A 461,373-nucleotide genomic window follows, 5' to 3' on the forward strand; every position below is an offset into this window, starting at 1 on the left:
CGGTCCAGCAAGACGACAGAAAGACTTTTTTGCTCAGAAAGCAGGTAGCGGCAACGCCACGGATACCACCGCCGACAATGACCATGTCACTTTGGCAGTGATAACTCATACGTTGCCTTTTTCGTCAGTTTATACGGCTGCCGAGACGATGATCTCAACCAGCAGCTTGGGCGAGGCCAGTTTGGATTCACCGGTGGCGCGTGTCGGTGCGGCGCCTTCGGGAAGCCAGCTGTCCCAGACTTCGTTCATGCCGGCGAAATCCTTGTCAATATCCTTGAGCCAGATTTGGGCGGTCAGCAGTTTGTCTTTGGATGAGCCGTGCGCTTCCAGATATTTTTCAATTTTTGCCAGAATGCTGCGTGTCTGGCCCTGTACGTCCTCGTCAGGATTATCGGCTGTCAGGCCACTCAGAAACAGAGTGCCGTTGTATTTGACGACGCGGCTCATGCGCTTGTTGGTTTCGAAACGTTCTATAGATGACATCGTTTACTCCTGTGAAAAAATCAGAATTCAGAATTGGTGGCACAAGCCAGTTCGGATAGTGTAACCGGCTTAAGCGGTGCGCGTATCCGGTAATAGCCTACCTGAGAGTGCGTAACCTTCAATTGGTCGGCAATCACTTCGGTCACCGTGAGCCCGCACATGCGACCCTGGCAAGGCCCCATCCCGCAGCGGCTGAATGACTTGGCCTGGTTCGGCCCCATACAGCCTTGTTTAACAAACTCGCGGATTTGCCCGGCAGTCACTTCTTCGCAGCGGCAAACAATCGTGTCGTCCCGGGGGATCCGGTTCTCGCGTTTGGGCTGGTAGGCGGTATCCAGAAATGGGCGCAGCGCCATATCCTTATTCAGTTGTGATAGCAATGCTGTGCTGCGGCTCTCAACAGACGCCGATTGCGTCGGGTTTAATTGGGCGTCTACGGCCAGTGCAGCAAGCTGGCTGCGGGTAACGGCAGCCTGGGCGCCGGCAATGCCCTGGCCGTCACCGGCAAGATAAATACCGTCAAGGTCTTGCAGGCGGCCCCAGGCATCCGCTTTGGGGATCCAGCATGCGCCTGTTTCGGACCAGTCGTGGGCGGCGCGCAACAGCCAGGTAAACTGCGTATTGGGAACGACGCCCTGGTGCAGCAGAACCAGGTTGGTACCTAGCTCATGGGTTTGCCCCCTGTGTTCAAATGTGATTGAACGCACGCTGGCCTTACCCAGCACGCGCAGTTTTTGCACGCCACGGTAAAAGGGAATCTTTTTTTTCTTAATGGCGTTGATCAGGGACAGGCCCTTGCGGATGTCACCGAATGCAGCAAGCCCCTTGAGCAACGCCGGACTCGCCTGAAAAATATCCCGGCCCGAGCTGGTGTCCAATACAGCGGTAATCTGCACATTGGCCCGCAAGTACTGCCAGCAAATCAGATAGAGCAGGGGGCCACAGCCGGCAATCACAACGGGTGTGGCCGGCACCGTGCCGGACCCCTTGAGCAATACCTGTGCGGCGCCGGCGCCCATGACGCCAGGCAGGGTCCAGCCGGGAATGGGGAAGGGGCGTTCCATGGCTCCTGTCGCCAGAATCACTGCATCGGCCGTTAGCGTATGCGTTTGCCCCTCGTGCAAATAATGAAGCTGACGCTCGCGTGTCAGGTTCCATACAGAGGCGCCACGCAAATGTTGTGCACTGCTGGCAGCAAACTGCGCGGCTACGGTGGCGCCCGCCGCATAATCGGGCCCCAAAATGCCGGCAAGTGCGGTTGATGAATTCATGATGTTGCGCCAGATCTGGCCGCCGACTTGTGCCTGTTCATCCAGAACGATGACCGAGTAATTCCAGTTTGCCAGTTGGGCGGCTGCAGTCATACCGGCAGGTCCCGCGCCGATGATGGCGACATTGGTATGAGTACTCATTGTTCTTCACCTGCCTGGATCACCGTAAACGCGGTCTGGCCCTGCTGCATCCGGATAACCATGCCGTCTTCGATGGTTGTCATGCAGCTTTGCCGGTTTTGCACGCCATTGATCTGCACCAGACATTCGAAGCAGACACCCATCTGGCAGTAAGGCGCTCGGGGCTGCCCGCTGACCGGCGAGTTGCGAAAATGCAGAACCTGGTTTTGCATGAGTGCCGCGGCTACGGTGATGCCTTTGGGTGCGCTCAGTTGTCGGCCTTCGAAATCAAAGGAAACGGTCTGGGCAGATGCCTCGCCTCTATTGGTATGTACGGTTCTGAAAAGTAACCTGTTCATGATTGATCTCTGTTCAAATTGCAGAAGCGCTGATTGGAGAATGGGGCGATGGTTTGGGCAGCGGCGCCGCGCAGAATCCAGTCGGGAATTGTGAATACATGATTGGCCGCCAGTGTAATGCCGCTGTGACAGGTCACCACGTAGGCGCCGGGCATGTCGGACGATTCCTGATAGATCGGCATGCCGTCGGGCGACATGATCCGCAGCGCCGCCCAGCATCGGATGATGCGCATGTCGGCTAGCGCAGGAAAATAATCGATGGCCCGCCGGGCGATGTCTTGCTGTAATGACAATCGTGTTGTGTCGTCATATCCCACGTCTTCCATCGAATCGCCGATCTGTATCGTGCCTTCATTCGTCTGCCGCACATGCATGGTCGGATAGGCCAGGAAAGGGGCACAGCGCTCGCCGATCATGACCTGCCCCTGATTCGGTTCTACCGGAACGTGCAGGCCGACAAACTGGCCCAGTCGCTTGTTGCCCAGGCCGGCACAGAGTACAATTTTCTGTGCCGAATACTTGTCGCCGCTGCCAGTGGTGACGATAAAGCGGCCCGCTTGATGGCCAATCTGCTCGACATGGCTGTTGTATCGGTAATCAACGCCCAGCTGGCGTGCCGCCTGCTGCAATGCCGGCAGCAGTTTGAGCGGATTGACATGGCCGTCCATGGACGTATAACAGGCACCGATCACTTTGGGGCCGATTGCAGGAATGTACTTGCGCACTTCTGACGGCGACATGAATGTGTAGTCATACTTCTCGTCTACCGAGGCCTTGATGCTGTGCATCAGTTGCCGCTGGGCGTCCATGTCGGCCTGGTTGGTAAATAAGACGAAGCCCCCCGGTTGCTGCAGATACGCATCGATTCCCGTGCGTTGCGTCAGTTCGCTGGCCAGGCTTGGCCAGTCGCGGGCCGATTGCAGGGTCCAGCGGGTATACGCAGAAAAGCCGTAGCCTTTTCCCTGCACCCACACCAATCCGAAATTGCCGCGCGATGCGCGAAAGGCGGTGTCGCCTTCGTCCAGCATGATGACTTTGGCATTGCGACGGGCCAGCCCGAAAGCCACGCTTGCGCCGACGATACCGCCGCCAATAACAATTATTTCTGTGTTGTGCATTTCCACCGTTCCCAATCAGCACGCTATCCAAACCTACCAGACGGACCGCGAGATCATCATAATTACGGTCGCAATAATCAATATTGCCGACACTGATGTGGCTAGGGGGTCTATGGTTTGCGCAATAAGCTTGTACATTCAGACCGGCAGTGTCGTTGTGCCAGGTGTTGTAACGAAGACCGACATGGTGAGTTCATCGCAGGACTGAATAAATAATAGCAGCCAGCCGCCGGTAAGACCCGGCAGCGCCGATAGCGATATGATACGACGAATATGCTTGCGGTTTCCCGGCGCCAGGCCATCACGTTGCCATTTCAAAGAAACCCGCTTCAGGGTAACCTTGCGAATCCATGCCGGCCGATGAAGCCAGAACAAAGCGCAGGGAATCGGGAGAAAGGCAATGACAATGATATGTCTCATTGTCAGCCAGAATACCAAACATGCAAACGCAGCGATCTCATCCAATAACGGCGTTGCTTTATGCTGCCTTGCGCAGTTTCCTCAGGACGATTGGCACCAGCAAAAACAGCACCGCTACGGTCAGAATGACAATTGAAATGGGCGTTTCGACTAGCACGGCCGGGTTGCCCTGTGCTGCTGCCAGCGCGGTTCTGAGCTGATTCTCGGCCATAGGGCCCAGAATCAGGCCGATCAGGATCGGCGCAATGGGAAAGTCATAAACACGCATGACATATCCCATCAGGCCGATGGCGACCATGCAGGCCAGGTCAAAACTTGACCCCGATACGCCCCAGATGCCGATCATGGCAAATACCAGAATCCCGGCGTATAGTTGCGGCTTGGGGATAAGTAGCAGTTTGACCCACATGCCCACCAGCGGCAGGTTCAGGATCAGCAGCATCACGTTGCCGACATACAGCGAGGCGATCAGCCCCCAAATGAGTTCGGGGTTGGAGGTAAACAAAAACGGACCCGGCTGCAGTCCGAAGTTCTGGAACGCTGCCAGCAAAATTGCCGCGGTGGCAGAGGTAGGCAGCCCCAGCGTAAGCAAAGGCACCAGCACCCCGGCTGCCGCTGCGTTGTTGGCCGCTTCGGGGCCGGCCACGCCTTCAATGGCGCCTACGGTACCAAATTCCTCTTTCTTTTTGCACAGTTTTTTCTCCAGCGTATAGGACAGCATGGTCGGAATTTCGGAGCCGCCGCCGGGCAACGCGCCCATCGGAAAGCCAATGGCGGTGCCGCGTAGCCAGGGCATGTAAGAACGCTTCCATTCTTCCTTTGTCATCCAGATTCCGCCCTTGATTGGCAGGACCTTGTCGTGTTGATGCCGGTAGCGGCTGGCAACGTAAATAATCTCGCCAATCGCAAACAGAGACACCAGCACGACAGTCAGTTCCATCCCGTCCAGTAATGCGCTGGCGCCGAATGTCATGCGTGGTTGTCCGGTCATTTTGTCGATACCGATCACTCCCAGCGCCAGGCCGATGAACAGGGAGATAAAGCCGCGCACCCTTGAGGCGCCCATCACGACAGCTACAGAAGTAAAGGCTAGAAAGGTCAGGGCAAAATAGTCTGCGGGCTTGAAGTAAAAGGCGATTTCGGCAATGGAGGGGGCCGCAAATGTCAGCAGCATGGTGGCAATGGTGCCTGCCACGAAAGAGCCGACGGCGGCCGTGGCCAGGGCGGCAGCGCCACGCCCGGAGCGCGCCATTTTGTTGCCCTCTAGCGCAGTCATCATGGAGCCGGACTCGCCCGGCGTATTGATCAGGATTGATGTGGTGGAGCCGCCATACATGGCGCCGTAAAGCACGCCGGCGAACATGATGAAAGCCGAGACGGGCCCGACCGATACGGTGACCGGCAGCAGCAGGGCGATGGTCAGGGCCGGGCCGATGCCAGGCAGGATGCCAATGGCGGTGCCCAGCATCGAACCGACCAGTGCCCAGAAAAGGTTCATGGGTTGCAGGGCAATGTCAAAGCCTTGCAGCAATAAGCCGAGGGTGTCCATTCAGAAGCCTGCCAGGGGAAGAAAGCCGCCGAGCTGCAAACCCAGGCGTGAAAAAAGAAACCAGCATACTGAACCGAGAATGGCGCCGGTAATCAAGTCCATGATGATTTTTTTCGAACCGAAAGCGCGGGCCACCAGCATGAATGACAACATGGCGGTAACGGGCAGGCCAAGCACTTGCATAGTCAGCGCGGGCACGATGGTTGCAGCCAGCGCAGTAAAAAAAGCCCGCTTGTCCATGGGCAGATGGCCGCTCGCATTTTCCGTATCCTGCGCCTCGAAGCGCTCGCCGCGCGCGATCTGAATCAGTAGCAGGATACCAAGCAGAAGCAGGCCGCCGCCGGCGACGGTGACAAACATGCCTGGGCCGATGGCGGCGTACTGCGCTGTCGCTGGCAAGGTGGTGGTGGCATACAGGCAGACGCAGCCTAACAGGACCACGGCGATGCCCAGCCACCAGGGCCGGGCACCCCCACCTACAGGCGTTGCCGCCGTTTCGTTTTCTGGCGACTGCGATTGCTTATTGTGCAAGGCCGGCGTCCTTCAGGATTTTGTTGATGCGGTCATTTTCTTCTTTGATAAAGTCGCCGAAATCAGGACCCGCCAGGAAGAATTGATCCCAGCCCTGTGTTGCCATTGTCTGCTTCCAGTCGTCGCTTTCGTTCAGCTGGGTAAAACGGTCGACCCACAGTTTGTAATTATCTTCAGGCATATCGACGGAACCGAGCACGCCACGCCAGTTCGCCAGTTCCACATCGTAGCCGGCTTCCTTGAAGGTGGGAGCGTCCAGTCCTTCCATGCGTTCTGCGGAGGTAATGCCCAGTATTTTGACTCGACCAGCCTTGGCAAATTGCTGAAATTCGGAAATGCCCGAAATGCCAGCCTTGAGCGTGCCATTGACAATGCCCGTAACCGTATCGGCGCCGCCGGCCTGCGGAATGTAATTGAGTTTGTTGACTGGTGTATCGCTGGCCTGCGCAAACAGGGCCAGGGCAATATGGTCAACTCCCCCTGCCGAACCCCCGCCTACCGGCGTGCCGCCGGGATTTTCCTTAAGGGCCTTGGCAAAATCGGCCAGCGTTTTGTATGGGGAATCGGGGCGTACTGCAAGCACCAGGTATTCGGCCGTCAGGCGCGCCACCGGCTTGAACTTGGACAGATCAATCGGCGATTTGTTAAGGGTGATCGCACCCACGGTAATGGCACCAAATATCGCCAGATTATCCGGTTTGCCGGCCGTGCCATTCTGGAATTCGGCCAGGCCGATGGTGCCGCCTGCACCGCCTTTGTTGGTGAAGTTGACGCTGCCGGTATAAATGCCGGCTTTGCTCATGGCCGAGAAGGCCTGCCTGCCGGTGCCATCCCAGCCGCCGCCAGGATTGGCTGGCAGCATGACGCTGACCTGCGCGCTGGCTGTTGCGGCAAAGAATGTGGTGGCCGCAATGCACGACCGTAGAATGCCTGATAGTTTCATGTCCGCTCCGAAGGGTTTTGTTGTAATTGACAATTATTCGGGAAGAATAGGTTGGATCAGGATGTATTGTCAATAAGGGAAATGGAGCGGGCAGCCAGCACCGGCGTCAATGCGTGGCAAGGAACCGCGCAAGGCACTGTCGGTTTTTACACGCAGTGCCGTCCAGCGGCGGCATTCGTTTGCTTTATCGTGGTGCTCAGCCGGCGTTTCTGGCCTTGAATGCCCTGGCGCTCAGTCCTTCCTGGACACCCATGTGTTCCGGCGCGACATCGATCACAAGTGTACGAATACAGGTATCCGGTACGTTCAGGGTGGTGGCGGCTGTCTTGTTGATTGCTTCCATGAAATTGGCCTTGAGCTCATCGTTCCTTCCTGCCAGCAGGAAAGCTTCGATATTGACAAAGTCTGCCCCGATCTGGCCGGCAACAATCGAATCCTGCTGTTCAATTTCCTGCAGGGATATACGGATGCTGGGCAAGGCGGCGTTCAGCGTTTGCTCTATGACTTTGGTGGCATTTTGAAGAAAAGCGGTTTTCTGTTGCTGGCTGCGGCCGGCAGTGACCTGGACTTGAAGAATGGGCATGATAGCTGTGTCTCGTTATTGAATGAAATGTGGTAATGAAACGGGGACAGGGTTCGAAGCTGCATCTGTCACCTTTTGCGATTGTATCGAAAAGCGGCTCGGATGCCATCCGTTGACGAATTTACAGTTTCTTTAAGGTGACGAAAATGAGGGTAGCGCCGCTTCAACAGTGACCGTTGTTGCTGTACCCACGGACCGTCCTGCCTTGATCGCGCCTGTGAATGCATTGTGCGTATCGGGCCAACTTTTATTTATCGACAACGGCCGAAGGTGCGCCGTTTTATGTCCGAATGTCGCGCCCGACCAATCGAGGCAGTGTATGTGACACGATCGGTTGGACAATCTGCACGGCGCGCCGCTGCGCTGTGCAGATTCTGCGTTCGCAGATGATCCGGCGCTCGCCGGTTGTGAGCCAGGAATAAATGCCATAAAGGAAGGGGCGCTGTAAGAGCGCCCCTTCTTTGAATGTCAATAAAGCAAACAGACTACAGCGGGTTGCGCAGCGCATGAACGGCCCGCTCCAGGATCTGGCGCGTTCTGAATTGCACCAGCGCCTGCCAGTCGGGATCGACGGGAAAGAAAAAGTCCAGCAATCGTCGTTTGATTTTTTGTCCTTCGGCGCTGGCCGGATCACCATGCAAATGCAGGAAGTGATCTGCCAGCAAGGCGGGCTGGCCCACTTGCTGACTGTCATAGGTGCCACATTCGACAACCAGCTGGGTAAACTGGCGGTCACTGAATAGCTTGACCATGGCGGCTGAGGTATAGCCGGTAGCAGCCGCCGAGATGCCGGTATCGCTGGCGTTGTCGGCCCCCGTAATCACGGTGTATAACCATGGACCGTATATGGATTGGGCTCGCGCGATGCCAGGGTACTGCTGTTCGGCAATGGCCATCAGCATGGGATGGCCGAACGGACCCGCTCCGGTGTGCAGGTCAAAGCTGATGATCTCCGTGGCGTGCGTAGGCAGATGATTTTTCAGGACTTTATGCAGGGTCAGATTGGACCAGCTTGGTTTGTCTCCACCGTAATACAGGCCGTCCCGGTGACGATACTGCCCGGCTTCGACAATGTTCATGAGCGCCGCATAGCCCTTTTCTCGCACCATCTGGTCCCAGCGCTCGTCCCGTGCCTGCCGTCTGGCAGTGTCGCGAATGTCGGTCGCAAACAGATCATGTACTGCTTCGTATCCGGGATTTGCCGGCAATGGCTGGTCAAAATCCAGATAGTTGCGGTTCAGATCCATATTGTCTTCATTTACCCGTCGTTTCCACGATGTGCCCCAGGGGTTGATCAGGTGGATAAACAGGATGCCCACGCCCGCCGCCGGACTGACCTCCTGTTCCAGCAGGAAGCGGGTCTGGCAGATGGAGCCGTAGTAGCCTTCCACGCCATGGGTGCCGGACACCACGACCAGCCATTTGTCGGCATTGGGGTCGCCGGCTACCGCGACATCAGTACACAAATTCTCATTTTCCACGCCCTTGAGCGGATGCGGGTAGGAATGCAGCAAGGCGCCGCGATGATGGGCGGCCTTCAGGAAAGAGGCCCGCAACTGCGAGTAGGTCAGCTGGTCGGGCGCCAGGCGGAAAATAGGCAAATCGGCGGAGTCAAAGCGGGTCATGAGCGAATTTTTTGGCCAAAAGACAAGAAAAACATGGGTTTGGAGCAAAATCAGGGAGCGGGCGGGCAATTTATGCAAAAATCTCGTGTCCGCGCGTTGTAACCTGCTTGCAATCCCACCGGAGAAACAGGGACAAGGCGTTATACTACTGCAATCATTTTACGATATGTTTCCTGGGGTTAGGAATGAAGAAACTTTTTGTTGCGGCAGTGCTGGCTGCACTATTGCCCACGGTGGCGTCTGCTGCGCCCGTCAAGCTGCGTCTGGGAATCGATCCCACCTTCGCGCCTTTTGAATCGGTTAATCCGCAAGGCGAACTGGTGGGTATTGATGTCGATATGGGCAAATCCATTTGTAAACGTATTGAAGCCGACTGCGAGTGGATCCGCATGAATTTCGATGGCGTGATTCCGGCCCTCAAGGCCAAGAAAATAGACGGTATTCTGTCAGGTATGACAATTACCAAAGAGCGCGAGAAGCAGGTGCTGTTTTCAGATGTGATGTACGCTAGTTCCACTCGCCTGATGGTTCCCGCCAACAGTGATGGCCTGGATACGACTGCCGAATCGCTTAAAGGCAAGACCGTGGGCGTGGTGCAGGGCACTACCCAGGCCGCCTATGCCGATAAGCACTGGACAGGCAAGGGCATTAATCTGGTTTCCTACCAGAATGACGATCTGGCAAAGCAGGATCTGGCGCTGGGTCGTGTTGATGCCACGCTGCAGGATGCCGCTGCCGCAACCATCTTCTTCGATAGCCCCGATGGCAAGAATTTCAAGCTCGTCGGAGAGGCTGTCTCTGACGCTGACGTTTTTGGAAATGGCAACGGTATCGGCCTGCGCAAGGAAGATACGGAACTCAAAAACAAGATCGACAAGGCACTTGCTGATATGAAGCAAGACGGTGAATACGCAAAAATCCTTGACGCTTACAAGAAGTACGGCATCAAGGAACACGAATAAGTTTTTCTGACCGGTGCTGCGCGGCCACCGGCGTTTTGCCGGCAGCCGCGCAGTTTGCATTTTTGGGGCAGTCTGGCGCGCCCCGTAATCGATGTCTGGCGGCCGGCGCTTTGTGTCGCGAACGGCAGCATTATTAATAACGATATTTAAGGAACCCGATGCTGTACGGATATGGACCCCAGATATGGGCCGGTACACTCGCAACCTGTCTGCTGACCCTATTGACGCTGTTGTTTTCGATCATCATCGGTATGGTCGGGGCTTTGTGCAAGCTGTCTCCCAACCCCGTACTGCGCTGGACATTCACCGGATACACGACGTTGATCCGCAGCGTTCCCGATCTGGTGATCATGCTGCTGGTTTTTTACAACCTGCAGGAGCTGATCAATTTCATTTGCAATTGGGCCGGCTGGCCGCAATACCAGATGGATGCGTTTTCAGCAGGCGTCACAACGCTCTCGTTTATCTATGGCGCCTACATGACGGAGACCTTTCGCGGTGCGATTCAGGCTGTGCCCAAAGGACAGCTTGAAGCCGGCTACGCAACCGGCATGTCGCAACTGACCGTATTTCGCCTGATTCTTCTGCCGCAATTGATTCGCTTTGCCTTGCCGGGGCTGAACAACAATCTTCAGGTTATCATCAAGGCAACCGCGCTAGTCTCGATTATCGGTCTGCTTGATATCGTGACGGTCACGCAGCAGGCCGGTCGCAGTACCCAGCAATTGTTTTTCTTCAACCTGGTGGCGGCGGCCATTTACCTGTGTATGACAGCAGTCAGCCTGATCGTTCTCTCATGGCTGAACCGGCGCTATTCTGCAGGGGTGCGGGAGGTGCGGCTGTGAGCGAAATACTGGATCGCTACTGGCAAGTCTACCTGGGCTTTGGCATCCCCATGACGGGGCTGGCCATGACCATCTGGATTTTGTTGCTGTCCGTGCTGTTTGGCACCGTGCTGGCCATCCCAATGGCGATCTGGCGCAGTTCTTCCAATCGATGGGTCAGCGTGCCGGTACGGGTTTACACCTTCGTTTTTCGCGGCACGCCGCTTTATGTTCAGTTGCTGCTTATTTACACCGGCCTGTTCAGTCTGAGCGTGGTGCGTGGCACGCCACTGCTCGCGACGTTCTTTCGCGACGGTTTCAATTGCGTCATTCTGGCATTCACAATCAACACCTGTGCCTATATGACTGAGGTGCTGGCCGGCGCCATCCGCGCCATTCCGCATGGCGAGATTGAAGCGGCGCAGGCCTTTGGATTTTCCCGTTTCAGGCTGTACACGAAGATTATTTTGCCCTCGGCCTTCAGGCGAGCGTTGCCGTTTTACAGCAACGAGGTCATTCTGGTTTTGCATTCTACCTCTCTGGCTTTTACGGCAACCGTGCCGGAACTGCTCAAGGTGGCGCGCGATGTCAATAGCGCCACATTCAATTCCTTACCTGCCTTCGGTATTGCGGCCATTCTGTACGCCATTCTGGCAATGGTGCTGGTTGCGCTGTTTCGCAAGGCAGAGAAAAAATGGCTCGGGTTTCTGAAACCCGCCGCTATTTAACAGGTCAGCAACATGGAAAATTTACGCGTCCAGGATATTCACAAACGTTTCGGCAGCAACGAGGTGCTCAAGGGAGTGTCGCTGCTGGCCAATAAGGGCGATGTCATCAGTATTATCGGCTCCAGCGGCTCGGGCAAAAGCACGCTGCTGCGCTGTATCAATTTTCTAGAAACGCCCGACTCGGGCAGAATATTTGTTCATGGCCAAGAGCTGCGCACGGTTCAGCGCAAGGGCACTTTGGTGCCGGCTGATCGCCGCCAATTGCAATATATGCGCACCCGGCTGTCCATGGTGTTTCAGCATTTCAATCTGTGGTCGCATATGACCGTGCAGGAGAACATCATAGCCGCGCCGGTCAATGTTCTGGGCCTGTCGCGCCAAGAAGCGCTTGTCAGGGCGCAAAGCAATCTGCTTAAAGTGGGGCTGGGGCTGGATACCTTGAAAAAGTACCCCATGCACCTGTCGGGCGGGCAGCAGCAACGCGTGGCGATTGCCCGTGCACTGGCGCTGGAGCCCGAGGTAATGCTGTTTGACGAGCCCACGTCAGCTTTGGATCCGGAGCTGGTCGGGGAAGTGCTGCGTGTCATGCAGAAACTGGCCGAGGAGGGGCGCACCATGATTATGGTGACGCACGAAATGGCGTTTGCTCGCCAGGTGTCCAGTCATGTGATGTTTTTGCATCAGGGCGTGGTTGAAGAAGAGGGTGCTCCCGGTGATATTCTGAGCAAACCCAGAAGCGCCCGTCTGGCGACCTTTCTGGCAGGTAATCTCAAATAGGAAAACGGGTTGTCCGGCTTGATTGGACACGTTTCAAATATCAAAACTGAATGCCGGGGTTTTGGCGGGCGCATCTTAAAGCGCAAACCCGATAGCCTGGGTAGGGTGGGCGCGTCTCACACGGCCAAATCAATTGTCTGGCTTTGTTGAGTGTGTCTCAATTAGCGACATCGATGGTCCCGCTAGGCTGGACGCGCCCTGCGGGCCGTCGGCCAGGGCCGGCGAGCACCGGGCTACGTATTATCAACACGCCGTTTTTTTGCCCTAAGCGCAATAAGACGCGAAAACGTCATATTTTTTTAGAATTGCTGCCGTTACATTGTTTACAGACAACTAGTGTACATTAGTAGGGTTACAGGCCGTTTATAAATATAAATGTAAATCGGAATGGCAGTACGCGTTCCCCTGAAGTCCTGTTCTCTCTAAGAGAGAGTCTATATGCAACGTGTCAATATTATTATCCCAACGTTTAACCGTGCCGGGCTAATTGCAGGTGCAGTGGACGCGGCATTGGGTCAGAGTTACCCGAACAAACAAGTCACGATCATCGATGATGCATCTACCGATGATACCCGTCGGGTACTGCAGCCGTATTTTGAGCATCCGGACTTTGTCTATGTTCGTCTTGCGCGCAATATGCATACGGCACAGGCCAAAAATGTCGGCATTGCGCTTTCAATGTCAGATGCCATTACCTTTCATGATTCCGACGATCGGCCCTTGCCTGACAAGGTGCTGATGCAGGCGCGCACCCTTTTCAATACCCGCGTCGTTGCCGACAGTAGCATGAATTGGACGGCCTTTGACCATGAACCGCAGCAGGGGCTGCCGGTTTCACTGGTGCTCACAGAACACGAATTGATCCGCTGGGACGGATCGCGTCTGATCGCGCAAAATGCCCTGCGCCTTGTCGACGATTTTTTCCCCAATATTCAGGGGCGATTGGACCAGTCTGGAGACTGGATCCTGGTCAATGCCGGTCTTTTTCGCGCCCAGGTGTTTAGTCGTTACGGCGGTTTTCGTAATAGTATCGAAGAGGACAGGGATATGCGCAATCGGTTAATAATGGCTGGCGAAGTGGTGCATTTGTTGCCCCAGGTTCTGCTCCGGAAATTCGAGTATGACGATTCGCTGACGATGGCTCAGGCCTCGGACTATCACAGCGAAGGTCGCCAGTCGGACCGCGCCGCGATCTGGGCTGATATTGCCGCATGGCGTCGAACCGGGCAGGTGGCCCCCCAGCCCATTGATCTGTCTGAGTTACGAATCGATTTTATTTCCAATCCGGCTTCGGTTGCCATTTCTGAGGCGATGATGACCCCTGAGACACGCGAACGACTGCAACAACAATTGCAAGCTGCAGGTGTATTATGAAGCGCCTGAAGATTGCTATTGTTGATGGTTTCTGCCCCCGCCCATACGAAGGGCAGACATGGCAGAACGAGGCTATGGGCGGGACAGAGCTGACAGCCGCCCGAGTGGCAGAAGCACTCGCGGTCCATCATGATTTGGTGGTAATGCAGCACTGTCGGCAAGAGGCAACATGCAGCGCTGCCGGAGTGCGCTATGAGCCCGGCGCCGATTGGCGCAAGCTGGCAGGGCAGTGCAGGTTTGATGTTGTCATTATCATCAATTCGCTCAAACTGCTCGCGCTGTGGCACAAGCATGCTTGCGCGCAAACGCGTCTGATTTTATGGCGACATAATTTTACGGGCGCAACGCATAAGCATGCCGCGAACGTGTTGGCCGATACGAATGCGCAAATGATTTGCGTCTCGCACAGTCACAGGCGCCATACGCTGGCCGTGCTTGGTATCACCGAAGATTCGCCGCCATCGGCGAGAATTGGCGTGATCTATAACCCGGTTGTGACCGATCAATCGAAACCCGAAGCCTCGGCGCAAACTGTGGTGGATACCAATCAGTTGCTGTTTGCCAGTTCTCCGCATAAGGGACTGGAGCAGGTTCTGGACAATTTTGCGAAACTGCGGCAACGACTGCCGCAACTGTCGCTGCTGGTCTGTAATCCCGGGTATCTTGAGCGATCCGTTCCAGCGTGTGAGGGGGTGCATTTTACCGGTAAGCTCAGGCCAGCCCAGGTGCACGCGCAAATGCGACGCAGCCTGTGCCTGTTCAATGCGCAAAGCACGTTTGCGGAAACCTTTGGCCTGGTTTTTGCCGAGGCCCACAGCATGGGAACACCTGTGGTAGCGCAGCGCGGTCTGGGGGCAGTCGATGAGGTGGTGGGGCGCAGGGACGGGCAGGCGCTGGATGTGAACGACGAGCAGGCAGTATACGAGTTGGTGGCCAGTTGGCGCGACGGCCGGCGACCGCGCGTGTCAATGAGTCCGACGTTTTCTCTGGCGGTGGTAAAAGCACAATGGCTAAAACTGCTCAATCCAGATGCGATCGCTCCTGAGAGCCAGCAGACCGAAACCGGGAGTATTCCATATGCGATATTCTGAGGCACTGAGCCTGAACGATTCCCATGTGGCAAGTCTGCTTGAGCTTGAACAGTCGCTGTATGCCCGTGCGGCAGATGTGGACGCATTGGGGCTGGATCTGGACGTGGAAATGGCGATGCTGCGCAGCGCCGGCCTGCTGTCGGCATGTGTGCCTCGTGAGTACGGAGGCCAGGGGCTGGGGTGCGAGCATGATGCGCATTCTGTGCTGACGGCATTTGCGACATTGCGCATGCTGGGGCGGGCGACGCTTTCGGTGGCGCGTCTTTATGAAGGGCATATGAATGCAGTGAAACTGGTTGCGTTGTACGGCAGCCAGGCGCAGAAAGCCCAGTGGCTACCGCTAGTCTTGGCGGGCCAGTTGTGGGGGGTGTGGGGCGCAGATGGCGCGACACCATTGAGCGCTACGTTGATGTCAGACGATGCCTCAAAAACACGGCATTATGTGCTGCATGGGCAGAAGGCGTTTGCCTCCGGGCTGGGGTTGCTGGACCAGGCGATTGTGACGTTCAACAGAGGGGCACAGGGGGTCGCCCTGGCATTGGTCAGTGTGAGCGAGAAGCGGCGACAGGACAAGTCTGCCTGGCGGGTTTCCGGAATGAAGGCCACATGGTCGGGTGTCTACGATTTTGAGGGCGTGCAAATCGAGGAATCTGCGCTAATTGGCAGCCCCGGTGATTATGTCAAAGAGCCTTATTTCGAGGGTGGGATCTGGCGATACTGCGCGGCCCATCACGGTGCGGCCGAACAGATTGTCCGGCTATGGCGGACTCGATTGGTGCAAAAGGGACGCGCAGAGGATCCGATACAGTTGACGCGGCTGGCACGGGCACGCGCCCGGCTTGTCGCTGTGTATTCGCTGCTAAGAGATGTCAGTCTGCAGGTAGAGACCTGTCGTGGTTTGCAGGGCCAAAATAACGTGAATGAAGACGATCAGCGCGCGGCTGTAGAGATGGCGCTGCTGGGTCGGGAAATGACCGAAGAGATGGCAGTAGCATTGATGAATGACGCCAGAAAAGCGCTGGGTGTAGAGGCTCATCTGCCGCAATCGGATATGGAAAGAATCTGCCGGGATTTATCAATCTATTTGCGACAGGCAGGCCCCGACGGCAAGTTGCTCAATGCCGGCCGTCTTTATTTGGCCCAGGCCGAAGACAGGACGCGCTTATGGTAACTCCGTTGCATCGCGGGCAGTTGCTGGTTCAGGCGGCACAGGCGCCGGCGGTCTCTGTGCAGGCGCTGGCTGGCCAAGCAAATGTACTGATTCTGTCTCCCCACCCGGATGATGAAACGCTGGGCTGCGCCCAGGCAATAGCTGCTGCCTGTGATTCGGGCCGCAAGGTGTTTGTGGTCGTCATCACCAATGGCAACCTGTCGCATCCGGGATCGTTGCGCTATCCCAAAGCCGCGCTGGCTGCGCTGCGACGGCAGGAGTGTATGAACGCGCTGGATGTCGTTGGTGGCGTCAACGTTGTACCTGTGTTTATGGACTACGACGACCAGTGTGCGCCAAACACGGTGTCAGAGCAGATAGCCTGTATTGCACGGCTGGAGCAACTGGTGCGCGAATGCAAGATCACCGCCGTATGGACAAGCTGGGAGCAGGACCCCCATTGTGACCATCAGCGCGTTGCGCGCCTGGGCGAATTGCTGCTTGCTCGCCAGCCGCAACTGGTGCTGTTCAAGTATCCGATATGGGGTCGCTTCCTGCCGGAGGCACAGGCAGTTGAGGGTACGTTGTATCAATTTACCGGAACGGGCGATCGTAATCGCAAGGCGCGTGCGCTAGAGTGCTACCGCTCCCAGATGACATCGCTCATTGATGACGATCCGCAAGGGTTTGTGATGGCGCCCGAGACCCGGGCTCACTTTCTGGACACCCCGGAGCTGTTCATTTCCTATGACATTGCGGCGCGGGCTCTGGAATTTGATGCGCTTTACATGAACGATTCGGACCCATGGCAGTTTCTGACATCGGAATATGAGAACAGCAAGTATGTGACGACATTGTCTGCTTTGCCCCGGCCGCGCTACCGACGCGCGATTGAAGCCGGGTGCTCTATTGGTGTCCTGACCGAAAAACTGTCCGCGCGGTGTGATGAGGTGATCGGGCTGGATATCTCCGGCGTGGCCGTTGATCTGGCGCGGGCCCGCAACCGTCATATCCCGCAGATTCAGTTTCGGCAGGCGCCATTGCCCCAGGCGTGGCCGCAAGAATCGGCCGATCTGATTGTGTTGTCCGAAATTCTTTACTTTCTCGATGTCATGCAGATCGAGCAACTGGCAGGACAAATCGCCCGAACCTGGGAAAAAAATGGCGACTGTATTGTGGTGAACTTTTCGGGAGATACATGCCAGGCGCTGCACGGTAAGCAGGCGGCCACGATATTTTGCGAGGCCATCAGACGTTATGCGCAGGTCGACTGTGTCCTGAGTCAGACTTATGAGAAATATAGTCTGCTGGTTCTGAACCGGATTGGCGACCCGACGGCTTGAAAAAGGCCTGCAAAGGCCGCAGTGGTTTCGCAGGCAACGGGCAGGACCGTATCTTGTCCTGAGGCGCGAATGACTTATTGGTTCCGACTGGTAACAGTTGATTTGCGCAATATATTAATAATTATCTGGAAGACTATGATTACTACAGAAGATGGCGTGCAGCTGAATGATCACTGCGGTTACGTTGCGCAATTGGCAAACTGCCCATTGTCTTATGTGATTGCTATTCCGGCCAAAAATGAGCAGGCTACGATCGTTGCCTGCCTGGATGCGTGCTGGCAAAGTATGCAGCTTGCGGTCGGGACGGGCAAGATTTTGCTTGTAATCAACAACACCACCGATACTACTCAGGCGCTGGCTGCGGCATGGGCAAGTCAGACAGGCTGTCCGCTTGAAATTGTCAATATTACGGTGGCGGCGCATGCTTGCGAGGCTGGCTATGTTCGCAGAATGGCGATGCAATGGGCTGCGCTTTCGGTGCGGCCCGATGGTGTTCTTCTGTGCACCGATGCAGACTCCCGGCCTCATATTGACTGGGTGTCAGCCAATCTGGCGCAGATTGCTGCCGGCTATGATCTGGTATGCGGCGACATTTTGCTGGATCAATCACACCCGCAATATCAGCAAATTTGCGCCATTCATCGGAAGAACGCGTTGGAAGGGCAGTATCGGCAGGCCAGTCTTGAACTGATCCATCAACTGGATCCAGACCCGGATAACGTCTGGCCACATCACAATCAGGTTTCCGGTGCCAGCCTTGCTATCCGCAGACAGGTGCATGATGAGGTGGGGGGCGTCCCGGCTGTGCCGCTAGCTGAAGACCGGGCTTTGGCGTTGCGGGTGGCTTTGCATGACTATCGCATCTGTTATTGCGATAGGGCCAGGGTGGTTACCTCCTGTCGCATGGACGGAAGGGCGCAAGGCGGCATGGCGCAGGCCTTGCGTATCCGGGCAGGCAATGAGGATTTTTTGATTGATGAATCACTGGAGCCTGCGGATCTGGTGCTGCTGCGTGCGGGCACGCGGGCTACAGCACGCCGGGCGTTGCAGCAGGGACGAAGTCGTCATGATCTGTATGCGTTTCTGAAGATTGAGCCCTCACGTTACGAGACGCTGGACAAAATCAGGCGATTCGGGATGTTATGGCAACAGCTTGAACTGCATGCGTACTGCCTGCGACCCCAACGCGTACTGTATAGCCAGTTGCCGGTTCAACTGAAAAAAATCGAGGCCATGTTGATGCATATGAGTGAGTTTGATATGTCTTGATAAAAATGATTGTTTAGTGCGCCTGTTCAGCGTTTACGCAAGCCGAATGTGAACATATTTTGCAGACATTCACCGCGCCGATATCAGGAAATATAATGATGAAATGGATTCTGGCTATAAGTATTCTTGCCGTGTACGCGAACACCGTTGTGTTCGTTGTGAGTTGGGGCCTCAAATGGTCTGTGCTGCTTGTTAACTGGAAAAAGAACAGGCGGCAAGCAATCACAGCGGTAGATGACGGCGCCACCGCAAGATCAGGCCATCCGGCCGCATTGACCAGTTATGGTGCAGCGTTTTTTTCTGTACATTTGCCCACGCACAACGAGCCACCCGATATTGTCATTAAAACAATAGATTCCATTCTGGCATCCCATTATGATGACTTCGAACTGCTTGTGATCGACAATAATACGAGCGATCCTGATTTATGGACGCCCGTCAGTGAACACTGCCTGCAAATGGGGCCGCGGGTCCGGTTTTATCATTGCATGAATGTCGCCAATGCCAAGGCTGGCGCACTGGATATCGCACTGGGGTTGCGCAGTTGCAGATCGACCCACGTTGTGATTGTGGACGCCGATTACACCGTGGACAGAGATTTTCTGAATCGCGCATCCGATTTGCTGGCACACAACGAATACGACTACATCCAGTTTCCACAATCTTATCGGGGCGAAGGCGCTGCAGGATTGAAATATGAACTGGGCCTGTATTTTGCGACTGTGAGCAGAGCCGCCGATGCGGCCAATACCATGCTGCTGACCGGTACCTTGTCAGTGATTGCGGTCAATGCGCTCAATACATTGGGCGGATGGAAAACGTCGACCCTGACCGAAGATGCAGAAATCGGACTCCAACTGCATATGCGCGGGTTCCGTGGGCGCTATATTGGACAGTCGGCAGGGGCAGGTTTGTTACCGTTTACCTTCTTTGATCTGGAAAAGCAAAGGGAGCGCTGGATTCATGGGAATTTCCAGGTTCTTGCCCGATATTTCACACGAATTATGACCGTGAAAAAAACCTATCTGGTGGCTATTTTATCCCAACTGTCGGCCTGGTTTGCCTTCTTGCTGATACCGATGGTCTTTATGCTTCTGATTCCGTTGTTTGCCGGGTATCAGCCATTGTCGGGCCAGGCTGCATGGGCGCTGGCAATGGCGGCGGCAACGATTATTCTTGATTTTGTGTCCCGGTTTGTCTTTATTCGCCTCTCGGGTTCGAGCACAAAGCTGGCTCAGGTGCTGGATACGTTTGTCGTTTCCTGGGCCCTTGCCGCCAGAAGTTCCATGGCCACCTTTACAGGCAATTTGCCGGCGTCCCGAATATTTCATCGTACCAACAAGAGTCTTTGCGACGATTCTGGCGTAGTACGCAGCATCAGCACGACGGTGGTCGCTATCGTTGGCAGCTTGGCGGTTCTCCAGGGCTTATTGATGGCTCAGCCATCGGTTGTGGTGGCGGGAATATTGTTGGCGCTTATGTTGCCTTTTCAGTGGCTGACCAGTCGGCGATTGCTGCGCTACCGCAATCATTTGCGGGCGCGTTGAGGTCGCCAGGCGATTGCGTCGGATCAGCGCGCCGCGCCAGCGCCGCAAAATGGGAGTTGGCGACTGCACGAGCCGCTGGGCGGTTTTTGTAAGCATTCATTAACCGCCGCCCCGGGACGGCATGCAGGCTCGCATCTGATAACAAAATGAACACAAACCGATACCCAAAGCTGTGCCAGTGCCCCGACCAATAATGATATGGTCACAAATGTGATCGCAAGAGACGCATTATCGCAGTTGTTATATTGCGTGTGGATGATCACCCGATGTTAATGATTCGAATACAGGAGATTGATCAATGCCAGCAAAATCCCAGGATCAACAGAAAGCGGCGGGCGCGGCACTGTCTGCCAAGCGCGGAGAAACAAAAGTCAGCAGCCTCAAAGGCGCTTCCAAATCCATGCATGATTCCATGACGGAAAAAGAACTTGAAGAGTTGGCCTCTACCAAGCGAAAAGGCAAGCCGGAACACGTGAACAAAAAAGACTGAGCGAAAAATGCAACGCAGTGCGCGTTGCATTTCGCAACCGATGTTAATCGGGTTGCGCGATAGCGGCTTGCTCAATCGGAATGATGGTAGCCCTGTTTTCTGCCGTTGCAGCAGGTGGGCTGGTTTGTTCCTGTTCCTGGCTGATCAGGCGATCCAGACCCTTGCGGAACTTGATCGGCCCGCCGTCGAGTTTAAGATTGATGAAGGGCGTGCGGCGATTGTCCATGCCTTTTTGGACTGCGCTCAGTACGATCCGGTCTTCTTCAAATGCCTTGCGTACGCCTTCGGCGAATTGGCGCGAGACGTCTGCGTCATTGGCACTGAAATTTCTGAGCTGGAACCAGAAGTAGCGGGTGGTTTTTTCGTCTACCGGCGTCAGAAAGTTATAGGAGTCCATCAGGAACACGTCCGGATGCAGCGGCGCCTGATCGCCTCCCGTGCCCGCAGGCGTAAAGATGGCTTTGATGATGGCGTGGGAAGGATAACGCACTTCATAGTGCTGCTTGCGGTCGCAGTTGCCGGAAAACTTGACGAATTTTGCGTAAAAGGGGGCGACCTCGGTATCGTACATCCAGCGCGATACGATCACGCCGTTGTCCGTAACCGTCGTGGTCAGGGGTTCGTTTGCACAGGCGCTGTTGCCAAAAGAGCTGCGATGCACCCATGCCACGTGCGAGGGGTCCAGCAGGTTGTCGGTCATGTACAGATAATTGCACTCGACGATCATGGCGTCACCCTGGTTGATGCCCCATGCCGGGTCGCCATACTCCGCAATTTGCGGAATCAGCGAGGCGTCGGCCTTTTGCGGATCGCCCATCCATACCCAGACCAGTCCGTACTTTTCGGCAATGGCAAAACTTCTAACAGTGGCGGCCCGGGGGATTTTTGCGCCGGGCGCGAAAATACAGGCGCCCTGGCCATTGAACGTAAGCCCATGATAGCCGCATTCGACGGCATCATCGACCAGACGTCCCATGGATAAAGGCAGTTTGCGGTGCGGACAGGCATCTTCAAGGGCGACGACCTGGCCGTCCTGCTGGCGATAGAACACCAGATATTCACTGAGCAATTGCAATGGGTAGAGCTCATGGCCGATGTCGTGGCTCCAGGCCGCGACATACCATGCATTCTTCAGAAACATGGGAATCTCCGTTTATTCAGGCCGTTTCAGGGCTGCCATATAACGCTCGACATATTCATCAAAGCTTTCGTTGTCAGACGCTTCTATTGCGGCCTGTTCTTCAAGCGATTTTTTGACGCTGGCACGCATTTGCTGCTCGGTTTCGGCTGACAGTTCGCCAAAGCGCAGTTCATCTGTCAGACGCTGGCTTTGCAGTTGGGTATAGTCGGCAAAACTGAGGCCGCTGTCTTTGAGCTCCTGCAATATACGTGCCGAAGGCGTAGCCGATACGTCGTCCAGCTTGTGGCGCTGTTCCTGGATCGCCGCACTGTACTGCGTTGTGCTAAAGGCAATGTCCAGTTCTTTGGCATACAGCGCGACCTGGTCAAGTAACTGGTTGCCCCAGACTGGGATGGAAATGTCTTCGCCGTTGCTGCTCAGGCGTAATGCCGGATCGCGCCCGCGATTGACCACATCGGTGAAATTGGCCTGGCTTTCTTCACAGAAGCCGTCATAAGGGAAAAGCCGGCTGTCGTGCACGGCACAGAACAGCAGGAACGCGTCCATAAAATGACAGGTGGCATTCGAAATACCAATAGCGCTGAACGGGTCGATATCCAGGCAACGGATTTCAACGTACTCGATACCGCGTTCCATGAGCGCCGTGATGGGCCGCTCGCCGCGCGCCGTTGTCCGTTTGGGCCGGATGGTTGAGTAGTATTCATTTTCGATCTGCAGCACATTGGTGTTCAGTTGAATCCACTGGCCGTCGCGATGGGTGCCTAGCGCCTGGTATTCGGGCCAGGGTTGCGTGACGGCATGATACATTTTTCGCACGAAGGTGGACAGGTCGTTGTAGCACATTCTCAGGCCGGCCTGAGCATCGTTCTGATAGCCCAGGTCGCTCATGCGCAGGCTGGTGGCATAGGGCAGATATAGCGTGTCGTGATCCAGCTGGCGCAAGGGATTTGGCCGGTCGCCCAAAAATGAGCGCGGCACTGCCGGCGACGCGCCAAACAGGTACATTAGCAGCCAGTTGTATCGGGTGAAGTTGCGGATCAGACCCATATAGCCGATAGACTGTCGTTCGATTTCGGTTGCGCCGTCCAGGTCCAACTGCTGCCACAGCGAGTCGGGCAGCGAAAAATTATAGTGCAGCCCGGCGATACATTGCATGGTGCGACCGTAGCGCTCAGCCAGCCCGCGTCGGTATACATGGCGCAGCGTGCCGCTGTTGGATGTGCCATAGGTGGCAATGGGGATCTGGTCATCGGGCGGCAGAGGGCCCGGCATTGACTGCATCCAGATGCTTTCGGATGGAAACTGGCGGCTTGCAAAGCGATGTACGTCGGTCAGCTCGTCGAGCAGGGTGTCCACCGACGTGTGGGTTCCGGTAATCAGCTCGATCAGCGATTCGGAATAGTCGGTGGTAATATTCGGATGAGTCAGGGCCGACCCCAGAAGGGTTGTGTGCGGTGTGGTGGCGAGCGCGCCATCCCGGTCAATCCGTAGCCCTTCGCGTTCAATTCCGCGTAGAATATGAGTTAGCGAGTCTCGATGCTGCTGTAGTGTGGTCATGCGCTGCACAAGTCGTCCTGAGATGTCTCTGAAATCAATAATTGCTGATTTTAAGGGAGTTCCGCTGCTTTTCAGTTTTAAACGGTTTGTTTCGAATTAATTAATTTGGGTGGTACAGGTGATCAAGCGTCTGGCTCTTGTTTTTTTCATGGTTCTGTTGGCGGGGTGTTCGCCAAAATACGATTGGCGCGAGGTGAAAATTGCAGGCGGGCGCATGCAGGCAATTTTCCCTGACAAGCCGCGCAGCGAATCGCGAACGACAGAAGTCGAAGGCGTGGAATATCCATTTACCATGGAAATGGCGCTGGTAGACGACCAGGTGTTTGCAGTGGTCTACAGCCTGCTGCCAGAGGGCAAACAGGATGAGGCCAGTACGCGCAAGGCCGGCCAGGCGCTGCTGCGCTCGGTATACGCCAGCATGAACGAACCGGTGCCCGAGTCGCTGCCCGCATTCGGGCAGAAGCTGACCTTCAGGAAAGCGGTGGGTGACGAGAATGCCAGTGTCTATGTCAAGGTGTTTGCCGGCAACGGCGTTATCGCCCAGGCCTATGTCGCCGGACAGGACAACACCTTGAATGAGCCGGTTGCCGACGAGTTTCTCAATGGCATGTCGCTCAGATAGCCGACTCCCGGCTTGTTTTTAAAATGATACAATGCGATAAAGGTCGGCGCCGATTTGTCTGATCCGCTTGCGGGCGCCTCAAAAATCCCGCTAAAAAGGTCCGTATGGTTTCTAAAAATTCAACATCACAGCAATCTGTGGGCGTGGTTACGCCCCAATTTCTTCAGTTCGAACAACCGCTCACACTCAGTAGTGGCCAGGTGCTGCCGTCATACACGCTCGCTGTGGAAACCTATGGCAAGCTCAACGCGCAGCGCAACAACGCCGTGCTTGTCTGTCATGCGCTCAACGCCTCGCATCACGTGGCGGGCGTCTCGCCCGACAATGAAAAGGATGTGGGGTGGTGGGACAATATGGTCGGGCCGGGAAAGCCGGTAGATACGAATATTTACTTTGTCATCGGTGTCAATAACCTGGGCTCCTGCTTCGGTTCCACGGGACCGGCTTCTATCGACCCTGCTACCGGCAAGCCCTGGGGCTCCTCTTTCCCGGTTGTGACGGTGGAAGACTGGGTTCGCGCGCAGGCGCGGGTCGCCGATCACTTCGGCATCGACCGATTTGCCGCAGTCATGGGTGGGTCCCTCGGGGGCATGCAAGCCCTGAGCTGGGCTATCGAATTGCCCGAACGCATTGCCCATTGTGTTGTTGTTGCCACCACCACCAATTTGTCGGCACAAAACATCGCCTTTAACGAAGTGGCGCGACGCGCGATCATCAGTGACCCGGATTTTCATGGTGGTAACTATTACGAGTACGACACCGTGCCTGCCCGTGGCCTGTCTGTTGCGCGCATGGTGGGTCATATTACCTATTTGTCGGACGATGACATGGCCGAAAAATTCGGCCGTGCCCAGCGTAACCCGGCCGAAGACGGCAAGTTCCGCTTTGGCTATGATGTCGAATTTGAAGTCGAGTCTTATCTGCGTTATCAGGGCGAAAAATTTTCCAAATATTTCGATGCCAATACTTATTTGCTAATCACGCGTGCGCTAGACTATTTTGATCCGGCAGCCCGGCATGGGGGCGATCTGACCGAGGCATTGCGCCCGGCGCAAGCGGAATTTCTGACTGTGTCGTTTTCTACTGACTGGCGCTTCCCGCCAGAGCGGTCACGCGAACTGGTAAAGGCGCTGCTCAAAAACGGGCAGCAGGTGACCTATGCCGAGATCGACGCGCCGCATGGCCACGATGCCTTTTTGCTGGATGACCCGCGCTACCACGCTGTGGTGCGGGCGTATTATCATCGCATTGCCGCGAGCCTGGGTCTGAAGGCGGAACAATCTGAGCAGGAGGCAGCATGAGCAAAACAGAACCCAAGAGCGTGCGTGCCGATCTGCTGCGTATCGCGGACTGGATTCGCGATGATTCCCGGGTGCTTGATCTCGGTTGTGGCGACGGCGTGTTGCTTACCCACCTGCAAAATCGGCGCGGTGTCACGGCAGTCGGCGTGGAAAAGGAAGATGCCCAGGTGATTGCCTGCGTCAATAAAGGCGTGCGTGTCATTCAGCAGAACCTGGAAGAAGGACTGGCCATGTTCGATGACCAGCAATTCGATACCGTCGTGTTGTCCCAAACTCTGCAGGCGGTGATCAATACCGAGCACATTCTGAAGGAAATGGGGCGAGTTGCACGCTATGGCGTTGTGTCGTTCCCGAACTTCGGCCACTGGACCCATGGTCTTTCCATACTGCGCGGGCGGATGCCAGTGACCGGCCAGATGCCTTACGAATGGTATAACACGCCCAATATTCACCTGTGTACGCTCAAAGACTTCGAAGACCTGGCCAGACGCCTGGGATTTCGCATTCTTGAGCGCGCCACCTTCCGGGAAGAGTCCGAGATTTCGCTGATGCCAAGTTTGCGCAGTACACTGGCGGTTTATCATTTCGAGACTGACAGAAACGGCGCCGCATGATGAACATGATCCGTCCGTACCTGAGCCCGCGCGTCTATCCGCTGCTGCTGCTGGGCCTGGCTAGTGGGTTGCCGCTGGCCCTGACGGGTGGAACGCTGCAGGCCTGGGCTACGGTAGAAGACGTTCCGCTCACGGAAATCGGCTTCCTTACCCTGGTTGGCGCTGCCTATACGTTCAAGTTTCTATGGGCGCCTTTTATTGATCGCTTTGTGCCGCCGTTTATGGGAAGGCGTCGGGGCTGGATGGCCATGTCACAGATTCTGCTTGGCCTGACCATTTGCGGTATGGGGCTGTTGGATCCTTCGCGCTCGCTGTTCTGGCTTGCTGCCCTGGCCACCGTGGTGGCTTTTCTGTCGGCCACGCAGGATATCGCGTTTGACGCCTATAGCGCCGATGTGCTCAGGCACGAGGAGCGTGCCGCGGGCGCGGCGATCCGGACATTGGGCTATCGTATTGGCATGGTGGTGTCGGGCGGGCTGGCAATTTGGCTGGCCGCTGCGTGGCTGGGCTGGGGCGCCATGTATTTTCTTATGGGCCTGTTGATGTTCGGCGCGGCAGTGCTCACCTGGCTGGCGCCAGAGCCTGAAGCAGCAGGGGCCAACGTGGCGCCGCGCACTTTATATGATGCATTTACCGTGCCATTTCAGGAGTTTTTTTCGCGCAAGGGCGCAATCAATTTCCTGGCACTGATTGTGCTGTACAAGTTGGGAGACGCCTTTGCCGGCGCGCTATCGACCACCTTTCTGATCCGGGGGGCCGGTTTTTCTCCGGAAGTGGTCGGTACTGTCAATAAAATTCTTGCCGTGGTGGCCACTATTATTGGTGCGCTCATCGGCGGTGGGATCATGGGCAAACTCGGTCTGTACCGCTCGCTGATGGTTTTTGGCCTGCTGCAGGCGCTGTCCAATCTGATGTATATGGTCATTGCGCTGTATCCGCAGAATTTGCCGCTGATGGCGCTGGGCGTCGGTTTTGAGAATCTTTGCGGTGGCCTGGGTACCGCCGCATTTGTCGCACTGCTGATGGCATTATGTCATGTGCAATTTACCGCCAGTCAGTTCGCACTGCTGTCTGCCCTGTCGGCAGTGGGCCGCGTGTTTGTGGCAGGGCCGCTGACTCCGCCAATTGTTGAGGCTTATGGCTGGCCGGCGTTTTTTGTATTCACTTTTTTCATTGCTTTGCCGGGATTGCTTGTGCTGTGGTTTATGCGCAGCGGCATCATGGCGCTGGAAAAAGACCCATCGCCCGCCGGTGAGGCCGGCGCTGTCGATTGAACGAGACGAATAATGACTTTGAGATTAAAGGGCCTGTTTACGGCGGCCGCCACTTTGCCTTGCATATTGATATTGTCTGCCGCAATGGCGCAGACGCCGGCCCAGCCTGAACCGGCCGCTGGCGGGGAGCCGACCAATAGCGTATCGACAACGCGCGGCAACATGAGTGATCCTGGCCAGGCGCCAGGCGCGCAGGCGCCGGAAAGATCCCCACGGGCAACGCCTGCGACGCCTGCAAACCCGATCAACGGTGAAAACCGGATTCCGGTGGGCGCCCCGGGCTCGCTGGAAGCGCGACTGGCGGCATGTACCATGTGCCACGGCGCCACTGGTGTGCAGGGCGCCGATACCTTCTATCCCCGTATTGCCGGCAAGCCCGCGCATTATCTTTATCAGCAGTTGCTGCGCTTTCGCGAAGGCAAACGTGAATATCTGCCCATGCAGCGCCTTCTTGTGACGCTGTCAGACGAGTATTTGTATGAGATTGCCGTCTGGTTCAGCAAACAACAACCCGACTATGAATCCATTACGCCGCCGCGGGTATCACCGCTCATGTTGCGACAGGGGGAGCAGTTGGTTCACCACGGCGCGCCTGAGCGCGACGTTCCGGCCTGTGTCGCCTGTCATGGTGATAACCTGAAAGGAATGGAGCCGGGCATTCCGGGGCTCACGGGTCTGACTAACGAATACATTACCGCCCAGATGGGCGCCTGGCAATATGGCATCCGTCATTCGGTGGATCCCGATTGCATGGGTGATATCGCCAGAAAAATGACCTCGGCCGAGGTGCAGGCCGTCGCGGCGTGGCTATCGAGCCAGGATCCGCGTCTTGCGGGCGATATCAATGAGCCGGCCAAATTACCGGTGACCTGTGGCATTCAGGAAGTTTCAGGAGCAGGGCAATGAAATGGTTGTCAAAAGTCTTTGCGTCCATTGTGATTGTCGCCCTGCTAGTGGCAGGCACGATGTATTGGCTTGGTTCGCGCGATGGGACGCTGGTGGCTTCCTCTATGCCCGATGGCGACGCCTCAGATGCGATCATTGCTCGGGGAAAGTACCTGGCCCAGATAGGCAATTGTGTCGGATGTCATACAGCGGTGGATACGCCGGAATTTTCCGGCGGCAGCGCGCTCAAGACGGAGTTCGGCACATTCTTTGCGCCAAATATCACGCCGGATCCGCAGCACGGCATTGGCCGCTGGACTGCCGACGACTTCTGGCACGCCCTGCACAATGGCAAGAGGCCCAACGGCGCGTTGCTGTATCCGGCCTTCCCATACCAGAGCTATTCGCATCTGAGCCGCGCCGATACCGATGCCATTTTCAGTTATTTGAAAACGCTGCCGGCGAGCGACCGGCAGGCGCCGCCGCATGACCTGCAAGCGCCGTTCAATATGCGCTTTTTGCTGGCATTCTGGCGCGCGCTGTATTTTCGTCCTGCGGATGCCGTGGCTCACACCGAAGAATCAGACGATCCGATAGTACGGGGCAGGCATTTGGTAGAAGGCGTGGCGCACTGCGCCGAATGCCATACCCCGCGCGGCAGTCTGGGCGGTATGGATCAAAACCGCCCCTTGCAGGGCGGCAAAATGCCCGACGGGATCTGGTATGCGCCTGCGCTGACCGGCGATCAAGACGGCGGGCTGGATGCATGGAGCACCCAGGATATTGCCGACTTGCTATTGACCGGTGGGTCTGTCCATGGGTTTGTCGTTGGCCCGATGAGCGAGGCCTTGCGCGGGGTTCAGTACCTGAACCAAAGGGATGTCTCGGATATTGCGCTTTATCTGAAGTCGCTGCCGGCAGCCGGGCTAAAGACGGAAAGCAGCGGTAATGTGAATGACACGCTGTATTCCATGGGGCGAGAAATATACGGCCAGTATTGTGCCGCCTGCCATCAAGCGGATGGCAAGGGCGTGCCACAGGCGTGGCCTGCATTAGACGGAAATAGCCTGGTAAAAGGGCAGGATGTGACCGGTCTGTTGCGGGTGATCATGGACGGAGGATTTACGCCCACCACGGCAAAAACGCCGCAACCTTACGGTATGCCGCCGTTTCGCCATTTCCTGAACGATATGCAAATTGCTGCGGCGGCCACTTACATTCGTAATACTTGGGGCAACAAGTCCGGTGGCGTCGATCAGCGTCGTGTCAATCGCGTTCGAAATATCGATTAAGGCCATCGCAGGCGCAGTGGCGGGGGCGGTAGCAGGTCCGCCCTGTGGTTCGAGCCGTCGCGCATGCGTGTGCGCCTTCCGGTGAAGCGGAAAGCAGGCAGCGCTGCGGGTCCGAAAGGGCAACAGTCGTGGGCCTTTTGCGCTGACTGCCGGGTTTGTTATCAGGCGCGATTTACCGGTTCCAGATTCCAGTCGTAGTCAATCGTAAGCGGGGCGTGATCAGAGAAGCGCTCATCCTTGTAAATGGATGTCGCGATGGCTTTGTCGGCAATGCCGGGCGTGGCGATCTGGTAATCGATACGCCAGCCTACGTTCTTTGCCCAAGCCTGGCCACGATTGCTCCACCAGGTGTACTGGTCCGGTTCGTTATTGATTTTTCGGAAAACGTCTACGAACCCCCTTCGGTCAAACACATCTGAAATCCAGGCACGCTCTTGCGGCGTAAATCCGGAGTTCTTCAGGTTGCCCTTCCAGTTTTTCAAGTCAATTTCCTTATGCGCGATATTCCAGTCGCCGCAGATAATGTAATTGTGACCGGTCTTGCGATAGTCTTCCATCATGGCATCAACCCACGGCCCGAAATGGTCCAGGAAACGGAATTTGGCCGCCTGGCGTTCTTCGCCGCTTGAACCCGAAGGAAGATACGCGCTAATGATGGTCAGGTCCTTGAAGTCGGCACGCAGGATCCGGCCTTCACGGTCGAATTCGTCGCAAGCCATGCCTGCGTTGACATTGGCATCGTGTCTCACATACAGGCCCACGCCACTGTAACCTTTTTTCTCTGCGTGGCAGAAATAGCCGGTGTAATTGAGCGGATGGCGTAGCTGGTCGATCAGGTCTGCATCCTGGATCTTGATTTCCTGCAGGCAAATGACATCTGCATTATGGTGTTCCATCCATTGGGCCAGCCCCTTGCGAAAGGCTGAACGCAGGCCATTGACATTGAGCGAAGTAACACGAAGCACGGGGAATCCTTTTTGTTGATGAATCGGCGCAGCACTATTGTAGCGCTTCTGGTAGATATAAAGCTGGCGCTACGATCTGTGACTTACGCGGTATGCCCGGTCTGTCTTCTGGGCCAGACGGCCGCGACGATAATCAAGATTGCGCCAAGCGTCATTCGCAGTGTGGGCTGCTCGTTGAACAGAATCATTGCAAAGGCAATGGCATAGACCGGTTCAAGCGCAATGATCAGACCCGCGCTGCGAGCCGGGATGCTGCGAAGACTGTGGACGAAAAGGAAATGGGAGAGGGCCGTGCACATAACGCCCAGCACGATCAGCCAGAACAGGCTGGCGCCTGACAGGAGCACCATGCCGCTCATTCCCAGGGGCAGGCAAAGAACCAGTACGACCAGATTCTGCCAGAAGGCGACCTGTATGGCATCTAGCCGACCCAGGGTGCGGTTGATCAGCGCAAGGGCGGCAAAGGTGATGGCAGAGATGACGCCCCAGAACAGGCCGATGGTTCCCGTATTGTTCAGGTCAATGGCTGGCGTCACCAAAACCAGGCCGCTGATTACCAGTACCACCAGGATCCAGTCCAGCAAACTGACCGCGTCCTTGAGCACCAGCCTTTCCAGAAGGGTAATGAAGGCCGGAAAGCAAGCGAAACCCAGCGTGGCAATGGCAATGCCGCCGGTTTTTACGGCCATGAAAAATGTCACCCAGTGTATGGCCAAAGCCAGACCCGAACAGAGCAGCGCTATGCTGCTGCGGCGATCAAGGCCTCGCACAATAGCGGCCTTCAGGCAAAACGCAACGACTAACAGCGCCGCCACGGCAAACAGCGCTCGACCGAAAGTAATGGTCATGGGGCTTGCGTGGATAACGTGGCCCAGCACGCCGGTGAGTCCGAAAAAAACGGCGGCAATATGCGCGCTGGTCAGGCCTTTTTGTCGCGGTGTCATGTCAGTGGGTTCAATCAGCAAACCCGTATTGTGGAGACAGGGACCGTATTTAGCAAGCGATAGACGTGGTCGGGATGGGTTTAACCGAAGCGAAAACTGGATGCGGTAATGGAACCGAAGGCATGCGTTTCGTGATAGGACAGGGTAGCCGGATCCTGCTGCGCGGCGCCGGCGGCAACCATCAGGGGAATCAAGTGGTCTTCGTGCGCATGAGCCAGCCGGGCCGAGGGCGCCTGCTCCCACTGGATCAGTTTTTGGACGCGTTGCTGTGGACTGCTGTCCACGACAGCGTGTTGCAGCCAGGCGTCAAATTGCGCAGAGGGTTGTGCACCGCGCCGGTCCAGAAGCCGCAGATTGTGATAGCTCAGGCCGCTGCCGATGATCAGCACGCCTTCTTGTCGTAGTGGGGCCAGCAACTGCCCTAGCCTCAGATGAAATTGCGGGTCAAAATCTTTGCGGATGGAAAGCTGGACCAGGGGGATATCCGCAGCCGGAAAGGCCACTGCCATGGGGACAAATGCGCCGTGATCAAAGCCGCGCTTGGCGTCCTGCCTGACGGCAATACTGCCTGTCTGAAGCAGGGATTGCACACGCGCTGCCAGCACAGGGTCTCCGGGCGCAGGGTATTGCACTTGGTACGTATGTTCTGGAAACCCAGAGTAGTCGTAGAGCATGCCTGGCTGCTCGCCGGTGCTGACGGTGATATCGTCTGTAATCCAATGGGCCGACACCATCAGCACGGCCTTGGGTATGGCCGGCAGTTGGTCCGGCAGGCGCTGGAGCGACTCACGCAAGGCAGTGTACATGGCTTGCCATTGAGCGACCCACGGCCAGGGGCCGCCGCCGTGCGAAATAAAATAAACGGGCATTGTCATATCACGCGCTCCGTAAGGAAGTGGGACGGGCTCAAGTTGGCACACATGGTGGCACCGCGTTATTGTGGGGCCGGGTATTTACCTCGGACGTATGTGCCTCGCGTATAGGGCCGACGTCTCTGTGTCGCTCGTCTCTGTACTCCGCCATATGTATCTTGCGGCTGTCCGTCTCGTTAGTTTACGTCTCGCCTGTGCCGATATGGCTGCAAGGGTAGAGGCCTGATCCGAGCGGGCGAAAAAAAATGGCAGTAGCTCACCGCCTGTTCATGCCGGCAGGGCAGGTGCTGACAATACGACAAGCCGAAGAAAATGACGGGAAGCCTGGCGCGTCCCGGCCAGTGCCGGGCTTGTCCGCGCCGGAATCCAGATGGGGCTTAGGCCTTGCGGCGCGTATCGATACTGAATGTACCCGGACCTGCTGCTGCAATAAACAGAAAGATGAAGCAGTAAAGCACGACGGTCTCGCCGCCGTTCATCAGCGGGAACAGGGCGTTGCCCTGGGGAGCATGGGCATAAAAATACGCCACTGCCGTCATGCCCGAAGCGATAAACGCGGCAGGACGAGTAAATAGGCCCAGAATAAGCAGAATGCCGGCAGTCAGTTCGATCATGCCTGCGATACCGGGCATGGACAGGGCCTGCAAATTATCGAACATGGCAACATGAGGGATATGCAGGTATTTGGCAGTGCCGTGCAATAACAGCGTATAGCCGGACACAATACGAAGCAGGGCAAGAGCGTAAGGAACCAGATGATCTGTTTTCATGATTAATCCTTAAGTCAGGTGAATAATCGATACGGCGGATGCCTCATGTGACTTTATCGGTAATTGCGAAAAATCACAAATAAACAATGAATCTATAGGCTGGTGCAGTATCGGATAATGGTTGATACAGTCTAATCGTATTCCCGCAGGAAAGATATACTGATATTATTAACGGACCATTTCCTGACAGGAAATGATATGGGCAGCCGTTGCAACGTGCTTGCAGCATGTTTGTGGCGTATCTGTGACGTTCCGGCCGTATATTTGCCACGTTTATGGCGCCATCGATGGCTAGCCGATGCGGATGAGATCAAGAGGAGGGATGTACATGGATACCCTGGTCAGTATCAAGGTCTTCTGTGAAGTGGTGCGTGTCGGCAGTTTTGTTGGTGCCGCTCGCCACCTGGGCGTATCCAGTCCCATGGCAAGTAAGCACCTTGTGCATCTTGAGCGACATGTCGGGGCGCGGCTTTTGCATCGTACCAGTCGCAAGCTGAGTCTGACCGAAGCCGGCCAGTTTTACTATGACAAATGTGTTGATGCGCTGGATGTGCTGGAGCAGGCAGAAGCGGCGCTGGCCGACCGCCAGGGTGAGCCTGCCGGCGTGCTTCGCGTAACGGCGCCAGTCTGGTTTGCTAATGACCGCATTGCGCGTTTGCTGGCGCAATATCAGAAGCAACATCCCAAGGTGGTGCTTGATCTTTATCTGACCAATAGCAAGATTGAACTTGCCCAGGCCGGGATGGATCTGGCCATCCGGGTGACGCACGAGCCGGAACCGCAATTGATTGTACGTAAGATTGGCACGGTGCAACTGGTGCTGGTTTCCAGTCCGGCTTACATCGGCGCAATGGGTATGCCGCAGTCTGTGCAGGACCTCGAAAAATATGGCGCCGTCATCCCTAATTATCGCGATCGCAATGATTATCTATTGCACGGCCCTGATGGCAGGATGAAGTTCCAGCTCAATAGCCTGATGAAGCTGAACGATACCACGTTGAGTCGTAAGCTGGTGATCGCCGGCATGGGCATTGCCATGCTGCCCGCATGGCTGGTTGAGGAGGACGTGCGCCAGGGGCGTCTGCTGCGCCTACTGCCAGATCATGACAGCCCGCCGCTGGATATTTTCGCCAGTTATATCAGCCGCCAGTATCAGACGGCCAAAGTGCGCAGCTTTATTGATTTTTTCTCTGCAGCCATGGCGCCATAGGGCATGCTTGCTTTATCATTGCGGGGTCAACAACATATCGAATTTCAGCAGGAACACTATGTCTTCTCAGAACCGCCTTGATTTTGTCCGATTTGCCTCGCAGGAAGGCGTTCTGCGCTTCGGTCAGTTCAAAGTCAAATCCGGCCGTCTCAGCCCCTATTTTTTCAATGCCGGCCTGTTCAATACCGGCCGATCGGTGGGCGAACTCGGCCGGTTCTATGCGCAGGCGCTGCGCGATTCCGGTGTCGGCTTCGATATGCTGTTTGGTCCCGCCTATAAAGGGATACCTCTGGCGGCCACCACAGCCATTGCCCTGGCCGGCCAAGGCCCGCAAGCGGCTGATGTGCCATTTGCGTTTAACCGCAAGGAAGCCAAAGCGCACGGGGAGGGTGGCACACTGGTTGGGGCGCCGTTGCAGGGTCGTGTTGTGATTATTGATGATGTGATTACGGCCGGCACTTCGGTACGCGAATCGGTTGATATTATTCGTGCGGCAGGCGCTGTGCCGGCGGCCGTGCTGATCGCGCTTGACCGGATGGAGCGCGCCGGCGCCGATGATGCGTTGTCGGCGCATTCTGCAGTACAGGATGTACAACAAAAGTACGGTATGCCGGTCATCAGTATCGCGTCGCTCGATGACATCATGCAATTGCTCAATGAAGATGCGACGTTCGCGCAATACCAGGCGGACGTGGCGGCTTACCGGATTAAATACGGCATTCAGCAATAAATACGGCATGCAGGGATAAGCGCGCGGCGCATATTTGTCGGTGGTCTTTGCAAGACCGGTCGCGGACAAGCACGCCGCAGCCAAATGAGCGGCAGTCAAACGCGACGCAGTCACGCACGGCACGGTCGAACATGCCACAGTCAACCGTGGCACAGTCGAACACCCCGCAATGCCTTTGCCAGGACCCTGCTGCAGCCTGCCTTGAAACGCTTAGCCCAGCTTTTCCTTGAGCAACTGGTTGACCTGGGCCGGATTGACCTTGCCCTTGCCGGCCTTCATTACCTGACCGACCAGTGAGTTGAAGGCTTTTTGTTTGCCTGCACGGTATTCTTCAACGATTGCCGGATGCGCCGCAAGAACCTCGTCGACCAGTGCACCAATGGCGCCGGTGTCGCTGATCTGTTTGAGTCCGCGCGCGTCGATGATGGCGTCGACATTGCGGTCATGTTCGCCGGCCCACATGGCAGCAAATACTTCGCGCCCGGTTTTATTGGACAGGGTGCCGTCGGCAATACGCTGGACCAGCTGGGCCAGTCCTTGTGCGGTGACCGGGCTGTCTGCAATCTCGCGCTCTTCGCGGTTTAGCGAGGCGGTCAGCTCGCCCATGATCCAGTTCGATGCCAGCTTGGCATGCTGGGCAGGCAGACACGCCATGGTCGCTTCGAAAAAGTCGGAGACGCCGCGTGTGACCGTCAGTTGCGCCGCGTCGTAAGCGGGCAGGCCCAGTTCGGTTTCGTAGCGCTCGCGTCGCAATACTGGCAACTCGGGCATGTCGGCGCGCACCTGTTCAACCCATTGGCTGCTGATAATCAGCGGCGGCAGGTCCGGATCAGGAAAGTAACGGTAGTCGTGCGCGTCTTCCTTGGTGCGCATACTGCGCGTTTCATCGTTCACATCGTCGTACAGGCGGGTCTCCTGGATGATGGTGCCGCCGTCTTCCAGAACCTCGATCTGCCTGCGGGCCTCAAATAATATGGCGCGCTCCAGAAAACGGAAGGAATTGACGTTTTTGATTTCGGTGCGGGTGCCAAATTCCTTTTGTCCGACAGGGCGCACCGAGACGTTGGCGTCGCAACGGAATGAGCCTTCCTGCATATTGCCGTCGCATATACCCAGCCAGACGACCAGGCCGTGCAGAGTACGCGCATATTCGACCGCTTCGGCAGCAGAGCGCATTTCGGGCTCGGTGACGATCTCCAGCAGCGGGGTGCCGGTGCGATTCAGGTCAATGCCGGTGGCCGGCTCGCCCTGCGGGCCCTTGAAGGTGTCGTGCAGCGACTTGCCGGCATCTTCCTCAAGATGCGCGCGCGTCAGGTTCACGGTTTTTTCTTCATTTCCGACAAAAAAGCGGATTTTTCCGCCTACGACGACTGGAATTTCAAATTGGGTAATTTGATAGTTTTTCGGCAGGTCGGGATAAAAATAGTTTTTGCGCGCGAAGATCGAGCGTGGCGAAATGGTGCCGCCCACGGCCAGGCCGAAGCGGATGGCGCGATCGACCGCACCGCGATTCATCACCGGCAGGCTGCCGGGCAGGGCCAGATCGATGCAGTTGGCCTGTGTGTTGGGTGCGGCACCGAAAGCCGTGCTGCTGCCCGAGAAAATTTTGGATTGGGTAGATAACTGGGTATGGGTTTCCAGTCCGATAACGATTTCCCATTTCATGATTGGATATCCGGTGTACGTGTGTGCCAGTCGGTGTGCTGTTGGAAGCAGTCGGCCACGGCCAGCAGTCGGCCTTCGTCAAAATAGTTGCCAATGAGATGTAGTCCGACAGGGCGGGTGCCGTTGCGGCCAAAACCGCAAGGAACTGACATGGCCGGCAGGCCGGCCAGGCTGACGCCCAGCGTGTAGATATCGGCCAGCCAGTCGGCTGTCGGGTCTTCGTTGTTGTCGCCAATATTTTTGGCGACATCAGGCGTGACAGGCCCCACGATAATATCGCACTGGCCGTCGAGCGCCTTGTGGAAATCATCAACAATCAGTCGGCGGATACGTTGCGCTTGCAAATAGTAGGCATCGTAGTAGCCCTGAGACAGTACGTACGAGCCGATAAGGATGCGTCGCTGCACTTCGGCGCCAAAGCCCTCTGCACGCGAGCGGCTGATCATTTCGTCAATGTTGCGATAGGCCGTGGCGCGGTGACCATAGCGAACGCCATCATAGCGCGACAGGTTGCTGGAGGCTTCGGCCGGTGCAATCACGTAATAGGCCGGGATGGCCAGCTCGGTATTCGGCAGCGAAATGTCTACCCGCAAGGCGCCGAGCTTTTCGAGTTCGACCAGTGCGGCTTCGACGGCAGCGGCGACCTCGCTATTGAGGCCGGCGCCGAAATACTCGCGTGGCACACCAATACGCAATCCCTGCAGCGGCCGGGCGCCACCTTCGCGGTAACCGGCGCTGGCCTTGTCGAAGGCCTGCTGCACACGGCCGACGACATTGGGCGTGCCCAGGCAATCCTGCAGGCTGGTCGAGTCCATGGGGTCGAATCCACTGATGGTATCCAGTACGGTGACCAGGTCTTTGGCGTTGCGGGCCAGGGGTCCGGCCTGGTCCAGGCTGGAGCCAAAGGCAACCATGCCGAACCGCGACACGGTGCCATAGGTGGGCTTGATACCGCTGACACCGCAAAGTGCAGCGGGCTGGCGCACCGAACCACCGGTATCGGTGCCAGTGGCAATGGGTACGATGCCGGCGGCGATCGCTGCGGCCGATCCGCCCGATGAGCCGCCCGGCACTGCCTGCGGATCCCATGGATTGCGACATACGCCGAAAGCCGAGTTTTCGTTGCCGGAGCCCATGGCAAATTCATCGCAATTGAGTTTGCCGATATTGACCGCGCCCGCTTCGGCCAGTTGTGTGACCACGGTGGCATCGAACGGGCTGACGTAATCCTTGAGCATCAGGCTGCCTGCCGTGGTGCGCCATTGGCGCGTAACAAATACGTCTTTGTGGGCGATTGGGATGCCGGTCAGGGCGTGTACATCGCCGCGCGCAATGCGCTCGTCTGCGACACGCGCCTGCGCGAGCGTCAGCTCGGGGTCAATGTGTAAAAAGGCATTGAGGCTGGCGTGCTGGCCGGCGCGATTGAGTGCGGCTTCGGCAAGTTCGACGGCACTGACCTGCTTGCCGTCCAGCGCCTGGCGCAGTCCGGAAAGACTGAAACTGGAAATATCGGTCATGGTTACTCGATTACTTTGGGGACTAGAAACAGGCCGTCTTCCTGGGCCGGGGCGTTTGCCATGAGGCGGGAACGGGTGGTCTCAGAGGGAGTTTCGGTGACGGCATCTTCACGCAGGCGCAGGGCGATGTCCTGAATGGCCGATAGCGGATGGGCCAGCGGTTCGACACCTTGGGTGTCTACTGCCTGAAGCCTTTCAATAAGATCAAGAATGCTGTTCAGATCGGTAAGGGCCTGGGTCTGTTCTGCCGGGTCCAGTTCGAGCCGGGAGAGACGGGCAATGCGGTTCACGTCGTTTTCGGTAAGGGCCATAAACGCTTGTTTTTCAGAAATTAATTGAGTCGCCGGATGCGTCGCGTGAAAGTTGCCTGGCTGACGGCAGTGGTTTGGGAAAAACAGTCTGCAAAAACAATAAATCACGCGAAGGAAAAGTAATTATACGTTATGATTACGTGTTCACTCGTTCAAACCCGTGTGTTGAGCCCTTTTGCGCTCCGCAAAACCTTCCTCTGACCCTATTTTTAAACTGAGCGATTATGTTCGGATTTCTAAGAAGTTTCTTATCCACTGATATGGCCATTGACCTGGGTACGGCCAACACCCTGATCTATGTTCGCGGCAAAGGCATTGTGCTTGATGAGCCATCGGTCGTTGCCATTCGTACCGAGGGCGGCTCCAACGGTCGTCAGATCATTCAGGCCGTCGGCCATGCCGCCAAGCAGATGCTGGGCCGCGTGCCCGGCAATATCGAGGCCATCCGGCCCATGAAAGACGGTGTGATCGCCGATTATTCCGTGACCGAACAGATGTTGCGGCAGTTCATCCGTATCGTACATCCGCGAAGTCTGTTTACCATGAGTCCGCGTATTATTGTGTGCGTTCCTTGCGGCTCTACGCAGGTTGAGCGCCGGGTGATTCGCGAGTCGGCGCAAGGTGCGGGCGCGCGGCAGATATTTCTGGTTGAAGAGCCCATGGCGGCAGCCATTGGCGCCGGCCTGAATGTGTCCGATGCCAGCGGCTCCATGGTTGTCGATATCGGCGGTGGCACGACTGAAGTGGCCGTTATTTCTCTGGGCGGCATGGTATACAAGGGTTCTGTGCGTGTAGGTGGCGACAAATTCGATGAAGCCATCATGAATTACATCCGCCGCAACTACGGCATGCTGATCGGCGAGCCGACAGCCGAGGCCATCAAGAAAAACATCGGATCTGCATTTCCCGGCACCGAGGTGCGCGAAATGGAGGTCAAGGGTCGCAATCTTTCCGAAGGCGTGCCACGCAGCTTTACTGTCTCTTCCAACGAGATCCTGGAAGCGCTTACCGAACCGCTCAACCAGATTGTCTCGGCGGTGAAAATCGCGCTGGAACAGACGCCGCCGGAACTGGGCGCCGACATTACCGACAAGGGCATCGCCCTGACCGGTGGCGGCGCGCTGCTCAAGGATCTGGATCGCCTGCTTCAAGAAGAAACCGGTATTCCGGTCGTGGTCGCTGATGATCCGCTTACCTGCGTTGTGCGCGGCTGCGGCGAAGCGCTGGAACATATCGACAAACTCGGCCAGATTTTTATTGACGACTAAATACGTGTGACGGATGCAGCGCGCCGCGTTGCATGCTTTTGTGCTGTTGTCTTCCTGATCCTTCCGTTCCCGCTTACGGTTGCCCTATGCAGCGAAATAGATCATTACGTTTTTTCACTCACGGGCCGGCTGCAGAGGTCAGACTGTTCTTTCTGGCTGTCTTTTGCGTGGGCCTGATGATCGCCGATTCGCAGACTCACTATCTCGAACCGGTGCGCAAAGTGGTGTCCGTGATGCTTTATCCCTTCCAGAAAACCGCCATGTGGCCGCGCGATGCGGTCACGCAGGTGTACGACTGGTCCAATGCAATCACGATAGCCAAGCAGGAAAGCGCGGCTGTGCAGCGCCAGCGTATCGAGCTGGCCCAACTGTCGACGCACGCGGCCCAGATGGCTGCAGAAAACGCACAGCTGCGGCGCCTGCTGGCCGTTAAAACGACGGTGCAGACACCTTCGGTCGCCGTTGAGATTCTGTACACTTCCATTGATCCGCTGAATCAAACGCTGGTGCTGACCAAAGGCAGCAACGATGGCATTCGCCCGGGCATGCCGGTGATTGATGAGGGTGGGGTTGTGGGCCAGATTCGTCGCGTGACACCCATGACCTCTGAAGCGACCCTGATTACCGACAATAAAATATCGGTCCCGGTCATGGTGTTGCGCAACGGACTGCGGGTAATTGCATTCGGCTCAGGGCAGACGGGGCGGCTAGACGTACGCTATCTTGGCCTGGGCGCCGATATTCGCCCGGACGATGATCTGGTGACCAGCGGTATCGGTGGTATCTACCCGCAAGGCTTGTCAGTCGGCAAAATTGCCGCCGTTGATGATAACTCGGCCGAAGGATTCATGCGTGCGCGCGTCGTTCCGTCGGCGCATCCCGAGCGCTACCGCCATTTCCTGGTGCTGCTGGTGCCGACAGACAACCTGCCGGCCATTCCGGCTTCACTGTCCGACGCTTCTGCACGTAACCGTGCTGTATCGCGCCGGGTGAACTGATATGGCCAAACGCAGCCTGACCTCGCTCGAGCCACTGCAACGAACCAATTATTTCTATGGTTCGAGCCCGATATACGCCTGGATCACCATTTTGCTGTGCTGGCTGGCCTCGCTGCTTCCGTGGCGTGAATGGGTTGGCGCGCCCGATATTCTGATTCTGGTGTTGGCCTTCTGGTGCGTGCAACAGGTGCGTGGCGTCGGCCTGACTAGCGCATTGATTTTCGGCCTGCTGATGGACGTGCACGATGCCAATATTATGGGCGAGCACGCGCTAAGCTATGTGCTGGTGATTTTCGGGGCGCTGGTGTTCAGGCGCAGGGTGGTGCAGTTTGGGTTTATCAGCCAGATGCTGCAAATGCTGCCGGTGTTTTTTCTGGCACCGTTTCCCGCGCACCTGCTCAATGCCTGGTTGCAGGGCGCCTGGGGGGGCTGGACCTGGCTGCTTTCCGGACTGATCACGGGCGTGATGTGGGTGGTTGCCGATCTGATCCTGAAGCTGCCGCTGCGACCGGTAGACGATAACGAAACGCTGAACTGACGGGAAACGGGCTATGTTCGAATTCCGCAAGCGCTCTACCATACAAAAAAAGAAAATCCGGCTTCGCGTGCTGATCGCGCTGCTGTTTGTACTGGGTTGTTTCGGCTTGTTGGTTAACCGGCTTTGGGTTCTACAGGTAGAGCGGTACCAGGGGCTATCCGAACGCGCTGACCGCAACCGTATTGCACTGGTGCCTATCGCGCCGCGGCGTGGCGATATTGTCGATCGCAACGGGCAGGTGCTTGCGCGCAGCTATCGCGACTACACGCTTGAAATCGTGCCGGCCCAGATCAAGAATATGGACGAGCTGATCAGCCAGATCAGCACGGTGATTCCCCTGACCCCTCTGGATATCCGGCGCTTCAAGCGACGCATGGGCCAGACCACCCGCTATGCTTCGGTTATGCTGCGCGGCAACCTGAGCGACGACGAGGCCGCTGTTTTTGCCGCCCATTCCTTTCGCTTTCCTGATGTCAATCTGCGCGCTCGCTGGGTGCGCGAATATCCGCAGGGCGAGTCGGCGGCTCATGTCGTGGGTTATGTCGGCCGGATATCGGAGAAAGACCAGGAACGTCTGGAGCAGGACGGCATAGAAGGCAATTATCGCGGCACCGATGTGATCGGCAAAAAAGGCATTGAAGCCAGTTATGAAGCGGTGCTTCATGGCAAGACGGGCTGGGAAGAGGTTGAAGTGGCCGCTTCGGGAAAACCGGTGCAGGTGCTAAAGCGCATCGATCCCATACCGGGCGACACATTGCACCTGTCCATTGATATTGGTCTGCAGAAGATGGTCGAGGACCTGTACAACAAGGGATTTGTCAAGGAAGGCGAGCCTGAGCGCGGCGCCCTGGTTGCTATTGATCCGCGCAACGGGCAGGTCCTGGCCTATGTGTCAGCCCCTTCCTATGATCCGAACTTGTTTATTGATGGTATTGATGTCGAGAATTGGCGCCGGCTGGCCGACTCGACCGATCATCCGCTGATTGATCGTCCAGTTTCGGGCACGTTTCCCATTGGGTCGACTTACAAGCCGTTTGTCGCGCTGGCGGCGCTCAAGCTTGGCGTACGTGATCCGAATGCCCGTATTCCCGATCCCGGTTATTTTGAATACGGCAATCAGCGTTTTCGCAATGCGGGCGGCGCGGTCTATGGGCCGACCAATATGCATCGGGCGCTGGTGGTGTCTTCCGATACCTATTTCTTCAGCCTGGGTCCGCTTATCGGCGTAGACGCACTGCATGATTTTTCCCTGATGTTCGGCTTCGGGCGCAAGACCGGGATTGATCTCAATTATGAGAAAATCGGCATCTTGCCTTCACGAGAATGGAAAAAAAAGGCCTTCAAGGACCCGCGCCAGCAGCGCTGGATCCCTGGCGAGACGATATCCGTTACGGTGGGGCAGGGGTACAATTCGTTCACGATTATGCAACTGGCTCAGGCAACGTCTACGCTGGCGGCTGATGGTAAATATATTCGCCCGCATCTGGTCAGTGAAATGGAGAACACAGTCAGCAAAACACGCACGCCAACGGTCAAGCAGCCCGATTATCAGATAGAGGTCAGTCAGTCGTCGATCCGGCTGGTCAAGGACGCCCTGGTTGACGTGACCAAGCGGGGCACGGCCAAACGCAGCTTTGCTGGCGCCGCCTATGAGTCGGCTGGCAAGACCGGGACTGCCCAGGTATTCAGTTTGAAGGGGTCGAAGTACAATTCGCGTACCTTGAAGCGCAGCTTGTGGGATCACGCGCTGTATATGGGCTTCGCGCCGGCAAATGATCCGAAAATAGCCGTGGCGCTGATTGTGGAAAACGGCGGCTGGGGCGCCAGCATTGCCGCGCCCGTGGCGCGCAAGGTGTTTGATTACTGGCTGTCGCCCACGCGATCGGCGCAGGTCAATTCGGTTCCGGTTCTGGAGCTTGACAGTGATGAGCCGCCCGAAGATACGTCGCCCGATGTGATGGTGCCGCAAAATGTGCCTGCCAATCCGGAAGACAAGGTGCCGGAGCACCTGCCCGATATCCTGGCGCCTGTTGGAAATGGCAACAGCAACGGACGTAATGGTTCTGGCCAGAGGCAGCGCAATGAATAGACTAATGGGCTGGATCCTGCGTGCCTTTCGCGCCTTTGACTGGCCGCTGCTGCTGATTCTGGCGATCTTCTGCATCCTGGGAACAATCGTCATGCACTCGGCCGTCGGCGGAACCGACTGGCGGTTTGCGAGCCAGGGACGTAATTTTCTAGTGGCTTTTTTTGTCATGTGGCTTGTGGCGGTGATTCCACCGTCAAAAATCATGAAGTTCGCCATTCCGCTTTATGTCGTCGGGGTGTCGACGCTGGTGGCCGTTCTGATGTTCGGTATTACCAGTAAGGGGGCGACGCGATGGCTCAATATCGGTATTACAGTGATACAACCGTCTGAAATGGCCAAAATCATTGTGCCGGTGATACTTGCCTGGTACTTTGACAAGCACCGGTCTCAATTGCGGGTGCTGGATTTTCTGGTGGCCGGGGTGCTGCTGCTGTTGCCGTTTATGCTCATCATCTGGCAACCTGACCTGGGTACCGCTTTGTTGGTGCTTGGCACGGGCTTTTTCATTATTTATTTTGCCGGCCTGTCATTTAAACTGATCACGCCCGTGTTCGTGCTGGGCGTGGTAACCATCGCGCTGGTGCTTTATTATGAACCGGTGCTGTGCAGCCCGGAACTGGACTGGGTCGTGTTGCATGACTACCAGAAATATCGGGTGTGCACATTGCTTGATCCCGGCAGCGATCCGCTGGGCAAGGGATTTCATACCATCCAGGGCATGATCGCTATTGGCTCGGGCGGATTGTATGGCAAAGGGTATATGCAGGGTACCCAAACGCATCTGGACTTTATCCCGGAGCGAACCACCGATTTCATTTTTGCCGTCTTTGCTGAAGAGTTTGGATTGTATGGTGGCGTAATGCTGTTGCTGCTGTACACCTTATTGCTGTTGCGCGGATTCCTGATCACGATCCGTGCCCGCACCCAGTTCGGGCGTTTGCTGGCGGGCGCCATGACCATGATGTTGTTCATGTATGTTTTCGTCAATATCGGCATGGTCATCGGCATATTGCCCGTCGTCGGTGTGCCGCTGCCCTTCATGAGTTACGGCGGGACAGCGCTGGTCACGCTGGGCTGCGCCTGCGGGCTGTTGATGAGTATTTCCAATTACGTGCCCACGCGCAAGTCCGATACGGCAGACGAATAAAGGGCGGGCGACCGGTATAGCAGCTCGCCAATACTCCAGCTTTCCTCGCCTGCGTTTCCAATCAGAACAGGCGGGGCGTATCGCTTGCCACACCAGTCTCCGCATCAAAATAGCCGGTGAGCAGTGTTTTCAAGGGGGCAGGCAGTGCCGATTCTGCTAGCGCACCCAGTTCTACCCATTGCCAGCGGCTGGTATGATCGGTACTATCGCCTGCGGCGGGCATCAGCGCAGGCATGGCCTTCGCGTGTACCAGCATTGGTTCAATATGCAGCCGAAAATGGGTGAATACATGCTCGAACGCCGCCAGCGGCATGGCCGTTACAGACTCTCCGAGCGAGTGCTGCACATAGGAGGAACAGGCCTGGCGGTCGGCAAATTCCGGCAGGGTAAGCAGCCCTCCCCAAATTCCTTTATCTGCGCGGCGATACATCAGGATCCGGTCCTCATGCTCCAGGATGAGGACGCAAACCTGGCGTTGCGGGACGCTCTTGCGCAGGCGAGCCGTCGGCAGCTGCGCCTGGCGGCCTTCGATCCGCGCCACGCACTCATCGGCCAGCGGACATACTCCGCAGGCAGGCTTGCCGCGAGTGCATACGGTCGCACCCAGATCCATTAGTCCCTGCGTGTACGCAGCCATATCGATATTGTCGGTCGCGCCTTCCAGATGCTGCCATGCGACATCCCACAGCCGGTTTTCAACCGCCTTTTTCTGCGTATCGCCTTCGATCGCATAATAGCGGCAAAAGACACGCTTGACATTACCATCCAGGATCGGCTGGCGGGCGTTATAGCAAAAAGCGGCAATTGCGTTTGCCGTGGAAGGGCCAATGCCGGGCAGGCTGGCGATATCGTTCGCGTTTTCCGGAAACAGGCCGTGCCAGTCGTCTAGAACGACTTTGGCGCAACGGTGCAGGTTGCGGGCCCGGGCGTAGTAGCCAAGGCCTGCCCAATAGGGCATGACCTCTTCCTGGCTGGCCTCGGCCAGCGATTTCAGTGTTGGAAAGCGGGACAGGAAACGGACATAGTAGGGGATGACCGTGGCCACTTGCGTCTGCTGCAGCATGATCTCGGACAGCCAGACCCGATAGGGATCACGGCTACCTTGCCATGGCAGGCCGTGCCTGCCGCGTTCACGCTGCCATTGAATGACGGTACCGGCAAATGACATGAATCAGAAACGCGAATGCCGGGTCATGGACCATTGGGCGGCCAGCGCGGCCACAATCATTACCAGCACAATAGCGGTAACAAGCCATGTGACATCGGGCAGGCGAACGACAAAATCTGTGCCATAGCTTTGGGAGAGCCGGGCGATGGCGCCGTTGAGCGAGCCCAGGCCGAATGTGGTCAGCAAAAGAGACAGTACGCCCGCAGCCATACCGGTGAGCGCGCCAAGATACAGAAAAGGGCGTCGCACGAATGACTCGGTCGCACCCACCAGGCGCGCCACGGCGATTTCCTCGCGCTGCACCAGCGCTTGCATGCGAACGGTATTAAAGACAGTACCGACAACAACGACGGCAACGCCAATGGCCAGCAGCAACAGCACGCCACGGGTAAAAGACAGGATTGCATCCAGCTTCTGGACCCAGGCGCTATCGAATTGCACGGTATCGACATTGTCCAGCTCACTCCATGATTGCGCCAGTTCCTGGGCTTTGCCGGCCTGATCGCCCGTGGCCTTGATCGTCACGACAATAGAGTTGGGTAGCGGGTTTTGGGGCAGTACCTTCAGGGCATTGGACCAGGATTCCGAGGCGCGCAGTCCGGCCAGAGCATCGTTCTTGTCGATGACTTCCAGTTTCTCGATATAAGCTTGGTGCCCTTGCTGCAACTGCTCAGCCAGGTCACGCGTTTCGGCCAGCGGCGCCTCTGATTTCATAAAGAGGGTGATGGCCGGATTGACCGAGACATTGCGAGCCACTGGCTCCATGGAGACGAGAATGGAACTGGCCAGCAGCGGCAGCGCCAGAACAAGGGCGATAACGGCAATATTGGTCAGCGAGGAAAATGGCGTCGCAAGCAGTCGCCGGATTGCGATGTGCATGGCGTAAAAATGATGTCTTATCCAGCTTTTCATGCGTGTGTTCCCAGATCCTTGAACCGGCCTGGTTCGATAAGCAGGGTGCGGTTGGCGTGGCGGCGCAGCAGCTCCAGGTCGTGCGAGGCAATCAGCGTGGTTACGCCAACGCGATTGAAGTCACGGAACACTTCCAGGATTTTCTGTGCGCTGGCCTGATCCAGATTGGCTGTCGGCTCGTCGGCGATCAGAATGGCCGGTTTGTTCACAATAGCGCGGGCAATCGCCAGACGCTGCTGCTCGCCGCCTGACAGGGCGATCGGATTGAGTTTTTCCTTGCCCGATAAGCCCACTTTTTCAATGGCTGCGCGCGCACGGGCGGCCGCCTTGTCTGAACTCAGGCCGATGACGGCCAGTGGCAGCATGACATTTTCGAAGGCGCTGCGGTCATAAAGCAGATGCATATTCTGTAGTATGACGCCTACGGCGCGCCGCAAGTAAGGTCGAGCCCGGTTGCCAATCTGGTCCATGCGCTGACCCTTGACGATGACGGATCCGCGTGTCGGCGCCTCCAGGCCGCCGATCAGCTTCAGAAGCGTCGATTTGCCGGCACCCGACGGGCCGGAGACGAAAACGAATTCGCCCGGCGCGATGCTGAAGTTGATGTCAGCCAGGATATTCGCGCCCTGCCCGTAGGATTTGAAGACATGCTGGAATTGAATCATGTGGATCCGGTTACTCAAAATTCGGTTCTGTTAATGCGCATTTTAGAGTAATTGCAAGCCCCTTAGGGTATTTACGATTGTCAATGCGTGAATGGATACTCTAGGATACCGCAAGACAAAACGGCAAGGCGCCCATTATCATACGCCGCCGTTATCTGCGCCAAATAACGGGTTGTCAATGGGAACGACTGGAGCGTGGCCTGAACAATACCTGGCACAACGGTGGCATTCTTTATGCCACGCCGGTTCGTTGAACGTCAAAAACAGGTACGATGTGGTTTCAATCTTTGATTCGCACCTGATCGCGGCGCCCGGGGCCGGCGATTGCCGGTGCCACTTGACACTGTAACGCATGAAGAAACACAAAAACCAAGGCCTGGCCTTTTCCTGGAACGACCCGACATTTCGCTCGATTATCTATCAGATTATCGTGCTCGGCCTGGTGGCTGGGGGCGTCTGGTACTTGGTCTCCAATACGCTGCATAATCTGGAAACGCGCAATATTCGCAGCGGCTTCGCTTTTCTTGGCAGCGAAGCCGGTTTTGCCATCGGCGAGTCGCTGATCGACTATTCGCCAACCGACACATACAGACGCGCCATTCTGGTGGGACTGCTCAATACCCTTTACGTCTCTGTTGCCGGCATTGTTCTGGCCACCATTGTTGGCGTGGTGGTCGGCGTTGCGCGACTGTCAAAGAACTGGCTGATCGCCAAACTGGCCGCCGTGTATGTTGAGGTGCTACGCAATATTCCCCTGTTGATCCAGCTTTTCTTCTGGTATGCGCTGATTGTGGAGGCCTTGCCCGGTCCGCGCCAGGCCATGCATCCGGTGCCAGGCGTGTTTTTATCCAACAGGGGATTGCGTTTTCCGTTGGCTCAGGGCGATAGCCTGACATGGATCCTGGCGGGCGTGGCCCTCGCCTTGCTTACTACTGTGGCCGTGGGGCGGTATTTGCGCGCCCGGCACATTCGAACCGGGATACAGACACCACTGTGGCCGATCTGCCTTGGGTTTTTTATTGTGTTGCCTGTAGCCGGTTTCTTTGCCGGTGGCGCGCAACTGGCTTTCAGCCTGCCCGAGCTCAAAGGTTTTAATTTTGCCGGGGGCGCCAGTATTTCCCCAGAGCTGACCGCGCTGCTTTGCGGACTGGTGATCTATACATCGGCGTTTGTGGCCGAAATTGTACGATCCGGGATCCAGGCCGTGCCCGACGGCCAATGGGAGGCGGCCGGCTCGGTGGGGCTGGGTCGCCGGCGTGCGTTACGGCTGGTGATACTGCCGCAGGCGTTGCGGATTATGATTCCACCGCTGACCAGCACTTATTTGAATCTGATGAAAAACAGTTCGCTGGCCGTGGCTATCGGCTATCCGGATATTGTCTCTGTCATCAATACGACGCTGAATCAGACAGGGCAGGCCATTGAAGGCATTCTTATTGTCATGGCGGCGTATCTCACAGTCAGCCTGTCTATTTCCGTGTTCATGAACTGGTACAACCGGCGCATTGCCCTGGTGGAGCGATGATCATGGATGCACCGATTCACGAACCCGGCATTGCCGCTGCATTGCCGCCTCCCAAGGGCAAGCGCGGCGTCATCGGCTGGCTGCGGGCGCGCCTTTTTTCCTCGCCGCTCAATATACTGATTACTGTATTGATTGCCTGGCTGCTGCTGATGGGCTTGCCGCCGCTGCTGGAATGGGCATTGCTCGGCGCCAATTTCACCGCGAGCAATGCCCAGGAATGCCGCGCCGGACCTGGCGGCGCCTGCTGGGCTTTCATCCGGGAAAAGCATCGCCTTATCCTGTTTGGCACTTATCCCTTTGAGGAACAATGGCGTCCCTTGCTGGCCACGCTGGTGCTGCTTGGCGTGATTGTGTGTAGCGCCATGCGCCGCTTCTGGAACGCATGGCTGTTTGTAATCTGGGCGGTGGGACTGGCCGTGGTTGCCTGCCTGATGTGGGGCGGATTTGCCGGGCTGAGCTATGTTGAAAACACCCGCTGGGGCGGTCTTCCGCTCACATTGATTCTGTCGACTTTCGGCATTGCGTTCGCATTTCCAGTTGGGGTAATTCTGGCCCTGGGCCGTCGTTCCGATATGCCCGTCATCAAGGCGCTGTGTGTGGGTTATATCGAGATCATCCGCGGCGTGCCGCTGATCAGCCTGCTGTTTATGTCATCTGTCATGTTGCCCCTGTTTCTGCCAGAGGGAATGTCTTTTGACAAGCTGCTGCGCGCGCAAATTGCCATTATCATGTTTGCGTCTGCCTATGTTGCTGAGACGGTGCGTGGCGGCTTGCAGGCCATTGCCCAGGGACAGATCGAAGGGGCACAGTCTATCGGATTGAACTATTGGCAGACGATGCGCAAGATTGTATTGCCGCAGGCGCTCAGGATTGTAATCCCGCCGCTGGTGAGCATTTTCATTGCCTTATTCAAGGATACGTCGCTGGTCGTGGTTATCGGTATTTACGACCTGACGCTATCGGCCAAGGCATCGTTGTCGGACCCGATATGGCGCGGTTTCAGTATTGAAGCCTATCTGTTCATTTCCCTGATTTATTTTCTATTTTGCTTTGCCATGTCCCGCTATTCAAAACGGCTCGAAACGCAGCTGGATACGGGATATTCGCGTTAGCCGCCAGCCCCGGAGTAACTAGTGTCAGAACCTATCATCCGTATGGAAAATGTAAACAAGTGGTACGGCCAGTTCCATGTCCTGAGGGATATCAATCTGGACGTGGCTGCGGGCGAACGCATTGTGATCTGCGGCCCGTCGGGCTCAGGCAAATCCACGCTGATCCGCTGCATCAATGCCCTGGAGAACCATCAGGAAGGAACGATTATTGTTGACGGGACCGAGCTGACTGACAATCTGAAAAAAATCGAACAGGTTCGCAAGAATGTGGGCATGGTATTTCAGCACTTCAACCTATTCCCGCATCTGACCGTGCTTGAGAACCTGACATTGGGGCCCATCTGGGTCCTGAAGCAATCGCAGCAGCAGGCCCGGGCCAGCGCCATGCAGTATCTGGAGCGGGTGCGCATACCGGACCAGGCCAATAAGTTCCCCGGCCAGCTCTCGGGCGGGCAGCAGCAACGGGTTGCCATCGCACGCTCGCTGTGCATGAATCCCAAGGTCCTGCTGTTTGATGAGCCAACCTCTGCGCTGGATCCCGAGATGGTCAAAGAAGTGCTGGACGTCATGGTCAATCTTGCCGAGGAATCGGGCGTGACCATGCTTTGCGTGACCCACGAAATGGGCTTTGCCCGCAAGGTGGCCGATCGCGTCGTGTTCATGGACCAGGGCAGCATTGTGGAACAGAACACGCCTGACGCGTTCTTTGATCATCCCCGGCACGAGCGCACCCGTCATTTCCTGGACCAGATTCTGCACTAGGGCCACAGCCGGGTTGCCGGGGCGCATTCCAGTGTAAAATGGCGGCATTATCAGGCAGCCGTTTACGGCCTATTACACCAACGGTTACAAAATTATGGCAGAAAATTTCGAATCCGATATCACCAAGTTCATCAAGCGGTATAAGGAAGAACACCCTGATACCGAAGAGCGGCAGCGGCAGGGCCGCGGACTCCTGTGGGATAAAACACTGGATAGCGACCTGCTTGATGGGTTTAAAAAGGCCAAAGTGCCCCAGAAGCCCTACGTCTATTCGAACAATAGCTGAAGCCCCGGATGACGGTACCTGCCGACCAGCTCAGTGCGCTGGTCTCTCCTGACGTGGATTCCACACCCGACACCATCGATTCGGTCGCGCTCGCTCGCCTATACGGCGAGCCGCTATTTGATATCCCCCAGGATCTGTATATCCCGCCAGATGCGCTGGAGGTTTTTCTGGAAGCATTCGAGGGACCGCTGGACCTGTTGCTGTACCTGATCCGCAAGCAAAATTTCAATGTGCTTGACATTCCCATGTCGGAAGTGACCCGTCAGTATCTGAATTATGTCGACCAGATACGCGAGCACAATCTGGAACTGGCCGGCGAATACCTGCTCATGGCGGCGCTATTGATTGAAATCAAGTCGCGCATGCTGCTCCCCGTCAAAAAATCCGATACCGGTGAAGAGGTAGAGGACCCACGCGCCGAGCTGGTCCGCCGCCTGCTGGAATATGAGCAGATGAAGCTGGCCGCCCAAAAGCTCAATGAGTTACCCCAACTGGGGCGGGACTTTGAGCGCGCGCGCGCCTTCATGGATCTCAAGACAGAGCGAGCGCTGCCCGAGGTAAATGCCGAAGATTTGCGCCTGGCCTGGCTGGACATCATGAAGCGGGCCAAGCTGAACGCCCATCACCATATCACCCGCGAACAGCTGTCAGTGCGAGACCATATGACGCATATTCTGCGCCGCTTGTCCGACGTGCGGTTCATGGAGTTCCGCGACCTGTTCCTCGAACGCGTGCAAGAGGGTGATCCGGCGGCAGTCGTGGTTGTCCACTTCCTGGCCATGCTGGAACTGGCGCGGGAAACGCTGCTGGAAATCACCCAGGCAGAACCCTACGCCCCTATTTATATCCGCCTCTCATACAGCAGTCAGGCAGTGGCCTGACCCGTCAAAGGAACAAGATTGAAAGTTGTACATACCATTGAAGAGCTCAGGGATCAGATGCGCGGTCAGTTGCGCGCCTCTTTTGTTCCTACCATGGGAAATCTTCACGAAGGGCACCTGGCGCTGATGAAAATGGCCCGCCAGCATGGCGATCCTGTCGTGGCCAGTATTTTTGTCAATCCCTTGCAGTTCGGCCCGAACGAAGACTTTGATAAATATCCCCGTACCCTGGAAGAGGACGTACGCAAGCTGGAAGAGCGGCGCGATGTCTATGTCCTGTTTGCGCCTGCCGTCAAGGAAATGTATCCGGAGCCGCAAAGCTTCAAGATTGAACCGCCGGACGGCCTGGGTAATATCCTGGAAGGCGAGTTTCGTCCGGGCTTCTTTACCGGCGTGTCAACCGTCGTGCTCAAGCTGTTCTCCTGTGTGCAGCCCAAGGTCGCCGTATTCGGTAAAAAAGACTATCAACAGTTGATGATTGTGCGCAAAATGTGCCGACAGTTTCAGTTGCCGATTACCATTTATGCTCATGAAACGGTGCGTGAGGAAAGCGGACTAGCCTTATCGTCGCGAAATCGATTTCTGTCGGACAAAGAGCGCCAGGAGGCGCCGATTCTGTATCAGACTCTGCAGGCGATTCGCAGCAAGCTGCAGGCAGGCGATGTCTCGGTCGAGTCTCTGGAGGCTTTTGGCAGCAAGACGCTGAGCGACCGGGGCTGGCAGGTAGATTATGTCTCGGTGCGTCGCCAGCATGATTTGAACCCGCCAACGCAGCAGGAGATTGTCGCCAACGAGCCGCTGGTGGTATTGGCCGCAGCCAAGCTTGGAGCCACCCGCCTGATTGATAATCTGGAATTCGCGCATCAACCATAAACTGTCAGGCCTGACAGTTTTTACGCCCCGGCATGCTCTCTATAATCTGTCCCCTCTATACCAGCAATATGAGGAATCACTATGGGAACAGGGGAAAACATGTCTGGGCTCGATTCACTGATACAGTGCCTGACACCGCGTGAAAAAGAGGTTTTCTTTTTCGTCACGCGCGGATTGCCGAATAAGGTCGCTGCCGCCGAGCTAGGCGTGTCACAACGCACCATAGAGGCGCACCGCGCCCGGATTTTTCGCAAGATGAATGTGCGCAATGCGACAGAACTTGCCCGCCAGGTATTTACGCGCCTGAATCCGCATATCTCCGACAACCATCAGATCTGAACCCCGCAGGCAGTGACGCCAGGGGCGTGACTGTACGGGATCGCTACGCCCCGGCCTTTATTGCGCCGGGCAGAAAAACGCGGTGTCGTTCTGCAAGGCGCGGGTTGACTCAGTATCGGCCTGTATGTTGAGCGTATATCGTTGCGTCACTGCATTGGCGCCCACCGTTTGCACACTGAGCACTGCCGGGTTTTCCATGCGCAGCACGCCCACGCTGGCAGCCGTTGTGCCGGTACTTCTGGCCGGCAACAGGTGAATCAATGGCCTGGCTCCCGGCTCCGGTCTCCAGCAGCCCGTGTCGGTATGGGCAGAGCCCGCCGGAACCAGGGGCTGCGCTACCCGGCGCCAGCGTCCGTCAGGCAGCAGTGTCAGGGTGACGCGCTGGACCCTACATGCGGCTGTCTCGCAGGGAATGGAACCCAGATAGGTTCTGCCTTCCGGGATCAGGCCCTGGGTTGTGGACTGCCGCTGGCGCTGGGCGCGCAGCTCGGCCTCAGTGGGTTCCGAGGTGCCAAATGGAATCTGAATCTGCCCGCCACCGTTATGAGCCGGCATGGGCGTTGCATCACGGGTTTTTGCAGCGGTGTCGCCGGCAGCTGCTGGCGGCGTAACCGCTTGTTGTGAAGGGCTGCTGCAGCCGGTCGCGATGATCAGCAGGGCGGCCGACAGCAGTGTTGGCACATAACGAAATTGAACAGAACGCATGAAAGATTTTTTCCTATTAAACAGGACACAAGCCCGGATTCCAGGTGACGCCAGGACATCAGGCACGGGCAAGCCGGGGGTGGCGAAAACCGGTTTGCATTGCCGAAAAAGCCCGGGGCAAGCCGGCCTGGCCAGCCCCAAGACCGATCGCATGCAGCAACAACGTGCGTGGATACGAACCAGCCGTTGCCGGATCAGATCACAATGGACCATTGTGTGTTTCGCGTTAGCCCCGGCGGCTTGCCGGTCATCACTTGGCATTGAACTAGCGGCATATTACCACGGTGATATCCAGATCCCTAGACGGAACCGACACCGATCAGGCCATCGGGTTTCCGAAGGGGCAGGGCGGCTCCTGACGGTTTGCGTTGACATTGCCTACGCTCGGCCCCAACAAGGCACCGCCGCTATCGGTCTGCCTCGCGAGGCCAGTAGCGACAACATTGCCGCAGCGCCCTGTTTCGTCAAGCTCAGCCGCTGGCATTCCTCTGCGTTTTACGCCGCTGCGCCAGGAGGTGCCAGGCATGACGAGAAACGGAATGACTGATATTCTGCTCAGTCTTCTTCTGGCAATCAGCCTGTGGCCGGTCTACGCGCTGTTATGCGCTGCTTTGCGCTGGCGCTATGGCCGCGCTGCGGTTGCCCAGTGCATTGTGGCCAATGAGCGGACCTTTGCGCGCATCCGCCTGCTGCTATCGGGACTCGCCGTGCCGGGTTTCTTTTACCTGTTCGCTCATAACGAACCGCTGCAATGGATGATTTTCTTTTACCTGTTGGCATTGTTGACGCTGACCGATTTGCAGATGCGATTGCTGCCCGACTATCTTCTGATGCTGCTGCTGGGCGTTGGGCTGGCGGCCCTGGCAGTGGGTATGCCGCAGATGCCGGCGCCGCGCTTTGCGCTTGCTGCGTTTGCTGGCGCAATAACTCTGGCGCTGCTTTGTGTCGCAGTGCAGACGCGCTGGACCGGGATAACGGGAATGGCCGCAGGGGATCTCAAACTGATCGCCGTCCTTGCCCTCTGGTTTTCTTACAAAATGTTGCCGCTTCTGTTATTTGTGGCCTGTTTTGCAGGACTGGTGTACATTCTAGTCATACGATGTGTAACCGGTGTCCGCCTGCGGACAATCGCTTTCGGCCCCTGTCTGGCGCTGGGTGCGCTTGTCGTGCATGTCCTGCAGCGGCTCAATCCAGGCGAGACAGGGTGACATCGTATCATCAGGCCAGGCGTTGCACGCCCGGCCTTGTTTTTCACAGGAGCCAGGGTTGTACAAGATTGGACTGACGGGGGGCATTGGCTCGGGCAAATCGACCGTAGCGCGGCTGTTGAGCGCGCGCGGAGCCAGCGTTATTGACGCTGATGCGCTGTCGCGCTCGCTGACCGAACCCGGCGGGCTCGCCATCCCGGCCATCGCCGATGCGTTTGGAGCCCGTGCAATCGACGTGGACGGCGCAATGGATCGCAGCTATATGCGCGAGCAGGTTTTCCAGGATGCAGAAAAACGCAGGCGGCTCGAGCATATATTACATCCGCTTATCGGGCAGGCGATGCAGTCGGCAGCAGCGACGGCCAAAGGCCTTTACCTGATATACGACATCCCGTTGCTGGTCGAATCGCTGGCCAGATACCGTCCGATCATGGACAGGATCTGTGTGGTAGACTGTGAAGAAACCGAGCAGGTGGCGCGCGTACAGGCGCGCAGTGGTCTTTCGGTGCAGGCTGTAACCGAAATCATGAGTACGCAGGCATCGCGCCAACAACGGCTGGCTGCCGCCGATGACGTGATATTCAACGGTATCGGTATTTCATTTGTGATGCTGGAAGACCGGGTACAGCAGGTGCACGAGAACTGGTTACGGTTGATCGGGCAGCAGAAGTCACAATAGCAGGGCGGTGAAACCGCGTCATTATCACTGGCCCCCGGGCTGCAGTGTAGGCCCGTCGCCGCCAGCGCTATGGCACGAGTAAGCAGGTGAGAAGCGCCTGTGCAATGTGGTATCAAAAAATAAAAGGGTCAGTCAATTGGTTTTATACGAATATCCCATCAACGAGCGTATCCGATCCCTGATGCGGCTTGAGTACCTGTTTAAGCGATTGTTCGCTTTTATCAGTGGTACCAGTCCGATGCATCAGCATGTGGCCTTGTCCCTTCTGTTTGAAATTATGGATACGTGCGACCGTGCGGAAGTGCGTTCGGGTATTTTGCAGGATATTGACCGACAGAAGGCCAACCTGGAAAACTATCGCCACTATCCGAATATCGACCTGAACGCGCTGGACTCGGCCATTGCCGATTTGAATCGCGTCTCGGGCGCCCTGATGGGCAAGGGCCGAATCGGCCAGGCGGCACGCGAAAACGAATGGCTCATGAGCCTGAAGAACCGGTTTGCGGTGCCAGGCGGTACGTCGCAGATTGATATCCCGTCCTACCACGCCTGGCAACTGTCGGCTGAAGAGAATCGCCAGCGCGCGATCACGCAATGGGTGGAACCTTTCATGCCGCTTTTCGATGGCGTCAGTGTTGTGCTTAAAATGTTGCGCGAATCAGGCAGCCCGATAGATGCCAGCACCCAGGAAGGGGGCGTGTTTCAAGAAATGCTTGGCGGCAAAATTTATCAGATGGTTCGTGTCTGGGTCTCGGGCGAGCGGCTGGTTTATCCGGAAATCAGTGCGAATAAATATGTGGTCTGGGTCCGGTTTTCCGAATTGGACAATCAATACAAAACGCAACTGATTACAACGCCAACGGCATTCAAAATGTCGTTCTGCAACGTCTGAACGCGACTGCGGTGCTCGCTTGTGCGATAGGCAAACCGCTTCCTGTTACAACTGTGCTGTTGCGATTTATTACAGGTGCTGGCAAAAGGGATGCCCTGTCCAGGTAAATAGGTAAAAATAGAGGCTTTACAAAGAAGAAGCGTTTTCATACCCATGCCGGCCCCCACTAGCACCAATAGAAAGTCCCGTAAATTCATATACCTGCTTATCCTTTTGGTGCTCGCTGGTGCAGGCTATTATTATTGGCAGCACAGTGCAGGCCAAAAGCCGGCAGGTAAAGCGACAACCGCGCCGCAGGCTGGCAAGCCGCCCGCCCAGGGCGCTCGTGCAGGCGCGCGTGGCGGCCGCAATGGTTCGGCCGCCGTGGCAACGCCAGTCAGCGTGGTTCCGGTCATGAAAAAAAACCTGACCGTCAGTGTCAGTGGACTGGGCACCGTCACCGCCTTCAATACCGTAACGGTTCGCAGTCGGGTTGATGGTCCGATAGAAAAAATTCTCTTTACCGAAGGCCAGAAGGTTAATGAGGGAGATGTGCTGGTGCAGATCGACCCCCGGTCATTCGAAGTGGCGCTGCAGCAGGCGCTGGGCTCGCAGGCACAGAACGCGGCACTGCTGGCTAATGCTAAGCGTGATTTGCAGCGCTACCAGACCTTGTTCAAGCAAGATTCGATCGCCCGCCAGCAGGTCGATACGCAACAATCGCTGGTGCGCCAGTATGAGGGTCAGGCACAGAATGACAAGGCAGCAGTGGATGACGCCCGTTTGTCACTGACCTATACGACTGTGCGTGCGCCGATCAGCGGCCGCCTGGGCTTGCGTACGGTGGACGTGGGCAACCTGGTCTCGGCCGGGTCTACCGACGGCATCGTGACCATTACACAGGTGCAGCCCATTGCCGTCGTCTTCTCCATGCCCGAATCCTGGCTGCCGGATGTCACCGGTCCGTTGTATAAGGGCGAGAAACTTCAGGTCATATTGCGCGATCGCGACAACAAGCTGCAACTGGCCGAAGGTGAACTGACTTCAATGGATAACGCCGTGGATACCACAACGGGCACGGTCAGGCTTAAGGCGACCTTTGCCAATGAAAACGAGACGCTATTTCCCAACCAGTTTGTCAATACGGAACTGAAAGTGCGTGAAGTGCCAGACGCGCTGGTGGTTATGTCCGATGCAATTCAGAACAGTTCCCGTGGCGCCTATGTCTATGTGGTAAAAGAAGACAATACCGTTGAGACCCGGCAGATTGAACTTGGTGTTGTCGATAGCGGCTATACCCAGATTCTGAAGGGATTGGCTGAAGACGAACAGGTCGTGTCCGAAGGGGTGGATCGCCTGCGCAACGGAGCCAAAGTCGAGATCGTCAAGTGAATATCTCCCGGACATTCATTCTCAAGCCGGTGGCAACAACACTGGCGATGATCGCCATATTTCTTAGTGGACTGGTTGCCTATCGTCTGCTGCCGGTGTCTGCCCTGCCCGAAGTCGATTATCCAACGATCCAGGTCGTCTCGCTGTACCCCGGCGCCGGGCCCGATACCATGGCTTCGCTGGTGACCTCGCCGCTGGAGCGCCAGTTTGGCCAGATGCCCGGTTTATTGCAGATGACCTCGTCCAGCTCGGGCGGGGCTTCGGTGGTCACACTGCAATTCGGGCTGGATGTGCAAATGAGCGTGGCCGAGCAGGAGGTGCAGGCGGCAATTAACGCGGCATCCAACCTGCTGCCGTCGGATATGCCCATGCCGCCGGTGTACAACAAGGTCAATCCGGCAGACCGACCGGTGGTCACGCTTGGGATCTCTTCTGAAAACATGCCCTTGCATGAAGCGCGCGATCTGGTCGAGACCCGCATGGCGCAGAAACTGTCGCAGATATCCGGTGTGGGCCTGGTCAGCATTGCCGGCGGGCAGCGGCCGGCGCTGCGCATCCAGGTCAACCCGACGGCCCTGGCGTCCAACGGACTGACGCTGGGTGATGTGCGCACCGCAATTACGGCGGCCAATGTCAACCAGCCCACCGGCAATATCGACGGCCCGCGCCGCGGCACGACCATTTATGCCAACAGCCAGGTCAAAACGGCAAACGAATACAATAATCTGATCCTCTCCTACAACAATGGCGCGCCGCTGCGCCTAAAGGATGTGGCCAACACAATCGAATCGGCCGAGGATGCGCGCCAGGCGGCGTGGATCAACGACAAACCGGCCATTTTGCTCAATATCCAGCGTCAGCCGGGGGCCAACGTGATTGACGTGGTCGACAATGTGAAGACGCTTTTGCCGCAGTTGCGGCAGGCGTTGCCCGCGTCGCTGGAAGTTGAAATGGTGGCTGATCGCACGGAAACCATTCGCGAATCCATCAATCATGTGCAGAATGAAATGCTGGTGGCGATCCTGCTGGTGATTATTGTCACCTACGCGTTCCTGCGCAGTTTCAGCGCGACCGTGATTCCTTCCATAGTGGTGCCGCTATCGATTGTCGGCACATTCGGCGTCATGTATCTGATGGGATTCAGTCTGAACAACCTGACGCTAATGGCACTGACTATCGCTACCGGCTTTGTGGTTGACGATGCGATCGTGATGATTGAAAACATCGCCCGCCATATCGAGCAGGGCGAATCGCCGATGCAGGCGGCGCTAAAGGGATCGGCCGAGATCGGCTTCACTCTGATATCGCTGACCGTCTCGCTTATCGCCGTGCTGATTCCGCTGCTATTCATGGGGGACGTGATCGGCAGGCTGTTCAGCGAATTTGCCATTACGCTGGCCACGGCTATCATTATTTCACTGGTGATTTCGCTGACGCTCACGCCAATGATGTGCGCCCGCATGCTCAAGCCTGAATCGGCGTATGAGGACAGTCGGCTGCATCACTCCATGGGCAAGGCGATTGATCGGGTCATTGCCGGCTATGACCGCATGCTTACCGTTGTGCTGCGCCATCAGACGCTCACACTACTGGTGGCGCTGGGCACCTTTTTACTGACGGTTCTGCTCTATTTGTGGATACCCAAGGGGTTCTTTCCGCAGCAGGATACCGGCATGATACAGATCATCACCGAAGCGCCGCAATCGACCTCGTTCAAAATGATGTCCGAGCGACAGGTGCAGGTGGCCCGGGCCGTCGAGGCCGATCCGGCTGTCGCCTCTGTATCCTCGTTCATTGGCGTGGATGGCTCCAATGCCACGCTCAATACCGGCCGAATGCAGGTTGAGCTCAAGCCGACGGCAGATCGCGACAGCATTACAGATGTGATGAGCAGACTGACAGACAGGGCATCCGAAGTGCAGGGCATGAAAGTCTATTTGCAGGCCGCACAGGACCTGACCATTGACGCCAGGGTCGCCCGCACGCAATATCAACTGAGCCTGTCCAGCCTGGATGCCGATCAGTTGCGCCAGTGGGTGCCGGTCTTTGTTAAGCGTCTGGCGGCAGAAAAAAGCCTGACCGGCGTCACTGATAACTTCCAGTTCAATGGTTTGCAGACCCTGGTCAAGGTGGACCGCGATGCGGCGGCGCGCTATGGCATTACGATGGCGCAAATTGACGAGGCCCTGTATAACGCCTTCGGCCAGCGCCTGGTATCGACGATTTTTACCCAGGCGGCGCAGTATCGGGTCGTGATGGAAGTGGCCGAAAATTTCCGCGATAACCCGGCCGACCTGGATCAGGTGTATATCAAGACCGCCGACGGTGCCCCGATTGCATTGACCCAGATGGCCCAGATCGTACCGGGTCAGGAGCTGTTGGAAATCATGCGGGTCGATCAGTTTCCATCCGCGCTGGTCTCGTTCAATCTGGCACCAGGCGCATCGCTGTCCGATGCGGTGCAGCGTGTCAACGAAATCAAGGAGGAAGTCGGCCTGCCGTCCACCGTGGAAATGCGTTTCCAGGGGGCAGCACAGGCTTTTGAAGCCTCGCTTTCGAGCACACTATGGCTGTTGCTGGCCGCGATCTTTACCATGTACATCGTGCTTGGCGTGCTGTACGAAAGCTATATTCATCCGGTGACCATTCTGTCTACGCTGCCATCGGCAGCGGTGGGGGCCCTACTGGCGCTCATCATCTCGGGCAATGAGCTGGACATGATCGGCATCATCGGGATCATTCTATTGATCGGTATTGTCAAGAAAAATGCGATCATGATGATTGACTTTGCGCTGGACGCCGAGCGCCATCATGGGCTCTCGCCAGTCAAGGCAATTCATCAGGCGGCGCTGCTGCGCTTTCGGCCCATTCTGATGACGACGCTGGCCGCGCTGTTCGGGGCGATTCCGCTTATGCTCTCTACCGGCACCGGTGCCGAATTGCGCCAGCCGCTGGGCCTGACCATGGTTGGCGGCCTGATCTGTAGCCAGTTGCTGACGCTGTTTACGACACCTGTCATTTATCTGATGTTTGACAGGCTGGTCAAAAAGCCCAGGCCATCTGATATGGCAGCGCGGTCCGAGTTATGAGTCTGTCGCGCCCGTTCATCCTGAGGCCAGTGGCCACGTCGCTTCTGGCGCTGGCCGTGGCAGTGATGGGCATGGTCGCCTTTTTTTTGCTGCCTGTCTCGCCGCTGCCTACGCTGGACTCGCCGGTCATTGTGGTGCGCGCCTCATTGTCCGGGGCCAGTCCGGAAACCATGGCCTCCAGTGTGGCTACCCCACTGGAGCGCTCGCTGGGCAATATTGCCGGCATTGACCTGATGCAGTCCAGCAGTTCAGAAGGTTCCACCTCTATTTTCATGATCTTTGATCTGGACAAGGATGTGCACACGGCAGCGCGCGAGGTTCAGGCTGCTATTAATGCGGCGCGGCCGCTGCTGCCCAGCAGCATGAAGCAGCCGCCCACCTATCGTAATGTCAATCCGTCGTCGACCCCGGTTATGGTGCTGGCGCTGACCTCGGATTTGCTTGGCCAGGGCGAGCTGTATGACCTGGCCTCCACCATTCTGGCGCAGAAACTGGCGCAGGTGCGCGGCGTGGGCGAAGTGACCGTGGGCGGCAGTTCCTTGCCTGCGGTGCGTGTTGACCTGAATCCCAATATGCTCAACAGCATGGGCATCTCGCTGGACACGGTTCGCAATGCGCTGGCGGCAACCAACTCGGTCAGGCCCAAAGGGTTCCTGGACAATAACGACTATCACTGGCAACTGGCCACCAACGGGCAATTGCGCTATGCCAAAGATTTTGAAAACCTGATCGTGGCCTGGAACGGGAACAGTGCTGTGCGCCTGCGCGATGTGGCACATGTCTATGATTCGACCGAGAGCCTGTACAACAGGGGGTTTTACAACACCCAGCAGGCGGTCGTGTTGCTGGTACGCCGTCAGGCCGATGCCAATATCATTCAGACGGTTGATGCCGTCAACGACATGCTGCCCGATCTTGCCGAGCTGCTGCCGCCGCAGGTCAGGCTGGACGTGGCGCAGGATCGTACGCCAAGCATCCGGGCCGCGCTGCACGAGGCGGAACTGACGCTGGTAATTGCGGTGCTGCTGGTGATCGTGGTGGTCATGCTGTTTTTGCAAAGAATACGCGCCACCTTGATACCGGCCATTTCGGTACCCATCTCGCTGCTGGGCACCTTTATTTTCATGTATTTCCTGGGCTACTCGCTCAATACCGTGTCGCTGATGGCGTTGATTGTGGCTACCGGCTTTGTGGTGGACGACTCCATCGTCGTGCTGGAAAATGTCATGCGTTATATTGAGCGAGGCATGCATCCCATGCGCGCAGCCTTGGTCGGGGCGCGTGAAGTGGGATTCACGGTTGTCAGCATGAGTGTGTCGCTGGTGGCTGTATTTATTCCTCTGCTGTTTATGGGCGGATTGATTGGCAGGCTGTTTCTTGAATTTGCCATGACGCTGTCGGTGGCTATCGGCATGTCGCTGATTGTTTCGCTCACGCTCACACCCATGATGTGTGCGCAGCTGCTGCGCCATGAGCCGAATCTGCGCAAGAATCGCATACAGCGCATGTGGGATTCATTTTTCGATGGGCTTGTCAGGGGCTATGGCCGCATGCTGAGTTTTGCCATTCGCTTTCGCTTTCTGACTTTACTGACGCTGCTGGCCACAGTTGTGTTAAATGTTTATCTTTATACTGCCGTTCCCAAGGGCTTCTTTCCCGAACAGGATACCGGCATGATCCAGGGTTTTTTCCGCGCAGACCAGGGCACGTCTTTCGCCGCTGCCGTGCCCAAGCTGGAAGCCTTTCGCAAGGCGATCGTGCAAAACCCCAACGTGGACACCGTCTCGGGCTATTCCGGCGGCCGTGGCGGCAGCAACAGCAGTTTCTTTCTGATCCAGCTCAAGCCGTTTGCCGAGCGTACGCAATCGGCCACCGAGATTATCAATGACATGAGAAAGTCTTTACCGACAATCCCCGGGGCGAGGCTGTCGCTGGTGCCGCAGCAGGATATCCGCACGGGACGGGGCGGAGACTCGGCCGGCTCATATCAGTATGATCTGCTCTCAGGCGATCTGGATACATTGCGCACCTGGGTGCCACAGGTACGGCAGGCCATGGCGACACTGCCCGAGCTGGTTGATGTCCAGTCCGAAGCCGAGGAGAAAGGGCGGCGCATTGAATTGGTCATCAACCGCGAAAGCGCCACGCGTCTGAATGTGGAGATGTCCACGATTGCCGGTGTATTGAATAATCTGTTCAGCCAACGTCAGGTTTCTACGATTTATAGCGCGCTGAATCAGTACCAGGTGGTCATGGGTATCGATGTCAAATATGCCCAGGATCCCGAAGTGCTCAAGACCGTGCAGATTATCGCCTCGGACGGCAAGCTCGTGCCGTTGTCGGCCTTTGCTTCGTTCAAGATCGGCACCTCGCCCCTGTCGGTATCTCATCAGGGCCTGATGGCTTCCGATTCGGTGTCTTTTTCCCTGGCCGAAGGGGTCTCGCTGGAACAGGCAAGCACGGCGATTGAAAATGCCGTGGCCCGCATCGGCCTGCCAGCCGACCAAATTCAGGCCGGATTCGGCGGTAACGCGCAGCTCTTTCAGGAGTCGTCGTCGCGCCAGCCCCTGCTGATCCTGGGGGCGCTGGTGGTGATGTATCTGATTCTGGGCATGCTGTATGAAAGCTACATGCATCCGCTGACCATTTTGTCGACCCTGCCGTCTGCCGGCGTCGGCGCGCTGCTGGCCTTGTTGATGGTCGATATGGAATTTACGGTCATTGCGCTGATCGGCGTTTTCCTGCTTATCGGCATCGTCAAGAAAAACGCCATTATTATGGTGGATTTTGCGCTGGCGCAGGAACGCGAAAAAAATATACCACCGGAAGAGGCGATCTACGAGGCCTGCATTGTTCGCTTTCGACCCATTATGATGACCACCATGGCGGCCATGTTTGGCGCGCTGCCGCTGATCCTGGCCACCGGCGCCGGTGTGGAAATGCGCCAGCCCCTGGGCGTCGCGATTGTGGGCGGGCTAATCCTGAGTCAGATCCTCACACTGTTTACCACACCCGTCGTGTATATTTATCTTGACAGGCTGCGTCATACTTTTGAGCGACGCCGCAAAAATAAAAGGTTGCCTGCAGGCGGGGGCGATGTCGCACCGCGTCCTGGCGAATGATTATTATGATTTGTGAACCGTGAACCGTGAACCGTGAACCGTGAACCGTGAATCGTGAACCGCTGATCGTGGACTGTGGATCGTGAACCGTGGATTGTAAGTCGTGGATGGCGAATCGTTGATTGTCAATTGAATCGTGAATCGTAAATTGTGAATTGTATTTTATGAAAAATATCAGCTATGCAGAACGTCCCTTGTTCCGGTCCTTGCGTCTGGGCACCGCTGCGGCCTGCTTGCTTTTGCTTGCTGCGTGTGCGGTGGGGCCCGATTACACCGTGCCGCAACAGGATACCGGCGTCAGTTTCAAGTCGGCCCAGGGCTGGGTCCAGGCCAGGCCTGGCGCACCTTTGGCCAGCGACAGCTGGTGGCAGCGCTATCAGGACCCCATGCTGAACGATCTGATCGGTCGCCTGGATGTGTCCAACCAGACACTGGCCCAGGCCATTGCGCGTTACGATCAAGCGGTGGCGGCAACGGCGCAATCACGCTCCTCGTTCTTTCCCTCTGTCGGGTTCAGTCTTTCGGGGGATCGCGTCAAATCCGCCGGTGGTATCGGCAATACGGTAAATGGTTCGTTTTCCCTGCAATGGGAAGCCGACTTGTGGGGTAAGCTGCGCAGGCAGTATGAAAGCAGCAGCAGTGATGAACAGGCCAGCCGCGCTGATGTCGCTGCCGCCCGTCTGAGCATGCAGTCAACCCTTGCCCAGCAGTATTTTGCCCTGCGTATGCTGGATGAACGCAAGCGCCTGTTGCAGGCCAATGTGCGTGCCTACGAACGCTCGGTTCAGATCAACCAGAACCGCTATGAACAGGGCGTGGCCGCCCGCGCCGATGTTGTTAGCGCCCAGGCGCAGCTTGAAAGTGCGCGCGCGTCTGCTATTGCCATCGAAGCGGACCGCAGCCTGCTGGAGCATGCGATTGCCGTGCTGATTGGCCAGCCGCCGTCGGCCTTTGCTATCGAAGCGAAGGCCTACGATGTCAACTTCCCGTCGATTCCAGTGGGGATACCGTCGACGATTTTGCTGCAACGCCCGGACATTGTCGCGGCCGAAAGACGTGTGGCCGCAGCCAATGCACAGATCGGTGTGGCGCAGTCTGCCTGGTTTCCTGACCTGACGCTGGGCGGCTCCGCCGGCAATAACACAACCACGCTGGCGCAGTGGCTGGCTTCTCCGCTGCAATTCTGGTCACTGGGGCCTGCGCTTGCCATGACCGTGCTCGATGGCGGGGCGCGGGCCGGGGCGGTCGATGCCTCCAAGGCTTCCTATCGCGCCGAAGTGGCAACCTATCGCCAAGCCGTACTGACCGGGCTGCAGGAGGTTGAAGACGCCATCAGTACCTTGCGGGTGCTGGAACGCCAGCAGGCGGCGCAGATACGCGCCCTGGACGCCGCGCGCCAGTCTCTGGCCATCACGCAGAACCAGTATCTGGCCGGCCTGGTCGATTATCTGAGCGTGGCCCAGGTTCAGTCAACCGCGTATTCGGCCGAACAGATGGCATTGCAGCTGGAAAGCCAGCGCCTGCAGGCCAGCGTGCAACTGATTGCGGCGCTGGGCGGGGGCTGGGACCGGCAAGCGCTGTTTAGCCGACCGGCACCTTAGTGTAAAAGGGAGCGCTGAGCCACGGACCGTTGATTTTTGGGGTACGTCCGGCACCGCGTGCGCAAAGGACGATGCTGGCTGTCGATCCGCGTTACGCTGGACGTCTGCGCCATTCCGGGTGTTGGCAAATGCCCTGCTGGCAAAAGGGTTCTTGCGGCAGCCCTGCAATAGTGTGGTAAAAATCGTTATATCTATATCGCTTTTTATCCCGTTTTCAAACAGGTTTTACTGCTATGCCAATTTATAAATGCGAGTCTTCCTCGGTCAATCCCCAGACGTTCCCCCTTGATGAAATCGTGATGGGCCTGCGTGATGCACGCCTGAAGTGGCGAAGCGACCAGAATCGTCTCAGCGAAAAAGGCGGTCGCCATCTTCCATCGCCACATATCGTCAATGAAGCATTGAAGTTGCTGATTGGCGCACTGTTTCCCATGCGTCTTGGCCCCAACGATCTGTTGCAGGAAAATGAAGATTTTTATGTGGGCCATACCATCGGCGTTGCCCTCAATACAATGGTGACGCAGGTGCGGCTCGAAGTGCGCCATCAATATCGCAATGACGCCTGTGATTCTGTCGAGCTGGAGCAGCGGGCAGTCGGGATTGTGCGGGAGTTCGCCCGCAAGTTGCCCGGCGTGCGCGCCTTGCTGGATACCGATGTCTATGCGGCATATTCGGGCGACCCGGCCGCCAAGAGCGTCGATGAGGTATTGCTTTGCTATCCGGGTGTGCTTGCCATGGTTTACCACCGCCTGGCGCATTGCCTGTATTCGCTGGGTGTCCCGCTGGTAGCGCGTATTGTGGCCGAACTGGCGCACGGACAAACCGGCATTGATATTCATCCGGGAGCACAGATCGGCCCGGGGTTCTTTATCGACCACGGAACGGGGGTTGTCATTGGCGAGACCGCCATCATCGGGGAAGGTGTGCGCTTGTACCAAAACGTGACCCTGGGCGCAAAGAGCTTTCCCACAGACAGCAACGGCGATCTGAGCAAAGGCATCGCGCGTCATCCAATCGTGGAAGATGATGTTGTTATTTATGCGGGAGCAACCGTGCTGGGCAGGGTGACTATCGGCAAGGGCGCCGTGGTGGGCGGCAACGTGTGGCTGACGCACGATGTGGCCCCGGGCTGCTTCGTCCGTCAGGCATCCTCCAGCAACAAAGAAGCGCTGTTCAATGGCAATTGTGATTAAACCCCGGCCGCTCTGAATGCCACCATGCCTGCATGATCTTGCTCATGCAGGCATTTTTCAATTGCGGCTTCTGGGTCAATCGGCAATGGCTGGCTTGGCATTGGCAGCGCAGTGCGCTCCGGCGCGCCGCTGCGGCTAGCCGGCCAGGCCGCGTATGGCCGCTATGCCGTGCGCGCCATGCTCGTGAGCCGTATCCAGCGTGGCCTGGGACTGGCCGCCGATGGCATATACTGGCAATCCGGCCTCTTGTGCGATGTCGGCAAACTGAGCCCAGCCCAGCGCCGGCTGATCAGGATGCGACGGCGTATCCAGCACATGTCCCAGCACCACAAAGTCGGCGCCTAGTACCTGGGCGTAAAGCGCGTCGGCCAGATTATGGGCCGAGACACCGACAAGATAGTGTTCCCGGGGTAGCGGACGTGCATCGGCCAGCATGGCGTCCTGCGCCCGCAACTGTACGCCATCGGCCAGTTTCCACCACGCTTTTGGATGTACGCTATTGATCAGCACGCGAGCGCCCGCAGCATGACAAAGCGCGATGGCGCGCTCAAAGATGGTTTTGAGGCTGGCAGCCGCAGGCCCTTCGGGCCAGGCTGGTTCGCGCAATTGCACCAGCCGTATCCCCTGGTCCAGTTGCTGTTGCAGGCCAGCCAGCCAGTTTTCGCTGTTATCCGCAGCGCCAAGGCCCGAGACGGCATATTGCTCAGGCAGGGTCAGCCAGCGCAGCGGCGGCAGGGAAGCGGGCAACAGTTCGCCCAGATTGGCCGCGTTGGCCGGCGTCGTCCAGGCCAGCTGCTGCTCTTCCTGTGATTTGGGCGTGCCTACCCAGCCGGTCACACGCCAGAACGCCAGGTTGACCACGGTTTTCGGGTATTCGTAGGTAAACGTGACCCATGGCGTGCAACTGTGTACATCAATGTCCAGCTCTTCCTTCAGCTCACGAACCAGCGCCTGCTTCTGCGTTTCGCCGTTTTCAATCTTGCCGCCCGGAAACTCCCACCAGTCTTCCCACGGTTTGCCCTTGGGGCGCTGGCCCAGCAGGATTTCACCCGTCTGGGTGTTCAGGATGACGCCGACGACCACTTTGATATACGGTTTTGTTTCGCTCATTGCCCGGCCCCATGCTCAGGCTGTGTATTGGCAGTTTCCGGCATATGCCTGGCGGCCCAGTCGCGGGCAAAATGCCGTGCGACGCGGCCTGAACGGGAGCCTCGCTCCAGTGTCCATTGCAGCGCTTCGGTGCGACTTTCGGCAATGAATTGGGCCGGGCAGCCCAGCTCACGCAGCCAGTGCGCGACAATATCCAGATAGTCGTCCTGGCGAAACGGATAGAACGATAGCCATATGCCAAAGCGCTCGGACAGCGAGATTTTTTCTTCCACGGTTTCGCCCGGATGGATTTCCCCGTCCGACTGATGCTTGGTAGACAGGTTTTCGTGCATATATTCCGGCATCAGATGACGACGGTTGGAGGTTGCATAAATGAGCACGTTGTCTCCGGCCGAGGCGATGGATCCGTCCAGTACCGATTTGAGCGCCTTGTAGCCGGCTTCGCCTTCTTCGAAGGACAGATCGTCACAGAAAATGATGAACCTTTCCGGCCGGCCGGCGACAATATCGACCAGATCGGTCAGGTCAGCCAGATCCGATTTATCCATTTCGATCAGTCGCAGGCCCTGCGGGGCGTATTCCGCCAGCATGGCCTTGACCAGCGAACTCTTGCCGGTCCCGCGCGCGCCGGTCATGAGCACATTGTTGGCCGGTTTATGTTGCAGGAAGTGGCGCGTATTGCGATCAATGATGTCGCGCTGGCGTTCAATATGCAGCAGGTCGTCCTTGTGAATAACGGAAATATGCCTGACAGCTTCGAGCCAGCCAGTTGCTCCCTTGCGTCGCCAGCGAAAGGCGTGGGCGCTCCAGTCTATCGGCGGTGGCGCTGGCGGCAGCCAGGCGGCCAGCTGGCGCAAGACCTGGTCTGCACGTTCGATCAGGGAAGAGAGGTCGGGTGTGGAATCGGGGCTGCTCACTTGCGTGTCCTATGTAGTCAATAGCGATCAAGATGCATACATTATCATCAAAAAAAGGCCTTTGTCTGTTTCTGGTGGCGGGCTGGAATATAATCAGGGCTTGTCGTGAGTTAATTCCCTTTTCTGCTTCAGGATTTGCCTTGAACCTCCCAGAGATTATTCGTCCCATCAACGAAGATATGCGCGCCGTGGATGGCGTAATCCGCAAGAAACTCGACTCTGACGTTGTTCTTATTCGTACCATCGGTGAGTACATCATCGGGGCAGGTGGCAAACGCATGCGTCCTGCCCTGGTGCTGATGGCCGCGCGCGCCTTCGGCTATCAGGGACAGGCGCACCACACGCTGGCTGCGGTGGTGGAGTTCATTCATACGTCTACGTTGCTGCATGACGATGTCGTTGATGAGTCCGATATGCGGCGCGGCCGCGATACAGCCAATGCGGTGTTTGGCAATGCGGCCAGTGTGCTGGTGGGCGACTATCTGTATTCCCGGTCGTTTGAAATGATGGTAGAGCTCGATTCAATGCGAATCATGCAGGTGCTCTCGGCTGCGACCACCGTCATTGCCGAAGGAGAAGTGCTGCAACTGCTCAATGTGCACGATCCCGACGTTTCCGTCGATCGCTACCTGCAGGTTATTCGCTACAAAACCGCAAAACTTTTTGAGGCCGCCATGCAAACCGGCGCCTTGCTGGCCGGCGCCGTGCCCGAGCAGGAAAAGGCGGCTGCCGACTACGGGCGCCATGTGGGTACGGCTTTCCAGCTGATTGACGACGTGCTCGATTACACCGGCGATGTTGAGTCGCTGGGCAAGAACGTGGGCGATGATCTACGCGAAGGCAAACCGACGCTGCCGCTGATTCGTGTCATGCAGGTAGGCACGCCCCAGCAGCGTTCACTCATTCATCAGGCTATCGAGACCGGCGAAGCCGACTTTGCCGAGGTAGCCCGCGCCATCAACGATACAGACGCCCTGCAATACACACGCGAAGTGGCTCGCGAAGAAGCCGAAAGGGCCAGAGCAGCCCTGCAGGCGTTTCCCGACACCGATTTCAAAGCCTCATTGCTGGCGTTCTGCACTTTCGCCACCGAGCGAGACCGCTGATAGTCATTGGTCCTGCGAGCGTGGCCCGTGCCGTCGCGCCGGCCCGTTGTTGATTTTTCCAGTACCGATTTTGCCGCTCAGGGTTTACCTGAGTGGCAAATTTGCTTGTGCGCGCATGCTGAAAATTGAGTTATAGTTAGCGGGTAAAACCGTGTTCACGGCCAGCCTGGCGGCAAACGGCCGGGATTTAAATACCATTTTCAAGAGGTTCAAGATGATCAAGAACAAACTGAAAGCAGCCTTGCTGGGATTTGCCATCACGCTGGCCGTGCCGGCAACAACCGTTGCTCAGGCACAGGACAAAGAACTTGTGGTTGCCACCGATACCGCTTTTGTGCCCTTTGAATTCAAGCAGGACGGCAAGTATGTCGGGTTTGACGTTGAGTTGTGGGAAGCGCTGGCCAACGACATGGGTGTCAAGTATCGCCTGCAGCCCATGGATTTCAATGGAATTATTCCGGGCCTGCAAACCAAGAATATTGACGTTGCACTGGCGGGCATCACCATCAAGGATGAGCGCAAAAAGGTCATTGACTTCTCTGATCCCTATTATGAAAGCGGTATTGCCATCCTGACCTCGGTCAAGAACAAGGACAGCATCAAAACCGCCAAAGATCTGGCGGGCAAGCAGGTCGCGGCCAAAACCGGCACGGCGACTGTAGACTTTCTGAAAAAAGAAGTGCCTGACGCGCAGGTAAAACTGTTCCCCAATATCGATAACGCTTTTCTTGACTTGGCAACGGGCCGTGTCGATGCCGTTGTCCACGATACGCCCAATGTACAGTACTACGCCAATACTGGTGGCAAGGGCAAGGTGCTTGTGACCGGGTCTGTACAAAGCGGCGATTTCTATGGCATTGCTTTCCCCAAGGGCAGCGATCTGGTTGAAAAGGTCAACGCCTCGCTCAAGAAACTGAAAGAGAACGGCGAATACGACAAAATCTATACCAAATGGTTTGGTCAGGCAGTGAAGTAACGACCCGCGTTCCCAATGTATGACAATACATTGCGGTTTGCAGCAACGCTGTATATTGCAATCCGGTGATTGTTCCCGTTTGGATACAGTCGCCGGATTTTTGTATTTCTGCTTCCTTACTATTGAAACAGGATTAACACATGGATTTTGACTTTTCTGTTATTCAAGACGCGCTGCCCAGCCTGATGGCGGGCACCTGGGTCACGATCAAAATCACGTTCTGGGGGCTGTTTGGCGGCGTACTTCTTGGTGCTATCACAGGTGTGATAAGAGCCTATGTTCCGTCATTGTTTTCCGCCCAGACCATCGCCCGCAATCCGATTATCGGCATTCTGGGCCCCTTGCTAAGCCTTGTTGCGCAGCTTTATGTCTTGGTGGTGCGAGGCACGCCGATCGTGGTGCAGGTCATGTTCATTTATTTTGCGCTGCCCCTGCTCATGGATCTGCGTGTCGACGGGATGTCGGCCGCCATTGCCACCCTGATCATCAACTCCGGGGCGTACATTGCTGAAATCGTGCGGGGCGCGCTGCAGTCGGTTCCCAAGGGACTCTTCGAGGCCGGACAATCTATGGGCCTGTCCTTTCATCGCATTCTGCTGAAAATTATCTGGCCGGTTGCGTTTCGTCGCATGATCCCTGCACTGGGTAACCAGTGCATTATCAGCCTGAAGGATTCGTCGCTGTTCATTGTGATCGGTGTGGCCGAATTGACGCGTCAGGGCCAGGAAATCATGGCCAGCAATTTTCGCGCGGTAGAAATCTGGGGCGCCGTCGCCGTCATTTACCTGATTCTGAACGGGCTGATCGCGCTGGTCCTTAAAATCATGGAACACAGGATGCGTAACGTATGAGCATGGTCACATTTGAAAACGTCGTCAAAAAATTTGGCGACAATACAATTTTGAACGATATCAGTCTGAGTATTGAAAAGGGCGAAGTCGTGGTCGTGGTCGGGCCTTCCGGTTCAGGAAAATCCACCTTTCTGCGCTGCATCAACGCGCTTGAAACCATCCAGGGAGGCGACATCCGGGTTGGCAAACTCAGTGTGCGAGGCACCAAGGCCGAGGTGCGGGAATTGCGCCGTGAGGCAGGCATGGTGTTTCAGCAATTTAACCTCTTTCCGCAACTGACGGCGCTGGAAAATGTGATGTTTGGCCCGCTTGAGTCGCGCGGCGTATCCAAGCAGCAGGCGCGCACCGAAGCCATCGCACTGCTGAACAAGGTAGGGCTGGGCGAAAGAATGAACCATTACCCGAGCGAGCTGTCCGGCGGGCAACAGCAGCGGGTGGCCATCGCCCGTTCACTGGCGGTCAAACCACTGCTGATGCTGTTTGATGAGCCCACCTCGGCGCTGGATCCGGAGCTGCGCCATGAAGTGCTCAAAGTGATGAAGGATCTGGCCGAAGAAGGCATGACTATGGTAGTCGTTACACACGAAATGGACTTTGCCAGCAAGGTCGGCAGCCGCCTGCTTTTTATCGATGATGGCAAGATTGCTCATGACGGCAAACCGAGTGAATTGTTGACTTCACCGCCAAGCCAGCGTTTGAAAGACTTTCTGCAACATGTGGTGTAAATTACAAGGTTTCCCGTTCTTTTCCAGGAAGTAGTCAGAAATGCCCCAATATCGTTCCAAAACCTCGACCCACGGTCGTAATATGGCTGGCGCGCGTGCCTTGTGGCGCGCCACAGGTATGAAAGACGGCGATTTCGGCAAGCCGATCGTCGCCGTTGTTAACTCTTTTACCCAGTTTGTTCCGGGGCACGTGCACCTGAAAGATATGGGGCAGTTGGTGGCACGGCAAATCGAGGCAGCCGGTGGCGTTGCCAAAGAGTTCAATACGATCGCGGTGGACGATGGCATTGCGATGGGACACGGTGGCATGCTGTATTCGCTGCCTTCGCGCGAGCTGATTGCCGATTCCGTGGAATACATGGTTAACGCCCATTGCGCCGACGCCATGGTCTGTATTTCAAACTGCGACAAAATTACCCCGGGCATGCTCATGGCTGCCATGCGACTGAACATCCCGGTGGTCTTTGTGTCCGGCGGTCCGATGGAAGCCGGCAAAGTGCTCGCCCCGGAAACCAATAAGGTGATCAAGCTCGATCTAGTTGACGCCATGATCAAGGCGGGCGATTCGACTGTGTCGGACGCTGAAACCGATGAAGTCGAACGTAACGCATGTCCAACTTGCGGCTCCTGTTCAGGCATGTTTACCGCCAATTCCATGAACTGTCTGACCGAAGTCCTGGGCCTGTCCCTGCCGGGCAATGGGACAATCGTGGCCACCCATGCACGGCGCCGGGCGCTGTTCGAACGCGCCGGGCACCTGGTGGTCGAACTGTGCAAGCGCTACTACGAACAGGATGACGCCTCTGTATTGCCGCGTTCCATCGCGACCAAGGCTGCGTTTGAAAACGCCATGACACTGGACGTGGCCATGGGCGGTTCGACCAACACGGTATTGCACTTGCTGGCCGCTGCCCAGGAAGCGGGCGTTGATTTCACGATGGCAGACATTGACCGTATCTCGCGTCGTGTGCCATGTGTCTGTAAGGTGGCGCCGGCGACCAATCAATTTCATATCGAAGACGTGCATCGTGCCGGTGGCGTGATTGCCATTCTGGGAGAACTGGGCCGAGCAGGCCTGCTGGACCTGAATGTCGGTAATGCGCATAGCGGCACGCTGGGCAAAGCCATTGAGCAGTGGGATATCAATAGCGGCCATGCCACCGAAGAGGTCAAGACATTTTTTAAGGCCTCTCCGGGCGGCGTGCCCACCCAGGTTGCCTTCAGTCAGGACCGCCAGTTCGCCGAGCTTGACCTGGACCGCGCCGAAGGCTGTATCCGCGACAAGGCGCACGCCTATTCGCAAGATGGCGGTCTGGCGGTGCTGTACGGCAATCTCGCGGAAAACGGGTGTATCGTCAAAACCGCAGGGGTGGATGAAAGCATCCTGAAGTTCACCGGCCGGGCCATTGTGTTTGAAAGCCAGGAAGATGCTACCGACGGCATTCTGAGTGGCAAGGTAACAGAAGGCCATGTTGTTATCATCCGCTACGAAGGCCCCAAAGGGGGACCGGGCATGCAAGAAATGCTCTATCCTACGTCATACCTGAAATCCAAGGGGCTGGGCGCCAAGGCGGCCCTGTTGACTGACGGTCGCTTCTCGGGTGGTTCGTCGGGCCTGGTGATCGGGCACGCATCTCCGGAAGCCGCAGAGGGCGGCACAATCGGCCTGGTGCACGATGATGACGTGATTGAAATTGATATTGCGAATCGTACGATCAATCTGGCGGTCGATGAAACCGAGCTTACGCGTCGCCGTGCCGAGATGGAAAATCGCGGCCAAAGCGCGTGGCATCCGGTGCATCGTGAGCGCTATGTATCACAGGCGCTCAAAGCCTATGCCGCGATGGCCACCTCGGCCGACCGCGGTGCAGTGCGCGACATCAGCCAGTTGATCCGATAGCGCGACGCAAGAATAGCGGCCGGTTCTCCCCAGCCGCTGTTCTTGATACGGTCTTGGCCGCCGTTGCGCATTTTCCAGCTGTAATCACAGACAGGGAGCACTAGCGATGGCAACGCAACACAAGACGACAGAATCTGCCAAAACCGGCAGAAAAACCAATGAGAGGCAGGGCCGGAACGCGCCAGATCGAGCCGAGCCCAACAAGAAAGCGGCAGGCTCGTCTGGATCCAACAGACAATCCGCAGCACACGTGGCATCTGACACCCGCAAAAGCCGGCATGCCGACCTGACAGCCAGCAAGCGCCCACCCAAAATAAGCAAAAAAGACTTTCCCGTTGGCGATGCCCGGCGTTACCTTGAACCGGGTCCCATCGTGCTTGTATCATCGCACTGGCAGGGGCGTGACAATATCATGACCATGGGCTGGCATTGCGTGCTGGAGTTCGGGCCGTCTTTATTTGGCTGCATGATTTCATCGGGAAACCACAGTTTCGATATGATCCGCAAGAGCGGTGAATGTGTGATCAATGTGCCCACGACTGCCTTGACGGACATTGTGTGTCGCGTTGGCAATTGCACCGGCAGCGAGGTAGACAAATTTTCCGAATTTGGCCTGACAGGTAACCCCGGGCAAGCGGTGAGCGCGCGCCTCATTGACCAATGTCATGCCGCGTTCGAGTGCCGGCTATATGACGATGTGCTGGTAGACAAATATAACTATTTTATTTTTGAGATTGTAAAGGCCCATGTGGCAGCCAGGCCGGCGCACCCCGAAACGCTGCACTATACGGGTGATGGCGTATTCATGGTTGCGGGCAAAGTCATCAGCCGTCGGCGTCTGTTTACCAAAGTACTGTGACGATTCGCCCCCGGTTGCCGGCGGCGCTCGGGCGCGCCTGGCCCGCTACCCGGAATTGCGCAGACCTGTGGCGATGCCGTTGATGGTCAGGTGAATGGTGCGCTGGCTGCGCATCTGTTCAAGCTTGGACGGCTCTTGCTGCGCATCTTCCAGCGCGCGCTGGCGGCGGATGACTTCAACCTGCAGGTAGTTCAACGGATCGGTGTAGGCAAAGCGCTCCTGCAATGCTGCCTTCAGCGTCGGGTTGTCTGCCAGCAGATCCTGCTGCTTGATACTGTAGAGCGCTTGGCGCGTTAACGCGAATTCCTGTTCAATCATCCCGAAAATCGTGCGGCGTATGTCCTGGTCAGCCACCAGCTCGCTATACTGGCGTCCGATATCCATATCGGTTTTGGCCAGCACCATCTCCATATTCGACATGACGGTCTGAAAAAACGGCCAGTGTTCGGCCATGTCCTGCAGCAATTGCGTACGTGATTGCTGCGTGCTGCCATCGTCCTTGCCCGTACCCAGCCGGATAAAACTATCGATCGCCGTACCCACGCCATACCAGCCGGTGATCATCAGCCGGCATTGCGCCCAGGAAAATCCCCAGGGGATGGCGCGCAGGTCTTCGATGCGCTGCCCTTTTTTGCGCGAGGCCGGGCGCGAGCCGATATTAAGGCCGGCAATCTCGTTGATGGGCGTGGCTGCAAAAAAGTAGTCGACAAATCCGGGGGTATCGTACACCAGCCGGCGATAAGCATGTTGGGCAGCATCGGACAGCCACGCCATGGTGTCCGTATAGCGTTGCATTGTGTCGGCATCCTTGCCAGTTTCCTCATGCGGCGCCAGGCTACTTAACAGTGTTGCCGAAACCAGCAACTCCAGATTGATGCGGCCGCTTTCGGCATTTTTGTACTTGGTCTGGATGACTTCTCCCTGCTCGGTCAGACGGATTTGCCCATCTACCGTGCCGGGAGGTTGCGCCAGGATTGCATCGAAGCTGGAACCTCCGCCGCGACCGACTGACCCGCCGCGGCCGTGAAACAGGCGCAGGCGTACGTCATGGCGGCGAAATACTTCCAGCAGCTGTAATTCTGCATTGTACAAAGACCAGTTGGAAGTCAGGTAACCGCCATCCTTATTGCTGTCCGAATAGCCCAGCATCACTTCCTGAATTCCCTGCTGTGCATGCATAATGCGTTCGCGCACCGGCGGCAGCGACAACCAGCGATCCATAATGGCGGGGCCGGCTTGCAAATCGGGAATGGTCTCAAATAGCGGCACTACGATCAGGCCATCTGCGGCCGTCACCGGCATGCGCTGGCCCGTGTCGTCGCGCTGTTGCGAGATCAGCCCGGTTTCGTGCTGCAAGACCAGCACTTCGAGCAAATCACTCAAAGTCTCGGTATGCGAGACAATATATTGCGTAATGGCATTATTTCCATAGTGGCGTCGCACCGAGGCGGCCGCCTGCAAAATCGCCAGCTCCTTGCGGGTCTCTTCACTGTACTGCTGCCACGGCGACACCAGGGGGCGGCTGTCTTCCAGCTCGGCCAGCAGCACGGCGATTTTCTTTTCTTCATCCAGTTGGTCGTACTGAATCGGCTGACCCTCATACTTGATGGCTGCACGCTGATACAGTTCGGCCAGAATGCGCTCGTGGACATCCGAGCTTTGTCGCAGATCCAGTGCTGCCAGGTGAAATCCAAACACCGCCACGGCCTGTTGCAATTCCTGTAAACGCAGGGGCACGACAGCGCCGGCATGGTTATTGCACAGCGAGCGGGCAATGACTGACAGGTCCGCCGCGAAGGCCGTGGGGTCATCATAGGGATCGGCCGCAACGGTGTTGCGCAGGGCCAGATCGTGGGCCGTCAGATGTTTTGCCGTTGCCGCCAGGCGTGCGTAGACGCCAATGAGCGCGCGACGATAAGGTTCATCCAGTCTGTGCCTTGACCGGTCGGGGCTGGCTTCCGACAGCCTGGCCAGGTCAGGCGAGACCTGGGTCAGCGACGAGCTCAAAGACAGCTCCGAGCCCAGCAAATGCACCTGGTCAAGATAGTATTCGAACAGCGTGGTGCCATGGCGGTTCATGGCGTGCGTCAGCGTATCGGCATTTACATTGGGATTGCCGTCGCGATCACCGCCAATCCAGGAACCCATTTTCAGAAAGGCTGGCGCCGGCGCTGCACTGTCGCTGCCAGTGCCCAGATTGCGCGCCAGTGTGGTGTATAGCGTTGGAATGGCTTTCAGAAATGTGGTGCTGAAATACGCCATGGCATTTTCGATTTCGTCATTGACCGTCAGCTTGTTAAAACGCAGCATCCGGGTCAGCCACAGCGTCTTGATATACCCGGTCAGCTCCAGCGCCAGTTGATGGCTTTCCTCTTCGGTCAGCCGGCTATCGAGACCCACCAGGCAATGACTGATATGCCGATGCAGGTCCAGCGTGCTTTTGCGCTGCACTTCTGTGGGATGGGCGGTCAGGACGGGCACAATCATGGTGTTGGCAAGGTATTCACGCACTTGCGGGCGTGCGACGCCATGGCGTTCCAGTTGCGCCAGCGTGTGCCCCAGCGTGCCGATCTGGGCGTCGCTGCTGCTAAGCAATCGGCGGCGCTGGCGTTTCTGCTGATCGCGATCCTCTGCCAGGTTGGCCAGGTGCAGGAAATAGCTGAAGGCGCGCGACAGGGTGTTGGCCTCGTCATCGGTCAGCGCGGTCAGTCGATTGATCATCGACTCGCGCTCCTGCCGGACCCCTTCACGCTTGAAGCGAACGGCAGCCCGGCGCACCGTTTCAATGACGTCAAAAATCGGCTGGCCGTCCGACTCGCGAATGGCCGCGCCCAGGATCCTGCCCAGCAGGCGGATATCCTGCTGCATTTCGTTTTTTTCTGTACTTTCGTTGTCCACGTTATCTCTTGTTCCGGTTGGGTGACGGGATGAGGAAGTTTTCATTGTAGGGGTTTTCTGCAGCGCCGTATTCTGTTTACTGAAACTGCGCCTTTTGGATTTGCTGCAGATGCTCCGGTTCAATGATACTGCTACCGGTAAACGGCCGGTCGTTGACCAGTATCAGGAACGAAATGCTGGCAAAGCTCAGTGAAATAAGGACGACCGCTTTGTGCAGCTCGGGTCGGGTGTGATAGTGAATATCGTAGATGACGTACATGCACACACTCATCAGGAGCAGCAGGACCAGCCATTTTTGCGGATTGATATGATAGGTGGCAACATTGAGTCTGTCATCACGGGCTTCCCGTATTTGTTTCAGATAGGTATTGAGCAGCGCCATCTGGGAACTGACGTACGGGTCCTGGCGAACATCGATGGCGGTTCTGGCCGCATTGATGGTCAGCACATCCAGGGCCGATTCGGTGTGTTCACTGGTCTGGTCGCGTCCCATGCGCGGCCATTCATCCTGTACGGCGATATTCACGTAAGCAATCAGGTGAGCTCGCAGATCGGCATTGATTTGCTCGGGCATATGCCTGAGCACCCTGAGCGCATCATGCACTGCGCCGGCCTCCTGCTCGGTGGCAGCTTGTCCCTTCTCATTTTCCTTCCATACATCGCTGGCCATGAACGCCATGTTCAGGCCGATAGGCACTAGTAAACCCGAAATGAGTGTATGACTCAGGGCGCTGCTGCGCGGGGTAGTATGATTTTTGCGTTGGCGGCGGATAATCCGGATAATCAGGCCGGACAGACTGACAAAGAAAAGAATGCACAGGATCCAGGCCAAAAAGGTAGGGATATGGAACAGCAGATTATAAAAATGCATGGCTTTCCTCAAGGGCGTCAATAGACGCGAATCAGATCATTCATTATGTCAGTCGCCATAAAAGCCAAGGCAATCTGTTTCGAGGCCTTTGGTATTCTACCTGTTGTCGGCATGGCATGACTCGCGTTGTTTAACCATCGACGCTAAAAATCCTGATAGGCACGACAGGACTGTCGCATCGACTAAGCGGCGATAACATGGCACTTTTCAGGGTCCGAGAAAAAGGTAAAGCGAATGAGTAAAGCTTCAAAAAAAACGCTGCTCGGGCAGGGGCCAGCCGTTACATTGCATGTGGGTGCGCGATAATGGCAGTTTACGATAGCGTATGTGACTCCCCAGGAATTTGCAGTGATGAATGACTTTCCGAGTGCCCCTCTTGCTTTTGACCGATTTCTTTACCTTGCCCGGGACCCGCAGATTATTGAGGCATGTCTGCAGCCAGATGCGGGCGTCGTGCCCGGCGGTATTGACGTCGGCATCGAATTGCGGGACGATATTTCCACCGACGAAATCACGCCGGTGGCTATCATGTCGCATTACGACGACAAGCTCGGCGGGTTTGCCTATACCGGCGTACAGGCAGGGGGCCGTACGCCGATCGCGCGCCATGCGGTCCGGCAGGCCGGTATTCAGGTGGTCGTCGCCGGCGCCCGCTATGGCAAGGGCTCTTCACGCGAGCATAGTCCCGCAGCAGAAAAGCATGCCGGCGTGCGTCTGGTGTTTGCACGTAGTTTTGAGCGAATCTACCGGCAAAATGCCGACAATATCGGTTTGCTGACATCGACCAATTTCGAACTTCTGGCCCGGCTTGCGGCAGGGCACACCATTACACTGGAGCAAATCCTGCAAGAGCGCGATGTGCTCACGCAGGCTATCCTGCGCAGCGGCGGGCTGCTCAGTTATGGCAAACGTCATCTAGCCAGGAGTCGGCCACAGGCATCTGCGGTAACCAACAAGCCGCAGACGCTGTTTGAAAAGATTATGGTCCGGCATGTACTGCGAACCGCACAAACCGGAACCGATCTGACGCCAGGAGCCGGTATTTTCCTGCGTGCAGACTGGCGCTTCATTCACGAGTATTACACCGGCATGGCGGCGCATATGCTGCATCAAAGCTATGGCCGCCCGTTGCAACTTTTCGATACAGAAAAAGTCATTGCCTTCGAGGATCACACCTCTTATATCCAGCAGAGTCCCGCCCATCTGCGCCAGGGGCTGGTGCCGAACATGCTGCGCATGTGCCAGGCGCACCGGGATTTCGTCAAAGAGACAGGCCTGCGCTCGCATCGTACCTTGACCGAGAGTGAAGCCCTGCTGGACGAGGGTCGCAACGTGGCGGGTATTTCACATGCCATGATGGCCGAACACTATGCCCTTCCAGGACAGGTCGTAGTCGGAACCGATTCACATACGCCGCATAGCGGCGCCCTGGGGTGCGTTGCCTTCGGCGTGGGCACGACCGATATGGCCAATGCCTTTATGACCGGGGCCGTGCGCATTACCATGCCTGCCAGTATTCTTGTGCGGCTCCAGGGCACGCTGGCGCCTGGCGTTGCAGCCAAGGATATTGTTCTTCATTTGCTGGCCTTGCCGCAGATCCGGGCCGGCCAGGGCGTCGGCAGGGTGTTCGAGTTTACGGGTGCAGTCATCGACAGCTTGTCTGTGGATGAACGGGCGACCCTGACCAATATGTGTGCAGAACTGGGCGGCTTTACCGGCATTGTGGCTCCCGATGTCCGAACCGTGCAATTTTTGAAGGACCGCCGGGGCGTCGATTTCGAACTGGCCGACTGGATGCACAGCGATCCGGGAGCCACGTATGAACAGGAAATGAATATTGATTGTTCGGCGCTGGACGTGCTGGTTGCCGCGCCTGGCGATCCGGGCAACGGGCGGCCGGTTGACTCATTGGATCGAGCCGTGGCCATTGACATTGCTTATGGCGGTTCCTGTACTGCGGGAAAGCGCGAGGATTTTGATCAGTACCACGCCGTCTTGGCCTGGGGCATGCGGCATGGTCTGCATGTGGCGCCACATGTGCAACTGTATTTACAGTATGGAACTACGGCGGTTCGCGATTACTGCGTGGGCATGGGTTATGACCGGGTGTTTGAGCACATGGGTGCCACGATATTGCAACCGTCATGTGGCGCCTGTGCCAACTGCGGACCTGGTTCTTCCACCCACGCAAGCCAGACCACCATCAGCGCAATCAATCGCAATTTTCCGGGACGCTCGGGCCCGGGCAAAGTCTGGCTCGGCAGCCCTGCCACGGTCATGGCCAGCGCACTGGCCGGCCAGATCTGTTCGTTTTCCCAGTTGCAAAAGCAGATAAAGACAGGCCGGATCCAGGCTTAGGGGGATTTGTCACGGCATGATCGAATCGGCCATTACGGGAATCCGTAAGGGATCATTCGAATCAAACCTGGTCTGAACATATCCGCGATAAACGCAAAATGTGGGGGCTTTGCTGATGGACAGCGCAGACGGTAAAAGGGCCCGACCGAAGCCGGGCCCTGCCTGATAAGGAGGATACGATGAATAGAATCGTATTACAACTTATCCTGATCGGTCACAACAGGGATAAGCGCAAGACCAATCGTCTGCTGCCAATCCAGCCCGTACCGGGCCCGACTGGGTCGCACGCTTTTTCCGCTGCTGGATATCAGGTCTTGTGATACAGCTCGGCGCCTTTTTTCATGAACTCAATCGATTTTTCCTGCATACCTTGATGCAATGCCTTGTCGGCTGATAAGCCCTGCTTCTGGGCATATTCCCGAACATCCTGAGTGATTTTCATGCTGCAAAAATGCGGTCCGCACATGGAACAGAAGTGCGCCACTTTCATGGAGTCTTTCGGTAGGGTTTCATCGTGGAACTCTTTGGCCGTATCCGGATCCAGCCCCAGGTTGAATTGATCATCCCAGCGAAACTCGAATCGGGCCTTAGACAGGGCATTGTCACGGATGGCCGAGCCCGGATGACCTTTTGCCAGATCTGCAGCGTGCGCAGCAATTTTATAAGTGATAATGCCGTCCTTCACATCTTTCTTATTGGGCAGCCCGAGGTGTTCTTTAGGGGTGACATAGCACAACATGGCGGTGCCATACCATCCGATCAGTGCAGCGCCAATGCCGGATGTAATATGATCGTAGCCCGGGGCGATATCGGTGGTCAGCGGGCCAAGAGTATAGAAGGGTGCTTCGTCACAATGTTCCAGTTGCAGGTCCATGTTTTCCTTGATCAAATGCATGGGCACATGGCCCGGGCCTTCGATCATGACCTGAACATCGTGCTTCCACGCCACCTTGGTCAGTTCGCCCAGTGTCTTGAGCTCGGCAAATTGAGCCTCATCATTGGCATCGTAACCTGAGCCCGGACGCAGTCCGTCGCCCAGGGAGAAGCTCACATCATAGGCTTTCATGATTTCGCAAATATCTTCGAAGTGCGTATACAAGAAGCTTTCTTCGTGATGGGCGAGGCACCATTTGGCCATGATGGAGCCGCCCCGTGACACGATACCGGTCATGCGGTCCGCCGTCATGGGAATGAACGGCAGGCGTACACCCGCATGAATGGTGAAATAGTCCACACCCTGTTCTGCCTGCTCAATCAGTGTGTCGCGGAAGATTTCCCAGGTCAGTTCCTCGGCTTTGCCATCCACTTTTTCCAGCGCCTGATAAATAGGCACGGTACCGATGGGAACCGGCGAGTTGCGGATGATCCATTCTCGCGTTTCATGGATGTGCTTGCCAGTGGATAAATCCATCACGGTATCGCCGCCCCAACGGATGGCCCAGGTCATTTTCTCCACTTCCTCATTGATGCTGGACCCAAGCGCCGAGTTGCCGATATTGGCATTGATCTTGACCAGGAAATTGCGACCGATGGCCATGGGTTCAATTTCGGGGTGATTGATATTGGCCGGGATGATGGCGCGCCCGCGCGCAATTTCGTCCCGGACAAATTCCGGTGTGATTTTTTTGGGAATGGAAGCGCCAAAGGACTGCCCCGGATGCTGACGCAAAATGCGTGCGGCCAGTTTCTCGCCTTCAGGCCCGCTTTGGCGCACGCTGTCGATGTACTGCTCGATCCGCATATTCTCGCGGATAGCGACAAATTCCATTTCAGGCGTGATAATGCCCTTGCGCGCGTAATGCATCTGGCTCACATTGCGACCGGCCAGCGCACGACGCGGCGGGCGCTGCAATTCGAAGCGCATCGCAGTCAGCGCCGGATCGGTCAGGCGTTCCTGGCCGTAGACGCTGCTGGGTCCGGGCAGCACCTCAGTATCCTCGCGTTCATCAATCCAGGCGCGCCGAACCGCAGGCAGGCCCTTGCGGATATCAATACTGACCGCAGGGTCGGTATACGGGCCGCTGGCATCATACACCGTCAGTGGCGGGTTGGATTCCCCGCCAAAGAGGGTAGGCGTATCATCCTGACTGATTTGACGAAAGGGCACGCGAATGTCGGGTCGAGAACCCTGTTCATAAATCTTGCGTGACTGGGGAAGTGCCTGAATGGCGGCGGAATCAACCTGCGCCGTCGCGGCCAGGAATTTTGGGATTGCACTCATGTTTGCTCCAAAACAATTGAAATTGGAGCCGAATACGGGACAGCCTTCGTGTAGACGAATGATCTCCCAGCATCGGCATTATCCGTACTGGTACAAAGGGACTCTCTCAACCACGCCAACGGCGCAGTACCCCTGCTTGAACTGCGAAGTATAGGAGCTTATACGGATCCAGACAAGCGAATCCGATGGATCCAGCAATTACGTAACCATGGTAAAGCGACAAGGTGCGGGCCCGGCGTGTGCAGATTGCGTCGCTCTGCACCTCCGGTTGTTGCTCCGCATCAATATCAGGCAGCGTCAAGAACGACTGTGTCCAGCTGGCTGGCTACAGTCTCGGTGTCTGTTAATCGCTTTTCCTGTTGTGCTGCAGCGACCTCGCCAATGATGAATAGGGCGGGCGCGGCCGCCTGCGCTGCCAGGTTGTCCAAAGCAGACAGTGTACCGGCGTACACTTTTTGCGAAGGTCGGGTCGCGTGGCTGACAACGGCAACCGGAGTGTCGGCGGATCGGCCACGCTGCGTCAGCTCGCGGGTAATTTTTTGCGCGTTGACCGTGCCCATGTAGACCACGAGGGTCTGGCGAGGTCGTGCAAGGGTATCCCAGTCAATGGCGTTCTCATTGCGGCAGGTGTGACCGGTGACAAACAGGACCGATTGCGAATGATCTCGATGGGTCAGCGGAATGCCTGCATAGGCGCAGGCGCCCAGCGCGGCGGTAATGCCCGGGATCACGCGACAGGGGATGCCCTGGTCGGTGACCGAATGCAGTTCTTCGCCGCCTCGACCGAAAACGAAGGGGTCTCCGCCCTTAAGTCGAACCACGCGCAAGCCTTTTCTGGCGTGACTGATTAGCAGTTCATTGATCCGCTCCTGCGGCACCGAATGATGGCCGCCGCGCTTTCCGACCGGAACCCGATCGGCGTCGCGGCGTATCAGGGCCAATATTTCATCTGTGATAAGCGCGTCATGGAACACGATGTCGGCGTGCTGAATGGCTTGCAGGGCATTGAGCGTAAGCAGTCCCGGATCGCCCGGGCCCGCGCCCACCAGCGTGACTTCGCCATGCTGAGGCACGCCACGATCAAGCTGTGCCTGCAGCAGCGCTTCGGCGCCGGCCGTATCGCCTGATTGCGCTGCATCGGCAAAGCGGCTGCTAAACAAACTTTCCCAGAAGCGACGGCGCTCGGAGAGCGATCCAAGCCGTTTTTTGACGATGTCGCGCCAGCGCCCGGCAATTTGCGCCATATTGCCAAGTTGCTGCGGAATTTGCGCTTCCAGTTGCTGGCGCAATTGCCGGATCAGCACCGGGGCCGTGCCGTTACTGCTAATGGCAATCTGTACCGGTGAACGGTCAATAATCGATGGCACGATATACGAACACAGCTGGGGATTGTCCACCACGTTGACCAGTTTTTTACGCGCTTCGGCGGCATCGGATACCGCCTTGTTGATAGCGGCATCATCGGTCGCTGCCACAGCCAGAAAGACATCATCCAGCCATGTCGCGTCAAAGTGGCTGCCACGCAGCCATACCTTGCCCTGATCCACCCATGATTGCAGTTGTGATGTCAACTGCGGGGCCGCCAGGTGCACGCACGCGCCGGCATCCAGCAGGGCATGGGCCTTGCGCTCGGCAACAGTGCCGCCGCCAACCACCAGCACGGGACGTCCAGTGAGGTTGGCGAATAAGGGAAAGGTTTGCATAATAAATTGAGCCAAATAGAAAGCGAAGACGGTTATATCGTTATGACGTCTGTAATCGTAGTGTTTTTACAAATAATCGAAAAATATATATCCGCTTGTAGCTTAGATCTTTAAGTAATAAGAAAGGGATCGGTTGTCTGTCAGGCTTATATAGTTAGGGGTAATGTTGAAATGACATATCTGTCGTTCGTGCACTGCGCAATCGTTGCTAGGATGGATTCCGTACAAAGAATAAGCCGTTTTTATAAATAGTAAATCAATGAGTGACAAGCCGCCCGCAACCCCGGTCTCATGACCATGCTGCTGTGCGAGTATTGTCCGTGCGCAGGGAAATCAGACAAATGAGTTATCCACCACTATCGGGGTTGCCGATAAATTCGGATACGTTATCCGAATTGCAAAAAAACCTCTCGGGGTTAAATCCTTTGCAGACAGCGTGGCTGTCCGGCTATTTATGGGCGCGCAGCCAGCAGATGGAGGCGCCCGCCGCAGCCAGCGCCCCAGCTGCAACTGCGCCTGGTACGCCGCAACAGGCCAGTCCGGTGCTGATATTATCGGCATCTCAGACCGGTAATGCTCGTCGCGTTGCCCAGTCATTGCAAGACAAGCTCAAGGCTGCAGGCGTCGCGTCCGTACTCAAAAACACCGGTGATTACAAGAGCCGGCAGCTGGCCTCTGAGCGACTTGTCCTGATTATTGCCTCGACCCAGGGAGACGGTGAGCCGCCGGAAGAAGCCCTGACTTTGCATAAGGCCCTGTTCGGCAAGAAGCCGCCCGATGTTAAAGCCCTGCAGTTTGCGGTACTGGGGCTCGGTGACAGTTCCTATCCTGATTTTTGCCAGGCGGGCAAAGACTTTGATTCGCGTCTGGCAGAACTGGGGGCGCAGCGTCTTTTTGAACGTGTCGACTGCGACCTGGATTACCAGGCAACGGCCGATGAGTGGGTTGAAAAAACCGTGGGCTGGCTGGTCGAACACGAAAGCCGTAATACTGAAGCGACCGCCGCAACGGGCAGTGTCAGCGCCCTGGTGAACGAACCGCAGGTGCATGCGCAGATTTATACGCGTGAAAAGCCGTTTACTGCCACCATTTTGACCAACCAGAAAATTACCAGTCGCGACTCGCTCAAGGATGTTCGCCATCTGGAGTTTGACCTGGCAGACTCCGGCATCCGTTATCAACCGGGTGATGCGCTGGGCGTGTGGTTTCGCAACGACCCGGCATTGGCCGAGTCTATTTTGTCTTCGACCGGGATCGATGGCGCAGAAAAAGTGACGCTGGCCGACGGCAACAGCCTTGCGGTTCGTGATGCCCTGGTTCATCGACTGGAAATTACCCAGAATACGCCAGCCTTTGTAAAAGGATATGCACAGATTACGCAAGACAAAGCGCTTCTTGAGCTGGTGGCCGACAGCAAGGCGCTGCAGGAATATATTACCGATACGCCTATTGACGTTGTCCTCAGGCGCGTGCCTAAAGTGCTGACTGCCCAGCAGTTGTGCGGCTTGCTGCGCCCGCTGACCCCCCGCTTGTATTCGATTGCGTCGGCGCAGGAAGAAGTCGGAGACGAAGTCCACATCACGGTGGCCTTAGTGCAATATGAGCAGGATGCGAAACAGTATCAGGGTGGCGCTTCAGGCTACCTCAATCGCCGCGTGCAAGCGGGAGACGAAGTCGAGATTTTTATCGAGTCGTCGGCAAACTTCCGGCTGCCCGAAGATGCGCAAACCAGCGTGATCATGATCGGCGCCGGGACCGGCATTGCACCATTCCGTGCGTTTATGCAAAAACGCGACGCAGAGGATCACCAAGGGAGCAACTGGCTTATTTTCGGTAACCAGTCTTTCAAGGATGATTTTTTGTACCAGCTTGAGTGGCAGCAACTGGCCAAGTCGCAGCGCTTGTCGCGCTACAGTTTTGCATGGTCGCGCGACCAGCAGGAAAAGGTCTACGTCCAGCACAAGTTGTTGCAGGAAGGCCAGCAGCTGTGGCAATGGCTGCAAAAGGGCGCGCATCTTTATGTGTGCGGCGATGCAAGTCGCATGGCCAAAGACGTTGAAGCGGCGTTGCTAGCGGTGATTTCCCGCGAAGGTGGGCTTAGTGCCGATGATGCTGATGCCTACCTGGATGAGCTGCGCGAGTCGCATCGCTATCAGCGCGACGTATATTGAGGAATGATCATGAGTGACATTAAGGCACCGGCAGGCAAGCTGTCGGATAACGAACGTCTGAAAAGCAACAGTAATTATTTACGCGGCACCATCGCCGAAGATCTTGAAGACCCCCTGACGGGTGGCTTTCGTGGCGACAACTTCAACCTGATCCGGTTTCATGGCATGTATGAACAGGACGATCGGGATATTCGTGGCGAGCGCGTGGAGCAGAAACTGGAGCCGCTGAAAAATGTGATGCTGCGCTGCCGGATGCCCGGCGGCGTCATTACGCCGGCCCAGTGGCTCGGAATCGATGAGTTTGCTGCCAGTCATACCATGTATGGCAGCATCCGTATCACCAATCGCCAGACCTTCCAGTATCACGGTGTCTTGAAACAGAACATCCGGCCGGTGCACCAATGGTTGCATCAGCTGGGCCTGGATTCAATCGCCACGGCGGGCGATGTCAATCGTAATGTGCTGTGTACTTCCAATCCGGTGGAATCCGAGCTGCATGTTCAGGCCTGGGAATGGGCCAAGAAGATTTCCGAGCATTTATTGCCCAAGAGCAAAGCCTATGCGGAAATCTGGCTGGACGGAGAGAAGGTGCAGAGTACCGATACCGATACGCTTGAACCCATTCTGGGCAAAAGCTATTTGCCGCGCAAGTTCAAAACGACCGTGATCGTGCCGCCGCAGAACGACGTGGATCTGCATGCCAATGATCTGAACTTTGTCGCGATCGCGCAGCAGGGACGCCTGGTGGGGTTTAATGTGCTTATCGGTGGCGGCTTGTCCATGGAGCATGGCAACACCGCAACCTTTCCGACGACTGCTTACGAATTCGGCTTCATCCCACTGGAGAGAACGCTGGAGACGGCCGCCGCTGTCGTGACGGCGCAACGTGATCTGGGTAACCGCAGCGACAGAAAAGCCGCCAAAACGCGCTACACCATATTGCGTGTGGGACTGGACGGGTTCAAGGCAGAAGTGGAAAAACGCATGGGGTTTGCCTTTGAAGAGATACGTCCCTACGAATTTACCGACAGGGGCGATCGAATCGGCTGGGTCCATGGCATTGACAAAAAATGGCACTTGACATTGTTTATTGAGAACGGACGCGTGCTGGACTATCCTGGCAGGCCGATCAAAACCGGTTTGCGTGAGATCGCGAAAATTCACAAAGGTGATTTTCGTCTGACGGCAAATCAGAATCTGATTGTGGCCAATGTCGAAGCAGCTGACAAGGCTGCCATAGAAAAACTGGCCCGCGAACATGGACTGATCAGCGACAACGTAACGGTACAGCGGGAAAACTCAATGGCCTGCGTGGCATTGCCGACCTGTCCGCTGGCAATGGCCGAGGCCGAGCGGTTTCTGCCGTCGTTTATCGACAAGATGGACGCAATCATGGCGCGCCATGGCCTGCAAGATGACTTTATTGTCACGCGTGTGACCGGCTGCCCCAATGGGTGCGGCAGGGCCATGCTGGCCGAAGTCGGGCTGGTTGGTAAAGCCGTAGGACGCTATAACCTGCATCTTGGCGGCAATCGCATCGGCACACGAATTCCGCGGCTGTACAAGGAAAATATTACAGAACAACAGATTCTGGAAATTCTGGATGAACAGATCGGTCATTGGGCTATTGCCCGGCACGACCAGGAAGGCTTTGGCGATTTTCTGGTTCGCACAGGCTTTATCAAACCTGTGATCAACCCGTCGGTTGACTTTCATGATGACAGTAAAGTGGCCGATGTAGCGGCAGTTGTATAGGAAGGTGATGCCGCAATACCGGGCAAAGCCGGCGGGCAGGATTGTTGTGAAGGGTTGGTGCCGTTTGGATTAAAGCAATAACGTCATGCAGTCAATCAACCATTGTGGCGCAGCGGCTGGTCAACAAGATCGTCGTCAAAGGGTTGATGTGCGTTTGCGCCAACGCAATAACTCAATATAGCATCTGCCCCGTTGTTGCATGACAGAAATGGAAAGAGCCGTGTGCAGTTCACGCACACACGGCTCTTTTTTTTCGCTGTCCCTTTAAAAAATGTGGCTTGTGCAGCTTACGCATTTTTCAAGTATGACTTGATATTTGCGGTCAGCTCTTTGCGCTGCTTGCCGGTCAGGTTGACGAGGGCGGCAGTTTCCTTTTGAGTTAGCGTTTTGAAAAGGGCTTCGCGGGCAGCCACTTCCGGAGGAATGAAACTTTTTTCAGGAAGAATGGGCAAAGTGCCGTTGATCAGCCAGTCGGAATTGACACCAAAGAAGACAGCCAGGCGGCTGACAATTTGCGCCGATGGACTGACTTTGCGATTACCCATTTCGTAATTGGCGATTGTGCTTTGGGACACGCCCAGTTCAAGCGCTAGTTCGTTTTGATTCATCCCGTGATAAATCTTGCGAAGGTAGTGCAGTCTTTCGGCGAAGGTGCCGAGTTTTGCCGCGGCGCGAAAGTCCGGCAAATTTTCATGATGTTTTCGAGTAGCCATATCAGATAAACCAAAAATGTTACAACTGGTAAATAACACCGTCCATAATAGCCGTGTTTGCGCATTTTTCTTTAACAATTGTCACTTTTTGACGATTTTCTATTGAAACTTTTCCTTTCTTTATATTTGAGCTAATGAGTACGTTAAATCCATATTCATTCGGCTATTGCTAAAGCAGATTCGCTGTTGTTATCAAATATGTAATATGTCGTCCATGATATAAAGGTATAAAGGGAGCAATATTGGCTGCGTAACAGGCGATGATACTGGGTCCGCAATAAGACGATAAGTCGGCTCAGCAATAGGACAATAAAATTGCCTTGGCGATAAAACAATAATGTCGTTTTGACAACAGGACAACAATATCGTTCCGACCATAGGGCAACGGTATTGTTTCGATCATAGGACCCCAATACAGGCTCAGCAATCGGTCAATATATCAGGCCGGCAACAGGGCCATAATATCAGTATTTGGAAACAGGAGCCGGTGCTTCAAAAATTATCGGTTGCTGCCCGGGCTATGCATGCTTTAGCAGCCCTTGCAGCAGCAATTGGAACGCCACATGGGCCTGCTTCATTCGCGCAGCGCCGTGTTCGGCTTGCGCAATCCAGACGGCGGCCTCGGCCAGGCTTCCATAAAGAAGCGAAGTGAGCGCTTCTGGATCGGTTTTGACAAGAACGCCCTGTTGCATCAGGGTTTCGATCTGTCGTTGCATGGTGTTCAGGCAATGGCGTCGCGAATCGGGGGATGGGCCACCCAAAACCGCCCTGGCATCGCGCAGCACAATGCGCTGTATATCGGGTTCCAGCGCCATTTCCAGATATGCCCGGCAGCGGCTGTTGAAGCCATCCCAGGGGTCCTGTGCCGATTCAGAGATGGCGCGCAAACGGGCGTCAGTCTCGGCATCAATCTGTTCTACCACGGCCGCCAGTAAACCCTTTTTATCGCCGAAATGATGATAAAGCGCGCCGCGCGTCAGGCCTGCCTGTGCCGTGAGTTCATCCATTGAGGTGGCAGCGTATCCGCATTCTGTGAATACCTTTCTTGCCGTCGCCAGCAAAGTGGCGCGCGTCTCTTCGGTGTCGGCCCGGGTTCGGCGAACCATGGTGTCTCTCCTAACATACGTATCGTATGATTATTTACATTCAGCGCGTATGAATATATTATTCTATTCATACGCAACGTATGTATTATCGCCATCCCTTAAACCGAGGGCAAGTAAAACTATGCCGGAGAACCAAATGATTAAGCCGTATCGAGAACGTGGAAGTGCATTCGCCACCAGCAGCTTGGCCCACCGGGCTACAGGACTGATTGGCGCAGCTTGCGAGGGGCGCCGCGACCGCCAGGTGGCGTAGCGTTTGCCCGACGGGCCTGGAACCGGGGCGCTGGAATTGCCAATCACGATCTTGGCGCATCGGCGTCTGCCTGATCTGGCTTCGCCCACATCCGACGCTGCATGACGGCGGCACGGTCTTCTAAACACGATAAGGATCAATCACATGAACTGCTCATCACCGGCTTCGGAACAAACCGCGGCCCGACACCCCTGGCTTGCCGTGACCGCTGTGGGTCTTGCGACCTTCTGCGTAGTAACCACCGAGATGTTGCCCGTCGGTCTGCTTACGCCAATTGCAGAGACGCTGGACACCTCTTCCGGTACCGCCGGGCTGATGATTTCCCTGCCAGCGCTGCTGGCTGCTGTGTTCGCGCCATTGGTCGTGCTCGCGGCCGGCGGCTTGGACAGGCGCTGGATTCTTTGTGGCTTACTGGGGCTGCTTGTCATCGCCAATGTTGCCGGTGCACTGGCATCGGGCATTGGAGGGATGCTGGCCACCCGCGTTCTGGTCGGTTTTTGCATAGGCGGCATATGGGCGATCGCCGCAGGCCTGGCTCCCCGGCTGGTCGCCCCGCCTGCGATCGGCCTGGCGACATCCATTATTTTCGGCGGTGTGGCCGCCGCTTCCGTGCTGGGTGTGCCGCTGGGTGCGCTAATCGGCGAGGCTTTTGGGTGGCGCTGGGCCTTTGGTGGTATGGCCATACTCAGCGCCTTGGTCTTGGGCCTGCATTGGGCAGTGATTCCGTCGTTACCTGTTGCGGGTTCAATGTCGGTGCGCCACTTCGGCGCGCAATTGGCTAATCGTCACTTGCAGACCGGCATGGTGTTGACGCTGCTATTGGTGGCCGGTCACTTTATGGCTTTTACATTTGTGCGCCCCTTGCTGCTGTCGGTTTCCGGTTTTGATTCGCAGTGGATTGGCGGATTATTATTTGCTTACGGTATCGCGGGTATTATCGGCAATTTTCTGATCGGCATGTTGGCGACCCGGCACACACAACGGACGCTGCTGGCGATTGCACTGGGCCTGCTGCTGACGCCAGCGTTGTTTCTGCTTGTGGGGGACTCCACTATTGGCGGCGGCGCAACGTTACTGTTCTGGGGATTGGCCTATGGCGGGGTGTCGGTTGGCCTGATGACCTGGGTGATGAAAGCGGCGGCAGGCGCGGTGGAAGCGGCCACGGCATTGTATGTGGGTGTTTTCAACACAGGCATTGCGATGGGAGCGTGGCTGGGCGGTCGGGTTGTTGATTCGCTGGGGCTGACAATCAATCTATGGCTGGCCGGTGCGTTTGCCGCAGGCGCGGTACTGATCACCTTCACACCAGGCTTGTGGCGGCATACGGCGACCGCCGAGGGATATACGTCATAACGGTTGCTTCGTGCGTCTTTATAAAGCTGCGTTCTGACACGTTTTAACGGTATTTCAGATCACGTTATCGCTGGCGCTCAGATCGGGGACATTTCAGAAGCCGTTTGCTGCGGGCGATTGAGGATCACCATATTGTTGCGGTGAATCAGTTCTTCGTCGCGGCAATTGCCAAGAATGCTTTCGATTTCCCGGGTAGGGTGTCGCATGATCCGCCGGGTGTCGGCCGAAGAGTAATTGGCCAGCCCGCGCGCGATTTCACGATGCTGCTTGTCGGTGCACGCCACGACATCGCCGCGTTCAAATTCGCCAACAACATCCGTCACACCCACCGCCAGCAGACTTTTGCCTTGCTCAACCAGCGCCGTGCATGCCCCGTCATCGAGCACCAGCTTGCCCGGCAGGCGCAGATGATCAGCCAACCACTGCTTGCGCGCAGAGCGCAGGGAAGGGGCGGCGCGCAGCTCTGTGCCAATGGCCTCGCCCGTTCCAAGGCGCTCCAGCACCCGTTCTTCACGTCCGGAGGCAATAATGGTTGTGGCACCGCTACTGGCGGCCCGCTGTGCGGCAAGTACCTTGGTCAGCATGCCGCCGGTGCCGATATGGCTGCCGGCGCCACCAGCCATTTTCTGCAATGCCGGATCACCGGCTGTTGCCAGATGAATGAAACGCGCATCCGGGTTGCTGCGCGGATCGCTGTCATAAAGTCCGCGCTGGTCGGTCAGAATGATCAGCGCGTCCGCTTCGATCAGATTGCTGACCACGGCGCCCAGCGTGTCGTTATCGCCCAGTCGTATTTCATCTGTGACCACGGTATCGTTTTCATTGACGATAGGAATCACACCCAGCTCCAGGAGCTTGAAAATGGTCGAACGGGCATTCAGATAGCGAAGGCGGTCGGTCAGGTCCTCGTGCGTCAGCAGAATTTGCGCCGCACGCATGTTGTGCGCGGCGAACGCCGACTCATAGGCCTGGATCAGTCCCATCTGGCCCACCGCGGCGGCGGCCTGCAACTCGCTCATGACCTTGGGGCGGGTTTTCCATTTGAGTCGTGCCATGCCTTCTGCAATGGCGCCGCTGGATACCAGGATCACCTGCTTGTTTTGGCGACGCAACGTGGCGATTTGCGATGACCATTCCCCGATCGCCTGCGGATCCAGGCCCTGGCCATCGTTGGTAAGCAGGGATGAACCCACTTTGACGACAATGCGTCTTGCCGTGGCCACTGAAGAAACGAAATCGCTCATGTTGCAAAAATCCAGAAGAGGGGTCGAAGGGTAAAGAGATGGCCGTTATTGATCCATGTCGCCCAAGTTGCGACGTGATTCATCAAAACGCGGGTCTTCTGGCACATAGGCGTCCGCTTCCTTGTCCTGCTCGGCCATTTCGCGCCCTTTTTCCGTGTCCAGATAGTCTTGCAGCGCCCAGATCAGCGCCTGGGTGCCGTCGCCCGACAGAGCCGAGATGGCAAAAACCGGCGCGTACCACTGCAGCTCCTTGCACAGCCGTTGCTGCACGTCCTGCGGATCGTTGACCATATCCAGTTTGTTCAGTACCAGCCAGCGCGGCTTGGCGTACAGTTCGGCATCGTATTTACGCAGCTCTTCGGCGATGGCGCGCACATTTTTGGCCGCTTCCAGTACCGGATCCTGGTCGGGATCCATGACAGAGACATCGACCAAATGCAATAAAACCCGTGTGCGAGACAAGTGACGCAGAAACAGGTGGCCCAGGCCGGCGCCTTCGGATGCGCCTTCGATCAGACCGGGAATATCGGCCACGACAAAACTGCGCGACGGTGAGGTTCGCACCACGCCCAGGTTCGGATGCAGGGTGGTAAAGGGATAGTCGGCGATTTTCGGCTTAGCGTTGGAGATACGCGTAATAAGCGTGGATTTGCCGGCATTAGGCATGCCCAGCAGGCCAACGTCTGCCAACACCTTAAGTTCCAGACGCAGCTTGCGTTGTTCGCCTTCCTTGCCATGGGTAAATTGGCGGGGCGCGCGGTTGACGCTGGACTTGAAATGCAGATTGCCCATGCCTCCCTGGCCGCCTGCCGCCAGCGTCACCTGCATCTTGTGATGATCCAGGTCAAATAACTGCTCGTTGGTTTCGGCATCATAGATCACTGTGCCGACCGGCACGCGCAGTGTGATATCGGCCGCAGCGGCGCCGTACTGGTCCGAACCGCGGCCATTCTCGCCATTCTTGCCGCGATGCAGGCGCGCATAGCGAAAGTCGATCAGGGTATTGATGTTTCTGTCTGCCACGGCATAGATACTGCCGCCACGTCCACCATCGCCGCCATCGGGGCCACCCTTGGGGATGAATTTTTCGCGACGAAAACTCGCCGCACCGTTGCCGCCCTTGCCGGCAATGACTTCGATCGTCGCTTCGTCAACGAATTTCATAATAGTTTCCTGTGGCCTGTAATAAATGGAGTCGCCGGGTAAGTGCTTTATTATCATTCACGCGGGCGCTCTTGGGGGTGCCCGCGCGCGCTGCGGAGTAAAAAAGCGTACTGCAGAATAAAAAATGCCGTTCACCTGGCGACAAGTGAACGGCACTGCATGATGTCCGGGGAAAGGTTTAGTTTACCTTTGTGACGGAAACGGTATGCTTGTTGAGTGCGCCTTTATGTGAAAAGGAAACACTGCCGTCTACCAGTGCGTACAGAGTGTGGTCTTTACCCATACCGACATTGGGTCCCGGGTGAAAACGTGTGCCACGCTGACGAACAATGATTGAACCGGCTGGAATGACTTCACCGCCAAAGGCTTTTACGCCCAGTCGTTTGGATTCCGAGTCGCGACCGTTACGAGTTGAGCCGCCGCCCTTTTTCTGTGCCATGTTTAAGCTCCTGTTGTACTGTTAACGAACGGATCAAGCAGTAATTGCTTCGATGACGATCTGGGTGTAGTTCTGGCGATGGCCCTGGTGCCGCTGGTAATGCTTGCGACGGCGCATTTTGAAAATTTTCACCTTGTCGTGACGTCCATGTGCAAGAACTTTGGCTTTAACCACAGCGCCAGCAACCAAGGGAGCACCCACTTTGAGTGTTTCACCTTCGCCTACTGACAAAACCTGGTCTAGCGAGATTTCTTGCCCGATGTCTGCCGGTATCTGTTCTACCTTAAGTTTTTGACCTTCGGCAACACGATACTGCTTGCCTCCGGTTTTTATGACCGCGTACATATGGGTTAACCTCTAAAAATAAATTTGGAATTAGCACATTTGAATGCTAAGCCCGTTATTCTACTGCGAAAAACGATAAAAAGTCAAAAGAATCAATTGCTTGTTTGCAGCAAACCGCCAAATACACAGGTTTTCGGACAAAAATGTGGTATTTCTGCTGTCAGGTGGCCATCGGAGAGCGCCTTGCGGGTGCATCGCGGGCCCAGTCGTTCGCAACCACAAAGCCGCGATGTATTTCCGTGCAGGCCTGCTTGCGCGCTATCGGCACTGTCGCCCCGGACTGCCATGTTGGCTCGTTGTCTGGCATAGCTTGCTCGCCAATGGTGCCCTTGCTTGCCGGTGTGCCTGGCGGGGCCAGTGCCACAATCAATAATCCGGGCCGTTGGCCAGTTGGGGCGGCATCTGCCGAGAACCACGCTTGCAGTTGCGCCAGCAAGGCGGCCGTATCCAATGTGTCGGCGATATCGGCCTCATGGTGTGACAGCCATTGCATGCGCGACAGGATGCGCCAGCGCAAGCCGGGGGAACCGACCCCGGCCGTTGTCTGCAGGCGTTTGACAAAATCGGCATGTGTAAGCCACCAGCCCCGCAGATGTCGTGGATTGAGCAAGGCTGTGCCGGCTGCCTCGGCAGACAGCTCAGTCTCTGGAAGCAGGTAATCATCCCAGCGGTTTCCGTGCAAGGGATAGAACAGCCAGCCCTTGACGTAGGCGGCAGCGTCGTCGATGCGCATGCCTAGCTGCCTGTAAACCTCGGGCGTGGCCGAAAGCCGCAGCTGCTGGTCGCGCAATTTTCCGGTTTTGCGCGCCAGCGTATCTCGCTGCTGCAGACCGACAAACCGGTCGGCGACGACGCCTGCCTGTTCTGTCTGCGGCAAATACAAGTAGCACTTGACGGCCAGTTCCCAGTGCCAGACCTGGCCGCTGTCACGGTCACGCCAGACGTAATCGAGCTCGCCGACAGTCTGGCGCACAGCGCCAGTGCCCCGAGATACGATCAAATGAATAGGGGTATGTTGTGCCAGCAACTGGATGCCATCGACGTGTTGCAGTGCAGTGCCAAGCAGGGCTTCGGCGTAAAGTCCGAGGCGGCGGTAGCTGGTATGAAAGTCCGCGGCCAGCACTTGAGGTGCTTCGCCTTCGAGCGTCAGCCAGCGGGCGATGTCAGGCAGCGAGGTAGCAGGCCATGCCGCCAATGGCAGACCCGCAGTCGCAGACAACAGGTCAGGGGAATGGATGAGCCAGTGCAGGTCGCGCCAGGCCTGCGTGTACGCCGCAGGCCTGGCCGGGATATCAGGAACGGTAGTCGGCGTTGATGCTGACGTACTCATGCGAGAAATCGCAACTGTATACGGTTTCCGATACATTGCCGCGACCCAGGGCGACACGTACCAGGATTTCCGACTGTTGCATGATGCGCTGGCCATCTTCTTCGGCATAGTCCGGATTACGGCCGCCGTCCGTAGCAACCAGTACATCGTCAAGCCACAGTCGCAGGAGGTTGACGTTCAGGTCGTCAACGCCGGCATAGCCAATGGCCGCCAGAATCCGTCCCAGGTTCGGGTCCGAGGCGTAGAACGCGGTTTTGACAAGGGGGGAATGCGCGATTGCGTATGCGATTTTAAGGGCGGTCTGGCTGCTTTCAGCTTCCTCAACCTGAATCGTGATGAATTTCGTGGCCCCTTCAGCATCGCGCACAATTTTCTGTGCCAACTCGCGCGCCACTTCGGTCATCTCGGCCTTGATGCTTTCGTAATGTGGACTTTTTTCGTCCTGGACCTGGATGCCGCTTTGGCCGGTGGCAATGGCAATGAACGAATCGTTGGTTGAGGTGTCGCCGTCTACCGTGATGCGGTTAAACGAACGGTTGGCTATGTCCTTGACCAGTTCCTTGAGCAGGGCAGGCGCAATTTCCGCATCGGTTGCCACAAAGCCCAGCATGGTGGCCATGTTCGGCCGAATCATGCCGGCGCCCTTGCTGATGCCGGTGATGCTGACCTTGCGTCCGTCCAGCGTTAGCTGTCTTGAGCAGACTTTGGGTAGCGTATCGGTCGTCATGATGCTGTGGGCAGCCCGCAGCCACGCGTTCTTGTCCAGCGTCCGGATGCATTGGGGCAGGGCAGCCGTAATCTTGTCTACCGGAAGGGGTTCAAGAATCACGCCGGTCGAAAATGGCAGAACCTCTTCTTCCAGCAGGCCCAGTTCTTTGGACAGCACGCGGCAGGTTTCGAATGCGCGTTCCAGGCCATCGGCGCCGGTACCCGCATTGGCGTTGCCAGTATTGATGACCAGGGCGCGCATGGCATTGCCCTTGGCCAGGCGCGATTCACAGATCTGTACCGGGGCCGCTCTGAAACGGTTACGGGTAAAAACGCCGGCAACCGAGGTGCCTGGCGTGAATTTGAACAATGTTAGGTCATCATGGCCGGGTTTTTTGATGCCGGCCTGCGCGATGCCAATTTCAACCCCTGCTACCGGATAGATAGCTGATTCGTCAGGTATATTTAAGTTTACAGCCATACAGCTTCAACACCTTTAACATATTATGGATAACCCTGAGTGTAGCGTCTTTTTAATTTCACATTGAGAAAACCGGGCTATCCGGAAAAAATTCTACGGGCTGGAAAATAATCTACATGATGGTGCGCAAGGCTTGAGAAGGACATGACCCACGCGTGATGTTTTGTGCAGGTACTAGCCCCGTTTGCACGGCGGGTGTATAGGGCGTGGTACCTGCCGTCCGTTTATCGCAGTGCAAATGCACGGGGGCCGTCAATTTTATGGCAGCAAAATGGGAGACCGGCCGTCCAATTAACGCAGCGCAAACGCGAGGGCGTCTGTCAATTTACAGCAAAACAGACGCGTGACCTGCGGTCAATTTATAACAGTGCGAACGCGCGGGCGGCCGTATCCAGGGTCTGTTCAATGATCTGGTCGCTATGGCAGGCGGAGACGAAACCGGCTTCGAATGCGGACGGTGCCAAATGAACGCCGTTGTCCAGCATGCCATGGAAAAAGGTCTTGAATGCCTCGTTGTCCACATCCGAGACTTCTGCAAAGCTGGTGGGGATCGTTTCGCGGAAGTACAGGCCGAACATGCCGCCCACCGAGTCGGCGCAGAAGGGCACGCCTGCTGCCTTTGCTTTTTCCTGAAGGCCGGTAACCAGTTTGGCCGACTGGTTCTGTAGATGCTCGTAGAAGCCCGGGCGTGAAAGTATTTCAAGTGTGATAAGACCCGCGGCTACGGATACGGGATTTCCCGATAGCGTGCCTGCCTGATATACGGGGCCCAGCGGTGCGATTTGATCCATAATGTCGGCGCGGCCGCCAAAGGCGCCTACCGGCATGCCGCCCCCGATCACTTTGGCCAGCGTGGTCAGATCAGGCGTGACGCCGGACAAACCCTGAACCCCTTCGGGGCCGACACGAAAACCGGTCATGACTTCGTCGAAAACCAGCAGTGCGCCATATTCGGTGCACAAGGCGCGCAGGCCCGCCAGAAAGCCTTCTGCCGGTTTGATCAGGTTCATATTGCCGGCAATGGGTTCGACAATAATGCAGGCAATGTCGTTCCCGAATTCGGCAAAGGCAGCCTTGACTGCGTCCAGGTTGTTGTAGTCCAGAACCAGGGTATGAGCGACGAATTCGGCCGGAACGCCGGCAGAGGTCGGGTTGCCAAAGGTCATCAGGCCTGAACCGGCCTTGACCAGCAGGCTGTCTGCATGGCCATGGTAGCAGCCTTCGAATTTGATGATTTTGTTGCGGCCAGTGGCACCACGCGCCAGGCGAATGGCGCTCATGGTCGCTTCGGTGCCCGAGCTGACCAGACGCACTTTTTCAATGGACGGGATGCGTGCAATAATCGCTTCGGCCAGGCGTGACTCTGCTTCGGTCGGTGCGCCGAAAGACAGGCCGGATTCTGCGGCTCGCTGCACGGCCTCAATGACTTCAGGGTGAGCGTGACCGACGATGGCCGGCCCCCAGGAACCGAGATAGTCAATATATTGTTTACCATCGGCATCCCAGATATGCGCATCCTTGGCCCTGGTGATGAAGCGTGGGGTGCCGCCGACCGAGCGGAAGGCGCGTACCGGCGAGTTGACACCGCCCGGAATGGATTGAAGGGCGCGTTTAAAGAGAATTTCGTTCTGGGACATAATGAAAGCTTTATCCGAAAAATGAGTGAAATAAAGGCTGGCCACGGCTGGTTGCTATGTCGGCTGTTTAGCCGGTGGCGCCTGCGATATGACTGGCCAGGAAAGCACCAGCCATTACGACGCAGGGCGGTGCTGCTCGAACAGGGACGCATAATAGGCGGCGGCGCCGCGAATGTCCTCTTCGCCAAACAGGCCGGTGATAACCGCAATACTGTCGGCGCCGGCTTGCACTGCCAGATGCGCATTTTGCCGGTTGATGCCGCCAATACCGACCAGCGTTGTTGCCTGGTTTGCGCCGGGCAGTGTTCTGGTTTCCCGAAAGAGCGACAGCGGTGCACGGACCGCTTCGGGTTTGACCGTAGAAGGAAAAAGCGCGCCAAATGCGATGTAATCGGTCTGATCCTGCAGGGCAGCGGCCGCCAGTCCCAGGCTGTCATAGCACGATACACCGATCAGAAAGGGCGCATGTCCCTGGCTTTGCAGCCGGGAGCGAACCGTTGCGACCGTGGCGTCATCTTTACCCAAATGGACGCCATCGGCATCCAGCGCCAGTGCCAGCTCCCAGTCATCATTGACAATAAACAGCACGCCGGCGTCACGGCAGATGTCGCGCAGTGATGCTGCAACATCGCGCGCCTGTTCTGGCTGCATGGTTTTGTGTCGCCACTGCAGTACCCGCATGCCGCCTTCGCAGGCTAGCGAAACTGCCTGTCTCAGGCGATCGGCATCGTGCCATTCGGGGGTAATGCCGTATAGGCCAGGGGGGAACGTGTTTGCTGTCATTGACCTGTTGTACGTAAATTAGATGAGCTTATGCATGAAAGTATAGCGAGAATACGCAGGTGGTTGTCCCTGCCTGCGTATTTGGCGCGCGATCAGGTTTTTTGCAATCTTTGCGCAACCAGTTTGCTCATGCCCAGCTTGCGTCCGTCGGCCAGCGCCTTGTGGGCGTAAGTGATGGCTTGTTCGCAGGCCAGGGACAGAGGCGCGCCCCGTGCCAGCTCACATGCCAGCGCGGCGCTGATCATATCGCCGGCTTCGGATTGACCGGCGAGTGGAAAAAAGCCGAAAGCCGAGCTGCGCTCGCCCCCTTCGAGCAATATATGCTGATGGGCGCTGTCGGGAGACGGGCAAAACAGAGACAGGCACGATTTTGCTCCGGCTGCCAGAATAGCTTCGAGTACGACCGGAATCGGGTTCTCGTTGTCATGCTCATCTTCCGGGGCCCATAAATTCAGATAGCTGCAATCGACCACAACGCAACTGGCTTGCGGGATGAGCGTTTCCCAGGTTGCCAGGAGCAGCGCTTCTATCTCGTCATCGGAACTGTCTTCTATGACCGACGCATATTGCGGCCCGAGATACAGAACCAGAGGCACACTGTCATAATCGGCAGCGATTTGCGCAATGACGCTGGCGTGATCCGGGCTGTACAGCCCGCCAGCCCGGATGGCGTGCACCGAGATGTCTTCCAGAAGGCAGCGCGCCTGATTGTCCAGAATCTCTTCGGAGACTGGATGAATTTCCTCTATGACTCCCGTATCCTGAACCGTAATGGCGGTCAGCGCGGTCACCGCCTGGCAAGCAAATTGCGCGGCGGTCAGGACATCGCCGGCAAGCCCCGAACGTCCGGTTGGATCCAGGTGGTTGAAAAACAGCACTGCAGGGGGATTATCAGGAGACACAAGAAGAACGAAAGGAAAGACGAAAGCGGTGAAAGTAGCCGGTGCGCAAAAAAAGCACGGCGCGGTTTTTGGTAAAGCGGGCCAAAGTGTGTATTTTAAATTAAAATGGATACTAAAGCGTGCGCAGGCATGTTTTCTGGAACAAGCCTTCAGGCCCGTTCCATCCGATTCGTGAAGTTACATTTGAATGTTAGGAAATAACCGTATTATGCGTACCTGGATGTGTTTAATTTGTGGTTGGGTTTATGATGAGGAAACCGGCGTTCCCGAAGAGGGGATTGCACCGGGTACCAAATGGGAAGATGTTCCCCCCAACTGGGTCTGTCCTGAGTGCGGTGCGCGCAAGGAAGACTTTGAAATGATGGAAATCTGACGCGCATCCCAAAAAAGGAAGGACCATGACCGAACACGACGACAAAAAAGAATCTGAATTTGTCAGTATGGCGAACCAGTTCCTCATGGCCATGCCTTCCCAGACATCAGATATTTTCGAAGGTGGCGTGGTATATATTTGCGAACATTCCGAAGACGGAGCACTGGGGTTGCTGCTGAATCGGCCGACTGATCTTTCGGTGGAACAGTTGCTGGAGCGGCTGGAGCTGGAGGTCAATGCCGATCTGGCGGCTCAGAGCGTGTTTTACGGCGGGCCGGTGCAAACCGATCGTGGTTTCGTGCTGCATCATCCGGCCCGAGATTATCGCTCCAGTGTCGTGCTGGGCGACATGGCCCTGACAACATCGCGGGACGTGCTGGAAGACCTGGCGCGCGGCGAGGGTCCGCAGCAAATTTTCATTACACTGGGCTATGCCGGTTGGTCGGCAGGGCAACTGGAGCAGGAGATTGCCGCCAATGCCTGGCTCAATGTCAGCGCAGACCGCAATATCATTTTCAACAAACGCCCGGCCGATCGTTATACGGCAGCGCTGGCGCTGCTTGGCATTGAACCGGCTGCCCTGTCCGGTGATGCGGGCCATGCCTGAAGAAACCCTGCTGGCGTTTGATGCCGGCATGAAAAAAACCGGCGTCGCCCTGGGCAATACGTTAACGCGCCGGGCGCGTCCCTTATGTATTATCCGCGAAGTCACCCGCGACGGTCGCTTTGGCCGCATCGCTACGCTGTTGCAGGAATGGCAGCCCGAGCGCGTTGTGGTCGGGTTGCCGTTGACTGCCACCGGAGACGAGCAGCCTGCCTCCAAATTTGCCCGCCGCTTTGCGAACCAGTTGCACGGTCGTTTCGGGCTGCGGGTGGAACTGGTGGATGAACGTGGCTCCAGCCTGGAAGCGCAGGAAATTCTCGGAAATAACGAAGAAGATGATGCCGTGGCAGCCGCAGTTATTCTTCAACGCTATCTGGATAGCTTAAAATAACGCCAACTTTGCTAACCGGATAGGAAAACCATGACAGGCAGCCTGCCCAGCGCTGAAGAACTCTACGCGCATTTGAAACACGCCCTGAGCGAGCAGCTCAAGGGCACCGACCCGACCAACACATATCTTGTGGGTATCTATTCAGGGGGTGCCTGGCTGGCCCGGCGACTCTGTTGCGACCTGGATCTGTCGCAGCCTGGCACACTCAATACCAGCCTGCACCGCGACGATTTCAGCCGTATCGGGCTGCATTCGCAAACCCAACCAAGCCACGTGCCGTTTGAGGTCGAAGGCGCGCACATTTTTCTGATCGACGATATTCTCTTTACCGGGCGCACGATCCGCGCCGCGCTCAATGAGCTGTACGATTACGGGCGCCCGGCTTCTGTGCGCCTTGGCGTGCTGATCGACCGGGGCGGACGTGAACTGCCCATCTCGCCCGATATCTGCGGCGGCGTGCTGCCTTTGCCCCGAGGCCGCAATTATGTACTGGCTGCCGATGATGATTCCCGTTTTACCCTGACCATGCAAGAGGAAGCCCGCCATGTTTAACCCACAATTGAACCGGCATGGCGAACTGACTCACCTGCTGTCCACCGAAGGCCTGCCGCGCGATATTCTGACGCATATCCTGGATACTGCCCAAACTTTCGTGCCCATGGCGGAACGTGATATCAAAAAGGTACCGCTGCTGCGCGGCAAAAGCGTATTCAACCTGTTCTTTGAGAACTCCACCCGCACCCGTACCACATTTGAAATAGCCGCCAAACGACTGTCGGCCGACGTCTACAATCTGAACATCAATGTGTCGTCTACCGCCAAAGGAGAGTCGCTGCTCGATACCATCAGCAACCTGACGGCCATGCAGGCCGATATATTCGTTGTGCGGCACGAGGCAAGCGGCGCACCGTATTTGATCGCTCGCAACGTAGAGCCGCACATCCATGTTATCAATGCCGGGGACGGACGGCACGCGCATCCCACGCAGGGCCTGCTGGACATGTTCACGATTCGTCACTTCAAGAAAGATTTTTCGGGCCTGACGGTCGCCATTGTGGGCGATATTCTGCATTCGCGTGTTGCGCGCTCCGATATTCATGCGCTCACGACGCTGGGCGCGGCCGAAGTGCGGGCCATCGCACCGCTTACACTGTTGCCGGGCGGTCTTGAGCAAATGGGTGTCAAGGTCTTCACCGACATGCGCGAAGGTCTGCGCGATGTTGACGTGATCATGGTGCTGCGTCTGCAGAACGAACGCATGAAGGGGGCGCTGCTGCCTTCTTCGCAAGAGTATTTCAAGCATTACGGGCTGACGCGCGAAAAGCTGTCTTGCGCCAAGCCGGATGCCATCGTGATGCACCCGGGCCCCATGAATCGCGGTGTTGAAATTGATTCGGCGGTTGCCGACGGACCGCAGGCGGTTATTCTCAATCAGGTGACATTCGGGATTGCTGTAAGAATGGCAGTCATGAGCATCGTAGCTGGAGCATCTCAGTGAAAACAGTAATCAAAGGTGGCCGCTTGCTTGATCCGGCCTCCGGTATAGACCAAACCGGTAATCTTTATATCGCATCCGGACGCATTGTCGGCGTGGACGAGGAGCCTGACGGTTTCGAATCGGCACGCGTGATTGACGCGACAGGAAAACTCATCCTGCCGGGCCTGATCGACCTTGCTGTGCGCCTGCGCGAACCTGGCTTTGAGCATCGCGCGACACTGGAGTCGGAGATGCAGGCCGCGCTGGCCGGTGGCGTGACCAGCCTGGTGCTGCCCCCGGATACCGAGCCCGCACTGGATGAACCTGGCCTGGTCGAGATGCTCAAGCACCGGGCCCGCCAGTTGCATCAGGCCAATTTGTATCCTTTGGGTGCCATGACCAATCGTCTTGAAGGCAAAATCATTACCGAAATGGCGGAACTGACCGAAGCCGGTTGCGTTGCCTTTTCCCAGGCGTCGTTGCCGCTTATCGATACCGGGATTTTACTGCGCAGCATGCAGTACGCCAAAACCTACGGCTATACCTTGTGGCTTACGCCGCTTGAGGCGGCATTGTCCAAAGGCGTGGCAGCCAGCGGGCCGTTTGCTTCGCGCCTTGGGCTGACCGGTGTTCCAGAGCAGGCCGAAACCATTGCGCTGCACACCTTGTTCGAGTTGCAGAAAGTGACAGGTACGCGCTTGCATTTGTGCCGTCTGTCCAGTGCGGCAGGCATAGAACTGGTGCGTCAGGCAAAAGCGCAAGGCTTGCCGGTAACGTGCGATGTGTCGCTCAATCATTTGCATCTGACCGATCTGGATATCGGATTTTTCGACAGTAACTATCGGCTGGATCCACCGTTGCGTGGCCAGCGCGATCGCAATGCCATTCGCTCGGGACTTGCCGATGGCACCATTGATGCAATCTGCTCGGACCACACCCCGGTGGACGATGATGGCAAGTTGATGCCGTTTGCCGATGCCGAACCGGGAGCGACGGGTGTTGAGTTGCTGTTTTCGCTGGTTCTGAAGTGGGCACTGGAAGAAAAACTGCCTCTGGCGCAGGCGCTGGGCCTGGTGACCGCGGGCCCCGCAGCTATCTTGAAGGCGGGTGCCGCATCGCTACCAGGTTGTGGCGCTTTGTCTGTGGGCGCGCCGGCAGACATCGCCATTGCCGACCCGGATGTAGCCTGGACAGTAGGGCGCAATACCCTGCTCAGTCAAAGTGCACACACTCCCTTTGCCGGTTATGAATTACCCGGCAGAATCGTGATGACACTGGTCAGTGGGCGCTGCGTGTGGGAGTCTGTGTGATCGCGTTTTGTCGTTTTGTTGTCAGGGCGATCTTTCTGATTCTGCTGTTGTTGTCGGGGCTTGTCACGGCTGCCCTTGCCTTGCCGTTTATGAACCGGCCGGTGCAGGATGCGGTGACTAAAGTCTGGTCGTGCTGCCTGATGCTGGTTTGCGGCGTTAAAGTGGTGCGGCACGGAACGCCCATTATGAGCGGTCCGGTGTTGTGGGTTGCCAATCATGTTTCCTGGATTGATATTTTTATCCTCAACAGTTGGCGCGCCACTTCGTTTATCGCTAAACAGGAAATCCGTAGGTGGCCGGTAATAGGCTGGCTGGTTGCCAGGGTGGGCACGGTGTTTATCGACAGAGGCCAGCGCCAGGCAATTGGCCGTGTCAGTGAAAGCATGAAGGCGCTGTTCGAACGCAACATATGTGTCGGACTGTTTGCCGAAGGGACTACCTCGGACGGCCTGGATGTCAGGCCGTTTAGCAGCAGTCTGTTCGAGCCGGCCGTGCGTGCCCAGGTGGCGATTCAGCCGGTCGCATTAGTATTCTGGTATGAAGGGCAGCGCAGTGGAAAAATGGCGTTCATTGGCGAGCAGACACTGATTGGCAACATCTGGGTCCTGCTTAGCGCCCGTCAGGTTTGTGTCGAAGTCTATTGCCTGCCTCCGATCACGCAGAACGGGCAGCCATCAACGCTCAGTCGCGCCGAACTGGCCGCGCAGGTGCGTGATCAGATTCGCGCCAAGGTCGTAGCGGACTGAGAACGGTATACCGGGTTTTGGCACGGCGGGATATCGCTTGCCCAACGGCGGTTGATGCGGTTTTTTTTCAGGGGATAATACGACTTTACGTAGAACCCCAGGTCAAGATATTGACCTGCCCCGTCGCCGGTATCCATCTGCTGGATGCAATATCGGGGCAGATATTTCAGTACAGGCATTTCAGTACCGATATTTCGGATCAGCGATTTTAGATCAGGTGTCTCAAACCGCGTATCTCAAACCGCGTATCTCAGACCTGGTATTTCAGGCCAGATATTTCAAGCGGAGTATTCCAGGCGGGTTATTCCAGGCCAGGTATCGCAGAGCGGATATTCCAAGTCAGTCCAAGTCAGGTATTTCAGACCTGATATTGACGTTGCAATTATTGCTTGCCGTGTTGTTTGCAATCTATCTGGATCAGTTTGCGATCATTCAGGCGCAACGCGGTCAGTTTGCCTCCCCATACACAACCGGTGTCCAGGGCCAGCAGGTTCTTGCGCATCAGCAGACCCAATGTGGACCAGTGCCCGAATATGATGGGGATATTGGCGGTTTTGCGATCAGGAACATCAAACCAGGGCATCAGGCCTGGGTGATCGCCGGGCGAGTCTTTGGCTGCGAAATCCATTTCACCGTGCCTGGTGCACAGTCGCATGCGGGTGAAGGCATTAATAATAACGCGCAGTCTTTTCGCCCCTGACAGTTTGTCTTTCCATTGCACGGGTTCGTTGCCGTACATTTTTTGCAGATTCTTTTTCCACTTGTCGCTGATCAGCGCCTGATGCGCTTCTTCGGCCAGCGCCAGCGTTTTCTCCAGATCCCATTTGGCCATGACGCCGGCATGGACCATCAGGTGCCCGGCCTCGTAATGGGCCAGCGGGCGATGCCGCAGCCAGTCAACCAAGTCATCGACGTGTTTGTCTTTGAGGATAGCGTCAAAAGTGTCCGATTTATTCTCGTTGCGGATGCCTGCATGGACAGCAAGCATATGCAAATCATGGTTGCCCAGAATGCTGACGGCGCGATCACCCAGCTTGATAATGCGTTTGAGTGTGCGCAGAGATTGAGGCCCGCGATTAATCAGATCGCCGGCAAACCAGAACCGGCAGTCGGGATCTTCCTTAATTAGTGGATGCTCAAGCAGTTCGTCAAGTGCTCCGCAACATCCTTGCAAATCTCCTACCGCCCAGATATTCATTACGTTGCAGCCTTCCCGGATAGTGGCGCACGTGGGATGCGCGGATTTCGCCTGGCCTCCATGAAGTAGAGTGCAAGCATGGCGATAAGCATGGCGATCGTGTTCGGCATTAACGCCGTAAACCACGGCGGCAGGTTCTTCAGCATGCCTACATTCAGTGCGAGCTGATTAATCATGTAGAAGGCAACGCCAAGTAATATCCCCAGGAACACCTTGCCGCCGACGCCCCCTTTACGAGTTTGCATGAACCCGATAGGCGCGGCAATGGTAATCATGACCAGCAGGGTGAACGGGTAGCTCAGTTTACGCCACAACGAGACAACCTGACGGTTTGTCTGCAACTTGTTTTCCTCCAGGTAGGAAATATAATCGAGCAGCGATAGGGTGGACATCCGATCCGGCTGCATCTGACCAGCCAGCAGGCGGTTGGGCGTCAGGGTGGTTTTCAATTCCAGCGTCGGCAGCACCGTACGTTTTGCCACATCAGACACCGGTGTGTTGGGATCGGCCAGTGCGGACTTCGCGTCGACCAGGCTGGTGATGTGCACCACATCGGTCAGCGTCAGGGTCTTCTGACTGAATTGCCCGCTTTGGGCCTGGTCAAAGGAGATAAACCGGCTCTCGTCAGCGTTGTAGGTGATGATGCGGATATCCTGAACGGCGCCCTGGTCGCGAAGCTGTGCAATATTGATGGTGCGGATATTGCCTTCTTCGTCGGGTTCGCGAAACCAGTGGCCTGAATTCATCTTTCCGCCACTGGTTTTGCCCAGGTACTTCAAACTGGCCTCGCTGGTCATGAGTTCGGCCCGGGGAGTGACAAATTCCGATAGCACAAAGGCGCCCAGCATGAGCGGAATGGTAATGGTCCACAGCATGAGCAGTAATGAGATGCTGCTGACGCCCGATACCCGCAATATCACCAGCTCGTTGCGCTGCGCCAGGCTGGCCAGCGCCAGTACGGATCCGATCAGCAGGCCTATGGGCAACAGATCATACAGGCGGGTAGGCAATTGCAATACCTGCAAATACAGCAGCGATAGCAGCGGAAACTGATCGCTGATGCTGTCCAGTTCGTCGATAAGGGCAAAAAAAGTGAATAGGCCGACCAGCGCCACCAGCACTGCTATGGTGGAGCGGTAGATTTCTGTCCCTAGATATTTTCTTGCTGTGCGCATGAGTTTTATATGTTTGCGGCCAAACGCAGCGTTGCGCGTGCGGTCTCAGAACCGTTGATTTTACTGTTGTTTGCTGACAGTTTCCAGAATAACCGGTCAGCGGAAGGAAATTGGCAGACCGTTTATGCATCGCCATTTATTGTCCAGCCATCGTCCGGATAAATACAGGCCGGCATTTGTGCCGGCATTGCGGAAACGGCAAAGACCTACTTGGGCGGGACGGCGCTGCGCATGCGAGCCGAAATGGTCCGGCTGCGTGATAGGACATATCGCGATTGCATATTCTTCCCATACACCTTCGGGTTGGGCAAAACGGCGGCCAGGCGGGCAGCCTGAGAGACCGACAGGCGTTTTGCATCAACGTCGAAATAATGTCTGGCCGCAGCCTGCGCACCGAAGATGCCGTTACCATATTCCACCACGTTTAGATACAACTCCAGAATTCGTCGCTTGGACATGACCGCTTCTATCATATAGGTAATGATCAATTCCTGGCCCTTGCGGACATAGTTGCGGTCGGCAGACAGAAACAGGTTTTTGGCCAGCTGCTGCGTCAGGGTTGAGCCTCCGCGACGGCGACTGCGGCCGGCTTGCTCCTGGCGTTCGTTATAGCGCCAGGCCTTGCGGATGGCTTCCCATTCCACGCCGCCGTGCTCGGTAAAGCGCGCATCTTCGGCGGCAATCACTGCCTTTTTCAGGGAGGGGCTGATCGCTTCGTACGGTACCCATTGATAATGGACGCTGAGCGGCGGATCCAGCGCGGCCAGCTGGCTTGCCTGGCTACGCATATAGGCGCTACCGCCTGGATTGAATACGCTGTACCAAAGTACCCACGTGAACAGATATACTTGGTAAAGCAGGACGACTGCGATCAGCAGGCCCACAAGATCCAGAGCCGAGCGTGCGATTGACTGCGAGCTTACTCGCCTGGCAATACGGATCACGACCTCGCTAAATATGCGCCCGACTGCTTCGAGCATCAGACCGACTCCGACAGTTCCGTGCGCAGTGCAGCCAAAACCGGTGCAGGATCGGGCTGGATTTGGTTCCAGATGCGAAAGCTCTCGGCGCCTTGATAGACCAGCATACCCAGTCCATCGCTGGTGTGCCGCACGCTCGCGTTACGCGCCTGCTGCAAAAAGGGAGTGTCGCCGCTGGGCGTGTACAGCATATCGTAGGCCACGCTGTCGGCGCGAAACAGCCTGCCGGGCAGCGGCAGCGTCTCGCCCGACAGGCTGCTGGCTGTCGCATTGATAACGATGTCCCACGTTCCTTGCAAGGACGAAAAGCCCGATGCCGAGACCCGGGCATGGGAGGGCGAGAAGGCGGTGGCCTGCGCTGCAAGCGCATGGGCTTTGTCTTCGGTACGATTTACAATATGCAGCTGCGCACATCCGGCCTGCAGCAACGCGGGCACGACGCCGCGCGTTGCGCCGCCTGCGCCGACGACAAGAATCCGGCTTTGCGCCAGCGTAATCTGCTGGCGCAGCATGTCGTTGACCAGTCCCAAGCCATCGGTATTGCAGCCATGTATCTGTCCGTTCTCCTGCCACAGTGTGTTGGCCGATCCCGCAGCCCGTGCGCGATCAGAGACGTGCGAGGCGGCCAGTGCATAGGCTTCGCCCTTGAATGGCAGCGTAATGTTAAGACCACAGCCGCCAGTGGCAAAGAACTGCGTCACATAATCACGAAAATTGTCTGGCGCCACGCATTGTCTGGTGTACTCAACGGCCAGGCCAGTCTGTTGGGCCAGAAGGGCGTGCAGGCGCGGCGACAGACTGTGCTTGATCGGATTGCCGATGACGGCAAACTTGCGTAGCTCATTCATGCCGTGGCCTCCTCGCCGGTCTGGGCCAGTCCCGCATATTCCGCGTCAATTTGCAATGCCAGCTCGTCGGTGCCGCGCACATTAATTGCAATGCGGTCATTGCGTTCCAGCTCGGGCAGCCCGTTAACCTCAATGACCAGCGGGATTTCTTCAAGACGTACCAGATTGTCGCGGATGAACGTGCCGTGCAGTCTTGTACGTGACTGCTGGGTCAGCCAGCGCAGGCACCAATAGCGTTCAAGCCGGCTCTGGAACTCATGCCAGAGCATGTACTGGGAGTCGAAGGCGCCGACAATGGCATACAGGTCTGCGTCTTTGGGTTTGAACGGGGCCACCAGCCGTGCCGACACGCCGTGTTCGGCGGCGGCAAGAATTTGTCTCTGGTTAACCAGGTCAATATAGCGCCGTAGCGGTGACGTGGTCCAGGCATACTGGGGAACGCCGATAGCTTCATGGGGCAACGGGTGAGTCGACATGCGCGCCCGCCCCATTTGTTGGGAACGATAGACGCCGGGCAGCCCATGTTCGTTCAGATAGCCGCCCCATTGCGTATTGGCCAGAATCATGTATTCCGCAACGATTTGGTCCAGCGGCGCATTGCGCTGTCTTGGGATAAGCTCGATGCGCGAATCGGGATTATCGGCAGGCCCGTGCAAACGGAATGTGTATTCTGTGCGGTTGTTGTTTTCCGGCTTGCCGCGCATCTGTTCGCGCGCCGTTTTCAGATATTGCGCCAGCTTCCAGAGCGGGCGCAATACCTCGCCGTAAGGCAGGGCAGCGGTCTGGTCCTCAAGGGCTTCGCCCGTCACCTGCTCGACCAGATCGTCAATACGCAGGTTTTCGCGGATCTTGATGGTTTCCGCGAGGGTGGCCGTCTCTTGTATTTCGCCTGTCGCGACATTGGCGGTGACGTAAAGGGACAAGGCTGGGACGCGCTTGCCGGCATCCAGCGAAAACATGCTGATCAGCGCATCGCTTTGCATGGGAATTTTGTCGCCCGGGATATAAAGGGTGGACATGCGACTGCGCGCCAGTTTGTCCAGATCCGAATCACGGGTGACTACCAGCGCCGGGGCGGCAATATGCACGCCGATCCGGTAAATATCGCCTTCAATGTGCGTAGCCGATAGCGCGTCATCGATTTCAGTGGTGCTGATGTCATCAATCGAATAAGCAACAACATCGCTTTCGGGCAGCGCGGGTAACGGCGGGATGTCCAGCTCGGGAACAGCCGTTCCCTTGGGAAAGTGCTGTTTGATAAATCGTTCAAGATGCAGGGCAAGGGCATGTGGGTATACGCCCAGCTCCAGCAATAGGGCTTCGGCCGACTTGCCGCTTTCGGTCAGTGCCTTCTCGAAGGCTTTCCACTGCAAGGTGTTTTTGTCCGGGCGAATCAGGAACGTACGGGCGGCATCGCGCAGCTCATCGGGCAGCGTGCCGGCCAAAATCGCATCGGTCCAGGCCTGTTGTTGCTCGGCCTGCCGCTGTTTCTTTTCCAGGGCCGCGAGTGCCGCCTGCAAAATATCGGCAGGCGCGGCCTTGTAGTGACCTTTACCCTTGCGGTGAAAGTAAGCAGGCGCGCTATGCAGGCGCAACAGAATTGCCGTTTTTTCGACAATGGAGGGCTCGTGGCCCACATAGTCGCGAGCCAGATCGTAGGCGGAAAACTCATCCTGGGGAGCGCATTCCCAAAGAAATTGCAGGTCAATCTCGTCGCTGCTGGCGCGCGCCTGCTCCAGCATGGTCTGCGGCTCGATGCCGTCAAAAGTAAAGATGACTGCATTGCGCTTTATCTTGCTGCGTTTACCGCTGATCGACTCGACCTGGAGCGTTGAATCGGCTTCGGAATGAATTTTTTCAGCCTTGAAGCTGCCGTCGTCTTCAAAAACCACGTACATGAATATGAGTTCCTACTTAGAGGCGGGTGAAATCGAAAATAGCAGGAAGGTAGTGCTCGAACATGGAAAAAGCATGGTCCCCTCCCTGTATCAATGTGAGGCGTGCGCCATCGTAGCGATGGGTCATTTCCTGCCAGTCCAGCACTTCGTCGCCGGTGCAGGCCAGCAGATAATAGCGCTGCATGTTTGTCAGAACAGGTCGGTACAGCCTTGCGAGAGCCCGAACGGATTCGGCCGTAAACGAAAAGCGTGCGTCACTGTGAAATTTGGTGGTGTGGCCAAGCTGCGTTGATAGATCGCGGACTGCATATACTGCCGGATTGATGAGCACGGCCTTGCAGTTCAATTCCTCTTTGAGCCAGGTTGCATAGTAGCCGCCAAGCGAAGAGCCGATGACTGTCAGGTTCTGCATGTCTCCCGAAGGGCACAGCCGTCTGGCATGAGCCATGGCCAACTGCATGGCTGCTTGCGGGTCATCGGGCAAATCCGGCGCTGCCAGTTCATGCTCGCGGCCTGCAGCGGCCATCGCCCGCTGCAACTGCTGCGATTTTTCAGAAAGCGAAGAGGAGCGGAAACCGTGCAGATAGAGAATCATGAGACCGTTTGCTTTGCCGTCTGCTCCAGCGCCAGAAGCAGTTTTTCATGGATGCCGCCGAAGCCGCCATTGCTCATTACCAGAATGACATCGTCGGGTTGTGCCTGTCTGCTGACATCTTCAACCAGCGTATGCAGATCACAATAGCCCCGGGCAGGAACTGTGCTGCCCGCAAATATCTCGGCCGGATCCCATCCGAGGGCGTGCTTGCCCGTTTTTTCGCCGAAGCAATAGATGCGGTCGGCCAGGGCCAGCGCTTGTGGCAGTCTTGCCGCCATGGTGCCCAGCTTCATGGTATTGGAGCGCGGTTCCAGTACGGCAAGAATCCGGCGCGCGCCCACCTGCTTGCGCAAGCCGTCCAGTGTGGTTTGTATCGCAGTCGGATGATGGGCGAAATCGTCGAAAACCTGAATGCCGTTGACGGTACCGCGCAATTCCATGCGTCGACGGATGCCCGAAAAGCGCGACAGCGCAGCAATGGCCGTGGCAGCAGGGATATCGACATGACTGGCGGCGGCAATGGCAGCCAGCGCATTGCTGGCGTTGTGCGCGCCAGTGAGCGACCAGTTGATTTGCCCTTGGGGCTTGCCGTCGCAAAGAACCGTAAAACGACTTATATCGTCCTGGTCAGCTTGAACAGTCCAGCGCCCGTCCGGGCCAACCAGGTCCTGTTGCGACCAGCAGCCGCGCTGGATCACCCGCGCAAGCGCCTGCTCGGCGGGGGGGTAAATGATGCGTCCGCTTTGCGGCACCGTCCTGACCAGATGATGAAATTGTGTCTCGATCGCAGCCAGATCGGCGAAGATGTCGGCATGGTCGTATTCAAGGTTGTTTAGGATTGCCGTGCGCGCTCGATAGTGCACGAATTTGGAGCGCTTGTCGAAAAAAGCGGTGTCGTATTCATCGGCCTCGATGACAAAGTAACGACGGGCTGCATTGAAGCGCGCAGAAATACCCAGGTTCGTAGCGATGCCGCCAATCAGAAAGTTGGGCTCCAGCCCTGCATCCTGAAGAATCCAGGCCAGCATGGAGCTGGTCGTGGTCTTGCCGTGCGTGCCAGCCACCGCCAGTACGTGCTGGTGCTGAAGCACATGATCGCCTAGCCACTGTGGTCCGGATACGTATGGCAGCCCCTGGTCAAGAATGGCTTCCATAAGCGGATTACCGCGAGTCACGACGTTACCGACTACGAAAAGATCCGGTTTCAGGCTGGTTTGGGCCGCGTCGAACCCTTCGATGAGCTCGATGCCCTGTTCCTGCAATTGGGTGCTCATGGGCGGATACACGCCGGTGTCGCAGCCCGTGACCTTGTGTCCTGCCGCGCGCGCAATGAGAGCCAGGCCACCCATGAAAGTGCCGCAAATGCCCAAGATATGTAAATGCATAAATTTCTCCTGAGCGGTATTTTAAGCGGAATCAGTCACATCGCGGCAATTGCACCGCCCAGTAGGTAGAATTAGCAATATGTATGTCATATCGCAGCGACTGCGAGCTGCACGATTTCTGCAGCGGACTATGAGGCCAACCGGCCAACGCCATGGCAATGTCGGCGGATCCGACGGCGCTGTTATTTTCATACAACGTTTAAAACATTAACAGTAGGATAGGATGAAACGTAGACAGTTTGTGGGGGCAGGCATGATTGTTCCCCTCTTATTGATGAATCGGCAGGCCTGGGCCAAAGCAAAACTGACAGAGGATGTGTCGGCCGTGGACGACGCGGCGCTTGGTGAGCTGCTGAGGCTGCCCTTGCCCGATTTGGACGGCAATACCGTCACGCTGCAGGATTTGACCGACGCCCGGCTGACCATCGTCAATTTCTGGGCTTCCTGGTGCGCACCCTGTGTCAGGGAAATGCCAGCGCTGGATGCCTTGCACAAGCAACAGCAGTCTGTGAGTGTGGTTGGCATCGGCCTGGATACTGACGCTAATATTCAGGCTTTTGCAGCGAAAACACCGGTATCTTACCCCTTGCTGATGGCCGGCGCCGGCAAGATCAGTCTGATGCGCAAGTTGGGGAATCCCAAGGGCGGGCTGCCGTATACGCTGGTGCTGGATCATGCCGGGCAGCCGCAGGCCACCATCCTTGGCGAAATCGAGATGGATGAACTGGCCGCATTTGCGAAAAGGCATGCCTGAGGCTGCGGTACACTTGCGGATTGGTAGATTTTAATAGACAAAAGCATGAAATTGCCGTTAAATACGAGTTTATTTGCTTATATACTGGCCCTCAATGACGCACAAGGTACTGGTTCTCAATGGTCCTAATCTGAATCTGCTGGGCACGCGCGAACCGGAAGTTTACGGTCGACAAACGCTGCAGGACATTCACGAAGCACTTGCGCTTGCCGCAAGCGAGTCCGGCGTGCACTGCGAATGCTTCCAGAGCAACCATGAGGGCGAGCTAGTCGACAAAATCCAGGCAGCCCGCGACAATACCGCGTTCATTATTATTAACGCCGCAGCGTACACGCATACCAGCGTCGCTTTGCGCGATGCCCTGGCTGGCGTTGCCATTCCGTTCATAGAGGTGCATATTTCCAATGTCCATCAGCGAGAAGCATTCCGGCATCACTCCTATCTGGCAGACAAGGCGGTCGGGGTCATTTGCGGGCTTGGCGCCGATGGCTATATGGCAGCCTTGCAATACGCCATAAAACATCATTTGAAACAGACCCGAAATACGGTGTCTGTCTGACAATTAACCCGAAGCATGGAATAAAAATGGATCTTAGAAAACTGAAAACGTTAATAGATCTGGTTGCCGAATCTGGCATCGCAGAACTGGAAATCACTGAAGGTGAAGGCAAAGTTCGCATTGTCAAGTTCTCCCAGACCTTACAGCCGGTAGCCGCCGTTCAGCCGGCAGCGGCGCCTGCAGCTCCCGCAGCGGCGGCCACGCCTGCTGCTGCCGCTCCTGCGACACCAGCAGCGCCGACCGGCCATGTTGTCAAGTCTCCTATGGTTGGCACGTTTTACCGTGCGCCCAACCCAAGCTCTCCGCCTTTTGTTGAAGTGGGCGCCACCGTGGCCGAAGGCGACGCGCTGTGCATTATTGAAGCCATGAAACTGCTCAATGAAATCGAAGCCGACAAGTCCGGTGTCATCCGGGAAATTTTGGTCGAAAACGGCGAGCCCGTTGAGTTTGGCCAACCACTTTTCGTGATTGCGTGAGTATGTTTGAGAAAATCCTGATCGCAAACCGGGGTGAAATTGCCCTGCGTATTCAGCGCGCATGTCGCGAACTGGGTATCAAGACGGTGGTCGTGCACTCGGAAGCCGACCGTGATGCCAAGTATGTCCGTCTGGCCGACGAGTCGGTATGTATCGGGCCCGCACCGGCTCAGCAAAGCTACCTGCATATGCCGGCCATTATTTCTGCTGCAGAAGTGACCGATGCCGAGGCGATTCACCCCGGCTATGGCTTCCTGGCAGAAAATGCCGATTTCGCCGAACGCGTCGAGCGTTCGGGCTTTGTTTTCATCGGTCCGCGTCCTGACACGATCCGCACAATGGGTGACAAGGTCAGCGCCAAGCAGGCAATGATCGCGGCCGGCGTACCGGTCGTGCCAGGTTCGGAGGGCGCATTGCCCGACGATCCTGCCTATCTGATTGAGACTGCGCGCAAGGTCGGTTATCCGGTGATCATCAAGGCTGCCGGCGGCGGCGGTGGCCGTGGCATGCGCGTCGTGCATACTGAAGCCGCGCTGGTGAGTGCCGTCAATCTGACCAAGGCCGAAGCGCAGGCAGCATTCAACAATCCCGAAGTGTACATGGAAAAATTTTTGGAAAATCCACGTCACGTCGAGATTCAGGTCCTTGCCGACGGCAAGAAAGATGCTGTATGGCTGGGTGAACGCGACTGCTCTATGCAGCGCCGCCATCAGAAAGTGATCGAAGAAGCCCCGGCCCCGGGCATCCCCCGCAAGCTGATCGAGCGTATCGGCGAGCGTTGTGCCGAGGCCTGCCGCAAGATGGGTTATCGTGGCGCGGGCACGTTCGAGTTCCTGTACGAGAATGACGAATTTTATTTCATCGAAATGAACACCCGTATTCAGGTGGAGCACACCGTGACCGAATGCATCACGGGTATAGACCTCGTCCAGCAGCAGATTTTTATCGCCGCCGGCGAACCATTCAAGCTGCGCCAGCGTGATATTGTCCTGAAGGGACACGCCATCGAATGCCGCATCAATGCCGAAGATCCGTATTCCTTTATGCCGTCGCCGGGCCTGATTACGAACTGGCACGTGGCCGGTGGCCCCGGCATCCGCATTGATTCGCATGTATTTAACGGCTATCGGGTGCCGCCAAATTACGATTCCATGATCGCCAAGCTCATCACCTTTGGCGATACGCGCGAACAGGCCATAGCACGCATGAATCTGGCGCTGTCGGAAATGGTTGTGGAAGGCATTCAGACCAACATCGCACTGCATCGTGAACTCATGACCGATGCGCGTTTTGTCGAGGGCGGAACCAGCATCCATTATCTGGAACACAAACTCGAGCAACGAGCAAAATAATCGCGTCAGCAGAAAAGGTCTTCGGACCTTTTTTTGCAAGGATGCAAGAGGATAGGCCATGCGGGAACTAGTTTTATCATGCTCCGAAGATAGGGCAGAAGCGCTGTCTGACATACTGCTTGACCTCGGTGTGCTGTCGGTATCTGTCGAAGACGCCGACTCAGGCACCGAGCACGAAACGCCGCTGTTCGGAGAGCCCGGCGGAGAGCCGGATGTTCAGGCGTGGCATCACAATCGTGTTGTCGCGCTCCTGCCCGACGATGTCCAGGCCGATGTCCTGTTGCACGCGCTTGAGCAGCACAGTGGTCAAGACTATTCCGGCTTGGCCACTGTGCGTGAAGTGGCCGACACCGACTGGGTCAGACTGACGCAATCGCAGTTTGCCCCTATTTGCATTACCGACCAAATCTGGATCGTGCCCAGCTGGCATCGCGAAAACCCGCAAGTGCCCAGCGTCGGCGCCGATGGTGACAACGACCCCATTCTGATTGAGCTGGATCCCGGCCTGGCTTTCGGTACCGGCAGTCATCCAACTACGCATCTGTGCGCGCAGTGGCTTGCCGCTAACCTGCAGCCTGGCCAGACGGTGCTCGATTACGGTTGTGGTTCGGGTATTCTTGCTATCATCGCCGCCAGGCTTGGCGCTGGTGAGGTAACTGGCGTCGATATCGACGAACAGGCGGTGCAGTCCACCGACTACAATGCCCAGAATAATGGGGTGCAGGTAACGGCATGCCTGCCCGACGGCTTGCAGGCCGGCGCCTTCGATATCGTGGTCGCCAATATTTTGTCCAATCCGCTCAAGGTGCTTGCGCCCATGCTTTGTGGCCGAGTGTCGCCAGGTGGGCGCCTGATCCTGTCAGGCGTACTGGAGCGCCAGGCGCAGGAAGTGGCGGCAGCCTATGCGCCATGGATCGAAATGTCCGTATGGCGCAGCCATGAGGGCTGGGTATGCCTGTCTGGCACCCGCGAGCAGGCCTGAGGGGTTCAGCATGAAGACGCGTTGCCCTGATTGCAGTACCAGCTTTGATGTGACGCCGGCGCAGTTGAGCGCCCGCAATGGTAAGGTGCGTTGCGGCGTCTGCGCCACTGTATTTAATGCCTTCGATCATGCCGTTGCAGAAGAGCCCGACTTTCCCGTTTTGCATGCCGGTAGCCCGGACGCCGACGAGAGCGTCGAGCCGGCCACGCAACGGCCGCAATACCAACAGTCCGTCCGCACAGCCGGTTCTGGTGCGCATCCTGCACCAAGGCAATATGATGAACGGCCAGACCCTCTTATGGATCAGGCAACTGAGCCGACATTCGATGACAGTGACGCGTTGTCTTCCACCACACGCAGGCCAAGCACGCGGCGTCATGAACGCGAGCGTTTTGTGGTCAACGCACCCAGTTTGTCCGGTAGCGGTGCTTATTCGAGGCCGGAGCGTGGCGATGGCTCGCAAGTCAGTGTCCAGGGGCAGTATCGCCGGCGCATCCAGCGCGACACCGAGTACGATGATCCCGAGCGCAGCAATGGCAGCGGCTTGATCTGGTTTCTTGCGGTGCTGCTGGCGCTTATTGTGCTGTTCGCACAGGGTGCGATCGTATTTCGCAACCAGATCGTCAATGTAGCGCCGACGTTGCGTCCCCAACTGGTTCAGTTATGCAGTTTTGTCGGATGCCAGGTCGGATACACGCGCTCCGTGCGCCATCTGGCCATTCTGAATCCGGCGTTGCGTCAGGTGAACAATTCTGCAGCCCAGCCTGAAACCCGCGCTTTCAGTCTGCACGCCATTATCAAAAACAACGATACCATCGCTCAGCCATTGCCCTCGCTTGTACTCAGCCTGAAAGATGCGTCCGAATCGGTTTCCGCCAGACGTATCATCAAACCACAAGAGTACCTGCTGCCAGAGGCGCAAAAGCGCGCTTTCCAGCCAAACGACGAAATCGTCATCAATTTGCCGGTGCTAGTGAGCCGGACAGATGTGGCCGGTTTCGAATTGAGTTTGTTTTATCCCTGAAGGTTTTTCCATGAATAATGCGGTTCTCATTTGCGGTTCGGTGGCTTTTGACACCATTACGACCTTTGAAGGTCATTTCAAAGATCATATCCTGCCTGACAATATTAAGTCATTGAGTGTTTCCTTCTTTGTGCCCACGATGCGCAAGGAGTTTGGCGGTTGCGCAGGTAATATCGCCTACAATCTGCGGCTGCTTGGGGGCAATCCCGTGCCAGTGGCCACGGTCGGACCCGACGCCAGCGATTATCTGGCGCGCATGAGCAGCCAGGGCATTGATACCCGCCTGGTGCGCGTGCTCGAAGATATGTTCACACCGCAATGCCACATTACGACAGACCTGGACGGTAATCAGATTGCCGCATTCCATCCGGGTGCGATGACGCGTTCCACTGAAAACGATGTGAGTGGTGAAACTGCGGTCTGGGGTATTGTTGCGCCCGACGCCAAAGAAGGGATGTTCAAGCACGCTCGCGCGATGCATGCTGCAAAGATCCCGTTTATCTTCGATCTGGGACAGGCCATGCCGTTATTTGATCGCCAGGACCTTGAAGACATGCACGCGCTGGCTGATGTCTGGACTTTCAATGATTACGAAGCATCGGTGGTCGAGCAGCGCATGGAAAAATCGATCGAGGCGCTGGCTGATGGCCTGCGCGCTATCGTTGTGACCAACGGCGCCGAAGGGGCGACGCTGTACGAGAACGGAGCCCGGCGCGCGATTGCGCCGTGCAAGGCGGTTGCTGTTAAAGATCCCACCGGTTGCGGCGACGCGCACCGGGGCGGTTTGCTGTATGGACTGACGCTGGGATGGTCCCTTGAGGATGCTTGCAAGCTGGGCAGTATCATGGGTGCCATTAAAATTGCTTCCCAGGGTCCGCAGAATCACAACCCATCAAGGGCCGAGATGTCGGCAATGCTGCATGCCGCTTATGGCCTGCAATTGCCTGTTTAGCGGCCACACAACAAAAATGCCAGCCTGCTGCGATAGCCAGGCTGGCAATAAATGCTCTGTAACGTTTTGGTGCCAATGCGATAGCGTCGGCGCGGGCAGCTGGCGTCAGAACGGCGTCACGCTGCTAAGGGCAATCTGTAATACCTGTAGAATAAGAATCAGCACCAGCGGCGAGAAATCGATCATTCCCGTGCGAGGCATCAGCCGGCGGATTGGATCCAGCAGCGGCGCCAGCAAGGTATTCAGAACCGGCATGACTGGTTGCAGCGGATTAATCCAGGACAGGATCGCCTGGAAAATACAAAGCCAGGTGGCCAGGCTCAATGCCCATTTGAATGTCATCAGCAAGGCAACAACCGGCAGGCGCAGCAATATGCCTTCGGCAAATCCAAAACCGCTTATCGACATCATCAGCAGCAATTCAACGACCGCACAAACAAAAGCCATCAGCAACGAGGCGACGTCTACCTTGTTTGTGGTGGGCAGGATGGTGCGCAACGGATTGACAGCCCAATCGGTAATGTTATTGATCAGGCGGGCATACGGGGTAAACGGATGGATACGCACCCAATACATCCAGGCTCTGAGCAGAAACACGGAAATAAGCAGCGAAAATACTGTCGAGATCAGAAATGTGAGTATAGAAGGAATCATGGTTCAGGGGCCCGACAAAATAAAAAAACCGCCCAACCAAAGGTCGGACGGCTGGCTGAATACAACTGCAGTTCGCTTGATCAATGTCTGATCTGATCGAAGCGACGACGCGTGGTGCCACTTGGCGCCATGCGTCCCGGTTATCAACGTACTGTCCGAAAAGGGCAGTTTTATTATAACCGGACTAAAAGCCACGTCTTAAGGACGACCACCTGTAGGGAATGGCCATGCTGCAGACGTGTTGGTTGCGGTCTTCGCATCATCGGCTGATACCGTTTCTGCTACTGGCGCAGCCGGCGCTTTTTTCACAACTGGCTTTTTGGCAGCAGGTGCCTTCCTAGCGACCGGCTTTTTTGCAGGTGCCTTTTTCGCTACCGTCTTGGCTGGCGCCTTTTGGGCAGCGGCCTTTTTAGCTGGCGCTTTTTTGGCTACTGCCTTTTTAGCGACGGCTTTCTTGGCTGGCGCTTTCTTGGCCACGGCCTTTTTAGCGACGGTTTTCTTGGCTGGCGCTTTTTTGGCTACTGCCTTTTTAGCGACGGTTTTCTTGGCTGGCGCTTTCTTGGCCACGGCCTTTTTGGCGACGGTTTTCTTGGCTGGCGCTTTTTTGGCTACTGCCTTTTTAGCGACGGCTTTCTTGGCTGGCGCTTTTTTGGCTACTGCCTTTTTAGCGACGGTTTTCTTGGCAACGGCTTTCTTGGCTGGTGCTTTTTTAGCAACAGCCTTTTTGGCAACGGCTTTCTTGGCAACGGCTTTCTTAGCTGGTGCTTTTTTCGCTACGACTTTCTTGGCCGGTGCTTTTTTAGCTACGGTCTTTTTAGCGACGGTTTTCTTGGCAACGGCTTTCTTAGCAACGGCTTTCTTAGCTGGTGCTTTTTTCGCTACGACTTTCTTGGCCGGTGCTTTTTTAGCTACGGTCTTTTTAGCGACGGCTTTCTTGGCAACTGCCTTTTTGGCTGGTGCTTTTTTGGCGACGACTTTTTTAGCGACGACTTTTTTGGCAGGTGTTTTTTTCACAACTGCTTTCTTGGCAGGGGCCTTTTTGGCGACTGCTTTCTTGGCTGCAGATTTTGCTGCAGCTTTCTTTACAGCTTTCTTGGCGGTAGTAGCCATGATATTGCTCCTTAGAAAGGGTCCTAATCACAAATTGAAAATACATCTACGTAGATATAATTCAAGACAAGCAACGAAAGAGCTTGGCTTCACTACCATTTGATATGTTCCCCACGCTGTGCGCGAAACATCTCAAATGGATCTGACGGAATGAATTCAAATTCCATCATAAGCGTAAGGGTAACGCATAACGTCGTATAACGAAAGAATTTCTTATTGATATTATTGGCTTAACTCCATTTATTGAGCTCTGCGGGACGCTGATTTGCGATTTTGTATTCATCTGAAATTTCCCTGCCGCACGTGTGCGACGCGTTTCTAATCGCAGATTCGAATTTGAACAATGTGCTTTATTCGGGCGGGCATGCGCTTGACGGATGCTTTCAACAACGTGCGCGCACTTTGTTCGATCCGCTCAATATTTCATTTGTGTTTCGCAAGAGCCAATGTTTACAGCGCTTTGCGCCAATGGCGTAAAAATTTCTGAACATCCAGAAAGCGAACGCACGTTGTAAATACAGTATTTTCATTTATCCGGTTTTTTTGACAGCAACAGAATTCGCATGACCGCGCGCCGCAGCCAAATGCCGGCGTTGACGAAACAACAAACGCATATGCCTGAGCACGATAATGGATTTTGTTAAAAACCAACATTTTCATGATCGGATCGTTCTTTAAAAGAAAAAACGCTGCTTTGTCGGCAGCGTTTTTTCATTTTGGCATCGCGGCAAATGGCCACGATTTTGGCGATCGTTAAATCTCGTTCAATCTTTGCAGGACAACATCGCGACCCAGAATCGCCAACACGGCGTCAATGGCGGGCGTTTGTTTTTGGCCGGTGACGGCAACGCGCAACGGGATGCCAAGCTGTGGCATTTTCAAGCCATTGTCGGCAAGAAACTGCTTAACCAGAGCAGCCAGCGCGGGCGCTTCCCATAACTCCAGAGCGGCAACAGCAATGGCGAATTTTTTAAGCGTCTCGCGTGCGTCTTGCGTCAGCACGGTCGCTGCAAGTTCAGGGTCGGCCGGTTGGTATGCGGCGCAAAACAGCATCGCGCTGTCAGCCAATTGTTCAAGTGTCTCTGCCCGATCACGGAACAAGTTCAAAATGGCCGCCAGATCCAGCCCGGTCGTATTGCCGCCGCGGGCCGCAATACGCGGTGCAACATGAGCAATCAGCGCCTCGTCACCCAGTTGCCTGATGTAGTGTGCGTTTACCCAGTTGAGTTTTTTCGGGTCCCATTGTGCCGCTGATTTGGACAGGTTGCGGGTATCGAACCACGCAACGAATTCGTCACGCGTAAACAACTCCTGATCGCCGTGACTCCATCCGAGTCGGGCCAGATAGTTGATCATCGCTTCCGGCAGATAACCCTGTGCATCGTATTCCATGACACTGACTGCGCCATGGCGCTTGGACAGCTTCTGCCCGTCGGGGCCGAGAATCATGGGAAGATGTCCGTACTCGGGAACGGTTGCGCCCAGTGCTTTCAGAATATTGATCTGGCGAGGCGTATTATTGACATGATCATCGCCTCGTATCACATGAGTGATTTGCATGTCGTGATCATCTACCACCACACAGAAATTGTAAGTCGGCGTGCCATCGGGCCGCGCAATAATCAGATCGTCAAGTTCGGCGTTGTCGATAGAAATGGGGCCTTTGAGCATATCATTCCAGGTCACCACACCCTCCTGCGGATTGCGGAATCTGACGACCGGTTCGCGTCCTTGTGGCACAGGCGGCAATGTTTTGCCGGGCTCGGGCCGCCAGGTGCCATCATATTTTGGCTTGCGTCCCTGCGCCTTGGCTGTTTCGCGCATCTGCTCCACTTCTTGCGGGCTGCTGTAGCAGTAGTAGGCCGTGCCGTCCTGCAACATGGACGCCAGTACCTCTTTGTAGCGATCTATTCGCTGCATCTGATAGAAGGGACCTTCGTCCGCGTCCAGAGACAGCCACTTCATGCCGTCCAGAATCGCCTGTACCGCTTCAGGTGTTGAACGCTGCACATCGGTATCTTCAACCCGAAGCACGAACGTACCGTTGTGGTGACGGGCAAAAGCCCAGGAGAACAGGGCAGTGCGTGCGCCGCCCAGATGGAGATAACCGGTAGGAGATGGTGCAAACCGGGTGCGGACTGCTGTCGGGGCAGAATGGGACGTATTCATTGTGATTGCTCGGCAATTGGATAAATCAGAAGAGAGTCAGTTTAAAATGTTATGAATGACCAGAGCAAATGAATCAGCGGTTTACATAAAAAGATCTGGCCCCGTTCAAATCATTCAACCCCAAGAGGATGTATGTTGCGTCACCGACTCGCGGCATTTTTTGAACCACGCTCGCTATGTGTCATGGCCGATACCGAGCTTGCCATTTTCACGCAGTTGCCAGCCTACCTTAAGGGATCTGCCGATTTGCTGCAGTTGCCTGATGATATCAGGCAGGCGCGGCGACAGCTGCAGCAATTTTCGATGTTGCCCGGCCGCGACCTTGCCGTGATATCCGTCAGATCGGCGCTGCTGGCTGCCGTATTGCAGCGCATGGATCCGGCTCCGCCGCGTGCCATGCTGTTGCTGCCCGGGCAGATTGTTGACCAGGCGCCGCAGGACACTCGCCAGCTGATTGAATCCTGGTGCCACAAGCATGGCGTCATGCTGCTGGGGCCGCGTGCTTTCGGACTCTATCGCCCGCATCTGAATCTGAATCTCAGTCTGGCGCAAATGCAGCCTCGCGCCGGCCGAATTGCTGTCATATCACAGTCGCGAATGCTATTGCGTTCAATCATCGACTGGGCCGAAGACGTCAATCTTGGACTGTCGGCCGCCGTATCGCTGGGCGAAGTGACCGATGTCGATCTGCCCGAACTGGTCGAGTATCTGGCTACCGATCCGCGTACTGACAGTATTGCCCTATACCTGGACAAGCTCACTTCCGGCCGGGAGCTGATCAGCGCACTGCGCGCCGCCTCAAGTGTCAAGCCGGTGATCGTGCTGCGTGCCGGTCGCGCCGACCGGGAGCTGTCGGGCAGCGACGTGGTGCTGGACGCCGCGCTCAGAAGGGCAGGGGCGATCCGCGTCAATTACTTCGTTGAACTGTTTGCGGCGATCAAGGCCATGTCGTACGCCAGAAGGCCGCGCGGCGGAAAAATCGCCATGCTGGCCAACGGCCGCGCCTCGGCGCAGCTAGTGCAGGATGCTATTCCGGCAGACAGCTCAATGTCGATGGCGCCGTTGACCCAGGCCACGGTCAAGTGCCTGAGTGAGATCTTTGGCGTCAGTACCCTGGTAGATAATCCGGTGATTCCCTATGTTCCCCTGACGCCCGAAGCGCTGATCGACGGATTGCGCTGCCTGGTGGCCGATAGCCAGGTAGATGCCATCATGGTGATTCTGGCGCCCGACGAGTTTTGCGATATGCCGCAAGTGGTCAGCGCACTGGCGTCATTTGCACCCGGCGCGCAAAAACCGATAGTGACCTGCCTGCTCGGCGAGGCGAAAATGCGGCCCCTGCGAAGACTGCTGGACGAAGCGGGCATGCCCGCCTTTCGCACGCCTGAAACCGCGCTCAGCGCAGTCCTGTCGCTGACTTCGTATCACTACAACCAGCAACTGTTGCAACAAACCCGCTATGTGCACTCGGGGCAACGACCTGCAGAAATTGAACAGGCGCGTGCAATCCTGCAGGCAGCCAGCGATGACAACTTGCGCGTGCTCAGCCGGGAGCAGTGCATCGCACTGGTTGAGTGTTTTCATCCCAATGTTCGCTGGGACCGGGATGATGACGATGAGCGCTTCACTACCCAGGACGATGTACCGTCCGTGATGATCCGCGTCAGTCGGGATCCGATTTTCGGCCCATGGATCTGGTTCGGCGAAGGGGGGCACCTTGTTCGGTTCTCGGCTTCCGACCGGGGTGTCGATTTGCCGCCGTTGAATCTGAACCTTGCTGGCAAGCTGATCGAGCGCAGTCGGGTCTGGCGCCAGGAGCTGCAGTCTTATGTCGAGCCGCAAATTTTGCGAAGACTACAAGGGTTGCTGGAGACGATCAGTGAAATGGTCAGCGAACTGCCTGCCATCGCGTCAATGCAACTGGATCCGATCGTGCTTGGCTATCGAGATCTGCATATTCGCGAGATCAGGATCGAACTGACTGAATCGATGCCGACAAGCATTCCCCAGGAAACCGGCTTTAGCCATATGGCGATCTATCCGTATCCGACACATCTGGTCCAGGACCGGGTTTTTACTGACGGCTCGCCCTGGGTGTTGCGACCGATCCGTCCTGAAGATGCCGATGCGCTGCAGGAATTTATTCGCGGGCTGTCTGAGAAGTCACGCTATATGCGGTTCGTGTCCATGATGCGCGAGCTGACGCCCAAAATGCTCACTCGCTATACCTACGTGGACTATCATCGCGAACTTGCGCTGGTGGCGACAACGCAAATCCCGAATCCCGCCAACCGGGGCCTGCCCCAGGAAATCATTATCGGCCTGGCGCATTACCTGCGAAATGCAGATGGTGTTGGTGCAGAATATGCGCTGGTCATCAGTGACCAATGGCAAAGGCGGGGCCTGGGAAGCAGCCTGATGCATGCGCTTATCGCGGCCGCCCGCCAGCAACAGCTTACGTATCTTGAAGGGGTCGTACTCTCGGGCAACCGGCCGATGCTGCACTTGATGACTTCGCTGGGGTTCATCAACGAAGAAGACGCGGAAGATCCGTCAATGCGCCGCGTCTGGCTGCCGCTGACACCGGCGCAACAGGGCTGAACGCAATTGGCGCGCACGTTGTCGTCACTGCGGCATGTATTCGGAGCGGTATCGAAAATCACGACGATGCATCAGGCCATCGGCTGCCAGCATACGCGCCCGCCTGGGTGTTTGCCGCTCCCGGTACATGCTCTGACATGAGCGTCAGCGTCCGCTTGAGCACTATAGGAGTCTGCATTGGCTGACGCAGCAGTCACGCATGAGTCTGCGCGGCACGTTCACGTGTGCTGTTATGCCAGTTGAAATAAAACGAAGCGGTTGCCGAAGTGGCAATATGCGATGCCGCAACCGGCCTTGATGTTAACAATGAATGCCAGGCATGCGAAGGGTGAAGTAGCCTGGCGTGCCATTGCCGTGATAAAAAAATGATGCCTGTACGGCAGTTTTAAATCCTGCCGGCAATAGCGCGGCAGGAAATGGAGTGCCAGGCAATGGAGTGCCAGGCAATAGAACGACAGACAATGCCAGTCAAAAGACAAATATCAAGAAATGATTTTTTGAAGAAATGCCGAAATGTCGTTAATTTCATCCAGATTGACGGAATGCTCCATGGGATAGGTATGCCATTCGGTATTGCTGTAGTTGTTAGCCAGCAGCCAATCGCGTGTCTGTTGCGCAAAGCTGATATCGACCACCGGGTCATACGTACCGTGTGCGATAAAGATCGGTATGTCCAGGTGGGCGGTATTATGCTCGCCCACGCTCTTTTCCGCCATGGGCAGATAGCCGGAGAGGCAGATCAGGCCGGCCAGCCGCTGCTGCGAGCGCAGGCCTGTCTGATAAGCCATAGCGCAACCTTGGGAAAAACCGGCAAGTATAATATTTTCGGTTGGCACCCCGCGTTCGTTTTCTCGTCTGATCAGGGCTTCGATGGCTGCCTGGGAAGTGCGCAGGCCTGACTCATCGACATCACGACTGACATTGCTCAGCGCGATGATGTCATACCAGGCGCGCATGGGCATTTGATTGTTGATTGTGACCGGGCGTACGGGCGCATTCGGAAACACGAAGCGAATTCGCTTGCCGGCGGGCAGTCGTAACTGCGGGATGACCGGTACAAAATCGTTGGCATCGGCACCCAGGCCATGCATCCAGATGACAGAATGGGTAGGCGCGACAGTCTTGTCGCTGCCGTGTTCGATTTCCACGCAGTCAAGTAGCTTGTCCATTTGAATCATTCCTTGTTCAGCAATTGCTTGAGGGCCTGAAAAAGCGCCCGGTAGTGTTTGCGCTGAGGCTCGTGACCGGCAGGCAGTGCTGTATTTTGCTCGCGTTCACGGCGTGCGCCGCGAATCAGTGCGCGCAGCGCCTGCGCATCGGCTTGCGGATAGTCGTTCAGCAATCGGGTCAGGGCCTGGTCTTCGTCAATCAGGCGATCGCGCAATGTTTCCATGCGATGCATGTTTGCGGTCTGCTCGCGCGAGCCGTGCTCCCATTCATCCATTTTTTTTGCAATGGCTTCGGTGTCGGCTGTGCGCAGCAGCTTGCCGACATAATGGATCTGCCTGCGCAGGCCTTCGCGTCCCGTCGTTTTTTGCGCTGTGCGAATGGCCTCGAATGTCTTTTCGTCCAGATCCAGTTGCTTGACTTTTTCCAGCGGCAATTGCACCACCTGCTTGCCCAATTCAAGAATGGCAAGCAATTCGCGCTTTACTTGGGATTTGCTGGGACGGTCATAAAGCGGCCCGTCGTCGCTTTGATCTGCATTCTGCATACATCGCTGTCAATAAAATGGTTAATATGTCAGTATGATAACCGCCTAATGTGAAGCCGTCATAATGAATTCCCGATTAAATCCGAAATCTCCCATGCCACACACGCAACCCGACTTTGAAGAGCTGGTCCAACTGGCGCTTTCCCATGCCAAGAAACAGGGGGCCAGCGACGCGGCCGCCGAAGTATCCGAATCAGGCGGTTTGTCTGTTTCGGTACGTAAGGGCAATATTGAAACTGTCGAGAAAACGCAGGATCGCTCGTTGGGCGTCACTGTATACGCCGGCAATGCGCGCGGCTCGGCTTCAACGTCCGATCTGTCGGCTGCCGCAATCCGCGAAACAGTCGAGGCAGCCTGGAATATTGCCAAGTACACGGCAAACGACGAGGCCGCCGGTTTGCCGGATGAAGCAGATCTGGCTGTCGAGCAGCCTGACCTGGAGCTGCACCGCCCCTGGGATATTTCATCCGAGGCGGCAGCCGAACTGGCGATCGAGGCCGAAGCGGCTGCGCTGGACTATAGCAAGCAGATTACCAATTCCGAAGGGGCTGGCGTCGACACCTATCAGGGGCGTTTCGTGCTGGCGAACTCGCGTGGGTTCATGGGGGGCTACCCTTATTCCCGCCACGGCATGTCCGTCACGGCCATTGCCGGCAAGGGCAATAATATGCATCGCGATTATTGGTATACCTCTGACCGCTACCCCGAAAGGCTGGCCAAGGGGACTGACGTAGGCGTGTACGCCGCGCAGCGGGCGTTGTCCAGGCTGTCAGCGCGGCGAGTGGGTACCGGCAAGTATCCGGTGCTGTTCGAGGCACCGCTGGCCCTGGGGTTGCTTGGGGCGCTTACGCAGGCCATCAGCGGTGGGGCACTGTATCGCAAATCCACGTTTTTGCTCGATTCGCTAGGTCAGCAAGTCATGGCGGATCATCTGCAGATCAGCGAGAATCCTTTCATCAAAGGCGCGCTGGGCAGTTCTGCCTTTGATGACGAGGGTGTCCAGACCCGCGCCCGCCAGTTGCTGACCGGTGGCATACTCAATGGCTATCTGCTGTCAACCTATACCGCTCGCAAACTGGGGATGCGGACAACCGGTAACGCCGGTGGCTCGCATAATCTGCTGCTCAGTTCCTCGTTGACCCGCCAGGCCGACGACTTGCAGGCCATGCTGAAAAAAATGGGCACCGGCATTCTGGTGACCGAGCTTATCGGTCAGGGCGTGAACTACGTCACGGGCGATTATTCGCGTGGCGCTTTCGGCTACTGGGTGGAAAACGGCGAAATCCAGCACGCGATCACTGAATTTACGATTGCCGGCAATCTGAGGGACATGTTCCTCAATATTGTGGGTGTCGGCAGCGACGTGATTACACGGGGCTCAAAAACCACAGGTTCCATCCTGATTGATTCCATGGCGATTGCCGGACAGTAAGCCGGGTACAGGGAAAGTACTTAATCTGCTGTAACGTGCTATGTAAAAGGGCGTAGTACGTGTATATTTAGCGGGTTAAATTTTTCCAGAACAACAAAATACTTCGGAGTAGCCATTATGCAACGTCGTTCCTTTCTAAAAAAAGCAGGTCTGGGCGCTGTGGCCAGTACGGGCGCCATTGCCGCCCCTGTCATTGCGCAGGAAAATCCTGCTATCAAATGGCGCATGGCGTCCAGCTTTCCGCGCAGCCTGGTTGCGCTTTTCGGTTCTGGTGATCGTTTCACCAAATATGTCAAAGAGTCTACAGACGGCAAGATGCAAATCGACTTGTTTCCTGCCGGTGAGATCGTGCCCGCCTTTCAGGTGCTGGACGCGGTGTCCAATGGCACGGTTCAGGCCGGACACACTTGTGGCTACTATTATTTAGGTAAAAACCCATCGTTTTGCTTCGATACGGCGGTACCTTTCGGGCTTAATGCCCGTCAGCTGAACGCCTGGATGCTCGAAGGCAATGGCAAAAAGCTCATGCGCGATCTGTTCGCAACGATCAACGTCGTCAATTTCCCCTTGGGCAACACCGGCACGCAAATGGGTGGCTGGTTCCGCAAGGAAATCAAGTCGCTGGACGACCTGAAGGGCCTTAAAATGCGTACTGCCGGGCTGGCCGGGGAAGTGCTGGCAAAACTGGGCGTTGTGCCCCAGCAGATTGCCGGGGGCGATATCTATCCATCGCTTGAGAAAGGCACGCTGGATGCCGTTGAATTCGTGGGCCCCCTCGATGATGAAAAATTGGGCTTCAACAAAGTGGCCAAGTATTATTACTATCCCGGGTTCTGGGAAGGCGGCGCGCAGGTGTCTGCCTATTTCAATAAGGACGCTTTCGAGAAATTGCCCAAGCATTATCAGACTGTCCTGGAATCGAGCGCGATTCGCGCCCATACCGAAATGATGGCCATGTACGACTCCATGAATCCGGGCGCATTGCGTCGCCTGATTGCCAATGGCGCCATCCTTAAGGAGTTCCCGAAGGAAATGATGGATGCATCGTTCAAGGCCACGGCGGAAATCTACAAGAAATATTCTGACCAGGACGCAACGTTCAAGGAAATTTTGGCTGACTATATGGCCTATCGCGATGATCTGATCCCATGGTTCAATGTTGTGGAAGGCTCCTATACGCGTTACGTTGCCCACGCCGTCTCTCAGGCACGTAAGTAAAGTCAGTCTCGTCGCCCGCTGCGTTGGCGCGGGTAGCCAGTACATGAATCGGGCCATGTTTTCCTGCGGGAAGGCATGGCCCGAATGACATTTATCTGGCGATATGGGTCGATATACGAGAATAAGACTCAGGGAGCGACGGGCAACAGGGCAACAGGGCAACAGCAGCGGTCCGGGCCCTACGAGGGTATTCTGGACTGGCCGCCTGTCCACGCAAATTTGCGCAGGTCCCTTGCCCGCATTTTTCGCGCCGGTAAAACTGGTATTCGGGCCGGAAAATGTCGCTGGCATGATACAAAAACCGGGAAAAAACCGGTGTTGCGGTCCGGATCTGCGGCTATTTCATTGTTTTATTTGAAAAAAAGTAGCTTGCATGTTAATATCACGGGCTTATCTGTGTTTTTGCACTGTCGCCGGGTTATTTGCAGTTATCCCCTGTAGGTATTTCTGCTTATATCACCCTTGTTTATAACGTTCAGGCAAAGCAGGTAAACCGTCGGATTGCGATCGCCGGCGCCGTCTTTACCCGTTGGTCGGGTAGTGAACCGGGTGCTCCGTTAGTGGTCCGCTTCAAACTCAAATTTTAGGAATACATCATGAAGACCTTTGTGGCCAAGCCCCATGAAGTCAAACGTGACTGGTATGTTATTGATGCAAAAGGCAAAGTCCTTGGTCGTGTAGCCAGCGAAGTTGCACGCCGTTTGCGCGGTAAACATAAACCGGAATTTACCCCTCACGTTGACACCGGCGATTATATCGTCATTATTAATGCAGCTGATATCGTGGTAACAGGCGCCAAATCGGAAGACAAAAAATACTTCCGTCACTCTGGCTATCCAGGCGGCATCTACGAAACAAACTTCCGGAAAATGCAAGAGCGTTTCCCGGGTCGTGCGATTGAAAAAGCCGTCAAGGGCATGCTGCCAAAAGGTCCCCTGGGTTACGCCATGATCAAGAAGCTCAAGGTGTACGCGGGTGCCGAGCATCCTCATACTGCCCAGCAGCCTAAAACGCTGGAATTTTAAGGATAAATCATGATCGGTAATTGGAATTATGGAACGGGCCGTCGTAAAACGTCAGTTGCCCGTGTGTTTCTGAAAAAAGGCACAGGTAATATTGTTGTCAACGGTAAGCCGGTTGACCAGTATTTCGCTCGTGAAACAGGTCGCATGGTGGTTCGCCAACCCCTGGTACTCACAGAGATGGTTGAGTCTTTTGACTTTCACATCAATGTTCACGGTGGCGGCGAAAGCGGCCAGGCCGGTGCTGTGCGCCACGGTATTACCCGTGCACTCATCGACTATGACGCCACACTCAAGCCAGCGCTGTCAAAAGCCGGGTTGGTAACACGTGACGCCCGTGCCGTTGAACGTAAGAAAGTGGGTTTCCACAAGGCGCGTCGTCGGAAGCAGTTCAGCAAACGCTAATCTGTTTCGCGACATGTCGAAAAGGCCGCTTTTGCGGCCTTTTTCTTTTGGATTCTTTATAATAGTTTTTTGCACCCGATATTTTTAATGGATAACAACACAATGGCTTCTTCCTCTTCAACTGTCAAAGTCGGTATTGTTGGTGGTACAGGTTACACCGGGGTAGAACTGTTGCGTCTGCTGTCCGCTCATCCGAATGCGCAGCTGCATGCCATCACTTCGCGCAAAGAGGAAGGTATGCCGGTTTCGGCCATGTTTCCCAATTTGCGCGGTCATGTTGATCTGGCTTTTTCAACACCTGAAAATGCCGCTCTGACTGAATGCGATGTCGTATTTTTTGCAACGCCCCACGGTGTAGCAATGGCGCAGGCGCGCGAATTGCTTGATGCCGGCGTCAAGGTCATTGACCTGGCGGCTGACTTTCGCCTGCAGGATACGGCCGTATTTGAAAAATGGTACAAAATGCCGCATAGCTGCCCGGATATCCTGCGCCAGAGCGCCTATGGGCTGGTTGAGCTGAATCGCGAAAAAATTGCCGGTGCACAGGTGATTGGCAACCCCGGATGCTATCCGACGACCGTGATCCTGGGCTTGGCTCCGCTGCTGGAGAAAAAACTGGTGCATACCGACAATATCATTGCCGACTGTAAATCCGGTGTTTCGGGTGCCGGCCGCAAGGCCGGGGTGGCCACCTTGTTCTCCGAGGCGGGCGATAACTTCAAGGCATATGGCGTTGCCGGCCACAGGCATCACCCGGAAATTACCGAACAGTTGACGGCGCTGGCCGGCGATGACGTCAAGCTTACGTTTGTGCCTCATCTGGTACCTATGATTCGCGGCATGCTGTCTACGATTTATGTCACCATCAAAGATGACGCGCTTGACACCGATTTCCAGGCGCTCTTTGAAGAGCGCTACGCAAACGAACAGTTTGTCGATGTCATGCCGGCTGGCAGCCAGCCCGAGACTCGATCAGTACGGGCGTCCAATACCCTCAGAATTGCCATCAGTCGCCCTGACAGTGGCAACCAGCTCATTATCATTGTCATTCAAGACAATCTGGTCAAGGGGGCCGCCGGCCAGGCAGTGCAGAACATGAACTTGCTTTTCGGATTGCCTGAGCAGGCGGGTCTGGGTGGCGTGGCTATTCTTCCCTGACCCCGACAGGAAAAGTTCATGATTGCACGCGGCTTTTTGTTTCTGGTGGGGCTCACTTTAGGGGGCGGTGCGGGATATTATTACACTCATAATATGATGCAGCGTGAACTATTCAGCCAGAAGACCGAGCTGTCCGAGCAGTTGTCTCATGCTCTCATGCAAGAGAAAATCAAGTTGACGGAACTGCAAAGCAGGCTGGATATTTCCGAGACCCAGATGACAATCGACCGGGCAACCATTGCAGAATATGAAAGCCAGGTGAAGAAACTGCAGGATGATCTGTCGCGTACCTCCGAGCAGTTGTCCTTTTACGACGAGCTGGTGCCCGCCGGCCCGCAGGGCGCGATTAGCGTACGTGGTTTTGATGCGGTCGTGGAAGGGCGGCGTGTGCGCTTCAAGGTATTGGTGTCGCGCCAGGCTCAGGCTGCTACGGTATTTACGGGCGAGCTTAAATTTACGGCGAACGGCACGTTGAACGGCAAGGACACCACGGTCGATCTGATTCCCGATACGGTCGAGCATGCCAGTACCGGTTCCGACGACATTCCCGCCGTGACAGACTTGAAAAAGCTGCCGCCAGCCCCAATATTAAAATTGAATTTTGAAACTATTCAGCGAATCCAGGGTCTATTAATGTTCCCCGAGGGATTCGTTCCCAAAAAAATCACCATGCGTGTGCTCGAGGGCAACACGGTACGCGCATCGCGCACCGCCGAACTGTCCCCCTGATTGCGCTATATGGTAAAATGAAGTTCAGCTAACGGTGGCTGTATCCCACCAGGAGTCCAAAAATGAGTACTGTTCTCGAATCTGTCGATCTGCAAGCCCCTCCCACCCCGTTGCTTTTTACCGAGGCAGCGGCCACGAAAGTCAAAGATCTTCTTATTGAAGAAGGCAATCCCGAGCTAAAGCTGCGCGTGTTCGTGCAAGGTGGCGGTTGTTCCGGCTTTCAGTATGGCTTCACATTTGATGAAGTGATCAATGAGGACGACACCACAATCGACAAGAGCGGCGTGCAATTGCTGGTTGATCCAATGAGCTTTCAGTATCTGGTCGGCGCCGAGATCGACTACAAGGAAGATATCGAAGGTTCGCAATTTGTGATCCGTAATCCGAACGCGACCACAACCTGCGGTTGCGGCTCTTCGTTCTCGGTTTAAGCGCGAACGCACGATTGCACGGGTTCGCAAGGGGGATTTTATAAATCATCCCTCAAGCCTGCCCTGAACGTATGGCTTTCACGTCGCTTTAAAGTCCTGTCAAGCGCATTTCCGAAGGGGATTCCCTTCCGAAAGATATTTCCGAAGGTAATTTCCAAAGCGGTACCTTGAACCGGCACCCGTCAGAGAAATCCGGCACCCTGGCAAAGGGCGCCGGATTTTTTATTGGCTCGTCTGCCCAGGTCGGCTCACAACTACGCGGGACTACGCTGGATACAGGCAGCCCAAAATGGTTTTTCTGCGGGCGCCGCTCACCGATGGCGTGCCGGCGGGATGGCCTGACAAAAAGGCGTGCGCCAGCCAGGCAAAAGCCAGCGCCTCCATGGATTGCGAGGCAATGCCATGAGCATCGCTTGTGCTCAGTTGTACGCTGGGCAGGCGTGATTGCAAATCTTCAATCAGGGCGTGGTTGCCGGTACCACCCCCGCATATAATCAGGGTCTGGCTATCGGGGGCATGAACGCGGATGGCCTGGGCCACGGTTTCTGCAGTGAGCGCCCGCAATGTGGCTTGTACGTCTTGCGGCGTAACGGTTTCAAATCCCGCAAGTCGGGTTTGCAGCCAGGCGCGGTTGAAAAGATCCCGCCCGGTAGATTTCGGGGGCGGTAACGCCAACCAGGGTTCGCTTTCAATCAGGGCTGCAAGTAGCGGTTGATGTACTTTGCCACCGGCTGACCACGCCCCGTCTTTATCGTAGGGTTGGCCGGTATGCGCCAGGCACCACATATCCATTAAAACATTCGCAGGCCCCGTGTCAAAGCCGGTGACATCCTGCCCCGGTCGAAGGATGCTGATATTGGCGATGCCGCCCAGATTCAGGACAGTGACTGTCCGGTCGCCCGCAAAAATCGCTTCGTGAAACGCGGGCACCAACGGCGCGCCCTGGCCGCCGGCAGCCACATCGCGGCTGCGGAAATCGGCCACCACCGCAATGCCGGTGTTTTCTGCCAGCTGTGCCGGCGCGTTAAGCTGTATCGTGAATCCCAGCTCGGGGCGATGCCTGACGGTTTGTCCGTGAGCGCCGATGGCGGCAATACGGCTGGCGGGCAGGTTTGCCTGCGCCAGCAAATCGGCCACGACCTGCGCATACAAGTCGGCCAATCGGCAACTGGCAAGCCCGGCCCGTTCCAGCTCGTTGTGACCGGCGCGATTCAAATCCAGCAGTTCCTGCCTGAGCGCTTGCGGCATGCGCAGCGAGGCAGACGCTAGAATTTGCGGGCGAGCCGTATCCGAAAACGCGGCCAGCACGCCGTCGGCCCCATCCGTGCTGGTGCCGGACATCAAGCCGATCAAATAGCGGGGTTCCTGTGCTTGACTCATGAGCATTTGCCTGGCCGAAAAGGGTATAATTTAACATTGATACATGCGCAAAAGGGCGTTTAGTTGCCTTGGTTTTGTCGCCCAGGCCCTTCTTTTATCCATCTGCCCGCGCCCAGGAATCCCATTTTTATGTCAACACCCGAAACACCCATTAGTCCAGAAGTCGAAAACGACCTGCAAACCGTCCTGCGTGGCTGCGACGAACTGCTGGTCCAGTCTGAATTTGCCGTCAAGCTCCAAAATAGCCGCAATACCGGTACGCCACTGCGTATCAAGCTTGGCCTGGATCCCACGGCGCCGGATATTCACTTGGGTCACACGGTGGTCCTCAATAAAATGCGCCAGCTCCAGAACATGGGGCACAACGTTATTTTCCTGATCGGCGACTTCACCTCCATGATCGGCGATCCAAGCGGGCGCAATGCAACCCGCCCACCGCTTACACGCGAGCAAATCGAAGTTAATGCCAAAACCTACTATGAGCAGGCCAGCAAGGTGCTGGACCCGTCACGTACCGAAGTGCGCTACAACTCCGAATGGTGCGATCCGCTGGGCGCGCGTGGCATGATCCAGTTGGCTTCCCGCTACACGGTGGCCCGGATGATGGAACGCGACGACTTCACCAAGCGCTTTAAGGGCGGTATTCCGATTTCTGTTCATGAATTTCTTTACCCGCTGATGCAGGGCTACGATTCGGTCGCGCTCAAGGCAGACCTGGAGCTGGGCGGAACAGACCAGAAATTCAATCTGCTGGTCGGCCGCGAACTGCAAAAAGAATATGGTCAGCCTGCCCAGTGTATCCTGACCATGCCCTTGCTCGAAGGCCTGGACGGCGTCGAAAAAATGTCCAAGTCCAAGCACAATTACATCGGTATAACAGAGACGCCCGACTCCATGTTTGGCAAGCTCATGTCTATTTCCGATACATTAATGTGGCGTTATTATGAATTACTTTCATTCAAGTCGCTGCAGGACATTGCTACACTTGCGCAACAGGTCAAAGAGGGTAGAAACCCGCGCGATGTGAAGGTGGAGCTGGCGCAGGAAATCATTACGCGTTTTCACTCGGCAGAGGCGGCCAGCAATGCGCTGGCCAACTTCGAGGCGCGCTTTCGCGATGGCGTCATTCCGGAGGAAATGCCCGAAATCAATCTTGGGCCGGGTCCGCTTGGCATCATGCGCGTCCTGAAGGAAGCCGGTCTGGCCAGCTCCGGCACAGAGGCCGGGCGCAACGTACAGCAAGGCGGGGTTCGGGTTGATTCCCAGCGTGTGGAAGACAAGAACCTGCAGCTGGCAGCCGGCACCTATGTTGTTCAAGTCGGTAAACGCAAGTTTGCCCGGGTTACCGTAAGCGCCTGACGCTAAGCGCCGTTTGCCATCGCGTGAACATGGCAGACGGCTGTTTTTCAGGCGATAAAGGAACAACACGCAAGTGATTCACCTTGCCTGTTGTTCATCCGCGCCACAAGCGCATTCTGATGTGTTTTTATTTGTATTGAAGGGGATGTCATGAAAATCAGCAGCCAGTCTTTTGAACACGAAAAAGCAATCAATCCGGTCAATGCCTTTGCCAAGCCGGATGCGCAGGCGCATATGATTCTGTCGGACAACAAAAACCCTCACCTGACCTGGACCGATGCGCCCCAGGGCACGCGTTCTTTCGTTGTCCTGTGCGTAGACAAAGACGTACCCAGCAAGCCCGATGACGTTAATCAGGATGACCGCGAAGTGCCGGCCAGCCTGCCGCGCGTAGATTTTTATCACTGGGCGCTGGTCGATATTCCGGCCAACATCACCGAAATCGCCGAAGGTGAATTTTCCAACGGCGTGACGCCCAAAGGCAAAAGCGGCCCGCTGGCCGCCAAGGATATGCGCCAGGGCATTAACGACTTTACCAGCTGGTTTGCCGCCGATCACGATATGAAAGGCGATTATTTCGGCTACGACGGCCCGTGCCCGCCATTCAATGATGCGCTGGTGCATCGCTATTATTTTACGGTTTATGCGCTCGATATCGACACCTTGCCATTGACCGGCAGCTTTACCTGCGCCGACGTGGCCGAGGCGATTGCGCCCCATGTGCTGGACCAGGCCACGATCATGGGACTGTATTCACTGAACCCCAAGGTTTCGTTTTAAATTTTATTCAATTATCCGATTCATATAGGACACGTTATGTTTGACCGCTCGCTAACTCTTGACAAGGTAGATCCTGAACTCTGGAGTGCCATTCAACAAGAAAATACCCGTCAGGAGCAGCACATCGAACTGATTGCTTCTGAAAACTACACCAGCCCTGCCGTCATGCAGGCGCAAGGCACACAGTTGACCAACAAGTACGCGGAAGGCTATCCTGGCAAGCGCTACTACGGCGGCTGCGAATTCGTCGATATTGCTGAAGAGTTGGCCATCGCGCGCCTCAAAGAGCTGTTTGGCGCCGAAGCGGTCAACGTGCAGCCCAATTCCGGCTCACAAGCCAATCAGGGCGTGTACATGGCGGTGCTCAAACCCGGCGACACCGTGCTGGGCATGAGCCTGGCAGAGGGCGGTCACCTGACGCATGGCGCGTCGGTCAATGCATCGGGCAAACTGTACAACTTCATCCCTTATGGCCTGGATGAAAACGAAGTACTCAACTATGAGCAGGTTGAACAGCTGGCCAAAGAACACAAGCCAAAAATGATTGTAGCGGGCGCCTCTGCCTACTCACTGCAAATCGATTTTGAACGCATGGCTAAAATTGCCCATGATAATGGCGCATACCTGATGGTCGACATTGCTCACTACGCAGGCCTGGTTGCCGGCGGCCAGTATCCGAACCCGGTGCCGCATGCCGACTTTGTCACGTCAACTACGCACAAATCGTTGCGCGGCCCGCGCGGCGGCGTGATCATGATGAAGGCAGAGCACGAGAAAATCATCAACTCGGCCATTTTCCCCGGCATTCAGGGCGGCCCGCTCATGCATGTTATCGCCGGCAAGGCCGTGGCATTCAAAGAAGCGCTTAGTCCGGAATTTTCCGACTATGCAAAGCAGGTCGTTGCCAACGCCAAGGTACTGGCCGATACGCTGGTCAAGCGCGGCCTTCGCATTGTTTCAGGCAGGACCGAAAGCCACGTGATGCTGGTTGACCTGCGTGCCAAGGGCATTACCGGAAAAGTTGCCGAAGCCCGCCTGGGTGAAGCCCACATCACTGTTAACAAGAACGCTATTCCGAACGATCCGGAAAAACCGTTTGTAACCAGCGGCATCCGTCTGGGCACGCCGGCCATGACCACGCGCGGCTTTACCGAGGCTGAGGCGGAACTGACTGCCAACCTGATTGCCGATGTGCTGGACAACCCAGACGATGAGGCAAACATCGCAGCCGTTCGTGCTAAAGTAAATGAACTCACTGCGCGCTTTCCGGTTTACAAGTAAACCGCAAGTTATCGCCACGCATTAACCCTAACGCCCGGCACAGGACTTCTGTAATATGAAATGCCCGTTTTGTTCACACCACGATACACAGGTTATGGACTCGCGGGTATCCGAAGAAGGCGACACCATTCGCCGCCGCCGTCGGTGTCTTTCCTGTGACCGGCGCTTCACGACATACGAACGTATTGAGCTAGCCATGCCTGCCGTGGTCAAGCGCAATGGCACCCGTACCGAGTTTGATCCGGCAAAGCTGCAGGCCAGCCTGCGGCTGGCATTGCGTAAACGCCCGGTCAGCACCGAACTGCTGGAGCGGGCGGTTGCTCGCATCCAGGAGTCGCTACTCAATTATCCTGAAAAAGAAGTCTCGACCGATCACATCGGTGAACTCGTCATGAGCGAACTCAAGCAACTGGACCAGGTTGCCTATGTACGGTTTGCCTCGGTTTACAAAAGCTTCCAGGATATCGAAGAGTTCGTCAACGCCATCAAGGAAATGCAAAAACCGGTCAAGCCACAGCACACCGGCAATCGTCCGGACGCAGCGGATAACGCCTGATACGTCTTATCGCACGGGGAAGTTATTACATGTTGGCGGTATCGCTTAGTGGTAGGCATGTTGGAATACGGACATGACAATCCCGGGCACACTGACCCTTTATCACGGAATATCGGTTTATGAATGATCAGGATTATATGGATCGGGCATTGGCGCTGGCACGGAGCGTCATGTTCAGTACCAGTCCCAATCCTCGGGTGGGCTGCGTTATCGTCAACCAGGACCAAATCCTGGGCGAGGGCGCTACCCAGCCGCCTGGCGGGCCGCACGCGGAGGTATGCGCCATCTGCGACGCAGAGGCCAAGGGGCATACGCTGGCCGGATCAACCTTTTACGTGACGCTGGAGCCCTGCAGCCACCATGGCCGCACACCGCCTTGCGTGGATGCGCTGCTTGCGGCAAAACCTGCACGGGTTGTGATTGCAGCCAGAGATCCGAATCCGCTGGTGAGCGGGGCGGGCATTGGCAAGCTGCAGGACGCTGGAATCACGGTTGAAATTGGCCTGGGGCTTGAGCAGGCGCTGGAAATCAACCCAGGTTTTGTATCGCGCATGAGCATACAGCGTCCCTGGGTGCGCATGAAAATTGCCAGCACGCTCGATGGCAAGGTGGCTTTGAACAACGGCCGCTCGCAATGGATTACTGGCGGCCAGGCGCGCGCCGATGGCCACCACTGGCGTGCCCGCGCCTGCGTTATTCTCACCGGTTCGGGTACCGTGCGCGAGGACGATCCGCAGCTAACCGTACGCGACGTTGACACTCCGCGCCAACCCGTTCGGGCCGTCATCGACAGCCAGTTTGCCGTCGACGAAGACGCCCGGTTATTTGATGGCAACCCGGTCTGGATTTTCGTGACCGAGTACAACGTCGCCAAGGCCGAGCGGCTGGCTGCGCGCAATGTGCGAGTGATAACGGTAAACGAAAAGAACAGGCATGTGGACCTGAAAGCCGTGATGGCTTGGCTGGGTCAGCAGGACATTAACGAAGTGCATGTAGAAGCCGGGCCGGGTCTTAACGGCGCGCTGTTGCAAGCGGGGTGCGTGGACGAACTGCTGGTCTACCTGGCCCCGACCATTCTGGGCGATGCACGCTCGGCCGTCGCGCATACGCCATTTCATGTGCTGGCCGACGCCTATCGCTTTGAGTTCTTCGATACCGCCGCCTGCGGCAAGGACATGCGCCTGCGGGCCAGACTGCCTACACGCTGGAATCAATTACAATGGCAATCGGGCGGCACAAAGCCCGATATGGAGTAAAGAATGTTCACAGGAATTATCAGCGGCGTTGGCCGCATCAGCCAGGTCAAACCGGCAGGCAACAGCGCCGATGACGGTGTGCATCTGACGATCGAAGCAAATAATTTTGACTTGTCTGGAATCGGCCTGGGCGATTCGATCGCCGTGCAGGGCGCCTGCATGACAGTTGTATCATTGGGCGAAGGCACATTCCAGATCGACGTCTCGCGCGAAAGCCTGGACAAAACAACCGGCCTGGACAAGGCGGGCGAAGTGAATCTGGAGCGCTCGCTCAAAATGGGCGACTCCCTGGACGGCCACCTGGTGTCCGGACATGTCGATGGCATGGGACAGGTCACGCGCTTTGAGCAAGTGGGTGAGTCGCATGAGTTACGCATACAGGTACCGACAGCCCTTTCAAAATATCTGGCGTACAAAGGCTCGGTCACGGTCAATGGCGTAAGCCTGACCGTTAACTCCGTCACGGACAACGCCGACGGTTGCGAGATCAGTATCAACATCATCCCGCACACTCTGCAGGTAACAACGCTCAGGCACTTGAAAAAAGGGATAAAAGTGAATCTGGAAATCGATATGATTGCGCGTTATGTCGAAAGGATGCTAAAATAGCAGGCTAAATTGAGAACGGGCCAAAGCAAAGGCGATGGCTGTTGAGTTCCGAATCACGGGTCGGTGCCCGGGTGGTTTATAGGGTCTCGGCTGCTGTAGCGTTCTTAATAATAGGGTCGGTGGCCGAGTGGCTGAAGGCGCACGCTTGGAAAGCGTGTATACGGTAACGTATCGGGGGTTCGAATCCCCCCCAACCCGCCAGTGATTTTGTATATATCCAATAAAATCAATAAGTTATAATTTTGGATTTGTGCCTGATTGTGCTGGAATATAGCTGTTTATGGTATGTTTTGTCACTATTTCGTCACTCATGGAAAAGAGCAACAGCCTTGCTGCCAGCGGTTAAATTGGCATCTGGCATCCGCTAGCTATAAATCTTCGAAATCATCGTCCAGCCCGGGTGCCCCATTTGATTTGCAACCCACATTGGGTGCTTCGGCAGATAGCATCATACTGGCGTACGAGGGCCGTATCTGATAGGGATTCCGGTATTTCACACCGGCGCGGTCAAGCAGTTACATCCATTCATAGCGGATATAGCTGTCTCCCTGCCACGGATCACCTGTATGTGGGCTGACAAATATTGATCCGGCCCCAATCCTGGTGAACCGTGTCTGATCCTTCGGCGCATCGTAGGCTGGTTGTAACAACGTCTGCAAGTGATCGGGCTTGAATCCGTCATTCACTCTTCTAAAACAGCCCCTGCTATATTCCCTTCGCCTCTTTTACGAGCCACGCTCAGACGGATGCATTGCGCTGCACGTAAAATCACGACGCGATCAATTTAATGCTATTTTCGTAGAGTATTCATCGAGACTAGGGCATAACAAGGAGCGATTGGGCAATGCCGAAATAAATCAGTACGCCCGTAGCATCTGCGATTGAAGTGACTAGCGGAGTGCTGGCTGTTGCCGGATCCATGTGCAATTTGCTCAATACGAAAGGCAATAGCATGCCAATTATGCCCCCGACTATCACAATTAGAATCATTGAGAGGGAGATGACGAGAGCTATTTCGGGCCCTCCCCGGAAGACCCCTATAACTGCGATCGCAACGGCCATGCTCACCCCGAGCAAGGCCGCCACGACCAACTCTCGACCGAGTGATCGGCTCCAATCTGATACTTTAATTTCACCTGTCGCTAGTGCACGAATCATGAGTGTTGCGGATTGCGAGCCGGCATTACCGCCAGATGCAATCAGGATTGGCAGAAAGAACATTAGCGCCAAATGCGCAGCAATTGTATCTTCAAAATAGGCGATTCCAGCACCTGAGAAAATGTTCCCAAACACAAGCAGCATGAGCCATACGATCCTGGCTCGGTACAGCATGGAAATCGAAGCATTCCCAACACTTGATTCCAAATTCGTAACGGTGCTGACGCGATAAAAATCATCAGTAGCTTCGGCCTCCATGACGTCCAGGGCATCGTCGTGAGTGATAATGCCAACGAGACGGTCCGCGTCGTCTATGACCGGCAAAGCAAGCATGTCATAATGCGCGATCCGTCTTGCTGCGCTCTCTACGCCATCATCGACTCGAATAGCGTGAGTGTTGGTTTCCATGATGTCGGAAACCTTAGCCTGGGCCGGAGCGGTGATCAGGTCTTGCAAACGGACCGAGCCGAGCAATTTTCTGTCTGCATCGATTACATATGCGCGGTAGATTGTTTCTTTATCGGGAGCTTCATGACGAAGAACTGTCAAAGCTCTTGTGGCGCTTAACCCAGGAGGAAGTGCAGCATAGCCAGAGGTCATGATCGCGCCAGCAGTACCTTCCTCGTAAGCGGCAAGTTGGCGAATATCCTCTCGTTCTGCTTGGGCAAGCGCGGGCATTAGCGACTTTCGTTGCTCATCTGAAAGTTTCTTGTAGAGATCGGCCCTATCATCAGCCTTCATCCCCATGACAATAGCCGCCAGATCTTTGCGCCGTGTGACCGTCGCAAGAAGTGTTTGAAAGCCGGGATCGAAATAACTGAAGACGTACGATTGACGCGGTACCGGTGCCCGCCGCAAAATCTCCCATGCAGTAGCGGGCGCGAGATTTTGCAAGGCTTGCGCGAGGTCGGCTGGGTGTTCAACTGCCAGGGTTGCGTCTACCTGCTCCGCAGAGCCGGCCAAGAGTACATCCCGAATGTCGTTTGTGTTATTTTGCATTAGCGCCTCTACCGTGCCATGGGCGACACTGCCGGCTTATCATTTATTGCCATTGTTTGCCAGTGCACGAAATTGCAGAACAGAAAGTAGATATGCGAGTCAGCCGTGTTGTCCCGAAACTAGATCGCTCATCCAGTGTGAGCGCTATTTTGACGTTGGCTTGTAGCCCGGGGCATTTATGCTTCAGAGGGAAACTTCGACAAACTATTCGCGGACACTATTCTAACAAAGGCTAGAACATTCATGAGACTCTTTAGCAAAGAGTTCCAAGTTTAGTCGTGTCGGTCATTGAATCCAGCAAGTGTTTATCGGTAGGTGTTGTCATGCATTCTCTCGCTGCATAAAGGTGATCCAGTGGGTGTTTGCCCTGTTGCCTGTTGTGTGATCAAACAGAGGCTGCTGATCGGTCAAGGCAAGAATGTCCCCGACCTTGACCTGTGTATCGTTGCATTTGAAGATCAGTACGCCGTCCGGCTTGAGTACGCAGAAGCACTCAGAGAAGCCTTGGCGCAGGTCCTCTTGCCAGTCGACGCCCAAATTCCGTACTTCGCCCGCAGCCAGCTTGTATAGTCGACGCGCTGCAGGTGCGGCGGATCAAAGGCAATCAGATTGAACGTGTTGTCAGCAAAGTCCATCTGCACGGCTGGAGTGAATTAACGGAGGTCTGAAATGACCGCAATTACAAAATTTGATGTTGCTGAATACTTGGACAGCAAAGAAATGATCGCCGCCTATCTGAATGAGGCGATCAATGATGAAGATCCGAATACTTTTCTGATGGCGGTTGCTGATGTGGCAAAAGCCCGGGGGATGGCTCACCCCAAAATGGGTTAGTTGTTTTCCTGAGCTTCGAATGCTTTTAACGAGTCGTCGATAAGCTGGGCGATAACGTCGATTTCGGTGCTCGTTACTGTGAGGGGTGGGGCAACCATCAACCACTCGCCGAATTTTCCCTCTGCCGTGCGACGCGAGTAGAGCAGAAGACCACGCTCCATGGCAAGCGCAACAATCCTGGCAATCGCTTGTTCACTTGCAGGGAAGGTTTCGCGCGTTTCTTGATTCTTGACAATCTCAATGGCCATCAATAGTCCGCGGCCGCGCACGTCACCAAGTACGCGGCGGTGCCGTTGGATTTCACGCAAGTGGCTTTCTAGTCTCTGTCCCATCTTCGCCGCGTTTTCTGCAAGTCCCAATTCCAATGTTTCGGATACCGCCGCCAAACCGATGGCGCATGACAGCGGGTTGGATGAATAGGTGTATCCGTGCATAAAGCCGCCCGATTCGGCAATAACTTCTACCATGCGGGCGGACGTGAGAACGGCGCCTAGTGGTGTGTAACCTGAGGCCAGCCCTTTTGCCAGCGTAACGATATCGGGAGACGCGTCAGGCCAGTAGTGTGAGGCGAGAAACTTCCCGGCGCGTCCTACCCCGCACATGACCTCATCGTGGATGAGTAATACGCCATATTGAGAGCAAATTTCTCGCACGCGCCGATAATAGATATCGTGAGCAACGAGTGCACCGGTAGCCAAGCCCCCGATCGGCTCAAGAATGAAGGCTAGCACCGTGGTTTCGCCTTCCCGCAGAATCGTCCTTTCCAGTTCCTCGGCACAGGCCAACGCGTAGCTCTCTATTGTGTGTTCTTGGGGGATGCGGTAGGTAAAAGGCGCAGCGATTTTGGGCATGGGCCGAGTCAGGGGGCCGTACATGCGCTCGGATACAAAATCTCCGCTAATTGTCACGGCTCCTAATGTGGCTCCATGATAGCTGGGGTTGCGCGAGATGACTTTCCAACGGCTGGCTTGGCCAGTGAGCACCGCATACTGACGCGCCAGTTTAATTGCTGTTTCCGTGGCTTCCGAGCCACCAGACACAAAGAAGGCGCGCTCCAAGCCAGGCCCCGCGTGCATAGTTACCAAGTCCGCCAGTTGCCTATTGGGCTCATTTTCGAAGAAGAATCGACTGGCGTAGGAAACAAGCTTCATTTGTTGCTGAGCTGCTTGTGCGATCCGTGCGTTGCCATGACCCAGATTGACGGCGATTGGACCGGAGGACCCGTCAATATAGCGTTTGCCCTCGGTATCCCACAAATAGATGCCTTCTGCGCGCGCGACTACCGGTCGTTGCGCGGCACCGGGTTTCTGGTAGAACACTTGGACCGGACCGCCTGGCGACGGCTCGGGCTGCAGCATAACAGGTACGTTCATGTGAATGAGCTCAATAGATGACGTTAACGGATCAGATCAATGGCTACTGTCGACTCGTGGGCGATGATTGAGTTTGGCAGCAATAGCCATTAAAACCAGGCTTACGCAAATCAACACGGTCGCGATTGCGGTGATCCCCGGATTCACTTGCAGGATAAGCTCGTTGAACATGCGTTTTGGAATGGTTTCGTGTGTGCCGGCAACAAAGTTGGTGATCACCACTTCGTCAAAACTGGTGACAAACGCAAAAATCCATGCTGCTGCCGCACTAGGCATTAAATTAGGCAACAGGATACGGGTGAACATAGCAGTCCATGATGCGCCCAAGGTAAAGGCGACCTGTTCAATACGTTCATCGAAGGATCGGATCGCAACCGACATGATGAGAACGACGTATGGAATACCTAGCAAAGTATGGGCGAGCAGTAAACCAAAGAAGCTTCCAAGTAGCCCAGTTGCAGACAACGCCATATAAAGCGCCACGGCCAGAACGACAGAAGGAATGATGAGCGGGGCGATGAAGTTGCTTTGCAGCAGATCGCGGCCTTTGAATGTGCCGCGCGTCAAGCCGTATGCGCCAAGGCTGCCGAGCACCAGAGCCAATGTACTTGATAGAATGGCCAATATAGACGAGGTTTTTATGGCGGCCAACCAGCCAGCATCAGAGAAAACTTGCGCATACCAGCGTAGCGAGAAGCCTTGAGGAGGAAATTGCAAGGAACTGGATTCGCTAAAGGACATCGGTATGACGATAAACACCGGCAGCAGCAAAAAAAACAGGACGCCGATGGCCGTACCGGTAAGTAACAGGCGATTAAATTTACTAATGTAAGCCTCCGCTTGAAAGGAGCATTCGACCGGAGGCAGTGAGGGCTGTTGGCTTGTCATGTATGCCGTTGCTCCTTAGTGAATTTCAGATAGAAAGCGAACAGGATCAACGTGAGCAGCAGGAGAACAACCGAAATTGAAGAGGCGAGTTCCCAATCCGGCATCTGGTTGATCAGTAGATCTAGCATATTTGCGATCATCGGTACGCGACCGCCGCCTAGGATAGCAGGTGTGATATAAAAACCTAGTGACAGGATGAATACTAATATGGATCCCGCCGCGAGCGCAGGTATGCTCAGCGGAAAGAAAATGCGCCAGAAGATGGCGCTCGCGCTGGCGCCCAGCGTTTCGGCCGCGCTTAGCAGTTGATCATCGATTTTGGTCATGGACGCAAACAGTGGCAGAACCAGAAAGGGGAGCAGTACATTGATTGTTCCAATGACTACCCCGAGTTCGTTATAGAGCAAAGAGATCGATGTGTCGATCCAGCCCATCCCTATTAGGGCCCGATTCAGAATTCCGGCATTACCCAGGATGACGATCCAGGCATAGGTGCGCACCAGAATGCTGATCCAGAATGGTATTACGATGGCTGCCAGAGCAATGAGTTGCCATCTGGGACTCAGTTTGCGTAGCCAATAGGCGAGTGGATAACCCAGCAATACGCAAAAGAAGGTGGTCAGAACCGCGATCTTGAGTGTATTGCCGAGGACTTTCATGTAAACCGAGGCTTCAATGAGCGTAGCGTAGCTTGATAGGGTAGGTCCTTCGTCGCTGAAGACGCTTTTTCCCAACATGAGGAATAAAGGTAGGTTGAAACCCACCGCCATCACCAGCAATAGAGGAACAACCATCCAGAAGGGAGGCGAAAACAGCCTGTTTTGCATAGCGCTCATTGACGATTCCTTCACATGCCCAATTTGAATTCTTGCCAGCGGCGTTCTATCTGTTTGGCATTTTCAGCCGTCCAGGCAGGATCGCCCAGGGCTTGAACTGCCCTGTTATTGGGAGAGGTCGGATAGTCATCGAGCCGGTCGGCAGGCAACTTGCCTTGTATCTCTGGGCTAGCGCCGGTATAGGGTACATCTTCGGCGGCCCTGGCCTGGTTCTCGGCCTTGGACATTTCGGTCAACAGCCCCATGGCTGCTTCCTTGACATCGGGCGAGGCACCTTTGGGTACCGCGAAGTACGAGACTTGCAGAAAACCTTGCTTGTAAGTATATTCCAGGTTGGGATTGCCAACGATGCGACCTGACCAGGATGCAGCGTATTGCACTTCTTTATCTTCAAGAAGTTGTGGCGATTGGGCGCCGGCCTTCCACCAAACAGCGACATTGTTTTTGATCTTGTTAAGACTCTTGAAAGCGCGTTCGATATCCAAAGGATAGAGGTCTTCGGGTTTGACACCGTCAGCCAATAAAGCCAACGGTAAAGTATAGCCAGGATAATCGGGCAAGGCTCGTTTACCTGGAAAGTCTTTTACGTTCCAGAAATCGGCCCAACTGGTCATCGGTTTAGCACCTTTGGGCCATGCCATGATGGTGGAGAAGTATTGATAGCCGAAACCGTCGGGCAACTTAGCTTCGGGAAACATCGGATCGGGGTTGATTTTCTTCCAGTCCAACGGCTCGATCAAATCCATAGCTCGTGCTTGAATCAGATTGGTACTGCCCAACTCAACCAGGATGCTGGTGATGTTCTTGGAAGCAACCATGGCTTGCAGCTTGCCCAAGCTGGTAGGGCTTTCTCGCGTTACCTTAACCCCGGTGCGCGCAGTAAAAGGCTTAATATAGGCCGACTCGATCGATTCGCCGCTGGGGCCGCCTGATTCAAGAATTCGGAATTCTTTGACCTGGGCGTGGGTTAACCCGCCCAAGCACGAAAGCATGGCAGCTGTAATCATGCTAATGAGGGCCTGGTTCGTTGCTTTCATGTTGCTCTCCTTGATGGTTGATTAGGTCGTTATAGTGCACTAAGCTGCGATGACCCAGGCGTCCTCCGTTGCCCAGGTTATCTTGACCGGCTGGTCGGCCGAGAAGGCTTGTATTCCATGTACTAAAGCGACTGCATCCAGGCCGCTCGCGGTTTTGACATGTATGCGCGTGTGTTGGCCCAGATAGACGATTTCGGTCACTTTGGCATGTACACCTTGTGTTTCGTCGACATCTGTGACGCGAAGATGCTCTGGTCTTATCAGAAAATGCGCTGTGCCTTGGTAGGTGCAGTCCGGTGGGCATGGCAGTTGTTCGCCGGATGGTAAAGTCATGTACGGGGCGCCGTCGATAACCTTGGCCTGTCCTTGCCAAAGGTTCGCTGTCCCGATAAATTCAGCCACGAATTTGTTTATCGGTCTCCGGTAGGCTTGCTCGGGGGTTGCGACCTGCTGGATGCGTCCGCCATCCAGTAGCACGAGGCGAGTTGACAGAGATAGCGCTTCTTCCTGGTCATGGGTGACCATGATGGTCGTTACGCCGAGATTACGCTGTAACTGCCGTAATTCCAGTTGGACTTCTTCGCGTAATTTCTTGTCAAGCGCGCCTAACGGTTCATCCAGCAGCAAAATATCAGGCTCGAACACAAGGGCTCGCGCAAGGGCTACCCGCTGTTGTTGCCCGCCGGAAAGTTCGGTTTGTTTGCGGCTGCCAAAAGCTTGCAGTCGCACCATCTCCAGTGCATGTTTAACTCTCTTGTCGATTTCAGACTTAGGCAGCTTGCGGATCTTGAGGGGGAACGCGACATTGTCAAAAGCCGTCATGTGCGGAAACAAAGCATAGCTTTGAAATACCATACCCACGTTGCGTTTGGCGGGTGGCACTTGGGTCACGCTGCGCCCACCAATGAAAATCTCACCGCTCGAAGGAGTGAGCAGACCGGCAATCATCGAAAGAACTGTACTTTTCCCCGATCCACTGGGCCCGAGCAGTGTGACAAGTTCGCCCTGTTCGACGCGCAAGTCGGTAGGGGACACAACTTGTGTCTGGCCGAAATACTTGGTGATGCCGCGTAGTTCAATCGTACTCATGTTTGCAGGCTCTTTCGTTTCTCTACAAAATAGGCAACCGCGTCGACCAGTCTGTCAAATTCTTCTTCTCCCATAGGCAGCGATAAATTGAGCATGCCGCGTCGTGCAGGCCAGATGCCTTGCTCCAATAAATCAAAATAAAACAGATCGCGCAATGCCGAATTGGCATGTTTGAGATCACGGATGCTATTGATTTGCCCAGGGCACATATGCACATTCATCATTGATCCTAATCCGGTAAACTGCATCGGGAACGACGCCTTGGCGGCGATCACGTTTAGCCGTTCGCGCAGCCGATTGCCATTGGCGCTTAACTCAGCGGCTACTTCAGGCGTGAACACCTTGCCGTACGCCGTTGCGCCGGCGAACATTGTGAACACATTATTGTTGAAGGTACCGGCATGGCCAAGATAGCCTGGACGCAAGGGGTTGTATCTTTCCATAATGTCGGCACGCCCTCCGAAGGCGCCGAAGCTGAAGCCGCCGCCGATGTACTTGCCCAGAGTGGTCATGTCCGGCTTTAGGCCATGAGTTTCTTGCAAACCGCCGCCCGCAAGGCGTGAGGTCATCACTTCGTCCAGAATGAAAATGCAGTCGTGCTCATATGTCCAGTCTTCAATATGTTTGAGAAAATCACGTTTGGCCGGAATACATCCTCCCGACCCTTGGTGGGCTTCTATGATCACGCAGGCAATATCGTTTTTTTCGGCGTCAAGAAGAACCAATGTGCCTTCCCAGTCGTTGTATGGCGCCACGATAAAATCAAACGGTGCGGTCAACGGACTAAGTGCCCCGCTGAAGACGAACACGCCTCCATGATAGCCACCCTCGAAAACGACGACTTTGCTCTTGCCGGTGACCGCTCGGGCAGTCTGGATCGCGTACAGATTGGCTTCAGTGCCGGAGTTTGCGAAACGGACGCGTTCGATCGAAGGAAAGCGCCGACAGATCGCGGAAGCCAGCTCTGTCTCCTGCGGGATATGGCCTCCGCGGACCCAGCCAGTATCGAGAGCCGTTAGTACTGCCTGTTTGATATCCGGATGGGAGTGTCCAAATAACCCGGCCGTAAATTCGCCTAAATAGTCGATATAACGAGCGCCATCCGCCGATTCAACATGGCAGCCTTGAGCTGATACAAGCGTGATGGGAAATGGATCACTGAACAGTACGGTGCGGGTATTGCCCCCTGGCATGAACTCTGTCGCCGATATATGCTGTGCATGACTCTTTGGGTTGGCTGCCGCATAGTGTGCATGGGCATCTTGCAGGGCTTCTTGAACGGATTGGCTTTGCTTGGGCATTACAGTGTCTCAAAGTAGTTGTGCTAGCGTTGATCTAGCGGATTTCGATATTCAGCGCAGTGTCAATGCGTTCCCGGGCTTTTGCGACTTCGACGGCTGCCGGACCAATACATCTGGCGGTGGCTAGCAAAATGGTTTGGATAACGAAAAAATGAGCAGTCGAGGAATCAAAATAGAAGGGTTGATCTACGGCGATCGTCACACCGTTTTTGCCCGTGACTTCCAGCGGGGAGCCCACGTCTGTGATGGATAACACCTTGGCACCGACATCTTTAACCAGTTCAGTCGCTGTGGCTACGCTGCGGGTGTATGGGCTGAAAGACAAGGCCACCAGAAGATCGCCTTCGCCGATAGCCACCAGGTCCGACGTTAGTGTCTGCCCGGGCCCGCCAAGAATACGTACATTTTCGCGGATGGTCGCAAGATAGTTGCCCAGGAAGAAGCTCAATCCATACGTGGCGCGCAGTCCCAATACAAATACATTCCTGGCGTCCGCCAGCAGTTTGGCCGCTTGTTCGATATTTTTTGGATCAATCTGGTTAGCGGTAGCGAGCAACTTCTGGCACTCTGTTTCGGCATGATGGCGCAACAACTCCGGCTGGTTATTGTCGTGCGCTTCGAGCACGCGCTCATGAACGCGTGCACTATAAAATGGCTGCGTCTGGGTTACATGGCGACGAAAAATATCTTGTAGTTCGGTAAAACCAGAATAGCCCAAGCGCTTGCCCAGGCGAGTCAGCGTGGAGGGATCTACGCCGCTGTTAGCGGCAATTTCAGAAATGCTTCCCACAGCCGTTGCACCTGGCCGATTGAGCATGTCGGCCAAGACAGCCAAAGCTTTATTGCCTACACGGCCGCGTCCTGAACTATTGCGTTCGGTTTCAAGAAGGCGACGCAAATCTTCGACGGATTGAATTTGCATTTAGAAATTTTCCTTCGAATGTGCAAATATTGAATGCATTTTATATTTAATATGAAAATTTCAAATGCATGTTAACCCTAATGAACCCACCAGCATTGGTCCTTTGATAAAACTGGAACCATTAGCTCATATGCGTCTTTTTTGTTTGATGGATGAGGGAGGAGGTGTCAGGATTGCAGCAAAGCCAGACTGGTATCGCTCCATTATCAGCGTTATACAAATCACACTGAAAATAAAGGGCGAAATAGCGAGTGAAATAAATGACGGTGTAAATGCAAAACCCCCGCAATTCGATGAATTACGGGGGTTTTTTTATGCCTATTTTATCGTTTGAGACTTACAGCTATGTGTCAAGACCACTGACCCATAGCAATGCCCCTATAGAGCAAATCATGAGTCATCTATCATCTATTGCTCACCGCTCGTCGCGTGAACGATATAGGCCGCAATGGCATCTCTGGATGCCTCATCCAGAGAGTCGGCATAGGAGGGCATAACGCCCATGCCTTCTTCCAATACCTTTTTAATGCGTGCCGCATCGGGTTTTAGTTCATCCAGGTCGGGGCCGATAGTTCCGGCTGATCCCGCATCTTTCAGAGTGTGGCACACGGCACAGGCGGGCGCTGCATCCGACAAGAACAGGGCTTTACCCTTCTCCAGATCAGCTTCAGCCGCAAAACTGGGGCCTGCCACGCCTATCAACAGGGCGGCCATAGCGGCCGACAATACAACGTGCTTCATTTTATTCCTCAGGCGACTTTGATCGAGACCATGTGGTCGCGCCAACTGTTGTTGATATAACCGCGATTATTTTCACGGCGCGCTTCTGGCTGGGTATCTCCAGCCTCGTTGGTGGCCCGGCAGGCCAGCTCATGCGTGCCAGCGGCCAGATCAGCGTTGAACACGAATTCACGCCAGGCGTACTTCCCAAGGTCCGGCCCGATGAACTCGGCCTTTTCCCAATCTTTGCCACCATTAATCGAGACTTCGACGGACTTGGCTGCTGTCATCCCACCCATGGCAACACCACTGATCTGCACTCGCCCGGCCGCAACCGTCTGATCCGGGTCGGATGGGAAGTTGATCCAGGACTTGACCGGCATTTCCCAAATGGATTCGTGGTTGGGGCCGGGCTTCTCGTCTATCGGTGCCCATCGATAGCTGGTTTGCTGAATTTTGGCTGGCGACTGTTCTTTGGTGAATGCCAGGTGTTTGATGTACTTGATGGAGTTCACGCCGGTATAGCCGGGCACGATGATACGCAGGGGGCCACCGTGGGCCAGCGGCAGAGCCTCGCCATTAATTTCCCATGCCAGGATAGCGTCTTCCATGGCCGAAATCGGTACCGAGCGCTCGACGCGAAGGGTATTCGGATCAAGGCCTTCAGGGATGGGTTCGCCGCCCGTGCTGGTCATATAGACCATACCGTCAGCCATCCCGCCCACGGCTTCCAGCAACGCCTTGACCGGCACGCCGGTAAAAATGACGCAGCCAGCGGCACCCACGGTCCATTGCGTGCCGCTGGGGTTATGTTCAAACCAAGCCCGGCCGTTGCCTGAGCATTGCAGGACCATCGGCACACTGGCCAACCCCAAGGTTTTCAGTTCGGCAACAGTGAAACTGCGAGGCTTGGCAACGCCACTGACCTCAAGCGCCCAGCTGTCGGGCTCTTTCATCATGTTGGCATCGGTCGGCGGCGCCACGTTATTGCGCACGAACAGGCGATTCGTTGGCGTGATGACGCTGCTTCCGAAGGCCGTCCGCCGTGTTTCTATCGTGTTCGCGCTGTGGACGATCATGTTGTCGGCATCTTTCCAACTGGCATAGTTGGGCAATGCCTTGGCGGGTGCATCCGTTTTGCCAAGATCGGCGCGCGCCACGCCTGCCAGCCCCGCCATCGCGGCGATGCTGCCTGTGGATAGCAGCAGCTGGCGACGGCCAGCATTGGTTAATTTTTCCATAATCTCTCCCTGGTCTGTTCTTTATAGCTACAAGTCATATTTTTATCACATCATATCATAACTGAAATAGTGATCGGCCAACGATAAAGTGATGCGCCCAAAGCGATAGTGGTAGGTAGCCTGCCTGATTCATTATTACTATATTACGTTGGTAATGTGCCTGAGTTTCCTCGCGGGGCATCCCCGGGTCTGCTCAGGCGCTTTTAAAGAATACTTGTCCGGCATCGGTATTGCGGTAGTGCGCTCCGGACTTATGTGCTGCGGTAGCAATCTGTGGTTCCAGGCCAAGAAATATCGGGCTTTTTGGCTAGTCAGGGAAATATCCGGTTTTAACTTATCGCGAAGTCGGGGGTACGCTTTCGGCTTTCTGTATAACGCTGCACGATGGTTTTTTTATGCGTATTGCATGTGTGTCTATTGAAGTCGCTGTAGCGTCTTGAGTGCCCATTAGAAAAGTAGTCACATGTGCACTTCTTCCCTTTAGGTCGTTGCCGGTTCACGATTGTTTTGACTTTAAGCAGTTGTCGCGTCTTCAGCGTTTTGACTTTCAGCAATTGTCGTGTTTTGACTGCCATTCCTTTAAGAAGTTGTCGTATCTTCAGAGGCTTTGCTCGTCGTTTCTCCACCGGCTTTTATGGAAGGGTTTTGCGCCTCTTGCATTGAAGGGATTCTCGCCTTTTGTGCGTTTTCTATTAAGAAACTGTAGAGTCTTGAACCGTATTCCTTGACGAAGTTTGAGCGCTGTGAACGCTGTTCCTTTCAGTTGGTGTAGCGGCTTGAAGGCCTTTTTTTTCAAGTTATAAACGCTTCATCGCCTTTGCTACCGCTACAACAGCCGGGTACAAGCACAACCAGCCAGGCGAAGGCGCAGCCATAGTGTTGTTTATGAAACACAAATAACGTCGCAAGATTGGAAACTTTCATTTCGAATGATTCCTGAATTGCCGTTTTGCGACGAACGTTTGCAATTGGGCACGAACGTTTACACGTATTGCAGGGTGCCGATGGTATAAAAATTTACGAGCAGGTTTGATGCTTGGCATTTAAAAAGGAACATTTATGAACCATACCTTCAAAATACTTGCGGTCTTGTCTTTAAGTGCAGGCTTGGCGGCATGCTCTACCTCAAATGAAAACGGCAAAGATTTGTCGCAACAAACGGTCGAATACAGTTGCGGTAAAGGGAACACACAGCCGCTAAGCGTACAGTACACCTTCCAAGGTGAGGAAGCGCTGGCCGCCAAAGTCGTCTATGCCAACCAGGCGATGGAGCTCACACGCGCCACGACGAGCAACGCCGATATGGTAGGCAATACATTCCGCGGCAACGGATACACATGGACAACCAATAAATTTACCCGCGAGGACGTGGGTTCAGTCGACGGCAAAATGCTCACCCAGGACGCACAACAAGGTGCAAGCGGTCAGGCTTCCACAGTTGGCAATGTTCTAGTCAGCGATTGCAAGGTCGGCGGCGCTTAGCGAGCGTTATTACGAGTTGTCAATCTGATGTGTTGATCAACTTGTGTCAGTGCGCCTAAACAGATGAGGTGCGAATCTGGCGCCAGCCACAGTGCCGTGCGAAGCGGGCCGAGGCTGGCGCTACCGTTCGGATGACAATAGGCCTTGATTGGCAGGCCGGGTGGTGCTAGCGTATCGGTTAAATCTCCATTCTTATAAAGGCCGGTCCTATGCCAGTCACCTCAGACCATGAAGAAAAAGCTTGCGCGATCCTGTGCACCTTTTGCGGGATCGCCAGCAGAAACGTTCCTGCACATATTGTGTACGAAGATCATGAGTTCATGGCTTTTCTGGATATCAATCCCATAAGGCCGGGGCATGTGCAGCTTATTGCTCGCGCCCATTACCCCTATTTTGATGATCTTGTTCCGGACCTTGCCGCCCGCATGATGCAGCTCGGACAGCGGCTTGCCAAGGCCATGAAGGGCATTCACAGAGTGGAGCGCGTCGGTTTCGTTTTCACTGGCGGCGATATTGCACACGTGCATGCACATCTGGTGCCCTTGGTCGGCCGTACAGACATCACGTCCACGGCCTATATTGAGCAAAAAGATCTCCGTTTTATCGGTGCGCCGAGGGCCGGCTCCGAGGAGTTGACCGAACAGGCCCAGCTCTTGAGAACGGCTTTGGTGGTTCAATAGCGAATACAGCTTGGCGGTTTCTTGGTATGCACTTTTCGTGCACCGTTACGCTACCGTTCGCAACAGCGCAGTCGATTTATGCTTGCCCCTTTTCCACCGAACTATGTCAATCATGATCAATACCAACAGGCTAAGACCCATCAGGGGCAGGGCATAGCCTGATAAGGCCGCCAGCACGATCGATACGGTTCTGAGCCAGACCGGCAATCCCATCCAGGCCCCAACAAGCGTTCTTGCGGGGTTCTGTGCGGAAGGCGCGGGTCTGCTCAGCCACCACATGCGATATCCCAGTGCGATCATCACACAGAGCCCAATTCCAAATGTGATCAGCAAGAGCTGGTTGGGTAGGCCGAACAGAATGCCCATATGGGCATCTACGCCCCATCGGGTCAGTTTGGCGATCAGCGGAAAGGTGCTGAAGTCGGTGCGATCCACGATGCTGAAATTATGCGGATCTACAGCAACTGCGTCCACCCGCGTGGGCCAACGGCGATCGACTTCAGTAACCGTCCAGGCTTTTGTTGTCTCTTTGGGGGCGCGAATCTCTATCATGCTCGCGCTGATGCCGGCCTCTCTGGCTGCGGCAACAACCCGCGGCCAGTCCTCATTCGGCCGGGGCATGCCCGCCATTGCCGCATGATGTTCCGTATGCGGGTCTGCATTCACGGTGTGTGCGTCGTGAGCCAGCGTGGTATTGACTTGGGGCGTGAGCCAACCCATATGGGCGCGCCATTGGTTGATGTTGTCTCCGGCCCAGCGTGACCAGGTCAGGCCCGTCACGGAAACAAAAAGCAAGCCGGCGAACAGGAACAGGCCCAATGTCGTATGCCAATGACGATTTTTCAGAAAAGAGCTTGTCTTTCTCAGGCTCCTGTGTGCCTGTCGGCTGAAGAGCCAGAGCAGCAGCCCGCCCACGGCCGCGACCCACAGCCAGGAGGCGGCCAGTTCACTGTAGTTGCGACCGGCATCGCCCAGTAGCAGGGAGCGATGCGCCTTGTCCAGCCATAGCCGAAGAGGCAGCACGCCACTCGTGCCGTAGACCATCATGTCGCCTTTGATGGCAAGGGTATAGGGATCAATGAAAATAGCCCTGGACTCCGAGGTGCCGACACTGTCATCGGCAAATTGCACGCGCGTGGTATTGGTGGGCTCGGGTGCGGGCCTGACGGCATAGATTTTTGCCGACGTGCCGACATAGTCTGTTGCGGCTGCGATTTGCTCTGACAATGGCCGCGCGCTGCCCTGCGGACTGACGTAAAGCGCGTCCGCATAAATGGCATTTTCAATTTGCGGGGTCAATACATAGAGCGTTCCTGTTAACGCCGCGACAAATATGAAGGGTGCGATAAACAGGCCAATATAAAAATGCATTCTGCGCAGAAAGTTGATCGCCGCTGCGCTGGTGGAAATGGGCGTTGAGTGTGACATAAGAATTTGCTTTGAATCGGAAATTGGCTCTTAATGAGATTTGTGACTGTGCCCGCCCTGCAAGGTGCGGACTGTGGCCTGGATATCCACTTGCCGCCGATTGCCGTCCTTGTCTTCGAAGCTGAGCGTCAAAGGGATAGAATCTGCCACGTTGATCTGCCGTTTCAGGCCAATCAGCATGATGTGATAGCCACCGGGCTTTAGGGCAACCGGCTGATTGGCCGCCAGTGCCAGTTCTGGAATCTGGCGCATTTTCATGACCTCGTCTTCCATTGTCATCTTATGAATTTCGACCTGGTCTGCGACCGTGGAGGTGGCCCCGATCAGTTTGCTGTCTGATTTTGCCGTCAACAGCATGAAGGCCCCTGTGCTGGTTTGCTGTGCGACTGTGGCGCGCACCCAAGGGTTCTGCACCATCACTTGCGCATAAGAGACCGAGGCGATCATAAATGTTGCGAGCACCACGGTAAGGGGGTGGCGAAATATAGACATAATGTTCTCCAAAATAGTTAATCAAGGGCCAATAACTGGCGGATATCCTGGACATAGTCCTCATCGGACTGACTATGGGATAGGGCGATCCGCAAGCGGCCTTTGGTGTCATACAGATAAGTCAGTGCCGTGTGATCCATTGTGTAAGAGGAACCGGTAGGGATTTTTTTGTAGTAAACCTTGAATTCTTTGGCGGTCTGTCTGGTCTCTTCCAATGAGCCATACAACCCCAGGAACGAAGGGTCGAAGGCGCTCACATAGTTGCCCAGCAATGGCGGATTGTCCCGTTCCGGGTCCACCGTAATAAACAATACCTGCAGGCGTTGGCCGTCCTTGCCAAGCAGTTTCTTGACGTTTGCTGCGCGTACTAGTGCGGTGGGGCAAATATCCGGGCACTGGGTAAACCCAAAAAATACAAGGACAATTTTGTCCCGAAAATCGGCTAGCGTATGGCGCGCGCCATCGGTCCCGTTCAGGGAAAAGGTCCGGGCAAATTCGGCGCCAGTCAGGTCGCGCCCGTGAATATTATCCAGCGTAGCAGGGCGGGAACATCCGTACAGAAGTACAGCGCCCAACAGAATAGCGGCAATACGCCGAACGTTTTTAATTGGCAGCATCGTGCCTCCTTGACAAATAGGGGGACGACACCAGCAGAGCAAGGCGCGTGCGCACGGTCGCCGCCAGTGCGACCGGCGTGCAAACAGGTAAAACAGGCATAAAAAAACCTCGGTAGATGAGAATCACAGATTGGCGATCGCTGTTATCGCGATCACGAGTGAAATATCAGCCGAGGTGAGAAGGGGGCGCGCGGGAACCCAGGGGCGGACCAAGCGCAGGCAGTGGCGGCAAGGCCCGGTTGTGCTCGATAAAGGGCGCAGAGCGCTCCTGCCAAACCGTTACAGGCACGGCCGGCGAATCAAGGACGGGTAATACGCCTTGTGATATAACCAGGCCAAATGGGCACTGCTGGCCGGCATGGTCTTCAGAAGAGGACTCTTTGGGCTGCGCGGGAATATTCAGTAGCAGCGTTTCGTGACCGCCGCCAGTGGTGCAAAGCGTCAGCACGACGCTTCTTCCGTTTTCCCCGGACAATACTGGCATATAGCCACTGGGAATCACCGATCTGCAGACCAAAGCAATCACTGCCAGGCTTAACAAAAGTTGCCAGACCGTTATTCCTTTGCAGAAGGGGCGATTACGCAGTACGTACATTATTTCGTAATATCAAAGTAATTCAGGGCGATGCGACATGGAAGCATCATGACCTCGTGAATCTTCGCATTTTATGCCAAAATCCGCAGCACCCCCAAAATATTTCGGCAAACCTGTTTACATTGATGTAGCCGGCAATGGTTTTAGTGTCAACTTCCAGGGCGAGCACAACGGTGTTCTGTGCGCCAACGTCAGATAACACACTTGCAATAAAATGGCCCGCTCATACGTTTCCGGTGCTAATATTTGCACCAATATTTGAGCAAGATAAAAAGTATTTTTAGTCGCAAATAGAAAGAGGAGAAATCATGAAGATGTTATCAACAGAAAGCAGGAAGATTCGCCTGGCCATTGCGGCCGCATTTTGTCTTGGCATGCCGCTGTTGCCTGGCGCGGGAACAGCGATGGCTGCCCAGGCCGCTCCGTCGCAAGCCAGCGAGGTGGCACCGCCTTCGGCCCTGAGCGCGAAGATCGACAGCAAAGCCAAGGAAATCGAAAACAAGCTGATTGCCTGGCGACGCGACATTCACGAACATCCGGAGCTGGGCAATCAGGAAAAACGCACGGCCAAGCTGGTTGCAGAGCATTTGCGCAGCCTGGGCATGGATGTCAAGACTGGTGTTGCCGTCACCGGCGTGGTTGGCGTACTCAAAGGCGGCAAGCCGGGGCCGGTGGTTGCCTTGCGTGCTGATATGGATGCCTTGCCGGTTAAGGAGCAAGTCGATGTACCGTTTGCGTCCAAGGCTAAGGGGACCTTCCTGGGCAAACCGGTTGATGTCATGCATGCCTGTGGCCATGACACGCACACCGCCATGCTGATGGCCACAGCAGAAGTGCTGGCCAGTATGAAAGACGAGTTGCCGGGAACCGTCAAATTCATATTCCAGCCGGCAGAGGAAACCCCTGCCGACTTTGAGCCTGATGGCACCAATACCTGGGGTGCCAAACAGATGATTGCCGAAGGTGTGATGGATAATCCGAAGGTGGATGCGGTCTTTGGCCTGCACGTTTCCAGCTCCTATGAAGCCGGCAAACTATACTGGCGCACCGGCCCTGCGATGGCGGCGGCTGATCAGTTCTGGATTGATGTCCAAGGCAGGCAGACACATGGAGCGAGACCCTGGCAGGGTGTCGATCCGATCGTGGTCGGTTCGCAAATCGTCATGGGACTGCAGACCATTATCAGCCGCCAGTCCAATATTGCGCTGGAACCGGCTGTCATCACCGTAGGCACGTTTCATGCGGGTAACCGCATGAACATCGTTCCTGATGAGGCAGCCATGACGGGCACGATCCGCACCTACGACGAAGGCATGAAAAAGGACATACACGAGCGCATCAAGAATACGGCCGAATCCATTGCGAGCAGCGCCGATGCGAAAGCAAAGGTCAAGGTCGTGGAACTGTACAATGCCGTGGTCAATCCGCCTGATTTTACCGACAAAATGGCGCCTACCTTGCGACGGGTTGCCGGCGAAGGCAATTATGACTTGCAGCCCAAGTCCAGCGCTTCGGAAGACTTCTCTTTTTATCAGCAAAAAGCGCCAGGCATGTTCTTCTATCTGGGGGTCACGCCCAAGGGAGAGGACTTGAGCAAGGCGGCTGCGAATCACTCGCCGCATTTCTTTGTCGATGAGTCCGCCCTGATCACGGGGGTGCGCGCCATGTCTAATCTCGCAGTGGATTTTCTGAACATGAAGCAGTCCTGAATCGGCAACTGATGCGAAGGCGATCTGGTCAGTGGATCTAGCCAGTGCTGCATAAGATCATCGTCGAATCGGATCGTCGCTGCATTGGGTCATTGCCGTATCAAAGGCGCCAGCTGACGGAATATCTCGGGCGTCGTAAAGGCCATTTGGCGAGGCTGCGCGTTGCGGCCTAGCATAACGGTAAGTGCTCTAACAGCTTGTCTTTCTGTCAAATAAAGAAGGGCCGGGTCCCGTGTATTACCGGATCCGGCTATTGTCGTGACTAATACGATACGACCGGCTTTCTGAGATCAGTGCAGCACGGTGCGATTCGCCTTGTCAGATTCGTTAAAGGTAGTCTTCGTTCAGCGCACAGGCCAATGCAGTCCGATAGACCTGTTCGCCACCCAGTTCGGTTTCGATCATTTGCTAGACTGATTCTTTGAACCATTTTTCTTAACGTTTTGCGCCATTTGGAACTCCTTGCAGTTTTATCTTCATTTGCCGCGGCCAAAGAAGAAGGAGCCAATGGCAAGGACCAGGAACACGACGAAGAGGACTTGAGCGATTGAAGAAGCACCTGCAGCGATCCCGCCAAACCCGAACACAGCTGCAATTATTGCGATAATGAAAAATACGATTGCGTAATGAAGCATAATAAATCTCCCTTCTGTTGCAGTACCGGTTTCGATAAACACAATTTATCGTATCAACAAAGCCGCAGGCAAAACATGGACCGTTACATTCCCTTAACAAGGGTATGCATGTGACATACCCTTTTATTTTGCGCCAATCCCGACGCATTGCCGGCTTTAGCCAGAGGTTAGGGCCTTGCTTGCATCAGTTGTCAGAAGTTTTTGATTTGAGCAATGTGTTGTAAATGCTTATTTACAATCTGGACTGCGCAGAAGCGGTGCCTTTTGATCAAATGGACCGTAATGAGCTTGGGTCAGGTGCAGGCGCGCCGCCGGTGCAAGGGGGAAAAGTTATCCGCCTGACTCGGGCAGTGCCTGTCCTGACGACTATGTGCGGTATATTGGCCAGGATTCAACATTTTCCGACGGAGCAGTCTAGCATGGTCGCAGTCAAATTCAACGAATTTACGCTGAAGATCCGCAACGGCACGACATTTCAGGTGCGCGCCAATACCGGGAGCCAGGCCATCAAGAAACTGGTGAGAGCGCAAGGCTGTACGCCGGACGATATAACGGTGGTGGACGTGAGGGAAGTGATCGTTAACCGCAAATAGCCGATTGGAGTACATTGGGTACGGGCAGACGAGGAGGCGGCTGCAACGCAGCTGCCTGAGCGCAGTGCCCCTGCAGGCGCGCAGGTCGCCTCGCCAGGGCGATGCGCGATTTTGTTTATTATTGAAATTGTGATTATTAAGCGTAAGTGCTTACGATGTAAAGCGCCTACGATGAAACTTTCATCAGGATCAGGCCACCAATAATAAGCGAGGCGGCAAGAATGCGCATGGCGCTCATGGGCTCGTGCAGAAAGACAATACCGACCACGAATGCGCCAACTGCACCGATGCCAGTCCAGACCGTATACGCGGTGCCTAGCGGCAAGGTTCGCATTGACCACGAAAGCAATCCGAAACTGTGTACCATTGCGACCAGGGTTACCGCTGTGGGGCCCAGACGCGTAAATCCTTCTGACTGCTTCATGGAAAACGCCCATACGATTTCCAGCAATCCGGCAATAAGTAAAAGAAACCAGGCCATTCGGGCCTCCTGTCATTAAAAAGCCGGGCCGTCCCGGATGAGGTTCCCAAATGGGTGGGGTCGTGGCCCCGGCAAAATTATATCGCCTTGAACCGGGCGAGACAACCGGACAGGCACGCACGGGTTTGACACGTTGCTGCTGTTTCACGAGTCGCCCAATGATCGGCGCCTGCATATATTATTCTTCGGTCAATGCGTCTTCATACTGAGCTCGCAGGTCCGCTCGCGGGGCACGGTGCAACAAAGCATGCAAGCTGCGGTTGTTGTGTACGGGCGGGCCGCTGACAGCTGCTGGAACCAACTGAAAAGGCTTTGAGGACGCCAACGGCTGTTTTGCAAGCAACTGAAAAAACTGGCGTGTCTGGTTGTTTTACTGATGGCTCCATGGCTATTACACTTGAGATAATTCAAATGTGGAGCAATTTATGAAAGGCGTATTTACTTTGCTGCTTGCCGGGTTGCTATCATTCCCGCTTGCAGCGCAGGCCGATCACGACGACGACTATCGTGACCGGTACTCCCATCGCAAATACAAAGAGAAATTCCGGGACGGTCCCTGCAAGGTTGAGCGCAAGTATAAGAAAAATGGCGACTACGAGGAAAAACGCAAATGCCGCGGGCGCGATTACAGACAGGATTACTATTCCGATTCGCGCTCGTTACCCGGTGACGACCTGGGCGGCATTGTCCGGCTGCTTCAGAATCTTTAAAAACCGGTCATAATCAGTATCGAGATGCCCTTAGGCATAGTGGGGTTCCACCCAGTGGCCACTATGCAGTTCCTGCGGCCGCTGTGCAGCGCAGACAATTGCGTTGTCGGGCCAGAAATCGCGCATGACCCGCGTGCCTGCAAACACGCCGAACCCACCACCACATCGAATGTCTTGTGCCGCGACAATACTCTCGCCAGCCATGATAGAGCCTTTTGCCGAGATGCTGGTTCCTGCCTGGATCCCCCAGTCGGCTTTAATATGCATGCCGCCCGTGATTTCGCCTTTGGCAATGATGCCTTCGCCGGTCGTCAGGTTGTTTTCAACTGAAATATCGCCTCCTGCGCGTACGCTTTTTCTGCAGTCCAGCGCATCAGCGCAAACGATATCCTGTCCGACACTCATCGTGCCGCCTGCATGTATGGAATTTTCACAGTTTATTGACCAGCCGGCGCGCACATCGCCATCGCAACGGAACTTGCCTGCTGCGTCGATACCCCAGCCCACACGTACGGCGCCTTCGACAACAATCGCACCGCTGCAGCTCAGGTTTCCGTCGACGAACAAATCTCCCTGAATGTGAATGTCGCCGCCGACTCGCACGCTGCCATGGACATGTAATGCGCCGGCGACACGCAACACGGTGTCGCTGTGCAAGTTGCCGGCAATCACCAGATCGCTGGCGGCAACCACGGCATCGCTGTCCAGGTTGTCGATCGCAAGTTTGTTTTTGAGCGGGCCGAACTGGTCGACAAGCCAGCACGCATCGGTAACCCGGCCTTCGGCAAGAAGCGTATCGATCAGATACTGGTAGTCTGCGCCCTGTGGAGTATTTTTCATGAACCAGCGAAAGCCGCTGGAGCAGGGATGTTTAGATCGTATTGTTTTCTTGCTGAGATCCATTTTTACTCCCATGGACTAAGTACTGCAACAAATCAGGATAGACGCAATCGGTTTGCGGCAATATTGATCGATTATTTATTGAATATAGTGCATCGGGCCACATGGCCTGTTGCATTGAACAGTTTTATTCAGGGCGCATAAAGTTGCAGCCGGACATCGAGATCATGAAAGCGGACATCGCGCTCCGAAATCCTGAGCGGTTCGATGGTGTTGGGGGTAACCTTGACCACGTCAAACCGCATGCGACGTCCAAGCGACTTCCACAAGGCATACGCGGCTCGCGATTGACGTGCACCGCTGACAAGCACGAAGCCATCCGAGAGCACTTTGGTGTATAACGCGGTGGCAATGCCACGCCCCTGATATGCCGCGGCATAGCGTGAATGCACACTGCGTACGGTGCCATGAAGGCGGCGCGACCCTTCGGGCAGAATATCGAATACGGAGTAGCCCACCAAAAGCCCCGTGCCTGTGTCAATGGCATATACGCGCTGTTCGCGTGCGATTTTGCGTACACGAAACTCAATGTCGGGAAAAGGCATGTCCATTCTTGGCAGATTAACCAGGGCATGCCGCCCACTGGCCATGCGTGCCTGCAGGTTGGCCAGCTCATGTTCAATTTCCTCGTTGCTCACACGTACGTCGAACCTCATGACCCTACTCCCGGCTTTCGGTGCATTGCAATGGCAGATGACAAGCAGCCAGGGTCACAAGGCATATACGCCGAAATCCGACGCTGAGCGTTGGCGCTTACAAACAGGTAGGACGGGCAGTCAGGGTTGTGGCGGGCATCGCGCCGCAGTCGGATTAAATGATTGTTCAGTTCCATTTGCACTCCCATGGCCGATAATTCGTAAAGTGGCGCGAATCATGCGGCGGAGAATCGTCTTTCTCGGCACCCGGGCCAGACAGATGTGGTTGAAGGCGCCTGTGGCAGGCGCATTAGAATTTGTCTGGTTTGGGACGTTTCTGGCTTGTCAGGCGCTACGCCGTGCGAGAGGAGTCTGGCTGATGAACAATGGCCGTGACTTCCTGACGCACGGCCAAGGAAAGTACGGCGAACCACCTCAGGAACTGGGGAGTCAGACAGAAAATGGGAGGAACGGTCGCTGGAACGCTGGGCAACGGCATGCCTCGGGTATAAACCCGATAAGCACGGCGCAAAGCGAAGACGATAGCGTTCATGTATGAATAGTGATTTTTCTATGTGGCGACATTGTATCACAAATGATATATTTTTCAAAAGATTCAATGACCTACACGTGACCACAACGAAAATGGCAGTTTTCCCGGGGAAAGCGCTATTGTGCCGAGAAACAGCGCCTTCCTGGAACATCAGCGACAACTGCGAACTGCACATCGGTCCGACAGGGAGGGTGTATAGTGGAGTATTTACCCGGAGCAAGTCATGACATTCAGGGACTGGGCTGACGAGAAGGGCCGCACACTGGCAAATCAGGATGACGAATGCGAAGTCCGTGCTGCGTGGGCAAAGTTTTATATGAAAAATCCGCAAGCCGGTTCGGTGCTGGTTTATGAGTCGGCTTATGAGAAGTTCGGCACGCAGCAGTTGGACAAGTTACTTGAGGAGCAATGGTCGAAAGCGGATCTGCAATGGGTCCAGATTACCGAAAAAGGCGTGACTGAAACACATAAGGATGCGCCGAACCGCCCAGGCAAGGGGCTTACAACAAAGCATTGATGTATTCGGTTCTGTCGGCCGCTTACGCACGGCACCGGATCAGTTCGGTCGCAAACCGCCGAAGATCAGCTTGATGCCAAACCCCATCAGCACAAGACCGACCAACTGCTCCAGAGACGCTTGCACATGCATATAACCGCGCCGGATAGTGGGTCGGGAAAAAGCCAGGGACACCGTAACGCGCCACAGCAAAGAGGTCAGGGTAATGCCCAGCCAGATTGCCAGTTTGTCTGGCCACTGCGTCGCGGGGGTGATGGTGACAGAAAAGATACTGATGAAAAACAGGGCGGTCTGGGCGTTGGCCAGGTCGGTGATCAGTCCCCGGCGCACGTGAGCGCTCACGCTGGCGCGTGACGTCGCCGCCGGACTGCTGCCAATGACGGCCTTGGTGCGACCTCGCGCCTGTTTAAACAGATTGAATCCATACCAGAGCAGATACGCGCCGCCCAATATCTGTATGCAGGCAAAGATGGTGTGGCTGGTTGCAATAATGGTTGCCATACCCACCAGGCCAAGAGCGGCATAGATAGAATCGCCCGCTGCGACGCCCGCGCCGGCGGCGATGCCTGCCGACTTTCCCTGGGACAGGCTGGTCTGTACGATCAGAAACAGGTTCGGTCCCGGGCTCAGAAACGTAAGGGCAAAAAGCCCAATGGCGGTGAGTATCGCATGGTATGACATTTGCCCGTCCTTGATAAGCCGTGTGTGTGCAAAATCCAATATAACGCGTTGGGGGCTGCCAAGGGCGATTTCATCTGGAATATGGCGGTAAAACCCCGCTACGCTCGCGCGGCTGGCCTGCAAAGCCAGCGGGTTATCTAATGCCAGAAATAAACGTTTTAATCATTTCCAATGTTTGCGCTTCGTCTTCCCGGTATGGCACGTGGCCAATGCCGCTGAGAATCTCGGCGCGTCCGTCGTTGGCCGCAATCGCGCTGGCGTGCTCAACGGAGCCATAAGGGTCTGCATCGCCATGGATCGCCAGTTTCGGGCACCGGATGCGCGCCAGTTCCTGTCGCACATTCCAGTCTGAAAATTCGCGAGATAACCAGGTATCGGTCCATGCATCGACTACCCAGCGGCTTTTTTCGGCATGGTATTTGTGAAGTTTGGACAAATTCTGCGGATCTGAAAAATCCTGTTTGGCCAGTCGTATTCCATTGAGTGTAAGTTCTTCGACAAAGACCTGGGCCCCCATCGTAATAAGCGCCAGGCAGGCATTGCCGAACCTGAAGGCCGCCTGCACGGCCATGGCACCGCCAACGCTATGGCCGCAAGCGATAAAGCGCACAATGCCGAACGCGTCCAATACATGCGGCAGTGTTTGCCGGATCTCGTCGGCAATAAAGTCGGCCGACAACCTGCCGGGATGGGGATCAGAGCGGCCAAACCCAAGTCTGTCATAAGCAATAACAGGATGGCCCGTTGCCAGGGCCAGGTTTGCCGGAAAATCGCGCCACAGCGGGATGCAGCCCAGAGAGTCGTGAAACAGGATTATGGGAACGTCGAACGCCGCGCGCTCTGGCTGCCATGCCCACGACTGGGCATACAGCCGGCCTTGTTCTGTTTGTATACGGTGCGTTTGCAACTGCATTTTTGTTGTTTGCGTCTGTTCCATGCTGCGTTCTAAGCTTAGATCATGAATAGGTCGGCCTCTCGCGTATTGCGCGTCGCCACGGCCATGCGGTCCTTTGATGCATCGGGCTATTATAGGTCGAACACAGTCGTTTATTGCCAGGCGTGGTCGATGCGAACTTATGTTCGGGGAGCACTTTTGGAGTCGAAGGCACAAGCTGCCGGGAAGTGGATATATGCAAATGCGGTGGGCCCGCTTATTCGCAGGCATGCGATTGCGGTCCAATTTTTATAGATAAAACAAAAAAATTTTTGGTTTTGATACGCTTTTCGTTTGTCATACTGACTTTGCTCTGTGTGAGGAACCGCAGATCGACACGGTATAGCCAATTGTGCGCCAGGAGGATGCCGCGTTTGTAAGGCGCTTTGCCCCCGGCCTTGCACGTTTATTGCAGGCGCAGGCGCGCGCACGGAAGGAAAAGCAAACCATGACAATAATCGGGAGACAAGCTATGTTTACAACGAAATTTCACCTCAGGGCCGCTGGTGTATCCGCCTGTCTGCTGTTGGGCGGTGTCCTGGCACTTACGCCGTTTGCGAATGCCAGGGCCGACACGTATCCGGATCAACCGATACGCCTGATCATTCCCTATCCGCCTGGTGGCGCCACGGATGTGATTGGTCGCATTGTGGGAAAAAATCTGGGTGATCAGATCGGCGGCCAGGTCGTCATTGAAAACCGTGGCGGCGCGGGGGGCAATATCGGCGCCGCTGAAGTTGCCAAGGCCAAGCCAGACGGCTATACGCTGCTGATGGGAGCACTTACGTCTCATTCTGTGATGTCAATACTGGAAAAAGGCAAGTTGACCTATGATTTGCAAAAAGACCTGACCCCTGCCGGGGTGGTCGGATCGGTGCCGCTGGTTGCCGTGGCCCATCCTTCCCTGAAACTGACCTCGTTGCCGGATCTGGCCGCCAGCGCCAAGAAGAATCCCGGAAAACTCAATTTCGCATCGTCCGGCGCTGGGGCGCCGCAACGGATGGCCATGGAGCTGTTCAAGCAAATTGCAGATGTGGATATCGTCCATGTCGCGTATCGCGGCAGCGGGCCTGCTATGACAGACCTGGTCGGCGGGCAGGTGCAGGTGATGACCGAAACCGTGCCGGCAGCCATCAGTTTCATCAAATCGGGGCAATTGCAGCCACTGGCCGTACTCACGCCAGAGCGCATTTCCATGCTGCCCGATATTCCTACCGCCAAAGAGCAGGGTTATGACAATTACAATGTCAGTTCCCTGTTCGGCGTTATGGCGCCGGCCGGTACGCCAACAGCGATACTGGAAAAGGTCAACGCCGCATTGACTACGGCGCTGGCCAGCGATGAAGTCAAAAAGCAATTGCTGGAGCAGGGGGTGTATGCCGCCCCTCTGAGTATCGACGCGTCGGGCGATCGCCTCAAGGCTGAGGTTGCCCTGTGGGACAAAGTCATTAAAGACGGCAATATCACCATCCAATAATCACAAATGAGGTAAAGCAACATGTCCAGACGCAATCAGTCGGATGACCCGCCCGCAGCAACCGGGCTGAAAAAAGGCCTGACCAGCTATGGCGATAATGGCTTTTCCCTGTTTTTGAGGAAAGCCTTTATCAAGGGCGCCGGATATTCGGATTCGGCGCTCACCCGACCGGTCATCGGCATAGCCAATACCGGCAGCGCCTATAACCCCTGCCACGGGAATATGCCGCAGCTGCTTGAAGCGGTAAAACGCGGCATTATGCTTGCCGGGGGGCTGCCGGTGGATTTTCCCACCATCTCCATTCATGAGAGTTTTTCATACCCCACCAGTATGTATTTGCGCAATCTCATGTCCATGGATACGGAAGAGATGATCCTGGCCCAGCCGATGGATGCCGTTGTATTGATTGGCGGATGTGATAAAACTGTTCCGGCCCAGTTGATGGGCGCGGCATCGGCAGGGATCCCGGCGATTGAACTGGTCACCGGTTCCATGCTGACCGGTTCCCATCGTTCCGAAAGGGTGGGCGCCTGTACCGATTGTCGACGCTATTGGGGCAAGTATCGTGCGCAGGAAATTGATGATCAGGAAATCGCAGACGTCAATAATCAGCTGGTCGCCAGCGTTGGCACCTGTTCGGTCATGGGCACAGCCAGTACCATGGCGTGCCTGAGCGAGGCGCTCGGGATAAGTCTGCCCGGTGGCGCGACCCCGCCTGCCGTAACGGCAGATCGCATGCGTATCGCGGAATTGACGGGCGCCCAGGCGGTACAAATGGCGCAGGAGCGGCTTACCATCGATAAAATCCTTACACCCGACGCATTTGAAAACGCCATGCGGGTGTTGCTGGCCATCGGCGGCTCCACCAACGGCATTGTGCATCTTGCCGCCATTGCGGGACGCATGGGGCTGGATATTGATTTACAGGCACTCGATCGCATGGGCCGGGATACGCCGGTACTGCTTGATCTGAAGCCGTCGGGTCAGCATTATATGGAAGATTTTCACAAGGCAGGGGGCATGGCGACACTGCTTCGGCAGCTCAAGCCGTTGCTTAAGCTGGACGCGCTCACCGTGACCGGACGCACGTTGGGCGAAGAAATTGAACGCGCCGGACCGGGCTTTGAGCAGACGGTGGTCAAAACGGCAACCGATCCGATCTATCCCCAGGGGGCGATTGCAGTATTGCAAGGCAATCTGGCGCCAGGCGGCGCGATTATCAAGCAGTCATCGGCCAATGCCGCTTTGATGGAGCACGAGGGACGTGCTGTTGTTTTTGAAGATGCGGCCGATCTGGCGCTGCGTATTGATTCGGATGAACTGGATGTGACGGCCGAGGATATCCTGGTGCTGAAAAATATCGGCCCAAAGGGAGCGCCCGGCATGCCGGAAGCCGGCTACATTCCCATTCCGCGCAAACTGGCGGTGCAGGGCGTGAAGGATATTGTACGCATTTCCGACGGGCGCATGAGCGGTACTGCCTTTGGTACGATCGTGCTGCATGTGACGCCCGAATCGGCAATAGGCGGGCCGCTCGCGTATGTAGAAAATGGCGACCGGATTCGCCTGAGTGTTAGCCGTCGCGACCTATCCCTGCTGGTGTCGGAACAGGAACTGGCTTTGCGTCGCCAGCGCACGCCTGTCGTTGTGCCCACTGCAGAGCGTGGATACAAAAAACTGTTCCTGGATACGGTTACGCAGGCGGATAAAGGCGTAGACTTTGATTTTCTGCGGCCTGCGCAGAACAAGGGTACTGTGCCCCGGTAATGTGTGTTTTGCGGGGGTGGCCAATTGAATGCGATCGGGCGACTGCGTGCCCGCTTGAACGAGTGAGAACGCCGGCTGCAGCTATCGGCCCGTACCGAACACGTAGCGGGCTTGTTCATAAATACAGGCGGCCAGGTTTGCATGATGGCCGCGCTGATTCCATACGAGGCCGTTGCGTCGAACAGGCGCTCTTTCGGGCAGTGCGATCTGAATAATATTCAGTGATTGCCACATGGCAGACCAGTCTGGCAGCAAAGATACGCCCAGCCCTTCGTGAACCATGACGGCAATCGAAGACAGGCTGTCGATTTCCAGACGTTGCTTCGGATGCAGACCATGATCGCGCAAATACCGATCCGCCAGCTGTCCGCCGTAAACGCTGCGATCGTAACGAAGAAAGGGTTCGTTAGCCAGCACGTCATGGGCGCTGCGGCCCAGCATGGCGGCCGGCGCAATCACCAACAAGGGCTCTTCCATGAATTTTTGCCAGACGCAATGCTTGGCGACTGCAAATTGCGGCTCTACAACGATCGCTGCATCCAATTCACCGACCGCAACTTTGCGACAAAGTTCGATTGACGCACCCGGCGTTACAAAGATGGAAGCTTCGGGGTAAGGTCCATATACGCGTTTGAGAATCGGCGGCAGAATATTGGTCAGCGCCGAGACGAAACAGCCCAGGCGAAATTCGCCTTGATTGTTTTCGTCTGTGGCCATCGCGCGCATATCCCTGACTTGCCTGACCAGCGAACGGGTGCTTTCAAGAATTCGCATGCCGCTTTCGGTGGGCCTGACTGACCGGCCCGAGCGTCTGACCAGTTCAACGCCCATATCTTCTTCCAACGCCTTGATGCGAGCGGCAACGGCCGCCGATGTCAGGTCTAGCCGTCTGGCAGCTTGCGCAAAGGAGCCGGCTTCGACAACTGTGATAAAACTCTGCAGATAGTTGATGTCCATGGTCGATTTGCTATACCCGTTGCTCCGCTATATGCGTTTAGCGGATGGTTGACGATAAAGCCGAATGCGCCCCCGAACTGGCGACTGGAGCCATCTTCACGCTGGTGGGCATCAGCTTCGCGGTTCATCTATCATACATTTTTCAGTTGTGATGTCTTTCAGTCAACCATAATTTGCGACTGCGATAAACTGTTCAGATCGTTTTGAGCGTAAATCACGGGAGATACGGAATGAAGATTGGTCTGATTGGCGCAGGCGCCGTAGGACGCGCCTGCCTTATGTCATTGGTCTATGCCGGTGGCGCTCGTGAGATTGTTCTGGTCAATCGCAACCACAAGCGCGCACAAGGGATGGTTACCGATATTCAGTACGGGACGACTCTGCTACCTGCGGTTCATGTGCGGGCGGGGCACTATGAAGACCTTGAACACTGCAGTCTGGTCATTGTGACCGTTGGGGTGAACGAAAAAAAAGGAGGGGCCACCGACAGGAAAGATGAGGAAGGCCGCTTGCTTCTGCTCGATGATAATGCAAAGATCTACCAGGATATTATCCCGAAAATCAGTGCGGTTGCTCCGGGTGCCATTATTCTGGTTGTGACCGATCCACCGGACCCGCTGGCAGAGGTCGCGCGTCAATTTAGCCACGGGGCGCATGTCATCAGTTCGGGGACTCTGCTCGATTCACAGCGCATGCGCTGTCACATTGCCCGTCATGCGGGCGTACACCCTTCAGCGGTCGAGGCCCTGGTCCTGGGCGAACACGGCACTTCGCAGGTGTTTGTCTGGTCTGGCGTGCGAATCGGCGGTGTGCCGTTGGCCCGTGTTCTGGATATAAATGAAAAGGATTGCGAAGCATTCCAGAAGCAAATCGAAGAAGAGGTCCGGTTTGCCAATATCAGCATTATTGAAGGCACCGGCGCCAGCCAGCTTGGCATCGGTATGGTCACGGCACATATAACAAAGACAATACTGAACGACGAACGACTGGTCGTACCTGTCGGCTCGCATGTCGAAAAATACGGAACGACGTTATCGCTCCCGTCCTTGTTAGGCAGGCAGGGCGTATTGGAGACCTATCTGCCGGCGCTTTCCGCAAAAGAAGAGGATGCCCTGGCAAATAGTGCGGCAGTGATCCAGCAGGCATGGGAGCGTGTCTCTCGGTAACCCGCCGGGGGGCGGCCTGGCCGACGGTTGGATCCTGATCAGGACTATCGGTGGGGAGACAGACACGACACTACCTGGTGCGGGATTTGAGCAGAAGTCGAAAAAATTCGAAAAAATTTACCTGGATCAAGGTTAGATCTGTGCGCGATAGTTAATATGTCGCCAGACCTTTAATTCGGTTGCAGGCTCAAATCCCTTACGCAGCAAGCAGGGCCTGTTTGTCGACATTAAAGGTCTTTTTTTTCAAACCCCATGCTTGCCGTTTCTTGTCCACCCGGACCTTCTCTTGCTGCGACCTTGCGGTTTTTTGGCAATTTTCAGCCAAGACGTGTCATTCCAAATCAATAACCGCTTCCTGCGTATCGGTAAGATACGACACATTCACCATGCTGTTTGTCTGAAGTTGTGCCATGTGGTAAATGGGCACCACTTGTCTGGCTACGGTCTCAAAGGCAGGTCCGAAGGTTGGCGCAATACGCAGTCCGACGTTCAGCACGAAATGGTCATTAATGCGGGCGCCTGAATCTTCCACGGACAAAACCGTGGCTTTGCCCCTTTTGCCGGTCTCCCGGATCCGGCATGCCTGGCCGACGTCCGCTGAGAATGATCGGCAAATTAATATGATTGCGGTGATCATCATGCTCATTGAGATCACCAGGCAATAGATCGAAACAGGCGGCAGCCATTCTTCTACTGGGTAAAAGACGTAGGAAAATATGCCAATAAATGGAATCCATGAAAGAGCGAATAATTTCCATCCCCAGGTGGCAGCTTTATTTGTACGTTCCCAAGTGGCGGTTTTCTTTCTATTTAGCATGATTGAGCAAATGGCGGCAGTGTTTATCTGCAACCATCGTAAAGAGGAAGACGCGCTTATCTTACGCCAATCATATGACAGAAATAATATAGGCGAGTATGGCTGGCCTGAGTTACGGGCTTATTGCCTCATTTGATTCAATCCATTGACTGACAGCCGGGCGCCCAAACGCAGCCTATGCCGATTTTAGAAGCAAACGCACTCAGACGCATTCGCGCATCAATAATGTTTATTAATAAATATTTCAAGTGTAAAACCCTGTTTGACTATTGCACTTGAAATCGCCGCGATGAAGGTATATTGCGGCTTTGTGTGGGCACGCTCAGCATCGGCACAGGCCAGGGAATTATTCGGGTCATTATCCTGAAATAAAGCGTCGCTATGATCTGAGTGATCCCAATAGATCTGTCAATAAGCAACTGATTGTCCCGAGTGTGAGCGGTTGCGCAAAGCCTGAGAGCAACTGAGGCTGTGCGCCTGGTGTAGGCCGATTGCTATCGAACCGCTTCCCCACTTTGACCGAACAGAACGCGTCCACCGCGAGAGATAAACATGGATATTCCTCAACTACAGAACCGCCCCGTTATTGCACACACGCCAATGCCGCAAGTGCTCCATTTCAAAAGCATGAAAGGGCAGTCCGGTTTGTCTGAATTGTTCGAATTCAACGTAGAACTGCTTGCCAAAACCCCTATGCTGGATGTGCGCTCGCTGCTGGGCAAGCCGCTGACATTGCAGATCGAGACTGCCAGCGGCGCACCGCATTTTATGAACGGACAAATTACGCGATTTGAATTGATAGGGCGGGAATTGCTCAACTCGCAATATTACGTTTATCGCGCGACAGTCAGACCATCGCTATGGTATCTGACACAGTCCAGGGACAACCGTATTTTCCAGAATAAGTCAGCGGTCGATATCATCAGGCAGGTGTTAGGTAACTATGGTTTTTCCGTGGAGTACAAACTGACTGAGTCCTATCGCGAATGGGAGTACTGTGTGCAGTACCAGGAATCAGATTTCGACTTTGTTTGTCGGCTCATGGAGCATGAGGGCATTTATTACTGGTTTCGTCACGAGAACGCAGCGCACACCCTGGTGCTGACAGACGACCTGTCTACGCACGAGCCGGTGCCGGGATACGATACCTATACCTACTACGACAGCCAGATGCATCTGCTTGCGCACGAGGAGTTTGTCTCAGACTGGCATGTACAGGCGCAGATCACCCCGGGCGGCTATGCCAGCGTCGACTATGATTTCCGTAAACCCGGTGCGCGCCTGGACTCCACCAGCAAGAATGTGGAAGCCGCCAATACCGACAAGCTGGAGATTTACGAATGGCAGGCCGGATACCAGGAAGTGGACCACGGTGAACAGTACGCGCGTATCCGCTTGCAGGAAATTCAGGGCGCCAGGGAACAAGTGCGGGGTATTTGCAATGTGCGGGCCGTCGAGCCAGGACGTATATTCAAATTGCGTAACCATCCGCGCCGAACGGAAAACCGCGAGTACCTATGTGTATCGGCCTCGTACAATCTGAGCGTCGCCGGCTATAGCACCGGAACCGAACGGGAGGATCGTTTTGAGGTGATATTCCGCGCACTGCCGACCAGTATTCAGTTTCGGGCGCCTCGCGTTACGCCGCAACCGAAGACCAGCGGGCCGCAGACGGCACGCGTGGTCGGCCCGGCTGGCGAACAGTTGTGGACCGACCAGTACGGCCGGATCAAGGTGATGTTCCACTGGGATCGCCAGGCTACGGGTGACGAAAACAGTTCCTGCTGGATTCGTGTCTCCAGTCCGTGGGCCGGCGGCGGATTTGGCGGGTTGCAATTGCCCCGCGTCAATGACGAAGTGGTGGTGGATTTTATCGGCGGCAATCCGGATCGGCCGGTTATTCTGGGACGGGTTTATAACGCGCAGAACATGCCGCCGGTTTCGTTGCCCGCCAATGCGACGCAAAGCGGTTTCCGCAGCCAGTCTGTGTTTGGCGACCCGAGCATGCGCAACCAGATGATTTTCGAGGACAAGCTGGGGCAGGAGCTGATTGATATGCGGGCGCAACTGGACATGGTGTTGGATGTCGTACGCAACCTGACCGTGACCGTCGGGGCTAATTTGAAGACAACGGTAGGCCAGACCGAGACCCGCGATGTAACAGGAACACGCACCACCCATATTGTCGGCCACGAAAAAGAAACCTTTGATGACGGCGTGCATCGGGAAATCACAGCCAGTGGACTTGCCGACAATATCAAGGGCGGCGCAATAACCAAAATCCTGACAGGGGACAATCAATTGCGCGTGGAGGAAGGTAAAAACACCGTCTACGTCAATGGTCTTGAGGATTATCACGTCACTGGTACGCATACGCAGACAATCGACGAAGCTGAAACCCAGAAATACAATACCAGTCTGGACCAGACGGTAACCGGCCCCACAGAACTTATGTACGATGGCACGCTCAAGCGCACCGTGACGGGCACCGAAACGGTTGAGGTTGAAGGCGTTACCGATCACACTTATGGAGCGCAATACACGTCCAAACATAGCGGCAAAGTCTATTACGATGTGTCGGGGCAGGATTATGAAATCCTGTGCGCCAATTACAAGATCAAGGCAACCGAGCAGGAAGAGCGAATCGTCACCGCCCACGCCAAGAATACCTATAAAGCCGGACGTGAAACGAGCGTAACGGGGCACGATTCGTTTGTTGGTTCGACCCGATCTGCCACTTATGTTGCCGGAACCACCATGGCTGCCATGGTCGCGAACTATCGGGGTTATGCGTTTTCTGCCGATGCAATCAACCTGAATCTGGCTGCTGTCAAATATTCCTTTCAGGTCATGAAAGTTGATCTGAGTGCGGGTTCCATGAAAGCCGATGGAGCGACCCTGCACACAGGCGGACTGGATGTCAAGCTCAAGGGGCTGGGCACCCATATCTTTGGATTTTTAGGGCTTTTATAAGGAGAGTTGCAATGATACTTCAAGGTCGAGTCGGCGCTTGCGCAACGATTATTGATATTATGATACTGGGCCCCAGACCCAATTTTGGTCCCAAGGTAACCATGATACCGAATCCGCTTTCACGCGTATTTACACCAGGGTTGGATCTGGAATGTTGTCCGTTACCTACGATGATTACCTGGGCAAATGAGAGCGGCGTTCTTGGTGTATTGGTGCCGGTGGTCAAATGCTTTTCCACGAAATTTATCAACGTGAGTTTTCGGGTTTTTTCCGGCGCACTGCCGGTCTGTCGATGGACGTCTATTGGCCTGAGCAATATTATCAACGGCGTGGCATCGCTCAACGCTGTACCGTCGCCCAACCGCACCTTTGTGTTCGCCTAAGGTATTAAGACACAGGAGACAGGACTCAAAGGCATAAAGACACTTAAGCACTCAAGCACTCAAGCACTCAAGCACTCAAGCACTCAAGCACTCAAGCACTCAAGCACTCAAGCACTCAGACTACAGCGGATCGACTGAAAGCCATGCTAGAAACGGCTCGCTCAACCCGTGCGGGCGTGGGATCTGGCCCAGTCCTGCGACTCGGCCAGATAGGCCTGTCGGGGAATCGCTCCAGGCCGGCGCAGCAAAGCAGCGTCGGAGACCAGGGCGTCGTGAAACAGGGTGTCGTTCAGCCGGACGTTGTCAAACCGGCCATGTCGCAGGTTAGCGAAAGAAAAATCAGTCCGAGATAGATCACAATTTGAAAATTGTCCGGCTTCGCAATTGGCATAATGGAAAATGGCTTCTGTCAAATCGCAGTCAAGAACGGTACTGTTAATTGCCAGTGCATTCATCCATATTGATTGCGGCAATCGGCATGCAACAAATCTGGTCTGGGCCAGGTCCGCCTCAATCAGCAGTACGTTTGTGCCGTCGCAATGGCTAAACGTGGCTGTTTCCAGATTTGCGCCCTGAAAATTACACATGCTCAGATCGCAGTCGCCGAATGTGGCGGCTTGCAGATTGGCCCGGGAAAACGGGCACTGGTTAAACGTCTGATTTGCAAAAGTCATTTGAGCCATATTGCATTCAGTAAATACAACACGATCGAAATACGTTTTGTCGAATCGGCATTGTCGCAAGTCGTTTTGAAAGAAGATAATCAATTCCAGATAAGAGTCTGAAAAATCGGTCTCTTTCAAACGAACGTCATGAAACGTGGTTTTTTCTGCCGTTTCGAATCGTAGTATTGCGCCCGATAAATCGGCACAGGAAAAGGAACAGGATTGCAGGCTTGCATCGTGCCATAGGGTCTGTCCCAGATCACTGTGTACGACATTGTGTTCGGTCAGGCTGGTCTGTTCAAAGCAGGCACGCTTTGCGCTGCAGTGTGACATCATACCCTTGTTGAAATTGGCATCGGTAAAGTTCGCATCGTCAAAAACGCATTCAGAGAACATGGTTTCGGTCAGGACAGCGTTTCTGAATGAAGCACCGGAAAAGTCGACTTTTTCAAAAATCTGTCCGCTCAGGTCGAACTCGTCCAGATTCATACCGCGACAGTCCTCTCGAATAACCGGTTCATATAAGGCCAGAAGCTCGCGGAACTTGGAGGTATCCATCATGGCTGGGATTCCCGGAATTTCACGATATTGATCATAGTTCGGGCTCACGGGACTTGGTGATATCCATCATAGCGGGGGACTCCCACAACTTCGCGTTATTGTTCATCACTGGGCTCCCAGAAATGCGTTGCCTGTTTGCGCAACGGATATAGCTTTGTATATTTAAGAAATGCGCCCTGGGTGTGCGATGTGTCGTCCAGCCAGGTTTCTGATACGTCGGCCGTACACAGGTTAGCGCGACGCAAATCTGTTCCGCGCATATCGGCCTGTTGAAAGTTGCAACCTGTCAGGTCTGCCGCGACAAAGCGCGCAAGGCGCAAATCGGTGCGTCTGAATATTGAGCCGGTCGCCTTGACTGCCGCAAAGTTCGCGCCATGCAGGGTCGCGGCGCTCAGATCGCAGTGAAGCATGACAGCATCGGAAAAGTCTACTGTATTCAAGACTGTTCTATTGAAGGAGCTATTCTTGATTTTCGCTCCTTGGAAGCTGCAAGTGTCTATATTCAGTTTGTAGGTAAATGACGCGCCCTCTATACGGGCATGCATAAAGTTGACGTTTCTCAGCGTGCTTGCGACAAAGGTAATACTGATCAAAGCGGCGTTTTCAAACGTAATGTTTTCCAGCGTATTTACCTGGAATGCGACCTGTGAGAATTTCCCTCTGGCAAAGCTACTGTTGGCAAAACGGCATTCAGTAAAGATCGTCTTATTGACCGTCGCGCTGTCAAAGCGGCAGTTCGAGAATGCCGCGCTTGTTGTTTGTACGACTTCATCCCAGGACGAATTTTCAAAGTTGCAGTTTGAAAACGTGCTGTGTTGCAGCACCATGGCAGAGAGTTGCGCACCGGTAAAGTCAGCGCGCGACGGGCTTGTTGCCCCCAAATTCGTTTCCCTGAACAGGGCATTGCGTAACGACGTATTTTCGATCTTCGATCTTGTGAGTAAAACACGACTGCAATTGGCGCCGTCTAGTGTGGCATCGGTCAGATTGGCACCCGACATATCGCTGCCGGTCAAGTCGGCTGCTGTCAGAGTCAGGCCAGTCAAATTGGCGCCAGACAGGTCCAGTTCGCGCAGATCCATGCCGCGTCGAAGGCGCTCAAGGACCAGGTCTCGCTTCTGATTACAAATGTGTTGTGAGACAGCGATACCTTGCGGCAGAAAATGCGCAGAGTACAAATTGATTTTTTTCATCTGCTGCATGGTCTGGTGTATTTGTTCTCTGTCGGGTAATCCCGCGGCGCCGATGCGATCCGTCTGGTGTTCCTCCTGCCATTGTCTTTCCATATCGGCCTGCAGTTGTTCTAATCTTTGCATGGCCTGTTTCAAATCTTCAGCCGCAGAGTCCGGTATTTTTCCGTCAACAACGTCTTGCATTTTTTCGAATAACACGGGATCCGTATCCGGGTTTTCTGCCAGTGCTTTTTTGATGCGTTCTTTCTCTTCACCAATCTGTTGTTCCGATGCGTGCTGAAGTCGCTGCATTCGGTCATGAAGTTCCGGCAAATACTCGCCGCTGATAGGGAATTGTGGGCCGGTAAATTCAGGCATGATTTTTCTCGAGTCCAGGCCGGTGCCGCTTATCTTGCTACCCATTTCCGCGCGAATGCGTTGTTCGCGCTTACCCGCATTTTCGAGCAGCAGACCGGTATCGACCGGCCGGGTATCGTGCCAGTCTCCGATGATTGATTTGGGCACCAGATCCTTGTCGCGCAAGGCATATAAGGCGCCTGTTTCCAAGTCGCTGCGTCGCTCAAAAATCTCCTTATACCAAGCCTTTTCACGTGGCTGTCCTGGCAGTTCGATTGCAGCGACAATGGCCAGTACGTCTTCGGCATAGGTTTGCGCGACAGCGACCGAGCCGTGGTACATCATGATGGCGTGCTTGATCCCAGGTAGCAGCCAGATCGTGGTTGGCTTCAAATCGACCTCCAGGAACGCTTCGGAGCCCTGACGGTTTTGTCGGGTTACAAAGCATCGCGCGATCCAGTTCGGGATTGTGCCGGTCCAACATGGTTGCTCGGGATGCATATTCCAGACAGAGAACGCGCAGCCGACTGGCAGACTCTCCTTGTCAGTCCAGCGCTGGTCGGCCTCGGCTGCGCTAAAAAGCCGGGTGTTCATATCTGGGAAGAAGCCGGCAATATCCGTTTTCATCCAGATATCGCTAAAGTTGCCCACGTGCTTGTAGCGCCGTGGTCGGTTGATCATGACCGGACTGAATCCGGCGGGCTTGGGACGCTGATTTATGGATGAAATTTGCGCCGTCGGTATTTCTATATTAGGCAGCGGCGTTGTCCAGACACCGTTAATAAGCTGGCGGCCGATGCCTTTGCCTTCCGGATTTTCGTCAAAGCCAGCGCCGCCAAAGGCGTTGGCCCATACTATTGGCATCTGCTCAAAGGGTTGTGGATCTGAAATCCGATGGTCCAGCCAGTAACGGTCGCCAAAGACAAGCAGGCTTTTTTCTTTGTCTGCGACTTTGACCCGAACCGCGCATTGCGTCTTGTTCTGCTGGTGGGCGGTGTATGCCGCGCCACTGACAAGAAATTCCGGGCGTGTCTTGGGAAGAATCAGATCAAGAATGCCGTGACAATCCATCGTCGGCAGCAAGTGGGTCGTAATTTCGGCTTCGGGAACCAGTCGGGGTTCGGGGCCATTGAAATCAATCAGCGTGTAGGCCATGACTCCCAGGCGGCTTTGTTCCAGATAACCGTAGGGCCGTGTGAGTACGCCCACGCGCAGGGGTTTGACTGTTCTCATTGGAATATGTAAAAAATACCAGGCAATTGCGCCTTTACTAGCTCATATGGATTTGGTCGCCGTTGATTTTCATGACGTCCTGAGCAGTCAGCGTGGTGTAGCCGCCGTGAACGCGAGTCAGTTTTTCTGCTTCGTAGTCAATGGTCTGTGCACGGACATGGTCGACCTCTTTGACATTGCGAAAACAAAGCCGGGCTACGCTATTGATGCGATCGGCCAGCAGGCTGACGATGCTGGAAAAAATAGTGGTTTTGCCGACAGTGGCTTCGACGGTTTCGCCGGTGTATGACATTTGTCCGACGGTAAATCTGGCAGTATCGTTTGTCTGTTCGTAATGAGCCGAGCTCAGCGCCAGCTTCGCGTCGCTGCTTATGTGGGTGCCGGCGGCCGAGTGCAGCGAAACGCTGCCGCTTGTGCTGCGGATGGCCAGATCGCCGCGGATGGCGAGCGAAACCGGTGCATTGCTGCTGCGCGAGATGATGGCAATGAGATAAACACGGTACCGGTCGGGGCCGCTGATGATGACCTGATCGCCCACTTGCGGCTCGATCAGGCAACTTAGTGCCTGCGGGCATATCCAGTCGGCGCCATCGCAGTTGACGGTGAAAAGCGCTCCATTGATTTGCTGTACCGTGCCGACAAGCTGTACAGGATCGTAGCTGAGCGGCTGCTTTTGTGTTGCGCGCACGACATGTCTCCGGTCAATGAATAATATGCCATTGTCGCTGTTGAATACTTCATGGATATGACATTCATGATGAATGACGGATCGTTTACATTTTGCTGCACAGCATTTGTCTTTTGCCCCGCGCACGGCTTCAAGTGGCGAATTATCGTACCGGCAAGTGTCGAACCCATCCATACGAATGGACGCATTGCTTTGCCGGCGGTGCCATTTTATTTCGTCTGTGTTCGCACTGCGGCCGCATCTGGTGTTACGCGATCTCGGATGCGACTGTCGTATTCCTCCCCTGAAGTTGTCGTATCAGCCTATTTGCTGACGGCCAGTTATTGCGCATACTACGGGTGTAGACGGCAGCCTATGTCGCTCATAAATTAATGGAGAATACACATGAACTATGTCGATGGTTTTGTTGCAGCGGTGCCAAAAGCCAATCGGGAAGCGTATATCAAACACGCAGCCGAAGCTGCCGTCGTGTTCAAGGAGTTGGGCGCACTCAGTGTGGTCGAATGCTGGGGAGACGAAGTCCCGGAAGGTAAAGTGACCTCCTTTCCGATGGCGGTACAGTGTAAGGCGGATGAAACGGTGATATTTTCCTGGGTCACCTGGCCGTCCAAGCAAGTGCACGACGAGGGGATGAAGAAAATGATGGAAGATCCGCGCATGCAGCCTGACGTAAATCCCATGCCCTTTGACGGAAAGCGCCTGATTTACGGCGGATTCGTTCCGGTTGTGAACGTCTGAGACTACATGCTGTGATTTTTTACCCGGTTTTTTTGCTGCGTCGCTTGTAGCAGACAGCGTTATGGCGTTACAAAATTGCCCCGTGCCGGCGCAGCCCTGCTGGTCTGCCGCCGGTTTTCTGCCTCTGATCGCTGCGGGACTGTGACATTGTGGCGCTGAGTCTATAAAATACCAGATACTTAATCCTGCCTTGCGTTTGTATCTCTTGTTGTTCCGCACTGCAGCGCAATCGGTCAATTTGTCTGGATATTGTATTATGAGAAAACCGCTGTTATTGCTTGTGGGCGCATGCACGCTGCTTGCTGCCTGCGCCGCTCCCCCGGTTGTCGCGCCGTTGTCGGATGCACAATTGGAAGCCATGAGTTGCCGGCAGATCGGACGCGAAAGCGATAAACTGAATTTGCAGGTCGATCAACTGCGTGGCAACAATGCCGTATTCGGCCCGCCAGAGGATCAGAAGCGGGCCGCCATCACTGCAGCGCAGCACCGCCTGCAGCAATTACGAACACAAAGCGTCAAAAAGCTTTGCACGTTCGGCTAAGAAACAGGATAGCAATGTTTACATTAACAGCAGGGCGCGTTGCATCGATAGTGGCGCTGGGATTACTTGCAGCATGTTCCACCGGAACCGACCACTCAAAAAGCGCTGAATGCGGCCGCATCAACTCACGTGTCATGATGGCGCCGGCACCGGGTGCCGGGGACAATTTCCTGTCTCGCAACAGCGCAGATCAGCGCGCCGATGCGCAGCGCGAACGCGCGCGACGTATGGGCTGCGACTGAAACAAAGATACGAGTCTATCGGGACAAGTTGCTTTGACCGCCATCCGCGCGCATTTTCCGCAGTATTTCTGTAATAACGCCGCACCCGGGTAAACCGGATGTATACGAATGGAAGGCTTTGACATGAACCCACAGGACAAAAACGGGAAACTGGACTATATCGAGTTCAACGTCAGCGATATTGCGCGCACTTGCAAGTTTTATGCAAGTGCGTTTGGATGGTCCTTCAAAGACTATGGGCCCAGTTACTGTGAATTTACCGACGGACGGTTTACTGGCGGATTCTCTGTGGGCGGGGCGGTAACCCCCGGGGGGCCGCTGGTCGTTCTTTATGCCGACAATCTGGCGCAGGCTCAGGAACGCGTCGAAAAAGCCGGCGGCCGGATTGTGAGGCCCGTATTCGATTTCCCTGGTGGCCGGCGGTTTCACTTTGCCGACCCCGATGGCTACGAGCTCGCCGTATGGTCAGACCAGTAGCACTGGCTCTAAGCTGACGATTTGCGCTTCCTGACCAGGTCCACGCCCTGATTGGCCAGTTGGTCAGCTCGCTCGTTTCCCGGGTCGCCGGCGTGGCCCTTGACCCATTTCCAGGTCACATCATGCTTGCTGATCTGCTCATTGAGCAATAACCACAAGTCCACATTTTTTACCGGTTTTTTATCCGCTGTTTTCCAGTTGCGCGCCTGCCAGCCTGTCATCCATTCGCAAATTCCCTTCTGAACGTATTGAGAATCGACGTGCAAGGTGACATGACAGCTGCGTTTGAGCGCTCGCAACGCCTCTATGACAGCCATCATTTCCATGCGATTATTGGTGGTTTGCGCCTCGCCGCCAAACAGGGTTTTTTCGTGAGAACCCTGACGCAGCAATACCCCCCAGCCGCCCGGGCCGGGGTTGCCCTTGCAGGCGCCGTCTGTCCAGATATTGACTTGCGGTTTATCTATGTTGGCTTGCGTTTTATCCATGTGGTTCTTTAAAAAGCTGACGTACTTCGCGGCGGGATATTGCAGCTTCGCCGCGGGCGAATTTTTTCTTCTTCTTGCCTTTCCAGGACGGGCCAATCAGCGTCATGCCGTGGGTGCGCTTGACAGCGGCAAGCAGGTAAACGGCACCGGCGACGGGCCACCATCGGTCGCCAGCCTGGTTCATGAAGTTCCAGCGGTTGAGCCATCGGTCTGTATGGCAGGCGGGAGTGTAACAGCCAAAATAGCCGCGGTCTACTTCGAATGACAGCAGTTTCATCCAGTCCTTCAGACGGGTGACCGATACCTGGCGGGATGCAGCAACCGGCATCCACGGTTTGCGCAGGGGCATACGCGAGCGCAGGCCCCACAGGCTCCAGGGGTTGAAACCGGAGATGATCAGGCGGCCTTCATGCACAAGAACCCTCTCGGCCTCCCGCAGCACCAGGTGCGGATTGTCGGCGCATTCCAGGATATGGGGCAAAATCAGCAAATCAATGGAATTGGACGCAAGGGGCAGTGCATCAAGCTGCGCCTGGACAAATCGGGTATTCGGGTAATGGGCGCAATTGTTAAAGCTGTCATCGGTCAGAATGATTTTGGTGCGCATTCTGTTATGATGCAAAAAATTCCAGTCAGGCAGGCCGACCTGCACGGCGTTGAATCCGAAAGAGTCGGCCACAATCTGATCAAATTTTGAAGATTCCCATTGTATGACGCGTTGGCCAGGGTCCGTATTGAACCAATCTGCCAGATTAATGATTCGCGAATGGATTTGTTTCACAGATTCCTCGGTATAAATGCGGCGCCTTAGTAAAGTGACTATCTGATGACAATAAAGATCTGGCCGATCAGCGCGTTCAGCGACAACTATATCTGGACAATTGTACAGTCTGATCTGGCGGTTGTCGTGGATCCCGGGGACGCAGCGCCAGTGTTGGCGTACTTGCGTGAACACGGGTTAACCCTGACCAATATTCTGCTGACGCATCATCATGCTGATCATGTGGGTGGCGTGGCCGAGCTGGTCGAAAAGACCGGCGCTACCGTTTATGGTCCTGCCGGCCCGACCATACCCTGTCGCAATGTCACTCTCAAAGAGGGAGATGACGTCAATCTGAGCCCATTTGGGCAGTTTTCTGTTCTGGAAGTTCCGGGCCATACGCTCGACCACATTGCCTATTTCGGGCAGGTCGATGGCCGCGATGTGCTGTTCTGTGGCGATACTTTATTTGCAACAGGCTGCGGCAGATTATTTGAAGGAAATTCTAGACAAATGCAACAAAGCCTTGATAAATTTAAAAAATTGCCCCACAATACGTCCGTCTATTGTGCTCATGAATACACTTTGGGCAACATTCGCTGGGCACGTACCGTCGAACCGCACAACCCTGATCTGGAACAATGGCAGCGCGAAGCAGAAACATTGCGCAACAACAACCAGACTACCGTTCCAACATCGCTGGAACATGAACTCAAAACCAATCCGTTCATGAGAACGGATGAACCGGTTGTGATAAGCGCAGCTGAGCAGCATGTTGGTCGTTCTCTGGCCCACCCCGAGAACGTGCTTGAAGTATTACGTGAGTGGAAAAACCAATTCTGAGACTGACTATATGAAATTAGTACGATTTTTTCTGGTGGGTTGTGTCGTCGCGCTGACCGGCTGCGCTTCGTCCGGCGGCGGCAAGTACAGTGAGAAGGTCAGTTACCATGGGCCTAACCGGGATGTCTGGGATCGCGTACGCAAGGGATTCGACATGCCGCCCCTGCAGGATGAAAAAGTCGCCTATTGGACCAATTACTACGCTTCCCGCCCAGGTTCAGTCCAGACCATGGCCTCACGTTCGGGCAAATACATCTATCACATTACCAAAGAGCTGGAAAAGCGCAATATGCCCACCGAACTGGCCTTGCTGCCATTTGTGGAAAGCGCCTATATTGCCACGGCATTGTCCCGATCACGAGCTGCCGGCTTATGGCAATTCATTCCCAGCACCGGCACGCAGTACAAGCTGACGCAGGATTGGTGGAAAGATGATCGTCGCGACCCCGTGGAGTCAACGCGCGCCGCGCTGGACTATCTGTCCTATCTGTACACCTTTCAGGGCAATGACTGGCATTTGGCGCTGGCGTCATATAACTGGGGCGAAGGGGCGGTCAAGCGGGCCCGCGGGCGCGCCGGCGGTGGCGGCTATCTTGACCTCAGAATGCCGTCCGAAACACGTAATTACGTACCCAAGCTGATGGCAATCCGCAATATTGTGGCCAACCCGGCCAAATATGGCATTACGCTGCCATCGATTCCCGACAAGCCGTATTTTGAAAAGGTCAGGCGTACCAAAGACATCGACGTGGCCGTCATGGCCCGGCTGGCCAACATTTCCGTGGATGAATTCAAGGAACTGAATCCGTCATTCAATCGTCCTACGCTGCTGGCCATGCATGAGCCGAATATTTTGCTACCGGTCTCGGCAGTAAAGACATACAAGAAGAATCTGGCCAACTACAAGGGGCCGCTAGCCAGTTACAAGGGCTATCAGCCTGCGCCGGGTGAATCGCTCACTGCCATTGCCCAGGCACACGGTATCTCGCTGAGTAAACTCAAGTCACTCAATGGATACTCCGCGCGCCAGAAAGTTGCACTCTCGTCACGTGCCCTCATGATTCCGGTGCAGCCCGATTTCAACACCGATTCCATCGTTCCTCGCGGCCTGCCGCCGACGGCGCCCGATGGCTCTTTGCGTGAATCGGACAGCATGCTGGCAGACGTTGCTCCGCCGGCAGTATCGCCTGCCGCACCTGCCCCTGTCGTGGAGCAGCCACGTGCTTATGCGAGCAATACGCCCACCTCAACGCTGCGGCAGACCGCCGGCTCGCCTGCTGGCGCAGCGCGTCAGGTCGCAAGCAATACCCGTGCGCCATCCGGTTCGACCCGACAGGTGGTGGACTGGGATACAGGTGGCAGTCAGCCTGCGCCGCGTAGCGCGCCTGCAGCCAGCGACGATCCGCTGGCCGCGCTGGTTGCGCAGAACGAAATCCGTGATTCAGCGCGTACCGCGGCCCATGCGGCGCCTGCCAGCTATCAACCTGCGGTACGGCCGGCAACTGCTACCGTGCGGCCACCCGTGCTGGCGCAGCCACAAGCGGCGCCTGCAGTTCGCGCGGCAGCCTACAATCGGCGAGCCGGGGCGGGCACAAGGCCGCCTGAACACTTTGTTACGCAAGGCGAAACCTTGTATTCGCTGGCAAAACGCTACGGAACAACGGTTGATGATCTGAAGGCGCTCAATAATATTGGCACCGAGGGGCTCAAAGCAGGCTTGCGCTTGCGTTTGCCAGGAACCGCTATTCGTGGTTAATGGTGGCGCCTGAGCGCTAAATATTCTGGAATGACTGCGCAATGCCTTTGCATTGCGCATTTTTTTTATAATGGCCTTCATTAAAAAACAATTAGGACAGCAAATGGGCTTTCTTGCAAACAAACGAATTCTGATCACCGGCGTTATTTCGAACCGTTCAATCGCCTACGGCATCGCCACGGCGTGCAAAGCGCAGGGAGCCGAACTGGCTTTTACCTACGTTGGCGATCGATTCAAGGATCGTGTGACTGAATTTGCCGCTGATTTTGGCAGCGCCATCGTCATTCCCTGTGATGTGGCCGAAGACGCACAGATCGACGCCGCGTTCGAACAACTGGCGCAGCACTGGGACGGTCTGGACGGCCTGGTCCATTCCATTGGATTTGCACCTCGCGAAGCCATTGCGGGCAATTTTCTGGACGGGCTCTCACGCGAAGGCTTTCGTATTGCGCATGATATTTCTGCCTATAGCTTTCCTGCCATGACCAAGGCTGCGTTGCCTTTGCTCCGTGCGCGTCAGGGGTCGGTGCTGACATTGACCTATCTGGGGGCCGAAAAAGTGGTACCCAACTACAACACAATGGGCCTGGCAAAGGCTTCCCTGGAGGCGAGTGTACGTTATCTGGCCACGGCGCTGGGCGCAGAAGGCCTGCGCGCCAATGGTATCTCTGCGGGGCCTATCAAGACGCTGGCAGCCAGTGGCATCAAGGATTTTTCGTCCATTCTCAATTTCGTATCGGCACATGCCCCACTCAAGCGCAATGTGACCATCGAAGATGTGGGTAACACGGCTGCATTCCTGCTGTCGGATCTGGCAGCGGGAGTTACAGGCGAAATCGTACATGTGGACGCAGGCTTCTCGACTGTTGTCCCAGGCATGTCTTAAGGATTGCGAATCATGCGACAAATTATTCTCGATACTGAAACAACCGGTTTTGATCCGGCAGAAGGCGATCGCATTGTCGAACTCGGATGCGTGGAGCTGATCGACCGTCAGTTCACTGGGAATAATCTGCATATCTATTTCAATCCCGACAGGGACAGTTCGCCCGGTGCGCTCGAGGTGCACGGGCTGACCACCGAATTTCTGTCTCAGTTTAATCGGTTTGAAGACGAAGCGACCCGCATTTTCGAGTACCTGAAAGGCACTGAAATTTACATTCACAACGCGGCGTTTGACGTGAAATTTCTGAATGCGGAATTTGCGCGCGTGGGCATGCCGCCTATCGAGCAGACCGCTGCCAGCATTCATGACACGCTGGCAATGGCGCGCGAGCAATACCCGGGCAAGCGCAACAGCCTGGATATGCTGTGCGACCGGCTGGGCGTCTCAAACGCGCACCGTACGCTGCACGGAGCGCTGCTGGATGCAGAGTTGTTGGCCGAAGTCTGGTTGGCCATGACGCGAGGCCAGTTCGGCCTGGTCATGGAACATACTGATCAGCCGCGACAGCAGGAAGGCCAGCCGGTGGTAGCGCAGCTTGACGCCACGGTGCTGCGGATTGAGGCGGCCACCGAGGCTGAGCTGGCAGAGCATCATGCCTATCTGGATGGGTTGGATCAGGCGGCCGGCGGCCTCAGTTTATGGCGCAAGCTGACCGAGCCTGCGTATGTTGCCTGATTAGGCAGGATGCAGGCCACGGATGCGCCAGCTCGGTGCCAGATGTTGGTTACAGGTCGGTTGCGACGGAGCGTCAGGCAGGAGCGTGAGCCCCAAGGGCCGCGTCATTGGGCGGCGTCCGATTGCCGTCGGATAATGGGCGCTGCATAAGCACCGTATCGACCCAACGACCATGTTTGAAACCCGTTGCGGGCAGCGCGCCTATCATTTCGAAACCTGCCTTGCGATGCACCCCAATGGACGCTGCGTTGGCACTGTCGCCGATGACGGCAATCATCTGGCGCCAGGGACCGGCTTCACATAAGCGGATCAATTCGGCCAGCAAACGCGAGCCCGCGCCCAGACGACCGAGGTCGTGCCGCAGGTAAATGGCATTTTCAACGGTGTAGCGATAGGCTACACGTGGACGAAATGACGACGCATAGGCATAGCCGATAACTTCCCCGTCCTTTTCTGCCACGATATAGGGATAACCCTGGGTGGTGATGTCAGTAAACCGTTTGCGCATCTGCACGCAGTCGGGCACCGTTTCCTCAAAGGTCGCAATGCCGTTTACTACGTGCCAGGCGTAGATTTGCGTAATAGCTGTTATGTCTTGGTCCGTGGCAGGACGCACGAGGCAGGAATCGGTCATTTACTGTTTTAAATTCATATCGTGGTGAAATTACTGATGCTATTTTATAGAGATTAGGGTAAATTCGTAGCAGTTGCTGCGTTAAACTGGCATAAAATAATTTTGGGCCGCTGTCTTGTCCGGCTTGCTGCTTCATGGTGTTTCAACTGTGATAATAAGGCGGGCGACAGTTCAGGCAATTATCAATCCTGGTGCCTCAGGCATCAAACTGTCGGTGCGGATCCCTGTTCGCTGTACATTCGGCCGCATTGCTGCCCGACATTCTGTGAGGACATATGTCAACACCCATTACCCCGTTAAGTGACACGCTGGCGGTCGCCCCCCAACTGGGCGCCGAAGACATGGCCGCAGTCAAGTCGGCGGGCTACCACAGCGTCATTATTAATCGCCCCGATTACGAAGGCGGTGAGTCCCAGCCGGCGTCGGCTGATGTCATCAAGGCCGGCGAACAGGCCGGCCTGACGGTGGTGTATCAGCCCGTTGTCAGTGGTGCCATTACACCCGAAGACGTCAAGACCTTCCGTCAGCATCTGGACACATTGCCGACGCCGGTTCTGGCGTATTGCCGCTCGGGTACCCGTTGCACGCATCTTTACAATGCGGCCAAACAGGAAACATCGCAGTCTTAAGGAGTCCCACCATGTTCAATAAAATTCTTCTTCCAATCGACGGTTCGGACATTTCAGCACGGGCGGCAAATTCAGGCATCTGCTTTGCGCGACAGAACAATGCCGAAGTGATCGCCATCAATGTGACGCAGCCGTTTTCCACACTCATCGGCTTTGACGGCATGGCTGCCTCTTATGCCATCTCCGATGGCGACTATGAAGAGGCAGCGCGCAAGGAAGCCGAGTCCTATCTGAAACCGGTGCTCGATCGTGCACAGACGGCAAATGTAAAGGCAACATCGCTGGTCATTTCCAACTACAGCGTGGCAGACGGTATTGTCGAAGCGGCCAAGGAAAACGGCTGCGATCTTATTTATATCGCCAGCCATGGTCGCAGCGGACTGTCGCGACTGCTGCTCGGTAGCGTAACAACCAAAGTATTGTCACTGGCGTCCACGTCGGTGCTGGTGTATCGCCTGAAAGATCAAAGCAATAGTTAATTTTTCACGCGCCAGCCGCCGCTGTTTCGGGCGGGATGGCGCGTCGCAAAAGGCTGGCCGGCGATATTGTCATTGTGCTTTTTACAGCAATCGCCGCCACTTGCGCGCAATGCACTATTGAACTGCAGCCAACAAATTATAGGCTTAAGGGTCGTGTGATGGGGTCATCACACAGTTGCGATTGTGTCACCGCCCGCCCGTAGGCCGTTCGTCATGGCTTCATACAACAAAAACAACGCCGCGACAGGCAGAGAGCTTGTCGCGGCGTTGTTGTTCTGCGGGATGACTTCACGGCTGACCAAGGGCGTCGTCGTAACCGGAAATCCGGCTGCAACGGCGCGTTTACCTGAACAGGTTTACAACTGTGTTTGCGCGAACAAAGTCGCAACAGTGCGTTTACCTGTACAGGATTGCGATAGTGCGTTTACCTGAATAAGGCTGCGGCGGTCATGATGGTATTGGCCACACCCCATACTAGAGGAACACCCACTAGAAGCCAGAAGGCCACAATCAGTCCGGTCGGGGTTTTGCGTTGAGCAGATTCTTGCATTTTAAGCACTCCCTTGTTATTTGGCGCCAACCGGAATTGGTGCGCCTGCGGTGTTGTCAGCTTCCATATGATGTTGTGCGGCAACCGGACGGATCATCATATTGCAGATGAAGCCGATAACCAGCAAGCCGGCCATCACGTACATGGTGTAAATATAGACGTCAGATCTCGGAATGCCCATCTGGAGCTGGTAATCACGGATGTAATTGACCAGGACGGGACCGAATACGCCAGCTGCCGACCAGGCCGTCAGCAGGCGACCGTGTATGCCGCCGACGTAGCGCGTGCCGAAAAGATCGGCCAGATATGCCGGCACGGTCGAGAAGCCGCCGCCATACATGGACAGGATAACCAGATAAAACAGCACGAACAGTGTCACGTGGCCGCCGGTGCCCATGCCCGGTACCAGGAAATACAGAATGGTGCCAAGAACGAAGAATGTGCTGTAGGTCCGCTTGCGACCCATATAGTCAGAGACGGTAGACCAGAGAAAGCGCCCGCTCATGTTTGCCAGCGATAGCAAGCCGACGAAACCGGCAGCGGCCGCGGCGGTAATCATGCCTTGGAAGCTTTCCTGGATCATTAGCGAGGCCTGGCCGAGCACGCCGATACCGGCAGTTACGTTCAGGCATAGCGCCCACCACAGTAGCCAGAATTGCGGTGTTTTGATGGCCCGGTCAATGTGCACGTGATTGCGCGAGATCATGGCGTTTTGCTGGACGGGCGGTGTCCATCCTTCGGGCTTCCAGTCTGCGGCCGGGATGCGTACGGCCAGCGCGCCAATGCACATATAGATGAAGTACACGATACCCAGGACCACGAACGTCTCGGTGACGCCCATAGAAGTGTCGGACTTGAATGCATTCATCAATTGCAGCGACAACGGAGAGGCGATCATGGCGCCCCCGCCAAAGCCCATGATGGCCATTCCGGTAGCCATGCCGCGCCTGTCCGGAAACCATTTGATGAGCGTGGATACCGGCGACACATAACCGATACCCAGACCGATACCACCCAATACCCCATAGCCGAAATACACCAGCCATAGTTGATGCAGGTGCAGACCCAGCGCCGCGACCAGGAACCCGCCGCCAAAGCAGCTGGCGGCGACGAACATGGCTTTGCGCGGGCCCACTTCCTCTAGCCACTTTCCGGCAAAAGCGGCCGACAGACCTAAGAATACAATTGCAATACTGAAGATCCAGCCCAGCTGTGGAATGGTCCAGTCGCTGGGGGCAGATTCGGAGATGCCCAGCAACTGGGTCATTGGTTTATTGAATACCGAAAAGGCATAGGCCTGTCCGATACATAAGTGAATGGCTAATGCGGCAGGCGGAACCATCCACCTGTTGAAACCCGGACCGGCTGTGATCCGCTCCTTGCTGAAGAATCCGCCCCGGGTAAAGGCTTGCTCCATAGATGTCTCCTTGGTTGTGGATTATGTGTGGCTTGTTGGCCTTATGGTTTATGGTGTAGCGGGAACTGTTTTCGTGTCGGCAGGCTTCAGATCTGCCTTGTGATTATTGATGGCCTCCAGTGCGAATGCTGAGAGCCCGATTTCCCCATCCTGCCCGTCAGGATACTGTTCCAGGAATTCAAGCAGCGCAATGCGCATGCGTGGCTCCCAGAATTTTCGAATATGTTCGTAAACGCTGCGCAATCCCTCTTCCCTGTCGGGCAAGGCTTCGAAAAAACTGGCAATCTGGTTTGCCATTTTGATGAGCATTGCGGTCGTATTGAACACGTGTGGAGTCGTCATGATGCCTTGCCTCTGTCCGATAATTGAAAGCGTTGTGAATGGGCGTAGATTGTAGCCTGATCGCCGCGTGTAAAGCCAAGTAGTGTGACACCGGTCTCCTTGGCCAGCGCGATCGCCGCCGAAGTGGGTGCCGAGACAGCTGCCAGCAGCGGGCAGCCGGCCATGGCCGCTTTTTGTACCATTTCAAAACTGGCGCGGCTGGATACCAGCAGCGCGCCACGGCCTATTGGTTGCGAGTCTCGCAGCAGGGCGCCGATGGTTTTGTCCAGTGCGTTATGTCGGCCCACGTCTTCGCGAATAAAGGCAGGGGCCTGGCTGTCTGGAGCAATCCAGGCAGCAGCGTGGGTGGCGCCGGTTTCCTGGTGCAAGGGTTGTTGCTCGCGCAGTGCATTCATGGCACTGAGCAATTGCGCTAGCGTTACGCCCGCGCTCATCTGGCGCAGATCCTGTGGTTGTGTGCTGGTCGCGGAGGAGACGGTACGGTGGGCGTCGCTGGGCGGGGCCACGGGCGGCAGCCGGCGTACCGCCTCTAGCGTTTCTACGCCACACAGCCCGCAAGCCGTACGCCCGGCCATCTGGCGGCGCCGGTCCTTGAGAAATTGCATGCAAGCCGGGCTGATTTGCACATGCGCAAGGATGCCCAGATCTGTTTGCTCCTGTTCGAAATCACGAATGTCATCGGGGGATCGCACGATCCCCTCAGTCAAGCAAAAGCCCCAGGCAAAATCTTCCAAATCCTGCGGCGTGGCAAGCATGACTGCGTGATTGATGCCATTGAACTGGACGGCAACCGGCATTTCGACAGCGACTGAATCGCTTTGCGTTTGCTCATGCATGATGCTGTCGCGCACGCGATTGACTTGCAGCGGCATGCTGCCAACACGCGCGGCGGGCAGGGCGACCGACGCTGACGGATCGGTGCCCTTGATTGCGGCCGTTGAAGCTGGGATGACGACCTTATCCATCGGAAAAAATCCTGTCGTTAACCTACCGGTGTTTCGTCCATCGTGACTCGATTTTTCAGCAAGGCACGCTGTTCACTGTTGAACGCTGACCAGCTATTCTGCCAGGCCGAAGGTTGCGTAACGCGCGTTACCTGTACTGCTGTTACCTTGTACTCGGGGCAATTGGTTGCCCAGTCCGAATTATCGGTAGTAACCACGTTGGCGCCGGATTCGGGGAAATGGAAGGTCGTGTAGACGACGCCAGGCTGCACCCGTGTTGTCACATCTGCCCGCAGGACCGTTTCACCGGCGCGGCTTTGAATGCCAACCCAGTCGCCCTGACTGATGCCGCGATCCTCAGCGTCAACCGGATGAATTTCCAGCACATCTTCGGAATGCCAGGCCACGTTCGGTGTTCTGCGTGTTTGCGCACCCACGTTGTACTGAGACAGGATCCGCCCGGTGGTAAAGAGCAGCGGAAATTTGCGTGTGCTGCGTTCGTCCGTAGGAATGTATTTCGTGATCATGAACTTGCCCTTGCCGCGGACGAACTCGTCTATGTGCATGATTGGCGTGCCTTCGGGCGCTTCCTCATTGCATGGCCACTGTACGCTGCCCATCTTGGTGATGAGATCGAACGAGACGCCGGTGAAGGTCGGCGTAAGTGCAGCAATTTCATCCATGATTTCCGAAGGATGATCGTAGTTCATTGGGTAGCCCAGTGCATTGGACAGGGCGCAAGTGATTTCCCAGTCCGCCATGCCGCTTGCCGGTTCCATGACCTTGCGTACCCGCGAAATCCGGCGCTCGGCATTGGTAAATGTGCCATCTTTTTCGAGGAATGTTGACCCGGGCAGGAACACGTGAGCGTACTTGGCCGTTTCATTCAGAAAAATATCCTGGATAACTACGCATTCCATCGCAGACAGGGAAGCGGCCACGTGCTGGGTGTTCGGGTCCGATTGCACGATATCCTCGCCCTGGCAGTACAGCCCCTTGAAGCTGCCTTCCAGCGCGGCGTCAAACATATTGGGAATGCGCAGACCGGGTTCGGACTGCAGCGTGACATTCCACGCCTTTTCGAACTCATTACGGGTGACATCGTCGGATATATGACGGTAGCCTGGCAGTTCGTGCGGGAAGGAGCCCATGTCGCAGGAACCCTGCACGTTGTTCTGGCCACGCAACGGATTGACACCCACGCCTTCGCGTCCGATGTTGCCGGTGGCCATGGCCAGGTTGGCAATGGCCATGACAGTGGTAGAACCCTGGCTGTGCTCGGTTACACCCAGGCCATAATAAATGGATCCATTGCCGCCAGTCGCAAACAGCCTTGCCGCTCCGCGAACCTGTTCGGCCGGGACACCGGTTTCTTCCTGCATGGCTTCGGGCGAGTTCTCGGGCAGGCTGACAAAATCAAACCATTCCTTGAATGCCTTGTCTTCGCAGCGCTCCCGTACGAAGTCCAGATTGATCAGGTTTTCGGTAGCGATGACATGTGACATGGCAGACAGCAGCGCCACGTTGGTGCCGGGACGTACCTGCAGGTGATAGTCGGCGCGAATATGCGGCGAACTGACCAGTTCGGTCTGGCGCGGATCAATGACGATCAGGCGTGCGCCCTCGCGCAGGCGCTTTTTCAGGCGCGACGCAAAGACCGGGTGGGCCGCGCTCGGGTTGGCCCCCATTACGATAACCACATCTGTGAACATGACAGAGTCAAATGTTTGCGTGCCGGCCGATTCGCCTAGCGTGGTTTTAAGGCCATAACCGGTAGGCGAGTGACATACGCGGGCGCAGGTGTCCACATTATTGGTATTGAAGGCGGCGCGTACCAGTTTCTGCACCAGCCAGGTTTCTTCGTTGGTGCAGCGTGAAGACGTAATACCGCCTACGGAATCGCGACCGTACTTGTCTTGCAGGCGTTTGAATTCGCTGGCCGCATAGCCGATCGCCTCTTCCCATGACACTTCGGTCCATGGGTCTGAGATGCTCTTGCGGATCATGGGCTTGGTGATGCGTTCCTTATGGGTGGTGTAACCCCAGGCAAAGCGGCCCTTGACGCAGGAGTGGCCGCGATTGGCCTGGCCGTCTTTCCACGGCGTCATGCGAACCACTGTCTCGCCTTTCATCTCTGCCTTGAAGCCGCAACCGACACCACAATAGGCGCAAGTGGTAATCACCGCGTGATCTGCCTGGCCCAGTTCGATAATGCTTTTGTCTTCCAGTGTCGCGGTGGGGCAGGCCTGTACACAGGCACCGCAGGATACGCATTCGCTGTCCATGAACGGCTGATCCTGGCCGGCTGAGACGCGCGAGGCAAAGCCTTTGCCGGAAATGGTCAGGGCGAACGTGCCCTGTGTTTCTTCGCAGGCACGCACGCAGCGGTTGCAGACAATGCACTTGCTGGGATCATAAGTGAAATAGGGATTGGACTCGTCCTTCTGGTCATTCAGGTGGTTGGCCCCGTCGTAGCCGTAGCGGACGTTACGCAAACCAACAACACCTGCCATGTCCTGCAATTCGCAGTCGCCGTTGGACGGGCATGTCAGGCAGTCCAGCGGGTGGTCGGAAATATACAGTTCCATGACGCCGCGGCGCAACTGATGCAGCTTTGGCGTTTCGGTGCGAATGACCATTCCTTCTTCGACCGGCGTGGTACAGGATGCCGGATAACCGCGACGGCCTTCGATTTCCACCAGGCACAGTCGGCATGAGCCGAACGCTTCGATGCTGTCGGTTGCGCATAGTTTGGGAATATTCACGCCATTGAGCGCGGCTGCACGCATGACCGATGTGCCTTCGGGCACGGCGATGTCGTAACCGTCAATGGTGACGGTGATCAGCTTGTCGGAGGTGCGCTCGGGCGTACCCAGATCGATATCGCGTTTGACGACGGTTTCTAACATAACGAGCTCCTTGCCATTTGTGGCAGCGGACAATATTCAATGTTCATGACGGGTGGGCTTCTGTATTCGCTTCGATCCCGAAATCTGCCGGGAAGTGCTCCATGGCAGACAGGACCGGATAAGGGGTCATGCCGCCCAGGGCGCACAGCGATCCACCCAGCATGGTGTCGCACAGGTCGCGCAACAGTTCTATGTTTTCGTGCCGGTTTTCGTTCGCGCTGATGCGGTCTATGACTTCTACACCGCGTGTTGAGCCGATACGGCACGGCGTGCATTTTCCGCAGGACTCGACGGCGCAGAACTCCATGGCGTAGCGGGCCAACTCGTTCATTTTTGCCGTATCGTCGAACGCCACAATGCCACCGTGGCCGATCATGGCCGACACTTTCATGTAGGCTTCGTAGTCCAGGGGAACATCCCATTGCGATTCAGGCAGGTAGGCGCCCAGCGGGCCGCCAACTTGTACCGCCTTGATGGGCCGCCCGCTGGCGCTGCCGCCGCCATAATCAAAAAGCAGTTCGCGCAGAGTCAGGCCAAAAGCCTTTTCAACCAGACCACCCTGACGGATATTGCCGGCCAGCTGAAAGGGCAGGGTGCCTTTGGAGCGTCCCATGCCGTAGTTGGCATAAGCTTGCCCGCCTTCGGCAAGAATATAGGGAACCGATGCCAGTGAGATGACGTTGTTGATCACCGTGGGTTTGCCGAAAAGTCCCTTGATCGCCGGTAGCGGCGGCTTGGCGCGCACCAGTCCACGTTTGCCTTCCAGCGAGTCCAGCAGCGAGGTTTCTTCGCCGCAAATATAGGCACCGGCGCCTTTGCGAATCTCAAGGAAAAAAGACTTGCCGCTACCCTGGATGTTTTCGCCAAGCCAATTGGCTTCGGTCGCGATATCAATGGCGCGGTTCAGCGCTGTAATGGCATGCGGATATTCGGAGCGCACATAGATGAACCCGTAGGTCGCATCGGTTGCCAGTCCAGCGATGGTCATGCCTTCGATCAGGCACAGTGGGTCGCCTTCCATCAGCATGCGATCGGAAAACGTACCCGAGTCGCCTTCATCGGCGTTGCAAACAATATATTTCTGGTCTGCCGGCGTGCCCAGCACTGTTTTCCATTTAATGCCGGTGGGGAAGGCCGCACCGCCTCGTCCGCGCAGACCCGAGTCGGTCACTTCCTGCACAATTTCGGCCGCTGGCATGGACAGGGCTTTTTTAAGACCGGCGAAACCGCCATGGTCGATATAGTCGGCGACCGAAAGCGGGTCGGTAATACCGACGCGTGCAAAGGTCAGCCGCTCCTGATTTTTCAGAAAAGGGATCTCTTCGGTCAGGCCGTGGCTCAATGCATGGCTGCCACCCTTGAGCAAATCGGCATCGAACAGGGCGGGCACATCCTTGGCGGTAACCGGGCCATAGGCCACACGACCTTTTTCCGTTTGCACTTCGATCATGGGTTCAAGCCATAGCAACCCGCGGGAGCCATTGCGTATAACGGTGATGTCCTGATTGCGCTGCTCGGCTTCCTTGCGGATGGCGGCTACAACACGTTCGGCGCCGGCAGCAATGGCACCGGCATCAGCGGGGACAAAAATACGGGTAGTCATACAGAGACGGCCTCCGTGTGTTCGCGATACAGTTCGTCGAAGGTCTCAGGCGTGACATGGGCACAGGGCTCGCCGTTGATCATGATGTTGGGGGACTGGGCGCACAGGCCAAGGCAATAGACCGCATCGACCGACACCTGACCATCGGCACTGGTGCTGTTCATCTCGCACCCGGTCACGTTGCTTATGTGCGCTTCCAGTTCTGTCGAACCCATGGCCTGACAGGACTCGGCCCGGCAGACTTCGATATGGACCGCTCCCTTGGGAACGGAATGAAAATGGGGATAGAAGGTAATAACCCCATGGACCTCGGCGCGCGATAAATTCAGTGCCTGGGCGATTTGGTCCACACACTCGGGCGGAATATAGCCCAGCGTGTCCTGAATGTCGTGCAATACCGGCAACAGTGCACCTGGTTTATTACCGAGTTTGACCAGGCTGGCCGATACGGCGCGTGAATTGGGTGTCTCGGGTGTCAGCGGGATCATCTTCCTGATCTTGTGATCGACCGACTGGATAAAAGGCGAGGAAATGCCCGTTTTGGACATGGCTGTCTCCGATACGTGATTGAGCCTGTTTAATATGTAATTGGCATCATAATAATATGCTGCATTACCGCAAATATCGCAGAATGTTAAATTCCCATTTGACAAATGCGCTTATAGGCTCAATAGTAGCCACTTCAGATATATTTTCAATATGAATTTAATAACACATATAATGGAAGAGAGACTTCCAAGGGAGATTGGACGATGTATCCGTTTTCTATCAGGATAAACCCCGAGTGGACGATCGACACCCAGGATGGCAAGACCCTGTCGCTTTCCATGCTGCTGGGGCTGCTGGCGGAAATCGATATCAGCGGCAATATTGTGGCGGCCAGCGAAACCTGTGGTCATTCCTATCGCCACGCCTGGGGTGTGTTGCGTCAGTTTGAGGACGTTTTCGGTGTGCCGCTACTGATTACCAAGCGGCGTAAGGGGACAGAGCTGTCCGAATTTGCCAAACGGCTGGTATGGGCCAATCGGCGCATCCAGGCGCGACTGTCGCCGACTCTGGAGAGTCTGGCCTCTGAGTCGCAGGAGGAACTGGAAAAGCTGATTCCGGAGCATACGCCCAATGTGCGCCTGCATGCCAGCCATGGCTTTGCGGTTGAGGTGCTCACGCAACGCATGAATTCACCAGTGCCCATCCTGGAGCTGCGCTACCGTACGGCGATAGAAGCGTTGGCGGCATTGGAGCAGAATGAGTGCGAGCTGGCCGGGTTCCAGGTGCCTATCGGTAAGTTCGAAAAACCCATACTTGCCCGTTATTCGCCCTGGCTCAACGGCGAGACGCATTTACTGATTCATTTGGCCGTGCGCAACACCGGGCTGTTCGTCAAGCCCGGCAATCCGAAGCAGATCCGGTCGGTGCGGGACCTGGCCCGCGACGATGTGCGTTTTGTGAATCGCCAGCCAGGCTCAAGTACGCGGTTTCTGGTGGGGTTGATGCTGGAGGAAGAAAATATCCCGACCTCGTCGGTCAGCGGCTATGAAGATAGCGAGTTCACGCATATGGCCATTGCTGCGCATATTGCCAGTGGCATGGCCGACGTGGGCATCGGTGTACAGACAGCGGCCCATCGATTTGGCCTGGATTTTATTCCGCTGGCGCGGGAGCGCTACTTTTTTGCGGTCAACCGCAACAGTCTGCAGCAGATCAATGTGGAAAAATTCATTCATTTCATGCGTAGTCAGGATTATCTGCAATTTCTTGGGCAACTGGTAGGTTATGATGCAACTGAGGCAGGAAAAATCCAGACATTAGACGAAGCCTTCAATGACTAACATAATTCCGATTTCCGATATTCGCAAAGTGGCAGGAAAAACCCTGCCGAAGGCGCAGTACATACCCGGCAGGCCCGTTGTGGACCAGTTGGGTCGGGCCTTGCGTGACTTGCGCATCTCAATTACCGACAAATGCAATTTTCGGTGCTCCTACTGTATGCCCCGTGAACAGTTTGGCAGCGACCATGTGTTTCTGCCGCAAAGCCAGATTCTGTCGTTCGAAGAAATTACGCGCATGGCGCGCCTGTTCGCGCAATTGGGTGTAAACAAATTGCGCATCACCGGCGGCGAACCCTTGTTGCGAAAAGAAATGACCAGTCTGATTGCCATGCTGGCCCAAATCCGGGATCTGGAGGACAAGCCGCTGGATATTGCGCTAACGACCAACGGGACGCTGTTGCAGCGGCTGGCCGTGCCTTTGCGTGAGGCAGGACTCGAACGCATCACCGTCAGCCTGGACGCGCTGGACCCTGATCTGTTCCAACAGATGAGCGACACCAAGATCCATATTGACCAGGTCCTTGCCGGTATCGAGGCTGCGCGTGAAGCGGGTATTGACACGATCAAGGTCAATATGGTCGTGAAAAAAGGAGTCAATGAGCATCAGGTTGTGCCGATGGCGGAGTATTTCCGGCATAGCGGCCATATTCTGCGCTTTATCGAATTTATGGATGTGGGTGTTACCAATCACTGGGATATGACAGATGTGGTCAGCGGCGCCCAGATCCTGCAGTTATTGCAGTCGAAATTCGAGCTGGAACCGGTTCATGCCAACTATCCGGGAGAGGTGGCTAAGCGCTGGCGCTACAAGGATGGCGGCGGCGAAGTGGGCCTTATTACAAGCGTGACGCATGCCTTCTGTGGCGATTGTACCCGTCTGCGGATGTCGCCGGAGGGAAAGCTGTTCACCTGTCTGTTCGCAGACCAGGGATACGACTTGCGGGCATTGCTGCGCTCATCCGTTTCCGATCATGAAATTGCCGGTGCGCTGGCCGGCATATGGACGGGCAGAGCCGATCGCTACTCCGAATTGCGTGATCAGTTAATTGGTACGCGCGAAAAAATAGAAATGAGTTATATCGGAGGCTGAGCATGAGCCCCATACGCTGGCCGGCACAGCTTGAACCACAGGATGTGACGGCCTTGATATTGTCCGGCGGCCAGGGCCGACGGCTGGGCGGAGTCGACAAAGGCCTGGTGCGGCTGCATGACCGTCCGCTGATCGAATACGTGCTGCGTGCGCTGGCCCCACAAGCGAACAAGGTGCTTATTAGCGCCAATCAGAACGAGGAACAATACAGTCAGTACGGGCAGGTGGTGCATGATCCCGCCGATTTTGATGGCAGCCAGGGACCGCTGGCCGGCCTGCTTGCTGCCGCACCCCATGTCGAAACGCCCTGGCTGATTGTGGCCGGATGCGATATGCCGGCGCTACCGCAAGATTACGTAACGCGTCTGTACTCATCACTGGTGGCCCAGGGCGGGCAGATTGCCTTTGCCCATGCTGGGGCCCGTGACCATGCCATCTGTCTGCTGCTTCATGCGACCGCGCTGGACTCGCTACGAAACTATCTGCAAAGCGGCCGCCGCGCCGTCTTGCCCTGGCTTGAATCACAGCACGCATTGCGGGTGATCTTTGATAACGCCCAGGCGTTTCTGAACGTCAATACGCCACAAGAGCTGGCGCGCGCTCAGGTCAGCGTGGCCGCAATCGACTAACGCTGGGAGATGGCGGGCGGTCCACGGCCTCCCGCCTCGCGTCCGCCCGCCTTTAGCGGATCCAGTCCTCTTTGGGATAGACCCACACGCGGTCGCCACCGGTATATTTTTGCACTGCCGGCACACGGGCAAAGGCGTTGGCCCAGGGCAGCGAGGAACTCATGCCCGAACCTTGACGATCATATGGCTCGGCCATGAGCAGTCCGGTTTCTTCGTCCTGCGTAATGCGCACGCGCAAAAATTCATCTCGGGTTTCATTGAAAACCCGGTCTGTTTTCAGTGTGGCCTGCATCCGCGACGGCAGGCATTGGCTGCGTCCCTGCAGTTTACGGATCAGTGGCGAGACCAGCACGGTTAGCACGGTATAGGCCGAGACCGGATTGCCGGGCAGGCAGATCACAGGCACGTTGTTAACGCTGGACAGCGCTACCGGCTTGCCCGGTTTCATGCGCACTTTCCAGAAATCCAGGCTGGCGCCCAGTGCTTCGAGCGCCGGTTTGACCAGGTCTTTTTCGCCTACCGATACGCCGCCGACACTGATCACCAGGTCGCACTCGGCAAACAGGGTAATTAATGCGTTGCGGGTTGCATCCATATCGTCTGTGGCATGCAGAACATGTTGCACGCTGGCGCCCAGTGTATGAAACAAGGCGGTCAGCATGGGGGCATTGGAGTTGAAAATCTGCGATGACTCTCGTGGCTGGCCTACGGGCACCAGCTCGTCGCCGGTCGTCAGGATGCCGACCTTGAGCTGGCGATATACCGGCAGTGTGGCAATGCCCTGTGTGGCGATCAGGCCGATTTCGGCAGCGCCCAGTACGGTGCCTTTGCTCAGTATTACGCTACCGGCGCGGGTATCTTCGCCCTGGAAGCGGATATGCTGCTGTTTGACCGGCGCTTCGGTGATAGTGACCTGTCCGTCCTCTTCGGTGCAGACTTCCTGGATAACGACCGTGTCGGCGCCTTCTGGAATCAGGCTGCCTGTGAAAATGCGGGAGATTTTTCCCGGCTCCTGCGGGGCCGGAGTCTGTCCCGCAAATACGCGCTGCTGAACGGGCAGGGCGCGGTCCGGGGCATAGTCCTGCAGACGCAAGGCATAGCCATCCATCGAGCTGTTGTCGGCCGAGGGCATATCCAGTGTCGCTGTTACATCTTGGGCAAGCACATGTCCGCATGCTTTTTGCAGGCTGATCGTCTCGACAGGGATGTCGGTAATGGGCAGATCCAGCAGTCGCTGCTGGGCGGTATCAAAATCTAGCATATTGGGTTTTCCTGTAGCCGTTATCTTAAATAAAGTGACGCTGCGCCAGGTCTGTGCGACCGTGGTTATCTTTGCCCGATGTCAGTCACGTGACGCATACGCCGATGCGAAATTGCAGGGCTGGTGATGACTGTCGAACTGCTCGCGCAGGATTTTTTCCCATCCCAGGCGGCAGGCGCTTGTCGCGCCCGGCAGGCAAAAAATCAGGGTGTTGTTGGCTTTGCCGCCCAGCGCATTCGATTGCAGGCCGGACGAACCGATATCGGCAAATGAATAGGCGCGAAACAATTCGCCAAAGCCGGCGATTTCTGTATCAAACAAGGGCCTGACGGCTGCAAGCGTAGCGTTCTTGTCGCGCATGCCGGTGCCGCCGTTGGTAATAATGGCGTGAACGTCTTCGCTCAGGATCCAGTCGGATAGTTGCTTGCGAATGGCATAACGATTATCCGGGCAAATGGCCTGGGCGGCCACAAGATGACCGCTGTCTGTGACGGCCTGGGCCAGATAGCGGCCCGAGCTGTCCGTTTCGGCGTTGCGGGTATCGTGAATGGTGAGAATCGCAATGCGCAAGGCGACTTTGCGGTCAGCCTCCGTTAATGATTTCATTTATTTGCTTCCTGCTGTGTTGTCTTGCGGCGCATTGTCCGGATGGGTCCATTTTTCAAGACTTTGTTGATCGCTGCTGCGGGCCTCTACCCAGAATGCTTTGCCATCGCTCAGGGTTTCCCGTTTCCAGAAAGGCGCGCGGGTTTTGAGTGCATCCATGATGAACTCGCAGGCCGCAAAGGCATCGCCGCGATGGGCGCTTGCAACACCCACGAAGACGATTTGTTGCTGCCGCGAGAGGGCGCCCACACGATGCACAATGGTGCTGTCGATAATATCCCAGCGCTGCGCTGCCTGCTGTGCAATGTCGCTCAGCTCCTGTTCGCACATGCCTGGGTAATGCTCAAGAAACAGTTCCTGAGTTTGTTGATCTGCAGAATAATCACGCACATATCCCACGAACGAAGCCACGGCACCAGCCTGGCCCTGTGTGCGTCGGTGAAGCCCTGCAATCAGCTGTCCTGCATCAAAATCGGCTTGTTGTACGATAATCATGTCAGCCTCCGGTCACTGGCTCGAAGATGGCCACTTCATCGCGATCATGAATCAGGGTATCGGTCGGTACGTGTTTCTTATTGACGGCGACCTTAAGTACACGGACATCGCTGAGCGCCGGGTAGCGCGCATTGAGCTGCGTCAGCCATTCGTTTACGGTGACAGACTCAGGCAGGGGTAATTGTTCCTTGCGCTTGCCGGTCAGCTCGGCAATACGAGCGAAATACAAAATATCAATCACAACGCCATTCTCCACTTTTGCCGCCTGATTTGTATTCAAGCCGGGTCTCTTCAATAATAATGCCCTTGCCGGCGGCCTTGCACATATCATAAATAGTAAGCGCGGCAATCGAGCAGGCGGTGAGCGCTTCCATTTCGACGCCGGTTTTATAGTCGGTGCGACAGGTTGCCCGGACAGTAACGCACTGCGTCTGGTCATCCAGGGAAAAGTCAATGCCGGCAAAGGTTAGCGGCAGACCATGGCACATTGGAATCAGGTCGGCGCAGCGCTTGGCTGCCAGCACGCCGGCTACGCGCGCGGTGTTGAGCACTTCGCCCTTGCTGTTCTCTGCCGCATTAAGTGCGGCGTAGGAACGAGGTGTCATGCGAACCACACTGCGTGCAACAGCGGTACGCGCGGTGGCGGTTTTTCCCAGCACGTCGACCATTCGAACCTGGCCGGCCTCATCCAGATGGCTGAGTGCCGGCACGGCAGAATCGGCCACGGCCGGGGTATCAGAAACAACAGGTTTATTTTTCATGTGCAATAGGCGGTTCTGGACCGCAAGGATAAAAACGTAAGCAGCGTTGAACAAGTATTGTTCCGAAGGCAATCACATTTGTCTGGCAGAGCCGATGCTGCATCCGATAACTATACCTGTATTTGCGGCGGTTGTGAAAACGCTGCCGGTCAACACGGGTATTTCTATCACCTGCCAATGCTATTGTATGGGCACAGAGGCGGTAGTGGATTTGTCCTTGGATATTGAACCAGGTGTTACACTAACCTGACACGTTTTTCTTCATATATCAGGAGTCAGTATGACAATCAGCATCGGAGATCGGGTACCCGAAGGTACGCTCACAGAGTTCGTGGAAAACGAACAGAATGGTCAGGCAGCCGGTCCGCAGGCCTTCAAGGTTTCTGAACTGGTCAAGGGAAAAAAAATTGTTCTGTTTGCGGTCCCCGGCGCGTTTACACCCACGTGCACCACCAAACATATGGTTGATTTCATTCGTGATGCTGAACAAATCAAGGCTAAGGGTGTGGACGAAATCTGGTGTGTGGCCGTTAACGATGCCTTTGTCATGGGGGCATGGGGTCGTGAAACCGGCGCGACCGGCGTCATCCGCTTGCTGGCCGACGGCTCTGCCACCTGGACCACGGAAATGGGTTTGGAGCAGGATATGATTGCCCGCGGCCTGGGTGTGCGTTCACGTCGCTATTGCGTCCTTCTGGACGATGGCGTGGTCAAGCAATTGAACGTCGAAGAAGGCGGGGAATACAAAGTCAGCGGCACGCAGACGATTCTTTCTCAGCTTTAAACGGGTCTCCTAGCCGGCGTTCTTTGCGCCGGCTGCCCATAAGGCAGGTGCCTGGCAGGATCACCGGCCTGGCGCGAACAGTCCGGATCCGCCGCAGACCGTTTTATTCCAATGCGTTTTGTTGTTTTTCATCCGTCTTTTTCGTCGGGTCAGAATGATCAGCCTTTTTCTGTCGTTTTTTTCTCTGTATCTCGCGACTTTACTGATGTCGCTGGGCACAGGCCTGTACAACACGTTTATTGCGTTGCACCTGACACACCAAGGCGTCAGCGAGGTCTGGATCGGTTTGCTGATCGCCGCTTTCTACACCGGTCAGGTGCTGGGTGCGCGCTTCGGCCACAAGCTGGTGCTGCGAGTGGGGCATATCCGTGCCTACGCCATTTCGGCCGCGATGGTAACCGTGCTGGTGCTTGCCCAAACTATTACTCCATTGTTGCCCGTTTGGGTGTTTCTGCGATTCCTGACCGGGGCAACCATGGTCACGCAATATATGGTGCTCGAAAGCTGGCTCAATGACCAGGCTGATCAGAAGCAGCGCGGCAGTGTTTTTGCGTTCTACATGGTGATGTCGGGCCTGGGACTGGTAGGCGGTCAAATGACGGTATCGTTATTTACGCCGGCAGACCTGACGACCCTCAACGTTGTCGCCATGTCCATGGCGCTATGCCTGATCCCGGTTGCCATTACGCGGCGCAGTCATCCGCCCCTGCAGGTACATGCACCGATCAAGCTCAAAGTGTTCATTCGGCTGGTGCCTATGTCGATGTTCGTGCTTTTCGTGGCGGGCAGTATTACCGGCTCCTTTTACGGGTTGGGGCCGGTTTATGCCAGCAAAGAAGGGATGAATACCGATCAGGTGGCGGTGTTCCTGTCCGTTTCGGTATTGGCCGGCCTGCTTTCCCAGTGGCCCATGGGCTGGTTGTCAGATCGCATCTATCGGCTCAATATGATCCGCTTTAACGCGCTATTGCTCGGCTTGCTGACTATCCCGCTTTATGGATACTGGCATTTGCCTTATTCGCTGATGCTCGTGCTGGTCGCGGTATTTGGGGTGCTGCAATTTACTATTTATCCACTGGCCACGGCATTTGCCAACGAGCACGTTGACCCTTCGCTGCGCGTCGGTCTCAGTGGCGTGCTGTTGATGACCTATGGTGTCGGCGCCAGTCTGGGCCCCTTGCTGGTGGGTAAGCTGATGGATATCGGCGGTGCGCATATGTTTTATATCTATACATCGCTGGCCGCCTTTTCACTTGTGATTTTTGTACGCAAAGAGAAAGTCAAGGGCACCTATAAGGTGGATCCCGAGCCCTTTGTGCCGATGTCGGTCAACGTGCCTGCCTCGCCCATGGCAACTGCGCTTGATCCGCGTGTCGACGAATCCATCGATATCTCGTCCGATCCACAAGCCATGGACAAGGTACTGGACATCATCCAGGCCGGAGATCCGATTACGGAACTGAACCTGCCTCATCGCAGCGATGCGGATCATTCCGTGGCAGACGAGGATCTTGCCATGGCGGGTGAGGAAATGCCAGGCGATGAGGCGAGCATCAATGAGAGCGAGGGCAATGGGAGTGCCGGTGAAAATGCAGCGGATGAAAATTCGGCACGTGGTAGCGCAATAGACGAAGGGGCAAGTGAGAGCGCCGCGGGTGAGAATGCAGCAGATGAGAGCACAATAGGTGAGAATGCAGCCGGTGGAGCTGCGAATGAAGGCATAACAAATGAAAAGGCCAGCGACGCCTCGCCAGCGGCAATGCGCCCGCCAGAGTCATCGATGGCGGACAGGCCGAAAGCCCGGCCCGTTCCGGCAGATGGTGAAGGACAACGTGGCAAATCCGGCTCGGGGGCCTCTGATGCCGATGACAATACACTGCATGCCGATACCCAGGACGCGAGTGATGATAAGCCTGACGTCGATGTCCCGGATGCGGGCGACGGTAAGTCACGCAGGGATCGCTGATATGCTGCGGCGGCCCAACGCTAGCCACGATTCTGTGCCGCTCGCTGTGGTTGCCAGCGATACCCGGGCTGTCAGCGCCAGTTGGGCCGGGGTCAATGGGCATGGACCGGATCAGTAGGGCCGAGATCAGTAGGGCTGCGCCATCTCGCGTTCGTCCCTAAAAAATATCTTCATCATTCATTCAATTTGCGCAAAGTTATCAGATAACCTGATATATTTACCTCATGCAACTGACAACTTCAACACTCACCGATCGTGTGGCGCAGGCGCTAATGCAGCGGATTGCCGACGGCGTTTACCCTGTGGGGACCAAACTGCCGTCGGGAAAAATGCTCGCCGGCGAGTTTTCGGTTAGCGCAGCCGTTATCCGCGAGGCCACCGAACGCCTGCGAACCAAGGGGTTGGTACGTACCCGGCAGGGGGCAGGCTGCGTGGTGTTAAGCCGCGACGTGCACGAGGGTTTTCAGTTGCCGGTGCCGGAAATGGTGGATCGCAACGCGCTTGGGCATATCTATGAGCTGCGTTTCGAAATCGAAGGCGCCGCAGCCGCATTGGCCGCGGTCCGTGCTACTGACGAGGACTTGCGCCAAATGCAGGAGATTCTGCAATCGCTGGAAAAAAGCCTGCACCAGCCCGAAGAAGCACTGGAATGGGATGTCGGATTTCATCGGGCGATAGCAGATGCAACGCACAACCCGCATTATCGTGATCTGCTGGCTTATCTGGCACGACAATGGCGGCAGAGTGTGCAGGCAGCCCGATTGCATACGCTCAAGGCTGAACAGGCGTTGCAGGCAAAAACTGCCGGCAACAGCAAGCGCGCCCAAGCAGTAACGACGCTGTCCAGGCAGGTTCATGCTGAGCATGAACAGGTGCTTGAGGCAATACGCAGACGGCAGCCGGAACTGGCACGTAGCCGGGCCCAGACCCATTTGCGCAAAGCCAGTGAAAGATTGGGGCTTGATACCAGCGCGTTTGCGCGCAAGGCGGAAAGTTAAGACGAGTTTAGCCAGGCGGGGTTTACCGGGTTTTATTATTTTCATAATCACACCGGCTGCAATGCGTGCAATTGTGGCAGTCGGCTTCAAATCTATTGGGAAAGACAATGCAGGAATTTCTTGACAAGCTACTGGCGACGCTGGGCCCGAACGTGGTGCACACCGAAGCCGCAATGATTGAACCTTGGCTGACTGACTGGCGCGGTGTCTATAAGGGCAATGCCCAGGCGGTGGTGCGTCCGGTGTCCACAGAGCAGGTCTCGCAATGCATGCGTTTGTGCAGCCAGTACAAAGTGCCGGTAGTGACTCGCGGTGGCAATACCGGGCTTTGCGGGGCCGCGACGCCCGACGCCCGTCCCGACAACATCATATTGTCGCTGGATCGCATGAACGCTATTCGGGCCATTGATACGATCGCCAACACGATGGTGGCCGATGCCGGCTGCATTCTGGGTAATCTGCGCCGCGCTGCTCAGGAGCAGGACCGTCTGTTGCCGCTAAGCCTGGCGGCCGAGGACTCTTCCCAGATTGGCGGTAATCTGGCCACCAATGCCGGTGGGGTCAACGTGCTGCGTTACGGTATGGCGCGTGAACTGGTGCTGGGAATTGAAGCCGTCATGCCCGATGGGGAAAATTTCAATGGCTTGCAGACGTTGCGCAAGGATAATACCGGCTATGATCTGAAGCAGTTGTTTATTGGATCCGAGGGCACGCTTGGTGTCATTACCGGGGTTGCTCTGCGGCTGCACGCACCGACGCACGTGCGCAGTGTGGTGCTGGCGGCGGTGCAGTCCGAGCAGCAGGCGCTCGAATTGTTCCGTCTGGTGTTCGGCGCTTGCGGTCCACGCCTGCAGGCGTTTGAGTTTTTCACCGATGCCTGCCTGGATCTGGTGCTTACGCATGTGGAAGGGGTACAGTTGCCGTTCGCCGATCGTCATCCCGCTTATGTACTGATCGAGCTGGCCGATACTGCCAACGAGGAAGCGCTGGGGCAACTGCTGGAAGAGGTGATTGGCCAGGCATTGGAGCAGGAGCTCTGTGTGGATGCGGCTGTTTCTGCCTCGCTTGCCCAGTTGCAGGCCCTGTGGCGCCTACGCGAAGAAATTTCCGAAGCCCAGCGGGCTGATGGCCCGCATCTGAAGCATGATATTTCCCTGCCGATCGAGCGTATTCCCGAGTTTGTCCAAACAGCACAAGTGCAATTGCGCAAAGTCAGCCCAGACTGCCGGTTGTTTATTTTTGGGCATTTTGGTGATGGTAACCTGCACTATAATGTGTCGCGTCCGGAAGGCGCCGAAAAGAATTGGGCTGCAGACTGGGAAACCCGTATTGCCGATACGGTTTTTGATGAGGTGATGGCGTACGGTGGCAGTATCAGTGCAGAGCATGGTATTGGGCAATTGAAGCGTCATGCATTCCTGCACCACAAGGATCCATTGCAACTGAAATTAATGCGGCAAATCAAGCAGGTATTCGATCCCGATGGCATCATGAATCCGGGCAAAGTGCTGTAGCCAGCAACGGGCCAATACTGCTCACGTCCGAAAAAAGAGGCCGCAAATTAAATTGCGGCTTCTTTTTAATTTGCGGACTCTTTATTGCTGACAGTATCAGCCTTATCCGCTAATCACCGTCCAGTAATACAGCGTCAGTACGGCGACAATGGCAAGCCCAATACCCAGCAGATTGATACGGCTGATTTTTTCGCGGAAGGCAATTGCGCCCACAACCGCGCCCAGGCTGATCACGCCGATATTCATGACGGTGAAGACGAGTGTCGGATTTTCATGGAAGGTCTGATGCGCGCGAATATAAAAAAGAATGTTGCAGAAGTTGAGCAGGCCCAGCAATAGCCCGCCCATGACACTACGACTGTTCCACTGTGTGCGACGCAATAGCAAATAGCCGAACATAATGACGCCGGCAAGAGCAAACGATAAAAACAGTCCGCTGGAAAATGCCGTGCCGGTTTTGGCGATCTGTTTGAACAGCATATCCACGACGCCATAGCCAAGCCAGATCAGGAAAAGATAGAGCGCGCCCATGCGCACGCTGGCTTGTGTTTTAACCTGAGTCGGTTTCCAGAGCAGGCAGAATAACGCAGTAAACGCTAGTGTCAGGCTCAGGCCACGATTGAAAGAGAGCGCTTCGCCAAATAGTACAAACGAGGCCAGCACCGTTAGAAACAACGATAACCGCTGGGCAGCATCGGCCCGCACAATACCGGCATATTCCACGCCCCGGGACATAATCATGAACAGCACCGGCAGAATAATCCCCAGGACCGTAAATAGCAGCCATGGGAGTGGCTGGCCGGCCGCAGGTTTCAGAGCCGGAGTGAGAATGAACCAGGTCAATGCGCAGGCCATCACATAGTTAAAGGCGATGGCCTGACGTATATCAATGCCGTGACGACGGGCGACTTTTAGAAGCACCGAAACGGCCACACTGCAAAAAATGCTGAGAATGAGATAGGTCATATGCCGACTGTAATTGAAAGGGAAGAGCAAGGTTGCGCCATGATTGACATGTGCATGATGATCAGGCCGAGGTGGGTGCCGCAACGGCGCACGCACATTTGCCGGCGGTATCGCCGCTCTCTGATGGCTGGGTCCCGGCATGATCGGTGCCGGATTGAGTAACAGGTTTGAGATCCAGTCGATGAAACAGCGCCTGGTCGGCCTGTAGCTGTGGGTTGCCGGTGGTCAGCAGTTTTTCTCCGTAGAACATGGAGTTGGCACCCGCCATAAAGCACAGCGCCTGCAGGCTGTCGTCCATGGCTTCGCGTCCCGCCGACAATCGCACAAATGTGGCCGGCATGGTAATGCGGGCAACGGCGATCGTGCGAACCAATTCGAATGGATCAATGTCTTCATTGTCCGCCAGTGGCGTGCCTTGCACTTTCACCAGATTGTTGATTGGCACCGATTCCGGATATGGCTTCATATTGGCCAGTTGGGCAATAAGTCCGGCTCGTTCTCGGCGCGATTCGCCCAGACCGACAATGCCGCCGCAGCACACGTGAATACCAGCAGCGCGGACACGCTCAAGCGTGTCCAGACGATCCTGGTATGTGCGCGTAGTAATAATCTGTCCGTAGAACTCGGGTGAGGTATCCAGATTATGATTGTAATAATCCAGGCCAGCTTGCTTCAGTTGTCGGGCCTGGCCTTCCCGGAGCATGCCCAGGGTGACACAGGTTTCCAGCCCTAGTGCTTTTACGGCACGGATCATCTCGGCTACTGCTTCCACCTGGTGCGCTTTCGGGTTGCGCCAGGCGGCACCCATGCAAAAGCGCTGCGCGCCGGCTGCCCGGGCCTGCTTTGCCGCCTGCACTACCTCGTCCAGCGGCATGAGCTTTTCTCGTTCTACCGATGTGTCGTAGCGCGAGGATTGCGGGCAATACGAGCAGTCTTCGGGACAGCCGCCTGTTTTGATGGAAAGCAGACTGGACAGTTGCACGGCGTTGGGCTCATGATACTCACGATGCGTCTGCTGGGCTCGAAACATCAGGTCCATAAACGGCATGTTGTACAAATCCAGTATGGTTTGCACTGTCCAGTTGGGGGCAGCCTGTTGGCTATTGGGTAATGAAAGGGCGTCCATATTATTACGTTCCTTGGCGTTCCGGTAGCGTCGTTCCCCTAGGGGGCGGGGGCGACAATTCAAATGTCACGATGAAAACCTATGCTACGCAAGCGGTACGGACGATGCAATTTAAATTAATGATGAAAAAATGGTGATTTGACCGGTGTTAGCCGAAGTTGTCTGAAGTTCGGGATTTTTTTTCTGCAAAGGCAAGGCCAGGCTGGGCTTAGCGATATCCGAAAAAAAAACTGCACTTAGTAGCGCGATGGAGTTGCGCATCTCTAAGTGCAGTGGTTCCGAAAACGTGCAAGTGGCCGGGACAATACAGGGTGCGTTAGCGCTACCGGAGTACTCCGACACAGCACGGCGCTGCCAGATTAGCCGCCGTAGATATCGTATTCGAAATATTTATCGGCAATTTTCTTGTAGGTGCCGTCCTCGCGGATTTCGTCAAATGCCTTGTTCAGTGCATCTTTGAGTTCGGTATCGTTCTTGCGGACTGCAAAACCGGTGCCATTGCCGAAAATTTCCGGATCGGCAGACGCCGGGATCGGATCGCCCACCAGCTCAAAGTCTTTGCCGCCCGGGCTCTTTACGAATTCGGTTGTCACGCCGCCATCGGCAAACACCACGTTGATGCGTCCCGTTGTCAGATCGTTATAGGCGTCTTCCAGCGTTTTATAACGCTTGATATTGGTGTCCTTGAAGTACTTGGTAGCGTATTTATCCTGAATGGTTCCTTGTTGCACACCCAGATCCAGCCCCTTGAGGCCCTCTGCAGTAGACTGATAGGGTGCGCCTTTGCGGGCGACAAACATATTGGGCGTAGACCATACTTTCTGCGTGAAAAGCACCGCTTTTTCGCGCTCTGGTGTAATGCTCATGGACGAGGCAATGACATCAAACCGCTTGGCGCGCAACGCGGGGATGATCCCGTCCCAGCCCTGATTCTGGAAAGTGCATTTGGTCTGCATTTTTTCACACATGGCTTTGGCCAGGTCGATATCGAACCCGACGATTTCTCCGGAGGGATCGGTGGACTCAAAAGGCGCATAAGTGGCGTCTGTACCGAAGCGGATGGTTTTGTCGGCCGCGACAGCGGGAGCGGATACGGCCAGCGCAATCGCGCACAGACCGAATCCCAAAACGTGTTTTTTCAGGTTCATGGATATTCCTAAATGACGTAAGCAGTGCTGCTGCCGGGAAACGGTCATGCGAACGAAGCCAGATGCAGGCGTGAGTGCACGGACCATTGGCCACCTGTTTCCCCGGTTGCAGCGTTGTAGGACCACCGCCAGCGGTGGTCCTGATGGAAGATTATGCCAGCATCAGCCGGAAAATGTACAGGGAGTTTCCCTCAGGCACGATCAGGGGCTAAGGGAAAACCGGCGGTTTATTTCAGTGGCTGCGGCGATATAATAGCAGCGAGCGCCGGGATGGCGGATAAAATTAGGCGCCAATTGCACCGGTTTTACCGGCCGGGGCATGTGCCGGGCGCAAGCATCGCGTGCCGGCCGACCAATGGTATTGTTCTTTGCCCGTCAGGCACTGCAACGAATGGGTTGTGTATAGTTCAAAAATATGCGCAGCGCCGTGTAATGGGAAACAGGATGGAAGAAATAAATCTGATCGGCCAGTATTTGCCCCGCATTTTGCAGGGTGCGGTGCTGACCCTTGAAATTGCGGTGCTCTCGCTCGTCATTTCAGTCATTATCGGGTTGGCGGGGGCCAATATGCGCCTGTCGCGCAATCGCCTGCTTTCGCGTCTGGGTTGGCTCTATTCCAGCGCGGTGCGTGGGGTGCCCGACCTGATCTGGATGCTCATGGTGTACTACAGCGCGCAAATCGGCCTGAACGCCATCACAGATGCCTGGGACCTGGACTATTTCGAAATCAGTCCCTTTGCCGCTGGCGTGCTTACATTGTCATTTATTTTTGGCGCGTATTTTACCGAAACCTTCCGGGGCGCCATTATGGCTATTCCGTACGGCCAGATCGAAGCCGGTCACGCCTATGGCATGCGCAGCCTGCAGGTGCTGCGGCGCATCACCTTTCCGCTGATGATGCGCTTTGCCCTGCCCAGTGTTCGCAATAACTGGCTGGTCCTGACCAAGGCCACGGCACTGGTATCCATTATCGGCCTGGACGATATGACGCGCATTGCCCAGCAGGCCGGCAGCGCAACGCATATGCCGTTTATCTTCAACACGGTTTCGGCGCTGCTGTTTTTGCTACTCACTACGGTATCGCTGTACGTGTTCCGCTATCTGGACAAGCATTATCAGCGCGGCTTTGCCAGGGAAGATGCGCATGTCTGAAACACTCTCCCTGTTTTTTGACGCGCTGGTTACCTGTTTGCAGGCCGCCCCGCTCACGCTCATGCTAACGGCGCTGTCAGTGGGCATCGGACTTTGCATGGCTATCCCGCTTTCGGTCGTTCACCAGCGCGAGCGCACTCCGGGCGCAAGACTGGTCCATGCCTTTACTTATTTTTTTACGGGTACGCCGTTGCTGGTGCAGATATATATTATCTACTACGGCATACCCAGCTTTCACTTCATCGGGCAACTGATGTCACAACCAGGCTTTGGTTTTCTCAAGGAAGGCTTTATCTGGGTGCTGGTTGCCCTGACGCTGAACACGGCCGCCTATTCCACCGTGATTTTTTCCGGCGCCATCAAAAATACCGATCGCGGCGAGATCGAGGCGGCTCGCGCCTATGGCATGAACCGCCGCAATGCAATGCGGCGCATTATTTTGCCATCGAGCCTGCGTCGTGCATTGCCTGCCTATAGTAATGAAGTGATCATGACCATGCATTCGACGGCGCTGGCCTCTACGGTGGCCATGATGGAAATCACCGGCGCAGCCAGTCTGTTTGTGACTACTACTTATCAGCCATTCATTGCCTATTCGGCAGCGGCCTGTATTTACTTGGTGCTCAACTTCGTGCTGGTCTTCATTTTTCGAAAAATCGAGCAGCGCTATTTGGTTCACCTCAATTCCCGAAACTTGGCGCAAGCATAATGCAACACAAAAAACATGTTTTATCACTCAGCGCTCCCGGTGCTTCCTTTGAAATCAATGCCTTTCATTTTGGACCGACCGATACGGGCCGCAAGGTATACATGCAGGCAAGCCTGCATGCGGACGAATTGCCCGGCTCGCTGGCGGCCTTCTATCTGAATCGCCGTTTGCAGGAATTGGAAGCGCAGGGCGCGCTTGACTGTGAAATTATCCTGGTGCCATTTTGCAACCCGATCGGGCTGTCGCAAACCGTCTTTTATGAGCATATCGGCCGTTTTCAATTGCCGACCGGACAGAATTTCAATCGTCTTACCGGTGTTCCATTATACGAGAACCTGCTAGCTGCATTGCAAAACAGTCCTGAACAGCCCGGTGCAGACCGTCAGGCCAACCTGTCGCTGATACGCGGCAAAATGCGAGAAGTGCTGAATGCGCTGGCGCCTGCCCGCCTGATTGACGAGCTGCACATCACACTGTTGAAAATGGCGTGTGATGCCGATATCGTACTGGATCTGCATTGCGATAACCGCGCTGTCATGCATGTGTATTCCCTGCCACAGGTGTGGGATCGCTGTGAGCCCTTAGCTCGCTATTTGCAAAGCGAATGCCAGTTGCTGGCTGAAGATTCCCTGTCATGTTCGTTTGACGAAATGGTGTCCACACCCTGGCTCAAATTGCGAGACGTCTATCCAGAGGCCACCATCCCGCTGGCCTGTTTTGCGGCAACGGTGGAATTGCGCGGTGACCGCGATCTGACACACGAGTATGCCGAGCAGGATGCGCTTGCGTTGGTCCAGTACCTGAACCAGCAGGGCTATATCCGGTTGCCCGCGGCCCAGGTGGCGCCCATGCCGCCATTGCGTTGCGAGCCACACCCATTGGGTGGCCTGGCCTATGTGGTTACGCCTTGTGCCGGTATTGTGGTCTATCACGTCGCCGCAGGGCAGTGGGTTGATCGGGGTCAGCTGCTGGCTGAAATCGTCGACCCGATCGCGCTCACGGTAACGCCAGTTAATGCGCCGGTCGGCGGCTTTATTTTTGCGACCGCAGGCGTGCGCCTGGCGCAGACTGAAACCAAATTGCTTAGCCTGTCCAGCCCCGATGATATCGGCAGCGTGGGACTCTCGCCCTGATTGCTCAGGCTATGCCCGAGGATGGGACGTCCGCCTGAGAACGGGGCCGATATCCGGAGATGGGGGATATGCCTCAAGATTGGGACGTATACCTGAAGAAAGACCCGGGCGCCAGGGCAAGGCAAACTAATTCACGTTTGTGATTGGCGCGGTGTAAGGGTGCCGCATTGCGTTGATCTTGGCCAGCTTATTGCTTTTCCATTAACCAGGATTGCAGTGCCACCAATGATTTGGCATCACGGATCTCTTGCCTGCTAATGGCCTGGCGCACTTCTTCGCGACTCAGCAGCACTGTCTGCACAAATTCGTCGTCATCGGCGTTCAGGCTGCTGTCCTGTCGTACCCCTTCGGCGCGGAACAGGTACATCAGCTCATCGCAGAAACCGGGGGCGGTATAGAAGGTGTGTATCAGCGTCATGCCACCGGCGGTGTAGGGTGTTTCCTCTGCCAGTTCGCGATACGCGCATTGTTCGGGCGGCTCGTTCTCGACGTCCAGTTTGCCTGCGGGAATTTCCAGCAGCGGGCTGCCGACAGGATGGCGATATTGCCTGACCAGAATGACCTTATCTTCCGGCGTCACAGCCAGTACCGCGACTGCGCCGCAATGGCGGACTACCTCGCGGCTGGCGGTTTTGCCATTCGGAAGAATCACGGTATCGACCGTTACCTTAATGATCTTGCCTTCGAAAATAAACGCGCTTTCCTGCAGGGTTTCTGTCAGTGTCGCGTCGGACGTATCGTCAGTGTCGGGAGTGCTGGATGAATAAGTAGGCATAATGGCTATCTCGAACGAATATCAAACGGATGAAGGAATGAGTATAGATTACCACGGTGACGGCCAGCTGACAGATTTTGATCCTTTCCGACAGACCGGTGCGGCGGCGGGGCGCAAAAATTTCTGACAGGCAGCAAACCCGACGGTTTACAGCAGGGGAGAGAACAGCCGGGCCACCGCCTTGCTGAGCCTGGAAAAGAAGGGTTGATGCGTCAGTTGTACCTCTTGTGCGTATTTCATGGAAGCGTTGAATTCTTCCAGTAATGCCTGGTTTGCCTCGCGCTCGTAGCACAGAACGCTGACCTCGAAATTCAGATAGAAACTACGGTTATCGAAATTGGCCGACCCGATAAACGAAATGTCGTCATCCACAATCATGCTTTTGGTGTGCAGCATGCGCGGACCGTATTCAAAGACACGAATGCCAGAGGCGACCAGATCGTCGAACCATGACTGGGCCGCCTTGGTCACGACATAATTGTCCGTCCGCCTGGGTAGCAGAATGCGTACGTCAATGCCGCGTAGAGAGGCCGAAGTTAGCGCCTGCGCCGAGGTTGCATCCGGTACGAAATACGGCGTGGTCAGATAAACGCGGTGGCGTGCGCGCTGAATAGCTTCAACGGTCACGCGCAGGATGGAGGCATAATCGAAGTCGGGGCCTGAAGGCAGTATCTGAGTGCGTATCCAGCGCTGCGATTCCTGCACCGGTTGTTTGTCTGGGCCTGGATCATCGTCGCCCAGCCGACGCGCAGACGGCGAGATGCTGGCGTCTTTTTCTGTCTGTTCCTGCATGCGTTCAAGTCGATCACGATAATGCTCGCGCAACATATGGCGTACTGACAGGTCATGCGTGGAATAGTGCCAGTCTTCGACAAAAATGGTTTCCAGCCAGGAGACGACGGGTCCGGACAATTCCAGGTGAATGTCGTGGAATGCCCGTTTATTGCGGCGTCGGTCCTGCTGATCGCTAATGTTGATTCCGCCGGTAAAGGCCACCGTACCATCACAGATGACAATTTTTCGGTGATTGCGCAGGTTCATGAACGACAGCAAATGCTTCAGGCTGATGTCGTGGAAGAAGGTCAGTTTGGCGCCAGCGTCAATCAGCGGACGCATGAAGCGGCGGTTCAGGCGTAGCGAGCCAATGGCATCTGCAATTAGAAAGATCTTGATGCCTTGTTTTGCTTTCTCGGTCAGCAGGTCCCTGAGGGTCGTACCGGTCTGGTCCTGTTCAAAAATATAGTATTCAAGAAAAATATAGTGCTGTGCCGAGCGAACCGCCTCGAAAATCCGGTCATAGGTTTTTTCACCGCCCGAGAGCAACTGATAACTGGTTGCATAGCTAAGCGGATAATGGGTAATCTGTAGGGCAAGGTCGTGGATGGGCCGTTGCTGTTCGGTCAAATCCGAAGGCTGTATACGCACGTTCCATAAAGCATCGTCGCGTTCTATCAGGTGCTTGCTGATGCTGCGATTGATCTTGTTGCGGCTGATTTTTTTCGGCCCGAAAAAATAGTAAATGACGAAACCGACGATCGGCACGAAGCTAAGAAACAGAATCCAGGTCAGCGTGGATACGGGCGGGCGCTTTTGCAACACGACCCATGAGCCGATTGTGACGATATAAATGGCCCACAGACAATTCCAGAACCAGTCGCTGGTCAGCCACGCTGCTGTCATGGATGTTGTGCCTTTGGCGCAAGCCGCGTGGCCGCATACCTGTCACGCCTGCCGTTGTGTTGTGCAACGGCAATGACACTATTGCAGTGGCCCCGCGTCAGGATTGGGCGAGCTTGGGACCGGTCCAGTTTCATGAGTGTCATCCTGCGGCAGTCCCGGCGCATGCGTGCACACTTTCAAATTCAAGAAGCCAACGCTTGCGCGCCAGGCCGCCACCGTAGCCAGTCAGCGAGCCGTCGGCGCCGATCACCCGGTGACAAGGAATCACGATGCTGATACGGTTGCGATGGTTGGCAGTGCCGACAATGCGGGCATGGGCGCCATTGCCGATCTGGCTGGCCAGATCGGCATAACTGCAGGTTCTGCCATAGGGAATGCGTTGCAAGTGAGCCCATACGGTTTCGTCAAAGGCAGTGCCGGGTGCATCCAGCGCAAGTTCGAAGGTTTGTCTGTGTCCGGCGAAATAGTCTGCGATCTGCTGTTGCAGCGTCTGCAGGTGTGGATGGTCTTGCGCGGTCATGCCGAAGCCGTAACGGATATGCAGATCCGCAATTTCCTTTGTGATTGTTTCGATCGTATCCAGGAATTCCAGCAGTACGATGCCTTGATTGGATGCCATCGCAATCATGGGCCCCACGGGGGAGTCCATATACCGGTAGAAGAGCGGCTTGCGGTTAGCGGCGCCAATAGGTGCATTGTCGGCCAGCGATTGCACACACTGTTGCAGTCGCGCCAATGTCTCTGGAGCTAGCGTAAATTCGCAGTGCGGGAACAATTCATTATTGAGCATGGGTGACGGCAAAAGAGATACGGGATCGGTCTTCAGTAGGCCAGGCTCCGACAGACGCCTGCCCGACTTTGAACGAAAGTCAATGTTGCGATTTTACGTGATCCTTCCTGTTCGCGACAGCGCTGAGGCAAGTCTGGTGACGAATCATGATTGTCGGCCCGTTTGCCTCTTCTACGGCATTGTCGTTCTGTGGCTTCAGTGCCCTATAGCCCCGTGGTTCTCGTCATCACTTTACCGATTTGACGCTAAACCACTTGTCTGACATGGACAAATGAAATAAGATGTCGTACAACATAGTCTACCAAGATTGTCGTAGATCGTCGCGGCAGCGGTGCTGCATTTTCCTTTTTACCAACGACAGGATACCCATGAATCCACAGCAATTGAAACAGATCGTCAGCGAAGGACTGCTATCCTTCCCGGTTACTGATTTTGACAAGCAAGGCAATTTCAATGCCGACAGCTACGCACGTCGGCTTGAATGGCTGGCGCCCTTTGGAGCCAGCGCACTGTTTGCCGCCGGTGGGACTGGGGAGTTTTTTTCGCTTGAGCCCGAAGAGTATTCAAATGTGATAAGCACGGCCGCGCAGACCTGCAAGGGTAAAGTGCCTATCATTGCCGGTGCTGGCGGCGGCACCCGGCTGGCGATCCGCTACGCACAGCAGGCAGAAAAGGCCGGCGCCCAGGGTTTGCTGTTGATGCCGCATTACCTGACTGAAGCGGATCAGGAGGGCGTCGCCCTGCATGTGGAGCAGGTATGCAAGGCGGTGGGACTCGGCGTGATTGTGTATAACCGCTCGCTGTGTCGGCTCAATGCTGATCAGCTCGAACAGCTGGCCGAGCGTTGCCCCAACCTGATCGGTTATAAGGATGGCATTGGTGATATAGAATTGATGGTCACCATCCGTCATCGTCTGGGTGATCGACTGTCTTATCTGGGCGGGCTGCCGACCGCTGAGTTTTACGCGGCTGCCTACCGGGCATTGGGGGTACCGGTATATTCGTCGGCCGTCTTCAATTTCATTCCAAAAACGGCTATGGATTTTTATCATGCTATTGTATCGGGAGACCGAGTAACGGTGGATCGGCTGATAACGGATTTTTTCATCCCTTATTCTGTCATCCGTAACCGCTGCAAGGGTTATGCTGTCAGCATCGTCAAAGAGGGCGCCAGAATCGTCGGGCATGATGCGGGTGATGTGCGCGCGCCATTGACGAGTCTGACCCGCCAGGAAAGCGAAGCGCTGGCGGCCCTGATTCATAAAGTGGGCGGGCAATAAGCGGCAGGCACGCGGCTGGAGACACAAAACCGTGGGCGTATGTTTACCCTAGTGGACCTGTGCCGATTTATGTAGAGTTTTTGAGTTTGCGTAGAGCTTGTGTAGAAGATCACGTGTGGACTCTGTGCTCGCTCTGCGTTGTCCGTTTTCGTTCCTGCGTTGTCCGTTGTTGACCCTCTCTGGCCTGTAAAGCCGCAGTGACTTTTGGACAGCGCAGCCATCAACAGCCCGGGCCCACCCGTTTACCAGTGAGGATGAGATTGCAAGAGACACACGACACCCAAGACACCCAAGACACGCTTAGGCCTTTATATATTCGGGTCAGTCCGCAGGACAATGTTGCTATCGTTGTTAATGACGGCGGCCTGCCCGCCGGCACTGAATTTGCCTGTGGCCTGATATTGCAAACGTCTGTGCCGCAGGGGCACAAGGTTGCCTTGCAGGCTATTTCTCAGGGGGCGCCGGTCATCCGTTACGGCGTAACCATTGGCTATGCGCTGGATGACGTGGCGGCTGGCAGCTGGATTAATGAATCCATGCTGCGGATGCCAGTGGCGCCGTCGCTGGATGCGCTGCCCATGGCCACGCATCGGCCAGGGCTGGCAACGCCGCTGACGGAACTGACTTTTGATGGTTATCGCAATGCCGATGGCACGGTGGGTACCCGCAACATCCTGGCCATCAGTGCAACCGTGCAGTGCGTGACAGGCGTGGTCGAGTTCGCAGTGAGAAAAATTCGTGAGACTTTATTGCCTCGTTTTCCCAATGTCGATGATGTCGTGTATCTGGAACATGCTTATGGTTGTGGCGTGGCCATTGATGCGCCCAACGCTGACATTCCGATACGCACTTTACGCAATTTGAGCCTGAACCCCAATTTTGGCGGCCAGATCCTGCTGGTAAGTCTCGGTTGCGAGAAGCTTCAGCCCGCGAAAATGTTTCCGGCCGGCAGCATACCCATCGCGCAGGACGACCCGTACCTGATTACGCTGCAGGACGACGAGAATGTCGGTTTTGCCAGTATGATCGAGGCGATCATGGCCAAAGCCGAGAGACGGCTGGTTCAGTTGAATGCGCGCAAGCGCGAGCCCTGTCCGCTGTCCGCATTGGTTGTTGGCGTGCAGTGTGGCGGCAGCGATGCATTTTCCGGTGTCACCGCCAACCCGGCGGTAGGGTATGCAACCGATCTGTTGGTGCGTGCTGGCGCGACCGTCATGTTCTCGGAAGTGACCGAGGTGCGCGATGGGATCGCCCAACTAACCGCCCGTGCGGCCACGCCGGAAATCGGCCAGGCACTGGTGCGTGAGATGCAGTGGTATGACGGTTATTTGAAGCAGGGCGGTGCGGACCGCAGCGCCAATACCAGTCCGGGCAATAAGCGTGGTGGCCTGTCCAATATTGTGGAAAAGGCGATGGGCTCAATCGTCAAATCGGGTACGGCCCCCATCAATGGCGTGATCGCGCCGGGTGAACGCGTCGCGCAAAAGGGACTCAATTTCCTGGCGACGCCCGCCAGCGATTTTATTTGTGGCACCCTGCAATTGGCTGCGGGCATGAATCTTCATGTGTTCACCACCGGCAGGGGCACGCCCTATGGCCTGGCGGCGGTGCCGGTAGTCAAGGTGGCAAGTCGCGACAGCCTGGCACGACGCTGGTTTGATTTAATGGATATTAACGCGGGCCGGATCGCAACGGGAGAAGCCACCATTGAACAGGTCGGGCAAGAGCTGTTTGATCTGTTGATCGCCATTGCCAGTGGGCGTCAGCAATCTTTTGCCGAAAAGCTTAAATTGCACAATAGTCTGGCGCTTTTTAATCCGGCGCCAGTCACGTGATGCCCGGGAGGTTGACCGCCGGCTGGTGTGCGATTTTTGCTTGCAGCAGTACAATCCGGGCGGCGGCATCATTCCTGCCGTTTTGGGGAAAAACGTTTTAAAATCATACTTTTCTTCCCTGTAACCTATTATTCTCAAGGTGACCACAGTACCTATGTCAACCCGCCTATTGATTAACGCCGGCCCGATTAAAAGAAGAGGCAGAACCCTGTCCGATGAAGTGGTCGAGCAACTGACCGAAAAAATTCAGTCGGGCAGTCTGGAAGTGGGGAAGAAGCTCCCGACAGAATCCGAATTTGTCGAGGCCTTTGGTGTCAGCAGAAGCGTGATTCGTGAAGCCATTTCACAGTTGCAGGCCCGCGGTCTGGTCGAGACGCGTCATGGCGTTGGAACTTTTGTGCGCGAGCCTTCTGTCAAAGATGTTATTTTTGACCGTAGCACCATGTCACCAGGTACGGCGCAAGAGCTGGCCTCCGTACTGGAAGTGCGCGCCTGCCTGGAATCCGAAGCGGCGGGACTGGCGGCCCAGCGACGTACGGACGAACAGCTGGCAGAGCTGGAGCGCATTCTGCGGGCGCTGGTCAAGGAAGATATTTCCCGCGATATTTCGGTCGACGTCGATTTCCAGTTTCATGAACAGATTGCCAAGGCTACACACAACACGCACTTTCTGGATTTGTTGCGTCAGCTTGGCAAGCACGCGATTCCGCGCAGTCGGCTGGCCATATTCGACCAGGAAAAGGCCATGTATCAGCAACGCCTGAACATGGAGCATGAGGCCATCTTTAACGCCATAGCGGCGCAGGACGCCGATGCGGCGCGTGCCGCCATGCGCATGCATATCATCAACAGTCGCCAGCGCATGAGGTCGGCCAGTAAATAGCAGCCGGCCCGCTTACCTTGTATTCGCAACGCTTCTTATGCCGAAGGGCGAACGGCACGCTTGCATCGGCATAGGCTTGTGTGTTTTTTGTTGGTTCTTGCCGGTCCTTGACGGCGCCGTGCGAGTGTGCTGTCATTGAGCTGAAAAAAACGAAAAGACCAAAGCGGCATTCACGCCATCGCATGCCTGTCGTTTTGCCGATACAAGCACGCGGTGCGGCGCCGGGATGGTAAAGGAGCACTATGACAGTCGAATACGCAAGACAACATTTTCCCGCGCTATGCCGCCCCCGTCCCGCAGACAGCCACAAGGGCAGCTTCGGTACAGTCGGCATCATCGGTGGCGCGCCAGGCATGGCCGGAGCCGCATTGCTGGCGGGTCGTGCCGCCCTGATGCAGGGTGCAGGCAAGGTAAAAATCGGGTTTGTACAGGACTTGCCTTTTATGGCTGATCCCGTGCATCCGGAATTAATGCTTGAGCGCGCCGATACGTTGTTGCGCACCGGCCAAATGACGGTATGCGTGGCAGGTATGGGCATGGGCCTGGATGAAAAATCCCTGGGACTGCTCTATCAGATTTTTCGTGCCACCCTTGATATCCCGCTGGTATTGGATGCCGATGGACTGACGCTGCTGGCACAAGGCAAACTGGGCGCCGGCGCGCGCAACCGCGCATTGGTGCTCACGCCACATCCTCAGGAAGCGGCAAGGCTGCTCGATTGCGAAGTCGAGGAAGTTCAGCAGGGGCGGGCGCGTGCCGCCGTGGCAATCAGTAAAAAATTCGATGCATGGACCGTGCTTAAGGGACACAAGACCGTGATTTGCTCCCCGCAGGGTGACACGCGAACGAATAATACCGGTAATCCCGGATTGGCTTCTGGCGGGACGGGCGACGTGCTGGCGGGAATGCTGGGTGCATGCCTGGCGCAAGGTGTTGAGACTTCGCAGGCGGTATCGGGCGCAGTTTGGCTGCATGGCGCTGCAGCCGATCTGCTGGTTAACGAGGGCACGGGGCCGGTTGGTCTGACGGCTACAGACGTATTGCTTGCTGCGCGCCGCGTTCGAAATTCAATCGTGATAAGTGACGCATAATGGCTATCAAATTTACAGCGTAGTGCAAGTCCAGTAACGTGGCTAAATTGTTGTATTTTTATTGTATTACCGAAAAAGCTTGCGCAAGTTCGAAAAAGCAGTCATAATTCCGCTTCTTCGCTAAACAACATTAGTTGAGACGTGTGGGGGTATAGCTCAGCTGGGAGAGCGCTTGCATGGCATGCAAGAGGTCAGCGGTTCGATCCCGCTTATCTCCACCAAAAATCCTCAACAAATTTGTTGGCAAGAAACTGGAAGATGTGCTAGAATCTCGGATTCTTAAATCGACCGGTTGGATGTTCAGGCAGTGTTTACATGCCAACGTAAACGCAGATCTGAGAAAAAGTTAGTACAGTCCTGTCCCCTTCGTCTAGAGGCCTAGGACACCACCCTTTCACGGTGGGTACAGGGGTTCGAATCCCCTAGGGGACGCCAGGCATTTTGTTTTTATAAACAGAGTGTTTGAAAAATTTCACCGCTGCGGAGCGGTAGTTCAGTTGGTTAGAATACCGGCCTGTCACGCCGGGGGTCGCGGGTTCGAGTCCCGTCCGCTCCGCCATGTCTTTGTTGTAAATCAATCATTTATATTCCATCTCTTGCCCCAGCCTTGAGCGCGAGACGCTATTGTTGGCTGACTGTGCGCAGCAAATTGGTCGGGATATTTAAAGCCACATCCAAAAATTTAAAATAATTATTTCCGGCACCCACCCTCATTATCAAGGGATGGCATTCATCAATCTCGTTCAATGGGCTCTACGCCAAAAGGCTCTACCCCATAAACGGGGGATGGGTATTCACCAAACTCGATTAATCACTCCCTCTCAGCTGTGTTGAGCCAAGACCCTTTTCGGGGATATCGGTATGATTTCGATTAAGCCTCGTTCTTGGTAAAACGAATTTAATGAATACCGTTTGTCCGCCGATTGTGATGAAGAGCTTCTGGTGTCAAAGCAAGCGAGAAAATGTGGGGCATGAGTAGTATCTATCTTTTTTCCGAATATACAGCCACATCATATCCGCCCACAGCACCCCGTTTCTGGCTAACTCATTTTAAAAGGTAAAAAGTGGAAAGTTTTGTATCGTTTTTTGTGTTATAAGTATATTTTTACTCAAAAAATTCTAATTAACGAGACAAAATATGTCGATTATTAAAAATATTATTTCGCTGACTGCAATTTGCTTCGGATCAACACTGCCTGCCATTAGTCATGCAGAAAGTTTTCCCCAGCGGCCCGTGACAATTGTGGTTCCCTTCGTCGCAGGTGGTGCTTTCGACGTAGTGGGCCGTCTAGTGGCAGAGAAAATGAGTGCAAATTTGGGGAAACAGTTCATCATCGAAAATAAGCCTGGAGCCGGAGGAACCCTCGGGGGAAGGCAGGTTTCTCAAGCCCGGCCAGATGGATATACATTGCTTCTTTCTGGTGTCGGGCCCATTTCGATATCACCGGCCGTGTACAAGAAGTTGGGCTATGTACCGGCCAAAGCATTAGCCCCCGTAATACAGTTGACCTCTTCCCCATTCGTTCTGACAACTGGCCCTTCTTTTGAGGGAAAAAGTGTCAAAGATCTGGTTAAGTTCTTGAAAGAAAAACCTGGTAAATACAATTACGCTTCGACGGGAAACGGAACTTTGGTGCATTTGGCTGGTGAATATTTTCGCGGCATTACAAAAACAGATTTCGAACACATCCCTTATTCTGGCGGGTCTCAGGCTACATTTGCGCTTATTCAAGGAGATGCGACCTTTACGATCACCAACATACCAAATGTTTTATCGCAGATACAGGCCGGAACAGTAAAAGGATTAGCGACGACGGGCAACCAAAGTTCGCGCGCTTTGCCTGACTTACCCACAATGAGTGAGGCAGGGGTTTCTGGGTTTGAATTGACAGGCTGGATTGGTATATTTGCTCCTGCAAATACCCCAGAAGACATAATCGAGACGCTGAATTCGGCATTTGTGCAGGCTATGAATGACCCACGAATCAAAGAACGACTGCAGCAGCAAGGCGATGACGTTGCTACTGGGTCAGTCGCCGACTTTAAAGAGTTCGTCGCACAAAGCGATGCCAAGTGGAAGTCTATTGCAGAAGAAGCTAATATTTCTATTAATTGAGAACATACCTTATGCCTTGTAAAATTAACGAATTTAAAAATGGAGTGACTCGCGGTGATCGACTTATCGGCTTGTGGTGTTCTCTCACTAGTGCAACTGCTGTGGAGGTACTAGCGAATGTGGCATTCGACTGGTTCCTCCTTGATATGGAACATGCCCCAAATGACCTCAAGGAAATTGTCGATCAACTGCGTGTTCTGGACTCGAGCGATTCTGTAGGCTTTGTTCGTCCTCCGGGTAATGATAAGGTGACTATCAAACGTCTTCTTGATGCGGGGACAAAGAATTTTTTGTTTCCCTACGTAGAAAACGTAAGCCAAGCGCAGGACATTATCCGGGCTACTAGGTACGCTCCCGAGGGTGTACGTGGCGTCTCGACTGCCGGTCGCGCAGCATGGTATGGACAATTTCCTGATTATCTCAAAAATGCAGCTGAAGAAATTGTCATTGCAATGCAGATTGAAACTTTAGAAGCTCTAGAGAATCTCGCGGGTTTCTTGGCGCTGCCCGAAATTGACATAATTTTCTTTGGGCCAGCAGATTTATCCGCTGATATGGGAATGCTAGGTCAACCTGAACATCCTGATACCCGAGCACGAATTGTCTCTGGAATTGAACAAACAATCGCTTCAGGAAAAATGGCAGGTGTGCTTGCGCCTAATTTAAATGTAGCAAGAGAATATTATGATGCGGGAGCACGGTTTATCGCGGTGGGTAGCGATATCCAATGTATGTTAGGGGCGGCAAAGCGTATATGCGACTCAAGCCAGTTCGACTAGTATTTAGAAATCAGCCAGAAGTTTGTTGCATATCCGTTAGTTTCTAGAACGGAATATCATTGTCTATGTCCATTATGTTGTACATGGGCTGTGATAGGCGGCGTTTTCGACCGTACGCTGGTGTGGCTGGTCGGAACTGCCATAGTTGCCGCGCTGTGCCTGTTGTTGAGCCTGGAGTTTGGTACTCCACGTCAAGCGGCGCATGGAGTTTGATGTCCGCGTGCTTGATGAAGATGCCAGACCTAGTTGTGTATAACAGCCTCGAAATTGAATGTGCTCCAGACAGACTCTTGCCATGACCGGGCGCAGATCCTATTTCGGGCTTGTATCTGCGACAGTTCCCTGTCGAGGGGGTTCGATATGAAGTGACGTAGCTTTTGCAGAGGCCAAGCCTGCCAAATGACGACAGGGTGTTGGTCTGGGCCCGCCATAGATGCGCAGCGCATTGTGGCGGGTCGTTGCCATCTTAATGAAACATCAAATCATGAACGATGTGTTCGGCTTTCCATTTGGATGGAAAATAGGTTGGCCAGTTGCTCATTTCCTCGCTCAGCTTTTGATGGTCATCATTGCCAAAGTAAATATGGAAGTGGCTGACTTTTTTCGGGGCAATGGTGTGGTCGCTGAACTGAATGAAACCCGGTGCCTGCTGATCACCGTGTTGCTTGGTAAACAGGTAACGCACACCCCGGTTGCCGGCTTTGTACGTGAGGATTTTATAGCCTTCGTATTTATACTGGGCGCTGTAGTTTTTTTCGCCGTGGTAGAAAGTGAAGGTGTTGTCTTTGATTATCAGACGCTCAATGTCGGTCTTGTAGCCGGCGTTGTAGTACTGTTTGTATTCATCTGCCGTCTTATCTTTTTTCTGCTCTGCCTTGTGCGCCATCACTGGATCCAGTGTGCCGTCCTGCAACAAAGGATAGATTGACTGCCAGTCTCCTTCCCAGTCCGACAGGCTGCGGTCCTTGACATCTGCATCGGCAAAATAGCCGTTGGCTGCCGTTTTTTGATTGGTATCTGCTTTATGCGCATTATCGTGTGAGTGGCCATGGGAGCGGTCGTGATCATGCTGATGCGTATGGGCAGATGCGCTTGCGCCAAATACGCAGCAAGCGATTGCTATCTGGATTAGCTTCAGTGAAACATTCATGACATTAATAGCCTGTGTAGTTGATAACATGTTATGTTATAACATACTAATAAATTGCGTCAATTGTCTTTTTCGCGGTATAGCGACCAGGGATAGTGTGGCATCAATCTTTGTAGAGTCATCATTTTTGACTGCAATGTCCGGCGTTACAGATTTGGACTGACGGCCGTCTATTTGTCGTAAAAGCCGGACAAAAAGACGGCATACATTTCAGACGGCATATATTTCAGATGACATATATGTAAGACGGCATTTTTAAAACGGCATTTTTAAAACGGCATATATGCGCATATCGGAATTATTTTTTGTGACTGCTCGCTTCATCTCTTTGCATCCGATCAAGCGATCTCTCGGTTTCATCTTCATTAAGTGCCTGTTGTTGCAGCATGCATTGCTCAAAATGCGGCGTGCCAGGTTCAATACCAAGCGTTGCACATTGCTGGCGGTATTGTTCCGCTTCCATATCGTTCAGCGCCTGGCATCCGCTGAGCAGCCCCGCTAGCACAAGGCTTGTGGCGAAACCGGTTTTGGTTGATGAGCGTTGACGCATCGTATTTTTTCCCCGAAAAATGAATGAAGATTCATTAGATCATTGATTCCGGTTCTCGGCAAAAGTGTTTGGACAGCGCTGAGGCCGGTCATCTGCCGAACTTCGTTATTGTTGACGTCTTACATGCCTGCGCGTATACGCATCTTCCAAGATTGCCGATTGATGGCGGAAAGAGGTGTATTCAGCGGTGTCTCGTGCCGCGTCTCTTGATATGGTCATTTAAACGTGAATGAGCAGAACCCTTTCAACAATGAGCAAAAGCTGGTGCAAATCGTGCCAAGTTAATGATACGTCGAAAGTCTTTTCAAGGAATGCTGTTATATATTTTTACACCTTCGTTTTGAGTTGATGCGCTCCGGGGTTTTGCGGAAAATAGGAAATCCACAGGTAGCTCAACTGGTAGAGTATCCGAGTGCTTCACGAGGAGGTTTACGGTTCGAACCCGTACCTGTGGAAAGGGTTCTCGCCCCGGTATTGCGCTGACCGGCAGAAAAGCGGCAATTGCCAGCTATGATCCGGTTATCATGCAATATCGGGGCTTTGTTTTTGCCTGAACGCTATCGCGTTGCTGCCGCGGTAACGTGAGGTCCAGCCTGGCTGCGCAAACACGCAAGAGTTCATTTTTACCGATATTGAATAAAAAGACGTTGAACGTCGGATAATAAAGCGAACGGCATTGGTTTTACTCAAGAGCCGAACCGGACACCGCCAACACGTCGGCAGTGACAGCGCATTGGTGAAGTACAGATATACAGAGCAACAATAAATAGATATGGTTAAGACGTATCAGCCCGGTACGTTGGTCTGGCGGGGTCCGTAACAAGAGACTGCCGACGGGGCAGGCGACCTCGCTTGCATGATGACAGGCAGCCTGGCCTGCCTGTCAATCAGTTACCGGATCATTGACGCAAACGGAGTAATGGGATGCTGGTATCAAGGATTCGAACCTCATTGGACTATGAGGTATTTTCAGCAAGCGAGTTTTTTCTGAATATGCTGGTTTCCAAAAAAAGCCAATTGATTCTGCAAGAGAGTCTGAACGTCGATTATATCGATCGTAATGGGGACAAGACGCCTGTTAATTTTCAAAAAAACATGGATGCAGTGGGTGGGCGTTTCTCGTCATTTTCGGTCGAAGAAGGAAAGGTCTGCGTTGACTATACAGTCAGCGTTGTCACAAACAATGCCGGACGTCCGCTTGAGGCAGCCATTTATTCCATAGGGCGCCTGCCCAGGAAAACCATTCCTTGTCTGCGTCCAAGCCGGTATTGTGAATCCGATATGCTCTCGGCCCAGGTGCAGTCGCTTTTTTGTGCCCAGGGCGATGGCATCGTGCTGGTCGAGTCGATTATTGACTGGATACAGGAGAATATCCAATATGAGGTGGGATGTTCAGATCCTACAACGTCAGCCGGTGATGTATTTGAAAGGCGCAAGGGCGTATGCCGGGATTTTGCCCATTTGGCCATCACGTTTTGTCGTGCGTTGAATATTCCGGCCCGCTTTTGCGTGGGTTATGTGTTCTTTGAAGAGCCGCCTCAGGATTTTCACGCGATTTTTGAAGTGTACCTAGGCGGGCGATGGATCAAGTTCGATCCCACACGACTGGCGTCTCCAGATAACCTGGTGGTTATCGCGCGCGGCAATGATGCCAAGGATACGCCCTTTGCTACTATTTTCGGCAATATCAAGCCCACGCGCATGCGTATCAATATTGAGCAGGAAGATCCGTATTCAGACTTCTGTGTCAAGGCGGGCGACGAGCAGGCGGCAATTATTGGTAGCTAGCCGGTGGCTTGGCTTTTTGCAGCCAGGCCCGCCGGCATGATCTATGCGTACTGCAATCGGAGAAGAGCGCTTGAATATGCCGGGCGCTCATCTGAGGATTACCGCTTTTGTTACGGTTACTGCTTCTGTTTTTCCTTGCGGGAGATGACCTGGCCCGTGTTGGCGTCAATGAACAGTTCATACTTGGTGCCAGGTTTGAGGGTTTTGACCTCGTATCCCCAGACGTTGTTTTCACGCTCGAAGTCGACTTCAACCGCTTTGGCGCCGGTTTCTGATTCGGCAGCTTCTATCGCTTGCACAAGCGTCACTTTTGCCTCATTGATGGCTTGGGCTTCCTGTTGGTGCTTCGATTGAGCAACGGCCATGCTCGGCACGACGATAAACAGGGAAAAAAGCAGGGAAGAGGTAATTTTCATCGATCATTCCTTGATGGTTTGAGGAGACAGGGATCTCCTAGTGTAATGCATCTGTGCTGATCTGTAGCGTGTCTTCATTCAGATAGCCTCGGTTTTCCGAAGATGTGGCAATTTAAAAATACTGTATACTTATACAGTATTAAAAGGAATTGCCATGATGAAAAGCACAACGCAAAAGTCTTCAAAAATCGCTGGAAATGCGCCACAAACCTGCTCGGTAGCCTGCCAGGGCAGTCTGTTGGAAAGCGTATCCGAAGGCATTGAGTGTTCTTCACCAATGCCCGAAAATCCGGTCCATTTTGCCGGAAAAACCGCTACGCAAGCCCCTTTTTCAGCGGAATCGGCAAAGCGCAAGCCGGTGTGCCAAACAGCAGCCCAGAGTACCGGTTCGGCGTCCGTAGTTGCTACGCCGGAGCGTATTCATCCTGCGCTTTGGCGTGCTTCGCAGATCGCCCGCTCCCCGGGGATTTACGCCAATACCGGTTATCCCGAAATAGCGGTCCAGTTGCCGGGCGGCGGCTGGCCTTTGGGCAATCTGATCGAAGTCATGACGCCGCGAGCCGGAATTGGTGAAATGCAGCTGTTCAAATCCGCGCTATGTGGGCAAAAGGCCTCTCAGCCGCATCATCCCGCATCTGTCGAGGGTGGCAGCAATGCTGGCCCTGATCAGCGGCCTATTGTGCTCATTCAACCCCCGTATACGCCACAGACCTGCGCCTGGGCGCATTGGGGAATCGCGCCTTCGCGGCTGCTCTGGCTCTCGCCCAAAAACACCGCCGATGCCTTGTGGGCAGCCGAACACATTTTGAACAGCGGAGCCTTTGCGGCGCTTGTCCTTTGGCAGAACGCCCTGCGCGATGGTGCATTGCGTCGTCTTCAGTTGTCGGCGCAAAAGGGCGATACGCTATTCGTTCTGGTCCGGGCACTGTCTGCGGCCAGGCAATCTTCGCCGGCTCCCTTGCGGCTTGCGCTGCATCCGGTGCCCACCGGCCTGCACGTGCATATTGTCAAACGTCGTGGCAGTGTGGCTGAACAGCCCATCCATATCTCACTCTATCCGGGATTATCGGGCAGGGATCTGCCCCCGGGTGTTTCTTCAGATCCGCATTCTGCCTATTCTGCTGCTTTTACCGAGTCCCATCATGCGAACATGGATAGCCGTCCATTTACTGCATCCCACGCTAGACACACTCTGCCCTGACTGGCGCAACACAGCGGCCGTCGTGGTCGATCATGGTCTTGTCCGGGTGTGCTCCCCTGTGGCCCGGGCGGCAGGGGTGCAACCCGGTATGCGCATCAGTGGCGTTAATACCCTATGTCCTCAGGCCGTACTTACACAATACGATGAACATATTCATCGCTCGTCGATTCAGGCTGCGTCGCTTGCGCTGTTGCAGTACTCACCTGAACTTGCGCTGGGCGAACGGGATACGTTGTTGCTGGACGTCACCGCCAGTCTCAGTCTTTTTGGGGGTGTACGGCGGCTTTACCGGCGGATCCAGGGCACTCTGCGTGGGCTCTGCCTGAGCGCCTGTTGCGCCATGGCATCCACGGCGGGCGGCGCCTGGTTGTTGGCGACAGCCGCATGCGCACGCTGGCGCCGCTGTCTGAAACCCCATACCCTGGTTCGCCGGCTGGACGCCTTGCCAGTCGGTTCGTTGCCGGCCGCGCATCCTTATGATGCCTGGCTTGGCAGTATTGGCTGCGCCACCCTGGGCGCCTTGCGGCAACTGCCGCGTGCCGGGTTGCAGCGACGCACCAGCAAACAGGTGCTGCAGGCGCTTGATGCTGCCTACGGAAAAACGCCTGAAATATTCAAATGGATTATCGCGCCCCTACAGTTCCAGGGGCGTATTGAACTGATCGAACGGGTTGAATATGCCGATGCAATAAACCGGGTGGCCGGCAGGCTGGTCGAACAACTCTGCGGCTGGCTGGCGGGGCATCAGCGAGCAGTAACACAGGTGGTCCTGCTGCTTGAGCATGAACGTGGTCGTCACGCGTGCGCGCCAACCCGTCTGGCGTTGACCACGGCTTCGCCAACCCGGGATCCGTCCCATCTGATGCGGCTGTTGCAGGAGCATCTGCATCATCTGAAACTGGCCGCACCTGTCATTGCGCTAGCGCTTGAGGCTGGCAGAATACAGGACGCGGCACCTGTAGCCGAAGACCTGTTTCCCGAACCCGGAGGGACACCCCAGGATCGTCAGCGGGTGCTCGAGATCATTCTGGCCAGACTGGGTCATGACCGGGTATTGATTCCCCAGCCGCTTGCCGATCACCGTCCTGAAATCGCCAACAGGTGGGGACCGGCGAACAAGACTTCAGTCAAAGGACATCTTGTCGATGGTGTAGAGCGGCCTTGCTGGTTGCTGGAAAAACCGCTGCCTCTGTCTGTGCGCAAGCATCGCCCCTGGTATGGTTCCTCATTGCGCATCTTGCAGGGGCCGGAAAGAATCGAAGATGGCTGGTGGGAAGGGTGGTCACAAAGAGATTATTTTGTTGCGCAAGACAATACTGGCGTGCGCTACTGGCTGTTCCAGGAGCGCTATGGTCACTTGCGCTGGTTTCTCCATGGGATATTCGGATAGGACTGCGCAATCATGGCGATACCTTCCTTTTCCTCTTACGTGCTCCCCGATTATGCTGAGCTGTATTGTCAGAGCAATTACAGTTTCCTGCAGGGAGCCTCTCATCCTGAAGAACTGGTGCAGAAAGCCTTCGAGCTGAAATACACTGCATTGGCAATAACAGATGAATGTTCCGTGGCAGGCGTTGTGCGCGCCCATGCGGAAGTGGAGCGGCTGAACAAGCCGATTCTGGAAGAACAAGAGCGCAGGAAAAAAAGCGCTTTGGAAAAAGCGGGCTACGTGCCGGGGCAATCCGGTTCGTCCCCGCCACCTGCTGTGCCCGCTAGCTCGCCAATGGCGTCGGAAGCTGCGCCGACCGAGCCGCTCTTGCGTCTGCCCATGAAGCTGATCGTGGGGTCTGTTTTTTCGTTGCATGCGGGACAGCATTGCCCCGCGCTGAAACTTGTCGTGCTTGCGCAAACCCGCCAGGGTTATGGCAATCTGTGCGAGTTCATTACCCTGGGGCGACGGCGAGCCCCCAAGGGGGAGTATTATTTGACCACCAGTGACATTACCAGTCCTGCCGATCCTTCTGTGGCCCATTTGCAAAATCTGCCCGAGTGCCTGGGATTGCTGGCGCCTGAGTATGGATCCTCCTACGAACAGATGCTCGCACAGGCCCAATGGGTGGCAAAGGCATTTGCCGGACGTTGCTGGCTGATGCTTACGATATTGCACCAGGGACAGGATGCTGCCCACAAGGCCAGGCTCATGGCGGTTTCCAAGGCGACTGGCGTTCCGTTGGTGGCAGCGGGACAGGTGCAGATGCATGTGCGTTCGCGCAAGCCCGTGCATGACACACTGACCGCGATTCGGCTGGGAAAAAGTGTGCAAGAGTGCGGGTTTGCGCGTGCAGCCAATGCCGAACATCATTTGCGCCGGCTGGTGACACTGGCCAATCTGTATCCGCCGGCAGCCCTGGAGCAGACCCTGGAAGTCATGCTTGCATGCCAGTTCAATCTGTCTGAACTGAAATACGAATATCCCGAAAATATCTGTCCTGAAAATCTGAGCCCGACGGCCTATTTGCGTCAGGAAACCTATGCCGGTGCACAGCGGCGTTTTAGTGATGGGATACCAGACACTGTCACGCACCAGTTGGAACGTGAGTTGCAGCTCATTGCTGAGCTCAAATACGAAGCCTATTTCCTGACGGTCTACGACATTGTTAAATTTGCCCGTTCGCAGAATATTTTATGCCAAGGCAGGGGATCGGCGGCCAATAGTGCAGTTTGCTACTGCCTGGGTATTACCGAGGTTGACCCGATGCTTGGCAATAATCTGTTCGAGCGATTTATCAGCAAGGAGCGTAACGAGCCGCCCGATATCGACGTCGATTTCGAACATCAGCGCCGCGAGCTGGTGATTCAGTATATCTATGAAAAGTATGGCAGGGATCGAGCCGCGCTGACTGCCGTGGTAATTACCTATCGGGTCAAGAGTGTGTTGCGCGATACGGGCAAGGCCTTAGGCGTGGATCCCTTCATTATCGAGGCGGTGGTGCGTTCCTATCATTACTGGGATGGTCGCGCCAATCTGATGGCGCGCATGAAAGAGAGCGGACTGGATCCGGCCTCGCCTGTTGCCATGCAATGGGTTTATCTGGCAGAAAAAATCATGGGCTTTCCACGCCATCTGTCTCAGCATCCCGGTGGTTTTGTCATGTCACGTGGTCCGCTATCCCGGCTGGTCCCCATCGAAAATGCCGCCATGGAAAACCGTAGCGTAGTGCAATGGGACAAGGATGACCTGGATGTGCTGGGTATTCTGAAGGTAGATGTGCTGGCACTGGGCATGCTCAGTGTTATTCGCCGGGCGCTGGAGTTTGTGTCGTTGCGGCGTGGGTGTCACTTTTGCATGCAGGATATCCCCAGAGAAGATAAAGATACCTACGATATGATCTGCAAGGCCGACACCATCGGCGTATTTCAGATTGAATCGCGTGCGCAAATGACCATGCTGCCGCGCTTGCGACCGCGTTGCTATTACGATCTGGTCATCGAGGTTTCTATTATTCGTCCCGGCCCGATACAGGGGGGAATGGTGCATCCCTATCTGCGGCGACGCCAGGGGCTCGAAAAAATAACCTATCCCAGCCCAGCCGTTCAGTTGGCACTGGAGCGCACGCTGGGTGTGCCGATTTTTCAGGAACAGGTGATGCAGATCGCTATGAAGGCAGCAGGCTTTACCGGTGGAGAGGCCGATGCGTTGCGACGCTCTATGGCTGCCTGGAAACGCAAAGGGGGGCTGGAAAAGTTCTATAACAAAATTATCGGTGGCATGTTGGCCAATGGGTATAAAAGAGAATTTGCCGAGCAAATTTTTCGCCAGATCCAGGGGTTTGGCGAATACGGTTTTCCAGAAAGCCATGCCGCCAGCTTTGCACTGCTGGCCTACGCCAGCAGCTGGCTCAAGTGTCATGAACCCCAGGCCTTTCTGGCTGCGCTGCTCAACAGTCTGCCCATGGGGTTTTACAGTGCTTCAACACTGGTTCAGGACGCGCGACGGAACAAGGTCAAGGTATTGCCTGTTGATGTGCAGGTCAGCGATTGGGAAGCCACGCTGGAGTTTGTCGCAAGCCAGCCTGAAGACGCACTGAATGCAGGCTCTGGGACAGACTGCGGGACAGAACCCGTCGCACAACCGGTATCGCAACCAACATCACAACCGTTGTCGCCGACTTCACTGCCGACATCACAATCGACATCACAGCCAGCAGGCAATGTAGCAACCGTCTCTTTAAGCGACTTTTCGGATAGATCCAGGCCTGCGGTCAGACTTGGGCTCAATCAGCTTAAAGGAATGCAAGAGGCGGCGGCGCAGCGGATCGTACAGGCACGCGCCCAGGCTCCTTTTGAATCGGTTGCCGATCTGGCTCGCCGCGCGGATCTGAACAGGCATGACCTGAATGCACTGGCGGCAGGCAATGCGCTAGCAAGTCTGGCGGGCCATCGCAGAGCTGCCCTGTGGGAAGCGGTCGTCAGTGTGCCCGACAAAGACATGCTGCGGGAAGCGCCTGTGTATGAGACAGCCAGCCCGCAACTCACATTGCTTACGGAAGGCCAGTCAACAGTGGCCGATTACCATTCGCTGGGCCTGACGCTGGGGCGTCATCCACTGGCGCTATTGCGTGAGAAGTTGAGTGCAATGCGTTTTTCCACTTCTGCTTTTTTGCAGGAACAGCCCGACAGGCGGCTGGTGCGTGCGGCCGGCATCGTCACGGTCAGACAGCGTCCCGGTACCGCCAAGGGGGTTGTTTTTGTTACGCTGGAAGATGAATTCGGGCAGATTAATCTGCTGATACGACCGGCACTGGTAGAGCGTCAACGCAAGGAGTTGCTTACCTCGCAGCTATTGGGAGCTTATGGACGCTGGCAATCAGCCCACGGTGTGCAGCATGTCATCGTCGAGCGCTTGGTCAATCTGACGCATTTGCTGGGTCATTTGCAGACACGCAGCCGAAATTTCCATTAGACAGGCATCGCCGATAACAGCTTTTGAACAGTACAGCGCAGACGGCAAGCGTCACAGCAAGGATTTCAGCAAGGATTTGAATGTCAGCCCCCATCATCAACGGACCGACGGACTAACCGGCTAACCGACTAACGGCCGAATAGATAAACGGTCGTCGGCAGTGGATAAACGACTAAACGATTTAACGATTTAACGCCCTGGCTGCGCGCCACTTCAGGACGAGTCCCAGGCCAAGTCCCAGCAGGCTGAGGATCACAATCAGCCAGTTGCCAAGTCTTGCGTATAAGGTCAGGCCTTGCGTGCCCTGGATCTGCACATCCAGAACATTGGCGGTTGCCGAAGGCAATTGGGCCAATACCCGGCCCTTGGCGTCAATGGCTGCCGTCGAGCCGGTATTGGTGGCGCGAATCATCGGCCTGGCGGTTTCCATGCTGCGCATGCGTGCGATTTGCAAATGTTGCCTGAGCGCCCAGGTGTTGCCAAACCAGGCCAGATTACTGACGTTAAATAACACACTGGCCCCGGGTGTGCCGTCAGCCTGCGTATGCAGGGATGGCAGCAGTTCTTCGCCGAAGACGTCTTCATAGCAGATATTGGGAGCAAAAAGCTGGTTATCGGCCGCAAAACTTTGCTGACCTTGGCCCCCGCGATCGAAGTCACCCAGCGGGATACTCATGATATCGACAAACCAGCGAAACCCCAAGGGAACAAATTCGCCAAACGGGACGAGATGACGTTTGTCATATACCGGCAGTTCCTGCCCCTGCATCAGTGCCGATACGGATGTGTCGCTGTCTATCGCCACGACGCTATTGGTGTAACGGTCCTTGCCATCGATCACAGTATGCACGGGGGTGCCCATGAACAGGGTAGCATCCATCTGCTGGGCCAGCTCGACGACAGATTGCCAGAACTCGGGCGCCATTCTGTCCTGGAATGTAGGCAAAATGGTTTCAGGAAAAATAATTACAGAGGGCGCGCGTTGAATGTCTGCCGCAGGACGCGTAGCCAGTGCAAACTGGGCCTGCAACGAGCTCATCAACTGCGCCGGATCAAACTTCATCTGCTGCGCAATATTGCCCTGAACCAGTCGCACTGTCATGGCCGGGCCATGATTGTCAAACCAGGTAATGCGAGTCAGTGCGAAACTGACGATGAACATGCCCAGTAGCGCGCTGGCCATCGCAGCCATGATGCCGGGACGGTTGTGCTTCACATAATAAACAATGGAAGCAACCAGTCCGCTGGCCAGTGCGGCCAGAAAGGCGACACCATAAACGCCTGCAACGGGGGCCCACGCCGACAGCAGGCTATTGGTGTGGGCGTAGCCGATATTGTTCCACGGAAATCCGGTGAAGACGAAGCCGCGCAGCCATTCTCCCAGTGTCCAGGCGCAGGCCCACAGTAGAGGGCGGCCCAGCGCCTGCGGCACCCGCATGATATTCAGGTCGCGACCGAGCCAGGCTGTGCAGGCCCCTGCGAGCCCTGCATACAAGGACAGATATAGCGCAAACAGAAATACGGCCAGGGCGGCCAGCGGCGCTGCCATTCCGCCAAAATGATTCATGCTGATGTACAGCCAGTACACGCCGACACAGAAACTGCTGGTGCTGAATACAAAGACGGACATGGCTGCCCGTCTGATGCGTTTTGTGCCAAAGACGATATATGCCGGTACGGCCAGGGACATGACCTGAACATAGGGCAATGTCCAGCCGGGTAGGGGATCAGGAGAAAAACTCAGGGCATGAATGGCCCCGGCTACTAGGAGAAGGAGCCAGACCATGCGTTCAGGCTTGGGATTTAGTATGGCTGCTGCTCATGGCAGACAGGCGCTTGATGTGCAGCCACAGGGCTCGACGGGCGTCGGCGCGCAGTACCTGGAACCGCAATCCCTGGAAATCGTAGCTGTCGCCGCGTTGCGGGATGTGGTCCAGCTCTGCGGCGAGCCAGCCGCCGATCGTATCGTAATCGTCTTCGGGAATCGCAACTTGCAGCGTTTGGTTCAACTGCCGGATATCGGTGATGGCCATGACGCGCCACGAGGTGTCGGTTTCCGGAAAGATGGTCATTTGCGCATCTTCGTCGTACTCATCCTCGATATCGCCCACAATCTGTTCCAGTACATCCTCCATCGTGACCAGGCCGGCGATGCTGCCGTACTCGTCAATCACAATGGCAATATGATTGCGGTTCTCGCGAAAATCTCTAAGCAACTGGTTCAGTCGCTTAGTTTCAGGGATATAGTTGGCAGGCCGGATCAGGCTGCGGATGTCCGTTTGCGGATTGTTGATAAAGCGCAGCAAGTCCTTGGCCAGCAGAATGCCGATAATATTGTCTTTTTCTTCTTCATATACCGGAAAGCGTGAATGCGCCGTGTCCAGAACGATAGGCAGCAGTTCCTGCAGTGGCTTGCTGATATCGAGCATATCCATGCGCGAACGCGGGACCATGATGTCGCTGACATTTTTTTCGGTAAAGGATATGGAGCCGACGATCATCGAATAGGAGTCGTCGTCAATAATGTCCCGGTCATGCGCAGAAGAGAGAATCTCCTGGATGTCGTCCCGGTCTTCGGGTTCGTTTTGGCCCAGCAGGCCTTTTATTCGCTGGATGAGTGAGCGGGAAGTTTGCTTTTTGCCTGGCTGACTGTCCGCCTCGGCATCGTTGGAAGGGTATGGATCTGACATCTCTGGACGTCTAGTTGAAGAAGTTATAAGGATAACGCAAATTCGCGTAGTTTTGATGAAAATAGCGCAAATCTTGGGTAAACCCGGCCTATGTTACAACCGCTGTATCAGTGCGGCAGGTAGGGATCGGGGAAACCCAGGCTGGCCAGCAGGCGGGTTTCCGTCGCTTCCATGTGAACCGCGTCATCTTCGTTTTCGTGATCGTACCCCAGCGCATGCAGCACGCCGTGTATCACGAGATGGGCTGCATGCTGCCTCAGGGTTTTGCGCTGCTGCTCTGCCTCCTGCCGCAGCACCGGCACGCACAGCACAATATCGCCACGGGCGGTGCCATCCGGATCAATACCGTATTCGAAGGTCAGCACGTTGGTTGCATATGCTCGTGCGCGAAACTGGCTGTTCAATTCCCGTGCTTCTTCAGTATCGACCAGTCGCAAAGTCAATTCCACCTGAACAATTTCCGGGTTGTGAGCCATGGCCGCGTCTACCGCCCGCAACATCCAGCCACGGATACGCTGGCGGGTGATTTCGGGCACCGGCACCACATGCTGGACCGATGTGCGCAAATAGGTGGTATCCCGCGTCCCCCGACGCCGGGGCGTCTTGCTGTTATTCACGAGGCGTGCGGCCTTCGGCCAGATCGTAGGCGTCAATGATGCGGGCCACTAGCGGATGCCTGACGACGTCTTCGCTGGTAAAGCGGGAAATGGCAATGCCCTGCACCTGGGACAGGACGCGCAGCGCATGTTCCAGGCCGCTTTTCTGGCCTTTGATCAGGTCAATCTGCGATGGGTCCCCGGTGATCACCGCCTTGCTGCCGAATCCGATGCGGGTCAGGAACATTTTCATTTGTTCCTGGGTCGTGTTTTGCGCTTCATCCAGGATGACAAAAGCATGGTTCAACGTGCGACCGCGCATATACGCCAACGGCGCGATCTCGATGGTCTGTTTCTCGAACAGTCGCATGACTTTGTCAAACCCCATCAGATCGTATAGCGCGTCGTAAAGCGGGCGCAGGTAAGGGTCAACTTTCTGGGCCAGATCGCCCGGCAGAAACCCCAGGCGTTCACCGGCTTCCACGGCAGGGCGGGTCAGGATGATACGCTGAACATGCTCCCGTTCCAGTGCGTCAATGGCACAGGCGACGGCCAGCCAGGTCTTGCCGGTACCAGCCGGGCCTGTACCAAAGGTGATGTCGTGCCGCAGAATGTTGTTCAGATAATCGCGCTGGCGCGGTGTGCGAGGACGCAGATCGTTGCGTCTGGTACGCAGCGCGATTGAGCCGCTGTCATCGTCCAAAGGCGGCAAATCGGGCAGAGCGCCCGCGCCGCTGGCTCGCTTGTGCCTGCTTTCGTCGGTTTCAGCCCGGCCTCTGTCGGCGCCCGCCGATTTTGCATTGGCCCGCAACTCGACCAGTCCCAGCTGGATGTCGTCAATGGTCAGGTCCCGATGGCGCGCGCGGCGATGAAACAGGTTGACCGCGCCGGCCGCATCCTGGGCCTGTTCGCCTTCAATGATCACACGGCTGCCGTTGCGACCGATTGTGACATCGTAAGCCTGGGCGATTTGTTTCAGATTTTCATCCAGCGGGCCACACAAATTGGCCAACTGGGTGTTGTCGCCTTCCAGATGGAAGACGACTGGCAAGGTACGCTTTGCCGTCATAAAGCGGTGTCCCCGGTCTCCAGCTCGCCGCGCAGAGAATTGGTGTATACGTCGGTAATGCGCACATTGACAATCTGACCGATCAGGCGCCGGGGTGCGGAAAAATTGACAATACGGTTGTTTTCAGTGCGTCCTGTCAGTTCGCTGGCATCCCGGCGTGATGGCCCTTCGACCAGCACCGGTTGTACGGTGTCCAGCATGCCATGGCTAATGGCACTGGCCTGTGCGGTAATCTGGGCCTGCAAGCGTTGCAGACGTGCCAGCTTGACGTCGTAAGGCGTATCGTCTTCGAGGTCGGCGGCGGGCGTGCCCGGACGGCGCGAATAGATGAATGAAAAAGACGTATCGAAGTTGACGTCGGCAATCAGTTTAAGTGTGGTTTCAAAATCCGCTTCGGTTTCACCCGGAAAGCCTACGATGAAATCAGACGACAAGGTCATGCCGGGTCTTGCGGCATACAGGCGACGGGCGATGGACTTGAACTCCAGCCCGGTATAGCCGCGTTTCATGGCAGCCAGAATCCGGTCGCTTCCTGTCTGTATCGGCAAGTGCAGGAAGGGAACCAGTTTGGGCAGGCGCCCGTGAGCTTCGATCAGCCGGTTGGTCATTTCCTTGGGGTGTGATGTGGTGTAGCGAATGCGCTCAATACCCGGAATGTCATGCACGTAGTCAAGCAGCATGGCAAAATCGGCCAGTTCGGTGGTGCCGCCCAACGTGCCACGGTAGGCGTTGACATTCTGCCCCAGTAGATTGACTTCCTTGACGCCCTGGTCTGCCAGGTCGGCAATTTCGGTCAGGACGTCTTCGAACGGACGCGAAATTTCTTCGCCGCGGGTATAGGGAACAACGCAAAAGCTGCAGTATTTGCTGCAACCTTCCATAATCGAAACAAAGGCGGATGGGCCGTCTACGCGCGCAGGGGGCAGGGCATCGAATTTTTCGATTTCCGGAAAACTGATATCGACCTGGGCGCGTCCGGTATCTTTGCGGCGTTCAATCAATTCGGGCAGGCGGTGCAATGTTTGCGGTCCGAATACGACATCGACATATGGCGCACGGCGGATGATGGTGGCGCCTTCCTGGCTGGCGACACAGCCGCCGACACCGATCACCAGATTGGGGTTTTTCTTTTTAAGCTGGTTGATGCGGCCCAGATCGGAAAACACTTTTTCCTGCGCTTTCTCGCGGATGGAACAGGTGTTTAGCAGAATGACATCGGCATCTTCCGGTGTGCTGGTCAGCTCCAGCCCCTGGTTTTCACGCAGTACGTCGGCCATTTTGTCCGAGTCGTATTCGTTCATCTGACAGCCGAATGTTTTGATATACAACTTTCTGGCAGAAGGATGGATGCGGATGGGCGTTTCCTGGGCAGGCGCAGCGACAGTGGATGCGTTGTCGCGTTTGAGTGAGGTTTCTTGCATGATATAGGTACCGTTGCGGGTTTTTGTCCCGGGGGTAGGATTTGGAAACAATGATTGTAACGCGTTTGCCCTGGATTGCACTTTATCTTGTTGTTTTTTCTAACGAAAAAAGCGCCCGCAGGCGCTTTTTTTGAACATGGGCGCAACGGTAAGGTTGCACACGCGGAAATACGGCGCTCCGATCAGTAAATGACCTCGCTGGCCGGATCTTCCTTCTTCGGTGTCTTGATCATATCTTCGCGTTTGACGCCCAGCCACATGGCGATGGCGGCAGCCACAAACACTGATGAATAGATGCCGAACCAGATGCCGATAGTGAGCGCCAGCGCAAAGTTGTGCAGCGAAGGGCCGCCAAAGAAGAACATGGAGAGCACCATCATTTGGGTCGATGCGTGGGTAATGACCGTACGGGAAATGGTTTGTGTGATCGCGCCGTCAATCACCTCGCGGACACTGGCACGGCGCTGCTTGCGGAAGTTCTCGCGGATTCGGTCCATGATCACCACCGATTCGTTCACCGAGTAGCCCAGGACCGCCAGCACCCCCGCCAGTACCGGCAGTGAGAATTCCCATTGGAAAAACGCGAAAAATCCGAGGATGATTACCACGTCATGCAGGTTGGCGACCACGCAGGCCAGCGCGAATTTCCATTCGAAGCGGATGCCCAGATAAACCATGATGCCGAGCACGACGAACGCCAGTGCCTTCAGGCCATTACTGAACAGCTCATTGCCCACTTGCGGTCCGACGAATTCCACCCGACGCAGCTCTACGTCGGGACTGGCTTTCTTGAGTTCCGCCAGCACGGTATTGCTCTGTTCTGTGGAAGACATGTTCTGGTCTACGGGCAAGCGGATAATCACGTCGCGCGAAGTACCGAAGTTCTGCACCTGAAAATCGCTGTAGTTGAGCGCGCTGATGCTACTGCGCACTTCATCGAGCTGGGCCGCCTGCTGGTAATTGACCTCCATGACCGTGCCACCCGTAAATTCGATGGACAAATGAAAGCCGCGGGTCACAATGAAAAAAACCGCCAGTACAAAAGTGATGCCGCTGATCAGATTGAGCAGCAGCGCGTTCTTCATGAACGGGATGGTTTTGTGGATTCTAAAAAATTCCATATTGATTCCTGTTCTGTCCGGTCCGCCCGGACAGAAAAATTGTTCTGCGCTATTTAGTCTTTCGCGATGCTTTTCTTGTTATCCGTATCGGGGCGCCAGACGGTGCCGATGGAAACCGTCTTGAGCTTCTTGCGGCGGCCGTACCATAGATTCACAATGGCCCTGACGCCGACAACCGACGAGAACATGGAGGTCATAATCCCGATGCAGTGAACCACGGCAAAACCGCGAACCGGGCCGCTACCAAAAGCCAGCAGCGCCAGACCCACAATCAGCGTGGTCAGGTTCGAGTCAAGAATGGTGGCCCAAGCCTTGCTAAAGCCGGTATTGATGGCCTGCTGTGGCGAGGCGCCATTGCGCAGTTCTTCTCGGACTCGCTCATTGATCAGCACGTTCGAGTCAATCGCCATGCCCAGCGTCAGTGCAATGGCGGCAATACCCGGTAGCGTAAGCGTGGCCTGCAGCAGCGACAGGACCGCCAGCAGCAGCAAGACGTTAAAGGCCAGGCCCAGGGTAGAGAAAACACCAAACACGTGGTAATAAATGATCATGAAGACCGCGATCATCAGGAAACCATACAGGGTCGAGTCAAATCCCATCCGAATATTGTCGGCGCCCAGGCTTGGGCCGATGGTGCGCTCTTCAATGATGGACATGGGGGCGGCCAGCGAACCGGCACGCAGCAGCAGGGCAGTATCGGCGGCCTGCGTGGCGTCCATGCTACCTGAAATTTCAACCTGGCCGTTCGGAATTTCGCTGCGGATGACGGGCGCGGTCACGACCTGTCCTTTGCCATTTTCAAACAGAATGATGGCCAGGCGCTTACCGATATTGTCGCGTGTGGTATCACGGAATATACGGGCTCCCTTGTCGTCAAGCGTCAGATTGACCGTCGGCTGCTGATTTTGCTGATTGCGCCCGGATTGCGCATTCTCCAGGTTTTCCCCGGTCAGCAATACCTGGCGGCGCACCAGAACGGTTTGGCCGTCCGTGTCCTTGAAGCTTTCCAGGCCGAATGGCACTGTGCCGCTGGCCATGGCATTTTGAGCTGAGGGCGAATCATCGACCATGCGCAGTTGCAGTGTGGCGGTGCGGCCCAGAATTTCCTTGGCTTTGGCTACGTCCTGAATGCCTGGCAGTTGCACGACAATGCGGTCAAGGCCTTGTTGTTGAATAATGGGTTCGGCCACGCCAAGCTCATTGATCCGATTATGCAGGGTAAGAATGTTCTGCTTCAGGGCAGTGTCCTGCACCCGGGCAATTTCGGCGGCCAGGATGCTGCCGTTGAGCAGGAATTTACCACCGGACTGGCTAGGCGTGAAGTTCAGTTCATTAGTGCGGGTGCGCAGCACCTCCTGTGCGCGGTCGCGGTCTTGCTCAGAGGTGAAAGTAGCAGTAATGCGGCGGTCGGCGTTGTTGACCGACTCGACAGCGACCCGTGCATCGCGCAGGATGGACCGGATGTCTGTCGTCAGGGATTCATAGCGGGCAGTCAGTGCGCCCTGCATATCAACCTGCAGCAGAAAGTGGACGCCGCCGCGCAAATCCAGGCCCAGATACATGGGATTGGCGCCGATTGCGGTCATCCAGTCAGGCGAGCCTGACAGCAGGTTCAGTGCCACTGTGTAGCTGGGATCATCGGCTACCGGATTGAGCGCAGTATCCAGCACATCGCGGGCCTTCAATTGCGTATCGGTATTGGCCAATCTGACTCTGACGGTGCCGGCAGGGCCGTTTTGCTGAAAATAGGTGCCGGAAAAGGCGATGTTGTTTTGTCGCAGTATGTCCTCTACCTGACCCATGGTCTCGGGGGTAACCTTTTGCGTCACCTTGGCGCTGGACACCTGCACCGCGGGTGTTTCACCAAAAAAATTCGGGGCGGTATACAGGATGCCGATAATCAGGGCGACCAGTACCGTAATGTATTTCCAGAGGGGATAGCGGTTCATACCGTAGCCGTTTTCGATAAGGGGTTGAAACAGGAGCCGGACAAAAAGCGGGGCGGTATTGACCGCCCGCCTGTTACCGGATTTACAGCGATTTGACCGTGCCTTTTGGCAGCACAGTGGTCACGGCGACGCGTTGCACCAGCACTTCGACGGGTTTGTCGGCAAGATTGGACACCTCGATCGTCAGGTAGTTGTCTGTGACTTTGGAAATTTTACCCAGGATACCGCCTGCAGTGATGACTTCATCACCCTTGGCAAGGGCGTCGATCATGGCTTTGGTTTCTTTCTGGCGTTTCATTTGGGGGCGAATCATCAGAAAGTACAGCACCACGAACATCAGGATGATAGGCAGAAAACTGGACAGACTGCCAAGGATGCCGCCGGCGGGTGCAGCCTGCGCCAGAACCAGCGTAGATAAATTGCTTGTAAGCATAATGAAGGACTCCCGTATGTGTAAATTAACCGAATATTGTAGCGTTTTCTGGACTAATCAATGCCTTTTGACCGATCCGTGAAAAATTGTTCCTGCCACTGGCCAAAACGGCCCTGTTCCAGCGCTTCGCGCATTTCTTTCATGATTTGCAGATAGAAGTACAGGTTGTGCAGGGTATTTAGGCGTGCGCCGGTAATCTCGTTGGCCTTTTGCATATGGTGCAGGTAAGCCCGCGAAAAATGCCGGCAGGTATGGCAGGCGCAGGAAGGATCCAGCGGGCGGGTATCATCCCGATACCGCGCATTGCGGATCTTGATATCGCCGAAACGGGTAAACAGCCAGCCGTTGCGGGCGTTGCGCGAGGGCATGACGCAATCGAACATGTCCACGCCCTGGCTCACTCCTTCGACCAGGTCTTCGGGCGTGCCGACACCCATCAGGTAGCGCGGCGCGTTTTCGGGCAACTGATGCGCAATATGCGCCAGTATACGACGCATGTCCGCTTTGGGTTCACCCACGGAAAGCCCGCCGATCGCATAGCCGTCAAAGCCAATACCTTGCAGCCCGGCCAGGGATTCGTCCCGCAGGTCTTCAAACATGCCGCCCTGGACAATACCGAACAACGCGTTTGGATTTTGCAGACTGTCGAAGGCATCGCGCGAGCGCTGCGCCCAGCGCAGGGACATGCGCATAGAGCTTGCGGCCTCATCGTGCGACGCAGGTCGGCCGTCGATGCTATATGGCGTGCACTCGTCAAACACCATGACAATGTCAGAATTGAGCTTGCGCTGAATGCGCATGGATTCTTCAGGCGTCAGAAACAGCCGCGAACCGTCAATTGGCGAGGAGAACTTGACGCCTTCTTCGGTGATTTTGCTGCGTAAGTCGCTCAGGCTGAAAACCTGGAAACCGCCCGAGTCGGTCAGTATGGGTTTTTCCCATTGCATGAACCCATGCAGGCCACCATGTTTTTCAATAACGTCAGTGCCTGGCCGCAGCCACAGATGGAAGGTGTTGCCAAGTACCACTTGGGCCCCGATCTCTTCCAGTTCATGAGGCAGCATGGCCTTCACACTACCGTAGGTGCCTACCGGCATGAACATCGGGGTCTGAACCGTACCGTGGTTCAAGGTAATACTGGCCCGGCGGGCTTTACCCTCGGTTTTGAGTAAAGAAAAGGAAAGTCCTGACATGATCTTTGGTTGTTGAAGGAGTGGCGTGCGCAGGGCAAAGAATCAAGTATGACAGAAAGCGGTCCGATTCGTTCCCTTGCGCCCGGGTCGGTGTTGTAAATGCCCTGATCCGGGTCTGACAGTTAAGGGTTGTGGCGCGGCGCAATAAACATGGCGTCTCCGTAACTGAAGAACCGGTAGCGTTTTTCGATGGCGTGGCGATAGGCCAGTTGCATGCGTTCGCGACCGGTCAGGGCAGAGACCAGCATCAGCAATGTTGACTGGGGCAGGTGGAAATTGGTGATCAGGCCGTCAACGACGCGAAACGTGTAGCCTGGCGTAATGAACAGGCGCGTATCGGCACTGTGGGCGATAGGGCAACGCAACGCGTCCAGCGTCCCGCCTTGCTGCGCGGCCGATTCAAGCGCACGCACGCTGGTGGTACCTACCGCGATGATCCGCGCGCCTCGCTTGCGGGCCGCGGCGATGGCGCTAACAGTTTTTTCCGGCACGGTATACCACTCTGCGTGCATAATATGGTCGGAAATTTTATCCACCCGCACCGGCTGGAAGGTGCCGGCGCCTACATGCAAGGTCACCCAGGCCGTGTCTATGCCTTTGTCCTGCAGTCGCTGCAGCAGCGGCGCATCAAAGTGCAGGCCGGCAGTGGGGGCGGCAACTGCACCCGGGTGGCGCGCGTACACAGTTTGGTAACGGGCTTCGTCCTGCTGGTCTGCGCTGTGCTTGATATAGGGAGGCAACGGGAGGTTGCCGTGTTTGTCCAGCGCGGGCAGAATATCGGTTTCGAAATGCAGTTCGAACAAATCGTCATGCCTTGCCGCTACGGTGCACACGATGTCGCCATCAAAAATCAGCGTGGTGCCCGGGCGCGGCGATTTGCTGGCTCGAACATGCGCCAGGGCGCGGGTCGGCTCAAGAATGCGTTCAATCAACGCTTCGATCCGTCCGCCACTGTCCTTTTGGCCGTATAGTCGTGCCTTGATGACCTTGGTGTCATTAAAGACCAGCAGATCGCCCGGCAGCAACAGATCGGGCAGGGTGGCAAAGTTCAGATCCTGCAGTCCGCCATCGTCCTGCAGCAGTAACAGCCGACTTTCAGTCCTGGTGGCAGGGGGAGTCTGGGCAATCAGGTCTTCAGGAAGTTCGTAGTCGAAGTCGGCAATGCTTAGCGAGGGGTCTATGGGCAGCATGAATAAAGGAAGTGGAAGGCGAGGTGTTCGAAGCACTCACGCGCGTGAGGCGCCTGCGTGTCGGCTTGTTGTGATATTAAGCAGGTTGGCGGACAATTTCGCCCGGTTTTAACCCGACTGTCGTAATTAAGCATTATAAAGTGTTTTTTCTTCGGAACAGCAACAGGAGCGTCAGACCATCATGAACCGCCGCCGGCGTTCTTCTTCAAAGCGGTCTTCTTTTTCTCCCTCGAAAGGGCATTCCATGTCTTGTTCGAAGCGATATTCCTTTTCTATTTCGAAGCGGTATTCTCTGGGTTGTTCAAAAAGGTATATCCTTTGTGGTTCAAAAAAGCATTCTCTTTCCTGTTCGGAGGCGTATCCTCTTCCTCGTTCGATGCGGTATTCTATCCTGACCGCGTTGCGCAGAATTTGCATCGCGCCGATATGCCAGGCGATTGCTCCTTGTAATGGATGCGCATGACAATTTTCAACGGGGTCCGATCTTCCGCTATCCGACTGTCTGTGTTGGTCTGTCTGGTGATTGTCAGTCTGACATTAGCGCTGCCGGCTCATGCGCGTGAAAGCGGCACGTCAGGCAAGCCTCAGACAAAAAAGAAGATCACGTCGGGCAAAAAAGGCAAGGCGTCCACGAAACGCAAGACCGCCACGATTCTTGTTGCACCCGGCGACGAATTCGAATTTAACCGACCAGGCGCATTGGATGTAAAAATCATGCCCACCACTCCCAAGGGCGGGCTGGGTGTCAAAAAAGGGAACACCGGTCTGGGAGCCGCAGCCGCAGCTCAGAGCCAGGCAGACGCCGGGGACCTGTTAAATATCTACGGTTTTCCCATTGCCTCCATCAAGTCGGCTGATCATCTGCCAGAGAGAATACAAGCGCGCTGGGACAAAACAGGCGTACCGCTGTCGTCGTTATCGCTGCTGATCAAAGAGGCTGGCGGTCCGGTTGTGCTAGCGATCAATCCGACAACGCCGCGCAATCCCGCCTCGGTCATGAAAATGCTCACCACCTGGGCGGCGCTGAACCGGCTTGGCAGCCAGTATACGTGGAAGACCCAAGTGTATATTGACCGCAGGGCGCGCTTTGACGTATCCCAGGCCATGCGCACGCCGCTATATATCAAGGGAGGGGGAGATCCGGCGCTCAATTACCATGACCTGCGGCAGATGATCCGCGCCATTCAGGAAAAAGGGCTGCGACATCTATCGGATGTCATCGTGGATCGTTCTTTGTTTGCTCCTATTTTTACCGACCCCGGCGATTTTGACGGCTCCCCCGAGCGTCCCTATAACGCCAATCCGGATGCCATGATGGTCAATCTTGGCGCCATCATGCTCAATTTCAAGCCGGATCGGGACGCGGGAAACTGGGCCGTTTCATTTGAGCCCGATATACTGAACCCACCAATCGCCGGTCACTTGGGACTGACCTCCGGTGCCTGCATCAAATCACGTACAGGCTCGGAACTGACGGGCACCGTGCAGACCGAAAGCGGGCGCGCCCTGCAACTGAAGGGTGACCTGTCTGCCGCATGCGGTCAATTTTCCATATATCGGCTGATCGGACCACAGTCTTATGTCTTTTCCACTATTTTTGAACGCTTGTGGACGGCCGAAGGCGGCACGATTTCGGGCGTGATACGTGACGGTCTGGTACCCGAGCGCGCCGTTCTGCTACAGACCCGAAGCTCACCACCATTAGATCAGGTTATACAGACGATCAATAAATACAGCAATAATGTCATGGCCAAAACGCTGCTACTGACTCTTGGCCAGGAGCTGTATGGCGCGCCTGCCACATTTGAAAAGGGTAGCCAGGCAGTTCTGGATACGCTCAGGAAACAAGGTGTTAATATTGGCGCGTATACCGTTATGAACGGTTCAGGGCTGTCCCGCGAGGGGCGTATCACCGCTGGCGGGCAGGCGCAGATGCTCGAAGCCATCTGGGCATCGCCGTTGCGGGATGCATTCATCGATTCATTGTCAGTCACGGGTGTCGATGGTACTATGCGTCGCCGCCTGACGGATCGGACGGCAAAAGGCCGCGGGCACTTCAAGACCGGCACACTGGGCAACGCCAGCGCCCTGTCAGGTTATGTCACCGCTGCTAACGGCAAGACCTACATTCTTGTCAGCCTGGTCAATGACGTGGCAGCCCTGAAAACCAAACCTTTTGTTGACGCCCTTATCCAGTGGCTTATTGCACAATAATTTTTCGGAGAAAAAAACATGTCCGTTCACGAAATCAGCCATCCGCTGATCCAGCACAAGCTGGGCATCATGCGACGCGCCGATCTGAGCACCAAGAGTTTTCGGGAACTGGCACAGGAAATTGCCGCATTGCTCACTTACGAAGCCTCCAAGGATTTTCCACTGGAAGATACCGTTATCCACGGCTGGTGCGGTGATGTGACGGTTAAAAAAATCGCCGGCAAAAAAGTGACGGTTGTGCCAATTTTGCGCGCCGGTATCGGCATGCTGGACGGAGTGTTATCGCTTATCCCGGGCGCCAAGGTCAGCGCGGTAGGGATCGCCCGTAATGAAGAGACGCTGGAAGCGGGCACTTATCTGCAAAAACTGGTTGGCGATCTGGACCAGCGACTGGCGCTGATAATTGATCCGATGCTGGCGACTGGCGGGTCGATGCAAGCGACCATTTCTATGCTGAAACAGGCCGGTTGCAAAGAAATCAAGGCGCTGGTGCTGGTAGCGGCACCCGAAGGCATAGAACGGGTTCTGGCGGCGCATCCCGATGTGAAGATCTATACGGCGTCCATTGATGAACGGCTGAATCAAGATGGCTACATTATTCCCGGACTTGGCGACGCTGGCGATCGCATTTTTGGCACCAGACAGAAAGATTAGGCTACGAAATTTTGCAAGACATTGCAGGTCAATTACGACGCGAAGAAACGTAAGTTATTGTATTTAAAGGTAGAAAAAAGGAGCCCGCGCTTTTTGTGCCAGGCAACGAAGATGTAAGGACCTGTGCAAATGAAAACATTTTTAAAAGTCCAGTGGCTAAAACCGTGGAATGCGCTATGATGAACTTGAAATTATCAAGAAAGGAATAATATTAAAAAGTAGGATCCGGACTTGCGGGTATTCCGCCAAGCCGGCCATTTCAGATAATCATTGCAGGAGAGTCACATGGCTAGTAAAACAAGTCTCGAACAATCTCAAGATCAGCTTTTGAAAAATCTGCGAGCCAGTATTGCCGAAGCAGAAGAAATGCTTAAAGAAGCCTCCGAAGTCGGGGGCGACAAAGCCAGCGAGTTGCGTGACCGTGCAGTGAGTGCCTTGAACAAGGCTACCGGCTCGTTCAAAGATGTGCAGGAACGCGCTGTTGAGCAGGGCAAACAGGCTGCGCAGATCACAGACGAATATGTGCACGACAACCCATGGCGTACGGTGGGATTTGCTGCACTTGCAGGCGTTTTGTTGGGTGTCATCATCGGTCGCAAGTAGCGCGGACCGACTATGTCAGTCAAACAAAATCTGAGCGCGGTCGCCGGTGGTTTTACGGCGCTGCTCAAGACGCGCCTTGAGCTGCTGTCGCTGGAATTGTCTGAAGAAAAGGGCCGGCTGTTGTCGGTCCTTTTGTTCGGTGCCATCGGCCTGCTATTTCTGCATCTTGCCCTGACTGTGGTGGCGATACTGGTGGGACTGTTTTTCTGGAATACGGAATATCGTTACATCGCCCTGGCGGTCCTGGTGGTGGTGTATGCGCTCGTCGGGCTCGGATGTCTGCTGTTGATGAAAAAACATCTCGGGCTGGCAGTCACTCCTTTTTCTGCAACGATAGATGCCTTGCGCGATGATGCAGATGCATTGCGCGGTCGTTCTCGTAGCGCACAGCCCGTGGCTAAAAAAGGAGACGGCAATGAATGAGCCAGCACTCAAGAAACCCCTGCGCAAGACATTGCTGGCCGCCAGAATCCTGGCCGAACGCGAGCAATTACGACAGGATGTGCACGCGCTGGGTCATTCGGTTTCGCCCGAAGCCATAAAAACGGCGCTATTGGATGCGGGCAGCGAGACGCTGATGGGCATGACGCGCAAGCGCAGCAGCATTTTTGCTCTGATCGAGAAAAATCCGCTGATCAGCCTGTCTGTCGCGCGCTTTTTGCTGCGCGTTGCCAAGTCCCGTTCTGCGCTGATCAAGCCGTTGGCGCTGGCAGCCACATCGTGGTTTGTCTATAACAAGTTCCGCAGCAAACAGGATGCGCAACGCGCCCGCCGACAGACGCAGCGCAGCTACTCGGAACACGATATTCCGGTAGACCACGGTTCATTTACCTATCAGGACCAGGACCCATCGACCATCAGTCGACCCTGAACTAGGTATCAAGATCCAGGTCCTTCCATAAATCGTCAACCCTGAGCTTGACTTGGGAATCCATGGCAATGGGTGTGCCCCACTCGCGGTGGGTCTCGCCCGGCCATTTATTGGTGGCGTCCATGCCCATTTTTCCACCCAACCCGGATTCGGGCGAGGCAAAATCCAGATAATCTATCGGGGTATTTTCTACCAGCACCGTATCGCGCACCGGGTCCATGCGCGTTGTCATCGCCCACACCACTTCCTTCCAGTCGCGGGTATTAACGTCATCATCGACCACGACAATAAATTTCGTGTACATAAATTGGCGCAGGATGCTCCAGACACCAAACATAACGCGTTTGGCGTGACCGGCATATTGCTTGCGAATCGAAACGACAGCCAGGCGGTAACTACAGCCTTCGGGCGGCAGGTAAAAATCAACAATTTCAGGTAACTGCTTTTGCAACAGCGGCACGAACACTTCATTGAGCGCTACGCCCAGTACGGCAGGCTCATCGGGTGGTTTGCCGGTGTAGGTGCTATGGTATATGGGTTTGTTGCGCATCGTAATGCGGTCGATCGTGAACACCGGGAACCAGTCCTGTTCGTTGTAATATCCGGTGTGGTCGCCGTATGGGCCTTCGAGCGCCATTTCAAAACCGTTGCCGCGCGGGGTGGTAACACCCGCAGGCACGTCGGGTGCGACGGCATCGGGATGGCTGGCCGGCAAAATATGTCCTTCCAGAACAATCTCTGCAGAGGCCGGGACGGAAAGCTCGCTGCCTATGGATTTGACCAGTTCGGTGCGCGAGCCGCGCAGTAGTCCGGCAAACTGATATTCGGACAGGCTATCGGGCACCGGCGTGACGGCGCCCAGTATGGTGGCCGGATCGGCGCCCAGGGCCACGGAAATCGGAAACGGCTGGTCAGGATGAGCAAGCGCGTGATCACGAAAATCCAGCGCGCCGCCGCGGTGGGATAGCCAGCGCATGATGACCTTGTTTCGGCCGATAACCTGCTGCCGGTAAATTCCCAAATTCTGACGCCTGGCCTTGGGCCCGCGCGTCACGACCAGACCCCAGGTGATGAGCGGAGCGATATCCCCGGGCCAGCATAGCTGGATAGGTAGGCGTGACAAATCCACTTCATCTTTTTCCCACACAATTTCCTGGCACGCTGCGTGGCGTTGCATTTTCGGAGCCATGTCCCAGAGCGCAGATTTGAGCATGGAGACGGTGCCGATCGCTTCGCGAATTCCCTTAGGCGCTTCAGGCTCGCGCAGACTGGCCAGTAGCGTACCGGTATCGCGCAGTGCGCTGACCGACTCGGCGCCCATTCCCCAGGCGACCCGCTCAGGCGTGCCGAAAAGGTTGGTGAGCACCGGGATATCTGATGTGCGTTCCAAGTGTAGCGGCTGTTCAAACTTCAGCGCCGGGCCGCCCGCCCGTAGCACACGGTCACTGATTTCGGTCATTTCCAAGCGGGTTCGTACCGGCATTTGAATGGATTTGAGATTCCCTCGCTTTTCGAGTTGCTTCAGAAAATCCCGCAGATCCGTATATTTCACGATAGACAGCCTATTGATGAGTCAGATAGTGCATTATAGGAGAAAGGCGGGCGAGGATGCAGCCCAGCCAAAACTGGGGTATAGTAAATTCCCGAAAATATCTACGGAACGCGCAGCCGGCGATCCAGTCCTTGTCATCCATGAATCCAGCGACGATCAATCCTGTAGCTTCGCGATACTTCAAGTTCGTTTATCGGACCGCGCTCGATATCGTCCATCTGATGGTCTCTTATTTGGGGATCGCCGTCCTTGTGGCCGTGCTGGCAGCGGCGCTGCTGCCTGCCATACGTGACCAGATCCGTGTGATTCACCAGGCTTCGCTCAATGCGCTGATGCCCGACAGTTCAGTTATGTCCGACAGGGATCTGCTGACCATTTTCAATGCGCCGCACGCGCACCCGGGCCCAGAGGTACCGTCACCGACAGCGTCTGCGCAGGAGCAGCGCGATACGGCGCTCACCAGAGAGCACGACTATACCGACGAGGGCTTTTTTGCCAATCTCGGAATATCCGACAGCCAGTTCACGGTCCCTGGGTTAAGCAACGGGCAGGCGCTGGCATTGCGCGAGTATATTGCCCGTAAATTTAGCATCGCGCGCAACGTGACCGGCGCACTGATCCGGGTTGTCTATTCGGTTGCCAAGAAACAGGATTTGGACCCGATTCTGGTACTGGGCGTCATTGCGATCGAATCGCGCTACAACCCGTTTGCAGAAAGTCATGTAGGCGCACAAGGGCTGATGCAGGTAATGCCCAAGGTTCACGCCGATAAATTCCTGGTATTTAGCGGCGGAACGCTGTCGGCGCTCAATCCCGTATCCAATATTCAGGTCGGGGCCAGAATTCTTCATGATTGCATCGCGCGTCGTGGTTCCGTGGACCGGGGGCTGGGCTGCTACGTGGGGGCGATCGGCCCCAATGATGGCGGTTATGCTGACAAGGTTCAGGCCGAGCGTCGCCGGATTGCGCTCGAATCGGGCATTGCGCTGGGACGTAATCTCGGCCAATACCAGTAGGCAGGTGCAGGCAACCGCGTGGCAGGTCGAACCTGCCGGCGTTGGCGTGGAGGAATCCGCCTGCAGTGGCATGCACGGTGCGGACACCGGCGGTGGATAGGATCATGCGCCGGCAATGGTATGGTATGTCTGGATTAGCCCCCGGCGTTGGCACACATGGAACAAGCGCCGGCTAAAGCTGGCATGTTTTCTACAGGATTTTGTGTAGACGTTCGATTGCTTCGCGCAACCTATCCAGGGCAGTAGCGTACGAGACCCGAATCATTTTGCTGGCATGGGCCGGTCCGAAATCCAGGCCCGGAACCACGGCAATGCCCGCTTCATGCAACAGTTTGTGCGCAAACTGATCGCTACTCATGTCGTGCTGGCTGATATCGGCATAAATATAAAAGGCGCCATCTGGCTTGACCGGTACGTGGATCCCCAGCTTCTCAAATTCTGGCAACAGAAAATCGCGGCGCTCCATGAACGCCAGACGCCGATGCTCGTAGATCGCCAGCGCTTCTTCGGTAAAACACGAAATTGCCGCGTGCTGTGCAAGCGTTGGCGGGCAGATATTCAGGCTGGCGGCCAGTTTCTCGACGGGCCCCACCATGGCATGCGGCACAACCATCCAGCCCAATCGCCAGCCGGTCATATTGAAGTACTTGGAAAAACTGTTGAGTACAACAATGTCTGGATCCAGCGAGAGCGCAGACCTGGGTGCATCGTCATAGCAAAGGCCAAGATAAATTTCGTCCATCAGGACCACGCCGCCGCGCTCTTTGACGGTCTGGATAATCCGGACAAGTTCTTCGCGTTCGATAGAGGTACCGGTCGGATTGCTGGGTGAGGCGATCAGCACCCCGCGTGTTTTGTCGGTCCAGTGGTCGGCAATTTTATCGGCCGACAGTTGAAAACGTTCCTGCGCCGTGCAGGGCACGAGCCGCGGCGTCGCACCGGAGCACAAGATGAAATTGGAATTGGCCGGATAGGCCGGGTCCGGCATGAGTATCTCGTCGCCAGGATTGAGCAGCGTCATGCAGGTAAGCGACAACGCGCCGGAAGCACCGGCGGTAATGATGATGCGTTCCGGGTCAACTTGCGTGCCCCAATGACTCTGGTAATAATCAGCAATGGCGCTGCGCAGTGGCATAATGCCCAGTGCCGGACTGTAGCCGCTCAAGCCTGCCTGTGCTGCTCGGGTCAGTGTGTCGACCACCATGCAGGGAGCAGTAAAATCGGGTTCGCCAATACCAAGGCTGATAATATCCCGGCCCTGTTCACGCAGTTGCTGGGCGGCCTTGGTGACCTCGATTGCGTGAAAAGTGAGGGCCTGGTCAATTCGGTGGGCAAAACGGGTCATGATGAAACTGCGCAAGGTAAAATAGAAAGGAAATGAATTTGTGTGATGAGCGCCCATTGTAACGGTAAACGCTTACCCACACGCTATCCTGCCCGTCATCGGACTGTATTGCCGCTGTTGCCACAAAGGCTTTTGCAATTGATCATGCATGTGAATCGTCGTCGCTTTCTTACCCTTAGTAAACGTCCTCAGGAAGGTCCGTGGCCTGCATTCTGCCGCCGGGTGCAACGTGCACTGGAAACGTCGCTTTTGGACGAGCAGCAAATCAATGGATATGACTCGGCGCGCATCGTGCTGCAGGATCTGGGTGATTTGCCCTCATTGCGGCAATTGTGCCAGGAGTACGATGTGGCAATGGTGCTGGAAGGGACTGCAACTCCACATACCATAATCGGGCGTTCCAGCCTGATCGTCGGCATGGGGTCGCAGCTGGCCGGTACCGAGGCGCTGGGCGAGCACGCCTGCCTGGCGTTGCCGGCAACTCGCGTGGCCCATATGCAAGAGCAGGGCTATGCACAGTTTTCACACGTTCCGCCTGAACTGACGCTGGCCCAATGGCTGGCCATGCCGCAATGGCACGATCGCAGGCCTGGCTGCACCGCCAGTTCAGGCCTGGAGCGAGTGCATGCTCTGTTTGCCGATGGCCAGACGGCCGTGCTCGGCGGGTTTGGCCTCAACGACGAATCGCCGCTGCGCCTGCCTGCGTTGCAACAACTGGTTCCGGCGTTGTTCGAGCAATTGTCCGACGCCGATATTGCGCGTTGCCTGACTATGCAGCGATGGCCGCTGGCCTACAGGCTGGATGCGCTCAAACCTCGGCTCGGCGACATCAACCTGGCGCAGCTGTTCCTGGGCCACGGCGGCACGCTCATCTGGTGCCAGGAACTGGTGATTCGGCGCATGCCGCGTAATTTGATCGTGAGCGATGTCGCTCTTGATGACGCCGATTCCGGTTTCGTTGCCGGCGTGCACCACCATCTGGAAGGCAGCATCAAGGCATTGTTTGATCCGGCAGGCTTGTTTATTTATCTGGACGAATTGCTGCCTGCCATTGCAGAGTGATGACCAGCCCAGAGGCGGGCAGTGAATTCGGCAGCGGTGATGACCTTAGAGTATAAACCCCTGCCTGATTTACCGGATGCAATCGCGAGTGAATTTTCGTATGATAGCTAACAGGCAGCTAGCAACATGCCATGGTGCGCGTCTGCGCTTACCCGTACCCCGAAAACGCCAACCTTCTCAGGAAACAGAATGGATCAAACTTTTCGCGTCCAGTCCTCTGCTTATCATGAAACAGGGCGTCCAGGCAGTGAACGCGCCGGCCCATTTCCGGGCCGCCGGCTCCGCCGCACGCTCAATTGTGGCACGCTCAATTGTGTATAGGGCGGTGTTTATCTGTGGTCAATCCCAATACCTATCATTAAGGCCGTCATGAGTGTGGAACAAGGGCAATCGTCAGTCAATAAACCCTCGCTGTCGGCCACCGTTGATGCGGCGTCCGGGCCCCAGACCGCCCTGGTTCTGACCGGCGGTGGGGCACGCGCGGCATACCAGGTTGGGGCGCTGCGGGCGATCATGGCTATTTTGGATCCCCACAAGGGCGCACAGTTTAAAAACCCCTTTCCAATCGTTTGCGGGTCGTCCGCCGGCGCGATCAACGCCACTGCCTACGCCTGCCGGGCAGCGCATCCGCACGCAGCGATAAAACGCCTCGATAAAATATGGGGCAACCTGCATACCGGCAATGTGTATCGTTCCGACCCGGTGGGGGTGTTCGGCAATGGCATGCGCTGGCTGGGCATGCTCACGTTTGGCTGGGCCTTGCAAGGTCTGCGTGATAATGCACCCAAGTCCTTGCTGGATAATCGTCCACTGGCCCGGCTATTGTGCGGCAGTATTGATTTTCCCAATCTGCAGCGCAATCTGCAGACGGGCGATCTGCGCGGACTGGCCATTACCGCGTCCAGCTATACCAGCGGTAATCATCTGACGTTCTACCAGTGCAGCGATCCGCTGGATGCCTGGAAGGGGCGTCGTCGGTATGCGATTGCAGAACCGATCACGCTGGACCACCTCATGGCCTCCAGCGCCATCCCCTTCGTGTTCCCGGCGGCCCACCTGCCCATTGAAGACAAATGGGAGTGGTGTGGTGACGGTTCTATGCGGCAGCTGGCGCCCATCAGCCCGGCCATTCATCTGGGCGCAGACCGGGTGCTGGTCATCAGCGCCAGCGCTCATGGTGATGCGCCGGTAGAAGAAGAGGTGGTCACCCAGAGCGACCAATATCCGACGCTCGCTCAAATTGGCGGTCACGCCTTGTCTGACATCTTTATAGACGGTTTATCCATTGACCTGGAACGCATCAGTCGTATCAATACGTTGCTCGAATCTGTACCACCTGGTGTACAGTTAAACACAGGTGTGAAAAAAATCGATGTTTTAACGATAACACCCAGTAAATCTATTGACGAAATCGCCCTGAAGCATTTAAATTTCATGCCTAAGTCGGTTCGGGCCTTTTTACGCGTTTTAGGCGTATCCGGACGACCCGGAAAAGAGTCGGGTGGCTTGCTCGCCTCGTTCCTGTTATTTGAGTCGGCGTTTACCGGCGAACTTATCGAACTGGCCTTTAATGACGTGATGGCACGTCAGGAAGAAATCAAAGCGTTTTTTTATGGAGAGGTCAATGAATAAAAAAACCGGTACCCCACTGAAAGCTGTCCTGGAAAAGGGTGGCGCCATAAAACAAAAAACGCTCGGTCTTGACGAGCTCAAATCACATGCTGAAAAAGCAGGCCTGGCCTATTTTGAAGCCGATTGCGACAAGGCGCGCAGTTGCTCAGCCGTGCTGCGCGCGATTGCCAAGGCGGTAGACTACCCGATGTTTTTCGGCAGCAATATGGACGCGCTGTTAGACTGTCTGGGCGAGACGCTGCTGGAGCAAAAAAGCGGGATGGTGCTCGCATTACGCCGCCTGCACTCGGAAGACGATTCACTGCTTGAGCATATCGACGCACTCAAGGGGGTGCTCAATGATACCGTCGAATATGGCGATGATAACGGCCGAGTCTTTTCCTATATGGTAGAACATGCAGGCAAGCACGATGCGCCCGAACCGGGGCGCGCGCCGCGACCTTACGCACAAAGTGACTGAGGTCGGCCGCAAGCCCGACGCTAAGCGAAAGCGATTGATGCCAGCCACAAGCCGTGACGCTAAGCAAATGTGATTGATCAAATAACGCGGCTCTTGCCTGGTTGCGAAACGTTCGCGGCGCACGGCCGATGCGATTTGCGGGTTTACAGCCAGCCCAGAGCGGCAATGGCTGCAGCCGTCATGGCAAGGCCGGCAGTTTCGGTTCTCAAAATTCGCGCGCCAAATGTGACGGCTTCGATGCCGGTCGCCTGGGCTTGGGCAATTTCCTGTTCAGACCATCCGCCTTCGGGCCCGATCATTAGTCGAAAGGCAAGGCTCGGCGTCGGCTCTGCGTTTACGGTCGCCGTATTTGATGGCACGGTCGCCGCTTTCGACGAAAATGCGGCCAGGGCCTGCAATAGCGAGCGATCGCCGTCCGGATGACAAAGATATCCAGAAACCCCGCTAGCTTGATTTAGATACGCGTTTAATGTTTGCAGGGGATGCACCTGCACAATACAGTTGCGCCCCGATTGTTCGCTGGCCGATTCGGCAATGCGCTGCCAGTGTAACTGGCGTTTTTCCAGCCTGCTGCCGGACAATCGCACAATGCTGCGCGCTGCGCTGATCGGAAAGACATCGGAAACACCTAATTCGGCCGCTTTTTCGATGATCCAGTCCATCTTGTCTCCGGACGGCAGCCCCTGTACCAGGCCGATCCGACCCGGCAATTCGGTACCCGTGTGTTCTGGCTGGCCCAGGTCCGCCATGGCTTGGCCCTGTTCGAAGCGTAACTGGGCCGGAAACTGCATGCCGTTGCCATTGAAAAGAACGATTTCATCGCCTTCGCGCAGCCGCAGGGCGCGCGAAGCATGATGTGCAGCGGCATGGGGCAGGGCAACGCGTGTGTGCGCGCATAGCGGTATCGGACAATAGAAGCGAGGGCGGGTGTGCATGGGGCGGGCTCGGGTGTGCATGGCTAAATTTTACTTTATTTAGTGAGAGCGGCACGGACAAAACGTGGAGTGTTAAAATCGCTGGTTAATCGTAACTAAACCGTGATTTCTACAGGATCCGCATGACCACCACGGCTGCAACATCGAATTTTCACCTATCTAATGCCATCCGCGCGCTATCCATGGACGCCGTGCAGCAGGCCAACTCCGGTCATCCTGGTGCTCCAATGGGGATGGCCGAGATTGCCGAAGCCCTGTGGACGCGTCACCTGCGCCACAATCCTGCAGATCCGGCCTGGCCTGATCGGGACCGTTTTATCCTGTCCAACGGGCATGGTTCCATGCTGCTTTACGCGTTGCTGCATCTGACAGGCTATGACTTGCCGCTAAACGAGCTGCGTCAGTTCCGCCAATTGCATTCCAAGACACCGGGACACCCCGAGGTGGGTATCACCGCAGGCGTAGAAACGACCACCGGCCCGTTGGGGCAGGGGCTGTCCAATGCCGTGGGTTTTGCGCTGGCAGAAGAACTGCTGGCTGCCGAATTTAACAAACCTGAACATAAAATTGTCGACCACTACACCTATGCTTTTGTAGGCGATGGCTGTCTCATGGAAGGCATCTCTCACGAGGTATGCTCGCTGGCCGGCACGCTGAAGCTGTCCAAGCTCATTGTTCTGTATGACGATAATGGTATCTCCATCGACGGCAAGGTCGAGCCCTGGTTTGCGGACGATACCGGTAAACGCTTCGAAGGTTACGGCTGGAATGTGATTCGTGGCGTTGATGGTCACGATGTGGTCGCAGTCGATCATGCCATCGCCAAGGCCAAACAGCAGGCGCAGCGCGGTTCCTCCGGCCCGACAATTATTATATGCAAGACTACCATTGGCAAAGGCGCACCTAATTTGCAAGGTAGCGATAAGGTTCATGGCGCACCGCTTGGCGCGGCAGAAATCGCGGCTACGCGCGAGGCGATTGGCTGGACGCTGCCGCCATTCGAAATTTCCGAAGACGTATATGCGGGCTGGAATCAGCGCGAGCGTGGCGAGCAGGCACAGCGCGACTGGAAAAAGCAATTTGCGCTCTACAGCATAGACTATCCACAGGAAGCACAGGAATTTACACGCCGCATGAACGGCCAGATGCCTGCCGACTTCGCCGAGAAATTGACGGCCTTTGTGCAGCAAACCACCGGCAAGGCTGAAACCGTCGCGTCTCGCAAGGCGTCGCAGTTTGCGATCACCGCGTTGGCCGAGATACTGCCCGAGATGTTGGGTGGCTCGGCAGACCTGACCGGCTCGGTATTTACCGACTGGAAAAGCGCCGGTGCTGTGCGCCGCGGCACAGACGGGCATTTACAGTTCGGTCGTCACATCAATTATGGCGTGCGCGAATTCGGCATGGCGGCCATAATGAATGGCATCGCCCTGCATGGCGGCTATCTGCCTTTTGGCGGCACGTTCCTCACTTTTTCTGATTACTCACGCAATGCCATCCGTATGGCTGCGCTCATGAAGCAGCGTGTTGTCCATGTTTTCACGCACGACTCCATTGGCCTGGGCGAAGATGGTCCCACGCATCAATCGGTCGAGCACGCAGCCAGCCTGCGGCTGATTCCGAACCTGGACGTATGGCGTCCTTGCGATACCACTGAAACCGCCATTGCTTGGAAGTGCGCGGTATCTCGTCCTGTCAGTGTCGGCATGAAAGTAGAACAGGGCGGCCCCAGCGCCTTGCTCTTGTCTCGGCAGAACCTGCCCTTTGTCGAGCGCGATAGTGACACCATCGAACAAATAGAAAAAGGTGGTTACGTTTTGCGAGACGCACCGGACGCACAAGCCGTTATTATTGCTACCGGTTCTGAAGTCGGACTGGCGCTTGAGGCCCAGACATTGCTTGCGAAAGAAAATATCGCCGTGCGTGTCGTATCCATGCCTAGTACTTCGGTATTTGATCGCCAGAGCGCCGAGTGGCGCGACAATGTGATTCCGCCGAACTTGCCTGCTGTCTCCATTGAGGCGGGCGTCACGTCAGGCTGGTATAAATACATAGGCCGCAACGGCGTTGCCGTTGGCCTGGATACCTACGGTGAATCGGCCCCGGCCGGTGTACTGTTCAAGCATTTCGGGTTTACCGCGGAGAACGTGGCGAACAGGGTTAAACAGGTTTTATAAAACAGGAGAGAATGTAATGACCATTCGTGTTGCAATTAACGGCTACGGCCGCATCGGCCGTAATGTACTGCGCGCTCACTATGAAGGTGGCAAAAAGCATGATATTGAAATCGTCGCGATCAATGATCTGGGCGATCCCAAGACCAATGCCCACCTGACTCAGTATGACACTGCGCATGGCCGCTTCCCTGGTACTGTCGACGTCGATGGTGATTACATGGTTGTCAATGGCGACAAAATTCGCGTACTTGCCAATCGCAATCCGGCAGAACTGCCTTGGGGCGAACTCAAAGTTGACGTCGTCCTGGAGTGTACCGGCTTTTTCACCTCCAAGGAGAAAGCCAGCGCGCATCTCAAGGGCGGCGCCAAGAAGGTCATTATTTCCGCTCCGGGCGGCAAAGACGTGGACGCCACCATTGTTTACGGTGTCAACCACCAAGTACTCAAGGCAAGCGACACCGTCATTTCCAATGCCTCATGCACCACCAACTGCCTGGTTCCGCTGGTGCAGCCGTTGCATGAAGCGCTGGGTGTGGAAAACGGCCTGATGACGACCATTCACGCCTACACCAATGACCAGGTGTTGACTGACGTCTATCACGAAGACCTGCGTCGCGCCCGTTCAGCCACCATGAGCATGATCCCCACCAAAACCGGTGCGGCTGCTGCTGTTGGCCTGGTTCTGCCCGAACTGAACGGTAAGCTGGATGGCTATTCGGTCCGCGTTCCGACGATCAACGTATCTCTTGTCGATCTGTCTTTCGTTTCCAAACGCGATACGACGGTTGAAGAGGTGAACGCCATTCTGAAAAAAGCGTCGGAAGGCTCGCTCAAAGGTATCCTGGATTACAACGAAGCTCCGCTGGTATCAGTAGACTTCAATCACAATCCCGCATCCAGCACATTTGATGCTACTCAAACCAAAGTATCTGGAAAACTGGTCAAAGTGGCGTCCTGGTACGACAACGAGTGGGGTTTCTCCAATCGTATGCTCGATACCACGGTAGCCCTGATGTCTGCCAAGTAATCGGTTGGTGTCTGTCAAAGACATTGCAAACGGCATTGCGCGCTTCGGCGGGCAGTGCCGTTTTTCACAATAACACCAAGGAGTGACAATATGGCGAATGTACAAACGCTTTCCGCCCTGGCAAAGAATGGCCAGCTCAAAGACAAACGTGTTTTCATCCGTTCCGATCTGAACGTGCCACTGGCCGACGATGGCAGCATCACTGAAGACACCCGTATCCGCGCGTCCGTGCCGGCCATCCAGATGGCGCTGGAAGCAGGCGCTGCCGTCATGGTGACATCGCATCTGGGCCGCCCGACAGAGGGCACATTGACGGCCCAGGACTCGCTTGCTCCGGTAGCCAAGCGCCTGAGCGAACTGTTGGGCAAGCCCGTGCAATTGGTCCAGGACTGGGTCGACGGCGTCAGCGTAGCACCTGGGCAGGTGGTATTGCTGGAAAACTGCCGTGTCAATCAAGGCGAGAAAAAAAACGATGAAGCGTTGGCCCGCAAACTGGCAGCGCTATGCGATGTCTATGCCAACGACGCCTTTGGCACCGCTCACCGCGCTGAAGCGACTACGCATGGCATTGCCCAATTTGCACCCATTGCCTGCGCAGGTCCTCTGATGCAAGCCGAACTGGAGGCCCTGGGCAAAGCGTTGCAAAATCCAAAGCGTCCGCTGGTGGCCATTGTGGGCGGCTCCAAAGTCTCGACCAAGCTGTCTATCCTGCAATCGCTGGCTGAAAAGGTAGACCAATTGGTTGTGGGTGGCGGTATCGCCAATACCTTTATGCTTGCCAGTGGCAAGAAAATCGGCAAATCGCTGTCCGAGCCCGATCAGATCGATCAGGCCAAGGTGGTAATCGATATGATGGCCAAGCGTGGCGCCGGCGTGCCCATTCCAACAGACGTTGTCTGCGGCAAGGAGTTTTCAGCGCAGGCAAAAGGCGAGGTCAAATCGGCCGATGAGGTGGCTGATGACGACATGATTTTCGATATCGGAGAAAATACCGCTGCTGAACTGGCCGACATTTTGAAAAACGCCGGTACGATCGTATGGAACGGCCCTGTGGGTGTGTTCGAATTCGACGCCTTTGCCAATGGCACCCGCAAGGTCGCCGAAGCCATTGCCGCATCTGACGGCTTTTCCATTGCCGGGGGGGGCGATACACTGGCCGCTATCTCCAAGTTCGGCATCACCGAGCAGGTAGGCTATATCTCTACCGGTGGCGGCGCGTTCCTGGAATTTCTTGAAGGCAAGGTGTTGCCTGCCATTCAGATTCTGGAGCAGCGCAATAAGACATAAATCGGCGTCAGGTCGACTTGCGCACGTCGCAGTTTGACATCGGCAACGCAACGAACCTGCAGCCCTGGCCATCGACACAGTCGGTGGCTTTTTTTATACATTGTGGCACTTTGGGCCACGCTACGTATTTTCGGCAGATAGCTGAATCAGACCCACTTCTGTTATGATTTCAGCGAGCCGCCGGTTTGGCTGGTGGCCCAGAGTTTCTTTTCTGAAGGCAGTAACTATGAAACGTATATTTGTTGCTGGGGCTGCACTGGCCCTGTGGGGAATCTTTGCCACTGCTGGCGCCGCCGATATTACATCGGTGTCGCCTTCGGGCACGCAAAGCAAGGTCTCGGCTATCGATATTGTGTTCAGCACCAACGTCATTCCGTTGGGCCGCAACGATTTACCGCCCCCAGTAACAGTCCAGTGTACAGACAGCCAGATCAAAGGGCACGGCAAATGGTCCGATGGTGCGCACTGGTCATACGAATTCGAAAAAACACTGCCAGCAGGTGTGCAATGCACGATTACCCCTGATGCGTCTTTTCGCGATACCGTCGGCAAGCCGATTCAGGGAAAAAAACAATACCGGTTTGATACTGGCAGGCTGGCGGTCGAATCTGTCAGTCCATCGGGCCGGGTCAGCGAAGACCAGGCTTTCACGGTCAGGTTTAATTTGCCGGTGAAGGCAGCCAGCCTGCAAGAACATGCCAGCTGCGTCGTGCAGGGGTTAGGCGAACAGATCCCCGTCAAAGTGCTGTCCGAGCAGGACAAGCAGGTCATTATCAGCCAGGCTCGGCCCTATCTGGCAGATGAGGCAGACAATATTGCCTTTGTTCAGTGCGCGCGTCGCTTGCCGGCCGCTGCAAAAGGCAGACTCGTCATCGGGCAAGCCGTAAGCAGCCAGGGCGGCGTATCCATGAGCAAGCCCTATCAGTTCGAGTTCGACGTGCGCAAGAATTTTTCCGCCGGGTTTTCGTGCGCACGTGAGAACCAGAATGCGCATTGTTCGCCAGCCAGGCCGGTATATCTCACGCTTAGTGAATCGGTCGATACCGCTGCAATAAAATCCATCACACTTGTTGCTGCTAACGGAAAACAGTATTCGCCAGAGATCACTGAAAACGACGCTACGGTAAGCAGCGTGAAGTTCCCGGGTCCTTTTGCCGAAAACGAAACACTCACGCTCAATGTGCCGGCAGGCCTGCAGGACGACTCTGGGCGGGCGCTGAGCAATGCGGAACAGTTTCCGATGAAGATCCGCATGGCTTCCTATTCACCCATGCTCAAGTTTGCTTCTTCGTCCTTCGGGATTATCGAGCGCAACGCCGACTCTGTCCAGGGCAAGGCACCGTGGCTGGTGCCGCTTACGGTCAGGTATATAGAGAAGCAACTGGCCGTCAAGGACCGGGCGCTTTCACCTGGCACAATTCGTGACTATGTTCCCCAGGACGATGCCGATGTACTCAAGGCCTTTGCGCGGGTGCGCCGCCTGGACGAAACGTCCATGACGGCAGCAAATATCCGCAATGTCATGAATGATCGGGCAGACACCCCCACGGAAAAAAAACCGGCCTACATAGACACGCGTTCCGTTTCCATGCTCTCCGAAAACCCGGACGCAGCAACCATTACACTGCCTGCTTCACCGTCTGGCGGTGAACGTCGCGATTTCGAAGTGCTCGGCGTGCCGTTGCACAAGCCGGGCTTTCATGTGCTGGAAGCCAGTTCTGCCCGGCTTGGACAGGCGTTGCTGGCAAATAAAAAACCCATGTACGTGCGCAGCTCTGTATTGGTTACCAATATGGCCGTGCATGTCAAAAAGGGCCGGGACGATTTGCTGGTATGGGTGACAACGCTGGACGATGCCAAACCGGTAGCGCACGCACAGGTCAATGTGCTGGACTGCTCAGGCAAAAAACTGGTGAGCGGCCAAACAGGCAGCGACGGTATCTGGCATTACCGCAAGGCGGTCAAGGGTGAAGACTATTGTGCTTCTACGGAGTTGTCCGGCCTTTTTGTCTCTGCACGTATTGGTGCCGACCACCCGCAAGCGGCCGGTGTGGGTGATTATTCATTTGCCTTTACCTCGTGGGATCAGGGAATCGAATCGTGGCGCTTTAATGTGCCAACCGACAGCTCCGCGCAGCCCACCGTACGCGCGCATACCGTCATGGACCGCAGCCTGTTTCGCGCCGGAGAAACGGTGTCGATGAAGCATCTGTTGCGCACGCTGACGCGCGACGGGTTTGCATTGCCTGCAACTGACACGCTGCCAACAGAAGCAAGCATAGAATTGGTTGGCGGCGAAGACAAGTACACGTTTCCCCTGGAATGGAAGCAGACGCCCGGTGGCAGTGTATCCAGCACATCAGAGTGGAAGATCCCGCAGGACATCAAGCGCGGTCAGTACCGAGTGGTGCTTGACCCAGACGACAAATACTATGAAACGGTTCAGTTTCGTGTTGAAGACTTCAAGCTGCCTTTGCTGTCCGGACAGCTTTCGGTTAATGATGCGGCCGGCGGCCAGGGGCCGTTGATCGCGCCGCAGGCCTTGCGTGTGGATATGCAAATGCAATATCTGTCGGGCGGTGCAGCGAGCAAATTGCCGGTCGATATCTCCGCGCTGTCACGCAACCGCAAGATTTCCTTCCGCGACTATGACGATTATTCCTTTGATCCGCCGCAGCCTGTAGACGCAGCCAATGAGAATGCGGAACAAGAAGCCGCGACAGAAAGTAATGACGCCAGTCGCATCATCGTGAATAAACAGAAAATCACGCTGGACAGCCAGGGTCACGGCACACTGGCGCTGGACGCGCTGCCGGTTTCGGACTTACCGCGAAATCTCACGTTTGAAGGCAGCTTCATGGATCCCAACGGGCAAGTGCAAACCATCAGTCGGACGGTTCCCGTCTGGCCTGCCGCCTATGTGGCAGGAATCCGCAGTGGCTACCTCGTGCAACAGGAAAAGGCGGCCGGCATTTCCGTCGTTGTGCTCGATACCCAGGGCAAGCCGGTCACCACGGCGCCGGTCACCGTGCGTGCGGTCAGCTATACCTATCAGACTGTGCGCAAGCGCCTGGTAGGTGGTTTTTACAGCTACGATACGCATCGCGTCGCCAAGGACCTGGGAACCGTTTGCACTGGAACCAGTGATGCAGACGGCAAACTAGCTTGCGATATAAAACTGAAAGAGCAGGGACGCATCAGTCTGGTTGCGCAGGTAAGCGATCCGCAAGGGCGCCAGGCGCAGGCAGAATCCAGTGTCTATGTGGTCGGCGCCGGTGAAATGTGGTTCTCGGGCGAGAATAACGATCGCATCGATATTATTTCCGACAAGAAGGAATATCAGCCGGGCGAGACGGCGCAGTTCCAGGTTCGCATGCCGTTTCGGCAGGCCAACGCGCTGGTTGCCATTGAGCGCGAAGGCATACTGGAAACGCGGCAGGTTGCACTGTCGGGCACGAATCCCTCCTTTAGCGTTCAGATCAAGCCAGAATGGGGGCCAAACGTCTATGTTTCGGTGCTGGCCTTGCGCGGTCGAATCCGCGACTCGGCACAGAATCCCGACTTAAGCTGGGGAGAGCCGGTGGCGGCTTCGCCTACGGCATTGATTGACCTGGCCAAGCCAGCCTATCGCTACGGCCTGACGGGAATTCGCGTGCGCAGTGATAACAATGCGATGAAGGTTACTGTCACAACAGACAAGCCGCGCTATCAGGTCCGCGACCAGGCCACGGCAACTATTCGGGCAACCTTGCCCGATGGCCGCCCGGCCGCCCATGCCAGTGTTGCCCTGGCCGTGGTCGACGAGGCCTTGCTGGAGCTGGCACCCAATGAGAGTTGGGATATTGTCAAAGCCATGATGGGCGAACGCGCTTACGGCGTGGAAACCGCGACGGCGCAAATGGAAGTTGTAGGCCGGCGGCACTATGGCCGCAAGGCCCTGCCGCCCGGTGGTGGTGGCGGCCATGGTGGCGCGCCGACCCGCGAGTTGCTCGACAGCCTGGTATTGTGGAAACCCGATATTTTGCTGGATGAGCAGGGTCAGGCCGCTGTGCCGTTGCGCCTGAACGATGCAATCTCCGGTTTTCGACTGGCGGCCATTGCCGAACTGGGTGCAGACCGGTTCGGCCAGGGCAGCGCCCAGTTCGTGACAACGCAGGATCTGCAGGCTATTTCTGGTCTGCCGCTGGTTGCCCGTAGTGATGATCATTACACCGCAGCAATGACGCTGCGCAATGCGACAGATCGCGCCATGACTGTAGAGGCAGGCGCAAGCGTCAGCGGTCAGTCGCTTGCGCCAATGTCCCTGAAGCGACAGACCGTAACGATTGCGGCACAGTCATCAATCAGGGTGAGCTGGGACATGGACATGCGCAAGCTGGCGCCAGGTACCGAATCGCAAACACTCAAATGGCGCTTCGATGCAAGGGAGCAGAACGTATCTTCTGACGCTGTCGCCACAGATCGCATCGCGGCCGATAGTGTCGAGGTGTCTCAATTGCTGATTCCGACCGTGCCGGTAACCGTGCGACAGGCAACGCTGCAATCGGTGCGGGCAAAGGAACCTATACAGGGGCTGCCCGTGCAGCCGCCGGCGGGCGCAATCAAAGGCACTGACGGCCTGCCGCTAGGTGGCGTACAGGTGCAACTGTCCACTTCGCTGGCAAATGGGCTGGAGCCGGTGCGCCGCTGGTTCACCGACTATCAGTTCACCTGCCTGGAACAATTGTCATCGATCGCTATCGGCATCGACAACCCGCAGCGCTGGTCGGCATTGATGAACCGGTTGCCCGTCTACATGGATGACCATGGACTGGTGGCATACTTTCCAGGGCTTGCCGGCGATGAAGTGCTTACCGCGCACCTGCTCGCGGTTTCTCACGAAGCCAGTCGCGGCGGCCAGCCATATACGATTCCCGATGCGTATCGTGAAAAAATGCTGGAAGGGCTAATGTCCTATGTCACAGGGAAAATCCGCTCCACCGCATGGCAGCCTAAACAGGATAATGGGGAACGCAGGCTGATGGTACTGGAGTCGCTGGCCAGAGCTGGTCTGGTCACGCCGCGCCTGATGTCCACGATTGAGTTTGATCGGGAACGCATGAGTACGGCTGCGCTGGTAGACTGGCTCAGTATCGTATCGCGCGTCAAGACAATGCCGGATCAGGCCAAAATTCTGGCTTCGCTGCGTTCTGCGTTGCTCTCGCGCATGAGTCGCCAGGGAACCAGCCTGGTTCTGGCAGATGACGACAATGCCTATCCGTGGTGGATGATGAGCAATCGGGCCAGTGTGACGGCCAAGCTGCTGGTGACGGTCATGGACAACAAGGCCTGGGAAAAGGATATTCCGCTGTTGCTGACCGGCTTGCTGGGCCAGCAGCAGCGCGGCGCCTGGTCTACGACGACAGCCAATGTGTGGGGCACGCTGGCGGTTCGCGCCTTTAGCGCTTCGTTTGAAAAAACGCCTGTCAAGGGCACGCTGTCCATGTCGCTGAAAGCCGCCGGAAATGACGCAGTCGCAGACGATCAGCAGTGGGAAGGGCTGCTGCCGACGCAAAAAATCCTGGCGCCCTGGAAAAACAGTGACGCCCGGCAATTGTCGCTCTCCTTGCAGGGCACGGGCCGCGTCTGGGCGTCCGTGGCTGCCCAGGCCGCAGTGCCGGTCGACAAGCCCGTGTATGCAGGCTATACGCTGAGCCGCAGCATTACGCCTGTATCACAGGCGCAAAACGGGAAATGGTCCGTAGGCGATATTTATCGTATCAGACTGGAGATGACAGCAAAAGCCGCCATGAACTGGGTAGTCCTGAGCGATCCGGTGCCGGCCGGAGCAACTATCCTGGGCGGCGGGCTTGGCCGGGATTCGGCGGTGGCCACAGAGAGTGAAGAGCAGGATGAAAATGGCAAGTTGCCAAGTTTTGTCGAAAGAAAAAGTGAACTCTACCGTGCCTACTATGCATGGCTGCCTGCTGGCAAGACTACGCTCGAGTACACCGTGCGGCTCAATACGCCAGGCAGCTATAGCCTGCCGGCCACACGCATCGAAGCCATGTATGCACCACAGGTCTATGGGGAGTTGCCCAACACGGCCCGGTTTACCATTGTTGACGCCAACAATGAATCGGCACCAACTGCTGCACCACAGTCCGCAGCGGCGCCAGGGCCGGATGCAAACGCGGATGTGAATAACGCAGCCACGCCATGACCTTGCAGGATGTCGGCAAAAACACACATCGGCCACGCCGGGCAATCCGGCTGGCTGGCCTGTGCCTGGTGGCGATGCTGCTCATTTTGATCGGCACGGGCATTTACATTGTCGGCCTGCCTGTGCCCACCTATGATCAGGTGCGCGCGACTTACCGCTCATCCTATATCACCTTGCTTGACCGGGATGGCGCCGTGCTGGAACGGGTGCGGCACGACTACCGCGACAGGCGTGATAACTGGACACCGCTGGCTGACATTTCACCGGCGCTCACAAGCGCCGTGTTGCAATCCGAAGATCGGCGTTTCTATAGCCATCCTGGCGTTGATGTGCTGGCATTGGGCGGCGCAGTGCGCGATCGCATCACGCGAAACTCCGTGCGCGGCAGCTCTACGCTTACCATGCAACTGGCAGGCATGCTGCACACCAGCGATGGGCGTGCCGGCCGGCGTACACTTGCTCAAAAGACGCAACAAATGGTTCGCGCCCTGGCCATGGAGCTGCACTGGACTAAACCGCAGATTCTTGAAACCTATCTGAACCTCGTGCCCTGGCGCGGCGAGCTATCGGGTATTACCGCTGCAGCCCGCAGCCTTTTCGGCAAGCACCCTGTCGGTCTGGATAGTCGTGAAGCTGCCATACTTGCTGCCATGCTGCGTTCGCCCAATGCGTCGCCAGCCGTTATTTCACGGCGAGCTTGCGGCATTCTGAAAGCTCAATCGCAGGCGCAATATTGCGATCATCTTGCCGGTATTGCCCAGTACCATCTGAACCATACCACCAGCGTGCTGCAGGACGATCCTTTTTCTGCGTCCCATTTTGCACGGCGCCGGCTGACACTAAAGCTGCCGCAGCAAGAGCGCGTCAATACCACGATTGACGGCGCGTTGCAGCGTAAGGTGCAGACGATTCTTAGTCGTGTGGTCCATGAAATTCGACACACTCACGCCAATGATGCGGCTGCGGTGGTTCTGGACAATCGCACCGGCAGTATTCTGGCCTACGTGGGGTCTTCCGGTGATCTGGCGACCGCCCGATACGTGGACAATGTAGCCGCCATGCGCCAGGCCGGCTCAACCCTGAAACCGTTCCTGTACGCCCAGGCGCTCGAACAGCGTCGCATTACGGCCGCTTCCCTCATTGATGACAGTGCCGTCAATCTTCCGACCGGCAACGGACTATATGTGCCGCAAAATTATGACAAGCAGTTCGGCGGCTGGGTCAGTGCACGTACGGCCCTGGCGTCCTCTTTGAATATCCCGGCCGTGCGTCTGTTGGTCATGGTCACCCCCGACGTCTTTCACCAGCGCTTGCGACAGCTTGGGCTGCCGCTATTGGAGTCTGGCGATTACTACGGTTACAGTCTGGCGCTGGGCAGCGCCGATGTGACCTTGCTTTCGCTCACGAATGCGTACCGTGCGCTCGCCAATGGCGGCATGTACAGTCAAGTGAACTGGGGCGTAGGCGCGGCACCGCCTGCCAGCCGTATCATGGGCGAGGAAGCGGCATGGCTGGTCGGCGATATTTTATCGGATCGCCAGGCGCGGGCGCGCACCTTTGGTCTGGATAGCGCTTTGTCCACCCCGTTCTGGACTGCAGTCAAAACCGGCACCAGCAAAGACATGCGCGACAACTGGACGGTCGGCTGGTCTGATCAATACACCGTGGGCGTCTGGGTTGGTAACAGTACTGGCGCAAGCATGCGACAAGTCAGTGGCGTAACCGGCGCGGGACCGGCGTGGCACGACATTATGCGTTATCTGCACCAGCGCCATGCCAGCCAGCCTGCGGTCAAGCCAGCGGGCCTCACACAAAGAAATATCACATTTGAAAATAATCTGGAAGCCGCGCGGACCGAGTATTTTCTGCCGGGCACCGAGATGTCACGCGTTGCGCTGGCAGCATCGGCTGCATCGCCGGTCTCTGCCCGAATGGTAATAAGCTCGCCCGCAGACGGTACGATCATCGCGCTGGACCCGGACATCCCTGCGCCAAACCAGCGCCTGCAGTTACTGGCCACGACGCCGGCAGGAACGGCGCAGACGACGGTACGCTGGTACGTCGATGGTCGTTTTTTGAGTGATGCCAATCCCTTTGCATGGTATCCCGTACCGGGCAGTCACGTGATTGAAGCGCGTGATGGCAATGACCAGATGCAGGACCGGGTACGAGTCAACATTCGCGGGGCAAAATTGCGAGCGCGACTGGAGCAGCAGCCGTAAGGCATGTCTTTGTTTGAAGAATGGCTCTGTGCACCCCATGTCCTTCACCATCACGCGGTATTGATCGGCCAACTTTCCGTAGCTGTCCGGGCCGAAACCGGCATCATAGGAATCCGTTCTAATCCATTAATTTGAGCGCATGTTGAGGATTGTTGACGACCGCTGTCATCATTTGAAAAGTGTCTGTGTCTTCCTAAGAGACTGTTTCGATACCGTGTGCAGAACATTGATAAATGGTTGAATCGGGATAGGCCGATAAAATGGGGGAGTGCGTGGCGATCACAAACTGCGAACCTTCGTTAATCAGATCATGAATACGAAAGAGCGCAGGCAATTGACGTTGTGGAGAAAGCGCTGATTCCGGCTCATCCAGGATATAAAGTCCCTTTGCCCCAAATCTATGCGTCAATAGTGTCGTGAACGACTCACCGTGTGATTGTTCGTGCAATGACGTCACCCACCGTAAAAATTTATAATTTTTTGGGACTCCTTCGTCCTTGTCTACATGCCCTATTTCCGTGGCAAGGTTGAAAAAAATTTCTGCACGCAAGAAAAAACCGGCCCTGGGCTTTAAGCCTTTTGCCAGGCGGATATGATCTGCCAGCGGGCTGTGCGACTTTCTCGTATGGAAATTGCGTGTTCCTCCATTCGGGTTAACGCCGTAAGCAACGGCGATCGCTTCCAGCAGCGCGGATTTTCCCGATCCATTTTCACCCATAAAATAGGTGACTTTAGAATGAAAATCCAGACGATACAGATCCTTTACTGCTGCCAGGTTATAGGGATAGCCGTCATAAGAGTCGACTGTTTCCCGGCGAAAAATCAGGTGTTGAAGACATTGATTATTCAGTGCCATTGTCTGCAAGCCAGCCAATCAAAGCGAACGAGTAAAAAAGTACGATAAAGACGGTCAAAAAACAAAATCAATGTCTTGGTATTTCGTCCCTGGCCAATACTGAACACAGCGCCGGCGATCTGTTGCATAATTGAGTAAACAGTCCGATCAGGTGGTGCCGCAATGCAAACGAATACAAGTCACTCTAAACTCACGGTGGGCGTCGGCCAGTTTGCCGCTGTCAATGAGATTGAGCCCAATAAGTCACATATCCATACCCTGGTAACCCAGGCGGCAGAGCAGGGCGTGCAACTGCTGGTCCTGCCCGAAGCTTCCATGTGTTCTTTCGGCTCGCCGCTACCGCAATTGCGCGAGACCGCCGGTAACAACTCGCCTGCCTTTGTCCGCTACATGCAGGACCTGGCGCGCGACCACGATATGCATATCGTGGTCGGCGTGCTCAGCCTCGCAGACCAGCCGGGTGATGAGCGCGTGACTAACCAGCTACTGGTGATTGACAATACCGGCAAGCAGGTGCTTCGCTATACCAAAATGCACGTTTATGATGCATTCAAGTTCAAGGAGTCAGATAAAGTGCGCCCCGGCAGTTTTTCTGAAGAGAACGCCGAATTGGGCCTGTTTGATATCAAGGACTTTCGGATTGGCCTGATCAACTGCTATGATCTTCGTTTTCCGGAAATGGCAAGGGCCTTGATTGATCAGGGAGCCAACGTTCTGTCGGTAAGCGCAGCCTGGCTTGCCGGTCCCCTCAAGGAAAACCACTGGGAAATCCTGCTGCGCGCCCGCGCCATTGAAAACACCAGCTACGTGCTGGCATCAGGGCAAACTGCGCCACGCAATTGCGGATTGAGCATGATTGTGGATCCATTGGGAATGGTGCTGGGCACCGCGACCGCAGATCCAGGTTTGGCAGTCTACACCTTGTCATCAGAACGTATTGCCCAAGTGCGCGAACTGCTGCCTTGCCTGCAAAATCGTCGTTATCAGGTATCAGGATTGAAATGAATACAACTGCAATAAAAAGAACCCATCCGGACGAACTCATTGTCGGATTGGTATCGGTCTCGGATAGGGCAACGTCCGGCGCCTACGAGGACAAGGGCATTCCTTCGCTCCAGGCCTGGCTGGGTCGCGCCCTGCAATCTCCTTTTCAAACGTGTGCGCGGCTGATTGCCGATGAACAGCGAACCATTTCCGAGACGTTGATCGAACTGGTGGATCAGCAGGGTTGCGATCTTGTGTTAACCACCGGTGGTACGGGGCCGGCGCGGCGTGATGTTACGCCCGAGGCGACTTTGGCGGTGGCCAGCAAGCAGATGCCAGGTTTCGGCGAACAAATGCGCCAGATCAGCCTGGCTTTTGTGCCTACTGCCATTCTGTCCCGGCAGGTGGCCGTGATTCGCGAGGCAGAAGCTCATGCCGCACTGATTATCAATCTGCCGGGGCAGCCGAAAGCCATTCAGGAAACCCTGGAAGGCTTGCGAGATGATCAGGGTCAGGTAAAAGTACCAGGTATTTTTGCTGCCGTGCCTTACTGCATCGACCTGATCGGTGGTCCTTATATTGAAACGCGGGCCGATATTGTCAACGCCTTTCGGCCAAAATCGGCCCGGCGCGATCCTGTCGCATGAACGCAGCAGTGTCACAATTGGTAAATTTGGTAAAAACCAGCGTTCCTGCGCCTTATATGTTGTTTCCCACTTAAAATAGTGGTTATTCAGATATTTTTCAATTTCAGGAGATCGTTACATGGCACTCGTTTCTATGCGCCAATTACTGGATCATGCCGCGGAAAACGGCTATGGTATCCCCGCCTTCAACGTGAACAATCTGGAGCAGGTGCAGGCCATCATGGAAGCGGCCAAGGAGACCAATAGCCCGGTTATCATGCAGGCATCGGCCGGTGCGCGTAAATACGCAGGCGAAGGTTTTCTCAAACACCTGATCCAGGCCGCAGTAGAGAGCTATCCGGAAATCCCGGTAGTTATGCACCAGGATCACGGCCAGTCGCCTGAAATCTGTCAGGGCGCCATCAATCTTGGCTTTTCAAGTGTCATGATGGACGGCTCGCTCATGGCCGACGGTAAAACCATCGCCGATTATGAGTACAACGTCGACGTGACAAAGCAGGTTGTCGACCTGGCACACAAGGTCGGTGTAACGGTGGAAGGTGAATTGGGCTGTCTGGGTTCTCTTGAAACCATGAAAGGCGACAAGGAAGACGGCCACGGTGCTGAAGGCACAATGACCATGGAACAGCTGCTGACCGATCCGGAGCAGGCGGCCGATTTCGTTCGTCGCACCCAGCTGGATGCGCTGGCCATCGCCATCGGCACCAGCCATGGCGCCTACAAGTTCACCCGCAAGCCGACAGGTGATATCCTGTCCATCAGTCGCATCAAGGAAATTCACGCCCGCCTGCCCAATACGCACCTGGTCATGCACGGCAGCTCCAGTGTTCCCCAGGAACTGCTGGCTGAAATCCGTGAATTCGGTGGCGACATGAAAGAAACCTATGGCGTGCCAGTCGAAGAAATTCAGGAAGCCATCAAGTTTGGCGTTCGCAAAGTCAATATTGATACCGATATCCGTCTTGCCATGACAGGCGCCATCCGCCGATTCCTGGCGGAAAACCCGGGCAAATTCGACCCGCGCGAATACAACAAGCCAGCCCGCGAAGCCGCCAAGAAGATCTGCGTGGCGCGTTATCAGGAATTCGGTACAGCTGGCAACGCCAGCAAAATCAAACCGATTGCCTTGTCTGAAATGGCCGCAGCCTATGCTGCCGGCAAGTTGTCTCAGCAAGTAAAATAAGACAATGGCGCCGTCTCCCGGGGCGGCCTGTCTGGGAAGCCCCGTCACGACGTTGCGTTGTGGCGGGGTTTTGCTTGTGAGTTTCCGTAATAGAAGACGATACCGGTAACGGGCATACTGCTATCTGCAAACCGGCGTCCGCCAGGAGTTGCATTGTGGCAGGAGGCAAATAGACGCAGGGTCATACACACCCGTCGGCTCCGGCGTTGAAATTGCTCAATGTGATCGCCAATAAGGGACTGCAAGCGATTCTGTGAGAAGACAGAACCAACCCCAAAGGCTGGATGCGATCCAACCTTTGGGAAATCATGCAATGGCATTCGTCATGCGCCATGAGCAATGACGTAACTGACAAACGTCCGCCATTAGAATGCATAGCTGATACCCAGGGACAGAGCGTGGTCCGATACTTTCTTGCCGAAACGGCCATCGTAATACAAGCCTGCGGATAAGTTCTTTTTAGGACTTGCCTGTATTCCCACCTCGGTCACGAAAGCGTTTCGGGAAAGAGGTATTCCTCGGACGTCAAATGTGTCTCCGCCAGGGTACTTAACAGAGGAAATGGGGCCAATATCTCCGACGTTATAATTCCAGCCGATCATGCCAGACAGTCTGAAGGCGGTGCCAGAGCCACTTTCAACGATATTTGATATTCTCGCACCCAAAATACTGGATACAACATTGGCTGATTGACGTTTGCCCGATACCTTGCTGGCATCGCCGTCTTCCTCGAATGCGTTGGTCCTCAAATGCACATATGCGCTGTTGACAAACGGTTCGATCATCACGGCCTTCGCGGTAAATTTGTAGCCCAGTTCGCCGTAGACTTGCAGACTGTTGGCACTGTAATCGGCCTTGTTCATGGACGTCAAATCGGGATACCCACCGCGTCGAGTGGCGATTTCATGATGAGCCAGTGAGGCACCCACGCGCAGTCCGAGACGTTCGCGTTCTGTGGCGGCATACGCCCCAAATTGATAACTGTCGACTTTGGCTGACGCGCGATCGCTCTTGAGGGAACTATTGGACAGCTCCACCAGCGCCCCGGCACGCCAGTTCCGATTCATTAAATGATCTACACCGAATATCAGGCCGCCGATGTTACGATCCAGCCGGGCGGCGTTGCCGTCCCCTTTGTGTTTTTGCCAGGAGCCCAGCACCTTACCCCAGACGGTCGTGCTCGTTTGCGCAAGCAGTTTGCCGTCGGCGCTAGTACCAATATTCGGGAGGGAAGCGAACCCGGACCGACCGAGTGCAGCATTCCGCATGAATCGGGTGTTGTCGATCAGTGTTTGTTTGAGTGAAGCATGAATATCCACATTGGACAACTGCTGTAAACTGCTGGCTGCTTCCTGACGTGAAGCCGACGTGAGCAACGCATCATACAAGGGATGGCCCGGCGACAGCGACTCAATGCCGTCGCCAATCTGCCTCTGGTTGTACGTCTGGCCTACAGCGCCAAAGCCAAGATGACTTCTACCCAGGACCAGGCCCACAGTCTGTGGCGAGTAGCGCAAGCCGGCGGCAATAAAGGGCAGGTCAATATCCAGATGTGCCTGATCGAATGCACCGGATACACCTGCACCGGCGGTCAGGATCTCATACGGGTTTTGCATGCTCTGTCTGACCTGTTGCGCCAGTTGCGTCCTGGACAGGTTGGCGACACCGACATCGAGCATACCACCATGGATATTGGCTGCGTTTTCAACCTTCAGTATGTCATGGTTACCCTGGCCATCGATCTCAATTGCCAGTCGCGATCCCGGCTCAAAAATGGCGTTGCCCGCACCCGCACCCGCGCCGGCAGCACCTGATGTCGTGACAGTCAGTGTGCCTATCGAATTGCCCGGCGATACAATACCATCCTGACGGACATGAATGCCACCGACCCGCCCGTTGCCGCTGAGTGTACCTCCACCATAAACAATTGTGTTCGAGATGGTTGAACCGTCGACGGCAAATCGGCCATCGTAGACGTGGGTGGAACCCGTGTAGGTATTGTCCCCCTGCAGGCGGAGGGTGCCACCGCCCAATACCAACACGTCTCCGGAGCCGGTGATGCTATCCTTGTAGGCCCATTCATCGGAGCGTGCAAAAACCAGCGAGCTGTTATTGAGGATGTTGCCGGTCACACTGCCGTTTGTGCCACCAATACCGAGCTGCAGCACACCATCGGTAATTTTTGTGCCGCCAGTATAACGATTGTTGCCCGCAAGCGCCAGCAGGCCGGCGCCTTTTTTCTCCAGTCCGCCAGGACCCGAAATATCGTTGGTCCAGACATCCGCGACGCATGCGTCTTCTGCGCAGGCCGCTGATTTTTTGCCTGGGATGTTAACCACAAAATTGATATATTCAAAGGCATTCTCGGGTGTGTCTGCCTTATTATTCGGCTGTATGCGTGTCAGTTCATGTTCATATGCCTGCCTGCGAAACGCCGCCTCTTGTGGGGCAAGTTGGTCGTTCAGGGCGAGCAATTGCGCCGCTTCTTTTTGATTACCTGCTTTTTCCGCGTTTGCGGCGCGCTTGGCGTTTTCGAGCATTTGTATTTTCAGTTCATAAGCCTGAGTAGCGTAGTAATCGGCTTTTGCCACGATCGGGTTATATTTGTCGGCGGCCTCTATTTCGTACTGCTCAAGCTTTTCAATATAGTCCCTGCGCAGCGCAAACAGCGAACGAGGTCCGCCCATGGCGGCTTCCAGATCCATTGCGCCCCAGCCGTACACACGGTCAATGCCGGGTGCGCCGATATCCTGAGCCGTGCTCAGCACAATGTCACGAACTTGCCAGTTCTGAAGATAGGGAAACCTGGACTTTGTGACCGCAAGTCCTGCTGTCAGTGTCGGCGCCGCCATGGACGTCCCCATCGCCATACGGTAAATTGGCTGCAGGTTTTTCGGATCCATAACCTCGGCTTCAAGCGAGCCTGCTGGGGCTGAGCTGGTCACGGCCAGGCTCAGGATCCGATATCTGTCCGAAGAAATGTTGCCATTCAATTTTTCATAAATGTACTTCTGGCCGCTGGCATCGGGATGATAAAAATCGACAGGGTAAGGCAGGGCAGGTAACGTTGTGGCATATGCTTTATCCGGTTCAGCCAACATGCCGCCTGCAGCGCCGATGCACCAGTATTTACTGATGCCACAGATGTTTGAATAACTGTTGATATCCTTGGTTCCATTCAGGATGACCGCACTCACGATGCCCTTTTCTATGCGGCTCCAGTCGGCGTCTGTCAGATTCTTCTCGCGATGATTCGTATAAGGGATACTGTTGATTCCAGATGCATTTCCGATCCCCCGAAACAACCTGGGTCGTGCATCATATTTATTGAATGCTGCATTGTATGCTGCATAATACCGGTCATTACCTGCTGAACTGACGTTCACGACGCCGTTGGCAGAACTCAATTCGATATGTTGACGATCCCGATACCGTTGCATATGACGAATATCCGGACCGTGTGATCCGAATTGTCCGTCCGGGAGTGCCACCGGAATGGCGTAAATACCGAAATTGTATCCATAGCTGTGGTTGATGAAGTCTGCCCCGGCGTCGACGATTGTTTTTCCAAGCTTGGAGAGCGTTCCTCCAGCCTGTTGTTGAGCCTGAAAGGTTTGTCTGAAGTTTCCCGTCACAAAATTGGTGGCACCGAAAGCGCCGCCGTGCATGCCTTTTCCGTCCTTTCTGGCGGCAATGATGCCCGCCACGTGCATCCCGTGATAGGCAGGCTTTCCTGTGCCCGCATCAAATGCCGGGGTGGTGGCCAATGGGTAACTGCCAACGGTGTTGAAGTTGATCCCTGCCAATTCAGGATGTTCCACATACAGCGGATTATCCAGTTGCCCCACCTTTACGTTCTGACCCGTCGCCCCCGCAGCGTAGGCTGCATCGAATCGATGTAAATGGAGTCCCCAGTTTGCATAAAACTCCGAGGTCCTGAAGCTTGCCCGATCGCCGCTCGCTTTGGGTGTATAGATCAGAGGGCGACTCGTTCGTTCATCGGCCATCGCATCGTGTGCCAGCGAAAAAGCCGAGCTGCCAAATAGAAGGGCGATAAGCGTATGTATATGAAGTGCTTTATATCGACATAAAAATTGCATTCTGTCTCCCAATATTGTCAATAGCGTTAAGAGGAATCGCCCAACAGCACGATGGTTGGGGCTTGACAAAATTACTCAGAATATTAGTTTGTGTAAACTCGGATAGAGACGAAATCTTTTGAGAAAATCCTTATGTCAGGAAATGATGCGCATCAGCCAGTCGCGACTGTCAAACAGAACACAGTCATGGCTCATTATTTTGGTGCGGGAAGCGCCTTTCTTCAGCCAACGATGGACACGGTTTTGGCATTGGCGCGCCGACGATGCGTTGTAGCGGGGTTTTTTGCGTTCAATCGTGGCATATGGCGGTAAAATAGCGGATTATTCCCGTTTCTGTTCCATGACCGTACGCCCGCGAAAACACTTAACGCGTCGCTTACGGCATGATATTTTCCCTTGCAAAGGATTTCCGGTGACATCTGCGCTTCTTCAATCTGATATTCAGTCCCTGCCACTGCTGGCACGCGGCAAAGTCCGCGATATGTACGCCGTGGGCGACGACAAACTGTTGATTGTTGCTTCTGATCGTATTTCTGCGTTTGATGTGATTCTGGACGATCCTATTCCGGGCAAGGGTCAGGTGCTCACCGAACTGACGGAGTTCTGGCTCAAGAAATTGGGCCATATTATTCCCACCCATGTGACCGGCATTGCGCCAGAAGAGGTGGTGCAGCCCTCGGAAATTGACCAGGTCCGGGGCCGGGCCATGGTTGTCAAGCGGCTTAAGCCTGTTCTGGTAGAAGCGGTTGCCCGTGGCTATTTGATCGGGTCCGGCTGGAACGATTATCAAAAAACCGGCGCTATCTGCGGCGTCAGCCTGCCTGCCGGCCTGATCCAGGCACAGAAACTGGCATCGCCTATTTTTACTCCGGCGGCCAAGGCCGAAATGGGTTCTCACGATGAGAACGTCGACTTCGACCATGTCGTGCGCGAAGTCGGGCAGCCGCTTGCCGAACAGATTCGTGATATTACGCTGCGCCTGTACACCGAGGCGGCCGATTATGCCGCCGAAAAAGGCATCCTGATTGCTGATACCAAATTTGAATTTGGCCTGGATGACAACGGCGTGCTGCATCTGATGGATGAAGTGCTCACGCCCGACTCGTCCCGTTTCTGGCCCGCCGATTCGTACCAGACCGGCATCAGCCCGCCGTCCTTTGACAAGCAATTTGTGCGTGACTGGCTCCAAACCCAGCCGTGGGATAAAACCGCGCCAGCACCGCGGCTGCCGCAGGACGTATTACAGAAAACGGCTGGCAAATATCGCGAGGCGGCTACCCGCCTGATCGGATGAGCAGGGCGTGATGAACGATACATTCAATTCAAACCACAACAGTACAGACTCTGGGCAGGAAGAACAGCCGCTGGTTGGTGTCATCATGGGCTCTTCCAGCGACTGGGACGTTATGAAAAAAGCGACGGCCATGCTCGACCAGTTTGGCGTGCCTTTCAAGGCACAGGTCATCTCGGCACATCGGATGCCGCAAGATATGGCCGAGTATGGTGCCGGTGCCTACGAGCGCGGCCTGCGGGCCATTATTGCCGGCGCCGGCGGTGCTGCACATTTGCCGGGCATGATGGCGGCGCTCACAGAAGTGCCTGTGTTTGGCGTGCCGGTGCCATCGCGCTATCTGCGCGGCGAAGATTCACTGCTGTCCATCGTGCAAATGCCCAAGGGGATTCCGGTAGCCACCTTTGCGATCGGCGAAGCCGGCGCGGCCAACGCAGCGCTGCATGTGATTGCCATGCTGGCCATGACGAACCCGGCGCTGCGCGAGCAGCTGCGCGCGTTCCGCGAAAACCAGACCGATGCGGCAAGAGCCATGACATTGCCGCCAGTTACCCAGAATTGAAAGAGAATCTCCAATGCATACACCGATAGCACTTTCTGACCGCATCCACCCCGGCGAATGGCTGGGCATGCTGGGCGGCGGCCAGCTGGGTCGCATGTTCTGCCATGAAGCGCAAAAGCTCGGATACAAGGTTGTTGTGCTGGATCCGTCCGGCAACAGCCCTGCGGGCATGGTGGCCGAGCGGCATATGGCCGCCGCCTACGATGACATCGTGGCGCTCAGGGAGCTGGCCGCCATTACGCCGGCGGTGACCACCGAATTTGAAAATGTCCCGGCCAGCAGTCTGAAGCAGCTGTCAGCCACCTGTCGCGTGACGCCGGGCGCCGCCGCCGTTGCCGTGGTGCAGGACCGGATTGCTGAAAAAGCGTTTATCAGCGCCCAGGATATTCCGGTAGCGCCTTATTGCGAAGTTCGCAGTATCGAGGATCTGAACGGGGCGCAAGATGCCCTTTTTCCCGGTATCCTGAAAGTGGCCCGGCTCGGCTACGACGGCAAGGGTCAGCAGCGGGTTGCCAGCCGCGAGCAGGCCGTCGAAGCGTTCCGTGACTTTGGACAGATTCCCTGTGTGCTCGAAGCCATGCTGCCGCTTGACTATGAAATTTCAGTGGTCATGGCGCGTGCCATCAGCGGAGAGACCGCGATCTTTCCGATTGGCGTCAATACGCATGAAGACGGTATTCTTGCCAGTACGGTCGTCGCGCCGGGCCTGGTCAATGAAGACGTGGCCAGCCAGGCCAGGGCTGCGGCCTTGCGTATCGCTGAAGGGCTCAACTATCAGGGCGTGCTGTGTGTCGAATTTTTTGTTCTTTCCGATGGCAGTCTTATTGCAAATGAAATAGCGCCGCGCCCGCACAACAGTGGTCACTACACCATGGATGCCTGCGTTACCAGCCAGTTTGAGCAGCAGGTCCGTGTCATGACAGGCATGCCGCTGGGTGCGACAGATCTGCTCGCGCCTGTGGTCATGCTCAATATTCTGGGGGACTGTTGGTTCAACGGCAATACCAACCGCGCGCGTGAACCGCAGTGGCACGAGATCTTTCAGATCCCTGGCGTGTCACTGCACCTTTACGGAAAGGACGAACCGCGCCCGGGACGCAAGGTCGGACATATCAATGTGGTTGGAACCAGCCTGGATCAGGCCAGGGAGCGGGCCCGGGATGTGATTCGCAAACTGGGAATCCGCACTGTCCTGTCCTGAAAATTCCGGAATCACTCATTAACGACGCGAACCCGGCAATACATCGCAAGCATTCCCTAATTACGCCACGCAAACCATGCCCACTATCGATATGACAACCGAAATCGACCATGCCGCGCGCATTCTGCACGAGGGCGGTTTGGTGGCGATGCCGACGGAAACCGTCTACGGCCTGGCGGCCGACGCGCAAAGCGCACAGGCCGTAGAGAAAATCTACAGGGCCAAACAGCGGCCAGCCAACCATCCCCTGATTGTTCATATTGCGCCCGAAGCTGATCTGTCATACTGGACCCGGGATGTGCCTGTCGAAGCAGAAAAACTGATCCGGGCATTCTGGCCAGGTCCATTGACCCTGATTCTGCCCAAAAATCCGGCCATCACAGATGCGGTCACGGGTGGACAGGACAGTATCGGGCTGCGATGCCCGTCGCATCCAGTGGCCATGGAACTGATTCGTGCATTCGCTCGTCTGCGGCCCTCAGGGCAGGCTGGTATTGCAGCGCCTTCTGCCAACCGTTTCGGCCACGTTTCTCCGACTAAAGCTGAACATGTGCGTCAAGAGTTTCCACAGGAATGCGCCCGCGGCATGCCGGTCCTGGAAGGCGGAGACGCCGAAATTGGGATTGAATCGACCATTGTGGACGCCTCCCGGATTGACCAGGGCATGCCGGTTGTGTTGCTGCGTCCCGGACACATTTCGGCCCCGCAATTGGCCCAGGTGCTAGGGTATGTTCCTGCTCGTCCAGACGCCGGGGTCCCTCGGGCTTCCGGGACCCTTAAGGCGCATTATGCGCCGCAAACCCGGCTCAGCCTGTTTGACGCTCAAGAGCTGGAATGTTTGCTGGCAGCTCGGCCCGGACATGAGCGCTGGGCCATCTATTCATTTGATGCCGCACCCTTGTCGTTGTCATCACAATTGCAATGGCATCGGGTGCCCTCGGATCCGGTACGCTACGCGCATGATCTTTATGCGCTTTTGCGCCAAGCCGATCAGCAGCATTTGGACCATTTGCTGATCCAGCGCCTGCCGGGCGATGCTCAATGGGACGCGGTCGCCGATCGCCTGCAACGGGCCGCCGCCGCATTCGAATAAGGCTGCACTGGGCCAGACTCCGCCGCGGAATGCTTTATATTCCAAGTGGTTAGCTCATCGGCTGTGGTTTATTTCGGAAAATGCAAAGCCGCTTTGCCAGTTGGCGTAAACCGGATTATGATGATCCTATTGGAATCCGCGGAACGCAATATGTTAGAAATCAAGAATCTTCAGGAAATGGTGGATGTGCGCAGGGATATCCACGCTCACCCCGAACTGGCTTATGAAGAAAACCGGACCGCACAGGTCATTTGTCGCAAGCTCAGGGAATGGGGCATTCCCTATGAGACGGGCATCGGAAAAACCGGCGTGGTGGCAAGCATCCAGGCAGGCAGCGCCGATAAGGCCATCGCCTTGCGTGCAGATATGGACGCGCTACCCATGCAGGAAGAAAACCGGTTTGCGCACCGCTCCCGACATGACGGCAAAATGCATGGCTGCGGTCATGACGGTCATACCACCATGCTGCTGACCGCAGCGCATTACCTGAACGAGACACGCAATTTCGATGGTACGGTCCATTTGATTTTCCAGCCTGCAGAAGAGGGCGCGGCTGGTGCCAGGGCCATGCTTGAAGACGGATTGCTGGAACGATTTCCCTGCGAAGCGATTTTCGGCATGCACAATTGGCCCGGGTTGCCAGAAGGAGCCTTCGGCTATCGCAGCGGTCCATTGATGGCTTCCAGCAATGTGTTCAAAATCACGGTCTCTGGAAAAGGTGGTCACGCCGCTGCGCCCGCCGATTGTGCCGACCCGGTGCCGGCGATTGCGCAGATTGCCGTCGCGCTGCAAACTATTGTTTCGCGTTCGGTGCGTCCGATCGACCCGGCAGTGCTGTCCATCACGCAAATTCATACCGGGTCTGCCAATAATGTGATCCCCGATAGCGGCTGGCTTGCTGGTGCCGTGCGCTGTTTTTCCGACGACATTGTCGACTTGATGGAAAAGCGCATGCGTGAACTGGCAACGCAAATTGCCAGCAGTTTTGGTTGTACGTGCGACGTGCAATTTGATCGCCGGTATCCGCCACTGGTCAATACGCCCGACGAAACCGAGTTCTGCCGCCAGGTTATGGAATCCTTGTATGGCGACAAGAGTGCGCAGATGGTGCGTGAAAATGTACAGGTCATGCCATCCGAAGATTTTTCCTTCTTCCTGCGTGAACGGCCTGGCAGTTATGTGTTCCTGGGAAATGGCCAAGGCGATCATCGCGAGCCGGACCACGGCCTGGGTCCATGCATGCTGCATAATCCCAGCTACGATTTTAACGACAAGCTGATCCCTATCGGCGCCAGCTACTGGGTGCGCCTGACGGAAATGTATCTGGCGTCCGAGGTCGAATAAACGCATGGCGATCCATTGTCGGGAAAAGGCAGCCATAACCGTAACGGGCGCAACCACAGTCGTAGCCACAATCACGATCCGTTCCTGAGAAATCGGAACGAGGCTAGAGTCATCGATTCACAGAAGTCGATGCGTGATGACAAATCAGTGTCGTGATGATTTTGCCGGTCTGGCAGGATCGGATAATAAGCGTTAACATGGCTTTCTGTTGTTTTGTATTTATTCTTGGGGCCGGTTTCATGCGATTGCTGTTACGTTCGATCCTGTTTGTGGCTTTTTTCGCGGCGGGACACGTTGCCTTTGCCGCCGGCCTTCAGGTGACTCCCATCGTGCTTGATATAAAGCAAGGCCAGAAGTCCGATGGCTTGTGGCTGACCAACACCTCAAGCGAGGCCATGGATGTACAGGTGCGGGTATTTGAATGGGAACAGAATAATAAAACCGATGTACTTCGGCCAACACCGGAATTCGTGGCCAGTCCTCCGATGACAAAAATCGCCAGCGGAAACAAGCAATTTATTCGTTTGGTGAGGGTAGGTCAATCCCAAGCCCCCATTGAGCGCTCATATCGTATTGTTGTGGATGAATTGCCATTGGAAAACGCCGCAGCCAAAGGCCTGACATTTGCGCTTCGCTACTCGATCCCGGTGTTTATACAGGGCAGCAGCAAACCCATACCGCCTGCACTGACGTGGCATTTGGAATCTGGCCGACAAGGCGACGTGCTGTTGAGCATCCACAATTCGGGAACGACGCGTGCAAAACTCAGTGATTTGACATTCACAAGCGACAAAGGCCAAACTATTTCTATCAATCAAGGCCTGTTTGGCTATGCGCTTGCCAATAGCGGCAGGCAGTGGACAATTTCAAAGAGCACGCGTGTCTTTTCTGGCGGAGGGACGTTCCAGGGGATAGTCAATGGCCAAGCGTCGACAGTTTCTGTTCCGGGCACGAGATAACCCCTCAATCTCGGACACCCGACACAACGAGTTATGCGGAAATGCTGTTGCTAAAAGTAGCCAATTTGTAATATTTTCAATGTTATGAAACAAATTGTTTCTACAATGCTTGATTGAAATTATTACATTTGTTATTGTTGCTTACCGATGAAAGCAGCGGGCTTTTATCTTGAACGCAGCACTTACCTGTAATAGGAATAATAATGAAAGCGAAAATGATGGTCGTGTGTTTGGGAGTGGCAGCTGGGTTGGTTTCGATGAACGTCCGGGCGGCAACAGATTCAACAACGTTTGATGTCACTATTTCCATCACTCCGTCTTGCAATATCAGTACCTCGGGCAATGGAGCGCCAACACTGGCTTTTGGTTCGCACGATTCGTTCCAGACCAATGTGACCGGTTCGACGAACCTGATTGTGACGTGTACCAATGGCGCAGACTATCAGCTTGGCCTCAATGAAGGACTCAATGCGGGCGCAGCGGGTGACGTGAATACGCGGCGCATGGTCGGCGTCAGTACCACGCCGGATAATACGACAGATTACGTGCCGTATCAGCTTTATCAGGATTCAAGCTTTGGCACGGTTTGGGGCAATACGCTGGATACGGACACCAAAGCGGCAACCGGAACTGGTGCCCAGGATACCCATACGGTGTATGGTCAGGTTCCAAGCACCAATTTCACTGTTGGGAACTACCAGGATACGGTCACGGCCACGGTGACATTCTGATTGTTTGTTGAATCATAGGTCTTAGGAATACCACTATGATTGCGAATGATTGAATGGGCAACACGGGGAAAGCTAACTGCGTTGTTGACGACGATATGCTGTATGCTGGCCGATTCGGCCGGTGCCCAGTATATCCCGCCCCCTGACCGGTACAGCAGCGGCGCGGCGAGCCATGAAGCGCAATTTAACACGGTTTATCTTGACGTCTCGCTTAACGGCAATCCAGTCGGCAACCTGACTCCGTTCATTGAAAAAAACGGCAAGCTGTCTGCAAGCCCAAGTGTCTTGCGCAGCTTGGGTTTTCGCGTGCCTGAAGCCGCTGCTGCGCCGATTGCGCTCGATGAAATGGAATCGCTTGTCTATCGTTACAATCAGCAGGTACAGCAAATTTCGATGACCGTTCCACTGGACGAGCTCGATTGGGAGGCGACGCAACTGACCAATGAAACCTCTGCTGATATCGATGTTTCCTCGGGCACTGGACTACTGTTCAATTATGATATCTACGCATGGTATTCAAGCAGTCGATATAAGTCGGTCAGCGCTTTTTCCGAATTACGATTCTTCAGTCCACTTGGTGTCGTGAGCAGCACGGCGCTATTTAAAAGGGAAACCGGCTTTGTACAAGGCCGTTGGCAGAGCGAGGCGGTGCGCCTGGACACGCAGTGGGAAACGTCCTGGCCGGCCAGCGCGATTAGCTTGCGTCTGGGCGATACGCATACTGCGACGCTGCCGTGGTCTCGTGCAACCCGTATTGGCGGTATTCAAGTGAGCCGCAATTTTGCGCTCAAGCCTTATTTCTCGACAGCGCCCTTGCCATCATTCCTTGGATCGGCCGATATTCCGTCAAACGCCGAACTGTATGTCAATGGCATCAAGCAATTTGAAGAACAGGTGCCTGCTGGGCCATTTAATATCCAGACCATGCCATATATCAGTGGCGCAGGCAACGCGACGCTAGTGTTGACAGACGCAATGGGCAAGCAGCGGGCCGTAGAACTGCCCTTTTACAATAGCACGTCCTTACTGAAAAAAGGGCTGGCAGACTGGTCCGTCGAGGCTGGTTATGTACGCCAGGCGTACGGCATTAAATCCTTCGATTACGGTCATGATCCGATGTATTCCGGTTCAATTCGCTATGGGATGACCAATGCGATTACCGCTGAAGCGCATGCAGAAAGCACGAAAAAACTGATCAACTACGGCGCAGGCTTTAACGCGAGACTCGGCCGATTCGGCGTGATGTCCGGTTCCTACGCCAGCAGCACGCACGATAATGTCAAAGGCAATATGTATGGATGGGCGTACCAATGGCAGGGAAGTCGCTTTCATATAAGCGCAGATCTGAAGAAAGCCCAAAAAACCTATCGTGATGTCGCCTCCTTGTACGGTTCGGAAGTGCCCGAGCGCAACCGTATTTTGTCGACCGGAATCAACATGGATACATGGGGGCAATTGGGCGTCAGTTACATTAACCTCAAGTACTACGGGCAACCAGCAGATAAATATCTGAATATGTACTGGAGCAAGCAGCTGAATGACACCGTCAATATCGCCCTCAATTACAACAAGGATTTGTCGAGCTCGGGTCGCCAGACATTATTTCTGGGCGTCTCCTTCAATTTTGACCGGCGCTACTCGGCCTACGTATCGGCAACGGCGCTGAACGATACAAATCGCTATTCGGCCAGTCTGTTCCGGCGTTCTGAAGACGATGAAGGGTTGTCCTGGATGATTCAGTCGCAATACGAAAGGCATGCTGCGGGACTCTATGCCAGTGCAAATTATCGAGGTCGCTATGGCGAGTACTCAGCAGGTGTGCAGAGTGACCGGGGCAATAGCGCGGCCTACGCCAACACCACCGGTTCGCTGGTCCTGATGTCAGGCGGCGTATTTGCCAGCCGCCAGATCCAGGACGGTTTCGCTGTCGTATCGACCAATGGAGTCAGGGATGTGCCGGTGCAACTGGAAAATCGCAATTATGGTACAACCAATAACAGCGGTTTGCTGATCGTGACTCCCTTGAACGCGTATCAGAAGAATCGAATCTCGATTGATCCTGCCGCGCTGCCGGCCAATATGATGATTGACAAAGTTGATACGACGGTTGCGCCAGAAAGAGGATCAGGCACTCGCGTGCTTTTCAAAATTGCGCCGGCCCGCGCTGCTACCGTGATACTGCACGATCGTGAGGGTCAGCCGCTGCCGCTGGGAACCCCGGTGCGACTTAACGACAGTGCGGACGCTGTCGTGGGCTACGATGGCATCGTCTATCTGGAACAGTTGCAGTCCCAAAACATGGCTACCGCAACGCCCGCATCCGGACAATGCCAGGTCCGGTTTGATTACACCGATGCCGAAGAGACAATACCGCGCCTCGGGCCTTTGGTATGTGAGGAGTAAAACTGATGCGTCCGCTCAAATTGATCTTCTTATCATTTTTCTTTATCGCGGCTTCAATGTTTGCCTCCGAAAGGGCGCATGCTGCCTGTACAGCCAATGTCACGGCGGTCAATTTCGGCATGATAAATCCCGTGTCTTCGGGTGCGATAGACGTGAGCGCGACAGTCAGTTATTCCTGTTCCTCGCTAATTTCCCTGTTGAGCTACATAAAAGTCTGTATCGAAATTGCCCCGGGGGCCCCAAACACAGATCCGGGCAATCGTGTGTTGACGCATAGTTCCATTGAAACCGAAAAGTTGTCCTATAACGTCTATTCAGACCCGGCTCGGACAATCGTGTTTGGAAATACCTATACAGGGGGTAGCCCTGCAGCGGTGACGAAAACTTATGGACCATACACACTTGGACTTCTTGCAACCGCACGCGACACGCAAACCGTTTATGGCCGTATTTCAGCGGCCAATCCGTTCATGCAGCGTAGCGTCGGACAGTACAGTGCCACGCTGCCCATTACCGTGAAGATGGCGCTGGTCTCTGCCGCGGGCCTGAGTCCATGTCTGGATCTGTCTCCTGCAAATATTTCATTGCCGGTTTCTGCTACTTTGATCAGCGCCTGCAGGATCAGCGCCCAGCCATTGAACTTTGGAATTCATCCGAGTAACTTTACGAGGAACATTACATCGACCTCAACGATTACGTCTTCGTGCACCAAAGGAACACCCTATCAAATCGGACTGAATAACGGTTTGCATGCGATTGGTAATCAGCGACGAATGAAAGCTGGCGATGGCGCGTTTATTAATTACGAGTTGTACAAGGATGCCAGCCATTCGCAGCGCTGGGGCTCGGCGCTCAATACAGCGGAAACGCTTGCGGGCGTAGCTACTGGCGTAGCGCAGAACGCCTCGGTCTATGGCGCCGTAGTGCCCCAGGCCGGATTAAAGGCGGCAGATTATAAAGACACGATCACAGTCACCATTACGTATTAAAGGCAGAAAGGTTGCAAGCGCCGCGGCCTCACAGAAGGGGCGGAATGGCACCGGCTGATACGGCGAAGTTGGATCGCCGTGGCACGACGGAACGCGAATGCGTCGATGAATAGATCGATCGCATTCGCTTTTGTGGTCCAACGCTGCTATTTAATAGCGCCGTATTTTTTCAGGATTTCAACTGTCTTGTCGATTGGCAGGGCTTCAACGGTGCGGCCGTCTCTTCCCGTGATCGTTGTTGCCTTGAGCAGTGAATTGTAAATGGCTTCCTCGGTCGCTTCTACTGTAGCGAGAAAGAGCGGCGACATGGCATTATTACCCAGCACTTTCGTTTCCCGTACTGCATCGGACGAGTTGATCCGGCTTTCAGGTGCGGTGCTAAACGCAATGACGTAATCACCACTGCCATTGGTCGCTGGCGATCCAGTGCGTGCCAGGCCCAGCATGGCTCTGTTAGCCAGTCGTTCCAGGTTTCTGCTACCGAGCGGCGCGTCGGTGGCAACAATCATCATGATGGATCCATCAGCACGATCGCTGACGTGATCGAGCTGGATCGGATCGTTTGCCGATAGCTTCAGCGCGTCTTTGCCGGCATTTGCGCTAACCTCTTTGCCTTCGATGGCTTCTTTCAAATAGTATCGCCCCAATTCTTTTCCTACCGGCGCACCATTCATGGTAAGCACGCCTCCGAAATTAGTTTGTACCAGCACGCCGACGGTATAACCTCCGGCGCTTTCAGGCACAACACGAGACGATGTTCCGATACCGCCCTTGAATCCGAATGCTTCTGTGCCGGTGCCTGCGCCCACGGCGCCTTCCTCGACGGGACCGGTACTGGCTGACTTCAATGCTGCGAATACTTCATCCTGGCCGACGTGGCGGCCGCGAAGATCATTAAGCTGGCCATCATTGGTTTCACCGACCACCGCATTGATCGATCGTACGTCCTCGTTTCCTGGCAGCGCTAGCATCCAGTCCAGCAAGGCGTCAGCCACCCGGGGTACGTTGAGAGTGCCCGTCAATAGAATGGGGGTTTCAATCTCACCAAGCTCTTTTATTTGGGTAGAGCCCATCAGTTTGCCAAAACCGTTTCCAATGTGCACAGCCGCAGCGACTTTTTCCTTGAAGAGGTTGCCAGCGTGAGGCAATATCGCCGTGACGCCGGTGCGTATATTGTCGCCTTTATTGAGCGTAGTCTGCCCCACTTGAACGCCTTTGACATCGGTAATGGCATTCAGTTCTCCCGGTGACAGGACACCGCTGACCAAGCCGATATCTCGTGCTCTGGGGCGGGCATTGTTGTCCTGCGCATGGTCCTGGTCAGCCTGCGCCACGTCGGCGGCAACAGCCGGTCCCTGGACACACAAAAACGTCATGGCTAACATCGCTGAAAGTAACTTTGGTGCTGCACATCGCACGGCAATCTCCTGAAAAATTATTGATTTAAATTGAAGTCAAACCTACAGGGCCAAAACGCGGAGTGTGTGCGCGTTCTTACGCGTCATGCTCGCGACAGACCTGTAGGTATGTGAACGGACCGATGTCGGCCTTGGTTCACCATTGCCGATCGTTGTCGGCTCTGATATGCGCTTTCGATACGCACTTTTGTTGCACCTTTCCCGGCCGCCATGAAAACACCGACTTCATGACCCCCTGCAACACAGTCTTGCAATACTGGCCGAGCCGCATTGAAAGTCTCCCGCGACAGGTGAGGGTGAGTTGGGTTTTCTTGCAGTCGCAAATAACGGGATGGGGGCCAGTGCGAGTTCGCGCCTGCGATGACAATACGCTTCCTTTGCGATCTGATATAACGGTGAGCCGACAGTTTGATGTGGCGCTAAACTGACGTTGACCCCCATCATTTAGAAGCCTCATAAAGATCTAAAAGGCGCGGCCTTGCTGAAAAGATTATACGTGATCCTATTGCAATTGAAATAAATTTCTTCAGTCACTTATTCTTTGCTTTTGCGATAGCTGACAAGCCGGGCCCCGGGTTATGAGTTTGATGCGCAGAGCAAATGAATAAAAGCATGAGTGGGCTGGTGTGTCCGCTCAGCGCATAGTTCAAGCAGGCTTCAAAAGTGAGGATAGCGCAACGACAAACGAGTCAAACGCAAGCCACCCGGACTAGGGACAAAATCTTGAAAGTAACGCCAATGGCGAGACTGACCGGAAGAGCAACAGCAAGACCAGGAGTAGAGCAAAAACAGAGCGTGTGCAATGCCAGAGCAAAGCCGGAGCAAGAACAATAGAAAGAGTGGTGGCCCGTCATGCTCGCAGGAGGCTCGCACATCACGAACGTTATTGGAAAGAACTTTCGGTTTTTTTGCGAGCGGGTTTTCAGGTTCGATAAGCGTTTGCAACTCAACACATTTAATTGTTTTTCATTCAGTCTTACGGAAAAATTGGGGTATACCCCGTCGTTGAAAATTTCAAATAAGTATATTATTCATGAAAATGAAAATTTCATTTTCAATATAAATGGACACTGCGGATGAAGACCATAGAAAGTGCAACGCCGCCGCCTGGTGCCCGTTTCACAGGAAAAATCGTGTCATTCGTCGATTTCTGGCTAGGACAGCAATTGCGGGAAATCAGGCGTGAACAAAATCTTTCCCTGGAACAGGTCGCACGCCGGGCAGATATATCAATTGGTTCGCTCAGCCAGATCGAACGCGGCATGACTTCGCCAACGGTCAATATGCTGAACCGCATCTCGGGCGCGTTGAATATTTCGCTGGGCGATTTGCTGAGTAATTCTGAATATTCTGATGAACAGACCGATGGCTGGATAGCCCGGGCCACCTCGCACAAGCAGGTGGTAATGAAAGACAAGAAGATCATAAAAAAAATCATCACGCCGTCGCGCTGCCGTTCAGTGGATTTGTACCAGGCCATTATCCAGCCCGGCGGCAGCTCGGGTGATGAATGGATTACGACGCGTAGCGGCGAGATCAGCGGGCTGGTGATCTACGGGCAATTGCAGTTGTGGTTTGACAAGCGTTATGTGAGGCTTGAGCAGAATGATACGTTTTGCTATACGAGCGAAATGCCACGCAAGTGGAACAATCCAACCGATCAGGACACATGTGTGCTGTGGGTTATTACCAAACCCGAAAGGGACTAGGAGAACTTCATGGGAATGAAAAAACTGATATCTGTTTGTATGCTGGCCGCTTGCCTGAACGGGTCTGTCGCGCTGGCCGCAGAGAGTTATAAAGTCGGCTCCACGCCAACCGGCATGCCCTTTACCTATCTGGATGCTAAATCAGGAAAAATTGCAGGTGTGATGGTTGATGTGATCGATGCCGTATCCAAGAAGGCCGACTTTACATATGAGATCAGTCCCATGGTATTTTCAGCCCTGATCGGATCGCTACAATCGAAACGGATCGACATCATCTCGGCGGCCATGCTCAAGACGGACGAACGCGCCAGGGTTATCGACTTTACCAATACTATCTTCAGTTATGGTGAAGGCCTTGTGGTGCCCGATAGCGACAAGACGCAGTACACCGAGCTTGAGCAGTTGAAAGGAAAAACCGTCGGCATCCAGATCGGTACTTCCTATATTGCGCCGGCACAAAAGGCCGGGCTTACAGACATCAAGCTATACGAAGCTTCTACTGACATGATGCGTGATCTGGTGCAGGGGCGCGTTCAGGCCGTGCTGGTTGACCAGCCGATTGCCGCTGCGTATCTGAGCAACAATATGTTTAAGAACGTGCATCTGGTGGAAAGCTATAAGCCGGTTGTTGTGCGTGGCCTTGGGTTGATTACACGCAAGGGTGATACAGAACTGCAGCAAAAACTCAATGCTGCCATTGACGCACTCAAGGCTGACGGAACGGTTGCATCCATTCTGAAAAAATGGAAGCTTGAACAGTAATCTGCGACCGGCGGGCCTGGCAATTGCCCGGCCCGCAATGGTGTGCTAACAGGAATGATGGCTTCATATGGATGAATTATCGGTAAGAATCGCCGAGTATTTCCCGGTGCTGTTGCAAGGTGTGAAGGCGACACTCATCGTCACGGGTGGCTCGTTGCTGCTCTCAAGCGTGCTCGGTCTGATCTGGGCGCTGATGCGCAGTTCCGGCATCCGCTGGCTGGCCTGGCTCAGCGAGAGCGCAGTCAATATTATTCGTGGCATCCCCATTATTGTCATTCTGTTCTACGTCTATTTCGTCTTTCCGGATATCGGTATTGATGTTAACGCAATCCAGGCTTCCATTCTGGGTCTGGGCGTCGCCTATTCAGCGTATCAGTCGGAAAATTTCCGGGCCGGGATCGAGGCAATCGATCACGGACAGGTGGAAGCGTCGCAGTCCATGGGCATGACCTGGGCCACCATGATGCGTCGGGTGATCCTGCCGCAAGCGGTACGCATCACGTTACCCCCGTACGGCAATACCATGATCATGATGCTCAAAGACTCTTCTCAGGCTTCTACGATTACCGTGGCGGAACTGGCAATGCAGGGCAAACTGCTGGCCACATCGAATTTTGATAACGTCACCGTGTTCACTATGGTCGCGGTCATGTATCTTGTCATGTGCATGCCACTTATTTTCCTTGTCAAATATCTGGAAAAAAGGACAAAGCGAGCATGATCACACTTGAAAATGTTCACAAGCGTTTCGGTCAGAATCATGTTCTGCGAGGCGTCAATGCCACCGTGAAAGATGGTGAAGTCGTCTGCATTGTGGGCCCGTCAGGATCGGGCAAGTCCACAATTTTGCGCTGTATCAATGGACTGGAGACTTATGAGGAAGGGGCCATTCACATCGAAGAGAAGATTGTCGACCGGCAAAGCAATCACCTGAGGCAGATTCGCCAGGAAGTGGCAATGGTGTTTCAGCGCTTCAATCTGTTTCCCCACCGTACTGCGCTTGAAAACGTCATGGAAGGGCCGGTCTATGTCAAGGGAATCGACCGGAACCAGGCGCGCCAGGCTGCTACGCAGTATCTGGAGAAGGTCGGACTGGCAGATAAACTGTCGTCCTATCCGCAGCAATTGTCCGGTGGACAGCAACAACGAGTCGCGATTGCACGAGCACTGGCCATGGAGCCGAAAGCTATCTTGTTTGACGAGCCTACCTCGGCGCTGGACCCGGAACTGGTTGGCGAAGTACTTACTGTGATGGCCGATATGGCTCGCGCCGGCATGACAATGATTGTGGTGACTCATGAAATGGCTTTTGCCAAAGAAGTGGCCGATCGTGTGTTGTTCTTTGACCAGGGGGTGATTGTCGAAGAAGGCAAGGCGACAGATATTCTGAATACGCCGCAGCATCCCCGGACCCAGGATTTTCTTCGGCGCGTGTTGCACCCGTTCTGAATTCTATTGCATCTGTACTTAAGGAATTTTCATGTTTCCAGATAACCGGTTCCCGCTGGCGCCCGCGTTGTGGCACGATACCGCAGTCGAGCCTGCGGCGACCACACCATTGGGTGGCAGAGCCGAAACAGATACGCTGATAATCGGCGGTGGATATGCCGGCCTGAGTACGGCTTTGCATCTGGCAGAGTCAGGCGCGCAGTGCATGGTGCTTGAAGCCAAAGAAATTGGTTTCGGCGGCTCCGGCCGTAACGGCGGTCAACTGGTGCCAGGTCTGAAGAAGGATCCATCTGAACTGATCGCCGCATACGGCGCCGAGCGCGGGGGCCAGATGATTGAGTTTGCCCAGGCCACGGTCAGTACGGTTTTTTCAGTGATTGATCGCCACAAATTGAATGTGCCGCATACGCGCAATGGTTGGATACAACCGGCGCACTCGCAAACGGCGCTCTCGCTCGTACAGAAGCGGCTTGCCGACTGGCAGAAGCAGGGCGCGCCCGTGCGAGGCCTCTCGCGCAGCGAACTGGCCGATTTGCTTGGCACCGATCAATATTACGGGGGCTGGTTTGATGAGCGCGGCGGCTCATTGCAGCCGCTTAGCTACGTTCGTGAACTGGCGCGCGCTGCGTTGCAGGCGGGAGCGTTGGTGCATACCGATACTGCCGTGCAGTTTATCGAGAAAAAGGGCAGCGGCTGGCACGTCACGACCAGCAGCGGATACGTGGTCCAGGCTCGCCGGGTGGTCGTTTGTGCCAACGCTTATAGCGATGGTATTTGGAAAAACCTGAAAGAGTCCGTTGTGGATCCCAATACGTACCAGGTTGCCACGGCGCCGCTGCCTGATGATATTGCCAAAACCGTTCTGCCGCATGGGCAGCCGGTTTCGGACACGCGCAATCTGCTGCTTTACTTTCGCAAGGACCATACGGGGCGATTCATGATGGGAGGCCGGGGCCCCTTTCGTGAACCGAGAGGAAAACAGGACTGGGATCATCTGAAGAAAGCGATCACGCTGTTGTACCCGCAATTGAAGGATATTGCATTTGAATACTACTGGTGTGGGCGCGTGTCGGTAACACAGGACTATATGCCGCACCTTCATCAGCCTGAACCGGGCCTGATTCTCAATATCGGTTGCCAGGGGCGCGGCATCGGATTGCAGACAGCAATGGGCAAAGCCATTGCGTCGTATCTGCAAACTGGCAACGAAGCTGCGCTTCCTGTACCATTTACCCCCGTGCAACGGTTGCCGTTTTACGGTCTGCGCAAACTTTATGTGGGCGCCCTGATTTCCTGGTACCGTTATCTGGACAGTCGTACCTAGCCAGATCGCGACAATTTATTATCGAATTTGACATAAAGCAGGACAATATATGATACCCGTTGTACTCGCATCGGAAAACAGTGCCGCTACACAGAAGTGGCTCAATGTGATTCGTCAGCATTTCCCCGATCTGGACGCGCATGTTTTCGATCCGCAAGCGCCCAATGCACATGCCGAGGTGCGCGCCGCGATCGTCTGGAAACCGCCGGCTGCGCTGTTTTCACGCTATCGCGCGCTGGATCTGGTATTCAATATGGGCGCGGGCGTAGACGCCATTTTGCGTCAGCCAGACATTCCTCAAACCGCTCGTATTATCCGCCTGGAAGATGCCGGGCTGGCTAACCCCATGACCGAATACGTCGTCCATTATCTGTCGCGCATTACGAGAAACTTCGGGGTCTATGAACAGCACAAGAAAAACCGGCTGTGGCAGGGCGCCGAGCAGACACCCGTGCAGAACTGTACGGTTGGCGTCATGGGGCTGGGCGTGATCGGGGCGCGTATCGCGCAGGCGTTAAGCGCACTGGATTATCCGGTGCAGGGCTGGTCGCGCAGTCCCAAAGCGCTGCCGGGTATCAAAAGCTTCCATGGGCAAGCGCAGTTTGCCTCCTTTTTGGCCTCAAGCCAGTTTCTGATTAACGTCCTGCCGCTGACAGACCAAACGCGGGACATTCTTAATCGTGATAGTCTGGGACAGTTGCCTGAAGGCGCGGTCCTGATGAACATCGGTCGCGGCGAACATCTGGTGGAATCCGATCTGATATCGATGCTGGACAAGGGGCATCTGTCACAAGCCATACTTGATGTCGCGCGGCAGGAGCCTTTGCCGGCTGATCATCCTTTCTGGACGCATCCGGCCATTACCCTGACCCCGCACATCTCGGGGCCTACCAATCATTATCTTGCCATCAAACAGATTCGTGACAAACTGCATGATGCCTTGCAGGGCAAACCAGTCAGCGGTGAAGTCACGCCGGATTCTGGATACTGAGGCATCCGGATCCCGATCCGGTCATCGGTCTCATGGCTTCTTGACACCCGGTTGTGCTGTTCTTTGGTGGCGCTGAAGATTTCGGTTTCGTTGTCCAGAGACAGTCCCGGTCTGAGCAGCGCCGGGAATCCGCGCACATCAGTGGGCGCTCTCGGATTGTTCCGTCCGCAGGCGAACCTCTCTGCCGTGCGCCGCCAACGCGATGATAAAGGCACATTGGCGTTACAATCGGACAGAGCCGCAATACGCTGACCGGCAGATGACGAATGGGGAGCCATGAATGTCGACCGCTCGAATACCACAATCGAAAAACCTGGCCGCCGATTCCGCGCCGGATTCACCCGCGCCGCAAGCGGTCATATCACATCTGAAAAACGCCCGTTTCGATCAGGGCTTGCGAGCGTTTTTTGAGTACCGCGATCTGGGTGTGGCCAAGGCAACGGGCGGCGCCTATTCCGTGCATGTCATCCGTGCCCTGGCAGGTCATGACGCCTCGGGCGTGCCTCATTTGCATCAGCTGGATTTCCAGTTTGTCTATGTGTTGCAAGGCTGGGTTGAGTTTGAATATGAGCAGACCGGCAAGGTTCGCCTGGAGCAAGGCGATTCGGTGTATCAGCCGCCCGGGATCCGCCATCGGGAAATTCGCCACAGTGCCGATCTGGAAATGCTGGAAATGGTGTCGCCAGCAGAGTTTCCTACCGCAACACTGGAGCACGTTTGAATCATGGAGCAAGTCTGAATCATGAAGGTATTGGTACAGCGTGCGCGCCAGGCGCAGGTTACAGTAGACGGCAATATGGTTGCCGCTATCGGTGCTGGCCTGTTGCTGCTGGTGGGAATTGCTCACGACGATACAGAACAGGATGCGCAATATCTGCTGCGCAAGACGCTGGCGTTGCGCATTTTCAATGACGACAACGGCGTGATGAATCGGTCGGTTCTGGATGCCGGTGCACAGATACTGGCCGTCAGTCAATTTACCCTCATGGCCGACACGCGCAAAGGCAATCGCCCCTCCTATATATCAGCGGCGCGTCCCGACGTTGCGAAACCGTACTTTGACCGGTTTGTCCAGCAACTGTCAGAAGGGCTGGGCCGCGCGGTTCCAGTCGGGGTTTTTGGCGCCGATATGAAAGTGTCGCTTGTTAACGATGGGCCCGTGACCATTTTACTGGACAGTCGTGATCGGTAACTACAAAGGCGAGCCTGGCTTGCCGCGTGCCGTCGCTGCCTTTGTCTGTGGCGCGGGGCGCTAGTGGACCCGATTTACGTTTATGTGGTGCTGGGCGCTGTGGTTGCCGGGTTTGTCCAGGGGCTGTCCGGTTTTGGTTTCGGACTGGTTTCTATGGCGCTATGGGCCTGGGTGCTGGATCCACGGCTGGCTGCTGCGCTTGCCGTATTTGGCGGGATGACGGGCCAGATCGTTGCCGCATGCTCGCTGCGGCGGGGCTTTGATTGGCGCCTGCTTGTTCCCTACGTATTTGGCGGACTCGCGGGTATTCCGCTGGGAGTCGTGCTGCTGCCCATGCTTGATGTGAATATGTTCAAGGCTGCGCTCGGGTGTTTGTTGATCGTCTGGTGTCCGATCATGATCTTTGCAAGACGGCTTCCTAAAGTCACTGTTGGCGGCAACGCGGCCAATATGCTGGTTGGCCTGGGGGGCGGCATCATGGGTGCGCTCGGCGGCTTCTCCGGTGTTTTGCCTACACTTTGGTGCACCTTGCGTTATTCCAATCGTGATACGCACCGCGCACTCATACAGAATTTCAATTTGTTTATGCTTTCCACGACCATGTTGTCCTATATTTGGACGGGATTGGTGACACGGCCCATGCTGCCGATGTTACTGCTGGTCCTTCCCGCGATTCTGATACCGTCCTTTATCGGCACACGCGTGTATGCCGGCTTTAGTCCCGAACGCTTTCGGCTGGTCGTGTTGCTGCTGCTGACCGCCTCGGGCCTGGCGCTGCTGGGCTCTGCGGTCCCGAATCTGATTGCCCCTTAACAGGCAGGTTGCTATTGTCGGCGATTGGATTATCGCAGGGGCAGGACCGGTTGCACTATTGACTACGTATTATGCACCACGCATCAGCGGTTGCATGCCACCATCTTGCCCTGGCCGGTTTTTAAAACAGGAGGAAGTACAGCACCGGTATCACAATGGCGGTAAATATGCCGTTCAGGCTCATCCCCAGGCTCGCATAGGAACCCGCTTCCTGGCTGTGTTTAAATTCTGCTGCCGTGCCAATCACATGAGAAGTGACGCCCATGGACAGGCCGCGAATATCGTCGCGTTGTACGTTCATCCATTTGAAAATGAACGGGCCGATGGTAGCGCCCAGAATGCCGGTAAAAAACACAAAGGCGGCAGTAAGCGGAATGACGCCACCCAGCGATTGCGCCAGCTCCAGCGCGATGGGCATGGTCGCTGCCTTGACGGATAATCCGACCAGGATAGCGCGATCGGCGCCCATCAGCCAGGCCAGGCCTATCGAGCTGCACACTGCGACTATCGAGGAAGCCAACAATGCCAGGCCAATCGGGCGCAGGCGTTTTTTGATGGTCTTGCCGTGCATGGCGATTGGTACGGCAAGCGCCACGGTGGCCGGGCCCAGCATCATGGAAAGATAGCGGGCACCCTGCAAATAGGTGCTGTATTCAATATTCAATAGTTGCAGGCTTAGAATGATAAGCGTGGTTGCCACCAGCACCGGGTTAAGCAAAGAAAAGTAGCCGCTGCGGGCGAAAAGCCACGAGGCCAGGAGGTAGGCGACGATCGTAAGCAGAAAACCGGTCAGGAATGCATGCACGGGAACTCCAGCAAGAAAAAACGTCATTTCGTTACAAGCCGCTTATTGCCGTCTTGCCTCAGTGCGACGATACACAAGGCTTGATCGTAAAAACGAAAAGCAGCAAAAACTGCGGCGCTGCCAGCACAACAACAACCGGTGTGAGGCTGGCATAACGCGCGTGCACACTTGGGTTTAGCGTTCCCTGTCTGCATACCGAAAGACCAGAATGCCTGCCAGCAGAGAAAGGACGGTACTGACAATGACAGCTGTAATGACCGCAGGCCAGTATCCATCCAGCAGCCTGTAGCTGACCATGAGGCCGACCGTAGCGGGCAGAAACAGTAGCGCCAGATGTGATAGCAGGGGTGGAATGTGCCGGGCCATGAGCGTGAAAAGGGAGGGCCGAAGCTTGAATAAAAGCAGCAACAAAAGCATGCCTGCAATGGGGCCAGGCAGTGGCAGCGACAGCATGTAACTGATGCCTTCACCGGCAAAATAACAGGCAGCAACAACAAGGAGAGAGACAAGCATGGGGCAACCGTCAGTGGCAGGTAGAAGTACCTGCTTATTATACTTGCTTATGATGAAGGTAATATCATGCCTCTAATCAGTATATTTTTTACATAAAGTTAAGGATAAACGGGCCGTTGAGGGCGCCAGCAGGTGGCTTCTGATTCCCGATTCGCGATTGCGCAACAGTGCGAGATGGAACGCGGGGATATGGTACTCTTTCAATATGCAGCGCAGCAACTTTGAATATGTCAGCGGCAGCAACTTTCAATAACAGGATCGGGAGCCAATCCATGAAGCTTAGAAATGCCAGTTTGCTTAAAGACAAATGTTATATCAATGGAAAATGGGTCGGTGGCAAGGCGGTCATCGAAGTCACCAACCCCGCCACGGGCAAGCGTGTGGGTACTGTGCCCAAGCTGGGCCAGAAGGAGACCGCAGACGCTATCAAGGGGGCCGATAAGGCCTGGCCAGCATGGAAGGGACTCACCGCCAAGGAGCGAGCAGCCATTTTGCGCAAATGGTTTGTGCTCATCAACGACAACGCCGATGACCTGGCCTATATCATGACCACCGAGCAGGGCAAGCCACTGGCCGAGGCAAAAGGGGAAGTCACCTATGCCGCCTCTTTCATCGAGTGGTTTGCTGAAGAAGCCAAGCGCGTATACGGCGATACCATTCCTGCACCACAAACCTCGCAGCGTATTGTGGTGGCCAAGGAACCCATAGGCGTATGCGCGGCTATCACACCCTGGAATTTTCCGGCAGCGATGATCACTCGCAAGGTGGCGCCGGCGCTGGCCGCCGGCTGCACAGTTGTCATCAAGCCGGCATCGCAAACGCCCCTTACCGCGTTGGCGCTGATTGAACTGGCCGAACAGGCGGGCATACCGGCTGGCGTCATGTCCATCATTACCGGTAATTCGTCTGAAATTGGCAAGGAGCTTTGCAGCAATCCGCTGGTGCGCAAAGTCAGTTTCACCGGTTCAACGGAAGTGGGTCGCATCTTGATGGAGCAATCGGCCAGCACCATCAAGAAGGTCTCGATGGAATTGGGTGGGAACGCGCCGTTCATTGTGTTTGATGATGCCGACATTGACGCGGCAGTCGAAGGTGCCATTATTTCCAAGTACCGCAATGCGGGTCAAACCTGCGTATGCGCAAATCGCATTTATGTACAGAAAGGCGTCTATAAGGCGTTTGTCAAGAAACTGGTCGCCGCCGTGGACAAACTGGTGGTGGGGGACGGCACCGGTAAAAATGTACAAATTGGCCCGTTGATCGACGAGAAGGCAGTGGAAAAAGTCGAAAGCCACATCAAAGATGCGGTGCAGCATAAGGCTAAGGTGCTCACGGGGGGTAAACGCAGCAAACTGGGCGGACTATTCTTTGAGCCGACGGTCATTGCCGATGCAACGCAGGGCATGGCGTTCGCGCGTGAAGAAACCTTCGGCCCGCTGGCGCCGGTCTTTAAGTTCGACACGGACGAAGAGGTCATCAGCATGGCCAACGATACCGAGTTCGGCCTGGCCGCGTATTTTTATGCCCGCGACCTGGGACGCGTTTGGCGCGTCGCCGAGCAACTGGAATACGGTATTGTCGGCATCAACACTGGCCTTATCTCAACGGAGGTGGCGCCTTTCGGGGGCGTGAAGCAGTCCGGCCTGGGCCGTGAGGGTTCCCACTACGGCATTGACGATTACCTGGTCATCAAATATATGCTGATGGGCGGCATCTGATCGGCTGGCGGGCTTGTCCCGCCGCCGGCACCCACGCATTTGATATCGTCTATTTGATTAAGCGAGTTGATACCGTTTTTCCATTATGAAAAAGCAAATACCCAATACCTTTCGCCAGAGATTACTGGCCCGCGAAACACTGGCAGGCATGTGGCTTAGCACGAGCAGTCCCATGCTGGCTGAGGTGGCTGGTGTGTGTGACTACGACTGGCTGTTGCTGGACGGTGAACATGCGCCGAATGACATTCCTTTGCTGATGGCCCAGTTGCAGGCGATAAACGCCAGCACCAGTGCCGCCATTGGCCGTCCGCCTGTCAATGACCAGGCCCTGATTAAGCAGTATCTGGATATCGGTTTTTATAATCTGCTGATCCCGTTCGTTGAATCGGGCCAACAGGCCGAATATGCGGTAGCTGCGACACGCTATCCGCCGGCGGGCGTGCGCGGCGTGGCCGGCATGACCCGGGCCAGCGCCTATGGCACCGAGCCTGATTACTTCAAACGGGTCAATGAACATATCGGCGTGATCGTGCAAATCGAGAGCCGCGCCGGCGTTGAGGCGGTTCAGGACATTGCTGCCGTCGAAGGCGTCGATGCCATCTTCATCGGGCCTTCCGATTTGTCGGCGGCTTACGGCTACCTTGGTCAACCACAGCATCCTGAAGTACAACAGGCCATTGCTCATGTACATCAAGTGGCCTCGGCAGCCGGCAAAGCCAGCGGCATTCTGGCGGTTGTACCGGAAGATGCAGCAAGATATATTGATCTGGGCTTTAGTTTTGTTGGTGTCGGCGTTGATCTTTCTGTATATAAAAATGCCTTGATGAGCCTGCGCAAGCGGTTTTAGTATTTGATTTGCAGCCGTGCCGTCATCGCGTTTTATAGTGCCAGGGTATAAACGAGGATGCTCACAAGTTTGAAATTTTGGATAAAAACTGCCCCCCTTATTGCGTTTCTGATTTTGCCGGGCGATCCATTGTTTGCCCAGACCATTACCTACGCCATGGGCGACGATGCGCCGCGCAGCGAACACATTGTCGGGCCTGGCGTGTTGCCGGGCTTTACGCAGGATGCGCCGCCAGCATGGTCTTTTGACCCGGAAACGACAAAAATTATTTTGTTGCCGATCGATGAACCCAATCCTGCTCCCGAAGCGGGAGAGGCAGTGCCGCTAGAGCGACTGGTGACGGCCGATGCCATGCGTGGCGTCGACAACTGGGAAAATTATCAATACGCGTCCGCAATCGGACCATTCATGACAGACCAGACCAGCGCAGCGCTGCGCAAGAATACAGCCCGGATCGTCCAGTTACAACCCGTGCGCAGCTTTACCACAGGCGCGCAAACGTGGAGCCTGACGACGGAAGATAGAAATCGCCTATCCCTGGGTTCCAACCAGGTTGTCAGTAATATTGGACAAAGCGGCTTTCGTATTGGTGGCGTACAGTTGAGCCGGCAACCGGATGGGACACAGGACAATTGGTTTATTGATCCCAACCAGTTGGCTTATTCCACAGCGGCCGGGGCCATGGACTATTCAGCCGCCTCGGGTGACGATGCCAGTTTCCACTTCGGTAGTGGCGCGGCCAACACAGCTGTCCGCTACGGACTAAGCGAGGTGGCTTCGGTCGATTCACAGGTACAGTTTGCGCGCGCGTTGAAGAACCTGGGCATGGGCGCCAGTTATGCCCTGGACGATATGGGTGACTTGCGGCTGACCGTGAATGCCGGGAAATATGAAGATCAGGCAAATTGGCGCTCAATGTTCGCCTATCGCGCCAAGGTGTTCGATCTGGCGTCCCTGCAGTTTTCCAATGAACTGACCAGCGCGCATTACATGGACTTGTCCAGGCTGTCCCAGGATCCGCTGACCGACCGTGCGATTCGCAATCAGCTAAAACTGACATACCCGCTGGATACGCAATCGCAGGTTTCGGGCAGTTTCGAAAACAGCCGTGTATTGAACGGAACCTCTGAGCAGACTTTTGGTGTGGAACAAAGCTACAAGCTGGAGTCTGTCCTGCTCAAGCTTAAAGCGCAGCGAGCGGTACGCAGCGATAACGGCTTATTGCAGTTCAACCTGGATATCCCGATGAGTGGCCGATAAGCGCCCAGGCAAATGCTTAAAAAGGGGTGATAGCCCTTTTTGAAATCAGCTTGCAGTACGGGGGTCGGAGAGTGGCAATGGTGGCGCCGCTTCACTTTGCTGCAGAATGTTTTCAAGAATGTCAGGTACTTCGAATACCGCCCGATTGTCCTGCTCCTTGACTCTTGCCCGAAAACTGTCCAGGTTGTCCAGCAACTCATGCACCGCCTCGTTGATTTTGGCGAAGCTGGGCAGCACAATACCAAGCCCGTTTTTGGTGACCCATTCACCGTTATAGCGTTCCTGGATCATGGTCCATTTATTGCAAACAATAATGACCGGCATATCTTTGCGGATGGCCTCGCTGATACTTCCCGGACCTGGCTTGCCGATAAAGAAGTCGGCCATTTCCATGAATATCGGCATCTGCGTCGTAAAGCCTTCCACCAGTTTGTGTGCCCGCGTCTGCATTTTGCCGATTTTTTTTGCCAGCGCTGCGTTATGTCCGCAAATGTAGATCATTTGTACATCGGACAATTGTTTGGCGATCTTGATCATGGCCTTGGAGCCGTGTCCACCGAACATGACCAGCCCTACGGGCTTATCCGGATCAAAACCGGCCGTGATCAGTTGCTCGCGCCGGTCGATCTCGGGCTTTTTATAGAAGTCCGGATGTAGCAGCATGCCTGAACTGGGATGAACATGAGATTGCGGATGGCCCGCCGCGCACGCCTGCTCTACGGCTTTGTCTGTGCCGCAGATAAAATGCTGCTGCTGGTTTTTTTCGATCCAGAAGTTTGGCGCGTTGTCTGCAAGGTCCGTCAGAATGGTGACGTACGGGACACCGGGCAGCGAAGATACCAGGCTTTCATACATGGCGCGATTGAAATTGGGAACCAGTGATACCACCATGGCCGGTTCGGTTTCAATCCAGTGTTCCTGCAGCCGCTTGACCATCACCTGATGGGTCAGCCGGATAAAGGCCTGCAAAATACGCAGTTCCGGTGTCATGGCCATGGTCCATCCTTTGGCCAATTGACGGTTATAAAATTCCTCGGGCGCCACGCCGGTCACCCGTTTATAGACTTGCCTGGAATCGAGCACTTCAAACAGATTGACAAGCCTGACGTTCCACTGTGGGTGGCTGTTTTTCAATACTGCCTCAAGCGCCCGGGCCGAAGCGCGATGGCCGCCGCCCGCATTGAAATAGATCAAGTCAATATTTTTTTTCATAGTTGGCTTTCTCTCAATGGTTCAAATGAACAGTTTATGACGCTATTGTGGCATGAATATGAATGGTCGAAAATGATAAAATGTGTCGGACTGATACGAATAAAGTGTGGATCGGCACCGCAGTAAAAAAACCCGGTTGTGCAGAACACGTCCGGGGCGGTATTTGCGAAGGGCAGATCAAGCGCTATTTTTGTGCAATTGTCGTGTTTACGCCGGCATCATGCGCGGCCCAGCGCGCAGTCACGGATTTGGTCTGAGTCCAGAACATGACCGCCTGCTTGCCATTGGGTCCCAGATCGCCCAATTTGGAGCCGCGGGAACCGGTAAAGCTGAACCACGCCACCGGAACGGGAATCGGAATGTTGATGCCGATTTGCCCCACATCGATGTTATTCTGGAAATAGCGGGCATTGCCGCCGCTTTGCGTGAAAATCGCAACGCCATTGCCGTTCGGATTGCGGTTGATAAACTCGACCGCCTGTTCGAGCGTGTCGACGCATACAATGCACAGAACCGGACCGAAGATTTCCTCTTGATAAATGGCCATGGTTTCTTTGACATCGGCAAAGATGGTGGGGCCAATGAAGTTGCCGCTTTCGTAGTTCTTTACCTCCAGATCGCGGCCGTCCAAAAGCAGGGTGGCCTTCTCATCTACGCCACTCTGGATCAGTTGTGCCACACGCTGCTTGGCCCTGGGCGACACCAGGGGCCCCAGGTCGGCCTGGCGATCTTCGCCGGCATTCACTTTCAGCCCTTTGGATCTTTCAACAAATTCGCCAATCCATTCGCTGGCCTGACCGACCATGACCGCCACCGACGTCGCCATGCAACGCTGACCGGCTGCGCCGAATGCGGCGCCAACAAGTTGGTTAAGGGCCACTTCCTTGTCGGCGTCGGGCAGAATGACGCAATGGTTTTTGGCGCCCATCATGGCCTGGCAGCGTTTGCCGGCATTGGATGCACGCTGATAGACTTGCGTGCCGACATGAGACGAACCGATAAACGACACGGCCTTGATGTCGGGATGTTCGCAAAGACGGTTAGCCACATCCGGGCCGCCGTGCACCACATTCAGTACGCCGGGTGGCAGTCCCGCCTCTTGCGCCAGTTCGGCCAGATACAGGGATGCACTGGGGTCTTGTTCAGAGGGCTTGAGTACAAATGTATTGCCGCAGGCTATGGCAATCGGGAACATAAAGCAGGGCAGCATGACCGGAAAGTTGAATGCCGTAATCCCGGCGCATACGCCCAGCGGCTGGATCACGGTATAAACATCGATTCCCGTTCCGGCGTTCTCGGCATATTCGCCCAACTGTAGGCTGGCAATGGAGCAGGCATGTTCGATCACTTCAAGACCGCGGCCCACCTCGCCTTCGGCATCGGGCAGCGTCTTGCCATGCTCCAGCGTAATGAGCTCGGCCAGTTTCGCTGCATTATCGCGCACCAGTTGCTGCAATTTGAGCATGACACGCATCCGGTTGCCCTGGCTGGTATTGCGCCAGGTCTGGAACGCGGCCTTGGCGCTGGCCACGGCCTCGTCCACTTCCGAAATTGGCGCCAACGGCACTTTGGCAACAACTTCCTGATTGGCCGGATTCAGCACATCGAGCCAATCGGTGGCGCGGGATTGGACTTTTTTTCCATTGATCAGTAACGGAATATTGGGTATGGCATTCATAACATCAATCCTTTATTTTTTTACAAGAGGGCAGGTCGATTCGGAGAGCGGCTCAAAAGCTTCTTCGGCCGGGATGGTGGCGAGCAGCTTGGAGTAGTCCCATTCGCTTTTCTTTTCATCGGGTTTTTTAACTTCGTACAGGTACATGTCGTGAATGACCCGGCCATCGGCGCGAATAGAGGCGTTATGCATGATCGGATCTTCAATGGGCAACTTGCGCATTTGCTCAGCAACTTTGGCGCCGTCCGTCGTGCCGGCGGCAGCAACCGCTTTCAGGTAATGCAGCACGCTGGAGTACACGCCGGCCTGGGTCATGGTCGGCTTCAGGCCTTTATAGGCTTTGGCAAAGCGATCGGACCACTGGCGGGTGCCATCGTCAAAGTCCCAGTAGAAGCCGTCCACATAGGTCAGTCCCTGGGCGTTCTCATTACCCAGTGCGCGCAGGTCAGACAGGAAAATCAATAGCGCCACCAGGCGCTGGTCGCCGCCGCTGATGCCAAACTCCTTGGCCTGCTTGACGGCATTAACGGTATCCTGGCCGCCATTGGCCAGCGCGACAACCTGCGCCTGGCTGCTTTGCGCCTGTAAGAGGAACGAGGCATAATCACTGTTGTTCAGTGGGTGACGCACCTGGCCGACAACCTCGCCGCCCAGTTTTTTCACCATCTTCGAGGTATCGGCTTCCAGCGAATGGCCAAAGGCGTAGTCCACTGTCAGAAAGAACCAGGATTTACCGCCAGCCTGAACCGTGGCCTTGGCGCCGCCCACCGACTGCGAATAGGTGTCGAACATCCAGTGAAATCCCACCGGCGAACACGATTTATTGGTCAGGGCCGTTGTGGCCGGTCCTGAGAAAAGCGCAATTCGGTTTTTCTCTTTGGCCACGTTCTGCACCGCCAGCGCCACGGCGGAATTGGTCAGGTCGGCGATGGCCGTGACGCCCTGACGGTCAAACCATTCGCGCGCCTTGGCTGCGCCAACATCAGCCTTATTCTGATTGTCCGCAGACAGCAGCTCGATATTCATGCCCTTGCAAGGACCGGCAAGGCATTCATCAATGGCAAGCTGCGCGGCCGCGACCGAGCCGGCACCGCCCATGGAAGCATAGGTGCCCGACATATCGGTAAGCACACCGACTTTGACTTGCGGGGCATCGGCGGCCCAGGCGGTAAGTGTCAAGCACGACGCTGCCGCCAGTACTGTTTTCCTGATCAACATTGAAGTCTCCTGAATTTTTTAATAGTTTTATCGTTTTGTTTGCAAAACGTATTCAGTTTGATGTGTATAAATCAATTTTGCAATAGAATATTTGCACATTTACTGTTCATATTTGCACAACGAAAGATGCCTGACTGGGACGATATCCGTTATTTTCTTGAAGTAGCCCGAACCCACCGAGCCAGTGCAGCCGCAGCGCGGCTGGGGGTTGAGCACACCACGGTCACGCGGCGCATCCGTCATTTGGAAGCCGACTTGGGGCAATTGCTCTTTGATAAATCGCGCAGCTCAGGATTTACCCTGACGCGTTCAGGACAGCAACTGCTGGCCCACGCAGAGCAAATGGAAACGCATTTGTACAACGCCCAGGAACAGATCCTGGGCGTCAGCCAGAGTCCGGCGGGCCACGTCCGTGTGGCGGCAACCGAAGCATTCGGTTCGTGCATTATTGCGCCCTTGTGTGCGCAGTTCCAAAGCCAGTATCCCGATATGACCATAGATGTGTTGCCGGTGCCGCGATTTGTCAGTCTAACCCGTCGCGAGGCCGACATTGCCATCACGATCGAGCGGCCCGCCCGCGGGCCCTACGTAACCCGCAAGCTGATCGATTACACGTTGCTGCTGTACGGTACGCAGGTGTGCTTTGATCGCTATGGCCCGGTCAATGCCGAAGCCGACTTGCATCACCATCGTTTTATCAGCTATGTAGATGAATTGCTCTTTAGCGATCAACTGCGATACCTGGAAGACATCCTGCCCTTTACCAAGCCCGTCATAAAAAGCACCAGTGTGATCGCGCAATATTACAGTTGTCTGCAGGGACACGGACTGGCTATCCTGCCTCGTTTTCTTGCGGGGCAGAACCCTGATCTGATCCCGGTGCTGCAGGACAGAATCGGCATCACGCGCAGTTTCTGGATTTACTATCACGAAGAGCTGAAACGGCTGAAACGTATTGTGATGCTTTCGGAACACTTATGTGACATCATAGGAAGCAACCGCTTATTGGTGCAGGGCAAAGTGCCGGTGCAGCAAGTACAATGACCATTGAAAGCGATTTGTGAAAATTCAATTTCCAAAAGGAGTGCACGCATGACCATGACACTGACAGCAGCCGACGGACACGAACTGCAGGCGTTTATCGCCGGACCTGAAGATGCGGAAAAAGGCATCGTGGTTCTGCAGGAAATATTTGGCGTCAACAGCCACATCCGTGATGTCTGTGAATTTTATGCATCAAAGGGCTACCGCGTGATCGCCCCAGCCTTGTTCGACCGGATCGAGTCGGGGGTTGAAATGGGCTATACGGCGCAGGACGTAGACCGAGGCAAGCAATTGAAGGCAAAAGTGAGCTACGACGATGCGCTTAAGGATATCGAGGCTGCGGCTACCGCCCTGGCCGGACAGAAGCAAATCGGCGTCGTGGGATTCTGCTGGGGGGGAACGCTGACCTGGGTTGCCGCCTGCCGCAGCTCTTTGTTTTCTGCAGCCTCTTGCTGGTACGGGGCCGGCATCGCCGAGCTGCGCAATGAAAAAGCCAAATGTCCTGTGCAAATGCACTTCGGTGAAAGAGATAAATCGATTCCGCCTGAAGACGTCGAAGCCATCCGTGCGGCGCAGCCGGATGTCGATGTCTGCGTTTATGATGCCGACCACGGCTTTGGATGCGACCAGCGCGGCTCCTATGATCCGTTTGCCAGCGAGCTTGCACGGACCCGCACGGTTGAGTTTTTCAAGGCGAACCTGTAATCATAGCCATGCCAACGGACGCGCCAAGAGCGTCGCACACGCCGGTGGCGCATCGCGCACCGGCGCTGCACCTTTCGTACCAGACCTAAAATAAAAGAGGTGAAAAAATTTATGACGTTCTCGACAATGCTGTCTGCAGTCTCTCTATCTTTCGTGCTTGCGGCTACCGCACAGGCACAGGCGCCCCAGGACAAGGAAACGGCGCCGTTTACGATCCCTGAAAACGGCATAACCGTTCCGCCTGACCTTGGGAATGTGACGTTCGAGCTACCTGCAGTTAGCTGGATTGAAAACGGACGGCCAATCGACCAGGCCGAAGATGCGCTGGAGCTGCTGGCAACGGCAGACCGGCACGGGTTGGATCCGCGCTGGTTCCATATTTCGCAACTGAAGTCGCAATGGGGCCGGATCAGCTATGCGGCCTCGGCCGAAGAAACGGCAAATTTTGATCGTGAGCTGACGACGCAAATGCGCACTTACGTTAAGTTTTTGAAGAACGGTCGCATTTCGCCGTCGCTGATCAAGAATCGCTATTCCAAGCCCATTTTTTCCGATGCGGATGCCGACCTGTTTCTGACCAGAGCCATCAGCAACGGCAACCTGAAGGCATCTGTCAAGGCGCTGACCGACAGTATTCCCATGTACAACTCGCTGATGCAGGCGCTGGCTGTGTATCGCGAGCTGCAAAAAAAACCGGGCATGGACCAGCCTTTGCCTGCGCTGCCTGGCGGTAAACTGACTGAAGGCCAGCCTTATAACGGGATGCCGGCATTGATAGAGCGCCTTGTCCTGCTTGGCGATCTGCCTGAAGACACACCGGCGCGACCGATCTATGACGACACTATCATAGCCGGCATAAAAAGCTTCCAGCAGCGCCATGGTCTTGAGCCCGATGGTGTCATCGGCAAGGGAACGCTGGCGCAATTGAATACCCGTCCCATTGATCGTATCCGGCAGATCCAGATCAGTATGGAACGGCTGCGCTGGACGCCGCTGATGGAAGGCGAGCGCCGCATCGTTGTCAACGTGCCGGAATTTGTTCTGCGTGCCTATCACATTCGCAATCAGAAAGCTGAAAACCTCATTGAGATGAAAGTGATTGTCGGCAAGTCATTCAACACCAGTACGCCGCTGTTTGATGGCGCTGTCAGCAAGATCGAGTTCAGCCCGTACTGGAATGTGCCCATCTCCATTTCCCGCGGAGAACTGATTCCGCGTTTGCGCCGCGACCCTTCTTATATGGAGAAGCAGGGATTTGAATTTGTTACACAATCGGGTGTTTCGCAAAACGTCAGCGAGGACAATATCAGCGCGGTTCTCAATGGCCAGGCACGCATCAGGCAGCGTCCCGGGCCCAAAAACGCGCTGGGCGATATCAAATTCATTTTCCCCAACAACGAGGCCATTTATCTGCATCATACGCCCAGCACCCGCCTGTTTGACCGTACCCGGCGCGATCTGAGCCATGGTTGTATTCGTGTCGAAGAACCAGTGAGATTGGCGCAATTTGTGCTGGAAAAACAACCGCAATGGACAGCAGATGCCATCCAGAAGGCAATGACTGCAAAAAAATCCAAAACAATCAATGTATTGGAACCGGTTCCTGTCGTATTAGGGTATAGTACTGTGGTGGTAAAAAATAATAAAATCCACTTTTTCGCCGATATCTACGGACAGGACAAAATTCTGGACAATGCCATCAAGAAGATGGCCGCCTCACGTAATATTCCACCTGCCTCGTAATTTTCCAGGAGCCAGCACGGTATGATGTTTACGTCACCCCAGCTACACCGCCGCCAATTTTTAAGAACGTCTTCCTCATTGCTTGCCGCCGGTGCCATGTTTACCATCGGCACCAATACCGCCCGCGCCAATATCGCCGGCGGCGTCAGGCAAATTTCGCTCGACAACCTGCATACCAATGAAAAAATCACCTTGGCCTACGCCAATGGCGATACCTATATTCCCGCCGCCATGCATCGGCTGAACCGCTTTTTGCGGGATCATTATTCCGGCACGGTCGGCAAGATGGATCCGACCTTGTTCGACCTGATCAACAAGGTCAGGGGCTCGCTCAATACCAATGTGGCTATCGAGGTCATATCCGGATATCGTGACCCGCATACCAACGAACGTCTGCGCAAGACGCGCGGCGGTGGCGTGGCCAAGCGCAGTCTGCACATGGTGGGACAGGCCATGGACCTGCGCCTCAAAGGCGTGCCGCTGGACGAACTGCGCGATGCCGCCAAAGAGCTTGCTCTGGGCGGCGTCGGCTACTACCCCAAAGACGGGTTCGTACACATGGATACGGGTCGCGTGCGCAGCTGGTAGCCTTTATGCTTGCCCGCTGCGAGTGACACGGCACAGCCCGAGCCCGCGTCGTTGATGCTGGGGCGACCGTTGACGGCGACATGTATTGTCTTCGGTGGCGGCGTTCATTATTATTGAAATACGAAGCAAATAACAAATTCATTCATGAACAATAGCAACATTCGAACAATCGCGATCATCGGCGCCGGAACCATCGGCAGCAGCTGGGCCGCGCTTTTTCTGGCGCATGGATACCAAGTGGTGGTGTCGGACCCGGCACAGGACGTTCAGGCCAACACCCTGGCGCTGATCGATTCGGCCTGGCACACCTTGCGTGATCTGGGCAAGGTGCAGGATGAATCATTCCGCGACAATCTGCGTTTCGAAGCGGATTTGGCCAAAGCACTGGAAAACGTGGATTTTGTGCAGGAAAATGCCCCGGAACGCGAAGATTTCAAAATATCGCTTTTCGCGAAAATGGATGCGCTGCTGCCCGAGCACGTCATTATTTCCTCTAGTTCTTCAGGTTTGCTGGTCAGCCGCATGCAGTCGCAGTGCCGCTATCCGCAGCGCTGTGTGCTGGGTCATCCGTTCAATCCGCCGCATGTCATTCCGCTGGTCGAAGTGGTGGGGGGCGAACACACCTCCGAAGACACCATTGAACGTACGATGGAATTTTATCGCGCCGTGGGCAAGCATCCCATCCGTCTAAACAAGGAAATCGCCGGGCATATTGCCAATCGACTGCAGGCGGCGGTGTGGCGGGAAGTCATGCATCTGGTCAACGAGAATGTGGCCAGCGTGCAGGATATCGATGCCGCCATGAGCAAGGGGCCGGGGCTGCGCTGGGCTATATTCGGTCCGCAAATGGTTTTTGACCTGGCCGGGGGGCGGGCTGGCCTCGCGCATCTGATTGATCATCTACAGCCGGCAATCGAGACCTGGATGGATGACCTGGGCAATCCGCGGATGACTCCCCAGTTGCGCGAGCGCATGGTCCAGGGCACGCAGCAGGGCAGGCAAGACCAGTCATTTGAATCGCTGCTGCGTTATCGCGACAGCCATTTGATTGATATTCTGAAAAGCCTGGACGAAAAATAGGATACAGTGCGAGGCGCAATCATGTGTCCGGCAACAGGGATGTTCCGTCACGACGATTGCGCTAAACGTCAACCCGTGTGTCTTGCGAATCGTCTCCTGGACTTCTCGCCTTGCGATTATTCCAAACAAAAATGAAAATTTCAACTGAAAACAAAGGGCAGACCGCGAGTCCGCCATTGCGCATGCGACCGCTGCGTAGCAATGACCTGCCGCAGATGCTGGCGCTGCAAGCCGACGTTTATCCGCCGGCGTTGCTGGAAAGCGCCGAGGTCCTGAGCAGCAAGATCGACATGGTTCCTGCCGGGTGGACATCACTGGCCGCGGTTGACGGCGAAATCTTGTGTGCGTATGCAATCGGCTATCCCTGGCGCTCGGACCGACAGTTATGCTGGAATCGGCCGTTGGCGCGACAACACAATTGTGATGTGCTTTATCTGCACGATGTGGCGGTATCACCGTCTTACGCCCGGCAGGGCATAGCCGGCCAGCTGGTATCGCAACTGATGCAACAGGGTCGGCAGTTCGGTTTGGCCAATGCCATACTGATTGCGGTTGCAGGCGCGCACGGATACTGGTCGCGACTGGGCTTTATGCCTGACGAATCGCGCCGTACCGATCCGGCTTTCGGCGCCCGTGCCATGCTGATGCGTTGCAGCCTGGTTCCGGTGCCTGCGCGCCTGTCCGGTACGTCCTAGTCATACGATCTGGAGAAATGCTATGCCATTGCCCAAGACCGTCGCCTTCGTGCACATACTGCTTGCCGGCCACGTTGCGCCCGGGGCTCGCGTCATTGATGCGACTATGGGAAAAGGTTATGACACGGTACAGCTTGCCAGGCTTGTCGGCGAAACCGGTCATGTGTATGCCTTCGATATACAAAGCGAGGCGCTGAGCGCGACGGCGGCGCGTTTGACCAGTGAAAACCTGCGGTCGCGCGCTACGCTGATTCAGGATAGTCACACCCGCATGCGCGACTATATATTAGCGCCGGTCAGCGCCGTCGTGTTTAACCTGGGTTACCTGCCCGGCGCCGACAAATCGTGCGCAACCCAGGCCGGCCATACTCTGGTCGCTGTTCAGAGCGCACTGGCGCTGCTTGAGCCCGGCGGGTTGTTGCTTATCGCTATTTATTGGGGGCATCCGGCGGGCGTGAAGGAAAAAGAAACGCTTGAGTCCTTTGTGGCCAGGCTTTCACCGGAGACCTATCGGGTCCTGCGATATGAGTTTATCAACCGATACAGACCCGCTCCCTATTTGCTGGCCATCGAGCGGTTTGTCGATTGAACAGGATCTCGATGCCGCCTTCACAGCGCAAACTTTGGTTTGACTGGCGCACCGGGGCGCGGCAAATTGAGTATTTGCCTGGCTTGCTGTGGGGTCGCCGGTTCATAGCCCATTTCACGGATCAGCCGAACAATTCTCTCAGTCAGCTCGACATTGGTGGCCAGCCGGCCCTGCGAGTAATACAGATTGTCTTCCAGGCCGACCCGGACATGTCCGCCCAGCAGCAATGAATTAATGGCGCACGGCAATTGCGCTGGCCCGATGCCGCTGGCGCCGAAAATGGTGCCGGCCGGCAGGCACTCCACCATGAACTGCAGATTTTTAGGCGAGTAGGGCATGGCATTTTGAAATCCCCGATGCACGCCCATGACCAAATTTACATAGGCGGGCTCTTCGTCCGCGCCCATGGCCAACAGCGTCGTGGTATCTTGAAGAATATGAGTCGGACTGAACACTTCCCATTCGGGCTTGATACCGCGCTTTTTCATCTCGTCGGCCAGGAAACGGCAACGTGATGGCGCCGTGTTCATTAGGATTTCCTTGTTGTCGAAACTGGCGATAATTGTGGTGGCATCCAGCGTGCACATTTCGGCGCCCGCTTCCATGCCTTTGATCCGCTCTTCCCACAACAGCTCCCACATGCCGTTTTCGTTTTGACCGATCATCTCTCCATGAATGCCGCCGCCGGTAGAATTGTTCAGGATAATGTCGCATTTGGCGCGGATCCTGTTATTTATATCGTAATAAATATCGGGATTGCAGGTTGCGCCATCGTCTGGGTTGCGTGCGTGCAGCGCCACAATGCTCGCGCCGGCGTTGTAGCAATCATAGACATCGTCGGCAATTTCCTGCGGCTGCGTCGGTAAATTTGGATTCTGGCTTTTATAGGCCATGCCCCCGGTCGGGGCGATGGTCACAATGACTTTGGGTGTACTCATGATTGTGCTCCTGCAGATTGCTGTACCAGTTTGCAGTCGGATTCTTCAAGTTTTCCATATAGATCGTCGGGCGATAGCGTTTCAACCTTTCGATAATAATCCCAAGGCGCGCTAGACTCGTCCGGTTTTTTTACCTGCATCAGGTACATCGGGTTGGTGAGTCTGCCGTCAGCGCGCACGATGGCATCCTTGGCGAAGAAGTCCTTTATGCGTTCGGTTTTGAATCGTTTCATGATCGCATCCGGATCGTCTGTCTTCAATTGTGCGACAGCACTAAGGTAGTTGCTGACCGCCGAATAGGCGCCGGCCTGGATGTATGTCGGGATGCGGTTGGTGATTTTTCTGTATTCAGCCGTCCACTTGCGGGTGTCATCGTCCAGATCCCAGTAGAACGGGGTTGTCAGATACATGCCTTGCGTCACTTGCAGGCCCAGGGAATGGATATCGGGGATCAGTACGGTCAGGCCAACAAGATTCATCTGAGTATTGACGCCGAACTCATTGGCCGACTTTGCTGCATTCACAAAATCGCCTCCGGCGTTGGCCATGCCAAGGATTTTGGCGCCGGACGATTGCGCTTGTAATATATACGAGGAAAAATCAGAAGCGCCGAGCGGAACTTTAACCGAACCTTTGATGGTGCCATTGGCCTCTTTGACGACTTTGGAGGTAGCCGCTTCCAGTGCGTGGCCAAACGCATAGTCGGTCGTGATGAAAAACCAGTCTTTGCCGCCATTTTTGACAACAGACTTGCCTGTGCCGTTGGCCAGTGCATCGGTCGAATAAGTGTAGTGAATAATGTAGGGCGAGCACTGCTTGCCAGTCAGGGCCGAGGTCCCGCCGCCAGTGGAGATAAACAGTTTTTTCTTTTCGGTGGCGACATTGGCCATGGCCAGGCTGACGGCGGAGTTGGTGCCGCCGATCAGAATATCTACTTTGTTCACGTCGATCCATTCGCGGGATTTGGCCGCCGCGATATCGGCCTTGTTCTGATGATCGGCGTAAAGCAGCTCGATTTTCCGACCGTCAATATTTCCACCCGCATCGCGAATGGCCATGCGGATCGCCTGCACGCCACCTTCGCCGTCATAATCAGCATAGACACCCGAGATATCGGTCAAAAAACCAATACGAACGACATCATCAGAGATGCCGGCGGCATGCGCGACGCCCGCTGATGCCAGCAGTACGCCTGTCGCCAATTGGATTGCTGTTTTTTCCATCACTGTCTCCTTTTTATACTTTTGCTGCGGACCCGGTAGTCAGTTAATACGTCACTGAAGGAAAGCTTGCGCTGACAGTGTGTTGTCCGGCAAGCCTCTCGTTTTTCTGGGCCGCGTGTACGTCTTTTCCCGGGCACGCGATCAGACGCCCAAATACCGGTGAATCTGCGAAGGATCGTCGCGCAATTGACTGGCTTGTGCGTCGATGACAACCTTGCCTTTTTCCAGTACGACCAGTCGGTCAGACTGATCCATGACCTTGCGGTAATTGCGATCCACGACCATCGTGGCCAGGCCGCTGGCGCGAATTAATCCGATCACACGCCAGATTTCTTCTACGATCAGTGGCGCCAGGCCTTCGGTGGCTTCGTCCAGAATGATGGCATCCGGATTGGTCATGAGCGCCCGGCCGATCGAGAGCATTTGTTGTTCGCCCCCTGAGAGCTGGTCACCCATATTGTCCAGGCGCTCTGCAAGCCGCGGAAAAGTCTCCAGGATGCGATCGAAGGTCCAGTCCTGTTTGTCGTGGCGGCCCGCGCGCGCGCACATCAACAGGTTCTCGCGCACCGTCAGGTTGGGAAATATGCCGCGTCCTTCGGGCACGTAAGCAATTCCCAGCCGAGCCGCCATATACGGACGAGCGCGGGACATATCCTGCTGCTGCAATTCAATGCGGCCCTTGCGCTGCTTGACGTGGCCCAGCAGGGTACGTATCAGCGTGGATTTTCCCATGCCGTTGCGGCCCAGCAGGCCCACCGTTTCACCGGATCGCAAGTAGAAGTCAATGCCATGCAGTACATGACTGGAGCCGTACCATGCATGAACATCCTGTGCCAGGATAATGGCATCTGTAATTGATGCATTTGTCATATCAGTAGGTCCGTCGGTTTGTCTGCTGTATGGTCGCCTTCGCCCAGATAAGCCGTCTGCACGGCGGCATTGTTGCGAATGGCATCGGGCAGGCCGCTGGCCAGTACCGATCCGTTAACCATCACTGTCAACCGGTCGGCAACGGCAAAAACGGCGTCCATGTCGTGTTCGATCAACAGGATCGCCAGGTTTTTTTTCAGCTGATGCAGCAATCCCAGCATGCGGTCGGACTCTTCGGCACCCATACCAGCCAGCGGTTCGTCCAGCAGCAACACGTCCGGTTGTTGGGCCAGGCACATGGCCACTTCAAGCTGTCTTTTCTGGCCGTGGGAAAGATTGGCTGCCGTGGTCGCCGCGTGTTTGCCCAGCCCCGCTTGCTCCAGGGCATAATTGGCCGCCTCCAGGCTGCGCCGGCATTGTTGCGCGGCCGACCAGAACTGCCAGGGCTTCTGGACCTTTGCCTGAGCGGCCAGCCGGCAGTTTTCGCGCACGCTTAGCGGCAGGAATATATTGTTTCTTTGATAGCTGCGACCCAGGCCGGCCTGTGACCTTGCGGGCTGGGACCAGTTGCTGACGTCTTTTCCGCGCAACTGTACCTGTCCGCCCGACAGCGGCAGCTCTCCCGACAGCAGGTAGGTCAATGTGGATTTACCGGCCCCGTTGGTGCCGATAACCGCATGGATTTCCCGTTGGCGCAGTTGCAGCGACACGTTGTTCACGGCGATCAGCGCGCCGAATTTGCGCGTGAGATTTTTTGCTTCCAGCAATGGCATTGTCATTGGATCGTCTCCCTCTTGCTTGCACTGCGGCCGCGCCATTGACGGATTTGCCGGGGCAGGCCGGCCAGGCCGTCGGGCATAAGCATCACCACAAAAATGATGAACCCGCCCAATAATAATTGCCAATGTTTTGTGATGGCGGTAAACCATTCCGAAAGCAGCACGAATGCGAAGGCGCCGATAATGGCGCCGCCCAGGCTGCCCAGGCCGCCAAGAATGATCATGAGCAGGACATTGCCCGATTGATGCCACGACAGTAGTTCCGGGTTGACATAACCGTACTGGCAGGCATAGAGGAAACCGGCCAGGCCGGCAAACATGCCGCTGATGACAAAACTGGCAATTTTGTAGGTGGTGGTCTCAAATCCCGCGGCACGCATGCGTAGCTGGTTATGCTTGATGCCGACAAAGGCATGTCCCAGGCGGGAGCGCAGAATCAACTGCAAAATGATAACTGTGATAATCAGCAGTATCAGCGTGAACCAGTAAAAGGTATTGCCCGCTTCAAGATCGAATGGTTGCCATTGAAAAAGGGAAAATTTGGGTTTGAAATAAATATAAGTGCCGTCGGAGCCGCCGAATATCTTGATGTCATGAAACACGAAGTACACCAATTGTCCGAAAGCCAGCGTGACCATAATGAAATAGACGCCATAGCTGCGCATGACCAGCATCCCGATCAGCAGCGCTAGCAGGCCGGCGCCGCCAACACAGATCAGCATCAGCAGCCAGCCATTGCCCGCTTCCGATTCCGGAGAGAACGTGGCGACCATGTAGGCGGCAAAACCCATGAATGCCGCATGACCAAGACTGACCAGGCCGGTGAACCCGACGAGTAACTGCAGGCTTAGCGCAAAAATACTCAGGATCATGATTTTTGTCACCAGATCGCCGTGGTAGTTGGTGCCAATAGGTTCGGGCAGCACCGGCAGCACCGCCAGCAGAATCAGGCCGATCAGCCAGAAAAGCAGGTTGTTTTTTGTAATCATGCTCAGGTCCCCTGTTTGAACAGGCCCTGGGGCTTGAACAGCAGCACCAGTACCATAAGCAGATACACCAGCGCGCCTGCACCTTCCGGCCAGAACACTTTGCCAAAGGTGTCGACGAATCCGATCAGCAAGGCTGCGATCAGCGCACCCTTGATCGACCCGATGCCGCCGATGACCACGACCACGAAACAAATAATCAGCTCGTTGCCGCCCATGCCCGGATATACCGACGAGACGGGCGCCGACAGCATGCCAGCAAATACCGCCAGACCGACACCGGCGGCAAAGACGGTGCGATACAGTACCGAGATGTTGACACCCAGCGACTGCACCATTTCGCGATTGGTAGCGCCTGCGCGGATTTTCATGCCTAGCCGGGTATGCTTGATCAACAAGTACATGCCAATTGCAATAACCAGGCAGACAAGCGAAATGAACAGGCGATAGACCGGGTAACTCAGGCCGTTGCCCAGTGCGATGGAGCCGGCCAGCCAGTCTGGCGGACTGACGCCATGCACATCATCGCCCAGCAAAATACTGCGCAATGCTTCAAAGACCAGAATCAGCCCGTAGGTCATTAGCACCTGCAGCAAATGCTCGCGCTCATACAGGAAACTGAAAAATCCCCATTCAAGCAGGTAGCCAAAGGCTAGCGCCAGAACAATGCCCAGCACCAGGGCGATCGCAAAATTACCGATATACATGCCCAGCGCGTAGAGCAGATAGGCCCCGATCATGAAGAAGCTGCCGTGTGCCAGGTTGATGACACCCATAATGCCAAAGATCAGTGTCAGTCCGCTTGCGATGAGAAACAGCAGCAGCCCGTACTGCACACTGTTCAGACACTGAATCAGAAATGTTGTTATATCCATATGTGATCCGAAGAAAGGCGCTGGCGCACGGATGGTCCCGTACATCCGCGCCTTCGGTTTACTTGCTCAGCTTGCAGCCTTTTGCCGGATCTTCCAGATTGGCGACTGCGACACCCAAGGTCTTGTTATGGTCACCCACGACTTCACGCAGATAAATATTCTGCACGGGATTATGGGCTTTGGACATGGTAAATGGTCCGCGCGGACTATCAACCGTGGCCTGTTCCATTCCCTCGATAACGGCATCCTTATTCTTGATGTCGCCTTTGGCGTGATTCATGCCGGCTGCCAGCAACTGGGCGGCATCATAGCCCTGTACGGCGTAGACGTCCGGCTCCATATTGAATTTGGCCTTGTAGTTTTTACGAAACTCCTTGTCTTTCGGATTATCAAGTTCGTCCGCATAGTGCAGTGTGGTCAGCATCCCCTTGGCGGCATCTCCCTGCGCCTGGAGCGTGCCGTCGGTCAGAAAGCCCGGGCCGTATAGTGGAATGGTTTTGCGCAGGCCCGACGCGTCGTAATCCTTCACGAACTTCACAGCGCCACCACCGGCAAAGAACGCGAAGACGGCATCCGGTTTCAGAGAGGAGATCTCGGTCAGCAAAGACTGGAATTCCACGTTGGGAAAGGGCAGTGTGAGTTCCTTGATCACCTTGCCACCCTTGGATTCGAAGCCTTCGCGAAAGCCATCGGCCGCTTCTGTGCCAGCCGCATATTTCCAGTTGATGGTAACGGCCGTTTTGTGCTTTTGCCTGTCGGCCGCAACAATGCCCATGCCATAGGCCGGCTGCCAATTGGTAAATGAGCTGCGAAAGATATTCTTGGCGCACAGCGGCCCCGTCAGCATATCGGCACCGGCGTTGGGAATAATGTATATCACGCCGCTGTCACGGGCAATCTTTGCCATACCCATGGCCACGCCGGAATGGACGGTTCCGACCAGCACATCCACCTTGTCGCGCTGTACCAGTCGATTGGTGTTCTCGGGTGCCTTGGCCGGATCTGACTCATCGTCCACGGCAAAGTACTGTATCTGCTGGTCGCCCAGTTTGCCGCCCTGTTCTTCAACGTACAGTTTGAAACCGTTTTCAATTGCCTTGCCAAGCGCCGCATAGGTTCCCGTGGCCGGCAGCATAAGACCTACCCTGACCTCGGCCTGCGCGGACTGGCTCAATCCAGCAGCCAGTATGATCGACGTCGCGACCGCGGCTTTTTTTACATTATTCATTATCTTTGTCTCCTGAATGTACAACTACTTTTTTATGATGACTGCTTATTTGTGGTGCCACGAGTGATGTGGGCGATGTTCTGTCCTGTGCTGCACGGTCGCGCGCGGGAAAATGGCGACAGCCCGCTCTGCCTGTTTCATATAATGGCTTGCGCCGGTTCGAGCTGATGCATTTCGCGCAGCCGAAAGCGCTGGATCTTCCCGGTTGCCGTTTTGGGCAGCTCGTCCAGAAATTCAATGCTGCGCGGGTACTTGTGAGGAGCCAGGCGCGACTTGACAAAGGCCTTGAGCGCCTCCTTCAACTGATCATCCGCGGCTGGCGCGGCGTCCTTGAGAACGACGTAGGCACGTGTTTTGACCAACCCCTGGGAGTCGGCAACGCCGACGACGGCCGCCTCCAGGACGGCTTCATGCTCAATGAGTGTGGCCTCCACTTCAAACGGAGACACGTATTGCCCGCTAACCTTCAGCATGTCGTCACTGCGACCCGCATAGGTGTAATAACCGTCGGCATCGCAAGAATATTTGTCTCCACTTTTGGTCCACTCTCCCTGAAAGGTGGCTTGGGTCTTTTCCCTATTATTCCAATACATAAGAGCGGCACTTTTTCCCTTGATATACAGATCGCCGATTTCTCCATTTGCGACGATAGCACCTTGTTCGTCGCGCAGCTCAAGTTCATAGCCGGGTACGGGTTTTCCTGTGGTGCCATAACGAATGTCATCGGGCGTATTGGACAGGAAAATATGCAGCATTTCCGTTGAGCCTATGCCGTCAATGATATGACAGCCGAAATGCGCGGTGAATCGCTCGCCCAGTTCTCTGGGTAGCGCCTCGCCGGCCGAGGAACACATGCGCAACGACACTTCCTCGCGGGTGGGCGTATTGGGCGCGACCAGCATGCCGGCGTAGCCGGTTGGCGCGCCACAAAAAACAGTTGGCTGGTGTTTGCGCATCGCGTCGAACACGGCATCGGGCGTGGGTCGACCGTCGATCAATACCACGCTGGCGCCTACGCCGAGCGGGAACGTCAGCGCGTTACCCAGTCCATAGGCAAAGAACAGTTTTGCCGCCGATAAAATGCGGTCCGATTCTGTCAGGTGCAACAAATCGCGGGCGTAATGGCGAATCGTCCAGTATGGATTGGCGTGGCTATGTACGGTGCCTTTGGGCTTGCCGGTAGAGCCGGAAGAGTACAACCAGAATGCGGGTTCATCGGCGTGGGTGCTACAGGGCCGATGACAGGGCGTGGCGGCGGCTAGTGCCTCGTCCATGGACAACTGGTCGTGCGATAACTCGCCCTGCGGTCGCGAGACGACAATATGCTTGATTTCATGCTCGGATTGGCTCATGGCCTCGGTCAGTACGCGCAGCAGACTGGCTGAAACCAGGGCGGCCTGGCAGCGGCTGTCTTCAATAATGTATTTATAGTCTTGCGGTGTCAGCAATGTATTGATCGCCACCGGCACGATGCCGGCATAAATGGCGCCCAGAAACGCTACTGGCCAGTCTGTGCAATCGTTCATCAGCAGCAGTACACGCTCTTCGCGGCGTATCCCGCGGTTTTTCAATAGCGCCGTCAGTCGTCGCGCTTTATCAAAAAGTTCACCGTAGGCGAGGGTGCCGTGGCTATCAATGTACGCCAGCCGCTGCAGGCGGTTCTGGTTTGACTGTATCAGATAGTCGGCGATATTGAACTGAGTGCTGTGTTCGGGGGTGTGCATGGTTAACTCCGCTAAATGCCTGGCCACTGTGCGCCAGTTTGCTTCCGTTGCCGACATTGCCTCGCTGCGATAACTGGGATGGCCGGTTACATCAAACTGTGGGTACGCCGATACTGTCCACGGCCCGAAAGCCGACACCGTGCACAGACTGATTCATTGTTTATTGCTACACGTTGAATGCTGCGTGGTGAATTCGATTTTCCCTTGCGGTAACAGATACAGCACATGGGCTGCGCCGTTGGTCACTGTGGGGTAGTGCGCGGATTGCGGACCATAGACTTTCCAGCCCGCATTGCTGCCATCGAACTGTGCGCCTTCAGTGAGCGGCATGATCAGGTCGATCTCACCGTTGGGATGACGATGATGGGGACCGCGCATGTCCTGCATGCTGACCACGTCTACGGAAAACCCGTTACTGGCGTCGGAAGGCTTGGTAACTCGGCCGTATCTGAGTCCGGCCGCCTCGTGCTGGCACATCCAGCCATCCTCAACGGCCTGGATACAGGCCTCGGAAATTTCGCGGAACCAGACGCTGTGTGCGCCGTAGCCGGCATTGAGCCATGCCTGAAGCGCATCATCGAGCGGGCGTCCTGCGATTTGGCGCGTCACTGTCTGAATTAGCGTATCGAAATGCTCGCGCATGCTGAAAGTCTCCTTAACACTTGATTTTTTTTCGTGCATTATTTTGCATGTAGATGATAAGATAGGCATGCAGTTAAAATCAGTCAAGATTTTTGCTCAAAGTTTAGGGAAAACACTAGCTTTCCGAATAACGAAATGGCACGCTATGACGCTGGAAAATTTATTTGAAACCGATCCGATGCAAGACAAGACGCCGCTGCTGCGGGCGCTGGGTGAACGAATCCGTTCGCTGCGTGCGCGCAAAGGGATCACGCGCAAGAAGCTGGCAAGCCTGGCAGGCATTTCCGAGCGCCATATGGCCAATCTGGAGCTTGGCACAGGAAACGCAACCATACTTGTGCTGCATCAGGTGGCCCTGGCACTCTCTTGTCCGCTGGCCGAACTCATTGGCGATGTCACCACATCGTCCCCCGAATGGCTGATGATCCGCGAATTGCTGGAAAATCGCAGCGAGAAGGATCTGCACAAGGTGCGTCAGCGGCTGGTTGAGCTGTTCGGCGCTGAGAAGACGCCCGGTTCGCGCCTATCGCGCATTGCCCTTATCGGTCTGCGCGGCGCCGGAAAGTCTACGCTGGGTCGCATGCTTGCCGATCGACTGGGGTATCCGTTCATTGAGTTGTCGCACGAAATCGAGCAGACCACCGGTTGCAGTATTAATGAAATTCATTCGCTGTATGGACCCGTTGCGTACCGACGCTATGAACGCCGGGCGCTGGAAGAAACCATTCAGCTTTATCCTGAAGTGGTAATCGCCACGCCGGGCGGGCTGGTTTCTGAGGCGGCGACTTATAACAACCTGCTGGAGCATTGTCTGACCGTCTGGCTGCAGGCCACGCCGCGTGAGCATATGGATCGTGTGGTCGCACAGGGTGACTTTCGGCCCATGTCAGGCAGCAAGGAAGCCATGCACGACCTGAAACTGATTCTGGAAGGCCGGGTAGCGTTCTACAGCAAGGCGGATGTCCATCTTGATACCAGCCTGCAGCCGCTTAACGAGACATTTGATGTCTTATTGGCAAAGGTACAGGCTGCACGTCGGGAAGCACAAATCGTCCCGTGACTGCGCACGCGCCTAGGGTAAATACTGAGCCCAAAGGCTTGACCGCCTTTAGAGTCATGCAATATAGTTCCTTCAATGACAAACAAAATGCATTGAATTGCATGACTCTATTGGAGGCCAGCCATGAGCGAGCTGAAAGTCAATTACCAGACTCATCCGTCGCAATATAAGCACATCTCGCTGAGCGCAGAGGGCAATGTTGCACGTCTGACCATCGATATTGATGAAGACAGTGGCATTCGCCCTGGCTATAAACTGAAACTCAATTCCTATGACTTGGGCGTGGACATCGAATTGCACGATGCACTGAACCGGATCCGCTTTGAGCACCCGCAAGTGCGCAGCGTTGTGGTAGCTAGCGGCAAGGACCGCATCTTCTGTTCTGGTGCAAATATTTTCATGCTCGGCCAGTCCAGCCATGCGTGGAAAGTCAACTTCTGTAAGTTCACTAATGAAACGCGCAACAGCATTGAAGATACCAGCGAGCACTCGGGGATAAAATTTATCGCCGCTGTCAATGGCGCCTGTGCCGGCGGCGGCTATGAGCTGGCGCTGGCCTGCGATGAGATCTATCTGGTGGACGACCGTTCCTCATCTGTGTCTTTGCCCGAGGTGCCGCTGCTGGGTGTGCTTCCCGGCACTGGCGGGCTCACGCGTGTGACCGATAAACGCAAGGTGCGGCATGATCATGCCGATATTTTCTGTACGCTGGTCGAAGGGGTGCGTGGTCAGCGGGCCAAGGAGTGGAAGCTGGTAGACGAGGTGGTCAAGCCCGCTCGTTTCCAGGACACGATCAACGCACGGGCGCAGGAACTGGCGGGCCCCGCCGGTTCTGCCTCCGACGTGCAGGGCATCGCGCTCACACCGCTTGAGAAACATGAAACGACCGACAGCCTGCATTATAAATATGTCAGTGTCGATATTGATCGGGCGGGCCAGTTCGCCACATTCACTTTGCGTGGCCCGGACGGAGACTTGCCTGCCAGCATCGACGCTATTGTGCAGACAGGCATGGCGTGGTGGCCGCTGCAACTGGCACGCGAACTGGATGATGCGATCCTGTGCATGCGCAGCAACGAGCTCGACATTGGCCTGTGGCTGATCAAGACCGTCGGCAGCGCCAAAGCGGTTTTGCAAAGCGACGATATTGTACTGAATAATAAAGATCACTGGTTCGTTCGCGAAACCCTCGGTTTGCTGCGACGCACGTTCGCGCGACTGGATGTCTCATCGCGCTCTCTGTTTGCGCTGGTCGATGAAGGCTCCTGCTTTGCCGGATCGTTGCTGGAGCCAGCGCTTGCCTGCGATCGTGTTTATATGCTGACATTGCCCGACGATGAAGAACGTACCCCTAATCTTACGGTGGGACTCATTAATTTCGGCTTTTTGCCCATGGTAACTCGCCAGTCGCGTCTGGCGCGCCGTTTTTATGATGATTCAGCCAGTCTGGAGGCTATCAAGGCCCTGGCCGGCAAAGGGTTGGACGGCGATCAGGCCGAACAGGCCGGGTTGGTTACCTATGCGCTGGACGATATCGATTGGGATGATGAAGTGCGGCTTGCCATTGAGGAACGGGTATCCATGTCGCCGGATGCATTGACCGGCATGGAAGCCAATTTGCGCTTTAACGGCCCTGAAAACATGTGGACCCGGGTTTTCGGCAGGCTGACAGCCTGGCAAAACTGGATCTTTATCCGACCCAATGCCGTCGGCGACAAGGGCGCACTCAAGCTTTATGGCAAAGGCGAGAAACCGAATTTCGACCGCAATCGGGTCTGACCACCGGGGGCGAAAACGCCGTCCAAAAAGGGGTCTGGTAAATCCTTGTAACGCCAGCTCCAAGACACTGGAGATCACTATGTCAAGCATCAATTACAGCGATAAAATTCCCAATAACGTGAATTTGTCCGAAGACAGAACACTGCAGCGTGCCCTGGAGCACTGGCAGCCCAATTACCGCAAATGGTGGAACGAGATGGGCCCCGAAGGTTCCCAGGAATTTGACGTCTATTTGCGGACCGCGACCAGCGTGGATCCACAAGGCTGGGCATCATTCGGCTATGTGAAAATGCCGGACTATCGCTGGGGAATCTTCCTGAATCCGCGCATTGCAGATCGACAGGTCAATTTTGGCGAACACAAGGGTGAAAAAGCCTGGCAGGATGTGCCGGGCGAGCATCGCGCCAACCTGCGCCGCATCATTGTGACCCAGGGAGACACGGAGCCGGCGTCGGTAGAACAGCAACGCTATTTGGGGTTGACCGCGCCATCCATGTACGACCTGCGCAATCTGTTCCAGGTCAACGTAGAGGAGGGCCGTCATTTGTGGGCCATGGTCTATTTGCTGCACAAGCATTTCGGTCGTGATGGGCGTGAGGAAGCAGAAGCACTGCTCGAACGAAATAGTGGCGACCAAGACAATCCGCGTATCCTGGCGGCGTTTAATGAGAAAACCCCAGACTGGCTGTCGTTCTTTATGTTTACCTACTTTACCGATCGCGACGGTAAATTTCAGTTGTGTGCCCTGGCCGAGTCAGGCTTTGACCCGCTGGCCCGGACCACGAAATTTATGCTGACCGAAGAGGCGCATCATATGTTTGTCGGTGAATCGGGCGTATCCCGGGTCATCCAGCGAACCTGCGAGGTGATGAATCAATTAAAAACCGACGACGCCGGGCGGCTTCGCCAAGCCGGCGTGATTGACCTGGAGACCATTCAGCGCTATCTGAACTTTCACTTTAGCGTCACTATTGATTTGTTCGGCGCCGATGAGTCCAGTAATGCTGCCACGTTCTACAACACCGGATTGAAAGGGCGCTACGAAGAGACCAAGCGCGACGACGACCACAAGTTGTACGACCGTACCTACAACGTACTGGCGGTGCAGGACGGGCGCCTGGCCGAGCGTTCCGTGCCAATGCTCAATGCGCTGAACGAAGTATTGCGCGACGACTATATCAAGGACTCGGTCGGTGGCGTGAACCGCTGGAACAAAGTCATTGAAAAAGCCGGTATCCCGTTTCGCCTGAAGACACCGCATAAAGCATTTAACCGCAGCATCGGCACCCTGTCGGGGGTGTTTGTCTCTCCCGATGGCACAATGATGTCCGAGGCAGAATGGATCAAGCGCGAGAGCGAGTGGTTGCCGACAGGCGAGGATCGTGCCTTTGTGGCTTCGCTGATGGGGCGTGTGGTTGAGCCGGGCAAATTTGCCAACTGGATCGCACCGCCTGTCATGGGCATCAATCGCCAACCGGTTGATTTTGAGTACGTACGATTCGACTGAATACGGGTGCCCGATGCGGGCACCCTGTAATAGGGAAACAGACGTAGGACGGAGACTGTTATGGCGATGAGCGAACAAGCGCAGTCAATAAAAAAACAGCACCTGATCGATCCGGAAATTTGCATACGCTGCAATACATGCGAAGAAACCTGTCCGATTGACGCGATAACGCATGACGGCACCAATTATGTTGTCAGATCGGATATCTGCAACCATTGCATGGCCTGCGTGGCACCCTGCCCGACGGGCGCAATCGATAACTGGCAGCCGGTATTTGCAGACAAAATGTATTCGCTGGAAGAGCAATACAGCTGGGAGCAATTGCCGGCGCCGCTGACGCCTCCGGACCCGGCAGAGGAGCGCATAGCCGGTGTCGATGTTGCGGGCGAGCCAGAGCTGACCATACAGGGCAGCAACTATGTGTCTGGATCGCAGGTCCCTCCCTGGTCGGCGTCGCACAGCTATACCAATTTATATGGCACACGCAATGTGATTACCGCGACGGTCTCGGGCAACTATCGCCTGACTGACGAATCATCCGACAGCGACATTCGCCACGTCGTGCTCGACTTTGGCGATGCGCCATTTCCGGTACTGGAAGGACAGTCTATCGGCATTATTCCACCTGGCGCCGATGCCGCCAACCGGCTGCACCATGCACGTCAATACTCGCTTGCCAGTCCGCGAGACGGCGAACGCCCGCGCTACAACAACGTTTCCATTACAGTGAAACGCGTGGTACAGGACTATGACGGTAATCCGGTCAGGGGAGTCTGTTCTAATTACGTTTGTGATTTGAAGAAAGGCGACAAAGTACAGGTTATCGGCCCTTTCGGTCATACATTCCTGATGCCGAATCATCCGGGTGCAAATATCATTATGATCTGCACGGGCACCGGCAGCGCGCCTATGCGCGCGATGACCGAGAGGCGCCGGCGCAAGCGCGGAGACGGTCAGGGCGACGAACGCGGCAAGCTTATGCTGTTTTTCGGCGCCCGTTGTGAGCAAGAGCTGCCGTATTTCGGACCGCTCAATAAATTGCCCAAAGACTTTATCGATATTAATTTTGCCTTTTCGCGTACGCCGGGCCAGCCCAAAAAATATGTGCAGGACGTGATGCGGGAACGCCTGCCCGATCTGCTTGCGCTACTGAAGGACGAGGACACGTATATTTACGTTTGTGGCCTCAAGGGTATGGAGTCTGGCGTGCTTGAAGTGTTGCAGGAAGCGGCTGCGTCCGGCGGCATGCAATGGCCTGACTTGCATGCCACGCTCAGGCAGAAAGGTCGCCTGCATCTGGAGACGTATTGATAGAAATTGCCTCCCTGAAGGGAAAGAAGGTCGTCAAGTCTTACCGTTTGTGTTCCGCCGTCTTTTCACCGCCTTGACTCTATTTTCTGGCTTGCGTTGAGGGATGGACGGGTGACACAGGCAGCAGCCCACACCAGCAACACCGCTGGTACGGTATATATCCAGAAAGCAGACAGCAACGGCAGCAGCAACCCGGCGGCAAGCGGGCCTGTTCCGGCACCGATATCACGCCAAACAGAACGCGCCGCAAGTGCGTGAACCCGCTGCGGCCCTGGCGTTCGTCGGGCCACGATGGGCGCCAGCAGCGGCAGTTGCAGAGCACGAAGAACAACAATCGCCGTGGCACAGCTCCATAGCCAGCCTGCGCCGAATCCGATCAGACATACACATGTCATCAGCGATAGTATGAGCAAGAGTTTTTCGGCGCCGAATCGTTCAGCAAGCTTGCCACCCAGTGGACTCAGAACAATCTCACCGACATAGCGCAGCGACAGCAATAGGCCGGCGGTCATGACCGCGTTCCCGGGAAGAAGATCGCTGCCAAGATAGGACAGGCCGATAATGAATAGCCCGTCCAACGTGAAGCCCTCCAGAAAAGACCACATATCCAGGCTGTTGGGCAGGCTCAGGCCCCGCCGCTTTGGCGGCATGGAATATGTACGGGACGGAAGACGACGGGTGACGACGACGCCCATCATGGCCGTGGCGGCCAGTAACCAGAAAATTGCTCGGGGCCACAAGCCATAGGCAAGTAGTGCGGCCAGAGGCAATGCGATGGCCGGTCCCAGCGCGATAAAGGCGCGGGATCTTCCTGATCGGCGTGAAGCGCCTGTCGCTTCGGCTGTTGCCAGTGCCTGTGTCGATAGATTCAGGGCCGCGAAGGCCAGTCCCCAAAGCAGTCGCAGTGGCAGCAACGCCCACAGCCCCGTCAGCGTGGCATAGCCGATTGCACACACACTGGCCGCAATCACAGCAAGCGTGCAGACAAGGCGATCGCCATGCCGGGCATAAAAGCGTGCGACAAAACCATACCCGGCAATACGAATAAGGCGATTGGCGGCAAGTAATACGCCTGCCTCAACCAGTGTTACACCAAAGTGTTCCGAATACATAGGGAGCAACAAATACAGGACGACATCGGTGGGCAGGGCAAGCGCCATGGCGAGCGCGGCATGCCGCGAATGCCGATCAATGGGATACTGGGCAGAGGGAATGGTCATGCCGGAATGCTACTGCGCTGCCAGAGAGGCGTCAAACGATTTTAATACGCCCACGAGCCCAATCTCTCTCATATACGTACGCCATTTTCACGGGCTGTATTACTATGGGAATCACTCTACTATCCTCATTCGGTGCTGTGTAGTCGGATGCAGCAATTCAACGTTGAAAGCCGGAACGCCGGACCTACTAAGCGGCGCAACGCGCATGACATTGTTGACTAATACTGACAATAATATTGTTAACTATATGAGATATAACAACGGCGTTATAATAGGCCGAAGCGTTCGTCAACGTTTTCTGCCGGACGCCCAGTCTTCATACACATTGCCAGCGAACAGGATGATATTTTGAAAACCACCGATCAAGACGCGCTCGACAACTTTGAAAGCGCGGTCAAATTTCGGCTTTTTGCGGAACGCAAACAGCTCACCTTATCGTTGCCTGAGCAGATCGCCGCCCAGTTGGGTGACCAGATCATCAGTGGCTCAATGGCCAACGGCGCACATATTCCCGAGCAAGAGCTGGCCGAGCGTTATGAAGTCAGCCGGGGACCAGTGCGCGAGGCATTGAGAATTTTGGAACGCGAAGGCCTGGTAGTTGTCAACCCAAGGCGAGGGGCAAGCGTGTCTGAGTTGAACTCTGACGAATTGGCTGAAATATTTGAAGTACGCAGCAGCCTGTTGTCCCTGGCGGCAAGAAAGAATGCAGTTGCGCAAAATCCTGAACTGTTCAAGTTGCTTGAGTATGGAATTCAAAAGCTTGCATCATGTATTGATACGCCCGCCGATGGCAGCCTTTACGCCGAAACCACGTATCGCCTTTCTCTGCTGTCGGCACGCTATGCAAGCAACTCCCGATTAAGCCAGATCGTCACCTCGTTGTCGTTGCAGACGCTGCGTTATTCAAAACTGCAATTTCGCTCTCGTGAAAGAAGAGTGCGATCTATTGAACACTGGCAGCGGTCACTTCAGGCTTGCAAGGCTGGGGATGCCGACCTGGCTGCCCAGATTTGCCAGCAGCGGATCCAAGAGTCCTGGGACGCCACATTGGCGGCTCTTCAAAGTGGAGAAGCGCTGACACCGGTGCGGGCTCCCAAGGACACATTCACCGTGTGAAGCGCCAACAAACGTACCGCAAAAAGCGCGCCTCAAGAGTCATGGATAAAGACATCGAGGCGCAGAGACATAAGACTCAGAAATTCAAGACTCGAAATCTTAGAATCGAGAGACTCCGCCTTATTTAGTGAGTCGTGAATCAGGCAGCTGCCGGACGTTTTCGGTCTGGAGCAGCCTGTCTGACGATATCCTGGGCCAGTTGTGTATGGACGCGTCCAAGGCAAAAATCCGGGTCTTCCAGCGCGGCCAGCAGAAACGGTATATTGGTCCTTATCCCCTCGATCACGGTGCCCAACAATGCGCTTCGCAAAAGTTCAATGGCATGATGTCGGCTGGCACCATGCGCGATCACTTTCGCAATCATCGGATCGTAATATGGCGACACCCGGCTGCCTTCTTCATAGCCCGTTTCAATGCGAATGCCGGGCCCTTGGCCCAGACGGAAAATCGTCAGCAATCCAGGAGACGGGGTGAAACGCCATGGGTCTTCTGCATAAATGCGCACCTGGATGGCGTGGCCGTCGGCAGCCTCGGGAGAACTGGGAATCACTTCCTGCAGACGTTTTCCAGCGGCCAGCGCTATCTGGCTTTTCACGATGTCAATTCCAGTGACTGCTTCGGTGACGCCATGTTCAACCTGTAGCCTGGTGTTCATTTCCAGAAAACTGAAACCGGTCTGTTCATCGTATAAGGTTTCCACCGTTCCGATATTGTTATATTTCACCGTTTGCATGATACGAGCAGCGGTATCAGCCATGGACATCATCGTGCCTCTTTGAACGGCAGGCGCACCCGCTTCTTCGATCACTTTTTGGTGGCGGCGCTGTATGGAACAGTCGCGTTCAAGAAGATGTATGGCATTGCCATAATTGTCCGCCATAATTTGGAACTCAATATGGCGCGGCTGGGTAAAGAGACGTTCTACATACAATTGCGCGTTACCAAAACTCCGTTGCGCCAGGCGACTGGCATGTTCGATTGCACCCGGCAATGCTGCCGGCTCATGCACCGCAACCATCCCAATACCACCGCCACCGGCAGCAGGCTTGATAAGCAGTGGGAAACCCACGTCAGCGGCTTGGCGACATTGCTGTTCGGATGGGCCATGCAGGAGACCACTGCTGGGACACATTGGCATCCCGTGGTGCGCCATCAGTTCCCGGGCCCGGGTTTTATGCCCCATGGATTCTATCCATTGCGCGGAAGGGCCGATGAAGACCAATCCGGCGCGCTCTACCCGTCTGGCGAATTCGGCGTTTTCCGATAGAAATCCATAGCCGGGATGAATTGCATCTACCCGGCATGACTGGGCAGCACTCAGCATTTTGTCTATATTCAGGTAACTGTCGATTGGGGCTGGGCCCCCGATACAAATTTTCTCTTTGGCCTGGCGAACATAAGGCAAGTCGGCGTCGGCTTCCGAATAAACCACGACGCATTCTATGTCCATGTCCTGTGCAGCACGAATAATTCTTGCTGCCACCGCCCCCCGGTTACCCACCAGTATCTTTTTGAACATTATCGGTTCTCCTGTTGTGCTCTAGCAGTGAGTGCCATTGAGCAATAATGTATTGTGTAATTTCCGTTTGTATATTATATTATTGTTAACAATCTGTTTGTTAATTATTTTGGGGCAACATTATGGAAGTTCTGTCGGAAGTGACGGGCACAGTGTGGAAGATCGTGGTCAAGGAGGGAGATATGGTCGAAGAAGGCCAAACACTTGTAATTGTGGAATCCATGAAAATGGAGATTCCAATAGATGCGCCGGCCAGCGGCCGGGCCGTGTTGTTGACCCAGGACGGTGCCGCCGTGGAAGAGGGCATGATTGTTGCGCGGATTGACGCCGCCTGAGTTAGCGGTATCCGCCAGGCATTTTTGCAACAGGAGAATACATTGAATTCACCTTCGAGCAGTCGGAGAAACACGAGTTCCGCAGAGACACCGGCTTTAGCAGGAATTAAAGTGATCGAGATCTGCAGTACGATCGCTGGACCCGCCTGTGGGCGCTTGCTGGCTGATTTTGGCGCGGACGTTATTAAGATAGAACCGCCACAGGGCGATCCGGTACGTCAGATGGGCAGTCATGTGGGAGATATCTCCTTGTACGCGGCTAGCATCCTGCGAAACAAGCGTTCAGTCGTGATCGACTTGAAGTCCGAGCAGGGGCGCAAGCTGGCGCTGGCGCTGATCGCCGGAGCCGATATTGTGCTGGAGAATAATCGACCGGGTGTACTGGAAAGACTGGGGCTTGGCTACGAGCAGGTATCAGCGCGACATCCCGGTATCATCTTCGTGCGCATCAGTGGATATGGTCAAGATGGCCCGTACGCCCAACGGCCCGGTTACGGTGCGATCTGCGAGGCGGTGGGGGGCGTGCGGCATATGACGGGGGATCCAGACAGGCCGCCGGCACGCGTGGCATTGGCTACCACCGACTATCTGACCTCGGTATACGCCGCCTTCGGCGCCATGGGCGCACTGCGCAGCCGCGACCGAAGCGGACAGGGTCAGGTGGTGGATGTGGCATTGTATGAGACTGCTTTCACACAATTGGAGCCGCTGGTTCCTGCATACCAGAAACTCAATAAAGTTCCGATGCGGGTGGGCCCGAACCTGCCTTCCATGGCACCCAATAGCTTGTATCCGACACGGGACAACAATTATTTGCTCATCGCCGCCAATAGCAATGCCACCTTCGAACGCCTGCTCAAGCTCATGGGGCGGCTCGAATTGCTGCAGGATAAACGCTTTTGCTCGATCCGTGCACGAGGGGAAAAGCCCAATATGACAGATCTGGATTCGATCATCAGCGCCTGGACTAGCCAATACGATGCCGTGGAATTGGAGCAAATGATTGTCGAGGTGGAAGTGCCGGTATCCAGAGTCTATACGATAGCTGACATTTTTGATGATCCCCATTATCAGGCACGCAATATGATCGCCAACGTGCCGCATCCGCAACTGGAGTCTGTGGCGCAGGTGGGCATTGTGCCGCGTTTGTCAGCCACGCCGGGCACGATTCGCTTTACAGGCCCCGACTTGGGCGCAGACACAGTAAGCGTTTTGCGCGACGAGCTTGGCATGGATGAAGAAACGATAGAAAGCATGCTGCGCGATGGTGTGATTGCGGCCAGCAATTGAGCCATACATGCCGCCAAAAATGCGCAAGGCCGGTTCCCGATAATTATGAGTACCTAACATAGAAACGATTATGCAAACATTTGAATATCATGGGCAGCAGTGGAAAGACGAATACGAAGAATTGTACAAGCGTCGGGAAATGGCCCGGGCCATGGGTGGTGAAGAGGCCTTGCGCAAGCATAGAGAGCGCGGAAGGCTCAACGCGCGCGAACGCATTGACGCGTTGCTCGATAGCGATAGCTTTCGTGAAATGGGAAGGATAGCAGGCAAGGGGCGCTATGACGATAACGGCCAATTCCTTGATATGTCGCCTGTCAACGCAATCATCGGTACGGGCAAAATAGAGAACAGAACTGTGGTCGTCTCTGGTGATGACTATACCTTACGCGCTGGATCTTCCGAATCTACGATTTCCGACAAGTGGATATATGCAGAACGACTGGCAATGACCTTGAGCGTGCCGCTGATCAGAATGGTTGACAGTGCTGGCGGCAGCGTCAAATTACTTGCTCAGATGCATGGCACAAAAATCCCAGGCTATCCGACATGGCCAGCAATCAGGCTGCTTGACCACGTTCCTGTAGTAGGCATTGCGCTGGGGTCGTGCGCCGGACTGGGTGCCATGAAGGTATTGTTATCCCACTTTTCCGTCATGGTTCGGGACCAGGCTCAGGTATTTGCAGCAGGCCCTCCTGTGGTAAAGCAAGCTTATGGCATTGACATCGACAAGAACGATCTTGGCGGCTACAAGGTTCACCGCCGCAGTGCACTTGTCCACAACGAAGCGGTCGACGAAGCCGACGCGTTTGCTCAGGTGAAACGCTTTTTGAGCTATTTGCCGCCGAGCAGTGACCAACAAGGCAAACGTATCGTATCGGACGATCCACGCGACCGGGCAGAAGACTGGCTGGCTGATGCTATTCCAAAAGACAGACGTAAGATTTTTGACCCGCGCAAGATTCTGGCCGCAATCTGTGATCATGATTCTATCTTTGAAATCGGCCGGTGGCAGGGCGGTTCAGTCATTACGGCTTTGGCGCGCATTGATGGCTATCCGGTGGGCATTCTGTGTAACGACCCCAAGATCGCCGGTGGCGCCATGACAGTCGCCGCAGCTTATAAAACCGAGAGGCATGTAAAGCTTTGCGACACCTTCGGCTTGCCCGTTATTAATTTTGTCGATCAGCCGGGAAACGCAACCGGCCCCGAGGCGGAGTTGCAGGGAACGCTGCTGGCCGCCGTCAGGGTGCTGGAAACTATAGAAAAAGCGACGATTCCATGGTTCAGTGTGATCATGCGCCGCTGTTTCGGCATGGCGGGCGGCATGCACGCACCCAAGCATTTCCCGGCCCTCAACCATCGCGTGGCCTGGCCATTTGCCCGATGGGGATCGATTCCCATTGAAGGCGGTGTCTACGCAGCGCATCGTCGCGAGATTGATACCGCAGATGATCCGGTGGCGACAAGAGAGCAGCTCGAAGCGCAGTACCATCATCTGGGGTCACCGTTCCGTACCGCCGAGGCATTCGGCATTCTGGACATTATCGACCCGCGCGAGACACGTTCCATGCTTTGTGACTGGGTGGATCAAGCCTGGCAGGCGCTTCACGCAAGACGCGGCAGAACGGGTAGTGCGATTTAATGCTGATTGGCTAATGCTGTTTTGGTTTAAGTAGTTACTGCGCAACATAACAAATTCGATATTTCTATAAAAGAGGCGACCGTAAATTCGCTCAATTCACCATCTGAGGAGATTGGTATGAGACTAAATATTCGGGCCCTGCGGCTCGGCAATGCGGGTATCGGCATGCTTTGTGCATTCGTAGTCGCTGGCACCACCTATGCAAAAGAACCAGACGCCGGCAAATGGAAGCCGGAAAAAGGCGAGTTTATTGTTCCGGCAGGTCCGGGTGGTGCACTTGATACGGCCGCCCGGATGATCACTCATTTGCTGCAGAAGGAAAATCTGTATCCAAACCTGGTTGTTGTGAACAATCCAGGGGGTAACATGGCCATCGCACTCAATGCCTTGGATAAGCATAAGGGCAACGGCAATTATGTGATGACTTCTGTCAGCTCACTCATGAACCAGGAAATTCTTGGAAAAATTAATCACAAGCTGAGCGACTATACGGAAATCGCGACGCTTTTTGACGAGTATGTTGCTGTTGCGGTCAAAGCGGATTCACCGTATAAGAATATTCACGATCTGATTGCAAAATTCAAAGCCTCTCCAGATACACTGAATGTTGGCGTGGCAACTTCTATTGGCAATCACATTCATGTGGGGATAGCAAGCCCTTTGAAAACGGCTGGTGTCGATATCAGCAAAATGACTGTGGTGCCTTATAAATCGTCATCAGAGTCCATGACTGCGCTGCAGGGCGGGCATCTTGATGTGGTTGCGGCCACTACGCCCAATTTGATTGGGCTGATAAAAAGCGGTGCGATTCGAGTCCTGGCTATTGGCGCTCCCGAGCGCCTCAGCGCACCGTTTGAAAATGTTCCGACCTGGATAGAAGAGGGCATCGACGTGGTGCCCAGCTCTGCGCAGGGTGTTCTGGGTCCAAGGGATATGCCGAAGGAGCAAGTTGATGTCTGGGTCGATATGCTGGCAACCATTGCCGCCACCAGCCAGTGGAAGGAGTTCCTGGCCAAGAACCATTGGCGCGAGCACTATCTGGATCCCGAGCAAACAAGGGAATACCGGGCACGTGAATACAAGCAGATCGAGACTGTGTTGAATGACCTGGGCCTTGTCAAAAAATAACCCGGCCGTGGTGCTGCCTGTCGTCGGCCTCAGCCGCAGGCGGCAGTCCCATTCGGAGGCCAACTGCGGTTATGATTCAAATCGACCCTTGACGGACAAAAAGGTGCTTTGCTTGGTCATTCACATCCGTCTCAAACATGGTGCCGGTGACGATGAGTTGCCCGCCGATTCACGGCAGGCGAAAAGCGCGGTCAGGTGCCGACGCTAAGAGGCGCACGCAGCTTGCGCAGCAGGGCAACCACGCTTTGAGCGGTGATTCGTCCGGTCCGGGGATTGTCGGACGGGATGCTCTGGATCTCTACGCAGAGCAAAGCGGCGTCAGACACCACTTCAACGCGGTGTGTATTGCGCTCCAGAAAAGGGTCAGCCCACACTTCCAGCAATGTCCGGTCGGGTCCGACTGCGGCCAGCGCAACACTGGCGGCCACATTTAGATTGGCAGGAAAGCCGACCGCAGCTTGCCGGGCGGTACCGGAAAAAAGCATCGTCGCCTCCTTCAGATTCATGACATCGATGTTATTCTGTTCGAGAAAAGGCGCACCGGCAAATCCGCGTGGCGGCTTGCGCGAAGTCAACTTGACTGACTCGATCTTGCCTTCTGCGGCGGCAAGAATGGCGTCCAGGCCTGCAATGGCACCCGATGGAATCAGAATCTGGCCGCCTCGGCTTTTGGCCAGATCCACCAATTGAGGATTATTCAGCAACGCGCCACTGCTCAGACTGACGACTATTTTTCCTTTCATCAGAAACGGGGTGGCGATGCGAGGCAATAAGGCTGCTGGTGCGCACTCAATCACAAGATCGCAGTACGGCTCCATGTCATCCAGCAACGCAAAGCGGGGGGAGGAGCCGTTTTTCCAGGAAAATTGCGGTGGCTTGCCCGGGTCCCGGACACCCACGACAGCAAGCTGCATTCCCTCAACGCCATCTGCCAGTTGGCTCGCAACTGCGCGCCCGATCGCGCCAAAACCCGCAATCCCGATACGTAAATCTTCCATTTTTTGTGTTCCTATTCTGCAAAATTTAACCCGGTGTCGCGCCGGGTGGTATCCATTCTAGGAGAGAGCGGGCCACCGGACAAACCGTTTGTGATCGTATCCGTAATATGTGCGAGAGTGAGCTGATGCTGCAGCGCGTTGGCCCGGCGCAAGTCTGCGATGCCATTTGTGAGAATTGCATTCGAATTACGTCGTCGGTGAATCAGAACGGTGTTGTCGCAGGAAATAGAAATTGAAGCGCTAGTGGGCATTGCCTGGGAGCGCGTCAATGGAAGTAAGTATTGGCGACATACTGGCGCACGCCGTCAGGGTCGGTAAAATCAATATCCGTTCGTTTGCTTTCGGTCTCCACAAGTTCCATAAACTTAATGGCCTCAAGATTATTCAGTTGTCTTTTATCGCCATTGCTGTAAAGAAATTGTACCGAGGCGATATCCTGATCGTTTGCATAAAAAAGATTTACCGATTGCACCAAACTCATAGCGATCTCCTGGTAGCTGTATTTTGAAGAGACGGACTACAGTCATTCATTCTGCGCAAGGCAAGGCATGGCTGGCGCCGATTGCCGAAATGACGACATCCCCATTGTCTGCCTCTATCATGCCATAGTCAGCCTCGGCTGCAAAATCAGCAACGCGTTCGAATTTGCGGGCATAGAGATGTGCAACATGGGGGTGCCATACGCTGGCGCAACCGTGGGCAAAATTGCGTAAAAGTTCGTTAATGTCGGTCGTATCACAGAGGGAACTGTGCTAAAGATAGTAGTGAGGCCTCAGTTAACAGCCATTCTGGTACAGGCTTCTAAATTCCCTTTTATGAGGTGACGCTATGAGCAACGAGGAAACGATTCAAGACAAGGCAGCTGCAGCGGCAGATAAAGCGCAGGCAGCCACAGAGCAATTTATTGACAACCCGAAAGAAGAAATCAAGCGCAGGGCATGCCAGGCTGCGGGAAATGCGAGCGACACGGTTGGTTCGTTAGTCGATTCAATTGAAGATTGCACCAGAAAAAGCCCGGGATGCGCGTTGCTTGTGGCAGGGCTGATCGGCGTGTGCCTGGGCCGTCATCTATATAAAAAATAAGGTTGTGCCAAGGGAAGGGGCCCAGTGGCAAGGGTGCCAATCACAGCACAGGCCCTGGTTCCTGCTGACGTAATTTGCCATCACCAGGCGCATAAAATACCAATAAAAGGAAGACTGCAGGATGCTGCCGAGGCACGCTTCAAGTCGCACGACCAAGAGGCTACCTGATATACATTGCACCGCGTCCGGCCGGCGGGCAGGGAAAATCAAAAAGGAGAATGCTGTGGTGGATGATCCGCTAGTCCTGATCCTTATGTATTTCGTGGTACCGCTTTGGCTCCTTGCCGGATTTGCCGATTGGCTCTGCCATCGCGCCAGTCATATCGAAACCACGTCGGGACCGAAGGAATCGGTCCTTCATTTGCTTCAGTTTGCAGAAGTCGGGGTGGCGCTGCTGGCCGCGCTGTTTCTGGAAATCAATGCCGGTGTGCTGGCCTTTATGATCGTCATGTTTTTTGTCCACGAAGCCACGGCGTTATGGGATGTTCGCTACGCGGTCGCAGAGCGTAGCGTGACTCCAATCGAACAGCATATCCACAGCTTTCTTGAAATGCTTCCGCTGATTGCCATCATTTGCCTGAGCGCCTTGCACTGGGATCAGTTCAAAGCGTTATTCGGGTTCGGTCCGGATCCGTCACGATTTACTCTCGCATGGAAAGCCGAGCCGCTGCCGTTGGCCTACTTAATGGCCCTGATGGTTGCAGCCTTGCTGCTGGCCATCATCCCGTTTGCTGAAGAACTGTATCGTGGTGTGCGGGCCAGGCGTGTAAGAACACGTAACGACGCAAATGCTTGCCGTCCATAACTGCAGACAACGGGCCCTTAACGTCATGCAGGTACGGGCAGCTTGCCGATATGCCGCGCCGATCACGAAAATTGAGCAAACTTTTCACTCATAGGATGAATTGTGAATTCCTGGAATCAAACCTGACAGGGGGCCCGGATGAATAAGGACATCGCTCAGGGAAAGTGGGCGCAGCTCAAAGGCAGTATCAAGCAGACATGGGGCAATCTGACCGATAGCGACATTGCGCAGGTCAATGGCGATGCGCAGAAGATGTGCGGGTTGCTGCAGGAAACCTACGGTATCAGTCAGGAGGTCGCGCAGCGCGAGGTTGATGACTTCTGGAGCCGCCACAACCACCCGTAGTCGTCCAGCGTCAAACTTCATTGCCGCGATTCTTTTGAATGGCGCAGCAAACCGAGCGCAAGGCAATTGGGCTGCTCAATGACGGATTTGACAAAAGCGATGTAAGCCGCATGGTTGCGGCGGCGCATGAAAGCACCGTGAACGATTTAAGAATGCGGCGGGACTGCCCAGGACGTAGATGTAAAGTCTTTTGCCAAGGACAAGCCGCCCGCGTTGCAGTCGCATCTGGAAATGGCAAAAACGCTGAAAACGGCAATCGACAAAGACAGCTAGGCGCAGCGGCGAGCGCCCAAGAGCTAGGGCTAAGAGTCAGGACTAAGCGCTAGCGCCAAGCATAAAAACAATGACGCTTGCAGCCCGTATCTGGGGCATGCTGCGCAATGGACTGAGCAGTGGCCATTATTCAATGCCGACCGGGTTGTCATACCAGAAGCGCAGCAGATGTAAATCGCCCTGCACACGGGGCAAAGCTGATTTTCTGCGCCTTCTTCTTGCATGAACCCAGGCTTTGCCGGTCCAGTAAGCCTCGCGTTGCGCTCCTGTAAAGAGTTTGATCGGATACGTGCCCGGTTTTGGGGGAACAGCGTCGTCAATGCAGTGCCACATAGGGTGTCTCCTTTATCGCAGGCCTGTGCCGGCCGCTTGTTGAATTGCAGGAAGGGAATACATGGATGTTGTGCGTGACCGTCCGGTGGGGTTACACGCCATTTCCGGGTTCCTGAATTTCCGTTCCTGGCCCAGATGCATAATATTTTGTGTTTTTTGGCATAGGGTAGGACAGAATAAACTTGATCGACCCGTCTTCAGCGTGAATGGTAAAGGATCCGTTCAGCGCAAGCATATAGCAGTGTCCGAAATTGAGAACCAGGCGACGGCAGGCGTCATGAAAGTAGTCGCCGCTTTCTCCTTCTTTCGTAAACTTCCACAGTCCGTCTTCTTTTAAAAGATGGAATTTATGCATTTTCTTCTCCTTATCCACGCTAATGAGAGAATGTCGTTGTACTGGGTGCTTGTCGCTATCGGTCGGTCCGATCTAATAGTATTTGCGGCCATTTCCACATCATTTCGGAAGTGCTTGCAATTGATTATAGGCAATGAAAATGACAATAGCAAAACATTCTTCGCGGACCAGATAAACCCTGTGAACGCGTCTGACAGCTGCGGTATTGGATCGTCTTTCGGGAAGCGAGCGCACTTTGCCATTTAACAGTTGCGCGTGATGTCGCGCACCCGATGCTGGCGCGTTCTTTTTACATTTGGTAGAGCACATCAATATCTGGCACCAAATTTTTTCATAACCGAATAGCACCGAGAAGGTCGCTTCTTCGCTTCAACAGAGACGCTTTTAATTGCAGTTGTGATGGTATTGCCGGAAGATGAAAAACGAAGATTCGTAATTGCTAACAAGAAATGCCACTTCAACGGTTGCATTTGTACCGCCTGCCGCAAATACTGAACCGTAACAAGAAATCTTATGAAAGAGCGGCACGGTTGTCTTGCGGGGGATAACCATTCAATGCGTTGCCTCGAAAACGATACGGGCGAGGCGTGCAATACGTTTGGCTGTATTAACAGGAGCACACAACATGCAAAGTATTGCGATCGTCAGCGAACACGCATCCCCTCTGGCAGCGCTGGGCGGCGTCGATAGTGGTGGTCAGAACCTCTACGTTGCCAATGTGGCACGTGAACTGGCGCGCCTGGGACACCGTGTTGATATTTTTACCAGACTGGATAGCCCCAGTCTGCCAGCGCAGATTGACTGGGTTGATAACGTGAGAATTGTCCATGTGCCCGCCGGTCCCGCGATTGCACTTCCCAAGAAGAGCCTGTTGCCGCACATGGAGGCATTTGGTCAGTTTATGCAAGATTATGTGCGTGAGCAAGGAATCGAGTATGACGTTATTCACGCCAATTTTTTCATGTCAGCTCTGGCGGCAATGCCGCTGGCGCGCATGTCAAATACGCCGCTGGCCGTGACCTTTCACGCTCTAGGCAAAGTGCGCCGCATGCATCAGTCGGAAAACGACCGTTTTTCTGATCGCCGTTTCAGCATCGAAGAGGATATTGTTCGCAACGCCGACTGCATTATTGCGGAGTGTCCGCAAGGTCCCAGTCGGTTGACACGTCGCCATCTTCGGGCACACCTGTATATACAGTCATGACCATGCCGGAAGGAATTTTTGCAAGCAGCTCGCCACAGCTGAATACGGCGTCGTCATAATGCGGTGATATCACCAGCACCGGCGCTTGCTCTGCAGCCTGGAAAAAATCCCTGTCAAAAGTCATCGAGCGATACGACAGCATAATGTTAATCCGTTATTGTGAACAAAAGTGTTTCAGATCGACGGTCTGCGCCCGGCATTGTGACGCAGGCAAGTCGCACGCATGCATCGCAGGGGTGTACCGCAGCAAGCGCAGCCGGAAAGCGTCACAAAGATCCACCACAAAGCTGCGCCGCTCGACGCCAACACAGGATTCGATACAAGTGTTTTCAAAAAATAATTTATGGCGCCGGGTTTCGTGGAATGATGGCAGGAACATGTTGTCTTTCATGATTGCAGTTGTCTCTTTATTGCAGTTGTCTCTTCAATTATGTCCTCCTGCGTTACGCCTTCAAAGCCAATAATGCGCAAGTGCGGGAGCGGTACCGAAATGGAGCATGTCAAAAAAATGAGCCGCCTCTTGAAGTTGGTATTGATCATTCTGGCGTTGGCCGGGGTCGTCGCCCTTTTTGTGTTTACCGACATGGAATTTTCGAGTAAAGCGAGTCTTTTGATTGCCGTCGGCACGTTTACTGCTGCCATTATTTCGCTATATATCGCCAACAGCAACTGGAAACGGGAGAGCGACCGGGAAAGGCGCACCGAAGAGAAAAAACGAATTCTTTTCCTGAGCCTGTGCGACGTCACCATGGATCATTACAAAGAAGCCGTTTGGAGCTTCGGGCAGGTGAAAGACTATAAATCGCAGTTACAAGCGTCACTCCATGAGTCCGATAAAAACGACACAGAAAACCAGTACCGGTTGTGCGATTCGATCTGCAGAGCCATTGAATTGAACAAAATAAAATTCGATTATGTCAATTTCAATTTGATCATCAAAAACCTGGATTCCCTGCTTTATCTTCGCAAAGAGGCAACGCCCATTCTGGTGAACCTGATCACATTTGTGAAGATCATCTACCAGCAAATTGATCTGATCCTCAGTTCATCCCATAACCGGGAGACCGTCGAGTTATGCGAGCAATGCGACTATCTCATGAAAGTGCTGACTGAAGTCGAGCGGGAAATCGAAAATTTCCAGGCACTCAGCAAATAATCCTATCGTGGTTGCCGCGCACTCAATCGCCAGTTGTCGTCATCTCGGGTGGATCCCTGGTAGAACGCGGCGCGCCGATACCAGTACACTCCTTGACAGTCCCGCGCACTCCTTCTACAGATCCAGCTAAGGTTGGCAGACCGATCGGCAGTGCCGTCGTCCGTCAGCGAGTTAGCATTTGTCATCGCATGTTTGCTGGCGCTGCATCCGGATGTCGCTGGTCGCCGCACTTAACCGTCAATAAAGGCGACAACGGAACCGGCTTGCGGTTCCGCGCAGATTGTCATCGCTATCAGGGTTGTGCTTTGGCTTTGCTGACAGTCGGATTCAGGTCTTGGGCCATTTTCAAATGCTCTTGCAGCGACGGCAAGGTTTTTTCGGCAAATGCCTTGATATCGGCATCCTCGCTGTTTTTAATCGTGTCCTGGAAAAGCTCGATGGTGCTCTCGTGGGCCGCCACACCCATGCGATCCACATAGTTCTCGTCGAATTTATCGTCCAGCAGACTTAAGGCTTTTAGTTCGCCCTTCTGCATCAGCGACGGTTCGGTCGACACGGTCGCGCCTTTGCTTTCAGCCAGCGCTTTCAATTCCTCGTTGACTTTGCCATGGTCGGTCACCATGCGGGCGGCAAAATCCTTCACTTCACTGGTTGACGCCTTTTGTTGGGCCAGCTTGCCGCCTTCAACTTCTGCAAGTCCGGCCTCTGCTGCATTATTGAAAAAAGATTTGTCGTCGCCCGAAAGCGTGTTTTCTGTTTTGGTACTGTTAGTGTCCGAACCCATATTGGCCGGATTCGTAGACTGCGCTGAAGCAGACACCGGTAGGATCATCAAGGATGACAGCAATACGATTGTTTTGCACGATAAGCGAAACATATAACCTCCGATATGAAATCGAGCGCCGGAGAATCCGGATCTCGTCTATTCGTTCCTGGCCGATTCCGCGACTTTGTCCCAAGGCAACCCCTGCGATTGCGCCGGCTCCTGTTTCACACATTTTGTATTCCGACCTGCCGTTGGCGTTCAGCCTACGCGGCCCAGTGACATTTCTATCTCTGCCCCGATTTGAGTTGGCAGTGCACACTCAAAATGACTCGCCAAACCCCTTATACGGACTCGCAAAGCACTCCGTTCCAGCGGTCTGCCACAGACCCATTGAAGATATACTAGCAACGAACTTCTGGGAAAGACATTGCATGTTACATATGCTTAACAAGACTAGACGCCTGAAATAAAAATACCTCTTACACGTTACGACCGAAACCGTGTGACAAAGAGGCAATACCGCGCAGTTGCGGGGGCAATTGGCGACAATGACGACCGCGTCTTATGATGACTTTACGTGTCTTTACAAACTAAATCTTGGGATGTTTGCGTTTGCGACAAGCGCAGGCAGATAATGGATTTGTCTTGACCGCAAGGGTAAAGACAGGGGTGCACAAAGTAGGTCTGCAAAGCATCCAAAAATACTAATTTATCGCTTTCGCAAATATCGTCAGCATGTCGATTGTGATCCTTGGTCGCAGCCCGTACTCAGCGTGATATGACTCTTACTTTCAAGGAAGAAATATGACACAGACAATGCCAGCACAGGAACAGCAAGTCCAGCCGGGACGCGAATCGAAAATGCATCCGGCCCCGGTTTATGACGACCCGAACTACAAAGCAGGTGGCAAGCTGAAGGATAAGGTCGCCTTGATCACTGGCGGCGACAGTGGAATAGGGCGCGCAACAACCATCGCCTTTGCCAAAGAAGGCGCCCGGATCGCCATTGTCTATCTTGAAGAAGATAAAGACGCCACGGAAACCAAGCAATGCGCAGAGAAATATGGATCCGAAGTGCTACTGATCAAGGGCGATATCGGCGACGTGGCGTTTGCCAAAAAGTGCGTAACTGACACATTTGAACATTTCGGGACACTGGATATCCTGGTCAATAACGCGGGCGAGCAGCATACTGCCGCCGAGCCAGAAGATATCAGTTACGAACAGTTGTTGCGTACGTTCCAGACGAATTTTTTCAGTATCGTTACCATTACGCTCGAAGCGCTCAAACTGATGCGTGAAGGCGCGTCCATCATCAATACGTCCTCTATTACCGCCTTCCAGGGAAATCCGGACCTGATCGATTATTCGGCAACCAAAGGCGCGATCACCGCATTTACCCGCTCACTATCGACAAAAATCGTCAGCCGGCAAATCCGGGTTAACTCCGTGGCTCCCGGCCCGATCTGGACGCCACTGATCCCGGCCTCTTTTTCCGCTGATAAGGTGGCAAAGTTCGGCAAAGATACCCCCATGGGAAGGCCAGGGCAGCCCTTTGAGCTTGCACCGGCCTATGTCTATCTTGCCAGTTCAGATTCAACGTATGTGACAGGACAGACCATTCATGTCAATGGCGGTAAGGTTATCAACGGATAAGGACGGCAGCAGTAAATGCGTCATATGGTATGACGAAATCGCTGCGACTTGTGGGTGCCGGTAAACAACGGCTAGCCTTGGCTATGTAGATTCTGCGGCATTGACAAGCCGCGGCGTCATCGCGCTGATTTACAAAAGGCTACGGACAAATGCTGCAATGGCGTCTGTCGTCAATTCGGGCTTGTCGCGATGGGGCGAGTGACGGCAATCGTCAATGACATGCAATCTGACGTCTGAGGCCAGTTGGGCGATATTTTCGATTTGTGCCATTGATCCGTATTCATCCTGACGGCCCTGGATTGCCAGCACCGGGCATTGAATTTTTGCCACTTCAGCTTCGATATTCCATTCGCGAAAGGCGGGAGAGAGCCAGGCGTCGTTCCACCCCCAGAAGGCGGAGTCGACCTCGTCGTGATAGCGCTTCAGTTTGTGGGGCAGGTCGCTGTTCAGATAGTCGGCTCTGGCCATTTCGATATTTCTGATCGTGACCTCCTCGACAAACAAATGCGAAGCCATCACCGCCACAGCGTGGGTCCGTTCAGGGTAGGCAGCGGCGTATAGCAGGGCGATAGAAGCGCCATCACTGTGTCCGACCAGAATTGGTCGATCCTTGCGGGTGTCTATGCCCAGCGCTGTAAAAAAGGCAGGCATAAATTGTTGCGCCTGGATATGCATGAAGTCTGCTGACCAGTGCTCGTCCGGGGGCCGTGGCGTGGATTTGCCGTAACCATACCGGGAGAAAACCAGGCCGCGGCATTCCAGTATCCGGCACAGATTCTGCGGCCAGTCTTTCCACATGGCGACCGAACCCAGGCCTTCATGCAGAAACACCAGTAACGGACGGTCGAGCCGTTCAGGCTGAATCGACTGATATTCAATGGACGTTGTTTTTTCGTTATATGAAACTTTGGTAAGTTGTCTGTCAGCCATTTTTGGAATAAGTGTGAGTTTACGGTTGTGGTTGCCAAGTTTAAGTAAAATACTTTGTTCCGGGCAGTTGTCTGGTCGTGCAACATCCTTTGCACCAATGTCAGTTTATCAAGTCAGACGCTGCATTTATAGAGGGGTACACAGCAATTGCTGCATTTGTGCCGTTCACATTAAGGTTAGTTAAATGAAATTCGCGGAATTCCAGCCGGGTATGGTCTTTGAACAGGGGCCCCGGCATTTGACCGAAGAAGAAATCATTCGCTTCGCCGAAGCATATGACCCCCAGTGGTTTCACGTTAATCCGGAGCGGGCCAAATCCGGTCCATGGAAAGGTTTGATTGCCAGTGGCTGGCATACCTGCGGGATCGCCATGAAGATGGCGGTAGAGGCGGCCCTCGAAGGCTCTGAGTCATTCGCATCGCCTGGGCTGGACAGTGTCAAGTGGCTCAAGCCGGTGCGCCCGGGCGATGATTTATTCTGGAAAGGCGTGGTCAAGGCCAAGCGGATCTCCAACACTCGTGAAGGGCTTGGTATTTTGCTGTGGAGCTGGGAAGTGACTAATCAGAATGGCGAAACCGTGCTGGAACTGGATGCTACCAGTCTTTTCGATATTTCCGAGAGCATGACAAAAGACGACGAATAAGCCGCAATCCAATGGCAGATGATCTGAAGCCTGCCATTGTTCATTCAGTAGATACAGTAACAAGCAAATTCAGTAACAAGTAAAACGCCTCCGTCCGGAGGCGTTTTACTTGTTACCTTCCGCTATTGACACTGCGGGTCTGCATTGTCTTTGCGAGCTTGTTGTGTCGTGAAAATAGTCGCCGCCAAGCCGTCCGGGCGTATCCGCGTGGTACTTGATGACCGTCTCATCGACATTGACTGGCTTATTCTCCCATGCTAGAGTATTTTACAGATAAGCGGGCTTGACAAATGTGATGTTCCGGGCATATCAAATGGCTTTGGTTTTGACGTTTTTAATTTCATGTGAAATACCTGTAAAGAAGGACTATCATGTTTTTAAGTATGTATGAACAGGAACGTTTGATGGTATACACGGCCGGCAAGCTGGCGCTTGAGCGCAAGCAGCGCGGCCTGAAGCTGAATTTGCCCGAGGCCACGGCCTATATCACGTCCTTTTTGCTTGAGGGCGCTCGTGACGGGCAAACGGTTGCCGATCTGATGGAAGCCGGACGCCATGTGCTCACACGTGACGATGTGATGGATGGTGTTCCTGAAATGCTGGGCCAGGTTCAGGTGGAAGCGACATTTCCAGATGGAACGAAACTGGTAACCGTTACAGGCCCGATCTCATGAAAGACAAACCTAATCCCTTTGAAAATCCAGATCCCGTTCCTGCCAATGCAGGAGACCCGGTGCATGCCTCAGACGATCCGGGTCGTGATTATCCCGACGCTGAACCGTCGGCAGAGGGACCGACGCATTCTTCGGGTGTCAGCAGCCCCAGTTCGCCCCGCCGGGCGGGCACCGGAGAGCGACAGGCACCGCGGCGGGAATCTGATGATGAATTCGACGAAACGGTCCCGCTGGTGCCGGGCGAAATTCTGTATTGCACTCAGGACGTGGAAATCAATGCCGGGCTGCCGGTCATAACGCTTAAGGTAGTCAATGGCGCCGATCGTCCAATTCAAGTAGGTTCGCATTTTCATTTCGCCGAAGTCAACGCTGCCCTGGAGTTTGATCGCTCCAGAGCCTGGGGCAAACGGCTGAACGTGCTGTCTGGCGGTTCTGTGCGTTTCGAACCCGGTGCCGTGGTAGAAGTGGAGTTGGTGGATATACAAGGTAGACGCGTTGTGCGTGGTTTGCGGGGCTTGTGCGGAGGCAGTCTGGATGGCAAAGATTTCTCGATCTGAATATGTGGCTTCATATGGTCCGACCACGGGTGACCGCATCCGCCTGGCCGATACCAATCTGTTGATCGAAGTCGAAAAAGACCTGTGTGCGGGCGGCAATGAAGCGGTTTTCGGCGGCGGAAAATCGGTGCGCGAGTCAATGGGGCAATCGTGTGCCACACGTGCTGAAGGCACCCCCGATCTGGTGATTACCGGCGCTATTATTCTCGATCATTGGGGCATTATCAAAGCCGATGTGGGCGTTCGGGACGGTCGTATCGTGGCGTTGGGCAAGGCCGGCAACCCCGACACCATGGATGACGTACACCCCGATCTGGTGATCGGGCCTTCGACCGAGATCATGTCTGGCAATGGACTCATTATGACGGCGGGTGCTGTCGACACGCACGTTCATTTCGTTGGTCCGCAGATGCTGCAAATCGCATTGGCCTCTGGCACAACGACGGTGACAGGGGGGGGATCCGGGCCGACCGAGGGGTCCAAGGCGACGCTGGCCACGCCGGGTGCGTGGTGGATGGAACGCATGCTCGAGGGTTTTGAGCCGTGGCCCGTCAATGTACTCATTCTGGGGCGCGGCAATACGGTATCCCACGAGTCCTTGTGGGAGCAATTGCGCGCAGGTGTGGGGGGCTTCAAAGTCCATGAAGACTGGGGCGCCACGCCGGCGGTTATCGACGCAGCGCTTCAGGTCGCAGACGCATCCGGTGTCCAGGTTGCGATTCACTCCGATACCCTTAACGAGGCCGGGTTTGTCGAGGACATGCTCAAGGCCGTTGCCGGACGTTCGTTCCATTCGTTCCACACCGAAGGTGCGGGCGGCGGGCACGCGCCCGATATTATCCGGATTGCCGGGGAATCCAATGTGTTGCCGGCCTCCACCAACCCGACCCGTCCTTTTACCCGCAATACGGTGGACGAACATCTGGACATGGTTATGGTGGCGCACCATTTGAATCCTCAGGTCCCTAACGATCTGGCCTTTGCCGAAAGCCGTGTACGGGCGGGCACGATCGCCGCTGAAGATGTGCTGCACGATATTGGCGCGCTGTCGATCATGTCTTCCGATGCGCAGGCGATGGGTCGTATCGGTGAGGTTGTCATCCGTACCTGGCAGACGGCACACCGAATGAAGCAGCTTCGCGGCTCGCTGCCGGGCGATACGTTGGCCGACAATCACCGGGCGCGCCGCTATGTGGCCAAATATACCATTTGCCCTGCCATCGCCCACGGGCTGGAAAAGCATATCGGATCGATCGAAGTGGGGAAAATGGCCGACCTGGTACTGTGGCAGCCTGCACTTTTCGGCATACGTCCTACGGTTGTATTCAAGGGTGGCATGGCAGCGACCGCAGCGCTTGGCGATCCCAATGCGTCTATTCCGACGCCGCAGCCGGTGCTTGAGCGTATTGGCTTTAATGTGTACTCGCCGGCGGCTGCCGCTACCAGCGTGGCCTTTGTTTCGCAGGTGGCTATTGATGACGGGCTAGCGGGCCGCTTGAATATCCGGCGCCCACTGGTCGCCATTGAAAACTGCCGGGCTCGCACCAAGGCTGATCTGCCTGAAAACTCGGCTTTGCCGCATATAGAGGTAGATCCCGATAGCTACGCCGTCAAGGTAGACGGGGAGCTGATCGATCATGAACCTGCACTAGAGGTTCCCATGGCTCAACGATATTTTCTATTCTGAAGCGAGGTACGGAATGGCGCATAGTGCCGCGCTGTTATTGCTGGCAGACGGACGTCTTCCTGCTGGCGGATATGCCCATTCCGGCGGCCTGGAGCCAACGGTACATATCCATGGACTGACTGATGCCGCTGGCCTGGAAGGCTTTCTTGAAGGGCGCGCTGCGACAACCGGCTTGGTGGCCGCATCATTTGCCGCTGCGGCATGCCGGGCAGCCCAAACGGGACAACATGCATTGCTTGGCGAACTGGACAGGCAACTGGATGTTCGCACGCCGTCCAAGGCGACACGCGCGGTTTCCAGGGCGCTCGGACGCCAGCTATGGCGTGCCGTCACCAGTATTCGATCTATTGACGTGCCAGCACAATCGCGGCGCGATATGCACCAGCCTGTCGTATACGGCATGGCGGCCGCGGCATTCGGACTGGAGCCCAGGGAAGCTGCACAGATTGTCCTGCATGAATCGGTAGCCGGGCCGGCGGCAGCTGCAGTCAAGGTACTCAGTGTCGATCCGTTCGCCGTGCAGGCGGCCCTGGCGCACCTGACCGATTTTCTTGATACGCTGGCGCAGCAGGCGAGCGAGTATGCAGATACGCCGCCCGACGATTTGCCGGCCCTGGGCACGCCTTTGCTGGATTTGGCTGCTGAACACCACAGGAATTGGGGGGTACGTCTCTTTGCCTCGTGATTTTCTAACCCCCCAGCCTGGCGTCATGACTGCCCGAGCAACGCTTGTCACCCGTCAAGACCTTGACCATACCGGCCGCCGTGTCAGCCGAGTGCATACACTGCGGTCTCAGGCACCGCTCATATTGCGCCCTACGCAGCCCAAAGAGCCGGAACCGCAGGTGTTGCGTGCCGCTTCCGTGGCGCGGGTGTCGCTCGTCTCGGGCGCGGCAGGACCGCTGGGCGGCGACGACTTCGAGTTAAATATTCGCGTGGGTACCGGTAGCACTTTACTGCTCAATGAGATTTCATCCACGCTGTTACTGCCTGGTGCACGCGGCGGGCAGTCCAGTATGAGAATCAATATTGCCGTGGAAGACGATGCCACGTTTGTCTGGATGGCCGAGCCGGTGATTGCGGCACATGGATGTCGCCATGAGCACACGATCAATATCGAACTGGCCGCCAGCGCTCGCCTGTTCATGCGCGACGCACTGCAGTTCGGGCGACACAAGGAGCAACCTGGCAATCTTCTTCAAACCCTGCGCGTCAAACGGGATGGCGAACCTTTGTTCAGCCAGCAACAGCAAATCGGGCCGGACGCGGTGGGGTGGTGCAGTTGCGCGGTCCTCGGCAAGCATAAGTGTATGGGCACGGTGCTTGTTGTAGATCCGCAATGGTGTGCAATCCAGCCTGAAACCAATGTGTTTGCCGTCGATGCAGCGCTGTTGCCGCTAGAGGGACCCGCCGTTATGATCAGTGCGCTCGCGGCGGAAACCTGGACTTTGCGCAAACATCTGGAGCATGGCATCAATCTGCTGGGAGAGCGCTGGTCCGTTGCGGCCTCTGAGTCTGCACGAGATGACCAGGATGCCGGTTGCTATCGGCATAAGCCCGACCCTGCTATCCCATCTTCTGACACTATTCGACAAGGAAACGACTATGAGTACACAAACTGAAAATATTCGTACGCGCGCATTGCGACTGGGCGTAGCAGGGCCGGTGGGCACCGGCAAAAGTTCGGTTGTTGCCACATTGTGCCGAACCCTGCGTCATGAGTTCCAGATCGGCGTAATTACAAATGACATATACACCGATGAAGATGCCCGCTTCCTGAGGTCCGAAGGCGTGCTGCCGGTCGAACGCATTCGGGCGGTCGAAACCGGCGCCTGCCCGCATACTGCCATACGCGACGACGTCACAATGAATTTGCTTGCGGTCGAAGACCTGGAGAAGGACTTTGCGCCACTGGACATTGTGCTTATCGAGAGCGGCGGCGATAACCTGACCGCCACTTTTTCTCCATCCCTGGTAGATGCGCAAATTTTTGTGATCGATGTGGCCGGTGGGGGTGATGTGGCGCGCAAAGGCGGGCCAGGCATCGGCCGTGCTGATCTGCTTATCGTCAATAAGGTAGACCTTGGACCACATGTTGATGTCGATGTCGAACAAATGCTGACTGACGCCCGGGCTGCGCGAGGCGGTGCGCCCGTGCTTGCTCACTCCAAAAAATATCCCGATACGGAAAAGGCGCTTTGCGACTGGGTTCGACAATTGCACGAGGCGCACGTCAGCGGCACGCATATACCCACGGACCCGGGTCCGATGGCGCCTCATTTTCATGCAACAGAAGACGGAGGCTATATCCATCGACATGGGGATGAGGCGCACCCTCATGTGCATCGTTGAATATGTTGCGATGGAACATGCATTTGACATTTGTTAACTGGCGCACCGGCGTGCTGGGAAGCGATAGGAATTATTACTAGCCTAGGAGGTTTATATGCGTACTTTGTTGAAACCCATGACAGTGACGACCGCGATCGGAACGCTGTTGGGCCTGACAGCTACTGCAGTTTTTGCGCATCCTGGTCATATTGACCAGGCGCAACACGGCATGTTTGCAACTGGGTTCCTGCATCCCCTGACCGGTCTGGATCATTTGCTGGCGATGCTGGCGGTTGGCCTCTGGAGTGCCCTGACCCATCAGAGCCTGCGCCGCGCCATGCTCGCACCGGTTGTGTTTCTGTTGATGTTGTTTGCAGGCGCAATGCTTGGCATCATGGGCGTGCAGCTACCGCTGGTTGAACCGATGATTATGGCGTCGCTATTGATATTAGGTCTGTTGGTAGCAACCAGAAAGCCCATCAATGAGATGCTCGGCTTCGTCATTGTCGGCGTATTTGCCCTGTTTCACGGGCTGGCGCACGGTATGGAGATGCCAGCAAGCAATGCTGCCATATCGTTTGTCGCCGGCTTTATGCTTGCCACATTCGGATTACATGTGGCAGGACTCTTGGGAGGAATACAGCTCAAACGGCATAGCGCATGGTTCTCACGTGTGCTGGGCGGCGTCATTTCTGCCTATGGTGTTTTCCTGCTGGCCGGTGCATAAGACGTCAGGCGGCTAACGGACAGGACAGCAAAAAGGCGTGAGGCCGACCGGGCTCACAGGAAAGCGGCGCTTATTGCATTTGGATTGTGCATTTGCGCCAATTGCCTGCCTGGCGCTCGCACCGCGCGACCAGCAGTCCGTACACCCAAGCGATCGCCGGCAGCTTCGTCGATAAAATTGCAGAAGGCCGCTGAATGGGAGTGACTAGTTGATAGGGATCACAGAAAGCAATAGTAGAAAAGAATAAAAAAAAGCCAGCATGCGGTACCCGATGCTGGCTTTTGTCTGGCCTGATGTTTCCTGGGGATGCTGTGAACCACAGCATCCTTTTCGTTGATTAGTAGAATGCCTGCAGGCCGGTTTGTGCACGACCCAGAATCAGGGCGTGTACATCATGGGTGCCTTCATAGGTATTGACCACTTCGAGATTGACCAAATGACGTGCTACGCCAAATTCATCTGAAATTCCATTGCCACCCAGCATGTCACGCGCCAGCCGGGCGATATCCAGCGATTTGCCGCAAGAGTTACGTTTCATGATGGAAGTGATTTCAACGGCGGCGGTGCCTTCGTCTTTCATTCGACCCAGGCGCAGGCAGCCTTGAAGCCCGAGCGTGATTTCTGTCTGCATGTCAGCCAGTTTTTTCTGGATCAGCTGGTTTTGCGCCAGCGGGCGGCCGAACTGCTTGCGATCCATTGTGTACTGACGCGCTGTGTGCCAGCAGGACTCGGCAGCGCCCAGCGCTCCCCAGGCGATCCCATAGCGCGCAGAGTTCAGGCATGTAAAGGGACCGCGCAGACCGCTGACGCCAGGCAACATTTGCTCATCAGACACTTGCACATCGTCCATCACAATTTCACCTGTGATAGAGGCGCGCAGGCCGACCTTGCCATGGATAGCAGGAGCGGACAGGCCTTTCATGCCTTTTTCCAAAATGAAGCCACGGATTTTTCCGTCAAAATCGCCACCAACGCATCGCGCCCATACAACAAACACATCTGCAATAGGCGAGTTGGTGATCCACATTTTGTTGCCGCTCAGGCTGTAGCCGCTGTCAGTTTTCTTTGCGCGGGTTTCCATGCCCTCGGGGTCAGAGCCGTGATTGGGCTCGGTCAGACCGAAGCAGCCAATCCATTCACCCGACGCCAATTTAGGCAGGTATTTGGATTTTTGTTCTTCGCTGCCGAATTCGTTGATGGGAACCATGACCAGCGAAGATTGCACACTCATCATGGAACGGTAGCCGGAATCAATGCGTTCAACTTCGCGCGCGATGAGCCCGTAGGCGACGTAGTTCAGGCCGCCACCACCGTATTGTTCCGGAATGGTCGGGCCCAGCAATCCCAGTTCGCCCATTTCGGTGAAAATCGCCGGATCGGTTTTTTCGTGGCGAAAAGCCTCAAGCACGCGGGGCGCCAATTTGTCCTGGCAGTAGGCCGCTGCAGCATCGCGGATCATGCGTTCTTCGTCAGTCAATTGCGCATTGAGCAGCAGTGGGTCGTCCCAGTGAAATGAAGGGTTAGAGGACATGTTTGGCTCCTGTCTATATTTATGAAATATGGCTTTCGGGTATAGGGGCTGATTCATTTTGGCGTCAGCACAGTCGTATCGGAAGTATTGTATGTGTTAAATTATCAATGATCAATTGATAAAAATGCACAATCTCGTGCACGATGTTCAGATTGTTTCTGTCAGGAGAGGAAAGTGCGCAAAGGTATTCCCAGCTTGGGCGCGTTGCAGGCGTTCGAAGCCTGCGCCCGCCTGGGTTCGTTTTCGCGGGCGGCCGAAGAATTGTCGCTGACCCACAGCGCAGTCTTTCGACAGGTCGAAGGCTTGGAAGCTCGATTGGGCGTGACGCTATTTAACCGCGTGCGCCGGCGCATCTCTCTGACAACGCAGGGCGCGGAATATGCCGCAAGGGTTCGGCACCACCTGGAGCAGTTGCAGAAAGATACTTTCGGCCTGATGAGTCGTTCAGGCCTCGGGCGAAGTCTGCATATTGCGACGCTTCCCACCTTGGCCACTACCTGGCTGATTCCCCGGCTGGCCGACTTTCAGCGCCATTGGCCGGACGTTCAGATCAGCCTGTCGGTGCGCACCCAGCCGTTCCAGTTCACGGACGTGCCGGTGGATGGCGCCATCTATCACGCCTCACAACCGTGGCCAAACACGCAAGGCGTCATGCTGTTTCGCGAAAAGGAGCTGGTGCCAGTGTGTTCCTCGCAATTGCTGGCACGAGCCAAGGCCAAGGGGGCAGAGGCACTGGCGCAACTGACACATTTGCACATGATGACCCGTCCTGATGCCTGGCCCAGTTGGTATGAACATAACGCAGTGCCATTTACCCCACTGGTGCTGGGTGGGCCACGCTACGAACTGTTCACCATGCTGCTGGCTGCCGTAGATGCAGGGCTGGGTGTGGCGCTGATGCCGGCTTTTGTTGCCCGTGAGCATATTAAAAGTGGACGTTATGTGATGCCGGTATCGGCCACGTTGCCAGTGGATACGGCCTATTATTTTGGTTATCCGAAAGCTGATGCCTATCCTGAAGCCTTGACCTTGTTTGAATCGTGGCTCAAGGTACAGGCGGCAGGCTAAGTGGCGGTGCGCCATTGTCAATGTCGTACTTTCCGAGGGTAACAACGCGGGAATCAAATCGCTTTTTGATAAAGCCTGGCCTCCATCTCGGATCGGGTGGCTGCGAACAAATGGTGGCCTGTGCGGTTGGTCTCACCCACGAAGTCTTGTAGCGCCTTGCTGCTGGCACTGTAGGCGGAAATGTCACCGAGGATTACCAAGCGCGTTTGGTAGTTCTGCATCTTCTGAAAGAAATGGCCCGCCTGTTTGCTGCTGAGTTGGAAGAACTCAGGTGTAAACCGACCAACCGGCACAACAATGACGTCGATCTCCTGGCCGTAGGTTTCCCCGATGAGGTCCAGCGCATCCTGCTCGCTCGCTAATGCAGGTCCTTCAGCGGCGGCAAAGTACACATTAAGATTACCTAAGCGTTCTATCCCCATGGCGATCTTCCATCCGTCATTCTTGGTCAGTTAAGTTATCTGCTGGGTTTCAAGTCCTTGTGGGACGATTCACCGATCAAACGATCGCTTCAAGGCTATAGCAGTTTGGCAAGGCAGTCAAACCAGTCGATAGGATAATTTTTGGACAACGGTTCTTGTCACACTGTTGCTTGTACCGGCGACGTATGCGTGTCCAATCGCAACATCTAGCGGTTGTCGTTGAGTTTACGAGTGTGGAAATAACGCAATGATCAGTTCGATCATGAGCGCGTGACTGTGATCGCATAAAAAAGCAGAATAACGCTGCTGCACTGACGGGCAGTACAGACGGTAAAAGGCCCGACCGAAGCCGGGCCCTGGCTGATAAGGAGGATACGATGCGGAAAATTCAACTGCTATTTTTTTGTCAATATCGTATTTTCCGATGTGCCTACTTGCAAGCATCGGCGTATCGACACACCCGCTTGGTCCGATCCTAGCGGAAAATCACCGTGCGGTGGTTATTGAGCAGAATGCGGTGTTCAACGTGATATTTGACGGCACGCGACAAGACCAGAGACTCAATGCCGCTGCCGACCCGGGTCAGCTCGTTGGCCGACATGGTGTGGTCGACCTGTTCGATATCCTGGGCAATAATCGGGCCTTCATCCAGTTCTGCCGTTACATAATGTGCGGTGGCGCCGATGATTTTTACGCCTCGCGCATGGGCCTGGTGATACGGACGGGCACCTTTGAAGCTGGGCAGAAAACTGTGGTGGATATTGATTGCCCGACCTTCCAGCGCACGACAGAACTGATCCGACAGGATCTGCATATAACGTGCCAGTACGACAACATCGGCCCGGTGGTTTTCGACCAGCGCCAGAACCTGCTTTTCCTGTTCGGCTTTGGTGTCCGGCGTCACGGGCAGGTAATGAAAGGGGATGCCATAGCCCGTGGCCAGTCTTTCGTAGTCGCGATGATTCGAGATGACAGCCACAATTTCAATTGGCAGCGATCCGCTATTGGCGCGAAACAGCAGATCATTCAAACAATGCCCCTGCTTGCTGACCATGATCAGCACGCGCGCCTTTTTGCGGCCCTCATGCAATTTCCAGGTCATATTGAATTTATCACCCAGTGGAATAAACTTCAGGCAGATATCGTCATAGCTGATCGCACTGTTCACGCTGAAATGAACCCGCAGAAAAAAACGCTGCGTTTCTTCATCTCCAAATTGCTGCGAATCCAGAATGTTGCCGTCCATTTCAAGCAGCAGGCCGGAAATGGCGTGCACGATGCCGGTTCGGTCAGGACAAGATACGGTCAGAATGTAATCGTTTTGCATGGGTGTTTTAAATAGGTTACGAGTAATATTTTAGTTGGTGCTAAGGGTCTGCCGGGTGCTGATGGCAATGGCCAGCGCTGCGGTCAGGCCCGGCGATTCAATGCCGAACAAATTGACCAGGCCGGGTACGCCATGATCGCCCGGGCCGGAAATCACGAAGTCGCCCGCCGCAGATGAGGCAGGTACGATTTTCGGTCGAATGCCGGCATAACCCGGATCGAGGGCATTGTCGGGCAGGCCTGGCCACCAGCTGCGAATGGCCTGTTCAAAAGCGGCGGCATGATCCGGGTTGACCAGATAATTTTCATTCTCGATCCACTCGGTATCGGGCCCGAATTTTGCCTGGCCGCCCATGTCCAGGGTGAGGTGTACGCCAAGGCCTGCGCGGTTGGGCATGGGATAGATCAGATGAGAAAACGGTGCACGGCGGTTCAGTGTGAAATAGCTGCCCTTGCAGTAATACTCGCCCGGAATATGTGCCAAATCGAGTCCGCCTATGTTGCGCGCCAGCGTGGGCGCATGCAGGCCAGACGCATTAATGAGGGTTCGACAGCGTAAGGTCATGGGTTCGTCCCCGCCGAAATGACAAGTAAAGGCGCCGTCGGCGTCGATATTCGCATGCAGCATGGGTGTGCGCAGAATCACCTGGGCGCCGGCGTTTTCTGCATCGCCCTGCAGCGCCAGCATATACGCATGGCTATCAATGATACCGGTTGACGGAGACAGTATCGCGGCGGCGCAGTCTAGTTCGGGTTCCAGCTTGCGCGTCTGCTCGGCAGTCAGCCACTGCAGATCGTCTACACCGTTGGCCTTACCCTGGGCGACGATTTTTTCCAGATACGGCACCTGGTTCTCGTCTGTGGCAACCAGTAGCTTGCCCATGCGTTTGTAGGGAATATGGCGCGCATCGCAATAGGTATACAGCTGCTTTTTGCCTTCTACACAAAGGCGGGCCTTCAGGCTGCCAGCCGGATAATATAAACCGGCATGAATCACTTCGGAGTTGCGTGAGCTGGTGCCCATGCCGATGCCTTCTTCGGCTTCCAGTACCAAAACCTCGGCTCCCGAACACGCCAGTTCGCGGGCGATGGCAAGCCCGACCACGCCGGCGCCGACGACGATGCATTCAATATCAATACTCATTTATGTTTCAGTCAAGGTAGGGGTCAGGTCAAAACTGCCCGCATGATAGACCAGGGGCAGCGAATCGGTATGGTGGCACTGCTCTACCTCGCCGATCAGGATCATGTGATCCCCTTCGTGGTAGTGATTGCGGTTGTAGCATTCAAACCAGGCCGAGCAATAGCGGTCATCCAGTTTGGGAACCTGCTCGTCAGTGGCGCCTGGTGTCCACAGTATGTCATGGAAACGTTCCTGCGGACTGCCGGTGGAAAACTGGCGGGCCAGCGCAAGTTGCTCGGCGTTCAATATGTGGATGTTGTAGCGCGTGAGCTGTTCAAACGCTTCCCGGTTGGAAGAGGATTTGATCAGGCTCCAGAGCACCAGCGGGGGGTTCAGCGAAACTGAATTGAACGAGCTGACAGTCAACCCGATGGGATGACCGGTTTGCGGATGTGTGGCCGTCACGATGGTGACCCCGGTCGCAAAGCGGCCCAGTGCCGACTTGAAATCCCGTGAGTCAAAATCCGGGGCCTGTGCGCTCATTGTGTCAATACCTTATTTCTCGGCTTTGTCATCATGTCAGGGAGATAGGCGGACCAGGGACCAGCCAGCGTCGTCGTCACGCGTATAACGAAGCCGATCATGCAGCCGCGATGGGCGGCCCTGCCAGAACTCGATCATTTCCGGCACGACCACATAGCCTCCCCAGTGGGGCGGCTTCGGGACAGCGTCGCCGAATTTTTCTCGAAAATCCTCTGCACGTTCTTCCAATTCTTCGCGGCTAATCACCTGGCTTTGCTTGGATGCCCAGGCACCGATCCGGGATCCCAGCGGACGGGTGACGAAGTAGTCGGTCGACTCCGCTTCGGGCAGTTGCCGCGCGATACCGTTGATTTGAACCTGGCGTTCCAGTCCCAGCCATACGAATAGCAGGCTGACTGCGGCATTGCCGGCAATATCGTGGCCCTTGCTCGACTCGTAGTTGGTAAAAAAGGTGAAGCCTTCGACCGTGAGGTCCTTGAGCAGGACGGTGCGCGAGGATGGTCTGTGGCGCGCGTCGACGGTGGACAGCACCATGGCGTTGGGTTCAACGATGCCGCCGGAGACGGCATCGTTGAACCAGCGTTCGAATTGTTTGATCGGGTCGGGATCGACCTGGGATTCCAGAAGTACGTTCTGTTCGTAGTTCTGCCGTAAATCTGCGAGCGTCATAATTACTTCTTCAGGGAAAATACCTAAAGGAATAGTGTACTGCACTTGGGCGGATTTCCCGGTCAATTCCCGGTCCCCGACAGCAGATTGCCCTGCTCAGGGAGCTGATTTTACCGGGTACGTTTTTTTGAGCGTATCTGCCAGTTTGAACAGGGCGTGGTCCTGGATGTTGGCATCCGACAGGGCGTGCGCGGTTTCGATCACATACTCAGGGCAGGGGCCATTCTGGCCAGTGGCGTTCAGGATGATTTGCAGGGTTTCCTCGAAGGTCAGGTCCTTGGCGTAGGCGTGGTTTTCCCGATCCATGATAAAGGCCAGGGCGCGCACTGTCCCTTGTTCCGTTGCGCAATGGGTCCACGTTGGGATATAGGCGCCCGAGACCATTTCGCGTTTCCATAAGGCGCGAAATTCCTGTTCCAGCGCATCAGGCCGAAGTTTAAAGACTTTGCCTTCGCATTTGCCGCCTTGATCCAGGCCGAACACCAGACCCGGCCGTTCCGGCGTGCCGCGGTTGACGCTGGACCACAGGCACAGCGCGCGATGATAACCATGGAGGGTGGCCAGGCGGCATTCCTGAAATTCGAACTCCGGTCGCCAGATCAGGGATCCGTAGCCAAAAACCCAGACATTATCCGGATCAGTATTGGCGAGGTTTTGCTGCATGGAATGCTCGACTTCTTCGTCTGTCCACAGGCGGAACTGGCGGATATGGTCGAGCGCTTTTTGTAAGGGATTCCTGATTGGTTCAGCCACGGAATGAACTTCTTTGAATGTGCATTAAAATACGACAGGAGTCCGGAATGCAGATGACGCCAGACTTGCCGGACCCCGGCAGGTAAATCTTTAAAATCAGTTTAGTATAGGGCAGATTCAATTGTAATGGATACAACAATAAATGATAAGCAAAGACGTTTCAGCGGTTTACAGCGTCTGTATGGCGATGGAGCAATAGCTCGCCTGGAGCAGGCCCATGTCATGGTGGCCGGCATTGGTGGCGTCGGCTCCTGGACAGCCGAGGCCTTGGCTCGTACCGGCGTGGGCGAACTGACACTGATCGACCTGGACCATATCGCCGAATCGAATGTGAACCGGCAAATTCATGCACTCTCGGCCACGCTGGGTCAGGCCAAAATTCAGGCCATGGCTGAGCGCATTGCAGGCATCAATCCTGATTGCCGCGTGAATCAGGTCGACGACTTTCTGGGACCCGATAATGTTGATACGCTGCTGCAGGCGCGACCCGTCAGCGTACTGGTGGATGCGACTGATCAGGTCGCGGCCAAGATTGCCATGGTGCTGGCCAGCCAGCGTGAGCAGATTCCGTTTATTATGTGTGGTGGCGCCGGGGGCAAGCTGGATGCACTCACACTGACCGCCGGGGATTTATCCACGGCGCGCAACGATGCTTTGCTGGGCCGTATCCGGCAACAGTTGCGCAAGCAGCACGGGTTCGCCAAAGGTTCGGATCGTCACGGCAAGGCCCTGCGCAAGGCGCCTGCCATGCGCGTTTTTGCGCTCTGGTTCGACCAACCTGCCATTCTGCCCCAGGCATGGGGGGCGCCAGAAGAGCGTGGGGGGCCTCAGGGGTTGTCCTGCGCTGGCTACGGATCTGCGGTCACGGTAACCGCAGCAATGGGTATGGCAGCGGCTGGCGAAGCGATTCGCAGAATTCTGGCCTGACCCCGACGCATTGCGGCGTTGCCAATATAGCACCCGCTTAAAATAGCACCCGCTTAAAACAGAAAAACGGCAGAACACCGTCGTGATCATGGTTTTGGTCATGGCTGCGGCTGCGGCTGCGCGTGCGCTTTGCTACGGTGGCCATCTGCTAAGGCGAGCAGTGAATGGAAGGGGAACGCTGAATGGGGCGCATGTTGATGGATAGCTCGTCGCTCTTTCCTTGTTCGACGACAGCGTCAAGCCGGGTTGTGGCGTCAGCAGTGGCGGATACAAGACAATTTATAATAAAATTACCCGGGTAATATTGCAATTATATTTATACCCGGGTAATATTAGAGTTGTACTTATCAAGCCAACTCAGGAGTCCGACAATGACTGCAACCCCGGAACAAACCTACACCGTGTTTCATGGATACCGCAAGCTTGCTTCCGGTACGCTGCCCCAAGTTGCGGCAGCATATCAGGCGGCCCTGAAAACACCGTCAACCAGCGCGGTATTAATATTCGACGATGTCACTGGTCGTTCGACCGATATTGATTTGCGGCTACTGGATGCCGCAGCGCCAATCGATCAGCAGAACGGTTTTCACCCACAGGTGACAACCCCGCAAACGGGTAGCGGGGCAGTAGGGGCGACTATGCCCGATAGCATGGACGCCACCGATTCGTCATCGCATCGTACGGTGTCGACGCAGGAGAGCAACGATCAGACTGGGCGGCGACGCGGCCGACCGAAGCTCGGCGTGATTTCCCGGGAGGTCACATTGCTGCCCAGGCATTGGGAATGGCTGGCAGCCCAGCCAGGGGGAGCGTCGGTCGCGTTACGCAAGTTGGTGGAGTCGGCCCGGATCAGCAATACGGCCCGAGACAGCCGCCGCAAAGCCCAGGAACGGGCCTATCATTTCATGCTGGCACTGGGTGGTGATCTGGCTGGTTACGAAGAGGCCACACGGGCGCTGTTTGCCGATGATACTAAGGCGCTGGAAACACATATCGCCGGCTGGCCGGACGATGTGCGCACACATGCGCTGAAGCTGGCCACTAACGCCTGAGGGCGGCCACGATAGCTGATGCGCCGCCCGACTGTCGGTACCCGTGCGTCACGCATTGCCCGCAGCGCCTTTGCCGCAAGCAGCGATTGCGCGGCGGCACCACAGTTTGTGCGCGCGGCAGTCCGGGACGCAGGCGGATGTCCAACTTACCCCACAGTTACGATGTCAGGGCCGCCGTCGCTTCAGATGTGCGTGCCAGAAACTCATCAAGGACAAGGCCGGTATGGGAGACGGATTTTTTCGCAATAATGTCCGGTACCGGTCCCATCGCAACGACTTGGCCGCCGCCGTTGCCGCCCTCGGGCCCCATGTCAACGATCCAGTCCGCCTCGGCCATGATATCCAGATTGTGTTCAATAACAACAACGGTGTTGCCGGCCTCAACAAGACGATGCAGCACAACAATGAGTTTTTCGACGTCGGCCATGGACAAGCCCACGGTGGGCTCGTCCAGCACGTAGAGCGTGTGCGGCCTGCTAGAAGCCCTGCCGGTTTTGATCACGCCTTCATCAAGGCGCGCCTTGACCAGTTCAGAAACCAGCTTGATCCGCTGGGCTTCACCGCCAGACAATGTCGGCGAAGGCTGGCCCAGTGTGAGGTAGCCCAAACCGACATCCTGGAGCAGTTGCAGTGAACGCTTGACCCGCGGATGGGCGGCGAAATAGGGGATCGCGTCATCGACTTCCATCTGCAGCACCTGGCCGATATTTTTGTCACGTAGCCGGATCGCCAGTGTATCCGGGTTGAAACGATTGCCGTTACACGCTTCGCAGGGTACTTTGATATCCGGCAGAAAGCTCATTTCAATGGTGCGCATACCCTGGCCTTCGCAAATCGGGCAGCGTCCGTCACCGGTATTGAATGAAAAGCGCGATGCGCTCCAGCCACGGATTTTTGCATCCCGGGTTTCGGCGAACTGACGCCGCACGTCATCCCAGAAGCCGATATAGGTTGCCGGGCAGGAGCGCGGCGTTTTGCCTATCGGTGTCTGATCAACCTCCAGCACGCGATCAATGCGCTCCCAGCCCGTGATGTCATCGCAACCGCGCCATGCTGGTGGTGTTTTTGCGCCAATGACGCCCTTGAGATTGTCCAGCAGCACATCGCGTGCGAGCGACGACTTACCCGAACCGGACACGCCGGTTATGACGCTCAGACTGCCCTTGGGGATGCGCACGTTCACGTGGCGCAGATTATGCAAATGAGCACGATGAATTTCGATATAGTCGGTATTGGCATTGACGGGCTGGCCCGGGCGCAACGGATGCACCATCGGATGCGCCAGATAACGTCCTGTCAGGGAATGCTCGTTGCTGATGATATCGTTGTAGCTGCCCTGCGCCACCACGGTACCGCCGCGAACGCCGGCGCCCGGCCCCATATCGATAATGTGTTCGGCGCGGCGAATGGTATCGTCGTCGTGTTCCACCACAACGAGTGTATTGCCGTTGCCTTCCAGTCTTGACAGCGCATTGAGCAGGATGCGATTGTCGCGAGGATGCAGGCCGATAGTGGGCTCATCCAGAATGTAGCAGACGCCCTGCAGATTGGAGCCCAGTTGCGCGGCCAGGCGGATGCGCTGGGCTTCGCCCCCCGACAGCGTTGGCGCCGACCGGTCCAGTCCCAGGTAGCCCAGGCCAACTTCTTCCATGAAGGCCAGACGGCTTTTTATTTCATTCAGGATATCGCGCGCAATCTCGGCATCGCGCCCTTTCAGGACCAGGCCGGCAAAGAAGGTGTGCGCTTCGCTGACCGGTAGTGCGGCCAGGTCTGCAATGCTGCGGTCTTTCCAGCGTACGGCCAGCGCATTGCGGTTCAGGCGCTGGCCATGGCAGGCAGGGCAGGCCGCAAGCTCGTGCTCTTCGTCACCCGAGAGGTTTTTCCAGGTCTCTTCTTCACCGCTTTGTTCTTCATCGAATCCGGTCAATTTGACACCGGTCCCGAAGCAGGAATGACACCAGCCATGCTTTGAGTTATAGGAAAACAGACGTGGATCGGGTTCAGGAAAGCTGGTCCCACAGCAGGGGCACGCGCGCTTGGTGGAAAAGTGCTGCTGTTCCAGCTCGCTGGCGTGCAGTGGATCGGCCGGATCCAGGTCCATGATGATACTCATGGAACCGTGGCCGGTTTCCAGCGCGCTCTGCAGCGCTTGCTTGAGGCTGGCTTCCGCTGCTGGAGCAATGACGAGATCGGCTACGGGCAATTCGATGGTATGTTCCTTGTAGCGATCCAGCCTTGGCCAGGGTTTGACCGGCATGAAATCACCGTCGACGCGCAAATGCGTATAACCCTTGCCTTCGGCCCATTTGGCCAGATCCGTGTAATAACCTTTGCGAGCGGTCACCAGCGGAGCAAGAACGCCGATGTGCCGGCCCTTGCACTGGCTCATGATGCGGGCAAAAATCTGTTCCTGGGATTGCGGTTCCACCGGTACCTGGCAATCCGGGCAGTATTGGGTGCCGAGTTTGACGTAAAGCAGTCGCAGAAAATGGTGGGCTTCGGTCATGGTGCCCACCGTGGATTTACGCCCGCCACGACTGGTGCGTTGCTCAATGGCGACGGTTGGCGGGATGCCGTAAATGGCGTCCACATCGGGTTTGCCGGCGGGTTGCACCACGGCGCGCGCGTACGCATTAAGCGATTCCAGATAGCGGCGCTGCCCTTCATTGAACAGGATATCGAAGGCCAGCGTGGACTTGCCTGATCCCGACACGCCGGTAATGACCGTAAAGGTATTGTGCGGGATATGGACGTTGACGCCCTTGAGGTTATGTTCCTTTGCGTTAAGGATATCAATTTGCGACGGCGTATCGCGCCGTACGGGAACCAGTGCTGCGCTGTCTGCATAAGCGACGCCCGGGGGCTCCTGCAGTGACAGCGGGGCGCTGGCGATGATGCTGGATTCGTATTCGCGCAAGGCCGTGCCGGTGTGCGACCCGTCAATGTCCATGACCGTGGCGGGAGCCCCTTCGGCCACAATACGACCGCCGCCCACGCCGCCTTCCGGCCCCAGATCAATCAGCCAGTCGGCAGCGCGGATCACATCCAGATTGTGCTCGATGACTAGCAGAGAATGGCCGGCGCCCAGCAGCTTGCGAAAGGCGCCCATGAGCCGGGCGACATCGTCAAAATGCAGGCCGGTGGTGGGTTCGTCAAACAGGAACAGGCTGCCTTTTTTGGCGACCTTGGCCGACGAGATGCCGCTGCGCGCGGCTTCGGCCAGGTGGCCGGCCAGCTTGAGGCGCTGGGCTTCGCCGCCGGACAGGGTGGGCACGGGCTGCCCCAACTTGAGATACTCCAGGCCCACGTCAATGAGCGGCACAAGGCTGGTCTGGACATCGCGCAAACCTTTGAAAAACGACAGCGCCTCGCTGACGGTCATATCCAGTACCTGGTCGATAGATGCGCTGTTGCCCAGGTGCTCTACGCGGACCTCAAGAATTTCCGGTCGAAAGCGCTTGCCATCGCAGTCGGGACAACGGATATAGACGTCGGACAGGAACTGCATTTCAACATGTTCGAAGCCCGTGCCGCCGCAGGTGGGGCAACGCCCGTCGCCGCTGTTAAAGCTGAACGTGCCCGGCGTGTAACCACGCTCGCGGGCTGCCGGGGCTTGCGAAAACAGCTTGCGGATCGCCTCGAACGCTCCCACGTAACTGGCCGGATTGGACCTGGCGGTTTTGCCGATGGGACTTTGATCGACCATGACAACGCTGGCAATTTGCTCTGCACCCAGCAAGCGGGTGAAGGAGCCAGGTGCCTCGGTCGGGCGACCGAAATGCTTGAGCAGTGCCGGATATAGGACGTCCTGAACCAGCGTGGATTTGCCTGAGCCCGATACGCCTGTCAGGCATACCAAGCGACCCAGGGGAATGGCGGCATCGACGTTTTGCAGATTGTTCGCGCTGACGCCTTCGATGATCAGTTTCGGGGTGTTGGGCTGAACAGACATGGGGCGCGGTGCTTCAACGCGCAACTGGCCGCTCAGGTAGCGACCGGTGAGCGAGCTGCCTTCGCGCAACCGCTGTGGCGTGCCGTCAAAGACGATCTGTCCGCCGCGCTCGCCCGGTCCGGGGCCGATATCCAGAATTCGGTCGGCCGCCACCATGACCTGCGGATCGTGCTCGACCACAACCAGGGTGTTGCCGGCATCGCGCAGGCGATGCAATACCTGGACAATCCGGTGCATGTCACGCGGATGCAGGCCAATAGACGGTTCATCCAGCACAAAAAGCGTGTTGACCAGAGACGTGCCAAGGGCGGTAGTCAGGTTGATACGCTGGACTTCACCACCAGACAGGGTCCGGCTTTGCCGGTCCAGGCTCAGGTAGCCCAAGCCTACATTACAAAGAAAATCAAGCCGACTGCGGATTTCCTGGAGCACCAGGTCCATCGCGCTGTCCATGAAAACCGAGAGTGCCAGAGTGGCAAAAAATTCGCGCACCTGGGTGATGGGCAGGCGCATCAGATCATGGATGCCAAGCCCGTCAAGCGCCGTAAGCGTTGGCGCCGACCACTTTGCATGCACCGGCATGAAGCGTGTATAGCTTCCCATGATGTTGTCGCCCACCGGCGCGTCACCCAGCCGCCAGAGCGTCGCATCAGGTTTGAGGCGGGAGCCGTGGCAGGCCGGGCAGGGAGTATAGCTGCGATATTTGGACAGCAGCACGCGCACATGCATCTTATATGACTTGGTTTCGAGCCAGTCGAAAAAGCGCTGCACGCCATACCACTGATGTTTCCAGGCCGATGCGCCGCCTTTCCATTCGGGGTCGCCGTAAAGCACCCAGTGCTGTTCAGCATCGTTGAGCTGCTTCCAGGGCGTGTCGGTGCGAATACCGGCTTTTTTGGCGTATTGCATCATTTCAGTCTGGCATTCGCTGTAGCTGGGTGTCTGCCAGGGTTTGACGGCGCCTTCCTGCAACGTTTTGGTTTCGTCGGGAATCACCAAACCGAAGTCGATGCCCATGGCGCGGCCGAAGCCTCGGCAGGTTTCGCAGGCCCCGAGCGGCGAGTTGAAGGAGAAGGTGCTGGGCAGCGGCGACGAATAAGTAATATCGCAATTGGCGCAGTGCAACTGCTCGCTGAACTTCCACGATTGGAGCGGCCCGCCGTCATTGTCAACGGCATAGACCGTGCACATGCCGGTGCCGTAACGCAGACAGGCTTCGAGCCCTTCGATGATTCGCGATTTTTCGGTGGTGGAAAAGCGGAAGCGGTCCTGGACCACATGCAGAATGCGGCTGATCTCGACCTTCTGCGACTTGCTGCGTCCTTTTGGCACAACGGTTGTGCTGCGTTCCTCTTCGGCGTGGACACGGGTATAGCCTTGCTGTTCCAGATACTGGCGGACCTCTTCTTCGGTGTAGTTGCCGGGAACGGCCACGGGAAAGGTCAGGATAAGACGCGGATCGCCCAGTGCCGCCGTAGCGCCTGCAAGAAATTCATGAATGGTATCGGGATTGTCCTTGCGCACTTCTGTTGCGCATTGGCGGCAATAGAGCCTGGCAGCCCGGGCAAACAGCAATTTGATGTGGTCATTGAGCTCTGTCATGGTGCCGACCGAACTGCGGGAGTTGCGCACGGGATTGGTCTGATCAATGGCGATGGCGGGCAGGATGCCTTCAATACGGTCGGCCTGCGGCTTGTCCATGCGGTCCAGAAATTGCCTGGCATAAGGAGAGAAGGTTTCTACGTATTTGCGCTGGCCCTCGGCGTAAAGCGTATCGAAGGCCAGCGAGCTTTTGCCCGAGCCTGATACGCCGGTAATAACCACGAATTCGCCGGTGTTGAACGTGACATCGAGATTTTTAAGATTGTTTTGTCTGGCGCCGAAAATCCGGATCTGCGAACTCATGAAGTGCTCCGAAGGCCCCTGGAAATGACCACGGGGCGATGAGGATGAAATTGATTCTTACTGTATAAATAAACAGGTATAATATTGTCGCATATTAATTGATTTCTGACACGGCGCAGCACAAAAAATCTTCAGGCCGGCTGGTGTCATCGTCCGGTGGTGCAATGTGCATGCCAGCGACTTCCATACCCGCCAATCCCGGGTGCCAGGCAGGGCTTGTTATCCGTACTGCCTGGCAGGGCCGCGTTATAAACGAGGAAGAGGCGCATTCCCGGCCCGTGGGTCGCTTGCAATGTGCCTGGTTTGTGTCGGCGTGGTGTTGGGTTTACACTTTCGCACGCGGATCACCTTTTTCGCATGTCTACAATCGGCCTTGTCACCTGCAGGATAAATTCTATTTATGAAAAAGCAACCGCTATCACATTCCCAACCGCCCCTGGGATTGACCATGGGCGATGCTGCGGGCATTGGCCCTGAACTGGTAGCCAAGTTGTTCCATCAGGGGCTGCCGGTGCCAGCTGTCGTGTACGGCGATGCCGGTGCGATATCGCGAGCGGTCTCCCAGTTGGCTTTCACGTTGCCGGTCACGCCCTACTGCTCGGTAGGGCAGTGGCAGGCTGCGCAGCAGGCTGGGGCAATGGCACCCGACATTCCGGTTATTAACTGCGCCGACCCGCTGCCCGACAATCTGCCGCTGGGACAGGTTAATGCACAGGCGGGCCTGGCCTCGTATCACTTTTTGCAAGCGGCCATTGCCGACGCCATGGCGGGGCAGCTTTCGGCGATTGTCACTGCACCCCTGAACAAACTATCGCTGAAAGCCGGTGGCATTGATTTTCCAGGGCACACGGAAATTCTGGCGCACACGGCAGGGGTGTCGCGCGTTGCCATGATGCTGCTTAATGAGCAATTGCGGGTGATTCTGGTAACCATTCATGTGTCCCTGCAAGAGGTGCCGGCGCTGATTACATTTGAAAACGAGCTGGCTGTTATCCGGCTGGCCGACCGAGCCTGCCGTATGCTGGGTCTGGCAGCGCCTCGCATTGCCGTGGCAGGACTCAATCCACATGCGGGCGAGGGCGGTCGGTTCGGCCATGAAGATGAGGCGGTGATCCGACCCGCGATTGAGGCCGCCCGGGCAGACGGCCTCAATGTCACCGGGCCGTTTCCGGGAGACACGGTCTTTATGCGGGCGCGGCGGGGCGACTTTGATATTGTGGTGGCGCAATATCATGATCAGGGCTTGATTCCCGTCAAATACCTGGGCGTTGACAACGGCGTCAATGTCACGGTGGGCCTGCCATTCATTCGGACCAGCGTCGATCATGGCACGGCATACGATATTGCAGGCCAGGGGATCGCGGATCCGTCTTCGCTTCGGGTCGCCTGTGAACTGGCGCTGCAAATGCACAATCCCTTTGTCTGATTTTTGCGCCAGCAATGGCGATTGCTGCAAAATACATGGATAAATGCCTGATTTAATGCTAGAATGCCCGATTACGTAAAAAATTTCTCGGAGAATCTCATGGCAGAAGTCAAACGCACTCGCCGCAACACGCTGGAGCGTCGTTGCCTGGGTAAAGCATTCAAGCGTCTTTTTGTGCGCTCCCCCAAAGGCGTGTTCAAAATGCTGGAAAAAGTAAAACGCGCATAATCGCCGGGTGGTGAAAGCATTCAAAACCGGCGTTGGCCAGAATGCCCGTAGGTAACCGTCGTTGCATTGCGTCGTGTGTGTTGCCGGGCCTGTTTGTCTTGGCGCTGTGTTATTGAACGGTATCACACCTTGTCGCCTGATCGCGAAACCGAAAAGCCACTTATGCAAGTGGCTTTTTTCTCGCCTGTCAACGGGTTGCCGGCGATGCGGTGGTGATTTGCAGGCGCTTGCGGGACTCGATGACATCCATCCATGCGGCAAAGATTACTTTTTGCTACAAGTTGCGCATCGTTTTCATCACATTCTCTGCTATCGTAACCGAACGAAAAAAATACAATAACGATCGGAATCGAATACGTAAAGCTATGACGCATAATCTTTATTTTTTCACGGTGTTGACGCCGACCTATAATCGCGTTCATACCCTTGAGCGCGTCTATCGGTCCTTATGCGAACAGCAGTTCAAGGATTTTGAATGGCTGGTTATCGATGACGGTTCTACCGACAATACGCGGGAAAAAATTGAAACCTGGCAAGGTGATTCACCGTTCCCCATTCGGTATGTGTGGCAACTTAATCAGCATAAGAAAACCGCGTTCAACACCGGGGTCAAGCAGGCCTGGGGAAGGCTGATCGTTGCGCTCGACAGCGACGATAGCCTGTTGCCCGATTCGCTGCAGTCAATGGCCGATGTATGGCGTGGTATTCCGGATGATCTGAAAAGCGGATATATCGCCGTCACGGGACTGTGCGCTCGTCCGGATGGCAGCATCGTGGGCGATCGCTTCCCCGAAGACGTCATGGACATGACGACGCTGGATATGAGTTTCAAACACCATGTGAAGGGCGAAAAGTTCGGCTGTCTTCAAACCCAGGTGCTCAAGCACTATCCATTTCCAGAAGATATCGAGGGTTTTGTGCCGGAAAGCGTAGTTTGGCGCGCGATTGCCCGCGATGGCTACATGACGCGCTTTGTCAACACGGTATTTCGCAAGTACTACGAAAGTGCTGACTCGCTGACCATGGAAGGCGAAAGCTCGGTGAACAGACATGCAATGGGTATTTTGTTACTCGCCCGCGACACCGTCGTCAATTGTTTGCCATGGTTCCGTTATCAGCCCGTTGCTTTTTTGCTGGCTGCAGCGAGATATACGCGGTTTCGCCTGCATTTGCAACATGACGGACGACCGTTGCCGCCTACCGCGGAGTTGCAGGGCAAGATGTCCAGGCTGCTTGTCTGGCTGATGTACCCGGTCGGGTGGGCGCTCTACCTGAAAGATCGACGCGGGTCGGCGGAAAGACTAAGCAACTAGCCCATTCTTGCCTACGTCGTTACCACAAGGCGCTGCGCGTATTTGCATCCCTGGATGCAGCGAGATCAATGCATGGCTGGATCAATGAATGATGCCGTTAATGTCTGTGACGATTAATGCGCGATCGGATACTACCCGTGTTGATCTATGCATGGGACCGATTAATGCCGCTTACCGTTCAATGCAGGGTGGTCGAGGGCGGCGTGGTGGGGGCTGGCGGGTCTTCGCCGTCTTCGTCGCCATCGTCGTCTTCTTCGGGTCCCATGATTTCCTCGGGTTCCGGTTCCCTCATGCCAAACGGCAGCAATTCTTCAATATCATCTGCCCATTCCACTTCTTCGCCTTCGAAGTCGATACGCACAAAACGGGCGTTTTCGATATCGGTAATTTGGATTCCCCACAGGAATTCGCAAGCGTAGACTTCTTCTTCAGGGTTTTCCAGGTCGCTGGATTCGCTGACCAGCCTTGAGCCCGGGCCGCCCATATCAAGGGTGACGATATCGTCGGGATTTTCATCTGCAATATCCAGGGGGACACCGAAAGCGACCCATTCCAACCCGTCTTCGGTGGTGTCGATTTCGGCAATAACCGGTTTGCCCAGATAGGCGGTTAATGAGACTGCGGTTTTTTTAAGCAGCGCAATTTCGTGTTCGGTGAAGGTGGGTTCAGGTACAAAACTCATAACAGTGGTCCGATTTCTGGTCTTATTGTCATTGTAGCCGCCCTCGCGCGGCACGCATCATGTTTATTTCATACAATGCTTATTTGAATCTTTTGCAAGCAAAATTAACTATGGCCCAGTACGTTTATACGATGAATCGTGTCGGCAAAATCGTGCCTCCGAAACGGCAGATTCTGCGCGATATTTCTCTGTCTTTTTTCCCTGGCGCCAAAATTGGCGTTCTTGGTCTGAACGGTTCCGGTAAATCCACGCTATTGAAAATCATGGCTGGGATTGACAAGGATATCGAGGGTGAAGCCACGCCAATGCCGGGCCTGAAAATTGGGTATCTGCCGCAGGAGCCGGAGCTGGATCCCGAGCACACCGTCAGGCAGTCTGTCGAAGCCGGCCTGGGCGAGGTGTTTGCCGCGCGCCAGCGACTGGAAGAAGTCTACGCCGAGTATGCCGAGCCCGATGCTGATTTTGACAAGCTGGCGGCCGAACAGGCTGAGCTGGAAGCGGTGATTGCGGCAGCGGCATCCAGTGGCGCCGACGATATCGGCACCCAGATGGAAATCGCGGCCGATGCGCTGCGTCTGCCGCCGTGGGATGCAGTGGTCGGCAAGCTTTCGGGCGGCGAAAAAAGGCGCGTGGCGTTATGTCGTCTGCTGCTTTCCAAGCCCGATATGCTGTTGCTGGACGAGCCGACCAACCACCTGGATGCCGAGAGCGTCGAGTGGCTGGAGCAGTTCCTGCAGAAGTTTCCGGGCACTGTGGTGGGAGTCACGCACGACCGCTACTTTCTGGACAACGCGGCGGAGTGGATTCTGGAACTGGATCGCGGACACGGTATCCCGTGGAAGGGCAACTACAGTTCCTGGCTGGGGCAAAAAGAAGCGCGTCTTGGCCAGGAAGAGGCTGGCGAATCGGCGCGGCAAAAAACCATCCGCAAGGAGCTCGAATGGGTGCGACAGAATCCCAAGGGGCGCCAGGCCAAGTCCAAGGCGCGTCTTGCCCGTTTTGAAGAATTGTCTTCTCATGAATATCAAAAACGTAATGAAACTCAGGAAATCTTTATTCCTGTGGCAGAACGCCTGGGCAACGAGGTGATTGAGTTCGTCAATGTCAGCAAGGCTTTCGGTGATCGCCTGCTGATTGACGATCTGAGCTTCAAGGTGCCACCTGGCGCTATTGTCGGCATTATCGGCCCCAACGGCGCTGGTAAATCTACGCTGTTTCGCATGATTGCCGGCCAGGAGCAACCCGATTCCGGTGAGGTGACGATCGGCCAGACCGTCAATATTTCATTTGTGGATCAATCGCGTGAAACACTGGCCAATAATCAAAGTGTGTTCGATTTTGTATCACAGGGATCGGATGTGCTCAATGTTGGTCGATTTGAAATTCCGGCGCGAGCGTATCTGGGCCGGTTCAATTTCAAGGGTTCGGATCAGACCAAGCTGGTTGGGCAACTGTCGGGGGGCGAACGCGGCAGATTGCACATGGCCAACACGCTGATCAAGGGTGGTAATGTATTGCTGCTAGATGAACCCTCGAATGACCTGGACGTGGAAACTCTGCGTGCGCTGGAAGATGCATTGCTGGAGTTTGCCGGTGCGGTCATGGTCATCAGCCATGATCGCTGGTTCCTGGACCGCATTGCTACGCATATTCTGGCGTTCGAAGGCGATTCAAACGTTGTCTTCTTTGATGGCAATTACCAGGAATATGAAGCGGACAAGAAAAAGCGTCTGGGCGAAGAGGGTGCCAAACCACGTCGGATTCGCTACAAGGCCTTGAAATAGAGCATTAGTCGCTGGAGTTATAAAGCATCAATCGCTGCAGTTGCGTGTTATTACGAAACAAACCGCAACTGCAGCGTTGCATTTTGTCCACGCAGAAGTGAGGGTGTATTTCAGTTGATATCATTTCGAATGAAATAATCCATCTGTGTAACAAAGCGCCAACACTCAGTTGTCCCTAAAAAGTTTTCCATTGTATAGTGTTGATGAGGCGTTTGAGACGGGCATCCGCTTGTTCCATACGCGAGACGTATATTTTCACTCAGGAGCATACAATATGAAAACGAATATCGTAGCCAAGAGCATCATTGCCGGCAGTCTTGCTATTGCACTGGCAGGTTGTGGCGGCATGAACCAACGCGACAGGAATACAGTGGGTGGCGCTGCCATCGGCGGCGTTGCCGGCTCATTGCTCACTAGTGGAGGCACCCTGGGTACGCTGGGCGGCGCCGCTATTGGTGGCGTTATCGGCAACCAGGTTGGTGGCCGCCGCTGATTCTTGCGTGACTTGCCGGCTGGCTGAGCGTATTATTTCCGCTCGTTCATTGCCGGGCAAGGCCAGCTCCGAGATAATCTGAACGTATCCGGCTAGCCTGGCTCGTTTCAGATCAAACCGAAGGACCGGATTCTGCACACAGCAGGGCCGGTCCTTTTTTTGCCTTGTTGGGCGCGTGACTTTTTTGCCATGACGCGTTCTGTGACGCTGATGTTCTTTTCCTGGCGCTACGGTTCGGACTATGTTGCGCTTACCGTGGGCGCCCCGCGTTTCTTTGTCAGTTTTCAGTGGTCGGTGCATCTCACAAATCCATAAGAGCACCGGACAAAGAAAAGCACCAGACAAAGGCCGGGTATATTACCTGGCGTTTGCAGGGTGCTTTATGTTCAGGATCAGTGCCGGCCGAGCATGTCTTTTCTGGCGCAACCGGGCGCCGATGACATGTCGGCGCAATCGCGAAAGCCGCTGACTGTGCTTATTAGCCGACTTTGGCGATCGCGTCTTTCGGATCCTGGGGCATTTCGATTTTCACTTCCAGCACTTCCAGGTTGCCGTGCTTGTCTACGTTGACCTTGAGGTCTTCGGCATTGATTTTGATGTACTTGGAAATGACTTCGATCAGGTCTTTTTGCAACTGGGGAAGAAAATCGGGTGCGCTGCCCGTGCCTTCGTTGCGCTCATGTGTGATGATAAGCTGAAGGCGCTCTTTGGCAACGTTGGCCGATGACTTTTTCTCGCCAAGAAGAAATTTCAGGAAGGACATATTACTTGCCTCCGAAAAGTCGTTTGAAGAAGCCCGGTTTGTTGTAGTCAGTAAAGCGCAATGGCTTTTCTTCGCCCAGGTAGCGTGCAACGATGTCCTGATAGGCTTCGGCCACATCGGAGTCTTTCAGGTGAATGGCCGGAACGCCTGAGTTGGAAGCCTGCAGTACAGATTCGGATTCAGGTACGACACCAATCAACTTGATGCGAAGAATATCTTCGATATCTTTGAGCGACAGCATTTCGCCATCTTCAACACGTTTCGGACTGTAGCGGGTCAGCACGAGGAACTCCTTGACGGCATCCTCGCCTTTTTCGGAGCGGCGCGATTTGGACGAAAGAATACCCAGGATGCGATCGGAGTCGCGGACCGAGGAAACTTCAGGATTAGTGACGACCAGGGCATCGTCGGCAAAGTAGGCAGCCATAAGCGCGCCCGTTTCGATGCCGGCCGGCGAATCGCACACGATATATTCGAAATCCATTTTCTTCAGATCATCCAGGACTTTTTCCACGCCTTCGCGTGTCAGTGCATCCTTGTCGCGGGTTTGCGAAGCAGGCAGGATAAACAGGTTTTCCAGCTGTTTGTCCTTGATCAGTGCCTGATTCAGTGTGGCCTCGCCCTGAATGACATTAACGAAATCGTATACCACGCGTCGTTCACATCCCATGATTAGGTCGAGATTACGCAGGCCAACGTCAAAGTCAATGACGGCTGTCTTGTGGCCACGCATGGCCAGGCCGGCTGAAAAACTGGCGCTGGTCGTGGTTTTACCCACGCCGCCTTTACCTGAAGTTACCACAATGATGCGAGTCATGTAAGGTTATTCCTATATATCCGTATGGCTGTAAGTGCCGATATCTTAACGCATATCGGTATGAATTTCTTTTAAAAAACGTTACGGGCGCTAGCCTTGGCTGCTGCTGTCGCCAGGAATGAATTTAAGCGTTTCGTTGTCCAGTTCGATAATCACCTGCTTTTTATTGAGCTGCGGCTCGATATCGGCATCGAAAACGCGATAGATGCCGGCGATGGCCAGCAATTCTGCGTCCAGGTGCGACGTGAAAATCCGCGCCGAGGCATTGCCGCGCGCGCCGGCGATCGCCTTGCCGCGCAACGGACCGTACACGTGGATATTGCCGTCGGCGATCACTTCGGCACCGCGACTGACTACGCCGATGACGATCAAGTCGCAGTTGCGCGCGTATACCCGCTGACCGGAACGCAACTGGCGCGCCAGCACCATGGTCGGAACCGGTACGGGGACTTCCCGAATGGTTTCGCGCACTATCGGTTGAGCGGGCCGCGACGGCGCGGGTGAGCCAGCAGATGCTTTTTGGGTATCGGTCTCAGGCGCCTTGGATTTGGCCGCCGTGTCTTTTTCCGTGGCGCTTGCCACGGTCTTGATATTGGAGGCGGGCGCCAGTTTGACCGCATCGGCTACTGGCTCGGTCAGTAGCGTCGGCTCCGGTGGCTGCCGGTTATTCAGTGTAGAGACGTCGACCTTACTTAGCCCGGCCTGCCGGGCGCTGTCAATCAGTGCGCCGTCGGGACCCATGACGCCGATGACCGGCAGCTTGTGCTGGGCAAGCAGGGCGACCACGGCGGCCCAGTCGGGCGCGTCGGTCAGGCCGCTAATATCCAGCACGACCGGTTCGTGCTCGAACAGACTGCCGGCTTCGGCCATTTTCTTTTCCAGCGCCTGTTGTAATGCTGCCGTGTCGGCGCTTTTGAGTTCGATCCGGACGACAAAAAGCGAAGCGCTTTTGAATTCGAGGGCAGAGAAAGAGGATTTAGAAGCCACGTTTCAATTCACTTTAATAAATTAGGACCATGAATCCCGCAGGGTAACACAGCGGTTCAACACCGGGTTATCACGGGTGGAATCTTTGGAGTCGGCCACGAAATAGCCCAGTCGCTCAAATTGCCAGCGGGCGCCGGGTGTGGCGGTAAAACCGGGCTCAAGCCAGGCACTGACGCGCTGCACGGAGTCCGGGTTCAGATAGTCAAGGAAATTCTTTTCGCCGCTGTCGGGGGACGGGTCAGTGAAGAGCCGGTCGTAAAGCATGACGGTAGCCGGCACGGCGTGCGCCGCGCTAATCCAGGTAATATTGCCTTTGACCTTGACGCTGTCGGCGCCCGGCGTACCGCTCTTGGTGTCGGGAAGATACTCGGCATATACCTGTGTGATGTTGCCGGCTTCATCCTTGTCAAAGCCGGTACATTTGATCACATAGGCATATTTGAGTCTGACGGTGTTGCCCGGGAACAGACGGAAATACTTTTTAGGTGGATCTTCGCGGAAGTCGTCGCGTTCTATGAGCAATTCGCGCGAAAACGGAAACTCGCGTCGTCCGGCCTGCGCATCATGCGGATTACGCGGGGCACTGCATGATTCGGTCTGGTCTTGCGGATAATTGGTGATGATCAGCTTGATGGGGTCGAGCACGGCAACGCTGCGTTCGGCAATCGGATCCAAGTCATCGCGCAATGCCTGCTCCAGCAGACTATAGTCAATACGCGAGTCGGACTTAGATACGCCCAGGCGATCACAGAACAGCTTGAGCGCTGCGGGTGTATATCCGCGGCGACGCAAGCCGGCAAGCGTTGGCATGCGCGGGTCATCCCAGCCAGTGACATGGCCTTCCCGCACCAATTGCAGCAACTTGCGCTTGCTGGTAACCACATGCTTGAGGTTCAGGCGTGCAAATTCGTACTGGTGCGGCAGCGGGTCGCGCAACTGGCCCAGTTCCACCAGGCGCGCCAGCACCCAGTCATAAAACGGCCGCTGGTCTTCGAATTCCAGCGTACAGATGCTGTGGGTAATGCCCTCAAGCGCATCTTCGATAGGATGTGCGTATGTGTACATCGGATAGATGCACCAGTCGTTGCCTGTACGATGGTGTGCGGCATGACGGATCCGATACAGGACCGGATCCCGCATATTGATATTGGGCGAAGCCATATCCACCTTGGCACGCAAGGCAAGACTGCCATCGGGATGCTTGCCTACCTTCATTTCACGCAGCAACGTGAGCGATTCTTCGGCCGGGCGATCCCGCCACGGCGAGTTGTTCCCGGGGGCGGTGAGGGTGCCGCGGTTCAGCCGGATCTGCTCTGGCGTCTGTTCGTCGACGTAGGCATATCCGCCTCTGATGAGCGCTTCGGCAAAGTCGTACATATAGCCGAAGTAGTCGCTGGCGAAATAGCGGTGTTGCTGGCCATCCGGCCCGGTCGTTGTAAACCCGAGCCATTGGACAATCTCGTCAATGGCATCCACGTATTCTTGCTCTTCTTTTTCGGGATTGGTGTCGTCAAAGCGTAAATGACAGACGCCGCCATAATCGCTCGCCAGTCCGAAGTTCAGGCAGATGCTTTTGGCGTGCCCGATATGCAAGTAGCCGTTAGGTTCGGGCGGGAAACGGGTGCGGATGCGAGCCGGATCCTTCTGCGCATTCTGCAGAGCCGAAGCGGGGCCGGGTTCGCCGGCCCATTTTTTTGATTGATAGCGGTCGTGGCTAAGATCGTTTTCAATGATGGTTCGCAAAAAATTGGCGGCAGGGATCTCTGGCGTTGAAGCAGACATATTTTAAAATTTCAGTAAATCGACAATATCGACCATTTTGCCATGTTCAGCGGTTAGACTCACGGGAATCGCTCAACTGCCCCGAAATTTAAACAGCTATCGAGTATGTGGGATATTTCATCATTACAGCTGGCAAAACTGCAGTTCTTCAGTTCGCTCTCGTTCTTCTCCACTTTCGGCTTATGTACGGTCGTCCTGGCCTGGTTGCTGCTGGTGTGCAAAGGCATGACGCATTGCAGGGCTGCCGATAGCCGCTGGATGGATATGTACCGCTTCTGGGTGCGCATTTTTGCGCTGTCCATGACCGTGTCGCTGCTTGGCATGGTGTTCCTGCTGATACAGTCGGGTGCCTTGTGGCCGAATTTGTTTGTTCGGCTGGGGCCTGTCAGCGGCCCGCTTATCGTGCTGATCGCCGCAATTACTTTTATCATCAAACTGTTTATTACAGATGTCATGCTATATCGGCAGGGAGTGCTCTCGTCCTGGCTGCATAGTGTTTTTGTCTTGCTGGCTGCGCTCGGCCTGACGGTTATTGCCATATTGCTGGTCGCCTTTCAGAGCTGGCTTCATTTTCCTGCCGGACTGATGCCCGACACCAGCCCGCTTGCTCTGGCCGACTGGCGCGTTTTTATCTCGCAGGGGCAAACGTGGCGCCGCGCTATTTTCATGGCGGCAATGGCTTGCCTGGGAACCGGTGGACTCATGGTTTCGATCAGTGCCAGCGAAGCCATTGCTAAGCCGCTGAATTCGGCTGAGCAACTGGCTTTTCGAGTCGGTACGGGGCTGACCACCGTGGCACTGATTCTGCTGGCGACCAGTGGCATGCTTTTTCAGACTGAGCTGTTCCGGCAGGCAGCGCCGCTGCCCGCAGTGGCGCTGTGGGCGCAAAAGCTGGTATTCGGACTGTGCTTTTTGATCTGCCTCGTGTCTGTTGTCCAGTGGGCCTGGTATCTGAAGCGGCGCAGTGATTTTGGCAAATTGCCTCGATGGCTGCTGCATGCCCTGGTCTGGACTGGCCCGGCCAGCTGGCTGGTGCTGTGGCTGATTCACTTGCTGCTGTCGTTGCGTGACGGTCAGTATTTCGTCAATGGGCTGGTGACGTACGCTGAAGCATTCAGCAACCAGCAAGGCACGTTGTTAATCGGGACGGTGACCGTGGCAATGTGGGTGTTGCTTGCCGTTATTGCGGCCGGCTTTGTTTTTCTGGCACGCCGCGCCGCCCGGTACGGAGTCGTGCCGGTACGAAAAATCCGGAGAACGGCATGATTGATACCCTGGCTGGCTCTTTGGGACTCAATAGCTACGATCCGGGATTCTGGATGCCGCTGCTTTGTTTTACCGTGTTTCTGGGCGTGTCCGTGGCGGGCGCTATTCTGGACGGGGTCGATCTGGGCGTAGGCATGCTGATGCCTTTTGCTCAGCCAGAGCAACGGGATCGAATGTTTACGTTCCTTGGGCCCTGGCGCGATATGAACGTCTTCTGGATTTTCCTGGGCTGCGCCATCCTGCTCTCGGCCTTCCCGAAAGCATGGGCCTATGTAAGCAGCGTTCTGTATCTGCCCTTGATGCTGCTGGCTGCAGGTGCGTTGCTGCGTGGCGTATCCTATGAATTTCGGCTGCGCGCTCTGGCCGGTGGACGTACGGTATTTGCGGCTGCATTTGCGCTGGGATCGCTGATGACTGCGTTTGGACAGGGCCTGGTTCTGGGCCGCATTGCGGTCAATTTCGGCACAGAGCCAGGTAGTGAGCTGTTCGCGGTTTTCATTGCGTTTTGTACGGTGGCCGCTTTTATTTTGCTGGGCGCTGCCTGGTTGCTGATGCGGGTAGAGGATGATTTGCAGCTGCAGGCCCGCGGATGGGTGCGCCGGGCGGCAAGGCTCACGGCCGCTGGCGTGGTGGCCGTTTCTGTCGCCCTGGGCATGGTCAATGGCGGCGTGTTTTTCAAGTGGACCGAATCGGCAAGGATGCCGGTGGTGCTAACGTACTGGTTCGCCTTGCTTGTCATGTTCGTGATTATCGAGCTGGTGGTGCGCAAAGTCCAGCGTGCCCGGATCCTCATCTGGCTGCCGTTCATACTGACGGTGTTGATTGTAATGAGTGTGCTTGCCGGGCTGGTATTCAGTGTTTTCCCGTTTTTTGTTCTGGATGAACTGACAATCTGGGAGAGTGTCACCGGCCTTGGAACCACCCGGGTGCTGGTGGCGGCTTTTGCATTCTTTTTGGTGGTGTTGCCTTTGGTCACGCTGTGGTATTACCGGGATATGCTCGGCAAGGAGCGCAAGGCCAGGGATGTGCTGTTTATGAAGCGGATGGACTGACCAGGGGCAGGGTAACCGTCACCAGCAGTCCGCCGCTATCGCTGCTGTCCAGTCTCAGTCTGCCGTTATGGGCGTTGACAATGGTTTCTGCCAAAGACAATCCCAGGCCGACACTGCCGGTCATGGTGCGGGCCGAATCCAGGCGGGAAAAGGCGCGCAAGGCTTCGGCGCGTCGTTCCGCCGGAATCCCGTCACCATGGTCGGCTACACTGATGACGGCTTTGTCGTCGGCCACTGTAAGCGACACCTCGACTGGCGGACGGCCATGCTTGAGCGCATTGCTGATCAGGTTGTCCAGAACGCGGCCCAGCGACAGCGTGTCGGCGCTGGTGTATGCCGCTGTGGCAGGCTGGGCGCGCAAATGCACCGGACTGCCGGCATTGTGCCAAGACGCTACGCGTTCCTCAATCCAGTGGCCGATATCGATCGTCTTGAATTTGTAGGTGGCCAGATCGGAACCGCGGACATAGCTGATGAACTGGTCGATCATATCCTGCATTTCGTGCACATCGTTGCGCATGCCTTCCTTGAACGTTACGTCATCGGTCAGCTCTACGCGCAGTCGCATGCGCGCCAGCGGGCTTTTCAGGTCATGCGGCAAACCGGCCAGCAAGGTTTGCTGTACGGCTTTTGATTCTTCCAGCGCGTCCAGCATGGCATTGAACCGCTCACCCAACTGGCGGGTCTCGTTCGGGCCTGCCGGGGTGACACGCTCGGGCCGGCCCTGGGCCAGTTTATCTGCTGCCAGGGTAAGGCGGGTGAGCGGGCGCGTGATATGCCAGGCAAAACCGGCGGCCAGAATCAACAGCAAACCCGTCAGGCTCAGCCAGGCAATGGTAATCGCATGCATATTGGGCGGCTGGATTCGATCCAGCGGGATGACCAGCCACTCGCGAATGAATTTGGTGCCGTCATCATCCGATTGCAGGGAGATGAACATGCGCGGCGTCGGCCCGCGTGTCAGTCCGACCCGCGTGCCGTCGTCCAGTTCAATATTGAGCCGTCTGACGATTTTCAGGATGTCGTTGCTGGGCTCATCGGTCAGGCGCGGCGGGCGAGGGGGTTTTTGAGCGGCAGCACGACGGGCCCGCTCCACCTCACGGGCGGCTTCGGGAACGGGCGGGCGTGGCGAAGGGACGGGCGCGTCCAATGTGCCACCGCGGTGTCGTCGATTGGCATAGGGGTCGGTACGGGAAAGCAGGTACCACCGTTTCTGGGACGCTTCGATAATGAATTCTGCCCGGCGGTTTTCAGGAATTTGCGATACGGCTGAGCGAAGCGTGCGGATGGTCGTGGACAGATAGTTGACGACAACGTCTTCCAGGAAACGTTCCTTGAGATAGTTGCCGACTGCGAAACTGCCGAGCTGCACCAGAATCACAGTGCCAAGGATGAAGAGGATCATCTGCAGCCGCAAGGAGCGCGGCCACAGCGAGGGTTTTATCATGCGTCAGGAGAGAATCGGTAGCCAATGCCCCAGACAGTTTGAATCCAACGTGGATCTTTCGGGTCGTCTTCGACGGCACGACGCAGGCGCAGGATGGCGATGTCAATGGCGCGGTCATTGCGTTCGCCTTCGTCATCGTCGCGAGCCAGTGCAAGCAGGCGTTCGCGGGACAGCGGTTTGCCGGAGTTCTTGACCAGGGCTTCGAGCAGATTGATTTCGCCGCCAGTCAGCTTGACCTGGACATTGTCCTTAAATAGCTGGCGTCGGGCCGGATCAAAAGTGAAAGGTCCGAAATGCACCGGCGTTTCCTTGACCAGTGCGGAAGCGCCTTTCTTGCGGCGCAGGACAGTTTCGACGCGAGCCAGTAGTTCCCGCGGGTCAAACGGCTTGCCGAGGTAGTCGTCTGCACCCGATTCGAGGCCAATAATGCGATCGGCGGTTTCGTCCTTTGCCGTGAGCAAAATGACCGGGATGTCTTCATTCTGGGCGCGCAGCCTGCGGCAGGTTTCCACACCGTCGCCGCCGGGAAGCATGCGATCCAGTACGATCAGGTCGGGGGAAAATTTGGTAATGCGCTGGGTAATGTCACTGGCGTCGGGTGCGAGCAGGGTATCGTAACCGTGTCGGTTCAGATATTCCGCGAGAAGCTGGCGCAGGGCAGGATCGTCATCGACGACGAGAATTTTTGTCAGTTGCTTGTCCATAGTGCCTCATCTTGCCAAAGGGTCGAAAGAAGCGCAAGCGGTCGAAATACAATGAAATCGGTTAGATCGGCACGTTTGCGCAGCGGATCAGCGGCTAACCTGGAATGTACGGGTAGTGAGGACCTTTCCGGTTGCCACATCTATGATTTTAACGGTAACCCGGCGCGCAGTCATTGTTGCAGGGATGTCTATCGTTCCGGCAGCCTGCTGAAAGTCGGTGACGTTAAGGACAAAAGGGTCCAGTTCGGCTGTCCCGGAACGGCCATTGCGGTAGCGGCCGTTGACCGCGAACGAGATGGACGCCTGAAAATCAGGATCCTGTTCGTTTTTCTTCATGAGCAGCATGCTGTAGTTCAGCTTACCCGTGGGGCCACTGAATTCGCCAACGCGAATACCCAGCGCACTATCGCTGGGGTCTGCCGGAATGACTTTCTTGAGTAGCGCCAGATTGTCGGTCAGGGCTTTGACCTGGTCCTGGGCCTGGTTCATGCCTGTGGTCTGCGATTCCAGCTGTGATTGAAGGCTGTTGCGCTCCTGTGTGACGGATTCCAGTTGTGATTGCAGGCGCTGGCGGTCGGCTGACAGCGAGGTCACTTCACTGGTGAGTTTGTTGGATTCGTCCAGGCTCAGGCGCTTGGGGCCGTAGTTGGTTTGCAGAAACCAGTAACCACCCGCGCCGATGATAATGCCCGTAAACAGTATACCAACCCATGGTGGCATGCGGCGATGACGGCGACGACTGCTTGTTTCAAAAACTGAAGGCTTGAAGGTGGCTCTTTTGGAAGATCCAAACATGGGTATTTCATCCGAAAATCAACAGTACGGTATTGTACATTTTCCACTGATGGTTTAGCAGGTGCCACGCAGTTTCCGGTCAAGTTCGCTCAGGCGCTCTGGCGTGCCTACGTCGGTCCAATTGCCGGTGTAGTGGTACCCTTCGACGGAGCGGGTACCCATGGCCATGCGCAGCAGCGGGGCCAGTGGCGCAGGCTGCCCGTCAGCGATACTGCGAAACAGGCTGGGATGAAACACGCCTATGCCGGCGTAGGTGAGCGCAGGTTCGCCCTCCTGGCGGGGGCTCAGATAACCCTGGGCGTCCAGGCCGAAGTCGCCTTGCGGATGGTGTTGCGGGTTGTCCACCATCAAAAGCCAGGCCTGGGTAGGGGAATCATGCAGCCGGTTGACCACGCTGACGGCCTGGAGGGGATCCCAGTCACACCATACATCGCCGTTGATGACCAGGAACGGCTGCTCGCCCAGTAGCGGCAAGGCATGGGCGATGCCGCCGGCCGTTTCCAGGGCGGTATCTTCACGGGAGTACTGGATCGCCACATCATACTGGCTGCCATCGCCCAGCGCGGCCTCGAGGTGATCCCCAAGCCAGGCATGGTTGATTACAATGTCACTTATACCAACAGCGGCCAGGCGTTCCAGATGATGAACAATCAGAGGCTTGTCGTTGACCGGGAGCAGCGGCTTGGGAAGGCTATCGGTCAGGGGGCGCATGCGTTCGCCGCGCCCGGCCGCCAAAATCATGGTTTGTATCAAAATGTGTATCCTACTTTGGTTTCGATATTGTCCAGGCGATCGAGCAGGCGCAGCAGGGGTCGAAAGGCATTGTAGCGGCCTGCCACCTGGCGCACATAGGCGTTGACCCGGGGCATATGCTGTTGATAATGCGACTTGCCGTCACGAATCGACAGGCGTGCAAAAACACCCAGAATGCGCAAATTGCGCTGCAAACCCATCCATTCGTAGTCAACGTGAAAGTCTGCAAAATCTGCCGGAACCGGGATGCCGGCGGCTTTGGCTCTTTCCCAGTAGCGAATGGCCCAGTCCAGTTGCTGGGGTTCTTCCCAAGTGGTGCGGGCGTCCATGACCAGCGACACCAGGTCGTAGGAGACGGGGCCGCGCACCGCATCCTGAAAATCAATGATGCCGGGTCCGGCGCCGTTTCCCGGATGATCGTTGATCATCAGATTAGGAGAATGGAAGTCCCGGTGGACAAAGCAGGTAGCCTGACGCGCATTATGTGCCGAAAGACGGTCAAAAATCGTTTCCAGCGCGGCGCGTTCCTTGTCGGTCAGCGTCGTATTGCAATGGCGGCCTATATACCAATCCGGGAAAAGGGCAAGCTCCTCGCGCAGTTTTGCGCCGTCGTAGACGGGCAATTGCTCTGTCGGCACCTGCTGCATCCGGACCAGCGCGTCCAGCGCGCCAAGATAGAGTGCCTGCAGGGATGCGTTGTCGATTCCGTTCACGATGCGCTGGTAAAAGGTGTCATGACCAAGGTCGCTCAATAGCAGCAGACCGTCCTCGACTTTGGCTTCAAGAATGGCCGGCACACTCAGGCCGGCGGCATCCAGTCGGCGGGCTATGTCGATGAAAGGCCGGCAGTCCTCCTGCGCCGGCGGGGCGTCCATCACGACCAGGCTACCAGTTTCAGTATCAACCCGAAAATAACGCCGAAAACTTGCATCACTGGATGCAGGTCGCAGGCTGTCGGTGCGCATACCGTATTTTTCGGCAATCGGGGCCAGCCAGGTCTGCACCAGTGCGTAGCGGGTATCGGTCATCGTTTCAGTCGGGTTACCGGCGGAAGAGGAAGGGGCTGCGGACGTCGTCATGGATAGGAGTCGTTATAAAGTATTTAATATCAGGGGCTTGGCCTGTGCTCTGATTTTTATTTCCGTAAATCGGGCGGGCAATACCGTTGCCTGCGGTAGATAACTATAATAACGGGCTAATGTAAAAAAACAGCAGGCCTCCGATATTTTATGCGGTATCCTCTGGTTTGTCCTGCATCAACAGGCAGTCGCACAAGACCCAATGGGGTTGCGATATATGTTGCAGTATGATTTTTCCCGTCTCAATCCCGGGGAAACAGGGTAACAGGACAGGTTTCTTCAATTATTTCCGGTAAAAAGCACAGTGCGAAAGATCTGTCACCTATTTCTTCTGACCGTATCCCCGATTGCTTTTGCCCAGACCGGTGTCTCGGTGCCAGGAGTCGGGCAGGCATCTACGCCACGACTGTATGTCTCGCCAATGCTGACCAGTCCGGCGCTTAACAATGACGAGATCATCACGTTCACCGATAGCGCGCGTGCAGATATCACCAACGATGCCAATACGATTACCCTGGGTGGCAAGGCGCAGATTCGTCGACCCGACGCGATCCTGAAGGCCGATACCATCAACTATGACCGAAGCAAAGGCACCGTAACGGCACAGGGCAATGCCCGCCTGTTTCGCGATGGCAATCTGATCACTGGCCCGGGGCTGCGCTACAACATCGACAAAGAGAATGGCACCATCTCCTCGCCGGTCTACAGCCTGGCCTCTGGCGGCCAGGGCCAGGCCAGCGAAGCCAATATCATTGACGACAATCACTTCAACCTGAAGAATGCGACCTACAGCGGTTGCGACTGTGAAGAGCCCTTCTGGCAAATACGTTCAAGCAATGTCGATTTGTACAATGATGAAAACGAAGGGATTGCTGAAGATGGTACGCTCTATATCAAGGGCGTACCGGTCATGTGGTCCCCCTATCTGACCTTTCCGATCCGGGCAGAGAAAAAAACCGGTTTTCTGACGCCGACCTACGGCATGACCTCGCGCAGCGGCCTGGATTTTACCGTGCCGTATTTTATCAATCTGGCTCCGCAATACGACCTGACGCTGTATCCACGCTATCTGAGCAAGCGCGGCGCGCAACTGGGTGCAGAATTCCGTTATCTGCAGCCCACGTATTCCGGGATGGTCACCGGCACTTATATGCACAGGGATAACGAGCTGGACCGGTCTCGCTGGATGTTTTCCTGGCAGCACGTACAGGCGCTAGGCTCTGTGCTGGGGCTCAATTTCAACCTGTCGGTAGACTGGAACGCCGTCTCTGACGATGATTATTATCGTGACTTCACGGATATGACAACGATTACCCAGGCGGGCAAAACCTATTTGAATCGCAATGTCACCTTGGGGTTCTCTGGGTATAAATACTGGGACGGTTATCTGCAAGTTCAAAAATATCAGACCTTGCAGGATGCCACGGCCGATGTGATTTACGGGCAGTATGAAAAGGTGCCGGAATTGCGGGTCCATGGCGCGCGCTTTAATTGGCACGGGCTGGATATGGAAACAACCAATACGCTGACCCGTTTCGAGTATCCCACGTATTTCGGTTCCAAGCTGAGCGATGAAGTCATCGACCGCACCGAAGGGCACCTGCGCCCCGACGGCACCCGCTTTATGTCCTATTCCACAATCAGTTACCCGATTGTGCGGCCAGGCTGGCACATTACGCCGAAAATCGGCCTGCATGCGTCCCAGTATGAGACCGACTGGTACACTCGTTACGGCGAGAATTCGTTCTTCAGCCAGAGCGGTAACCAGCGACGTTCAGTGTCGCGCGTGTTGCCCATTGTGTCTCTGGACGCCGGCATGGTCTTTGAGCGCAGCACGACGCTTTTCGGATATCCGTCCACGCAGACGCTTGAGCCGCGGCTTTATTATCTGTACATTCCTTACCAGGACCAGAGCGACATTCCCATCTTTGATACCGATGTCAGCCAGTTCGGTTTTGCCAGCGCGTTTTCTGAAAACCGCTATAACGGCGGCTGGGACCGGATCAACAATGCAAATCAGGTCACGCTGGGCCTGACCTCGCGCTGGTTCGACCAGGACACCGGCTTTCAACGCCTGGCGCTGCAGGTGGCCCAGCGCGTGTACTTTGATTCGCAGCGCGTCACGCTGCCGTTTGAATCTCCGCGCATCGGCACCAAGTCCGACTGGATCTTTGGAGCTGAAGCGGCGCTGACCAATAAATTTACGACGCAGGCTGCGCTACAGATTGATCCCTACCAGGGCAAGACGACCCAAGCCTATGCGGCAGCCAAATGGACGCCCAAGCGCCTGACCACGCTGTCGCTGTCCTATCGCTACCAGCGCGACCCTTATGCCGATGAAGAGCGTACCGACATCAACCAGGGCAATCCGTTGTCCTACCAGTTGCAAGGCAAGGAAACGGTCAGTTTTGCCGGGCAGTGGCCATTTACCAGCAAGTTGTATGGCGTGGGCCGGGTTGATTACTCACTTAAGGAAAGCCGCGTCACCCAGCATATCGTGGGCGTCGAGTATAAAGGCGATTGCTGCTGGACCGGGCGAGTTGTTTTGAAACGTTACGCCGTTTCGAAACAGGATTCGAATTCTGCTATATTCTTTCAGTTGGAACTGGCAGGGTTGGGTGCGGTCGGAAAAGATCCAATGGAATTGTTAAGACAGAATGTACCCGGATACGAAAGTGTCAACACCCCCGTTCCGGACAGGACATCATTTGAAAGGTATGAATAATGCGTAAATTGGGTTTCATGCGAACAGCAGTTGCTCTCGCCATCCCCGCCATTTTAATCGCTGTGCCGCCGTTTGCGCAGGCGCAGAAGGCAAAAAACGCCGGTGCGTCGCAGCAGCGCTCGCCGGGACAGTTCGCCGATGGCATTGCGGCCGTGGTCAATAATGAGATTATTACCATGCGCGAGCTGCAGCAACGGATGGCCAGCAATCGCGTGACGACCGGTGGCCAGAACCAGGTCCAGCAAACGGTATTGCAGGCAATGATTGACGAAAAGCTGATGCGTCAGGATGCGGAACAATATGGCATCCGCATTACCGATGCTCAGCTATCGCAGGCCATGGCCAATATCGCCCAGCGCAATAACCTGCCGCCAGAGAAGCTGCAGCCGGCAATCGAGCAGATGGGACTGAACTGGGATAGTTACACGCGCAATCTTCGAAATGAAATGGTCATGGAAGAGCTGCGTACCCGTATTGTCCAGAGCCGTGTCGACATCAACGAGTCCGACATTGATGCCTTCCTGAAGCAGAATCCGACGGGCATTCTGCCTGGCATGGAAGCAGAAAGACAAAACCAGCCCAAACCGCCGCCGCAGAAACAAGTGGTGGTCGAGCGCTCATTCGTGCCCAAGGCAGTTGCCCTGCAGCACATTTATATTCGCGTACCCGATAATTCTCCTGAAGATGTGGTGGCTGCTGCTCGCAAGAAAGCGGATGCTGCCATGGCTAAGCTGCGCGGTGGCACCAGCTTTGAGAATGTTGCCAAGGAGTATTCCGATGGGGCCGAAGCGGCATCCGGCGGAGACCTGGGGATTCGCATGTTTGAAGACTGGCCTTCGCTTTTCGTGAATGTCACGAAAAAAGTCCCCGATGGTCGCACGACCGGCGTGTTCAAGGCGCCCAACGGCTTTCATATTCTTAAGGTCGTGGAGCGTCGCGGCCTGATCCAGGAAAACAAGCGGGTTGTGACGGTACAGCCGCCAGCGCCGCCGCCTCCACCGGTGCCGCCTATCGAAAAAATGGCCAAGCAGAAGGGGCCGGTCAACATTACAGAAACCAAGGCCAAGCATATTCTGGTCAAGATTACGCCGGTCTTTTCCGACCAGCAGGCCCGGGCAAAAATCGATGACATCCGCAATCAGATTGAAGGGGGCATGTCATTTGAAGAGGCCGCCAAAAAATTCTCGCAGGATACTTCAGCCCCACTGGGCGGAGAAATTGGCTGGATTCCGCCTGGCGCGTCAGATGCTGACTTTGAGAAGGCCATGAATGCGCTGCAGCCGGGCCAGATCAGCGCCCCGGTGCGTTCCAAGTTTGGCTGGCATCTGATTACGGTAGAAGACCGTCGCAGCTCAGACAAACAGCCCGAGATTCGCCGTAATCTGGCGCGCCAGTCACTCTTCCAGAAGCGCGCCGAGCCCGTGTACGAAGACTGGCTGCAGCAGTTGCGTGCCAAAGCGTATATTGACAACCGTCTGACCCAACAGAAAAGCCGGCCCTAGAGCAGAGCATCATGGCAGTCCATCAGGCTCGCAAGCGTTTCGGTCAGAATTTCCTGACCGATGAGAGTGTAATTGAATCAATTGTGCGGGCGGTCAATCCTGCGCGCGACGATACGGTCATCGAAATCGGGCCTGGCCTGTCGGCGCTGACCGGCCCGTTGCATGACCGTGTTGAGCACCTGGATGTCATCGAAATCGACCGCGATCTGGCTGCTCGCCTACGCAAGCGCTTTGCACCCGAGCGGCTTACGATTCATGAAGCCGATGCCCTGAAGGTCGATTTTTCCGCTTTCGGCAGCGACCTGCGAATCGTGGGCAATCTTCCCTACAATATTTCAAGTCCGCTGCTCTTTCATCTCGTCTCGTTTGCCGATCGGGTTCGCGATCAGCACTTCATGTTGCAGAAAGAAGTGATCGCGCGCATGGTCGCCGCGCCTGGGCAGAGCGACTATGGCAGGCTATCGGTGATGCTGCAGGTGCGCTATGACATGCAGCATCTGTTTGACGTACCGCCCGAAGCCTTCGATCCGCCTCCCAAGGTCACTTCTGCCATTGTCCGCATGGTGCCGTTGCCGCAAAACCGGGCACGGGCAAAAAGCGAACAGGCGTTTTTCCACGTGGTGGCCAAGGCGTTTTCGCAACGGCGAAAGATGCTGCGTCGAGTGCTGGCTGACTGGCAAATTGACTGGGCTCAAGTTGATATTCAGGAAACCGCCAGGGCGGAATCACTGTCTGTGGCTGATTTTATCCGGCTCGCCGATTATCTGACCGACCAGGGCATACTGGCCTGAAACAGGCGTTTCGCTGATGCCGCGCTCGCAGGACGGGCTGCGCGGGTCAATCCGACGTTATCGCGGGGCCGGAACAAGCGGCGGGTGCGGTCGGACAAAACTATCCGGTCTGATGCAACTTACCGCTGCCAGCGCCCGATTCCGTTTCACTCGGCGGCATGCCCCGGCAACCGATTTCCTTTTCAACGACCGCGCCGTCCCGCCAGAAAGACGGCAACAATGTCGCGGCTGCGCTGGATCAGCAGCTGCCGAGTCTGTTGCATGGTGTCTTTCAGGGACATGGGACCGCAAGGCAGACTGAAAGCGGCGGTAATGCCGCCTTCATAGACTTGGGTATAGTCTTCGTGCAGTGAGCCGGCCAATGCGATCAGCGGCACCTGATGTTTTTGGGTCAGGGCGGCGATGCCGGCAATCGTCTTGCCACGCAAGGTCTGCGCATCCAGTCGACCCTCGCCGGTAATGACCAGGTCCGCCTGTTGCACATGTTCGTCCAAGCCGGCATATTCGGCCACCACTTCTACGCCCGGCTTGAAGGTCGCCTCCAGGTAGGCCAGCGCCGCAAAGCCAAGGCCGCCGGCAGCGCCGGCACCGGGTTGCTCCCGCACATCGTGACCGGTTGCTTTTGCGGTCATATCGGCAAAGTGGCTCAGTGCAGCGTCCAGAAACCGGACGTCGTCCGGGCTGGCGCCTTTTTGCGGCCCGAAAATGGCAGAAGCGCCATGCTCGCCACATAGGGGATTGTTCACATCGGAGGCGATCAACCATTCCGTGTCGGCAACACGCGGATCCAGGTCGGACAGATCTATGGATGCCAGGTCGTAAAGGGCAGCAGGCCCTTGTGCCAACGGCTGACCTGCCTTGTCCAGCAACCGTATGCCCAGCGCATTCAGCAATCCGGCGCCGCCATCGTTGGTGGCGGAACCGCCCAGGCCCAGTACGATGCGGCGCGCCCCTTGATCCAGGGCGGCGCAGACCAGTTGGCCCACGCCATAGGTGCTGGCGCGACGCACATCGCGTTGATCTTCTGCAATCTGTTCAAGACCCGCGGCGCTGGCCATCTCGATCACTGCAGTATTGTCTTGCAGCATGATCCACGCCGCAGAAGTGGGCTCGCCAAGGGCATTCACGGTTTCCAGCGTCTGCCGGGAGGCGCCGGTGCTGCTCGCAATGGCTTCGACGGTCCCTTCGCCGCCATCGGCCATGGGCATCAGAACCAGCGTCGCATCGGGCGCCACTTTTTTGATGCCATCGGCAATGGCCTGGGCGACCCCGGACGAAGACAGGCTCTCTTTGAATGAGTCCGGGGCAATAACGATATAAAGTGGTTCACTCATCAAGAAAATCGTCCATGCGAAGCAGTTTCATGCTGTTGGTTGCGCCGATAACGCCGTAGTGATCTCCTTGTAGGAGCAGCACCCAGTCGCCACGGCTTAATGGTTGATACTTGAGCAGCTGTGCCACGGCGGCGCGCGCCACGTCGGTTTTTTCCACTGCCGCAGGGTTAAAGTCAACGGGATAGACGCCGCGAAAAATGGCGACCCGGTTGCGCGTGCTATCGTGCGGCGTAAGGCAATAAATGGGCACGCCGGAACGGATGCGCGACATGATCAGCGGCGTATGGCCACTTTCACTCAAGGAGATAATGGCGCGCACCTGCTGAAAATGGTTTGCCGCATACATGGCGGACAGCGCGACGGTTTCATCAAATTGCGTAAACGTTTCGCCCACACGATGCCGCGACTGGGTAGTGGTCGGGTGTTTTTCGGCGCCCACGCAAATGCGCGCCATGGCCTTGACCGTTTCCACCGGGTACAGGCCCGATGCGCTTTCGCCTGAAAGCATGACCGCATCGGTGTAGTCCAGTACGGCATTGGCAACATCAGAAACTTCAGCGCGGGTTGGAAACGGATGATTGATCATCGATTCCATCATTTGCGTTGCGGTAATGACGAACTTGTTCAGCGTCCTGGCATGGCGAATAATATTTTTCTGTATACCGACCAGTTCGGCATCGCCCACTTCCACGCCCAGGTCGCCGCGGGCGACCATCACGCCGTCACTGGCGGAGATCAGCTCATCAAGCGCCTGGTCATCGGCCACGGCCTCGGCCCGCTCAATTTTTGCGATGATCCAGGCCGAACTGCCGGCTTCCTGGACCAGGCGCCTGGCTTCATGCATATCCCGACCGTAGCGCGGAAACGATACAGCAATAAAATCCACGCCAATCTCGGCGGCCAGTAGGATATCGGCCTTGTCTTTTTCAGTCAGGCTCGGTGCAGACAATCCGCCGCCTCGCCGGTTAATGCCCTTGTTATTTGAGAGTTCCCCGCCTGATGTCACCGTGGTGTATACATTCTGTCCTTCTATCCGTACCACCTCAAGTACGATCCTGCCATCGTCAAGCAGCAGTTCGTCGCCCGGCCTGCAATCAGTAACGAGCTCGGGATAGTCGATGCCAACGATTTGCGCATTGCCTTTTTCATACGGGTAATCGTTGGACAGGATAAATTCCTGGCCTTGCTCGAGCATGACTTTCTGGTTTTCGAAACGTGCAATCCGGATCTTGGGCCCTTGCAGGTCGCCCAGAATCGCAATATGCACATCCAGTTTGGATTCGAGCTTTCGAATGATTTTGGCGCGTTCGCGATGGTCTTGCGCCTCGCCGTGGGAAAAATTGAAGCGGGCAACGTTCATGCCCGCCAGAATCATGGCTTCGATCTGGGCTTCGGACGTGGTGGCCGGGCCCAGTGTGGCGACAATCTTGGTACGACGTCTGGTGCTGGTCTGCGTGGTCATGTAGGCGGTTCCTGTGGCGAACTCAACGGCGGGGCAGCCGTTATGTTATATGTGATAAACGTGCTGAAGATCAGCGCAGGCCAGTGCCGGCTGCTGTCATATTCTTTCTTTCAATCAACTCAATCTTGTATCCGTCAGGATCCTGCACAAAAGCAATGACAGTGGTGCCGCCTTTGACCGGGCCGGCTTCACGTGTCACATTGCCACCAGCCTTCTTGACGGCTTCACAGGCCGCGTAGGCATCAGGAACGCCAATGGCGATGTGGCCGTATGCGTCGCCCATATCGTATTGGGAAACGCCATGGTTGTATGTCAACTCAAGCTCGGCTTGATGAGGATTGGCTTCAAAGCCCAGGAAGGCCAGACTGTATTTGTATTCGGGGTTTTCGGAGCGTCGCAGCAGTTTCATACCGATTACATTTGTGTAGAATTCAATGGATCGTTCCAGGTCGCCGACGCGTAACATGGTGTGCAGAAATTGCATGTTGTCCTCGTAATAATAATGGGGTATTTGCGTCTCGCAGACGCGAGTTTCTATCATACACGATCGTCATGCGCGCATTGGTCCGTCTTGTTGGTTTGGCGGCTTGTTCGAACGTGAAAGCGGCAATGCCGTGCAAGGAACGCACAGGGCCGCGGGCAAGGGCATCACGGTAAATGTGCGACGTTGCGCCTCAGGTTTCGAGAACGGGCAGGGACGACATGTCGGTTGTTTTCAGTTTCTGCATGGCCGGCTCGTATCCCGGCAAAATGATGCCGACCTGCTCCCAGAAGCGTGCACTGTGGTTCATTTGCTTCAGGTGCGCAAGTTCATGCGCAATGACATAGTCAATGACATCCGCAGAAAAATGAATGAGTCGCCAGTTCAGCCGGATGCTGCCGTTACTGCTGCACGAACCCCAGCGTGCGCGTGCGCGTGACAGCCGCCATCTTTGAAACTGCAAACCCGCATTGGCGGCAAGCAGGTGAATGCGTTGGTCGAAATAATGCAGAGCCTGGTTGCGCAGCCAATCGGCAGCGGCGGCACGACGAAGTTCGGCTGTAGCATCAGCCGGCAATGCCAGCCAGAGCGTATCTGTCGCGGTGGGTTCAAGGGCATTGCCGTCAAAGCGAGGCTGGCGCAAGCTGCTGTCAATGTCAACTGAAATAGTCATGCCAAGATATGGCAAACGCGTGCAGGCAAGCCAGGACTGCTGGGCCTGATCGGCTGTGGCGTTACGTTGCCGCCAGAAATCCAGCTTCTTGCAGATCCATGCCGATTTTTCCAGCACGGCCTCATCAATCTGCTTAAGTGTTACCCAATAGGGTGCCGTTACGCGCAGCCCGTCGCTGTCGATCATAAAGCCAATACTTCGACGCCTGCTGCGTATCAGCGTAAAAGTGATCAGCCCCTGCATGGTAGCCACATTGCGCAGACGCGCATCCTCGGGCTGATGGGCAGGGGGTGTCAGGAACAGTTCAGACTGCAACATCATGATAGCGTTCAGGGTTGAGCACGCGCATCTCCCCTTCAATCCAGGCGCGCACTTCCTTCATCACTTCTTCAGCGGTTTTGCCTGCCGGCTCGATGGGCGGACCAAACGAAATGGTTACTACGCCGGGTTTTTTGGTAAAGGGTTTTTTGGGCCAGCACTCGCCGGCGTTATGTGCGACCGGAATGATCGGTGTATTGGCATGCACGGCCAGTCGCGTACCGCCAAGCTTGTAGGTGCCGGCCTGTCCGGGCGGGATGCGTGTCCCTTCGGGAAAGAGCACCGGAGAGCGGCCTTCGGCCAGGCGTTGCGTGCCGATTTCCATGACTTGCTGCACGGCATTTTTTCCTTTCTGTCGATCAATGGCGATATTGCGCAGGCTGGCCAGGCCCCAGCCAAAGAAAGGAATGTAATTGAGTTCTTTTTTGTAGACAAAGCAGGCCGGGCGACGCAGGAACCAGGCAAAAAACATGGTTTCATAGGTCGACTGGTGTTTGCTCAGATAGATCACGGGCGCATCGGGAACATGATGCAGGCCTTTGACCTGGTAGCGAATGCCCACCAGTATCTTGGCCGCCCATATCACCATGCGCGGCCAGCCTGCGGTGTAGCGATAGCGCCAGCTAAAAGGCAGGGGCAGCACCAGCGCACAGCCCACGGCGTAAGGCACGACAGTGACGGCCTGGAAAAGCAGGAAAAGGGCAGAGCGCAAAAAAAGCATGATCAGGATTCCGTAAGCCAGCATTCGACCACATCGGCCAGGGTAGGCCGGATTTGTATAGACTCGGGCAGGCCGGGGTCGTTCCGGGTCTTCTGTCCGTTGCCGGTTTCCACCAGCCAGGTACGGCAACCGGCCTCATGGGCGGCAAGCACGTCCCTGAGCGAGTCGCCGACGCACACGACTTCATGTGCAGGCGTGTCATAGCGCTTGAGTATATCCAGAAACATGCCGGGCAACGGCTTGCGGCATGAGCATCCGGCATCCGGCAGGTGCGGGCACATAAAAATGGCATCGATATGACCACCATGCACCGCCAGTTGCTGTTGCATTTTCTGGTGAATGGCGGTCAGGTCATCCGGTGTGAACAGCCCGCGTCCCAGCCCGGACTGGTTGGTGGCCACGACCACTTTCCAGCCGGCCCGGCAAAGACGCGCGATGGCCTCCAGGCTGCCTGGAAGGGCGATCCACTCGTCGGCAGATTTAATGAAATCGGGGCTGTCTTCGTTGATGACGCCGTCGCGGTCAAGAATAGCCAGCTTCATTGGGCCAGCCTTGAAATGTCGGCCACCAGATTCATGGTGGCATGCAATCGCGATAACAGAGCCAGGCGATTGCTGCGCACTACCGGGTCGTCGGCCATCACCATTACATGTGTGAAAAAATCGTCGACCGCGCCGCGCGTTTGCGCCACTGCCGCCAGGCTTTTTTCAAATTGCCCCTGGGCGGCATCGACCCGGGCTGTTTTTTCGATGGCGCACAACGCTTCGTACAGGGCTTTTTCAGCCGGCTCTGTAAAGCAGGGCGGATCAATGGCCGGCAGCTCACCCTCTGTTTTCTTCAGCAGGTTGCCGATACGTTTGTTGGCAGCAGCCAGGCTGGCGGCTTCAGGCAGCTGGGCAAATGCGGTGACCGCCCTGATCCTGGCGGTAATTTCCTGCAGCGGGGGCTGCACGGCGATCACCGCGTCCACGACCGATTTGGCGTAGTCGCCGCTAAGCTGATTGCGATAGCGCTCATAAATATAGATCAGTACTTCATCGGCCGTGTCCGAATGCAACGTGCCCGCACTGAACGTGCTCATGGCAAACGCCAGCAGCGCAGGCAGATTCAGGCCCTTTACGTTTTCTGAAGTGCTGCTCAGATAGCCCCCGGCGGCAAGCTGTTCCACTGCGCTGATGATTCCCAGTGCGGCGCGACGCAGCCCGAACGGGTCGCGTTCGCCCGAAGGCTGCAGGCCGATGCCCCAGATCCCGACCAGCGTTTCAATGCGCTCGGCAATGAACAGGATGGCCGATATCAGGTTATCGTCATTGACGGGAATATCGAACCGGGTGCGGTACTGGCTGTTAAGCGCCTGGACCACTTCGGCGGGCTCACCATCGGCTTGGGCGTAATAGGCGCCCATGATGCCTTGCAATTCGGGGAACTCTCCAACCATATTGGATGTCAGGTCGGCCTTGGCCAGCTGTGCTGCGCGATCGGCCAGGGCAACATTGGCGTTCAGATCTTCGGCCAGGCGCGAACTGATGCGGCGCAGGCGCTCGATGCGGTCATGTTGCGAACCGAGCTTGTTGTGATAGACGATGTTGTCCAGTTGGGCGACACGCGAAGCCAGCGGCAGCTTTCTGTCGGTGTCGAAAAAGAATTCCGCGTCGGCCAGGCGTGGGCGGATTACGCGTTCGTTGCCCTGGATAATATGATGCGGGTCGCTCACGTGCATATTGCTGACGATCAGGAACTTGTGAATGAGCTTGCCGCTGGTCGGATCGAACAGGGGAAAATACTTCTGATTCAGGCGCATCGTCAGAATCAGGCATTCCTGCGGCACAGCCAGGAACTTCTCATCGAATTGCCCGACATAGACGGTCGGATGTTCGACGAGGGCGGTCACCTCGTCCAGCAGCGGCGTGACCTCGGCTTCTTCTCCCAGCGAGGCGCCCAACGTTTTTGCGGATTCGTCAAGCTGCTGGCGGATGGCAGCGCGGCGCGCTTCGAAAGAGGCGACGACACGGCCCTTGTCGGCCAGTGTGGTTGCATAGTCGTTGGCATGGGCCAGTGCGATGGGGCCGTCGCTCATGAAGCGGTGGCCGTGTGTAGTGTTACCGGCTTCGATACCCAGAATCGTGACGGGCAACACGGTGCTGCCGTGCAGCACAACCAGGCCATGCACTGGCCGCACAAAACGCACGCTGGTCTGGCCGTCGGCTAATTGGTAACGCATGACTTTTGGAATGGGCAAGTCTGCCAGCGCCGATTCAATAGCGGCTTGCAGCACGTTTTGCAATTGCACACCGGCAGCGGTGCCGTGGGCAACCAGATATTCCTGCTTGCCATCGGACTCGCGGGCAAGCTCGGCCACACTCAGGTGCGACAGATTTTTCGCCGCCAGTTTTTTCTGCAGGGCGGGCGTGGCCTGGCCGTTTTGATCCAGGCCGACTTTGACCGGCATGAGCTTTTCGGAAAATGACTGGTCGGCGGCGACCGCCAGTACGCTACTGAGCTGCGCTGCCAGCCGGCGCGGGGTCGCATAGCATTGGGTCACATTGTTCGGACCCAGCAAATGGTGTTTTGCCAGGGATTGCGTCAGGCTATCGGCAAATACCTGGCCCAGTTTTTGCAGGGCACGGGGCGGCAATTCTTCGGTAAACAGTTCAACAAGTAAGGGCGAATTCATGATACTGCCTTGTTATTCTTGAGCATGGGAAAGCCAAGCTGCTCGCGTGAATCATAGTAAGCCTGGGCAACCTTGCGCGACAAATTGCGGATGCGGCCGATATACGCGGCCCGTTCGGTCACGCTGATGGCGCCGCGCGCATCCAGCATATTGAACGTATGGGCTGCCTTCAGGACCGATTCATACGCGGGCAGGGCCAGCGGAATTTCGACCAGCCGGGCCGCTTCCCTTTCGTAGTCGTTGAAATGGCTGAACAGCATGTCCGTATTGGCGTACTCAAAATTATAGGTGGACTGCTCCACCTCGTTCTGGTGGAACACGTCGCGATAAAGCACTTTCTCGCCGTTGGGTCGCGCAGTCCAGACCAGGTCATAGACGCTTTCCACATTTTGTAAATACATGGCCAGGCGTTCCAGCCCGTACGTAATTTCGCCCAGAGTCGAGGGACAGTCCAGTCCGCCGACCTGCTGGAAATAAGTAAATTGCGTCACTTCCATGCCGTTGAGCCAGACTTCCCAGCCCAGGCCCCAGGCGCCAAGTGTCGGATTTTCCCAGTCGTCCTCGACAAAACGGATGTCGTGTTCCTGCGGGTTGATGCCCAATGCTTTCAGGGAGCCGATATACAAATCCAGAATATCCGGTGGCGCCGGCTTCAGGACAACCTGATATTGATAGTAATGTTGCAGACGGTTCGGGTTTTCGCCATAACGGCCGTCCTTGGGACGGCGCGACGGCTGCACATAGGCGGCGTGCCACGGCTCAGGTCCGATGGCGCGCAGGAAAGTGGCGGTATGCGAGGTGCCCGCGCCCACTTCCATATCGTAGGGTTGCAGCAGCGCGCAACCTTGGGTATCCCAGTATTCCTGGAGTTTCAGGATAATCTGCTGAAAAGTTAGCATGAAGGACTCAAGATAATTAGAAAAAGCTGAATCGTCGATTTTAACGGATTTGCTGCAGCATTCGGCTGTTTCTTGCGAGATGGCGGCCATCTGGACGGATTTTGCGCGTGGAATGAATTAAAGTTCTGGTATCCCGAAATTGGCAGTCTGGAGATCTCATGTCTGAATTAATCAAGTCTGAAATACGTGGTCGCATCCTTATCCTGACGATCAACCGTCCCGAGGCGCGCAATGCGATCACCTATGACACGTCATTTGCGCTGGCTGATGCGCTGGGCCGGCTTGATGCCGATGACAACCTGACAGTCGGTATTTTACGCGGTGAAGGCAATACCTTCTGTTCTGGCATGGACCTGAAGGAATTCGCGCGTACCCAACGCAGGGCGGTGGTCCCGGGGCGGGGCCTGGGTGGGCTGGCAGAGGCGCCGCCTGCCAAACCGCTGATTGCCGCTGTCGAAGGCTACGCGCTGGCCGGCGGGTTTGAGCTGGTGCTGGCCTGCGATCTGATTGTGGCCGCCAATAACGCCAGTTTCGGGCTGCCTGAAGTCAAGCGCGGCCTGGTGCCAGGATCAGGCGGCATGTTGCGCCTGCCGCGCCGCCTGCCTTATCACGTCGCCATGGAAGCGCTACTGACCGGCGATATGATTGCCGCCAAACGCGCCCACGAGCTCGGTTTGGTCAACGATCTGGTGGAACCCGGCACTGCACTGGAAGCTGCGTTAAAATTGGCAGACAAGATCGCCGCCAATGGTCCGCTGGCGGTTCGCACGGCCAAGCAGATCGTGGCAGAATCCCAGGACTGGCGCACCAACGATATGTTTGCCTTGCAGAACCCGCGCATGGCCCATATTTTTTCATCGGAAGATGCCAAGGAAGGCGCCACTGCCTTCGCCGAAAAACGTCCTCCCGTCTGGAAGGGCAGGTAATTTTTACTAGACAATATATACTCATGACAACTGTAATCAAACAAGATGATCTGATCCAGTCTATTGCAGATGCAATTCAGTTCATCAGCTACTATCACCCGGCCGACTATATACAGCATCTGGCGCGTGCCTACGAGCGTGAGCAAAGTGCGGCGGCCAAGGACGCCATTGCGCAGATCCTGACCAACTCGCGCATGTGTGCCGAGGGCAAGCGTCCTATCTGCCAGGACACGGGCATTGTGAATGTATTCCTCAAAGTGGGCATGGACGTGCGTTTCGACCTGTCCTGTACGCTGCAGCAGGCCTGTGACGAAGGCGTACGCCGTGGTTACCTGGACCCGGACAACAAACTGCGTGCCTCGGTACTGTCGGACCCGATTTTCGAACGTAAAAATACCAAGGACAACACGCCCTGTATTTTGCATGTGGAATTGGTGCCGGGCAATACGGTCGATGTGCAGGTCGCTTCCAAGGGCGGCGGCTCAGAAAATAAAACCAAGTTTGCCATGCTCAACCCGAGCGACTCTATCGTGGATTGGGTATTGAAAACCGTGCCACTGATGGGGGCAGGGTGGTGCCCGCCAGGTATGCTGGGCATCGGCGTTGGCGGCACAGCCGAAAAAGCCATGTTGATGGCCAAGCAGTCGCTGATGGAAGACATCGACATGTACGAGCTCTTGCAGCGTGGGCCGCAGAACAAGCTGGAAGAGCTGCGGATCGAACTGTATGAAAAAGTGAATGCTTTGGGTATTGGCGCCCAGGGCCTGGGCGGGCTGACCACTGTGCTGGATATTAAGATCAATACCTATCCGACTCATGCGGCCTCCAAACCCATCGCCATGATTCCCAACTGTGCCGCGACTCGTCACGTGCATTTTGTCCTGGACGGATCGGGCGTGGCGAATCTGACGCCGCCTTCACTGTCCGACTGGCCAGATGTGCACTGGGCTCCGGATTACAATGCGTCCAAACAGGTGAATCTGGATACGCTGACCAAAGAGGAAGTGGCCAGTTGGAAGCCAGGCCAGACGTTGTTGTTGAATGGGAAAATGCTCACTGGCCGCGATGCGGCGCACAAGCGCATTCAGGACATGCTGGCAAAAGGCGAGCCGCTGCCTGTCGATTTCACCAACCGCGTCATCTATTATGTCGGTCCCGTCGATCCGGTGCGGGATGAAGTGGTGGGGCCCGCCGGCCCAACCACGGCCACCCGCATGGACAAGTTCACGGACATGATGCTGGAGAAAACCGGCCTGATCGCGATGATCGGCAAAGCCGAGCGCGGCCCGGTGGCGGTCGATTCAATCAAGAATCATCGCTCCGCCTACCTGATGGCCGTGGGCGGATCAGCTTATCTGGTGTCCAAAGCCATTCGCAGCGCCAAAGTGGTCGGATTCGAAGACCTGGGCATGGAAGCGATTTACGAGTTTGATGTCAAGGATATGCCCGTGACCGTTGCCGTCGATTCTACTGGCACCTCGGTGCACAAGACCGGGCCGCGCGAGTGGCAGGCAAAAATCGGTATTATTCCGGTACCTGCTTGATGGATTGAAGATTTGTTCAGGTAAAAAACGGCCTGCAGCCTGGCGCTGCGGGCCGTTTTTGCTTTTGGTAGATTGGCTTCTATTGGCAAACAAAAAGGGCGCCAAGACCAGATAAGTGGCCTCGGCATATAGCAGTTCAAAGCCAGAGCGGGGCTATCGTTAATGCACCAGCCCCCGTTCTTGCAACCAATCCTGGATCAGCCCTGATATCTGCTCCGAATTGGTGTCCATCATCAGCATGTGGCTGTTGCCGTGGATTCCTAGCGCCGGCAGATCCAGCAGGTCACCATGGCCGCCGGCCCCGTTCAATGCGGCACGGAAACGCTCTTGTCTCTCCTTGATGCTCTTCCAGAATGGGTAGTCCTGAATGTAGTCGCCCCACACCCATAGCATCGGCACGTCACGCAAGGGTGTCAGATCCGTTTTATCGGGATCTGGCGAGCCGCTGGGTTCGACCAGCACCATAGCCTTGACTTTGTCTGGGTACTTTAGCGCAGATGTAAGCGCAAAATTGCCACCCTGACTATGTACAACAATCACGCAGGGACATGCCTCTTGCACATACTGGTCATAGGCTCGCTGCGTGCGTTCGTCGTTTGTCGCCCAGCGCGGTATGCTTTGCTTGGTGAACTGGTCGAAATCGGCGATGGGAAACAGGGTGCCGGGGATTGCCTGCCGTGCTTGCGGATCGCTCGCATAGGTCTTGCCAATGCGGAATAACTCCCAGGCTTCCTTTTTCGTGCGGAACACGGGCTCGCCCTCAAAAATTTCAGGATAGCGTGCCCAAGACGCACGACCGCGTTCGACCGCATCGCTCACATATACACTCCAGCCGTCGCGCAGAAAATCCATTTCCCATCCTGGCTTGCCGTCTGGTTTGGTTTCATACGTCGTACCCGACAGACCACCGCCGTGCCACAGCAACATGGGCACACTGGCGCGCGGATCTTCCAGGATGGTGTAACGCGTGTACATTTGCCCGGCGACAAAATCGCCATTGGGATCCAGCGTCACAGGGGGAGAGCCCGGACTGTATACCATTTTCTTGGTTGGCAGGCCTTTTAACGTGATCTGTTCGCCACCGATGTGATAGCTGCCGACTTCCTTAACGTTTATCCCGCCAGTTTGTGCGCATCCGGCCAATAATGTGATGGCGGAAAGCGCCAACGTTGCATTTCGCATAGCAATGCCCATGTCATCTCCTCTTGCGGCTTATCCCGGTTGAGCGCTTATTGCGCCAGGCACTCGGCCGCTTTTCGAGTGCACCTGGGGTCTTTTGTTTATTCCTGGCCATTATACGGGGTGGTTCATGTATTACGGAACAGAGGAAGTCGCTACGGACCAGACCATCACGACTGATGGCGGGGCCACTTGATCGCCTTGCGTGAAGACTCTTCTTTCACGATTCTGCTATAAACCGATGGATGATCTGATCCTCAAGGCCAAGCGCCTGACAGACAAGGCCGAGCGGATCAAGTTTTACAAAGAAGTGCAGAAGGTCTTTCATGAACAAATACCCATGTCTCCAATGGCAACGGCCGTGGACAATGTGCCCATGCGCAAAAATGTCGCCGGCTTTTGGGTCAATCCCTTTGGCAAATACCAGTTCTTTGGCGTCAGCCTGAAGTGACCGTATTTTTTTATCAGCGCAAGGAGAATCATATGGTTACACAATTGTGCCCGGAGAATGTTCGCTCCACCCCCGGAGCTGTGGGTATTTCCTAATTGTTTCTATATTGGCTGCTCTGTAACCTTGCGCTGTTCAAGTCAGCCCCCGCAGCATTGCGGCACGGGGCTGGCTTTTTACCTTATTTTCAAAGGAACTGTAATGAAGATTAATGCGACACGCATGATTCTGACAGCCCTGCTCGGTGGACTTGCGACAACAGCACAGGCGGCAGGCACACTGGTCTATTGCTCAGAAGGCAGCCCGGCCGGTTTTGATACAGCACAATATAGCGCAGGTACCGATTTTGATGTCTCTGCCGAAACGGTATACAACGGACTGGTGGGGTTTGAGCGGGGCTCGACAGAAGTGATTCCTGCATTGGCCGAAAAATGGGACATTTCCGAAGATGGCCTGGAGTACACCTTTCACCTGCGTCCAGGCGTCAAGTTTCAGACATCGCGCTTTTTCACCCCCTCGCGCGGGCTGACCGCAGATGACGTGGTGTACACCTTCGAACGAATGATGAGCAGGGACCATCCGTTTCGCAAGGCCTATCCGACAGAGTTCCCATACTTTACCGATATGGGCATGGACAAGAATCTGAAGTCGGTGGAAAAAGTGGACGACCATACGGTCAAGTTCACGCTGAACGAAGTGGATGCCGCGTTTGTGCAGAATATGGCCATGCCGTTTGCCGTGATTCTGTCCAAAGAATATATGGAAAAGTTGCTCGCCGACGGCAAACCGGAGCTGATCAACCAGCAGCCGCTGGGCACCGGCCCGTTCGTGTTTGAACGCTACCAGAAAGACGCCCAAATTCGCTACAAAGCCAACAAAGACTATTGGGACAAGGCAGAAGGCCCGCTCGTGGATAATCTGATCTTCGCCATCACCAAAGATCCTTCTGTGCGCGCCCAGAAGCTTAAGGCCAACGAGTGCCAGCTGGCTTCGTATCCCTTGCCAGCCGATGTTGACCGCCTCAAGCAGGATCCCAATCTGAAAGTGCAGTCCAATCCAGGCTTTAACGTAGGTTTCATTTACTACAACACTGAAAAAGAGCAATTAAAGAAACCCGAGGTGCGCATCGCGCTGGACATGGCCATTAATAAACCGGCCATTATCAAGGCGGTCTATGGTGGGCAGGGTGTGCTGGCCGATGGTCCCATGCCGTCAAGCCAATGGTCTTATGACGACACCATCAAGAGCCGTCCAACCGATGTGGCGAAAGCCAAGGAACTGCTGGCCGAAGCCGGCTACCCCGACGGGTTCGATATGGGGCTGTGGTCTTTGCCAGTGGTGCGTCCCTATAACCCGAACGGCCGCCTGATGGCTGAAATGATTCAGTCGGACTGGGCCAAAATCGGTGTCAAGGTCAGAATCAGTACCTATGAATGGGGCGAATACCTTAAGCGCGCCAAACAAGGTACGCATGACGCCATTATGGTGGGCTGGACCGGCGATAACGGTGACCCGGACAATTGGCTGGGAAATCTGCTGTCGTGTAACTCGGTCGGTGGCGTCAACTATTCACGCTTTTGTCATAAACCATTTGACGAGCTGGTGGTCAAGGCCAAGCGAGTAACCGATAAGCAGGAGCGCACCCAGCTGTACAAGGAAGCCCAGAAAATCTTCCATGAACAGATGCCCATGTCTCCTATCGGTACATCAATTGTGAACGTTCCGATGAACAAAAAAGTCGAAGGCTTCAAAATCAGTCCTTTCGGCCTCTTTCAGTTCTATGGCGTCAGTCTGAAGTAACGATTTCGACTATTGTAGGAGCCAAAACGAAGGCTGCCCCCACAGGGTGGCTTTCGCTTTGTCATATGTTTTTTCAGGGCACGTGCAATAAACCGGCCATATCTCAATCTCATATGGCCTGAGTGTCCACGGAGGCTGGCCTCATGTTTTCCTTTATTCTCAGGCGTCTGGCGATTCTGATACCGACATTTTTCGGCATCACGATCCTGACGTTTCTTCTTATTCACATGATTCCCGGCGATCCGGTGATGACGATGCTGGGCGAACGCAATGTCGACCCGGAAATGTACAAATCCATCATGGCGCGGCTCGGGCTGGATCAGCCGCTGCATGTTCAATATATGAACTATCTCGGTGGTTTGCTGCAGGGAGATTTCGGCAAATCCTTTTCCAGCCAGAGCAGTGTCTGGAGTGAGTTTGCGGCCCTGTTCCCCGCCACGCTGGAGCTTGGCATCTGCGCGCTGTTGTTCGGTACCGTATTCGGTATTTTGCTGGGCGTGCTGGCCGCGATCAAGCGCGGTACGTTCCTGGATCATGGCGTCATGGGCTTGTCGCTGACCGGGTACTCCATGCCGATCTTCTGGTGGGGCCTGATGCTGATCATGCTGTTTTCGTCTTATTTGGGCTGGACGCCGGTCTCTGGCCGTATCAGCCTGACCTATGACGTGCAGCCCTACACCGGCTTCATGTTGATCGATTCGGTTATCGCGCAGATCCAGGATCCGGAGTACAACAGCGGCGCCTTCATGGATGCGGTTATGCATCTGATTCTGCCCTCTATCGTGCTGGGCACCATCCCGCTGGCGGTCATCTCGCGGATGACGCGTTCTTCAATGCTCGAAGTCATGGGTGAAGACTATGTTCGGACCGCCAGGGCCAAAGGGCTGTCGCCAAGGCGTGTCATCTTTGTCCATACCTTGCGCAACGCCATGATTTCCGTCGTCACAGTGATTGGCCTGCAAATTAGCACACTGATCGGCGGCGCGGTACTGACAGAAACCATTTTTTCGTGGCCGGGCATCGGCAAGTGGCTCGTCGACGCCATTTTCCGGCGCGATTATCCGGTGGTGCAAAATGGCTTGTTGATCGTGGCCGTCCTGATCATCCTGGTCAATCTGGTGGTCGACATCGTTTATGGCATCGTCAATCCCCGGATCCGTCATGCAAAATAAGGACGCCATCATGAATCAACTCTCAGTGGCTGACACCAGTGCAGCAACGGGCGGTGTCATCACGTACCCGTCGCCCTTGCGCGAATTTGTCGCCAGCTTTTCCAATAACCGAGGCGCGGTTGCGGGCTTCTTTTTTCTGGTCATCATGGTCCTGGCGGCAGCGCTGGCGCCCTGGCTTGCGCCGCATGATCCCTTAATGCAGTTTCGCGACCATATGTTGCAGCCGCCGGCATGGCAGCAAGGGGGTAGCGTCGCTTATCTGCTGGGAACCGACGAGGCCGGGCGGGACATTCTTTCACGACTGATGCATGGCGCACGGCTGTCGCTGGTCATTGGCTTTTCAGCTGTGATTATCACGCTCGTCCCGGGTATCCTGCTTGGTCTGCTCGCAGCTTTTTTTCCGTCTTCGGCGGGGCGCTTGCTGATGCGCATGGCCGACATCATGATGTCACTACCCTCGGTATTGCTGGCCATTGCAATTATGGCAGTGCTCGGTCCTGGCATCACAAATGCAATGATCGCAATTGCGGTCGTGGGCTTGCCCGGCTACATGCGCATTGTACGGGCCTCGGCCATGAGCGAACTGGGTAAGGATTACGTTATGGCATCCCGCGTCACCGGCGCTGGTGTACTGCGCCTGATGTTCATCGCCGTACTGCCCAACTGTATGGCGCCGCTGATCGTCCAGGCGACGCTGGGATTTTCCTCGGCAATCCTGGATATCGCAGCCCTGGGCTTTCTTGGGCTGGGCGTGCAGCCCCCGGCGCCGGAGTGGGGCACCATGCTTGCCACGGCGCGTGATTACATTACCAGTGCCTGGTGGGTGGTCACCTTTCCCGGCCTGACGATCCTGCTCACGGTGCTGGCGATCAATCTGGTGGGCGATGGTCTGCGCGATGCGCTGGATCCTAAACTGAAACGCGCGGCATAGGAGTCACGAATGAGTTTATTGAACATCCGTAACTTGTGCGTGCGATTTGGCACTAAAGACAAACCGTTTCTCGCTGTTGACGGGGTTGATTTGACTGTGAATGAGGGCGAGCTGCTGGGCATTGTGGGTGAGTCCGGCTCGGGCAAATCGGTGTCCATGATGGCCATGATGGGCTTGCTGGACGGGCAGGGGACCGTGACCGCAGATCAGATGCTGTTTGATGGGCAGGAACTGTCTGTGCTGACTCCCAAGCAGAAGCGCAAGATCATCGGCAAGGATATTGCCATGATTTTCCAGGATCCGATGACCGCATTAAATCCCAGTTATACCGTTGGCTTTCAGATTGAGGAAGTGCTCAAAGTGCATATCGGCCTTGACCGTAAGGCTCGCCGACAGCGTGCTATCGAGCTGATGCGCGAAGTGGAAATTCCCGATCCCGAAAGGCGTTTATCAGCCTATCCCCATCAATTGTCCGGCGGGATGAGCCAGCGCGTGGCCATTGCCATGGCGATTGCCTGTGAACCGCGTCTGTTGATTGCTGATGAGCCCACCACCGCGCTGGACGTGACGATCCAGGCGCAAATCATGGACTTGCTGCTGCGTTTGCAGAAAGAGCGCGGCATGGCTTTGCTGATGATCACGCACGATCTGGCCGTGATCTCGGAAGTGGCGCAGCGCGTGGTCGTGATGTATGCAGGACAAGTGGCCGAGACCGGGGCAGTGCGCGACGTTTTTTTTGAACCGGCTCATCCCTACACACGAGCATTGATCGCCTCAATTCCCGAATCGTGTCGCGGTTCGCGGCGCTTGTCCACGTTACCGGGCATTGTACCGGGGCAATATGATCGCCCTTCGGGTTGTCTGCTCTCGCCACGTTGCCCCATTTCCCAAGACCGTTGCGTGCGTGAGCGTCCGGAACTTATCAGCTATAGCGGCAGGTCGGTGCGCTGTCATACACCGCTGATTCCCTTGCAGGAAGCCAAGTCATGAATGATATCGTTTTGAAAACAGAAAACCTGACCCGCCATTATGATGTGTCGCAGGGGTTTATGAAACCGCGTGCCACGCTCAAAGCACTCAATGGCGTGTCGCTTTCACTGCAGCGCGGTAAAACGCTGGCGGTGGTGGGCGAATCCGGTTGCGGCAAATCGACGCTGGCGCGACAGATTACCATGATTGAAGCGCCGACCTCCGGGAAGTTGTGGCTGGACGGGGACGCGGTGGATGCGGGCTCCTCTTCACAGATCAAAGCCTTGCGCAGCAAGGTGCAAATGGTGTTTCAAAACCCCTACGGCTCGCTCAACCCGCGTCGCAAGATTGGCGATCAACTGGAAGAGCCGCTGATCATTAACACCAGTCTTAAAGCCGCCGAACGCAAGGAACGGGTGCGCGAGATGATGCAGCGCGTGGGCTTGCGGCCCGAACATTATTATCGTTATCCGCATATGTTCTCTGGTGGCCAGCGCCAGCGAGTGGCCATTGCGCGCGCAATGATGCTGCGTCCCAGTATTGTTGTGGCCGATGAGCCCATCTCGGCACTGGATGTATCCATTCAGGCGCAGGTGCTCAATCTGTTTCTTGATCTGCAGGATCAATTGCATACGTCATATGTATTCATTTCCCATAACTTGTCGGTAGTCGAACATGTTGCTGACGAGGTTATGGTGATGTACCTGGGACGAGTTGCAGAAAGTGGTTCCAAGCAGACCTTGTATGAAAAGCCATTGCATCCGTACACGCAGGCGCTACTGTCGGCGACGCCTTCCATCTATCCTGAAAGACGGACCGTGAAAATCAAGATTGAAGGTGAACTGCCGTCACCGCTGAATCCTCCTTCGGGCTGCGCTTTTCACAAACGCTGCCCGCATGCGGTGGCGCGGTGCAGTGATCAAGAGCCGGCATTGCGTGAAGTGGGTGGCCGGCAGGTTGCCTGTCATCTGGCCGAGCAGTTCGTCTAAGGCCCTGTGGTTGCGCGCAAAGCGCTTCAATCGGGCCGATCTGCGTAGTAGCGATACAGGGTGACAGGCTGCCCGTCGCATTGAGTCAACCACTGGCTGATGGGCCGGCCATAAAGCACCATGTCAGGCGCAATATCCAGCAATGGGCGCAGCACAAACGCGCGCAGGTGCATGCGGGGGTGCGGCAAAATCAATTGCGTGGTGTCTTGCTCCAGGTCGTCATAGCACAGAATATCCAGGTCCAGTGTACGCGGTGCATTGCGATAGGGGCGTACCCGGCCATGGCTCAGCTCGATGGCCTGCAGCGCCTGCAGCAGCTTGGGTGCCGACAGCTCGGTGGTCAATCGTGCCACGGCGTTGATGTAGTCTGGGCCAGACGAGTCTACCGGGGCTGTGCGGTACAGGTCTGAAACCTGATCCAAAACAGTTTGGGGCAGGGCGGCAATATCATCCAGGGCCCGATACAGTATGTCTTCGCTTTCACCCAGGTTCGAGCCCAGGCCAATATAGGCGGTGTGCATCTGTTTATGAAGTTGCAGGACCGCTTCCGGCTGCGCTGCCGGGCTGGCTGTTGCCACTGGTGGTTTTGCCTTTGCTCGCATTGCTGCGCCGTTTGCGCCGCTTGCGCGGGGTGCTGGCTGGCCCGGCCGCCTGCTGTTCGGCAGTCAGGGCTTCAATCATTTCGGCACGCTCGCCTGGGTTGGCATCGGCCAGATCCATCCACCATTGCGCCAGTACGCTGTCAAATTCGTTGCAGGCGGCACGCAACTGCAGGAAATCACAAGCGGCCCGAAAGCGCGGTTGCTCTGTCATGCGCCAAATCTGTTTGGGAATGCGGCGTTCAAAGCGTGGCTGCATAAACCAGATTTCGCGCATATCTGCCGTGTGCCGACGCTGTATGGCCATTTTGCTGATGTGCGTGTCGATGACCAGGTCTGCGGCCTGGCTCAGTGCCGGAATAGGATGTTCTTTGCGCGCCAGGTTTTTTTTCCAGTTCACATCCACCAGCCGCCACAGCAGCGCCGCAAAAAGGAAACTCGGGCTGACTGATTTACCGGCACGCACGCGATGATCGGTGCGCTCCAGCGTCAGTTGCACAAATTGTTCGCCGCCTGGCTGTTGTAGCACCTGGTCAATCAATGGCAGCACGTTTTCATGCAGTCCTTCCTGGCGCAGCTGCTCCAACGCGGCGATGGCATTGCCGCAGGTCAGCAGTTTGAGTATTTCATCAAACAGTCGGGAGTCCGGGACATTTTTTATCAGACCGGACAGCTCGCGAATCGGCGCATGCGTTGCCGACTCGATCGTGCCATTGAGCTTGGAGGCAAAGCGCACGGCTCGCAGCATGCGCACCGGGTCTTCGCGAAAACGCGTCTCGGGATCTCCGATCATGCGCACCAGATGGTTTTTCAGATCGGGCACCCCATTGTGATAATCAATGACGGTTTCCTTTACCGGATCATAATACAGTGCGTTAAGTGTAAAGTCGCGACGTGCCGCATCTTCCTGCTGGGTGCCAAATACATTGTCATTCAGGATGCGCCCATCGGCATCGGTGTGCTGGTCGCCCTGGGAGGGTGCGCGAAAGGTAGAGGTTTCTATAATTTCCTGGCCGAACACCACGTGCACCAGCTGGAACCGCCTGCCGATGATACGGGCCCGCCGAAACAGCGGGCGGATCTCTTCAGGCGTGGCACTGGTGGCCACATCGAAATCCTTGGGTTCGTAGCCAAGGACCAGATCGCGCACTGCGCCGCCAACAATAAAAGCATCATAGCCTTTTTGCTGGAGCACTTCGCAAACCTTGATGGCATTGCGCGAGACCAGGCGACGGTCAATCTGGTGCTGCTCCCGAGTGTATACCCGATGTTTCTGTTTTTGAACGGGCGCGGTAAAGAGCCGGCTGACGAACGTGCGAATTGTATTTTTGATCATGTGTTTGTTTTTGTTGGTCCTTGTTATTGCAAAGGAAATAAATCCAGCACCGTCCAGCCTTTTTTATTTGCCAGTTCGCGTAGCGGCGGTACCGGGTTGGTTGCAACCGGATGGGTCACTGCTTCAAGCAGCGGAATATCATTCTGGGAGTCGCTGTAGAACCAGCTCTCGGTAAAGTGCTCAAGCGTCAGGCCCATGGCGCCCAACCATTCATTGACGCGGGTGACTTTGCCGTCCTGATAACTGGGCGTGCCCACCACTTTGCCGGTGTAGCGCCCGTTTTTGTATTCCGGGACGGTACCGATGACATAGGGAAGGCCAAAGGCACGGGCAACCGGCGCGATAACGAATTCGTTGGTGGCAGATACCAGGCAACACAGGTCGCCCTGTTCCAGATGTTGCGCGACCAGGGCCACCGCCTTCTCGTGCATGGCGGGCCTGATCACTTCGTGCATGTATTGTTCGTGAAAGCGCGCCAGGTCATAGGGGGTATGCAGGTTCAGAAAACTGAGCATGAATTCGACCGATTCTTCTATTTTCAGCGTACCCGCCGTGTATTTTTCCATGAGCTCATGGTTTTTTGCCTGTACGACCTTGGGATCGCCGGCCCAGCCATTGCGGGCCAGGAAATCGACCCAGTGGCGATCGGTGTCGATGGGCAGCAGGGTATGGTCAAGGTCAAACAGCGCGAGTCGTTGGGTCATAGTCATTAAATGCGTATTTCAGGAATGTCTGGATTGAAGGTAGGATTTTAACAAGGGAACGGTGATTGATCGCTTTTCAGCTAGTGAATAACGATCAAGGGCGTCCAGTAGCGACGACAGGGCGCTCATATCACGGGCGTAATAGTTGAACATCCAGTTGGTGACCTCGGCGCTTAGCGGGATGCCCTTGTCCGAGGCACGTTGCAGCAGCGCGCTGCGGCGTTCATCGTCGGTGAGGGTTTCAAGCCGGTAAACCAGATCCCAACTGAGGCGGGTCAGCAGGTCTTCCCGAATGTGCAACTGGCGTGGCGCGCACGGGCCGCTGGTCAGCAGGGTAAAGGCGTCAGGCGTATCCTGGCGGGTCTTCCATTGATTGAACAGGCCGAACAGGGCGGCGGCCTGGGCTTCCGACAGGTTCTGCACGTCATCGACGGCGATAAGCAGGCCTGCCGGCACCGGCTCGCCCGGGTCCGGCAAGGGGTCGGTCGCCGCGTTCAGATAGCGTCCGCGCTGTTTTGTGGCGGCAAGCAGCAAATGGGTTTTGCCGCTGCCGTGTTCGCCCCAAAGGTAAATACTCTGCCCGGCTGCTGCGGCACGCAGGCGGCTGACGGCCTCGTCGTTGCGGCCGGTCACGAAATTGTCGAAACGGGGTGACACAACCGGCAGCACATCGAGAATAAGTTGTTCTTTCATGTTTGATAAAAATCACTGCGACGGTACTGACCGTAAACACGGCGAATCAGGACCGACAGGGCGGCGCTGATGGGTAGCGCCATCAGCACACCGAAGAAGCCGAAAATCTGTCCGAAGACAAACAGCGCGAAAATAATGACCAGCGGATGCAGGCCGATACGTTCGCCCATGATTTTTGGCGTAAGCACCATTCCTTCCAGAATCTGTCCCAGGCCATAGACAATTGCCACGGAAATCAGTCCGTAATAATTGTCGAACTGCAATAACGCCGACAGAATGGCCAGCAGCAGTCCGAACGTAACCCCCAGATACGGGATAAAAACCAGCATGCCCGTGAGCACCCCGATAGGAATCGCGCTTTCGAAGCCCGCCAGCGACAGGCCGGTACTATAGTAGACAGCCAGGATCAGCATGACCAGGATCTGGCCTCGCAAGAAGCTCGACAGCAGCCGATCGATATCGCGAAATACGCTAAGGGTACCACTCAGATAGCGGCGCGGTATGACTTCGCGAATTGACAGTATGAATTTATCCCAGTCAAACAGCAGGTAAACCAGCACGACGGGTGTGATGAGCAGGTTGACGAAAAAGAAGATGACGGCCGACCCACTGGATTTGGCATAGGTAATAATGGTTGTTGTCAGGCTGTCGGTGCCGGTAATGGCATCCTGCAGCACTTCCCGGATCTTGAGGATGTCAATTTCGGCCGATACGCCAAACAGCTGATTCAGGCGCGGCGCCACGTTGATATTATACTGCGCAACCCATCCGGGTAATTGTTCAATGGCCAGGCCGACTTCTTTGCGCACCAGCGGAATAACAATCAACAGCACGCCCAGGATGACGGCAAACAGCAGAAAAAACATGATGCCGACGGCCAGCCAGCGAGGCAGCTTGAGGCTGACAAGCATGTTGACGCCAGGCACCAGGATGTAGGCAAGGGCCATGCCGAGCATGAAAGGCGTGAGTACGGGAGACAGTACATACAGGAGAACGAGTAGTACCAGGCCGACTCCTGACCAGAGAAGGGTCTGTTTCCGGCGCAAAATATATTCGTTCATCGTAAAATAAGGCCTTCCTGTTCAATTAATGACATTTTACATATTTAGGCAGCCTGCTCATGACAAATTCAAACAAATCTTCCTTAACGTATCGCGATGCGGGGGTAGACATCGACGCCGGGGATGCGCTGGTTGACCGGATCAAGCCGCTGGCGGCCAAAACCATGCGTGAAGGCGTCATGGCAGGCATCGGCGGGTTTGGCGCCTTGTTTGAAGTGCCAAAGAAATTTCGCGAACCGGTGCTGGTTTCGGGCACCGATGGCGTGGGCACCAAATTGCGGCTGGCCTTTGATTGGAATCGTCACAACACGGTAGGCATCGACTTGGTGGCCATGAGCGTCAACGATATTCTGGTGCAGGGCGCAGAGCCCCTGTTTTTCCTGGATTATTTCGCTTGTGGCAAGTTGTCGGTTGATACGGCCGCTCAGGTGGTGGGCGGTATTGCAAAAGGTTGCGAGCTGGCCGGCTGCGCGCTGATTGGCGGTGAAACGGCCGAAATGCCGGGCATGTATCCCGATGGGGAATACGATCTGGCCGGTTTCGCGGTCGGCGCGGTCGACAAATCGGCCATCATTAACGGCAAAAGCATTATGGAAGGTGATCGCATTCTTGGCCTGGCTTCAAGCGGCGCGCACTCCAACGGCTTTTCGCTTATCCGCAAAATTCTGGAGCGCGCCGGTGCCCGTCCCGACGATGATTTCCACGGCCAGCCGCTGGTCGATGTCGTCATGGCGCCCACGCGTATCTATGTCAAGCAGGTACTGGCAGCGCTTGCCGAGCATGGCACCGCCATCAAGGGACTGGCGCACATTACCGGCGGCGGCCTGCTGGATAACGTGCCGCGCATATTGCAGGATGGCTTCAGTGCACGTATCGACAAATCCGCGTGGACATTACCCCCGCTGTTCCAGTGGCTGCAGCAGGAAGGCCAGGTATCCGACACCGAAATGCATCGTGTGTTCAATTGCGGCATTGGCATGGTTATTGTGGTCGCCGCCGAGCAGGCTGCGGCCATTGCGGCCACCCTGCAGGAACAGGGCGAAACCGTCTTCGAGCTTGGGCAGATTGTTCGCCAGGAAGAAGGCGTACCGAAAACTGTAGTCGCCTGATAATTCACAACGGGCAATCAATGACCGTGACGGCCTGCGTTGCATCCCCGCCATTAATCCCCTTAATCGGGTTGATGCGGGGTGTGTTCAGGTGTGTCTTGTGACAGGATGGCTGCGGCGGCGTCTATCACACGCGCGTGGACATCAGCCTGCAGGCTGTCGATGATCTGACGCTCTGGCATGCTGCGCAGCCAGGTAAGTTGCCGCTTGGCCAGTTGCCTTGTTGAGGCAATGGCCTTTTCCCTTGCGCCTTCCAGGGTGTCCTGGCCAGCAAGATGCTGCCAGATCTGACGATAGCCGACGCAGCGTATAGAGGGCAATGCCTCGGTCAAGTCACCGCGGTTGCGCAATTGCTCTACCTCCCCGACAAGACCCTGTTCCAGCATCTGGTCAAAACGCAAGGCAATGCGTTCGTGCAACTGCAGGCGCACCGAGGGCTCCAGGCTTACTATATGGAATGTGTCGGTGCCCTGGCGCGGGCTTTGCTCCTGAATAAGCGACGAATAGGGCTGGCCCGTGATCAGGCAGACTTCCAGCATGCGCTGGATTCGCTGGCGGTCGTTGGGAGAGAGGCGGGCAGCCGTGACCGGATCATAGTGGTTTAACTGATCGTGCACATATGCCCAGCCATGCTGCCTGGCCATTTCCTCGATCTGCGCGCGTATGGCCGGGTCAGCCTGCGGCAGCGCATTCAGGCCCTGGCGCAGCGCCTGAAAATACATCATCGTGCCGCCCGCCAGGACCGGAATGCGACCCCGCGCCCGGATCTGGCCGATCAGGCAATGGGTGTCCTGCACGAACTGCGCCGCGCTGTAAGATTCTGCCGGATCGCGGATGTCCAGCAAATGCTGGGGCGTTCTGGTCCGCTCCTGCGGTGTCGGCTTGGCGGTGCCAATATCCATGCCGGTATAAATGGTAGCCGAATCGACATTGATAATTTCAATGGGCCAGCGCTGGGCCAGCGCCAATACCCCGGCGCTTTTGCCCGATGCAGTGGGGCCGGCCAGGCAGAATACAGACCGCGTCACTGGCCGCGCATGAACAGACGGTCAAGGTCGTTCATGCTCCATTGAAACCACGTCGGTCGTCCGTGATTGCACTGGTTGGCCCTTTCTGTTTGTTCCATCTGTCGCAGCAGGGCGTTCATTTCTTCAAGCGTGAGGCGCCGATTGGCGCGTACCGAACCATGGCACGCCATTGTCGAGAGCAATTCGTTGCGCTGGCTGGTGAGCTGCTGCGAGTGACCCACCATATCCAGTTCCTTCAACACATTGAGAACCAGCGATTCAATATCGCCGCCGGCCAGCAGGCTGGGCACGGAACGCACGGCCAGCGATTGCGGCCCGGTGGCGCTGATGGTCAGGCCGAGCGTGACCAGTTGTTCCTTATGGCTTTCCATCACGGCAATATCGCGTTCGGAACAATGAATCACATAAGGCACCAGCAACTCCTGCTGAGGCAACGCCTGTTGGTCGAGCAGGGTCTTGAGGCGTTCATAGACAACGCGCTCGTGAGCGGCATGCATATCGACCAGGATCAGTCCCCGGGCATTCTGGGCCAGAATATATATGCCGTGAAGTTGGCCCAGCGCCATGCCCAGTGGATAGGGATCGGCCTCATCACCTGTGTCCGGCAGGCCGCTGCCAGCACTGGCGACGCCATTGGCGGCAGGCTGAAACGCGGTTGGGGAAGCTGTCCCGGGCATGGCAGGGTTGCGTTCTGATTCGTTCAGGTACTGTGGCGCAGATTCCAACGGCGAATAGAACTGTTTCCAGTGTTCTGTTGATTGTGGCGAAACGCTATGCAAATGCAGGGAGGGCTGATAGCCGGGGGTAACCCGGGTGGCCTGCCCGGCGTGTGCGCCGTCGATTGCCGTGTCGCCGACGCGCCCATGATCTGAATTCTGCAACTCGTGGGCCTGTTCGGCTGGCGCCAGGCCCGCTGGCAGTCTGGCAGGCAGGGCATTGGCTGCCGCCGCTTCACCACCCACGCCTGCTAGGGCCTGCGTCAGCACCTGACCCACAAAGCGATGGATGGCGCCGCTATCGCGAAAGCGCACTTCATGTTTGGCCGGATGCACGTTCACATCCACGGCGGTGGGATCGATCTGCAAAAACAGAACATAGGCCGGCTGGCGGTCGCCATGCAACACATCGGCATAGGCGCTGCGGATGGCGTGGCTGACGGTGCGATCACGTACGAATCGGCCATTGACATAAAGATACTGGCGATCGGCCCGGGCGCGTGCCGCATTGGGCAGCGTGATCAGGCCGCGCAGTCCGGCAGCAGGCAATTGGGCATCCACAGGCAGTCCCGATTGCGTAAATTCGTTGCCCAGCACATCACGAATGCGTTGCAGCAAGTCTACCGGCATCCACTGCTTGTAGGCTTTGCCGTTGTGAAACAGGCGAAAGGCAACGGCTGGATTGGCAAGCGCAATGCGTTCTGCCACCGTCAGGCAATGCCCCAGTTCGGTGGGTTCCGACTTCAAAAATTTGCGGCGCGCCGGGACAGCGTCAAAAAGCTGACGAATATCGATGGTGGTTCCAGTGGGGCCGGCAGCAGGGCTGATTTGCAATGCAGAACCGTCGATCTGCCAGGCATGATCGTCGCTGTCGGTCCTGGAGGTGAGCGTCAGCCGGGCCACCGAGGCAATAGAGGCCAGGGCCTCACCACGAAAACCCATGGAGCTGACCGCTTCCAGGTCTCCCAGGCTGTTGATTTTGCTGGTCGCGTGCCGGGTCAGCGCCAAGGTCAGTTCATTTTTCGGGATGCCGTGGCCATCGTCGGTAATGCAAATGCGGCGAATGCCGCCACCGTCGAGCCGGATTTCGATACTGCGGGCGCCGGCATCCAGCGCATTTTCCAGTAATTCCTTCAGAACAGAGGCCGGACGTTCAATGACCTCACCGGCCGCGATCTGGCTAATCAGCGTGTCGGGCAGGGGAGCGATATGGCGGCGGTCGGACATGGAGGCAGCGTAAAGAGAGAAGGGCAATATTTCATTTTAGCGTGTTTGGCGATTGCCGTACACGCAAGTGATGCCGTGGCGGATCAGTGGCCGGGCGATGCCGTAAAGAATAACGCCTCCGGATCCGAAGGCGTTTTATGGACAATGGCGTGCCGGTGTTCCAGCAGGGTCCGGATGGGGCGTTAGCCGACTCTGGCCAGCGGCGGGTTGGTGGAGAAATAATCGTTGACACCGGCGAAGATGGCTTTGGCAATCTGGCGCTGGTTGGCCGGACTGCGTAGGAAGTTTTCCTCTTGCGGGTTGCTGATAAAAGCCGTCTCTACCAGAATGGAAGGAATATCCGGCGCCTTGAGCACCGCAAATCCGGCTTGTTCCACCTTGCGACTGTGAATGCCATTGATTTTGGCCAGCGAACCCAGCACACGGTGCCCGATTTTCAGGGAATCGTTGATTTGCGCGGTGGTCGACATATCCAGCAGGACACTGGCCGTCTGCCTATCGTGTGCGCCAATGTCCAGGCCGCCAATCAAATCGGCTGCGTTCTCTTTCTTCGCAAGCCAGCGGGCAGCAGCGCTGGATGCGCCATTGCGGGAAAGGGCAAATACCGATGTGCCACGCGCCGCACGGTTGCTGAACGCATCGGCATGGATTGAGACGAACAGGTCGGCTTTCACCCGACGTGCCTTCTGCACGCGCACATGCAGCGGAACAAAGAAATCGGCATCACGCGTCATATAGGCACGCATGTTCGGCTGGGAATTAATCACGTCGCGCAACTGCCGCCCGATGGCCAGCACAATGTCTTTTTCTCGCGTGCCGCGTCCGCCAATAGCACCAGGATCTTCGCCGCCATGGCCGGGATCGATGGCGACCAGAATCGGACGGTTGGGATTGGCGCGCGAGGGTTGGCGGCCCGCCGTGGTAGGGTCGACCTGACCGCTGACGGAGGGAACCGGTGCACTGCTGTTGTTCTGCGCCAGGTTATCCAGTACCTGGGCCAGTGGATCGTTGTCCAGATCCCTGGCCAGCGCCATGATCGGGTCCTTGGCAACTTTGGGATACAAATCCAGCACTAATCGATACTGGTAGTCGCCTACCGGCTTCAATGTAAACACCTGGGGAGCGATGGCCTGTTTCAGGTCAAATACCAGGCGAACCACATCAGCTCGATTCTGTGCCACGCGCACTGCGGCAATGTAGGGATCGTTGGGGCGGATCTTGGAAATAAGAGAATTGAGCGCCTGACTGATGGTCAGGCCCTGGATGTCCACCACCAGCCGGTTGGGGTCGCCCAGCATGAAATGTTCGGCCCGCAGTGGTGCGTTCAGCTCCAGCGTAACGCGGGTATATTCGTCTGCGGGCCACGTACGCACTGCCAGGATCTGACCACCGGCAGCAGAAGCGACTTTTGAAATGACGGGCAGAGACAGTAACGTGGCCGACGCACCAAGGATGCGCCGACGGGTTATGGTTCGCCTGTTGGCATTTTCCTGTGAATGAGCTTTGTTATCCATGTCTTGCCCTTTTCCGAAAAAGCGTTAAATTGTGCCGTTCTTCCAGCCGATTCGTATATTAGGTTCAGTTCAAGGTCGGGCATGGGTAGCCCGGGTCCTGCTTTGTCTGCCCACTCAATAAATACAATTGCGTCTTCGCCCAGATTTTCACGAAAACCGGCTTCATGCCATTCTTCGGTATCGGTAAATCTATAAAAATCAAAGTGATACAAGTATAAACTAGAAACTTTATAGGTTTCAAGCAAAGTATAGGTTGGGCTCTTAATTCGTCCTTTGACGCCCATGGCCCTTAAAAAATGTCGGACAAAGGTGGTTTTGCCTGCTCCCAGATCACCTTTCAGATAGATTTTTGCACCCGCATCCGTGCCCGGTGTTTTTTCGTAACTATTTGAAAAGTAATGAGAAAGGATGTCGGAAAGCGCCTTTGCCAACTGCTCTGTTGCGGCCTCTTGCGGCAGAAACAGGGAGGTGGTTGCCAGGGGTTGTGATCGGGTGTTTTTTGCGTCGGACATGGAATTTACGGGGTTCCGAAAAAAGAAACATAATGTAAATTATAAGGAATCTACCGGAACTGCCTAAAATAAATGGAGATTTATAAAATTGTCGTGGTTAATTTGCCAATTTCTCGCCGATAAACAGCCACAGGGGTAAGGTGAACACCGCCAGTATGGTTCCGACAGAAATCGCCGTGGCGACACAGCGGCCGTCGCCGCCCATGCGGGCAGCCAAAATATAGGCGGCCGAAGCAGGCGGCAAAGCGGCAAACAGCACAAGAATATGGGTTTCCAGGGGGGACAGGGCCAGCAGGAAGGCAAATATCAGGGCGAAGACCGGCATCATCATCAGTCGAATTCCCAGAATCCAGGAAATGACTGCGCGATCCTGACTGCCGCCCTCCAGTGAAAGGCTGGCGCCAACGCATAGCAAGCCTAGCGGGATGGCGCTGTTACCCATTTTGGACAGCGTCACGTTCACGGTGTCTGCCAGCCCAATGCCTGAAAAATTGAGTATCAGACCGACCAGCGTGGCAAGTACCAAGGGGTTTTTAAGCACCTCCAGCCACACATTCGAGCCCTGGAAGCGGGCCAGGGATTTGACCGCCAGGATGTTGACAATAGGCACCGAGAATCCAACGAGCACCGCCATAATCGCTTGTCCTTCACTGCCCGCGAGTGCGGCAGCCAGCGAAAATCCGATATAGGTATTGAAACGATAGGCGCATTGTGCCAGCGAGGCAAGCGCAATGGCACGTGGCTTCAGAAGCGGGCGGGCCAGCCAGGCGGCCAGATAGCCTGCAAGGGCAAGCAAAATAGAGACTACGAGCAGCCGGCCGGCGGAGCTGGCGGAAATCGGGGTGAAGGCAATAGACTGAACCAGCAGGGCGGGAAACAGAATGTAGTAAACCAGTCTTTCGGTATTGCTGAAAAACTCCCGGGAAAACTTCAGCTTGTGAAGCAGAACCCAGCCCAGCGCGACAATAAGACAATCTGGGATGACGAGCAGGGCAATATGCATGGGAAAAATCGTATTTGAATGGGCAGATTTAGGCTAGAATCAAATCATAGTTCAGAAAACACCGGCAGTTTGCCATTATCATTTTTTGTTGTGAATAAATAACCATGACAGACCCGGAAGTTGCGCCTGCTCACCAGCAGGACATTGATCCTTTTATAGACGCCTTGTGGCTGGAAGATGGGCTATCGCAGAATACGCTGTCGGCCTACCGCCAGGACCTGAAGGGCCTGGCCGATTTTCTGGCAAAGCAAAAGCCCCCCAAAACCCTGTTGCAAACCGCCCGTGAAGATATTGAATCCTGGTTTGCCGCCAGGCACGCCAGCACCAAAGCGACCACTGCCAATCGCCGACTGGCTACGCTCAAGCGTTACTTTGCCTGGGCAATTCGCAGCCATCAGATCAGCGAAGATCCTTGTCTGACCCTGCATTCAGCTCGCCAGCCGGCCAGATTTCCCAAAACCATGAGCGAGCAGCAGGTGGACCAATTGCTGGAGGCGCCCAATACCCGCGAGGCCCTGGGCCTGCGTGATCGCGCCATGCTGGAGACGCTGTACGCTTCAGGCTTGCGCGTGACCGAACTGGTCAGCCTCAAGGTGTTGCATTTGAGTCTGAATGAGAACGTGGTCAGGGTTGTCATGGGCAAAGGCGGCAAGGATCGTCTGGTGCCGGTGGGCGCGCAAGCCGCTTATTGGCTCGAGCGGTATCTGAAAGAGGCACGCCCCGGCCTGCTGGGCCAGCGTCAGTCTGACGATTTATTTCTGACGCGGCGCGCTACGGGCATGACGCGACAGGCATTCTGGCAACTGATCAAAAAATATGCGCTGCAGGCAGATATTCATATACCGCTGTCCCCGCACACGCTGCGCCACGCTTTTGCCACCCATCTGCTGAATCATGGCGCGGACTTGCGTGTTGTGCAACTGCTGCTGGGGCATGCTGATATTTCAACGACGCAAATCTATACCCATGTGGCACGTGAACGACTCAAGCAACTGCACGCGCAACACCATCCGCGGGCCTGAACTCTACACCGGCAGTTGCAGTAGAATAAGCGATTTGAACAGTCACGCTGCCAGTCAGTGAACAGATATGAGCGCCAGCAAACATGTATCGGAAACACCCGCCACCCAAATGTTGAAAAAGCATAAAGTGGTCTATAGCGAGCATACTTACAATTATATTGAGCATGGTGGTTCTAACGAGGCGGCAAGGCAGTTGGGCGTGGATCCGCACGCGGTGGTCAAAACGCTGATTCTTGAAGATGACCGTGCCAAACCACAAGTTGTGCTTATGCATGGCGATTGCGAAGTGTCGATGAAAAACCTGGCCCGCCAGGCCAACGCCAAAAAAATGCAACCATGCCAGCCGGCAGTGGCCTGCCGGCACTCAGGCTACCAGATCGGTGGCACATCGCCTTTTGGAACGCGCAAGCGTATGCCGGTATTTGTAGAGCAAAGCGTACTGGCACTGCCAAAAATCTACATCAACGGCGGGCGGCGCGGGTATTTGATAGGGATTGACCCCAAGGTGCTGGTGACGCTGTTGCAGGCTCATCCGGTGAATGTAGCCAATGAGGCTCGCCACAACGGCTCTGCCTGTGCCGAGCATTCGTAAATAACAGCATGGTTGGGGAACATAGCGATATTGGCGTGGAACCACTCGCGATATGGCTCAGCTAGGGGGCGCGAGTTTAATCAATGGGACCGAACGACTGACCGGGCCTCGATTTCGTTCCAGAACGACTTGCCGCAGATTTTGCAGCGGTCTTCGTAGCTGGGATCGCACAGGATTTCGCTAATCTCACGGGCATCGGGGTACGATTGCGCAACGTCGGTCGAGCACTCATCGCAGACTAGTACATTCAGGTAATAATCTTCGTGATCTGGTTCTCTGCGCTTTCGGATGGCATAACGTTTCATGACAGTGTCCGGGCTGATCATAACGACAGATGACAGAGTAATACACCGAACGATATTGGCTTGAAAAGCCGGGTTTATACTAGGTGTGGGTATTTTGAAATACAGCCAATCGATAGCGGTGGGCGCCCAGACAACTGAAATTGACGGTGTCGCTTACCGGACTTTTGGTTCTAGCCGTTGTCGCGCGTACGCAAAATTAGACTGGCTATAGGCGAAATGTTGCGGCACAGGGCATGCCATTTGCCTGTCAGATTTGGCAGGGCGGCCATTTTTTATTGGTCTTTTTTATGGTCCCCAGATCCATTGCTATCCTGAATTGACATATAATGCTTGCTGTTTTTAGCCGTTCTCGCCGTAGTTAAATGGATATAACCGACCCCTCCTAAGGGCCAATTACAGGTTCGATTCCTGTCGGCGAGGCCAGCACTCGGCTATACACCATAACCGGAGGATGGGCATTCACCAAACTCGATTAATCCCTGCCTTCCAACCGCATTGCGCTAATACTTGCAAGCGGTAATTATCAGCGCTGATTATTTCCAGCTCCATACACGGGCTTTGGATTAAATCAAAACAATCGGGCCATTCTTTGCGCGGTCTTGCAGACAAGGCCGGTGCCATGCCTTAAAATAGAGTAACGCTAATTACCCAAAGGATGGCATATGAACAACGATACCGATTTTGACACCGTGCTGGATAATATTGATTTTGATGCAATAGAAAAGAAAAATGCCGAGCTGATCAAAAAAATGGATGAAAACTTGCCCGAAGCCGACGACGACTGCGGAGATGCCTGCAAGATTTAGGCGTTTTGAAGGTCATCGAAATGACCGACGTCAGCAATGAACTGCACCGCAAAAGAGGAACGGAGAAACCGACCTCCGGAGGTGCAGTTTTTTATGGCATCATTGCTTATGCCATATTGCATCGGTCATATTAAGATTAACGACCTGACAGTGCGCCGACGATTAAAGGCCTATTATGACGCCGGCCCCAATAATGACCAGCACCAGCGCCGCAATCGCGGTATAGAGGTAGTCGCGTGCGTGCGCGAACATTACCAGCATGAGCGCCACACGAATAATCGGCAGCAGCACAAAAATCACCACACCAATCCTGATCAGGGCGTAGCCTGCTAGTGACAGTGCTGGAGTGACGCCTATCTGCGCCAGGGCGCCGAGGATAATGCCAGTCATAATCACCGCCGAGGCGATCAACGTGCCATACCATAGCAGGCCGGCAATAATGCCGTCGTGGCGGTTCGGTTTGCTGCTCAATGGATTCATGAGCCTGTCCCCCAAAGGTGAATGCCCAGCGCGCTTAGCGTCATTTGGATTGCAAGTGCAATAAGAATGACAGCGAACAGAATGCGCAGCTTATCGGCGGGCATGCCCATCAGCAGGCGGGCACCGGCCAATGCCCCGACAACGGAACCGAGCGCGACAGGGCCGGCGATGTTCATGTCGATGTCGCCGCGGACCAGATAGGCGCCGCCACTGGCCGCTGCAGTCACCCCTATCATAAAGTTGGAGGTTGCCGATGACACTTTTATGGGGAGTCGCAAAGCAGTGTCCATTGCCGGTATTTTCAGTACGCCCGAGCCAATGCCCAGCAGGGCAGAGATAACCCCGGCGGCGTACATCAGGAAAAGTCCCAAGGGAACCCGGGTGACCTGATAGGCTACCTCCCTGCCCAGTTGGCGATCAGGGAAAGTGGAATGCAAGCGCAGCCGACTTGCCCAGCTTTGTGGGTCGGATGTAAAGGCCAGTGTCGGATCGCGCCGCCGGGCCATCATTTGCTGGGCTGACAGAACCAGAATGACGGCGAAAAGTCCATAGAGGACGGGCGTTGGAATAACACCGATCAACAGCACTCCCGTGATTGCGCCAAGCGTGGTCGCCGTCTCCAGGACAATCGCAAGCCTGATGTTGGTCAGGCGCCCTTTAAGAAACGGGGCGGCGCTGCCACAGGAACAGGCAATGACAGACACAATACTTGCCGCGATGGCCACATGAATGTCTACGCCAAACGCGATAATGAGGATGGGTACAATAAAAATGCCGCTTGCCATTCCAAGCATGCCTCCGAGCATGCTGGCGCCAAAAGCGGCTGCAAATAACCAGAACAGGGTTGTGATATCCATGCTTTTGTTCCCCAGTTAGCGGGAACGCCGCGACAGGCGGGTGGCAAAGCGGATGGAGTCGCCGCGGTAATACAGTTTTTCGTAATCGACGGGGCGCTCCCCAGTGCTGTACGAGGTGCGTTCAATCAGAAAAATCGGAGCACCAATCGCAATATTGAGAGCCTGCGCCACATGCAGGTCTGCGATCACGGCTTCCAGCTGATAGCTTGCCTCTACCAATGGCAGGGCATATTTGTTTTCGAGCAGATCGAAGATGGGCTCGACGTCCAGATTGTTGCTGACCACTTTGTCGCCGATCTCCAGCGGCAGATAGGTTTCGTCAAACGACATGGGGATGCCATCGGCAAGGCGAACACGCTCAATCCGATAGACCTGTGTACCGACGGGAATCTGCAGCGCCTGGGCGATTTTCTCGTCAGCGGTAACGATGCGTTTATCCAGCAGGCGCGAGGTTGGATGACGGCCCAATACCACCATGTCTTCGGCAAACCCGGTCAGCTCGGTCAGCGCCTGTGTGATCTTGGGATGTGTCACAAAGGTTCCCTTGCCGCGGCGAATCTCCACCAGTCCGCGAGCGACGAGATTGTCGATGGCCTTGCGAATAGTGGTTCGGCTCATATGAAAGCGGGCGATCAGGCGCTCTTCGGAGGGCAATTGCACTCCGGCGGCAAGCTGTCCGCTGGAAATCTCCGCCGCCAGGGCAGCTTCGATTTGTGCATATAACGGCGTGCCATTGGTGTCGGTCAGTGTCATAGCCGACATCATGACATCATGACGTCATGATGTCCAGAAAAAAGTGCCGGGCACTGTGATTTGCACACATACCCACCTTACAGGATCTCGTTGCTATTGCATTTGTGATGATTCCAATTGCAGCACACGCACATCCACGATCCGTTGAGGGTGGTATGGTTTACGGGCATTAGTGAGGGAGCGTGTAGAGTCAGCTGCAGCGTGTTATGCCGACGGGTCCGTCGTGCCGGCGCCAGTATTATCGCCAATATCATAAACGCCGTCAGGATCGGCCATCAGCTTTTGGAACTGTCCGCCCCGGGCCACCAGCATTTCAAAATGGGTTTTGCCGTCGTGCAGCCGGGGTGTCAGCAGCACGACTTTACCCTGGGTTTTTTCTTCGATATCGCGAACAATTTCGGTCAGGCCCTGTACGGTGCGGCATTTGCGACGTTGATCATCGTCCTGGATGCCAGCGGCAAACGCCCCATAGCTCAATTGCGCCGCTAGCGAGGACAGGACCAGCTTGAGTAGTACGTCTTTCATCTTATTCTCCTTCTGGCAATCGGCGCGAACGGGTAGATTATGTAATGCAGTGGCTGCCCGCGTTGAAACGGCTTCGTATTTGGCAACCCGCAGGGGTGCAACGGCAATTTAAGCGGCGCGTCCACTGTGAACAACAGATCGCCACATCGCCGTGTTTGGTCTGGGGGGCTTGTCGTGCGCGAGCACTCAGTTTAACGGCTTGTTCCCAAAGGAGCCAGAAAATATTTCAAGTTTGATATGACTTTTTGTGCTGCAGGGCAGCACAAACAAAACCCGATGGTCACGGTCAAGTCGTAATTTACAACACAGCACAGTGGTCAGGATCCATGGCTTTTTTTTTCACCCTCGGTATTCTTTTTCTTTATGTGCACGTTGTTTTGTTCACGCGGAATATCCGGGTATCACGAGGCGGGCCGGTGGTTTGCCGATATCGCAACTACCGCATGCATCGTTGCCAGCGCAACAATGCCAATCAATGCCTGTCATAATACCGGTTTGTGATTGAGGCGGGTCATTGTCTGACACGCCGGATTGTTTTTTCGGATGCATTCACATGGCACGTTCAATAGATGCGGTCACACCAGACACGGTGGCATCGCTGGATCCGGATACAACTGTCGTTGTTACCGTCAATAACCGCCTCGTCTGGCGTGTTCACGCGTTGCTGCTCGAGCAGGCCGGGCGCGGCAGGGCCGTGCTGCAGTTGCCCGCCGCCCATTCGCTCACGCGTTGGCTGGATCAACTGCATCAGGAGCGGCTTTTTTGCGCCGATCCTACCGTACGCAGCCACAGACTCAGTGCTTTTGCTGCTCGCCTGTTGTGGGAGGAAGTCGTCTCTTCCATGCAGGGTGACACGCCGCTCATGGACGTCCAAATGGCGGCCGCGCGTGCCATGGCGGCCAGCCACGATCGTGATGAATGGCAGGTTCAGGTCCAGCCCCAGGAGCAGACAGAAGAATATCTGCGTTTTATGCAGTGGCGCAATCAGTACGAAGTACGCTGCCGAGAACTGGAGGCGCAGGACGACAACCACCTGTATAACACGCTGATCGATTCGATCGAAGCCGGTCGTCTGTTGCGGCTGCCAGGCACTGTGGTCCTGGCTGGCTTTAACGAATACTCGCCGCGATTGACGCGACTATTGCAGGCGTGTGCAGATCGCGGTTGTCGGCTGGTATCGCTGTCCTTGCCCAGGCACGAGCAGTCGCAACGCATACTGTCGGTGCAAAAAGATCGCAGCAGTGAGTGGATAGCCGCCGCACACTGGGCTGCCAGCGAGCTGGCAGCCGATCCGCAACGACGCGTGGCCATTGTCTCTCCAGCCATGGAAGCAGATGCCGTATTCGCACGACGCATTCTGGACCGTGAACTGTCGCCCGTTCCCTTTGCGCCCACCTATCGTTACAACATGACGGTGGGTCGTGCGCTTGGCGAGTGGCCTGTTGTTCTTGCCGCCTTTCGATGGCTGTCCCTGATTGCCGGCCTGTGCGATCAGGGTTCGGTTCGGCCTCAACAGTTTGGGCAGGCGCTGCTGGCCGGGTTTTGCAGCGCAAGCGCGGCCGAACAGTCGGCCATGGCGGTATTGGATGCGCGCCTGCGCGAATCACAAAACATTGCCTGGAATACAGATCAGGTATGCGCCCAAATGGACCGGCACGTCCCTGATTTTTCTGATGTCTTTCGGCAGGCGATTGCGCACTGGCGACAGGCCGCGTCCGCTGGGCGCCATCACACCGAGCACTGGACACAGGTTATACGCGAGACGCTGGCATTGCTAGGTTTTCCCGGTAGTGCGCTATCAAGTACCAATTATCAGGTGTGCGCCGCTTTTGATGCTCTGTTGCATACTTTTTCATTGCTAAACCTGTACGCGGGGCGGCTGTCGGGCATGCCTGCCATTGGGCTGCTGCAGCGTATGGCCCGGGAATCCATGTTTCAGCCGCAACGCGATCAACGTGTCAGACTGGATGTTCTGGGTTTTCTTGAGGCTGAGCACGGTCAATGGGATTCGGTCTGGGTGCTTGGCCTGACCGATGACGTGATTCCAGCCAGCCCTGACCCGAATCCGTTTTTGCCCGTGGCCGCGTTAGCCAGAGCGGGGGCGCCGCGCGCCACACCAGAGCGGGAAAAAGCCTGGGCAATTGATATGCTGCAGGCATTGTGTGGCGTTGCGCCCCGTGTTGTACTCAGTTATGCGGCCAGCGAGGCCGATAGAGCGCTGCGTCCATCACCGTTGCTCAGCTTTTTTCTCGGCGCGCAAGTCACGCAGGAAGAAGGTAACGACACACTGGAATGTCAGTCCCTGGCGCGCTGCGCCTCGTTGCCAATGGAAACACTGAACGACAATCGGGGTTTGCCGTTGGCGCACATTCTGGAGGGCGGCTCAGATCTGCTGGAGACGCAGGCGCTCAATCCGCTTTGGGGGTACGTGCGGTATCGCCTGTTGGCCAAAGGGCTCAAGCCCTATCCGGAATCGCTGAACGCAGCCATTCGCGGCATGTTTTTGCACAGCATGGCCCAAAAAGTATGGGAAATGCTGGGCTCGTCCGAACGCCTGGCGCAACTTGGCCAGGCTCAGCAGCAGGAGTTGGTGGCGCAGGCCGTGGCCATGGCGGCAGACCAGACGCTGGACGGGGTGTCACCTACACTGGCGGCAATGGAAAAGGAACGCGGTCACGCAGTCATGATGACATTGCTGGATCTGGAGCGGCAACGTCCGTCATTTCATATCGTGGGTGTCGAACAGGCGGCTAGCTGGCATCATGCCAGTGTGAAGGTTAATCTGCGGGTCGACCGGATCGATGAGACCGGGCACGGCGCCAAAGTCGTGATGGATTACAAGTCCGGGCAGCGCACACCTGATTTTCAGAAAGATTGGCTGCGCCCTCAGCCAGTCAACCTGCAACTGCCCTTATACGCCACGGTGCTGCGACAGCCCGACCAAACGGGGGGACGCGGGCAGATAGAAGCCCTGCTGTTTGCAAAATTGAATGCAAAGAAAACGGAACTGAGCGGCTTGGGTGATAACGGTGCCGAAATAGCGGGCGTGACGCCCCTGGCCAAATTGGCGCCAGCGCAAAGCTGGGAGGCGTTGCTGGACGGCTGGGAACGCAGTCTGCAGCAACTGGCCAGCGACATGTCGGACGGGGTAGCCGACAACCGAAGCTGGGCTGTGAATGACCTGATTTATTGTGATGTGCTGCCGTTTCTGCGCCTGGCACAGGAGAGTGAAGATGAGTGAACGTCAGCCCAGTGATTTTGAGGCGCGGGTACAGGCGCTGCGCACGGATAAATCGTTCATTATCCAGGCGCCAGCCGGCTCGGGTAAAACCGAGCTACTCACTGACCGTATTCTGGCGCTGCTCGCAGGCGTGACCAGGCCCGAAGAAATTCTGGCCATTACCTTTACGCGCAAGGCGGCTGCCGAAATGCATGCCCGGGTGCTGCGCAAGCTGCGTTCCGGCCTGTCTGACCAGGAGCCGGCAAGCGCGCATGAAAAAAACAGTTGGCGTCTGGCACGCGCGGCGCTGGCGCGCAATGAGCAACAAGGCTGGGACCTGCTGAATCACCCGGTGCGGCTGAAGGTGCGTACGATTGACGCCTTTTGCGCGCAATTGGTCCGTTCCATGCCATGGATGTCCGCTATGGGCGGGATGCCGGGCATCGCCGACAACCCCGAGCAGCTATATATGCAGGCGGCCAGGCGATTACTGGAACATGTCGACCATAACGAAAGCGTGCAAGACGTATTGCTGCATATGGACATCGACCTCGGATCGGTAGAGCGGTTGATCGTAGATATGCTTGCGCGACGCGACCAGTGGCTGCAGGAGACGGTCAATACCGAGGCTGCCATGACCCAGCTACGGATAGCGCTCACGGATGTCATGGAGCAGAAACTGGACGCGCTGGCACAGGCCATGCCGTTTTCGTACGCCGGCGAGCTGGCACCCATTGCGCGCCTGGCTGCTGCCAGCCAGGCCGAGACAGCCGTCTGCATGCTGGATGCGCTCATGGACTGGGACGGTGTGCCGCTGGCCGGTTCCGTTGAGGCCTTGCCGCAATGGCATGCCTTGTCGCGCCTGTTGCTCACCGGTAGCGGCGGCTTGCGCAAACGCCTGACTGTCAAGGAAGGTTTTCCGCCTAAAAGTGCGCACAAGCAGGCAATGCAGGAGTGGCTTGATGCCTGGCAGAGTGACAGCGAGCACTGGGCCGGCCTGCTAGCGGAAATCAGCAATTTGCCCTTGGAGGTGCTAAGCGAGCGTCAGGAAAAAATCATCCGGTCCTTGCTGGAAACGCTCAAACTGGCGGCCGCTGAGCTGACCCTGGTTTTTCGTGAAGAAAAACAGGTGGACTTTATCGAGATCGCCCAAAGAGCGGCGCTGGCGCTGGGATACACAGACGACCCCACGGATATGCTGCTAAAGCTGGATGCCAGCATTTCGCATATTCTGATCGACGAGTTTCAGGACACCAGCCAGATACAAATCCAATTGGTCGAAAAACTGACGCTGGGCTGGAGCCCGGGCGATGGCCGCACACTTTTTCTGGTGGGCGACCCGATGCAGTCCATTTATCGCTTTCGCAAAGCCGATGTTGGCCTGTTCCTGAGCGTGGCGCGTGAAGGGATCAACGGGCTCGATCTGGAAAAACTGGTCCTGTCGGAAAACTTCCGTTCGCAGGCCGGCGTGGTCAACTGGGTGAATCAGTCATTTAGTCGCGTGTTTCCGGAAGATGACGATCTGACGCTGGGGGCGATCCGATATACGGACTCGGTGGCCTTCAATCCCGAAGCCGAAGGCCCGGCCGTGCGCCTTCATCCGATTTACCAGCCCGAAGACAAGGATGCGCAAGTGGTTCAGGCCGAAGCCGAGCAATTGACGCTGGATCTGGTGCGGGAAGCGCTCGCCGCCAACCCGGATAGCGATCATCCGGTGGCCATCCTGGTCAAGGCGCGAACGCATCTGGGCGCGCTCATGCTGCTGATGCAGCGTCACGGGATCCCGGTACGGGCAGTCGAGCTTAACCCGATTCGCGCAGAGCAATCGGTAACCGACCTGGTGCAATTGGTTCGCGCGCTTGCACATCCGGCCGACCGCGTGGCCTGGCTGTCTGTCTTGCGTTCGCCGGTGTGTGGTCTGACGCTCAAGGCGCTCACGCATCTGTTTGGCGACAGTCGTGATACTGTTGCCTTTCGTTTGCAAACCGTGCTGGCCCGCGAAGCTGAATTTGCGCCACTGCTTGGCGACGAATGGCCACGCTTGCAACGTTGCGCGCGGATCCTGCTTGATCGCAGTCATATGACTGCCGAGACTGCATTTTCCTCGCATGTGGAGTCGGTCTGGCGTGCGCTGGGCGGCTACGGCGTGTATGCAGGCGATACGGCGTTTGCCGACTTCCAGGCCGTATTCGATCTGCTCGACAGGCTGGCGCCCTACGGCGACCTGAACCCCGCCGATCTGGAGGATGCGCTGGCACGCCTGTATTCGGCAACGAATGCGCAGCGGCGCGCGGTGGAAATCATGACCATGCACAAGTCCAAGGGGCTGGAGTTCGAAGAGGTGATTTTGTACGGGCTGCATCGCAAACCGCGCTCAGATACCGCGCCATTGCTTCGCTTTGAGCGCAACCGGAATCGCTTGCTGATGGGGCCTATCAAGCCCAAGGCAGCAGAGGAAACAGACAAGTTGTCGGCGATGCTGGGCGCAATGGAAAAACGTCGCAGCGACTACGAGCTTGATCGTCTGCTATATGTGGCCGCTACCCGTGCCCGCCAGCGTCTGCATCTCGTTTCGCAAGTCCAGTGTAAGCAGGGACAGGTCGTTGATCCGCCACGCGGCTCGCTGTTGTCGCGTCTCTTTTCACTGTTTGCATTTACGCCTCCGGCGCCCCAGGCGCCGCAAGAGGCGGCAACTGCCGATGCCGATACGCCGGGGCTGCAAGGACCGGTTCTGAGCCGGATTGCCACTCACGCGCTTACGCAATTGCCAGTCGTCTCCGACAGAAGTGTCATATCGGGTTCTGCTGGTACCGGTTGGCAGTTTGACGATAAATACGAGGCAAGCATTGGTACTGTGGCGCATGCATGGCTGGCCCGCATTGGTCAGGACCGCATGCGGGGATGGGATCACGCCAGGCTGCAAGCCGCGCAAGACGTGATTGTGCGTCAGCTGGAAAATGAAGGGCTGCATCAGGCGCAGGCGCGCAGTGGTGCGCAACGCGTGTGCGAATTGCTCAGCCGCTGCGTGGCATCGGAAAAAGGTCGCTGGCTGCTTTCGCACGATCAGGCCCGGCAGGAGTGGCCACTGACTAGTCTGGACGGAAAGCTGCTAATCGTAGACGTGGCAATCTCTACCGACAGCGGATGGCTGGTAGTCGATTTCAAGACAGGCGTGCGTCGCGAGCACGAGCCGCAAGAGGTGTTCGAGGCGCGCATGCGAGAAACCTACCAGGGACAATTGCAAGGCTATTGTGAACGTTTGTCGCAAATCGACGGCCGCACTGCCACAGCGGCCATTTTTGCGCTGGATACGGGGGACTGGATCCAATTTGCGCCGGCTCTCTGAGAACCGGCAGGCTAATTTTTCCCCAAGCGAGACGAAACTTGCTAAAATGCAAAGCGGTGGGTCCCTTCGCATGGACCGGCGATGAAACTGGTCAGGTCGGGAACGAAGCAGCCATAGTTGTTTAGGTTCAGTGCCGAAGTAAGGCTCACCCCCGCATTCTTGAGCTAACGTCACCCTTGTGGTGGCGTTAGTTTTTTCTGGGCTACAATATTTAGTATGAGCTATCTTGTCCTTGCCCGTAAGTGGCGTCCTCGCTCCTTCGAAACGCTTGTCGGCCAGGACCATGTGGTCCGGGCGCTGACCAATGCACTCAACACCCAGCGCCTTCATCACGCCTGGTTGTTTACAGGTACCCGAGGAGTCGGCAAGACGACGCTCTCACGCATCCTGGCCAAATCACTCAACTGCGAAACCGGTATCACGTCAAAACCTTGCGGCGTATGCCGCGCCTGCGTCGAAATTGACGAAGGACGATTCGTTGATTACCTGGAGTTTGACGCGGCATCCAATCGTCGGGTTGAGGAAATGACGCAACTGCTGGAACAGGCAGTTTACGCTCCCAGTTCGGGTCGATATAAGATCTACATGATCGACGAGGTGCACATGCTCTCCGGGCATGCGTTCAACGCCATGCTCAAAACGCTGGAAGAGCCGCCGCCGCACATCAAATTTATCCTGGCGACGACAGATCCGCAGAAAATGCCGGTTACCGTCCTATCGCGGTGCCTTCAGTTCAATCTGAAGCAAATGCCGCCAGACGCCATCGTTTCGCACCTGAATAATGTATTGACCGAAGAGCAAATCGCCTTTGAGGTCCCTGGTCTGCGCCAGATCGCACAGGCGGCAGGCGGTTCCATGCGTGACGCGCTTTCGCTAACCGATCAGGCCATTGCATTCAGTGGTTCAAACATCACTGGTGAGGCCGTGCGCGATATGCTGGGCACCATTGATCAGCGCTTTCTGGTCCGCCTGCTTGACTCCCTGAACCAGGGGTCGGCGCAGGGCGTGGTGGATATTGCAAATGAATTATATGAGCGCGGCTATTCGTTTAGTGGCGCGTTGGCCGACCTGGCCGTTTTGCTGTCGCAGATTGCCATAGAGCAGCGCCTGCCGGGCACAGCGCTGACCGAGGCGGTATTGCAGGACGATATTGTTCGTCTTGCCCGCACCTGCCACCCTGATACCCTGCAACTGTTCTACAGTATTGCCATACATGGACGCAACGAACTGGCGCTGTCCCCGGATGAATATGCCGGCTTTGTGATGACTTGTCTGCGCATGCTGTCGTTGATCACCTCCGAACCTGCGCATAGTACGGCCAGCGAGTGGCCGTCGGGCAATGGCAACGCGTCAACTGCGCACAGGGCAGAAGCAACAACGACCGCCGCAGCGTCTAGCCCTGCAACCACGCGAGCCCAACATGAGTCACAGACCTTGTCCGCGAGTGCCGACGATCCGAAACAGGATGGGCAGCCGACACCTGCGTCGGCAGAATCGTTAGTAGCCACAAGCGCAACAGGCGAGCAAAAAAAAAATCTGAATGACACAAGCGCTGCGCCAACGGTAATGGCGTCAGCTAGCGGACCGGCTACGAGACCAGCTTCCGGTTCAGCTTCCGTGTCGCCGCCTTCGAACGAGGGCGATTCGCCCTCGTCAAAAACACCTGCTGCGTCGGCAACTGGCGAAAATGCGGCGCCCCCCCTTGCCTCGGATATCAGTACGCGAGAAATCGTTACCCGCGACGGCGTGTTGCCGGTGGTGCTGGCGCCGCAATGCGAGCCCATTGTGGTTGCCCCTGTGTCAGTGCCGCCTGCGTCGGACCGGTCGCAGGAGCGACCTGCCTGGGAAGACCCACCGACTGCCGCCACTTCTGTTGCCGCCGCACCCGCTGGACAGCCAGCCGGATCCTCCGATTCGGCCAATAAGCCTGGTGTGCCGCCAACACAGAACGACAACCCGACAAAAACGGAGAACTGTGCTCCGGTGCCGCACGCTGGCGAGAACTCGGCTCAAGACGGTCCGCCAGTGTGGGAAGACATCCCGCCCGACTGGGAAGCGGCCGGACTGGCCGGCCAGACAGACGAAGAGGGCGATATCGTGCCTGTCGACAATGTTGTTGTCGAGGCAGATCAGACCTGGGTTCCTGCCCATGAAGATCCGCAAGCGCATCGACCACTGTCGGCCATGAACGCACGTGAATGGGTGCAACTGGTCGCCGAGTTGCCGCTTACGGGTTATGCTGCCGAAATGGCTCGTCGCTGCGAATGGATCGGTCACAAGCGGAATATTATTACCCTTAGAATTCCGGTCAAGGGACAGAATGACCTGAACGCCAAAATCAAGCTGGAAACTGCGCTGACTGAGTATTTCCACGAGGTGGTCCGGGTCGATATGGTTTTTGGCCGTACCGGCGATGATACCCTGCACGCCGTGGAGCAGGCCGAACGTGAGGCATTGCAGAAAAGGGTGGAAAAAGCGGTGCAGGAAAACGAATTTATTAATACACTGATAACTGATCTGGGTGCGCGTATCGTGCCTGGAAGCATAGAGCCTTTCAGGCAGAAAAGCGCTTGAAGTTAACCGCATAGATTGCAAAATATAGGAACTTATTCATTATGATGAAGAATCAACTGGCCGGTCTGATGAAACAGGCCCAGCAAATGCAGGACAACATGAAGAAAGCCCAGGACGCCCTGGCCGATATCCTCGTGGATGGCGAATCCGGCGGCGGCATGGTCAAAATCACCATGTCCTGCCGCCATGACGTTAAACGAGTCACGATTGATCCGACATTGCTTGGCGACGACAAGGACATGCTTGAGGATCTGGTTGCGGCCGCTTTCAATGATGCCTTGCGCAAGGCCGAGGCAACCACTCAGGAAAAAATGTCTGGCGTGACTGCCGGCATGCCTATGCCTCCAGGAATGAAATTCCCCTTCTGATGCGCGACATGTTGCCCGAACCTGAGCCGCTAAGCGCCCTGATCGAGGCGCTGCGTCGTCTTCCTGGCGTAGGTCAGCGCTCGGCGCGGCGCATGGCGTATCACCTGTTGCAATACGATGTTGCGGGCGCCGATCAGTTGTCGCGTGCGCTGAGTACCGCCGTGACCGACATTCGGCACTGCGCCCGTTGCAACTCGTTTTCCCGCAATGACATTTGTGAAACGTGTCTTAATCCCAAGCGCAATGCTACGCAGCTTTGCATTGTGGAGACACCGGCTGATCAAAATATGATCGAGGCCAGTCACGGATATCAAGGCCTGTATTATGTGCTGATGGGCCGGATAGCGCCGCTTGAGGGCGTGGGTCCCGCTCAGCTCAACTTCGAAAGGCTGCTGAAGCGGGCCACCGATGGCACGGTCACCGAAGTGATTCTGGCGACCAATTTCACGGCCGAAGGCGAGACCACCGCCCATTATTTGACCGAAATCCTGCGTGAGAAAGGCTTGCAGGTATCACGAATTGCGCGTGGGATTCCGACCGGCAGCGAGCTGGAGTATGTAGACGCCGGCACCATTGCCTGGGCTTTTATGGAGCGTCGCGGCGCCGATTAAGTCGGGCGGTCCGATTCAGGATTCTGCGGGCTGCTACGTGACGCATGATGCTTGGGCGTGGTGTGAAGACCAGCCGCCGCGAGCGGCTGACAAAAAAAGCATTACATTGCAACCGCAAAGCTCCATCCGCAAGCACACCTTTTGCCAGAAAATGGGTTTGTCACCCATCCAGTGAAAAGCGCAGGGTCCCCTCGCGGTTGTCCTCCTTTTTCAGCACAGATCTCTTAAGCGCTTTTCCTATTCTCTTCAATCAATGTGTCCAGCTTGATCGCATCGGCCACAAAAGTGCGTATGCCTTCACTGAGCTTTTCCGTGGCCATGGCATCTTCATTGAGCAGGAAGCGAAAGTTCTTTTCTTCCGGCGCGATGGAGTCAATATCCGCTTTTGCTGCCATTGACTCATCCAGCTGCGCGCGCACGGCGCCTTCAGTACTGGCAAGTTCGCCCAACAATTCCGGGCTGATCGTGAGCAGGTCGCAACCGGCCAGCGCCAGTACCTGGCCCACATTGCGAAAGCTGGCGCCCATGATTTCGGTTTTGATGCCGTGCCGGCGGTAATACTGGTAAATGCGGGTGACCGATTGCACGCCAGGATCGTTTGTTCCGCTGTTGTCCGCCTCTACCCAGTTGCTCGCTGCCGTCTTTTTATGCCAATCGTAAATCCGGCCCACGAAAGGCGAAATCAGTGTCACGCCAGCGTCTGCGCAGACGACCGCCTGGATCAGGGAAAACAACAATGTCATATTGCAGGCAATGCCTTCCTTTTCCAGGATACGGGCCGCAGCAATGCCTTCCCAGGTCGAGGCGATCTTGATCAAGATGCGCTTGCGGTCTACGCCGGCTTCGTCGTACAGTTGGATAATGCGGCGCGCCCGGGCGACCGTGCCTTCGGTATCAAAAGACAGTCTTGCATCCACTTCGGTAGAGACCCGGCCCGGGACAATTTCCAAAATTCGCCTGCCAAATTCGACAAGAATGCGATCCAGTGTGTCTGCGGGTGATTCGTTGGGGTATGTGGCCAGCGTATCGTGCAAAATAGGACGGTAGACATCCTTGGACAGGGCTTTGAGGATCAGCGACGGATTGGTGGTGGCGTCCGTGGGCTTATGCTCGCGCATGCTTTCGAAGTCGCCGGTATCGGCAACCACAGTTGTGAATTTTCTGAGTTGGTCAAGTTGATTCATATAAAATATTTCCTGCGTGCCGGTAACGGGTCGGTCTGCCTTTTGCAGCAAAATATTGACCCGTTCCGGCCTAATGAAAAATTGTAAATTACCAGTTGATTATTTCAAAATCTTACGGATACGTGTATATTACCCGCAATATACAGGCAAGGTTAGAATACTGGTCTGCTGACGGATATTGTCATGGGATTTGGTCGGGAAATCCGGCGGCAAAGCCCCGCACTGGTAGTGTTTATAGCTGCGCGAAGAAATGCGAATGTAAACGCGCTTAAATATTGTAAACGTGATTAGCAATGGGCTCGGTCGCCCGGCTTGCTACTTCATTCAAAACTGTACACGAGAGGGTTAGGGGCAGAATGCTTGTCAAGAGGTGCAGGGCGATGTTGCTGACGGGGCTCGCTGTGATGTCAGGTACGTATATACCAGCCGCATCCAGCCAGATAATTTCGTTCGCAAATCCCTTTACCGGTGTCGGTTCCGCACAACAGGAAATTTCCCTGAATCCCTGTCTGCCCGAGGCCGAAGTCCAAAATCACTTTGGCGCCGGTGCGGTCGGTCTGTTGCAGCAGGCCAGAAGGCCCTGGCCCCAGAACATGTGCCAGGACCGCACGATCGCGCGCAATCTGGCAGACTGGCTCTATAACAGTTCGGCTCTGCTTGCCAAAACCGACAGACCGCTGGTCATGGCTGACATCATCCGAAAGCGTACCGAAGCGCTACTTGCTTGTCGCGACCTCAGATGCCTGCATGACAAACTGCCGCCCATGGTCGACTGGGCAAAAACCAATCTTGATCGCACGCCGGTGTATGGCATAGATGACCAGCCGATCAGCGTTGAGGGTGCCTTGCTGTCTTTGCCCAAGCTTTCCTTGCGCGGCCTGGATCTGCCGCTGCCCGGCCAGAATAAATTCTGTGGCGGTGGTGGCATCGATGATCTTGATTTTTTCAGTACCAATCTGAAAGTCTCTGGCAAAGCCTATGTGCTGGTCAAGTGCAAGGCAGATAACGGCGAGCGCAAAAACTGGATCCTGGAAAACGATGGCGGCAAGGACTGGCGGGCCGTCGTGGATTTGCGTGCCAACGCGATGCAGATCGGCAACTTGCGCCGCAATAATCACCCGATCATATTCAGTTATCTGGAAGAGAGCCGGGGCACGCGCGTGCGCATTTTAAGCTACCAGGACAACAGCTACCGGGAAATGTTGCGCTATCTTGTCGTGGAAGATCGCAGCAAACTGGCGCATGCGTTCGAAGTTGAAAGACAGTAACCCAATTTCGTTTTCTTGCGAAAATTGGTCCAAATTTTTTCTATCGTGAGGCCTTACTCGGTATAATAGAAAGGTTTACTTATCGATACCAAAATTTGGGGTTCTGCGTGCTCACGTCTTCCATATTCGAGGATAATCCTCAATTTCCTACCGCAATTCTAGCTTTGGCAGATGGCACGATTTTCAAGGGAATGTCCATCGGGGCAAACGGCCATAGTGTGGCCGAACTGGTATTTAATACGGCCATGACCGGATACCAGGAAATTCTAACCGATCCCAGCTATACCAACCAGCTTGTCACGCTGACCTATCCGCATATCGGCAACACGGGCGTCAACCCCGAAGATGTCGAGTCGTCAAAGGTCCATGCTGCTGGTCTGGTCGTCCGGGATTGCCCGCGTCGTCTTTCCAATTTTCGTGCTACCCAGTCGCTGCCAGATTATCTGAAAGAGCAGGGGGTGGTTGCTATCTCCGGCATTGACACTCGCAAGCTGACCCGTCGCCTGCGCGAGGGCGGGGCCCAGGGCGCCTGCATCCTCGTCGGTGACGATGAGCAAAAGGCCGTTGCGCTGGCCGCTTCGTATGCCGGCATGACTGGCCAGGACCTGGCCAAAGTGGTCAGCCGTAGCGCCCAGCAAGACTGGCGTGAAGGCACCTGGCAGCGCACCGAGGGATACACCCGGCCGCAACAGGAACAGTTTCATGTCGTCGCTTACGACTTCGGCGTCAAGTCCAATATTCTGCGCATTCTGGCCGATCTGGGCTGTCGGCTGACGGTCGTGCCCGCAACGACACCTGCGGCCGACGTGCTCGCCCTCAATCCCGATGGCGTATTTCTGGCCAACGGCCCTGGCGATCCGCAGCCCTGCGATTACGCCATTGAAACGGCGCGCGCAGTCATGGAAAAGCGCATTCCGCTATTTGGCATCTGCCTGGGTCACCAGATCATGGGCCTGGCGGTCAATGCGCGTACGGTCAAAATGAAAAATGGTCATCACGGAGCCAACCATCCGGTCAAGGACGTGCAAACCGGAAGGGTATACATTACCAGCCAGAATCACGGCTTTGCCGTTGATGCCGATACGCTGCCCGATAACGCCCGCGTTACTCATGTGTCCCTCTTTGATGGTTCACTCCAGGGATTTGAACTTACCGATCGTCCTGCGTTCTGCTTCCAGGGTCACCCCGAAGCCAGTCCGGGTCCACACGACATCATCGTGCTGTTTGAAAAATTCATCCGCTCCATGAGCGAAAAAAACTAGAGATATCATGCCCAAGCGTACCGACATAAAAAGCATATTGATTATCGGCGCTGGTCCGATCATTATTGGTCAGGCCTGCGAATTTGATTATTCGGGTGCACAGGCGTGCAAAGCCCTGAAAGCCGAAGGTTATCGCACCATTTTGGTCAACAGCAATCCGGCCACCATCATGACAGACCCGGAAACCGCCGATGTGACCTATATCGAGCCAATTACCTGGAAAGCGGTAGAAAAAATTATTGAAGTAGAGCGCCCTGATGCGCTGCTGCCCACCATGGGCGGTCAGACCGCACTGAACTGCGCGCTTGATCTTGCGCATAACGGCGTACTGGAAAAATATAACGTCCAGATGATCGGCGCCAACGAGCAGGCCATCGAGAAAGCCGAAGACAGGCTCAAGTTCAAGGACGCCATGACCAGCATCGGTCTGGAATCGGCCAAATCAGGCGTTGCCCACTCGCTGGATGAAGCCTGGCAAGTGCAAAAGCGCATTGCGGCGGAAGCGGGCACCAGCGGTTTTCCGGCAGTTATTCGCCCCAGCTTTACGCTGGGTGGCACCGGCGGGGGGATTGCCTATAACGCCGAGGAATTTGAAACGATCTGCCGTCGCGGTCTGGAAGCCTCTCCGACCAATGAACTGCTGATCGAGGAATCGCTGCTGGGCTGGAAAGAATACGAGATGGAAGTGGTGCGCGACAAGGCGGACAACTGTATTATTATCTGCTCGATCGAGAACCTGGATCCCATGGGCGTGCACACTGGCGACTCAATCACCGTGGCGCCTGCGCAAACCCTGACCGACAAGGAATATCAGATCATGCGTAATGCCTCTATCGCGGTACTACGCGAGATCGGGGTGGAAACCGGCGGCTCCAACGTTCAGTTTGCGGTCAATCCTGAAAACGGCCGCATGATCGTGATCGAGATGAACCCGCGTGTATCGCGCTCTTCGGCGCTGGCTTCCAAGGCAACCGGCTTTCCGATTGCCAAAGTGGCGGCTCGCCTGGCGGTCGGCTATACACTGGACGAACTGCAAAACGAGATTACCGGGGGTGAGACGCCAGCCTCTTTTGAGCCGACCATCGATTACGTGGTCACCAAGATCCCGCGCTTTGCCTTTGAAAAATTTCCGCAGGCCGATTCCCGCCTGACAACACAAATGAAATCGGTCGGCGAAGTCATGGCTATGGGCCGCACTTTCCAGGAATCATTCCAGAAAGCCTTGCGCGGACTCGAAGTCGGTGTTGACGGACTGAACCAGAAAACACTTGATCGGGAAAAACTGCAGGTGGAACTGGCCGAGCCGGGTCCTGATCGGATCTGGTATGTCGGTGATGCGTTTGCACAGGGTTTCACCCTGGAAGAAGTGCATTCGCTCACCAAGATTGATCCCTGGTTCCTTGAACAGATCAAGGAGATTGTCGATATTGAGCTGGAGCTTGAACAGAAGACGCTGTCCGACTTGAACGAGCGTGTCATGCGTCGCCTCAAGCGCCACGGCTTTTCAGATCGTCGCCTGGCATTCTTGCTGGATGTATCCGAATCGGAAGTGCGCAAGGTACGCCATCAATTGGGCGTGCGTCCGGTCTACAAGCGCGTCGACACCTGCGCCGCAGAGTTCGCCACCAAAACCGCGTACATGTATTCCACCTATGAAGAAGAGTGCGAATCGCATCCGACGGATAAAAAGAAAATCATCGTGCTCGGCGGAGGCCCTAACCGTATCGGCCAGGGTATCGAATTCGATTATTGCTGTGTGCATGCGGCGCTGGCCCTGCGCGAAGACGGCTATGAAACCATCATGGTCAACTGCAATCCCGAAACCGTCTCCACCGATTACGATACATCCGATAGGCTTTATTTCGAGCCGCTGACGCTTGAAGATGTGCTGGAAATCGTGCATCTGGAGCGCCCGGTGGGCATGATCGTACAGTACGGCGGACAAACGCCGCTGAAACTGGCCCGTGCGCTGGAAGCCAACGGCGTTCCTATCATTGGCACCAGTCCCGAATCCATTGACGTGGCTGAAGACCGTGAGCGCTTCCAGAAGCTGCTGCAAAAACTTGGCCTGCGCCAGCCTCCGAACCGGACAGCGCGTACCGAGGCAGAAGCCATTGCGCATGCTGCCGAAATCGGCTACCCGCTGGTGGTTCGGCCCAGCTATGTGCTGGGCGGCCGCGCCATGGAGATTGTTCATGAACAGACCGACCTGGAGCGCTATATGCGCGAAGCGGTGAAGGTCAGCAATGACTCTCCGGTGCTGCTTGACCGGTTCCTGAATGATGCAACGGAAGTTGATGTCGATTGCCTGGCCGACGAGGAAGTGGTTTTCATCGGCGGCGTCATGGAGCATATCGAACAGGCGGGCGTGCATTCGGGCGATTCGGCCTGCAGTCTGCCTCCGTATTCGCTGTCTCCAGAAGTGATTGAAGAAATCAAGCGGCAGACCAGCCTGATGGCGCGGGCGCTAAATGTTCGCGGCCTGATGAATGTGCAGTTTGCCATCCAGGGCGGGCAGGTCTATGTGCTGGAAGTCAATCCGCGCGCCTCGCGCACCGTGCCGTATGTGTCAAAAGTGACGGGTTATCAACTGGCCAAGATTGCAGCCCGCGCGATGGCCGGCAAGTCGCTCGCAGAGCAAGGGGTGACCGAGGAAGTGGTACCGTCTTATTTCTCCGTCAAGGAAGCCGTGTTCCCCTTCGTCAAGTTCCCCGGCGTCGATACCATCCTGGGCCCTGAAATGAAATCGACCGGCGAAGTCATGGGCGTAGGACGCACTTTTGGTGAGGCTTTTGTCAAGTCCCAACTGGCCGCCGGCGTACTGCTTCCCGAATCGGGCACGGCCTTCCTGAGCGTCAAGGATCAGGATAAGTCCAAGGCGGTGGAACTGGCCCGCGGCCTGGTCAACCTGGGCTTCAAAATCGTGGCCACCCGCGGTACGGCCGCCAAACTCATTGAGGCGGGCGTAGAGGCGCAGGTGGTCAATAAGGTGACTGAAGGGCGACCGCACGTGGTCGACATGCTCAAGAATGGCGAGATTCACCTTGTTATCAATACGGTTGAAGAGCGCCGCAATGCGATCGCCGATTCGCGCGTGATCCGTACTCAGTCGCTGGCCGATCGGGTCACCTTCTTTACCACGCTGGCAGGCGCCCGTGCGGCCATCGAAGGCATGCAATACCTGCGCGACTCCGATGGCATCCAGGTGTATTCGCTACAGGAGTTGCATGGCGGGCTGGCATCGGCAAAAAAGACATAAGTCTGTTGTCGGGCCGCATGGCCATTGCGTGTAGATAATGAGAACGATTGCCATTTTTCTTCGTGAAATTTGGCAATTTTTCTTTATTGCGCATGTGCTGCGCAAACCTCTCTTAAAATACGGTTTTACGTTTGATTCTTTCAAGGAGCAGCACAATGAAAGGCCATCCTAAAGTTATAGACTTTCTGAACTTCTTGCTTTCAGGTGAGCTTGCAGCCAGAGACCAGTACTTTATTCACTCACGCATGTACCACGAATGGGGGTATAGCAAACTGTTTGACCGCATCGGTCACGAGATGCAGGATGAGACAGATCACGCCGACGCGCTGATCCGTCGCATTCTCATGCTGGAGGGCACGCCTGCAATGGTGTCTGCGGATATCCGGGTCGGCAAGGATGTGCAGGAAATGCTGCAACTGGATCTGGATACAGAGTTTGAAGTTCGCGAAAACCTGAAACAGGGTATTGCGCTTTGTGAAGAGTCTGGCGACTATGTCACGCGCGAAATGCTGCGTACGCAATTGGAAGATACCGAGGAAGATCACGCACACTGGCTGGAACAGCAATTGCGCCTGATTGAGCGCCTGGGGCTGCAAAACTATCTTCAATCTCAATTGTGATAATTGCGAGCGTAATAGAGCCAGGGCGATTGCAGCGGCATGCGGGTTTTTATTAGCGGCGCCAGCAGCGGCCTGGGACAGGCGTTAGCCCGGTATTACGATGCCCAGGGCGCGCAACTGGGCCTGTTCGCCCGCTCGGGCGACAAGCTGCAGGCGCTGTCCGCTTCCTTGTCAAGGCCCGCGACCTGTTACGCAGGCGATGTGCGGCATGGCGCAGACCTGCACGCGGCAGCTGCCGATTTTATCCGACAAGGACCGGTAGATATTGTGATTGCAAATGCCGGGATCAGTGTGGGCATTCTCAATGGCATACCTGAAGACGCCCAGGTATTCAGGGAAATTATCGAAACCAATGTGCTGGGCATGGGTGCGACCTTTGAGCCCTTTATCCCGGCCATGCAGCAACGCGGCAGCGGCACACTGGTCGGTATTAGCAGTGTTGCCGGCGTGCGCGGCTTGCCGGGCTCCAGTGCATATAGCGCATCCAAGGCAGCGGTCACCGTCTTTCTTGAAAGCCTGCGTATTGATCTGTACGGCACCGGGGTCAAGGTTGTGACCATTGCGCCCGGATTTGTCGCCACACCCATGACGCAGCACAATCCTTATCCCATGCCGTTCCTGATGAAACCGCAGGTCTTTGCGCAGCGCGCGGGCAAGGCGATTGCCCGAGGCTCCCGCTATACGGTCATTCCGTGGCAAATGGGCGTCGTTGCCCGCTTGTTGCGCTTGATTCCAAATGCGCTCTATGACCGCATCATGAGCCGCGCTGGCCGCAAACCCCGCCGTCAATAACGGCATTGGGCGCGTGGCATCTGTAGTTAGCGTTGATCCGAGGGTAACGCGATTTTTGTTAAGCACAATGCCAAGTCAAGCCCGATCGTCCAGTCTCGAGCCAAGTCAGATGGCCCAGTGTCGAGTCAAGCCTGTTAACCCAGATTCGAGCCATGCTCGACGCCACGGTCTTGAGTCAAGCTGGCCGGGAGAGGCTCGGATCAGATCCGATGGCGCAGAGTTGAGTCAAGTCTCATGGCCCTAATTCGAGTCAAGCCTGTTGGCCCGACTTCAAGTTAAGGTCGCCGAGATAATGTCGAGTCAGATCCAATGGCCCAGTGTCGGGCCAGCTTGACCATCCAATGTCGAGTCAAATCCGACGCCTGTCGGGGACCGCGCGAACGTGGTTTACGAGGCAGCCGTTTACGATGCGGTAGTGAGTTGTGGCAAATGCGATGTATCGGCCCAGGAGACAATTTGCCAATGGTCATCAGTCAAAATCCGCAAGCGGTTGATGCAGGTATTGCGCTGTGAGAATTCACGCGGCGCATCCGGCGCCACATTTCTGGCGGCCCGCCACATCATATCAATGGCGCCACCATGGCTGACGACCAGGATGGTTTCATTTTTGTGTTTTTGCGCCAGTGCATTCAGTGTCTGTCTGATTCGTGTAAAGAACGTTTGCAGATCCTCTGCCTGGTGTTGCTCCTGGTCCAGTTCGATGGCCAGGTTATGGTTGCGTGCCGAGTCAAATCCTGTCAATTCCGACCAGAGCCGACCTTCAAGAACCCCGTAGTTGCGCTCGCGCAGTCCCGGCAGTTGTTTAACCGGCTTGCTGCATGCCTGGGCATAGGGAAGGGCGGTCCGATATGCCCGTTCCAGATCACTCGTGTAGATATGCGCAGGCATGTCGTCTGCAAAACAGCTCTGCAGATGGCTGCCAAGCGCCTCGGCCTGCGCCAGGCCGTTGGTATTGAGTGGAATATCGCGCCAACCTTGGAGGCGGCGTTCGGCGTTCCAGTCGGTTTCGCCGTGGCGGATTATCCAGAAATCGGTGTGTGACATAGTTGTGGTTTCAAAGACGAATAAAGTGATAGCCAATAAGGTTTACGGGCCAGGGCAGCGGGTGCGGCCGCTGTTTTGCTTGCCCTGCGTACCGCTCAGGTCGTACACTGCATATCCAGCAAAATATGACATCACATCTGAATGGGGAAAGTAATGAGTGGACCTTTTTTTCCAATCTGGCGGCGGGTTGAGCGGGCCCGGGATCATCAGATTGTAGCACCCGACGAACGGTTGTCCTGGCCGCAAACCACGGTCATGGGCGCGCAACACGTTGTCGCCATGTTTGGTGCGACGGTGCTGGCTCCCCTGCTGATGGGATTTGATGCCAACCTGGCGGTTTTGATGTCGGGTATCGGTACGCTGATTTTTTTCTTTTTCGTGGCCGGTCGCGTGCCCAGTTATCTGGGCTCCAGCTTCGCCTTCATCGGCGGCGTTGTATCCGTGACCGGATATGCGGGAAGCGGGCCTAACGCCAATATCGGCGTGGCGCTGGGCGCCATTATCGTATGCGGTCTGGTGTATACGCTGGTCGGGCTGCTGGTATGGTATGCCAATAGCCGCGGCAACGGATCTGCGTGGATCGAACGCCTCATGCCGCCTGTCGTGACGGGCGCCATTGTCGCCGTCATTGGCCTGAACCTGGCGCCGATTGCGGCCAAGGGCGCAATGGGCTCGGGCTCCACGTTCGAGGCGCTCATGGCCTTGATGACCATTCTGTGTGTCGCCGGCGTCGCTGTCTTTACGCGCGGTATGATCCAGCGGCTGCTGATTCTGCTGGGCCTGATCGCTGCTTGCGTATTTTACTGGTTGCTCACCAATGTCGCGGGCCTGGGCACACCCATTGATTTTTCGGAAGTCCAGGCGGCGGCCTGGTTCGGATTGCCAACACTGGTTGCGCCCGTTTTCAGTGTCCCGGCGATCACCGTGATGGTGCCTGTCGCCGTTATTCTGATTGCAGAAAACCTGGGGCATATTCGTGCCGTCAGCGCCATGACCGGCCAAAATCTTGATCAGTATTTGGGACGCGCCTTTGTGGGCGATGGCGTTGCCACCATGATTTCCGGGGCGGTCGGCGGCACCGGGGTGACCACTTACGCGGAAAATATCGGCGTCATGGCGGTCACGCGTATTTATTCAACCCTGGTGTTTGTGGCGGCGGCGTGTATTGCCATTTTATTGGGTTTTTCCCCCAAGTTTGGCGCACTCATCCATGCTATTCCGGGGCCGGTACTGGGCGGGGTTTCCATGGTGGTGTTCGGTCTGATCGCCATTGCTGGTGCGCGCATCTGGGTGGTCAATCGGGTCGACTTCAGCGATAACCGGAATCTGATCGTGGCTGCGGTCACCTTGCTGATGGGCGCCGGCAATTTCACCCTCCAATTTGGGGCGTTCAAGCTCGAGGGCATCGGCACGGCCACCTTCGGCGCCATTATTTTGTACGCGCTGCTTGGTGTGCGTCGGCGTCCTGCATCGGAGCCCGATCAAAGCCCGTTTGACCAGCAGCAGAACGGTTAAAACTTAGATTTTTTCAATTGTTTTCAGTACTTTAGCAACATTTTCCCGAATGCTTGCAATTTAGCCGGGAATTGGAGACAATGTCATAACGATGTCCCTGGCACTAGCTTACCAGTGCCGGGGCTTATTTTTGTTTTTCCCATCCTTTTGCGCTTGTGCCAGACATCGTTGGCCGGGCCTATAACACAACAGCACGCTCATCATCATGGCACAAACCGGTGCAATGGGGGCGTTTTTACTTTTTTGAGACAGATATGGCAGGTATTCCATTAACAGCGCAAGGTGCGAAGCGCTTAGAAGAAGAATTGCACCGCTTGATCAGCGTAGAGCGCCCCAACGTAATCCAGGCGATTGCTGAGGCGCGCGCGCAGGGCGATCTGTCAGAAAATGCAGAATACGATGCCGCCCGGGAACGCCAGGGCTTCGTCGAAGGCCGCATCAATGAACTGGAAGGCCTTTTGTCCAATGCGCAAATTATTGATCCCGCCAATCTTGATGTCGACGGCCGCATTGTATTTGGCGCGACCGTAGGCATTGAAGATCTGAACTCGGGGAGCCACGTCACTTACCAAATCGTCGGCGACGCCGAATCCGACATTCGGTTGAACCGGATTTCCATCTCCAGCCCGGTGGGCAGGGCGTTAATTGGCAAGGCCGAAGGCGATGTTGTCGTCGTTACCGTACCGTCCGGTGAAAAAGAGTTCGAAATTGTCTCTGTTGAGTACAAATAAGTCGCGTATCGCGATGCCACTTTCCCGGCAGTCCTAGGAGGCGAACCGGAATCGGTCGCCCAGTTTGACCGGTAGCAGCAAAAAAGCCGCAGAAATAGTCCTGCGGCTTCTTTTTTTCTGGCTGCAAGCGGCTGGCTTATCGACCGCCGCGTCGGCCAGTACGTGGTGCAGTAGTCGTGCGGCGACCGGCACGCAGCGACAGGGCGCTGCCTGCGCGGCGTGGAATGCCATGCGCATCTGCACCAGGACGTGCGCCAGGCGCTCTCGCCGGTTTGCGCGCAGGGGTGCCGGCCAGTTCGTCGTTGCCGCGAGCAGCCTTGCGTGGCTTCTTGCGATCTTTCAGTGTTTTGCCGGCAGCCAGCAGTTTTTTGGGCGTGTGTGGTTCGTTGGGCAGACGGCGGCTGCGTTCAACGGGTTCTTCGGATTTTTGCTCCCACCGGCGGTTTTGTGAGCCATGTCGATATAAAATAAGCGTTTTGCCAACGTGACCGACAGCGGCACAGGATAATGAATCACAGATAGTGTCAAGCATGTCAACACGCGCGGCACGGTCATCTCCGGCAACGCGCACCTTAAGCAGGCCATGCGCAGTGAGGTTCATATCAATTTCTTTCAGCACCGCAGGCGTCAGTCCCTGATCACCGATCAGGACTACCGGTTTTAGCGGGTGGGCGGCAGCGCGTAGCTCGCTGCGCTCTTTTGGTGTTAATTCTAGGGTAGGCATAAGGTAATCAGGGCAATGGCCAAAAAGAAATTCTCGAAAGAATGGATACATCAGCATATCAATGATCCATACGTGAAAATGGCTCAGCAGAAGGGCTATCGGGCACGGGCAGCGTTCAAGCTGATCGAAATCCTGGATTCGGAAAAACTGATGCGTAAAGGAGATATTATAGTCGACTTGGGCTCTGCCCCCGGCAGTTGGTCGCAGGTTGCCCGCGAAAGACTCACGGCAGAGGGCGGAGTGTTGCAGGGCCGCGTCATCGCGCTGGATCTGCTGCCCATGGAGCCTGTTGCAGGCGTGGAATTCATACAGGGCGATTTTCGCGACGATGCGGTGCTTGAAGCCCTTAGTGAAAAACTGGGCGAACATCAAGTCAATTTGGTGATTTCCGATATGGCGCCGAACCTGTCAGGGGTCAGTGCAGCCGATTCGGCACGTATTCAACACGTATGCGAGCTGGCTGTGGCATTTTCGCTGCAACACCTGACTGCCGACGGCGCCTTGATTGTCAAGGCGTTCCACGGTAGCGGTTTTTCCCAAATCGTTCAGATGTTCAAACAACATTTCAAGCGGGTTGTGGAGCGCAAGCCCAAGGCCTCGCGCGACAAATCGTCGGAAACTTTCCTGCTCGGGCGCGGTCTTAAGCATCCGGACAAGCGTCAGTTTTAATCGTAGTGGGGCGCACATGCAGGCCCCATCGGGCCCTTGCATGTGCGCCCCGGACATCTCTGGCGCATCTGTCGTCGGAAAATTTGCAAAAATTGCTTGGAAACCGGATTTTCGCCCCCAACTTACCAATGGTGAGCCTCCCCGGTTTTCAAGGCGAGGGCATGACTTGCTGCGATTGCCACGGGCCTGCCCTGGCGCAGTCGTAATCCGGCGCCGTTGCTTGCCGGAAACAGAAACGACAGGTAATGGTTTAATTTGTTTTTAAGCCGGTTGTAAAGCCTCTTTTTTTTATCAATAGGTTAGAATCATATGAACGGGGTAAAGACGCTGCTTTCAGGGTCGTTTGCCATTCATCGCAGGAGTCAGATTGTTGAATAATTCTTTTTCAAAATTCGCTATCTGGGTGGTCGTAGCGCTCGTACTTTTTACAGTATTCAAGCAATACGATGGCGCAGGTCAGGTTACAGAGGGCGTGAGCTATAGCCAGTTCATGTCTGATGCCAAGCAGGATAAGGTCGCCAGTGTCGAAATCCAGGGTAGCAACCTCACGGTTACGCCCAGTTCAGGCACGCGCCCGTACACGCTTACCGCCCCCAATGACTTGTGGATGGTCGGTGACCTTGTGCGCGAAGGTGTGAAAGTCACCGCTAAACAGCCCGAGCAACCATCATTCCTGCTCAGCGCCCTCATTTCGTGGTTCCCCATGCTGTTGCTTATCGGCGTGTGGTTTTTCTTTATGCGCCAGATGCAGGGCGGCGGCAAGGGTGGGGCATTCAGCTTCGGCAAATCCCGTGCCCGCATGCTTGATGAAAGCACCAACCAAATTACCTTTTCCGATGTCGCCGGTTGCGATGAGGCCAAGGAAGACGTGCGCGAACTGGTTGACTTCCTGCGTGAACCAGCCCGATTCCAGCGTCTTGGGGGACGTATTCCTCGCGGTGTGCTGATGGTCGGTCCTCCGGGCACCGGTAAAACGCTGCTGGCCAAGGCCATTGCCGGCGAAGCCAAAGTGCCGTTTTTTAGTATCTCCGGCTCCGATTTTGTCGAAATGTTCGTGGGTGTCGGCGCATCACGGGTGCGCGATATGTTCGAAAACGCCAAGAAACAGGCACCATGCATTATCTTTATTGACGAGATCGATGCAGTGGGTCGCCAGCGTGGCGCCGGTGTCGGCGGCGGCAACGACGAGCGCGAGCAGACACTGAACCAGATGCTGGTTGAAATGGACGGTTTCGAATCCGGCCAGAGCGTGATTGTGATTGCTGCCACCAACCGTCCTGACGTGCTGGATCCGGCATTGCTGCGTCCCGGCCGCTTTGACCGCCAGGTCGTGGTCAGCCTGCCCGATGTACGTGGTCGCGAACAAATTCTGAACGTGCATATGCGCAAAGTGCCGCTGGCCCCGAATGTCGAGGCTTCTGTTATTGCGCGTGGTACGCCCGGGTTTTCGGGCGCAGACCTGGCTAACATCGTCAACGAGGCGGCATTGTTCGCCGCGCGTCGCAGTGGCCGCACGGTCAACATGATGGATTTCGAAAACGCCAAGGACAAGATCATCATGGGCGCAGAACGTCGTTCCATCGTGATGCCCGAGGAAGAGCGCAAGAATACGGCTTACCACGAATCCGGTCACGCCATTGTTGCGCGCATGTTGCCCAAAACTGACCCGGTTCACAAAGTCACTATTATTCCACGCGGCCGTGCACTGGGTGTCACCATGCAACTGCCCGAGGGCGATCGTTACAGCATGGATAAAGAGCGTTTGCTCAATACCATCGCGGTGCTGTTCGGCGGACGTATCGCCGAAGAAATTTTCATGAACCAGATGACAACAGGGGCGTCCAACGACTTTGAGCGCGCAACGGCCATTGCCCGTGACATCGTGACCCGCTACGGGATGACAGAGTCGCTGGGTCCCATGGTATATGCCGAAAATGAAAATGAAGTGTTTCTGGGCCGTAGTGTGACCAAGACCACGCATGTTTCCGAGGCGACCATGCAAAAGGTGGATGCGGAAATCCGAAGTATCATTGACGAGCAGTATTCCGTGGCGCGCAGGATCATCGAAGCGAACACCGACAAGATGCATATCATGGCCAAGGCGCTGCTTGAGTGGGAAACCATCAATGCCGATCAGATCAACGATATCATGAACGGACGTCCGCCACGACCACCAGAGGACCCCGAGCCAACCGGCGATTCTCCGGATACGCCACCCCCTTCGTCAGGTCCTGCCCGGAAGGATCCCGGTAGCGATAAAGCAACTGTTACTGCCTGATCTACTGCTGTACCTTTCATGAATCATTCCACATTCATTTGCGGGCGCTTTGAGCTTACACTCAAGCGCCCGCTTGTTATGGGCATCGTTAACGTGACGCCCGATTCTTTTTCCGATGGCGCGGTCCATTTCTCAGCAGAGGCAGCCACGCGGCATGCCCATGAGCTGATCGCGCAAGGCGCTGACATCCTGGATATTGGCGGCGAATCCACGCGCCCAGGCGCAGACCCGGTGTCTGAAGACGAAGAGCTCAGGCGTATCATTCCGGTCATACAGAATCTGCGCGATTGCGGCAAGCCCATATCTATCGATACCTTCAAGCCCACCGTCATGCGCGCCGTCCTTGAGGCAGGCGCGGATCTCATCAACGATATCTACGCGCTGCGTATGCCCGGCGCGCTTGAGGTCGTGGCTGCACATCCCAATTGCGGCGTCTGCCTGATGCATATGCAGGGTGAGCCCAAGACCATGCAGCTTGCGCCCGTATATGACAACATTGCCAATGACGTCAGCCAGTTTTTGCAGGAGCGCAAGGCCGCTGCGGTGGCAGCCGGCATCGCACCATCGCGCATTTGCTTAGACCCGGGGTATGGTTTCGGTAAGACAGTGCAGCAGAATTATCAGCTTTTGCATGAACAGGACCGGCTGTCCGGTTTACACTCACCGTTATTGGTTGGTCTGTCCCGGAAGTCCATGATTGCAGCGATTACCGGGCGGTCCCCGCAAGAGCGTGTTGCAGGCAGTATCGCCGGCGCGCTCGCAGCGGTAAATCGAGGGGCCGCCATTATCCGGGTACACGACGTTGAACAAACAGTAGATGCCCTCAAAGTGTGGGCAGCCATAGAACAAGGAGAAATTCATGGGGCGTAAATATTTCGGAACAGATGGAGTACGAGGCGAGGTCGGCGGCCCGGTTATCAATGCGGAATTTGCATTGCGCCTGGGTTATGCGGCTGGCCGGGTGCTGTCAAAAAATTACAAGGACAGTGCGCGCCCCATGGTGCTGATCGGCAAGGATACGCGCATTTCGGGTTATATGCTGGAGTCTGCGCTGGAAGCCGGGCTGTCTGCCGCCGGTATCGACGTCTACCTGGCGGGGCCCATCCCAACGCCTGCCGTGGCCTACCTCACGCGGGCGCTACGCCTGACTGCCGGGGTGGTCATTAGCGCTTCGCACAATGCCTATCAGGACAATGGCATCAAATTCTTCTCCGGTAATGGTACCAAGCTGCCCGACGACGTAGAGCAGGAAATCGAAACGGCGCTGGAAGAGCCCGTAGGATGCGTGGACTCCGAGCATATCGGCCGTGCCCGGCGCATGCCCGACTCTGCCGGGCGCTATATCGAGTTTTGCAAAAGTACCTTTCCGAACGATCTTGACCTCAAGGGCATGAAAATCGTGGTGGATGGCGCGCACGGCGCTGCCTATCATATTGCACCCCACGTGTTTCGCGAACTTGGCGCCGAAGTCGTGGCAATCGGCTGCACCCCCGATGGCTTCAACATCAATCGCGACGTGGGCGCTCTGTATCCCAAATCGCTGGCACAGAAAGTCCAGGAGGTCGGGGCGCACTACGGTATTGCACTGGACGGCGATGCCGATCGGATCCAGATGGTTGATGCCGACGGGCGTATCTATAATGGTGACGAGCTGCTTTATGCCATGGTGCGTGAGCGGATGACGCATGGCCGCGTGGCGGGTGTCGTGGGGACACTTATGACCAATTACGGCTTTGAAAAGATCATGCAAATTATGGGTGTTCCCTTCGAGCGGGCCAATGTGGGCGACCGTTATGTGCTGGAAACCATGCAAAGAAATGGCTGGCTATATGGCGGTGAAAGCTCGGGGCATTTATTGTGTCTGGATCATCATAGTACCGGAGACGGCATTATTGCCGGTCTGCAAGTACTTACCGCGCTGGTGCGCAGCGGCAAGAACCTCGCACAATTTATTTCTGACCTGAAGATGTATCCCCAGATCATGGTCAATGTGCCATGGAAGAAAGGGGTAGACTGGACAGCCCACGACGGGCTGCAGCAAGCCAAAGCGCAAGTTGAGCGCGAGCTCGACGGACGCGGTCGCGTATTGATTCGTGCTTCCGGTACCGAGCCTAAATTGCGGCTTATGGTCGAAGCCGAAACCGAAGCGCTGGCTCGGCAGGGCGTGGAACGGCTGCAGGCCGTGGAGTTGCCCGCGTAGTTCTCGTCGATCCTGGCCGCTACTTTGCACTATCGACCATGCATTCTGTTGTAAGATCTCAAAAAAATCGCAAATATTACCTGTATGTGAAAAGTATTTGTCAAATGAACCGGGTATCATGCAGCTTTACAGTAAATCTTAGGAATTGACCCGAATGCAAGAAATCATGCGGATCCAGGCAGACGAGAATGATGCGTCAAGCCACAGCCTGGTCTTGGGGATTGCGACAACCGCCGAGGAAGTCGAACAGTTGCAGCGATTGCGTTATGAGGTCTATACCAACGAGATGGACGTCGTATTCCCCGGTGCAGTCAATGGCGTGGATATCGAGCCCTTTGACAAGTGGTGCGTCCACTTGATGGTCAAGGACTTGAAAACCGACGCCGTTGTGGGGACATACCGGATCCTGAGTCCGGAAAAGGCGGTAGAGGCCGGTGGCTATTATTCCGAACTGGAATTCAATATCGACCAGCTGGCCCATATCCGCCATGTTCTGTGTGAATGTGGCCGCTCCTGCACGCATCCGGACTACCGCAATGGCCAGGCAATCATGTTGCTCTGGAACGGCCTGGCGCGTTATCTACTTCAAAACAACTATCGCTACATGCTCGGCTGTGCCAGTGTGAGCCTGGCCGATGGCGGTGTGCAGGCGTCCAAAGTCTGGCGTGCTGCCAAGCACGACATTGATGCGCATCCCGACCGTCCCGTCATGGTGCCGATCAATCCGTATCCGCTGGACAAGTTGACGCTGACCGATGACGCCAGAACGCCGGCACTTATTAAAGGATATCTGAAGATCGGCGCGCACATCTGTGGTGAGCCCGCGTTTGACCGGGATTTCAATTCCGCAGATTTTCCGGTCATTATAGATGTGGCCAATATTGACCCACGCTACAAAAAACACTTCGGCCTGATCTGACTTCACAACGGACCTGCGGCTGCAGGTTCCCAGCCTGCTGCCTGTTCCGTCCGCCGCGGCGACTCCTGAGACGCCTGTACCCGGTCAAACACCAGTCCTCGTGACGGGGGTGATTTTTCAGCGGAAAGCCGGGTGAAGTTGGGTTTCAGTGTCAGATCTGTTTAAACGTGCTGGCGCAACTGCGCTTGGCTTTCAGGCAGGCGTCGCGCCCATCGGCTACTTATGACCGCGCTGCCTGATGCGCAATATCACGAAGGAACAATGTCCAGGGTGAAGCCGACTTTTTTCCATTCGGCGGCCTCCAGCGACAGCGTGTAGCGTGTCAGCGGATGATCCTCCAGCCATTTTTC

At 55.6% G+C, this 461,373-nt stretch carries 419 protein-coding genes, 6 tRNA genes, 1 other RNA gene, 1 pseudogene and 1 riboswitch (1 of these 428 only partly in view); of the genes and pseudogenes, 239 read left to right on the top strand and 188 right to left on the bottom strand.

Features of this window, described 5'->3' with window-relative positions; translation table 11 throughout:
- Positions 1-129 precede the first annotated feature (129 nt).
- From CAP48_RS06395 to CAP48_RS06445, 10 genes are all read right to left on the bottom strand, one after another.
- Complete coding sequence (locus tag CAP48_RS06395) at positions 130-483, bottom strand: RidA family protein (RefSeq protein WP_100695175.1); 354 nt, start codon at positions 481-483, stop codon at positions 130-132.
- Between the two features lie 20 nt (positions 484-503).
- Positions 504-1,895, bottom strand: coding sequence for an FAD/NAD(P)-binding oxidoreductase (locus CAP48_RS06400; RefSeq protein WP_100695176.1), 1,392 nt, complete (start codon positions 1,893-1,895; stop codon positions 504-506).
- Complete coding sequence (locus tag CAP48_RS06405) at positions 1,892-2,233, bottom strand: (2Fe-2S)-binding protein (protein WP_100695177.1); 342 nt, start codon at positions 2,231-2,233, stop codon at positions 1,892-1,894. Before CAP48_RS06405 ends, CAP48_RS06400 begins: the two co-directional genes overlap by 4 nt.
- Positions 2,230-3,351 carry an FAD-binding oxidoreductase gene (locus CAP48_RS06410; RefSeq protein ID WP_100695178.1) on the bottom strand — a complete coding sequence of 374 codons (1,122 nt, stop codon included), beginning with the start codon at positions 3,349-3,351 and terminating at the stop codon, positions 2,230-2,232. The genes CAP48_RS06405 and CAP48_RS06410 overlap by 4 nt, the downstream gene beginning before the upstream one ends.
- A 138-nt stretch (positions 3,352-3,489) precedes the next feature.
- Positions 3,490-3,771 carry a hypothetical protein gene (locus tag CAP48_RS20430; RefSeq protein ID WP_242444350.1) on the bottom strand — a complete coding sequence of 94 codons (282 nt, stop codon included), beginning with the start codon at positions 3,769-3,771 and terminating at the stop codon, positions 3,490-3,492.
- Positions 3,772-3,829: 58 nt separating this feature from the next.
- On the bottom strand, positions 3,830-5,320 hold the full coding sequence (locus CAP48_RS06420; protein WP_100695179.1) for a tripartite tricarboxylate transporter permease: 1,491 nt from the start codon (positions 5,318-5,320) through the stop codon (positions 3,830-3,832).
- On the bottom strand, positions 5,321-5,851 hold the full coding sequence (locus CAP48_RS06425) for a tripartite tricarboxylate transporter TctB family protein (RefSeq protein ID WP_242444351.1): 531 nt from the start codon (positions 5,849-5,851) through the stop codon (positions 5,321-5,323). It abuts the gene before it with no gap.
- Positions 5,841-6,794, bottom strand: a complete 954-nt coding sequence (locus tag CAP48_RS06430; RefSeq protein WP_100695180.1) for a tripartite tricarboxylate transporter substrate binding protein — start codon at positions 6,792-6,794, stop codon at positions 5,841-5,843. Before CAP48_RS06430 ends, CAP48_RS06425 begins: the two co-directional genes overlap by 11 nt.
- 196 nt (positions 6,795-6,990) lie before the next feature.
- Entirely contained in the window at positions 6,991-7,377 is a 387-nt protein-coding gene (locus CAP48_RS06435; RefSeq protein ID WP_100695181.1) for a tautomerase family protein, read from the bottom strand.
- A gap of 485 nt (positions 7,378-7,862) precedes the next feature.
- Entirely contained in the window at positions 7,863-9,002 is a 1,140-nt protein-coding gene (locus tag CAP48_RS06445) for a DUF2817 domain-containing protein (RefSeq protein WP_192871297.1), read from the bottom strand.
- A gap of 185 nt (positions 9,003-9,187) precedes the next feature.
- Between CAP48_RS06445 and CAP48_RS06450 the strand changes: the two genes are divergently transcribed.
- The 11 genes from CAP48_RS06450 to CAP48_RS06500 all read left to right on the top strand — a co-directional run bounded on the left by CAP48_RS06450 (position 9,188) and on the right by CAP48_RS06500 (position 20,557).
- Positions 9,188-9,964 (top strand): lysine/arginine/ornithine ABC transporter substrate-binding protein, encoded by a 777-nt coding sequence (locus tag CAP48_RS06450; RefSeq protein ID WP_100695184.1) that lies wholly within the window; start codon positions 9,188-9,190, stop codon positions 9,962-9,964.
- 158 nt (positions 9,965-10,122) lie between these two features.
- Positions 10,123-10,809, top strand: coding sequence for an ABC transporter permease (locus CAP48_RS06455; RefSeq protein ID WP_100695185.1), 687 nt, complete (start codon positions 10,123-10,125; stop codon positions 10,807-10,809).
- On the top strand, positions 10,761-11,516 hold the full coding sequence (gene hisM, locus CAP48_RS06460; protein WP_369806327.1) for a histidine ABC transporter permease HisM: 756 nt from the start codon (positions 10,761-10,763) through the stop codon (positions 11,514-11,516). The genes CAP48_RS06455 and hisM overlap by 49 nt, the downstream gene beginning before the upstream one ends.
- Positions 11,517-11,528: 12 nt before the next feature.
- Positions 11,529-12,293, top strand: coding sequence for an ABC transporter ATP-binding protein (locus tag CAP48_RS06465; protein WP_100695187.1), 765 nt, complete (start codon positions 11,529-11,531; stop codon positions 12,291-12,293).
- A 438-nt stretch (positions 12,294-12,731) separates the two neighbouring features.
- Positions 12,732-13,667, top strand: coding sequence for a glycosyltransferase family 2 protein (locus CAP48_RS06470; protein WP_100695188.1), 936 nt, complete (start codon positions 12,732-12,734; stop codon positions 13,665-13,667).
- The gene (locus tag CAP48_RS06475; RefSeq protein ID WP_100696666.1) at positions 13,664-14,758 is read left to right on the top strand and encodes a glycosyltransferase family 4 protein; all 1,095 of its coding nucleotides are present in this window, start codon (positions 13,664-13,666) and stop codon (positions 14,756-14,758) included. Before CAP48_RS06470 ends, CAP48_RS06475 begins: the two co-directional genes overlap by 4 nt.
- Positions 14,745-15,929: an acyl-CoA dehydrogenase family protein gene (locus CAP48_RS06480; protein WP_161495209.1), complete on the top strand. Its 1,185-nt coding sequence runs from the start codon at positions 14,745-14,747 to the stop codon at positions 15,927-15,929. Before CAP48_RS06475 ends, CAP48_RS06480 begins: the two co-directional genes overlap by 14 nt.
- On the top strand, positions 15,923-17,251 hold the full coding sequence (locus CAP48_RS06485) for a PIG-L family deacetylase (RefSeq protein WP_100695190.1): 1,329 nt from the start codon (positions 15,923-15,925) through the stop codon (positions 17,249-17,251). Before CAP48_RS06480 ends, CAP48_RS06485 begins: the two co-directional genes overlap by 7 nt.
- A 135-nt stretch (positions 17,252-17,386) precedes the next feature.
- Positions 17,387-18,520, top strand: coding sequence for a glycosyltransferase family 2 protein (locus tag CAP48_RS06490; protein WP_161495210.1), 1,134 nt, complete (start codon positions 17,387-17,389; stop codon positions 18,518-18,520).
- Positions 18,521-18,615: 95 nt separating this feature from the next.
- Entirely contained in the window at positions 18,616-20,067 is a 1,452-nt protein-coding gene (locus tag CAP48_RS06495) for a glycosyltransferase family 2 protein (protein WP_100695192.1), read from the top strand.
- Positions 20,068-20,365: 298 nt separating this feature from the next.
- Positions 20,366-20,557: a DUF3008 family protein gene (locus tag CAP48_RS06500; protein WP_100695193.1), complete on the top strand. Its 192-nt coding sequence runs from the start codon at positions 20,366-20,368 to the stop codon at positions 20,555-20,557.
- 43 nt (positions 20,558-20,600) lie between these two features.
- Here the strand turns inward: CAP48_RS06500 and CAP48_RS06505 are convergent, their stop codons facing one another.
- Positions 20,601-21,698: an aromatic ring-hydroxylating dioxygenase subunit alpha gene (locus tag CAP48_RS06505; protein WP_100695194.1), complete on the bottom strand. Its 1,098-nt coding sequence runs from the start codon at positions 21,696-21,698 to the stop codon at positions 20,601-20,603.
- 12 nt (positions 21,699-21,710) lie between these two features.
- Positions 21,711-23,279 (bottom strand): glutamate--cysteine ligase, encoded by a 1,569-nt coding sequence (gshA, locus tag CAP48_RS06510; protein WP_369806344.1) that lies wholly within the window; start codon positions 23,277-23,279, stop codon positions 21,711-21,713.
- A gap of 190 nt (positions 23,280-23,469) precedes the next feature.
- Between gshA and CAP48_RS06515 the strand changes: the two genes are divergently transcribed.
- From CAP48_RS06515 to CAP48_RS06540, 6 genes are all read left to right on the top strand, one after another.
- Positions 23,470-23,877, top strand: coding sequence for a hypothetical protein (locus CAP48_RS06515; protein ID WP_153045657.1), 408 nt, complete (start codon positions 23,470-23,472; stop codon positions 23,875-23,877).
- A gap of 36 nt (positions 23,878-23,913) precedes the next feature.
- A riboswitch (SAM riboswitch) is annotated at positions 23,914-23,992 on the top strand.
- Complete coding sequence (locus CAP48_RS06520) at positions 23,982-25,178, top strand: homoserine O-acetyltransferase (RefSeq protein WP_100695196.1); 1,197 nt, start codon at positions 23,982-23,984, stop codon at positions 25,176-25,178. (Overlaps the previous riboswitch by 11 nt.)
- Positions 25,175-25,792 carry a methionine biosynthesis protein MetW gene (gene metW / locus CAP48_RS06525; RefSeq protein ID WP_100695197.1) on the top strand — a complete coding sequence of 206 codons (618 nt, stop codon included), beginning with the start codon at positions 25,175-25,177 and terminating at the stop codon, positions 25,790-25,792. The genes CAP48_RS06520 and metW overlap by 4 nt, the downstream gene beginning before the upstream one ends.
- Complete coding sequence (locus tag CAP48_RS06530; RefSeq protein ID WP_100695198.1) at positions 25,789-27,066, top strand: MFS transporter; 1,278 nt, start codon at positions 25,789-25,791, stop codon at positions 27,064-27,066. Before metW ends, CAP48_RS06530 begins: the two co-directional genes overlap by 4 nt.
- A gap of 12 nt (positions 27,067-27,078) precedes the next feature.
- Positions 27,079-27,972, top strand: a complete 894-nt coding sequence (locus CAP48_RS06535) for a c-type cytochrome (protein WP_100695199.1) — start codon at positions 27,079-27,081, stop codon at positions 27,970-27,972.
- Positions 27,969-29,243 (top strand): cytochrome c, encoded by a 1,275-nt coding sequence (locus tag CAP48_RS06540; RefSeq protein WP_100695200.1) that lies wholly within the window; start codon positions 27,969-27,971, stop codon positions 29,241-29,243. Before CAP48_RS06535 ends, CAP48_RS06540 begins: the two co-directional genes overlap by 4 nt.
- Positions 29,244-29,404: 161 nt before the next feature.
- Here CAP48_RS06540 and CAP48_RS06545 read toward each other — a convergent pair whose 3' ends face one another.
- The 4 genes from CAP48_RS06545 to CAP48_RS06560 all read right to left on the bottom strand — a co-directional run bounded on the left by CAP48_RS06545 (position 29,405) and on the right by CAP48_RS06560 (position 32,794).
- Positions 29,405-30,208: an exodeoxyribonuclease III gene (locus CAP48_RS06545; protein ID WP_100695201.1), complete on the bottom strand. Its 804-nt coding sequence runs from the start codon at positions 30,206-30,208 to the stop codon at positions 29,405-29,407.
- Positions 30,209-30,291: 83 nt separating this feature from the next.
- Complete coding sequence (locus tag CAP48_RS06550; RefSeq protein WP_100695202.1) at positions 30,292-31,152, bottom strand: DMT family transporter; 861 nt, start codon at positions 31,150-31,152, stop codon at positions 30,292-30,294.
- An 80-nt stretch (positions 31,153-31,232) separates the two neighbouring features.
- Positions 31,233-32,027, bottom strand: coding sequence for a class III extradiol ring-cleavage dioxygenase (locus CAP48_RS06555; RefSeq protein ID WP_100695203.1), 795 nt, complete (start codon positions 32,025-32,027; stop codon positions 31,233-31,235).
- A 374-nt stretch (positions 32,028-32,401) separates the two neighbouring features.
- Positions 32,402-32,794 (bottom strand): DoxX family protein, encoded by a 393-nt coding sequence (locus tag CAP48_RS06560; protein ID WP_100695204.1) that lies wholly within the window; start codon positions 32,792-32,794, stop codon positions 32,402-32,404.
- 328 nt (positions 32,795-33,122) lie between these two features.
- Here CAP48_RS06560 and CAP48_RS06565 point away from each other — a divergent pair, with 328 nt between their 5' ends.
- Both CAP48_RS06565 and pyrE read left to right on the top strand, forming a co-directional pair.
- Entirely contained in the window at positions 33,123-34,004 is an 882-nt protein-coding gene (locus tag CAP48_RS06565; RefSeq protein ID WP_100695205.1) for a LysR family transcriptional regulator, read from the top strand.
- 58 nt (positions 34,005-34,062) lie between these two features.
- A complete protein-coding gene (gene pyrE, locus CAP48_RS06570; protein ID WP_100695206.1) occupies positions 34,063-34,734 on the top strand; it encodes an orotate phosphoribosyltransferase in 672 nt (223 codons plus the stop codon).
- A 210-nt stretch (positions 34,735-34,944) separates the two neighbouring features.
- Here the strand turns inward: pyrE and gatB are convergent, their stop codons facing one another.
- From gatB to gatC, 3 genes are read right to left on the bottom strand one after another with little or no spacing between them, the layout of a single operon-like run.
- Positions 34,945-36,399 (bottom strand): Asp-tRNA(Asn)/Glu-tRNA(Gln) amidotransferase subunit GatB, encoded by a 1,455-nt coding sequence (gatB, locus tag CAP48_RS06575; protein WP_100695207.1) that lies wholly within the window; start codon positions 36,397-36,399, stop codon positions 34,945-34,947.
- Positions 36,396-37,916 (bottom strand): Asp-tRNA(Asn)/Glu-tRNA(Gln) amidotransferase subunit GatA, encoded by a 1,521-nt coding sequence (gatA, locus tag CAP48_RS06580; RefSeq protein WP_100695208.1) that lies wholly within the window; start codon positions 37,914-37,916, stop codon positions 36,396-36,398. The genes gatB and gatA overlap by 4 nt, the downstream gene beginning before the upstream one ends.
- Before the next feature lie 2 nt (positions 37,917-37,918).
- Positions 37,919-38,227 carry an Asp-tRNA(Asn)/Glu-tRNA(Gln) amidotransferase subunit GatC gene (gene gatC, locus CAP48_RS06585; RefSeq protein ID WP_100695209.1) on the bottom strand — a complete coding sequence of 103 codons (309 nt, stop codon included), beginning with the start codon at positions 38,225-38,227 and terminating at the stop codon, positions 37,919-37,921.
- A gap of 224 nt (positions 38,228-38,451) precedes the next feature.
- Here gatC and CAP48_RS06590 point away from each other — a divergent pair, with 224 nt between their 5' ends.
- The 5 genes from CAP48_RS06590 to rodA all read left to right on the top strand — a co-directional run bounded on the left by CAP48_RS06590 (position 38,452) and on the right by rodA (position 44,267).
- Positions 38,452-39,495: a rod shape-determining protein gene (locus CAP48_RS06590; protein WP_100695210.1), complete on the top strand. Its 1,044-nt coding sequence runs from the start codon at positions 38,452-38,454 to the stop codon at positions 39,493-39,495.
- Positions 39,496-39,581: 86 nt separating this feature from the next.
- Complete coding sequence (gene mreC, locus CAP48_RS06595) at positions 39,582-40,493, top strand: rod shape-determining protein MreC (protein ID WP_100695211.1); 912 nt, start codon at positions 39,582-39,584, stop codon at positions 40,491-40,493.
- Position 40,494: 1 nt separating this feature from the next.
- Entirely contained in the window at positions 40,495-41,031 is a 537-nt protein-coding gene (mreD, locus tag CAP48_RS06600) for a rod shape-determining protein MreD (protein WP_100695212.1), read from the top strand.
- Between the two features lie 13 nt (positions 41,032-41,044).
- Complete coding sequence (mrdA, locus tag CAP48_RS06605; protein WP_100695213.1) at positions 41,045-43,120, top strand: penicillin-binding protein 2; 2,076 nt, start codon at positions 41,045-41,047, stop codon at positions 43,118-43,120.
- Positions 43,113-44,267, top strand: a complete 1,155-nt coding sequence (rodA, locus tag CAP48_RS06610) for a rod shape-determining protein RodA (RefSeq protein WP_100696670.1) — start codon at positions 43,113-43,115, stop codon at positions 44,265-44,267. Before mrdA ends, rodA begins: the two co-directional genes overlap by 8 nt.
- Positions 44,268-44,328: 61 nt before the next feature.
- Here the strand turns inward: rodA and mutY are convergent, their stop codons facing one another.
- From mutY to CAP48_RS06625, 3 genes are read right to left on the bottom strand one after another with little or no spacing between them, the layout of a single operon-like run.
- On the bottom strand, positions 44,329-45,435 hold the full coding sequence (gene mutY / locus CAP48_RS06615; protein ID WP_100695214.1) for an A/G-specific adenine glycosylase: 1,107 nt from the start codon (positions 45,433-45,435) through the stop codon (positions 44,329-44,331).
- 3 nt (positions 45,436-45,438) lie between these two features.
- Positions 45,439-46,347 carry an ABC transporter permease gene (locus CAP48_RS06620; RefSeq protein ID WP_100695215.1) on the bottom strand — a complete coding sequence of 303 codons (909 nt, stop codon included), beginning with the start codon at positions 46,345-46,347 and terminating at the stop codon, positions 45,439-45,441.
- Positions 46,344-47,012, bottom strand: a complete 669-nt coding sequence (locus CAP48_RS06625) for a cell division ATP-binding protein FtsE (protein WP_100695216.1) — start codon at positions 47,010-47,012, stop codon at positions 46,344-46,346. The genes CAP48_RS06620 and CAP48_RS06625 overlap by 4 nt, the downstream gene beginning before the upstream one ends.
- A 352-nt stretch (positions 47,013-47,364) precedes the next feature.
- On the opposite strand from CAP48_RS06625, the gene CAP48_RS06635 reads away from it, so the two are divergent.
- The 7 genes from CAP48_RS06635 (at position 47,365) to CAP48_RS06665 (ending at position 52,790) form a co-directional block, all read left to right on the top strand.
- Positions 47,365-48,537 (top strand): amino acid ABC transporter permease, encoded by a 1,173-nt coding sequence (locus tag CAP48_RS06635; protein ID WP_100695218.1) that lies wholly within the window; start codon positions 47,365-47,367, stop codon positions 48,535-48,537.
- Between the two features lie 2 nt (positions 48,538-48,539).
- A complete protein-coding gene (locus tag CAP48_RS06640) occupies positions 48,540-49,649 on the top strand; it encodes an amino acid ABC transporter permease (protein WP_100696672.1) in 1,110 nt (369 codons plus the stop codon).
- A gap of 21 nt (positions 49,650-49,670) precedes the next feature.
- The gene (locus tag CAP48_RS06645; RefSeq protein ID WP_100695219.1) at positions 49,671-50,411 is read left to right on the top strand and encodes an amino acid ABC transporter ATP-binding protein; all 741 of its coding nucleotides are present in this window, start codon (positions 49,671-49,673) and stop codon (positions 50,409-50,411) included.
- 94 nt (positions 50,412-50,505) lie between these two features.
- Positions 50,506-50,697, top strand: coding sequence for a DUF3460 family protein (locus tag CAP48_RS06650; RefSeq protein ID WP_100695220.1), 192 nt, complete (start codon positions 50,506-50,508; stop codon positions 50,695-50,697).
- A gap of 8 nt (positions 50,698-50,705) precedes the next feature.
- Entirely contained in the window at positions 50,706-51,578 is an 873-nt protein-coding gene (locus CAP48_RS06655; protein WP_100695221.1) for a ScpA family protein, read from the top strand.
- Positions 51,579-51,596: 18 nt separating this feature from the next.
- Positions 51,597-52,451, top strand: coding sequence for a pantoate--beta-alanine ligase (panC, locus tag CAP48_RS06660; RefSeq protein WP_100695222.1), 855 nt, complete (start codon positions 51,597-51,599; stop codon positions 52,449-52,451).
- 81 nt (positions 52,452-52,532) lie between these two features.
- On the top strand, positions 52,533-52,790 hold the full coding sequence (locus tag CAP48_RS06665) for a response regulator transcription factor (RefSeq protein ID WP_242444352.1): 258 nt from the start codon (positions 52,533-52,535) through the stop codon (positions 52,788-52,790).
- 57 nt (positions 52,791-52,847) lie between these two features.
- Here the strand turns inward: CAP48_RS06665 and CAP48_RS06670 are convergent, their stop codons facing one another.
- Positions 52,848-53,495: a hypothetical protein gene (locus tag CAP48_RS06670; RefSeq protein ID WP_100695223.1), complete on the bottom strand. Its 648-nt coding sequence runs from the start codon at positions 53,493-53,495 to the stop codon at positions 52,848-52,850.
- Between CAP48_RS06670 and CAP48_RS06675 the strand changes: the two genes are divergently transcribed.
- The 9 genes from CAP48_RS06675 (at position 53,494) to epsC (ending at position 66,650) form a co-directional block, all read left to right on the top strand.
- Positions 53,494-54,042 (top strand): hypothetical protein, encoded by a 549-nt coding sequence (locus tag CAP48_RS06675; protein WP_100695224.1) that lies wholly within the window; start codon positions 53,494-53,496, stop codon positions 54,040-54,042. The genes CAP48_RS06670 and CAP48_RS06675 overlap by 2 nt on opposite strands.
- A complete protein-coding gene (locus tag CAP48_RS06680) occupies positions 54,035-54,703 on the top strand; it encodes an A24 family peptidase (RefSeq protein ID WP_161495211.1) in 669 nt (222 codons plus the stop codon). The genes CAP48_RS06675 and CAP48_RS06680 overlap by 8 nt, the downstream gene beginning before the upstream one ends.
- 58 nt (positions 54,704-54,761) lie before the next feature.
- Positions 54,762-55,382: a dephospho-CoA kinase gene (coaE, locus tag CAP48_RS06685; protein WP_242444353.1), complete on the top strand. Its 621-nt coding sequence runs from the start codon at positions 54,762-54,764 to the stop codon at positions 55,380-55,382.
- 136 nt (positions 55,383-55,518) lie between these two features.
- Positions 55,519-56,274, top strand: a complete 756-nt coding sequence (gene zapD / locus CAP48_RS06690; RefSeq protein WP_100696676.1) for a cell division protein ZapD — start codon at positions 55,519-55,521, stop codon at positions 56,272-56,274.
- A 153-nt stretch (positions 56,275-56,427) separates the two neighbouring features.
- On the top strand, positions 56,428-57,645 hold the full coding sequence (locus CAP48_RS06695) for an MdtA/MuxA family multidrug efflux RND transporter periplasmic adaptor subunit (protein WP_100695227.1): 1,218 nt from the start codon (positions 56,428-56,430) through the stop codon (positions 57,643-57,645).
- Positions 57,642-60,734: a multidrug efflux RND transporter permease subunit gene (locus CAP48_RS06700; protein WP_100695228.1), complete on the top strand. Its 3,093-nt coding sequence runs from the start codon at positions 57,642-57,644 to the stop codon at positions 60,732-60,734. The genes CAP48_RS06695 and CAP48_RS06700 overlap by 4 nt, the downstream gene beginning before the upstream one ends.
- Complete coding sequence (locus CAP48_RS06705; protein WP_100695229.1) at positions 60,731-63,856, top strand: efflux RND transporter permease subunit; 3,126 nt, start codon at positions 60,731-60,733, stop codon at positions 63,854-63,856. The genes CAP48_RS06700 and CAP48_RS06705 overlap by 4 nt, the downstream gene beginning before the upstream one ends.
- 164 nt (positions 63,857-64,020) lie before the next feature.
- Positions 64,021-65,457 carry an efflux transporter outer membrane subunit gene (locus CAP48_RS06710; protein WP_153045658.1) on the top strand — a complete coding sequence of 479 codons (1,437 nt, stop codon included), beginning with the start codon at positions 64,021-64,023 and terminating at the stop codon, positions 65,455-65,457.
- Positions 65,458-65,690: 233 nt separating this feature from the next.
- On the top strand, positions 65,691-66,650 hold the full coding sequence (gene epsC / locus CAP48_RS06715) for a serine O-acetyltransferase EpsC (protein WP_100695230.1): 960 nt from the start codon (positions 65,691-65,693) through the stop codon (positions 66,648-66,650).
- Positions 66,651-66,785: 135 nt separating this feature from the next.
- On the opposite strand, the gene CAP48_RS06720 is transcribed toward epsC, so the two are convergent.
- Positions 66,786-67,760 carry a Nudix family hydrolase gene (locus CAP48_RS06720; protein WP_100695231.1) on the bottom strand — a complete coding sequence of 325 codons (975 nt, stop codon included), beginning with the start codon at positions 67,758-67,760 and terminating at the stop codon, positions 66,786-66,788.
- Entirely contained in the window at positions 67,757-68,677 is a 921-nt protein-coding gene (locus CAP48_RS06725) for an ATP-binding protein (RefSeq protein WP_100695232.1), read from the bottom strand. Before CAP48_RS06725 ends, CAP48_RS06720 begins: the two co-directional genes overlap by 4 nt.
- 140 nt (positions 68,678-68,817) lie before the next feature.
- Between CAP48_RS06725 and ispB the strand changes: the two genes are divergently transcribed.
- From ispB to CAP48_RS06755, 6 genes are all read left to right on the top strand, one after another.
- Entirely contained in the window at positions 68,818-69,783 is a 966-nt protein-coding gene (ispB, locus tag CAP48_RS06730; protein WP_100695233.1) for an octaprenyl diphosphate synthase, read from the top strand.
- A 214-nt stretch (positions 69,784-69,997) separates the two neighbouring features.
- Positions 69,998-70,759 carry a glutamine ABC transporter substrate-binding protein GlnH gene (gene glnH, locus CAP48_RS06735; RefSeq protein ID WP_100696680.1) on the top strand — a complete coding sequence of 254 codons (762 nt, stop codon included), beginning with the start codon at positions 69,998-70,000 and terminating at the stop codon, positions 70,757-70,759.
- A gap of 140 nt (positions 70,760-70,899) precedes the next feature.
- Complete coding sequence (gene glnP, locus CAP48_RS06740; protein ID WP_100695234.1) at positions 70,900-71,610, top strand: glutamine ABC transporter permease GlnP; 711 nt, start codon at positions 70,900-70,902, stop codon at positions 71,608-71,610.
- The gene (glnQ, locus tag CAP48_RS06745) at positions 71,607-72,335 is read left to right on the top strand and encodes a glutamine ABC transporter ATP-binding protein GlnQ (protein WP_100695235.1); all 729 of its coding nucleotides are present in this window, start codon (positions 71,607-71,609) and stop codon (positions 72,333-72,335) included. The genes glnP and glnQ overlap by 4 nt, the downstream gene beginning before the upstream one ends.
- Positions 72,336-72,375: 40 nt before the next feature.
- On the top strand, positions 72,376-74,235 hold the full coding sequence (ilvD, locus tag CAP48_RS06750) for a dihydroxy-acid dehydratase (RefSeq protein ID WP_100695236.1): 1,860 nt from the start codon (positions 72,376-72,378) through the stop codon (positions 74,233-74,235).
- Between the two features lie 106 nt (positions 74,236-74,341).
- Positions 74,342-75,094 (top strand): flavin reductase family protein, encoded by a 753-nt coding sequence (locus CAP48_RS06755; RefSeq protein WP_100695237.1) that lies wholly within the window; start codon positions 74,342-74,344, stop codon positions 75,092-75,094.
- A 45-nt stretch (positions 75,095-75,139) separates the two neighbouring features.
- Here the strand turns inward: CAP48_RS06755 and ppc are convergent, their stop codons facing one another.
- Positions 75,140-78,037: a phosphoenolpyruvate carboxylase gene (gene ppc, locus CAP48_RS06760; protein ID WP_100695238.1), complete on the bottom strand. Its 2,898-nt coding sequence runs from the start codon at positions 78,035-78,037 to the stop codon at positions 75,140-75,142.
- A 31-nt stretch (positions 78,038-78,068) separates the two neighbouring features.
- Positions 78,069-78,863, bottom strand: a complete 795-nt coding sequence (locus tag CAP48_RS06765; protein ID WP_100695239.1) for a DUF4239 domain-containing protein — start codon at positions 78,861-78,863, stop codon at positions 78,069-78,071.
- Between the two features lie 351 nt (positions 78,864-79,214).
- On the opposite strand from CAP48_RS06765, the gene CAP48_RS06770 reads away from it, so the two are divergent.
- Positions 79,215-81,221, top strand: a complete 2,007-nt coding sequence (locus CAP48_RS06770) for an aconitase family protein (RefSeq protein ID WP_100695240.1) — start codon at positions 79,215-79,217, stop codon at positions 81,219-81,221.
- 307 nt (positions 81,222-81,528) lie between these two features.
- Here the strand turns inward: CAP48_RS06770 and thiC are convergent, their stop codons facing one another.
- Positions 81,529-83,442, bottom strand: a complete 1,914-nt coding sequence (thiC, locus tag CAP48_RS06775) for a phosphomethylpyrimidine synthase ThiC (RefSeq protein ID WP_100695241.1) — start codon at positions 83,440-83,442, stop codon at positions 81,529-81,531.
- Positions 83,443-83,729: 287 nt separating this feature from the next.
- Complete coding sequence (cysG, locus tag CAP48_RS06780; RefSeq protein WP_100695242.1) at positions 83,730-85,145, bottom strand: siroheme synthase CysG; 1,416 nt, start codon at positions 85,143-85,145, stop codon at positions 83,730-83,732.
- A gap of 341 nt (positions 85,146-85,486) precedes the next feature.
- Here cysG and CAP48_RS06785 point away from each other — a divergent pair, with 341 nt between their 5' ends.
- Both CAP48_RS06785 and cysI read left to right on the top strand, forming a co-directional pair.
- Positions 85,487-87,316 carry an assimilatory sulfite reductase (NADPH) flavoprotein subunit gene (locus tag CAP48_RS06785; protein ID WP_100695243.1) on the top strand — a complete coding sequence of 610 codons (1,830 nt, stop codon included), beginning with the start codon at positions 85,487-85,489 and terminating at the stop codon, positions 87,314-87,316.
- A gap of 9 nt (positions 87,317-87,325) precedes the next feature.
- A complete protein-coding gene (gene cysI, locus CAP48_RS06790) occupies positions 87,326-89,071 on the top strand; it encodes an assimilatory sulfite reductase (NADPH) hemoprotein subunit (RefSeq protein WP_100695244.1) in 1,746 nt (581 codons plus the stop codon).
- 287 nt (positions 89,072-89,358) lie between these two features.
- Here the strand turns inward: cysI and CAP48_RS06795 are convergent, their stop codons facing one another.
- Together CAP48_RS06795 and CAP48_RS06800 are read right to left on the bottom strand one after the other, a co-directional pair.
- A complete protein-coding gene (locus CAP48_RS06795; protein WP_100695245.1) occupies positions 89,359-89,862 on the bottom strand; it encodes a helix-turn-helix domain-containing protein in 504 nt (167 codons plus the stop codon).
- Between the two features lie 440 nt (positions 89,863-90,302).
- Entirely contained in the window at positions 90,303-90,890 is a 588-nt protein-coding gene (locus tag CAP48_RS06800; RefSeq protein WP_100695246.1) for a TetR/AcrR family transcriptional regulator, read from the bottom strand.
- A 397-nt stretch (positions 90,891-91,287) separates the two neighbouring features.
- Between CAP48_RS06800 and CAP48_RS06805 the strand changes: the two genes are divergently transcribed.
- Complete coding sequence (locus CAP48_RS06805) at positions 91,288-92,496, top strand: MFS transporter (RefSeq protein WP_100695247.1); 1,209 nt, start codon at positions 91,288-91,290, stop codon at positions 92,494-92,496.
- Between the two features lie 77 nt (positions 92,497-92,573).
- Here the strand turns inward: CAP48_RS06805 and proB are convergent, their stop codons facing one another.
- The 9 genes from proB to CAP48_RS06850 all read right to left on the bottom strand — a co-directional run bounded on the left by proB (position 92,574) and on the right by CAP48_RS06850 (position 101,529).
- A complete protein-coding gene (proB, locus tag CAP48_RS06810; RefSeq protein ID WP_100695248.1) occupies positions 92,574-93,740 on the bottom strand; it encodes a glutamate 5-kinase in 1,167 nt (388 codons plus the stop codon).
- A gap of 45 nt (positions 93,741-93,785) precedes the next feature.
- Positions 93,786-94,904 carry a GTPase ObgE gene (obgE, locus tag CAP48_RS06815; RefSeq protein ID WP_100695249.1) on the bottom strand — a complete coding sequence of 373 codons (1,119 nt, stop codon included), beginning with the start codon at positions 94,902-94,904 and terminating at the stop codon, positions 93,786-93,788.
- A 178-nt stretch (positions 94,905-95,082) separates the two neighbouring features.
- The gene (gene rpmA / locus CAP48_RS06820; RefSeq protein WP_100695250.1) at positions 95,083-95,343 is read right to left on the bottom strand and encodes a 50S ribosomal protein L27; all 261 of its coding nucleotides are present in this window, start codon (positions 95,341-95,343) and stop codon (positions 95,083-95,085) included.
- Positions 95,344-95,376: 33 nt separating this feature from the next.
- Complete coding sequence (gene rplU / locus CAP48_RS06825; RefSeq protein ID WP_024006360.1) at positions 95,377-95,688, bottom strand: 50S ribosomal protein L21; 312 nt, start codon at positions 95,686-95,688, stop codon at positions 95,377-95,379.
- A gap of 160 nt (positions 95,689-95,848) precedes the next feature.
- On the bottom strand, positions 95,849-97,018 hold the full coding sequence (locus tag CAP48_RS06830; protein ID WP_161495212.1) for a DUF1853 family protein: 1,170 nt from the start codon (positions 97,016-97,018) through the stop codon (positions 95,849-95,851).
- The gene (argJ, locus tag CAP48_RS06835; protein WP_100695252.1) at positions 96,981-98,207 is read right to left on the bottom strand and encodes a bifunctional glutamate N-acetyltransferase/amino-acid acetyltransferase ArgJ; all 1,227 of its coding nucleotides are present in this window, start codon (positions 98,205-98,207) and stop codon (positions 96,981-96,983) included. The genes CAP48_RS06830 and argJ overlap by 38 nt, the downstream gene beginning before the upstream one ends.
- Positions 98,208-98,566: 359 nt before the next feature.
- Positions 98,567-99,844, bottom strand: coding sequence for a glutamate-1-semialdehyde 2,1-aminomutase (gene hemL, locus CAP48_RS06840; RefSeq protein ID WP_100696682.1), 1,278 nt, complete (start codon positions 99,842-99,844; stop codon positions 98,567-98,569).
- A 114-nt stretch (positions 99,845-99,958) separates the two neighbouring features.
- Positions 99,959-100,627, bottom strand: coding sequence for a thiamine phosphate synthase (thiE, locus tag CAP48_RS06845; protein WP_100695253.1), 669 nt, complete (start codon positions 100,625-100,627; stop codon positions 99,959-99,961).
- Positions 100,628-100,719: 92 nt separating this feature from the next.
- Complete coding sequence (locus CAP48_RS06850; protein WP_161495213.1) at positions 100,720-101,529, bottom strand: bifunctional hydroxymethylpyrimidine kinase/phosphomethylpyrimidine kinase; 810 nt, start codon at positions 101,527-101,529, stop codon at positions 100,720-100,722.
- Positions 101,530-101,737: 208 nt separating this feature from the next.
- Between CAP48_RS06850 and CAP48_RS06855 the strand changes: the two genes are divergently transcribed.
- From CAP48_RS06855 to CAP48_RS06885, 7 genes are read left to right on the top strand one after another with little or no spacing between them, the layout of a single operon-like run.
- The gene (locus tag CAP48_RS06855; RefSeq protein WP_014749785.1) at positions 101,738-101,902 is read left to right on the top strand and encodes a rubredoxin; all 165 of its coding nucleotides are present in this window, start codon (positions 101,738-101,740) and stop codon (positions 101,900-101,902) included.
- A 25-nt stretch (positions 101,903-101,927) separates the two neighbouring features.
- Positions 101,928-102,509, top strand: coding sequence for a YqgE/AlgH family protein (locus CAP48_RS06860; protein WP_100695255.1), 582 nt, complete (start codon positions 101,928-101,930; stop codon positions 102,507-102,509).
- Positions 102,502-102,897, top strand: a complete 396-nt coding sequence (gene ruvX, locus CAP48_RS06865) for a Holliday junction resolvase RuvX (protein WP_100696684.1) — start codon at positions 102,502-102,504, stop codon at positions 102,895-102,897. The genes CAP48_RS06860 and ruvX overlap by 8 nt, the downstream gene beginning before the upstream one ends.
- A 30-nt stretch (positions 102,898-102,927) precedes the next feature.
- Complete coding sequence (gene pyrR, locus CAP48_RS06870; protein ID WP_100695256.1) at positions 102,928-103,449, top strand: bifunctional pyr operon transcriptional regulator/uracil phosphoribosyltransferase PyrR; 522 nt, start codon at positions 102,928-102,930, stop codon at positions 103,447-103,449.
- Positions 103,442-104,395 carry an aspartate carbamoyltransferase catalytic subunit gene (locus CAP48_RS06875; RefSeq protein WP_100695257.1) on the top strand — a complete coding sequence of 318 codons (954 nt, stop codon included), beginning with the start codon at positions 103,442-103,444 and terminating at the stop codon, positions 104,393-104,395. Before pyrR ends, CAP48_RS06875 begins: the two co-directional genes overlap by 8 nt.
- Positions 104,392-105,684, top strand: a complete 1,293-nt coding sequence (locus tag CAP48_RS06880) for a dihydroorotase (protein ID WP_100695258.1) — start codon at positions 104,392-104,394, stop codon at positions 105,682-105,684. The genes CAP48_RS06875 and CAP48_RS06880 overlap by 4 nt, the downstream gene beginning before the upstream one ends.
- On the top strand, positions 105,681-106,430 hold the full coding sequence (locus CAP48_RS06885) for a lysophospholipid acyltransferase family protein (RefSeq protein ID WP_369806328.1): 750 nt from the start codon (positions 105,681-105,683) through the stop codon (positions 106,428-106,430). The genes CAP48_RS06880 and CAP48_RS06885 overlap by 4 nt, the downstream gene beginning before the upstream one ends.
- A 382-nt stretch (positions 106,431-106,812) precedes the next feature.
- On the opposite strand, the gene CAP48_RS06890 is transcribed toward CAP48_RS06885, so the two are convergent.
- From CAP48_RS06890 to mpl, 7 genes are all read right to left on the bottom strand, one after another.
- A complete protein-coding gene (locus CAP48_RS06890; RefSeq protein ID WP_100695259.1) occupies positions 106,813-107,628 on the bottom strand; it encodes a symmetrical bis(5'-nucleosyl)-tetraphosphatase in 816 nt (271 codons plus the stop codon).
- Complete coding sequence (lptG, locus tag CAP48_RS06895; protein WP_100695260.1) at positions 107,628-108,803, bottom strand: LPS export ABC transporter permease LptG; 1,176 nt, start codon at positions 108,801-108,803, stop codon at positions 107,628-107,630. The genes CAP48_RS06890 and lptG overlap by 1 nt, the downstream gene beginning before the upstream one ends.
- Before the next feature lie 206 nt (positions 108,804-109,009).
- The gene (mtgA, locus tag CAP48_RS06900; protein ID WP_100695261.1) at positions 109,010-109,783 is read right to left on the bottom strand and encodes a monofunctional biosynthetic peptidoglycan transglycosylase; all 774 of its coding nucleotides are present in this window, start codon (positions 109,781-109,783) and stop codon (positions 109,010-109,012) included.
- The gene (aroE, locus tag CAP48_RS06905; protein ID WP_100695262.1) at positions 109,783-110,631 is read right to left on the bottom strand and encodes a shikimate dehydrogenase; all 849 of its coding nucleotides are present in this window, start codon (positions 110,629-110,631) and stop codon (positions 109,783-109,785) included. Before aroE ends, mtgA begins: the two co-directional genes overlap by 1 nt.
- Positions 110,628-112,529, bottom strand: a complete 1,902-nt coding sequence (locus CAP48_RS06910; protein ID WP_100695263.1) for a ribonuclease catalytic domain-containing protein — start codon at positions 112,527-112,529, stop codon at positions 110,628-110,630. The genes aroE and CAP48_RS06910 overlap by 4 nt, the downstream gene beginning before the upstream one ends.
- Before the next feature lie 16 nt (positions 112,530-112,545).
- Entirely contained in the window at positions 112,546-113,124 is a 579-nt protein-coding gene (locus CAP48_RS06915) for a YqiA/YcfP family alpha/beta fold hydrolase (protein ID WP_100695264.1), read from the bottom strand.
- A complete protein-coding gene (gene mpl, locus CAP48_RS06920; protein ID WP_100695265.1) occupies positions 113,121-114,509 on the bottom strand; it encodes a UDP-N-acetylmuramate:L-alanyl-gamma-D-glutamyl-meso-diaminopimelate ligase in 1,389 nt (462 codons plus the stop codon). The genes CAP48_RS06915 and mpl overlap by 4 nt, the downstream gene beginning before the upstream one ends.
- Positions 114,510-114,732: 223 nt before the next feature.
- Between mpl and CAP48_RS06925 the strand changes: the two genes are divergently transcribed.
- From CAP48_RS06925 to CAP48_RS06955, 7 genes are all read left to right on the top strand, one after another.
- Complete coding sequence (locus CAP48_RS06925; protein ID WP_100695266.1) at positions 114,733-115,263, top strand: TlpA disulfide reductase family protein; 531 nt, start codon at positions 114,733-114,735, stop codon at positions 115,261-115,263.
- A 94-nt stretch (positions 115,264-115,357) separates the two neighbouring features.
- Positions 115,358-115,822: a type II 3-dehydroquinate dehydratase gene (gene aroQ, locus CAP48_RS06930; RefSeq protein ID WP_100695267.1), complete on the top strand. Its 465-nt coding sequence runs from the start codon at positions 115,358-115,360 to the stop codon at positions 115,820-115,822.
- A gap of 26 nt (positions 115,823-115,848) precedes the next feature.
- Positions 115,849-116,298, top strand: a complete 450-nt coding sequence (gene accB, locus CAP48_RS06935) for an acetyl-CoA carboxylase biotin carboxyl carrier protein (RefSeq protein WP_100695268.1) — start codon at positions 115,849-115,851, stop codon at positions 116,296-116,298.
- A gap of 2 nt (positions 116,299-116,300) precedes the next feature.
- Positions 116,301-117,650 carry an acetyl-CoA carboxylase biotin carboxylase subunit gene (gene accC, locus CAP48_RS06940; RefSeq protein WP_100695269.1) on the top strand — a complete coding sequence of 450 codons (1,350 nt, stop codon included), beginning with the start codon at positions 116,301-116,303 and terminating at the stop codon, positions 117,648-117,650.
- Between the two features lie 58 nt (positions 117,651-117,708).
- Positions 117,709-118,632, top strand: coding sequence for a 50S ribosomal protein L11 methyltransferase (prmA, locus tag CAP48_RS06945; protein ID WP_100695270.1), 924 nt, complete (start codon positions 117,709-117,711; stop codon positions 118,630-118,632).
- Between the two features lie 10 nt (positions 118,633-118,642).
- Entirely contained in the window at positions 118,643-119,656 is a 1,014-nt protein-coding gene (locus tag CAP48_RS20190) for a DUF3426 domain-containing protein (RefSeq protein WP_242444354.1), read from the top strand.
- A 10-nt stretch (positions 119,657-119,666) separates the two neighbouring features.
- The gene (locus CAP48_RS06955) at positions 119,667-120,608 is read left to right on the top strand and encodes a carbohydrate kinase family protein (protein ID WP_100695271.1); all 942 of its coding nucleotides are present in this window, start codon (positions 119,667-119,669) and stop codon (positions 120,606-120,608) included.
- A gap of 105 nt (positions 120,609-120,713) precedes the next feature.
- Here CAP48_RS06955 and CAP48_RS06960 read toward each other — a convergent pair whose 3' ends face one another.
- From CAP48_RS06960 to gltX, 3 genes are all read right to left on the bottom strand, one after another.
- Positions 120,714-121,262 (bottom strand): YggT family protein, encoded by a 549-nt coding sequence (locus CAP48_RS06960; protein WP_100695272.1) that lies wholly within the window; start codon positions 121,260-121,262, stop codon positions 120,714-120,716.
- A gap of 198 nt (positions 121,263-121,460) precedes the next feature.
- A complete protein-coding gene (locus tag CAP48_RS06965; RefSeq protein WP_100695273.1) occupies positions 121,461-122,372 on the bottom strand; it encodes a histone H1-like DNA-binding protein in 912 nt (303 codons plus the stop codon).
- A gap of 753 nt (positions 122,373-123,125) precedes the next feature.
- Entirely contained in the window at positions 123,126-124,541 is a 1,416-nt protein-coding gene (gltX, locus tag CAP48_RS06975) for a glutamate--tRNA ligase (RefSeq protein WP_100695275.1), read from the bottom strand.
- A 132-nt stretch (positions 124,542-124,673) separates the two neighbouring features.
- Between gltX and CAP48_RS06980 the strand changes: the two genes are divergently transcribed.
- The gene (locus CAP48_RS06980) at positions 124,674-127,142 is read left to right on the top strand and encodes a GNAT family N-acetyltransferase (protein ID WP_100695276.1); all 2,469 of its coding nucleotides are present in this window, start codon (positions 124,674-124,676) and stop codon (positions 127,140-127,142) included.
- 482 nt (positions 127,143-127,624) lie between these two features.
- Here the strand turns inward: CAP48_RS06980 and CAP48_RS06985 are convergent, their stop codons facing one another.
- Both CAP48_RS06985 and yjgA read right to left on the bottom strand, forming a co-directional pair.
- Entirely contained in the window at positions 127,625-128,311 is a 687-nt protein-coding gene (locus CAP48_RS06985; protein ID WP_100695277.1) for an alpha/beta hydrolase, read from the bottom strand.
- Positions 128,312-128,316: 5 nt separating this feature from the next.
- Entirely contained in the window at positions 128,317-128,856 is a 540-nt protein-coding gene (gene yjgA, locus CAP48_RS06990; RefSeq protein ID WP_100695278.1) for a ribosome biogenesis factor YjgA, read from the bottom strand.
- Positions 128,857-128,950: 94 nt separating this feature from the next.
- Here yjgA and pmbA point away from each other — a divergent pair, with 94 nt between their 5' ends.
- From pmbA to erpA, 7 genes are all read left to right on the top strand, one after another.
- Complete coding sequence (gene pmbA, locus CAP48_RS06995) at positions 128,951-130,288, top strand: metalloprotease PmbA (protein ID WP_242444355.1); 1,338 nt, start codon at positions 128,951-128,953, stop codon at positions 130,286-130,288.
- Between the two features lie 117 nt (positions 130,289-130,405).
- Complete coding sequence (locus tag CAP48_RS07000) at positions 130,406-131,506, top strand: TRAP transporter substrate-binding protein (protein ID WP_100695280.1); 1,101 nt, start codon at positions 130,406-130,408, stop codon at positions 131,504-131,506.
- Between the two features lie 596 nt (positions 131,507-132,102).
- The gene (rplM, locus tag CAP48_RS07010) at positions 132,103-132,531 is read left to right on the top strand and encodes a 50S ribosomal protein L13 (protein WP_014749815.1); all 429 of its coding nucleotides are present in this window, start codon (positions 132,103-132,105) and stop codon (positions 132,529-132,531) included.
- A 9-nt stretch (positions 132,532-132,540) separates the two neighbouring features.
- Positions 132,541-132,933, top strand: coding sequence for a 30S ribosomal protein S9 (gene rpsI / locus CAP48_RS07015; RefSeq protein WP_100695282.1), 393 nt, complete (start codon positions 132,541-132,543; stop codon positions 132,931-132,933).
- 102 nt (positions 132,934-133,035) lie between these two features.
- Entirely contained in the window at positions 133,036-134,091 is a 1,056-nt protein-coding gene (gene argC / locus CAP48_RS07020) for an N-acetyl-gamma-glutamyl-phosphate reductase (protein ID WP_100695283.1), read from the top strand.
- A gap of 18 nt (positions 134,092-134,109) precedes the next feature.
- Positions 134,110-134,820, top strand: a complete 711-nt coding sequence (locus CAP48_RS07025) for a DUF6776 family protein (RefSeq protein ID WP_100695284.1) — start codon at positions 134,110-134,112, stop codon at positions 134,818-134,820.
- Between the two features lie 62 nt (positions 134,821-134,882).
- Positions 134,883-135,251 carry an iron-sulfur cluster insertion protein ErpA gene (erpA, locus tag CAP48_RS07030; RefSeq protein ID WP_100695285.1) on the top strand — a complete coding sequence of 123 codons (369 nt, stop codon included), beginning with the start codon at positions 134,883-134,885 and terminating at the stop codon, positions 135,249-135,251.
- A gap of 264 nt (positions 135,252-135,515) precedes the next feature.
- On the opposite strand, the gene CAP48_RS07035 is transcribed toward erpA, so the two are convergent.
- Positions 135,516-136,631: an anhydro-N-acetylmuramic acid kinase gene (locus CAP48_RS07035; protein ID WP_100695286.1), complete on the bottom strand. Its 1,116-nt coding sequence runs from the start codon at positions 136,629-136,631 to the stop codon at positions 135,516-135,518.
- A gap of 129 nt (positions 136,632-136,760) precedes the next feature.
- On the opposite strand from CAP48_RS07035, the gene tyrS reads away from it, so the two are divergent.
- The 7 genes from tyrS (at position 136,761) to CAP48_RS07070 (ending at position 142,673) form a co-directional block, all read left to right on the top strand.
- Positions 136,761-137,990 carry a tyrosine--tRNA ligase gene (tyrS, locus tag CAP48_RS07040; RefSeq protein ID WP_100695287.1) on the top strand — a complete coding sequence of 410 codons (1,230 nt, stop codon included), beginning with the start codon at positions 136,761-136,763 and terminating at the stop codon, positions 137,988-137,990.
- Positions 137,991-138,140: 150 nt separating this feature from the next.
- Positions 138,141-138,770 (top strand): YbhB/YbcL family Raf kinase inhibitor-like protein, encoded by a 630-nt coding sequence (locus tag CAP48_RS07045; RefSeq protein WP_100695288.1) that lies wholly within the window; start codon positions 138,141-138,143, stop codon positions 138,768-138,770.
- A gap of 36 nt (positions 138,771-138,806) precedes the next feature.
- The gene (glyA, locus tag CAP48_RS07050) at positions 138,807-140,051 is read left to right on the top strand and encodes a serine hydroxymethyltransferase (protein WP_100695289.1); all 1,245 of its coding nucleotides are present in this window, start codon (positions 138,807-138,809) and stop codon (positions 140,049-140,051) included.
- A 55-nt stretch (positions 140,052-140,106) separates the two neighbouring features.
- A complete protein-coding gene (gene nrdR / locus CAP48_RS07055; RefSeq protein WP_100695290.1) occupies positions 140,107-140,607 on the top strand; it encodes a transcriptional regulator NrdR in 501 nt (166 codons plus the stop codon).
- A gap of 119 nt (positions 140,608-140,726) precedes the next feature.
- Positions 140,727-141,863, top strand: coding sequence for a bifunctional diaminohydroxyphosphoribosylaminopyrimidine deaminase/5-amino-6-(5-phosphoribosylamino)uracil reductase RibD (gene ribD / locus CAP48_RS07060; RefSeq protein ID WP_100695291.1), 1,137 nt, complete (start codon positions 140,727-140,729; stop codon positions 141,861-141,863).
- A 3-nt stretch (positions 141,864-141,866) separates the two neighbouring features.
- The gene (locus tag CAP48_RS07065; protein WP_100695292.1) at positions 141,867-142,472 is read left to right on the top strand and encodes a riboflavin synthase; all 606 of its coding nucleotides are present in this window, start codon (positions 141,867-141,869) and stop codon (positions 142,470-142,472) included.
- 113 nt (positions 142,473-142,585) lie between these two features.
- A tRNA-Ser gene (locus CAP48_RS07070) sits at positions 142,586-142,673 on the top strand.
- Between the two features lie 615 nt (positions 142,674-143,288).
- Here the strand turns inward: CAP48_RS07070 and mgtE are convergent.
- Complete coding sequence (gene mgtE, locus CAP48_RS07080) at positions 143,289-144,629, bottom strand: magnesium transporter (RefSeq protein WP_100695293.1); 1,341 nt, start codon at positions 144,627-144,629, stop codon at positions 143,289-143,291.
- A gap of 669 nt (positions 144,630-145,298) precedes the next feature.
- On the opposite strand from mgtE, the gene CAP48_RS07090 reads away from it, so the two are divergent.
- Positions 145,299-145,463, top strand: coding sequence for a DNA-binding protein (locus tag CAP48_RS07090; protein ID WP_197707246.1), 165 nt, complete (start codon positions 145,299-145,301; stop codon positions 145,461-145,463).
- Here the strand turns inward: CAP48_RS07090 and CAP48_RS07095 are convergent.
- Genes CAP48_RS07095 through CAP48_RS07125 form a run of 7 tightly spaced genes read right to left on the bottom strand, consistent with a single transcriptional unit; the run spans position 145,460 to position 152,909 of the window.
- Positions 145,460-146,836 (bottom strand): aspartate aminotransferase family protein, encoded by a 1,377-nt coding sequence (locus tag CAP48_RS07095; protein WP_197707247.1) that lies wholly within the window; start codon positions 146,834-146,836, stop codon positions 145,460-145,462. The two genes, CAP48_RS07090 and CAP48_RS07095, sit on opposite strands and share 4 nt — an antisense overlap.
- Before the next feature lie 36 nt (positions 146,837-146,872).
- Entirely contained in the window at positions 146,873-147,724 is an 852-nt protein-coding gene (locus tag CAP48_RS07100) for an ABC transporter permease (RefSeq protein ID WP_100695296.1), read from the bottom strand.
- A complete protein-coding gene (locus CAP48_RS07105) occupies positions 147,721-148,560 on the bottom strand; it encodes an ABC transporter permease (protein WP_100695297.1) in 840 nt (279 codons plus the stop codon). Before CAP48_RS07105 ends, CAP48_RS07100 begins: the two co-directional genes overlap by 4 nt.
- 11 nt (positions 148,561-148,571) lie before the next feature.
- Positions 148,572-149,597 (bottom strand): ABC transporter substrate-binding protein, encoded by a 1,026-nt coding sequence (locus tag CAP48_RS07110; RefSeq protein WP_100695298.1) that lies wholly within the window; start codon positions 149,595-149,597, stop codon positions 148,572-148,574.
- A 39-nt stretch (positions 149,598-149,636) separates the two neighbouring features.
- Entirely contained in the window at positions 149,637-150,686 is a 1,050-nt protein-coding gene (locus tag CAP48_RS07115; protein ID WP_100695299.1) for an ABC transporter ATP-binding protein, read from the bottom strand.
- The gene (locus CAP48_RS07120; protein WP_100695300.1) at positions 150,683-151,987 is read right to left on the bottom strand and encodes an aspartate aminotransferase family protein; all 1,305 of its coding nucleotides are present in this window, start codon (positions 151,985-151,987) and stop codon (positions 150,683-150,685) included. The genes CAP48_RS07115 and CAP48_RS07120 overlap by 4 nt, the downstream gene beginning before the upstream one ends.
- A 34-nt stretch (positions 151,988-152,021) precedes the next feature.
- Complete coding sequence (locus CAP48_RS07125; RefSeq protein ID WP_100695301.1) at positions 152,022-152,909, bottom strand: MurR/RpiR family transcriptional regulator; 888 nt, start codon at positions 152,907-152,909, stop codon at positions 152,022-152,024.
- 64 nt (positions 152,910-152,973) lie between these two features.
- Here CAP48_RS07125 and CAP48_RS07130 point away from each other — a divergent pair, with 64 nt between their 5' ends.
- Positions 152,974-153,243: a hypothetical protein gene (locus tag CAP48_RS07130; protein ID WP_153045660.1), complete on the top strand. Its 270-nt coding sequence runs from the start codon at positions 152,974-152,976 to the stop codon at positions 153,241-153,243.
- 74 nt (positions 153,244-153,317) lie between these two features.
- On the opposite strand, the gene CAP48_RS07135 is transcribed toward CAP48_RS07130, so the two are convergent.
- Together CAP48_RS07135 and CAP48_RS07140 are read right to left on the bottom strand one after the other, a co-directional pair.
- Positions 153,318-153,650, bottom strand: a complete 333-nt coding sequence (locus tag CAP48_RS07135; protein WP_100695303.1) for a cytochrome c — start codon at positions 153,648-153,650, stop codon at positions 153,318-153,320.
- Between the two features lie 8 nt (positions 153,651-153,658).
- A complete protein-coding gene (locus CAP48_RS07140; RefSeq protein ID WP_100695304.1) occupies positions 153,659-154,870 on the bottom strand; it encodes a sulfite oxidase in 1,212 nt (403 codons plus the stop codon).
- 1,059 nt (positions 154,871-155,929) lie between these two features.
- Here CAP48_RS07140 and CAP48_RS07145 point away from each other — a divergent pair.
- Complete coding sequence (locus CAP48_RS07145; RefSeq protein ID WP_100695305.1) at positions 155,930-156,352, top strand: hypothetical protein; 423 nt, start codon at positions 155,930-155,932, stop codon at positions 156,350-156,352.
- Positions 156,353-156,561: 209 nt separating this feature from the next.
- Positions 156,562-157,032, top strand: a complete 471-nt coding sequence (locus CAP48_RS07150; protein WP_100695306.1) for an HIT family protein — start codon at positions 156,562-156,564, stop codon at positions 157,030-157,032.
- 45 nt (positions 157,033-157,077) lie between these two features.
- On the opposite strand, the gene CAP48_RS07155 is transcribed toward CAP48_RS07150, so the two are convergent.
- The 4 genes from CAP48_RS07155 to CAP48_RS07170 all read right to left on the bottom strand — a co-directional run bounded on the left by CAP48_RS07155 (position 157,078) and on the right by CAP48_RS07170 (position 160,164).
- Positions 157,078-158,460, bottom strand: a complete 1,383-nt coding sequence (locus CAP48_RS07155; RefSeq protein ID WP_100695307.1) for a PepSY domain-containing protein — start codon at positions 158,458-158,460, stop codon at positions 157,078-157,080.
- Between the two features lie 30 nt (positions 158,461-158,490).
- Positions 158,491-158,952, bottom strand: coding sequence for a copper chaperone PCu(A)C (locus tag CAP48_RS07160; RefSeq protein ID WP_100695308.1), 462 nt, complete (start codon positions 158,950-158,952; stop codon positions 158,491-158,493).
- 17 nt (positions 158,953-158,969) lie between these two features.
- The gene (locus CAP48_RS07165; RefSeq protein ID WP_100695309.1) at positions 158,970-159,569 is read right to left on the bottom strand and encodes an SCO family protein; all 600 of its coding nucleotides are present in this window, start codon (positions 159,567-159,569) and stop codon (positions 158,970-158,972) included.
- A gap of 166 nt (positions 159,570-159,735) precedes the next feature.
- Complete coding sequence (locus CAP48_RS07170; protein ID WP_369806329.1) at positions 159,736-160,164, bottom strand: DUF2946 family protein; 429 nt, start codon at positions 160,162-160,164, stop codon at positions 159,736-159,738.
- A 308-nt stretch (positions 160,165-160,472) separates the two neighbouring features.
- Between CAP48_RS07170 and CAP48_RS07175 the strand changes: the two genes are divergently transcribed.
- Positions 160,473-161,873 (top strand): amidohydrolase, encoded by a 1,401-nt coding sequence (locus CAP48_RS07175; RefSeq protein ID WP_100695311.1) that lies wholly within the window; start codon positions 160,473-160,475, stop codon positions 161,871-161,873.
- A gap of 476 nt (positions 161,874-162,349) precedes the next feature.
- Here CAP48_RS07175 and CAP48_RS07180 read toward each other — a convergent pair whose 3' ends face one another.
- On the bottom strand, positions 162,350-162,508 hold the full coding sequence (locus CAP48_RS07180) for a DUF1328 domain-containing protein (RefSeq protein WP_100695312.1): 159 nt from the start codon (positions 162,506-162,508) through the stop codon (positions 162,350-162,352).
- A 224-nt stretch (positions 162,509-162,732) separates the two neighbouring features.
- Here CAP48_RS07180 and CAP48_RS07185 point away from each other — a divergent pair, with 224 nt between their 5' ends.
- On the top strand, positions 162,733-163,101 hold the full coding sequence (locus CAP48_RS07185; RefSeq protein WP_100695313.1) for a hypothetical protein: 369 nt from the start codon (positions 162,733-162,735) through the stop codon (positions 163,099-163,101).
- Between the two features lie 166 nt (positions 163,102-163,267).
- Here the strand turns inward: CAP48_RS07185 and CAP48_RS07190 are convergent, their stop codons facing one another.
- Positions 163,268-163,582 (bottom strand): multidrug efflux SMR transporter, encoded by a 315-nt coding sequence (locus CAP48_RS07190; protein ID WP_100695314.1) that lies wholly within the window; start codon positions 163,580-163,582, stop codon positions 163,268-163,270.
- A 425-nt stretch (positions 163,583-164,007) separates the two neighbouring features.
- Between CAP48_RS07190 and CAP48_RS07195 the strand changes: the two genes are divergently transcribed.
- A complete protein-coding gene (locus CAP48_RS07195) occupies positions 164,008-164,292 on the top strand; it encodes a hypothetical protein (protein WP_100695315.1) in 285 nt (94 codons plus the stop codon).
- 30 nt (positions 164,293-164,322) lie between these two features.
- On the opposite strand, the gene CAP48_RS07200 is transcribed toward CAP48_RS07195, so the two are convergent.
- Both CAP48_RS07200 and CAP48_RS07205 read right to left on the bottom strand, forming a co-directional pair.
- Positions 164,323-165,132 carry a hypothetical protein gene (locus CAP48_RS07200; RefSeq protein ID WP_153045662.1) on the bottom strand — a complete coding sequence of 270 codons (810 nt, stop codon included), beginning with the start codon at positions 165,130-165,132 and terminating at the stop codon, positions 164,323-164,325.
- Between the two features lie 191 nt (positions 165,133-165,323).
- Positions 165,324-165,848 (bottom strand): N-acetyltransferase, encoded by a 525-nt coding sequence (locus tag CAP48_RS07205; protein WP_100695317.1) that lies wholly within the window; start codon positions 165,846-165,848, stop codon positions 165,324-165,326.
- A 755-nt stretch (positions 165,849-166,603) separates the two neighbouring features.
- Here CAP48_RS07205 and CAP48_RS07215 point away from each other — a divergent pair.
- Positions 166,604-166,897: a hypothetical protein gene (locus CAP48_RS07215; RefSeq protein ID WP_100695319.1), complete on the top strand. Its 294-nt coding sequence runs from the start codon at positions 166,604-166,606 to the stop codon at positions 166,895-166,897.
- A gap of 39 nt (positions 166,898-166,936) precedes the next feature.
- Here CAP48_RS07215 and CAP48_RS07220 read toward each other — a convergent pair whose 3' ends face one another.
- Positions 166,937-167,578, bottom strand: a complete 642-nt coding sequence (locus tag CAP48_RS07220) for a LysE family transporter (RefSeq protein WP_100695320.1) — start codon at positions 167,576-167,578, stop codon at positions 166,937-166,939.
- 133 nt (positions 167,579-167,711) lie between these two features.
- The gene (locus tag CAP48_RS07225; protein WP_100695321.1) at positions 167,712-168,515 is read right to left on the bottom strand and encodes an alpha/beta fold hydrolase; all 804 of its coding nucleotides are present in this window, start codon (positions 168,513-168,515) and stop codon (positions 167,712-167,714) included.
- Between the two features lie 469 nt (positions 168,516-168,984).
- Here CAP48_RS07225 and CAP48_RS07230 point away from each other — a divergent pair, with 469 nt between their 5' ends.
- Together CAP48_RS07230 and CAP48_RS07235 are read left to right on the top strand one after the other, a co-directional pair.
- Positions 168,985-169,989 (top strand): tripartite tricarboxylate transporter substrate binding protein, encoded by a 1,005-nt coding sequence (locus CAP48_RS07230; protein WP_100695322.1) that lies wholly within the window; start codon positions 168,985-168,987, stop codon positions 169,987-169,989.
- 21 nt (positions 169,990-170,010) lie between these two features.
- Positions 170,011-171,756: an IlvD/Edd family dehydratase gene (locus tag CAP48_RS07235; RefSeq protein ID WP_100695323.1), complete on the top strand. Its 1,746-nt coding sequence runs from the start codon at positions 170,011-170,013 to the stop codon at positions 171,754-171,756.
- An 81-nt stretch (positions 171,757-171,837) separates the two neighbouring features.
- Here the strand turns inward: CAP48_RS07235 and CAP48_RS07240 are convergent, their stop codons facing one another.
- Positions 171,838-172,713, bottom strand: coding sequence for a LysR family transcriptional regulator (locus tag CAP48_RS07240; protein WP_100695324.1), 876 nt, complete (start codon positions 172,711-172,713; stop codon positions 171,838-171,840).
- Between the two features lie 230 nt (positions 172,714-172,943).
- Between CAP48_RS07240 and CAP48_RS07245 the strand changes: the two genes are divergently transcribed.
- A complete protein-coding gene (locus CAP48_RS07245) occupies positions 172,944-173,879 on the top strand; it encodes an NAD(P)-binding domain-containing protein (protein ID WP_100695325.1) in 936 nt (311 codons plus the stop codon).
- Between the two features lie 331 nt (positions 173,880-174,210).
- On the opposite strand, the gene CAP48_RS07250 is transcribed toward CAP48_RS07245, so the two are convergent.
- Positions 174,211-174,525, bottom strand: a complete 315-nt coding sequence (locus tag CAP48_RS07250; RefSeq protein ID WP_100695326.1) for a hypothetical protein — start codon at positions 174,523-174,525, stop codon at positions 174,211-174,213.
- Between the two features lie 723 nt (positions 174,526-175,248).
- Between CAP48_RS07250 and CAP48_RS07260 the strand changes: the two genes are divergently transcribed.
- Together CAP48_RS07260 and CAP48_RS07265 are read left to right on the top strand one after the other, a co-directional pair.
- A complete protein-coding gene (locus CAP48_RS07260) occupies positions 175,249-177,669 on the top strand; it encodes a type VI secretion system Vgr family protein (protein WP_192871298.1) in 2,421 nt (806 codons plus the stop codon).
- Between the two features lie 11 nt (positions 177,670-177,680).
- Complete coding sequence (locus tag CAP48_RS07265; RefSeq protein WP_100695329.1) at positions 177,681-178,052, top strand: hypothetical protein; 372 nt, start codon at positions 177,681-177,683, stop codon at positions 178,050-178,052.
- Positions 178,053-178,213: 161 nt separating this feature from the next.
- On the opposite strand, the gene CAP48_RS07270 is transcribed toward CAP48_RS07265, so the two are convergent.
- From CAP48_RS07270 to CAP48_RS07280, 3 genes are all read right to left on the bottom strand, one after another.
- A complete protein-coding gene (locus CAP48_RS07270; RefSeq protein WP_100695330.1) occupies positions 178,214-179,278 on the bottom strand; it encodes a pentapeptide repeat-containing protein in 1,065 nt (354 codons plus the stop codon).
- A 95-nt stretch (positions 179,279-179,373) separates the two neighbouring features.
- Positions 179,374-182,040: a DUF2169 domain-containing protein gene (locus CAP48_RS07275; protein WP_100695331.1), complete on the bottom strand. Its 2,667-nt coding sequence runs from the start codon at positions 182,038-182,040 to the stop codon at positions 179,374-179,376.
- A 37-nt stretch (positions 182,041-182,077) separates the two neighbouring features.
- A complete protein-coding gene (locus CAP48_RS07280; RefSeq protein ID WP_161495215.1) occupies positions 182,078-182,728 on the bottom strand; it encodes a DUF3540 domain-containing protein in 651 nt (216 codons plus the stop codon).
- A 384-nt stretch (positions 182,729-183,112) separates the two neighbouring features.
- Between CAP48_RS07280 and CAP48_RS07285 the strand changes: the two genes are divergently transcribed.
- The 4 genes from CAP48_RS07285 to CAP48_RS07300 all read left to right on the top strand — a co-directional run bounded on the left by CAP48_RS07285 (position 183,113) and on the right by CAP48_RS07300 (position 184,726).
- Complete coding sequence (locus tag CAP48_RS07285; RefSeq protein WP_100695333.1) at positions 183,113-183,466, top strand: DUF1428 domain-containing protein; 354 nt, start codon at positions 183,113-183,115, stop codon at positions 183,464-183,466.
- A 256-nt stretch (positions 183,467-183,722) separates the two neighbouring features.
- Positions 183,723-184,007, top strand: a complete 285-nt coding sequence (locus tag CAP48_RS07290) for a hypothetical protein (protein WP_100695334.1) — start codon at positions 183,723-183,725, stop codon at positions 184,005-184,007.
- A gap of 14 nt (positions 184,008-184,021) precedes the next feature.
- Complete coding sequence (locus CAP48_RS07295) at positions 184,022-184,249, top strand: hypothetical protein (RefSeq protein ID WP_100695335.1); 228 nt, start codon at positions 184,022-184,024, stop codon at positions 184,247-184,249.
- Between the two features lie 123 nt (positions 184,250-184,372).
- On the top strand, positions 184,373-184,726 hold the full coding sequence (locus CAP48_RS07300) for a VOC family protein (RefSeq protein ID WP_100696688.1): 354 nt from the start codon (positions 184,373-184,375) through the stop codon (positions 184,724-184,726).
- A gap of 8 nt (positions 184,727-184,734) precedes the next feature.
- Here the strand turns inward: CAP48_RS07300 and rnhA are convergent, their stop codons facing one another.
- Together rnhA and CAP48_RS07310 are read right to left on the bottom strand one after the other, a co-directional pair.
- Positions 184,735-185,214 carry a ribonuclease HI gene (gene rnhA, locus CAP48_RS07305; RefSeq protein ID WP_100695336.1) on the bottom strand — a complete coding sequence of 160 codons (480 nt, stop codon included), beginning with the start codon at positions 185,212-185,214 and terminating at the stop codon, positions 184,735-184,737.
- A complete protein-coding gene (locus CAP48_RS07310; RefSeq protein WP_100695337.1) occupies positions 185,207-185,995 on the bottom strand; it encodes a class I SAM-dependent methyltransferase in 789 nt (262 codons plus the stop codon). Before CAP48_RS07310 ends, rnhA begins: the two co-directional genes overlap by 8 nt.
- Before the next feature lie 45 nt (positions 185,996-186,040).
- On the opposite strand from CAP48_RS07310, the gene gloB reads away from it, so the two are divergent.
- The 4 genes from gloB (at position 186,041) to dnaQ (ending at position 190,194) form a co-directional block, all read left to right on the top strand.
- Positions 186,041-186,817, top strand: coding sequence for a hydroxyacylglutathione hydrolase (gene gloB / locus CAP48_RS07315; RefSeq protein ID WP_100695338.1), 777 nt, complete (start codon positions 186,041-186,043; stop codon positions 186,815-186,817).
- A gap of 10 nt (positions 186,818-186,827) precedes the next feature.
- Entirely contained in the window at positions 186,828-188,573 is a 1,746-nt protein-coding gene (locus CAP48_RS07320; protein WP_242444356.1) for a LysM peptidoglycan-binding domain-containing protein, read from the top strand.
- A 103-nt stretch (positions 188,574-188,676) separates the two neighbouring features.
- Positions 188,677-189,459: an enoyl-ACP reductase FabI gene (fabI, locus tag CAP48_RS07325; RefSeq protein WP_100696692.1), complete on the top strand. Its 783-nt coding sequence runs from the start codon at positions 188,677-188,679 to the stop codon at positions 189,457-189,459.
- Positions 189,460-189,471: 12 nt separating this feature from the next.
- Positions 189,472-190,194, top strand: coding sequence for a DNA polymerase III subunit epsilon (dnaQ, locus tag CAP48_RS07330; RefSeq protein ID WP_100695339.1), 723 nt, complete (start codon positions 189,472-189,474; stop codon positions 190,192-190,194).
- Between the two features lie 73 nt (positions 190,195-190,267).
- Here dnaQ and CAP48_RS07335 read toward each other — a convergent pair whose 3' ends face one another.
- Positions 190,268-190,828, bottom strand: a complete 561-nt coding sequence (locus CAP48_RS07335; protein ID WP_100695340.1) for a GNAT family N-acetyltransferase — start codon at positions 190,826-190,828, stop codon at positions 190,268-190,270.
- A gap of 275 nt (positions 190,829-191,103) precedes the next feature.
- Here CAP48_RS07335 and CAP48_RS07340 point away from each other — a divergent pair, with 275 nt between their 5' ends.
- Both CAP48_RS07340 and CAP48_RS07345 read left to right on the top strand, forming a co-directional pair.
- A complete protein-coding gene (locus CAP48_RS07340) occupies positions 191,104-191,457 on the top strand; it encodes a TIGR01244 family sulfur transferase (RefSeq protein ID WP_100695341.1) in 354 nt (117 codons plus the stop codon).
- Between the two features lie 11 nt (positions 191,458-191,468).
- Positions 191,469-191,936, top strand: coding sequence for a universal stress protein (locus CAP48_RS07345; RefSeq protein ID WP_100695342.1), 468 nt, complete (start codon positions 191,469-191,471; stop codon positions 191,934-191,936).
- Positions 191,937-192,360: 424 nt separating this feature from the next.
- On the opposite strand, the gene CAP48_RS20340 is transcribed toward CAP48_RS07345, so the two are convergent.
- The 7 genes from CAP48_RS20340 to CAP48_RS07375 all read right to left on the bottom strand — a co-directional run bounded on the left by CAP48_RS20340 (position 192,361) and on the right by CAP48_RS07375 (position 200,249).
- Complete coding sequence (locus CAP48_RS20340) at positions 192,361-192,486, bottom strand: oxalate:formate antiporter (protein ID WP_197707248.1); 126 nt, start codon at positions 192,484-192,486, stop codon at positions 192,361-192,363.
- 16 nt (positions 192,487-192,502) lie between these two features.
- On the bottom strand, positions 192,503-193,903 hold the full coding sequence (locus CAP48_RS07350) for an OFA family MFS transporter (RefSeq protein ID WP_100695343.1): 1,401 nt from the start codon (positions 193,901-193,903) through the stop codon (positions 192,503-192,505).
- A 48-nt stretch (positions 193,904-193,951) separates the two neighbouring features.
- Entirely contained in the window at positions 193,952-194,245 is a 294-nt protein-coding gene (locus CAP48_RS07355; protein WP_100695344.1) for a formate dehydrogenase subunit delta, read from the bottom strand.
- Positions 194,242-195,117, bottom strand: coding sequence for a formate dehydrogenase accessory sulfurtransferase FdhD (fdhD, locus tag CAP48_RS07360; protein ID WP_242444445.1), 876 nt, complete (start codon positions 195,115-195,117; stop codon positions 194,242-194,244). The genes CAP48_RS07355 and fdhD overlap by 4 nt, the downstream gene beginning before the upstream one ends.
- A gap of 110 nt (positions 195,118-195,227) precedes the next feature.
- Positions 195,228-198,098, bottom strand: coding sequence for a formate dehydrogenase subunit alpha (gene fdhF / locus CAP48_RS07365; RefSeq protein WP_100695346.1), 2,871 nt, complete (start codon positions 198,096-198,098; stop codon positions 195,228-195,230).
- A 43-nt stretch (positions 198,099-198,141) separates the two neighbouring features.
- Positions 198,142-199,701, bottom strand: a complete 1,560-nt coding sequence (locus CAP48_RS07370; RefSeq protein WP_100695347.1) for an NADH-quinone oxidoreductase subunit NuoF — start codon at positions 199,699-199,701, stop codon at positions 198,142-198,144.
- Complete coding sequence (locus CAP48_RS07375; RefSeq protein WP_100695348.1) at positions 199,698-200,249, bottom strand: formate dehydrogenase subunit gamma; 552 nt, start codon at positions 200,247-200,249, stop codon at positions 199,698-199,700. The genes CAP48_RS07370 and CAP48_RS07375 overlap by 4 nt, the downstream gene beginning before the upstream one ends.
- 204 nt (positions 200,250-200,453) lie before the next feature.
- On the opposite strand from CAP48_RS07375, the gene CAP48_RS07380 reads away from it, so the two are divergent.
- Genes CAP48_RS07380 through mobA form a run of 3 tightly spaced genes read left to right on the top strand, consistent with a single transcriptional unit; the run spans position 200,454 to position 203,249 of the window.
- The gene (locus CAP48_RS07380) at positions 200,454-201,530 is read left to right on the top strand and encodes a substrate-binding domain-containing protein (RefSeq protein WP_100695349.1); all 1,077 of its coding nucleotides are present in this window, start codon (positions 200,454-200,456) and stop codon (positions 201,528-201,530) included.
- Positions 201,523-202,620 carry a GTP 3',8-cyclase MoaA gene (gene moaA / locus CAP48_RS07385; protein ID WP_100695350.1) on the top strand — a complete coding sequence of 366 codons (1,098 nt, stop codon included), beginning with the start codon at positions 201,523-201,525 and terminating at the stop codon, positions 202,618-202,620. Before CAP48_RS07380 ends, moaA begins: the two co-directional genes overlap by 8 nt.
- Before the next feature lie 2 nt (positions 202,621-202,622).
- Complete coding sequence (gene mobA / locus CAP48_RS07390) at positions 202,623-203,249, top strand: molybdenum cofactor guanylyltransferase MobA (RefSeq protein WP_100695351.1); 627 nt, start codon at positions 202,623-202,625, stop codon at positions 203,247-203,249.
- Positions 203,250-203,301: 52 nt separating this feature from the next.
- On the opposite strand, the gene glp is transcribed toward mobA, so the two are convergent.
- The 5 genes from glp to moaC all read right to left on the bottom strand — a co-directional run bounded on the left by glp (position 203,302) and on the right by moaC (position 206,372).
- Positions 203,302-204,510, bottom strand: a complete 1,209-nt coding sequence (glp, locus tag CAP48_RS07395) for a gephyrin-like molybdotransferase Glp (RefSeq protein WP_100695352.1) — start codon at positions 204,508-204,510, stop codon at positions 203,302-203,304.
- Positions 204,511-204,591: 81 nt separating this feature from the next.
- On the bottom strand, positions 204,592-205,116 hold the full coding sequence (locus tag CAP48_RS07400; RefSeq protein ID WP_100695353.1) for a molybdenum cofactor synthesis domain-containing protein: 525 nt from the start codon (positions 205,114-205,116) through the stop codon (positions 204,592-204,594).
- Positions 205,117-205,611: a molybdenum cofactor biosynthesis protein MoaE gene (locus tag CAP48_RS07405; protein WP_100695354.1), complete on the bottom strand. Its 495-nt coding sequence runs from the start codon at positions 205,609-205,611 to the stop codon at positions 205,117-205,119. It lies immediately after the preceding gene.
- Between the two features lies 1 nt (position 205,612).
- Positions 205,613-205,852 (bottom strand): molybdopterin converting factor subunit 1, encoded by a 240-nt coding sequence (moaD, locus tag CAP48_RS07410; protein ID WP_100696696.1) that lies wholly within the window; start codon positions 205,850-205,852, stop codon positions 205,613-205,615.
- Positions 205,845-206,372, bottom strand: coding sequence for a cyclic pyranopterin monophosphate synthase MoaC (gene moaC / locus CAP48_RS07415; RefSeq protein ID WP_100696694.1), 528 nt, complete (start codon positions 206,370-206,372; stop codon positions 205,845-205,847). The genes moaD and moaC overlap by 8 nt, the downstream gene beginning before the upstream one ends.
- 280 nt (positions 206,373-206,652) lie before the next feature.
- Here moaC and CAP48_RS07420 point away from each other — a divergent pair, with 280 nt between their 5' ends.
- The 4 genes from CAP48_RS07420 (at position 206,653) to CAP48_RS07435 (ending at position 211,634) form a co-directional block, all read left to right on the top strand.
- Complete coding sequence (locus tag CAP48_RS07420) at positions 206,653-207,156, top strand: peroxiredoxin (protein ID WP_100695355.1); 504 nt, start codon at positions 206,653-206,655, stop codon at positions 207,154-207,156.
- 154 nt (positions 207,157-207,310) lie between these two features.
- Positions 207,311-209,122 (top strand): MFS transporter, encoded by a 1,812-nt coding sequence (locus CAP48_RS07425; RefSeq protein ID WP_100696698.1) that lies wholly within the window; start codon positions 207,311-207,313, stop codon positions 209,120-209,122.
- Between the two features lie 224 nt (positions 209,123-209,346).
- Positions 209,347-210,120 (top strand): FadR/GntR family transcriptional regulator, encoded by a 774-nt coding sequence (locus tag CAP48_RS07430; protein ID WP_100695356.1) that lies wholly within the window; start codon positions 209,347-209,349, stop codon positions 210,118-210,120.
- Positions 210,121-210,227: 107 nt separating this feature from the next.
- Positions 210,228-211,634 (top strand): FAD-binding oxidoreductase, encoded by a 1,407-nt coding sequence (locus CAP48_RS07435; RefSeq protein WP_100695357.1) that lies wholly within the window; start codon positions 210,228-210,230, stop codon positions 211,632-211,634.
- 102 nt (positions 211,635-211,736) lie between these two features.
- Here the strand turns inward: CAP48_RS07435 and CAP48_RS07440 are convergent, their stop codons facing one another.
- The 3 genes from CAP48_RS07440 to CAP48_RS07450 all read right to left on the bottom strand — a co-directional run bounded on the left by CAP48_RS07440 (position 211,737) and on the right by CAP48_RS07450 (position 214,874).
- Positions 211,737-212,600 (bottom strand): hypothetical protein, encoded by an 864-nt coding sequence (locus tag CAP48_RS07440; RefSeq protein ID WP_100695358.1) that lies wholly within the window; start codon positions 212,598-212,600, stop codon positions 211,737-211,739.
- 61 nt (positions 212,601-212,661) lie between these two features.
- Positions 212,662-213,726 carry a biotin synthase BioB gene (bioB, locus tag CAP48_RS07445; RefSeq protein WP_100695359.1) on the bottom strand — a complete coding sequence of 355 codons (1,065 nt, stop codon included), beginning with the start codon at positions 213,724-213,726 and terminating at the stop codon, positions 212,662-212,664.
- 359 nt (positions 213,727-214,085) lie between these two features.
- The gene (locus CAP48_RS07450) at positions 214,086-214,874 is read right to left on the bottom strand and encodes a lysine/arginine/ornithine ABC transporter substrate-binding protein (RefSeq protein WP_100695360.1); all 789 of its coding nucleotides are present in this window, start codon (positions 214,872-214,874) and stop codon (positions 214,086-214,088) included.
- Between the two features lie 444 nt (positions 214,875-215,318).
- Between CAP48_RS07450 and CAP48_RS07455 the strand changes: the two genes are divergently transcribed.
- The 3 genes from CAP48_RS07455 to CAP48_RS07465 are packed head-to-tail and all read left to right on the top strand — an operon-like array spanning position 215,319 to position 217,868.
- The gene (locus CAP48_RS07455) at positions 215,319-216,026 is read left to right on the top strand and encodes an ABC transporter permease (RefSeq protein WP_100695361.1); all 708 of its coding nucleotides are present in this window, start codon (positions 215,319-215,321) and stop codon (positions 216,024-216,026) included.
- Complete coding sequence (locus CAP48_RS07460; RefSeq protein ID WP_100695362.1) at positions 216,019-216,735, top strand: ABC transporter permease; 717 nt, start codon at positions 216,019-216,021, stop codon at positions 216,733-216,735. Before CAP48_RS07455 ends, CAP48_RS07460 begins: the two co-directional genes overlap by 8 nt.
- Positions 216,735-217,868: a succinylglutamate desuccinylase/aspartoacylase family protein gene (locus CAP48_RS07465; RefSeq protein ID WP_100695363.1), complete on the top strand. Its 1,134-nt coding sequence runs from the start codon at positions 216,735-216,737 to the stop codon at positions 217,866-217,868. Before CAP48_RS07460 ends, CAP48_RS07465 begins: the two co-directional genes overlap by 1 nt.
- Positions 217,869-218,055: 187 nt before the next feature.
- On the opposite strand, the gene CAP48_RS07470 is transcribed toward CAP48_RS07465, so the two are convergent.
- From CAP48_RS07470 to CAP48_RS07480, 3 genes are all read right to left on the bottom strand, one after another.
- Positions 218,056-218,643, bottom strand: coding sequence for an NUDIX hydrolase (locus tag CAP48_RS07470; RefSeq protein ID WP_100695364.1), 588 nt, complete (start codon positions 218,641-218,643; stop codon positions 218,056-218,058).
- 147 nt (positions 218,644-218,790) lie between these two features.
- On the bottom strand, positions 218,791-220,323 hold the full coding sequence (locus tag CAP48_RS07475) for a phospholipase D-like domain-containing protein (protein ID WP_100695365.1): 1,533 nt from the start codon (positions 220,321-220,323) through the stop codon (positions 218,791-218,793).
- Positions 220,324-220,462: 139 nt separating this feature from the next.
- Positions 220,463-221,113, bottom strand: a complete 651-nt coding sequence (locus CAP48_RS07480; RefSeq protein ID WP_100695366.1) for a methylated-DNA--[protein]-cysteine S-methyltransferase — start codon at positions 221,111-221,113, stop codon at positions 220,463-220,465.
- A gap of 368 nt (positions 221,114-221,481) precedes the next feature.
- Here CAP48_RS07480 and kdgD point away from each other — a divergent pair, with 368 nt between their 5' ends.
- The 9 genes from kdgD (at position 221,482) to CAP48_RS07525 (ending at position 229,097) form a co-directional block, all read left to right on the top strand.
- The gene (gene kdgD, locus CAP48_RS07485) at positions 221,482-222,393 is read left to right on the top strand and encodes a 5-dehydro-4-deoxyglucarate dehydratase (protein ID WP_100695367.1); all 912 of its coding nucleotides are present in this window, start codon (positions 221,482-221,484) and stop codon (positions 222,391-222,393) included.
- Between the two features lie 260 nt (positions 222,394-222,653).
- Entirely contained in the window at positions 222,654-224,228 is a 1,575-nt protein-coding gene (garD, locus tag CAP48_RS07490) for a galactarate dehydratase (protein ID WP_242444357.1), read from the top strand.
- A gap of 154 nt (positions 224,229-224,382) precedes the next feature.
- Positions 224,383-225,111, top strand: a complete 729-nt coding sequence (locus CAP48_RS07495) for a FadR/GntR family transcriptional regulator (protein WP_100695369.1) — start codon at positions 224,383-224,385, stop codon at positions 225,109-225,111.
- 242 nt (positions 225,112-225,353) lie between these two features.
- Positions 225,354-226,202 carry an NAD(P)H-hydrate dehydratase gene (locus tag CAP48_RS07500; protein WP_100695370.1) on the top strand — a complete coding sequence of 283 codons (849 nt, stop codon included), beginning with the start codon at positions 225,354-225,356 and terminating at the stop codon, positions 226,200-226,202.
- A gap of 145 nt (positions 226,203-226,347) precedes the next feature.
- Positions 226,348-226,423, top strand: a tRNA-Ala gene (locus CAP48_RS07505).
- 138 nt (positions 226,424-226,561) lie between these two features.
- A tRNA-Glu gene (locus CAP48_RS07510) sits at positions 226,562-226,637 on the top strand.
- A 47-nt stretch (positions 226,638-226,684) separates the two neighbouring features.
- Positions 226,685-226,761, top strand: a tRNA-Asp gene (locus CAP48_RS07515).
- A 579-nt stretch (positions 226,762-227,340) separates the two neighbouring features.
- On the top strand, positions 227,341-228,318 hold the full coding sequence (locus tag CAP48_RS07520; RefSeq protein WP_100695371.1) for a tripartite tricarboxylate transporter substrate binding protein: 978 nt from the start codon (positions 227,341-227,343) through the stop codon (positions 228,316-228,318).
- A gap of 11 nt (positions 228,319-228,329) precedes the next feature.
- Positions 228,330-229,097, top strand: coding sequence for an HpcH/HpaI aldolase/citrate lyase family protein (locus tag CAP48_RS07525; protein WP_100695372.1), 768 nt, complete (start codon positions 228,330-228,332; stop codon positions 229,095-229,097).
- A gap of 466 nt (positions 229,098-229,563) precedes the next feature.
- Here CAP48_RS07525 and CAP48_RS07530 read toward each other — a convergent pair whose 3' ends face one another.
- Together CAP48_RS07530 and CAP48_RS07535 are read right to left on the bottom strand one after the other, a co-directional pair.
- Positions 229,564-230,247 carry a metal-binding protein ZinT gene (locus CAP48_RS07530; RefSeq protein WP_100695373.1) on the bottom strand — a complete coding sequence of 228 codons (684 nt, stop codon included), beginning with the start codon at positions 230,245-230,247 and terminating at the stop codon, positions 229,564-229,566.
- 298 nt (positions 230,248-230,545) lie between these two features.
- Positions 230,546-230,797 carry a hypothetical protein gene (locus CAP48_RS07535; protein WP_100695374.1) on the bottom strand — a complete coding sequence of 84 codons (252 nt, stop codon included), beginning with the start codon at positions 230,795-230,797 and terminating at the stop codon, positions 230,546-230,548.
- 381 nt (positions 230,798-231,178) lie between these two features.
- On the opposite strand from CAP48_RS07535, the gene CAP48_RS07540 reads away from it, so the two are divergent.
- Positions 231,179-231,252, top strand: a tRNA-OTHER gene (locus CAP48_RS07540).
- A gap of 469 nt (positions 231,253-231,721) precedes the next feature.
- A complete protein-coding gene (locus CAP48_RS07545) occupies positions 231,722-232,585 on the top strand; it encodes a transglutaminase family protein (RefSeq protein ID WP_100695375.1) in 864 nt (287 codons plus the stop codon).
- A gap of 116 nt (positions 232,586-232,701) precedes the next feature.
- On the opposite strand, the gene CAP48_RS07550 is transcribed toward CAP48_RS07545, so the two are convergent.
- Positions 232,702-233,001: a PepSY domain-containing protein gene (locus tag CAP48_RS07550; RefSeq protein WP_100695376.1), complete on the bottom strand. Its 300-nt coding sequence runs from the start codon at positions 232,999-233,001 to the stop codon at positions 232,702-232,704.
- Between the two features lie 154 nt (positions 233,002-233,155).
- Between CAP48_RS07550 and CAP48_RS07555 the strand changes: the two genes are divergently transcribed.
- The 3 genes from CAP48_RS07555 to CAP48_RS07565 are packed head-to-tail and all read left to right on the top strand — an operon-like array spanning position 233,156 to position 239,105.
- Entirely contained in the window at positions 233,156-234,202 is a 1,047-nt protein-coding gene (locus CAP48_RS07555; protein WP_100695377.1) for a hypothetical protein, read from the top strand.
- Positions 234,144-235,592 carry a DNA polymerase Y family protein gene (locus CAP48_RS07560; RefSeq protein WP_100695378.1) on the top strand — a complete coding sequence of 483 codons (1,449 nt, stop codon included), beginning with the start codon at positions 234,144-234,146 and terminating at the stop codon, positions 235,590-235,592. Before CAP48_RS07555 ends, CAP48_RS07560 begins: the two co-directional genes overlap by 59 nt.
- A 12-nt stretch (positions 235,593-235,604) precedes the next feature.
- Positions 235,605-239,105 carry an error-prone DNA polymerase gene (locus CAP48_RS07565; protein WP_100695379.1) on the top strand — a complete coding sequence of 1,167 codons (3,501 nt, stop codon included), beginning with the start codon at positions 235,605-235,607 and terminating at the stop codon, positions 239,103-239,105.
- A gap of 181 nt (positions 239,106-239,286) precedes the next feature.
- Here CAP48_RS07565 and lnt read toward each other — a convergent pair whose 3' ends face one another.
- The 11 genes from lnt to CAP48_RS07620 all read right to left on the bottom strand — a co-directional run bounded on the left by lnt (position 239,287) and on the right by CAP48_RS07620 (position 251,184).
- On the bottom strand, positions 239,287-240,891 hold the full coding sequence (gene lnt, locus CAP48_RS07570; RefSeq protein ID WP_100695380.1) for an apolipoprotein N-acyltransferase: 1,605 nt from the start codon (positions 240,889-240,891) through the stop codon (positions 239,287-239,289).
- 4 nt (positions 240,892-240,895) lie between these two features.
- On the bottom strand, positions 240,896-241,795 hold the full coding sequence (locus tag CAP48_RS07575) for an HlyC/CorC family transporter (protein ID WP_100695381.1): 900 nt from the start codon (positions 241,793-241,795) through the stop codon (positions 240,896-240,898).
- A gap of 107 nt (positions 241,796-241,902) precedes the next feature.
- Entirely contained in the window at positions 241,903-242,412 is a 510-nt protein-coding gene (gene ybeY, locus CAP48_RS07580) for an rRNA maturation RNase YbeY (RefSeq protein ID WP_242444359.1), read from the bottom strand.
- Complete coding sequence (locus CAP48_RS07585; protein WP_100695382.1) at positions 242,405-243,460, bottom strand: PhoH family protein; 1,056 nt, start codon at positions 243,458-243,460, stop codon at positions 242,405-242,407. The genes ybeY and CAP48_RS07585 overlap by 8 nt, the downstream gene beginning before the upstream one ends.
- Positions 243,457-244,881, bottom strand: a complete 1,425-nt coding sequence (gene miaB / locus CAP48_RS07590; RefSeq protein ID WP_100695383.1) for a tRNA (N6-isopentenyl adenosine(37)-C2)-methylthiotransferase MiaB — start codon at positions 244,879-244,881, stop codon at positions 243,457-243,459. Before miaB ends, CAP48_RS07585 begins: the two co-directional genes overlap by 4 nt.
- Positions 244,882-245,063: 182 nt before the next feature.
- The gene (secF, locus tag CAP48_RS07595) at positions 245,064-246,002 is read right to left on the bottom strand and encodes a protein translocase subunit SecF (RefSeq protein ID WP_100695384.1); all 939 of its coding nucleotides are present in this window, start codon (positions 246,000-246,002) and stop codon (positions 245,064-245,066) included.
- Between the two features lie 53 nt (positions 246,003-246,055).
- Positions 246,056-247,951 carry a protein translocase subunit SecD gene (gene secD, locus CAP48_RS07600; RefSeq protein WP_100695385.1) on the bottom strand — a complete coding sequence of 632 codons (1,896 nt, stop codon included), beginning with the start codon at positions 247,949-247,951 and terminating at the stop codon, positions 246,056-246,058.
- A gap of 82 nt (positions 247,952-248,033) precedes the next feature.
- Positions 248,034-248,384 carry a preprotein translocase subunit YajC gene (gene yajC / locus CAP48_RS07605; protein WP_100695386.1) on the bottom strand — a complete coding sequence of 117 codons (351 nt, stop codon included), beginning with the start codon at positions 248,382-248,384 and terminating at the stop codon, positions 248,034-248,036.
- Between the two features lie 53 nt (positions 248,385-248,437).
- On the bottom strand, positions 248,438-249,577 hold the full coding sequence (gene tgt / locus CAP48_RS07610) for a tRNA guanosine(34) transglycosylase Tgt (RefSeq protein WP_100695387.1): 1,140 nt from the start codon (positions 249,575-249,577) through the stop codon (positions 248,438-248,440).
- 122 nt (positions 249,578-249,699) lie between these two features.
- Entirely contained in the window at positions 249,700-250,767 is a 1,068-nt protein-coding gene (gene queA / locus CAP48_RS07615; protein WP_100695388.1) for a tRNA preQ1(34) S-adenosylmethionine ribosyltransferase-isomerase QueA, read from the bottom strand.
- A 171-nt stretch (positions 250,768-250,938) separates the two neighbouring features.
- Positions 250,939-251,184, bottom strand: coding sequence for a hypothetical protein (locus CAP48_RS07620; RefSeq protein WP_100695389.1), 246 nt, complete (start codon positions 251,182-251,184; stop codon positions 250,939-250,941).
- A 42-nt stretch (positions 251,185-251,226) separates the two neighbouring features.
- Here CAP48_RS07620 and dacB point away from each other — a divergent pair, with 42 nt between their 5' ends.
- The 5 genes from dacB (at position 251,227) to CAP48_RS07645 (ending at position 255,109) form a co-directional block, all read left to right on the top strand.
- Positions 251,227-252,981: a D-alanyl-D-alanine carboxypeptidase/D-alanyl-D-alanine-endopeptidase gene (gene dacB / locus CAP48_RS07625; RefSeq protein ID WP_161495216.1), complete on the top strand. Its 1,755-nt coding sequence runs from the start codon at positions 251,227-251,229 to the stop codon at positions 252,979-252,981.
- A gap of 18 nt (positions 252,982-252,999) precedes the next feature.
- Complete coding sequence (upp, locus tag CAP48_RS07630; protein ID WP_100695391.1) at positions 253,000-253,635, top strand: uracil phosphoribosyltransferase; 636 nt, start codon at positions 253,000-253,002, stop codon at positions 253,633-253,635.
- Between the two features lie 285 nt (positions 253,636-253,920).
- The gene (locus CAP48_RS07635; RefSeq protein WP_100695392.1) at positions 253,921-254,238 is read left to right on the top strand and encodes a YqjD family protein; all 318 of its coding nucleotides are present in this window, start codon (positions 253,921-253,923) and stop codon (positions 254,236-254,238) included.
- A 12-nt stretch (positions 254,239-254,250) separates the two neighbouring features.
- Entirely contained in the window at positions 254,251-254,661 is a 411-nt protein-coding gene (locus tag CAP48_RS07640) for a phage holin family protein (RefSeq protein WP_100695393.1), read from the top strand.
- The gene (locus CAP48_RS07645; RefSeq protein WP_100695394.1) at positions 254,654-255,109 is read left to right on the top strand and encodes a hypothetical protein; all 456 of its coding nucleotides are present in this window, start codon (positions 254,654-254,656) and stop codon (positions 255,107-255,109) included. Before CAP48_RS07640 ends, CAP48_RS07645 begins: the two co-directional genes overlap by 8 nt.
- A 1-nt stretch (position 255,110) precedes the next feature.
- Here CAP48_RS07645 and ubiD read toward each other — a convergent pair whose 3' ends face one another.
- Positions 255,111-256,661, bottom strand: coding sequence for a 4-hydroxy-3-polyprenylbenzoate decarboxylase (gene ubiD / locus CAP48_RS07650; RefSeq protein ID WP_100695395.1), 1,551 nt, complete (start codon positions 256,659-256,661; stop codon positions 255,111-255,113).
- A gap of 140 nt (positions 256,662-256,801) precedes the next feature.
- On the opposite strand from ubiD, the gene CAP48_RS07655 reads away from it, so the two are divergent.
- Positions 256,802-257,677, top strand: coding sequence for a lytic transglycosylase domain-containing protein (locus CAP48_RS07655; protein WP_161495217.1), 876 nt, complete (start codon positions 256,802-256,804; stop codon positions 257,675-257,677).
- 190 nt (positions 257,678-257,867) lie between these two features.
- Here CAP48_RS07655 and CAP48_RS07660 read toward each other — a convergent pair whose 3' ends face one another.
- Positions 257,868-259,022, bottom strand: a complete 1,155-nt coding sequence (locus tag CAP48_RS07660; RefSeq protein ID WP_100696703.1) for a pyridoxal phosphate-dependent aminotransferase — start codon at positions 259,020-259,022, stop codon at positions 257,868-257,870.
- A gap of 45 nt (positions 259,023-259,067) precedes the next feature.
- On the opposite strand from CAP48_RS07660, the gene CAP48_RS07665 reads away from it, so the two are divergent.
- From CAP48_RS07665 to CAP48_RS07675, 3 genes are all read left to right on the top strand, one after another.
- Complete coding sequence (locus CAP48_RS07665) at positions 259,068-260,084, top strand: hypothetical protein (protein ID WP_100695397.1); 1,017 nt, start codon at positions 259,068-259,070, stop codon at positions 260,082-260,084.
- 369 nt (positions 260,085-260,453) lie between these two features.
- Positions 260,454-261,716 (top strand): patatin-like phospholipase family protein, encoded by a 1,263-nt coding sequence (locus CAP48_RS07670; protein ID WP_100695398.1) that lies wholly within the window; start codon positions 260,454-260,456, stop codon positions 261,714-261,716.
- The gene (locus tag CAP48_RS07675) at positions 261,709-262,176 is read left to right on the top strand and encodes a barstar family protein (protein ID WP_100695399.1); all 468 of its coding nucleotides are present in this window, start codon (positions 261,709-261,711) and stop codon (positions 262,174-262,176) included. The genes CAP48_RS07670 and CAP48_RS07675 overlap by 8 nt, the downstream gene beginning before the upstream one ends.
- Positions 262,177-262,319: 143 nt before the next feature.
- Here the strand turns inward: CAP48_RS07675 and CAP48_RS07680 are convergent, their stop codons facing one another.
- The gene (locus CAP48_RS07680; protein ID WP_100695400.1) at positions 262,320-263,111 is read right to left on the bottom strand and encodes a 16S rRNA (uracil(1498)-N(3))-methyltransferase; all 792 of its coding nucleotides are present in this window, start codon (positions 263,109-263,111) and stop codon (positions 262,320-262,322) included.
- Between the two features lie 122 nt (positions 263,112-263,233).
- Here CAP48_RS07680 and tkt point away from each other — a divergent pair, with 122 nt between their 5' ends.
- The 5 genes from tkt (at position 263,234) to pbpC (ending at position 276,026) form a co-directional block, all read left to right on the top strand.
- Positions 263,234-265,288: a transketolase gene (gene tkt / locus CAP48_RS07685; RefSeq protein ID WP_100695401.1), complete on the top strand. Its 2,055-nt coding sequence runs from the start codon at positions 263,234-263,236 to the stop codon at positions 265,286-265,288.
- Positions 265,289-265,304: 16 nt separating this feature from the next.
- Positions 265,305-266,315, top strand: coding sequence for a type I glyceraldehyde-3-phosphate dehydrogenase (gene gap, locus CAP48_RS07690; protein WP_100695402.1), 1,011 nt, complete (start codon positions 265,305-265,307; stop codon positions 266,313-266,315).
- Between the two features lie 90 nt (positions 266,316-266,405).
- Entirely contained in the window at positions 266,406-267,602 is a 1,197-nt protein-coding gene (locus tag CAP48_RS07695) for a phosphoglycerate kinase (RefSeq protein ID WP_100695403.1), read from the top strand.
- Positions 267,603-267,828: 226 nt separating this feature from the next.
- Entirely contained in the window at positions 267,829-273,804 is a 5,976-nt protein-coding gene (locus tag CAP48_RS07700) for an alpha-2-macroglobulin (protein WP_161495218.1), read from the top strand.
- Entirely contained in the window at positions 273,801-276,026 is a 2,226-nt protein-coding gene (pbpC, locus tag CAP48_RS07705; protein ID WP_242444360.1) for a penicillin-binding protein 1C, read from the top strand. Before CAP48_RS07700 ends, pbpC begins: the two co-directional genes overlap by 4 nt.
- A 193-nt stretch (positions 276,027-276,219) precedes the next feature.
- On the opposite strand, the gene CAP48_RS07710 is transcribed toward pbpC, so the two are convergent.
- Positions 276,220-276,882, bottom strand: coding sequence for an AAA family ATPase (locus tag CAP48_RS07710; protein WP_369806330.1), 663 nt, complete (start codon positions 276,880-276,882; stop codon positions 276,220-276,222).
- Between the two features lie 162 nt (positions 276,883-277,044).
- On the opposite strand from CAP48_RS07710, the gene CAP48_RS07715 reads away from it, so the two are divergent.
- The 4 genes and pseudogenes from CAP48_RS07715 to CAP48_RS07730 form a co-directional block, all read left to right on the top strand.
- A complete protein-coding gene (locus tag CAP48_RS07715) occupies positions 277,045-277,887 on the top strand; it encodes a carbon-nitrogen hydrolase family protein (RefSeq protein ID WP_100695405.1) in 843 nt (280 codons plus the stop codon).
- A complete protein-coding gene (gene mog / locus CAP48_RS07720; protein ID WP_100695406.1) occupies positions 277,884-278,513 on the top strand; it encodes a molybdopterin adenylyltransferase in 630 nt (209 codons plus the stop codon). Before CAP48_RS07715 ends, mog begins: the two co-directional genes overlap by 4 nt.
- A gap of 118 nt (positions 278,514-278,631) precedes the next feature.
- Complete coding sequence (gene fba / locus CAP48_RS07725) at positions 278,632-279,696, top strand: class II fructose-bisphosphate aldolase (protein WP_100695407.1); 1,065 nt, start codon at positions 278,632-278,634, stop codon at positions 279,694-279,696.
- 176 nt (positions 279,697-279,872) lie between these two features.
- Positions 279,873-279,953, top strand: a pseudogene (locus CAP48_RS07730) (transcriptional regulator); the annotation flags it as partial.
- Positions 279,954-280,061: 108 nt separating this feature from the next.
- On the opposite strand, the gene CAP48_RS07735 reads toward CAP48_RS07730, so the two are convergent.
- Complete coding sequence (locus tag CAP48_RS07735; RefSeq protein WP_100695408.1) at positions 280,062-283,796, bottom strand: autotransporter domain-containing protein; 3,735 nt, start codon at positions 283,794-283,796, stop codon at positions 280,062-280,064.
- 412 nt (positions 283,797-284,208) lie between these two features.
- Here CAP48_RS07735 and CAP48_RS07740 point away from each other — a divergent pair, with 412 nt between their 5' ends.
- The 9 genes from CAP48_RS07740 (at position 284,209) to CAP48_RS07780 (ending at position 294,369) form a co-directional block, all read left to right on the top strand.
- Positions 284,209-285,090, top strand: a complete 882-nt coding sequence (locus CAP48_RS07740) for a phosphoribosylaminoimidazolesuccinocarboxamide synthase (protein ID WP_100695409.1) — start codon at positions 284,209-284,211, stop codon at positions 285,088-285,090.
- An 85-nt stretch (positions 285,091-285,175) separates the two neighbouring features.
- Entirely contained in the window at positions 285,176-285,649 is a 474-nt protein-coding gene (gene purE, locus CAP48_RS07745) for a 5-(carboxyamino)imidazole ribonucleotide mutase (protein WP_242444451.1), read from the top strand.
- Between the two features lie 13 nt (positions 285,650-285,662).
- The gene (locus CAP48_RS07750; protein WP_100695411.1) at positions 285,663-286,850 is read left to right on the top strand and encodes a 5-(carboxyamino)imidazole ribonucleotide synthase; all 1,188 of its coding nucleotides are present in this window, start codon (positions 285,663-285,665) and stop codon (positions 286,848-286,850) included.
- Positions 286,851-286,926: 76 nt separating this feature from the next.
- The gene (locus CAP48_RS07755) at positions 286,927-287,943 is read left to right on the top strand and encodes an L-threonylcarbamoyladenylate synthase (protein ID WP_100695412.1); all 1,017 of its coding nucleotides are present in this window, start codon (positions 286,927-286,929) and stop codon (positions 287,941-287,943) included.
- 150 nt (positions 287,944-288,093) lie between these two features.
- On the top strand, positions 288,094-289,287 hold the full coding sequence (locus CAP48_RS07760; protein ID WP_100696707.1) for a M20 aminoacylase family protein: 1,194 nt from the start codon (positions 288,094-288,096) through the stop codon (positions 289,285-289,287).
- 239 nt (positions 289,288-289,526) lie between these two features.
- Complete coding sequence (locus tag CAP48_RS07765) at positions 289,527-290,246, top strand: molecular chaperone (protein WP_161495219.1); 720 nt, start codon at positions 289,527-289,529, stop codon at positions 290,244-290,246.
- A gap of 203 nt (positions 290,247-290,449) precedes the next feature.
- Positions 290,450-290,977, top strand: coding sequence for a spore coat U domain-containing protein (locus tag CAP48_RS07770; RefSeq protein WP_100695414.1), 528 nt, complete (start codon positions 290,450-290,452; stop codon positions 290,975-290,977).
- Positions 290,978-291,079: 102 nt separating this feature from the next.
- On the top strand, positions 291,080-293,380 hold the full coding sequence (locus tag CAP48_RS07775; protein ID WP_161495220.1) for a fimbria/pilus outer membrane usher protein: 2,301 nt from the start codon (positions 291,080-291,082) through the stop codon (positions 293,378-293,380).
- Between the two features lie 5 nt (positions 293,381-293,385).
- Positions 293,386-294,369 (top strand): spore coat U domain-containing protein, encoded by a 984-nt coding sequence (locus CAP48_RS07780; RefSeq protein WP_100695416.1) that lies wholly within the window; start codon positions 293,386-293,388, stop codon positions 294,367-294,369.
- A 146-nt stretch (positions 294,370-294,515) separates the two neighbouring features.
- Here CAP48_RS07780 and CAP48_RS07785 read toward each other — a convergent pair whose 3' ends face one another.
- Positions 294,516-295,745 carry a P1 family peptidase gene (locus CAP48_RS07785; RefSeq protein WP_100695417.1) on the bottom strand — a complete coding sequence of 410 codons (1,230 nt, stop codon included), beginning with the start codon at positions 295,743-295,745 and terminating at the stop codon, positions 294,516-294,518.
- A gap of 1,118 nt (positions 295,746-296,863) precedes the next feature.
- Between CAP48_RS07785 and CAP48_RS07795 the strand changes: the two genes are divergently transcribed.
- The 9 genes from CAP48_RS07795 (at position 296,864) to CAP48_RS07835 (ending at position 304,027) form a co-directional block, all read left to right on the top strand.
- Positions 296,864-297,496, top strand: a complete 633-nt coding sequence (locus CAP48_RS07795) for a helix-turn-helix domain-containing protein (protein ID WP_100695419.1) — start codon at positions 296,864-296,866, stop codon at positions 297,494-297,496.
- A 15-nt stretch (positions 297,497-297,511) separates the two neighbouring features.
- Entirely contained in the window at positions 297,512-298,258 is a 747-nt protein-coding gene (locus CAP48_RS07800; RefSeq protein ID WP_100696709.1) for an ABC transporter substrate-binding protein, read from the top strand.
- Positions 298,259-298,325: 67 nt separating this feature from the next.
- Positions 298,326-298,979 (top strand): amino acid ABC transporter permease, encoded by a 654-nt coding sequence (locus CAP48_RS07805; RefSeq protein ID WP_100695420.1) that lies wholly within the window; start codon positions 298,326-298,328, stop codon positions 298,977-298,979.
- On the top strand, positions 298,976-299,707 hold the full coding sequence (locus tag CAP48_RS07810; protein ID WP_100695421.1) for an amino acid ABC transporter ATP-binding protein: 732 nt from the start codon (positions 298,976-298,978) through the stop codon (positions 299,705-299,707). Before CAP48_RS07805 ends, CAP48_RS07810 begins: the two co-directional genes overlap by 4 nt.
- A 31-nt stretch (positions 299,708-299,738) precedes the next feature.
- Positions 299,739-301,031, top strand: a complete 1,293-nt coding sequence (locus tag CAP48_RS07815) for an FAD-binding oxidoreductase (protein WP_100695422.1) — start codon at positions 299,739-299,741, stop codon at positions 301,029-301,031.
- A 49-nt stretch (positions 301,032-301,080) separates the two neighbouring features.
- Positions 301,081-302,022 carry a glyoxylate/hydroxypyruvate reductase A gene (locus CAP48_RS07820; protein WP_100695423.1) on the top strand — a complete coding sequence of 314 codons (942 nt, stop codon included), beginning with the start codon at positions 301,081-301,083 and terminating at the stop codon, positions 302,020-302,022.
- Positions 302,023-302,302: 280 nt separating this feature from the next.
- Positions 302,303-302,743 (top strand): cupin domain-containing protein, encoded by a 441-nt coding sequence (locus CAP48_RS07825; protein WP_100695424.1) that lies wholly within the window; start codon positions 302,303-302,305, stop codon positions 302,741-302,743.
- Between the two features lie 21 nt (positions 302,744-302,764).
- The gene (gene dtd, locus CAP48_RS07830) at positions 302,765-303,214 is read left to right on the top strand and encodes a D-aminoacyl-tRNA deacylase (RefSeq protein ID WP_100695425.1); all 450 of its coding nucleotides are present in this window, start codon (positions 302,765-302,767) and stop codon (positions 303,212-303,214) included.
- A gap of 63 nt (positions 303,215-303,277) precedes the next feature.
- The gene (locus CAP48_RS07835) at positions 303,278-304,027 is read left to right on the top strand and encodes a sulfite exporter TauE/SafE family protein (protein ID WP_100695426.1); all 750 of its coding nucleotides are present in this window, start codon (positions 303,278-303,280) and stop codon (positions 304,025-304,027) included.
- Between the two features lie 121 nt (positions 304,028-304,148).
- On the opposite strand, the gene CAP48_RS07840 is transcribed toward CAP48_RS07835, so the two are convergent.
- A complete protein-coding gene (locus CAP48_RS07840) occupies positions 304,149-304,859 on the bottom strand; it encodes an LrgB family protein (protein ID WP_100695427.1) in 711 nt (236 codons plus the stop codon).
- A gap of 147 nt (positions 304,860-305,006) precedes the next feature.
- On the bottom strand, positions 305,007-305,345 hold the full coding sequence (locus CAP48_RS07845) for a CidA/LrgA family protein (RefSeq protein WP_100695428.1): 339 nt from the start codon (positions 305,343-305,345) through the stop codon (positions 305,007-305,009).
- A gap of 272 nt (positions 305,346-305,617) precedes the next feature.
- On the opposite strand from CAP48_RS07845, the gene CAP48_RS07855 reads away from it, so the two are divergent.
- The 3 genes from CAP48_RS07855 (at position 305,618) to CAP48_RS07865 (ending at position 309,170) form a co-directional block, all read left to right on the top strand.
- Entirely contained in the window at positions 305,618-307,063 is a 1,446-nt protein-coding gene (locus CAP48_RS07855) for an NAD-dependent succinate-semialdehyde dehydrogenase (RefSeq protein ID WP_100695430.1), read from the top strand.
- 85 nt (positions 307,064-307,148) lie between these two features.
- Positions 307,149-307,910, top strand: a complete 762-nt coding sequence (locus CAP48_RS07860; RefSeq protein WP_100695431.1) for an aldolase/citrate lyase family protein — start codon at positions 307,149-307,151, stop codon at positions 307,908-307,910.
- 69 nt (positions 307,911-307,979) lie between these two features.
- Positions 307,980-309,170: a hypothetical protein gene (locus CAP48_RS07865; protein WP_153045663.1), complete on the top strand. Its 1,191-nt coding sequence runs from the start codon at positions 307,980-307,982 to the stop codon at positions 309,168-309,170.
- Between the two features lie 45 nt (positions 309,171-309,215).
- Here CAP48_RS07865 and CAP48_RS07870 read toward each other — a convergent pair whose 3' ends face one another.
- The 3 genes from CAP48_RS07870 to CAP48_RS07880 form a co-directional block, all read right to left on the bottom strand.
- The gene (locus CAP48_RS07870; RefSeq protein ID WP_100695433.1) at positions 309,216-310,382 is read right to left on the bottom strand and encodes a glycosyltransferase; all 1,167 of its coding nucleotides are present in this window, start codon (positions 310,380-310,382) and stop codon (positions 309,216-309,218) included.
- A 184-nt stretch (positions 310,383-310,566) separates the two neighbouring features.
- Positions 310,567-312,060: a CoA-acylating methylmalonate-semialdehyde dehydrogenase gene (locus tag CAP48_RS07875; RefSeq protein ID WP_100695434.1), complete on the bottom strand. Its 1,494-nt coding sequence runs from the start codon at positions 312,058-312,060 to the stop codon at positions 310,567-310,569.
- 12 nt (positions 312,061-312,072) lie between these two features.
- Entirely contained in the window at positions 312,073-313,278 is a 1,206-nt protein-coding gene (locus CAP48_RS07880) for an ABC transporter substrate-binding protein (RefSeq protein WP_100695435.1), read from the bottom strand.
- Positions 313,279-313,404: 126 nt separating this feature from the next.
- On the opposite strand from CAP48_RS07880, the gene CAP48_RS07885 reads away from it, so the two are divergent.
- From CAP48_RS07885 to CAP48_RS07915, 7 genes are all read left to right on the top strand, one after another.
- Positions 313,405-314,322: a LysR family transcriptional regulator gene (locus CAP48_RS07885; protein WP_100695436.1), complete on the top strand. Its 918-nt coding sequence runs from the start codon at positions 313,405-313,407 to the stop codon at positions 314,320-314,322.
- Positions 314,323-314,370: 48 nt separating this feature from the next.
- Positions 314,371-315,027 (top strand): dienelactone hydrolase family protein, encoded by a 657-nt coding sequence (locus CAP48_RS07890; RefSeq protein WP_100695437.1) that lies wholly within the window; start codon positions 314,371-314,373, stop codon positions 315,025-315,027.
- Positions 315,028-315,138: 111 nt separating this feature from the next.
- Positions 315,139-316,770 carry a murein L,D-transpeptidase gene (locus CAP48_RS07895; protein WP_100695438.1) on the top strand — a complete coding sequence of 544 codons (1,632 nt, stop codon included), beginning with the start codon at positions 315,139-315,141 and terminating at the stop codon, positions 316,768-316,770.
- Between the two features lie 21 nt (positions 316,771-316,791).
- Positions 316,792-317,358, top strand: coding sequence for a DUF882 domain-containing protein (locus CAP48_RS07900; RefSeq protein WP_100695439.1), 567 nt, complete (start codon positions 316,792-316,794; stop codon positions 317,356-317,358).
- 144 nt (positions 317,359-317,502) lie between these two features.
- Positions 317,503-318,438 carry a 3-hydroxyacyl-CoA dehydrogenase NAD-binding domain-containing protein gene (locus CAP48_RS07905; protein WP_100695440.1) on the top strand — a complete coding sequence of 312 codons (936 nt, stop codon included), beginning with the start codon at positions 317,503-317,505 and terminating at the stop codon, positions 318,436-318,438.
- Positions 318,439-318,569: 131 nt separating this feature from the next.
- Positions 318,570-319,133, top strand: coding sequence for a GNAT family N-acetyltransferase (locus tag CAP48_RS07910; RefSeq protein ID WP_100695441.1), 564 nt, complete (start codon positions 318,570-318,572; stop codon positions 319,131-319,133).
- A 22-nt stretch (positions 319,134-319,155) separates the two neighbouring features.
- Positions 319,156-319,722 (top strand): class I SAM-dependent methyltransferase, encoded by a 567-nt coding sequence (locus CAP48_RS07915; RefSeq protein ID WP_100695442.1) that lies wholly within the window; start codon positions 319,156-319,158, stop codon positions 319,720-319,722.
- 20 nt (positions 319,723-319,742) lie between these two features.
- Here CAP48_RS07915 and CAP48_RS07920 read toward each other — a convergent pair whose 3' ends face one another.
- From CAP48_RS07920 to CAP48_RS07960, 9 genes are all read right to left on the bottom strand, one after another.
- Positions 319,743-320,660, bottom strand: coding sequence for a 3-keto-5-aminohexanoate cleavage protein (locus CAP48_RS07920; protein WP_100695443.1), 918 nt, complete (start codon positions 320,658-320,660; stop codon positions 319,743-319,745).
- Positions 320,657-321,883 carry an ABC transporter substrate-binding protein gene (locus tag CAP48_RS07925; protein ID WP_100695444.1) on the bottom strand — a complete coding sequence of 409 codons (1,227 nt, stop codon included), beginning with the start codon at positions 321,881-321,883 and terminating at the stop codon, positions 320,657-320,659. The genes CAP48_RS07920 and CAP48_RS07925 overlap by 4 nt, the downstream gene beginning before the upstream one ends.
- Positions 321,884-322,024: 141 nt before the next feature.
- Positions 322,025-322,753 carry an ABC transporter ATP-binding protein gene (locus CAP48_RS07930; RefSeq protein WP_100695445.1) on the bottom strand — a complete coding sequence of 243 codons (729 nt, stop codon included), beginning with the start codon at positions 322,751-322,753 and terminating at the stop codon, positions 322,025-322,027.
- Positions 322,750-323,532, bottom strand: a complete 783-nt coding sequence (locus tag CAP48_RS07935; protein WP_100695446.1) for an ABC transporter ATP-binding protein — start codon at positions 323,530-323,532, stop codon at positions 322,750-322,752. Before CAP48_RS07935 ends, CAP48_RS07930 begins: the two co-directional genes overlap by 4 nt.
- On the bottom strand, positions 323,529-324,521 hold the full coding sequence (locus CAP48_RS07940; RefSeq protein WP_100695447.1) for a branched-chain amino acid ABC transporter permease: 993 nt from the start codon (positions 324,519-324,521) through the stop codon (positions 323,529-323,531). Before CAP48_RS07940 ends, CAP48_RS07935 begins: the two co-directional genes overlap by 4 nt.
- A 2-nt stretch (positions 324,522-324,523) precedes the next feature.
- A complete protein-coding gene (locus CAP48_RS07945) occupies positions 324,524-325,393 on the bottom strand; it encodes a branched-chain amino acid ABC transporter permease (protein WP_100695448.1) in 870 nt (289 codons plus the stop codon).
- Between the two features lie 58 nt (positions 325,394-325,451).
- Positions 325,452-326,621, bottom strand: coding sequence for an ABC transporter substrate-binding protein (locus CAP48_RS07950; protein ID WP_100695449.1), 1,170 nt, complete (start codon positions 326,619-326,621; stop codon positions 325,452-325,454).
- A gap of 137 nt (positions 326,622-326,758) precedes the next feature.
- Entirely contained in the window at positions 326,759-328,345 is a 1,587-nt protein-coding gene (locus CAP48_RS07955) for a benzoate-CoA ligase family protein (RefSeq protein ID WP_100695450.1), read from the bottom strand.
- Positions 328,346-328,498: 153 nt separating this feature from the next.
- The gene (locus CAP48_RS07960; protein ID WP_100695451.1) at positions 328,499-328,987 is read right to left on the bottom strand and encodes a DUF4863 family protein; all 489 of its coding nucleotides are present in this window, start codon (positions 328,985-328,987) and stop codon (positions 328,499-328,501) included.
- Between the two features lie 145 nt (positions 328,988-329,132).
- Here CAP48_RS07960 and CAP48_RS07965 point away from each other — a divergent pair, with 145 nt between their 5' ends.
- From CAP48_RS07965 to boxA, 4 genes are all read left to right on the top strand, one after another.
- The gene (locus CAP48_RS07965) at positions 329,133-330,047 is read left to right on the top strand and encodes a helix-turn-helix transcriptional regulator (RefSeq protein ID WP_100695452.1); all 915 of its coding nucleotides are present in this window, start codon (positions 329,133-329,135) and stop codon (positions 330,045-330,047) included.
- 123 nt (positions 330,048-330,170) lie between these two features.
- On the top strand, positions 330,171-331,826 hold the full coding sequence (boxC, locus tag CAP48_RS07970) for a 2,3-epoxybenzoyl-CoA dihydrolase (RefSeq protein ID WP_100695453.1): 1,656 nt from the start codon (positions 330,171-330,173) through the stop codon (positions 331,824-331,826).
- A gap of 79 nt (positions 331,827-331,905) precedes the next feature.
- A complete protein-coding gene (gene boxB / locus CAP48_RS07975; protein WP_100695454.1) occupies positions 331,906-333,333 on the top strand; it encodes a benzoyl-CoA 2,3-epoxidase subunit BoxB in 1,428 nt (475 codons plus the stop codon).
- A 60-nt stretch (positions 333,334-333,393) separates the two neighbouring features.
- Positions 333,394-334,644, top strand: a complete 1,251-nt coding sequence (boxA, locus tag CAP48_RS07980; protein WP_100695455.1) for a benzoyl-CoA 2,3-epoxidase subunit BoxA — start codon at positions 333,394-333,396, stop codon at positions 334,642-334,644.
- A 65-nt stretch (positions 334,645-334,709) separates the two neighbouring features.
- On the opposite strand, the gene CAP48_RS07985 is transcribed toward boxA, so the two are convergent.
- Complete coding sequence (locus tag CAP48_RS07985; RefSeq protein WP_100695456.1) at positions 334,710-335,864, bottom strand: MFS transporter; 1,155 nt, start codon at positions 335,862-335,864, stop codon at positions 334,710-334,712.
- Between the two features lie 348 nt (positions 335,865-336,212).
- On the opposite strand from CAP48_RS07985, the gene CAP48_RS07990 reads away from it, so the two are divergent.
- Positions 336,213-336,980, top strand: a complete 768-nt coding sequence (locus tag CAP48_RS07990; RefSeq protein WP_242444361.1) for a GntR family transcriptional regulator — start codon at positions 336,213-336,215, stop codon at positions 336,978-336,980.
- Between the two features lie 139 nt (positions 336,981-337,119).
- Here CAP48_RS07990 and CAP48_RS07995 read toward each other — a convergent pair whose 3' ends face one another.
- Positions 337,120-338,499: an acetyl/propionyl/methylcrotonyl-CoA carboxylase subunit alpha gene (locus CAP48_RS07995; protein ID WP_100695458.1), complete on the bottom strand. Its 1,380-nt coding sequence runs from the start codon at positions 338,497-338,499 to the stop codon at positions 337,120-337,122.
- A gap of 122 nt (positions 338,500-338,621) precedes the next feature.
- Between CAP48_RS07995 and CAP48_RS08000 the strand changes: the two genes are divergently transcribed.
- The 4 genes from CAP48_RS08000 to CAP48_RS08015 all read left to right on the top strand — a co-directional run bounded on the left by CAP48_RS08000 (position 338,622) and on the right by CAP48_RS08015 (position 342,894).
- Positions 338,622-338,834: an acetyl-CoA carboxylase biotin carboxyl carrier protein subunit gene (locus tag CAP48_RS08000; RefSeq protein ID WP_100695459.1), complete on the top strand. Its 213-nt coding sequence runs from the start codon at positions 338,622-338,624 to the stop codon at positions 338,832-338,834.
- Positions 338,835-338,876: 42 nt separating this feature from the next.
- The gene (locus CAP48_RS08005; RefSeq protein ID WP_100695460.1) at positions 338,877-340,124 is read left to right on the top strand and encodes a CaiB/BaiF CoA-transferase family protein; all 1,248 of its coding nucleotides are present in this window, start codon (positions 338,877-338,879) and stop codon (positions 340,122-340,124) included.
- A 70-nt stretch (positions 340,125-340,194) separates the two neighbouring features.
- Complete coding sequence (locus tag CAP48_RS08010) at positions 340,195-341,766, top strand: acyl-CoA carboxylase subunit beta (protein WP_242444363.1); 1,572 nt, start codon at positions 340,195-340,197, stop codon at positions 341,764-341,766.
- Between the two features lie 117 nt (positions 341,767-341,883).
- Positions 341,884-342,894, top strand: coding sequence for a tripartite tricarboxylate transporter substrate binding protein (locus CAP48_RS08015; protein ID WP_100695461.1), 1,011 nt, complete (start codon positions 341,884-341,886; stop codon positions 342,892-342,894).
- 191 nt (positions 342,895-343,085) lie between these two features.
- On the opposite strand, the gene CAP48_RS08025 is transcribed toward CAP48_RS08015, so the two are convergent.
- Both CAP48_RS08025 and CAP48_RS08030 read right to left on the bottom strand, forming a co-directional pair.
- Positions 343,086-343,892, bottom strand: a complete 807-nt coding sequence (locus CAP48_RS08025; protein WP_100695463.1) for an aspartate dehydrogenase — start codon at positions 343,890-343,892, stop codon at positions 343,086-343,088.
- 265 nt (positions 343,893-344,157) lie between these two features.
- Entirely contained in the window at positions 344,158-344,373 is a 216-nt protein-coding gene (locus CAP48_RS08030) for a hypothetical protein (RefSeq protein WP_100695464.1), read from the bottom strand.
- A gap of 347 nt (positions 344,374-344,720) precedes the next feature.
- Between CAP48_RS08030 and CAP48_RS08035 the strand changes: the two genes are divergently transcribed.
- The 3 genes from CAP48_RS08035 (at position 344,721) to CAP48_RS08045 (ending at position 346,125) form a co-directional block, all read left to right on the top strand.
- Complete coding sequence (locus tag CAP48_RS08035) at positions 344,721-344,975, top strand: hypothetical protein (RefSeq protein ID WP_100695465.1); 255 nt, start codon at positions 344,721-344,723, stop codon at positions 344,973-344,975.
- A 223-nt stretch (positions 344,976-345,198) separates the two neighbouring features.
- Positions 345,199-345,780, top strand: coding sequence for a diguanylate cyclase (locus tag CAP48_RS08040; RefSeq protein ID WP_100695466.1), 582 nt, complete (start codon positions 345,199-345,201; stop codon positions 345,778-345,780).
- A 138-nt stretch (positions 345,781-345,918) separates the two neighbouring features.
- Positions 345,919-346,125 carry a CsbD family protein gene (locus tag CAP48_RS08045; RefSeq protein WP_100695467.1) on the top strand — a complete coding sequence of 69 codons (207 nt, stop codon included), beginning with the start codon at positions 345,919-345,921 and terminating at the stop codon, positions 346,123-346,125.
- 399 nt (positions 346,126-346,524) lie between these two features.
- Here the strand turns inward: CAP48_RS08045 and CAP48_RS08050 are convergent, their stop codons facing one another.
- Both CAP48_RS08050 and CAP48_RS08055 read right to left on the bottom strand, forming a co-directional pair.
- Positions 346,525-346,731, bottom strand: coding sequence for a hypothetical protein (locus tag CAP48_RS08050; RefSeq protein ID WP_100695468.1), 207 nt, complete (start codon positions 346,729-346,731; stop codon positions 346,525-346,527).
- Positions 346,732-346,822: 91 nt separating this feature from the next.
- Positions 346,823-347,086, bottom strand: coding sequence for a hypothetical protein (locus tag CAP48_RS08055; RefSeq protein ID WP_100695469.1), 264 nt, complete (start codon positions 347,084-347,086; stop codon positions 346,823-346,825).
- A gap of 625 nt (positions 347,087-347,711) precedes the next feature.
- On the opposite strand from CAP48_RS08055, the gene CAP48_RS08065 reads away from it, so the two are divergent.
- Positions 347,712-348,290 (top strand): glycosyltransferase, encoded by a 579-nt coding sequence (locus CAP48_RS08065; protein ID WP_242444364.1) that lies wholly within the window; start codon positions 347,712-347,714, stop codon positions 348,288-348,290.
- A gap of 154 nt (positions 348,291-348,444) precedes the next feature.
- Here the strand turns inward: CAP48_RS08065 and CAP48_RS20035 are convergent, their stop codons facing one another.
- Positions 348,445-348,681 (bottom strand): hypothetical protein, encoded by a 237-nt coding sequence (locus tag CAP48_RS20035; RefSeq protein WP_153045664.1) that lies wholly within the window; start codon positions 348,679-348,681, stop codon positions 348,445-348,447.
- Positions 348,682-348,798: 117 nt separating this feature from the next.
- On the opposite strand from CAP48_RS20035, the gene CAP48_RS08075 reads away from it, so the two are divergent.
- A complete protein-coding gene (locus CAP48_RS08075) occupies positions 348,799-349,446 on the top strand; it encodes a hypothetical protein (RefSeq protein WP_153045665.1) in 648 nt (215 codons plus the stop codon).
- Positions 349,447-349,738: 292 nt separating this feature from the next.
- Here the strand turns inward: CAP48_RS08075 and CAP48_RS08080 are convergent, their stop codons facing one another.
- Positions 349,739-350,323, bottom strand: coding sequence for a DUF4142 domain-containing protein (locus tag CAP48_RS08080; RefSeq protein WP_100695473.1), 585 nt, complete (start codon positions 350,321-350,323; stop codon positions 349,739-349,741).
- 693 nt (positions 350,324-351,016) lie between these two features.
- Here CAP48_RS08080 and CAP48_RS08085 point away from each other — a divergent pair.
- Positions 351,017-351,868 carry an SDR family oxidoreductase gene (locus tag CAP48_RS08085; RefSeq protein WP_100695474.1) on the top strand — a complete coding sequence of 284 codons (852 nt, stop codon included), beginning with the start codon at positions 351,017-351,019 and terminating at the stop codon, positions 351,866-351,868.
- A 129-nt stretch (positions 351,869-351,997) separates the two neighbouring features.
- Here the strand turns inward: CAP48_RS08085 and CAP48_RS08090 are convergent, their stop codons facing one another.
- Entirely contained in the window at positions 351,998-352,798 is an 801-nt protein-coding gene (locus CAP48_RS08090) for an alpha/beta fold hydrolase (protein WP_100695475.1), read from the bottom strand.
- A gap of 184 nt (positions 352,799-352,982) precedes the next feature.
- Here CAP48_RS08090 and CAP48_RS08095 point away from each other — a divergent pair, with 184 nt between their 5' ends.
- The 8 genes from CAP48_RS08095 (at position 352,983) to CAP48_RS08130 (ending at position 359,417) form a co-directional block, all read left to right on the top strand.
- Entirely contained in the window at positions 352,983-353,441 is a 459-nt protein-coding gene (locus tag CAP48_RS08095; protein WP_100695476.1) for a MaoC family dehydratase, read from the top strand.
- Positions 353,442-353,812: 371 nt separating this feature from the next.
- On the top strand, positions 353,813-354,115 hold the full coding sequence (locus CAP48_RS08100) for an urease subunit gamma (protein ID WP_100695477.1): 303 nt from the start codon (positions 353,813-353,815) through the stop codon (positions 354,113-354,115).
- Complete coding sequence (locus CAP48_RS20620) at positions 354,112-354,672, top strand: urease subunit beta (protein ID WP_369806331.1); 561 nt, start codon at positions 354,112-354,114, stop codon at positions 354,670-354,672. The genes CAP48_RS08100 and CAP48_RS20620 overlap by 4 nt, the downstream gene beginning before the upstream one ends.
- A complete protein-coding gene (locus tag CAP48_RS08110) occupies positions 354,650-356,359 on the top strand; it encodes an urease subunit alpha (protein ID WP_100695478.1) in 1,710 nt (569 codons plus the stop codon). The genes CAP48_RS20620 and CAP48_RS08110 overlap by 23 nt, the downstream gene beginning before the upstream one ends.
- A 13-nt stretch (positions 356,360-356,372) precedes the next feature.
- The gene (locus CAP48_RS08115; RefSeq protein WP_100695479.1) at positions 356,373-357,044 is read left to right on the top strand and encodes an urease accessory protein UreF; all 672 of its coding nucleotides are present in this window, start codon (positions 356,373-356,375) and stop codon (positions 357,042-357,044) included.
- Positions 357,045-357,069: 25 nt separating this feature from the next.
- Positions 357,070-357,981, top strand: coding sequence for an urease accessory protein UreD (locus tag CAP48_RS08120; RefSeq protein ID WP_161495221.1), 912 nt, complete (start codon positions 357,070-357,072; stop codon positions 357,979-357,981).
- Positions 357,965-358,711 carry an urease accessory protein UreG gene (ureG, locus tag CAP48_RS08125; protein WP_100695481.1) on the top strand — a complete coding sequence of 249 codons (747 nt, stop codon included), beginning with the start codon at positions 357,965-357,967 and terminating at the stop codon, positions 358,709-358,711. The genes CAP48_RS08120 and ureG overlap by 17 nt, the downstream gene beginning before the upstream one ends.
- A 94-nt stretch (positions 358,712-358,805) precedes the next feature.
- Positions 358,806-359,417, top strand: coding sequence for a HupE/UreJ family protein (locus CAP48_RS08130; protein WP_242444365.1), 612 nt, complete (start codon positions 358,806-358,808; stop codon positions 359,415-359,417).
- 337 nt (positions 359,418-359,754) lie between these two features.
- Here CAP48_RS08130 and CAP48_RS08135 read toward each other — a convergent pair whose 3' ends face one another.
- The gene (locus CAP48_RS08135) at positions 359,755-360,948 is read right to left on the bottom strand and encodes an acyl-CoA dehydrogenase (protein ID WP_100695482.1); all 1,194 of its coding nucleotides are present in this window, start codon (positions 360,946-360,948) and stop codon (positions 359,755-359,757) included.
- A gap of 174 nt (positions 360,949-361,122) precedes the next feature.
- Between CAP48_RS08135 and CAP48_RS08140 the strand changes: the two genes are divergently transcribed.
- Positions 361,123-362,016: a LysR substrate-binding domain-containing protein gene (locus tag CAP48_RS08140; protein ID WP_100695483.1), complete on the top strand. Its 894-nt coding sequence runs from the start codon at positions 361,123-361,125 to the stop codon at positions 362,014-362,016.
- A gap of 53 nt (positions 362,017-362,069) precedes the next feature.
- Here CAP48_RS08140 and CAP48_RS08145 read toward each other — a convergent pair whose 3' ends face one another.
- The 6 genes from CAP48_RS08145 to CAP48_RS08175 all read right to left on the bottom strand — a co-directional run bounded on the left by CAP48_RS08145 (position 362,070) and on the right by CAP48_RS08175 (position 366,762).
- Positions 362,070-362,438 carry a DUF4180 domain-containing protein gene (locus tag CAP48_RS08145; RefSeq protein ID WP_100695484.1) on the bottom strand — a complete coding sequence of 123 codons (369 nt, stop codon included), beginning with the start codon at positions 362,436-362,438 and terminating at the stop codon, positions 362,070-362,072.
- A gap of 475 nt (positions 362,439-362,913) precedes the next feature.
- On the bottom strand, positions 362,914-363,765 hold the full coding sequence (purU, locus tag CAP48_RS08155; protein WP_100695486.1) for a formyltetrahydrofolate deformylase: 852 nt from the start codon (positions 363,763-363,765) through the stop codon (positions 362,914-362,916).
- Between the two features lie 30 nt (positions 363,766-363,795).
- Positions 363,796-364,908 (bottom strand): NAD(P)/FAD-dependent oxidoreductase, encoded by a 1,113-nt coding sequence (locus CAP48_RS08160; RefSeq protein WP_100695487.1) that lies wholly within the window; start codon positions 364,906-364,908, stop codon positions 363,796-363,798.
- A complete protein-coding gene (locus CAP48_RS08165) occupies positions 364,909-365,430 on the bottom strand; it encodes a flavin reductase family protein (protein WP_100695488.1) in 522 nt (173 codons plus the stop codon).
- Positions 365,431-365,466: 36 nt separating this feature from the next.
- The gene (pdxH, locus tag CAP48_RS08170) at positions 365,467-366,099 is read right to left on the bottom strand and encodes a pyridoxamine 5'-phosphate oxidase (protein WP_100695489.1); all 633 of its coding nucleotides are present in this window, start codon (positions 366,097-366,099) and stop codon (positions 365,467-365,469) included.
- Between the two features lie 96 nt (positions 366,100-366,195).
- Positions 366,196-366,762, bottom strand: coding sequence for a gamma-glutamylcyclotransferase (locus tag CAP48_RS08175; protein WP_100696718.1), 567 nt, complete (start codon positions 366,760-366,762; stop codon positions 366,196-366,198).
- Positions 366,763-366,978: 216 nt separating this feature from the next.
- Here CAP48_RS08175 and CAP48_RS08180 point away from each other — a divergent pair, with 216 nt between their 5' ends.
- Both CAP48_RS08180 and CAP48_RS08185 read left to right on the top strand, forming a co-directional pair.
- Complete coding sequence (locus tag CAP48_RS08180; protein WP_192871300.1) at positions 366,979-367,779, top strand: ThiF family adenylyltransferase; 801 nt, start codon at positions 366,979-366,981, stop codon at positions 367,777-367,779.
- A gap of 371 nt (positions 367,780-368,150) precedes the next feature.
- On the top strand, positions 368,151-368,831 hold the full coding sequence (locus tag CAP48_RS08185) for a DUF2239 family protein (protein ID WP_100695491.1): 681 nt from the start codon (positions 368,151-368,153) through the stop codon (positions 368,829-368,831).
- Between the two features lie 157 nt (positions 368,832-368,988).
- Here the strand turns inward: CAP48_RS08185 and uvrA are convergent, their stop codons facing one another.
- A complete protein-coding gene (gene uvrA / locus CAP48_RS08190) occupies positions 368,989-374,688 on the bottom strand; it encodes an excinuclease ABC subunit UvrA (RefSeq protein WP_100695492.1) in 5,700 nt (1,899 codons plus the stop codon).
- A gap of 400 nt (positions 374,689-375,088) precedes the next feature.
- Here uvrA and pdxA point away from each other — a divergent pair, with 400 nt between their 5' ends.
- The 3 genes from pdxA to CAP48_RS08200 all read left to right on the top strand — a co-directional run bounded on the left by pdxA (position 375,089) and on the right by CAP48_RS08200 (position 377,655).
- Complete coding sequence (gene pdxA / locus CAP48_RS08195; protein WP_100695493.1) at positions 375,089-376,114, top strand: 4-hydroxythreonine-4-phosphate dehydrogenase PdxA; 1,026 nt, start codon at positions 375,089-375,091, stop codon at positions 376,112-376,114.
- Between the two features lie 99 nt (positions 376,115-376,213).
- Positions 376,214-376,342, top strand: a complete 129-nt coding sequence (locus tag CAP48_RS20545; RefSeq protein WP_024006693.1) for a hypothetical protein — start codon at positions 376,214-376,216, stop codon at positions 376,340-376,342.
- A gap of 365 nt (positions 376,343-376,707) precedes the next feature.
- A complete protein-coding gene (locus CAP48_RS08200; RefSeq protein ID WP_100696720.1) occupies positions 376,708-377,655 on the top strand; it encodes a glycosyltransferase family 2 protein in 948 nt (315 codons plus the stop codon).
- A 178-nt stretch (positions 377,656-377,833) separates the two neighbouring features.
- On the opposite strand, the gene CAP48_RS08205 is transcribed toward CAP48_RS08200, so the two are convergent.
- Positions 377,834-378,337, bottom strand: a complete 504-nt coding sequence (locus tag CAP48_RS08205; protein ID WP_100695494.1) for a hypothetical protein — start codon at positions 378,335-378,337, stop codon at positions 377,834-377,836.
- Positions 378,338-378,447: 110 nt separating this feature from the next.
- Between CAP48_RS08205 and ettA the strand changes: the two genes are divergently transcribed.
- A complete protein-coding gene (gene ettA, locus CAP48_RS08210) occupies positions 378,448-380,121 on the top strand; it encodes an energy-dependent translational throttle protein EttA (RefSeq protein ID WP_100695495.1) in 1,674 nt (557 codons plus the stop codon).
- Positions 380,122-380,395: 274 nt separating this feature from the next.
- Positions 380,396-380,614: a glycine zipper 2TM domain-containing protein gene (locus CAP48_RS08215; RefSeq protein WP_100695496.1), complete on the top strand. Its 219-nt coding sequence runs from the start codon at positions 380,396-380,398 to the stop codon at positions 380,612-380,614.
- A 478-nt stretch (positions 380,615-381,092) separates the two neighbouring features.
- Here CAP48_RS08215 and minE read toward each other — a convergent pair whose 3' ends face one another.
- The 4 genes from minE to CAP48_RS08235 all read right to left on the bottom strand — a co-directional run bounded on the left by minE (position 381,093) and on the right by CAP48_RS08235 (position 384,963).
- Complete coding sequence (minE, locus tag CAP48_RS08220) at positions 381,093-381,377, bottom strand: cell division topological specificity factor MinE (RefSeq protein ID WP_100695497.1); 285 nt, start codon at positions 381,375-381,377, stop codon at positions 381,093-381,095.
- Position 381,378: 1 nt separating this feature from the next.
- Positions 381,379-382,194, bottom strand: a complete 816-nt coding sequence (minD, locus tag CAP48_RS08225) for a septum site-determining protein MinD (protein WP_100695498.1) — start codon at positions 382,192-382,194, stop codon at positions 381,379-381,381.
- A 90-nt stretch (positions 382,195-382,284) separates the two neighbouring features.
- Positions 382,285-383,181, bottom strand: a complete 897-nt coding sequence (gene minC, locus CAP48_RS08230) for a septum site-determining protein MinC (RefSeq protein ID WP_100695499.1) — start codon at positions 383,179-383,181, stop codon at positions 382,285-382,287.
- A 21-nt stretch (positions 383,182-383,202) separates the two neighbouring features.
- A complete protein-coding gene (locus tag CAP48_RS08235) occupies positions 383,203-384,963 on the bottom strand; it encodes a glutamine--tRNA ligase/YqeY domain fusion protein (protein WP_100695500.1) in 1,761 nt (586 codons plus the stop codon).
- A gap of 105 nt (positions 384,964-385,068) precedes the next feature.
- On the opposite strand from CAP48_RS08235, the gene CAP48_RS08240 reads away from it, so the two are divergent.
- Positions 385,069-386,229, top strand: coding sequence for a cytochrome ubiquinol oxidase subunit I (locus CAP48_RS08240; RefSeq protein ID WP_100695501.1), 1,161 nt, complete (start codon positions 385,069-385,071; stop codon positions 386,227-386,229).
- Entirely contained in the window at positions 386,226-387,281 is a 1,056-nt protein-coding gene (locus tag CAP48_RS08245; RefSeq protein WP_100695502.1) for a cytochrome d ubiquinol oxidase subunit II, read from the top strand. The genes CAP48_RS08240 and CAP48_RS08245 overlap by 4 nt, the downstream gene beginning before the upstream one ends.
- Here CAP48_RS08245 and CAP48_RS08250 read toward each other — a convergent pair.
- From CAP48_RS08250 to CAP48_RS08270, 5 genes are all read right to left on the bottom strand, one after another.
- A complete protein-coding gene (locus tag CAP48_RS08250) occupies positions 387,262-388,686 on the bottom strand; it encodes an ATP-binding protein (RefSeq protein WP_242444367.1) in 1,425 nt (474 codons plus the stop codon). The genes CAP48_RS08245 and CAP48_RS08250 overlap by 20 nt on opposite strands.
- Before the next feature lie 38 nt (positions 388,687-388,724).
- Entirely contained in the window at positions 388,725-389,432 is a 708-nt protein-coding gene (locus CAP48_RS08255) for a response regulator (protein ID WP_100695504.1), read from the bottom strand.
- Positions 389,433-389,519: 87 nt separating this feature from the next.
- Positions 389,520-390,227, bottom strand: a complete 708-nt coding sequence (locus CAP48_RS08260) for a hypothetical protein (protein WP_100695505.1) — start codon at positions 390,225-390,227, stop codon at positions 389,520-389,522.
- Positions 390,228-390,281: 54 nt separating this feature from the next.
- Positions 390,282-390,977, bottom strand: coding sequence for an N-acetylmuramate alpha-1-phosphate uridylyltransferase MurU (gene murU, locus CAP48_RS08265; protein WP_192871322.1), 696 nt, complete (start codon positions 390,975-390,977; stop codon positions 390,282-390,284).
- Entirely contained in the window at positions 390,977-392,059 is a 1,083-nt protein-coding gene (locus tag CAP48_RS08270) for an aminoglycoside phosphotransferase family protein (protein WP_100695507.1), read from the bottom strand. The genes murU and CAP48_RS08270 overlap by 1 nt, the downstream gene beginning before the upstream one ends.
- A 304-nt stretch (positions 392,060-392,363) precedes the next feature.
- Between CAP48_RS08270 and CAP48_RS08275 the strand changes: the two genes are divergently transcribed.
- The 3 genes from CAP48_RS08275 to rsmA are packed head-to-tail and all read left to right on the top strand — an operon-like array spanning position 392,364 to position 397,077.
- Positions 392,364-394,784: an LPS-assembly protein LptD gene (locus tag CAP48_RS08275; protein ID WP_153045666.1), complete on the top strand. Its 2,421-nt coding sequence runs from the start codon at positions 392,364-392,366 to the stop codon at positions 394,782-394,784.
- A complete protein-coding gene (locus tag CAP48_RS08280; protein ID WP_100695509.1) occupies positions 394,784-396,286 on the top strand; it encodes a peptidylprolyl isomerase in 1,503 nt (500 codons plus the stop codon). The genes CAP48_RS08275 and CAP48_RS08280 overlap by 1 nt, the downstream gene beginning before the upstream one ends.
- 11 nt (positions 396,287-396,297) lie before the next feature.
- The gene (gene rsmA, locus CAP48_RS08285) at positions 396,298-397,077 is read left to right on the top strand and encodes a 16S rRNA (adenine(1518)-N(6)/adenine(1519)-N(6))-dimethyltransferase RsmA (protein WP_100695510.1); all 780 of its coding nucleotides are present in this window, start codon (positions 396,298-396,300) and stop codon (positions 397,075-397,077) included.
- A 182-nt stretch (positions 397,078-397,259) separates the two neighbouring features.
- Here the strand turns inward: rsmA and CAP48_RS08290 are convergent, their stop codons facing one another.
- The 8 genes from CAP48_RS08290 to glyQ form a co-directional block, all read right to left on the bottom strand.
- Positions 397,260-398,411: a glycerate kinase gene (locus CAP48_RS08290; protein ID WP_100695511.1), complete on the bottom strand. Its 1,152-nt coding sequence runs from the start codon at positions 398,409-398,411 to the stop codon at positions 397,260-397,262.
- On the bottom strand, positions 398,404-399,873 hold the full coding sequence (gene pyk, locus CAP48_RS08295) for a pyruvate kinase (RefSeq protein WP_100695512.1): 1,470 nt from the start codon (positions 399,871-399,873) through the stop codon (positions 398,404-398,406). Before pyk ends, CAP48_RS08290 begins: the two co-directional genes overlap by 8 nt.
- A gap of 70 nt (positions 399,874-399,943) precedes the next feature.
- On the bottom strand, positions 399,944-400,357 hold the full coding sequence (gloA, locus tag CAP48_RS08300; protein ID WP_100695513.1) for a lactoylglutathione lyase: 414 nt from the start codon (positions 400,355-400,357) through the stop codon (positions 399,944-399,946).
- A gap of 190 nt (positions 400,358-400,547) precedes the next feature.
- Positions 400,548-401,348, bottom strand: a complete 801-nt coding sequence (locus CAP48_RS08305; RefSeq protein ID WP_100695514.1) for a M48 family metallopeptidase — start codon at positions 401,346-401,348, stop codon at positions 400,548-400,550.
- Complete coding sequence (locus CAP48_RS08310; protein WP_100695515.1) at positions 401,332-402,066, bottom strand: 1-acyl-sn-glycerol-3-phosphate acyltransferase; 735 nt, start codon at positions 402,064-402,066, stop codon at positions 401,332-401,334. The genes CAP48_RS08305 and CAP48_RS08310 overlap by 17 nt, the downstream gene beginning before the upstream one ends.
- A gap of 2 nt (positions 402,067-402,068) precedes the next feature.
- Positions 402,069-402,608 carry a D-glycero-beta-D-manno-heptose 1,7-bisphosphate 7-phosphatase gene (gene gmhB / locus CAP48_RS08315; RefSeq protein WP_100695516.1) on the bottom strand — a complete coding sequence of 180 codons (540 nt, stop codon included), beginning with the start codon at positions 402,606-402,608 and terminating at the stop codon, positions 402,069-402,071.
- Complete coding sequence (gene glyS / locus CAP48_RS08320) at positions 402,605-404,740, bottom strand: glycine--tRNA ligase subunit beta (RefSeq protein ID WP_100695517.1); 2,136 nt, start codon at positions 404,738-404,740, stop codon at positions 402,605-402,607. The genes gmhB and glyS overlap by 4 nt, the downstream gene beginning before the upstream one ends.
- Positions 404,737-405,639, bottom strand: a complete 903-nt coding sequence (gene glyQ, locus CAP48_RS08325) for a glycine--tRNA ligase subunit alpha (RefSeq protein ID WP_100696722.1) — start codon at positions 405,637-405,639, stop codon at positions 404,737-404,739. The genes glyS and glyQ overlap by 4 nt, the downstream gene beginning before the upstream one ends.
- Positions 405,640-405,797: 158 nt before the next feature.
- On the opposite strand from glyQ, the gene CAP48_RS08330 reads away from it, so the two are divergent.
- Together CAP48_RS08330 and CAP48_RS08335 are read left to right on the top strand one after the other, a co-directional pair.
- On the top strand, positions 405,798-406,565 hold the full coding sequence (locus CAP48_RS08330; RefSeq protein WP_100695518.1) for a crotonase/enoyl-CoA hydratase family protein: 768 nt from the start codon (positions 405,798-405,800) through the stop codon (positions 406,563-406,565).
- A gap of 23 nt (positions 406,566-406,588) precedes the next feature.
- On the top strand, positions 406,589-408,109 hold the full coding sequence (locus tag CAP48_RS08335) for a fumarate hydratase (RefSeq protein ID WP_100695519.1): 1,521 nt from the start codon (positions 406,589-406,591) through the stop codon (positions 408,107-408,109).
- Positions 408,110-408,268: 159 nt separating this feature from the next.
- Here CAP48_RS08335 and CAP48_RS08340 read toward each other — a convergent pair whose 3' ends face one another.
- Positions 408,269-409,303, bottom strand: a complete 1,035-nt coding sequence (locus tag CAP48_RS08340) for an alpha/beta fold hydrolase (RefSeq protein WP_100695520.1) — start codon at positions 409,301-409,303, stop codon at positions 408,269-408,271.
- A 226-nt stretch (positions 409,304-409,529) separates the two neighbouring features.
- Between CAP48_RS08340 and CAP48_RS08345 the strand changes: the two genes are divergently transcribed.
- From CAP48_RS08345 to CAP48_RS08370, 6 genes are all read left to right on the top strand, one after another.
- Positions 409,530-409,739: a hypothetical protein gene (locus CAP48_RS08345; RefSeq protein WP_100695521.1), complete on the top strand. Its 210-nt coding sequence runs from the start codon at positions 409,530-409,532 to the stop codon at positions 409,737-409,739.
- 198 nt (positions 409,740-409,937) lie between these two features.
- The gene (locus tag CAP48_RS08350; protein WP_100695522.1) at positions 409,938-411,536 is read left to right on the top strand and encodes an ABC transporter substrate-binding protein; all 1,599 of its coding nucleotides are present in this window, start codon (positions 409,938-409,940) and stop codon (positions 411,534-411,536) included.
- Positions 411,537-411,679: 143 nt separating this feature from the next.
- Positions 411,680-412,708 (top strand): ABC transporter permease subunit, encoded by a 1,029-nt coding sequence (locus CAP48_RS08355; RefSeq protein ID WP_100695523.1) that lies wholly within the window; start codon positions 411,680-411,682, stop codon positions 412,706-412,708.
- A gap of 10 nt (positions 412,709-412,718) precedes the next feature.
- Complete coding sequence (locus CAP48_RS08360) at positions 412,719-413,639, top strand: ABC transporter permease subunit (protein WP_100696725.1); 921 nt, start codon at positions 412,719-412,721, stop codon at positions 413,637-413,639.
- A gap of 9 nt (positions 413,640-413,648) precedes the next feature.
- Positions 413,649-414,629, top strand: coding sequence for an ABC transporter ATP-binding protein (locus CAP48_RS08365; RefSeq protein ID WP_100695524.1), 981 nt, complete (start codon positions 413,649-413,651; stop codon positions 414,627-414,629).
- Positions 414,626-415,597 (top strand): peptide ABC transporter ATP-binding protein, encoded by a 972-nt coding sequence (locus CAP48_RS08370; protein ID WP_100695525.1) that lies wholly within the window; start codon positions 414,626-414,628, stop codon positions 415,595-415,597. Before CAP48_RS08365 ends, CAP48_RS08370 begins: the two co-directional genes overlap by 4 nt.
- Positions 415,598-415,623: 26 nt before the next feature.
- Here CAP48_RS08370 and folK read toward each other — a convergent pair whose 3' ends face one another.
- The 5 genes from folK to CAP48_RS08395 are packed head-to-tail and all read right to left on the bottom strand — an operon-like array spanning position 415,624 to position 419,990.
- Complete coding sequence (gene folK, locus CAP48_RS08375) at positions 415,624-416,118, bottom strand: 2-amino-4-hydroxy-6-hydroxymethyldihydropteridine diphosphokinase (RefSeq protein ID WP_100695526.1); 495 nt, start codon at positions 416,116-416,118, stop codon at positions 415,624-415,626.
- Positions 416,119-416,122: 4 nt separating this feature from the next.
- Positions 416,123-417,532 carry a polynucleotide adenylyltransferase PcnB gene (gene pcnB / locus CAP48_RS08380; RefSeq protein WP_100695527.1) on the bottom strand — a complete coding sequence of 470 codons (1,410 nt, stop codon included), beginning with the start codon at positions 417,530-417,532 and terminating at the stop codon, positions 416,123-416,125.
- Between the two features lie 23 nt (positions 417,533-417,555).
- Positions 417,556-418,242 (bottom strand): HAD family phosphatase, encoded by a 687-nt coding sequence (locus CAP48_RS08385; RefSeq protein WP_100695528.1) that lies wholly within the window; start codon positions 418,240-418,242, stop codon positions 417,556-417,558.
- A 12-nt stretch (positions 418,243-418,254) separates the two neighbouring features.
- Entirely contained in the window at positions 418,255-418,929 is a 675-nt protein-coding gene (gene hda / locus CAP48_RS08390; protein WP_100695529.1) for a DnaA regulatory inactivator Hda, read from the bottom strand.
- Positions 418,926-419,990 (bottom strand): AI-2E family transporter, encoded by a 1,065-nt coding sequence (locus tag CAP48_RS08395; RefSeq protein ID WP_100695530.1) that lies wholly within the window; start codon positions 419,988-419,990, stop codon positions 418,926-418,928. Before CAP48_RS08395 ends, hda begins: the two co-directional genes overlap by 4 nt.
- Positions 419,991-420,049: 59 nt before the next feature.
- On the opposite strand from CAP48_RS08395, the gene purM reads away from it, so the two are divergent.
- Complete coding sequence (gene purM / locus CAP48_RS08400; RefSeq protein ID WP_100695531.1) at positions 420,050-421,099, top strand: phosphoribosylformylglycinamidine cyclo-ligase; 1,050 nt, start codon at positions 420,050-420,052, stop codon at positions 421,097-421,099.
- 62 nt (positions 421,100-421,161) lie between these two features.
- Here the strand turns inward: purM and miaA are convergent, their stop codons facing one another.
- The 5 genes from miaA to CAP48_RS08425 all read right to left on the bottom strand — a co-directional run bounded on the left by miaA (position 421,162) and on the right by CAP48_RS08425 (position 427,099).
- Positions 421,162-422,127, bottom strand: coding sequence for a tRNA (adenosine(37)-N6)-dimethylallyltransferase MiaA (miaA, locus tag CAP48_RS08405; protein WP_100695532.1), 966 nt, complete (start codon positions 422,125-422,127; stop codon positions 421,162-421,164).
- A complete protein-coding gene (gene mutL, locus CAP48_RS08410; RefSeq protein ID WP_100695533.1) occupies positions 422,124-424,070 on the bottom strand; it encodes a DNA mismatch repair endonuclease MutL in 1,947 nt (648 codons plus the stop codon). Before mutL ends, miaA begins: the two co-directional genes overlap by 4 nt.
- Positions 424,071-424,252: 182 nt before the next feature.
- Positions 424,253-425,584, bottom strand: a complete 1,332-nt coding sequence (locus CAP48_RS08415; RefSeq protein WP_100695534.1) for an N-acetylmuramoyl-L-alanine amidase — start codon at positions 425,582-425,584, stop codon at positions 424,253-424,255.
- Positions 425,536-426,096: a tRNA (adenosine(37)-N6)-threonylcarbamoyltransferase complex ATPase subunit type 1 TsaE gene (gene tsaE, locus CAP48_RS08420; RefSeq protein WP_100695535.1), complete on the bottom strand. Its 561-nt coding sequence runs from the start codon at positions 426,094-426,096 to the stop codon at positions 425,536-425,538. The genes CAP48_RS08415 and tsaE overlap by 49 nt, the downstream gene beginning before the upstream one ends.
- A 97-nt stretch (positions 426,097-426,193) precedes the next feature.
- Positions 426,194-427,099 carry an AEC family transporter gene (locus CAP48_RS08425; protein WP_100695536.1) on the bottom strand — a complete coding sequence of 302 codons (906 nt, stop codon included), beginning with the start codon at positions 427,097-427,099 and terminating at the stop codon, positions 426,194-426,196.
- A 104-nt stretch (positions 427,100-427,203) separates the two neighbouring features.
- On the opposite strand from CAP48_RS08425, the gene xerD reads away from it, so the two are divergent.
- Complete coding sequence (gene xerD / locus CAP48_RS08430) at positions 427,204-428,121, top strand: site-specific tyrosine recombinase XerD (RefSeq protein WP_100695537.1); 918 nt, start codon at positions 427,204-427,206, stop codon at positions 428,119-428,121.
- Positions 428,122-428,188: 67 nt separating this feature from the next.
- A complete protein-coding gene (ybaK, locus tag CAP48_RS08435) occupies positions 428,189-428,713 on the top strand; it encodes a Cys-tRNA(Pro) deacylase (RefSeq protein WP_100695538.1) in 525 nt (174 codons plus the stop codon).
- Positions 428,714-428,793: 80 nt separating this feature from the next.
- Here ybaK and CAP48_RS08440 read toward each other — a convergent pair whose 3' ends face one another.
- Entirely contained in the window at positions 428,794-429,018 is a 225-nt protein-coding gene (locus tag CAP48_RS08440) for a hypothetical protein (RefSeq protein WP_100695539.1), read from the bottom strand.
- 348 nt (positions 429,019-429,366) lie between these two features.
- Between CAP48_RS08440 and CAP48_RS08445 the strand changes: the two genes are divergently transcribed.
- Together CAP48_RS08445 and CAP48_RS20300 are read left to right on the top strand one after the other, a co-directional pair.
- A tRNA-Arg gene (locus CAP48_RS08445) sits at positions 429,367-429,441 on the top strand.
- A gap of 239 nt (positions 429,442-429,680) precedes the next feature.
- Complete coding sequence (locus tag CAP48_RS20300; RefSeq protein ID WP_192871301.1) at positions 429,681-429,824, top strand: hypothetical protein; 144 nt, start codon at positions 429,681-429,683, stop codon at positions 429,822-429,824.
- A gap of 162 nt (positions 429,825-429,986) precedes the next feature.
- Here the strand turns inward: CAP48_RS20300 and CAP48_RS08450 are convergent, their stop codons facing one another.
- From CAP48_RS08450 to CAP48_RS08465, 4 genes are all read right to left on the bottom strand, one after another.
- Positions 429,987-430,304, bottom strand: a complete 318-nt coding sequence (locus CAP48_RS08450; RefSeq protein WP_100695540.1) for a DUF1634 domain-containing protein — start codon at positions 430,302-430,304, stop codon at positions 429,987-429,989.
- On the bottom strand, positions 430,301-431,161 hold the full coding sequence (locus CAP48_RS08455; RefSeq protein ID WP_100695541.1) for a sulfite exporter TauE/SafE family protein: 861 nt from the start codon (positions 431,159-431,161) through the stop codon (positions 430,301-430,303). The genes CAP48_RS08450 and CAP48_RS08455 overlap by 4 nt, the downstream gene beginning before the upstream one ends.
- 15 nt (positions 431,162-431,176) lie before the next feature.
- Complete coding sequence (locus tag CAP48_RS08460; RefSeq protein WP_100695542.1) at positions 431,177-431,923, bottom strand: GntR family transcriptional regulator; 747 nt, start codon at positions 431,921-431,923, stop codon at positions 431,177-431,179.
- A gap of 195 nt (positions 431,924-432,118) precedes the next feature.
- A complete protein-coding gene (locus tag CAP48_RS08465) occupies positions 432,119-432,439 on the bottom strand; it encodes a hypothetical protein (RefSeq protein ID WP_100695543.1) in 321 nt (106 codons plus the stop codon).
- 553 nt (positions 432,440-432,992) lie between these two features.
- On the opposite strand from CAP48_RS08465, the gene CAP48_RS08470 reads away from it, so the two are divergent.
- The 6 genes from CAP48_RS08470 (at position 432,993) to recR (ending at position 442,558) form a co-directional block, all read left to right on the top strand.
- Positions 432,993-435,680 carry a PD-(D/E)XK nuclease family protein gene (locus CAP48_RS08470; RefSeq protein ID WP_100695544.1) on the top strand — a complete coding sequence of 896 codons (2,688 nt, stop codon included), beginning with the start codon at positions 432,993-432,995 and terminating at the stop codon, positions 435,678-435,680.
- Complete coding sequence (locus tag CAP48_RS08475) at positions 435,667-439,005, top strand: UvrD-helicase domain-containing protein (protein ID WP_369806332.1); 3,339 nt, start codon at positions 435,667-435,669, stop codon at positions 439,003-439,005. The genes CAP48_RS08470 and CAP48_RS08475 overlap by 14 nt, the downstream gene beginning before the upstream one ends.
- 55 nt (positions 439,006-439,060) lie before the next feature.
- An RNA gene (gene ffs, locus CAP48_RS08480) (signal recognition particle sRNA small type) lies at positions 439,061-439,158 on the top strand.
- Between the two features lie 63 nt (positions 439,159-439,221).
- Positions 439,222-441,579, top strand: coding sequence for a DNA polymerase III subunit gamma/tau (gene dnaX / locus CAP48_RS08485; RefSeq protein ID WP_100695546.1), 2,358 nt, complete (start codon positions 439,222-439,224; stop codon positions 441,577-441,579).
- A 41-nt stretch (positions 441,580-441,620) separates the two neighbouring features.
- Positions 441,621-441,947, top strand: a complete 327-nt coding sequence (locus tag CAP48_RS08490; protein WP_100695547.1) for a YbaB/EbfC family nucleoid-associated protein — start codon at positions 441,621-441,623, stop codon at positions 441,945-441,947.
- Positions 441,947-442,558, top strand: a complete 612-nt coding sequence (gene recR / locus CAP48_RS08495) for a recombination mediator RecR (protein ID WP_100695548.1) — start codon at positions 441,947-441,949, stop codon at positions 442,556-442,558. The genes CAP48_RS08490 and recR overlap by 1 nt, the downstream gene beginning before the upstream one ends.
- Before the next feature lie 224 nt (positions 442,559-442,782).
- On the opposite strand, the gene tal is transcribed toward recR, so the two are convergent.
- Positions 442,783-443,742, bottom strand: coding sequence for a transaldolase (gene tal / locus CAP48_RS08500; protein ID WP_100696727.1), 960 nt, complete (start codon positions 443,740-443,742; stop codon positions 442,783-442,785).
- Positions 443,743-444,146: 404 nt separating this feature from the next.
- On the opposite strand from tal, the gene CAP48_RS08505 reads away from it, so the two are divergent.
- The 5 genes from CAP48_RS08505 (at position 444,147) to CAP48_RS08525 (ending at position 450,943) form a co-directional block, all read left to right on the top strand.
- Entirely contained in the window at positions 444,147-445,010 is an 864-nt protein-coding gene (locus CAP48_RS08505; RefSeq protein ID WP_153045667.1) for a hypothetical protein, read from the top strand.
- A 191-nt stretch (positions 445,011-445,201) separates the two neighbouring features.
- On the top strand, positions 445,202-446,272 hold the full coding sequence (gene carA / locus CAP48_RS08510; RefSeq protein ID WP_242444453.1) for a glutamine-hydrolyzing carbamoyl-phosphate synthase small subunit: 1,071 nt from the start codon (positions 445,202-445,204) through the stop codon (positions 446,270-446,272).
- 7 nt (positions 446,273-446,279) lie between these two features.
- Positions 446,280-449,531, top strand: a complete 3,252-nt coding sequence (gene carB / locus CAP48_RS08515; RefSeq protein WP_100695551.1) for a carbamoyl-phosphate synthase large subunit — start codon at positions 446,280-446,282, stop codon at positions 449,529-449,531.
- Between the two features lie 155 nt (positions 449,532-449,686).
- Positions 449,687-450,151 (top strand): bacterioferritin, encoded by a 465-nt coding sequence (gene bfr, locus CAP48_RS08520; protein WP_100695552.1) that lies wholly within the window; start codon positions 449,687-449,689, stop codon positions 450,149-450,151.
- Positions 450,152-450,190: 39 nt separating this feature from the next.
- Positions 450,191-450,943: an SDR family oxidoreductase gene (locus tag CAP48_RS08525; RefSeq protein WP_100695553.1), complete on the top strand. Its 753-nt coding sequence runs from the start codon at positions 450,191-450,193 to the stop codon at positions 450,941-450,943.
- A 402-nt stretch (positions 450,944-451,345) separates the two neighbouring features.
- Here CAP48_RS08525 and CAP48_RS08530 read toward each other — a convergent pair whose 3' ends face one another.
- On the bottom strand, positions 451,346-451,987 hold the full coding sequence (locus tag CAP48_RS08530; RefSeq protein ID WP_100695554.1) for a histidine phosphatase family protein: 642 nt from the start codon (positions 451,985-451,987) through the stop codon (positions 451,346-451,348).
- Positions 451,988-452,140: 153 nt separating this feature from the next.
- On the opposite strand from CAP48_RS08530, the gene CAP48_RS08535 reads away from it, so the two are divergent.
- Both CAP48_RS08535 and greA read left to right on the top strand, forming a co-directional pair.
- Positions 452,141-453,502: a solute carrier family 23 protein gene (locus CAP48_RS08535; protein ID WP_100695555.1), complete on the top strand. Its 1,362-nt coding sequence runs from the start codon at positions 452,141-452,143 to the stop codon at positions 453,500-453,502.
- Between the two features lie 254 nt (positions 453,503-453,756).
- Positions 453,757-454,233: a transcription elongation factor GreA gene (greA, locus tag CAP48_RS08540; RefSeq protein ID WP_100695556.1), complete on the top strand. Its 477-nt coding sequence runs from the start codon at positions 453,757-453,759 to the stop codon at positions 454,231-454,233.
- A gap of 136 nt (positions 454,234-454,369) precedes the next feature.
- On the opposite strand, the gene CAP48_RS08545 is transcribed toward greA, so the two are convergent.
- Complete coding sequence (locus tag CAP48_RS08545) at positions 454,370-454,957, bottom strand: YhbY family RNA-binding protein (RefSeq protein WP_100695557.1); 588 nt, start codon at positions 454,955-454,957, stop codon at positions 454,370-454,372.
- Positions 454,958-454,972: 15 nt separating this feature from the next.
- Between CAP48_RS08545 and CAP48_RS08550 the strand changes: the two genes are divergently transcribed.
- From CAP48_RS08550 to CAP48_RS08570, 5 genes are all read left to right on the top strand, one after another.
- Entirely contained in the window at positions 454,973-455,626 is a 654-nt protein-coding gene (locus tag CAP48_RS08550; protein WP_100695558.1) for an RlmE family RNA methyltransferase, read from the top strand.
- 370 nt (positions 455,627-455,996) lie between these two features.
- The gene (ftsH, locus tag CAP48_RS08555; protein ID WP_100696729.1) at positions 455,997-457,904 is read left to right on the top strand and encodes an ATP-dependent zinc metalloprotease FtsH; all 1,908 of its coding nucleotides are present in this window, start codon (positions 455,997-455,999) and stop codon (positions 457,902-457,904) included.
- An 18-nt stretch (positions 457,905-457,922) separates the two neighbouring features.
- Complete coding sequence (gene folP / locus CAP48_RS08560; RefSeq protein WP_100695559.1) at positions 457,923-458,774, top strand: dihydropteroate synthase; 852 nt, start codon at positions 457,923-457,925, stop codon at positions 458,772-458,774.
- Positions 458,764-460,104, top strand: a complete 1,341-nt coding sequence (gene glmM / locus CAP48_RS08565; RefSeq protein ID WP_100695560.1) for a phosphoglucosamine mutase — start codon at positions 458,764-458,766, stop codon at positions 460,102-460,104. Before folP ends, glmM begins: the two co-directional genes overlap by 11 nt.
- 154 nt (positions 460,105-460,258) lie before the next feature.
- Complete coding sequence (locus CAP48_RS08570) at positions 460,259-461,023, top strand: GNAT family N-acetyltransferase (RefSeq protein ID WP_100695561.1); 765 nt, start codon at positions 460,259-460,261, stop codon at positions 461,021-461,023.
- Positions 461,024-461,271: 248 nt separating this feature from the next.
- On the opposite strand, the gene ppx is transcribed toward CAP48_RS08570, so the two are convergent.
- Positions 461,272-461,373: the 3' end of an exopolyphosphatase gene (gene ppx / locus CAP48_RS08575; RefSeq protein WP_100695562.1), read on the bottom strand. The gene runs 1,386 nt beyond the window's last position; 102 of the gene's 1,488 nt are visible here — the last part of the coding sequence; the start codon falls outside the window, past its right edge; it ends in the stop codon at positions 461,272-461,274.

Source organism: Advenella sp. S44 (genome assembly GCF_002810445.1).
GTDB lineage: Bacteria > Pseudomonadota > Gammaproteobacteria > Burkholderiales > Burkholderiaceae_B > Advenella.

What these genes read in the sequence shown, in the direction of transcription:
- CAP48_RS06395 (WP_100695175.1), bottom strand. Translation starts at nt 483, where the DNA reads ATGTCATCTATAGAACGTTTCGAAACCAACAAGCGCATGAGCCGCGTC.
- CAP48_RS06400 (WP_100695176.1), bottom strand. Translation starts at nt 1,895, where the DNA reads ATGAGTACTCATACCAATGTCGCCATCATCGGCGCGGGACCTGCCGGT.
- CAP48_RS06405 (WP_100695177.1), bottom strand. Translation starts at nt 2,233, where the DNA reads ATGAACAGGTTACTTTTCAGAACCGTACATACCAATAGAGGCGAGGCA.
- CAP48_RS06410 (WP_100695178.1), bottom strand. Translation starts at nt 3,351, where the DNA reads ATGCACAACACAGAAATAATTGTTATTGGCGGCGGTATCGTCGGCGCA.
- CAP48_RS20430 (WP_242444350.1), bottom strand. Translation starts at nt 3,771, where the DNA reads ATGAGACATATCATTGTCATTGCCTTTCTCCCGATTCCCTGCGCTTTG.
- CAP48_RS06420 (WP_100695179.1), bottom strand. Translation starts at nt 5,320, where the DNA reads ATGGACACCCTCGGCTTATTGCTGCAAGGCTTTGACATTGCCCTGCAA.
- CAP48_RS06430 (WP_100695180.1), bottom strand. Translation starts at nt 6,794, where the DNA reads ATGAAACTATCAGGCATTCTACGGTCGTGCATTGCGGCCACCACATTC.
- CAP48_RS06435 (WP_100695181.1), bottom strand. Translation starts at nt 7,377, where the DNA reads ATGCCCATTCTTCAAGTCCAGGTCACTGCCGGCCGCAGCCAGCAACAG.
- CAP48_RS06445 (WP_192871297.1), bottom strand. Translation starts at nt 9,002, where the DNA reads ATGACCCGCTTTGACTCCGCCGATTTGCCTATTTTCCGCCTGGCGCCC.
- CAP48_RS06450 (WP_100695184.1), top strand. Translation starts at nt 9,188, where the DNA reads ATGAAGAAACTTTTTGTTGCGGCAGTGCTGGCTGCACTATTGCCCACG.
- CAP48_RS06455 (WP_100695185.1), top strand. Translation starts at nt 10,123, where the DNA reads ATGCTGTACGGATATGGACCCCAGATATGGGCCGGTACACTCGCAACC.
- hisM (WP_369806327.1), top strand. Translation starts at nt 10,761, where the DNA reads ATGGCTGAACCGGCGCTATTCTGCAGGGGTGCGGGAGGTGCGGCTGTG.
- CAP48_RS06465 (WP_100695187.1), top strand. Translation starts at nt 11,529, where the DNA reads ATGGAAAATTTACGCGTCCAGGATATTCACAAACGTTTCGGCAGCAAC.
- CAP48_RS06470 (WP_100695188.1), top strand. Translation starts at nt 12,732, where the DNA reads ATGCAACGTGTCAATATTATTATCCCAACGTTTAACCGTGCCGGGCTA.
- CAP48_RS06475 (WP_100696666.1), top strand. Translation starts at nt 13,664, where the DNA reads ATGAAGCGCCTGAAGATTGCTATTGTTGATGGTTTCTGCCCCCGCCCA.
- CAP48_RS06480 (WP_161495209.1), top strand. Translation starts at nt 14,745, where the DNA reads ATGCGATATTCTGAGGCACTGAGCCTGAACGATTCCCATGTGGCAAGT.
- CAP48_RS06485 (WP_100695190.1), top strand. Translation starts at nt 15,923, where the DNA reads ATGGTAACTCCGTTGCATCGCGGGCAGTTGCTGGTTCAGGCGGCACAG.
- CAP48_RS06490 (WP_161495210.1), top strand. Translation starts at nt 17,387, where the DNA reads ATGATTACTACAGAAGATGGCGTGCAGCTGAATGATCACTGCGGTTAC.
- CAP48_RS06495 (WP_100695192.1), top strand. Translation starts at nt 18,616, where the DNA reads ATGATGAAATGGATTCTGGCTATAAGTATTCTTGCCGTGTACGCGAAC.
- CAP48_RS06500 (WP_100695193.1), top strand. Translation starts at nt 20,366, where the DNA reads ATGCCAGCAAAATCCCAGGATCAACAGAAAGCGGCGGGCGCGGCACTG.
- CAP48_RS06505 (WP_100695194.1), bottom strand. Translation starts at nt 21,698, where the DNA reads ATGTTTCTGAAGAATGCATGGTATGTCGCGGCCTGGAGCCACGACATC.
- CAP48_RS06515 (WP_153045657.1), top strand. Translation starts at nt 23,470, where the DNA reads ATGCAGGCAATTTTCCCTGACAAGCCGCGCAGCGAATCGCGAACGACA.
- CAP48_RS06520 (WP_100695196.1), top strand. Translation starts at nt 23,982, where the DNA reads ATGGTTTCTAAAAATTCAACATCACAGCAATCTGTGGGCGTGGTTACG.
- metW (WP_100695197.1), top strand. Translation starts at nt 25,175, where the DNA reads ATGAGCAAAACAGAACCCAAGAGCGTGCGTGCCGATCTGCTGCGTATC.
- CAP48_RS06530 (WP_100695198.1), top strand. Translation starts at nt 25,789, where the DNA reads ATGATGAACATGATCCGTCCGTACCTGAGCCCGCGCGTCTATCCGCTG.
- CAP48_RS06535 (WP_100695199.1), top strand. Translation starts at nt 27,079, where the DNA reads ATGACTTTGAGATTAAAGGGCCTGTTTACGGCGGCCGCCACTTTGCCT.
- CAP48_RS06540 (WP_100695200.1), top strand. Translation starts at nt 27,969, where the DNA reads ATGAAATGGTTGTCAAAAGTCTTTGCGTCCATTGTGATTGTCGCCCTG.
- CAP48_RS06550 (WP_100695202.1), bottom strand. Translation starts at nt 31,152, where the DNA reads ATGACACCGCGACAAAAAGGCCTGACCAGCGCGCATATTGCCGCCGTT.
- CAP48_RS06555 (WP_100695203.1), bottom strand. Translation starts at nt 32,027, where the DNA reads ATGACAATGCCCGTTTATTTTATTTCGCACGGCGGCGGCCCCTGGCCG.
- CAP48_RS06560 (WP_100695204.1), bottom strand. Translation starts at nt 32,794, where the DNA reads ATGAAAACAGATCATCTGGTTCCTTACGCTCTTGCCCTGCTTCGTATT.
- CAP48_RS06565 (WP_100695205.1), top strand. Translation starts at nt 33,123, where the DNA reads ATGGATACCCTGGTCAGTATCAAGGTCTTCTGTGAAGTGGTGCGTGTC.
- pyrE (WP_100695206.1), top strand. Translation starts at nt 34,063, where the DNA reads ATGTCTTCTCAGAACCGCCTTGATTTTGTCCGATTTGCCTCGCAGGAA.
- gatB (WP_100695207.1), bottom strand. Translation starts at nt 36,399, where the DNA reads ATGAAATGGGAAATCGTTATCGGACTGGAAACCCATACCCAGTTATCT.
- gatA (WP_100695208.1), bottom strand. Translation starts at nt 37,916, where the DNA reads ATGACCGATATTTCCAGTTTCAGTCTTTCCGGACTGCGCCAGGCGCTG.
- gatC (WP_100695209.1), bottom strand. Translation starts at nt 38,227, where the DNA reads ATGGCCCTTACCGAAAACGACGTGAACCGCATTGCCCGTCTCTCCCGG.
- CAP48_RS06590 (WP_100695210.1), top strand. Translation starts at nt 38,452, where the DNA reads ATGTTCGGATTTCTAAGAAGTTTCTTATCCACTGATATGGCCATTGAC.
- mreC (WP_100695211.1), top strand. Translation starts at nt 39,582, where the DNA reads ATGCAGCGAAATAGATCATTACGTTTTTTCACTCACGGGCCGGCTGCA.
- mreD (WP_100695212.1), top strand. Translation starts at nt 40,495, where the DNA reads ATGGCCAAACGCAGCCTGACCTCGCTCGAGCCACTGCAACGAACCAAT.
- mrdA (WP_100695213.1), top strand. Translation starts at nt 41,045, where the DNA reads ATGTTCGAATTCCGCAAGCGCTCTACCATACAAAAAAAGAAAATCCGG.
- rodA (WP_100696670.1), top strand. Translation starts at nt 43,113, where the DNA reads ATGAATAGACTAATGGGCTGGATCCTGCGTGCCTTTCGCGCCTTTGAC.
- mutY (WP_100695214.1), bottom strand. Translation starts at nt 45,435, where the DNA reads ATGTCATTTGCCGGTACCGTCATTCAATGGCAGCGTGAACGCGGCAGG.
- CAP48_RS06620 (WP_100695215.1), bottom strand. Translation starts at nt 46,347, where the DNA reads ATGAAAAGCTGGATAAGACATCATTTTTACGCCATGCACATCGCAATC.
- CAP48_RS06625 (WP_100695216.1), bottom strand. Translation starts at nt 47,012, where the DNA reads ATGATTCAATTCCAGCATGTCTTCAAATCCTACGGGCAGGGCGCGAAT.
- CAP48_RS06635 (WP_100695218.1), top strand. Translation starts at nt 47,365, where the DNA reads ATGAAGAAACACAAAAACCAAGGCCTGGCCTTTTCCTGGAACGACCCG.
- CAP48_RS06640 (WP_100696672.1), top strand. Translation starts at nt 48,540, where the DNA reads ATGGATGCACCGATTCACGAACCCGGCATTGCCGCTGCATTGCCGCCT.
- CAP48_RS06650 (WP_100695220.1), top strand. Translation starts at nt 50,506, where the DNA reads ATGGCAGAAAATTTCGAATCCGATATCACCAAGTTCATCAAGCGGTAT.
- CAP48_RS06655 (WP_100695221.1), top strand. Translation starts at nt 50,706, where the DNA reads ATGACGGTACCTGCCGACCAGCTCAGTGCGCTGGTCTCTCCTGACGTG.
- CAP48_RS06665 (WP_242444352.1), top strand. Translation starts at nt 52,533, where the DNA reads ATGGGAACAGGGGAAAACATGTCTGGGCTCGATTCACTGATACAGTGC.
- CAP48_RS06675 (WP_100695224.1), top strand. Translation starts at nt 53,494, where the DNA reads ATGAAAGATTTTTTCCTATTAAACAGGACACAAGCCCGGATTCCAGGT.
- CAP48_RS06670 (WP_100695223.1), bottom strand. Translation starts at nt 53,495, where the DNA reads ATGCGTTCTGTTCAATTTCGTTATGTGCCAACACTGCTGTCGGCCGCC.
- CAP48_RS06680 (WP_161495211.1), top strand. Translation starts at nt 54,035, where the DNA reads ATGACTGATATTCTGCTCAGTCTTCTTCTGGCAATCAGCCTGTGGCCG.
- CAP48_RS06695 (WP_100695227.1), top strand. Translation starts at nt 56,428, where the DNA reads ATGCCGGCCCCCACTAGCACCAATAGAAAGTCCCGTAAATTCATATAC.
- CAP48_RS06705 (WP_100695229.1), top strand. Translation starts at nt 60,731, where the DNA reads ATGAGTCTGTCGCGCCCGTTCATCCTGAGGCCAGTGGCCACGTCGCTT.
- CAP48_RS06710 (WP_153045658.1), top strand. Translation starts at nt 64,021, where the DNA reads ATGAAAAATATCAGCTATGCAGAACGTCCCTTGTTCCGGTCCTTGCGT.
- epsC (WP_100695230.1), top strand. Translation starts at nt 65,691, where the DNA reads ATGCCAATTTATAAATGCGAGTCTTCCTCGGTCAATCCCCAGACGTTC.
- CAP48_RS06720 (WP_100695231.1), bottom strand. Translation starts at nt 67,760, where the DNA reads ATGAGCGAAACAAAACCGTATATCAAAGTGGTCGTCGGCGTCATCCTG.
- glnH (WP_100696680.1), top strand. Translation starts at nt 69,998, where the DNA reads ATGATCAAGAACAAACTGAAAGCAGCCTTGCTGGGATTTGCCATCACG.
- glnP (WP_100695234.1), top strand. Translation starts at nt 70,900, where the DNA reads ATGGATTTTGACTTTTCTGTTATTCAAGACGCGCTGCCCAGCCTGATG.
- glnQ (WP_100695235.1), top strand. Translation starts at nt 71,607, where the DNA reads ATGAGCATGGTCACATTTGAAAACGTCGTCAAAAAATTTGGCGACAAT.
- ilvD (WP_100695236.1), top strand. Translation starts at nt 72,376, where the DNA reads ATGCCCCAATATCGTTCCAAAACCTCGACCCACGGTCGTAATATGGCT.
- CAP48_RS06755 (WP_100695237.1), top strand. Translation starts at nt 74,342, where the DNA reads ATGGCAACGCAACACAAGACGACAGAATCTGCCAAAACCGGCAGAAAA.
- ppc (WP_100695238.1), bottom strand. Translation starts at nt 78,037, where the DNA reads ATGAAAACTTCCTCATCCCGTCACCCAACCGGAACAAGAGATAACGTG.
- CAP48_RS06765 (WP_100695239.1), bottom strand. Translation starts at nt 78,863, where the DNA reads ATGCATTTTTATAATCTGCTGTTCCATATCCCTACCTTTTTGGCCTGG.
- CAP48_RS06770 (WP_100695240.1), top strand. Translation starts at nt 79,215, where the DNA reads ATGAATGACTTTCCGAGTGCCCCTCTTGCTTTTGACCGATTTCTTTAC.
- thiC (WP_100695241.1), bottom strand. Translation starts at nt 83,442, where the DNA reads ATGAGTGCAATCCCAAAATTCCTGGCCGCGACGGCGCAGGTTGATTCC.
- cysG (WP_100695242.1), bottom strand. Translation starts at nt 85,145, where the DNA reads ATGCAAACCTTTCCCTTATTCGCCAACCTCACTGGACGTCCCGTGCTG.
- CAP48_RS06785 (WP_100695243.1), top strand. Translation starts at nt 85,487, where the DNA reads ATGAGTTATCCACCACTATCGGGGTTGCCGATAAATTCGGATACGTTA.
- cysI (WP_100695244.1), top strand. Translation starts at nt 87,326, where the DNA reads ATGAGTGACATTAAGGCACCGGCAGGCAAGCTGTCGGATAACGAACGT.
- CAP48_RS06800 (WP_100695246.1), bottom strand. Translation starts at nt 90,890, where the DNA reads ATGGTTCGCCGAACCCGGGCCGACACCGAAGAGACGCGCGCCACTTTG.
- CAP48_RS06805 (WP_100695247.1), top strand. Translation starts at nt 91,288, where the DNA reads ATGAACTGCTCATCACCGGCTTCGGAACAAACCGCGGCCCGACACCCC.
- proB (WP_100695248.1), bottom strand. Translation starts at nt 93,740, where the DNA reads ATGAGCGATTTCGTTTCTTCAGTGGCCACGGCAAGACGCATTGTCGTC.
- obgE (WP_100695249.1), bottom strand. Translation starts at nt 94,904, where the DNA reads ATGAAATTCGTTGACGAAGCGACGATCGAAGTCATTGCCGGCAAGGGC.
- rpmA (WP_100695250.1), bottom strand. Translation starts at nt 95,343, where the DNA reads ATGGCACAGAAAAAGGGCGGCGGCTCAACTCGTAACGGTCGCGACTCG.
- rplU (WP_024006360.1), bottom strand. Translation starts at nt 95,688, where the DNA reads ATGTACGCGGTCATAAAAACCGGAGGCAAGCAGTATCGTGTTGCCGAA.
- CAP48_RS06830 (WP_161495212.1), bottom strand. Translation starts at nt 97,018, where the DNA reads ATGAGTACGTCAGCATCAACGCCGACTACCGTTCCTGATATCCCGGCC.
- argJ (WP_100695252.1), bottom strand. Translation starts at nt 98,207, where the DNA reads ATGGCTGTAAACTTAAATATACCTGACGAATCAGCTATCTATCCGGTA.
- hemL (WP_100696682.1), bottom strand. Translation starts at nt 99,844, where the DNA reads ATGTCCCAGAACGAAATTCTCTTTAAACGCGCCCTTCAATCCATTCCG.
- thiE (WP_100695253.1), bottom strand. Translation starts at nt 100,627, where the DNA reads ATGACAGCAAACACGTTCCCCCCTGGCCTATACGGCATTACCCCCGAA.
- CAP48_RS06855 (WP_014749785.1), top strand. Translation starts at nt 101,738, where the DNA reads ATGCGTACCTGGATGTGTTTAATTTGTGGTTGGGTTTATGATGAGGAA.
- CAP48_RS06860 (WP_100695255.1), top strand. Translation starts at nt 101,928, where the DNA reads ATGACCGAACACGACGACAAAAAAGAATCTGAATTTGTCAGTATGGCG.
- ruvX (WP_100696684.1), top strand. Translation starts at nt 102,502, where the DNA reads ATGCCTGAAGAAACCCTGCTGGCGTTTGATGCCGGCATGAAAAAAACC.
- pyrR (WP_100695256.1), top strand. Translation starts at nt 102,928, where the DNA reads ATGACAGGCAGCCTGCCCAGCGCTGAAGAACTCTACGCGCATTTGAAA.
- CAP48_RS06875 (WP_100695257.1), top strand. Translation starts at nt 103,442, where the DNA reads ATGTTTAACCCACAATTGAACCGGCATGGCGAACTGACTCACCTGCTG.
- CAP48_RS06890 (WP_100695259.1), bottom strand. Translation starts at nt 107,628, where the DNA reads ATGAATATCTGGGCGGTAGGAGATTTGCAAGGATGTTGCGGAGCACTT.
- lptG (WP_100695260.1), bottom strand. Translation starts at nt 108,803, where the DNA reads ATGCGCACAGCAAGAAAATATCTAGGGACAGAAATCTACCGCTCCACC.
- mtgA (WP_100695261.1), bottom strand. Translation starts at nt 109,783, where the DNA reads ATGCTCGAAGCAGTCGGGCGCATATTTAGCGAGGTCGTGATCCGTATT.
- aroE (WP_100695262.1), bottom strand. Translation starts at nt 110,631, where the DNA reads ATGAATGAGCTACGCAAGTTTGCCGTCATCGGCAATCCGATCAAGCAC.
- CAP48_RS06910 (WP_100695263.1), bottom strand. Translation starts at nt 112,529, where the DNA reads ATGTACGTGGTTTTTGAAGACGACGGCAGCTTCAAGGCTGAAAAAATT.
- CAP48_RS06915 (WP_100695264.1), bottom strand. Translation starts at nt 113,124, where the DNA reads ATGATTCTCTATCTGCACGGTTTCCGCTCCTCTTCGCTTTCTGAAAAA.
- mpl (WP_100695265.1), bottom strand. Translation starts at nt 114,509, where the DNA reads ATGCATTTACATATCTTGGGCATTTGCGGCACTTTCATGGGTGGCCTG.
- CAP48_RS06925 (WP_100695266.1), top strand. Translation starts at nt 114,733, where the DNA reads ATGAAACGTAGACAGTTTGTGGGGGCAGGCATGATTGTTCCCCTCTTA.
- aroQ (WP_100695267.1), top strand. Translation starts at nt 115,358, where the DNA reads ATGACGCACAAGGTACTGGTTCTCAATGGTCCTAATCTGAATCTGCTG.
- accB (WP_100695268.1), top strand. Translation starts at nt 115,849, where the DNA reads ATGGATCTTAGAAAACTGAAAACGTTAATAGATCTGGTTGCCGAATCT.
- accC (WP_100695269.1), top strand. Translation starts at nt 116,301, where the DNA reads ATGTTTGAGAAAATCCTGATCGCAAACCGGGGTGAAATTGCCCTGCGT.
- prmA (WP_100695270.1), top strand. Translation starts at nt 117,709, where the DNA reads ATGCGGGAACTAGTTTTATCATGCTCCGAAGATAGGGCAGAAGCGCTG.
- CAP48_RS20190 (WP_242444354.1), top strand. Translation starts at nt 118,643, where the DNA reads ATGAAGACGCGTTGCCCTGATTGCAGTACCAGCTTTGATGTGACGCCG.
- CAP48_RS06955 (WP_100695271.1), top strand. Translation starts at nt 119,667, where the DNA reads ATGAATAATGCGGTTCTCATTTGCGGTTCGGTGGCTTTTGACACCATT.
- CAP48_RS06960 (WP_100695272.1), bottom strand. Translation starts at nt 121,262, where the DNA reads ATGATTCCTTCTATACTCACATTTCTGATCTCGACAGTATTTTCGCTG.
- CAP48_RS06965 (WP_100695273.1), bottom strand. Translation starts at nt 122,372, where the DNA reads ATGGCTACTACCGCCAAGAAAGCTGTAAAGAAAGCTGCAGCAAAATCT.
- gltX (WP_100695275.1), bottom strand. Translation starts at nt 124,541, where the DNA reads ATGAATACGTCCCATTCTGCCCCGACAGCAGTCCGCACCCGGTTTGCA.
- CAP48_RS06980 (WP_100695276.1), top strand. Translation starts at nt 124,674, where the DNA reads ATGTTGCGTCACCGACTCGCGGCATTTTTTGAACCACGCTCGCTATGT.
- CAP48_RS06985 (WP_100695277.1), bottom strand. Translation starts at nt 128,311, where the DNA reads ATGGACAAGCTACTTGACTGCGTGGAAATCGAACACGGCAGCGACAAG.
- yjgA (WP_100695278.1), bottom strand. Translation starts at nt 128,856, where the DNA reads ATGCAGAATGCAGATCAAAGCGACGACGGGCCGCTTTATGACCGTCCC.
- pmbA (WP_242444355.1), top strand. Translation starts at nt 128,951, where the DNA reads ATGCCACACACGCAACCCGACTTTGAAGAGCTGGTCCAACTGGCGCTT.
- CAP48_RS07000 (WP_100695280.1), top strand. Translation starts at nt 130,406, where the DNA reads ATGCAACGTCGTTCCTTTCTAAAAAAAGCAGGTCTGGGCGCTGTGGCC.
- rplM (WP_014749815.1), top strand. Translation starts at nt 132,103, where the DNA reads ATGAAGACCTTTGTGGCCAAGCCCCATGAAGTCAAACGTGACTGGTAT.
- rpsI (WP_100695282.1), top strand. Translation starts at nt 132,541, where the DNA reads ATGATCGGTAATTGGAATTATGGAACGGGCCGTCGTAAAACGTCAGTT.
- argC (WP_100695283.1), top strand. Translation starts at nt 133,036, where the DNA reads ATGGCTTCTTCCTCTTCAACTGTCAAAGTCGGTATTGTTGGTGGTACA.
- CAP48_RS07025 (WP_100695284.1), top strand. Translation starts at nt 134,110, where the DNA reads ATGATTGCACGCGGCTTTTTGTTTCTGGTGGGGCTCACTTTAGGGGGC.
- erpA (WP_100695285.1), top strand. Translation starts at nt 134,883, where the DNA reads ATGAGTACTGTTCTCGAATCTGTCGATCTGCAAGCCCCTCCCACCCCG.
- CAP48_RS07035 (WP_100695286.1), bottom strand. Translation starts at nt 136,631, where the DNA reads ATGAGTCAAGCACAGGAACCCCGCTATTTGATCGGCTTGATGTCCGGC.
- tyrS (WP_100695287.1), top strand. Translation starts at nt 136,761, where the DNA reads ATGTCAACACCCGAAACACCCATTAGTCCAGAAGTCGAAAACGACCTG.
- CAP48_RS07045 (WP_100695288.1), top strand. Translation starts at nt 138,141, where the DNA reads ATGAAAATCAGCAGCCAGTCTTTTGAACACGAAAAAGCAATCAATCCG.
- glyA (WP_100695289.1), top strand. Translation starts at nt 138,807, where the DNA reads ATGTTTGACCGCTCGCTAACTCTTGACAAGGTAGATCCTGAACTCTGG.
- nrdR (WP_100695290.1), top strand. Translation starts at nt 140,107, where the DNA reads ATGAAATGCCCGTTTTGTTCACACCACGATACACAGGTTATGGACTCG.
- ribD (WP_100695291.1), top strand. Translation starts at nt 140,727, where the DNA reads ATGAATGATCAGGATTATATGGATCGGGCATTGGCGCTGGCACGGAGC.
- CAP48_RS07065 (WP_100695292.1), top strand. Translation starts at nt 141,867, where the DNA reads ATGTTCACAGGAATTATCAGCGGCGTTGGCCGCATCAGCCAGGTCAAA.
- mgtE (WP_100695293.1), bottom strand. Translation starts at nt 144,629, where the DNA reads ATGCAAAATAACACAAACGACATTCGGGATGTACTCTTGGCCGGCTCT.
- CAP48_RS07090 (WP_197707246.1), top strand. Translation starts at nt 145,299, where the DNA reads ATGACCGCAATTACAAAATTTGATGTTGCTGAATACTTGGACAGCAAA.
- CAP48_RS07095 (WP_197707247.1), bottom strand. Translation starts at nt 146,836, where the DNA reads ATGAACGTACCTGTTATGCTGCAGCCCGAGCCGTCGCCAGGCGGTCCG.
- CAP48_RS07100 (WP_100695296.1), bottom strand. Translation starts at nt 147,724, where the DNA reads ATGACAAGCCAACAGCCCTCACTGCCTCCGGTCGAATGCTCCTTTCAA.
- CAP48_RS07105 (WP_100695297.1), bottom strand. Translation starts at nt 148,560, where the DNA reads ATGAGCGCTATGCAAAACAGGCTGTTTTCGCCTCCCTTCTGGATGGTT.
- CAP48_RS07110 (WP_100695298.1), bottom strand. Translation starts at nt 149,597, where the DNA reads ATGAAAGCAACGAACCAGGCCCTCATTAGCATGATTACAGCTGCCATG.
- CAP48_RS07115 (WP_100695299.1), bottom strand. Translation starts at nt 150,686, where the DNA reads ATGAGTACGATTGAACTACGCGGCATCACCAAGTATTTCGGCCAGACA.
- CAP48_RS07120 (WP_100695300.1), bottom strand. Translation starts at nt 151,987, where the DNA reads ATGCCCAAGCAAAGCCAATCCGTTCAAGAAGCCCTGCAAGATGCCCAT.
- CAP48_RS07125 (WP_100695301.1), bottom strand. Translation starts at nt 152,909, where the DNA reads ATGCAAATTCAATCCGTCGAAGATTTGCGTCGCCTTCTTGAAACCGAA.
- CAP48_RS07130 (WP_153045660.1), top strand. Translation starts at nt 152,974, where the DNA reads ATGCATGTTAACCCTAATGAACCCACCAGCATTGGTCCTTTGATAAAA.
- CAP48_RS07135 (WP_100695303.1), bottom strand. Translation starts at nt 153,650, where the DNA reads ATGAAGCACGTTGTATTGTCGGCCGCTATGGCCGCCCTGTTGATAGGC.
- CAP48_RS07140 (WP_100695304.1), bottom strand. Translation starts at nt 154,870, where the DNA reads ATGGAAAAATTAACCAATGCTGGCCGTCGCCAGCTGCTGCTATCCACA.
- CAP48_RS07145 (WP_100695305.1), top strand. Translation starts at nt 155,930, where the DNA reads ATGAACCATACCTTCAAAATACTTGCGGTCTTGTCTTTAAGTGCAGGC.
- CAP48_RS07150 (WP_100695306.1), top strand. Translation starts at nt 156,562, where the DNA reads ATGCCAGTCACCTCAGACCATGAAGAAAAAGCTTGCGCGATCCTGTGC.
- CAP48_RS07155 (WP_100695307.1), bottom strand. Translation starts at nt 158,460, where the DNA reads ATGTCACACTCAACGCCCATTTCCACCAGCGCAGCGGCGATCAACTTT.
- CAP48_RS07160 (WP_100695308.1), bottom strand. Translation starts at nt 158,952, where the DNA reads ATGTCTATATTTCGCCACCCCCTTACCGTGGTGCTCGCAACATTTATG.
- CAP48_RS07165 (WP_100695309.1), bottom strand. Translation starts at nt 159,569, where the DNA reads ATGCTGCCAATTAAAAACGTTCGGCGTATTGCCGCTATTCTGTTGGGC.
- CAP48_RS07170 (WP_369806329.1), bottom strand. Translation starts at nt 160,164, where the DNA reads ATGTACGTACTGCGTAATCGCCCCTTCTGCAAAGGAATAACGGTCTGG.
- CAP48_RS07175 (WP_100695311.1), top strand. Translation starts at nt 160,473, where the DNA reads ATGAAGATGTTATCAACAGAAAGCAGGAAGATTCGCCTGGCCATTGCG.
- CAP48_RS07180 (WP_100695312.1), bottom strand. Translation starts at nt 162,508, where the DNA reads ATGCTTCATTACGCAATCGTATTTTTCATTATCGCAATAATTGCAGCT.
- CAP48_RS07185 (WP_100695313.1), top strand. Translation starts at nt 162,733, where the DNA reads ATGCTTATTTACAATCTGGACTGCGCAGAAGCGGTGCCTTTTGATCAA.
- CAP48_RS07190 (WP_100695314.1), bottom strand. Translation starts at nt 163,582, where the DNA reads ATGGCCTGGTTTCTTTTACTTATTGCCGGATTGCTGGAAATCGTATGG.
- CAP48_RS07195 (WP_100695315.1), top strand. Translation starts at nt 164,008, where the DNA reads ATGAAAGGCGTATTTACTTTGCTGCTTGCCGGGTTGCTATCATTCCCG.
- CAP48_RS07200 (WP_153045662.1), bottom strand. Translation starts at nt 165,132, where the DNA reads ATGAAAAATACTCCACAGGGCGCAGACTACCAGTATCTGATCGATACG.
- CAP48_RS07205 (WP_100695317.1), bottom strand. Translation starts at nt 165,848, where the DNA reads ATGAGGTTCGACGTACGTGTGAGCAACGAGGAAATTGAACATGAGCTG.
- CAP48_RS07215 (WP_100695319.1), top strand. Translation starts at nt 166,604, where the DNA reads ATGACATTCAGGGACTGGGCTGACGAGAAGGGCCGCACACTGGCAAAT.
- CAP48_RS07220 (WP_100695320.1), bottom strand. Translation starts at nt 167,578, where the DNA reads ATGTCATACCATGCGATACTCACCGCCATTGGGCTTTTTGCCCTTACG.
- CAP48_RS07225 (WP_100695321.1), bottom strand. Translation starts at nt 168,515, where the DNA reads ATGGAACAGACGCAAACAACAAAAATGCAGTTGCAAACGCACCGTATA.
- CAP48_RS07230 (WP_100695322.1), top strand. Translation starts at nt 168,985, where the DNA reads ATGTTTACAACGAAATTTCACCTCAGGGCCGCTGGTGTATCCGCCTGT.
- CAP48_RS07235 (WP_100695323.1), top strand. Translation starts at nt 170,011, where the DNA reads ATGTCCAGACGCAATCAGTCGGATGACCCGCCCGCAGCAACCGGGCTG.
- CAP48_RS07240 (WP_100695324.1), bottom strand. Translation starts at nt 172,713, where the DNA reads ATGGACATCAACTATCTGCAGAGTTTTATCACAGTTGTCGAAGCCGGC.
- CAP48_RS07245 (WP_100695325.1), top strand. Translation starts at nt 172,944, where the DNA reads ATGAAGATTGGTCTGATTGGCGCAGGCGCCGTAGGACGCGCCTGCCTT.
- CAP48_RS07250 (WP_100695326.1), bottom strand. Translation starts at nt 174,525, where the DNA reads ATGAGCATGATGATCACCGCAATCATATTAATTTGCCGATCATTCTCA.
- CAP48_RS07260 (WP_192871298.1), top strand. Translation starts at nt 175,249, where the DNA reads ATGGATATTCCTCAACTACAGAACCGCCCCGTTATTGCACACACGCCA.
- CAP48_RS07265 (WP_100695329.1), top strand. Translation starts at nt 177,681, where the DNA reads ATGATACTTCAAGGTCGAGTCGGCGCTTGCGCAACGATTATTGATATT.
- CAP48_RS07270 (WP_100695330.1), bottom strand. Translation starts at nt 179,278, where the DNA reads ATGATGGATACCTCCAAGTTCCGCGAGCTTCTGGCCTTATATGAACCG.
- CAP48_RS07275 (WP_100695331.1), bottom strand. Translation starts at nt 182,040, where the DNA reads ATGAGAACAGTCAAACCCCTGCGCGTGGGCGTACTCACACGGCCCTAC.
- CAP48_RS07285 (WP_100695333.1), top strand. Translation starts at nt 183,113, where the DNA reads ATGAACTATGTCGATGGTTTTGTTGCAGCGGTGCCAAAAGCCAATCGG.
- CAP48_RS07290 (WP_100695334.1), top strand. Translation starts at nt 183,723, where the DNA reads ATGAGAAAACCGCTGTTATTGCTTGTGGGCGCATGCACGCTGCTTGCT.
- CAP48_RS07295 (WP_100695335.1), top strand. Translation starts at nt 184,022, where the DNA reads ATGTTTACATTAACAGCAGGGCGCGTTGCATCGATAGTGGCGCTGGGA.
- CAP48_RS07300 (WP_100696688.1), top strand. Translation starts at nt 184,373, where the DNA reads ATGAACCCACAGGACAAAAACGGGAAACTGGACTATATCGAGTTCAAC.
- rnhA (WP_100695336.1), bottom strand. Translation starts at nt 185,214, where the DNA reads ATGGATAAAACGCAAGCCAACATAGATAAACCGCAAGTCAATATCTGG.
- gloB (WP_100695338.1), top strand. Translation starts at nt 186,041, where the DNA reads ATGACAATAAAGATCTGGCCGATCAGCGCGTTCAGCGACAACTATATC.
- CAP48_RS07320 (WP_242444356.1), top strand. Translation starts at nt 186,828, where the DNA reads ATGAAATTAGTACGATTTTTTCTGGTGGGTTGTGTCGTCGCGCTGACC.
- fabI (WP_100696692.1), top strand. Translation starts at nt 188,677, where the DNA reads ATGGGCTTTCTTGCAAACAAACGAATTCTGATCACCGGCGTTATTTCG.
- dnaQ (WP_100695339.1), top strand. Translation starts at nt 189,472, where the DNA reads ATGCGACAAATTATTCTCGATACTGAAACAACCGGTTTTGATCCGGCA.
- CAP48_RS07335 (WP_100695340.1), bottom strand. Translation starts at nt 190,828, where the DNA reads ATGACCGATTCCTGCCTCGTGCGTCCTGCCACGGACCAAGACATAACA.
- CAP48_RS07340 (WP_100695341.1), top strand. Translation starts at nt 191,104, where the DNA reads ATGTCAACACCCATTACCCCGTTAAGTGACACGCTGGCGGTCGCCCCC.
- CAP48_RS07345 (WP_100695342.1), top strand. Translation starts at nt 191,469, where the DNA reads ATGTTCAATAAAATTCTTCTTCCAATCGACGGTTCGGACATTTCAGCA.
- CAP48_RS20340 (WP_197707248.1), bottom strand. Translation starts at nt 192,486, where the DNA reads ATGCAAGAATCTGCTCAACGCAAAACCCCGACCGGACTGATTGTGGCC.
- CAP48_RS07350 (WP_100695343.1), bottom strand. Translation starts at nt 193,903, where the DNA reads ATGGAGCAAGCCTTTACCCGGGGCGGATTCTTCAGCAAGGAGCGGATC.
- CAP48_RS07355 (WP_100695344.1), bottom strand. Translation starts at nt 194,245, where the DNA reads ATGACGACTCCACACGTGTTCAATACGACCGCAATGCTCATCAAAATG.
- fdhD (WP_242444445.1), bottom strand. Translation starts at nt 195,117, where the DNA reads ATGCCGCTGCAAGTCAATCGCGTGCGCGACAGCATCATGCATGAGCAA.
- fdhF (WP_100695346.1), bottom strand. Translation starts at nt 198,098, where the DNA reads ATGTTAGAAACCGTCGTCAAACGCGATATCGATCTGGGTACGCCCGAG.
- CAP48_RS07370 (WP_100695347.1), bottom strand. Translation starts at nt 199,701, where the DNA reads ATGACTACCCGTATTTTTGTCCCCGCTGATGCCGGTGCCATTGCTGCC.
- CAP48_RS07375 (WP_100695348.1), bottom strand. Translation starts at nt 200,249, where the DNA reads ATGTCCAAAACGGGCATTTCCTCGCCTTTTATCCAGTCGGTCGATCAC.
- CAP48_RS07380 (WP_100695349.1), top strand. Translation starts at nt 200,454, where the DNA reads ATGTATCCGTTTTCTATCAGGATAAACCCCGAGTGGACGATCGACACC.
- moaA (WP_100695350.1), top strand. Translation starts at nt 201,523, where the DNA reads ATGACTAACATAATTCCGATTTCCGATATTCGCAAAGTGGCAGGAAAA.
- mobA (WP_100695351.1), top strand. Translation starts at nt 202,623, where the DNA reads ATGAGCCCCATACGCTGGCCGGCACAGCTTGAACCACAGGATGTGACG.
- glp (WP_100695352.1), bottom strand. Translation starts at nt 204,510, where the DNA reads ATGCTAGATTTTGATACCGCCCAGCAGCGACTGCTGGATCTGCCCATT.
- CAP48_RS07400 (WP_100695353.1), bottom strand. Translation starts at nt 205,116, where the DNA reads ATGAAATCATTAACGGAGGCTGACCGCAAAGTCGCCTTGCGCATTGCG.
- CAP48_RS07405 (WP_100695354.1), bottom strand. Translation starts at nt 205,611, where the DNA reads ATGATTATCGTACAACAAGCCGATTTTGATGCAGGACAGCTGATTGCA.
- moaC (WP_100696694.1), bottom strand. Translation starts at nt 206,372, where the DNA reads ATGAAAAATAAACCTGTTGTTTCTGATACCCCGGCCGTGGCCGATTCT.
- CAP48_RS07420 (WP_100695355.1), top strand. Translation starts at nt 206,653, where the DNA reads ATGACAATCAGCATCGGAGATCGGGTACCCGAAGGTACGCTCACAGAG.
- CAP48_RS07425 (WP_100696698.1), top strand. Translation starts at nt 207,311, where the DNA reads ATGATCAGCCTTTTTCTGTCGTTTTTTTCTCTGTATCTCGCGACTTTA.
- CAP48_RS07430 (WP_100695356.1), top strand. Translation starts at nt 209,347, where the DNA reads ATGCAACTGACAACTTCAACACTCACCGATCGTGTGGCGCAGGCGCTA.
- CAP48_RS07435 (WP_100695357.1), top strand. Translation starts at nt 210,228, where the DNA reads ATGCAGGAATTTCTTGACAAGCTACTGGCGACGCTGGGCCCGAACGTG.
- CAP48_RS07440 (WP_100695358.1), bottom strand. Translation starts at nt 212,600, where the DNA reads ATGACCTATCTCATTCTCAGCATTTTTTGCAGTGTGGCCGTTTCGGTG.
- bioB (WP_100695359.1), bottom strand. Translation starts at nt 213,726, where the DNA reads ATGGACGCCCTTTCATTACCCAATAGCCAACAGGCTGCCCCCAACTGG.
- CAP48_RS07450 (WP_100695360.1), bottom strand. Translation starts at nt 214,874, where the DNA reads ATGAACCTGAAAAAACACGTTTTGGGATTCGGTCTGTGCGCGATTGCG.
- CAP48_RS07455 (WP_100695361.1), top strand. Translation starts at nt 215,319, where the DNA reads ATGGAAGAAATAAATCTGATCGGCCAGTATTTGCCCCGCATTTTGCAG.
- CAP48_RS07460 (WP_100695362.1), top strand. Translation starts at nt 216,019, where the DNA reads ATGTCTGAAACACTCTCCCTGTTTTTTGACGCGCTGGTTACCTGTTTG.
- CAP48_RS07465 (WP_100695363.1), top strand. Translation starts at nt 216,735, where the DNA reads ATGCAACACAAAAAACATGTTTTATCACTCAGCGCTCCCGGTGCTTCC.
- CAP48_RS07470 (WP_100695364.1), bottom strand. Translation starts at nt 218,643, where the DNA reads ATGCCTACTTATTCATCCAGCACTCCCGACACTGACGATACGTCCGAC.
- CAP48_RS07475 (WP_100695365.1), bottom strand. Translation starts at nt 220,323, where the DNA reads ATGACAGCAGCGTGGCTGACCAGCGACTGGTTCTGGAATTGTCTGTGG.
- CAP48_RS07480 (WP_100695366.1), bottom strand. Translation starts at nt 221,113, where the DNA reads ATGCTCAATAATGAATTGTTCCCGCACTGCGAATTTACGCTAGCTCCA.
- kdgD (WP_100695367.1), top strand. Translation starts at nt 221,482, where the DNA reads ATGAATCCACAGCAATTGAAACAGATCGTCAGCGAAGGACTGCTATCC.
- CAP48_RS07495 (WP_100695369.1), top strand. Translation starts at nt 224,383, where the DNA reads ATGTCAACCCGCCTATTGATTAACGCCGGCCCGATTAAAAGAAGAGGC.
- CAP48_RS07500 (WP_100695370.1), top strand. Translation starts at nt 225,354, where the DNA reads ATGACAGTCGAATACGCAAGACAACATTTTCCCGCGCTATGCCGCCCC.
- CAP48_RS07520 (WP_100695371.1), top strand. Translation starts at nt 227,341, where the DNA reads ATGTCGATTATTAAAAATATTATTTCGCTGACTGCAATTTGCTTCGGA.
- CAP48_RS07525 (WP_100695372.1), top strand. Translation starts at nt 228,330, where the DNA reads ATGCCTTGTAAAATTAACGAATTTAAAAATGGAGTGACTCGCGGTGAT.
- CAP48_RS07530 (WP_100695373.1), bottom strand. Translation starts at nt 230,247, where the DNA reads ATGAATGTTTCACTGAAGCTAATCCAGATAGCAATCGCTTGCTGCGTA.
- CAP48_RS07535 (WP_100695374.1), bottom strand. Translation starts at nt 230,797, where the DNA reads ATGCGTCAACGCTCATCAACCAAAACCGGTTTCGCCACAAGCCTTGTG.
- CAP48_RS07545 (WP_100695375.1), top strand. Translation starts at nt 231,722, where the DNA reads ATGCTGGTATCAAGGATTCGAACCTCATTGGACTATGAGGTATTTTCA.
- CAP48_RS07550 (WP_100695376.1), bottom strand. Translation starts at nt 233,001, where the DNA reads ATGAAAATTACCTCTTCCCTGCTTTTTTCCCTGTTTATCGTCGTGCCG.
- CAP48_RS07555 (WP_100695377.1), top strand. Translation starts at nt 233,156, where the DNA reads ATGATGAAAAGCACAACGCAAAAGTCTTCAAAAATCGCTGGAAATGCG.
- CAP48_RS07560 (WP_100695378.1), top strand. Translation starts at nt 234,144, where the DNA reads ATGCGAACATGGATAGCCGTCCATTTACTGCATCCCACGCTAGACACA.
- CAP48_RS07565 (WP_100695379.1), top strand. Translation starts at nt 235,605, where the DNA reads ATGGCGATACCTTCCTTTTCCTCTTACGTGCTCCCCGATTATGCTGAG.
- lnt (WP_100695380.1), bottom strand. Translation starts at nt 240,891, where the DNA reads ATGGTCTGGCTCCTTCTCCTAGTAGCCGGGGCCATTCATGCCCTGAGT.
- CAP48_RS07575 (WP_100695381.1), bottom strand. Translation starts at nt 241,795, where the DNA reads ATGTCAGATCCATACCCTTCCAACGATGCCGAGGCGGACAGTCAGCCA.
- CAP48_RS07585 (WP_100695382.1), bottom strand. Translation starts at nt 243,460, where the DNA reads ATGACGGCAAAGCGTACCTTGCCAGTCGTCTTCCATCTGGAAGGCGAC.
- miaB (WP_100695383.1), bottom strand. Translation starts at nt 244,881, where the DNA reads ATGCAAGAAACCTCACTCAAACGCGACAACGCATCCACTGTCGCTGCG.
- secF (WP_100695384.1), bottom strand. Translation starts at nt 246,002, where the DNA reads ATGGAATTTTTTAGAATCCACAAAACCATCCCGTTCATGAAGAACGCG.
- secD (WP_100695385.1), bottom strand. Translation starts at nt 247,951, where the DNA reads ATGAACCGCTATCCCCTCTGGAAATACATTACGGTACTGGTCGCCCTG.
- yajC (WP_100695386.1), bottom strand. Translation starts at nt 248,384, where the DNA reads ATGCTTACAAGCAATTTATCTACGCTGGTTCTGGCGCAGGCTGCACCC.
- tgt (WP_100695387.1), bottom strand. Translation starts at nt 249,577, where the DNA reads ATGTCAGGACTTTCCTTTTCTTTACTCAAAACCGAGGGTAAAGCCCGC.
- queA (WP_100695388.1), bottom strand. Translation starts at nt 250,767, where the DNA reads ATGCTGCCCATAGACCCCTCGCTAAGCATTGCCGACTTCGACTACGAA.
- CAP48_RS07620 (WP_100695389.1), bottom strand. Translation starts at nt 251,184, where the DNA reads ATGCAAATTCTGCGCAACGCGGTCAGGATAGAATACCGCATCGAACGA.
- dacB (WP_161495216.1), top strand. Translation starts at nt 251,227, where the DNA reads ATGACAATTTTCAACGGGGTCCGATCTTCCGCTATCCGACTGTCTGTG.
- upp (WP_100695391.1), top strand. Translation starts at nt 253,000, where the DNA reads ATGTCCGTTCACGAAATCAGCCATCCGCTGATCCAGCACAAGCTGGGC.
- CAP48_RS07635 (WP_100695392.1), top strand. Translation starts at nt 253,921, where the DNA reads ATGGCTAGTAAAACAAGTCTCGAACAATCTCAAGATCAGCTTTTGAAA.
- CAP48_RS07640 (WP_100695393.1), top strand. Translation starts at nt 254,251, where the DNA reads ATGTCAGTCAAACAAAATCTGAGCGCGGTCGCCGGTGGTTTTACGGCG.
- CAP48_RS07645 (WP_100695394.1), top strand. Translation starts at nt 254,654, where the DNA reads ATGAATGAGCCAGCACTCAAGAAACCCCTGCGCAAGACATTGCTGGCC.
- CAP48_RS07655 (WP_161495217.1), top strand. Translation starts at nt 256,802, where the DNA reads ATGAATCCAGCGACGATCAATCCTGTAGCTTCGCGATACTTCAAGTTC.
- CAP48_RS07660 (WP_100696703.1), bottom strand. Translation starts at nt 259,022, where the DNA reads ATGACCCGTTTTGCCCACCGAATTGACCAGGCCCTCACTTTTCACGCA.
- CAP48_RS07665 (WP_100695397.1), top strand. Translation starts at nt 259,068, where the DNA reads ATGAGCGCCCATTGTAACGGTAAACGCTTACCCACACGCTATCCTGCC.
- CAP48_RS07670 (WP_100695398.1), top strand. Translation starts at nt 260,454, where the DNA reads ATGAGTGTGGAACAAGGGCAATCGTCAGTCAATAAACCCTCGCTGTCG.
- CAP48_RS07675 (WP_100695399.1), top strand. Translation starts at nt 261,709, where the DNA reads ATGAATAAAAAAACCGGTACCCCACTGAAAGCTGTCCTGGAAAAGGGT.
- CAP48_RS07680 (WP_100695400.1), bottom strand. Translation starts at nt 263,111, where the DNA reads ATGCACACCCGCCCTCGCTTCTATTGTCCGATACCGCTATGCGCGCAC.
- tkt (WP_100695401.1), top strand. Translation starts at nt 263,234, where the DNA reads ATGACCACCACGGCTGCAACATCGAATTTTCACCTATCTAATGCCATC.
- gap (WP_100695402.1), top strand. Translation starts at nt 265,305, where the DNA reads ATGACCATTCGTGTTGCAATTAACGGCTACGGCCGCATCGGCCGTAAT.
- CAP48_RS07695 (WP_100695403.1), top strand. Translation starts at nt 266,406, where the DNA reads ATGGCGAATGTACAAACGCTTTCCGCCCTGGCAAAGAATGGCCAGCTC.
- CAP48_RS07700 (WP_161495218.1), top strand. Translation starts at nt 267,829, where the DNA reads ATGAAACGTATATTTGTTGCTGGGGCTGCACTGGCCCTGTGGGGAATC.
- pbpC (WP_242444360.1), top strand. Translation starts at nt 273,801, where the DNA reads ATGACCTTGCAGGATGTCGGCAAAAACACACATCGGCCACGCCGGGCA.
- CAP48_RS07710 (WP_369806330.1), bottom strand. Translation starts at nt 276,882, where the DNA reads ATGGCACTGAATAATCAATGTCTTCAACACCTGATTTTTCGCCGGGAA.
- CAP48_RS07715 (WP_100695405.1), top strand. Translation starts at nt 277,045, where the DNA reads ATGCAAACGAATACAAGTCACTCTAAACTCACGGTGGGCGTCGGCCAG.
- mog (WP_100695406.1), top strand. Translation starts at nt 277,884, where the DNA reads ATGAATACAACTGCAATAAAAAGAACCCATCCGGACGAACTCATTGTC.
- fba (WP_100695407.1), top strand. Translation starts at nt 278,632, where the DNA reads ATGGCACTCGTTTCTATGCGCCAATTACTGGATCATGCCGCGGAAAAC.
- CAP48_RS07735 (WP_100695408.1), bottom strand. Translation starts at nt 283,796, where the DNA reads ATGCAATTTTTATGTCGATATAAAGCACTTCATATACATACGCTTATC.
- purE (WP_242444451.1), top strand. Translation starts at nt 285,176, where the DNA reads ATGGGCTCTTCCAGCGACTGGGACGTTATGAAAAAAGCGACGGCCATG.
- CAP48_RS07750 (WP_100695411.1), top strand. Translation starts at nt 285,663, where the DNA reads ATGCATACACCGATAGCACTTTCTGACCGCATCCACCCCGGCGAATGG.
- CAP48_RS07755 (WP_100695412.1), top strand. Translation starts at nt 286,927, where the DNA reads ATGCCCACTATCGATATGACAACCGAAATCGACCATGCCGCGCGCATT.
- CAP48_RS07760 (WP_100696707.1), top strand. Translation starts at nt 288,094, where the DNA reads ATGTTAGAAATCAAGAATCTTCAGGAAATGGTGGATGTGCGCAGGGAT.
- CAP48_RS07765 (WP_161495219.1), top strand. Translation starts at nt 289,527, where the DNA reads ATGCGATTGCTGTTACGTTCGATCCTGTTTGTGGCTTTTTTCGCGGCG.
- CAP48_RS07770 (WP_100695414.1), top strand. Translation starts at nt 290,450, where the DNA reads ATGAAAGCGAAAATGATGGTCGTGTGTTTGGGAGTGGCAGCTGGGTTG.
- CAP48_RS07775 (WP_161495220.1), top strand. Translation starts at nt 291,080, where the DNA reads ATGCTGGCCGATTCGGCCGGTGCCCAGTATATCCCGCCCCCTGACCGG.
- CAP48_RS07780 (WP_100695416.1), top strand. Translation starts at nt 293,386, where the DNA reads ATGCGTCCGCTCAAATTGATCTTCTTATCATTTTTCTTTATCGCGGCT.
- CAP48_RS07785 (WP_100695417.1), bottom strand. Translation starts at nt 295,745, where the DNA reads ATGACGTTTTTGTGTGTCCAGGGACCGGCTGTTGCCGCCGACGTGGCG.
- CAP48_RS07795 (WP_100695419.1), top strand. Translation starts at nt 296,864, where the DNA reads ATGAAGACCATAGAAAGTGCAACGCCGCCGCCTGGTGCCCGTTTCACA.
- CAP48_RS07800 (WP_100696709.1), top strand. Translation starts at nt 297,512, where the DNA reads ATGAAAAAACTGATATCTGTTTGTATGCTGGCCGCTTGCCTGAACGGG.
- CAP48_RS07805 (WP_100695420.1), top strand. Translation starts at nt 298,326, where the DNA reads ATGGATGAATTATCGGTAAGAATCGCCGAGTATTTCCCGGTGCTGTTG.
- CAP48_RS07810 (WP_100695421.1), top strand. Translation starts at nt 298,976, where the DNA reads ATGATCACACTTGAAAATGTTCACAAGCGTTTCGGTCAGAATCATGTT.
- CAP48_RS07815 (WP_100695422.1), top strand. Translation starts at nt 299,739, where the DNA reads ATGTTTCCAGATAACCGGTTCCCGCTGGCGCCCGCGTTGTGGCACGAT.
- CAP48_RS07820 (WP_100695423.1), top strand. Translation starts at nt 301,081, where the DNA reads ATGATACCCGTTGTACTCGCATCGGAAAACAGTGCCGCTACACAGAAG.
- CAP48_RS07825 (WP_100695424.1), top strand. Translation starts at nt 302,303, where the DNA reads ATGTCGACCGCTCGAATACCACAATCGAAAAACCTGGCCGCCGATTCC.
- dtd (WP_100695425.1), top strand. Translation starts at nt 302,765, where the DNA reads ATGAAGGTATTGGTACAGCGTGCGCGCCAGGCGCAGGTTACAGTAGAC.
- CAP48_RS07840 (WP_100695427.1), bottom strand. Translation starts at nt 304,859, where the DNA reads ATGACGTTTTTTCTTGCTGGAGTTCCCGTGCATGCATTCCTGACCGGT.
- CAP48_RS07845 (WP_100695428.1), bottom strand. Translation starts at nt 305,345, where the DNA reads ATGCTTGTCTCTCTCCTTGTTGTTGCTGCCTGTTATTTTGCCGGTGAA.
- CAP48_RS07855 (WP_100695430.1), top strand. Translation starts at nt 305,618, where the DNA reads ATGAAGCTTAGAAATGCCAGTTTGCTTAAAGACAAATGTTATATCAAT.
- CAP48_RS07860 (WP_100695431.1), top strand. Translation starts at nt 307,149, where the DNA reads ATGAAAAAGCAAATACCCAATACCTTTCGCCAGAGATTACTGGCCCGC.
- CAP48_RS07870 (WP_100695433.1), bottom strand. Translation starts at nt 310,382, where the DNA reads ATGAAAAAAAATATTGACTTGATCTATTTCAATGCGGGCGGCGGCCAT.
- CAP48_RS07875 (WP_100695434.1), bottom strand. Translation starts at nt 312,060, where the DNA reads ATGAATGCCATACCCAATATTCCGTTACTGATCAATGGAAAAAAAGTC.
- CAP48_RS07880 (WP_100695435.1), bottom strand. Translation starts at nt 313,278, where the DNA reads ATGTTGATCAGGAAAACAGTACTGGCGGCAGCGTCGTGCTTGACACTT.
- CAP48_RS07885 (WP_100695436.1), top strand. Translation starts at nt 313,405, where the DNA reads ATGCCTGACTGGGACGATATCCGTTATTTTCTTGAAGTAGCCCGAACC.
- CAP48_RS07890 (WP_100695437.1), top strand. Translation starts at nt 314,371, where the DNA reads ATGACCATGACACTGACAGCAGCCGACGGACACGAACTGCAGGCGTTT.
- CAP48_RS07895 (WP_100695438.1), top strand. Translation starts at nt 315,139, where the DNA reads ATGACGTTCTCGACAATGCTGTCTGCAGTCTCTCTATCTTTCGTGCTT.
- CAP48_RS07900 (WP_100695439.1), top strand. Translation starts at nt 316,792, where the DNA reads ATGATGTTTACGTCACCCCAGCTACACCGCCGCCAATTTTTAAGAACG.
- CAP48_RS07905 (WP_100695440.1), top strand. Translation starts at nt 317,503, where the DNA reads ATGAACAATAGCAACATTCGAACAATCGCGATCATCGGCGCCGGAACC.
- CAP48_RS07910 (WP_100695441.1), top strand. Translation starts at nt 318,570, where the DNA reads ATGAAAATTTCAACTGAAAACAAAGGGCAGACCGCGAGTCCGCCATTG.
- CAP48_RS07915 (WP_100695442.1), top strand. Translation starts at nt 319,156, where the DNA reads ATGCCATTGCCCAAGACCGTCGCCTTCGTGCACATACTGCTTGCCGGC.
- CAP48_RS07920 (WP_100695443.1), bottom strand. Translation starts at nt 320,660, where the DNA reads ATGAGTACACCCAAAGTCATTGTGACCATCGCCCCGACCGGGGGCATG.
- CAP48_RS07925 (WP_100695444.1), bottom strand. Translation starts at nt 321,883, where the DNA reads ATGGAAAAAACAGCAATCCAATTGGCGACAGGCGTACTGCTGGCATCA.
- CAP48_RS07930 (WP_100695445.1), bottom strand. Translation starts at nt 322,753, where the DNA reads ATGACAAATGCATCAATTACAGATGCCATTATCCTGGCACAGGATGTT.
- CAP48_RS07935 (WP_100695446.1), bottom strand. Translation starts at nt 323,532, where the DNA reads ATGACAATGCCATTGCTGGAAGCAAAAAATCTCACGCGCAAATTCGGC.
- CAP48_RS07940 (WP_100695447.1), bottom strand. Translation starts at nt 324,521, where the DNA reads ATGATTACAAAAAACAACCTGCTTTTCTGGCTGATCGGCCTGATTCTG.
- CAP48_RS07945 (WP_100695448.1), bottom strand. Translation starts at nt 325,393, where the DNA reads ATGGATATAACAACATTTCTGATTCAGTGTCTGAACAGTGTGCAGTAC.
- CAP48_RS07950 (WP_100695449.1), bottom strand. Translation starts at nt 326,621, where the DNA reads ATGAATAATGTAAAAAAAGCCGCGGTCGCGACGTCGATCATACTGGCT.
- CAP48_RS07955 (WP_100695450.1), bottom strand. Translation starts at nt 328,345, where the DNA reads ATGCACACCCCCGAACACAGCACTCAGTTCAATATCGCCGACTATCTG.
- CAP48_RS07960 (WP_100695451.1), bottom strand. Translation starts at nt 328,987, where the DNA reads ATGCGCGAGCATTTCGATACGCTAATTCAGACAGTGACGCGCCAAATC.
- CAP48_RS07965 (WP_100695452.1), top strand. Translation starts at nt 329,133, where the DNA reads ATGACGCTGGAAAATTTATTTGAAACCGATCCGATGCAAGACAAGACG.
- boxC (WP_100695453.1), top strand. Translation starts at nt 330,171, where the DNA reads ATGAGCGAGCTGAAAGTCAATTACCAGACTCATCCGTCGCAATATAAG.
- boxB (WP_100695454.1), top strand. Translation starts at nt 331,906, where the DNA reads ATGTCAAGCATCAATTACAGCGATAAAATTCCCAATAACGTGAATTTG.
- boxA (WP_100695455.1), top strand. Translation starts at nt 333,394, where the DNA reads ATGGCGATGAGCGAACAAGCGCAGTCAATAAAAAAACAGCACCTGATC.
- CAP48_RS07985 (WP_100695456.1), bottom strand. Translation starts at nt 335,864, where the DNA reads ATGACCATTCCCTCTGCCCAGTATCCCATTGATCGGCATTCGCGGCAT.
- CAP48_RS07995 (WP_100695458.1), bottom strand. Translation starts at nt 338,499, where the DNA reads ATGTTCAAAAAGATACTGGTGGGTAACCGGGGGGCGGTGGCAGCAAGA.
- CAP48_RS08000 (WP_100695459.1), top strand. Translation starts at nt 338,622, where the DNA reads ATGGAAGTTCTGTCGGAAGTGACGGGCACAGTGTGGAAGATCGTGGTC.
- CAP48_RS08010 (WP_242444363.1), top strand. Translation starts at nt 340,195, where the DNA reads ATGCAAACATTTGAATATCATGGGCAGCAGTGGAAAGACGAATACGAA.
- CAP48_RS08015 (WP_100695461.1), top strand. Translation starts at nt 341,884, where the DNA reads ATGAGACTAAATATTCGGGCCCTGCGGCTCGGCAATGCGGGTATCGGC.
- CAP48_RS08025 (WP_100695463.1), bottom strand. Translation starts at nt 343,892, where the DNA reads ATGGAAGATTTACGTATCGGGATTGCGGGTTTTGGCGCGATCGGGCGC.
- CAP48_RS08030 (WP_100695464.1), bottom strand. Translation starts at nt 344,373, where the DNA reads ATGAGTTTGGTGCAATCGGTAAATCTTTTTTATGCAAACGATCAGGAT.
- CAP48_RS08035 (WP_100695465.1), top strand. Translation starts at nt 344,721, where the DNA reads ATGAGCAACGAGGAAACGATTCAAGACAAGGCAGCTGCAGCGGCAGAT.
- CAP48_RS08045 (WP_100695467.1), top strand. Translation starts at nt 345,919, where the DNA reads ATGAATAAGGACATCGCTCAGGGAAAGTGGGCGCAGCTCAAAGGCAGT.
- CAP48_RS08050 (WP_100695468.1), bottom strand. Translation starts at nt 346,731, where the DNA reads ATGTGGCACTGCATTGACGACGCTGTTCCCCCAAAACCGGGCACGTAT.
- CAP48_RS08055 (WP_100695469.1), bottom strand. Translation starts at nt 347,086, where the DNA reads ATGCATAAATTCCATCTTTTAAAAGAAGACGGACTGTGGAAGTTTACG.
- CAP48_RS08065 (WP_242444364.1), top strand. Translation starts at nt 347,712, where the DNA reads ATGCAAAGTATTGCGATCGTCAGCGAACACGCATCCCCTCTGGCAGCG.
- CAP48_RS20035 (WP_153045664.1), bottom strand. Translation starts at nt 348,681, where the DNA reads ATGAAAGACAACATGTTCCTGCCATCATTCCACGAAACCCGGCGCCAT.
- CAP48_RS08075 (WP_153045665.1), top strand. Translation starts at nt 348,799, where the DNA reads ATGAGCCGCCTCTTGAAGTTGGTATTGATCATTCTGGCGTTGGCCGGG.
- CAP48_RS08080 (WP_100695473.1), bottom strand. Translation starts at nt 350,323, where the DNA reads ATGTTTCGCTTATCGTGCAAAACAATCGTATTGCTGTCATCCTTGATG.
- CAP48_RS08085 (WP_100695474.1), top strand. Translation starts at nt 351,017, where the DNA reads ATGACACAGACAATGCCAGCACAGGAACAGCAAGTCCAGCCGGGACGC.
- CAP48_RS08090 (WP_100695475.1), bottom strand. Translation starts at nt 352,798, where the DNA reads ATGGCTGACAGACAACTTACCAAAGTTTCATATAACGAAAAAACAACG.
- CAP48_RS08095 (WP_100695476.1), top strand. Translation starts at nt 352,983, where the DNA reads ATGAAATTCGCGGAATTCCAGCCGGGTATGGTCTTTGAACAGGGGCCC.
- CAP48_RS08100 (WP_100695477.1), top strand. Translation starts at nt 353,813, where the DNA reads ATGTTTTTAAGTATGTATGAACAGGAACGTTTGATGGTATACACGGCC.
- CAP48_RS20620 (WP_369806331.1), top strand. Translation starts at nt 354,112, where the DNA reads ATGAAAGACAAACCTAATCCCTTTGAAAATCCAGATCCCGTTCCTGCC.
- CAP48_RS08110 (WP_100695478.1), top strand. Translation starts at nt 354,650, where the DNA reads ATGGCAAAGATTTCTCGATCTGAATATGTGGCTTCATATGGTCCGACC.
- CAP48_RS08115 (WP_100695479.1), top strand. Translation starts at nt 356,373, where the DNA reads ATGGCGCATAGTGCCGCGCTGTTATTGCTGGCAGACGGACGTCTTCCT.
- CAP48_RS08120 (WP_161495221.1), top strand. Translation starts at nt 357,070, where the DNA reads ATGACTGCCCGAGCAACGCTTGTCACCCGTCAAGACCTTGACCATACC.
- ureG (WP_100695481.1), top strand. Translation starts at nt 357,965, where the DNA reads ATGAGTACACAAACTGAAAATATTCGTACGCGCGCATTGCGACTGGGC.
- CAP48_RS08130 (WP_242444365.1), top strand. Translation starts at nt 358,806, where the DNA reads ATGCGTACTTTGTTGAAACCCATGACAGTGACGACCGCGATCGGAACG.
- CAP48_RS08135 (WP_100695482.1), bottom strand. Translation starts at nt 360,948, where the DNA reads ATGTCCTCTAACCCTTCATTTCACTGGGACGACCCACTGCTGCTCAAT.
- CAP48_RS08145 (WP_100695484.1), bottom strand. Translation starts at nt 362,438, where the DNA reads ATGGGGATAGAACGCTTAGGTAATCTTAATGTGTACTTTGCCGCCGCT.
- purU (WP_100695486.1), bottom strand. Translation starts at nt 363,765, where the DNA reads ATGCAAAACGATTACATTCTGACCGTATCTTGTCCTGACCGAACCGGC.
- CAP48_RS08160 (WP_100695487.1), bottom strand. Translation starts at nt 364,908, where the DNA reads ATGAGTATTGATATTGAATGCATCGTCGTCGGCGCCGGCGTGGTCGGG.
- CAP48_RS08165 (WP_100695488.1), bottom strand. Translation starts at nt 365,430, where the DNA reads ATGAGCGCACAGGCCCCGGATTTTGACTCACGGGATTTCAAGTCGGCA.
- pdxH (WP_100695489.1), bottom strand. Translation starts at nt 366,099, where the DNA reads ATGACGCTCGCAGATTTACGGCAGAACTACGAACAGAACGTACTTCTG.
- CAP48_RS08175 (WP_100696718.1), bottom strand. Translation starts at nt 366,762, where the DNA reads ATGCAGCAAAACCTCGCCAATACTGATCCGGATAATGTCTGGGTTTTT.
- CAP48_RS08180 (WP_192871300.1), top strand. Translation starts at nt 366,979, where the DNA reads ATGGATACAACAATAAATGATAAGCAAAGACGTTTCAGCGGTTTACAG.
- CAP48_RS08185 (WP_100695491.1), top strand. Translation starts at nt 368,151, where the DNA reads ATGACTGCAACCCCGGAACAAACCTACACCGTGTTTCATGGATACCGC.
- uvrA (WP_100695492.1), bottom strand. Translation starts at nt 374,688, where the DNA reads ATGAGTTCGCAGATCCGGATTTTCGGCGCCAGACAAAACAATCTTAAA.
- pdxA (WP_100695493.1), top strand. Translation starts at nt 375,089, where the DNA reads ATGAAAAAGCAACCGCTATCACATTCCCAACCGCCCCTGGGATTGACC.
- CAP48_RS20545 (WP_024006693.1), top strand. Translation starts at nt 376,214, where the DNA reads ATGGCAGAAGTCAAACGCACTCGCCGCAACACGCTGGAGCGTCGTTGC.
- CAP48_RS08200 (WP_100696720.1), top strand. Translation starts at nt 376,708, where the DNA reads ATGACGCATAATCTTTATTTTTTCACGGTGTTGACGCCGACCTATAAT.
- CAP48_RS08205 (WP_100695494.1), bottom strand. Translation starts at nt 378,337, where the DNA reads ATGAGTTTTGTACCTGAACCCACCTTCACCGAACACGAAATTGCGCTG.
- ettA (WP_100695495.1), top strand. Translation starts at nt 378,448, where the DNA reads ATGGCCCAGTACGTTTATACGATGAATCGTGTCGGCAAAATCGTGCCT.
- CAP48_RS08215 (WP_100695496.1), top strand. Translation starts at nt 380,396, where the DNA reads ATGAAAACGAATATCGTAGCCAAGAGCATCATTGCCGGCAGTCTTGCT.
- minE (WP_100695497.1), bottom strand. Translation starts at nt 381,377, where the DNA reads ATGTCCTTCCTGAAATTTCTTCTTGGCGAGAAAAAGTCATCGGCCAAC.
- minD (WP_100695498.1), bottom strand. Translation starts at nt 382,194, where the DNA reads ATGACTCGCATCATTGTGGTAACTTCAGGTAAAGGCGGCGTGGGTAAA.
- CAP48_RS08235 (WP_100695500.1), bottom strand. Translation starts at nt 384,963, where the DNA reads ATGTCTGCTTCAACGCCAGAGATCCCTGCCGCCAATTTTTTGCGAACC.
- CAP48_RS08240 (WP_100695501.1), top strand. Translation starts at nt 385,069, where the DNA reads ATGTGGGATATTTCATCATTACAGCTGGCAAAACTGCAGTTCTTCAGT.
- CAP48_RS08245 (WP_100695502.1), top strand. Translation starts at nt 386,226, where the DNA reads ATGATTGATACCCTGGCTGGCTCTTTGGGACTCAATAGCTACGATCCG.
- CAP48_RS08250 (WP_242444367.1), bottom strand. Translation starts at nt 388,686, where the DNA reads ATGATCCTCTTCATCCTTGGCACTGTGATTCTGGTGCAGCTCGGCAGT.
- CAP48_RS08255 (WP_100695504.1), bottom strand. Translation starts at nt 389,432, where the DNA reads ATGGACAAGCAACTGACAAAAATTCTCGTCGTCGATGACGATCCTGCC.
- CAP48_RS08260 (WP_100695505.1), bottom strand. Translation starts at nt 390,227, where the DNA reads ATGTTTGGATCTTCCAAAAGAGCCACCTTCAAGCCTTCAGTTTTTGAA.
- CAP48_RS08270 (WP_100695507.1), bottom strand. Translation starts at nt 392,059, where the DNA reads ATGACGACGTCCGCAGCCCCTTCCTCTTCCGCCGGTAACCCGACTGAA.
- CAP48_RS08280 (WP_100695509.1), top strand. Translation starts at nt 394,784, where the DNA reads ATGCGTAAATTGGGTTTCATGCGAACAGCAGTTGCTCTCGCCATCCCC.
- rsmA (WP_100695510.1), top strand. Translation starts at nt 396,298, where the DNA reads ATGGCAGTCCATCAGGCTCGCAAGCGTTTCGGTCAGAATTTCCTGACC.
- CAP48_RS08290 (WP_100695511.1), bottom strand. Translation starts at nt 398,411, where the DNA reads ATGAGTGAACCACTTTATATCGTTATTGCCCCGGACTCATTCAAAGAG.
- pyk (WP_100695512.1), bottom strand. Translation starts at nt 399,873, where the DNA reads ATGACCACGCAGACCAGCACCAGACGTCGTACCAAGATTGTCGCCACA.
- gloA (WP_100695513.1), bottom strand. Translation starts at nt 400,357, where the DNA reads ATGCAATTTCTGCACACCATGTTACGCGTCGGCGACCTGGAACGATCC.
- CAP48_RS08305 (WP_100695514.1), bottom strand. Translation starts at nt 401,348, where the DNA reads ATGATGTTGCAGTCTGAACTGTTCCTGACACCCCCTGCCCATCAGCCC.
- CAP48_RS08310 (WP_100695515.1), bottom strand. Translation starts at nt 402,066, where the DNA reads ATGCTTTTTTTGCGCTCTGCCCTTTTCCTGCTTTTCCAGGCCGTCACT.
- gmhB (WP_100695516.1), bottom strand. Translation starts at nt 402,608, where the DNA reads ATGAAGCTGGCTATTCTTGACCGCGACGGCGTCATCAACGAAGACAGC.
- glyS (WP_100695517.1), bottom strand. Translation starts at nt 404,740, where the DNA reads ATGAATTCGCCCTTACTTGTTGAACTGTTTACCGAAGAATTGCCGCCC.
- glyQ (WP_100696722.1), bottom strand. Translation starts at nt 405,639, where the DNA reads ATGCTAACTTTTCAGCAGATTATCCTGAAACTCCAGGAATACTGGGAT.
- CAP48_RS08330 (WP_100695518.1), top strand. Translation starts at nt 405,798, where the DNA reads ATGTCTGAATTAATCAAGTCTGAAATACGTGGTCGCATCCTTATCCTG.
- CAP48_RS08335 (WP_100695519.1), top strand. Translation starts at nt 406,589, where the DNA reads ATGACAACTGTAATCAAACAAGATGATCTGATCCAGTCTATTGCAGAT.
- CAP48_RS08340 (WP_100695520.1), bottom strand. Translation starts at nt 409,303, where the DNA reads ATGGGCATTGCTATGCGAAATGCAACGTTGGCGCTTTCCGCCATCACA.
- CAP48_RS08345 (WP_100695521.1), top strand. Translation starts at nt 409,530, where the DNA reads ATGGATGATCTGATCCTCAAGGCCAAGCGCCTGACAGACAAGGCCGAG.
- CAP48_RS08350 (WP_100695522.1), top strand. Translation starts at nt 409,938, where the DNA reads ATGAAGATTAATGCGACACGCATGATTCTGACAGCCCTGCTCGGTGGA.
- CAP48_RS08355 (WP_100695523.1), top strand. Translation starts at nt 411,680, where the DNA reads ATGTTTTCCTTTATTCTCAGGCGTCTGGCGATTCTGATACCGACATTT.
- CAP48_RS08360 (WP_100696725.1), top strand. Translation starts at nt 412,719, where the DNA reads ATGAATCAACTCTCAGTGGCTGACACCAGTGCAGCAACGGGCGGTGTC.
- CAP48_RS08365 (WP_100695524.1), top strand. Translation starts at nt 413,649, where the DNA reads ATGAGTTTATTGAACATCCGTAACTTGTGCGTGCGATTTGGCACTAAA.
- CAP48_RS08370 (WP_100695525.1), top strand. Translation starts at nt 414,626, where the DNA reads ATGAATGATATCGTTTTGAAAACAGAAAACCTGACCCGCCATTATGAT.
- folK (WP_100695526.1), bottom strand. Translation starts at nt 416,118, where the DNA reads ATGCACACCGCCTATATTGGCCTGGGCTCGAACCTGGGTGAAAGCGAA.
- pcnB (WP_100695527.1), bottom strand. Translation starts at nt 417,532, where the DNA reads ATGATCAAAAATACAATTCGCACGTTCGTCAGCCGGCTCTTTACCGCG.
- CAP48_RS08385 (WP_100695528.1), bottom strand. Translation starts at nt 418,242, where the DNA reads ATGACTATGACCCAACGACTCGCGCTGTTTGACCTTGACCATACCCTG.
- hda (WP_100695529.1), bottom strand. Translation starts at nt 418,929, where the DNA reads ATGAAAGAACAACTTATTCTCGATGTGCTGCCGGTTGTGTCACCCCGT.
- CAP48_RS08395 (WP_100695530.1), bottom strand. Translation starts at nt 419,990, where the DNA reads ATGAACGAATATATTTTGCGCCGGAAACAGACCCTTCTCTGGTCAGGA.
- purM (WP_100695531.1), top strand. Translation starts at nt 420,050, where the DNA reads ATGACAAATTCAAACAAATCTTCCTTAACGTATCGCGATGCGGGGGTA.
- mutL (WP_100695533.1), bottom strand. Translation starts at nt 424,070, where the DNA reads ATGTCCGACCGCCGCCATATCGCTCCCCTGCCCGACACGCTGATTAGC.
- CAP48_RS08415 (WP_100695534.1), bottom strand. Translation starts at nt 425,584, where the DNA reads ATGGATAACAAAGCTCATTCACAGGAAAATGCCAACAGGCGAACCATA.
- tsaE (WP_100695535.1), bottom strand. Translation starts at nt 426,096, where the DNA reads ATGTCCGACGCAAAAAACACCCGATCACAACCCCTGGCAACCACCTCC.
- CAP48_RS08425 (WP_100695536.1), bottom strand. Translation starts at nt 427,099, where the DNA reads ATGCATATTGCCCTGCTCGTCATCCCAGATTGTCTTATTGTCGCGCTG.
- xerD (WP_100695537.1), top strand. Translation starts at nt 427,204, where the DNA reads ATGACAGACCCGGAAGTTGCGCCTGCTCACCAGCAGGACATTGATCCT.
- ybaK (WP_100695538.1), top strand. Translation starts at nt 428,189, where the DNA reads ATGAGCGCCAGCAAACATGTATCGGAAACACCCGCCACCCAAATGTTG.
- CAP48_RS08440 (WP_100695539.1), bottom strand. Translation starts at nt 429,018, where the DNA reads ATGAAACGTTATGCCATCCGAAAGCGCAGAGAACCAGATCACGAAGAT.
- CAP48_RS20300 (WP_192871301.1), top strand. Translation starts at nt 429,681, where the DNA reads ATGAACAACGATACCGATTTTGACACCGTGCTGGATAATATTGATTTT.
- CAP48_RS08450 (WP_100695540.1), bottom strand. Translation starts at nt 430,304, where the DNA reads ATGAATCCATTGAGCAGCAAACCGAACCGCCACGACGGCATTATTGCC.
- CAP48_RS08455 (WP_100695541.1), bottom strand. Translation starts at nt 431,161, where the DNA reads ATGGATATCACAACCCTGTTCTGGTTATTTGCAGCCGCTTTTGGCGCC.
- CAP48_RS08460 (WP_100695542.1), bottom strand. Translation starts at nt 431,923, where the DNA reads ATGTCGGCTATGACACTGACCGACACCAATGGCACGCCGTTATATGCA.
- CAP48_RS08465 (WP_100695543.1), bottom strand. Translation starts at nt 432,439, where the DNA reads ATGAAAGACGTACTACTCAAGCTGGTCCTGTCCTCGCTAGCGGCGCAA.
- CAP48_RS08470 (WP_100695544.1), top strand. Translation starts at nt 432,993, where the DNA reads ATGGCACGTTCAATAGATGCGGTCACACCAGACACGGTGGCATCGCTG.
- dnaX (WP_100695546.1), top strand. Translation starts at nt 439,222, where the DNA reads ATGAGCTATCTTGTCCTTGCCCGTAAGTGGCGTCCTCGCTCCTTCGAA.
- CAP48_RS08490 (WP_100695547.1), top strand. Translation starts at nt 441,621, where the DNA reads ATGATGAAGAATCAACTGGCCGGTCTGATGAAACAGGCCCAGCAAATG.
- recR (WP_100695548.1), top strand. Translation starts at nt 441,947, where the DNA reads ATGCGCGACATGTTGCCCGAACCTGAGCCGCTAAGCGCCCTGATCGAG.
- tal (WP_100696727.1), bottom strand. Translation starts at nt 443,742, where the DNA reads ATGAATCAACTTGACCAACTCAGAAAATTCACAACTGTGGTTGCCGAT.
- CAP48_RS08505 (WP_153045667.1), top strand. Translation starts at nt 444,147, where the DNA reads ATGTCAGGTACGTATATACCAGCCGCATCCAGCCAGATAATTTCGTTC.
- carA (WP_242444453.1), top strand. Translation starts at nt 445,202, where the DNA reads ATGTCCATCGGGGCAAACGGCCATAGTGTGGCCGAACTGGTATTTAAT.
- carB (WP_100695551.1), top strand. Translation starts at nt 446,280, where the DNA reads ATGCCCAAGCGTACCGACATAAAAAGCATATTGATTATCGGCGCTGGT.
- bfr (WP_100695552.1), top strand. Translation starts at nt 449,687, where the DNA reads ATGAAAGGCCATCCTAAAGTTATAGACTTTCTGAACTTCTTGCTTTCA.
- CAP48_RS08525 (WP_100695553.1), top strand. Translation starts at nt 450,191, where the DNA reads ATGCGGGTTTTTATTAGCGGCGCCAGCAGCGGCCTGGGACAGGCGTTA.
- CAP48_RS08530 (WP_100695554.1), bottom strand. Translation starts at nt 451,987, where the DNA reads ATGTCACACACCGATTTCTGGATAATCCGCCACGGCGAAACCGACTGG.
- CAP48_RS08535 (WP_100695555.1), top strand. Translation starts at nt 452,141, where the DNA reads ATGAGTGGACCTTTTTTTCCAATCTGGCGGCGGGTTGAGCGGGCCCGG.
- greA (WP_100695556.1), top strand. Translation starts at nt 453,757, where the DNA reads ATGGCAGGTATTCCATTAACAGCGCAAGGTGCGAAGCGCTTAGAAGAA.
- CAP48_RS08545 (WP_100695557.1), bottom strand. Translation starts at nt 454,957, where the DNA reads ATGCCTACCCTAGAATTAACACCAAAAGAGCGCAGCGAGCTACGCGCT.
- CAP48_RS08550 (WP_100695558.1), top strand. Translation starts at nt 454,973, where the DNA reads ATGGCCAAAAAGAAATTCTCGAAAGAATGGATACATCAGCATATCAAT.
- folP (WP_100695559.1), top strand. Translation starts at nt 457,923, where the DNA reads ATGAATCATTCCACATTCATTTGCGGGCGCTTTGAGCTTACACTCAAG.
- glmM (WP_100695560.1), top strand. Translation starts at nt 458,764, where the DNA reads ATGGGGCGTAAATATTTCGGAACAGATGGAGTACGAGGCGAGGTCGGC.
- CAP48_RS08570 (WP_100695561.1), top strand. Translation starts at nt 460,259, where the DNA reads ATGCAAGAAATCATGCGGATCCAGGCAGACGAGAATGATGCGTCAAGC.